The organism is Pseudorhodoferax sp. LjRoot39, from assembly GCF_964253035.1.
GTDB lineage: Bacteria > Pseudomonadota > Gammaproteobacteria > Burkholderiales > Burkholderiaceae_C > Pseudorhodoferax.
Window position 1 is genome coordinate 332,893 of record NZ_CAXUQL020000001.1, and the last position, 443,585, is coordinate 776,477.

General features: G+C 69.9%; 415 protein-coding genes, 5 tRNA genes and 2 pseudogenes (2 of these 422 only partly in view). 215 read left to right on the forward strand and 207 right to left on the reverse strand.

The features are described 5' to 3' along the window. The 4 genes in view from ACSQ4M_RS01590 to ACSQ4M_RS01605 are tightly spaced (each overlapping or abutting the next) and all read left to right on the forward strand, a layout consistent with a single transcriptional unit that may run on beyond the window. A protein-coding gene (locus tag ACSQ4M_RS01590) for a TonB-dependent siderophore receptor (protein WP_436187934.1) crosses the window boundary here: on the forward strand, nt 1-778 show its end. 1,337 nt of this gene lie to the left of the window's left edge; only the last 778 of its 2,115 coding nucleotides appear in the window; its start codon lies off the left edge, out of view; it ends in the stop codon at nt 776-778. Beyond that, complete coding sequence (locus ACSQ4M_RS01595) at nt 778-1,503, forward strand: ABC transporter ATP-binding protein (RefSeq protein ID WP_436187935.1); 726 nt, start codon at nt 778-780, stop codon at nt 1,501-1,503. Before ACSQ4M_RS01590 ends, ACSQ4M_RS01595 begins: the two co-directional genes overlap by 1 nt. Continuing rightward, a complete protein-coding gene (locus ACSQ4M_RS01600) occupies nt 1,500-2,927 on the forward strand; it encodes an ABC transporter permease (protein ID WP_436187936.1) in 1,428 nt (475 codons plus the stop codon). Before ACSQ4M_RS01595 ends, ACSQ4M_RS01600 begins: the two co-directional genes overlap by 4 nt. Continuing rightward, on the forward strand, nt 2,924-4,279 hold the full coding sequence (locus ACSQ4M_RS01605; protein ID WP_436187937.1) for a DUF3526 domain-containing protein: 1,356 nt from the start codon (nt 2,924-2,926) through the stop codon (nt 4,277-4,279). Before ACSQ4M_RS01600 ends, ACSQ4M_RS01605 begins: the two co-directional genes overlap by 4 nt. A 51-nt stretch (nt 4,280-4,330) precedes the next feature. On the opposite strand, the gene ACSQ4M_RS01610 is transcribed toward ACSQ4M_RS01605, so the two are convergent. From ACSQ4M_RS01610 to ACSQ4M_RS01645, 8 genes are all read right to left on the reverse strand, one after another. Then, nucleotides 4,331-5,308, reverse strand: a complete 978-nt coding sequence (locus ACSQ4M_RS01610) for a tripartite tricarboxylate transporter substrate-binding protein (protein ID WP_436187938.1) — start codon at nt 5,306-5,308, stop codon at nt 4,331-4,333. Nucleotides 5,309-5,392: 84 nt separating this feature from the next. Continuing rightward, on the reverse strand, nt 5,393-6,652 hold the full coding sequence (locus tag ACSQ4M_RS01615; RefSeq protein WP_436187939.1) for a phenylacetate--CoA ligase family protein: 1,260 nt from the start codon (nt 6,650-6,652) through the stop codon (nt 5,393-5,395). A 169-nt stretch (nt 6,653-6,821) separates the two neighbouring features. Then, entirely contained in the window at nt 6,822-7,652 is an 831-nt protein-coding gene (locus ACSQ4M_RS01620) for an ABC transporter ATP-binding protein (protein ID WP_436187940.1), read from the reverse strand. 4 nt (nt 7,653-7,656) lie between these two features. Beyond that, on the reverse strand, nt 7,657-8,958 hold the full coding sequence (locus ACSQ4M_RS01625; RefSeq protein WP_436187941.1) for an ABC transporter substrate-binding protein: 1,302 nt from the start codon (nt 8,956-8,958) through the stop codon (nt 7,657-7,659). A gap of 28 nt (nt 8,959-8,986) precedes the next feature. After that, nucleotides 8,987-10,048, reverse strand: a complete 1,062-nt coding sequence (locus ACSQ4M_RS01630; protein WP_436187942.1) for a branched-chain amino acid ABC transporter permease — start codon at nt 10,046-10,048, stop codon at nt 8,987-8,989. Between the two features lie 3 nt (nt 10,049-10,051). Beyond that, nucleotides 10,052-10,981 carry a branched-chain amino acid ABC transporter permease gene (locus tag ACSQ4M_RS01635; protein WP_436187943.1) on the reverse strand — a complete coding sequence of 310 codons (930 nt, stop codon included), beginning with the start codon at nt 10,979-10,981 and terminating at the stop codon, nt 10,052-10,054. Between the two features lie 9 nt (nt 10,982-10,990). Continuing rightward, nucleotides 10,991-11,815, reverse strand: coding sequence for an ABC transporter ATP-binding protein (locus tag ACSQ4M_RS01640; protein WP_436193950.1), 825 nt, complete (start codon nt 11,813-11,815; stop codon nt 10,991-10,993). A 14-nt stretch (nt 11,816-11,829) separates the two neighbouring features. After that, nucleotides 11,830-13,776: an AMP-dependent synthetase/ligase gene (locus tag ACSQ4M_RS01645; RefSeq protein ID WP_436187944.1), complete on the reverse strand. Its 1,947-nt coding sequence runs from the start codon at nt 13,774-13,776 to the stop codon at nt 11,830-11,832. Between the two features lie 101 nt (nt 13,777-13,877). Between ACSQ4M_RS01645 and ACSQ4M_RS01650 the strand changes: the two genes are divergently transcribed. Genes ACSQ4M_RS01650 through ACSQ4M_RS01660 form a run of 3 tightly spaced genes read left to right on the forward strand, consistent with a single transcriptional unit; the run spans nt 13,878 to nt 15,711 of the window. After that, nucleotides 13,878-14,621 carry a Crp/Fnr family transcriptional regulator gene (locus ACSQ4M_RS01650; RefSeq protein ID WP_436187945.1) on the forward strand — a complete coding sequence of 248 codons (744 nt, stop codon included), beginning with the start codon at nt 13,878-13,880 and terminating at the stop codon, nt 14,619-14,621. 59 nt (nt 14,622-14,680) lie between these two features. Next, a complete protein-coding gene (locus ACSQ4M_RS01655) occupies nt 14,681-15,118 on the forward strand; it encodes a FecR family protein (RefSeq protein WP_436187946.1) in 438 nt (145 codons plus the stop codon). Then, the gene (locus ACSQ4M_RS01660; protein WP_436187947.1) at nt 15,118-15,711 is read left to right on the forward strand and encodes an OmpA family protein; all 594 of its coding nucleotides are present in this window, start codon (nt 15,118-15,120) and stop codon (nt 15,709-15,711) included. Before ACSQ4M_RS01655 ends, ACSQ4M_RS01660 begins: the two co-directional genes overlap by 1 nt. Here ACSQ4M_RS01660 and ACSQ4M_RS01665 read toward each other — a convergent pair whose 3' ends face one another. Genes ACSQ4M_RS01665 through ACSQ4M_RS01675 form a run of 3 tightly spaced genes read right to left on the reverse strand, consistent with a single transcriptional unit; the run spans nt 15,712 to nt 21,589 of the window. Beyond that, nucleotides 15,712-17,835 carry a CHASE2 domain-containing protein gene (locus ACSQ4M_RS01665; protein ID WP_436187948.1) on the reverse strand — a complete coding sequence of 708 codons (2,124 nt, stop codon included), beginning with the start codon at nt 17,833-17,835 and terminating at the stop codon, nt 15,712-15,714. Then, nucleotides 17,832-18,227, reverse strand: coding sequence for a response regulator (locus ACSQ4M_RS01670; protein ID WP_436187949.1), 396 nt, complete (start codon nt 18,225-18,227; stop codon nt 17,832-17,834). Before ACSQ4M_RS01670 ends, ACSQ4M_RS01665 begins: the two co-directional genes overlap by 4 nt. Then, nucleotides 18,224-21,589 carry a PAS domain S-box protein gene (locus ACSQ4M_RS01675; RefSeq protein ID WP_436187950.1) on the reverse strand — a complete coding sequence of 1,122 codons (3,366 nt, stop codon included), beginning with the start codon at nt 21,587-21,589 and terminating at the stop codon, nt 18,224-18,226. Before ACSQ4M_RS01675 ends, ACSQ4M_RS01670 begins: the two co-directional genes overlap by 4 nt. 90 nt (nt 21,590-21,679) lie before the next feature. On the opposite strand from ACSQ4M_RS01675, the gene ACSQ4M_RS01680 reads away from it, so the two are divergent. Further along, complete coding sequence (locus tag ACSQ4M_RS01680; protein WP_436187951.1) at nt 21,680-22,414, forward strand: response regulator; 735 nt, start codon at nt 21,680-21,682, stop codon at nt 22,412-22,414. Nucleotides 22,415-22,439: 25 nt separating this feature from the next. On the opposite strand, the gene ACSQ4M_RS01685 is transcribed toward ACSQ4M_RS01680, so the two are convergent. Continuing rightward, nucleotides 22,440-23,798, reverse strand: coding sequence for a hypothetical protein (locus ACSQ4M_RS01685; RefSeq protein ID WP_436193951.1), 1,359 nt, complete (start codon nt 23,796-23,798; stop codon nt 22,440-22,442). 103 nt (nt 23,799-23,901) lie between these two features. On the opposite strand from ACSQ4M_RS01685, the gene ACSQ4M_RS01690 reads away from it, so the two are divergent. Further along, the gene (locus ACSQ4M_RS01690; RefSeq protein ID WP_436187952.1) at nt 23,902-24,840 is read left to right on the forward strand and encodes a LysR family transcriptional regulator; all 939 of its coding nucleotides are present in this window, start codon (nt 23,902-23,904) and stop codon (nt 24,838-24,840) included. Further along, a complete protein-coding gene (locus tag ACSQ4M_RS01695) occupies nt 24,837-25,784 on the forward strand; it encodes a Bug family tripartite tricarboxylate transporter substrate binding protein (RefSeq protein WP_436187953.1) in 948 nt (315 codons plus the stop codon). The genes ACSQ4M_RS01690 and ACSQ4M_RS01695 overlap by 4 nt, the downstream gene beginning before the upstream one ends. 1 nt (nt 25,785) lies before the next feature. Here ACSQ4M_RS01695 and ACSQ4M_RS01700 read toward each other — a convergent pair whose 3' ends face one another. The 3 genes from ACSQ4M_RS01700 to ACSQ4M_RS01710 are packed head-to-tail and all read right to left on the reverse strand — an operon-like array spanning nt 25,786 to nt 28,545. Beyond that, the gene (locus ACSQ4M_RS01700) at nt 25,786-27,393 is read right to left on the reverse strand and encodes a serine hydrolase (RefSeq protein WP_436187954.1); all 1,608 of its coding nucleotides are present in this window, start codon (nt 27,391-27,393) and stop codon (nt 25,786-25,788) included. Beyond that, on the reverse strand, nt 27,390-28,079 hold the full coding sequence (locus ACSQ4M_RS01705) for a substrate-binding domain-containing protein (RefSeq protein ID WP_436187955.1): 690 nt from the start codon (nt 28,077-28,079) through the stop codon (nt 27,390-27,392). The genes ACSQ4M_RS01700 and ACSQ4M_RS01705 overlap by 4 nt, the downstream gene beginning before the upstream one ends. Nucleotides 28,080-28,128: 49 nt before the next feature. Then, nucleotides 28,129-28,545 (reverse strand): MarR family winged helix-turn-helix transcriptional regulator, encoded by a 417-nt coding sequence (locus tag ACSQ4M_RS01710; RefSeq protein ID WP_436187956.1) that lies wholly within the window; start codon nt 28,543-28,545, stop codon nt 28,129-28,131. Between the two features lie 241 nt (nt 28,546-28,786). On the opposite strand from ACSQ4M_RS01710, the gene ACSQ4M_RS01715 reads away from it, so the two are divergent. Further along, entirely contained in the window at nt 28,787-29,275 is a 489-nt protein-coding gene (locus ACSQ4M_RS01715) for a tripartite tricarboxylate transporter TctB family protein (protein ID WP_436187957.1), read from the forward strand. An 8-nt stretch (nt 29,276-29,283) separates the two neighbouring features. After that, entirely contained in the window at nt 29,284-30,798 is a 1,515-nt protein-coding gene (locus ACSQ4M_RS01720) for a tripartite tricarboxylate transporter permease (protein WP_436187958.1), read from the forward strand. 58 nt (nt 30,799-30,856) lie between these two features. Here ACSQ4M_RS01720 and ACSQ4M_RS01725 read toward each other — a convergent pair whose 3' ends face one another. After that, the gene (locus tag ACSQ4M_RS01725; RefSeq protein WP_436187959.1) at nt 30,857-32,923 is read right to left on the reverse strand and encodes a spermidine synthase; all 2,067 of its coding nucleotides are present in this window, start codon (nt 32,921-32,923) and stop codon (nt 30,857-30,859) included. A 157-nt stretch (nt 32,924-33,080) separates the two neighbouring features. Here ACSQ4M_RS01725 and ACSQ4M_RS01730 point away from each other — a divergent pair, with 157 nt between their 5' ends. Beyond that, a complete protein-coding gene (locus tag ACSQ4M_RS01730; protein WP_436187960.1) occupies nt 33,081-33,299 on the forward strand; it encodes a hypothetical protein in 219 nt (72 codons plus the stop codon). A gap of 34 nt (nt 33,300-33,333) precedes the next feature. Further along, the gene (locus ACSQ4M_RS01735; protein WP_436187961.1) at nt 33,334-37,665 is read left to right on the forward strand and encodes a DEAD/DEAH box helicase; all 4,332 of its coding nucleotides are present in this window, start codon (nt 33,334-33,336) and stop codon (nt 37,663-37,665) included. A gap of 145 nt (nt 37,666-37,810) precedes the next feature. On the opposite strand, the gene ACSQ4M_RS01740 is transcribed toward ACSQ4M_RS01735, so the two are convergent. From ACSQ4M_RS01740 to trpE, 28 genes are all read right to left on the reverse strand, one after another. After that, nucleotides 37,811-37,886 (reverse strand) — tRNA-Phe (locus tag ACSQ4M_RS01740). A gap of 20 nt (nt 37,887-37,906) precedes the next feature. Beyond that, nucleotides 37,907-38,611 carry a response regulator gene (locus tag ACSQ4M_RS01745; RefSeq protein WP_436187962.1) on the reverse strand — a complete coding sequence of 235 codons (705 nt, stop codon included), beginning with the start codon at nt 38,609-38,611 and terminating at the stop codon, nt 37,907-37,909. A gap of 43 nt (nt 38,612-38,654) precedes the next feature. Then, nucleotides 38,655-40,985 (reverse strand): ATP-binding protein, encoded by a 2,331-nt coding sequence (locus ACSQ4M_RS01750; protein ID WP_436187963.1) that lies wholly within the window; start codon nt 40,983-40,985, stop codon nt 38,655-38,657. Next, on the reverse strand, nt 40,931-41,503 hold the full coding sequence (locus ACSQ4M_RS01755; protein ID WP_436187964.1) for a DUF4390 domain-containing protein: 573 nt from the start codon (nt 41,501-41,503) through the stop codon (nt 40,931-40,933). Before ACSQ4M_RS01755 ends, ACSQ4M_RS01750 begins: the two co-directional genes overlap by 55 nt. A gap of 10 nt (nt 41,504-41,513) precedes the next feature. Further along, nucleotides 41,514-42,839, reverse strand: coding sequence for a 16S rRNA (cytosine(967)-C(5))-methyltransferase RsmB (gene rsmB, locus ACSQ4M_RS01760; RefSeq protein ID WP_436187965.1), 1,326 nt, complete (start codon nt 42,837-42,839; stop codon nt 41,514-41,516). A gap of 4 nt (nt 42,840-42,843) precedes the next feature. Next, entirely contained in the window at nt 42,844-44,121 is a 1,278-nt protein-coding gene (locus ACSQ4M_RS01765; RefSeq protein WP_436187966.1) for an NAD(P)/FAD-dependent oxidoreductase, read from the reverse strand. 13 nt (nt 44,122-44,134) lie between these two features. Further along, nucleotides 44,135-44,452, reverse strand: coding sequence for a c-type cytochrome (locus ACSQ4M_RS01770; protein ID WP_436187967.1), 318 nt, complete (start codon nt 44,450-44,452; stop codon nt 44,135-44,137). Between the two features lie 91 nt (nt 44,453-44,543). After that, complete coding sequence (locus tag ACSQ4M_RS01775) at nt 44,544-45,098, reverse strand: LemA family protein (RefSeq protein WP_436187968.1); 555 nt, start codon at nt 45,096-45,098, stop codon at nt 44,544-44,546. Between the two features lie 105 nt (nt 45,099-45,203). Beyond that, a complete protein-coding gene (gene rpoC, locus ACSQ4M_RS01780) occupies nt 45,204-49,421 on the reverse strand; it encodes a DNA-directed RNA polymerase subunit beta' (protein WP_436187969.1) in 4,218 nt (1,405 codons plus the stop codon). Nucleotides 49,422-49,448: 27 nt separating this feature from the next. Further along, nucleotides 49,449-53,561, reverse strand: a complete 4,113-nt coding sequence (rpoB, locus tag ACSQ4M_RS01785; RefSeq protein ID WP_436187970.1) for a DNA-directed RNA polymerase subunit beta — start codon at nt 53,559-53,561, stop codon at nt 49,449-49,451. Between the two features lie 276 nt (nt 53,562-53,837). Further along, nucleotides 53,838-54,215 (reverse strand): 50S ribosomal protein L7/L12, encoded by a 378-nt coding sequence (rplL, locus tag ACSQ4M_RS01790; protein WP_436187971.1) that lies wholly within the window; start codon nt 54,213-54,215, stop codon nt 53,838-53,840. A 43-nt stretch (nt 54,216-54,258) separates the two neighbouring features. Continuing rightward, on the reverse strand, nt 54,259-54,795 hold the full coding sequence (gene rplJ, locus ACSQ4M_RS01795) for a 50S ribosomal protein L10 (RefSeq protein ID WP_436187972.1): 537 nt from the start codon (nt 54,793-54,795) through the stop codon (nt 54,259-54,261). A 233-nt stretch (nt 54,796-55,028) separates the two neighbouring features. Then, a complete protein-coding gene (gene rplA / locus ACSQ4M_RS01800; RefSeq protein ID WP_436187973.1) occupies nt 55,029-55,724 on the reverse strand; it encodes a 50S ribosomal protein L1 in 696 nt (231 codons plus the stop codon). Further along, nucleotides 55,725-56,156: a 50S ribosomal protein L11 gene (gene rplK / locus ACSQ4M_RS01805; RefSeq protein WP_326538630.1), complete on the reverse strand. Its 432-nt coding sequence runs from the start codon at nt 56,154-56,156 to the stop codon at nt 55,725-55,727. It abuts the gene before it with no gap. A 151-nt stretch (nt 56,157-56,307) separates the two neighbouring features. Continuing rightward, complete coding sequence (gene nusG / locus ACSQ4M_RS01810) at nt 56,308-56,895, reverse strand: transcription termination/antitermination protein NusG (protein ID WP_436187974.1); 588 nt, start codon at nt 56,893-56,895, stop codon at nt 56,308-56,310. Continuing rightward, on the reverse strand, nt 56,896-57,279 hold the full coding sequence (secE, locus tag ACSQ4M_RS01815; RefSeq protein ID WP_056665927.1) for a preprotein translocase subunit SecE: 384 nt from the start codon (nt 57,277-57,279) through the stop codon (nt 56,896-56,898). A gap of 98 nt (nt 57,280-57,377) precedes the next feature. Beyond that, nucleotides 57,378-57,453: transfer RNA gene (locus ACSQ4M_RS01820), tRNA-Trp, on the reverse strand. 10 nt (nt 57,454-57,463) lie between these two features. Further along, a complete protein-coding gene (gene tuf, locus ACSQ4M_RS01825; RefSeq protein WP_436187975.1) occupies nt 57,464-58,654 on the reverse strand; it encodes an elongation factor Tu in 1,191 nt (396 codons plus the stop codon). A 71-nt stretch (nt 58,655-58,725) separates the two neighbouring features. Then, nucleotides 58,726-58,800: transfer RNA gene (locus tag ACSQ4M_RS01830), tRNA-Thr, on the reverse strand. A gap of 30 nt (nt 58,801-58,830) precedes the next feature. Continuing rightward, nucleotides 58,831-58,904 (reverse strand) — tRNA-Gly (locus ACSQ4M_RS01835). Between the two features lie 97 nt (nt 58,905-59,001). Continuing rightward, nucleotides 59,002-59,087, reverse strand: a tRNA-Tyr gene (locus tag ACSQ4M_RS01840). 13 nt (nt 59,088-59,100) lie between these two features. After that, on the reverse strand, nt 59,101-59,835 hold the full coding sequence (locus tag ACSQ4M_RS01845; RefSeq protein ID WP_436187976.1) for a uracil-DNA glycosylase: 735 nt from the start codon (nt 59,833-59,835) through the stop codon (nt 59,101-59,103). After that, the gene (trpC, locus tag ACSQ4M_RS01850) at nt 59,832-60,626 is read right to left on the reverse strand and encodes an indole-3-glycerol phosphate synthase TrpC (protein WP_436187977.1); all 795 of its coding nucleotides are present in this window, start codon (nt 60,624-60,626) and stop codon (nt 59,832-59,834) included. Before trpC ends, ACSQ4M_RS01845 begins: the two co-directional genes overlap by 4 nt. Before the next feature lie 8 nt (nt 60,627-60,634). After that, nucleotides 60,635-61,666 carry an anthranilate phosphoribosyltransferase gene (gene trpD / locus ACSQ4M_RS01855; protein WP_436187978.1) on the reverse strand — a complete coding sequence of 344 codons (1,032 nt, stop codon included), beginning with the start codon at nt 61,664-61,666 and terminating at the stop codon, nt 60,635-60,637. Between the two features lie 24 nt (nt 61,667-61,690). Beyond that, on the reverse strand, nt 61,691-62,341 hold the full coding sequence (locus ACSQ4M_RS01860; RefSeq protein WP_436187979.1) for a LysE family translocator: 651 nt from the start codon (nt 62,339-62,341) through the stop codon (nt 61,691-61,693). Nucleotides 62,342-62,351: 10 nt separating this feature from the next. Beyond that, nucleotides 62,352-63,386 carry a low-specificity L-threonine aldolase gene (gene ltaE, locus ACSQ4M_RS01865; RefSeq protein WP_436187980.1) on the reverse strand — a complete coding sequence of 345 codons (1,035 nt, stop codon included), beginning with the start codon at nt 63,384-63,386 and terminating at the stop codon, nt 62,352-62,354. Next, nucleotides 63,383-63,958 (reverse strand): anthranilate synthase component II, encoded by a 576-nt coding sequence (locus ACSQ4M_RS01870; protein ID WP_436187981.1) that lies wholly within the window; start codon nt 63,956-63,958, stop codon nt 63,383-63,385. Before ACSQ4M_RS01870 ends, ltaE begins: the two co-directional genes overlap by 4 nt. Nucleotides 63,959-63,964: 6 nt before the next feature. Next, entirely contained in the window at nt 63,965-65,476 is a 1,512-nt protein-coding gene (trpE, locus tag ACSQ4M_RS01875) for an anthranilate synthase component I (RefSeq protein ID WP_436187982.1), read from the reverse strand. Nucleotides 65,477-65,841: 365 nt separating this feature from the next. Between trpE and ACSQ4M_RS01880 the strand changes: the two genes are divergently transcribed. Further along, complete coding sequence (locus ACSQ4M_RS01880) at nt 65,842-66,816, forward strand: chemotaxis protein (RefSeq protein ID WP_436187983.1); 975 nt, start codon at nt 65,842-65,844, stop codon at nt 66,814-66,816. A gap of 18 nt (nt 66,817-66,834) precedes the next feature. Here the strand turns inward: ACSQ4M_RS01880 and ACSQ4M_RS01885 are convergent, their stop codons facing one another. Both ACSQ4M_RS01885 and ACSQ4M_RS01890 read right to left on the reverse strand, forming a co-directional pair. Further along, complete coding sequence (locus ACSQ4M_RS01885) at nt 66,835-69,018, reverse strand: catalase (RefSeq protein WP_436187984.1); 2,184 nt, start codon at nt 69,016-69,018, stop codon at nt 66,835-66,837. A gap of 220 nt (nt 69,019-69,238) precedes the next feature. Continuing rightward, complete coding sequence (locus ACSQ4M_RS01890) at nt 69,239-69,949, reverse strand: phosphoglycolate phosphatase (protein WP_436187985.1); 711 nt, start codon at nt 69,947-69,949, stop codon at nt 69,239-69,241. A gap of 221 nt (nt 69,950-70,170) precedes the next feature. On the opposite strand from ACSQ4M_RS01890, the gene ACSQ4M_RS01895 reads away from it, so the two are divergent. Beyond that, nucleotides 70,171-70,755: a cytochrome b gene (locus tag ACSQ4M_RS01895; protein ID WP_436187986.1), complete on the forward strand. Its 585-nt coding sequence runs from the start codon at nt 70,171-70,173 to the stop codon at nt 70,753-70,755. A gap of 207 nt (nt 70,756-70,962) precedes the next feature. On the opposite strand, the gene ACSQ4M_RS01900 is transcribed toward ACSQ4M_RS01895, so the two are convergent. The 3 genes from ACSQ4M_RS01900 to ACSQ4M_RS01910 are packed head-to-tail and all read right to left on the reverse strand — an operon-like array spanning nt 70,963 to nt 72,707. After that, nucleotides 70,963-71,772: an anti-sigma factor family protein gene (locus ACSQ4M_RS01900; RefSeq protein WP_436187987.1), complete on the reverse strand. Its 810-nt coding sequence runs from the start codon at nt 71,770-71,772 to the stop codon at nt 70,963-70,965. A 2-nt stretch (nt 71,773-71,774) separates the two neighbouring features. After that, entirely contained in the window at nt 71,775-72,305 is a 531-nt protein-coding gene (locus ACSQ4M_RS01905; protein ID WP_436187988.1) for an RNA polymerase sigma factor, read from the reverse strand. A gap of 27 nt (nt 72,306-72,332) precedes the next feature. Further along, nucleotides 72,333-72,707: a COG4315 family predicted lipoprotein gene (locus ACSQ4M_RS01910; protein WP_436187989.1), complete on the reverse strand. Its 375-nt coding sequence runs from the start codon at nt 72,705-72,707 to the stop codon at nt 72,333-72,335. Between the two features lie 170 nt (nt 72,708-72,877). Here ACSQ4M_RS01910 and ACSQ4M_RS01915 point away from each other — a divergent pair, with 170 nt between their 5' ends. The 5 genes from ACSQ4M_RS01915 (at nt 72,878) to trpB (ending at nt 79,001) form a co-directional block, all read left to right on the forward strand. Beyond that, nucleotides 72,878-73,597 (forward strand): DUF3348 family protein, encoded by a 720-nt coding sequence (locus ACSQ4M_RS01915; RefSeq protein WP_436187990.1) that lies wholly within the window; start codon nt 72,878-72,880, stop codon nt 73,595-73,597. 21 nt (nt 73,598-73,618) lie between these two features. Next, nucleotides 73,619-76,423, forward strand: a complete 2,805-nt coding sequence (locus tag ACSQ4M_RS01920) for a DUF802 domain-containing protein (protein ID WP_436187991.1) — start codon at nt 73,619-73,621, stop codon at nt 76,421-76,423. Between the two features lie 73 nt (nt 76,424-76,496). Beyond that, nucleotides 76,497-77,153, forward strand: coding sequence for an OmpA family protein (locus ACSQ4M_RS01925; protein ID WP_436187992.1), 657 nt, complete (start codon nt 76,497-76,499; stop codon nt 77,151-77,153). Continuing rightward, on the forward strand, nt 77,146-77,718 hold the full coding sequence (locus tag ACSQ4M_RS01930) for a DUF2894 domain-containing protein (RefSeq protein WP_436187993.1): 573 nt from the start codon (nt 77,146-77,148) through the stop codon (nt 77,716-77,718). Before ACSQ4M_RS01925 ends, ACSQ4M_RS01930 begins: the two co-directional genes overlap by 8 nt. 77 nt (nt 77,719-77,795) lie before the next feature. After that, nucleotides 77,796-79,001, forward strand: a complete 1,206-nt coding sequence (gene trpB, locus ACSQ4M_RS01935; RefSeq protein WP_436187994.1) for a tryptophan synthase subunit beta — start codon at nt 77,796-77,798, stop codon at nt 78,999-79,001. Between the two features lie 3 nt (nt 79,002-79,004). Here trpB and ACSQ4M_RS01940 read toward each other — a convergent pair whose 3' ends face one another. Together ACSQ4M_RS01940 and rpe are read right to left on the reverse strand one after the other, a co-directional pair. Continuing rightward, complete coding sequence (locus ACSQ4M_RS01940) at nt 79,005-79,145, reverse strand: hypothetical protein (RefSeq protein ID WP_436187995.1); 141 nt, start codon at nt 79,143-79,145, stop codon at nt 79,005-79,007. Between the two features lie 78 nt (nt 79,146-79,223). Then, complete coding sequence (rpe, locus tag ACSQ4M_RS01945) at nt 79,224-79,910, reverse strand: ribulose-phosphate 3-epimerase (protein ID WP_436187996.1); 687 nt, start codon at nt 79,908-79,910, stop codon at nt 79,224-79,226. A 66-nt stretch (nt 79,911-79,976) separates the two neighbouring features. On the opposite strand from rpe, the gene apaG reads away from it, so the two are divergent. The 9 genes from apaG to ACSQ4M_RS01990 all read left to right on the forward strand — a co-directional run bounded on the left by apaG (nt 79,977) and on the right by ACSQ4M_RS01990 (nt 91,560). After that, nucleotides 79,977-80,372 carry a Co2+/Mg2+ efflux protein ApaG gene (gene apaG, locus ACSQ4M_RS01950; RefSeq protein ID WP_436187997.1) on the forward strand — a complete coding sequence of 132 codons (396 nt, stop codon included), beginning with the start codon at nt 79,977-79,979 and terminating at the stop codon, nt 80,370-80,372. 10 nt (nt 80,373-80,382) lie between these two features. Further along, nucleotides 80,383-82,422, forward strand: coding sequence for a site-specific recombinase (locus ACSQ4M_RS01955; protein WP_436187998.1), 2,040 nt, complete (start codon nt 80,383-80,385; stop codon nt 82,420-82,422). Next, nucleotides 82,391-83,644: a cation:proton antiporter gene (locus ACSQ4M_RS01960; protein ID WP_436187999.1), complete on the forward strand. Its 1,254-nt coding sequence runs from the start codon at nt 82,391-82,393 to the stop codon at nt 83,642-83,644. Before ACSQ4M_RS01955 ends, ACSQ4M_RS01960 begins: the two co-directional genes overlap by 32 nt. After that, nucleotides 83,641-84,768 (forward strand): YbdK family carboxylate-amine ligase, encoded by a 1,128-nt coding sequence (locus ACSQ4M_RS01965; RefSeq protein ID WP_436188000.1) that lies wholly within the window; start codon nt 83,641-83,643, stop codon nt 84,766-84,768. The genes ACSQ4M_RS01960 and ACSQ4M_RS01965 overlap by 4 nt, the downstream gene beginning before the upstream one ends. Before the next feature lies 1 nt (nt 84,769). Continuing rightward, complete coding sequence (gene thiL, locus ACSQ4M_RS01970) at nt 84,770-85,726, forward strand: thiamine-phosphate kinase (RefSeq protein WP_436188001.1); 957 nt, start codon at nt 84,770-84,772, stop codon at nt 85,724-85,726. A 129-nt stretch (nt 85,727-85,855) separates the two neighbouring features. Further along, nucleotides 85,856-86,575 (forward strand): hypothetical protein, encoded by a 720-nt coding sequence (locus ACSQ4M_RS01975; protein ID WP_436188002.1) that lies wholly within the window; start codon nt 85,856-85,858, stop codon nt 86,573-86,575. A 32-nt stretch (nt 86,576-86,607) separates the two neighbouring features. Then, nucleotides 86,608-87,705: a uroporphyrinogen decarboxylase gene (gene hemE, locus ACSQ4M_RS01980; RefSeq protein ID WP_436188003.1), complete on the forward strand. Its 1,098-nt coding sequence runs from the start codon at nt 86,608-86,610 to the stop codon at nt 87,703-87,705. Nucleotides 87,706-88,046: 341 nt separating this feature from the next. After that, nucleotides 88,047-90,152 carry a replication restart helicase PriA gene (gene priA, locus ACSQ4M_RS01985; protein WP_436188004.1) on the forward strand — a complete coding sequence of 702 codons (2,106 nt, stop codon included), beginning with the start codon at nt 88,047-88,049 and terminating at the stop codon, nt 90,150-90,152. A gap of 91 nt (nt 90,153-90,243) precedes the next feature. After that, nucleotides 90,244-91,560 carry an IS1380 family transposase gene (locus ACSQ4M_RS01990; RefSeq protein ID WP_436188005.1) on the forward strand — a complete coding sequence of 439 codons (1,317 nt, stop codon included), beginning with the start codon at nt 90,244-90,246 and terminating at the stop codon, nt 91,558-91,560. 173 nt (nt 91,561-91,733) lie between these two features. Here ACSQ4M_RS01990 and ACSQ4M_RS01995 read toward each other — a convergent pair whose 3' ends face one another. Then, nucleotides 91,734-92,960 (reverse strand): glycosyltransferase, encoded by a 1,227-nt coding sequence (locus ACSQ4M_RS01995; protein ID WP_436188006.1) that lies wholly within the window; start codon nt 92,958-92,960, stop codon nt 91,734-91,736. A gap of 138 nt (nt 92,961-93,098) precedes the next feature. Then, nucleotides 93,099-93,890 (reverse strand): 2-oxo-tetronate isomerase, encoded by a 792-nt coding sequence (gene otnI, locus ACSQ4M_RS02000; RefSeq protein ID WP_436188007.1) that lies wholly within the window; start codon nt 93,888-93,890, stop codon nt 93,099-93,101. A 153-nt stretch (nt 93,891-94,043) separates the two neighbouring features. On the opposite strand from otnI, the gene ACSQ4M_RS02005 reads away from it, so the two are divergent. Further along, nucleotides 94,044-94,415 (forward strand): PilZ domain-containing protein, encoded by a 372-nt coding sequence (locus tag ACSQ4M_RS02005; RefSeq protein WP_436188008.1) that lies wholly within the window; start codon nt 94,044-94,046, stop codon nt 94,413-94,415. A gap of 26 nt (nt 94,416-94,441) precedes the next feature. On the opposite strand, the gene ACSQ4M_RS02010 is transcribed toward ACSQ4M_RS02005, so the two are convergent. Both ACSQ4M_RS02010 and ACSQ4M_RS02015 read right to left on the reverse strand, forming a co-directional pair. After that, nucleotides 94,442-95,845 (reverse strand): sensor histidine kinase, encoded by a 1,404-nt coding sequence (locus tag ACSQ4M_RS02010; RefSeq protein WP_436188009.1) that lies wholly within the window; start codon nt 95,843-95,845, stop codon nt 94,442-94,444. Further along, the gene (locus ACSQ4M_RS02015) at nt 95,845-96,510 is read right to left on the reverse strand and encodes a response regulator (RefSeq protein WP_436188010.1); all 666 of its coding nucleotides are present in this window, start codon (nt 96,508-96,510) and stop codon (nt 95,845-95,847) included. The genes ACSQ4M_RS02010 and ACSQ4M_RS02015 overlap by 1 nt, the downstream gene beginning before the upstream one ends. Nucleotides 96,511-96,640: 130 nt before the next feature. Here ACSQ4M_RS02015 and ACSQ4M_RS02020 point away from each other — a divergent pair, with 130 nt between their 5' ends. From ACSQ4M_RS02020 to ACSQ4M_RS02040, 5 genes are all read left to right on the forward strand, one after another. Continuing rightward, on the forward strand, nt 96,641-97,600 hold the full coding sequence (locus ACSQ4M_RS02020) for a Bug family tripartite tricarboxylate transporter substrate binding protein (RefSeq protein WP_436188011.1): 960 nt from the start codon (nt 96,641-96,643) through the stop codon (nt 97,598-97,600). Nucleotides 97,601-97,749: 149 nt separating this feature from the next. Next, complete coding sequence (locus tag ACSQ4M_RS02025) at nt 97,750-98,265, forward strand: tripartite tricarboxylate transporter TctB family protein (protein ID WP_436188012.1); 516 nt, start codon at nt 97,750-97,752, stop codon at nt 98,263-98,265. Nucleotide 98,266: 1 nt separating this feature from the next. Next, nucleotides 98,267-99,769, forward strand: a complete 1,503-nt coding sequence (locus ACSQ4M_RS02030) for a tripartite tricarboxylate transporter permease (RefSeq protein WP_436188013.1) — start codon at nt 98,267-98,269, stop codon at nt 99,767-99,769. Between the two features lie 86 nt (nt 99,770-99,855). After that, entirely contained in the window at nt 99,856-100,284 is a 429-nt protein-coding gene (locus ACSQ4M_RS02035; RefSeq protein ID WP_436188014.1) for a VOC family protein, read from the forward strand. Nucleotides 100,285-100,379: 95 nt separating this feature from the next. Next, entirely contained in the window at nt 100,380-101,363 is a 984-nt protein-coding gene (locus ACSQ4M_RS02040) for a tripartite tricarboxylate transporter substrate binding protein (RefSeq protein WP_436188015.1), read from the forward strand. Nucleotides 101,364-101,366: 3 nt separating this feature from the next. On the opposite strand, the gene ACSQ4M_RS02045 is transcribed toward ACSQ4M_RS02040, so the two are convergent. Continuing rightward, complete coding sequence (locus tag ACSQ4M_RS02045; protein ID WP_436188016.1) at nt 101,367-101,867, reverse strand: TspO/MBR family protein; 501 nt, start codon at nt 101,865-101,867, stop codon at nt 101,367-101,369. Nucleotides 101,868-102,035: 168 nt separating this feature from the next. Between ACSQ4M_RS02045 and ACSQ4M_RS02050 the strand changes: the two genes are divergently transcribed. Continuing rightward, the gene (locus ACSQ4M_RS02050) at nt 102,036-103,214 is read left to right on the forward strand and encodes an acyl-CoA dehydrogenase family protein (RefSeq protein WP_436188017.1); all 1,179 of its coding nucleotides are present in this window, start codon (nt 102,036-102,038) and stop codon (nt 103,212-103,214) included. 20 nt (nt 103,215-103,234) lie between these two features. Here the strand turns inward: ACSQ4M_RS02050 and ACSQ4M_RS02055 are convergent, their stop codons facing one another. Next, nucleotides 103,235-104,116, reverse strand: a complete 882-nt coding sequence (locus tag ACSQ4M_RS02055) for a LysR family transcriptional regulator (protein ID WP_436188018.1) — start codon at nt 104,114-104,116, stop codon at nt 103,235-103,237. An 87-nt stretch (nt 104,117-104,203) separates the two neighbouring features. Between ACSQ4M_RS02055 and ACSQ4M_RS02060 the strand changes: the two genes are divergently transcribed. Genes ACSQ4M_RS02060 through ACSQ4M_RS02070 form a run of 3 tightly spaced genes read left to right on the forward strand, consistent with a single transcriptional unit; the run spans nt 104,204 to nt 107,185 of the window. Further along, entirely contained in the window at nt 104,204-105,322 is a 1,119-nt protein-coding gene (locus ACSQ4M_RS02060; RefSeq protein WP_436188019.1) for a TauD/TfdA family dioxygenase, read from the forward strand. Between the two features lie 34 nt (nt 105,323-105,356). Next, nucleotides 105,357-106,316: a tripartite tricarboxylate transporter substrate binding protein gene (locus ACSQ4M_RS02065; protein WP_436188020.1), complete on the forward strand. Its 960-nt coding sequence runs from the start codon at nt 105,357-105,359 to the stop codon at nt 106,314-106,316. Continuing rightward, nucleotides 106,313-107,185, forward strand: coding sequence for an isocitrate lyase/PEP mutase family protein (locus tag ACSQ4M_RS02070; protein WP_436188021.1), 873 nt, complete (start codon nt 106,313-106,315; stop codon nt 107,183-107,185). Before ACSQ4M_RS02065 ends, ACSQ4M_RS02070 begins: the two co-directional genes overlap by 4 nt. Here the strand turns inward: ACSQ4M_RS02070 and ACSQ4M_RS02075 are convergent. Continuing rightward, entirely contained in the window at nt 107,161-108,372 is a 1,212-nt protein-coding gene (locus tag ACSQ4M_RS02075; RefSeq protein WP_436188022.1) for an MFS transporter, read from the reverse strand. The genes ACSQ4M_RS02070 and ACSQ4M_RS02075 overlap by 25 nt on opposite strands. Nucleotides 108,373-108,560: 188 nt before the next feature. Between ACSQ4M_RS02075 and ACSQ4M_RS02080 the strand changes: the two genes are divergently transcribed. The 4 genes from ACSQ4M_RS02080 (at nt 108,561) to ACSQ4M_RS02095 (ending at nt 112,222) form a co-directional block, all read left to right on the forward strand. After that, nucleotides 108,561-108,881, forward strand: coding sequence for a hypothetical protein (locus ACSQ4M_RS02080; RefSeq protein ID WP_436188023.1), 321 nt, complete (start codon nt 108,561-108,563; stop codon nt 108,879-108,881). Between the two features lie 111 nt (nt 108,882-108,992). Further along, complete coding sequence (locus ACSQ4M_RS02085; protein WP_436188024.1) at nt 108,993-110,165, forward strand: glycerophosphodiester phosphodiesterase; 1,173 nt, start codon at nt 108,993-108,995, stop codon at nt 110,163-110,165. A gap of 48 nt (nt 110,166-110,213) precedes the next feature. After that, nucleotides 110,214-110,873: a response regulator transcription factor gene (locus tag ACSQ4M_RS02090; protein WP_436188025.1), complete on the forward strand. Its 660-nt coding sequence runs from the start codon at nt 110,214-110,216 to the stop codon at nt 110,871-110,873. Further along, nucleotides 110,870-112,222, forward strand: a complete 1,353-nt coding sequence (locus ACSQ4M_RS02095) for an ATP-binding protein (protein ID WP_436188026.1) — start codon at nt 110,870-110,872, stop codon at nt 112,220-112,222. Before ACSQ4M_RS02090 ends, ACSQ4M_RS02095 begins: the two co-directional genes overlap by 4 nt. Here the strand turns inward: ACSQ4M_RS02095 and ACSQ4M_RS02100 are convergent. After that, nucleotides 112,204-113,673 carry a glycosyltransferase family 39 protein gene (locus ACSQ4M_RS02100; RefSeq protein WP_436188027.1) on the reverse strand — a complete coding sequence of 490 codons (1,470 nt, stop codon included), beginning with the start codon at nt 113,671-113,673 and terminating at the stop codon, nt 112,204-112,206. The two genes, ACSQ4M_RS02095 and ACSQ4M_RS02100, sit on opposite strands and share 19 nt — an antisense overlap. Nucleotides 113,674-113,794: 121 nt before the next feature. Between ACSQ4M_RS02100 and ACSQ4M_RS02105 the strand changes: the two genes are divergently transcribed. From ACSQ4M_RS02105 to ACSQ4M_RS02115, 3 genes are read left to right on the forward strand one after another with little or no spacing between them, the layout of a single operon-like run. After that, nucleotides 113,795-114,814, forward strand: a complete 1,020-nt coding sequence (locus tag ACSQ4M_RS02105; protein WP_436188028.1) for a glycosyltransferase family 2 protein — start codon at nt 113,795-113,797, stop codon at nt 114,812-114,814. Nucleotides 114,815-114,818: 4 nt separating this feature from the next. Then, a complete protein-coding gene (locus tag ACSQ4M_RS02110) occupies nt 114,819-115,730 on the forward strand; it encodes a lysylphosphatidylglycerol synthase transmembrane domain-containing protein (protein ID WP_436188029.1) in 912 nt (303 codons plus the stop codon). A gap of 22 nt (nt 115,731-115,752) precedes the next feature. Continuing rightward, complete coding sequence (locus ACSQ4M_RS02115) at nt 115,753-116,265, forward strand: N-acetyltransferase family protein (RefSeq protein WP_436188030.1); 513 nt, start codon at nt 115,753-115,755, stop codon at nt 116,263-116,265. Here the strand turns inward: ACSQ4M_RS02115 and bla are convergent. Then, nucleotides 116,262-117,152 carry a class A beta-lactamase gene (bla, locus tag ACSQ4M_RS02120; RefSeq protein ID WP_436193952.1) on the reverse strand — a complete coding sequence of 297 codons (891 nt, stop codon included), beginning with the start codon at nt 117,150-117,152 and terminating at the stop codon, nt 116,262-116,264. The two genes, ACSQ4M_RS02115 and bla, sit on opposite strands and share 4 nt — an antisense overlap. A gap of 140 nt (nt 117,153-117,292) precedes the next feature. Here bla and ACSQ4M_RS02125 point away from each other — a divergent pair, with 140 nt between their 5' ends. Both ACSQ4M_RS02125 and ACSQ4M_RS02130 read left to right on the forward strand, forming a co-directional pair. After that, a complete protein-coding gene (locus ACSQ4M_RS02125) occupies nt 117,293-118,909 on the forward strand; it encodes a hypothetical protein (RefSeq protein ID WP_436188031.1) in 1,617 nt (538 codons plus the stop codon). A gap of 282 nt (nt 118,910-119,191) precedes the next feature. Next, entirely contained in the window at nt 119,192-119,605 is a 414-nt protein-coding gene (locus ACSQ4M_RS02130; protein ID WP_436188032.1) for a sigma 54-interacting transcriptional regulator, read from the forward strand. Between the two features lie 25 nt (nt 119,606-119,630). On the opposite strand, the gene ACSQ4M_RS02135 is transcribed toward ACSQ4M_RS02130, so the two are convergent. The 3 genes from ACSQ4M_RS02135 to ACSQ4M_RS02145 are packed head-to-tail and all read right to left on the reverse strand — an operon-like array spanning nt 119,631 to nt 121,101. Next, nucleotides 119,631-120,065 (reverse strand): gamma-glutamylcyclotransferase family protein, encoded by a 435-nt coding sequence (locus ACSQ4M_RS02135; RefSeq protein ID WP_436188033.1) that lies wholly within the window; start codon nt 120,063-120,065, stop codon nt 119,631-119,633. 5 nt (nt 120,066-120,070) lie between these two features. After that, entirely contained in the window at nt 120,071-120,562 is a 492-nt protein-coding gene (locus ACSQ4M_RS02140) for a GNAT family N-acetyltransferase (protein WP_436188034.1), read from the reverse strand. A 59-nt stretch (nt 120,563-120,621) separates the two neighbouring features. After that, nucleotides 120,622-121,101: a DM13 domain-containing protein gene (locus ACSQ4M_RS02145; protein WP_436188035.1), complete on the reverse strand. Its 480-nt coding sequence runs from the start codon at nt 121,099-121,101 to the stop codon at nt 120,622-120,624. A gap of 141 nt (nt 121,102-121,242) precedes the next feature. On the opposite strand from ACSQ4M_RS02145, the gene gltS reads away from it, so the two are divergent. Then, nucleotides 121,243-122,550: a sodium/glutamate symporter gene (gltS, locus tag ACSQ4M_RS02150; RefSeq protein WP_436188036.1), complete on the forward strand. Its 1,308-nt coding sequence runs from the start codon at nt 121,243-121,245 to the stop codon at nt 122,548-122,550. A gap of 16 nt (nt 122,551-122,566) precedes the next feature. Here the strand turns inward: gltS and ACSQ4M_RS02155 are convergent, their stop codons facing one another. Next, nucleotides 122,567-123,418 carry a plasmid replication/partition related protein gene (locus ACSQ4M_RS02155; protein WP_436188037.1) on the reverse strand — a complete coding sequence of 284 codons (852 nt, stop codon included), beginning with the start codon at nt 123,416-123,418 and terminating at the stop codon, nt 122,567-122,569. 199 nt (nt 123,419-123,617) lie between these two features. On the opposite strand from ACSQ4M_RS02155, the gene ACSQ4M_RS02160 reads away from it, so the two are divergent. The 6 genes from ACSQ4M_RS02160 to ACSQ4M_RS02185 all read left to right on the forward strand — a co-directional run bounded on the left by ACSQ4M_RS02160 (nt 123,618) and on the right by ACSQ4M_RS02185 (nt 134,080). Next, complete coding sequence (locus ACSQ4M_RS02160) at nt 123,618-126,896, forward strand: YCF48-related protein (protein ID WP_436188038.1); 3,279 nt, start codon at nt 123,618-123,620, stop codon at nt 126,894-126,896. Between the two features lie 119 nt (nt 126,897-127,015). Continuing rightward, nucleotides 127,016-127,723 (forward strand): TetR/AcrR family transcriptional regulator, encoded by a 708-nt coding sequence (locus tag ACSQ4M_RS02165; RefSeq protein ID WP_436188039.1) that lies wholly within the window; start codon nt 127,016-127,018, stop codon nt 127,721-127,723. Continuing rightward, nucleotides 127,720-129,225: an efflux transporter outer membrane subunit gene (locus tag ACSQ4M_RS02170; protein ID WP_436188040.1), complete on the forward strand. Its 1,506-nt coding sequence runs from the start codon at nt 127,720-127,722 to the stop codon at nt 129,223-129,225. The genes ACSQ4M_RS02165 and ACSQ4M_RS02170 overlap by 4 nt, the downstream gene beginning before the upstream one ends. A 2-nt stretch (nt 129,226-129,227) precedes the next feature. After that, entirely contained in the window at nt 129,228-130,379 is a 1,152-nt protein-coding gene (locus tag ACSQ4M_RS02175) for an efflux RND transporter periplasmic adaptor subunit (RefSeq protein ID WP_436188041.1), read from the forward strand. Between the two features lie 13 nt (nt 130,380-130,392). Next, nucleotides 130,393-133,482, forward strand: a complete 3,090-nt coding sequence (locus ACSQ4M_RS02180; RefSeq protein WP_436188042.1) for an efflux RND transporter permease subunit — start codon at nt 130,393-130,395, stop codon at nt 133,480-133,482. A 4-nt stretch (nt 133,483-133,486) separates the two neighbouring features. Beyond that, the gene (locus tag ACSQ4M_RS02185) at nt 133,487-134,080 is read left to right on the forward strand and encodes a hypothetical protein (protein WP_436188043.1); all 594 of its coding nucleotides are present in this window, start codon (nt 133,487-133,489) and stop codon (nt 134,078-134,080) included. Here ACSQ4M_RS02185 and rfaE2 read toward each other — a convergent pair. Further along, nucleotides 134,035-134,529 (reverse strand): D-glycero-beta-D-manno-heptose 1-phosphate adenylyltransferase, encoded by a 495-nt coding sequence (gene rfaE2 / locus ACSQ4M_RS02190; protein ID WP_436188044.1) that lies wholly within the window; start codon nt 134,527-134,529, stop codon nt 134,035-134,037. The two genes, ACSQ4M_RS02185 and rfaE2, sit on opposite strands and share 46 nt — an antisense overlap. 90 nt (nt 134,530-134,619) lie before the next feature. Here rfaE2 and ACSQ4M_RS02195 point away from each other — a divergent pair, with 90 nt between their 5' ends. After that, nucleotides 134,620-135,828: an HD-GYP domain-containing protein gene (locus tag ACSQ4M_RS02195; protein ID WP_436188045.1), complete on the forward strand. Its 1,209-nt coding sequence runs from the start codon at nt 134,620-134,622 to the stop codon at nt 135,826-135,828. Here the strand turns inward: ACSQ4M_RS02195 and ACSQ4M_RS02200 are convergent. After that, a complete protein-coding gene (locus ACSQ4M_RS02200; protein WP_436193953.1) occupies nt 135,825-136,679 on the reverse strand; it encodes a ferritin-like domain-containing protein in 855 nt (284 codons plus the stop codon). The two genes, ACSQ4M_RS02195 and ACSQ4M_RS02200, sit on opposite strands and share 4 nt — an antisense overlap. Nucleotides 136,680-137,026: 347 nt before the next feature. After that, nucleotides 137,027-137,641 carry a glutathione S-transferase N-terminal domain-containing protein gene (locus ACSQ4M_RS02205; protein ID WP_436188046.1) on the reverse strand — a complete coding sequence of 205 codons (615 nt, stop codon included), beginning with the start codon at nt 137,639-137,641 and terminating at the stop codon, nt 137,027-137,029. A gap of 102 nt (nt 137,642-137,743) precedes the next feature. Between ACSQ4M_RS02205 and purB the strand changes: the two genes are divergently transcribed. Beyond that, complete coding sequence (purB, locus tag ACSQ4M_RS02210) at nt 137,744-139,123, forward strand: adenylosuccinate lyase (protein WP_436188047.1); 1,380 nt, start codon at nt 137,744-137,746, stop codon at nt 139,121-139,123. A 3-nt stretch (nt 139,124-139,126) separates the two neighbouring features. Then, complete coding sequence (locus ACSQ4M_RS02215) at nt 139,127-139,690, forward strand: YaeQ family protein (protein WP_436188048.1); 564 nt, start codon at nt 139,127-139,129, stop codon at nt 139,688-139,690. Here the strand turns inward: ACSQ4M_RS02215 and ACSQ4M_RS02220 are convergent, their stop codons facing one another. Continuing rightward, on the reverse strand, nt 139,691-140,125 hold the full coding sequence (locus ACSQ4M_RS02220; RefSeq protein ID WP_436188049.1) for a DUF3717 domain-containing protein: 435 nt from the start codon (nt 140,123-140,125) through the stop codon (nt 139,691-139,693). It lies immediately after the preceding gene. A 356-nt stretch (nt 140,126-140,481) separates the two neighbouring features. Between ACSQ4M_RS02220 and ACSQ4M_RS02225 the strand changes: the two genes are divergently transcribed. Further along, on the forward strand, nt 140,482-141,171 hold the full coding sequence (locus tag ACSQ4M_RS02225; protein WP_436188050.1) for a TerC family protein: 690 nt from the start codon (nt 140,482-140,484) through the stop codon (nt 141,169-141,171). A 77-nt stretch (nt 141,172-141,248) separates the two neighbouring features. After that, entirely contained in the window at nt 141,249-141,728 is a 480-nt protein-coding gene (locus tag ACSQ4M_RS02230) for a hypothetical protein (RefSeq protein WP_436188051.1), read from the forward strand. Between the two features lie 21 nt (nt 141,729-141,749). Here the strand turns inward: ACSQ4M_RS02230 and ACSQ4M_RS02235 are convergent, their stop codons facing one another. Next, nucleotides 141,750-143,279, reverse strand: coding sequence for a M48 family metalloprotease (locus ACSQ4M_RS02235; protein WP_436188052.1), 1,530 nt, complete (start codon nt 143,277-143,279; stop codon nt 141,750-141,752). 68 nt (nt 143,280-143,347) lie between these two features. On the opposite strand from ACSQ4M_RS02235, the gene moaC reads away from it, so the two are divergent. After that, nucleotides 143,348-143,845, forward strand: coding sequence for a cyclic pyranopterin monophosphate synthase MoaC (gene moaC, locus ACSQ4M_RS02240; protein WP_436188053.1), 498 nt, complete (start codon nt 143,348-143,350; stop codon nt 143,843-143,845). Here moaC and ACSQ4M_RS02245 read toward each other — a convergent pair. From ACSQ4M_RS02245 to infA, 4 genes are all read right to left on the reverse strand, one after another. Continuing rightward, nucleotides 143,818-145,224: a Wzy polymerase domain-containing protein gene (locus ACSQ4M_RS02245; RefSeq protein WP_436188054.1), complete on the reverse strand. Its 1,407-nt coding sequence runs from the start codon at nt 145,222-145,224 to the stop codon at nt 143,818-143,820. The two genes, moaC and ACSQ4M_RS02245, sit on opposite strands and share 28 nt — an antisense overlap. Nucleotides 145,225-145,561: 337 nt before the next feature. Beyond that, nucleotides 145,562-147,307: a Wzy polymerase domain-containing protein gene (locus ACSQ4M_RS02250; protein WP_436188055.1), complete on the reverse strand. Its 1,746-nt coding sequence runs from the start codon at nt 147,305-147,307 to the stop codon at nt 145,562-145,564. 3 nt (nt 147,308-147,310) lie between these two features. Continuing rightward, complete coding sequence (locus tag ACSQ4M_RS02255; protein WP_436193954.1) at nt 147,311-147,778, reverse strand: pilin; 468 nt, start codon at nt 147,776-147,778, stop codon at nt 147,311-147,313. Between the two features lie 200 nt (nt 147,779-147,978). Beyond that, nucleotides 147,979-148,239: a translation initiation factor IF-1 gene (infA, locus tag ACSQ4M_RS02260; RefSeq protein ID WP_436188056.1), complete on the reverse strand. Its 261-nt coding sequence runs from the start codon at nt 148,237-148,239 to the stop codon at nt 147,979-147,981. Between the two features lie 497 nt (nt 148,240-148,736). On the opposite strand from infA, the gene ACSQ4M_RS02265 reads away from it, so the two are divergent. After that, entirely contained in the window at nt 148,737-149,465 is a 729-nt protein-coding gene (locus ACSQ4M_RS02265) for a pseudouridine synthase (protein ID WP_436193955.1), read from the forward strand. Nucleotides 149,466-149,609: 144 nt separating this feature from the next. Here ACSQ4M_RS02265 and aqpZ read toward each other — a convergent pair whose 3' ends face one another. Then, a complete protein-coding gene (aqpZ, locus tag ACSQ4M_RS02270) occupies nt 149,610-150,305 on the reverse strand; it encodes an aquaporin Z (protein WP_436188057.1) in 696 nt (231 codons plus the stop codon). A 212-nt stretch (nt 150,306-150,517) separates the two neighbouring features. On the opposite strand from aqpZ, the gene htpG reads away from it, so the two are divergent. Then, nucleotides 150,518-152,542: a molecular chaperone HtpG gene (htpG, locus tag ACSQ4M_RS02275; protein WP_436188058.1), complete on the forward strand. Its 2,025-nt coding sequence runs from the start codon at nt 150,518-150,520 to the stop codon at nt 152,540-152,542. A 14-nt stretch (nt 152,543-152,556) separates the two neighbouring features. After that, a complete protein-coding gene (locus ACSQ4M_RS02280; protein WP_436188059.1) occupies nt 152,557-152,916 on the forward strand; it encodes a hypothetical protein in 360 nt (119 codons plus the stop codon). A gap of 3 nt (nt 152,917-152,919) precedes the next feature. Here ACSQ4M_RS02280 and ACSQ4M_RS02285 read toward each other — a convergent pair whose 3' ends face one another. The 5 genes from ACSQ4M_RS02285 to ACSQ4M_RS02305 form a co-directional block, all read right to left on the reverse strand. Next, nucleotides 152,920-153,966, reverse strand: a complete 1,047-nt coding sequence (locus ACSQ4M_RS02285; protein WP_436188060.1) for a serine/threonine protein kinase — start codon at nt 153,964-153,966, stop codon at nt 152,920-152,922. Nucleotides 153,967-154,016: 50 nt separating this feature from the next. Then, nucleotides 154,017-154,439, reverse strand: coding sequence for an organic hydroperoxide resistance protein (locus tag ACSQ4M_RS02290; RefSeq protein WP_436188061.1), 423 nt, complete (start codon nt 154,437-154,439; stop codon nt 154,017-154,019). Nucleotides 154,440-154,493: 54 nt separating this feature from the next. Beyond that, entirely contained in the window at nt 154,494-154,940 is a 447-nt protein-coding gene (locus ACSQ4M_RS02295; RefSeq protein ID WP_436188062.1) for a MarR family winged helix-turn-helix transcriptional regulator, read from the reverse strand. A 77-nt stretch (nt 154,941-155,017) separates the two neighbouring features. After that, nucleotides 155,018-155,503 (reverse strand): CinA family protein, encoded by a 486-nt coding sequence (locus ACSQ4M_RS02300; RefSeq protein WP_436188063.1) that lies wholly within the window; start codon nt 155,501-155,503, stop codon nt 155,018-155,020. Beyond that, a complete protein-coding gene (locus ACSQ4M_RS02305; protein ID WP_436188064.1) occupies nt 155,497-156,045 on the reverse strand; it encodes a phosphatidylglycerophosphatase A family protein in 549 nt (182 codons plus the stop codon). The genes ACSQ4M_RS02300 and ACSQ4M_RS02305 overlap by 7 nt, the downstream gene beginning before the upstream one ends. Nucleotides 156,046-156,118: 73 nt before the next feature. Between ACSQ4M_RS02305 and ACSQ4M_RS02310 the strand changes: the two genes are divergently transcribed. The 6 genes from ACSQ4M_RS02310 (at nt 156,119) to ACSQ4M_RS02335 (ending at nt 162,790) form a co-directional block, all read left to right on the forward strand. Next, the gene (locus tag ACSQ4M_RS02310) at nt 156,119-157,657 is read left to right on the forward strand and encodes a class I adenylate-forming enzyme family protein (RefSeq protein WP_436188065.1); all 1,539 of its coding nucleotides are present in this window, start codon (nt 156,119-156,121) and stop codon (nt 157,655-157,657) included. Beyond that, the gene (locus tag ACSQ4M_RS02315) at nt 157,657-158,211 is read left to right on the forward strand and encodes a hypothetical protein (protein WP_436188066.1); all 555 of its coding nucleotides are present in this window, start codon (nt 157,657-157,659) and stop codon (nt 158,209-158,211) included. The genes ACSQ4M_RS02310 and ACSQ4M_RS02315 overlap by 1 nt, the downstream gene beginning before the upstream one ends. 70 nt (nt 158,212-158,281) lie before the next feature. Then, nucleotides 158,282-159,649: a glutathione-disulfide reductase gene (gene gorA, locus ACSQ4M_RS02320; RefSeq protein ID WP_436188067.1), complete on the forward strand. Its 1,368-nt coding sequence runs from the start codon at nt 158,282-158,284 to the stop codon at nt 159,647-159,649. A 30-nt stretch (nt 159,650-159,679) separates the two neighbouring features. Beyond that, on the forward strand, nt 159,680-161,176 hold the full coding sequence (locus ACSQ4M_RS02325) for an AMP nucleosidase (RefSeq protein WP_436188068.1): 1,497 nt from the start codon (nt 159,680-159,682) through the stop codon (nt 161,174-161,176). 6 nt (nt 161,177-161,182) lie between these two features. Continuing rightward, complete coding sequence (locus ACSQ4M_RS02330; RefSeq protein ID WP_436188069.1) at nt 161,183-162,349, forward strand: diguanylate cyclase; 1,167 nt, start codon at nt 161,183-161,185, stop codon at nt 162,347-162,349. Between the two features lie 36 nt (nt 162,350-162,385). Beyond that, nucleotides 162,386-162,790, forward strand: a complete 405-nt coding sequence (locus tag ACSQ4M_RS02335; RefSeq protein WP_056655256.1) for a phage holin family protein — start codon at nt 162,386-162,388, stop codon at nt 162,788-162,790. 5 nt (nt 162,791-162,795) lie between these two features. On the opposite strand, the gene ACSQ4M_RS02340 is transcribed toward ACSQ4M_RS02335, so the two are convergent. Beyond that, nucleotides 162,796-163,962, reverse strand: a complete 1,167-nt coding sequence (locus ACSQ4M_RS02340; RefSeq protein WP_436188070.1) for a mandelate racemase/muconate lactonizing enzyme family protein — start codon at nt 163,960-163,962, stop codon at nt 162,796-162,798. A gap of 94 nt (nt 163,963-164,056) precedes the next feature. Between ACSQ4M_RS02340 and ACSQ4M_RS02345 the strand changes: the two genes are divergently transcribed. Next, nucleotides 164,057-165,040, forward strand: a complete 984-nt coding sequence (locus tag ACSQ4M_RS02345) for a LysR substrate-binding domain-containing protein (RefSeq protein WP_436188071.1) — start codon at nt 164,057-164,059, stop codon at nt 165,038-165,040. Here the strand turns inward: ACSQ4M_RS02345 and ACSQ4M_RS02350 are convergent. The 5 genes from ACSQ4M_RS02350 to ACSQ4M_RS02370 all read right to left on the reverse strand — a co-directional run bounded on the left by ACSQ4M_RS02350 (nt 164,955) and on the right by ACSQ4M_RS02370 (nt 170,630). Next, nucleotides 164,955-166,073, reverse strand: a complete 1,119-nt coding sequence (locus ACSQ4M_RS02350; protein WP_436188072.1) for a mechanosensitive ion channel family protein — start codon at nt 166,071-166,073, stop codon at nt 164,955-164,957. The genes ACSQ4M_RS02345 and ACSQ4M_RS02350 overlap by 86 nt on opposite strands. Nucleotides 166,074-166,158: 85 nt before the next feature. Continuing rightward, the gene (gene purT / locus ACSQ4M_RS02355) at nt 166,159-167,394 is read right to left on the reverse strand and encodes a formate-dependent phosphoribosylglycinamide formyltransferase (protein WP_436188073.1); all 1,236 of its coding nucleotides are present in this window, start codon (nt 167,392-167,394) and stop codon (nt 166,159-166,161) included. Between the two features lie 37 nt (nt 167,395-167,431). Further along, nucleotides 167,432-168,394: a Bug family tripartite tricarboxylate transporter substrate binding protein gene (locus ACSQ4M_RS02360; protein WP_436188074.1), complete on the reverse strand. Its 963-nt coding sequence runs from the start codon at nt 168,392-168,394 to the stop codon at nt 167,432-167,434. A gap of 83 nt (nt 168,395-168,477) precedes the next feature. Continuing rightward, nucleotides 168,478-169,950, reverse strand: a complete 1,473-nt coding sequence (locus ACSQ4M_RS02365; protein ID WP_436188075.1) for a sensor histidine kinase — start codon at nt 169,948-169,950, stop codon at nt 168,478-168,480. Next, a complete protein-coding gene (locus ACSQ4M_RS02370) occupies nt 169,947-170,630 on the reverse strand; it encodes a response regulator (protein ID WP_436188076.1) in 684 nt (227 codons plus the stop codon). The genes ACSQ4M_RS02365 and ACSQ4M_RS02370 overlap by 4 nt, the downstream gene beginning before the upstream one ends. Before the next feature lie 190 nt (nt 170,631-170,820). Between ACSQ4M_RS02370 and ACSQ4M_RS02375 the strand changes: the two genes are divergently transcribed. Further along, nucleotides 170,821-171,423: a porin family protein gene (locus tag ACSQ4M_RS02375; RefSeq protein WP_436188077.1), complete on the forward strand. Its 603-nt coding sequence runs from the start codon at nt 170,821-170,823 to the stop codon at nt 171,421-171,423. 158 nt (nt 171,424-171,581) lie between these two features. Here the strand turns inward: ACSQ4M_RS02375 and ACSQ4M_RS02380 are convergent, their stop codons facing one another. After that, nucleotides 171,582-172,841, reverse strand: a complete 1,260-nt coding sequence (locus tag ACSQ4M_RS02380) for a M20 aminoacylase family protein (RefSeq protein WP_436188078.1) — start codon at nt 172,839-172,841, stop codon at nt 171,582-171,584. 108 nt (nt 172,842-172,949) lie between these two features. Here ACSQ4M_RS02380 and ACSQ4M_RS02385 point away from each other — a divergent pair, with 108 nt between their 5' ends. The 7 genes from ACSQ4M_RS02385 (at nt 172,950) to ACSQ4M_RS02415 (ending at nt 182,398) form a co-directional block, all read left to right on the forward strand. Next, nucleotides 172,950-173,849 carry a LysR family transcriptional regulator gene (locus ACSQ4M_RS02385; RefSeq protein WP_436188079.1) on the forward strand — a complete coding sequence of 300 codons (900 nt, stop codon included), beginning with the start codon at nt 172,950-172,952 and terminating at the stop codon, nt 173,847-173,849. A gap of 112 nt (nt 173,850-173,961) precedes the next feature. Further along, nucleotides 173,962-175,347: a nucleobase:cation symporter-2 family protein gene (locus ACSQ4M_RS02390; protein ID WP_436188080.1), complete on the forward strand. Its 1,386-nt coding sequence runs from the start codon at nt 173,962-173,964 to the stop codon at nt 175,345-175,347. Then, on the forward strand, nt 175,344-176,759 hold the full coding sequence (locus tag ACSQ4M_RS02395) for an 8-oxoguanine deaminase (RefSeq protein WP_436188081.1): 1,416 nt from the start codon (nt 175,344-175,346) through the stop codon (nt 176,757-176,759). Before ACSQ4M_RS02390 ends, ACSQ4M_RS02395 begins: the two co-directional genes overlap by 4 nt. A 43-nt stretch (nt 176,760-176,802) precedes the next feature. Continuing rightward, nucleotides 176,803-177,588, forward strand: a complete 786-nt coding sequence (locus ACSQ4M_RS02400) for a DUF72 domain-containing protein (RefSeq protein WP_436188082.1) — start codon at nt 176,803-176,805, stop codon at nt 177,586-177,588. 5 nt (nt 177,589-177,593) lie between these two features. Continuing rightward, nucleotides 177,594-178,613: a LacI family DNA-binding transcriptional regulator gene (locus ACSQ4M_RS02405; RefSeq protein ID WP_436188083.1), complete on the forward strand. Its 1,020-nt coding sequence runs from the start codon at nt 177,594-177,596 to the stop codon at nt 178,611-178,613. A gap of 168 nt (nt 178,614-178,781) precedes the next feature. After that, a complete protein-coding gene (locus tag ACSQ4M_RS02410) occupies nt 178,782-179,786 on the forward strand; it encodes a LacI family DNA-binding transcriptional regulator (protein ID WP_436188084.1) in 1,005 nt (334 codons plus the stop codon). 35 nt (nt 179,787-179,821) lie between these two features. After that, nucleotides 179,822-182,398: a beta-glucosidase family protein gene (locus ACSQ4M_RS02415; protein ID WP_436188085.1), complete on the forward strand. Its 2,577-nt coding sequence runs from the start codon at nt 179,822-179,824 to the stop codon at nt 182,396-182,398. Nucleotides 182,399-182,428: 30 nt separating this feature from the next. Here ACSQ4M_RS02415 and ACSQ4M_RS02420 read toward each other — a convergent pair whose 3' ends face one another. Further along, a complete protein-coding gene (locus tag ACSQ4M_RS02420) occupies nt 182,429-183,412 on the reverse strand; it encodes a tripartite tricarboxylate transporter substrate binding protein (protein ID WP_436188086.1) in 984 nt (327 codons plus the stop codon). Between the two features lie 118 nt (nt 183,413-183,530). On the opposite strand from ACSQ4M_RS02420, the gene ACSQ4M_RS02425 reads away from it, so the two are divergent. From ACSQ4M_RS02425 to ACSQ4M_RS02460, 8 genes are all read left to right on the forward strand, one after another. Next, the gene (locus tag ACSQ4M_RS02425; protein ID WP_436188087.1) at nt 183,531-184,415 is read left to right on the forward strand and encodes a LysR family transcriptional regulator; all 885 of its coding nucleotides are present in this window, start codon (nt 183,531-183,533) and stop codon (nt 184,413-184,415) included. A 94-nt stretch (nt 184,416-184,509) separates the two neighbouring features. Continuing rightward, entirely contained in the window at nt 184,510-185,463 is a 954-nt protein-coding gene (locus tag ACSQ4M_RS02430) for an ATP-binding cassette domain-containing protein (protein ID WP_436188088.1), read from the forward strand. Continuing rightward, complete coding sequence (locus ACSQ4M_RS02435; RefSeq protein WP_436188089.1) at nt 185,463-186,263, forward strand: ABC transporter permease; 801 nt, start codon at nt 185,463-185,465, stop codon at nt 186,261-186,263. The genes ACSQ4M_RS02430 and ACSQ4M_RS02435 overlap by 1 nt, the downstream gene beginning before the upstream one ends. Before the next feature lie 4 nt (nt 186,264-186,267). Next, nucleotides 186,268-188,874: a LuxR C-terminal-related transcriptional regulator gene (locus ACSQ4M_RS02440; protein WP_436188090.1), complete on the forward strand. Its 2,607-nt coding sequence runs from the start codon at nt 186,268-186,270 to the stop codon at nt 188,872-188,874. Between the two features lie 127 nt (nt 188,875-189,001). Next, on the forward strand, nt 189,002-190,168 hold the full coding sequence (locus tag ACSQ4M_RS02445) for an LLM class flavin-dependent oxidoreductase (RefSeq protein ID WP_436188091.1): 1,167 nt from the start codon (nt 189,002-189,004) through the stop codon (nt 190,166-190,168). 29 nt (nt 190,169-190,197) lie between these two features. Beyond that, entirely contained in the window at nt 190,198-190,851 is a 654-nt protein-coding gene (locus ACSQ4M_RS02450) for an NADPH-dependent FMN reductase (RefSeq protein ID WP_436188092.1), read from the forward strand. Nucleotides 190,852-190,971: 120 nt separating this feature from the next. After that, on the forward strand, nt 190,972-192,795 hold the full coding sequence (locus tag ACSQ4M_RS02455) for a tetratricopeptide repeat protein (protein WP_436188093.1): 1,824 nt from the start codon (nt 190,972-190,974) through the stop codon (nt 192,793-192,795). Next, complete coding sequence (locus tag ACSQ4M_RS02460; protein ID WP_436188094.1) at nt 192,795-195,137, forward strand: trypsin-like peptidase domain-containing protein; 2,343 nt, start codon at nt 192,795-192,797, stop codon at nt 195,135-195,137. The genes ACSQ4M_RS02455 and ACSQ4M_RS02460 overlap by 1 nt, the downstream gene beginning before the upstream one ends. 7 nt (nt 195,138-195,144) lie before the next feature. Here the strand turns inward: ACSQ4M_RS02460 and ACSQ4M_RS02465 are convergent, their stop codons facing one another. After that, complete coding sequence (locus tag ACSQ4M_RS02465) at nt 195,145-195,351, reverse strand: heavy-metal-associated domain-containing protein (protein WP_056657349.1); 207 nt, start codon at nt 195,349-195,351, stop codon at nt 195,145-195,147. Nucleotides 195,352-195,499: 148 nt separating this feature from the next. Between ACSQ4M_RS02465 and ACSQ4M_RS02470 the strand changes: the two genes are divergently transcribed. Both ACSQ4M_RS02470 and cueR read left to right on the forward strand, forming a co-directional pair. Then, on the forward strand, nt 195,500-197,941 hold the full coding sequence (locus tag ACSQ4M_RS02470; RefSeq protein WP_436188095.1) for a heavy metal translocating P-type ATPase: 2,442 nt from the start codon (nt 195,500-195,502) through the stop codon (nt 197,939-197,941). Next, on the forward strand, nt 197,941-198,336 hold the full coding sequence (gene cueR, locus ACSQ4M_RS02475; protein WP_436193956.1) for a Cu(I)-responsive transcriptional regulator: 396 nt from the start codon (nt 197,941-197,943) through the stop codon (nt 198,334-198,336). Before ACSQ4M_RS02470 ends, cueR begins: the two co-directional genes overlap by 1 nt. Nucleotides 198,337-198,342: 6 nt before the next feature. Here cueR and ACSQ4M_RS02480 read toward each other — a convergent pair whose 3' ends face one another. Then, the gene (locus ACSQ4M_RS02480) at nt 198,343-199,341 is read right to left on the reverse strand and encodes a GMC oxidoreductase (RefSeq protein ID WP_436188096.1); all 999 of its coding nucleotides are present in this window, start codon (nt 199,339-199,341) and stop codon (nt 198,343-198,345) included. Between the two features lie 92 nt (nt 199,342-199,433). Here ACSQ4M_RS02480 and ACSQ4M_RS02485 point away from each other — a divergent pair, with 92 nt between their 5' ends. Continuing rightward, entirely contained in the window at nt 199,434-200,288 is an 855-nt protein-coding gene (locus ACSQ4M_RS02485; protein ID WP_436188097.1) for a 3-hydroxybutyryl-CoA dehydrogenase, read from the forward strand. Nucleotides 200,289-200,328: 40 nt separating this feature from the next. Then, a complete protein-coding gene (locus tag ACSQ4M_RS02490) occupies nt 200,329-201,138 on the forward strand; it encodes a crotonase/enoyl-CoA hydratase family protein (protein ID WP_436188098.1) in 810 nt (269 codons plus the stop codon). A gap of 12 nt (nt 201,139-201,150) precedes the next feature. Here ACSQ4M_RS02490 and ACSQ4M_RS02495 read toward each other — a convergent pair whose 3' ends face one another. After that, entirely contained in the window at nt 201,151-201,705 is a 555-nt protein-coding gene (locus tag ACSQ4M_RS02495; protein WP_436188099.1) for a histidine phosphatase family protein, read from the reverse strand. A 104-nt stretch (nt 201,706-201,809) separates the two neighbouring features. Between ACSQ4M_RS02495 and ACSQ4M_RS02500 the strand changes: the two genes are divergently transcribed. After that, complete coding sequence (locus ACSQ4M_RS02500) at nt 201,810-202,634, forward strand: isocitrate lyase/PEP mutase family protein (RefSeq protein WP_436188100.1); 825 nt, start codon at nt 201,810-201,812, stop codon at nt 202,632-202,634. Nucleotides 202,635-202,674: 40 nt separating this feature from the next. Next, nucleotides 202,675-203,460 carry a transporter substrate-binding domain-containing protein gene (locus ACSQ4M_RS02505; RefSeq protein WP_436188101.1) on the forward strand — a complete coding sequence of 262 codons (786 nt, stop codon included), beginning with the start codon at nt 202,675-202,677 and terminating at the stop codon, nt 203,458-203,460. Between the two features lie 95 nt (nt 203,461-203,555). On the opposite strand, the gene ACSQ4M_RS02510 is transcribed toward ACSQ4M_RS02505, so the two are convergent. From ACSQ4M_RS02510 to ACSQ4M_RS02585, 16 genes are all read right to left on the reverse strand, one after another. After that, complete coding sequence (locus ACSQ4M_RS02510; protein WP_436188102.1) at nt 203,556-204,533, reverse strand: response regulator; 978 nt, start codon at nt 204,531-204,533, stop codon at nt 203,556-203,558. Further along, nucleotides 204,530-205,696, reverse strand: a complete 1,167-nt coding sequence (locus ACSQ4M_RS02515; RefSeq protein WP_436188103.1) for a response regulator — start codon at nt 205,694-205,696, stop codon at nt 204,530-204,532. The genes ACSQ4M_RS02510 and ACSQ4M_RS02515 overlap by 4 nt, the downstream gene beginning before the upstream one ends. A 13-nt stretch (nt 205,697-205,709) precedes the next feature. Continuing rightward, nucleotides 205,710-207,152 (reverse strand): sensor histidine kinase, encoded by a 1,443-nt coding sequence (locus ACSQ4M_RS02520; protein ID WP_436188104.1) that lies wholly within the window; start codon nt 207,150-207,152, stop codon nt 205,710-205,712. 8 nt (nt 207,153-207,160) lie between these two features. Further along, on the reverse strand, nt 207,161-208,567 hold the full coding sequence (locus tag ACSQ4M_RS02525; RefSeq protein WP_436188105.1) for a class I SAM-dependent methyltransferase: 1,407 nt from the start codon (nt 208,565-208,567) through the stop codon (nt 207,161-207,163). A gap of 73 nt (nt 208,568-208,640) precedes the next feature. Then, the gene (locus tag ACSQ4M_RS02530; RefSeq protein ID WP_436188106.1) at nt 208,641-209,504 is read right to left on the reverse strand and encodes a UPF0149 family protein; all 864 of its coding nucleotides are present in this window, start codon (nt 209,502-209,504) and stop codon (nt 208,641-208,643) included. A gap of 105 nt (nt 209,505-209,609) precedes the next feature. Beyond that, nucleotides 209,610-210,107, reverse strand: coding sequence for a putative toxin-antitoxin system toxin component, PIN family (locus ACSQ4M_RS02535; RefSeq protein ID WP_436188107.1), 498 nt, complete (start codon nt 210,105-210,107; stop codon nt 209,610-209,612). Next, a complete protein-coding gene (locus ACSQ4M_RS02540; RefSeq protein ID WP_436188108.1) occupies nt 210,094-211,344 on the reverse strand; it encodes a THUMP domain-containing class I SAM-dependent RNA methyltransferase in 1,251 nt (416 codons plus the stop codon). The genes ACSQ4M_RS02535 and ACSQ4M_RS02540 overlap by 14 nt, the downstream gene beginning before the upstream one ends. 189 nt (nt 211,345-211,533) lie before the next feature. Further along, nucleotides 211,534-213,117: an RNA polymerase factor sigma-54 gene (locus ACSQ4M_RS02545; RefSeq protein ID WP_436188109.1), complete on the reverse strand. Its 1,584-nt coding sequence runs from the start codon at nt 213,115-213,117 to the stop codon at nt 211,534-211,536. Nucleotides 213,118-213,131: 14 nt separating this feature from the next. Next, a complete protein-coding gene (gene lptB, locus ACSQ4M_RS02550; protein ID WP_436188110.1) occupies nt 213,132-213,908 on the reverse strand; it encodes an LPS export ABC transporter ATP-binding protein in 777 nt (258 codons plus the stop codon). A gap of 1 nt (nt 213,909) precedes the next feature. Beyond that, nucleotides 213,910-214,524, reverse strand: a complete 615-nt coding sequence (gene lptA, locus ACSQ4M_RS02555; protein ID WP_436188111.1) for a lipopolysaccharide transport periplasmic protein LptA — start codon at nt 214,522-214,524, stop codon at nt 213,910-213,912. Between the two features lie 103 nt (nt 214,525-214,627). After that, complete coding sequence (locus ACSQ4M_RS02560; protein ID WP_436188112.1) at nt 214,628-215,275, reverse strand: thiol:disulfide interchange protein DsbA/DsbL; 648 nt, start codon at nt 215,273-215,275, stop codon at nt 214,628-214,630. A 65-nt stretch (nt 215,276-215,340) separates the two neighbouring features. Continuing rightward, nucleotides 215,341-216,000 (reverse strand): SPOR domain-containing protein, encoded by a 660-nt coding sequence (locus ACSQ4M_RS02565; protein WP_436193957.1) that lies wholly within the window; start codon nt 215,998-216,000, stop codon nt 215,341-215,343. Between the two features lie 58 nt (nt 216,001-216,058). After that, complete coding sequence (gene argS, locus ACSQ4M_RS02570; protein ID WP_436188113.1) at nt 216,059-217,732, reverse strand: arginine--tRNA ligase; 1,674 nt, start codon at nt 217,730-217,732, stop codon at nt 216,059-216,061. A 49-nt stretch (nt 217,733-217,781) separates the two neighbouring features. Beyond that, complete coding sequence (locus tag ACSQ4M_RS02575; protein WP_436188114.1) at nt 217,782-218,339, reverse strand: hypothetical protein; 558 nt, start codon at nt 218,337-218,339, stop codon at nt 217,782-217,784. Continuing rightward, nucleotides 218,332-219,360 carry a zinc-dependent alcohol dehydrogenase gene (locus ACSQ4M_RS02580; protein WP_436188115.1) on the reverse strand — a complete coding sequence of 343 codons (1,029 nt, stop codon included), beginning with the start codon at nt 219,358-219,360 and terminating at the stop codon, nt 218,332-218,334. Before ACSQ4M_RS02580 ends, ACSQ4M_RS02575 begins: the two co-directional genes overlap by 8 nt. 5 nt (nt 219,361-219,365) lie before the next feature. Beyond that, nucleotides 219,366-220,322: a Bug family tripartite tricarboxylate transporter substrate binding protein gene (locus tag ACSQ4M_RS02585; protein ID WP_436188116.1), complete on the reverse strand. Its 957-nt coding sequence runs from the start codon at nt 220,320-220,322 to the stop codon at nt 219,366-219,368. A gap of 111 nt (nt 220,323-220,433) precedes the next feature. Between ACSQ4M_RS02585 and ACSQ4M_RS02590 the strand changes: the two genes are divergently transcribed. Beyond that, nucleotides 220,434-221,339, forward strand: coding sequence for a LysR family transcriptional regulator (locus ACSQ4M_RS02590; protein WP_436188117.1), 906 nt, complete (start codon nt 220,434-220,436; stop codon nt 221,337-221,339). Nucleotides 221,340-221,436: 97 nt separating this feature from the next. Beyond that, entirely contained in the window at nt 221,437-221,862 is a 426-nt protein-coding gene (locus ACSQ4M_RS02595; RefSeq protein WP_436188118.1) for a PsiF family protein, read from the forward strand. A 46-nt stretch (nt 221,863-221,908) separates the two neighbouring features. Here ACSQ4M_RS02595 and ACSQ4M_RS02600 read toward each other — a convergent pair whose 3' ends face one another. Then, on the reverse strand, nt 221,909-222,361 hold the full coding sequence (locus tag ACSQ4M_RS02600) for a DUF2214 family protein (RefSeq protein ID WP_145549233.1): 453 nt from the start codon (nt 222,359-222,361) through the stop codon (nt 221,909-221,911). Between the two features lie 169 nt (nt 222,362-222,530). On the opposite strand from ACSQ4M_RS02600, the gene ACSQ4M_RS02605 reads away from it, so the two are divergent. From ACSQ4M_RS02605 to ACSQ4M_RS02645, 9 genes are all read left to right on the forward strand, one after another. Next, nucleotides 222,531-223,055, forward strand: coding sequence for a sigma-70 family RNA polymerase sigma factor (locus ACSQ4M_RS02605; RefSeq protein WP_436188119.1), 525 nt, complete (start codon nt 222,531-222,533; stop codon nt 223,053-223,055). Nucleotides 223,056-223,111: 56 nt separating this feature from the next. Then, nucleotides 223,112-224,098: a FecR domain-containing protein gene (locus ACSQ4M_RS02610; protein WP_436188120.1), complete on the forward strand. Its 987-nt coding sequence runs from the start codon at nt 223,112-223,114 to the stop codon at nt 224,096-224,098. A gap of 112 nt (nt 224,099-224,210) precedes the next feature. After that, the gene (locus ACSQ4M_RS02615) at nt 224,211-226,838 is read left to right on the forward strand and encodes a TonB-dependent receptor (RefSeq protein ID WP_436188121.1); all 2,628 of its coding nucleotides are present in this window, start codon (nt 224,211-224,213) and stop codon (nt 226,836-226,838) included. Between the two features lie 25 nt (nt 226,839-226,863). Further along, entirely contained in the window at nt 226,864-227,388 is a 525-nt protein-coding gene (locus ACSQ4M_RS02620; protein WP_436188122.1) for a hypothetical protein, read from the forward strand. 10 nt (nt 227,389-227,398) lie between these two features. Continuing rightward, complete coding sequence (locus ACSQ4M_RS02625) at nt 227,399-227,932, forward strand: DUF2271 domain-containing protein (protein WP_436188123.1); 534 nt, start codon at nt 227,399-227,401, stop codon at nt 227,930-227,932. A 23-nt stretch (nt 227,933-227,955) separates the two neighbouring features. After that, nucleotides 227,956-229,095, forward strand: a complete 1,140-nt coding sequence (locus ACSQ4M_RS02630) for a YncE family protein (RefSeq protein WP_436188124.1) — start codon at nt 227,956-227,958, stop codon at nt 229,093-229,095. Nucleotides 229,096-229,284: 189 nt separating this feature from the next. Continuing rightward, nucleotides 229,285-229,890 (forward strand): PepSY-associated TM helix domain-containing protein, encoded by a 606-nt coding sequence (locus tag ACSQ4M_RS02635; RefSeq protein WP_436188125.1) that lies wholly within the window; start codon nt 229,285-229,287, stop codon nt 229,888-229,890. Further along, nucleotides 229,883-230,887: an FAD:protein FMN transferase gene (locus ACSQ4M_RS02640; RefSeq protein WP_436188126.1), complete on the forward strand. Its 1,005-nt coding sequence runs from the start codon at nt 229,883-229,885 to the stop codon at nt 230,885-230,887. The genes ACSQ4M_RS02635 and ACSQ4M_RS02640 overlap by 8 nt, the downstream gene beginning before the upstream one ends. Then, a complete protein-coding gene (locus ACSQ4M_RS02645) occupies nt 230,884-232,242 on the forward strand; it encodes a sulfite reductase subunit alpha (protein ID WP_436188127.1) in 1,359 nt (452 codons plus the stop codon). The genes ACSQ4M_RS02640 and ACSQ4M_RS02645 overlap by 4 nt, the downstream gene beginning before the upstream one ends. A gap of 13 nt (nt 232,243-232,255) precedes the next feature. Here ACSQ4M_RS02645 and ACSQ4M_RS02650 read toward each other — a convergent pair whose 3' ends face one another. Further along, on the reverse strand, nt 232,256-233,176 hold the full coding sequence (locus tag ACSQ4M_RS02650) for a LysR family transcriptional regulator (protein WP_436188128.1): 921 nt from the start codon (nt 233,174-233,176) through the stop codon (nt 232,256-232,258). A 135-nt stretch (nt 233,177-233,311) separates the two neighbouring features. Here ACSQ4M_RS02650 and ACSQ4M_RS02655 point away from each other — a divergent pair, with 135 nt between their 5' ends. Genes ACSQ4M_RS02655 through ACSQ4M_RS02670 form a run of 4 tightly spaced genes read left to right on the forward strand, consistent with a single transcriptional unit; the run spans nt 233,312 to nt 238,761 of the window. Continuing rightward, the gene (locus ACSQ4M_RS02655) at nt 233,312-234,214 is read left to right on the forward strand and encodes a protoglobin domain-containing protein (protein WP_436188129.1); all 903 of its coding nucleotides are present in this window, start codon (nt 233,312-233,314) and stop codon (nt 234,212-234,214) included. A 10-nt stretch (nt 234,215-234,224) separates the two neighbouring features. Next, a complete protein-coding gene (locus ACSQ4M_RS02660; RefSeq protein WP_056655445.1) occupies nt 234,225-234,590 on the forward strand; it encodes an STAS domain-containing protein in 366 nt (121 codons plus the stop codon). A 2-nt stretch (nt 234,591-234,592) separates the two neighbouring features. Next, the gene (locus ACSQ4M_RS02665; RefSeq protein ID WP_436188130.1) at nt 234,593-235,669 is read left to right on the forward strand and encodes an ATP-binding protein; all 1,077 of its coding nucleotides are present in this window, start codon (nt 234,593-234,595) and stop codon (nt 235,667-235,669) included. Then, nucleotides 235,666-238,761, forward strand: a complete 3,096-nt coding sequence (locus ACSQ4M_RS02670; protein WP_436188131.1) for a response regulator — start codon at nt 235,666-235,668, stop codon at nt 238,759-238,761. Before ACSQ4M_RS02665 ends, ACSQ4M_RS02670 begins: the two co-directional genes overlap by 4 nt. Before the next feature lie 20 nt (nt 238,762-238,781). Here the strand turns inward: ACSQ4M_RS02670 and ACSQ4M_RS02675 are convergent, their stop codons facing one another. From ACSQ4M_RS02675 to ACSQ4M_RS02685, 3 genes are all read right to left on the reverse strand, one after another. Further along, nucleotides 238,782-239,909, reverse strand: coding sequence for an IS5 family transposase (locus ACSQ4M_RS02675; RefSeq protein WP_436188132.1), 1,128 nt, complete (start codon nt 239,907-239,909; stop codon nt 238,782-238,784). Nucleotides 239,910-239,983: 74 nt separating this feature from the next. Further along, the gene (locus tag ACSQ4M_RS02680) at nt 239,984-240,964 is read right to left on the reverse strand and encodes a Bug family tripartite tricarboxylate transporter substrate binding protein (protein ID WP_436188133.1); all 981 of its coding nucleotides are present in this window, start codon (nt 240,962-240,964) and stop codon (nt 239,984-239,986) included. 71 nt (nt 240,965-241,035) lie between these two features. After that, nucleotides 241,036-243,981, reverse strand: coding sequence for a DNA topoisomerase III (locus ACSQ4M_RS02685; protein WP_436188134.1), 2,946 nt, complete (start codon nt 243,979-243,981; stop codon nt 241,036-241,038). Nucleotides 243,982-244,181: 200 nt separating this feature from the next. Between ACSQ4M_RS02685 and ACSQ4M_RS02690 the strand changes: the two are divergent. From ACSQ4M_RS02690 to ACSQ4M_RS02700, 3 genes and pseudogenes are all read left to right on the forward strand, one after another. Next, nucleotides 244,182-244,652, forward strand: a pseudogene (locus ACSQ4M_RS02690) (SET domain-containing protein); the annotation flags it as partial. Between the two features lie 14 nt (nt 244,653-244,666). Then, on the forward strand, nt 244,667-245,428 hold the full coding sequence (locus ACSQ4M_RS02695; protein ID WP_436188135.1) for a biotin--[acetyl-CoA-carboxylase] ligase: 762 nt from the start codon (nt 244,667-244,669) through the stop codon (nt 245,426-245,428). A 2-nt stretch (nt 245,429-245,430) separates the two neighbouring features. Continuing rightward, complete coding sequence (locus ACSQ4M_RS02700; RefSeq protein ID WP_436188136.1) at nt 245,431-246,120, forward strand: SPOR domain-containing protein; 690 nt, start codon at nt 245,431-245,433, stop codon at nt 246,118-246,120. A 4-nt stretch (nt 246,121-246,124) separates the two neighbouring features. On the opposite strand, the gene ACSQ4M_RS02705 is transcribed toward ACSQ4M_RS02700, so the two are convergent. Genes ACSQ4M_RS02705 through ACSQ4M_RS02715 form a run of 3 tightly spaced genes read right to left on the reverse strand, consistent with a single transcriptional unit; the run spans nt 246,125 to nt 248,751 of the window. Beyond that, a complete protein-coding gene (locus ACSQ4M_RS02705; protein WP_436188137.1) occupies nt 246,125-247,570 on the reverse strand; it encodes a sensor histidine kinase in 1,446 nt (481 codons plus the stop codon). After that, nucleotides 247,567-248,241: a response regulator gene (locus ACSQ4M_RS02710; RefSeq protein WP_436188138.1), complete on the reverse strand. Its 675-nt coding sequence runs from the start codon at nt 248,239-248,241 to the stop codon at nt 247,567-247,569. Before ACSQ4M_RS02710 ends, ACSQ4M_RS02705 begins: the two co-directional genes overlap by 4 nt. A gap of 33 nt (nt 248,242-248,274) precedes the next feature. Continuing rightward, a complete protein-coding gene (locus tag ACSQ4M_RS02715) occupies nt 248,275-248,751 on the reverse strand; it encodes a MarR family winged helix-turn-helix transcriptional regulator (protein ID WP_436188139.1) in 477 nt (158 codons plus the stop codon). Between the two features lie 141 nt (nt 248,752-248,892). On the opposite strand from ACSQ4M_RS02715, the gene recA reads away from it, so the two are divergent. The 3 genes from recA to ACSQ4M_RS02730 are packed head-to-tail and all read left to right on the forward strand — an operon-like array spanning nt 248,893 to nt 251,612. Continuing rightward, entirely contained in the window at nt 248,893-249,948 is a 1,056-nt protein-coding gene (gene recA, locus ACSQ4M_RS02720) for a recombinase RecA (protein WP_436188140.1), read from the forward strand. Further along, nucleotides 249,945-250,403 (forward strand): recombination regulator RecX, encoded by a 459-nt coding sequence (gene recX / locus ACSQ4M_RS02725; RefSeq protein ID WP_436188141.1) that lies wholly within the window; start codon nt 249,945-249,947, stop codon nt 250,401-250,403. The genes recA and recX overlap by 4 nt, the downstream gene beginning before the upstream one ends. Then, nucleotides 250,404-251,612 carry an MFS transporter gene (locus tag ACSQ4M_RS02730; protein ID WP_436188142.1) on the forward strand — a complete coding sequence of 403 codons (1,209 nt, stop codon included), beginning with the start codon at nt 250,404-250,406 and terminating at the stop codon, nt 251,610-251,612. A gap of 6 nt (nt 251,613-251,618) precedes the next feature. Here the strand turns inward: ACSQ4M_RS02730 and argC are convergent, their stop codons facing one another. Beyond that, a complete protein-coding gene (gene argC, locus ACSQ4M_RS02735; RefSeq protein ID WP_436188143.1) occupies nt 251,619-252,542 on the reverse strand; it encodes an N-acetyl-gamma-glutamyl-phosphate reductase in 924 nt (307 codons plus the stop codon). Nucleotides 252,543-252,728: 186 nt separating this feature from the next. Here argC and sucC point away from each other — a divergent pair, with 186 nt between their 5' ends. From sucC to ACSQ4M_RS02765, 6 genes are all read left to right on the forward strand, one after another. Continuing rightward, on the forward strand, nt 252,729-253,892 hold the full coding sequence (gene sucC, locus ACSQ4M_RS02740) for an ADP-forming succinate--CoA ligase subunit beta (RefSeq protein ID WP_056898580.1): 1,164 nt from the start codon (nt 252,729-252,731) through the stop codon (nt 253,890-253,892). Nucleotides 253,893-253,901: 9 nt separating this feature from the next. Next, the gene (sucD, locus tag ACSQ4M_RS02745) at nt 253,902-254,795 is read left to right on the forward strand and encodes a succinate--CoA ligase subunit alpha (protein WP_436188144.1); all 894 of its coding nucleotides are present in this window, start codon (nt 253,902-253,904) and stop codon (nt 254,793-254,795) included. Nucleotides 254,796-254,931: 136 nt separating this feature from the next. Next, a complete protein-coding gene (locus ACSQ4M_RS02750; protein ID WP_436188145.1) occupies nt 254,932-255,618 on the forward strand; it encodes a TerC family protein in 687 nt (228 codons plus the stop codon). Between the two features lie 310 nt (nt 255,619-255,928). Beyond that, complete coding sequence (locus ACSQ4M_RS02755; RefSeq protein WP_436188146.1) at nt 255,929-256,717, forward strand: Stp1/IreP family PP2C-type Ser/Thr phosphatase; 789 nt, start codon at nt 255,929-255,931, stop codon at nt 256,715-256,717. 40 nt (nt 256,718-256,757) lie between these two features. Next, nucleotides 256,758-257,432 (forward strand): FHA domain-containing protein, encoded by a 675-nt coding sequence (locus tag ACSQ4M_RS02760; protein ID WP_436188147.1) that lies wholly within the window; start codon nt 256,758-256,760, stop codon nt 257,430-257,432. A gap of 164 nt (nt 257,433-257,596) precedes the next feature. Further along, nucleotides 257,597-258,391 carry a 3',5'-cyclic-nucleotide phosphodiesterase gene (locus tag ACSQ4M_RS02765; RefSeq protein ID WP_436188148.1) on the forward strand — a complete coding sequence of 265 codons (795 nt, stop codon included), beginning with the start codon at nt 257,597-257,599 and terminating at the stop codon, nt 258,389-258,391. Here ACSQ4M_RS02765 and ACSQ4M_RS02770 read toward each other — a convergent pair. Next, a complete protein-coding gene (locus ACSQ4M_RS02770; RefSeq protein WP_436188149.1) occupies nt 258,388-258,594 on the reverse strand; it encodes a hypothetical protein in 207 nt (68 codons plus the stop codon). The two genes, ACSQ4M_RS02765 and ACSQ4M_RS02770, sit on opposite strands and share 4 nt — an antisense overlap. 125 nt (nt 258,595-258,719) lie before the next feature. On the opposite strand from ACSQ4M_RS02770, the gene ACSQ4M_RS02775 reads away from it, so the two are divergent. From ACSQ4M_RS02775 to ACSQ4M_RS02785, 3 genes are read left to right on the forward strand one after another with little or no spacing between them, the layout of a single operon-like run. Then, nucleotides 258,720-259,040 (forward strand): DUF883 family protein, encoded by a 321-nt coding sequence (locus ACSQ4M_RS02775; protein ID WP_056655507.1) that lies wholly within the window; start codon nt 258,720-258,722, stop codon nt 259,038-259,040. Between the two features lie 30 nt (nt 259,041-259,070). Continuing rightward, entirely contained in the window at nt 259,071-259,493 is a 423-nt protein-coding gene (locus tag ACSQ4M_RS02780; protein WP_436188150.1) for a phage holin family protein, read from the forward strand. Then, on the forward strand, nt 259,468-259,803 hold the full coding sequence (locus ACSQ4M_RS02785) for a YqjK family protein (protein ID WP_436188151.1): 336 nt from the start codon (nt 259,468-259,470) through the stop codon (nt 259,801-259,803). The genes ACSQ4M_RS02780 and ACSQ4M_RS02785 overlap by 26 nt, the downstream gene beginning before the upstream one ends. Before the next feature lies 1 nt (nt 259,804). On the opposite strand, the gene uvrA is transcribed toward ACSQ4M_RS02785, so the two are convergent. Then, complete coding sequence (gene uvrA / locus ACSQ4M_RS02790) at nt 259,805-262,798, reverse strand: excinuclease ABC subunit UvrA (protein WP_436188152.1); 2,994 nt, start codon at nt 262,796-262,798, stop codon at nt 259,805-259,807. Nucleotides 262,799-262,898: 100 nt separating this feature from the next. On the opposite strand from uvrA, the gene ssb reads away from it, so the two are divergent. Beyond that, entirely contained in the window at nt 262,899-263,402 is a 504-nt protein-coding gene (ssb, locus tag ACSQ4M_RS02795) for a single-stranded DNA-binding protein (protein WP_436188153.1), read from the forward strand. Between the two features lie 72 nt (nt 263,403-263,474). Here the strand turns inward: ssb and ACSQ4M_RS02800 are convergent, their stop codons facing one another. Next, nucleotides 263,475-264,542 carry a LacI family DNA-binding transcriptional regulator gene (locus ACSQ4M_RS02800; RefSeq protein WP_436188154.1) on the reverse strand — a complete coding sequence of 356 codons (1,068 nt, stop codon included), beginning with the start codon at nt 264,540-264,542 and terminating at the stop codon, nt 263,475-263,477. A 166-nt stretch (nt 264,543-264,708) separates the two neighbouring features. Between ACSQ4M_RS02800 and ACSQ4M_RS02805 the strand changes: the two genes are divergently transcribed. The 6 genes from ACSQ4M_RS02805 to ACSQ4M_RS02830 are packed head-to-tail and all read left to right on the forward strand — an operon-like array spanning nt 264,709 to nt 271,323. After that, on the forward strand, nt 264,709-265,683 hold the full coding sequence (locus ACSQ4M_RS02805; RefSeq protein ID WP_436188155.1) for a Bug family tripartite tricarboxylate transporter substrate binding protein: 975 nt from the start codon (nt 264,709-264,711) through the stop codon (nt 265,681-265,683). A gap of 42 nt (nt 265,684-265,725) precedes the next feature. Beyond that, nucleotides 265,726-267,483, forward strand: coding sequence for an L-arabinonate dehydratase (araD, locus tag ACSQ4M_RS02810; protein WP_436188156.1), 1,758 nt, complete (start codon nt 265,726-265,728; stop codon nt 267,481-267,483). A 29-nt stretch (nt 267,484-267,512) separates the two neighbouring features. Continuing rightward, nucleotides 267,513-268,322, forward strand: coding sequence for an HpcH/HpaI aldolase family protein (locus ACSQ4M_RS02815; RefSeq protein ID WP_436188157.1), 810 nt, complete (start codon nt 267,513-267,515; stop codon nt 268,320-268,322). A gap of 44 nt (nt 268,323-268,366) precedes the next feature. Then, complete coding sequence (locus ACSQ4M_RS02820) at nt 268,367-269,320, forward strand: Bug family tripartite tricarboxylate transporter substrate binding protein (protein WP_436188158.1); 954 nt, start codon at nt 268,367-268,369, stop codon at nt 269,318-269,320. A 10-nt stretch (nt 269,321-269,330) separates the two neighbouring features. Next, the gene (locus ACSQ4M_RS02825; protein WP_436188159.1) at nt 269,331-270,122 is read left to right on the forward strand and encodes a TSUP family transporter; all 792 of its coding nucleotides are present in this window, start codon (nt 269,331-269,333) and stop codon (nt 270,120-270,122) included. Nucleotides 270,123-270,156: 34 nt separating this feature from the next. Then, nucleotides 270,157-271,323, forward strand: a complete 1,167-nt coding sequence (locus tag ACSQ4M_RS02830) for a mandelate racemase/muconate lactonizing enzyme family protein (protein ID WP_436188160.1) — start codon at nt 270,157-270,159, stop codon at nt 271,321-271,323. On the opposite strand, the gene mnmA is transcribed toward ACSQ4M_RS02830, so the two are convergent. Together mnmA and ACSQ4M_RS02840 are read right to left on the reverse strand one after the other, a co-directional pair. After that, nucleotides 271,324-272,430 carry a tRNA 2-thiouridine(34) synthase MnmA gene (gene mnmA, locus ACSQ4M_RS02835; protein ID WP_436188161.1) on the reverse strand — a complete coding sequence of 369 codons (1,107 nt, stop codon included), beginning with the start codon at nt 272,428-272,430 and terminating at the stop codon, nt 271,324-271,326. 46 nt (nt 272,431-272,476) lie between these two features. Beyond that, nucleotides 272,477-272,953 (reverse strand): NUDIX hydrolase, encoded by a 477-nt coding sequence (locus ACSQ4M_RS02840; protein WP_436188162.1) that lies wholly within the window; start codon nt 272,951-272,953, stop codon nt 272,477-272,479. Nucleotides 272,954-273,332: 379 nt separating this feature from the next. Between ACSQ4M_RS02840 and ACSQ4M_RS02845 the strand changes: the two genes are divergently transcribed. Genes ACSQ4M_RS02845 through ACSQ4M_RS02860 form a run of 4 tightly spaced genes read left to right on the forward strand, consistent with a single transcriptional unit; the run spans nt 273,333 to nt 278,781 of the window. Next, nucleotides 273,333-274,943 (forward strand): Re/Si-specific NAD(P)(+) transhydrogenase subunit alpha, encoded by a 1,611-nt coding sequence (locus tag ACSQ4M_RS02845; protein ID WP_436188163.1) that lies wholly within the window; start codon nt 273,333-273,335, stop codon nt 274,941-274,943. Between the two features lie 26 nt (nt 274,944-274,969). Then, nucleotides 274,970-276,385, forward strand: coding sequence for a Re/Si-specific NAD(P)(+) transhydrogenase subunit beta (gene pntB, locus ACSQ4M_RS02850; RefSeq protein ID WP_436188164.1), 1,416 nt, complete (start codon nt 274,970-274,972; stop codon nt 276,383-276,385). Nucleotides 276,386-276,406: 21 nt separating this feature from the next. Further along, nucleotides 276,407-278,086: a long-chain-fatty-acid--CoA ligase gene (locus ACSQ4M_RS02855; protein ID WP_436188165.1), complete on the forward strand. Its 1,680-nt coding sequence runs from the start codon at nt 276,407-276,409 to the stop codon at nt 278,084-278,086. Beyond that, a complete protein-coding gene (locus tag ACSQ4M_RS02860) occupies nt 278,083-278,781 on the forward strand; it encodes a 5'-methylthioadenosine/adenosylhomocysteine nucleosidase (RefSeq protein WP_436188166.1) in 699 nt (232 codons plus the stop codon). The genes ACSQ4M_RS02855 and ACSQ4M_RS02860 overlap by 4 nt, the downstream gene beginning before the upstream one ends. On the opposite strand, the gene corA is transcribed toward ACSQ4M_RS02860, so the two are convergent. Further along, a complete protein-coding gene (gene corA / locus ACSQ4M_RS02865) occupies nt 278,774-279,760 on the reverse strand; it encodes a magnesium/cobalt transporter CorA (protein ID WP_436188167.1) in 987 nt (328 codons plus the stop codon). The two genes, ACSQ4M_RS02860 and corA, sit on opposite strands and share 8 nt — an antisense overlap. 239 nt (nt 279,761-279,999) lie before the next feature. Here corA and hpf point away from each other — a divergent pair, with 239 nt between their 5' ends. The 3 genes from hpf to hprK all read left to right on the forward strand — a co-directional run bounded on the left by hpf (nt 280,000) and on the right by hprK (nt 281,891). Continuing rightward, nucleotides 280,000-280,329 carry a ribosome hibernation-promoting factor, HPF/YfiA family gene (gene hpf, locus ACSQ4M_RS02870; RefSeq protein WP_056655574.1) on the forward strand — a complete coding sequence of 110 codons (330 nt, stop codon included), beginning with the start codon at nt 280,000-280,002 and terminating at the stop codon, nt 280,327-280,329. Between the two features lie 118 nt (nt 280,330-280,447). Continuing rightward, nucleotides 280,448-280,915, forward strand: a complete 468-nt coding sequence (locus ACSQ4M_RS02875; protein WP_056655577.1) for a PTS sugar transporter subunit IIA — start codon at nt 280,448-280,450, stop codon at nt 280,913-280,915. Nucleotides 280,916-280,943: 28 nt separating this feature from the next. Then, on the forward strand, nt 280,944-281,891 hold the full coding sequence (gene hprK, locus ACSQ4M_RS02880; protein ID WP_436188168.1) for an HPr(Ser) kinase/phosphatase: 948 nt from the start codon (nt 280,944-280,946) through the stop codon (nt 281,889-281,891). 10 nt (nt 281,892-281,901) lie between these two features. Here the strand turns inward: hprK and fur are convergent, their stop codons facing one another. After that, a complete protein-coding gene (gene fur / locus ACSQ4M_RS02885; RefSeq protein WP_056898561.1) occupies nt 281,902-282,330 on the reverse strand; it encodes a ferric iron uptake transcriptional regulator in 429 nt (142 codons plus the stop codon). Between the two features lie 108 nt (nt 282,331-282,438). Between fur and ACSQ4M_RS02890 the strand changes: the two genes are divergently transcribed. The 7 genes from ACSQ4M_RS02890 to ACSQ4M_RS02920 all read left to right on the forward strand — a co-directional run bounded on the left by ACSQ4M_RS02890 (nt 282,439) and on the right by ACSQ4M_RS02920 (nt 288,733). Further along, a complete protein-coding gene (locus ACSQ4M_RS02890) occupies nt 282,439-282,987 on the forward strand; it encodes an outer membrane protein assembly factor BamE (protein ID WP_436188169.1) in 549 nt (182 codons plus the stop codon). A gap of 49 nt (nt 282,988-283,036) precedes the next feature. Then, nucleotides 283,037-283,870, forward strand: a complete 834-nt coding sequence (gene dapB / locus ACSQ4M_RS02895) for a 4-hydroxy-tetrahydrodipicolinate reductase (RefSeq protein WP_436188170.1) — start codon at nt 283,037-283,039, stop codon at nt 283,868-283,870. Between the two features lie 13 nt (nt 283,871-283,883). Further along, entirely contained in the window at nt 283,884-284,525 is a 642-nt protein-coding gene (locus tag ACSQ4M_RS02900) for a MotA/TolQ/ExbB proton channel family protein (RefSeq protein ID WP_436188171.1), read from the forward strand. Nucleotides 284,526-284,530: 5 nt separating this feature from the next. Continuing rightward, nucleotides 284,531-284,953, forward strand: coding sequence for an ExbD/TolR family protein (locus ACSQ4M_RS02905; RefSeq protein ID WP_436188172.1), 423 nt, complete (start codon nt 284,531-284,533; stop codon nt 284,951-284,953). A gap of 91 nt (nt 284,954-285,044) precedes the next feature. Further along, nucleotides 285,045-287,753: a leucine--tRNA ligase gene (gene leuS / locus ACSQ4M_RS02910; RefSeq protein ID WP_436188173.1), complete on the forward strand. Its 2,709-nt coding sequence runs from the start codon at nt 285,045-285,047 to the stop codon at nt 287,751-287,753. Beyond that, nucleotides 287,753-288,253 (forward strand): LPS assembly lipoprotein LptE, encoded by a 501-nt coding sequence (locus ACSQ4M_RS02915; protein WP_436188174.1) that lies wholly within the window; start codon nt 287,753-287,755, stop codon nt 288,251-288,253. Before leuS ends, ACSQ4M_RS02915 begins: the two co-directional genes overlap by 1 nt. A gap of 15 nt (nt 288,254-288,268) precedes the next feature. Continuing rightward, a complete protein-coding gene (locus ACSQ4M_RS02920) occupies nt 288,269-288,733 on the forward strand; it encodes an Lrp/AsnC family transcriptional regulator (RefSeq protein ID WP_436188175.1) in 465 nt (154 codons plus the stop codon). 3 nt (nt 288,734-288,736) lie between these two features. Here ACSQ4M_RS02920 and ACSQ4M_RS02925 read toward each other — a convergent pair whose 3' ends face one another. After that, nucleotides 288,737-289,129, reverse strand: coding sequence for a YXWGXW repeat-containing protein (locus ACSQ4M_RS02925; protein WP_436188176.1), 393 nt, complete (start codon nt 289,127-289,129; stop codon nt 288,737-288,739). A gap of 225 nt (nt 289,130-289,354) precedes the next feature. Here ACSQ4M_RS02925 and rocD point away from each other — a divergent pair. From rocD to holA, 3 genes and pseudogenes are all read left to right on the forward strand, one after another. Then, a pseudogene (gene rocD / locus ACSQ4M_RS02930) lies at nt 289,355-290,584 on the forward strand (ornithine--oxo-acid transaminase); the annotation flags it as partial. 120 nt (nt 290,585-290,704) lie between these two features. Continuing rightward, nucleotides 290,705-291,475 carry a dimethylarginine dimethylaminohydrolase family protein gene (locus tag ACSQ4M_RS02935; RefSeq protein WP_436193958.1) on the forward strand — a complete coding sequence of 257 codons (771 nt, stop codon included), beginning with the start codon at nt 290,705-290,707 and terminating at the stop codon, nt 291,473-291,475. A 96-nt stretch (nt 291,476-291,571) separates the two neighbouring features. Then, nucleotides 291,572-292,633, forward strand: coding sequence for a DNA polymerase III subunit delta (gene holA / locus ACSQ4M_RS02940; protein ID WP_436188177.1), 1,062 nt, complete (start codon nt 291,572-291,574; stop codon nt 292,631-292,633). 10 nt (nt 292,634-292,643) lie between these two features. Here holA and phnE (ACSQ4M_RS02945) read toward each other — a convergent pair whose 3' ends face one another. Genes phnE (ACSQ4M_RS02945) through phnD form a run of 4 tightly spaced genes read right to left on the reverse strand, consistent with a single transcriptional unit; the run spans nt 292,644 to nt 296,010 of the window. Next, nucleotides 292,644-293,450 (reverse strand): phosphonate ABC transporter, permease protein PhnE, encoded by an 807-nt coding sequence (gene phnE / locus ACSQ4M_RS02945; RefSeq protein WP_436188178.1) that lies wholly within the window; start codon nt 293,448-293,450, stop codon nt 292,644-292,646. Continuing rightward, nucleotides 293,443-294,225 (reverse strand): phosphonate ABC transporter, permease protein PhnE, encoded by a 783-nt coding sequence (phnE, locus tag ACSQ4M_RS02950; protein WP_436188179.1) that lies wholly within the window; start codon nt 294,223-294,225, stop codon nt 293,443-293,445. The genes phnE (ACSQ4M_RS02945) and phnE (ACSQ4M_RS02950) overlap by 8 nt, the downstream gene beginning before the upstream one ends. Further along, nucleotides 294,213-294,998 (reverse strand): phosphonate ABC transporter ATP-binding protein, encoded by a 786-nt coding sequence (gene phnC, locus ACSQ4M_RS02955; RefSeq protein ID WP_436188180.1) that lies wholly within the window; start codon nt 294,996-294,998, stop codon nt 294,213-294,215. The genes phnE (ACSQ4M_RS02950) and phnC overlap by 13 nt, the downstream gene beginning before the upstream one ends. A gap of 19 nt (nt 294,999-295,017) precedes the next feature. Further along, the gene (gene phnD / locus ACSQ4M_RS02960; protein WP_436188181.1) at nt 295,018-296,010 is read right to left on the reverse strand and encodes a phosphate/phosphite/phosphonate ABC transporter substrate-binding protein; all 993 of its coding nucleotides are present in this window, start codon (nt 296,008-296,010) and stop codon (nt 295,018-295,020) included. 156 nt (nt 296,011-296,166) lie between these two features. Here phnD and ACSQ4M_RS02965 point away from each other — a divergent pair, with 156 nt between their 5' ends. The 7 genes from ACSQ4M_RS02965 to ACSQ4M_RS02995 all read left to right on the forward strand — a co-directional run bounded on the left by ACSQ4M_RS02965 (nt 296,167) and on the right by ACSQ4M_RS02995 (nt 304,837). Beyond that, nucleotides 296,167-296,841, forward strand: a complete 675-nt coding sequence (locus ACSQ4M_RS02965) for a response regulator (protein ID WP_436188182.1) — start codon at nt 296,167-296,169, stop codon at nt 296,839-296,841. Next, complete coding sequence (locus ACSQ4M_RS02970; protein ID WP_436188183.1) at nt 296,825-298,321, forward strand: sensor histidine kinase N-terminal domain-containing protein; 1,497 nt, start codon at nt 296,825-296,827, stop codon at nt 298,319-298,321. Before ACSQ4M_RS02965 ends, ACSQ4M_RS02970 begins: the two co-directional genes overlap by 17 nt. Further along, a complete protein-coding gene (locus tag ACSQ4M_RS02975; protein ID WP_436188184.1) occupies nt 298,318-299,598 on the forward strand; it encodes a glutamate-5-semialdehyde dehydrogenase in 1,281 nt (426 codons plus the stop codon). Before ACSQ4M_RS02970 ends, ACSQ4M_RS02975 begins: the two co-directional genes overlap by 4 nt. A 22-nt stretch (nt 299,599-299,620) precedes the next feature. Next, nucleotides 299,621-301,111 (forward strand): Trk system potassium transporter TrkA, encoded by a 1,491-nt coding sequence (gene trkA, locus ACSQ4M_RS02980; protein ID WP_436188185.1) that lies wholly within the window; start codon nt 299,621-299,623, stop codon nt 301,109-301,111. A 10-nt stretch (nt 301,112-301,121) separates the two neighbouring features. Continuing rightward, nucleotides 301,122-302,588, forward strand: coding sequence for a TrkH family potassium uptake protein (locus ACSQ4M_RS02985; RefSeq protein WP_436188186.1), 1,467 nt, complete (start codon nt 301,122-301,124; stop codon nt 302,586-302,588). A gap of 225 nt (nt 302,589-302,813) precedes the next feature. Further along, nucleotides 302,814-304,244, forward strand: a complete 1,431-nt coding sequence (locus ACSQ4M_RS02990; protein ID WP_436188187.1) for an AAA family ATPase — start codon at nt 302,814-302,816, stop codon at nt 304,242-304,244. Nucleotides 304,245-304,246: 2 nt separating this feature from the next. Then, complete coding sequence (locus ACSQ4M_RS02995) at nt 304,247-304,837, forward strand: retron system putative HNH endonuclease (RefSeq protein WP_436188188.1); 591 nt, start codon at nt 304,247-304,249, stop codon at nt 304,835-304,837. A 204-nt stretch (nt 304,838-305,041) separates the two neighbouring features. On the opposite strand, the gene ACSQ4M_RS03000 is transcribed toward ACSQ4M_RS02995, so the two are convergent. From ACSQ4M_RS03000 to ACSQ4M_RS03010, 3 genes are all read right to left on the reverse strand, one after another. After that, on the reverse strand, nt 305,042-306,427 hold the full coding sequence (locus ACSQ4M_RS03000; RefSeq protein WP_436188189.1) for an MATE family efflux transporter: 1,386 nt from the start codon (nt 306,425-306,427) through the stop codon (nt 305,042-305,044). A 2-nt stretch (nt 306,428-306,429) separates the two neighbouring features. Next, nucleotides 306,430-307,137 carry an SDR family oxidoreductase gene (locus ACSQ4M_RS03005; RefSeq protein WP_436188190.1) on the reverse strand — a complete coding sequence of 236 codons (708 nt, stop codon included), beginning with the start codon at nt 307,135-307,137 and terminating at the stop codon, nt 306,430-306,432. An 80-nt stretch (nt 307,138-307,217) separates the two neighbouring features. Next, nucleotides 307,218-307,805, reverse strand: a complete 588-nt coding sequence (locus ACSQ4M_RS03010) for a TetR/AcrR family transcriptional regulator (RefSeq protein ID WP_436188191.1) — start codon at nt 307,803-307,805, stop codon at nt 307,218-307,220. A gap of 119 nt (nt 307,806-307,924) precedes the next feature. Between ACSQ4M_RS03010 and gshA the strand changes: the two genes are divergently transcribed. Together gshA and ACSQ4M_RS03020 are read left to right on the forward strand one after the other, a co-directional pair. Further along, nucleotides 307,925-309,217, forward strand: a complete 1,293-nt coding sequence (gene gshA / locus ACSQ4M_RS03015) for a glutamate--cysteine ligase (protein WP_436188192.1) — start codon at nt 307,925-307,927, stop codon at nt 309,215-309,217. Between the two features lie 128 nt (nt 309,218-309,345). Beyond that, complete coding sequence (locus ACSQ4M_RS03020; RefSeq protein WP_436188193.1) at nt 309,346-311,214, forward strand: potassium transporter Kup; 1,869 nt, start codon at nt 309,346-309,348, stop codon at nt 311,212-311,214. Between the two features lie 290 nt (nt 311,215-311,504). Here the strand turns inward: ACSQ4M_RS03020 and ACSQ4M_RS03025 are convergent, their stop codons facing one another. The 8 genes from ACSQ4M_RS03025 to ACSQ4M_RS03060 all read right to left on the reverse strand — a co-directional run bounded on the left by ACSQ4M_RS03025 (nt 311,505) and on the right by ACSQ4M_RS03060 (nt 316,559). Then, entirely contained in the window at nt 311,505-311,939 is a 435-nt protein-coding gene (locus ACSQ4M_RS03025) for a hypothetical protein (protein WP_436188194.1), read from the reverse strand. 180 nt (nt 311,940-312,119) lie between these two features. Next, nucleotides 312,120-312,434 (reverse strand): DUF4148 domain-containing protein, encoded by a 315-nt coding sequence (locus ACSQ4M_RS03030; RefSeq protein WP_436188195.1) that lies wholly within the window; start codon nt 312,432-312,434, stop codon nt 312,120-312,122. A gap of 267 nt (nt 312,435-312,701) precedes the next feature. Then, the gene (locus ACSQ4M_RS03035; RefSeq protein WP_436188196.1) at nt 312,702-313,016 is read right to left on the reverse strand and encodes a DUF4148 domain-containing protein; all 315 of its coding nucleotides are present in this window, start codon (nt 313,014-313,016) and stop codon (nt 312,702-312,704) included. Between the two features lie 177 nt (nt 313,017-313,193). After that, complete coding sequence (locus tag ACSQ4M_RS03040; RefSeq protein WP_436188197.1) at nt 313,194-313,451, reverse strand: DUF3297 family protein; 258 nt, start codon at nt 313,449-313,451, stop codon at nt 313,194-313,196. Nucleotides 313,452-313,482: 31 nt separating this feature from the next. Continuing rightward, complete coding sequence (locus tag ACSQ4M_RS03045) at nt 313,483-314,124, reverse strand: VOC family protein (protein ID WP_436188198.1); 642 nt, start codon at nt 314,122-314,124, stop codon at nt 313,483-313,485. Then, entirely contained in the window at nt 314,125-315,252 is a 1,128-nt protein-coding gene (locus ACSQ4M_RS03050) for a zinc-binding dehydrogenase (RefSeq protein ID WP_436188199.1), read from the reverse strand. Between the two features lie 58 nt (nt 315,253-315,310). Beyond that, the gene (locus ACSQ4M_RS03055; protein ID WP_436188200.1) at nt 315,311-316,051 is read right to left on the reverse strand and encodes an SDR family oxidoreductase; all 741 of its coding nucleotides are present in this window, start codon (nt 316,049-316,051) and stop codon (nt 315,311-315,313) included. A gap of 28 nt (nt 316,052-316,079) precedes the next feature. Continuing rightward, a complete protein-coding gene (locus ACSQ4M_RS03060; protein ID WP_436188201.1) occupies nt 316,080-316,559 on the reverse strand; it encodes a carboxymuconolactone decarboxylase family protein in 480 nt (159 codons plus the stop codon). A gap of 111 nt (nt 316,560-316,670) precedes the next feature. On the opposite strand from ACSQ4M_RS03060, the gene ACSQ4M_RS03065 reads away from it, so the two are divergent. Beyond that, entirely contained in the window at nt 316,671-317,855 is a 1,185-nt protein-coding gene (locus ACSQ4M_RS03065; RefSeq protein WP_436188202.1) for a benzoate/H(+) symporter BenE family transporter, read from the forward strand. Beyond that, nucleotides 317,852-318,799 carry a glutathione synthase gene (gene gshB, locus ACSQ4M_RS03070; protein WP_436188203.1) on the forward strand — a complete coding sequence of 316 codons (948 nt, stop codon included), beginning with the start codon at nt 317,852-317,854 and terminating at the stop codon, nt 318,797-318,799. The genes ACSQ4M_RS03065 and gshB overlap by 4 nt, the downstream gene beginning before the upstream one ends. 3 nt (nt 318,800-318,802) lie before the next feature. Here the strand turns inward: gshB and ACSQ4M_RS03075 are convergent, their stop codons facing one another. Continuing rightward, nucleotides 318,803-319,699: a LysR family transcriptional regulator gene (locus ACSQ4M_RS03075; RefSeq protein ID WP_436188204.1), complete on the reverse strand. Its 897-nt coding sequence runs from the start codon at nt 319,697-319,699 to the stop codon at nt 318,803-318,805. Between the two features lie 89 nt (nt 319,700-319,788). Here ACSQ4M_RS03075 and ACSQ4M_RS03080 point away from each other — a divergent pair, with 89 nt between their 5' ends. Together ACSQ4M_RS03080 and ACSQ4M_RS03085 are read left to right on the forward strand one after the other, a co-directional pair. Further along, nucleotides 319,789-321,111 (forward strand): sulfatase family protein, encoded by a 1,323-nt coding sequence (locus ACSQ4M_RS03080; RefSeq protein WP_436188205.1) that lies wholly within the window; start codon nt 319,789-319,791, stop codon nt 321,109-321,111. Between the two features lie 31 nt (nt 321,112-321,142). Further along, the gene (locus ACSQ4M_RS03085) at nt 321,143-322,117 is read left to right on the forward strand and encodes a tripartite tricarboxylate transporter substrate binding protein (RefSeq protein ID WP_436188206.1); all 975 of its coding nucleotides are present in this window, start codon (nt 321,143-321,145) and stop codon (nt 322,115-322,117) included. 14 nt (nt 322,118-322,131) lie between these two features. Here ACSQ4M_RS03085 and ACSQ4M_RS03090 read toward each other — a convergent pair whose 3' ends face one another. The 9 genes from ACSQ4M_RS03090 to ACSQ4M_RS03130 all read right to left on the reverse strand — a co-directional run bounded on the left by ACSQ4M_RS03090 (nt 322,132) and on the right by ACSQ4M_RS03130 (nt 332,172). After that, nucleotides 322,132-322,476, reverse strand: a complete 345-nt coding sequence (locus tag ACSQ4M_RS03090; protein ID WP_436188207.1) for a hypothetical protein — start codon at nt 322,474-322,476, stop codon at nt 322,132-322,134. Nucleotides 322,477-322,595: 119 nt separating this feature from the next. Further along, a complete protein-coding gene (locus tag ACSQ4M_RS03095) occupies nt 322,596-323,315 on the reverse strand; it encodes a response regulator (protein WP_436188208.1) in 720 nt (239 codons plus the stop codon). Between the two features lie 4 nt (nt 323,316-323,319). Next, nucleotides 323,320-326,019 carry an ATP-binding protein gene (locus ACSQ4M_RS03100; RefSeq protein ID WP_436188209.1) on the reverse strand — a complete coding sequence of 900 codons (2,700 nt, stop codon included), beginning with the start codon at nt 326,017-326,019 and terminating at the stop codon, nt 323,320-323,322. Nucleotides 326,020-326,049: 30 nt separating this feature from the next. After that, nucleotides 326,050-326,373, reverse strand: coding sequence for a hypothetical protein (locus ACSQ4M_RS03105; protein ID WP_436188210.1), 324 nt, complete (start codon nt 326,371-326,373; stop codon nt 326,050-326,052). Then, entirely contained in the window at nt 326,361-326,816 is a 456-nt protein-coding gene (locus tag ACSQ4M_RS03110) for a PTS sugar transporter subunit IIA (RefSeq protein WP_436188211.1), read from the reverse strand. Before ACSQ4M_RS03110 ends, ACSQ4M_RS03105 begins: the two co-directional genes overlap by 13 nt. Nucleotides 326,817-327,005: 189 nt before the next feature. Next, on the reverse strand, nt 327,006-327,647 hold the full coding sequence (gene kdpC, locus ACSQ4M_RS03115) for a potassium-transporting ATPase subunit KdpC (protein WP_436188212.1): 642 nt from the start codon (nt 327,645-327,647) through the stop codon (nt 327,006-327,008). Between the two features lie 8 nt (nt 327,648-327,655). Continuing rightward, a complete protein-coding gene (gene kdpB / locus ACSQ4M_RS03120) occupies nt 327,656-329,677 on the reverse strand; it encodes a potassium-transporting ATPase subunit KdpB (RefSeq protein WP_436188213.1) in 2,022 nt (673 codons plus the stop codon). Nucleotides 329,678-329,689: 12 nt separating this feature from the next. Next, nucleotides 329,690-331,420: a potassium-transporting ATPase subunit KdpA gene (gene kdpA / locus ACSQ4M_RS03125; RefSeq protein ID WP_436188214.1), complete on the reverse strand. Its 1,731-nt coding sequence runs from the start codon at nt 331,418-331,420 to the stop codon at nt 329,690-329,692. A gap of 44 nt (nt 331,421-331,464) precedes the next feature. Beyond that, nucleotides 331,465-332,172 carry a TorF family putative porin gene (locus tag ACSQ4M_RS03130; protein ID WP_436188215.1) on the reverse strand — a complete coding sequence of 236 codons (708 nt, stop codon included), beginning with the start codon at nt 332,170-332,172 and terminating at the stop codon, nt 331,465-331,467. 225 nt (nt 332,173-332,397) lie between these two features. Here ACSQ4M_RS03130 and ACSQ4M_RS03135 point away from each other — a divergent pair, with 225 nt between their 5' ends. From ACSQ4M_RS03135 to ACSQ4M_RS03145, 3 genes are read left to right on the forward strand one after another with little or no spacing between them, the layout of a single operon-like run. Then, complete coding sequence (locus tag ACSQ4M_RS03135; RefSeq protein ID WP_436188216.1) at nt 332,398-332,535, forward strand: hypothetical protein; 138 nt, start codon at nt 332,398-332,400, stop codon at nt 332,533-332,535. Beyond that, entirely contained in the window at nt 332,525-332,656 is a 132-nt protein-coding gene (locus tag ACSQ4M_RS03140) for a hypothetical protein (protein WP_436188217.1), read from the forward strand. Before ACSQ4M_RS03135 ends, ACSQ4M_RS03140 begins: the two co-directional genes overlap by 11 nt. Next, nucleotides 332,653-332,997 carry a hypothetical protein gene (locus ACSQ4M_RS03145; protein WP_436188218.1) on the forward strand — a complete coding sequence of 115 codons (345 nt, stop codon included), beginning with the start codon at nt 332,653-332,655 and terminating at the stop codon, nt 332,995-332,997. Before ACSQ4M_RS03140 ends, ACSQ4M_RS03145 begins: the two co-directional genes overlap by 4 nt. A 42-nt stretch (nt 332,998-333,039) precedes the next feature. Here the strand turns inward: ACSQ4M_RS03145 and ACSQ4M_RS03150 are convergent, their stop codons facing one another. From ACSQ4M_RS03150 to ACSQ4M_RS03175, 6 genes are all read right to left on the reverse strand, one after another. Beyond that, nucleotides 333,040-333,579 (reverse strand): DUF3299 domain-containing protein, encoded by a 540-nt coding sequence (locus tag ACSQ4M_RS03150; protein WP_436188219.1) that lies wholly within the window; start codon nt 333,577-333,579, stop codon nt 333,040-333,042. Continuing rightward, the gene (locus ACSQ4M_RS03155) at nt 333,576-334,307 is read right to left on the reverse strand and encodes a tetratricopeptide repeat protein (protein WP_436188220.1); all 732 of its coding nucleotides are present in this window, start codon (nt 334,305-334,307) and stop codon (nt 333,576-333,578) included. The genes ACSQ4M_RS03150 and ACSQ4M_RS03155 overlap by 4 nt, the downstream gene beginning before the upstream one ends. Beyond that, the gene (locus tag ACSQ4M_RS03160; RefSeq protein WP_436188221.1) at nt 334,307-336,613 is read right to left on the reverse strand and encodes an MBL fold metallo-hydrolase; all 2,307 of its coding nucleotides are present in this window, start codon (nt 336,611-336,613) and stop codon (nt 334,307-334,309) included. Before ACSQ4M_RS03160 ends, ACSQ4M_RS03155 begins: the two co-directional genes overlap by 1 nt. A 77-nt stretch (nt 336,614-336,690) precedes the next feature. After that, the gene (gene gudD / locus ACSQ4M_RS03165; RefSeq protein ID WP_436188222.1) at nt 336,691-338,016 is read right to left on the reverse strand and encodes a glucarate dehydratase; all 1,326 of its coding nucleotides are present in this window, start codon (nt 338,014-338,016) and stop codon (nt 336,691-336,693) included. A 4-nt stretch (nt 338,017-338,020) separates the two neighbouring features. Next, nucleotides 338,021-338,980 (reverse strand): Bug family tripartite tricarboxylate transporter substrate binding protein, encoded by a 960-nt coding sequence (locus tag ACSQ4M_RS03170; RefSeq protein ID WP_436188223.1) that lies wholly within the window; start codon nt 338,978-338,980, stop codon nt 338,021-338,023. A gap of 194 nt (nt 338,981-339,174) precedes the next feature. Further along, a complete protein-coding gene (locus ACSQ4M_RS03175; protein ID WP_436188224.1) occupies nt 339,175-340,176 on the reverse strand; it encodes a LacI family DNA-binding transcriptional regulator in 1,002 nt (333 codons plus the stop codon). A gap of 67 nt (nt 340,177-340,243) precedes the next feature. On the opposite strand from ACSQ4M_RS03175, the gene ACSQ4M_RS03180 reads away from it, so the two are divergent. The 6 genes from ACSQ4M_RS03180 to speB all read left to right on the forward strand — a co-directional run bounded on the left by ACSQ4M_RS03180 (nt 340,244) and on the right by speB (nt 345,715). Then, complete coding sequence (locus ACSQ4M_RS03180; RefSeq protein ID WP_436188225.1) at nt 340,244-341,239, forward strand: ABC transporter ATP-binding protein; 996 nt, start codon at nt 340,244-340,246, stop codon at nt 341,237-341,239. Next, nucleotides 341,239-342,057: an ABC transporter permease gene (locus ACSQ4M_RS03185; RefSeq protein ID WP_436188226.1), complete on the forward strand. Its 819-nt coding sequence runs from the start codon at nt 341,239-341,241 to the stop codon at nt 342,055-342,057. The genes ACSQ4M_RS03180 and ACSQ4M_RS03185 overlap by 1 nt, the downstream gene beginning before the upstream one ends. 1 nt (nt 342,058) lies before the next feature. Continuing rightward, entirely contained in the window at nt 342,059-342,853 is a 795-nt protein-coding gene (locus tag ACSQ4M_RS03190) for an ABC transporter permease (protein WP_436188227.1), read from the forward strand. 49 nt (nt 342,854-342,902) lie between these two features. Continuing rightward, complete coding sequence (locus ACSQ4M_RS03195; protein WP_436188228.1) at nt 342,903-343,466, forward strand: cytochrome b; 564 nt, start codon at nt 342,903-342,905, stop codon at nt 343,464-343,466. A gap of 91 nt (nt 343,467-343,557) precedes the next feature. Continuing rightward, nucleotides 343,558-344,700, forward strand: coding sequence for a diguanylate cyclase domain-containing protein (locus ACSQ4M_RS03200; RefSeq protein WP_436188229.1), 1,143 nt, complete (start codon nt 343,558-343,560; stop codon nt 344,698-344,700). Nucleotides 344,701-344,788: 88 nt separating this feature from the next. Further along, entirely contained in the window at nt 344,789-345,715 is a 927-nt protein-coding gene (gene speB / locus ACSQ4M_RS03205) for an agmatinase (protein ID WP_436188230.1), read from the forward strand. A 6-nt stretch (nt 345,716-345,721) separates the two neighbouring features. Here the strand turns inward: speB and glnT are convergent, their stop codons facing one another. The 11 genes from glnT to ACSQ4M_RS03260 all read right to left on the reverse strand — a co-directional run bounded on the left by glnT (nt 345,722) and on the right by ACSQ4M_RS03260 (nt 359,321). Next, complete coding sequence (gene glnT / locus ACSQ4M_RS03210) at nt 345,722-347,059, reverse strand: type III glutamate--ammonia ligase (RefSeq protein WP_436188231.1); 1,338 nt, start codon at nt 347,057-347,059, stop codon at nt 345,722-345,724. Further along, nucleotides 347,052-348,542: an aldehyde dehydrogenase gene (locus tag ACSQ4M_RS03215; RefSeq protein ID WP_436188232.1), complete on the reverse strand. Its 1,491-nt coding sequence runs from the start codon at nt 348,540-348,542 to the stop codon at nt 347,052-347,054. The genes glnT and ACSQ4M_RS03215 overlap by 8 nt, the downstream gene beginning before the upstream one ends. A 19-nt stretch (nt 348,543-348,561) precedes the next feature. Then, nucleotides 348,562-349,941, reverse strand: a complete 1,380-nt coding sequence (locus tag ACSQ4M_RS03220) for a DUF3138 family protein (protein ID WP_436188233.1) — start codon at nt 349,939-349,941, stop codon at nt 348,562-348,564. A gap of 49 nt (nt 349,942-349,990) precedes the next feature. Then, nucleotides 349,991-350,845: an ABC transporter permease gene (locus ACSQ4M_RS03225; RefSeq protein ID WP_436188234.1), complete on the reverse strand. Its 855-nt coding sequence runs from the start codon at nt 350,843-350,845 to the stop codon at nt 349,991-349,993. After that, nucleotides 350,842-351,780, reverse strand: a complete 939-nt coding sequence (locus ACSQ4M_RS03230; protein WP_436188235.1) for an ABC transporter permease — start codon at nt 351,778-351,780, stop codon at nt 350,842-350,844. Before ACSQ4M_RS03230 ends, ACSQ4M_RS03225 begins: the two co-directional genes overlap by 4 nt. A 12-nt stretch (nt 351,781-351,792) precedes the next feature. Further along, entirely contained in the window at nt 351,793-352,890 is a 1,098-nt protein-coding gene (locus tag ACSQ4M_RS03235) for an ABC transporter ATP-binding protein (RefSeq protein ID WP_436188236.1), read from the reverse strand. A gap of 36 nt (nt 352,891-352,926) precedes the next feature. Continuing rightward, nucleotides 352,927-354,063 carry a polyamine ABC transporter substrate-binding protein gene (locus ACSQ4M_RS03240; protein ID WP_436188237.1) on the reverse strand — a complete coding sequence of 379 codons (1,137 nt, stop codon included), beginning with the start codon at nt 354,061-354,063 and terminating at the stop codon, nt 352,927-352,929. Nucleotides 354,064-354,111: 48 nt separating this feature from the next. After that, entirely contained in the window at nt 354,112-355,494 is a 1,383-nt protein-coding gene (locus tag ACSQ4M_RS03245) for an aspartate aminotransferase family protein (RefSeq protein WP_436188238.1), read from the reverse strand. Nucleotides 355,495-355,537: 43 nt separating this feature from the next. After that, the gene (locus ACSQ4M_RS03250; RefSeq protein ID WP_436188239.1) at nt 355,538-356,902 is read right to left on the reverse strand and encodes a glutamine synthetase family protein; all 1,365 of its coding nucleotides are present in this window, start codon (nt 356,900-356,902) and stop codon (nt 355,538-355,540) included. Nucleotides 356,903-356,983: 81 nt separating this feature from the next. Beyond that, nucleotides 356,984-357,790: a gamma-glutamyl-gamma-aminobutyrate hydrolase family protein gene (locus ACSQ4M_RS03255; RefSeq protein WP_436188240.1), complete on the reverse strand. Its 807-nt coding sequence runs from the start codon at nt 357,788-357,790 to the stop codon at nt 356,984-356,986. Nucleotides 357,791-357,971: 181 nt separating this feature from the next. Next, complete coding sequence (locus ACSQ4M_RS03260; RefSeq protein WP_436188241.1) at nt 357,972-359,321, reverse strand: NAD(P)/FAD-dependent oxidoreductase; 1,350 nt, start codon at nt 359,319-359,321, stop codon at nt 357,972-357,974. 316 nt (nt 359,322-359,637) lie between these two features. Here ACSQ4M_RS03260 and ACSQ4M_RS03265 point away from each other — a divergent pair, with 316 nt between their 5' ends. Next, nucleotides 359,638-360,114: an Lrp/AsnC family transcriptional regulator gene (locus ACSQ4M_RS03265; protein WP_436188242.1), complete on the forward strand. Its 477-nt coding sequence runs from the start codon at nt 359,638-359,640 to the stop codon at nt 360,112-360,114. Between the two features lie 5 nt (nt 360,115-360,119). On the opposite strand, the gene ACSQ4M_RS03270 is transcribed toward ACSQ4M_RS03265, so the two are convergent. The 4 genes from ACSQ4M_RS03270 to ACSQ4M_RS03285 are packed head-to-tail and all read right to left on the reverse strand — an operon-like array spanning nt 360,120 to nt 362,819. Then, nucleotides 360,120-360,887: a class II glutamine amidotransferase gene (locus tag ACSQ4M_RS03270; protein ID WP_436188243.1), complete on the reverse strand. Its 768-nt coding sequence runs from the start codon at nt 360,885-360,887 to the stop codon at nt 360,120-360,122. Nucleotides 360,888-360,889: 2 nt separating this feature from the next. After that, nucleotides 360,890-362,353 carry an MFS transporter gene (locus ACSQ4M_RS03275; protein WP_436188244.1) on the reverse strand — a complete coding sequence of 488 codons (1,464 nt, stop codon included), beginning with the start codon at nt 362,351-362,353 and terminating at the stop codon, nt 360,890-360,892. A 25-nt stretch (nt 362,354-362,378) separates the two neighbouring features. Further along, nucleotides 362,379-362,567, reverse strand: a complete 189-nt coding sequence (locus tag ACSQ4M_RS03280) for a 4-oxalocrotonate tautomerase (RefSeq protein WP_056658872.1) — start codon at nt 362,565-362,567, stop codon at nt 362,379-362,381. A gap of 36 nt (nt 362,568-362,603) precedes the next feature. Beyond that, a complete protein-coding gene (locus tag ACSQ4M_RS03285) occupies nt 362,604-362,819 on the reverse strand; it encodes a cysteine-rich CWC family protein (RefSeq protein WP_436188245.1) in 216 nt (71 codons plus the stop codon). A gap of 105 nt (nt 362,820-362,924) precedes the next feature. Between ACSQ4M_RS03285 and ACSQ4M_RS03290 the strand changes: the two genes are divergently transcribed. Then, nucleotides 362,925-363,275: a DUF1304 domain-containing protein gene (locus tag ACSQ4M_RS03290; protein ID WP_436188246.1), complete on the forward strand. Its 351-nt coding sequence runs from the start codon at nt 362,925-362,927 to the stop codon at nt 363,273-363,275. 3 nt (nt 363,276-363,278) lie between these two features. Here the strand turns inward: ACSQ4M_RS03290 and ACSQ4M_RS03295 are convergent, their stop codons facing one another. After that, complete coding sequence (locus ACSQ4M_RS03295; protein WP_436188247.1) at nt 363,279-364,394, reverse strand: AI-2E family transporter; 1,116 nt, start codon at nt 364,392-364,394, stop codon at nt 363,279-363,281. A 155-nt stretch (nt 364,395-364,549) separates the two neighbouring features. Further along, a complete protein-coding gene (locus ACSQ4M_RS03300; protein WP_436188248.1) occupies nt 364,550-366,745 on the reverse strand; it encodes a malate synthase G in 2,196 nt (731 codons plus the stop codon). 233 nt (nt 366,746-366,978) lie between these two features. Between ACSQ4M_RS03300 and ACSQ4M_RS03305 the strand changes: the two genes are divergently transcribed. The 3 genes from ACSQ4M_RS03305 to ACSQ4M_RS03315 all read left to right on the forward strand — a co-directional run bounded on the left by ACSQ4M_RS03305 (nt 366,979) and on the right by ACSQ4M_RS03315 (nt 369,418). Continuing rightward, entirely contained in the window at nt 366,979-368,127 is a 1,149-nt protein-coding gene (locus ACSQ4M_RS03305) for a serine hydrolase domain-containing protein (protein WP_436188249.1), read from the forward strand. Between the two features lie 11 nt (nt 368,128-368,138). Further along, nucleotides 368,139-368,663 (forward strand): DUF3016 domain-containing protein, encoded by a 525-nt coding sequence (locus tag ACSQ4M_RS03310; RefSeq protein ID WP_436188250.1) that lies wholly within the window; start codon nt 368,139-368,141, stop codon nt 368,661-368,663. 98 nt (nt 368,664-368,761) lie between these two features. Further along, the gene (locus ACSQ4M_RS03315) at nt 368,762-369,418 is read left to right on the forward strand and encodes a GntR family transcriptional regulator (protein ID WP_436188251.1); all 657 of its coding nucleotides are present in this window, start codon (nt 368,762-368,764) and stop codon (nt 369,416-369,418) included. Between the two features lie 15 nt (nt 369,419-369,433). On the opposite strand, the gene ACSQ4M_RS03320 is transcribed toward ACSQ4M_RS03315, so the two are convergent. The 4 genes from ACSQ4M_RS03320 to ACSQ4M_RS03335 all read right to left on the reverse strand — a co-directional run bounded on the left by ACSQ4M_RS03320 (nt 369,434) and on the right by ACSQ4M_RS03335 (nt 372,045). Next, nucleotides 369,434-370,348 carry an ornithine cyclodeaminase family protein gene (locus ACSQ4M_RS03320; RefSeq protein ID WP_436188252.1) on the reverse strand — a complete coding sequence of 305 codons (915 nt, stop codon included), beginning with the start codon at nt 370,346-370,348 and terminating at the stop codon, nt 369,434-369,436. Nucleotides 370,349-370,356: 8 nt separating this feature from the next. Further along, a complete protein-coding gene (locus ACSQ4M_RS03325) occupies nt 370,357-371,100 on the reverse strand; it encodes a TSUP family transporter (protein WP_436188253.1) in 744 nt (247 codons plus the stop codon). 14 nt (nt 371,101-371,114) lie between these two features. Next, a complete protein-coding gene (locus tag ACSQ4M_RS03330; protein WP_436193959.1) occupies nt 371,115-371,447 on the reverse strand; it encodes a 2Fe-2S iron-sulfur cluster-binding protein in 333 nt (110 codons plus the stop codon). 283 nt (nt 371,448-371,730) lie between these two features. Then, complete coding sequence (locus ACSQ4M_RS03335; RefSeq protein WP_436188254.1) at nt 371,731-372,045, reverse strand: 2Fe-2S iron-sulfur cluster-binding protein; 315 nt, start codon at nt 372,043-372,045, stop codon at nt 371,731-371,733. 203 nt (nt 372,046-372,248) lie between these two features. On the opposite strand from ACSQ4M_RS03335, the gene ACSQ4M_RS03340 reads away from it, so the two are divergent. Genes ACSQ4M_RS03340 through ACSQ4M_RS03365 form a run of 6 tightly spaced genes read left to right on the forward strand, consistent with a single transcriptional unit; the run spans nt 372,249 to nt 378,210 of the window. Next, nucleotides 372,249-372,977, forward strand: coding sequence for a TenA family transcriptional regulator (locus ACSQ4M_RS03340; protein ID WP_056658930.1), 729 nt, complete (start codon nt 372,249-372,251; stop codon nt 372,975-372,977). Between the two features lie 19 nt (nt 372,978-372,996). Further along, entirely contained in the window at nt 372,997-374,454 is a 1,458-nt protein-coding gene (locus ACSQ4M_RS03345) for an aldehyde dehydrogenase family protein (RefSeq protein WP_436188255.1), read from the forward strand. Nucleotides 374,455-374,457: 3 nt separating this feature from the next. After that, a complete protein-coding gene (locus ACSQ4M_RS03350; RefSeq protein ID WP_436188256.1) occupies nt 374,458-374,934 on the forward strand; it encodes a GlcG/HbpS family heme-binding protein in 477 nt (158 codons plus the stop codon). A gap of 17 nt (nt 374,935-374,951) precedes the next feature. After that, nucleotides 374,952-375,953, forward strand: coding sequence for a 2Fe-2S iron-sulfur cluster-binding protein (locus ACSQ4M_RS03355; RefSeq protein WP_436188257.1), 1,002 nt, complete (start codon nt 374,952-374,954; stop codon nt 375,951-375,953). Next, nucleotides 375,953-376,732, forward strand: a complete 780-nt coding sequence (locus tag ACSQ4M_RS03360; protein WP_436193960.1) for an SDR family oxidoreductase — start codon at nt 375,953-375,955, stop codon at nt 376,730-376,732. The genes ACSQ4M_RS03355 and ACSQ4M_RS03360 overlap by 1 nt, the downstream gene beginning before the upstream one ends. 2 nt (nt 376,733-376,734) lie before the next feature. Then, entirely contained in the window at nt 376,735-378,210 is a 1,476-nt protein-coding gene (locus tag ACSQ4M_RS03365) for a gamma-glutamyltransferase family protein (RefSeq protein ID WP_436188258.1), read from the forward strand. Nucleotides 378,211-378,226: 16 nt separating this feature from the next. Here ACSQ4M_RS03365 and ACSQ4M_RS03370 read toward each other — a convergent pair whose 3' ends face one another. From ACSQ4M_RS03370 to ACSQ4M_RS03385, 4 genes are read right to left on the reverse strand one after another with little or no spacing between them, the layout of a single operon-like run. Continuing rightward, nucleotides 378,227-378,895, reverse strand: a complete 669-nt coding sequence (locus ACSQ4M_RS03370) for a cysteine hydrolase family protein (protein WP_436188259.1) — start codon at nt 378,893-378,895, stop codon at nt 378,227-378,229. 11 nt (nt 378,896-378,906) lie between these two features. Further along, nucleotides 378,907-379,773, reverse strand: coding sequence for an ABC transporter permease (locus tag ACSQ4M_RS03375; protein WP_436188260.1), 867 nt, complete (start codon nt 379,771-379,773; stop codon nt 378,907-378,909). A gap of 6 nt (nt 379,774-379,779) precedes the next feature. Beyond that, nucleotides 379,780-380,616, reverse strand: coding sequence for an ABC transporter ATP-binding protein (locus ACSQ4M_RS03380; protein ID WP_436188261.1), 837 nt, complete (start codon nt 380,614-380,616; stop codon nt 379,780-379,782). Next, nucleotides 380,616-381,632: an ABC transporter substrate-binding protein gene (locus ACSQ4M_RS03385; protein WP_436188262.1), complete on the reverse strand. Its 1,017-nt coding sequence runs from the start codon at nt 381,630-381,632 to the stop codon at nt 380,616-380,618. Before ACSQ4M_RS03385 ends, ACSQ4M_RS03380 begins: the two co-directional genes overlap by 1 nt. Before the next feature lie 401 nt (nt 381,633-382,033). Here ACSQ4M_RS03385 and ACSQ4M_RS03390 point away from each other — a divergent pair, with 401 nt between their 5' ends. After that, the gene (locus ACSQ4M_RS03390) at nt 382,034-383,566 is read left to right on the forward strand and encodes a hypothetical protein (RefSeq protein WP_436188263.1); all 1,533 of its coding nucleotides are present in this window, start codon (nt 382,034-382,036) and stop codon (nt 383,564-383,566) included. 28 nt (nt 383,567-383,594) lie between these two features. Here ACSQ4M_RS03390 and ACSQ4M_RS03395 read toward each other — a convergent pair whose 3' ends face one another. The 6 genes from ACSQ4M_RS03395 to ACSQ4M_RS03420 all read right to left on the reverse strand — a co-directional run bounded on the left by ACSQ4M_RS03395 (nt 383,595) and on the right by ACSQ4M_RS03420 (nt 390,744). After that, complete coding sequence (locus ACSQ4M_RS03395) at nt 383,595-384,827, reverse strand: CoA transferase (protein ID WP_436188264.1); 1,233 nt, start codon at nt 384,825-384,827, stop codon at nt 383,595-383,597. A gap of 67 nt (nt 384,828-384,894) precedes the next feature. Next, nucleotides 384,895-386,091, reverse strand: coding sequence for an acetyl-CoA C-acetyltransferase (locus ACSQ4M_RS03400; protein WP_436188265.1), 1,197 nt, complete (start codon nt 386,089-386,091; stop codon nt 384,895-384,897). A gap of 4 nt (nt 386,092-386,095) precedes the next feature. Further along, nucleotides 386,096-386,899 (reverse strand): enoyl-CoA hydratase/isomerase family protein, encoded by an 804-nt coding sequence (locus tag ACSQ4M_RS03405; protein ID WP_436188266.1) that lies wholly within the window; start codon nt 386,897-386,899, stop codon nt 386,096-386,098. After that, nucleotides 386,892-387,641: an SDR family NAD(P)-dependent oxidoreductase gene (locus ACSQ4M_RS03410; RefSeq protein ID WP_436188267.1), complete on the reverse strand. Its 750-nt coding sequence runs from the start codon at nt 387,639-387,641 to the stop codon at nt 386,892-386,894. The genes ACSQ4M_RS03405 and ACSQ4M_RS03410 overlap by 8 nt, the downstream gene beginning before the upstream one ends. A 2-nt stretch (nt 387,642-387,643) precedes the next feature. Next, nucleotides 387,644-389,755, reverse strand: coding sequence for an acetate--CoA ligase family protein (locus ACSQ4M_RS03415; RefSeq protein WP_436188268.1), 2,112 nt, complete (start codon nt 389,753-389,755; stop codon nt 387,644-387,646). A 2-nt stretch (nt 389,756-389,757) separates the two neighbouring features. Continuing rightward, the gene (locus tag ACSQ4M_RS03420) at nt 389,758-390,744 is read right to left on the reverse strand and encodes a tripartite tricarboxylate transporter substrate binding protein (RefSeq protein ID WP_436188269.1); all 987 of its coding nucleotides are present in this window, start codon (nt 390,742-390,744) and stop codon (nt 389,758-389,760) included. 118 nt (nt 390,745-390,862) lie between these two features. On the opposite strand from ACSQ4M_RS03420, the gene ACSQ4M_RS03425 reads away from it, so the two are divergent. After that, nucleotides 390,863-391,768, forward strand: coding sequence for a LysR family transcriptional regulator (locus tag ACSQ4M_RS03425; RefSeq protein ID WP_436188270.1), 906 nt, complete (start codon nt 390,863-390,865; stop codon nt 391,766-391,768). A gap of 7 nt (nt 391,769-391,775) precedes the next feature. Here the strand turns inward: ACSQ4M_RS03425 and ACSQ4M_RS03430 are convergent, their stop codons facing one another. The 4 genes from ACSQ4M_RS03430 to ACSQ4M_RS03445 all read right to left on the reverse strand — a co-directional run bounded on the left by ACSQ4M_RS03430 (nt 391,776) and on the right by ACSQ4M_RS03445 (nt 397,455). Then, complete coding sequence (locus ACSQ4M_RS03430) at nt 391,776-393,761, reverse strand: methyl-accepting chemotaxis protein (RefSeq protein WP_436188271.1); 1,986 nt, start codon at nt 393,759-393,761, stop codon at nt 391,776-391,778. Nucleotides 393,762-393,843: 82 nt separating this feature from the next. Next, nucleotides 393,844-394,716 carry an FAS1-like dehydratase domain-containing protein gene (locus tag ACSQ4M_RS03435; protein WP_436188272.1) on the reverse strand — a complete coding sequence of 291 codons (873 nt, stop codon included), beginning with the start codon at nt 394,714-394,716 and terminating at the stop codon, nt 393,844-393,846. Nucleotides 394,717-394,751: 35 nt separating this feature from the next. Continuing rightward, on the reverse strand, nt 394,752-395,564 hold the full coding sequence (locus tag ACSQ4M_RS03440) for a gamma-glutamyl-gamma-aminobutyrate hydrolase family protein (RefSeq protein WP_436188273.1): 813 nt from the start codon (nt 395,562-395,564) through the stop codon (nt 394,752-394,754). A gap of 91 nt (nt 395,565-395,655) precedes the next feature. After that, nucleotides 395,656-397,455, reverse strand: coding sequence for a S8 family peptidase (locus tag ACSQ4M_RS03445; protein ID WP_436188274.1), 1,800 nt, complete (start codon nt 397,453-397,455; stop codon nt 395,656-395,658). A 125-nt stretch (nt 397,456-397,580) separates the two neighbouring features. On the opposite strand from ACSQ4M_RS03445, the gene ACSQ4M_RS03450 reads away from it, so the two are divergent. Then, the gene (locus tag ACSQ4M_RS03450) at nt 397,581-398,054 is read left to right on the forward strand and encodes an FKBP-type peptidyl-prolyl cis-trans isomerase (RefSeq protein ID WP_436188275.1); all 474 of its coding nucleotides are present in this window, start codon (nt 397,581-397,583) and stop codon (nt 398,052-398,054) included. Here the strand turns inward: ACSQ4M_RS03450 and ACSQ4M_RS03455 are convergent, their stop codons facing one another. Together ACSQ4M_RS03455 and ACSQ4M_RS03460 are read right to left on the reverse strand one after the other, a co-directional pair. After that, nucleotides 398,055-398,696, reverse strand: a complete 642-nt coding sequence (locus ACSQ4M_RS03455) for a phosphatase PAP2 family protein (RefSeq protein WP_436188276.1) — start codon at nt 398,694-398,696, stop codon at nt 398,055-398,057. Nucleotides 398,697-398,733: 37 nt separating this feature from the next. Further along, entirely contained in the window at nt 398,734-399,393 is a 660-nt protein-coding gene (locus ACSQ4M_RS03460; RefSeq protein WP_436188277.1) for a TetR-like C-terminal domain-containing protein, read from the reverse strand. A gap of 71 nt (nt 399,394-399,464) precedes the next feature. Here ACSQ4M_RS03460 and ACSQ4M_RS03465 point away from each other — a divergent pair, with 71 nt between their 5' ends. From ACSQ4M_RS03465 to ACSQ4M_RS03475, 3 genes are read left to right on the forward strand one after another with little or no spacing between them, the layout of a single operon-like run. Next, nucleotides 399,465-399,911 carry a VOC family protein gene (locus ACSQ4M_RS03465; RefSeq protein WP_436188278.1) on the forward strand — a complete coding sequence of 149 codons (447 nt, stop codon included), beginning with the start codon at nt 399,465-399,467 and terminating at the stop codon, nt 399,909-399,911. 21 nt (nt 399,912-399,932) lie between these two features. Then, nucleotides 399,933-400,418 (forward strand): DUF1579 domain-containing protein, encoded by a 486-nt coding sequence (locus tag ACSQ4M_RS03470; protein WP_436188279.1) that lies wholly within the window; start codon nt 399,933-399,935, stop codon nt 400,416-400,418. A gap of 33 nt (nt 400,419-400,451) precedes the next feature. Next, nucleotides 400,452-401,672 (forward strand): MFS transporter, encoded by a 1,221-nt coding sequence (locus ACSQ4M_RS03475; protein ID WP_436188280.1) that lies wholly within the window; start codon nt 400,452-400,454, stop codon nt 401,670-401,672. Nucleotides 401,673-401,675: 3 nt separating this feature from the next. Here ACSQ4M_RS03475 and ACSQ4M_RS03480 read toward each other — a convergent pair whose 3' ends face one another. Then, entirely contained in the window at nt 401,676-402,332 is a 657-nt protein-coding gene (locus ACSQ4M_RS03480; RefSeq protein WP_056658981.1) for a response regulator, read from the reverse strand. Continuing rightward, nucleotides 402,329-403,756 (reverse strand): cache domain-containing protein, encoded by a 1,428-nt coding sequence (locus ACSQ4M_RS03485; RefSeq protein WP_436188281.1) that lies wholly within the window; start codon nt 403,754-403,756, stop codon nt 402,329-402,331. Before ACSQ4M_RS03485 ends, ACSQ4M_RS03480 begins: the two co-directional genes overlap by 4 nt. Nucleotides 403,757-404,099: 343 nt before the next feature. On the opposite strand from ACSQ4M_RS03485, the gene ACSQ4M_RS03490 reads away from it, so the two are divergent. After that, nucleotides 404,100-404,573, forward strand: coding sequence for a Rid family detoxifying hydrolase (locus ACSQ4M_RS03490; protein ID WP_436188282.1), 474 nt, complete (start codon nt 404,100-404,102; stop codon nt 404,571-404,573). A 22-nt stretch (nt 404,574-404,595) separates the two neighbouring features. After that, complete coding sequence (locus ACSQ4M_RS03495; protein WP_436188283.1) at nt 404,596-406,065, forward strand: aminotransferase class V-fold PLP-dependent enzyme; 1,470 nt, start codon at nt 404,596-404,598, stop codon at nt 406,063-406,065. A 16-nt stretch (nt 406,066-406,081) separates the two neighbouring features. Here ACSQ4M_RS03495 and ACSQ4M_RS03500 read toward each other — a convergent pair whose 3' ends face one another. The 4 genes from ACSQ4M_RS03500 to ACSQ4M_RS03515 form a co-directional block, all read right to left on the reverse strand. Continuing rightward, nucleotides 406,082-406,996, reverse strand: a complete 915-nt coding sequence (locus ACSQ4M_RS03500) for a protein NO VEIN domain-containing protein (RefSeq protein WP_436188284.1) — start codon at nt 406,994-406,996, stop codon at nt 406,082-406,084. Nucleotides 406,997-407,054: 58 nt separating this feature from the next. Further along, nucleotides 407,055-407,336 (reverse strand): hypothetical protein, encoded by a 282-nt coding sequence (locus ACSQ4M_RS03505; RefSeq protein ID WP_056658989.1) that lies wholly within the window; start codon nt 407,334-407,336, stop codon nt 407,055-407,057. A 98-nt stretch (nt 407,337-407,434) separates the two neighbouring features. Continuing rightward, nucleotides 407,435-408,433: a type I glyceraldehyde-3-phosphate dehydrogenase gene (gene gap / locus ACSQ4M_RS03510; protein WP_436188285.1), complete on the reverse strand. Its 999-nt coding sequence runs from the start codon at nt 408,431-408,433 to the stop codon at nt 407,435-407,437. Nucleotides 408,434-408,457: 24 nt separating this feature from the next. Continuing rightward, complete coding sequence (locus ACSQ4M_RS03515; RefSeq protein ID WP_436193961.1) at nt 408,458-410,512, reverse strand: transketolase family protein; 2,055 nt, start codon at nt 410,510-410,512, stop codon at nt 408,458-408,460. A gap of 183 nt (nt 410,513-410,695) precedes the next feature. On the opposite strand from ACSQ4M_RS03515, the gene ACSQ4M_RS03520 reads away from it, so the two are divergent. From ACSQ4M_RS03520 to ACSQ4M_RS03545, 6 genes are all read left to right on the forward strand, one after another. Further along, a complete protein-coding gene (locus ACSQ4M_RS03520; protein WP_436188286.1) occupies nt 410,696-411,628 on the forward strand; it encodes an MBL fold metallo-hydrolase in 933 nt (310 codons plus the stop codon). A 67-nt stretch (nt 411,629-411,695) separates the two neighbouring features. Then, complete coding sequence (locus ACSQ4M_RS03525) at nt 411,696-413,045, forward strand: esterase-like activity of phytase family protein (RefSeq protein WP_436188287.1); 1,350 nt, start codon at nt 411,696-411,698, stop codon at nt 413,043-413,045. 107 nt (nt 413,046-413,152) lie between these two features. Continuing rightward, entirely contained in the window at nt 413,153-413,752 is a 600-nt protein-coding gene (gene wrbA / locus ACSQ4M_RS03530; RefSeq protein ID WP_436188288.1) for an NAD(P)H:quinone oxidoreductase, read from the forward strand. Nucleotides 413,753-413,781: 29 nt separating this feature from the next. Beyond that, nucleotides 413,782-414,513, forward strand: coding sequence for an N-acetylmuramate alpha-1-phosphate uridylyltransferase MurU (gene murU, locus ACSQ4M_RS03535; protein ID WP_436188289.1), 732 nt, complete (start codon nt 413,782-413,784; stop codon nt 414,511-414,513). Further along, nucleotides 414,510-415,151, forward strand: coding sequence for an NAD(P)H-binding protein (locus tag ACSQ4M_RS03540; protein WP_436188290.1), 642 nt, complete (start codon nt 414,510-414,512; stop codon nt 415,149-415,151). Before murU ends, ACSQ4M_RS03540 begins: the two co-directional genes overlap by 4 nt. 28 nt (nt 415,152-415,179) lie before the next feature. Further along, the gene (locus tag ACSQ4M_RS03545) at nt 415,180-416,559 is read left to right on the forward strand and encodes an aminopeptidase P N-terminal domain-containing protein (RefSeq protein WP_436188291.1); all 1,380 of its coding nucleotides are present in this window, start codon (nt 415,180-415,182) and stop codon (nt 416,557-416,559) included. A gap of 4 nt (nt 416,560-416,563) precedes the next feature. Here ACSQ4M_RS03545 and ACSQ4M_RS03550 read toward each other — a convergent pair whose 3' ends face one another. Continuing rightward, on the reverse strand, nt 416,564-416,971 hold the full coding sequence (locus ACSQ4M_RS03550) for a helix-turn-helix domain-containing protein (protein ID WP_436188292.1): 408 nt from the start codon (nt 416,969-416,971) through the stop codon (nt 416,564-416,566). Next, on the reverse strand, nt 416,968-417,258 hold the full coding sequence (locus tag ACSQ4M_RS03555) for a type II toxin-antitoxin system HigB family toxin (protein ID WP_436188293.1): 291 nt from the start codon (nt 417,256-417,258) through the stop codon (nt 416,968-416,970). Before ACSQ4M_RS03555 ends, ACSQ4M_RS03550 begins: the two co-directional genes overlap by 4 nt. 113 nt (nt 417,259-417,371) lie before the next feature. Here ACSQ4M_RS03555 and ACSQ4M_RS03560 point away from each other — a divergent pair, with 113 nt between their 5' ends. After that, nucleotides 417,372-418,169, forward strand: a complete 798-nt coding sequence (locus ACSQ4M_RS03560) for an SGNH/GDSL hydrolase family protein (protein WP_436188294.1) — start codon at nt 417,372-417,374, stop codon at nt 418,167-418,169. Here the strand turns inward: ACSQ4M_RS03560 and opgC are convergent. The 5 genes from opgC to ACSQ4M_RS03585 form a co-directional block, all read right to left on the reverse strand. Next, entirely contained in the window at nt 418,120-419,307 is a 1,188-nt protein-coding gene (opgC, locus tag ACSQ4M_RS03565) for an OpgC domain-containing protein (RefSeq protein ID WP_436188295.1), read from the reverse strand. The two genes, ACSQ4M_RS03560 and opgC, sit on opposite strands and share 50 nt — an antisense overlap. Next, a complete protein-coding gene (locus ACSQ4M_RS03570; protein ID WP_436188296.1) occupies nt 419,304-420,254 on the reverse strand; it encodes a YihY/virulence factor BrkB family protein in 951 nt (316 codons plus the stop codon). Before ACSQ4M_RS03570 ends, opgC begins: the two co-directional genes overlap by 4 nt. Further along, nucleotides 420,229-420,381, reverse strand: coding sequence for a hypothetical protein (locus ACSQ4M_RS03575; RefSeq protein ID WP_436188297.1), 153 nt, complete (start codon nt 420,379-420,381; stop codon nt 420,229-420,231). The genes ACSQ4M_RS03570 and ACSQ4M_RS03575 overlap by 26 nt, the downstream gene beginning before the upstream one ends. A gap of 129 nt (nt 420,382-420,510) precedes the next feature. Next, entirely contained in the window at nt 420,511-420,879 is a 369-nt protein-coding gene (locus ACSQ4M_RS03580; protein WP_436188298.1) for a DUF1428 domain-containing protein, read from the reverse strand. Between the two features lie 99 nt (nt 420,880-420,978). Continuing rightward, nucleotides 420,979-421,707 carry a GntR family transcriptional regulator gene (locus tag ACSQ4M_RS03585; RefSeq protein WP_436188299.1) on the reverse strand — a complete coding sequence of 243 codons (729 nt, stop codon included), beginning with the start codon at nt 421,705-421,707 and terminating at the stop codon, nt 420,979-420,981. Between the two features lie 279 nt (nt 421,708-421,986). Here ACSQ4M_RS03585 and ACSQ4M_RS03590 point away from each other — a divergent pair, with 279 nt between their 5' ends. From ACSQ4M_RS03590 to ACSQ4M_RS03655, 14 genes are all read left to right on the forward strand, one after another. Next, complete coding sequence (locus ACSQ4M_RS03590; protein ID WP_436188300.1) at nt 421,987-423,312, forward strand: aromatic ring-hydroxylating dioxygenase subunit alpha; 1,326 nt, start codon at nt 421,987-421,989, stop codon at nt 423,310-423,312. An 11-nt stretch (nt 423,313-423,323) separates the two neighbouring features. Then, nucleotides 423,324-424,772, forward strand: a complete 1,449-nt coding sequence (locus tag ACSQ4M_RS03595) for a glutamine synthetase family protein (protein ID WP_436188301.1) — start codon at nt 423,324-423,326, stop codon at nt 424,770-424,772. Nucleotides 424,773-424,781: 9 nt separating this feature from the next. Continuing rightward, the gene (locus tag ACSQ4M_RS03600; protein ID WP_436188302.1) at nt 424,782-425,105 is read left to right on the forward strand and encodes a 2Fe-2S iron-sulfur cluster-binding protein; all 324 of its coding nucleotides are present in this window, start codon (nt 424,782-424,784) and stop codon (nt 425,103-425,105) included. Continuing rightward, a complete protein-coding gene (locus ACSQ4M_RS03605; RefSeq protein WP_436188303.1) occupies nt 425,105-426,346 on the forward strand; it encodes an NAD(P)/FAD-dependent oxidoreductase in 1,242 nt (413 codons plus the stop codon). The genes ACSQ4M_RS03600 and ACSQ4M_RS03605 overlap by 1 nt, the downstream gene beginning before the upstream one ends. A gap of 23 nt (nt 426,347-426,369) precedes the next feature. After that, a complete protein-coding gene (locus tag ACSQ4M_RS03610) occupies nt 426,370-427,557 on the forward strand; it encodes an ABC transporter substrate-binding protein (RefSeq protein WP_436188304.1) in 1,188 nt (395 codons plus the stop codon). 75 nt (nt 427,558-427,632) lie between these two features. Beyond that, a complete protein-coding gene (locus ACSQ4M_RS03615) occupies nt 427,633-428,493 on the forward strand; it encodes a branched-chain amino acid ABC transporter permease (RefSeq protein WP_436188305.1) in 861 nt (286 codons plus the stop codon). Further along, a complete protein-coding gene (locus tag ACSQ4M_RS03620; protein ID WP_436188306.1) occupies nt 428,490-429,455 on the forward strand; it encodes a branched-chain amino acid ABC transporter permease in 966 nt (321 codons plus the stop codon). Before ACSQ4M_RS03615 ends, ACSQ4M_RS03620 begins: the two co-directional genes overlap by 4 nt. Then, the gene (locus ACSQ4M_RS03625) at nt 429,452-430,225 is read left to right on the forward strand and encodes an ABC transporter ATP-binding protein (protein ID WP_436188307.1); all 774 of its coding nucleotides are present in this window, start codon (nt 429,452-429,454) and stop codon (nt 430,223-430,225) included. The genes ACSQ4M_RS03620 and ACSQ4M_RS03625 overlap by 4 nt, the downstream gene beginning before the upstream one ends. After that, the gene (locus ACSQ4M_RS03630; protein ID WP_436188308.1) at nt 430,218-430,937 is read left to right on the forward strand and encodes an ABC transporter ATP-binding protein; all 720 of its coding nucleotides are present in this window, start codon (nt 430,218-430,220) and stop codon (nt 430,935-430,937) included. The genes ACSQ4M_RS03625 and ACSQ4M_RS03630 overlap by 8 nt, the downstream gene beginning before the upstream one ends. 26 nt (nt 430,938-430,963) lie before the next feature. Then, on the forward strand, nt 430,964-432,124 hold the full coding sequence (locus ACSQ4M_RS03635; protein ID WP_436188309.1) for an ABC transporter substrate-binding protein: 1,161 nt from the start codon (nt 430,964-430,966) through the stop codon (nt 432,122-432,124). Further along, entirely contained in the window at nt 432,121-433,479 is a 1,359-nt protein-coding gene (locus ACSQ4M_RS03640) for an amidase family protein (RefSeq protein ID WP_436188310.1), read from the forward strand. The genes ACSQ4M_RS03635 and ACSQ4M_RS03640 overlap by 4 nt, the downstream gene beginning before the upstream one ends. Nucleotides 433,480-433,509: 30 nt before the next feature. Beyond that, nucleotides 433,510-433,980, forward strand: coding sequence for a DUF1016 N-terminal domain-containing protein (locus ACSQ4M_RS03645; RefSeq protein ID WP_436188311.1), 471 nt, complete (start codon nt 433,510-433,512; stop codon nt 433,978-433,980). Continuing rightward, nucleotides 433,905-434,318 carry a PDDEXK nuclease domain-containing protein gene (locus tag ACSQ4M_RS03650; RefSeq protein ID WP_436188312.1) on the forward strand — a complete coding sequence of 138 codons (414 nt, stop codon included), beginning with the start codon at nt 433,905-433,907 and terminating at the stop codon, nt 434,316-434,318. Before ACSQ4M_RS03645 ends, ACSQ4M_RS03650 begins: the two co-directional genes overlap by 76 nt. A 79-nt stretch (nt 434,319-434,397) precedes the next feature. After that, nucleotides 434,398-435,594 (forward strand): MFS transporter, encoded by a 1,197-nt coding sequence (locus ACSQ4M_RS03655; protein ID WP_436188313.1) that lies wholly within the window; start codon nt 434,398-434,400, stop codon nt 435,592-435,594. 10 nt (nt 435,595-435,604) lie between these two features. Here the strand turns inward: ACSQ4M_RS03655 and ACSQ4M_RS03660 are convergent, their stop codons facing one another. Further along, nucleotides 435,605-436,489 carry a LysR family transcriptional regulator gene (locus ACSQ4M_RS03660; RefSeq protein ID WP_436188314.1) on the reverse strand — a complete coding sequence of 295 codons (885 nt, stop codon included), beginning with the start codon at nt 436,487-436,489 and terminating at the stop codon, nt 435,605-435,607. 108 nt (nt 436,490-436,597) lie between these two features. Here ACSQ4M_RS03660 and ACSQ4M_RS03665 point away from each other — a divergent pair, with 108 nt between their 5' ends. From ACSQ4M_RS03665 to ACSQ4M_RS03680, 4 genes are all read left to right on the forward strand, one after another. Further along, nucleotides 436,598-437,833 carry an NAD(P)/FAD-dependent oxidoreductase gene (locus tag ACSQ4M_RS03665; RefSeq protein ID WP_436188315.1) on the forward strand — a complete coding sequence of 412 codons (1,236 nt, stop codon included), beginning with the start codon at nt 436,598-436,600 and terminating at the stop codon, nt 437,831-437,833. A 1-nt stretch (nt 437,834) separates the two neighbouring features. Next, nucleotides 437,835-439,835: a hydantoinase B/oxoprolinase family protein gene (locus ACSQ4M_RS03670; protein WP_436188316.1), complete on the forward strand. Its 2,001-nt coding sequence runs from the start codon at nt 437,835-437,837 to the stop codon at nt 439,833-439,835. A gap of 62 nt (nt 439,836-439,897) precedes the next feature. Then, entirely contained in the window at nt 439,898-440,881 is a 984-nt protein-coding gene (locus ACSQ4M_RS03675; protein WP_436188317.1) for a Bug family tripartite tricarboxylate transporter substrate binding protein, read from the forward strand. Then, a complete protein-coding gene (locus ACSQ4M_RS03680; protein ID WP_436188318.1) occupies nt 440,881-441,270 on the forward strand; it encodes a RidA family protein in 390 nt (129 codons plus the stop codon). Before ACSQ4M_RS03675 ends, ACSQ4M_RS03680 begins: the two co-directional genes overlap by 1 nt. Here the strand turns inward: ACSQ4M_RS03680 and ACSQ4M_RS03685 are convergent. Further along, a complete protein-coding gene (locus ACSQ4M_RS03685) occupies nt 441,267-441,941 on the reverse strand; it encodes an alpha/beta hydrolase family protein (RefSeq protein WP_436188319.1) in 675 nt (224 codons plus the stop codon). The genes ACSQ4M_RS03680 and ACSQ4M_RS03685 overlap by 4 nt on opposite strands. Before the next feature lie 28 nt (nt 441,942-441,969). Next, nucleotides 441,970-442,890, reverse strand: a complete 921-nt coding sequence (locus tag ACSQ4M_RS03690; protein ID WP_436188320.1) for a LysR family transcriptional regulator — start codon at nt 442,888-442,890, stop codon at nt 441,970-441,972. An 89-nt stretch (nt 442,891-442,979) separates the two neighbouring features. Here ACSQ4M_RS03690 and ACSQ4M_RS03695 point away from each other — a divergent pair, with 89 nt between their 5' ends. Beyond that, on the forward strand, nt 442,980-443,585 hold the 5' portion of the coding sequence (locus ACSQ4M_RS03695) for an NAD(P)H-dependent oxidoreductase (RefSeq protein WP_436188321.1). Its footprint extends 216 nt past the window's final position; the window shows 606 of its 822 coding nt (coding positions 1-606); it begins with the start codon at nt 442,980-442,982; the stop codon falls past the right edge of the window.

The window sequence follows — 443,585 nt, forward strand, 5'->3', positions numbered from 1 at the left end:
TCGCCGCACCGGTGTGCAGACGCAACAGGAGCCGACCTCGACCTCGCCGCGCCTGGGCCTGAGCTGGCTGCCCACGTCGCAGTGGACGCTGTACGCCAATGCCGGCCGCTCGTTCCGGCCCAATGGAGGCACCGACGCGGCCGGCGCGAGCTTCGAACCGGAGACCGGCCGCGCGCTGGAACTCGGCGCCAAATGGGAAAGCGCGGACAAGCGCATCGGCGCCACCGCCGCGCTGTTCGAGATCCGCAAGCGCAACGTGCAGACCGCCGATCCGGCCAACGCCGGCTACTCCATCGCGGCCGGCGAGATCCGCTCGCGCGGCCTGGAGCTGGACCTGGCAGGGCAGCTCAGCACGCACTGGCGCCTCAACGCCAGTCTGTCGCTCAACGACGTGGAAGTCACGCGCGACAACAACCTGGAGGTGGGCGGGCGCCTGCTCAACGTGCCGCGCATCAACGGCAGCCTGCTGGCGGTCTACGAGGACGCCTTCGCCAACGGCCAGCGCTTCGGCATCGGTGGCGGCGTCACCCACACGGGCAAGCGCCTGGGCATGGCCCGCACCCAGGCAGAGGCAAACGCCGGCACGGCCGCCTTCGAGCTGCCGCACTACACCACGGCCAAGCTGGTCGGCTACTGGCGCGTCACGCCCAGCCTGCGCCTCACGCTCGACGTGGACAACCTGTTCAACACCACCCACTACACGAGCTCGTTCAGCCGCGTGTGGGTCACGCCCGGCATGGAGCGCTCCATCACCGTCGGCCTGCAGGCGAAGTTCTGATGACCACCTGCGCACTCCACGCCCAGTCCGCCTGGGCCGGCTACGCCGGCCGCAGCATCCTGCGCGGCCTGGACCTCGCCGTCGCCCCCGGCGAGACTTACGCCCTGCTCGGCGCCAACGGCGCCGGCAAGACCACCACGCTGAGCCTGTTCCTGGGCTTCGTGCAGCCCACGCGCGGCCAGGTGCGCGTGCTGGGTGCCGACCCCGTGGTTGACGCCGCCGCGGCGCGGCGCCAGCTGGCCTACATCCCCGAGAACGTGGCCCTGTACGAGCACCTCAGCGCGCGCGAGAACCTGGCCTACTTCCTGGACCTCGCAGGCCAGCACCAGGGGCAGGACGCCATCGCCACCGCGCTCGCGCGGGCCGGCCTGGACACCACAGCCCATGGCAGGCGCGTGTCCGGCTTCTCCAAGGGGATGCGGCAGAAGGTGGCCATCGCGCTGGCGCTGGCGCGCCAGGTGCCGGTGCTGCTGCTGGACGAACCGACCTCCGGCCTGGACCCGCAGGCCCAGGCCGAGTTCAGCCGTCTGCTGGCCTGGCTGCGCGGCGAGGGCGTGGCCATCCTGATGGTCACGCACGACCTGCTGGGCGCGGCCGAGGTCGCCGACCGCATCGGCTTCCTGGACCAGGGCCGGCTGCTCCACGAGGTGGCGGCCAGCGGCGCCGAGCGCTTCGATGTGCGCGCGCTGCACCGGCGCTATGCCGGCGCAGGAGCCGCGGCATGAACCCGGTGCTGCGCATCGCCACCGAGGAATGGCGCTGGCTGCGCCGCGACCGCGTGGCCGTGCTGGGCCTGGCGCTCGTGCTGCTGCTGACGGCCGTGTCCATCTTCCACGCCGCCGAGCAGCGCGACGCGCTGGCTGCCGAGCGCGCGCGCCGCCAGAGCCAGGTGGACCACGCCTTCGAGGCCTCGCCCGACCGGCACCCGCACCGCATGGTGCACTACGGCCACTTCGTGTTCCGGCCTTTGAGCCCGCTGGCCGCCTTCGACCCCGGCGTCGATGCGCAGACCGGCCACACGCTGTTCCTCGAAGGCCACCGGCAGAACAGCGCCAACTTCAGCGAGGCACGCCAGTCCTCGCTGCTGCTGCGCTTCGGCCAGCTCACGCCGGCCTTCGTGCTGCAGGTGCTGGCGCCGCTGCTGCTGGTGTTCGCCGGCCACGCCATGCTGGCGCGCGAGCGCGAGGCCGGCACGCTGCGCCAGCTGCTGGCCCAGGGCCTGCGGCCGGCGCAGCTCGTGCAGGGCAAGCTGCTCGCGCTGGCCGGGCTGGCCGGTGTGCTGCTGCTGCCGGCCTGGCTGGCGCTGGGCTGGATGGCGCTGGCCACACCGGCCCCCGCGCGGCTGGCCGGGGTGCTCGCGGCAGGCTACACGCTGTGGCTGGCACTGTGGGTGCTGGGCATCGTGTGCGTCTCGGCCTGGTTCCGCCAGGCGCGCAGCGCGCTCGTCGCACTGCTGGCCGTCTGGGCCGTGGGCGTGGTGCTGCTGCCACGGCTGGCCGCCGAATGGGCCACCGTGGCCCAGCCACTGCCCACGCGCGTGGAAACGGACATCGCCATCGCGCGCGAACTCGCGGCCCTTGGCGACAGCCACAACGCCAAGGACCCCTACTTCGCCGGATTCCGCGCGCGCCTGCTTGCGCAATACGGCGTGGCGCGTGTGGAAGACCTGCCGCTCAACTACAAGGGACTGGTGGCCATGGAAGGCGAACGCCTGACGTCCGAGCTGTTCGTGCGGCACGCGGCCGCCGGCTTCGCACTGCAGGAGGCCCAGCTGCAGGCCGTCGACCGCTTCGCGCCGCTGAGCCCGGTGCTGGCACTGCGCCGGCTGTCCATGGCCGCGGCCGGCACCGACCTGGCGGCCTACTGCCGCTTCCTGGAGCAGGGCGAGCGCCACCGCTACCAGCTGGTGCAGGCGCTGAACCGGCTGCAGGCCGAGAAGCTCACGCTGGCGACCGACCGCTCCAGCCGCGACGACCGCATCGGCGCCGAGCACTGGCACGACCTCGCGCAGTTCCACTTCGAGGCCGCACCGCCGGCGCAGGCCCTGCACGCGGCGGCGCCCGCCGCCGGCTGGCTGCTGCTGTGGCTGGCCGCCCTGGGTGGCGCGCTGATCCTGGCCACGCGCCGGATGGTGCAGGTGGTGCGATGAGGGCCTGGCTGCACGAATGGCGCCTGCTGGCGCGCACCCCGCTGGCGGCGTTCGCGCTGCTTCTGCTGCTGGTGCTGTCCAGCCTGGCCGTCTGGTCCGGCGCGCGCGAGGTCGCGCGCCAGCAGCAGACCCTGGAGCGGCTGGCGCCGCTGCAGCAGCAGGACCTGGCGGCGCAGCTGGCCAAGCCCCTGGCGCGCGGCGACGCGGGCTCGGCCGCCTACTACGGCCAGCACCCGACCTGGAGTCCACCCTCGGCCACGGCCTTCCTGGCCGGGGGCCTGCGCGACAGCGCACCGCTGCTGCTGCGCGTGCGCGCGCTGGCGCTGCAGTCGCAGCTGCACGAGGGCGAGAGCTTCAATCCGGAGCTGGCGCTGGCCGGCCGCTTCGACTGGGCTTTCGTGCTGGTCTACCTGGCGCCGCTGGTGCTGGTCGCGCTGCTGTACGACCTGGTTTCGGGTGAGCGCCGCGCCGGCCGGCTCGGCACGCTCCTGGCCCTGCCTGGCGCCGGCGCACGGCTGTGGCTGCGCCGCGCCGGCCTGCGCGCCGCGCTGGTCGCGCTGTGCCTGCTGCTGCCGGTGCTGGCCGGCGCGCTGGTGCTGGGCACGCCGCCCGCGGCGCTGGCGAGCGCGGTGGCAGCGGCGCTGGCTTATGTGGGGTTCTGGACAGGCCTGGCCCTGCTGGTCGGTGCACGGGGCCGCAGCCCGGCCGCCCATGCCACGGCCCTGATGGGCTGCTGGGTCCTGCTGACCCTGGTGCTGCCGACACTGGCGCAGGCCGCGCTGACGCGCGCGCTGCCCGCACCCCAGGGCGTGGAGCTGGCGCTGGCCCAGCGCGAACAGGTGCACGGTGCCTGGGACCTGCCACGCGAGGAGACCATGGCGCGCTTCTTCGCCAGCCACCCGCAGTGGCAGGATACGGCACCGCTGCCCGCGGGCTTCCACTACAAGTGGTACTTCGCATTCCAGCAGCTCGGCGACGAGGCCGTGGCCGCGGACGTGCAGGCCTGGCGCACGACCTTGCTGGCGCGCCAGCGCTGGACCGCGCGCCTGGGCTGGCTGCTGCCCGGCGTGGGGGTGCAGGCCGCGCTGCACCGCCAGGCCGCAACCGACCTGCCAGCCCTGCTGGAGCAGCAAGACGCGGTAACGGCCTTCCACACGCAGCTGCGCAGCTTTTTCTACCCGCACCTGTTTGCCGACAAGCCCTTCGACATGGGCGCAATCGAGCTGCTGCCGCGCTTCGCCGCCGTGCCGCCGACCACGCAGGGCTGGGGGCCGGCCCTGGCGGCACTGGCCGCGCTGGCCGCGTTGGCGCTGCTGGCCGGCGGCATGGCCACGCGCCGGCTGCAGGCGTAAAAAAACCACCGGGCGCAAGCCCGGTGGCTGTGGTTTGGCGTCGGTCCGGAATCAGTCGGCGTACACGCCCGCCGCCTTGATGACGGGGCCGAAGCGCGCCACCTCGGCCTGCACGAACTTCTTGTGCTCGGCCGGCTCGATGCGCTTGTCGCTCGCCACCACGGCGCCCAGGCCTTCCTGCTTCTTGATGAACTCGGGGTCCTTCAGCGCGGCCTTCAGCGCAGTGTTGAGCTTGGTCAGCACCGCGGCCGGCGTGCCCTTGGGCGCGTACAGGCCGTGCCAGATCGTGACCTGGAAGTTCTTCATGCCGGCTTCGTCCAGCGTCGGCAGGTCCTTCAGTGCCGGCGTCGTCAAGCGCTTGGGCGTGGTCACGGCATAGGCCTTGACCTTCTTGGCTTCGATCTGCGAGGTGGTGTTGGTGGTCTGGTCGCACAGCAGGTCGATCTGCCCGCCCAGCAGGTCGGCAATCGCCGGTGCCGTGCCCTTGTACGGCACGGTGGTCATCTCGGCCTTCAGTTCGCTCTGGAACATCAGGCCGCACAGGTGCGAGGCCGAGCCGATGCCGGCATTGCCCAGGTTCACCTTGCCCGCGTTCTGGCCGATCCAGGTGCGCAGCTCGGCGAAGTTGTTGGCAGCCAGCGTGGGCTTGCCGATCAGCGTCATGGGCACGTCGTTGATGATGCCCAGGTACTCGAAGTCGGTCTCGTAGTTGTAGGACAGCTTGCGGTACAGCACCGGCGTGGTGGCCATGCCCACGTGCGTGACGAGCAGCGTGTAGCCGTCGTTCTTGGCACGCGCCACCTTGGTCGTGCCGATGGTGCTGCCGGCGCCGCCCAGGTTCTCGATGATGACGGGGTTGTTGCCCAGCTGGCGCTGCATGGCCTCGGCCAGGTCGCGCGCGACGCGGTCGGTCGGGCCGCCGGCCGCGAACGGCACGACCATGGTGATGGGCTTGCCGCCCGGGAAATCCTGGGCCTGCGCACCCATGGCGGCCAGCGACAGGGCTGCAACCGTCAACATCTTGTTCATCTCGACTCCTGGTACCTAAGTGACAACGGCGCGCATGGTAGCCCCGCACATCGTGTAGGGAAATTCAGACAAGTACCAGTGTCGTCAGCGGTAGCTGCGCTGGTCGTCGATGAGCTTGCCGTCGTCCGGCAAACTGCCAGCCGCGCACCACTGCACGTCGCCGCGCAGCTTGGTCAGCTCGCGGATGGTCTCGGCCACACGCGCCTGCAACGCCTCGCTGGGCGCCGCGCACTCGGCGCGCAGTGCCATCGCGTCGCTGGCCATCTCGCCGCTGACGACCAGGCGCACGCGGCCCAGTTCGGGAAAGCGGCGCACGATCTCCTGCACCTGGCTGGGGTGCACGAACATGCCGCGCACCTTGGTGGTCTGGTCGGCCCGCCCCATCCAACCCTTGATGCGCGTGTTGGTGCGGCCCGTGGGGCAGCGGCCCGGCAACACGGCCGACAGGTCGCCCGTGCCGAAGCGGATCAGCGGGTAGTCGGCATCGAAGCTGGTCACCACGACCTCGCCGACCTCGCCCTCGGCCAGCGGCATGCCGTCGGGCCCGACGATCTCCACGATGACCTGCTCGTCCAGCACCAGGCCTTCGCGCGCTGGTGTCTCGTAGGCGATGAGGCCGATGTCGGCCGTGGCGTAGCACTGGTAGGCCGCGATGCCCTGGGCTGCGAACCAGTCGCGCAGCGAGGGCGGGCAGGCTTCGCCGCTGACCAGGGCCTTGGAGATGGACAGCGGCCGACCCGCGGCCTTCTCGAGCGCGATCTTCAGGAAACTCGGCGTGCCGCAGTAGCCGTGCGGACGCAGGTCGGCCATGGCCTGCAGCTGCATCTCGGTGTTGCCCACACCACCCGGGAACACCGTGCAGCCCAACGCCAGCGCGCCCTCTTCCATCATCGCGCCGGCGGGGGTCAGGTGGTAGCTGAAGCTGTTGTGCACGAGTTCGCCTTCGCGAAAGCCCGCGGCGTACATGGCGCGCGACATGCGCCAGCTGTCTTCGTCCGCGCCCTGCGGCTCGTACAGCGGGCCGGGCGACTGGAACACGCGCTTGGCGCGCCGCGCCAGGTGCAGGCCGTTCCAGCCACTGGCCGCGAAGCCACCGAAGGGATCGCCGCCGGCTGCGCGTGCCGCCTGCTGGCGCGCCAGCAGGTCGTGCTTGCGCAGCACCGGCAGGCTGGCCAGCGCGGCACGGCTGTTGACCGCGGCGGGGTCCACCTGCGCCAGCCGTTCGGCCTGGGCCGGGCTGTGCGCCTTGGCATGGGCCACGAGGCCGGGCAGGGCCGCCATCAGCGCGGCTTCGCGCTCGGCGGGGTCGCGCGTCTCGCGCGCATCGAGGGTGGCGGCATTCATGCGAACGGTCCAGAAGTGGAAAGCAATCAGGCGGTGACTTGCACGCCAAGGGGCGAATGGCCGCGGAGCAGGCCTTGTCAGCGCACCCGCGGAACTGGCTCTGCCAGGCCGCCGGGTGCGCCCCCCTCGCGCAGCGGAGGGGGGAGCGGCGCAGCCGCCTGGGGGGTTCTCATGCCAACCAGCGCTTGCGGCGCTTGTAGCTCTTGACGTCACGGAAGCTCTTGCGGCCCTCGCCACCGGTGCCGAGGTAGAACTCCTTGACGTCCTCGTTCTCGCGCAGCGCGCTGGCCGCGCCGTCCATCACCACGCGGCCGCTCTCCAGGATGTAGCCGAAGTCCGCGTAGCGCAGCGCCATGTTGGTGTTCTGCTCGGCCAGCAGGAAGGTCACGCGCTCCTTGGTGTTGAGGTCCTTCACGATCTCGAAGACCTCCTCGACGATCTGCGGCGCCAGGCCCATGGAGGGCTCGTCGAGCAGCACCATCTTCGGGTTGGCCATCAGCGCGCGGCCGATGGCGCACATCTGCTGCTCGCCGCCCGAGGTGTAGGCCGCCTGGCTGGTGCGCCGGGTCTTGAGCCGCGGAAAGTAGTTGTAGACCTTCTCCAGCGTCTGCTCGACCGCGGCCTTGCCGTCCTTGCGCGTGTAGGCGCCGGTCATGAGGTTGTCCTCGATGGTCAGGTGGGCGAAGCAGTGCCGGCCCTCCATGACCTGGATCACCCCGCGGTCCACGAGCTCGGCCGGCGTCAGGTTCTCGATGCGCTCGCCGCGCAACGCGATCGAGCCCTTGGTCACCGCGCCGCGCTCGGCGTGCAGCAGGTTGGACACCGCGCGCAGCGTGGTGGTCTTGCCGGCGCCATTGGCGCCCAGCAGGGCCACGATGCTGCCCTCGTCGACGCGCAGCGAGACGCCCTTCAACACCAGGATCACGTGGTTGTAGATGACCTCGATGCCGTTGACATCGAGGAACACGTCGGGCCGCGCGGCCGAAGGCAGTTCGGACATGGGCTTACTGGCAGCTGCGCGGCGTGATCTTCTTGTCGGCCGCGTACTTGGCCGACAACTCCTTGACCATCGGATCGATGATGCTCTTGTCGGACTGGTACCAGTCCGAGGTGATGTTCCACTTGGCGCCGTCCCACTGCACGATGCGCGCCCAGTCGGTGCCCATGTGGTTGCTGCACGAGGTCTTGACCGGCCGCATGATCTCGCCGAAGCCCAGGGCCTTGAGCTTGTCGGCCGTGAGGTCCAGGTTCTCCATGCCCCACTTGACCTGCTCGGCCGTCATGACCTTGCCCTTGCCGAACTTCTCCTGCGCGGCGCGGATGGCCTCGACCTGCAGCATGGAGATCATCATGCCGCGCGTGTGCGCCATCACGCCAACCTCGCCGGCGTTGCCCGCCGTGCCCTGGCCCTTGTCGTAGACGAACTTCTTGAGGTCGTCGTGGACCTTGTCCTTGGCCGCGCTGTTGTGGATGGTGATGGCGTTGTAGCCCTTCGCGCCAGCGCCGATGTCCTTCACGTCGTGGTCCGATCCGGCCCACCAGATCGCGTAGATCTTGTCGCGGGCATAGCCCGTGGCCTGGGCCTCGCGCACGGCGGCGGGCGTCATCACGCCGGCCGACCACAGCAGCACGTAGTCGGGCTTTTGCTGGCGGATCTGCAGCCAGGTGCTCTTTTGCTCCACGCCGGGCGGCGTGACCGGGAACAGCGAGAGCTCGAAGCCTTCCTTGGCGGCGCGCTTTTGCAGCAGCAGGATGGGTTCCTTGCCGTAGGGCGAGTCGTGGTAGACCAGCGCGATCTTCTTGCCCTTGAGGCTGCCCTTCTCCTTCTTGAGGATGTCCTGCACGATGGAATCGGCGGCCGTCCAGTAGGAGCCCAGCAGCGGGAAGTTCCATTCGAACACCGTGCCGTCGGCCGACTGCGACAGGCCGTAGCCCATGGTCACCACGACCTTCTTGTCGGCGAAGGCCTTGTCGGTCACGGCGAAGGTGATGCCGGTGGACTGCGTGTCGAAGCCGGCCGCGCCGCGGTCCTTCAGGCGCTCATAGCACTCCACGCCCTTGGCCGCGTCGTAGGCCGTCTCGCACTCCTCGAATGTGAGCTTGACGCCGTTGACACCGCCGTCGCGCGCGTTGACGAGCTTCAGGTAATCCTGCTTGCCATCGGCCCATGGGATGCCCAGCGGCGCGAACTGGCCCGTGCGGTAGACCAGCAGCGGCACGAACTGATCGGCCTTGGCGTGGGCGCCGGGCGCGGCCAGCATGGACAGGCTGGCTGCGGCTACGGCTGCGAGGGTTTTCAGCTTCATGGGATGTCTCCTGGGGGTGGGTGGGAAATCAGTGAGGGAAGGGCCACAGGCGCAGCTTCTCGCGCGCCGTGAGCCACAGGCGCGCCAGGCCGTGCGGCTCGACGATCAGGAAGAACACGATCAGCGCGCCGAAGATCATGTGCTCCAGGTGCGAGGCCGTGGCCGTGGACAGCGGCAGGCCCAGCCAGTGCGGTACGTAGTTCAGCAACAGCGGCAGCAGCACCATGAAGGCCGCGCCGAAGAAGGCGCCCGAGACCGAACCCAGGCCACCGATGATGACCATGAACAAGAGCTGGAACGAGCGGTCGATGCTGAAGGCCGCCGGCTCCCAGGAGCCCAGGTGCACGAAGGCCCACAGCGCGCCGGCCACGCCGACGATGAAGGAACTCACCGCGAAGGCCGACAGCTTGGCGTAGACCGGGCGGATGCCGATCACGGCGGCCGCCACGTCCATGTCGCGGATCGCCATCCACTGGCGGCCGATGGCGCCGCGCACGAGGTTCTTGGCCAGGAGCGCGAACACGCAGACGATGGCCAGGCACAGCAGGTACTTCTGCGCCGGCGTCTCGATGGACACGCCGAAGAAGGACAGCGCGCCCACGCTGACCGAGCCCGAGGGCGAATCGTTCGTGACCCACTTGACGCGGTTGGTGAACCAGTCGGTGAAGAACTGCGCTGCCAATGTCGCCACGGCCAGGTACAGCCCGCGGATGCGCAGGCTCGGAATGCCGAACAGCACGCCGAACACCGTGGCCGCGAGGCCGCCGCCGATCAGGGAGAGCAGCAGCGGCAGGTCGAAGCGCACCTGCAGGTTGTAGGCCGCGTAGGCGCCGATGGCCATGAAGGCGCCCGTGCCCAGCGAGATCTGACCGCAGTAGCCGACCAGGATGTTCAGGCCCAGCGCGGCCAGCGCCAGGATCAGGAACGGGATCAGCACGGCGCGGAAGAAGTAGTCGCTGGCCAGCATGGGCACGGCGACGAAGGCCACCGCCAGCAGCGCGTAGATCGCGATGCGGTCCTGCAGGACCGGGAAGATCTGCAGGTCCGTGCTGTAGGTCTGCTTGAACTGGCCGTTTTCTCTGTACAGCATCGCTTAGACCCGATCAATGATTTTGTCGCCGAACAGGCCCTGCGGCCGCACCAGCAGGAAGCCGAGCGCCAGCACGTAGGCGAACCAGTTCTCGATGCCACCGCCCAGCATGGGGCCGATGTAGATCTCCGAGAGCTTCTCGCCCGCGCCGATGATGAGCCCGCCGACGATGGCGCCCGGCACCGAGGTCAGCCCGCCCAGGATCACCACCGGCAGCGCCTTGAGCGCCACCAGCGAGATCGAGAACTGCACGCCGAGCTTGGAGCCCCAGATGATGCCGGCCACCAGCGCGACGATGCCCCCGATGGTCCAGACGATGACCCAGATGCGCGACAGCGGGATGCCGATGGACTGCGCGGCCTGGTGGTCGTCGGCCACGGCGCGCAGCGCGCGGCCCGTCGGCGTCTTCTGGAAGAACAGCGTGAGGCCGATCACCAGCAGGGCCGAGATCAGCGCCGCGTAGAGATCCTCCTTGCTCAGCAGCAGGCCGCCCTCGAAGGTGCCTTCCAGCACCATCATCGGGTCCTTGGGCATGCCCACGTCGATCTTGTAGGTGGCGCTGCCGAACAGCAGCTGGCCCGCGCCGTCGATGAAGTAGGCGATGCCCAGCGTGGCCATCAGGAGCGCGATGGGCTCCTGGCCCACCAGCTGGCGCAGCGCGAGCCGTTCGATGAGCCAGGCCAGCACACCCATCAGCGCGATGGCCGCAACCAGCGCCAGCACGTTGGCCAGGATCAGGCTCTGAAAGCCCAGCAGCTTCGGAAACCACTCCGAGAAGCGCGCCATGGCCAGCGCTGCGAACAGCACCATGGCGCCCTGCGCGAAGTTGAAGACGCCCGAGGCCTTGAAGATCAGCACGAAGCCCAGCGCGACCAGCGCGTAGAGCATGCCGGCCATGAGGCCGCCGAACAGTGTTTCGAGAAAAAATCCCATGGCTTGTCTCTAGTGCGTGGTGCCGAGGTAGGCGCGGATCACGTCTTCGTTGGCGCGCACGGCGTCCGGCGTGCCGTCGCCGATCTTCTTGCCGTAGTCGAGCACGACCACGCGGTCGGAGATGTCCATCACCACGCCCATGTCGTGCTCGATCAGCACGACGGTGGTGCCGAACTCGTCGTTCACGTCGAGGATGAAGCGGCACATGTCCTGCTTCTCCTCCACGTTCATGCCGGCCATGGGCTCGTCCAGCAGCAGCACCTGCGGCTCCATGGCCAGCGCGCGGCCCAGATCCACGCGCTTCTGCAGGCCGTAGGGCAGGCGGCCCACGGGCGTCTTGCGGAAGGGCTGGATCTCCAGGAAGTCGATGATGCGTTCGACCTTCTCGCGGTGCGCGATCTCCTCGCGCTCGGCCGGGCCCCAGCGCAGCGCCTGCAGGAAGATGTTGCTCTTCATGCGCAGGTTGCGGCCGGTCATGATGTTGTCCAGCACGCTCATGCCCTTGAACAGGGCCAGGTTCTGGAAGGTGCGCGCCACGCCCATCTCGGCGACCTGGCGCGAGTTCATGTGCTTGAAGGTGTTGCCGCGGAAGGTGATCGAGCCTTCCTGCGGCGCGTAGACGCCGTTGATGCAGTTGAGCATGGAGCTCTTGCCCGCGCCGTTCGGGCCGATGATGGCGCGGATCTCGTGCTCGCGCACGTCGAAGCTGATGTCCGTCAGCGCCTTCACGCCGCCGAAGCGCAGGCTGATGTTGCGCACCTCCAGGATCACCTCGCCGATCTTGCGGCCGGTGGCGGGGGCCTGCGACGAAGGAGGGAACTGGGTGTCGGTCATATTCGGGTCGTACATCAGGCGGCCTTCTTGACAGGTGCGAAGGTCTTGGCGTCGCCCATGCGCAGCGTGGCGCTCACGCTGCCGGTGCGGCCGTCCTCGAACTTCACCTGGGTCTCGATGAACTGCTCGGCCCGGCCGCCGTACAGCGCGTCGATCAGCACCGCGTACTTCTCGGCGATGAAGCCGCGGCGGACCTTGTTGGTGCGCGTGAGTTCGTTGTCGTCGGCATCGAGTTCCTTGTGCAGCACGAGGAAGCGGCTGGCCTGGCTGCCGGCCAGCATGGCGTCCTGCGCAAGGTCGGCGTTGACCTTTTCCACGCACTCGCGCATGAGCTCGTAGACCTCGGGCTTCTGCGCCAGGTCGGTGTAGCCCGCATAGGGCAGGTTGCGCCGCTCGGCCCAGTTGCCCACGGCCTCGAAGTCGATGTTGAGCATCACGGCCACGCTGGCGCGGCCGTCGCCATAGGCCACGGCCTCCTTGATGTAGGGGAAGAACTTGAGCTTGTTCTCCACGTACTTGGGCGCGAACATGGCGCCATCGTTGGCGCCGCCTGCGATGCGGCCCACGTCCTTCACGCGGTCGATGATCTTGAGCTGGCCGCTCGCGTCGAGGAAACCGGCGTCGCTGGTGTGGTACCAGCCGTCGGCCGTCAGCACCTCGTCGGTGGCCTTCTTGTTCTTGTAGTAGCCCTTGAGCAGGCCGGCCGAGCGCACCAGGATCTCGCCGTTGTCGGCCACCTTGATCTCCACGCCCTCGATGGGCACGCCCACGGTGTCGGCGCGCACGGCGTTGTCGGGCTGCAGGCAGACGAACACGGCGGTCTCGGTCGAGCCGTACAGCTGCTTGAGGTTGATGCCGATGGCACGGTAGAAGGTGAACAGGTCGGGGCCGATGGCTTCGCCGGCCGTGTAGGCCACCCGCACGCGCGAGAAGCCCAGGGTGTTGCGCAGCGGGCCGTAGACGCACAGATTGCCGAGCGCGTAGAGCAGGCGGTCCCCCAGCGAGACCGGCTTGCCGTCCATGCGCGCGGGGCCGACACGGCGCGCCACGTCCATGAAGCGGTGGAACATCGCGCGCTTGATGCGGCCGGCGTCTTCCATGCGGATCATGACGCTGGTGAGCAGGCCCTCGAACACGCGCGGCGGCGCGAAGTAGTAGGTCGGGCCGATCTCCTTGAGGTCGATGCTGACCGTGGCCGCCGACTCGGGGCAGTTGACCACGTAGCCGCAGGCCAGCCACTGCGAATAGCTGAAGATGTTCTGCCCGATCCAGGCCGGCGGCAGGTAGGCCAGCACGTCCTCGTCGGCCGTGAGCTTGTCGAAGTCGGCACCCGCCCTGGCACGGTTGAGCAGGCTGCGGTGGGTGTGGACCACGCCCTTGGGGTTGCCCGTGGTGCCCGAGGTGAAGAACATGGCACCCACGTCGTCGGGCCGGCCCTCGGCCACCTGCGCTTTGAAGAAGCCGCTGTCCTGCGCGGCGCGGGCCTGGCCGAGTTCCAGCAATTCCGTGAGACCGGCCAGGCCGCTCTCGCTGTAGTTGCGCAGGCCGCGCGGGTCGTCGTACCAGATGCGCGCGAGCGCCGGGTACTGGCCGCGCACCTCCAGCATCTTGTCGACCTGCTCCTGGTCTTCCACCACGCACATGCGCACTTCGGCGTTGGACAGCGGGAACACGCATTCGGCAGCGACGGCGTCCTGGTAGAGCGGCACGGGGATCGCGCCCAGCGCCTGCGCAGCCAGCATGCAGGCGTACAGCCGGGGCCGGTTGGCGCCCACCACGGCCAGGTGCTCGCCGCGCTGCAGGCCGGCCAATTGCAGGCCGCAGGCGGCGTGCTCGACCATGGTGGCCAGCTCGCGCCAGGTCAGCGTCTGCCAGATGCCGTATTCCTTCTCGCGCATGGCAGGAGCGCCCGGCCGTTCGGCGGCATGCTTGAGCAGCAGTTGGGGAAAGGTGGTGTCCATGACGCTCCTAAGTTCGGCTCCGGCAGGCGCAGCCATGCAGAAGTGGCCGCATCGTAGGCGGGACTTTGACGCCATGATGTCGGCTCAACGACAATCCTAGGGTGACCCCTCCCCCGGAATTACCCGAAGCCTCGCCACTGCACCAGCGCCGCCGTCCACCCACGGTACGCGAACTCGATGGCATTCCCTGGCTGGCCGAACTCACGCCGCCCGAGCGTGCCGCGGTGCTGCCCGAGATCACGGCCGTCAACGCGCGGCCAGGCGACCATGTCTGCCGCATCGGCCGGCCGGTGACCTACTGGTTCGGCGTGATCGAAGGCCTGCTCAAGATGAGCTCGGAGACCGCGCAGGGCCAGACCATGACCTTCGCCGGCCTGCCCTCGGGCGGCTGGTTCGGCGAGGGCACGGCATTGAAGCGCGAGCCCTACCGCTACAACGTGCAGGCGCTGCGCGCCAGCGTGGTGGCCGGCATTCCGGTGGACAGCTTCCACTGGCTGCTGGACCACTCGATCGGGTTCAACCGCTTCGTCATGAACCAGCTCAACGAGCGGCTGGGCCAGTTCATCGCCGCGCGCGAGATCGACCGCCTGGCCGACCCCGACGTGCGCGTGGCGCGCAACCTGGCCGCGCTGTTCAACCCCGTGCTCTACCCCGGTGTGGGCCAGGTGCTGCGCATCACCCAGCAGGAGCTGGCCTACCTCGTGGGCCTGTCGCGCCAGCGCGTCAACGAGGCCCTGGCCACGCTGCAGAAGGACGGGCTGATCCGCACCGAGTACGGCGGCCTGCGCGTGCTGGACCTGGAGCGCCTGCGCACCGAGGTGCCGGGCAGCACCGCTGTCACCTGAAACCGCAGGTGTATCGTTATGTTGTCTCCGAACCACTCCGCGCCTCGCACAGGCTCCCCATGAAACAGCTTCTTCTTTTGTTCGGCGCCGCCCTGACACTGACCGCCGGCAGCGCCATGGCGCAGGCCGCCGGCTATGTGAAGACCACCAGCGGCCAGGCCAGCATCGTCTCGGCCGGCAGGACCGTGCCGGCCCAGCCCGGCATGGCGCTCGCGGTCGGCGACATGGTGCGCACCGGCGCGGACGGCAGCCTGGGCATCACGCTCAAGGACAACACCATGCTGTCCTTCGGACCGTCGACCAGCTTCACGCTGGAAGACTTCCTGTTCGCGCCGGCCGAGGGCCGCCTGCAACTGGGCGGCAGCATCGCCGCCGGCAGCCTGCAGTACGTGTCGGGCGCCATCGCCAGGCTCAAGCCCGAGGCCGTGAAGATCAAGACGCCGACCGGCATCATCGGCGTGCGCGGCACGCGCTTCGTCGCGGTGGTGCAGCCGTGATGCGGCACTGCTCCGCCCTGCTCGCCGCCCTGCTGCTGGCCGGCTGCGCGACGCCGCCGGCACCGCCGCGGGCCTACGTCGCACTGCTGGAGAACGCCGACGGCAGCACCGGGCGCGTGGTCTACAGCAGCCCCACCGGGGCTGCCGAGCTGAAGGGGCCGCGCGAAGCCGTGGCGCTGGACGGTCCGGCCACGGTGTTCAGCGTGAGCCCCGAGCAGCTGCAGCGCGACGCCGGTGCGGCCATGGCGGCCCAGCCGCGCGCGCCGCGCGTGTTCCTGCTGTACTTCGACGTGGGCAATGCACAGATCACGGCCGCCTCCCAGGCGCTGCTGGCCGACATCCTGGCCGACGTGAAGAGCCGCCCGACCGCCGATGTGTCCATCATCGGCCACACCGACACCGTGGGCAGCGCCGAGCAGAACGCCGCACTGGCACTGCGCCGGGCCGAACAGGTCGGCCAGCTGCTCAAGGACGCCATCGCCGCCGCCCAGCATGTGGAGATCACCTCGCACGGCGAGACCAACCTGCTGGTGCCCACGCCGGACGAGGCCGCCGAGCCGCGCAACCGGCGCGTCGAGGTCACAGTGCGCTGATCACTTCCCGTCGAGCACGATGAGGTCGCCGCGCTCGCCGCGGCGCAGGCGCTCCAGGTGCATGCGCACGAGCGCATCGTCCGGCTGCCGCAAGGCCAGCGCCTCGAACAGCGCCAACGCCTCGGGCGCCCCGTCCTCCAGCGCTGCATAGGCCTGTCGATAGGCCGCCAGGGCCGCCGGGTCCACCGGGCCCGGCAGGCCGTCGTGCAGCGGCTGGAACACGCGCAGCGGTTGGATCTTGCCCTTGGGCAGCAGCCGTGCGACAGGACGCACCTGCGCCCCGGTGCAGCCCGCCAGCAGGGCCTCGGACACGCAGACGCGCGTGCCCAGGTACTTGTTGGCGCCTTCGAGCCGCGAGGCGGTGTTCACGGCATCGCCCAGGGCGCGGTAGTCGAACATGGTGCGTCCGCCGAAGTTGCCGATGATGACGTCACCGCTGTGCACGCCGATGCGCGTGTGCCCCAGCGGGCGGCCCTGCGCATAGGCGTGGGCGAAGCGCTGCATCTCCAGCGCACAGTCGTAGGCGCGCTGGCGGTGGTCGTGCTGGTCCAGCGGGGCCGAGAACATGATGGCCAGCGCATCGCCGATGATGCGGTCCAGCGTGCCCTGGTGGCGGAACACGATGGCGATCATGCCGTCCAGGTAGCCGTTGAGCAGGCCCACGGCGTCGGCTGGATCGATGCGTTCCATGAGCCCCGTGAAGCCGGCCAGGTCGGTGAAGATGAAGCTGCACTCGCGCCGCTCTCCCGACAGCGCCAGTTGCTCGGGGTGCCGCACGATGTGCGAGACCAGGTTGGGCGAGACGTAGCGCGAGAAGGCACGCGCCAGCCAACGCCGACGCTGCTCGCTGGCCTGGTAGCGCACCACGCTGGGCACGAGGAAGGCGGCCAGCACGCCGAGCGCCGGCGTCAGCGGGTCGACCAAGAGGCGCTGGGCCGAGAAGGCCCACCAGCCCAGGCCCGCGAACAGGCCCAGCACCGCCAGCAGAGCTGCCGCCGACGGCAGCGGCCCGCGCCGCAGCGCCAGCGCGCCGACCAGCAGGCCGCCCAGCAGCAGCGCCAGCGCCTCCAGCGCCTCCATCTCGGCGGGCCGCTGCAGCAGCGTGCCGGACAGCATCTGCTCCAGCGCCTGCGCATGCACCTCCACGCCGGGCACCACGCTGCCCAGCGGCGTGAAGCGCAGGTCCTGTAGGCCCTGGGCCGAGCTGCCCACCAGCAGCAGGCGGCCACGCAGGGCCGCCCCATCGACCTGGCCCTGCAGCAGCTGCCAGGCCGGGATGCGGCGCGCCGGGTCGCCACGGCCGAAGTGCAGCCAGAGCTCGCCGTCGGCCGTGACCGGCAGCGCATGGCGGCCCACCCGCAGCTCGCGCAGGCCACCGGTGGCACCGCCGTCGGCGCGCAGCAGGATGTTGTGCTGGCCCTGGGCCACGCGCAGCATCTCCACCGACAGCGAGGGCAGCAGCCGCTCACCCGTGCGCAGCACCAGCGGCACACGGCGCAGCACGCCGTCGCCATCGGGCAGGAAGGACAGCGCACCCAGCCCGGCCGCCGCCTGCGCCAGCAGCGGCAGCGGCGCCACCACGCTGCCGCCCTGCGGCACGTAGGCCAGCGCCGGCACGCCCAGCTGCACGTAGCGCGCGCGCTCGGGCAGTTCGGCCGCGGTGCCATCGGGCCGCAAGGAAAAGCCCAGCACCGCCGGGGCACCGGTCAGGCTGGCGGCGAAGCGGGCATCCGGGTCGGGCAGGGCCAGCACCGCGGCACGCGCGGCGGCCGGCAGCGCGGCCAGCTGCGGCAGGGCCCGCGGCGCGCTGCGGTCGGGCTCGGCGAACACGGCGTCGAAACCGACCACCGCAGCCCCGCCGGCGCGGGCGCGGTCGACCAGCTCGGCCATGCGCGTGCGGGGCCAGGGCCATTGGCCCAGCCGCGCCAGGCTCTCCTCGTCCACGTCGACGATGCGCACGCCCATGTCCTGCGCCGCACGTGGCTGCCAGCGCTGGTACTGGTCGAACACCGCATGGCGCATGGCGCGCAGCCAGGCCGGATCGGCCAGCACCACGGCCAGGGCCAGGGCCAGCGTCGCGCCCAGCACGGCCAGCTGGCCGGCCACCCGCCAACGACGGTTCATGCGCTGTCGCCGGCCAGCAGGCCGCGAATGCAGTCCAGCAGCACGGCCCGCTGGAACGGCTTGGTCACGACCGCGCTGGCGCCGGCCTGCAGCGCGCGCGCGCGGTCTTCCGCGTCCGCGCGCGCGGTCAGCAGCAGCACCGGCAGCGCCCTGTAGCGGGCCTCGGCGCGCAGCATGCGCAGCAGCGTCTCGCCGTCGAGTTCGGGCATCATCGCGTCGGTCAGCAGCAAGTCGGGCGTGTGCGCCTGCAGCGCAGCCAGAGCCGCCCGCCCATCCGCCACCACGCTGACGCGGTAGCCCTCCAGCCGCAGCAGGCGCTGCAGGTTGGCGCGGATCTCCGGCTCGTCCTCGGCCACCAGGATGCTGGCGCCGGTCGCTGGTGCCGCACTCACAGCAGCACCCGGAAACAGCTGCCCCGTCCGGCTTCGCTCAGCACCTCGATGCTGCCGCCATGGGCCTCCACCGCCTTCTTGGCGATCGCCAGGCCCAGGCCGGTGCCCGGGATCGCGCCCACGTTGCTGGCGCGGTGGAAGGTCTCGAACAGGTGCGCCTGCTCGGCCAGCGGAATGCCGATGCCGTGGTCGCTGACCTCGAACACGCGGCGCGCGCCGTCGTCGCTGACCCGCAGGCAGACCTGGCCGCCCTGGGGCGAGTACTTGACGGCGTTGGACAGCAGGTTGCCCAGCACATGGCGCAGCAGGCGTTCGTCGAACTGGCCCTCGGGCCGGGCGCTGCAGTAGGCGACGACGATGTCGCCGGCGCGCTCGGGGTACTGGCTGCGCGCCTCCTCGGCGCAGTGGCGGCACAGCGCGGCCAGGTCCAGGGGCTGCGGCCGGCAGTCCAGCATCTGGGCATCGGCCCGGCCGATCAGCAGCATGCGGTCCAGCATGGCGGTCATGCGCTGCACGCCGGAGACGATGCCCTGCAGCACCTCCTGCTGCTCCTGCACCGGCATGCGCTCGCCGTAGTGCGCGACGAGCTCGGCCGAGGACAGGATGGTGGCCAGCGGGGTGCGGAATTCGTGGCTGGTCATGGCCACGAAGCGCGAGCGCAGCACGTTGAGTTCCTGCTGGCGCACCAGCGCGGCGCGGATGTCGTCCTCCGCGCGCTTGCGGTCGGTGATGTCCAGGAAGGTCCAGATCGCGCCGGCCTCGGGGTTCTTGCCGAACACGCAGCGCCCGGCCAGCTGCACCCAGATGCGCTCGCCGTTCTTGCGCACCATCTGGCGCTCGCTGGTGTAGTGGCCGTCGCGGCGCAGGTGCTCGGCTGTCAAGGCGCCCTCGCGCTGGTAGCTCTCCTCGTCCGGGTACAGCATGCGCGAGGGCTGGCCGCTCAGCTCCTCGCGGCTGTAGCCCATGATTTCCAGGAACTTGTCGTTGACCCAGCGGATGTGCCGGTTCACGTTGAAGGCGATGCCCACCAGCACGCTGGCGAAGATGGCTTCGCGCTCGGACAGGGTGCGCTGCAGCGCCACCTCGAGCTCCTTGCGCTCGGTCACGTCCATCACGGTCCAGACCGTGCCGCGCGTGGCGTCAACGGAGCTGACGGCCGTGCCCGTGACGGAGGCCCAGAACAGCGCGCCGTCGCGCCGGCGCAGCTGCAGCTCGGCCTCGTAGGGCTGCTGCGCGGCCATGCGCGCGTCGATCGCGGCGCTGGTGCGGACATGGTCGTCGGGCGTGGGGAACAGGGAGTCGAACGCTACCTCGCCCCAGTTCGGCGCGCTGCGCAGCGCGCGGTCGGTGCGGAAGATGCGGCCCATGGCGCGGTTGGCCCAGCGCAGCTGGCGGTCCTGCGTCAGGAAGGCGATGCCCACGCGCGAGTTCTCCAGGATGGTCTCGCGCTCGGCCAGCGTCTCGCGCAGCCGCGCCTCCAGCGCCTTGCGCCGGCTCACGTCGGAGAAGAAGCCGAGCGAGGCGCTCTTGCCCTCCCAGGGCACCTGGGTCACGCCGATCTCGATCCAGGTGGTGCTGCCGTCCGCATGCTGCAGGCGCAGCTCGTAGCGGTCGGGCACGGGCTCGCCGGCCACGCGCTGGCGCTGGCGTTCGGCGACCATGGCGCGGTCTTGCGGGTGCACGGGCTCGACGAAACTCTGGCCCAGCAGTTCGCGGCGCGTCCGGCGCGCGATCTGCAGCGCGCGTTCGTTGACGAAAACGAAGCGCTCGTCCTGCACCACGACCATGCCCTCGCCCACATGCTCGACGACGGCGCGGTAGCGCTCTTCGGAACGGTGCAGCGCCTCCAGCATCATCTTGCGGTCGGTGATGTCGGTGAAGAAGGTCAGCGTGGCGCGCTGGCCCGACCAGGGCACGATGGTGGTGCCCATCTCGATCCAGCGCTGCGCGCCGTCGCCGTCCAGCAGCCGCACCTCGTAGCGGCTCTCCACGGGCTCGCCGGCCAGCCGGCGCCGGCGCCGGTCCACCACCATGGCGCGGTCGTCCGGGTGCAGCAGCTGCAGGTAACCGCGCGCATCGAGCTCGGCGCGCGTCATGCGCAGGATCTCCAGCGCGCGCAGGTTCACGAACACCGGCCTGTCGGTCTCGATCACCACCATCGTGCCTTCGCCCGCATGCTCGACCACGGCCCGCATGCGCTGCTCGGACACACGGATCTCCTCCGTCATGGCCTTGTGCTCGGTGATGTCGGTGAAGAAGATCAGCGCCGCGGGCGCGCCACCCCAGGGCACGACGGCCACGCCGATGGCGATCCAGCGCACCACGCCGCCGGGCAGCAGCAGGCGCAGTTCGTAGTGGTCGGGCGGGCTGCCACCCGCCAGGCGCTGGCGCTGGCGCTCCAGCACCATGGCCTGGTCCTCGGGGTGCACGCGCGTGAGAAAGCCGATCTGCTGCATCTGCGCCAGCGGCATGTCGACGATCTGCGCGGCACGCGGGTTGGCGTAGACGATCTTCTCGTCCTGGACCACGACCATGCCCTCGCTGAGGTGCTCGAGCACGGCGCGAAAGCGCTCCTCCGAGGCCAGCAATGCCGCGCGCGTGGCCTTGGCCTCGGTGATGTCGGAGAAGAACACCATGGTGGCGGGCTCGCCGCCCCAGGGCACGACGGTGGCGTGCACGTCCAGCCAGCGCAACTCGCCATCCGGCAACAGCCGGCGCAGCTCGTAGCGGTGCTCGGCCCGGTCGCCGCGCTGGCGCGCCTGCTGGCGCACGGCAGCCAGGCCACGGTCGTCCGGGTGCAGCCACTGCAGGTAGTCGGCACCTTCCACGTCGCCGGCCTGCAGCCGCATGACGGCCAGCGCGCGCGCATTCCAGAACGCCACGCGGCCATGCTGGATCACGGCCATGCCCTGCCCCAGGTGCTCCACCAACGCGCGGTAGCGCGCCTCGGACTGGCGCAGCGCGCGCTGGGTGGACTGGCGCTCGGACACGTCGCGCAGGAACAGCCCCGCGACGCCCTCGCCCGGCAGCGAGAACACCGACAGCTCCAGTGTGATGGCCCGGCCATCGCGGCGCAGCACGTCGAGTTCGAGCAGCCCATCCAGGCCGCGCATTTCGCCCGAACGCAGGTAGGCCTGCAGGCCGCTGGCATGCAGTTCGTCGGCATGCAGCGGCACCAGCAGCGCGGCCAGCGGCTGGCCCAGGGCCTCGCTGCGCGGCCAGCCGAGCAGGCGTTCGGCAGCTGGATTGCACTCGACCACGCGGCCTGCCACATCGGTGGCGAGCACGCCATCGCGCGCATGCGCGATGAGCTGCGCGGCAAAGCCGGTGGTGGCGGACGGAGCGGCGGAATCGGCGCGCATGGTGGGCACAAGGCCGTTCTGGGGCGGCCCAGCATAGCGCATGCCGCGCCTACAATCCGCCCCGTCCCATCCCGTCAAGGAGAGCCGCAGATGGAGCCGCTGGACAGCGCCAACCGGCCGCGGCTGCTGGTGGTCGACGACGAAGCCGCGCTGCGCGACGTGCTCGCGCGCTACTTCGTCCACAACAATTTCGACGTGCGTACGGCAGCCGATGCGGGGCAGGCGCGCGCCTTGATCGCCGCCGCGGTGCCCGACCTCGTGCTGGTGGACGTGAACATGCCGGGCGAGAGCGGCCTGTCGCTGGCGCGCTGGCTGCGCGAGACCCATCCGCGCGTGGGCCTGGTCATGCTGACCGGCGCGGCCGATCCGGTGGATCGCATCGTGGGCCTGGAGGTCGGCGCCGACGACTACGTGACCAAGCCCTTCGAGACGCGCGAGCTGCTGGCGCGGCTGCGCAACCTGCTGCGCCGGCTCACGTCCGGCCCCGCGGCGGCACCGGCCCCGAACCCGCGGCGCGCGCGCTTCGGCCTGTGCGAACTCGATCTCGATGCGCGTCGGCTGCTGCGCTGCGACGACGGCAGCGAAGTGCCGTTGTCGGCCACCGAGTTCGACCTGCTGGCGCTGTTCGCGCGGCATCCGAACCGGCCGCTGAACCGCGACCAGATCATGAGCCACGGCCACAACCGCAGCTGGGACGCACTGGACCGCTCGATCGACCTGCGCGTGATGCGGCTGCGCCGCAAGATCGAGCCCAACCCGGACAAGCCCCGCGTGCTCAAGACCGTGCGCAGCGTGGGCTACATGTACGTGCCCGACGGGGAGTGACCCCGGTCACTGTCGTCAGGGCCCTTCACGGACGATCCCGCGGCACCACGCGCGTATCCAGCGCCGCCGGCACGTAGTCCGGCACGAAGCTGCAGCCGGCGCCGAACTGCGCCTCGAAGCCGGGGCACTGCTGGGCGATCTCGGCCGGCGTGGGCTTGGTGCCCTGCTCCACCCAGCGCAGCAGCGCGGCCAGCAGTGCGGGATAGGTCGGATCGCTGATGTAGCTGTGCGTGCCCTCGCGCGTGAAGGTCTGCACCAGGCGCGCGCCGCTGCCGCCGTTCTCCATGGTCTGGCGGAAGTAGGCGTCCAGTTCGACGAAGGCGGTCGGGTCGCTGATCCACTTGGTGCTCAGCACCGGCACCGGGATGCGGCCGGTGGGGTCGGTATCGGCCGCGAAGCGCTGCACGGCCGCGGGGTCGGCGCGGTAGCGCAGCACGCCGGCGTTGAGCGCGGCGTCGTCGGCCGAGCCACTGTAGACCGCGCCGGTGTTGCCGAACGGGCTGGCGCCGCCCGTGCGTTTGGCCACCACGTCCTGGAAGTGGAAGGTGCCCCAGTTCAGGTGGGCCTGGATGGCACTGGCCGGGATGCGGACCACGCGGGCGATGGTGTCGACCTTGGCCTGCTGCGCGGGGGTGCGCTGCGCGGCCGGCAGGTTCAGGCCCAGGCACTCGGCCGTGCGTGCATTGAGGTCGGCCTGCGCCATCGTCACGCCGGCCGGCAGGCCGATGTGGAGCGGGTACTGCGCCTCGCTGGGCCGCGGGTGGTTGTTGCACAGGTACTGGTAGACCACGCGCAGGTCGGTGCGGAAGTCGTACGAGCGCGTGCCGCCGGCCAGCACGCCGCTGGTCAGCAGCACGGCGTCGTAGGGCTGGCTGCCCACGTTGGCGGCCGTGAACATCTCGGCCGCCTTGGCCGCCACGCCCGCGCCCCAGGACTGGCCGTGCAGGATGGTGCGCTGCGGCCGCGCCACATGGTCGCGGAAGATGCGGCGCAGGCGCTCGGTGTCCTCGGCCGCGGCGCGCACTTCCACGCCGCCCTGGCGGAAGGTCGAGCCGGCCCAGGCATAGCCGGCCTTGACCATGATGGCCCAGCGCGTGAGGTCTTCGGTGGCGCGCTCCATGGTGGGCGCGTCCAGGCTGGGGCCGCCGTGCGCGTGCAGCACGAGATGGCCGTTCCAGTCCTGTGGCATGGCGATCAGGTAGTAGGCGCCGGCCGAATCCTGGCCCTGCAGGCAGCGCGCGGTGGCCGGCACGGCCGACGGGCAGGTGGCGGCCTGCGGCGCCGCCTCGTCGGGGCCGTCGTCGCCGCCGCAGGCGCCGAGCAGCAGGCCACCGGCCAGCAGGACGCTCAGGCGGACGAGCGGATGGAACGCGTGGGTGGGCAATGCCATGGTGTCTCCAATGTGTTGTCGCAAGCCGGCGCGATCCTAGGTATCCGCCGCGCAGATGGCAAAGACCCGATCCGTCTCCTCTCGATATGATGAAGATATGGATCTGCGCCAGCTCCGCTACTTCCTGGCCGTGGCCCGGGCCGGCCACATCACGCGCGCGGCCGAGGAGCTGGGCGTGCAGCAGCCGCCGCTGAGCCAGCAGATCAAGGCACTGGAGACCGAGCTGGGCATGCCGCTGTTCCAGCGCCATCCACGCGGCGTGCGCCTGACCGATGCCGGCCAGCGCCTGCAGGACGAGGCCGGCCGCCTGCTGGCCGACTTCGATGCCATGCGCGCGCGCATGCTCTCGCTCAGCGACGGCCGGCACGGCCCGCTGTCGGTCGGCTTCACAAGCTCGGCCGCCGCCCATGCCTTCACGCCCGAGACCCTGCGCGCCTGCCGCAGCCGCTACCCCGGCATCGAGCTGACCGTGCGCGAGAACAACGCCGCCGAGATCACCGATGCCGTGGCTGCCGCGCGGCTGCACTGCGGCTTTCTGCGCGTGCCGGTGTCCGCGCCGCCCGGCGTGGTGCTGCAGCAGCTGCTGAGCGAACCGGCCGTGCTGGCCGTGCCGCGTGGCCATGCGCTGGCGCGGACGGCCGCCTGCGCGGCGCTGCACGACCTGCAGGACCAGCCGCTGGTGCTGGTGCGGCGTCCCGGTGCGCCGGGGCTGTACGCCAACCTGTTGGCCCTGTGCGCCCAACAGGGCGTGCGCGTGCGCATCGCCGCCGAGGTCGAACGCATGATGACCAACCTGAACCTGGTCGCGGCCGGTGCCGGCATCTCGGTGGTGCCGGCGTCCATGCGCGGCGTGCATCCGCACGCCGTCGTCTACCGCGCGCTGGAACCGGCGGCGGGGCTTGACGCACCGCTCACGCTGGCCTGGCGCGAGGCCGACCGCAGCGGGCCCACGGCCACCTTCGTCGCGCTGGTGCAGCGGCTGGCCGCCGCGCACCGCCGCAAGACCCAGCGCAGCCTGGACCGGGCGCCCGCATGACCGCGCGCCGCACGCTGCTGCTGGGCACTGCCGCCGCGCTGTGCGCACCGGCCCGCGCCAGCACGCCCTGGCCCAACCGACCGCTGCGCCTGCTGGTGGCCTACGCGACCGGCGGCGTCAGCGACGACATCACGCGCGTGCTGGCCGAGCGGCTGGCCCAGCGCATCGGCGTGCCGGTGGTGGTGGAGAACCGCGCCGGTGCTGGCGGCGCCCTGGCCATGGCCGCGCTGGCGCGGGCACCGGCCGATGGCCACACGCTGTGCTTCTCGGCCATCACGCCGCTGACGGTGGCGCCGCTGCTGGGCCCGGTGCGCTACGACCCACAGCGCGACATCGCACCCGTGGCCGGCGTGATGTCCACCCCGGTGCTGGTCGTGGCCACGCCCGCGCTGGCCGCGCGCGACCTGCCCGAGGCCCTGGCACGCGCTGGCACCAGCGGCCTGCGCTGGGCCAGTTCGGGCCTGGGCACCACCGGCCACCTGGTCATGGAACAGGTGCGCCGCGCCAGCGGCGTGGCGATCACGCATGTGCCCTACAAGGGCGGCAGCCAGCAGATCAGCGACGCGCTGGGCGGACAGTTCGAGCTGCTGTCCACCAACGTGGGCACGGTGCAGCTGGGCCATGTGCGCAAGGGGCGGCTGCAGGCACTGGCGGTCGGCGCGCCGGCGCGCGTGCCCGTGCTGCCGGCCGTGCAGACGCTGGCCGAGGCCGGCTTCCCAGGCGCCAACCTGTGGTCGCTGTTCGGCCTGTTCGCACCGGGCGACACACCGACCGACCTGCGCGAGCAGATCAACACCGAGGTCAACGCCGTGCTGGCCGAGCCGGAGCTGCAGGAACGGCTGACGGCCGTGAACAACCTGCCGCTGCTGGACAGCCCGCGCGGCTTCGCGCAGCGCATCGCGCAGGAGGCGGTGGTGCACAGGGAGCTGCTGCAGCAGCGTTGAGTCAGGGAATCGCGTCGATGCGTTCGGCGCGGTGCTCGCCGTTCTGATGCAGTACCAGCGCGTCGATGCGGCCATCGGCATCGCGCACGAACTGCAACTCCGCCGGCACCACTTCGTAGAAGTAGCGGTCGCGCTGGCCCGGCCGCGCGAACACCGGGAAGGCCGGCTGCTGCGCCAGCCGCGCGACCAGCTGGCCGGGCTCGGCACGGATGCTGAACTCCGCGCCATTGGGCAGGCGGTAACGGCCCACGGCATCGGCCAGGTCGGCCTGCGCGGGGATGGCCATGCCCACCGCGCGTGCGCTGCGCAGTGCACGCTGCTCCGTGCCGCCCTGCTGCACCCTGAGTTGTGCCGGCTCGGCCTGGGCATCGAACTGCAGCAGCAGGCCGCGCTCGGGCCGCGCGAAGCGGCCCGCCCCGACGGGCACCAGCGGCGCGAAGCCCAGCCGGCCGCCCCGCGCATACAGCTGGCCTTCATGCAACAGCACACGGAACAGCGTGCCGTCGCCGCTGCGGTACTCGCCGACCAGGGGTGCCAGCTGGGCCGGCGCCGCGGCGACGGGTTCGGAGGGTACCGGGAACAGCGCCGCCAGCACGCGGCCACGCAGCGTGGGCAGGGCCGCACGTGCATTGCTGGCGCTGGCCACCAGCACCTGCCGACCTTCGGGCATCAGCATCCACAGCGTGCGGTAGCCGCCGGTCAGTCCGTCGTGCAGGTACACGCGGCGCTCCGGCGGACCCAGGATCAGGATGCCGTAGCCGATCTCGCCGCCCGCGTAGCGGCCCAGCGGTGTCAGAAGGCGTTCGGCCGCGGGCCCGAGCGGCCCCTCGCGGCCGGCCAGCAGGGCCTGGCCGAAGCGCAACAGGTCGGCCGTGCTGGAGCGCAGCGCGCCGGCACCGGCGTAGGCATCCATGTCCCACAGCGGCGCCGCGGCTTCGCCCTCGAAAGCCGGCAGCATGCGCGCGCGCTGCGTGGCATCCAGCGTCTGCACCGTGTCGTGCAGGCCCAGCGGCACGGCGATGCGTTCGCGCACCAGCGTCTCCCAGGGCTGGCCGTGGTGCAGCGCCAGCAGGTTGCCGAGCAGCGCCAGCCCCAAGTTGCTGTAGCGCGGCGCGCAGGGCGGCTGGCCGGCCAGCACCAGTTGCGGCAATGCGTCCCAGAGCTGCGTGGGCGTCAGCGTGCGGATCTCGGCCACCGCGTCGGGGCCGTCGGCCGCCAGCGTGCGCGGCAGGCAGGCGCTGTGCGTGACCAGCTGGCGCAGCGTGAGCGCGGCCACGGGCGTGCCCTGCGTCTGGCGCGGCAGGCGCTGGCCCAGCGTATCGTCGAGCGACAGCTCGCCGCGCTCCACAGCCTGGGCCAGCAGCAGGCCCGTGAACACCTTGCTGACCGAGCCGATCTCGAAGAGTGCGGTATCGGCATCGACGGCGCGCTCGGGCTGGCTGGCGCTGCCGCGCAGAACCTGCGCACCGCGCGCGACCGCGACGACGGCGGCGCCGCGCTCACCGCCCAGCAGCTGCCCGGCCAGACGGTCCGGGTCGGGCAGCTCCGGCAGCGGTTTCGCCAGCGCCGCGCCGGTGCACAGCGCGAGCCACCAGGCCCGCAACCTCAAGCCGGCTCCATGCCCTGGCGCTGCTTGGCCGCGGCCGCGGCCGGCGCGGCGAAGAAGGCCAGCAGCGCACGCGCGGCGTCCGGCTGGCTGGCCGTGGCCGCGATGCCACCCGAGAACACGGTGGTGATCTGCACGGCAGGCGGCAGCGGGCCCAGCAGGTCAATGCCCTGCAGGTGGATCAGCTCGGCCAGTTGCTGGAAGCCGAGCGTCGCCTCGCCCTTGGCCACGAGCGAGCCGACGGGCACGCCGGGCGGGGCCTGCACGGTGCGGCTCCTCAGCTCTTCGGCCACGCCCCAGCGCTCGAACAGCTTGACCAGTTGCACACCGCTCGGGCCGGTGGAATAGCTGATGATGGGCGCGGCCAACACGGCGGCCTTCACGGCCTCCTCGCTGCCAATGTCCGGACGCGGCGCGCCGGCGCGCACGGCCACGGCCACGCCCGAACGCACGATGTCCACACGGCTGCCGGCGTGCACAGCGCCGCCAGCGATGAGCTTGTCGATGGCGTCCTGCGCCAGCATCACGAGGTCGAAGGGCTCGCCGGCCTGCACGCGCTTGGCGGCATCCACGCCGCCCACCGATTCGAGCGCGATGTCCACCGCATGGTCTTTCTGGTAGAGCGCGACGAGTTCGGCCAGCACCTGCTTGGTGGCCATCGAGGAAATGATCTTGAGCGTGGAGGCCATGGGCCCGTCTCCTGCAGGAAGGGTGTTGACGGGGCGGATTATCGGAGCGTCAACCGCGGATCTTCGCCGCGATGCGCACGGCCTCGTTGAGCGTGGTCAGCTGCTCGGCATGCAGCGCGGCAAGCCGGGCCAGCTTCTGGCGGCCAGCCGGCAGCAGATGCACCTCGACCTGGCGCCGGTCCGTGGCGCTCGCATGGCGCTCGACGAGGCCAGCCTCCTCGCAACGCGTGACCAGCGCCACCACGCCGTGCGGCTGCGCCTGCAGGCAGTCTGCCAGCTCACCGATGGTGGCCCATTCGCGGCCGGCGAAGCCCTGCGTGTGCAGCAGCAACTGGTACTGCAGCGCCGTGATGCCCTCGGCGCGCGCGGCGTCCTCGCTGAAGCGCAGGAAGCGGCGCAACTGGTAGCGAAAGTCGGACAGCGCCTCGTAGCGCTGCTTGTCGGTTGCCCCCTTGCGGTCGGCCATGGCGATCCTCGTCCTCTTCTTTGTCCTGAAATATTAGCAGTGCAAGTCGTACGGAAATCGGTAGAAGCCCCGGGTCGGGTGTACGTGGAATTACTCATGCTGTGATGCAGTTCACCTCATAACATGATGTATCTGACTGGAACCTGACCTCACGGGTCGCCCGGTTCCCGCCGTGGTGCCGCAGCCCTCTCGCCAGTGCAGGCTGCGCCCGTCCTTCCATCCATTTCCACCCGTCTCACGCATGCAGATCAAAAGTCGCAAGGACTTCGTGTCCGGATTGATGTTCATGGGCTTCGGCGCCGCCTTCTCGCTGGGCGCCTTCAACTACACCGTCGGCAGTGCCGCGCGCATGGGCCCGGGCTACTTTCCGATGCTGCTGGGGGCGCTGCTGGCCGGCATGGGCGCGTTCGTGTTGCTGGGCTCGCTGCGCTCGCAGCGCACGGACGGCGGCCGGATCGGCGCCATCGCCTGGAAGCCGCTGCTCTACATCGTCGGCGCCAACCTGGCCTTCGGCGTGCTGCTGGGCGGCGTGCCCTCGCTGGGCATCCCGGCCATGGGGCTGATCGCGGCGATCTTCGCGGCGGTGATCATCTCCAGCATGGCGGGCAGCCGCTATGTGTTCCGCGGCTCGCTGATCCTGGCAGTGATCCTGGCCATCGGCAGCTACCTGACCTTCGTGATGGGGCTGAGCCTGCAGTTCCAGGTCTGGCCTTCCTTCATCACCGGCTGAGGACCACCATGGAACTGCTCGACCATCTCTCGCTCGGCTTCAGCGCGGCCTTCACGCTGCAGAACCTGCTCTACGCCTTCATCGGCTGCCTGCTGGGCACGCTGATCGGCGTGCTGCCCGGCGTCGGCCCCGTGGCCACCATCGCCATGCTGCTGCCCGCCACCTACGCCCTGCCCCCGGTGGCAGCGCTGATCATGCTGGCCGGCATCTACTACGGCTCGCAGTACGGCGGCTCGACCACCGCCATCCTGGTCAACCTGCCCGGTGAATCATCCTCGGTCGTCACCGTGATCGACGGCCACCAGATGGCCAAGAAGGGGCGTGGTGGCGCCGCGCTCGCGGCCGCCGGCATCGGCTCGTTCTTCGCGGGCAGCGTGGCCACGCTGGTGCTGGCCGCCTTCGCGCCGCCGCTGACCGAGATCGCCTTCAAGTTCGGCCCGGCCGAGTACTTCTCGCTGATGGTGCTGGGCCTGATCGGCGCCGTGGTGCTGGCCTCGGGCTCGCTGCTCAAGGCCATCAGCATGATCGTGCTGGGCCTACTGTTCGGCCTGGTCGGCACCGACGTGAACTCCGGCGTGGCGCGCTACAGCTTCGACATCCCGGAACTGACCGATGGCATCAGCTTCATCGCGATCGCCATGGGCGTGTTCGGCTACGGCGAGATCATAGCCAACCTCGGCAAGCCCGAGGAGGAGCGCGAGGTCTTCACGGCCGATGTGAAGGGCCTGTTCCCGACCAAGGAGGACTGGAAGCACATGGTGCCGGCGATCCTGCGCGGCACGGCGCTGGGCAGCTCCATGGGCATCCTGCCCGGCGGCGGCTCGCTGCTGTCGGCCTTCGCCTCGTACGCGCTGGAGAAGAAGCTCAAGCTGCGCTCCGGCGAGGTGCCGTTCGGCGAAGGCAACATCCGCGGCGTGGCCGGGCCCGAATCGGCCAACAACGCCGGTGCGCAGACCTCCTTCATCCCGCTGCTGACACTGGGCATCCCCGGCAACGCCGTGATGGCGCTGATGGTGGGCGCGATGACCATCCACAACATCCAGCCCGGCCCGCAGGTCATGACCAGCAACCCCGAGCTGTTCTGGGGCCTGATCGCCTCGATGTGGATCGGCAACGCGATGCTGATCATCCTGAACCTGCCGCTGATCGGCATCTGGATCAAGCTGCTGTCCGTGCCCTACCACTGGCTGTTCCCGGCCATCGTGCTGTTCTGCGCGATCGGGGTGTACTCGACCAACAACAACACCTTCGACGTCTGGATGCTGGGCTGGTTCGGCATCCTGGGCTACATCTTCCACAAGCTCGAATGCGAGCCGGCGCCGCTGCTGCTCGGCCTGATCCTGGGGCCGATGATGGAAGAGAACCTGCGCCGCGCGCTGCTGCTCTCGCGCGGCGACTGGGGCGTGTTCGTCACGCGGCCGATCTCGGCGGCCCTGCTGATCGGTGCGGTGCTGCTGCTGGCCATCGTGCTGCTGCCGGCGGTGCGCAGCAAGCGGGAGGAAGCCTTCGTCGAGGAAGGTTGACCGCACCGCCACCCCTGCCGGCCCGGCTCTCCTTCGGGGGGGCCGGGCCTTCTTGCGTTCAGAACTTGAGCGTCTTGAACAGGTTGTTGTACTGGTCCGTCCACAGCGGGGCCCCGGGCGTGGGCGGCAACAGCCAGCCGGCCTCCTGCAGGCGGTCGGGGATGCTGCGGCCGACCAGCACCCAGCTCGTGAAGCTCAGGTGGTCCTCGACCGGGCTGTCGTCGACCTGCCAGGCCTGAAGGCCATGGGCCTGCGCCAGCTGCGCCACCACGGGCGAGAGGTCCAGGTAGCGGTTGGAAATGTGGAAGGCCACCAGCCCGCCGGGTTTGAGGTGCGCCAGGTACACGCCCAGCGCCTCGCGCGTGAGCAGGTGCACCGGGATCGAGTCGCTGGAGAACGCATCGACCGCGATCACGTCGTAGCCGCCCGGCTGGCCTTCGGCCAGCTCGCGCTCCATCGACAGGCGCGCATCGCCCAGCCGCATCTGCGGCGCGGTGGGCGCATCGGCGATGTAGCGGAACCAGCGCCGCGCGGCCTCGACCACCTGGGCGTCGAGCTCGTAGACGACGTAGTCGTCACCCGCCCGCGCATAGCTCAGCAGCGTGCCGGTGCCCAGGCCCACCGAGCCCACGCGCAGCGGCCCGGCCTCGCCCTTGGTGGCCAGCAGGCGGCCGATGCCGCTGGTCTCGCCGTAGTAGCTGGTCGGCCAGCGGCGCCGGTCGTCGGCCGTGTACTGCTCGCCATGCATGATGGTGCCGTGCAGCAGGCGGCGCACTTCCTCCTCGCCGCTGCCGGCCTGGGTCACGCGCAGCATGCCGTAGGTGTTGCGCACGCTGGCGATGCTGCCCTGGTGCAGCGCGCGCACGTATTGCAGCCCGTACCAGCTGACGCCGCCCACGGCCGCCAGCGCCGCTGCCAGCGGCAGCGCGCGCAACGACCAGCGGCCCAGACCTGCGCGCCAGCCGGCCAGCAGGCCGACCAGCGTGGTGGCCAGCAGCAGGCCCGGCAGTTCCCAGTAGGCCGTCAGCACACGCGGCGCGGCCAGGCCCACGCCCAGGCCGCCGATGGCGCCGCCCAGCGCCATGCACAGGTAAAAGCGCGTGAGGTGCTGCGGCGCCGGCCGCAACGCCGCCATCTCGCCATGGCAGACCATGCAGACCAGGAACAGCCCACTGGCGAACAGCGGGATCGCGATGCGGATGTGCAGCACGCCGTTGCTGGCCGACAGCGCCCAGGCCATGGCCACGGTCACGGCCAGGGTGGGCAGCAGCCAGAGCCGGCGCGCCACCGGCCCCAGGTACCAGCCGCGCCCGCCGCGGCCTTCGAACACCAGCATGAAGGACAGCAGGTACAGCGCCAGCGGCACGATCCACAGGAAGGGGATGGAGGCCACGTTCTGTGTCATGTGCGTGGTCACCGCGAGCAGCAGCGCCGAAGGCAGCATGGCCAGCAGTGTCCACACCGCGTGCAGGCCCAGGCCTGGCACGGGCTCGGTGGCCGGCGTGGCAGGGTTCTGCGCAGCCGGCGCCCCGGCCCCGGTGGCACGCCAGGCCACACCGGCGCACGCCAGCGCGAACACCCCATAGGCCACGCTCCAGGCGCGCGACTGGATGCCGCTGTCGAACCAGGGCTCCACCAGAAAGGGGTAGGCCAGCAGGGCCGCCAGCGAGCCCGCGTTGGACCAGGCGAACAGCCGGTAGACCTGGCGCTGCTGCCCGGGCGCCACGGCCTGGCTGAGCCAGCGCTGCAGCAGCGGCGAGGTGGCGGCCAGCGACATGTAGGGCAGGCCCACCGTGACCACCAGCAGTGCCAGGATGCCGCGGGCGGCGTCGGCCTCGCCGGCCGGCTTGAACACGACGTCGGGCACGATGGGCAGGGTCAGCAGTGCGGCGGCCAGCAGGGTCAGGTGCACCACGCGCTGCATGCGCGGCGGCCGCGCCTGCAACCAGTGGGCGTAGAGGTAGCCGGCCAGCAGCGCGCACTGGAAGAACACCATGCTGACCGTCCACACCGCCGAGCTGCCGCCAAACCAGGGCAGGATCTGCTTGGCCAGGATGGGCTGCACGAGGAACAGCAGGAAGCTGGAAAGGACGATGGTGGCGCCGCTGGCGAGAGTGATGAGCATCGGGAGTCCTGGCTGCGAGGTCGGCGCATTCTGCACAGACGGCCGCCGCCGTGCCGTAGGAGAACACCCACGGCCGGAACGCCTGTCATCCGCTGGCGGGCCGGCGTGCGCCGCCCGATGCTGTGCGGCACGGACATGGTGTCCACGGGAGTCGCGCATGGCACAACAAGCACAGATCACAGGCAAGGTGGAGTACCGCGAGGGCGACGGCCCGCTGATCCCTATCCGCAAGGGGCCGGTCGAGGTCACGGTCACCGACCTGGACGCCACCCTGAGCTGGCAGGACGAGGGCGGCGAGGTGCGCAGCAGCACGGCCATGCCCATCGCCGACTTCAAACGCTACCTGGCCGAAGGGGCGATCCGGCTGGCCGGCTGACGCCGCGCGGCGCGCGGGCCACAATCTCCGGCCCATGTCCCTGCGCGCCTTCCACCCTGCCGTCGCGGCCTGGTTCCGCCAGGCGTTCCGGCGCGCCACGCCGGCCCAGCGCGCGGCCTGGCCCAGCATCCGCGCCGGCCGCCACACGCTGGTGGCGGCACCCACGGGCTCGGGCAAGACGCTGACAGCCTTCCTCGCCGCGCTCGACGACCTGGTGCGCCAGGGCCTGTCGCCGGCGGGGCTGGCGGATGGCACGCAGGTGGTCTACGTCTCGCCGCTCAAGGCGCTGTCCAACGACATCGCGCTGAACCTGATGGCGCCCTTGGACGGCATCCGCGCCGAACTGGCCGCACGCGGCCTGCCCGAGCCGGCCATCCGCGTGGCCGTGCGCACGGGCGACACCCCGGCGCGCGAACGCGCGCAGAGCATCCGCCAACCGCCGCACATCCTGGTCACGACACCCGAGTCGCTCTACGTGCTGCTGGGCTCGGCCTCGGGCCGCCGCATGCTGGGCGGCGTGCGCACCGTCATCGTCGACGAGATCCATGCGCTGGCTGCCAACAAGCGTGGCAGCCATCTCGCGCTCTCACTGGAACGGCTGCAGCGGCTGACCGACAGGCCTCTCACGCGCATCGGCCTGTCGGCCACGCAAAAGCCCATCGAGGAGGTGGCGCGCTTTCTGGTCGGTGCGGCAGCCGTCGATACCCAGGGCCGGACCGACTGCGCCATCGTCGACATCGGCTACGCCAAGCGCCGCGACCTGGCGCTGGAGCTGCCGCCCACGCCGCTGGCCGCCGTGATGTCGAACGCACAGTGGGAGCAGGTCTACGGCCGCGTGGCCGAACTCGCGCTCGCGCACCGCACCACGCTGGTCTTCGTCAACACGCGGCGCATGGCCGAGCGCGCCACGCGGCACCTGGCCGAGCGGCTCGGCAAGCAGGCCGTGGCCGCCCACCACGGCAGCCTGTCGCGCGAGCTGCGGCTCAACGCCGAGCAGCGCCTCAAGCGCGGCGAACTCAAGCTGCTGGTGGCCACCGCCTCGCTGGAACTGGGCCTGGACATCGGCGAGGTCGACCTGGTCTGCCAACTCGGCTCGCCGCGCGCCATCTCCACCTTCCTGCAACGCGCGGGCCGCTCCGGCCATGCGGTTGGTGGCGTGCCCAAGGCACGGCTATTCCCGCAGTCGCAGGGCGAACTGCTGGAATGCGCGGCGCTGCTGGACTGCGTGCGCCGCGGCGAGCTCGACAGCTTGTCCATCGTGCCGCAGCCGCTGGACGTGCTGGCCCAGCAGATCGTGGCCGAGACGGCCTGCCAGGAGTGGCACGAGGACGCGCTCTACGCACTGGTCTGCCGCGCCTGGCCCTATGCGGGCCTGGCGCGCGCCGACTTCGACGCCGTGGTGCGCATGCTGGCCGAGGGCACCAGCACGCGCCAGGGCCAGCGCGGCAGCTACGTGCACCGCGACGCCGTGCACCAGCTCTTGCGCGAGCGCAAGGGCGCGCGCATGACGGCGCTGACCTCGGGCGGCACCATCCCCGACGCGGGCGACTACGCTGTGCTGCTGGAGCCGCAAGCCCAGACCATCGGCAACGTCAACGAGGACTTCGCCGTCGAGAGCCTGGCCGGCGACGTGTTCCAGCTCGGCAACACCAGCTACCGCATCCTCAAGATCGAGCCAGGCCGCGTGCGCGTGGAGGACGCCCAGGGCGCCGCGCCCAACATCCCGTTCTGGCTCGGCGAGGCGCCGGGCCGCAGCGATGCGCTGTCGCTGGGCGTCTCGCGGCTGCGCGCCGAACTCGCGCAGCGGCTGCGGCCCGACCCGGCCGCGGCGCGTGACTGGCTGCAACGGGAACTCGCGCTGGATGAAGACGCCGCCCGGCAGTTGATCGACCCGCTGGACCGCGCGCTGGCGGTGCTGGGCGCGCTGCCCACCCAGCAGTGCGTGGTGCTGGAGCGCTTCTTCGACGCCTCCGGCGGCATGCAGCTGGTGCTGCACGCACCTTTCGGCAGCCGGCTCAACCGCGCCTGGGGCCTGGCGCTGCGCAAACGCTTTTGCCGCAGCTTCAACTTCGAGCTGCAGGCCGCAGCCACGGACGACGCCATCGTGCTGTCCCTCTCGACCAGCCACAGCTTTGCACTCGAGGAAGTGGCCCGCTATCTCCATCCGGCCACGGCGCTGGACGTGCTGGTGCAGGCCGTGCTGGACGCCCCGCTGTTCGGCGTGCGCTGGCGCTGGAACGCCACCACGGCGCTGGCGCTGCCGCGCTTCGCGGGTGGGCGCCGCGTCGCGCCGCAGTTGCAGCGCATGAAGTCCGAGGACCTGCTGGCCGCCGTCTTCCCCGACCAGGTGGCCTGCGCCGAGAACCTGCAGGGCCCGCGCGAGGTGCCCGACCACCCGCTCGTGGCGCAGACCCTGCACGACTGCCTGCACGAGGCCATGGACAGCACGGGCTGGCTGCGCGTGCTGCAGGGCATCTTCGATGGCAGCGTGGCCGTGGTCGCGCGCGACCTGCCTGCCCCCTCGCCGCTGGCGGCCGAGGCCTTGAACGCCAAGCCCTATGCCTTCCTCGACGACGCACCGCTGGAGGAGCGCCGCACCCAGGCCGTGCAGAACCGGCGCTACGCCGACCCCGGGAGCGGCGACACGCTGGGCCAGCTCGATCCCGGCGCCATCGCCAGCGTGCGCGAACAGGCCTGGCCGCAGGCGCGCACGGCCGACGAACTGCACGAGGCGCTCTGCGGCCTGGGCGTGTTGACCGAGGATGAAGTCGCCGGTGCCGCACACTGGCCCGGCCTGCTGGACAAGCTCGTGGCGGCCGGGCGCGCCACGCGGCTCGTGCTGGACGATGGCGCAGGCCTGTGGGTCGCGGCCGAGCGGCTGGCGCTGCTGCAGCAGCTGCATCCGCTGGGCCGGCCCCAGCCGCCGCTGGCGTGGGTGCCAGCCAGCGAAGCCGTGGGGCCGGAAGACGCCGCCATCGCCCTGCTGCGCATGCGCCTGTCCGGCCTGGGCCCGGTCACGCCGGCCCGGCTGGCGGCCGGCTTGCAGCTGCCACCCGCCACCGTGCAGGCCGCCCTGGCCGCGCTGCAGCGTGAGGGCTCGGCCATGCAGGGCGTCTTCACGCCCGGCGCGCCCGATCCCGAATGGTGCGAGCGCCACCTGCTCGCGCGCATCCACCGCTACACCCTGCACCAGCTGCGGCGCGAAATCGAACCCGTGGAACCGCGCGACTTCATGCGCTTCCTGTTCGACTGGCAGCACGTCGGCGCGGCCAGCCGCATGCGCGGCCCCGAGGCGCTGGGTGGCCTGCTGGCCCAGTTGGAAGGCTACGAGGCGCCGGCCGCGGCCTGGGAGGCCGAGCTGCTGCCCGCGCGGCTGGCCGACTACAACAGCGGCTGGCTGGACGAACTCACGACCGCGGGCCGCAGCCTGTGGGCCCGGCTTCGCCCGGCCGACCCGGGCGGCCGCGGCGGCGGCGCCGTGGCCCTGCGCGCCGCGCCCGTCGTGCTGCTGCCGCGCCGCCATGCCGGCACCTGGACGCAACTGGCGCCGGCCCCGGCCGACGAGACCCAGGCCAGCGGCCGAGCGCGCCGCGTGCTGGACTGGCTGGCCACGCACGGCGCCTCGTTCTTCGACGAGATCGAGGTGGGCGCGCGACTGCTGCCGGCGGAGCTCGAGGACGCGCTGGCCGAACTCGTCGCCCATGGCCAGGTGCATTGCGACAGCACGGCCGGCCTGCGCGCGCTGATGCTGCCGGCCGCCAAGCGCAATGCCCCCGCGCGCCGGCGCCGCGGCGTGGCGCTGTTCGGCGTGCAGGACGCCGGCCGCTGGACCCTGGTGCGGCGCCCCGTGGTCGAACCCACGCCCGCCGCCCAGGCCGAGGCGCTGGAGCATGTCGCCCACGCCCTGCTGCGCCGCTACGGCGTGGTCTGCTGGAACCTGCTGGAGCGCGAGGCGCCCTGGCTGCCGCGCTGGCGCGACCTGGTACGCGTGTACCGGCGGCTGGAGGCGCGCGGCGAACTGCGCGGCGGCCGCTTCATCGCCGGCGTGGCGGGCGAGCAGTTCGCGCTGCCCGAGGCCATCGCCGCGCTGCGCCAGACGCGGCGCCAGGCCCACGACGGGCAGCTGGTCTGCCTGGCCGCCAGCGACCCGGCCAACCTGCTGGGGAGCATCCTGCCCGGCAGCCGGGTGCCGCGCCAGGCCGGTGCGCGCGTGCTGTACCGCGACGGCGTGGCGATTGCCAGCTGGACGGCCGGCCGCATGGAGGCCCTGGTGGCACTCGCGCCGGCCGAGCAGGCCGAGGCTGCGCGCGTGCTGGGCCAGTTGCCGGCGCCACGCCCGCCGACCGTCCTGTCCGCGTCCGGCTGAAGCAGCCCATCCACGACCCTCATCGGCGCCCCCGAGCCTCGGGCCTCATGGAGCCGCACGGCCTGGGATGTGCTGCGCCACGCCTGCGCGCAGCACCAAAGACAAAGGCGCTGCAACCTGAAAGATTGCAGCGCCTTGTTTTATTTGGTGGCCTGGGTCGGAATCGAACCAACGACACGCGGATTTTCAATCCGCTGCTCTACCAACTGAGCTACCGGGCCGGGGAGCCTATGAGTATATATCAAATTGCCGCGCGTTTACCGCGCGAGAGATCGACACCCAATTGTTTGAGCTTGCGGTACAGGTGCGTGCGCTCCAGACCGGTCTTCTCGGCGACGCGTGTCATGGAGCCGCCTTCCTGGGCCAGGTGGAATTCGAAGTAAGCCTTCTCGAAGCCGTCGCGCGCTTCGCGCAGGGGCTTGTCGAGCTCGAAGGTCTGGCGCGCCTGCGGGCCGCTGTCGGCCACCACCACCGCAGGAGCACCGCCCAGCGCGCCCGGCACGGTGACCGCATCGGCCGGCTCCGCCTTGGCTTCGGCCGCGCCGGGGATGGCCACGCCCGACAGGCCCGGCTTGCGCAGCGCATTGCGGGCCAGCGCCTGCTCCACGGCCTTGAGCAACTTTTGCAGCGTGATCGGCTTTTCGAGGAAGGAGTGCGCGCCGATCTTGGTCGCCTCGACCGCCGTGTCGATGGTGGCGTGGCCACTCATCATGATGACCGGCATCGTCAGCGTGCCTGCGCTCGACCACTCCTTGAGCAGCGAGACACCGTCCGTGTCGGGCATCCAGATGTCCAGCAGCACCAGGTCGGGACGTGCACGTGCGCGGGCCGCGCGGGCCTGGGCCGCGTTCTCGGCCAGCTCGATGTTGTGGCCTTCGTCGTTGAGGATTTCGGAGAGCAGATCCCGAATCCCCAGTTCGTCGTCGACCACGAGTATGTTTGCCATTGTTCAGAAGAAGCGCAGTTGCCGTTTGCTGTCGAGCGGGCGGCTAGGCCACGCCATCGACGGCGAATGATAACGACACTTGCGCGCCGATCACGGCACCATCGACCACGCGGTTCGCCAGGTCGATGCGCGCATGGTGTTCGTCGGCGATCTTCTTGACGACCGCGAGGCCCAGTCCGGTGCCGCGCGGCTTGGTCGTCACGTAGGGCTCGAACGCGCGCTTGAGCAGAGCTTCGGGAAAGCCCGTGCCCTGATCGCGCACCGACAGGCGCACACGCTGCGTTTGTTCCAGCCACTGCGTGCGCAGGCGCACGGCCCCGCCGTCTTCCGCGCTGGCCGTGCGGCCACAGGCCTCGGTGGCGTCCTGTGCGTTTTGCAGCAGGTTGTGGATGACCTGGCGCAGCTGCTCGGCATCGCCGCGGATGGGCGGGCAGCGCGCGTCCAGGTCCAGCAGCACCGGCACCGCAGCGCCTTCCTGTGGGTACAGCTGCATGACGTTGTGCACCAGCGCATTGAGGTCCAGCGGCTTGAGATCGGCCGCGGGCAGCCGGGCGTAGTCGCGGAACTCGTTGACCAGCCGCTTGAGCGCATCGACCTGCTCGACGATGGTGCGCACGGACTTGGCCAGCAGCGCGCGCTCGGTCTCGCCTTCGAGCTTGGGCTCGAGCTTCATCTGCAGCCGCTCGGCCGACAGCTGGATCGGTGTGAGCGGGTTCTTGATCTCGTGCGCGAGACGGCGCGCCACCTCGCCCCAGGCCTGCGCGCGTTGGGCCGAGACGATCTCGGAGATGTCGTCGAACACCAGCAGCCGCGTCTGGTCGGGCAGCTGCGCGCCGCGCGCCAGCAGCACCACCGCATCCTGCGAGAAAGCCGACTGCGCGGCATGCAGTTCGAAGGACTGCTGCCAATGGTCCAGGTTGTGGTGGTCGCGGCCTTCGTCAAGCCGCTCGAACTGGGTCTGCACGCTCTGCGCGAGCAGGTCCAGGCCGCCGACCGCGGCCAGCGGCTGGCCTTCGAAGGCGGCCAGCGGCGCGCGCAGGATGCGCGTGGCGCCGGGATTGGACGACAGCACGTGGCCGCGCGCATCGAGCACGATGACGCCGGAGGTCAGGTTGTCCAGGATGGTCTGCAGGTTGGCCCGCGCGTGGTCGAGCTGCTCCATGCTGTGGTCGGCGGCCTGGCGCGCATCGGACAGCTGTTGCGTCATCTCGGCGAACGAGCGCGTGAGGCCGGCCAGCTCGTCGCGACTTTGCAGCACGGCCTTGGGCGTGAGGTCGCCAGCGGCCACCTGGCGCACGCCATGGGCCAGCAGCAGCAGCGGGCGCGCCAGCTGGTTGCCCAGCAGCACCGCGAGCAGCACGGCGCCGAACACCGCGAGGAACAGGCTCAGCGTGAGCGTACCGATGTACATGCGCTGCAGGCCGGTGCGTGCCAGCGCGCGCTCCTGGTATTCGCGGTTGGCCTCCTGCACAGCCAGCGCGTTGTCCACCAGCACCTGGGGCAGGCGCTGGCTGGCCTGCAGGAAGCGCGGCTCGGCCAGCAGGCCCACGCTGGCGCTGGGCACCAGCGCCAGGGCCTTGACGCGGCCTTGCGCGGCCACGCCGGGCACCGGGTCGTCCAGGCCCTCGACCATGGCGACCACGCGCTGGTTGCGCGCGTTGCGCAGTTGCTGGGCCGTGACACGCTCGGGCGTGAGCAGCATGCTGGACGGGCCCGCGCTGGCGATCAGCTGGCCGGTGGCGCTCCACAGCACCACCTCGCTGGCCGCCAACTGGTCGCGGATGCGCTCCAGTGCCAGCCCGGCCGCGGCGTCCGGCACCTCGGCCAGCTGGCCGCTGGCGATGCGGGTCTTGTTGCCCAGGTCGTTGGCCAGCACCTCCAGCGTGGTGCGGCCCAGGTTCACGCCCGCATCGAGCGCGCCCTCGACCTTGACGTCGAACCAGCTTTCGATGGAGCGCGAGACGAACTGGTAGGACACGACGTAGATGACCAGGCCCGGCACCAGCCCGACCAGGGCGAAGATGGCCGCCAGCTTGACCAGCAGCCGGCTGCCGAAGCGCCCGCGCCGCACGCGCACGGCCAGCCGCACCATGGCCCACAGGATCACGGCGGCCAACACGCTGGCGACCACCACGTTCAGCACGAACAGCCGCGCGTAGTTGCGCTCGTAGAGCTCGCGGTTGTTGGTGGCCTGGGCCAGCAGGAACAACAGCACCAGGCCCAGGCCCAGGATCACGGCGGCGCCGATGCCCATGGCCCAGCGGATCGCACGCGCGCGGCGCGGGTCCACGCCGCCGGCGGCCTGCGGCAGGCCGGTGCTCACTTGCTGCCTTCCGCCGGCAGCTTCACGCTGGCGCTGGCCGCGATGCTCCATTCAGACTGCCCGACCGCACCGATCTGGAACGGCCGCGGCAGCTGCGACACATCCAGCCCGAAGCGAAAGCGCAGCAGGTGCGCGCTGTCGCTGGGGATGTCGGCGGCGCGCGCGATGGGCCAGCGGCCGAAGCGTTGCACGCTGGCCAGTGCCTCGGGCAGCGAATCGAAGGTCTGCGCCAGCGTCACGCCCAGACCGGAGGTCTCGATGGGCCGCGCGCCGACGTTGAGCCGCCAGCGCCGCGTGAGCGGCTGGTAGGCCAGGCGCATGTGGCGCGTGGCGCTGGCCACGGTCTTGTCGGTCCAGTACCAGCGCTCGCGCACGATCTCGGCCTCCGCCACGAAGAACATGGGGATGCCCTTGTGCAGCGCGTCCTCGACCTGGGCACTGAGCTCGAACTGCACCTCGGCGCTGAGCTCCAGCTCACCGTCCACGCGTTGCACCATGAGCTGGGTGATCGCCGCCGGCCCCGGCGTCGGCGGGTCGGCCTGCGCCAAAGCGCAGGCCAGCAGCAGCACCAGCCAGACGCTAGCGCGGGCCTTTCTCCAGCAAGCTGTAAAAAAAACCGTCGTTGTCACGCGGACGATTGTCCGGGACGGCCGGCGCACCCGCGGCGCTGCAAGGGATTAAATGGCCGGGCGATGGCAGCAATCGCGCCTCACTGTGGTGCGCAAGAAACGTTTCGATGCGCTCGCGGCCTTCGGCCGGAAACACGGAACAGGTGGCGAACAGGAGCCGGCCGCCCGGGGCCACCAGCGGCCACAGCGCCTGCAGCAGCCGGTCCTGCTGCGCCACGAGCTGGGCGATGTCGCTCTCGCGGCGCAGCCAGCGCACGTCGGGGTGGCGCCGCACGATGCCCGAGGCGCTGCAGGGTGCGTCCAGCAGGATGGCGTCGAAGGGCTGGCCGTTCCACCAGGCGGCGACATCGGCCGCGTCCGCAGCGCGCACCTCGGCCGCCAGGCCCAGGCGCGCCAGGTTCTCGTGGATGCGGGCGCAACGGGCCGGGTCCACGTCCAGCGCGGTCAGCGCGGCGTCGGCGCATTCGAGCAGGTGGGCCGTCTTGCCGCCCGGCGCGGCGCAGGCGTCCAGCAGGCGCAGCGGGCGGTCTGCCGGCCGCGCCAGCCCCCGCAGCAGCAGCGGCGCGGCCAGCTGGGCCGCGGCATCCTGCACCGACCAGGCGCCCTCGGCATAGCCGGGCAGCTCGGGCACCGGGCGTGGGCGCGGCAGCAACAGGCCGTCGTCGCCGATGGGCCGGGCCGCGATGCCTTCGGCCTCCAGGCGCGCCTGCATGGCGGCCACGGTGCTGCGGCGCCGGTTCACGCGCAGCGTGAGCGGCGCGGCATGGTCGGAGGCCTGCAGCACGGCCTGCCAGTCCTGCGGCCAGTCGCGCTGCATGCGGGCGATCCACCAGCGTGGGTGATTCCATTGCGCGACCGGGTCGCGCGCGCTCGCTGCGACCAGCGCATCGCGCTCGCGCAGGAACCGGCGCAGACAGGCGTTCACGAAACCGGACTGCGCGCGCGCGCCACCACGGCGGGCCGCCTCCACGGCCTGGTCGACCAGCGTGAACGGCGTGTAGGGCGCATGCGCTTCGTCCCACACGAGCGCCAGCGCCAGGCACAGCAGCGCATCCACGGCCGGTGCCGGCGGGCGCTTGGCCAGCAGGCTGCGCAGGGCCTCGGCCCGGCCGAGCTGGCGCAGTGCATGGAACAGCAGGGCCTGGGCCGCCGGCCGGAACGCCGGCGCGACGGCGGCCAGCGCGGTGGTCGCGCTCTGGCCGGCGCGCACGGCCTGCAACGCTGTGGCCGCGGCCTGCAATTGCCGCCACAGCGGTGGGGCCTGGGTGGTGTTCAAACGCTCATCCCAGCGTGTCCGCCCAGATGTTCTGCGCCCAGTTCATCGCGTAGACGCCTTCCAGTTCGGTCGGGCCCGTGCTCACGCCGCCGGAGCCGGCCACGGTCTTGAAGGTCTTCTCGGCCGCGTCGTAGGCGTGCACGCTGGCCACGTGGACCACGTTGCGGTCGTCGACGAAGCTGTAGCAGGTGTTGTTGAGCATGGGCGCGGGGTTGATCTCCCAGCCCGCGAGCTGCGCGACGATGGCCGCGGCCGCCACCTTGCCATGGCCATTGGCCATGTGGCCGCTCTTGGGCATGGCCGGTGCGATCTGGATCGAATCGCCGATCACGAACACGTCGCGTGCGGCGGTCGATTCGAAGCTCTGGTAGTTCACGCCGCACCAGCGGTTGTTGGCCAGGTTGTTGAGGCCGGCCTGCACCGCGATGGCGCCTGCGCGCATGGACGGCAGGGCGTTGATGACCTGGGCCTTGACGTCGTCGTGCACCTCGAACTTGACCAGGCCGGCCTTGGCGTCGACCGCCACGGTCTTGTGCTGCCCGCGGTACTCGACGATGCCTTTGTACTGCTCGGCCCAGACCTTCTTGAACAGCGGGCCCTTGGAGGTGACATCAGGGTTCGCGTCCAAGATCAGCACCTTGCTGCGCGGCTTGAAGTTCTTGAAGTACCAGGCCACCTGGCTGGCACGCTCGTAGGGCCCGGGCGGGCAGCGGTACGGCGCTTCGGGGATGGTGATGGCGTAGACGCCGCCGTCGGGCATGGCCTCGAGCTGGCGGCGCAGCGCCACGGTTTCCGGGCCGGCCTTCCAGGCCTGCAGGATCTGGCCCGAGGCCTGTGCGGCCTGCAGGCCCTCGATGCTGCCGAACTGCAACTCCACGCCGGGCGAGACCACCAGCTTGTCGTAGGCGATGGTGGCGCCGCCGGCCAGCTTGACGGTGCGCGCCGCGGTGTCGATGGCGGTGGCGCTGTCGCGCACGCGCGTCACGCCATGGCGACGCGTGAGCCCGGTGTAGGGCGAGGTGACCTCGGCGATCTGGCGGCTGCCGCCGATGACGAGGTTAGAGATCGGACAGGAGACGAAGGCCTCGTTGGGCTCGATCAGCACCACGTCGATCTTGTAATCCGACAGCATGCGCACGTACTTGGCCGCGGTGGCGCCACCGTAGCCACCGCCGATGACCACGACCTTGGCCTTGGAGGGAATGGCGCCCGTGCTGGCGCAACCGGCCAGGCCCAGCATGGCCAGGCCGGCGGAGGAATGCAGGAAGGAACGTCGTTGCATGGTGGGGCGCTCCTTATTTGCTCTGGGCCGCGAAGTAGGCGGCAATCTGCGCGATCTGCGCCTCACTGTAGCCCTTGGCCAGCTGGTGCATGATGGTCGCGCTGCGCGTGCCGGCCTTGAACGCAGCCATCTGCGCGATCAGCTGCTCGGCCGGCATGCCGGCCAGGGACACCACGCTGGAGCCTGGCTGCGCCTTGCCCTGGGTGCCGTGGCAGTTGGCGCAGGTGGCCGCCAGGCTGCGCATGTACAGCGCGTCCCTGTCCTGCGCCGCAGCTGGCATCGCCGTCGCGGCCAGGCTGGCCGCGGCGGCCAGCATCATGTTCCATCGCATGGGCAGCTCTCCTCAGGGTTGCTTGTCTTGGGGGGGCGCCAGTATCCACGACGGCATGCAGCCCCGACAGACATTCTCTGCACATGCTCGGCTACAGCGTGCGCGCCCGCTTGAAGCCGAACAGCCAGGCCAGCAACACCGCCGGAAACTGCCGCACCGCCCGGTTGTAGACCTCGACCGCGGCCGCATAAGCACGCTCGGCGCCCTGGACCTGCGTGCCCACGGCCTCCCAGTCCGAGCGCAGCGCCGCCACTGGCTGGCCGCTGCGCGCGCGCGCCAGCGTCTCATCGTCCAGGTACTGCCAGGCCATGGCCAGCACGGCGCGCGCAGCCACCAGCCCGGCCATGGCGGCCGCATCGGAAGGCTTGCCGCGCACCGCTGCCAGGGAGGCCGAGAACTGCGCACTGGCGGCCCGCAGATTGCTCCACGCATCTCCGGCCCGCGGTGGTGCATTGCCTGGCGGCGGCTCGGGCGCATGCTCGGCCATCCAGGCAGCATAGCGCTCCAGCTGCGCCACCAGACTGGCGAAGATGGACCACACCTTGGTGCGCAGGCGCACCAGGCGGTTGTAGGCGCCCACGCCCCAGAACAGCAGCACCGCGGCCCCGCCTCCCCAGGCCAACCAGGTGCTCCAGCTTGCATGCATCACGTCCACGTCTCCATCGATCGGTCACCCATGAAAAAACCCCGGGGCCATGATAGGCAGCCCGGGGTTGGGCCGGCATGACGCCGGCACGGAGCACGGTTCGGCTTACTCGCCGGCCGGAGCCTCGCCAGCGGCGTCTGCCGTGGCTTCCTGGCCCGCCAGTTCGGCGGCTTCGGCTTCGGCGATGGCACGGCGCTCGGCGTCGTCCATCAGGTCCTTGGCCTTGCGTGCCTGGTGGTAGGCCATGCCGGTGCCCGCGGGGATCAGGCGGCCGACGATGACGTTTTCCTTCAGGCCGCGCAGCTCGTCGCGCTTGCCCATGATGGCCGCTTCGGTCAGCACGCGCGTGGTTTCCTGGAAGGACGCCGCGGAGATGAACGAGTCGGTCGACAGCGAGGCCTTGGTGATGCCCAGCAGCACGTTGGTGTAGGTCGGCGGGATCTTGCCGTCGCGCTGCAGCGCTTCGGAGGTGTTCAAGATCTCCGAACGCTCGACCTGTTCACCCGCGATGTAGCCGGACTCGCCGACGTTGTCGACCACGACACGGCGCAGCATCTGGCGAACGATCACCTCGATGTGCTTGTCGTTGATCTTCACGCCCTGCAGGCGGTAGACGTCCTGCACTTCGTCGACGATGTAGCGCGCCAGTTCCTCGACACCCAGCAGGCGCAGGATGTCCTGCGGATCGGCCGGGCCATCGACCACGGATTCGCCCTTGTTGACCACCTGGCCTTCGTGCACCACGATGTTCTTTTCCTTGGGCACGAGGTCTTCCCAGACCTTGCCTTCCGGATCGGTGATCTGCAGGCGGATCTTGCCCTTGGTCTCCTTGCCGAACGACACGGTACCGGTCTGCTCTGCGAGCAGGCCCTTGTCCTTGGGCGTACGGGCTTCGAACAGCTCGGCCACCCGCGGCAGACCGCCGGTGATGTCGCGCGTCTTCTGGCCTTCGACCGGGATGCGGGCCAGCACTTCGCCAGGACCCACTTCCTCGCCATCACGCACCTGGATCAGCGCACCGATCGGGAAGCCGATGGTCACCGAGTGGTCCGTGCCGGGGATCTTGACTTCGTTGCCATTGGCATCGACCAGCTTGATCTGCGGACGCACGACCTTCACCGCGCCGCGACGCTTGGGATCGATGACCACCAGCGTGGACAGGCCCGTCACGTCGTCGACCTGGCGAGCGACCGTCAGGCCCTCTTCCACGTTCTCGAACTTCGAACGGCCTGCGAACTCGGTGATGATGGGGCGCGTCAGCGGATCCCAGTTGGCCAGCACGGTGCCGGCCTTGATGGCCTGGTCGGCCTTGACGGCCAGCGTCGCACCGTAGGGCACCTTGTGGCGCTCGCGCTCACGGCCGTGCTCGGAGATGATGATCTCGCCCGAACGCGCGATCACCACCAACTCGCCCTTGCTGTTGGTCACGTAGCGCATCGTGGCGTTGAAGCCCACCGAACCGCTGGACTTGGCTTCCACGCTGGAGGCGATCGCCGCACGCGAGGCCGCACCACCGATGTGGAAGGTCCGCATGGTCAGCTGCGTGCCGGGTTCGCCGATCGACTGGGCGGCGATCACACCGACCGCTTCGCCCATGTTGATCAGGCCACCGCGGCCCAGGTCGCGGCCATAGCACTTCGCGCAGATGCCGAAGCGCGTGGCGCAGGTCAGCGCGGTGCGGACCTTGACCTCGTCGACGCCGGCGGCTTCCAGCCCGTCGATGGTGTCTTCCTCCAGCATCTCGCCGGCAGCCAGCAGCACCGAGCGGTTCTCCGGGTGCAGCACGTCCTCGGCCGTGGTGCGGCCCAGCACGCGGTCGCGCAGCGATTCGATGACTTCACCGCCTTCGACGATGGCGCGCATGACGGTGCCGTCGTGCGTGCCGCAATCGTCTTCGGTCACGACCAGATCCTGCGTCACGTCGACCAGGCGGCGCGTCAGGTAACCCGAGTTCGCCGTCTTCAGCGCCGTGTCGGCCAGACCCTTTCGCGCACCGTGGGTGGAGATGAAGTACTCCAGCACGTTCAGGCCTTCACGGAAGTTCGCCGTGATGGGCGTCTCGATGATGGAGCCGTCCGGCTTGGCCATCAGGCCCCGCATGCCGGCCACCTGGCGGATCTGCGCGGCGGAACCGCGGGCGCCCGAGTCGGCCATCATGTAGATGGAGTTGAAGGACTCCTGGTCCACTTCCTTGCCGTGGCGGTCGATGACCTTCTGCTTGGAAAGCTGGGCCATCATCACCTTGGACACTTCGTCGCCCGACTTGCCCCAGATGTCCACCACCTTGTTGTAGCGCTCGCCGGCGGTCACGAGACCGGAGACGTACTGCTGCTCGATCTCCTTCACTTCCTTCTGGGCGCGCGCGATGATGCCGGTCTTCTCCTTGGGCACCAGCATGTCGTCGATGCAGATGGAGATGCCGGCCTTGGTCGCCAGGCGGAAACCGGACTGCAGCAGCTTGTCGGCGAAGACCACGGTCTCCTTCAGGCCGCACTTGCGGAAGCTGACGTTGATCAGCTTGGAGATTTCCTTCTTCTTGAGCGCCTTGTTCATGTTGGAGAACGGCAGCCCCTTGGGCAGGATCTCCGACAGCAGCGCGCGGCCACCCGTGGTTTCCACCAGGCTGGTCGAGGGCACGAACTCGCCCGTGGCCTTGTCCTTGGTGTACTCGGTCAGGCGCACGTTGATCTTGGCGTTCAGGTCGAGCTCGCCCGCGTCGAAGGCACGGCGCACTTCACCGGTGTCGGCGAAGATCAGGCCCTCGCCCTTGCCATTGATGCGCTCGCGCGTCGTGTAGTACAGGCCCAGCACCACGTCCTGCGACGGCACGATGGACGGCTCGCCGGAGGCGGGGAACAGGATGTTGTTGGAGGCCAGCATCAGCGTGCGGGCTTCCATCTGCGCTTCCACGGACAGCGGCACGTGCACGGCCATCTGGTCGCCGTCGAAGTCGGCGTTGAAGGCCGCGCAAACCAGCGGGTGCAGCTGGATCGCCTTGCCTTCGATCAGGATGGGCTCGAAGGCCTGGATGCCCAGGCGGTGCAGCGTGGGCGCCCGGTTCAGCATGACCGGGTGCTCCTTGATGACCTCTTCCAGGATGTCCCAGACCACCGGCGTGCCGGATTCGACTTCCTTCTTCGCGGCCTTGATGGTGGTCGCGATGCCCATGGCTTCCAGGCGCGAGAAGATGAAGGGCTTGAACAGCTCCAGCGCCATCAGCTTGGGCAGGCCGCACTGGTGCAGCTTGAGCGTCGGGCCCACCACGATGACCGAACGGCCCGAGTAGTCGACGCGCTTGCCCAGCAGGTTCTGGCGGAAGCGGCCGCTCTTGCCCTTGATCATGTCGGCCAGGGACTTCAGCGCGCGCTTGTTCGCGCCCGTCATGGCCTTGCCACGGCGGCCGTTGTCCAGCAGGCTGTCCACCGCCTCCTGCAGCATGCGCTTCTCGTTGCGCGCGATGATTTCCGGAGCCTTCAACTCCAGCAGACGGCGCAGACGGCTGTTGCGGTTGATGACGCGGCGGTACAGGTCGTTCAGGTCCGACGTGGCGAAGCGGCCGCCGTCCAGTGGCACCAGCGGACGCAGGTCCGGCGGCAGCACGGGCAGCACGTCCAGCACCATCCACTCAGGCTTGATGCCGGACTTCTTGAAGGCTTCCAAGAGCTTCAGGCGCTTGGCGTTCTTCTTGATCTTGACTTCGGAGCCGGTCAGGTCGTTGCGCAGCTTCTCGATGGCATCGTCGATGTCGATGCTCTCCAGCAGGTCCTTGATGCCCTCGGCACCCATCTTGGCCTGGAACTCGTCGCCGTATTCCTTGCGCTTCGCGTCATGGTCGTCTTCGGTCATGATCGCGTACTTCTTCAGCGGGGTCATGCCGGGGTCGGTCACGACATACGCTTCGAAGTACAGCACGCGTTCGATGTCGCGCAGCGTCATGTCCAGCACCAGGCCCAGACGCGAGGGCAGCGACTTCAGGAACCAGATGTGCGCGCAGGGCGCGGCCAGGTCGATGTGACCCATGCGCTCGCGGCGCACCTTGGTCTGCGTGACTTCCACGCCGCACTTCTCGCAGATCACGCCGCGGTGCTTCAGGCGCTTGTACTTGCCGCACAGGCACTCGTAGTCCTTGATGGGGCCGAAGATCTTGGCGCAGAACAGGCCGTCGCGCTCGGGCTTGAACGTGCGGTAGTTGATGGTCTCGGGCTTCTTCACCTCACCGAAGGACCAGGAACGGATCTTCTCGGGCGAGGCCATGCCGATCTTGATTGCATCGAAATGCTGATCCGGCGTGAACTGCTTGAACAGGTCGAGTAGTGACTTCATAGCGTTGTTTCCTTTGCCTTGCCCTGATTAGCTGCGTTCCAGCTCGATGTCCAGGCCCAGGGAACGGATTTCCTTGACCAGCACATTGAACGATTCCGGCATGCCGGCCTCGATGGCGTGTTCGCCCTTGACGATGGACTCGTACACCTTGGTACGGCCGACCACGTCGTCGGACTTCACGGTCAGCATTTCCTGCAGGGTGTAGGAAGCACCGTAGGCTTCCAGCGCCCACACTTCCATTTCCCCGAAACGCTGGCCGCCGAACTGGGCCTTGCCGCCCAGCGGTTGCTGCGTGACCAGCGAGTACGGGCCGGTCGAACGCGCGTGCATCTTGTCGTCCACCAAGTGGTGCAGCTTCAAGAAGTGCATGTAGCCCACAGTGGTCGGGCGCTCGAAGCGCTCGCCCGTGCGACCGTCGAACAGGTAGGCCTGGGTGCGCGTCTCCGTCAGGCCCTTGGCCGCGGCGACTTCGTCCGGGTAGCCCAGCTTGAGCATGGCGCGGATGTCTTCTTCGGCAGCGCCGTCGAACACCGGCGTCGCGAAGGGCACGCCCTGCGACAGGTTCTGCGCCATCTCCAGCACCTGGGTGTCGTCCAACTCGGACAGGTCTTCCTTGCGGCCGGCGCTGTTGTAGACCGACTCCAGGTAGCCCCGCAGCTCGTTGGCACGCGCCTCGCGCTGCAGCATGTCGCCGATGCGCTGGCCGATGCCCTTGGCCGCCCAGCCCAGGTGCACTTCCAGCACCTGGCCCACGTTCATGCGCGAAGGCACGCCCAGCGGGTTCAGGCAGATGTCGCACGGCGTGCCGTCGGCCATGTGGGGCATGTCTTCGACCGGAACGATCTTGGACACCACGCCCTTGTTGCCGTGGCGGCCGGCCATCTTGTCGCCGGGCTGCAGGCGGCGCTTGACGGCCAGGTAGACCTTGACCATCTTGAGCACGCCCGCGGGCAGCTCGTCGCCCTGCGTGAGCTTCTTGCGCTTTTCTTCGAAGGCCAGGTCGAAACTGTGGCGCTGCTGCTCGATCGAGTTCTTGATCGACTCGAGCTGGCTCGCGACTTCGTCTTCCGCCGGGCGGATGTCGAACCAGTGGAACTTCTCGACCGAAGCCAGGTAGGCCTTGTCGATCTTCGTGCCCTTGGCCAGACGTTGCGGGCCGCCGTTGGCGACGCGGCCGTTCAGCAGCTTCTCGATCCGGTCGAACGCGTCGGCCTCGACGATGCGCAGCTGGTCGTTCAGGTCCAGGCGGAAGCGCTTGAGTTCGTCGTCGATGATCTGCTGGGCGCGCTTGTCGCGCTGGATGCCTTCGCGCGTGAACACCTGCACGTCGATGACCGTGCCTTGCGAGCCCTGGTCCACGCGCAGCGAGGTGTCCTTCACGTCGGAAGCCTTCTCGCCGAAGATGGCGCGCAGCAGCTTCTCTTCGGGCGTCAGCGTCGTCTCGCCCTTGGGCGTGACCTTGCCGACCAGCGTGTCGCCGGGCATGACTTCGGCGCCCACGTAGATGATGCCGGACTCGTCCAGGCGGTTGAGCTGCTGCTCTGCCAGGTTCGGGATGTCGCGCGTGATTTCTTCTGCGCCCAGCTTGGTGTCGCGGGCCATGACCACCAGTTCCTCGATGTGGATCGAGGTGTAGCGGTCGTCGGCGACCACGCGTTCGGAGATCAGGATCGAGTCTTCGAAGTTGTAGCCGTTCCAGGGCATGAAGCCGATCAGCATGTTCTGGCCCAGGGCCAGTTCACCCAGGTCGGTGGAGGCGCCGTCGGCCACCACGTCACCCTTGGCCAGCAGGTCGCCACGCTTGACGATGGGGCGCTGGTGGATGTTGGTGTTCTGGTTGGAACGCTGGTACTTGATCAGGTTGTAGATGTCCACGCCGACTTCACCGGCGACGGCTTCGGCGTCGTTCACGCGCACCACGATGCGGGTGGCGTCCACGTAGTCGACGATGCCGCCACGGCGGGCCGTGACGACCGTGCCGGAGTCGACCGCGGAGACGCGCTCGATGCCGGTGCCGACGAACGGCTTCTCGGGACGCAGCACGGGCACGGCCTGGCGCTGCATGTTGGCGCCCATCAGCGCGCGGTTCGCATCGTCGTGCTCCAGGAAGGGCACGAGCGAGGCCGCCACGGAGACGATCTGCGCGGGCGACACGTCCATGTACTGGATGCGCTCGGCGCTGACCAGGATGGATTCACCCTTCTCGCGCGCAGACACCAGCTCGCCGGTCAGGCGGCCTTCGGCGTTCAGCTCGGCATTGGCCTGGGCGATGACGTACTTGCCTTCCTCGATGGCCGACAGGTAGTCGATCTGCATCGTGACCGTGCTGTCGACCACGCGGCGGTACGGCGTCTCGATGAAGCCGTACTCGTTCAGGCGGGCGTACAGGGCCAGCGAGTTGATCAGGCCGATGTTCGGGCCTTCGGGCGTTTCGATCGGGCAGACGCGGCCGTAGTGGGTCACGTGCACGTCGCGCACTTCGAAGCCGGCGCGTTCGCGGGTCAGACCGCCCGGGCCCAGGGCCGAGACGCGGCGCTTGTGCGTGATCTCGGACAGCGGGTTGGTCTGGTCCATGAACTGCGACAGCTGCGAGGCGCCGAAGAACTCCTTCAGGGCCGCGGAAATCGGCTTGGAGTTGATCAGGTCGTGCGGCATCAGCGGCTCTTGCTCGGCCTGGCCCAGACGCTCCTTGACGGCCTTCTCGATGCGGGCGAGGCCGGCGCGGTACTGGTTCTCGGCCAGTTCGCCGACGCAACGCACGCGGCGGTTGCCCAGGTGGTCGATGTCGTCGACTTCACCGCGGCCATTGCGCAGGTCCACCAGGATCTTGACCACGGCGAGGATGTCCTCGTTGGTCAGCACCATCGGGCCGGTGGATTCATCGCGGCCGACCTTGGCGTTGAACTTCATGCGGCCCACGCGCGACAGGTCGTAGGTGTCCGGGTTGTAGAACAGGCGCTGGAACAGGGCCTGCACGGCGTCTTCCGTCGGCGGCTCGCCGGGGCGCATCATGCGGTAGATGGCCACGCGCGCGGCGAACTCGTCGGCGGTTTCGTCCGAGCGCAGGGTCTGGCTGATGTAGGCGCCCTGGTCGAGTTCGTTGGTGTAGATCGCGGGCAGGTCCTGCACGCCGGACTGGCGCAGCTTCTTGAGCAGCGCTTCGGTCAGCTCGTCGTTGGCCTTGGCGATGATCTCGCCGGTGTCGGCGTCGACGATGTTGCGCGCGACCACGCGGCCGATCAGGAAGTCTTCGGGCACGCTGATGTGCGTGGTGCCGGACTGCTCCAGGTCACGCGTGTGGCGGGCCGTGACGCGCTTGTCCTTGGCCACGACCACCTTGCCCGACTTGTCGGTGATGTCGAAGCGTGCCACTTCGCCGCGCAGGCGTTCGGCGACGAACTCCATCTGCGCGCCACTGTCCATCAGGCGGAAGTTGTCGTTGACGAAGAAGTTCGCCAGGATCGATTCCGGGTTCAGGCCGATGGCCTTGAGCAGGATCGTGACCGGCATCTTGCGGCGGCGGTCGACGCGGAAGTACAGGATGTCCTTCGGGTCGAACTCGAAGTCCAGCCAGGAACCGCGGTAGGGAATGATGCGCGCGGAGAACAGCAGCTTGCCCGAGCTGTGCGTCTTGCCCTTGTCGTGCTCGAAGAACACGCCCGGCGAACGGTGCAGCTGCGAAACGATCACGCGCTCGGTGCCGTTGACGATGAAGGAGCCCTTCTCGGTCATCAGGGGCACTTCGCCCATGTAGACCTCCTGCTCCTTGACTTCCTTGACCACCTTGGACTGCGGCGTCGACGACTCGCGGTCGTAGATGATCAGCTGCACCTTGGCGCGCACGGCCGAGGCGAAGGTCAGGCCGCGGGTCTGGCATTCGCGCACGTCGAACGCTGGCTTGGCGAGGTTGTACTCGACGTACTTCATCTCGACGTAGCCGTTGTGCGAGACGATCGGGAAGGCCGCGTCGAACGCCGCCTGCAAGCCTTCGGTGGCGCGCTTGCCTGGGACGATGTCTGCCTGCAGGAAGGCCGTGTAGGCGTCCTTTTGCATCTGCAACAGGTAGGGAACGTCCAACACGCTGTCGCGGCTGCCAAAGTTCTTGCGAATGCGCTTGCGTTCGGTGTAGGTATAGGCCATGAATTCTCCGGGCGAGGATACAAATCCTGCGACTGAGGCACCGGCACATGCTCCTGTGCGGTGAACTTGGCGGCTGGCCACTACCAACCTATGGCGGACGGCGATGCGTTGCACATCGCCCGGACCAAGTCGTCTTTTGCAGTCGAGTCAAAAGACACTCGAAAGCGGGATTGAACCGCTTTCGGCTGCCCTTTGCAGCGGGGTGTTTTGCAACACCCCACAAGCACCAAAGGCTGGAGGCCCGGATCGGACCTCCAGCCTTGGCGAACCAAGTGATTACTTGAGTTCGACCTTGGCGCCAGCGTCTTCCAGCTTCTTCTTGGCGGCTTCGGCGTCGGCCTTGGCGATGGCTTCCTTGACGTTCTTCGGAGCGCCGTCGACCAGGTCCTTGGCTTCCTTCAGACCCAGGCCCGTGATTTCGCGCACGGCCTTGATGACGGAGACCTTGTTCGCGCCGGCTTCGAGCAGCACGACGTTGAATTCGGTCTTCTCTTCAGCGGCTGCAGCAGCAGCGCCGCCGCCGCCGGCTGCCGGAGCGGCCATGGCGGCTGCGCTCACGCCGAACTTCTCTTCGATGGCCTTGACCAGGTCGTTGAGTTCGAGGACCGTCATGCTGTCGAGGGCGGTCAGGAATGCGTCTTTATCGAATGCCATTTTGATTTCCTAAATAAGTTGGTTGTGCCGCGTGATCGTTCGATCAGGCTGCGGCGGCTTCGGCTGCGGGAGCCTCGGCTGCGGGTTCTGCGCCTTCGCCCTTCTTGGCGGCCAGCGCGCCCAGCACAACGGCCGTGCGCGAGATCGGGGACATCAAGAGGCCACAGATCTGGGCCAGCAGGACTTCCTTCGAAGGGATGTTCGCCAGTTGCTTGACGCCGTCGACGTCCAGGGCCTTGCCACCGAATGCACCGCCGCGGATGACCAACTTGTCGTTGGTCTTCGCGAACTCGGACACCACTTTCGCGGCGGCCACGGCATCGGCAGAGAAGCCATAGATCAGCGGGCCAGTCATCTGGTCGGCCACGACTTCGAATGCGCTGCCGGCCACGGCACGGCGGGCCAGCGTGTTCTTCAACACGCTGAGGCTCACGCCGTTGCTGCGGGCTGCAGAGCGCAGACGGGTCATGTCAGCGACCGTGATGCCACGGTATTCCGCCATCACGAGCGTTTGAGCTTGAGCGGCGAGTCCGGTCACTTCGGTGATGACCGCTTCTTTCTCACTGCGATTAAGACTCAAGGTCTACTCCTTAGTTTGTGTCTTCGGGCCGGAGCCTTCCGACACGCCTTCTTGCAGCGACCAACTGTTCAGGAAAAAATCCATCTGCAGCGGGATCGCCATCTGCGTTGGTTGCTTGCGCGATTAAGTCCCTGTGAGGAGACGCCAACGGTCTTGGATGGCCCGGGCGACTTTGCTGCCGCCCGGCCCACCACCTTGGGCCACCCCTTGCAGGGCGGCCCAAATTCTTGCGATTACGCCGAGATGGACTGGGTGTCCACGCGGACGCCCACACCCATGGTCGACGAGACCGCCACCTTGCGCAGGTACAAGCCCTTGCTCGAAGCCGGCTTGGCCTTGGTCAGTGCATCGATCAGGGCCACCAGGTTGCCTTGCAGCTTGTCCGAATCGAACGAGCGGCGGCCGATGGTGCCGTGGATGATGCCGGCCTTGTCGACGCGGAACTGGACCTGGCCAGCCTTGGCGTTCTTCACAGCCGTGGCGACGTCGGGCGTCACGGTGCCAACCTTGGGGTTGGGCATCAGGCCGCGCGGGCCCAGGATCTGGCCCAGCGTACCGACGACGCGCATCGCGTCCGGTGCAGCGATGACCACGTCGAACGGCATGTCGCCAGCCTTGACCATGGCGGCCAGGTCGTCCATGCCGACGATGTCGGCGCCGGCGGCCTTGGCTTCTTCGGCCTTGGCGCCCTGGGCGAACACGGCGACGCGCTTGGTCTTGCCGGTGCCGTTGGGCAGCACGACGGCGCCACGCACGACCTGGTCAGACTTCTTGGCATCGATGCCCAGCTGCACGGCCACGTCGATGGACTCATCGAACTTGGCGGTGGCGGCTTCCTTGACGATGGTCAGCGCATCGGCCAGGGCGTACAGCTTGGTGCTGTCGATCTTGCCCTGTTGCGACTTTTGCTTCTTGGTCAGCTTGGTCATTTAGACGCCCTCCACCGTGATGCCCATGGAACGGGCGGAACCGGCCAGCGTGCGGATGGCGGCATCCACGTTCGCGGCGTTCATGTCCTTCAGCTTGGTCTTGGCGATCTCTTCCAGCTGCGCGCGGGTGATCTTGCCGACCTTGACGGTGTGCGGCGTGGCCGAACCCTTGTCCAGCTTGACGGCCTTCTTGATCAGGACGGTCGCGGGCGGCGTCTTGATGATGAAGGTGAAGCTCTTATCCGCGAAGGCGGTGATCACCACCGGCAGCGGCAGACCGGGCTCGACGCCTTGGGTCTGGGCGTTGAACGCCTTGCAGAACTCCATGATGTTCAGGCCGCGCTGACCCAGAGCCGGGCCGATCGGGGGGGACGGGTTGGCCTTACCAGCTGGCACTTGCAGCTTGATGAAGCCGACGATTTTCTTCGCCATGAATGAACTCCTTGCGGGTGATAACGCGTCGGTCAGCCTGTGCAGGCCGCCTCGGCTCCCCGGGGGTGAAGACTCTAGCTAACACACAGCAACCGCGCCGAGTCGAAAAGCGCGGTGCCGTCGAGGCCGGGCTCGCGCCCGGCGCTCTGGATCAGGTTTTCTCGATCTGGCTGAATTCCAGCTCGACAGGGGTGGCGCGGCCGAAGATGGTGACGGACACGCGGACCTTGTTCTTGTCGTAGTTGACTTCCTCGACCGAACCGTTGAAGTCGGTAAAGGGGCCTTCCTTGACGCGCACGTACTCGCCGACCAGGAACTCGACCTTGTGGCGCGGCTTCTCCACGCCTTCCTGCATCTGGCTGACGATCTTGACGACCTCCTCTTCGGAGATCGGGGCCGGACGGTTCTTGGCGCCACCGACGAAGCCGGTCACCTTGTTGGTGTGCTTGACCAGGTGCCAGGACTCGTCGTCCATCAGCATCTCGACGAACACATAGCCCGGAAACAGGCGACGCTCGGTCGTGCGGCGCTGGCCGTTCTTGACCTCGACGACCTCCTCGGTCGGCACCAGGATGCGGCCGAACTTGGACTGCATGCCCGCGCGCGTGATGCGCTCGGTGATGTTGCGCTCGACAGCCTTCTCCATGCCCGAATAGGCATGGACGATGTACCACCGGAAATCCGGATTGGTCGGGCCCGGCATCGCGTCCGTCGCGGGAGATTCCACTGCGTCAGTCATTTATCGCTTCCAGCCCAAGATGAGGTCGTACAGCACCCATTCCAAGGTCTTGTCCGTGAACCACAGGAACAAGGCCATGACGACGACGAAGGCGAACACGTACGCCGTCATCTGCATGGATTCCTTGCGCGTCGGCCAGACCACCTTCTTGACCTCGCGCCAGGCGTCGCGGCCGAAGGCGATCAGCTGGCGGCCGGGCTCGCTGCTGAAGAACAGGGCCACGGCAGCGGCCAGCCCGACGATCAGCGCGCCCCACTGGGCCACCTGGCCTTGCTTGCCGAGCAGGTAAAAGCCAGCCAGCGCCGCAATGACGAGCGCAGCGGACACGGCCAACTTGGCCTTGTCCGCGCCGGTACTGACAGTTTCAACTTGCGAAGTCGCCATTTCGGCCCTAATGCTGCAATCAAACACTTAGCGCCGTTCAGACGCTAAAGCCCGTCAGGCAAGTGACGGGCTTTTTTCGGAGACCACCTGGGTTCAGGTGGCAGGGGCAGTAGGAATCGAACCTACAACCTTCGGTTTTGGAGACCGACGCTCTGCCAATTGAGCTATACCCCTCCGAATCACATCACTCGATGATCTTGGCGACCACGCCGGCGCCGACGGTCTTGCCGCCTTCGCGGATGGCGAAGCGCAGGCCTTCTTCCATGGCGATCGGGTTGATCAGCTTGACGGTGATCGACACGTTGTCGCCAGGCATGACCATTTCCTTGCCTTCGGGCAGGCTGATCGCGCCGGTCACGTCCGTCGTGCGGAAGTAGAACTGCGGGCGGTAGTTGTTGAAGAACGGCGTGTGACGGCCACCTTCGTCCTTGGACAGCACGTAGATTTCCGACGTGAAGTGCGTGTGCGGCTTGATCGAGCCAGGCTTGCACAGCACTTGGCCGCGTTCGACTTCTTCGCGCTTGGTGCCGCGCAGCAGGATGCCGACGTTGTCGCCAGCCTGGCCTTGGTCCAGCAGCTTGCGGAACATTTCCACGCCGGTGCAGATGGTCTTGGCCGTGGGCTTGATGCCGACGATCTCGATTTCTTCGCCGACCTTGATGATGCCGCGCTCGACGCGGCCGGTCACCACGGTGCCACGGCCGGAGATGGAGAACACGTCTTCCACGGGCATCAGGAAGGTGCCGTCGATGGCGCGCTCGGGCGTGGGGATGTAGGTGTCCAGCGCTTCGGCCAGCTTCAGGATGGCGCCTTCGCCCAGGTCGCCCTTGTCGCCTTCCATGGCGAGCTTGGCCGAGCCGTGGATGATGGGGGTGTCATCGCCGGGGAATTCGTACTTGTCCAGCAGTTCGCGCACTTCCATTTCGACGAGCTCGAGCAGTTCGGCGTCGTCCACCATGTCGCACTTGTTCAGGAACACGATGATGTAGGGCACGCCGACCTGACGGGCCAGCAGGATGTGCTCACGGGTCTGGGGCATCGGGCCGTCGGCGGCCGAGCACACCAGAATGGCGCCGTCCATCTGGGCGGCACCGGTGATCATGTTCTTGACGTAGTCGGCGTGGCCGGGGCAGTCCACGTGGGCGTAGTGGCGCGTGGCGGTTTCGTACTCGACGTGCGCGGTGTTGATCGTGATGCCGCGGGCCTTTTCTTCGGGAGCCGCGTCGATCTGGTCGTAGGCCTTGGCCTGGCCGCCGAACTTGGAGGCCAGCACCGTCGTGATCGCTGCCGTCAGCGTGGTCTTGCCGTGGTCCACGTGGCCGATGGTGCCGACGTTCACGTGCGGCTTGGTCCGCGCGAATTTCTCTTTTGCCATGTTTCGACTCCGAAAAAAATACGTTCCAACTAGCCAAGCGCCCGGCACTCCACATGGAGTGCCGGGAATCATGGTGCCCTTTGCGGGAATCGGACCCGCGACCTCTCCCTTACCAAGGGAGTGCTCTACCACTGAGCCAAAAGGGCGCTCAAACTTTGCTGACGATCGATGCCTGCTGGAGCGGGAGACGGGAATCGAACCCGCGTCATTAGCTTGGAAGGCTAGGGTTCTACCATTGAACTACTCCCGCCTTGCGCCTGCCGCCATCCGGATGGATTCACGACAAACACTGCGCTTTCGCAACACTCCAACTACCGATCGATCGCCAACCTGACCTCAAAAATCACTGGTGGAGAGGGCTGGATTCGAACCAGCGTACTCGTAAGAGGGCAGATTTACAGTCTGCTGCCATTAACCACTCGGCCACCTCTCCAGCGAACTCAGGACTATAGCAGAACTTTTTGACTCTGCACATCCGTCGTAGCGGACAAGCACCAATTTATTGTCTGACCGCGTTCGGCGAGCCAGCGGCTGGCCTGGCCGAAGTGGCCGCAACCGATGAAGGGCACGGGCGGGCGCAGCGCCGACAGCGGCGATGGATGGTTGGCCATCAGCACCAAGGCCTCGCGGCCCGCGGCCTGGGCCGTGCGCGCGATCAAGGGTGCCTTGGCCTGGGCGTGCGCCCCCCAGAGCAGGTAGACGCAGGGCGAAGCCACCGCCGCCACCTGGGCGATCAGTGCGTCGGTCAGGGCCTCCCAGCCCTTCTTGGCGTGGCTGGCGGCCTGGCCGTCTTCCACCGTGAGGCTGGTGTTGAGCAACAGCACGCCCTGCGCGGCCCACTCGGCCAGCGAGCCGCCGGCCGGCATGGGATGGCCCAGGTCGCGCTGCAGCTCCTTGAAGATGTTGCGCAGCGAAGGCGGCAGCCGCACGCCCGGCGCGACCGAGAAGGCCAAGCCTTCGGCCTGGCCGGGCCCATGGTAGGGGTCCTGGCCCAGGATCACGGCGTGCACGCGCTCGGGCGGCGTCAGCCGCAGCGCGCGCAGCGGCTCGGGCGGATAGACCACCGCGCCAGCGGCCTGGCGCGCAGCCAGGAACGCCTGCAGCCGCAGGCCCTCGGGGCTTGCGGCAAAGCTGTCGACCACCGGCTGCCAGCCGGCCGCGACCGGGCCGAATGCCGTCATGCGCCGAACAGCTGGGCCAGCGCCTCGCCCGGCTCGGGCGCGCGCATGAAGGCCTCGCCGACCAGGAAGGCGTGCACACCGGCCGTGCGCATGCGCTGCACGTCGGCCGGTTGCAGGATGCCGCTCTCGGTCACGAGCAGGCGGTCGGCCGGCACGGCGGCCTGCAGATCCAGCGTGGTCTGCAGCGAGACCTCGAAGGTGCGCAGGTTGCGGTTGTTGACGCCGATCAGCGGGGTCTTGAGCTTGAGCGCACGCGCCAGCTCGGCCGCGTCGTGCACCTCGACCAGCACCGCCATGCCCAGGTGCAGCGCGATGGCCTCGAACTCGGCCATCTGCGCGTCGTCCAGGATCGCGGCGATCAGCAGCACGCAGTCCGCGCCCATCACCCGCGATTCGTAGATCTGGTACGGATCGACCATGAAGTCCTTGCGCAGCACGGGCAGCTGGCAGGAGGCGCGCGCCTGCTTCAAGTAGTCCACGCTGCCCTGGAAGAACTGGCGGTCGGTCAGCACCGACAGGCAGGCCGCCCCGTACTCGGCATAGCTCTGCGCGATGTCGGCCGGGATGAAGTCTTCGCGCAGCACGCCCTTGGAGGGGCTGGCCTTCTTGACCTCGGCGATCACGGCAGCCTTGCCGGCGGTGACCTTGGCGCGCAGCGCGCCGACGAAGTCGCGCGTGAGCACGCGCGACTCGGCGTCCTCGCGCACCTCGGCCAACGGCTTGCGGCCCTTGGCGAGCAGCAGCTCCTCGTGCTTGACGGCAACGATCTTCTTCAGGATGTCTTCGGACATGGTGTTCCTCAAGCCTTTGCAAGCGATTGGGTGAGGGCCGCGAACTGGTCCAGTTTGAACTTGGCAGCGCCCGAAGCAATGGCCTGGCGCGCAGCGGCCAGGCCCTCTGGAATGGAGGCGCAGACATTGGCCGCGTACAGCGCCGCGCCGGCATTCAGCACCACGATGTCGTAGGCGGGGCCGTGCTCGCCGTCGAGCACGCCGCGCAGCATGGCCTGGGACTGCTGCGGCGTTTCCACACGCAGCGCGCGGTTGCTGACCATGGCCATGCCGAAGTCTTCGGGATGGATCTCGTACTCGCGCACCTCGCCGTCCTTGAGCTCGCCAACCAGCGTGGACGCGCCCAGGCTGACCTCGTCCATGCCGTCCTTGCCGTAGACCACGAGCGCATGCTCGGCGCCCAGGCGCTGCAGTGCGCGCACCTGGATGCCGACCAGGTCCGGATGGAACACGCCCATCAGGATGTTGGGCGCGGACGCCGGATTGGTCAGCGGCCCCAGGATGTTGAAGATGGTGCGCACGCCGAGCTCCTTGCGCACGGGCCCCACGTTCTTCATGGCGGGATGGTGGTTGGGCGCGAACATGAAGCCGATGCCGACCTCCGCGATGCATTGCGCGATCTGCTCGGGCGTGCGGTTGATGTCCACGCCCAGCGCCTCCAGCACGTCGGCGCTGCCGGACTTGCTGGACACGCTGCGCCCGCCGTGCTTGCTGACCTTGGCGCCGGCCGCCGCCGCGACGAACATCGAACAGGTCGAGATGTTGAAGGTGTGCGAGCCGTCGCCGCCGGTGCCGACGATGTCGACCAGATGGCGCGTGTCGGCCACCTGCACCTTGGTCGCGAACTCGCGCATGACCTGGGCCGCGGCCGTGATCTCGCCGATGGTTTCCTTCTTGACGCGCAGGCCCGTGATCAGCGCGGCCATCATCACGGGCGAGCACTCGCCGCGCATGATGAGCCGCATGATGTGCAGCATCTCGTCGTGGAAGATCTCGCGGTGTTCGATGGTGCGCTGCAGCGCTTCCTGGGGGGTGATCATGGGAAGGTCTTTCGAAAGAGGGGATCAGCGCGCCGGGCTCTCGGCCCAGGCAAGGCGCAGGCCGAAACCGATGAACAGCACGCCGGCCACACGGTCCAGCCAGGCCAGGCCGCGTTGCACGGACGCACGCCGCGCCATCCAGGCCGCGGCCAGCGCCCAGCCGACATTGACCGGGATGGCATTGAGGTTGAACAGCACGCCCAGCCCCACGAACACCCAGGCCGTGTCGGCGGTGCCCGGTGCGATGAACTGGGGCACGAAGGCCAGGAAGAACAGGGCCACCTTGGGGTTCAGCACGTTGGTCCAGAAGCCGTCGAGGAACACCCGACGCGGCGCCACGGGCGCGCCCACGGGGCCCGCCTGGGCCTGGGCGAGCGGGCTGCTGCCAGGGCGTGCGAACAGCAGGCGCAGGCCGGTGTACGCGAGGTAGGCCGCCCCCACCCACTTGAGCACGTTGAAGGCCGTGGCCGAGGCCGCCAGCAAGGCGCCCACGCCGATGGCCGCAGCCGCCACATGCACGAAGCAGCCGGCCGTGATGCCCAGCCCGGCAAGGATGCCGGCGCGCACGCCGCCGCGTAGCGCGTGGCGCACGATGCACAGCACGTCGGGGCCCGGCGTCAGGTTCAGCAGCCAGCCGGCCGCGATGAACAGCAGCAGATGGTGGAAATCGGGCATGCGCGGCCCCTCATGCCTGCGCGAAATAGGCGCGCACGGCCGCCACGGCGCGGTCCACGCCCGCGGCATCCACGTCCAGGTGGGTCACGAAGCGCAACTGGTACAGGCCGGTGGCCAGGACACCGCGCTCGGCCAGGTAGGGCAGCAGGCCGGCGCCACGCTCGCGCGCCGCGCCCGAGAGCGTGGCAAAGACGATGTTGCTGTGCGGCGCCTGCGCCTGCACGCCGTCGATGCCGGACAGCCCTTCGGCCAGCCGGCGCGCCAGCGCATGGTCGTCGGCCAGGCGCGCGACGTGGTGGTCCAGGGCGTGCAGAGCCGCAGCCGCCAGCAGCCCGGCCTGGCGCATGCCGCCACCGGCCATCTTGCGGATGCGGTGCGCGCGTGCGATGAAGTCGCGTGGGCCGCACAGGGCCGAGCCCACGGGCGCGCCCAGGCCTTTGCTGAAGCAGACCGAGACGCTGTCGAAACACTGTGCGATGCGCTTCGCCTCGGCGTAGGCGTCCGCACCTTGCGCCGTGGCGGCATTGAACAGCCGCGCGCCGTCCAGGTGCCGCGCCAGGCCCTTGTCAGCCGCCAGCTTTGTCGCGGCCTGCACGTAGTCGAACGGCAGCAGCTGCCCGCCCAGCGTGTTCTCCAGCGCCAGAAGCCGCGTGCGCGCGAAATGCGCGTCGTCAGGCTTGATCGCCGCTTCGATGTCGGCCAGCGGCAGCGTGCCGTCGGCCGCATGCGCGATGGGCTGCGGCTGCACGCTGCCCAGCACGGCGGCGCCGCCGGCTTCCCAGCGGTAGCAGTGCTGCATCTGGCCCACGATGTACTCGTCGCCGCGGCCGCAGTGCGCGAGGATGGCGCACAGGTTGCTCTGCGTGCCGCTGGGCACGAACAGCGCAGCCTCGAAACCCAGCAAGCCCGCGATGCGCTCCTGCAGTGCCTGCACGGTCGGGTCGTCGCCGAACACGTCGTCGCCGAGTGGGGCGGCAAACATCGCCTCGCGCATCGCGGCGGTCGGCCGCGTGACCGTGTCGCTGCGCAAGTCAACCGTACTCATTTCTGCTCCAGGAAGTTGCGCAGCATCGCGTGCCCATGCTCGGTCAGGATGGACTCGGGATGGAACTGCACGCCCTGGATCGGCAGCTCCTTGTGCCGCACGCCCATGATCTCGCCGTCCTCGGTGCGGGCCGTCACGGCCAGCGCGGCCGGGCAGTTGTCGCGCGCAATCGCCAGCGAGTGGTAGCGGTTGACCGTGAAGCGCTCGGGCAGGTCGGCGAACACGCCTTCGCGCGTGGTCGTGATCTCGCTGGTCTTGCCGTGCATGAGCTGCTGCGCGCGCACGATCTGGCCACCGAAGGCCGCGCCGATGCTCTGGTGCCCCAGGCACACGCCCAGGATGGGCAGCTTGCCCGCGAAATGCCGGATCGCCTCGACCGAAATGCCGGCCTCGGCCGGCGAACACGGGCCGGGCGAGATCACGAGCAGGTCGGGCTGGCGCGCGGCCACACCCGCGATGTCGATCTCGTCGTTGCGGAACACCTCGACCTCGGCGCCCAGTTCGCCGAAGTACTGCACCAGGTTGAAGGTGAAGCTGTCGTAGTTGTCGACCATCAAGAGTTTCTGTGCCATGGCGGTTTACTCCAGCCCTTCTTCGACGAGTTCGCTCGCGCGCATCAGCGCGCGCGCCTTGGCTTCGGTTTCCTTCCACTCCAACTCGGGCACCGAGTCGGCCACCACGCCGGCCGCGGCCTGCACGTGCAACGTCTGGTCCTTGATCACGCCGGTGCGGATGGCGATGGCTACGTCCATGTCGCCCGCGTAGCTGATGTAGCCGCAGGCGCCGCCGTACAGGCCGCGCTTGGTCGGTTCCAGCTTGTCGATGAGCTCCATGGCGTGCACCTTGGGCGCGCCCGTCAGCGTGCCGGCCGGGAAGGTGGCGCGCAGCACGTCCATGTTGGTCATGCCGTCCTTGAGGATGCCCTCGACGTTGCTGACGATGTGCATCACATGGCTGTAGCGCTCCACGGCGAAGGCCTCGGTCACCTTCACGCTGCCGATCTTGGCAATGCGGCCGATGTCGTTGCGCGCCAGGTCGATCAGCATCACGTGCTCGGCGCGTTCCTTGGGGTCGTTCACGAGTTCGACCTCGGCCGCCTTGTCCTGCTCCAGCGAGGCGCCGCGCGGCCGCGTGCCGGCCAGCGGGCGGATCGTGACCTTCTGCTCGCCCGCCTCGGTGACCTCCTGGCGCACCAGGATCTCGGGCGAGGCGCCCACGACATGGTGGTCGCCCATGTCGTAGTAGTACATGTAGGGGCTGGGGTTCAGCGAGCGCAGCGCGCGGTACAGCGACAGCGGCGACTCGGTGTAGCGCTTGCTGATGCGCTGGCCCACCTGCACCTGCATGAAGTCGCCGGCGGCAATCAGCTCCTTGGCCTCTTCGACGGCCTTCAGGTAGGCGGCCTTGGCGAACGGCCGCTCGGCAGGGTGCGCCTGTGTGGGCTTCACTTGCGGCGCGCTGACCGAGTAGCGCAGCTTGTCCTTCAACTCGCGCAGCCGGCGCTTGGCGTTGGCGTAGGCCTCGGGCTGCTTGGGATCGGCGTAGACGATCAGGTACAGCTTGCCCGACAGGTTGTCGATGACGGCCAGTTCCTCGCACTGCAGCAGCAGGATGTCGGGGCAGCCCAGCAGGTCGGGCGGGCAGCTGTTCTCCAGCTTCTTCTCCATGTAGCGCACCGCGTCGTAGCCGAAGTAGCCGGCCAACCCGCCACAAAAGCGCGGCAGACCGGGGCGCAGCGCGACCTTGAAGCGCTTCTGGTAGGCCTCGATGAAGTCCAGCGGGTTGCCTTCGGCCGTCTCCACGACCTGCCCGTCGGTCACGACCTCGGTGCGCGCTGCGGCGCCGAAGCCGCTGGCACGCAGCAAGGTGCGCGCCGGCAGTCCGATGAAGCTGTAGCGGCCGAAGCGCTCGCCGCCGACGACGGATTCGAGCAGGAAGCTGAACTTGCCGCCGCCCTGGGGTCCATTGGAGTAGGCGAGCTTCAGGTACAGCGAGAGCGGAGTTTCGAGGTCCGCGAAGGCCTCGACGATCAAGGGGATGCGGTTGTAGCCGTCCTTGGACAGGCTCTTGAATTCGAGTTCAGTGATCACAGCGTGCTTTCGAAGTTCACGCCGGGCGCTTGGAGGGTGGTGCGACCCGGCGGCAGCGGGGCGCTGCCTTCGTTCATTCAAGCCCTTGCGCGGGTGCGGCTGCACTGGCGAAGAGCACGGGCGCACGGCGATGCGCCGTGCAATCAGGTGCGGCTTGTCGTTGGCTTACGCCAGGGCCAGGCTCCCCGGCCTGCGCCTGATGTCGTGGTGCTGTGAGCGGACATGGGCGGCGAGTGTAGCAAAGAGGAACGAGGCCGCTGCCGCTTGGCGGCGGATCGCGACCAGTTGGCGGCTGATGTTGACCCGCCCTCCCCCTGCACCCACAATTGTTTCGCCCAAGTAACGGGTTACGAGGAACACCTGTCATGAGTACGGTACAAAAAGAGGTCGACGAGCGCACCAATCTCACGACGAGCAACAAGTTCGAACTGCTGCTGTTCCGCCTGGGCACGACCCCCAATTCCGAGCACCGCGAGCTGTTCGGCATCAACGTGTTCAAGGTGCGCGAGATCATGGTCATGCCGACCGTGACGGCCGTCGCCAACTCCACCGCCCACATGATGGGCGTGACCAACATCCGCGGCCAGGTGATCCCCGTCATCAACCTGCCCGCCGCCGTGGGCTGCGTGCCGCAGACCGGGCTGAACATCCTGCTGGTGACCGAGTACGCGCGCACCACCCAGGCCTTTGCCGTGGAGGAGGTGGACGAGATCGTGCGCCTGGACTGGAACCAGGTGCTGTCCGCCGAAGCCAGCACCTCGGCAGGCGGCCTGATCACCAGCATCGCCCGGCTCGACGGCGACGTGCACAACACGCGGCTGGCCCAGGTGCTGGACGTGGAGCAGATCCTGCGCACCGTGATGCCGCCGCCGGGCCCGGAGATCACCGACGAATCCGTCGGCCCGCGCGTGAGCCTGCCGCAGGGCAGCGTGATCCTGGCCGCCGACGACTCGCTGATCGCGCGCTCGCTGATCGAGAAGGGCCTGTCCACACTGGGCACGCCCTTCATCATGACCAAGTCGGGCCGCGAAGCCTGGGACAAGCTGCAGGACCTGGCGGCCAAGGCCGAGGCCGAAGGCAAGCCGGTGTCCTCCAAGGTGGCACTGGTGCTGACCGACCTGGAGATGCCCGAGATGGACGGCTTCACGCTCACGCGCAAGATCAAGCAGGACGCGCGCTTCCGCTCGATCCCGGTGGTGATCCACTCCTCCCTGTCCGGCACCACCAACGAGAGCCATGTGAAGACGGTGGGCGCCGATGCCTATGTGGGCAAGTTCGTCATCGAGGAACTGGCCGACACCATCCGCAAGATGCTGCGGCTCGCCAAGCAGACGGCGTAGTCACACCGCCCGACCTGGTCAGGCGGGCACGCCCTCGGCCATCGGCCGGTCCCAGTGCCGGTGCCGGCCCATGGCCTCGATGAAGGCCTTGGCCGTGTCGGGCGCCGTCTCTGCGGTGCCGCGGCCCAGCACCACGCCCGGGTGCCTGGCCAGCGCCTGCGCATCGGAGCGCGGAGTGAGGTCCAGCAGGCGCAGCAGCACCGCGCCCTCGCCCAGCGCGCAGACCGCCTTGGCGTGCTTGTAGGCTTCCAGCACGAAGTGCTGGGCGCCGCCGATGCCGGCCAGCGCCTGCGCAGCGCGCTCGCCACCGGCCACGAGCACGGCGTCGAACACCACCGAGGGCATGGTCGCCAATGCGTGGTCCACGCTGAACTGGCGGCCGGCCTCGGTCGCCACCGGCGCCAGCTGCGGTGCCAGCACCAGGCAGCGCGCGCCCGCATCCTGCAGCGCCTGCAGCACGGGCCGCAGGCCCTGCGTGTCGACCCCGTCGGCCACCAGCACCGCCACCTTGCGCGTGGCCAGCGGGTGCGAGCCGGTCGGCGGGCTGCTGGCCATGCGCAGCGCGACCGATTCCTCGATCGGCAGCTTGCCCCGCGCCTCGCGGAAGCCGGCGCGGCCGGCCGCCGCCCGCGGGTCGGGCACGAGGCCCAGCCCTGCCGCCACCTTGCGCGCCAGCATGGCGTCGACATGGGCCAGGTTGTCGACCATGCGCTGGCGCACCTCGGGATGCTCCACCTTGCCCAACTCGAAGCGGAACGCCGCCACGATGTGCTCCTTCTCGGCCGGGCCCTGGCTGTGCCAGAACAGCGCGGCCTGCGAGAAATGGTCGTCGAACGAGGGGCTGCGCTGGCGCAGCCGCGGCGTGCCCGTGGCGGCCTGGAACTCCTGGAAGCCCTGCGGCCCGCCGTCGACGCGGAACTCCGCGCCGCCCTGGCCCAGCGTGTTGGGCTCGTAGGCGGCGCGGCCGCGGTTCACGGTCTGGCGGTGCATGCCGTCGCGCTGGAAGTTGTGGAAGGGACAGACGCCGCGGTTGATCGGAATCTCGTGGAAATTCGGCCCGCCCAGGCGCGAGAGCTGCGTGTCGGTGTAGGAGAACAGCCGGCCCTGCAACAGCGGGTCGTTCGTGAAGTCGATGCCCGGCACGATGTGGCCCGGGTGGAAGGCCACCTGCTCGGTCTCGGCGAAGAAGTTGTCGGGATTGCGGTCCAGCACCAGCTTGCCCACGCGCTGCACCGGCACCATCTCCTCGGGCACGAGCTTGGTCGGGTCCAGGATGTCGAAGCCGAGCTGGTCGGCCTTGCCCTCGTCGATGATCTGCAGGCCCAGCTCCCACTCGGGAAACTCGCCACGTTCGATGGCCTCCCAGAGGTCGCGCCGGTGGAAGTCGGGGTCCATGCCGGCGATCTTCTGCGCCTCGTCCCAGGCCAGGCCATGCACGCCCAGCTTGGGCTTCCAGTGGAACTTGACGAACACCGCATCGCCGCCCGCATTGACCAGACGGAAGGTGTGTACGCCGAAGCCTTCCATCATGCGGTAGCTGCGCGGGATGGCGCGGTCGCTCATGGCCCACATCAGCATGTGGGTGCTCTCGGGCATCAGCGAGACGAAGTCCCAGAAGGTGTCGTGCGCGCTGGCGGCCTGCGGCATCTCGTGGTGCGGCTCGGGCTTGACGGCGTGGATCAGGTCCGGGAACTTCATCGCGTCCTGGATGAAGAACACGGGGATGTTGTTGCCCACGAGGTCGTAGTTGCCCTCGGCCGTGTAGAACTTGACGGCGAAACCGCGCACGTCGCGCACCGTGTCGGCCGAGCCGCGCGAGCCGGCCACGGTGGAAAAGCGCACGAACACCGGCGTGCGCTGCTCCGGGTCTTGCAGGAAGGCCGCACGTGTGTAGGTGGCCATCGAACGGTACAGCTGGAAGTAGCCATGCGCACCGGCGCCGCGCGCATGCACCACGCGCTCGGGGATGCGCTCGTGGTCGAAGTGCGTGATCTTCTCGCGCAGGATGAAGTCTTCGAGCAGCGTCGGGCCGCGCGCGCCCGCCTTGAGCGAATTGTGGTTGTCCGAGAGCCGCAGGCCCTGGTTGGTGGTGAGGCCGGTGGCCGCCGTGGCCTCGGCCGCGACGAAGGCCTGCATCTGCTGCTGCTTGGGGCTGGTGCCGGCCCGCGGTACCTTGGCGCCGGCTGCGTCCTTGCGCGGCATCGTCTCAGGCGTCCATGCAGCAGGCGATGGCACGGCCCACGGCCACCAATGCCAGCACGCCCACGATGCCCGCGACGGCCCAAACGACGATGTCCATGACCTGATCCCTCTTGTACGCAATGACGATGCGTACAAGGCTAAGCGTGCGCCCCGGCACGCCCGGTAGTTGCCCGCTTCAGCGCAGTGTGGGACCAGCCTGCGAGTGCCGGTAGGAGGCCAACTACAGCAGCGCAGCAGCCTCGGCCAGCGAATCGACCCAGCCGTCGGCGTCCACGGCGCGCACCGGCTGGCCATGGTTGTAGCCGTAGCTCACCAGCACCACCGGGCAGCCGGCCGCGCGCGCGGCCTGGGCGTCGTTGCTGGAGTCGCCCAGCATCAGCGTGCGCGAAGGCGCACTGCCCAGCGCCTCGCAGGTGCGCAGCAGCGGCAGCGGGTCGGGCTTCTTGCGCGCAAAAGCGTCGCCGCCGAAGACCTGCGCGAAGAAGCCATCGAGCCCCTTGTCCTGCAACAGCGCGCGGGCGAAATCGGTGGGCTTGTTGGTCAGGCAGGCCAGCGCCAGGCCCCGCGCCTGCAGCGTGCGCAGGCCCTCGACCACGCCGGGGTAGACCTGCGAATGGCGGCCGTTCACGTCCGGGTAGTGGCGCTGGTAGCTGGCCCAGGCCGCGTCGTACAGGCCGGGGTCGGCCTGCACGCGGGCCAGCACGCTGCGGATCAGGTGCTCCGAGCCCTTGCCCACCATGTCGACCACGGCGGCGGCCGGCACGGCGGGCAGCGCCAGGTCGGCCAGCATGCGGTCCAGCGCGGCGCTGAAGTCGCCGAGCGTGTCGACCATGGTGCCGTCGAGGTCGACGATGACGGCCTGCAACGGCGGCGACAGGACCAGGGACGGGTTCTGACCGGCGGAACCTCGTTCCGCGTTCTTCGAGGGCATGCAGGGGCTCCAGGCAATCGGATGGTGGCAACGGGTCGGATTGTCGGCCGCCGCGCAGTCAGGGAACCTCTGCATCCATTGCGTCCAGAAAGACTGACCGCCGAACAATCGATAGATTGCAGCAGTCAACGGCGCTGGATGGCGGTTCACGCGGGGCATCCTTAAGGGTGGGTTCATCCCGCCGCCCGAGCATCGGGCCTTCCCCAGAACGAAAGCCCCCGATGCAATGGACCAACACCCAGGAGCGCTACGGCAGCGTCTCCGTCGCGCTGCACTGGCTGGCACTGCTGCTGATTGCCGCGGCCTATGCCAGCATGGAGCTCAAGGGCTTCCTGCCCCGCGGCAGCGCGGCGCGGGAGGCCCTCAAGACGTGGCACTTCACGCTGGGCCTGTGCGTGCTGGCGCTGGGGATGGTGCGCGTGGGGCTGGCGCTCGCCAGCCGCACCCCGCGCATCCACCCGCCTCCACCGCCCTGGCAGAGCCGGCTCGCCACCGCCATGAAGCTGGCGCTGTACCTGTTCATGGTGGCCACGCCGCTGCTCGGCTGGCTGCTCCTCAGCGCCAAGGGCTCGGCGATCCCATTCTTCGGCGTGCCCCTGCCCGGCCTCATCCCCCCGGCCGACACCAGCGCAGGCGCGATCAAGGACGCCCATGAGCTCCTGGCCAACCTGGGCTACTTCCTGATCGCGGCCCATGCGGCGGCGGCGCTGTTTCACCACCACGTGCTGCGCGACAACACGCTGCGGCGCATCCTGCCTTGTTCGCCAAGGCCAGCAGCCACCGCACGGCTCAGAACGTGTGAATGAACCGATCGCGCCCACGACGGGGTGCGGCGGGCCGCAGGCGTAGGCGCAGGCCGCAGCCCGGGCTTGTGCCCGGGCAAGGACTGCAACGCCCGCATGTGGCCCGGCGCGCCCCGGCCCGAAGGGCGAGGCCCTGGGCGCAGCGATCATGAGGGAAACGAATGCGCATCGGGGGCCTCGCGTGGGTGTGAGCGGTTCGTTCACACGTTCTCACCCCGGCTTGAGCTGCCGGTAGACCTCCTGCGAGACCTTCATGAGTTCGGCCCGGTCGGCGTCCGCCGAGATGGCGTAGCCGAAGTGGTTCTCGACCCAATAGAACACGTTGACCGCGCCGTCCTGGCCGAAACGGAACGCGGCGTCGGCCCGGCCCACCTCGCGTGTGACGTACAGGGTCAGCCGCCTGCCGTCGGCCGCGCCGTACATGAACTGCGCCACCGGTGCCTTCTCGCCGGGCAGCAGGCGCCCGCCGATCAGCGCGTAGCCCAGCGGCGCCAGCGCCGGTGCCCGCACCTCGGCGCCCATGCGCCGGGTCAACCAGGTCACCAGGGCCTGCTCCTGGTCGGCGCCCACTTCCACGGGACGGCGCTTGTCGGGGCTGTACACCGCGTGCGCGATGGCCGCGCGCTGTGCGAATCCGGTCAGCGCGGGGCCGCTGGCGGCGGCCCGCGCCGCACCGGCCTCCACCATGCCGCGCAGCGACCAGGCCGCGCCCGCGCTCACGGTGGCGATGAGCAGGCCGGCCGCCAGGCCGCGCCACGGCCAGGGCGCGCGCACCGGCCGCATGGCCAGGCCCGGCGGCACAGGCTCGTCGCGCACGGGGGCCAGCAGGTCGCGCAATAGCGCGTTCTGCTGTTGCCAGTCGCGCACGCGGGCCGATTGCTCGGGATGCTCGGCCAGGAACCGCTCGACCTGCGCCAGGCGCCCGGGCGCCAGCTGGCGATCGGCATAGGCATGCAGATCGGCTTCGGTGACGGGCGGGGCCGTGCCGGTGCCGAGGGCTTGGAGTCGGGGGTCGTCCATGGTCATTTCACGCGCCGCAGCCGGTCGGCCGCAGCGCCGGTGCGCACGGGGCCCGGCCCGCGCAGTTCTTCCTGCAGCCGTGCGCGGGCCCGCGACAGCCGCGACATCACGGTGCCCAGCGGCACGCCGATGGCGCCGGCCACCTCCTGGTAGCTCAGCTCCTCGACGGCCACCAGCAGCAGCACCTCGCGCTGCTCGGGTGGCAGGCGCTGCAACACGCGGTCGAGGTCGCGCAGTTCCAGCGCGTCGTTCTGCAGCGGGCGCTGCGGCTGCTCGGGCAGCGCGTCGCCGGCACTGTCTTCCGGCCGGCTGCGCTGGGCCCGCAGCCGGTCGATGAACTGGTTGTGCATGATGCCGAACAGCCAGGCCCGGACCTCGCCGCGCCGCTGCCACATCGCCCAGCGCGACCAGGCGCGCTCCAGCGTGTCCTGCACCAGGTCGTCGGCACGGTCGCGGTCGGACACCAGCGCGCGCGCGTAGCGGCGCAGGCCGGGAATGCAGGCCACGATCTCGGCTTCGTCCGGAGAACGCATGGAGGCGAGTGTCGGCGGTCCGGCCGCCTACTTCACGATGTGCCAGATGTCCTTGAAGTTGTCGCCCGTCACATCGCCGGCCTTTTTGTCGGAGGCATAGGTGTAGACCGGCTTGCCCTTGTAGGCCCACTGCCTGGCGCCGTCGTCGCGCGTGACCACGCCCAGGTCGCCGACGGGCTTGGCATCGGCATCGGCCAGCGCCGGCGGCCACAGCGTGGCGCAGGGGCCGTTGCACACGCTCTTGCCGCTGCCGGCCTGGTCTTTGTCGAAGGTGTAGAGCGTCATGCCGCTGGCGTTGACGAGCATGCCGCCGGCCATCTTGGGGGCGGGCTCGGCCTGGGCCGGCAACGTGAAGGTGGCAGCGAGCGCCAGGGCGAGCGTGCAAGCGAGGCGGGTGTGCATGGTGGCGGTCTTTCGCAAGGGGTTGAGGAACACCGGCATGGACGGATGGCGGGGCGCGCTTATTCCACCATCCACCAAAAAAAGCGGGCGCAGCACCAGCGGCGCACAAGCTGTGACAGCTCCGGGCGGCCCGGCCATGTAGACTGCGCGGTTTTTTCGAATCTGTCGGCATGGTGCAAGCGTCACGGCACACAGGCACGCCCGACTCGGCACTGGTCCGTCTGCTGGCCCGCCTGGCCGGGTCGGACGTGCGCCCATCCCCGCAGGGCTTTGCGGACCGCCTGGGGCTTTGGCTCCGGTGGACCGATGCCATGCCCTTGTTCACGGCCTTGAAGGACGCGCCGCAGCCGTCGGCCGCCACCGGCGACCCGGCCAAGGCGGCGGCCGCGTTGCAGGCCACGGCCGGCGCCGCGGCGCGCCTGCGCAGCGCACTGGCCCGCGCCATCGCCGAGGAAACGGCGGCCGCCACGGTGGAGTTCCGCGCCCCGCCGGTGCCGCTGCCCGGCGAGGTCAAGGAGGCCACACCCGGCTTTGCGCCCTACCGGCGCTGCGTGCTGGCGCGCCAGTCGGCCATGGCCGCGGGCATCGCGCCCTTGCGCGGACGCCTGCGCATGGCCTTGTCGGCGCGCTCGCCCGCACTGGCCCGGCTGGCCACGGTGGACACGGTGCTGGAGCAGGTCATCGGCAACCAGGAGCACCGGCTGCTGGCCGGCATTCCCAAGCTGCTGGAGAAGCGCTTCCGCCAGCTGCGCGATGCCAGCGGCGAGGAGGCCGTGGCGGACTGGCCCCTGCTGTTCCAGCAGGAGGTGCAGAGCGTGCTGCTGGCCGAACTGGATCTTCGATGGCAACCGATCGAAGGGCTCATGAAGACCCTTCGCAACAACATTTGAGTCGAGAGGCAAGCAAGCCGCATGAACCGAGTTCTCCACCACGCCGTCCTGCTCGCGGGCCTGGCCTGCATCGCCTGGGTCGGCGTCGGCTACGCGGGCAGCAGCCATCTGCTGGCGATGGCCGTCACCGCGCTGATCGGCGCGTTCTTCGTCTTCGGCGCGCTGGAGCTGTGGCGTTTCCGCCAGGCCACCGACCAGCTGGCCGGCGTGCTGGCCGACAGCAGCGGACCGCCCGCGGCGCTGGGGCCCTGGCTGGAGCGCCTGCCGGCCACGCTGCGCCACCCCGTCCGCCTGCGCATCGAAGGCCAGCGCGTGGCCCTGCCCGGTCCGGTGCTCACCCCCTACCTGGCCGGCTTCCTGGTGCTGCTGGGCATGCTGGGCACCTTCCTGGGCATGGTGGTCACGCTGCGCGGCACCGGCCTGGCACTGCAGGGCGCGACCGACCTGGCCAGCGTGCGCGCCGCGCTGGCCGCGCCGGTCAGCGGCCTGGGCGTGGCCTTCGGCACCTCGCTGGCCGGCGTCGCGGCGTCGGCCACGCTGGGCCTGGCGGCGGCATTGGCGCGGCGCGAGCGCCTCGTGGCCGGCCAGCAGCTCGACCAGCTGACCGGCACCACGCTGCGCGCCTTCTCCGAAGCCCAGCGCCGCGACGACTCCTTCCAGCTGCTGCGCCAGCAGGCCGAGGCCATGCCTGCGCTGGTCGAGAAGCTGGGCACGCTGGTGCAAGGCATGGAGCGCCAGAGTCAGCAGCTGCACGAACGCCTGCTGGCCGACCAGCAAAACTTCCACAGCCGCACCGAGGCCGCCTACACGGGCCTGGCCGGTGCGGTGGACCGCTCGCTCAAGGACAGCCTCGCGGAAAGCGCACGCCTGGCCGGCGCCGCGATCCAGCCCGCCGTGGAGGCCACCATGGCCGGCGTGGCGCGCGAGGCCGCAGCCCTGCATGCGGGCGCGGCCCAGGGTGTGCAGCAGCAGCTCGAACAGCTGGCGCAGCGCTTCGCCACGAGCGCCGAGGGCGTGTCCCGCGCCTGGACCGAGGCCCTGGCCGACCAGCGCGCCACGCAGGCCCAGCTCGGCAGCGGCCTGCAGACCAGCCTGGAGGGCTTCACGCAGAGCTTCGCGCAGCGCTCGGCCGCGCTCGTGGAGCAGGTGTCGGACCAGCTCGCGCGCAGCACGGGCGCGCTGGCGCAGCGCTGGCACGACAACCTGGCCCAGCAGGCACAGGCCAACGACGCCCTGGCCAGCGGCACGCACGCGGCCCTGGCCGGCACCGCGGCGCAATTCGCGCAGCACACGGCCACGCTGCTGCAAACCGTGGAGCAGGCCCATGCCCAGCTGCAAGAACAGGTGGACCAGCGCGACGCGACGCGCCTGGCGGCCTGGTCCGAGGCCCTGGCCCGCCACGAACAGGCCACCCAGACCCTGGCGGGCGACACGCAGCAGGCCCTGGCGGGCACCGCGGCGCAGTTCGCGCAGCACACGGCCGCGCTGCTGCAGACCGTGGAGCAGGCCCATACCCAGCTGCAGCAGCAGGTGGACGCGCGCGACGCGCAGCGCATGGCGGCGTGGACCGCCGCACTGGCGCAGCACGAGCGCGCCACCCAGGCCCTGGCCAGCGACACGCAACAAGCCCTGGCCAGCACGGCCGCCGGCTTCGGCACCCATGCCGCCGCGCTGCACCAGGGCGTGGCCCAGGCCCATGCCGATCTGCAAGCGCAAGCCGCCGCCCGCAACGCCGAGCAGGCCGCGGCCTGGAGCGAGGCGCTGGCCCGGCACGAGGCTGCGCAACAAACCCTGGCCAGCCACACACGCGCCGCGCTGGAAGGCGCCACCAGCGGCTTCGCCCTGCAGGTGGCCTCGCTGCAGCAGCAGGTGGCCGAACGCGACAGCGAACGCCTGGCCGCCTGGACCGCCGCACTGGCCCGGCACGAGCACAGCACCCAGGCCCATGGCCAGGAGACGCGCCAGGCCCTGGCCAGCGCGGCCGACGGTTTCTCGCACCATGCGGCCGTGCTGCAGGCCACCGTGGCCCAGGCTCATGCCGATCTGCAGGCCCAGGCCGGCGCGCGCGACGCCGAGCGCCTGGCCGGCTGGCACGCCACGCTGACCACCATGACCGGCCAGTTGGCCGCCCAGTGGCGCGAAGCCAGCGAACACGCGCTGGCGCAGCAGCAGCGCATCTGCACCGCGCTGGCCGAGACCGCCCAGGCCATGGGCGAGCGCGCCGAGGCCCAGGCCAGCGCCACCGTGGCCGAGATCGGCCGCCTGGTCGATGCCGCGGCGCAAGCGCCGCGTGCGGCCGCCGAAGTCATCGCCGAGCTGCGCGACAAGCTGACCGACAGCATGGCGCGCGACAACGCCATGCTGGACGAACGCGCACGCGTGCTGGACACGCTGCGCACGCTGCTGGACGCCGTGAACCACGCCTCCAGCGAACAGCGCAGCGCCATCGACGCACTGGTCTCGGGTTCGGCCGAACTGCTGGAACGCGCGGGCGAGCGCTTCGCCACGCAGGTCGAGGACCAGGGCAACCGCCTGGCCGAGTCCGCCGCCCAGCTGGGCGCGGGCGCGGCCGAGGTCGCCAGCCTGGGCGAGGCCTTCGGCGCCGCCGTGCAGCTGTTCAGCGACTCCAACACCCAGCTCGGCACGCATCTGCAGCAGGTCGACGAGACGCTGGCCAGGTCCATCGCGCGCAGCGACGAGCAGTTGGCCTACTACGTGGCCCAGGCGCGCGAGGTCATCGACCTCTCGCTGCTGTCGCAGAAGCAGATCGTGGAAGACCTGCAGCGCCTGGCCAACGAGCGCAGCGCGCAGGCGGCTGAGGCATGAGCGCCGCGCCGGGCCGCCCCAAGCAAGCTCGCTCCCCCTCGGGGGGACAGGCCGCAGGCCGAAGGGGGCACCAATGACCGCCGAAGACTTCGATGAAGGGCTGGGCCACGACGCGGCCGCGCCGGTCTGGACCGCCTTCGCCGACCTCATGGCCGGCCTGCTCGGCGCCTTCGTGCTGATCCTGGTCGGCGTGATCGGCATGCAGCTGGAGCTGGACACCCGGCTCAAGACCGAACTGGCGCGCAGCCAGGCCCAGGCGAAGAAACTGCAGACGCTGGAGCAGGCCCTGTCGGGCCCGCTCGCGGCCGGCCGCGTGACGCTGACGGACGGCCGCATCGGCATCAGCGGCAGCGTGCTGTTCGCGTTCAACTCCAACGAGCTGCAGCCCGAGGGCCGCCAGCTGCTGCAAAGCCTGGCCGGTCCGCTGGCCAGCTACCTGCAACAGCGCGAAGAGATCCTGATGGTCAGCGGCTTCACCGACGACCGCCAGGTGCGCGCGAGCAACCGGCAGTTCGCCGACAACTGGGAGCTCTCGGCCCAACGCGCGCTGACCGTCACGCGCACGCTGATCGAGGAAGGCATCCCCGCATCGGCCGTGTTCGCCGCGGCCTTCGGCTCCGAGCAGGCCGTGGCCTCCAATGCCGACGCCGAAGGCCGCGCGCGCAACCGCCGCGTGGAGATCGCACCCACGCCCCGGCCGGCCCGCACCGACAGCAAGCCGCGTGACTGAGCAGACCGCCGGCGCCGCCACCGACCCGCTGCACGCGCACTTCGTCGCGGCGCTGGCGCGGCGCACGGCCATGCGCACGGGCGCCGAGCGCGCGCTGCTGGAGGCCCGCCTGGCCGCGTTGCAGGCCGAGCCCCGGCCCGCGGCACCGTTGCCCGCACCCCGCCCCGCTGCGCCCGGGCCCCTGGCCAGCCTGGTGCAGGTGCTGCGCCCGCCCGCCACGCCCAAGGGCCCACGCGCGGGCCAGACGGGCGAGCCGGAGCTGCTGCAGTTCTTCCGCAGCACCTGGGCCCGGTTGCATGCCGAGCAGCGCCTGAAGCACGCGCTGGCCGACGCGCCCGAGAACCCCGGCCCGCTGAACTCCGAGCACCTGGTGCACCAGGCGCTGCAGCTCATGCGCGGCTGCGCGCCGGACTACCTGCGGCACTTCATGGCCCAGGTGGACGCGCTGGCCTGGCTGGAGGATGCCCAGGCCGAAGCCGCGGCCGCCGGCAAACCGGCGCCCAAGGCCGGCAAGGCACCGGCGAAGAAGACGGCCAGGAAGACCACGCGCAGCAAGCGCACCTAGGGTCATTGCACATGGTGCACGCGACGGGCGGCGGCCAGAATCGGGCTCCCAAGCACCCTGTCCGAAGCACAACACACATGACCAGCACCACCTTCGCCCCCATGCCCAACGCCGAGGGCTATTTCGGCCCCTATGGCGGCCAGCTCGTGCCCCCGCACCTCAAGCAGGCCATGGACGACATCGCCAGCGCCTACGCCGAGATCACGCAGCGCGAGGACTTCCAGCAGGAGCTGGCGAGCCTGTTCGCCGACTACGTGGGCCGGCCCAGCCCGATCTTCCACGCGCGGCGGCTGTCGGCCCAGCTGGGCGGCGCGCAGATCCACCTGAAGCGCGAGGACCTCAACCACACCGGCGCGCACAAGATCAACCACTGTCTGGGCGAGGCGCTGCTGGCCCGCTTCATGGGCAAGAAGAAGGTCATCGCCGAAACCGGCGCGGGCCAGCACGGCGTGGCCCTGGCCACGGCCTGCGCGCTGGTGGGCATTCCCTGCGAGATCCACATGGGCCAGGTGGACATCGAGAAGGAACACCCCAACGTGACCAAGATGCGCATCCTGGGCTGCAAGCTGGTCGCGGTCACGCGCGGCGCGGCCACGCTCAAGGAGGCGGTGGACAGTGCGTTCGAGGAGTACCTGAACAACCCGACCGACTACCTCTACGCGATCGGCTCGGTGGTGGGCCCGCACCCGTTCCCGATGATGGTGCGCGACTTCCAGTCCATCGTGGGCCGCGAGGCGCGCGCGCAGTTCCTGGAAAAACACGGCCGGCTGCCCGACCACGTGGCGGCCTGCGTGGGCGGCGGCTCCAACGCCATGGGCATCTTCACGGCCTTCCTGGATGACGCGCAGGTGCATCTGGTCGGCGTGGAACCTTCCGGCGAAGGCACGGACAAGCCCGGCCGCCATGCCGCCACGCTGACCATGGGCAAGCCCGGCGCCATCCACGGCATGGCCTGCTACGTGCTGGAGAACGCCGACGGCGAGCCGGCCGCCGTGCATTCCATCGCCTCGGGCCTGGACTACCCGGGCGTGGGCCCGCAGCACAGCTACCTCAAGGACATCGGCCGCGTGGACTACCAGGCCGCCAGCGATGCCGAGTGCCTGGAGGCCTTCATGACGCTGTCGCGCGTGGAAGGCATCATCCCGGCGCTGGAGAGCGCGCATGCCGTAGCCTGGGCCATGCGCACGGCGCCGGCTCTGCCGGCCGACCAGCACATCCTGGTCAACCTGTCCGGCCGCGGCGACAAGGACGCCGACTTCGTGGCGCAGCGCCTGGGGCTCTGAACCTCACAAGGGGCGCGGCCGCAGCTGCAGCATCAACACGCAGCAGACCAGCGGCAGCGCCAGCAGCACCAGGCCCGCGCAGCCCAGGTTCCAGAGCGTCTGCGGCAGACGGGCGATCGAAAGGGCGCGGGTCGCATCGTGCATGGCCGCATTGTTCGGCCCCGCCCCCCCGGCCAATGTGGCGCAACTGTGGCGCGACCTTGGCAGGACTGTGACGCAGGCTCAGCCGGCCAGTGCGGCGCGCATCCTGTCGATCACGCCCTTGTAATCCTTCTGGCCGAAGATGGCACTGCCGGCCACGAAGGTGTCGGCACCGGCCGCCGCCACGCGGGCGATGTTGTCGGCCTTGATGCCACCGTCCACCTCCAGGCGGATGTCCTTGCCAATGGCGTCGATGCGCTTGCGCACGAGCTCGGTCTTGCGCAGCGCGCTGTCGATGAAGGCCTGGCCGCCGAAACCGGGGTTCACGCTCATGATCAGCACCAGGTCCAGGTCTTCCAGCACCCAGTCCAGCACGTCCAGCGAGGCGGCCGGGTTGAACACCACGCCGGCCTTGCAGCCGGCCGCGCGGATCGCCTGCACGCTGCGGTGCACGTGGGTGCTCGCATCGGGGTGGAAGCTGATCAGGTCGGCGCCGGCCTCGGCGAAGGCGGCGGCCAGCGCGTCCACGGGCTGCACCATCAGGTGCACGTCCAGCGGCACGGGCGTGCCGTCGGCCTTCTTGCACAGGGGCTTGAGCGCCTTGCAGATCATGGGGCCGAAGGTCAGGTTGGGCACGTAATGGTTGTCCATCACGTCGAAGTGGATCCAGTCGGCGCCGGCGGCGATGACGTTGGTGACCTCTTCGCCGAGCCGCGTGAAATCGGCGGACAGCAGGGAGGGGGCGATGCGGTAGGTGGGACGGCTCATGGCCGGGCATTTTCGCCGAGCCGGGTTTTCCACGTCCGACGCGGTCGGACAGGTAGGATGCCGGCCATGCCCAAGTACCAGTTCACGGCCGAGGCCCAGCCGCACTACCTGCCGGACCAGTCCTCGCCCGAGCAGGCCGTCTACAGCTTCGCGTACCAGATCACCGTCCACAACCGCGGCGACGTGCCCGCGCAGCTGATTGCGCGCCACTGGATCATCACCGACGGCCACGGCCACACCGAGGAGGTCAAGGGCCTGGGCGTGGTCGGCCAGCAGCCGCTGCTGCGCCCCGGCGAATCCTTCCAGTACACCAGCGGCTGCCGGCTGCACACGCCCACGGGTTCCATGCGCGGCAGCTACTTCTGCGTGGCCGAGGACGGCACGCGCTTCGAGGTGGAGATCCCGGCCTTCATCCTGGACGCCGACACGGGCACTGGCGGCGGCGCACGGGTGCTGCATTGACCCCCCTGCCATGCCCCAAGACATCAACCGCATCCTCGATGCGCTGGACCCGTCGGCGCCGCTCGCGCACCGCCACATCTGGCTGATCCGCGTGCTCGACTGGGTGCGCGGCGACGGCAAGTCCGTCGCAGCCGCCGTCAGCCGGGCGCAGTTCCTCGTCGAAGCCCTCGAATCCCGCCCCGAACTGCTGCCGCGCCTGCGCGCCTGGTGGCGCACCATGGTGCTGACGGTGGACTTCTCGGTGCTGCTGGGCGACCACGGCTTCGCGCCGCGCACGGCCTTCGCCAGCGAGTTCAACGAACGGCTGCGGCGCAAGCTGCTGCCCGGCACGCCCGAGACCGTGGACGCCTCGGCGCTGTTCTCGCTGGCGTTTCCGCGCCGCATCGACGGGGCCTGGCTGGCCGCGCTCGACGAGCCGCTGCTGCAACGCCTGGCGCACCAGCTGTCCGACCCCGAAGACCCACGCACGCCGCCCTGGCAGAGCATCGTGCTGGATGCCATCACCTACTGCGCCGGCCAGATCCAGGCCAACGGCTTCGCGCCCGAGCTGCGCTTGCGCATGGGCGAGAAGACGCGTGCCGACCGCGCGTTCCACTTCCTCGTGAGCGACGTGGACCAGCTGGCGCGGGCCGTGCGCCAGACCGCCTCGCAGGAGGCCGTGGATGCGGCCGCCCAGCAACTGCGCGAGCGGCTGGAGGCCTGCCGCCAGGCCGTGAACGACGTCTACGCGCACCTGGAGGAGAACGGCATCTCGGTCGGCGTGGTGTTCCGATTGCGCCAGCTGCGCGAGCGCATCGTGCGCGTGCGCGAGCTGCTGGACATGCTGCTGGGCGGCAAGCCGCTGGCCAGCGGCGCACGCCTGATCGCCCGTCTGGCCCAGGCCGAGCAGGACAAGAAGAGCCTGCGCGCGCTCGTCACGGCCAATTCCTCACTGCTGGCGGCCAAGGTGGCCGAGCGCAGCGCCGAGACCGGCGAGCACTACATCACGCGCGACGTGCCGGCCTACTTCATGATGCTGCGCAAGGCCGCCGGTGGCGGCTTCCTGACCGGCTTCACGGTGCTGCTCAAGTTCAGCATCATGGCCATCGGCCTGTCGGCGTTCTGGGGCGGCTTCTGGGCCGGCGTGTCCTATGCCGCGAGCTTCGTGCTGATCCAGCTGCTGCACTGCACGCTGGCCACCAAGCAGCCGGCCATGACGGCGCCGGCCATGGCGGCCAAGCTCAAGGACTTGACGGGCGATGCGGTGACCCGCTTCGTCGACGAGATCACCCACCTCACGCGCTCGCAGGTGGCGGCCGTGCTCGGCAACGTGCTGGTGGTGGTGCCGGCCGTGGTTGGCATCAGCCTGCTCATGCTGCACACGCTGGGCCATCCGATGGTCGACGCCCAGGGCGCGCAGTACGTGCTGCATGCGCTGGACCTGCGCGGCCCCACGGCGCTGTTCGCGGCCTTCACGGGCGTGCTGCTGTTCGCCGCCAGCCTGGTCGGCGGCTGGGCGGAGAACTGGTTCGTGCTGCACCGGCTGGATTCGGCGCTGCGCTACAACCCGCGCATCACGCGCTTGCTTGGTGCGGGGCGCGCGGCGCGCTGGGCCGGCTTCATGCGCGAGAACATCTCGGGCCTGGCGTCCAACATCACGCTCGGCTTCATGCTGGGCCTGGTGCCGGCCTTCCTGGGCTTCTTCGGGATCGCGCTGGACGTGCGCCACGTCACGCTGTCCTCGGGCCAGTTGGCGGCGGCGGCGGCCGCGCTGGGGCCGGCCGTGCTGCGCATGGAAGCCTTCTGGTGGTGCGTGGCCGCGATCCCGGTGATCGGCATGCTCAACGTGGCGGTGAGCTTCTACCTCGCGTTCCGTGTGGCGGCGCGCGCACACAACGTGAGCGGCGTGGACCGCGCGCGCATCTACGCCGCCATCCGCGCGCGGCTGCGGCGCCGGCCGCTGCAATTCTTCCTGCCCGTGCTGCGGCCCGCTGCCACGGACACCCCCGACAACAACACCCCAAGGAGACCCCCAACCGATGCAGGATCTGCTGACCTTCTGGAACGCTGACGGAGCCAGCGCCAGCCTGCCCACGCTGGCCTGGTCCCTGGTGCTGGCCTGCGCGGCCGCGGCCGGCTACCTGGTGCAGCGCCACAGCGGCCTGCCCAAGGTGGCGGGCTACTCGGTGGTCGGCGCCATCGCCGGCTTCTTCGGTCTTGCCGACGCGGCCTGGCCGCTGACCGGCAACGCGCTGTTCCTGCTGGAGATCGCGATCGCCGTGGTTCTCTTCGAAGCCGGCGCGCGCATCTCGCTGCGCTGGTTCCAGCACAACCCCATGGTGCTGGTGCAGTCGCTGGCGGAGTCGGTGCTGAGCTTCGTCGCCGTCTATTGGCTGCTGCGCCAGTTCGACACCGCGCCGATCGCGGCGCAGGCCCTGGCCATCGTGGCCGTGGTGGCCTCTCCCGCCGTGCTCACGCGCGTGGTCATGGACACGCATGCGGCCGGGCCCGTGACCGAGCGCGCGATTGCCCTGTCCACGCTGTCCACGCTGTACGCGCTGACCATCGGCAGCGCGCTGGCCGGCCTGATCGAGGCCGGCGAGAACACCGGCGTGCTGGCCACCATCGCCCCGCTGTTCAAGCTGCTGGGCCTGTCGCTGGCCGTGGCGGCGCTGCTGGGCCTGGCCATGCGCGCGGCGCTGCGCGTGATGAGCCCGACCAGCGAGAACACCTCCATGCTGCTGCTCGCGCTGATCGCGGCCAGCACGGCGCTGGCCACGCTGGTGGGCGGCTCGGCCGCGCTGTCGGCGCTGCTGGCCGGCCTCTTGCTCAAGCAACTCAACCCGCGGCCCTGGATCTGGCCGCGGCAACTTGGCACGGCGGCCTCGATGCTGACCATGCTGATGTTCGTGCTGGTCTCCACCGTGGCGGCCGGCACGGTCTGGAGCGCGGCCGGCGCAGCCCTGGTGCTGGGCGTGGTGGCCGTGCGCCTGCTGGCCAAGGTGCTGGGCACGGTGCTGGCCAGCCCGGGCAGCGGTCTGCGGCTGTCGCAGGCGCTGTGGACGGGCTGCGCGATGTCGCCCATGTCCTCCGTCGCGCTGCTGCTGGCCTCGCAGTTCGCGCTGGCCTCCCAGGCGCACGGCGCGGTCATCACGGGCGTGGCCCTGCCCTGCATCCTGTTGATGGAAGTGGTCGGCGCCGTGATCGCCACGGTGGCGCTGCGGCGCGCCGGCGAGAGCGGGCGCGACCACGCACGCGAGGCCGGCGACAGCGGCCGGGGAGCATTGGAATGAGTGCCGTCGGCCTGGAACCCTTCGGCAAGTCTGCCGCCTTGTCGCTCGGCGTGGAGCTGGAACTGCAGCTCGTCAACACGCACAACTACGACCTCGCGCCCTATGCCGAGGACATGCTGCGCCTGATGGCCAGCCGCAAGCTGCCCGGCTCGGTGGTGCCGGAGATGACCTCCAGCATGATCGAGATCTCCACCGGCGTGTGCACCAGCGCCGGCCAGGCGCTGGACGAGCTCACGCAGCTGCGCGACGCGCTGGTGGCCAGCGCCGACAAGCTCAACATCGCCATCCTGGGCGGCGGCACGCACGCCTTCCAGCAATGGCACCAGCAGCGCATCTACGACAAGCCGCGTTTTCGCGAACTCTCGGCGCTGTACGGCTACCTGTCCAAGCAGTTCACGATCTTCGGCCAGCACGTGCACATCGGCTGCCCCGATGCCGACACCGCGCTGGTCACGCTGCACCAGATGTCGCGCTACATCCCGCACTGCATCGCGCTGTCGGCGTCCTCGCCCTACGTGCAGGGGCAGGACACGGCCTTCGACTCGGCGCGGCTGAACTCGGTGTTCGCGTTCCCGTTGTCGGGCCGCGCGCCGTTCGCGCTGACCTGGGACACCTTCGAGGACTACTTCACCAAGATGACGCGCACCGGCGTGGTGAAGAGCATGAAGGACTTCTACTGGGACATCCGGCCCAAGCCCGAGTACGGCACCATCGAGATCCGCGTGTTCGACACGCCGCTGACCGTGCAGCGCGCCGCCGCGCTGGCCGCCTACGTGCAGAGCCTCGCAGCCTGGTGCATGCACGACAAGCCCTTCATGCCGACGGAGGACGACTACCTGGTCTACACCTACAACCGCTTCCAGGCCTGCCGCTTCGGGCTGGACGCGATCTACGTGGACCCGGCCACGGGCGAGCACATGGCGCTGCGCGAACACATCCTGGCCACCATGGACCACATCGCGCCGCATGCCCGCGAACTCGGCGCCGAGAACGGCCTGGCGCTGCTGCGCGCCGACGTGCAGGCCAGCCGCAACGACGCGCGCTGGCTGCGCGAGCGGCAGGGTGAGGAACGGCTGCTGGCCGAGGTGGTGCGCCAAGCAGCCGAGCGCTTCCGAAAAAACTGAAATGGGCGAATTCGACCTCATCGAGCGCTTCTTCAAGCGCCCCGTGCAGCGCGCCGCGCTGGGCGTGGGCGACGACTGCGCGCTGCTGCAGCCCGCGGCCGGCATGCAACTGGCCGTCTCCAGCGACATGCTGGTCGAGGGCCGGCACTTCCTGTCCACCGTGGACCCGCGCGCGCTGGGCCACAAGGCGCTGGCCGTGAACCTGTCGGACCTGGCGGCCTGCGGCGCGAAGCCGCTGGCCTTCACACTGGCACTGGCGCTGCCATCGGCCGACGCGGCCTGGCTGGGGCCGTTCTCCGAGGGCCTGCTCGCGCTGGCCGACGCGCACGGCTGCGAGCTCGTGGGCGGCGACACCACGCGCGGCCCGCTCAACATCTGCATCACGGTGTTCGGCGAGGTGCCACGCGGCCAGGCGCTGTTGCGTTCGGGTGCGCAGGCCGGCGACGACATCTACGTGAGCGGCACGGTCGGCGATGCGCGGCTCGCGCTGGAGGTGTTCCGCGGCACGCTGGCCATGCCGCAGGAGGTGTTCACGCAGGCGCGCGCACGCATGGAACAACCCACGCCGCGCGTCATGCTGGGCCTGGCACTGCGCGGCGTGGCCACGGCGGCCGCGGATGTCAGCGACGGGCTGCTCGGCGACCTCGGCCATGTGCTGAAGGCCTCGGGCCTGGGCGCGCGCATCGAGGCACCCGCCGCGCTGGGCCTGATGGGCTGCGCCGACGCCCCCCTCTCGCCGGCCCAGCGGCTGGACTTCGCGCTGGCCGGCGGCGACGACTACGAGCTCGTGTTCACGGCGCCGCCATCGGCGCGCGGCCAGGTCAAGGGCGCCGTCGCCCAGGCCCAGGTGCAGGTCACGCGCATCGGCAGCACCACGGCCGCGCCCGGCGTGCAGGTCGTCGATGCCCAGGGCCAGCCGCTGGACCAGCGCTTCGGCTCCTTCGACCACTTCGGCTAAGCGCTTGCGAAGGAATGGCTTGAACTCACGCAAGACCCCGATGAACGCCATCTCCACCATCAGCGCCGACGTGCGGGGCCTTGCCCTGCGGGCCGGGGCGCCCAATCCACTCATTCACCAGCTCTGACCATGCAACGCCGCCTGCTGCTGCTGGCCCTGCCGCTGGGGGCCGCCGCCTGCACCAGCCCCCCGCAGACGCGCGGCAGCGCACGCGGCGAGCCGGCCTCGGCCGGCGAGGCCGTGCAGTCGGACACCAACCGCATGGCCACGCTGGCCATGCGCGACAACCTGGCCAGCCTGATGCTGCTGGCCGACAAGCTGTACCGGCGCAACCCGGCCGAATGGCGCCGCGCCGGCCAGGCCAGCCGCGAAGCCGCGCTCGACAACCTGGCTGCGGCCATCCGCACGGCCCAGCCCCCGGCCTCGCTGCAGGGCAAGCGCGACATTGCCGCCATGGCGCTGGCGCTGCAGCCCGACTTCGTGGGCGACCGCGTGAACGCCTTCGTCTACGCCACGGCCGACATGCTGATCGTGGCCCACGGCGGCAAGACCAGCTTCAACCTGCTCGACGGCCTGGAGCCGCAGCTGCTGCACAACGCCGCGCGCAACGTCGAGGCCGCCGCCTGGCTGCTGGCCCAGCGCCGCAACAGCGCCGGCCAACCGCTGTTGCTGGCCGACGAGATCAACGCCACGGAGCGCAACCTGAGCTTCGAGCGCGAGTTCGGCAAGATCATCGGCCGGCTCGACCTGCTGGCCGCCTACCTGACCGAGAAGTTGCGCCGCGCCGCCATCGGCTATGTCCAAAGCCTTTTGGGCGGGCAGTTCTTCCAGTTCCTTCCAGTGAGATAGCGCCAAAGGTTGGTGGGCGACAATCCCGCCCCATGTTTGCCCCGCTCCAGAACGACACCTTCCTGCGCGCCTGCCTGCGCCAGGCCACCGACCACACGCCGATCTGGCTGATGCGCCAGGCGGGCCGCTACCTGCCCGAGTACCGCGCCACGCGTGCCAGGGCCGGCAGCTTCATGGGACTGGCCACCAACCCGGACTACGCGACCGAGGTCACGCTGCAGCCCCTGGAGCGCTACCCGCTGGACGCCGCCATCCTGTTCAGCGACATCCTGACCGTGCCCGACGCCATGGGCCTGGGCCTGTCGTTCGCGCTGGGCGAAGGACCGCGCTTCGCCACCCCGGTGCGCGACGAGGCGGCCGTGGCCCAACTCGCGGTGCCGGACATGGACAAGCTGCGCTACGTGTTCGACGCGGTCACCTCCATCCGCCGCGCGCTCAACGGCCGCGTGCCGCTGATCGGCTTTTCCGGCAGCCCCTGGACGCTGGCCTGCTACATGGTGGAGGGCCAGGGCTCGGACGACTACCGCCTGGTCAAGAGCATGCTGTACGGCCGGCCCGACCTCCTGCACCGCATGCTGCAGATCAATGCCACGGCGGTGGCCGCCTACCTGAATGCCCAGATCGAGGCCGGGGCCCAGGCCGTGATGCTGTTCGACAGCTGGGGCGGCGTGCTGGCCGACGGCGCGTTCCAGGAGTTCAGCCTGGCCTACACGCAGCAGGTGCTGGGCCAGCTCAAGACCACGCACGACGGCCAGACCATCCCGCGCATCGTGTTCACCAAGGGCGGCGGCGTCTGGCTGGACCAGATGGCCGAACTCGACTGCGAGGTGCTGGGCCTGGACTGGACCGTGAACCTGGGCCAGGCGCGCGCCCGCGTCGGCGACCGCAAGGCGCTGCAAGGCAACCTCGATCCCAATGTGCTGTTCGCGCCACCGCAGGCTGTGGCCGCCGAGGCCCGCCGCGTGCTGGACAGCTTCGGCCCGCCGCACCAGGGCCCGGGGCAGGGGCCGACGCAGATCTTCAACCTGGGCCACGGCATCAGCCAGCACACGCCGCCCGAGCATGTGACAGCCCTGGTGGAAGCCGTCCACAGCCACTCGCGCCAGCTGCGCCGCAGACACATCCTTTGACCTTTGCATACACGTCGCCGGCTGCAAAAGAGTTGGCACCGGCCTCCACTTATGCACAAAAACGGTGATGCGGCGTGGCAAGCCCTCTCACAGCAGGTACCGCCTCCCTCCTGCCTTGACATCCATGTAAGTTGTTGATTTATAACAAATCTGTTTTTTGCATGATTTGCGGGCAATGGACCGCGGAGCCTTGACTGACAAGGGATTGCGAAAGCCCAAGGCCAGCTATCAACAAAGTTATCCACAGATTCCTGGGATGACTTTCAAACAACTTCTGAATCAACAACTTAAGGGCATAACCTTGAGTTCACATCAACAACCCAGGTTAGTGCGCGCCTAGCATGCTTTTCACCGTTTCCGTGGTCGTGCAACTGCCGGCGCACAGCGCGCTGGCCGGCCCGCTGAGCTACAGCAGCGACCAGGCGCTGGAGCCCGGCACGCTGGTGCGCGTGCCGCTGGGCCGGCGCGAAACCCTGGGCGTGGTCTGGGATGCGGCGGCGCAGCCGGACGGTGCCCAGCTGAAGCCCGTGGCCAGCGTGCTGGAAGGCATTGCCCCGTTGGGCGCGGCGTGGCGCCAGCTGGTGGGCTTTGCCGCCGGCTACTACCAGCGCGCACTGGGCGAGGTGGCGCTGGCCGCACTGCCACCGCAGCTGCGCGAGCTGGACGCCGCGCAATGGCAGCGCCGTCTGCAGCGCAAGAGCCGCAAGGCCGCGGTCGCGGCCGCAGCCGAGGCGCCGCCACCCGAGCCGACCGAGGAGCAAGCGCAGGCGCTGGCGCGCATCCAGGCCGAGGACGGCCCGTTTCTGCTGTACGGCAGCACCGGCAGCGGCAAGACCGAGGTCTACCTGCGCGCGGTGCAGGAAGCCCTGGTGGCCGATCCCCAGGCCCAGGCGCTGGTCATGGTGCCCGAGATCAACCTCACGCCGCAGCTGGAGGAGCGCTTCGTGGCCCGCTTCGCGCCAGCATTCGGCCGGCACGCGCTGGTCTCCATGCACAGCGGCATGACGCCCGCCCAACGCCTGGCCAGCTGGCTGGCGGCCCACACCGGCAGCGCCCGCATCGTGCTGGGCACGCGCATGGCGGTGTTCGCTTCGATGCCGGGGCTGCGCCTGATCGTCGTCGACGAGGAGCACGACCCCAGCTACAAGCAGCAGGAAGGCGCGCGCTACTCGGCGCGTGACCTGGCCATCTACCGCGGCCGCCTGGAAAGCCGGCACAGCGGCCAGCCCTGCCGCGTGCTGCTGGGTTCGGCCACGCCCTCGCTGGAAAGCTGGCACCACAGCCGCCCGGCGGCCGACGGCGGCAAGTACCAGCGCCTCGCCATGCCCAGCCGCGTCGGCGCTGGCCGGCTACCGGCCGTGCGCCTGGTGGACATGGGCCAGCAGCCGCGCAACACCCAGCTCGCACCGCAGCTGATGGCCGCCATCGGCGCACGCATCGCACGTGGCGAGCAGGCCATGCTGCTGCTGAACCGGCGCGGCTACGCGCCCGTGCTGGCCTGCGGCAGCTGCGACTGGAAGAGCGCCTGCCCGCACTGCAGCGCCTACCGCGTGTTCCACAAGGTCGACCGTTCGCTGCGCTGCCACCACTGCGGCTTCGCCGAACGCGTGCCGCGCGCCTGCCCCGAATGCGGCGACGTCGACCTGGCACCCGTGGGCCGCGGAACCGAGCGGCTGGAAGAGCATTTGACGCAACTGTTCGAGGGCATCGCACGCCCCGGCGCCGAGGGCGAGGACCGGCGCGTGCGCGTGCTGCGCATCGACGCCGACAGCACGCGCCACAAGGGCGCGCTCGAGGAGCAGTTGGCCCAGGTGCATGCGGGTGCGGTCGACGTGCTGGTCGGCACGCAGATGATTGCCAAGGGCCACGACTTTCGCCGCATCACGCTGGTGGCCGCCGTGAACCCGGACGGTGCGCTGTTCTCCAGCGACTTCCGCGCGCCCGAGCGCCTGTTCGCGCTGCTCATGCAGGCGGCCGGGCGGGCCGGCCGCGACGCCAGCCAGGGTGCGGCAAGCGAGATGTGGGTCCAGACCGCCCATCCGCAGCACGCGCTGTTCGCGGCGCTGCGCCGGCACGACTACCCGGCGTTCGCAGACGGCCAGCTGGCCGAGCGCATGCAGGCCGCCATGCCGCCGTTCAGCTTCCAGGCCCTGGTGCGGGCCGATGCGCGCACGCAACAGGCGGCCCAGGCGTTTCTGACGCAGGCCAGCAGCGCGGCGACGGAGTTGCCTGGCGCCGACCAGGTGCTGGTGTACCCCGCCGTGCCGACGGCGATCCAGCGTGTGGCCAATGTGGAGCGGGCGCAGATGTTGATCGAGAGCGCGTCGCGCAGCGCGCTGCAGCAGTTCCTTGCGGCCTGGCAGGCGGTGCTGCACAGCACGCGGCGCGATGGCGGCATCGAGGGCGTGCTGCGCTGGGCCATCGATGTCGATCCGCTGATGGTCTAGCCCGGATCTTTCATGAAGTAAGGGTCGGCAGCCTCGTGCCGAGGCGCGTTGCCATAGGTATCTCACCCCCTATGCCAACCGAGGACTGCCGATGCCAAAGTGTACGAACAAGAAGCTGGACTTTGGACGTGCGGGCCGACGCGTCATCGAGGCGGACTTCGACGGGGGCGACCTGAGCAGCGAGGCCGGCGTGCTGTTGCTGCGGCGCATGGACCAGCGGCTTGGTTTGTCCACCTCGGCTGCGCGAGCGCTGGGCGATGAGCGCCAGCGCGGCAAGGTGCGCCACAGCCTGGCCAGCATGCTGGCGCAGCGGGTGTACGGGCTGTGCCAAGGCTGGGCCGACGTCAGCGATCACAACGCGTTGCGCACCGACTTGGCGATGCAGACGGCCGTCGGGCGCGATGAGGCGTTGGCCAGCGCGCCGACGCTGAGCCGCCTGGAGACAGCGGCCACGCCTGCGCAGGCCTGGGCACTGCACGGCGTGCTGATGCAGCAGTTCATTGCCAGCCGGCGCACGGGGCCTGCCCCGCGCGAGTTGGTGCTGGACGTGGACGCCACGCACGTGCCGCTGCATGGCGAGCAGGAGCGCGGCTTCTTCCACGGCTACTACGACAACTACTGCTATTTGCCGCTGTACGTGTTCTGCGGCCAGGACTTGCTGGCGTGCGTGCTGCGGCCCAGCGACCGCGATCCGGCCAGCGTGGTCACGGCGTTGCTCAAGCGGCTGGTCGATGCGCTGCGCAAGGCCTGGCCCAAGGTGCGCATCGTCGTGCGCGGCGACAGCGGGTTCTGCCGCCCGCGCGTGCTGCGCCGCCTGGACACCTGGGGCGTGCACTACGTGATCGGCCTGCAGAAGAACGCGCGGCTGCTGCGCCAGTGCGAACTGGCAGAGCTGGCGCTGGCCGATCAGTACCGGGACCGGGGCACCAAGCAGCGCATGTACGGCAGCTTCGATTACGCCGCCGACAGCTGGGACCGGCCGCGGCGCGTGATTGCCAGACTGGAGCACGGCCCGCAAGGCGCCAACCCGCGCTTCATCGTCACCAGCCTGTCTGGCCAGGACCGGCACCTGTACGAGCAGCGCTACTGCGCGCGTGGCGAGGCGGAGAACCGCATCAAGGAGGCGCAGCTGGACCTGTTCGGCCGGCGCGCCAGCTGCCACCGCTTCTGGGCCAACCAACTGCGCCTGCTGTTGGCCGCATTGGCCTACACGCTGATGATCAACCTGCGGCGCCACGCGCTGGCCGGCACCGAACTGGCCAACGCGTGCACGGCCACCATCCGCGTCAAGCTGCTCAAGATCGCTGCGGCCATCGTGCGCAACACCCGCCGCGTGCGCGTGATGCTGGCGTCCAACCATCCCCTGCGCGAGGTCTTCGCCAGCGCCGCGCACGCGCTGGCCCCGTAGTGCACGCCGAGCGCTGTCCCCGGCGTGTTGAGCAACAACGGGGGTAAGGGGGTGGTGCGTGCGCAATAGCCCTGTTTAGCCCGAAGCACCGCGGATCGGCTCGCTGCCCCCTCGAATCGACCTCATGCAGCCCTCGCGGCAGCAATAGGCATCGCGTTCACGAAAGATCCGGGCTAGACCGCCACGCGGCCGATCAGGTCGCGCGCGAAGCGGTTGCGGTTCGCGGCGAACCAGTCGGGCGTGTAGCGCGCCGCAATGGTGCGCGCGGCCTCGCCCAGGGCCGGCGCGTGCAGCAAACGCCGCAGCGCCTCGCGCGCACTGCATTCGGCCGGATTCCAGAGCGCGGCAGCGCCGCAGGCTGCCACGCGCTGTGCCACCTTGAGCTTCTCGAAATCGGACGGCAGGATCAGCTGCGGCTTGCCCGCCAGCAGGCAGTGGCTGACCAGCGCGGTCGAGCCATGGTTGATGACGGCGTCGGCATCCGCCAGCACGCGGCCCAGGTGCAAGGGTTGGCGCAGCACGCGCACCGATGTGTGGCGGTAGCGCGCCAGCATCTCGTCCGGCGCGTCGCGCCAGACGCACAGCGTGACCGCATCCGACAGTCGCAGCTCGTCCAGCAGCGCGCTGGCACCGGCACCATTGCGCAGGTGCGCGAACACGCGGCGGCGCTGCCAGCTTTCCGGCCAGGGCGCGTCGACGGTCTCGTGGTGGCTGGCCAAGGGGCCTACCCACAGGCCCTCATGGCGCGGGCCATAGGGGTCGGTTTCGGGAATGCACTCGAACACCCGACGCGGGTGGCGCAGGATGAGGGGCAGCGAACTCGCATGCGGACCGCCGAAGCGCTGTCCGACCTGGGCGATCGTGTCCGACAGCCGCGCCACGCGCTCGGCCGTGCGCTGGCCCAGCGGCGATGCGGCGCGCACACCTGCGTAGGGTGGGCAATCGGGCGGTGGCGCGTCGAAACCGTTGGTGATCTGGAAGGCGGGCAGGCCCAGCAGCTGGCTGGTCAGCTGCGCGGCCGGCGCATAGTCCAGCACCACGCATTCGGGCGCCAGCACATCGATGAGACGGGCCCAGCCCTCGACGGCCGCGAGCAGCCGGCCGGCATCGTCGAAGCCGCTGGCCAGCAGCACGTCGGCGAAGGAGTCGGCGCGGAAGTCCGGGCCGAAGGTTTGTTGTTCCAGCACGGGTGCCTCTTCCCGGCGCTGCGACAGCGCGACGAGCGCCGGCGCGCTGTGCTGGCTGCGCGGTACCACCCAGACCGGCTCGCCGCCTTGTTGCTCCACCATGCGCGCGACGGCCAGCAACCGCGACAGACGCCCGAAGTTGCGGCCATGTTCCCAGGCCAGAAGAACGCGCGGCCGGCGCCGCTCGGTGATCCAGGCAGGCCGCCTGTGCACGGTATCGCTCCCCACGAGAGCTGCTGGTATGGCCATGGCATCCACTCCGGTTTCATGTTGTTACATTGAATGGAATGTATGCATTGCATGCAGAGCGCACAAGAAGTGCGCGGCACTAAAACCGGCTTGTGTGACGTGCTACCGCTGCGGGCTCAGCGCACGCAGCCAGCCCAGGCCCGCGCTGGTTCCGGCGGCTGGCCGGTATTCGCAGCCAACCCATCCTGTGTAGTCCAGCGCGTCCAGCACCCTGAAAAGGTGGGGATAGTCCAGCTCGCCCGTGTCGGGTTCGTGGCGCGCCGGCACGCCAGCGATCTGGATGTGGCCCACACGCCCGGTCGGCAGGTAGCGGCGCAGCTTGGTCTCCAGGTCGCCTTCGACGATCTGACAGTGGTACAGGTCCATCTGCACCGCCAGGCCGGCGCCGCCCACGGCTTCGACGACGGCATGGGCCTGGTCCTGGCGCTGCAGGAAGTAGCCCGGCATGTCGCGACCGTTGATGGGCTCGATCAACACGGTGCGGCCGGCCGCGTGCGCCTCGTCCGCGGCCCAGGACAGGTTGGCGCAATAGGTGTCGTGCATGCGTGCGCGGTCAGCGTCGGGCGCCACCAGGCCCGCCATCACGTGCAGGTGCGGGCATTGCAGCGCCTCGGCATAGGCCAGCGCGCGCGCGAAGCCGCTGCGGAATTCCTGCTCGCGGCCCGGCAATGCGGCGATGCCGCGCTCGCCCGCCGCGAAGTCGCCGGGTGGCGCATTGAACAGCACCTGCGACAGGCCGGCCCCGTGCAGCCGCGCGGCGATCTCGTCGGCCGCGAATTCATAGGGGAACAGGAACTCGACGCCGCGAAAGCCGTCCCGCGCCGCTGCCGCGAAGCGCTCCAGGAAATCGTGCTCGTTGTACATCATGCTGAGGTTGGCGGCGAAGCGGGGCATAGGGTGTCTCCAATGGAAATCGTGGCGCGCGTCTTGTACCACTGGCCGGCCTCGGCTTAACAGCGGCGGCGCTGCACCGCATAATGGCGCCCCAGGACGGACCGCCCTCACGGCCACGCACTGGCTGCGCCAAGGGCCCGCCCTGCCGCCGCAATGCAAGAACACCGCCCATCGTCCATCCTGTCCGGCCCCTTCGCGGGCCAGCCCAGCCGTCGACTGCAGCCTCGCAACGCGCTGCGCTGGCCAGTCACCATCCTGGTCTCCGGCGGCAACGAACGCCGGGGCACGACTGTGGATCTCAGCGCCGAGGGCCTCTCGCTGTCCACCGACCGGCCGATCACGCCGGGCTCGCGCTGCACGCTGCTGCTGCGCCCCAGGCCCGACGAAGAGGGGCTCAAGCTGGAGGTCAAGGCGGTGTACTCGTCCTATACGGCGCCGGGTGACTTCCGCATCGGCATGGCCTTCCTGCCGCAGGACGCAGAGGGCCGCGACCGGCTGCGCGCCGTCGCCACGGCCCGCGCCTGAGCACGCGGCGAACTCGCGCCCGGCGTCTACGCGGGTGCTTGCGGCAGGCGCACCACGGCGTCCAGCCCCAGCACCTGCCCGTCCGCGGCGAGCCGGTTGTCCAGCGCGATCTCGCCCTCCAGCGTCTGCACGATCTCGCGGCAGATCGCCAGGCCCAAGCCCGAGCCACGCGCCACGTCGCCCGCCGCGAAGGGCGTGAACAGGCGCTGGCGCAGTTCGGCCGAGATGCCCGGCCCGTCGTCGGCCACGCGCAGCAGCGCCGACCCGGCCTGCGGCCGCACCTGCACCAGCAGCGCTGCCCCGGGCGGACTCAGGCGGATGGCGTTGTGCAGCAGGTTGCGCGTGAGTTCCTGCAGCATCCAGCGGTGCGCCCGCACCGGCGTGGGCTGCACCTCGAGCGCGAAATCCAGGCCCTTGTCGGCCAGCAGCGGTGACAGGTCCAGCGCCACGTCGCGCACCGCCTCGGCCAGGTCGATGCGTTCGAATTCGGGCCGCTGGCGCAGCTGCTCGACCTTGGCCAGCGACAGCATCTGGTTGGCCAGCACGGTGGCGCGCTCCACGGTGGCGCCGATCTCGTCCAGGGCCTGCGGCGCCGGTGCGTCGCCGCGCCGGGCCGATTGCACCTGGGTCTTGAGCACGGCCAGCGGCGTGCGCAGCTGGTGCGCCGCATCGCGCACGAAGCGCTTCTGGTGGTCCAGCAGGCGCTGCAGCCGGTCCATGACGGCGGTCATCGCGTCGATGAGCGGCGCCAGCTCGCGCGGCGCATCGGGCGCCTGGATCGGCGACAGGTCGTCGGCCGCGCGCGCCTCGATGGCCTGGCCCAGCGCGCGCACTGGCCGCGTGGCGCGCTGCACCACGAACACGGTGGCGCCGGCCACCACGGCCAGCAGCAGCAGTTGGCGCCACAGCATGTCCAGCAGCAGCCGGCGCGCCAGCGTCTCGCGCAGCTCCAGTGTCTCGGCCACCTGCACCACCGCCATGCCGCGGCCGTGGGCGCTGGCCACCGGCTGCAGCAGCACGGCCACGCGCACGGGCAGGTTGCGGAAGTGGTCGTCGTAGAAGTCCACCAACGCCGCATAGGGCGGTCGCGCCGGCAGACTGCCGCGCCAGAACGGCAGCTCGGCGAAGCCGGAGACCATCTCGCCGTCGCTGCGCGAGACGCGGTAGTACATGCGGCTCTGGTTGTCGGCCTCGAAGGCCTCCAGCGCCGAGAACGGCACGGTGGCGCGCAGCTCGGCCAGCTCGTCGTAGCCCCGCACGTCGAGCTGCTCGCCGATGGTCTTGGCCGAGGCCAGCAGCGTGCGGTCGTAGGCCGTGGTGGCAGCCGCCAGCGCTTGGCGGTAGACGCTGATGCTGTTGAGCACGATGAACAGCGTGAGCGGCAGCAAGAGCCCCAGCAGCAGCCGAAAGCGCAGCGAGGTGCGGGCCATCAATCGGGCTTGAGCAGGTAACCCAGGCCGCGCAAGGTGACCAGGCTTGCGCCGCTGCCGGCCAGCTTCTTGCGCAACCGGTAGGCCACGACCTCGATGGCCTCGGCCTGCACCTCGGCCTCGCCCGGAAACACAAGTACAAACAGCCGCTCCTTGGCCACGGCGTGGCCGGGTTTGGCCATCAGCGCGCGCAGCAGCGCGGCCTCGCGCGGCGTGAGTTCCAGCACCTCGCCGCGCAGGTAGATCGCGCCGCTGGTCGGGTCCAGCCGCAGTGCGCCAACCTCGGGCACGGGTTCGTCCACGCCGCCCTGGCGCCGGCGCAGCGCGCGCAGCCGCGCTTCGAGTTCATCCAGGTCGAAGGGCTTGGGCAGGTAGTCGTCGGCACCGGCGTTCAGGCCCAGCACGCGGTCGCCCACGGTGCCGCGCGCGGTCAGCAGCAGCACGGGCGTGCGCAGGCCGGCGGCGCGCGCCTCGGCCAGCACCTGCAGACCATCGCGGCCGGGCAGGCTCAGGTCCAGCGCCACCACGTCTGGCTCCAGCGCCTGCCATTGCGCGAGGGCCGCAGCACCATCACCGCAGACGCGCACGTCGATCTGCTTGCGGCCCAGCGCACGCTGCAGCGTGGCCTGCATCGCGGGATCGTCTTCGACGAGCAGCAGCTTCATGGTTCTCGGTATTTACCCCAGGCTGGCGGACAGCCAACTGACAGGAGGGCGGCGCATCATAGCCACGCCGTCAGGCTCCCGTCAGTCCATGGCGGGCCGCTTCTTTCACACACACCAAGGAGACGCAAGCATGCGCCGCGACACCTTCCTCAAGTCCATCGCCGCCCTCGCCGCCACCGGCGCCCTGCCCCTGCACGCGCTGGCCGCGCCCAACGTCAAGATGCTGATCCCGGCGAATCCGGGCGGCGGCTGGGACATCACGGGCCGCGCGCTTGGCAAGGCGCTCATGGATTCCAAGGCCGCCGACACCGTGAGCTTCGACAACAAGGGCGGCGCGGCCGGTGCGCTGGGCCTGGCCCAGTTCATCAACGGCTCCAAAAACGACGCCAACGCGCTGATGGTCATGGGTGCCGTGATGCTGGGCGGCATCATCACCGGCAAGCCGCCCGTGAACCTGTCGCAGGCCACGCCGATCGCCCGCCTGATCAGCGAATACAACGTGTTCGTGCTGCCGGCCAACTCACCGTTCAAGACCATGGCCGACGTGGTCGCGCAACTCAAGAAGGACCCCGGCAGCGTCAAGTGGGGCGGCGGCTCGCGCGGCGCCACCGAACACATCGCCGCGGCCATGATCGCCAGCCGCGTCGGCGTCGACCCGTCCAAGATCAACTACGTCGCCTTCCGTGGCGGTGGCGAGGCCACGGCGGCCATCCTGGGTGGCAACGTGAGCATCGGCGGCAGCGGCATGAGCGAGTTCGCGCCCTACATCGCCGACGGCAAGATGCGCGCGATCGGCGTCACCTCCGAGCAGCGCCTGCCCGGCGTCAACGTGCCCACGCTCAAGGAGCAGGGCATCGACGTGGTGATCGGCAACTGGCGCGGCGTCTACGGCGCGCCGGGCCTGTCGGCGCCGCAGCGCAAGGCGCTGACCGACATGGTGCTGACCGCGGTGAAGAGCGCCTCCTGGCAGGAGGCGGTCAAGAAGAACGACTGGACGTCGGCCGTGCTGACCGGCCCGGAGTTCGACAAGTTCGTCGACGACGAGTTCGCCTCGCTGCGCGCCATCATGGCCAAGTCGGGCATGGTGTAACCAGCCCGCCCCCGTTTGGACGGCTTCACTTCGTGGCCGTCCGATCCCCCCTCGCGGGGGCGCACCCAGCGGCCGGGCAAAGCCCGTTCCGCGGGTGCCCTGGCCTCGGTCGCGCCATGCCCATGGCGCCATGCCTCTGGAGTTAACGCATGACAGATTCTTCTTCCAACAAGGGCCCGCAGACCCTGGTCGCCCTGGGCGTGCTGCTGACCGGCCTGGCCATGGGCTGGGGCGCGCTGGGCATTTCGTCGGACGCCGGCTACGGCGGCGTGGGCCCCAACTTCCTGCCCCTGCTGTGCGCGGGCGCGCTGACGCTGTGCGGCGCCTTCCTGCTCTGGGAGGCGCGCAGCGGCGGCTTTCGCGACATGGGCGACGAGGCCGACCTGCCGCCGCCGAACTGGAGCGGCCTGGTCTGGGTCTCGGCCGGGCTGCTTCTCAACGCCGCGGTGATCGAGCACCTGGGTTTCATCCTGGGCTGCACGCTGTGCTACGTGCTGGCCGTTCAGGGCCTGCGCCGTGCGGCCGGCCAGGCGCTTGCGGGCAACGCACGCACCTGGGCGACGGACCTCGTCACCGGCCTGCTGATCTCGGCACCGGTGTACTGGATGTTCACCAAGTTCCTGGCCATCAACCTGCCGGGCCTGACCGAGACGGGGTGGTTCTGACATGGACATCTTCAACGCATTGATGCAGGGCTTCAGCCAGGCCATCACCGTCAGCAACCTGCTGTGGTGCCTGGTCGGCTGCGCGCTCGGCACCGCGGTCGGCGTGCTGCCCGGCATCGGCCCGGCCGTGGCCGTGGCCATGCTGCTGCCCATCACGGGCAAGGTCGAGGTCACGGCCTCGATGATCTTCTTCGCCGGCATCTACTACGGTGCGATGTACGGCGGCTCCACCACCTCCATCCTGCTCAACACGCCGGGCGAGACCGCCTCCATGGTCACGGCGATGGAGGGCAACAAGATGGCCAAGAACGGGCGTGCCGGCGCCGCGCTGGCGACGGCGGCCATCGGCTCGTTCGTGGCCGGCACCATCGCCACCGTCATCGTGACGCTGTTCGCGCCCGGCGTGGCCGAGTTCGCGGTCAAGCTCGGCCCGCCCGAGTACTTCATGCTGATGCTGCTGGCCTTCACCACTGTCAGCGCGGTGCTGGGGCAGAGCACGCTGCGCGGCATGACGGCGCTGTTCATCGGCCTGGCGATCGGCTGCGTGGGGCTGGACCAGATCTCGGGCCAGGGCCGCTACGTGGGCAACATCCCCGAGCTGCTGGACGGCATCGAGATCGTGCTGGTGGCAGTCGGCCTGTTCGCGGTGGCCGAGGTGCTCTACGCCGTGCTGTACGAAGGCAAGGTGGCCGAGTCGCAGAACAAGCTCAGCCGCGTGCACATGACGGCGCGCGACTGGAAGCGCTCCGTGCCGGCCTGGCTGCGCGGCACGGCCATCGGCACGCCGTTCGGCTGCATCCCGGCCGGCGGCACCGAGATCCCGACCTTCCTGTCCTACGCCGCCGAGAAGAAGCTGGCCAAGGACCCGGCCGACAAGGCCGAGTTCGGCACCAAGGGCGCCATCGAAGGCGTGGCCGGCCCCGAGGCCGCCAACAACGCCACCGTGACGGCCGCGCTGATCCCGCTGCTCACGCTGGGCATCCCGACCAGCAACACCACGGCCATCCTGCTCGGCGCGTTCCAGAACTACGGCATCCAGCCCGGCCCGCAGCTGTTCACCACCTCGGCCGCGCTGGTCTGGGCGCTGATCGCCTCGCTGTACATCGGCAACGTCATGCTGCTGGTGCTGAACCTGCCGATGGTGGGCCTGTGGGTCAAGCTCTTGAAGATCCCCAAGCCGCAGCTGTACGCCGGCATCCTGATCTTCTCCACCGTGGGCGCCTACGGCATGCGCCAGAGCGCGTTCGACCTGTTCCTGCTGTTCGGCATCGGCCTCTTGGGCGTGCTCATGCGGCGCTACGCCTTCCCCACCGCGCCGGTGGTGGTCGGCATGATCCTGGGGCCGCTGGCCGAGGCGCAGCTACGCAACGCGATGTCCATCGGCGAAGGCAGCGCCATGGTGTTCCTGCAGCGGCCCATGTCGCTCGCGCTGCTGGTCGTGGTGCTGGCCGTGCTGATCCTGCCCCGCGCGGTGCAGTGGATGGGGCGGCGCAAGGCGGCCTGAAGCCCCGCCAGACCTACGGAAAAGCCGGCAGCATGCCCCCTGGCGGGCGTACGCTGCCGGCTTTTGCATTTTTCAAGGAGCGCGCAATGGAGACCAATCAACTGCACCGGGGCCGGCTGATCGACCACATCCAGCTGGTGGTGCGCGACCTCGAAGCCAGCCGGCGCTTCTACACCGCCGTGTTCGCGGTGCTGGAGATCCCGTTGGGCGGCACGGCCGACGACTACTTCTGGGCCGACGAGCTGTTCGTCTCGACCGCCAGCAGCGAGGCCGCCCAGGGCGAGCTGACAGGACGCCACCACCTGGCCTTCCAGGCCAAGGACCGCGCCACCGTCGACGCCTTCCACAAGGCGGCACTGGCCCATGGCGGCCGCGACAACGGCGGCCCCGGCGAGCGCCCCTACCACCCGGGCTACTACGGCGCCTTCGTACTCGACCCGGACGGCAACAACATCGAGGCGGTATTCCACGGTGAGGCGCAGCGCAACGTGCCCTCGGTGGTCGTCACCTTCTAGACAGCAACTGCGGGTTCCTACGGACTTACATACCGTACCTCAGCGCTGACACTCGCAGCCCGCTGGCACCATGCCAGTGCATCGCTGAAGGTTTCATGATCCATTTCTCTGGGGCGCCCGCGCGGCGCCATCTGCTGCTGGTCCTGGCAAGCAGTGCGGCCCTTTCATTGGCCCTTCCGGTCCTCGCACAGGACTACCCAAGCAAGCCCGTCGAACTCGTGGTCTCGGCTGCCGCCGGCGGCGGCACCGACGCCGTCGCGCGCACCTTCGCCGAGGCTGCGCGCACCCATTTCGCCCAACCCATCGTGGTCGTCAACAAGCCCGGCGCAGCCAGCTCCATCGGCTTCACCGACGTGGCGCTGGCCAAGAAGGACGGCTACAAGATGGGCGTCATCAGCGTGAACCTGGCGATCCTGCCCGCGCTGAACCTGACCAAGGTGGTCGTGGAGGACTACACCTTCATCGCGCGGCTCAACAACGACCCCTCGGCCATCACCGTCGCTGCCGACGCGCCGTGGAAGAGCATCGAGGAGTTCCTCGCCGCCGCCAAGCAGGCGCCCGAGAAGATCCGCGTGGGCAATGCCGGCACTGGCGACGCCTGGCACGTGGCTGCACTCGCGCTCGAGGAGAAGACCGGCACGCGCTTCACGCACATCCCCTACCAGGGCGGCAACCCGGCCGTGCTGAGCCTGCTGGGCGGCCATCTCGACGCCGTGACCGTGAGCCCCGGCGAGGTAGCGCAGCACGTGGCCGCCGGCAAGCTGCGCGTGCTGGCCACCATGGCCGATGCGCGCATGCCCGGCCTGTTCGCGAACACGCCCACGCTCAAGGAGCGCAGCATCGACCTCACGGTGGGCGCCTGGCGCGGCCTGGCCGTGCCCAAGGGCACGCCCGACGAGGTGGTGGCCAGGCTGCGCACCATGGCCCGCAAGGCCGCTGCCGAGCCGGCCTTCCGCGAGACGCTGGAGCGCAGCAACCTGGGCTACGCGTATGCCGAAGGCGACGTGTTCCTGCAGCAGATCCTCGCGGACCGCGAGATGTTCAAGGGCATCCTGGCGAAGATCGACGTCAAGAAGTAGGGCCTACAGCAGGCCCGGGTTGCGTTGCCAGACGGCCCAGTTCAGCGCGGCCGCGAACGTGACCCAGGCCAGGTAGGGCAGCAGCAGCAGGCCGGCGCTGCGGCGCACGCGCCAGAAGCCGGCCAGCGTGGCAGCCAGCAGCGCCCACAGCAGCACAATGTCGGCGAAGGCCGGCCCGCCCAGCCGCCAGCCGAAGAACAGCCAGCTCCACAGGCCGTTGGCCGCCAGCTGCACGAGGAACAACAGCAGCGGCACGCACCAGCCGCGCAGGCGCCAGACCTGCCAGGCCGCCACGGCCATCATCAGATAGAGCAGCGTCCAGACCGGGCCGAACACGCTGGCCGGCGGTGCCCAGGCCGGCTGCTCGAGCTGCGCATAGAAGGCCGGCGCGCCACGCGATGCGAACGCGCCCAGCGCGGCGACGGAAAAACACAGCAGCAGCCAGCCCAGCAGTCCCAGCCAGGGGTGTCGGGTGCGCGCGGTCGGGGGTGGAGGAAGCGGCATTGCGCCATGGTGCCCGGTGCACGCGTGCGCGTCTGTAGGCCACACGCGCGCGACAAGGGCCTGCCGCCGAAGCGACAGCCGCGCCGCCGCCGGGTAGCGAAGGTGACACGGCCGCCGCGAAACGCTGCGCTAGGCTCGCGCCTCACTGTTCCACCACGCCAAGAATCCATGGATTTCAGCCTCTCCCCGCTTCAACAGGATCTGCAGGAGCGCACGCGCCGCTTCATCGCCGAAGAGGTGATTCCGCTGGAGAAAGACCCGCGCCAGGACCACCACGGCCCGCACGAGGCACTGCGCGACGAGCTCGTGGCGCGCGCCCGGCGCGCCGGCCTGCTGACACCGCATGCCTCCAAGGAGCATGGCGGCCTGGGCCTGTCGCACGTGGACAAGGCCATCGTGTTCGAGGAAGCCGGCTACTCGCCGCTGGGGCCCGTCGCGCTCAACATCCACGCGCCCGACGAGGGCAACGTGCACCTCATGGAAGTGGTGGCCACGCCCGCGCAGAAAACGCGCTGGCTGCAGCCGCTGATCGACGGCCACGTGCGCTCGTGCTTCTGCATGACCGAGCCGCCCCCGGGCGCCGGCTCCGACCCGTCGATGATGCAGACCCTGGCCGTGCTGAACCGCGATGAAGAGGGCGACCACTACGTGATCACCGGCACCAAGTGGTTCATCACGGGCGCCACCGGTGCGGGCTTCGCCATCATCATGGCGCGCATGGAGGACGGCAGCGCCACCATGTTCCTGGCCGACATGGCGCAAAAGGAGATCGTGATCGAGCGCCAGATCGATGCGCTGGACAGCTGCTTCACGGGCGGCCACGGCGTGGTGCGCTTCGACGGCCTGCGCGTGCCGGCCACCGACGTGCTGGGCGAACTGGGCCAGGGCTTTCGCTACGCGCAGATCCGGCTGGCGCCCGCACGGCTCACGCACTGCATGCGCTGGCTGGGCCAGGCGCGCCGTGCCCATGAGGTGGCGAGCGAGTACGCCAAGACGCGCCAGGCCTTCGGCCAGCCGCTCGTGGAGCACGAGGGCGTGGGCTTCATGCTGGCCGACAACGAGATGGACCTGCACAGCGCGCGGCTGGCGATCTGGCACTGCGCCTGGGTGCTGGACCAGGGCCACAAGGGCCGCCACGAATCCAGCGTGGCCAAGGTGCTGTGCTCCGAGGCCGAGTGGCGCGTGGTCGACCGCTCGGTGCAGATCCTGGGCGCCAGCGGCGTCTCGGACGAGACCATCGTCGCGCGCATCTTCCGCGACATGCGCGCCTTCCGCGTCTACGACGGCCCGAGCGAGGTGCACCGCTGGAGCATGGCCAAGACCATCGCGCGGCGCGGCCTGCGCTGAGCTGACCCGTCTGCGGGCGGCTACGGCCGTGCCGTCGCCTTCAGCTGCTCGACCAGCCGCTCGCGCAGCACCGCCAGGCCGCGGTCGTCGTCGGCCGCCTTGCGCGTCACCAGCGTGAGCTCCAGCACCGGCGCACTACGCCCCAGCCGCAGCACGCGCACCGGATAGGCCGTGAGCAGCGTGCCGTCCAGCAGGTGGATGATGGCCACGCCCAGGCCGCCGCTGACCATGGCGACGATGGCCGGTGCCGAATCCAGCTCCAGCACGCCGCGCTTGTCGGGCACCAGCGACAGCACATGGCGGGCGGCCATCGCACCGGTGACGGTGTTGCGGTCGTAACGGATCCAGTCGTGCCGGCGCAGCAGGGCCGTGGCACTGGACTCGGTGGCATCCGGCGGCGCGATCAAGACCAGCTCGCGCCGCGCCAGCGGCCACCAGCGCAGCTGTTCGCTGCCGCCCTTGGCCGGCATGGCCACCACGGCCGCATCGATCTGGCCGGCCTTGACGCCTGCGATCAGCGTGGCGCTGCGCCCGCGCACCGGCCGCACCGCCAGCCGCGGGTGCTGCGCGCGCAACGCCGACAGCGTGCCGGGCAACAACGAAGGCAGCAGCGACTCGATCACGCCCAGGCGCAGCACGCCTTCGATCTCGATGCCGGGGCGCCGGCGCAGGCCGTCGAGCCGCTGCAGCCCGCCGCGCATGGCGGCGGCGACATCGAACGCCGCCACGCGCGGGCGCACCTGTGGACCGGAACGGTCGAACAGCGGCTGCCCCAGGTACTGCTCGAGCTGTTTCATCTGCATGCTGACAGCACTTGGCGTGAGGTTCATCGCGGCCGCGGCACCGGCGAAGCTGCCCGTGCGCAACACTGCATCGAGCGTGGAGAAGGCTTCGATCTTCATCAAATTCCTTGACGTTCCAATTCAAGAATCATCGCTTTTTCTTGACGATGCTCAAACCTAGACTTGGCCATCCCTACTGGAGACCGCATGAGCCAAGAGAACAAGCCGAGCGCCTGGTTGGCGCACGACGCCGCGCAGGACCTGTCCTGGACCATCCGCATGACGCCCGAAGAGGCCGCCGGCTTCGACACCGCGCTGGCCCATGCCGAGACCGCCGCCAAGCCCTTGTTGGCCATGACGCGGGCCGACTTCCCACTGCCTGCGGCCTCGCGCGCTGTGCTGGAGCGCGCCATCGCCACCACCCAGGGCCGCTGGGGCATGTGCCTGCTCAAGGGCTTCGGCGTGGACCGCTGGACCGAGGCGCAGACCCGTCTGGCCTACTGGGGCATGGGCCTGCACATGGGCACGGCGCGCACGCAGAACCGCGCCAGCGAGATCATCAACGACGTGCGCGACACCGGCGCCGATTACAAGGTCAAGGGCGGCCGCGGCTACAACACCAACGCCGGGCTGGACTTCCACCAGGACTCCTGCGACGTGGTCGCCCTGCTGTGCCGGCGCACCGCCAAGAGCGGCGGCACCAGCAAGGTGATCAGCTCGATCGCGCTGCGCGATGCGGTGGGCCGGCTGCGGCCCGACCTGGTGCCCGTGCTGCAGCAGGACTGGTACCACAGCTACCAGGGCACGCAGGATCCGGTGCAGCCGCCCTACTACCGCTGCCCCATCGTCGGCGACGACCCCGACTGGTTCTGCGCCCGCACCAACCGCAAGAACACCGACGCCGCGCAGCGCGACTTCGACGAGGTGCCGCGCCTCACGGCCGCCCAACGCGAGGTGCTCGACCTGCTGGACCAGCTCATGCCCAGCGACAAGCTCTGCTACTCGATGGAACTGGAGCAGGGCGACCTGCAACTGCTCAACAACTACGTGACGCTGCACTCGCGCACGCCGTTCGAGGACTTCGACACGCCCGACCGCAAGCGCCACCTGCTGCGCCTGTGGCTGGCCGTGCCGTCCTCGCAGCCGCTGCCGCCGAAATGGGAGGAGTACTACGGCGACCGCCGCGCCGGCAGCGTGCGCGGCGGCGTGCGCGGCAGCGCCATCACGGCCGAGTTCCTGGCCTACGAGGAACGCCAGGCGGCCGATCTGGGCATGGCCTGGCGGCCCTGGCGCCCCCTGGTCACGCGCGACACCGCCAGCGCCTGAAGCACAGCGACAACGATTCCACGGAGTACGAGACATGCAACGACGCGAACTGCTGGGCGCCCTGGGCGGCGTGCTGGCCCTGTCCACCACCACGGGCCTGCAGGCCCAGCCTGCCGTGACCCGGCTGCTGGTTGGCGCCACACCGGGCGGCGGCACCGACATCGTGGCGCGTGCGCTGGCACAGGAACTCAGCACGCGCATGGGCCGCCAGTTCATCGTGGACAACGGGCCGGGTGCGGCCGGCAACATTGCGGCCCAGGCCGTGGCCAAGGCCCAGCCCGACGGCGCCACGCTGCTGCTGAGCTACACCAGCCACGTCATCAACCCCTCGCTGTACGACAAGCTGCCGTTCGACACGGTGCGCGACTTCACGCCCATCGCGGGCGTGGCTTCGCTGCCGGGCATCCTGGTCGCACACCCGTCGCTGCCGGCCAACACGCTGCCCGAACTCGTCGCGCTGGCCAAGGCCAAGCCGGGCAAGCTCAACATCGCGATCGCCGGCCTGGGCAGCTCCAACCACCTGGCCGGCGAGGTGCTCAAGCTCGACGCCGGCCTGCAGATCACCAGCGTGCCCTACAAGGGAACGGGGCCGGCGCTGCAGGAGGTCGTGGCCGGGCAGATCGAGCTCGTGATCTCGGGCGTGGCCAGCGTGCAGCAGCTGCTCAAGGCCGGCAAGGTCAAGGCCTTGGCCGTGACCAGCCTGCAGCGCGTGGCCGAGTTCCCGCAGGTGCCCACCATCGCCGAGACGCTGCCGGGCTTCGACTTCAGCTCTTGGTACGGCCTGTTCGGCCCGGCGGGCATGGACGCGGCCGAGACCCAGCGCCTGGCGCAGGCGGTGCAGGCCGCGCTGCAGTCGCCAGCGCTGCGCGAGCGCTTCCGCCACGAGGGCCTGATCGCGATGGCGCGCGGCCAGGCCGAGTTCGGCGCCTTCGTGCAGAGCGAGATCCCGCGCTGGGCCAAGATCGTCAACGCCACTGGCGCCAAAGCCGAATGACGACGCTGCGCGAACGCCTGGCCGAGCCCCGGCCGCTGCTGGTCCCCGGCGTCTACGACGCGCTGACCGCGCTGCTGGCCGAGCAGGCCGGCTTCGAGGCGCTGTACCTGTCGGGCGGCGCCGTGGCCTACAGCCAGCTCGGCCGCTCCGACATCGGCCTGACAACGGCCAGCGAGACGGCCAACGTGCTGGCGCGCATCACCGACCGCGTGCGTCTTCCCGTCATCGTCGATGGCGACACCGGCTACGGCAATGCACTCAATGTGCAGCGCACGGTGCGCGACTTCGAGCGCGCCGGTGCCGCCATGGTCCAGCTCGAAGACCAGGACTTTCCCAAGCGCTGCGGCCACTTGGCCGGCAAGTCGCTGGTGTCCTGCGCCGAAATGCAGGGCAAGCTGCATGCGGCGCTGGACGCACGCCGTTCGCGCGAGACGCTGATCCTGGCGCGCACCGATGCCGTGGCGGTCGAGGGCCTGGACGCCGCGTTCGAGCGTGCCGAAGCCTACCTGGCATGCGGCGTGGACGCGCTGTTCATCGAGGCGCTGCGCTCGCGCGAACAGATGCAGCAGGCCTGCGCGCGTTTCGCCGGCCGCACGCCCATGCTCGCCAACATGGTCGAAGGCGGGCAGACGCCGATCGGCAGTGCCGGCGAACTCGGCGAGATCGGCTTTCGCATCGCCATCTTCCCGGGCGGCACTGCGCGCTTCGTCGCGGCCGGCCTGCAGCTGTACTTCACCCGGCTCAAGGCCGACGGCAGCACGGCTGCGCTGCGTGAGCGCATGCTGGACTTCGACCAGCTCAACGGCGTGATCGGCACGCCCGAACTGCTGGCGCAGGGCCAGGCCTACGCCGACCCCGGCGCCCGCTGACGCAGCAGCAGCGCCTGGGCCAGCAGCCCGCCACCGGCCCAGCCCAGCATCAGCACGCCCAGCCAAACCGGCCCGTCCATGGGCACCAGGCTCACGGCGAAGCCACCCACGGCGCCAGTCAGCTGCTGCATGAGCCCGGCCACCGCCGCGGCCGATCCGGCCAGCGCCGGCACCAGGCCCACCGTGCCGATCAGCGTGGGCGGCAGCAGCAGGCCATGGCCGATGCCCATGGCCAGCATGGGCAGCGACAGCGCCAGCGGATGGTGCAGGCCGGCCAGGCCCAGCACCAGCACCGTGACCAGGCCGCTCAGCGTGACGGCCTGGCCCAGGTTCATGAGGAAGCGGTCGCTGCGGCCCGCATGCAGCAGCCGTTGCGTGAGCAGGTTGCCGACCACATAGGCCACCGGCGGCGTCATGATGTACAGGCCCATCTGCTGCGGCCCCACGCCGTAGCTGGCCAGCACCAGCGGCGCGCCGCCCAGAAAGGTATAGAAGGTGCCGGCCGTCATCGCGAGGATGCCCACGTACAGCACGAAGGAGCGCTCGCGTGCCAGCCGCGCATAGCCGCCCAGCAGCGTGGCCACGCTGGCGCCCCGGGCCTGCACGGGCGGCGGCGTGGCCGGCAGCCAGCGCCAGGCCGCCACCAGCAGCCCCGCAGCCAGCAAGGCGATCAGCAGGAAATTGGCCTGCCAGCCCCAGCGCGCATGCACCTGCCCGCCCAGCAGCATGGCCGTGGGCGGGCACAGGCCCATCATCATGCCGATGAAGGCCATCACGCGCGTGCGCTCGGAGCCCGTGAAGAGATCCTGCACCATGGCCCGGCCGATCACCATGCCGGCCGCGCAGCCCGCACCCTGCACGGTGCGCGCGAGGTTGAGCACCGCGAGGCTGGGCGCCAGCGCCGCGGCCAGCGAGCCCAGCAGCGCCAGCACCAGGCCGGCCAGCAGCACGGGCTTGCGGCCGATGCGGTCGGACACCGCGCCGTAGACCAGCTGGAACACGCCGTAGGCCGCCACGTAGCCGCCAAAGCCCAGCTGCACCTGGGCCTGGCTGGCGCCGAACTCGGCCGGCCACTGCTGCATGGAGGGCAGGCAGATGGTCATGGCCAACAGGCCCAGGGCCAGTTGCGCGACGAGGTTGGCGGTGAGCCAGACCGGACGGACGGAAGCGGCGGGAAGAACAGGCATCGTGGGTGGCAGGCGAAGCCGCCGATGTTGCCCCAAGTCGGCCGCCGTGCCGGCCCATGCGCGGCGTCGGACACCGGGCTTCGCCAACGGCGTGCCGCACAACGCGCCGCGTCCTACAGCGCTGCGGTCCGTGCCGACCAGAATGAATCCATGGCGCGACAGCCCGCCGCGCACCACCGGAGGACACCATGCGACACACCGCTTCCCTTCCCGTGCTGTTCGCGGCCGTGGTCGGCCTGGCAGGCGCAGGCGCCCAGGCGCAGGACCTGGTCGTCAACGAAGGCCAGGATTCGATCCGTTTGACCGATGCGGCCTGCAGCAACGCGGCCGTGCTCCAGCGCATCGCCCCGGCCGAGCGCGCCCTGTTCCGCACCGCATCGGCCACGCTACAGGGCCAGCGCTACACCGCCTGCTGGAGCCGCGTCTCCAGCGCCGTCTACATCGTCTACGAAGACGGCGACCAGGGTCTGGTGCCGGTGGCCAGGCTCAAGGTGCCGGTGGACATCTGAGGTCCGGCGCCCCAGCGCGTCACAACTCCTTGCAAATGCGCTGCCGTTCGCTTCACGGCCTTGTCATAGTGGCTGCGGAGACTCGCCGCCCAACAACAAGGAGGAACGAAGATGCAGCCGCTGCCCCAGCGCCCTTTCATGCGCGCCACCCTGGCCTCGCTGGCCGTATGCACCTTGCTCGTCGCCTGTGGCGGCGACGATGACGACTACCCCACGCTGAACGGAGACAAGCCCCTGGTGGTGGGCCACCGCGGCGCCAGCGGCTACCGGCCCGAACACACCTTGGCGTCGTACCAGCTCGCCATCGACATGGGCGCTGACTTCATCGAGCCCGACCTCGTGGCCACCAAGGACGGCGTGCTCGTCGCGCGCCACGAGCCCAACATCACCAACACCACCGACGTCTCCACGCGTGCCGAGTTCGCCGACCGCAAGACCACCAAGGTGGTCGACGGCGTGTCCGAGGAAGGCTGGTTCGCGTCCGACTTCACGCTGGCCGAGCTCAAGACCCTGTTCGCCAAGCAGGCCAACGCCGCGCGCGACCAGAACTACAACCAGCAGTTCCGCATCCCCACGCTGCAGGAGGTGCTGGACCTGGCCAAGAACGAGAGCACGCGGCTGGGCCGCACCGTGGGCGTGATCCCCGAGACCAAGCACCCGACCTTCCACGTGAACCTGGGCCTGAAGCTGGAAGACCGCCTGCTCGAACTGCTGGCCACGTACGGCTACACGCAGAAGAGTTCGCCCGTGGTGGTGCAGTCGTTCGAGGTGTCCAACCTCAAGTACCTGCGCACGAAGACCCAGATCCGGCTGGTGCAACTCATCGACGGCGACTCGGTCGACAAGAACGGTGTGATGCAACTGGTCGCGCCCTACGACAAGCCCTACGACTTCGCGGTGGCCGGCGACCCGCGCACCTTCGCCACCATGCTGACGCCCGCGGGCCTCAACGAGATCAAGACCTACGCCGACATCATCGGCCCCTGGAAGCCCTACCTGATCCCGACCAAGCAGGTCGACGCCAACAACGACGGCCAGCCCGACGACCTCAACGGCGACGGCAAGATCGACGAGCGCGACCGCGTGGTCATGCCCACCACCGACGTGATCAAGAACGCCCACGCGGCCGGCCTCATGGTCGTGCCCTACACCTTCCGCAACGAAGTGACCGGCCTGCCCTCGGACGACAAGGGCGACCCGGTCAACGAGTACAAGCGCTTCTACGCCGCGGGCGTGGACGGGCTGTTCAGCGACTTCCCGGACACCGCCCTCAAGGCCCGCTGAACGGGACGCATCAGATTCGCCTCAGCTGCAGGGTGTAGCCTCGCGGCTGTGCGCATCCTGCTCCTCGAAGACGACCCCTCGCTCGGCAGCTCGCTGCAGTCCTGGCTGCAGCTGGACGGCTATGCCGTGGACTGGCTGCAGCGCGGCGACCAGGCCGCCGCCGCGCTGGCCACGCACGACTACCAGTGCCTGCTGCTCGACCGCGGCCTGCCCGGCCTGGACGGCGACGCAGTGCTGGCCGCGCTACGCCAGCGTGGCGTGCTGGTGCCCGTCATCGTGATCACCGCGCGCGACACCCTGCCCGACCGCGTGCAGGGCCTGGACCTGGGCGCCGACGACTACCTGGTCAAGCCATTCGACCTGGAGGAACTCTCGGCCCGCATCCGCGCGTTGCTGCGGCGCGAGGCACGCCAGGTCTCCACCGAGCTGCGCCACGGCCCTGTGGTGCTGGACACCGCGGCCAAGCGCGTGCTGCTGGACGGCGCGCCGCTGGCGCTCACCGCGCGCGAGTTCGCCGTGCTGCGCGCGCTGATGCGCCGGCCCGGCCAGATCCTCTCGCGCGCGCAGCTGGAGGAAGCGCTGTACGGCTGGGGCGAGGAGGTGGAGAGCAACACCATCGAGGTGCACATCTACAACCTGCGCAAGAAGCTGGGCAGCGGCTTCATCACCACGGTGCGCAACCAGGGCTACGGGCTGGCCACACCGTGAAGGCTTCTTATTCGCTGCGGCGCCGGCTGCTGGCCTGGGTGCTGGGTGCCAGCGTCACGGCCTGGCTGGTGAGCCTGGCCATCGTGGTCGGCGTGGCCTGGCACGAGTCCAGCGAGGTGTTCGACGAGGCCCTCGAAGAGACCGCCCGGCTGGCCCTGGCGCTGGGCACCGATCCGCAGCAGCGCAGCGCCACGCCGCGCGCCGGCAGCGCGCTCGCGGGCGAGAGCCGGCTCAAGCTGTACTACCAGTTGGTCGATGCCGACGGCCGCGTGCGCAGCCGTGCCGAGGATGCGCCCGCGCAGCCGTTCGTGCGCGACGCCAGGCGGCGCGACTTCCACGCCAACGTGTGGATCGACGGCAGCTACTGGCGCGTCTATGTCGAACGCGATGCGCGCAGCGGCCTCACGGCCCAGGTCGGCCAGCCCTGGAAGGAGCGCGCGGACCTGCTGGAGGAGATGGCCGAGAAGCTGGCCTGGCCCATGCTGGGGCTGCTCGTGCTGCTGGGCACGGTCTGCTGGCTGGCGATCCGGCGCCAGCTGGCACCGCTGGAGCGCACGGCCGCCGGCATCGCCGCCAAGTCGCCGCAGGACCTCTCGCCCGTGGCCGATGCCGGCCAGCCGCGCGAGCTGCGGCCCATCCTCGACGCGCTGAACGCGCTGCTGGGACGGCTCGGCCAGGCACTGGAATCCGAACGCCGCTTCACGGCCGACGCCGCGCATGAACTGCGCACGCCGCTGGCCGCGCTGCGCATGCGCGTGCAACTGCTCGAACGCCAGCAGGCCGGCCCGGCCGAACCGCTGCGCGCGCTGCGCGAGGACGTGGACCGCTGCACGGCACTCGTCGAAAGCCTGCTCGCGCTGGCCCGGCTCGACCCGGCACAGGCCGCGCCGGCACGCCAGCGCGTGGACCTGGCCGCACTGTTCGACAGCCTGGACCGCAGCCCCGCCCAGGCCCGCGGCATCACCGTCACGCAGGCCGTGGACGCTGCCGCACTGCAGGCCGAGCCGGCGCTGCTGGCCAGCGCGCTGCGCAGCCTGCTGGACAACGCCGTGCGCTACGGCCGCCCCGGCGGCCGCGTGCACCTGAGCGCCACACCGCGGCCCGATGGCGGCGTGCGCCTGGGCGTGGCCGACGACGGCCCCGGCGTGGCACTGGCCGACCGCGCGCGCCTGGGCGAGCGCTTCTTCCGTGTGCTGGGCTCGGGCCAGGCCGGCAACGGCCTGGGCCTGTCCATCGTCGCGCGCACCGCGGCGCTGCATGGCGCCCGTCTGCACTTCGCGGACGGGCTGGACGGCAGGGGGCTGGCGGTGCTGCTGGACTTCCCGCCCCGTCAGGGCAGCAGCGCGTAGCGGTAGCGCGCGGGCGCGTCGCCCGAGCCGGAGAAGTGGTAGGGCAGCACCAGGTCCTGCGGCCGCGTCGGCAGCGCGTCCGTCAGCGGCTCGACCCACAGCAGCGGGCGCTCCGCCGGCAGGCGACCGTCGCCGTCGTCGACCTCGACGTGCGCGCGCGGGAACTGCACCCGCAGCGCACCGGCCAGCGTGCGGTCGTTCGACACAATGGTGCCGCTGCCCGCATAGCCGCGCGCGCGCAGCGCCTGGGCCAGCTCGCGCACGGGCTGGTTGAGCTCGTCGGGCTTGTCGCGCAGGGCGTTGTAGGGCACACGCGCCGTCAGCAACACCAGCACCAGCACCGCCACGGTGGCGATCACGCGGCGCAGCCGCGGCAGCCGGGCATGCCCGGCCAGTTCCGGTGCGCAGCCGAAGAAGGCCACCGGCAGCAGGAACAGGAAGGGCATCATCCAGCGGTCCTTGAAGCGCGTGACCTCGCCGAAGACCGTCATCGCCAGGAACAGCAAGCCCAGCGCCAGGAAATAGCGCCGCCACAGTGCCTGCATGTCCACGCCAGCGCCATCCGGCGGCGCGGCCGGCCGCCACCAGCGCGACCAGGCCCGCAACGCATCGCGGCCGAACACCAGGCCCAGCGTCAGGGCCCAGGGGCCGGCGAACGCCAGCACCGCCAGCACCAGGCTGGACAGGCCCAGCCACAGCCCGTGGACGAAACCGACCGGCACCTTGCCTGTCAGCTTGCCGGCCGTGGATTCGATCGCCTGGTTCCAGTGCTGCAGCACCCACAGGCCATGCGGCACGACCATCAGCGCGGCCACGGCCACGGCCAGCAGCGTCCAGCGGCTGCGCAGCACGGCGCGCGTGTCGCGCCCGGCCAGCAGGGCCAGCAGCAGCACCGCGAGAAAGCCCACATAGCTGTACTTGGTCAGCATGCCCAGGCCCGCGACGAAGCCGGTCAGCAGGTACAGCCCCGGCCGGGGGCGGTGCAGCAACGCCATCACCACCGCCAGCGTGGCCGCGGACACGGTGGTCAGCAGCACCGAGTGCGTGAGGTCGCGCGAGGCCTCCCAGCCGATCTGCGGCATCAGCAGCATGCTGGCCGCCGCCACCGCGGCAAGGCTTGCGGGCATCAGCATGCGGCAGGCCAGCCAGACGCAGACATAGGCCGACGCCAGCAGCGCGTTCTTGAGCAGCGACAGCGTGAACACCGACACGCCCAGCACCTGGAACACCACCCATTGCAGCCAGGTGTACAGCGGCGGCTGGGCGCCGTAACCCCATTGCAGGTGCTGGGTCCACACCGCCTGCTCGGCCTCGTCGAGCTCGAGCGCCGGAGAGACCAGCACGCGGCCCAGCACATGGGCCGCGAAATAAAGCAGCAGCCAGCCCCAGGGCGGCATGGCCGTTGCGGGGAGAATGCGTGCGCGCGCAAGCGCAGGGGGGGTGCCGGCCATCGTGGGGGAAGCTCGAATTCGCGCGCGATGATAGCGGCCCCCGCCCGCACCAAAGCCCACCGGGGCGGCCGGCCATGGCGCCGGCGGTCGCGCCCGTCCCCAGAATGCAGCCCCCATCACGATGTCCACCGTCCCTTTGCCCGATCCCACGCTCCTGCACTCCGCCACCGCACCGCAGCCGCCGCAGGTGTCCATCGTCGTGCCGATGTTCAACGAGGCCGAGAGCGTGTCCGACCTGGTCGCACGCGTGGGCGAGGCCATGCAGGCCAGCGGCCGCAGCTTCGAACTGATCGCCGTGGACGACGGCTCGCGCGACGGCACGCCCGCGCTGCTGCGCCAGCTGGCCCACACGCGGCCGTGGTTGCGCCCGGTCTGCCTGGCGCGCAACTACGGCCAGTCGTGCGCGTTGCAGGCCGGCTTCGACCGCGTGCAGGGCAGCTACGTGGTGACGCTGGACGCCGACCTGCAGAACGATCCGCTGGACATCCCCGCGCTGCTGGACCGGCTGGACGCCGAGCCCGAACTGGACTCCCTGTCGGGCTGGCGCCAGAACCGCCAGGACAAGGCCTTGTCGCGCAAGCTGCCGTCGATGCTGGCCAACCGGCTGATCTCACGCACCACGGGCCTGCAGTTGCACGACTACGGCTGCGCACTGAAGGCCTACCGCCGGCCCATCGTCGACCGCATCCGGCTCTATGGCGAACTGCACCGCTTCCTGCCGCTGCTGGCGCACGACGCCGGCGCGCGCATCGCCGAGGTGCCCGTGCGCCACCATGCACGCGCCAAGGGCAAGTCCAAGTACGGCATCGACCGCACCTTCCGCGTCGTGCTCGACCTGGTGCTGGTGCTGTTCTTCCTGCGCTACCGCCAGCGCCCGCTGCACGCCTTCGGCGGCCTGGGCCTGTGGCTGGCCACGCCGGGCACGCTGATCCTGGCCTGGCTGTTCGCGCAGAAGCTGGCCGGCGAGGCCATCGGCGGCCGCCCGCTGCTGCTGGCCGGCGTGATGCTGGTGCTGGTGGGGATGCAGCTGGTCGTCGCCGGGCTGATCGGCGAGGTCATGATGCGCATCTACTACGAGGGCGGTGGCGGCAAGCAGTACCACCTGCGCGAAGACCCCGAGACCCCCGACGCGGCCCGCTGAGCCGATGGCCTGGCTGCGCATCGCGCTCGCGCCCGTCCTGCTGCTGGGCGTGCTGTGGTTCGTCGACCTCGGCGACGTGGCGCGCCAGCTGCGCCAGGCCCACCCCGGCTGGCTGGCGGCGGCGCTGGCCAGCGCGGTCGCGTCCAACCTGGTCTCGGCCTGGCGCTGGCGTTCGCTGGTGCGCTGGCTGGGCCATGGCCTGGCGCTCGGGCGCGCGCTGCGGCTGTATTTCCAGGCCATGGCGCTGAGCGCGCTGTTGCCGGGTGCCGTGGTCGGCGGCGACGTGTTCCGCGCCGTGGCGCTGCGCCGCGGCGGCATGGAGACCTGGGCCGCCGGTTTGTCGGTGCTGCTGGACCGGCTCAGCGGCCTGTGGATGCTGTGGGTGCTGGCGGCCGCGACGGCCGCCTGGGCCTGGCACGGCGGCGCGCAGGCGGCACTGGTCGGCTGGGGCCTGCCGGCCTTCAGCGTGGCGCTGCCGGCCGTGGCCGCGGTGCTGCTGCTGGCCCTGCCGGCGGCGCTGCTCTGGGGCCTGCAGCGCGCGCCCCGGCCAGGCCGCGCCGCCGTGCTGGCGCAGCGCACGGACACCGCCGGCGAGTTCGGCCGCCAGTTGCTGCAGTCGGCGCTGGTGCAGCTGCTGTCGGTCGGTGCCCTGGCCTGCTGTGGCCAGGCACTGGGCCTGCAGCTGCCGTACTGGACCTATGCCATCGCGGCCGCCCCGACCTTTCTGATGGCCGCGCTGCCGGTCAGCTTCGGCGGCTGGGGCACGCGCGAGGCCGCTGCCGCGCTGAGCCTGGCGCCGTTCGGCGTGGCGGCTGCGCCCGCGGTGGCGGTCTCCCTGCTGTACGGCGTGCTCGGGCTGGTGCAGGCGCTGGCCGGCCTGGGGCTGACGCTGCTGCAGCGGCGCACCGAGCGCTGAAGCCGGCCGCACAATGCGGCCCATGTCCGAGCCCACCCTGTTGCGCATCGAGCCCCTCGCCGAGCGGCATTTCGCCGGCCTGCACCAGGCACTCGACCAGGTGGCGCGCGAGAAGCGCTACCTGGCCTTCACGCAGGCACCGCCTTTCGAGGAGGCCCAGGCCTTCTACCGCTGCATCGTCTCGGCCAACCTGTGCCAGTGCATCGCCGTGCTCGACGACGCAGTCGTCGGCTGGTGCGACGTGCTGCCGGTGCGCGGCGAGGCACGCGCGCATGTCGGCACGCTGGGCATCGGCCTCGTGCCCAAAGCGCGCCATCGCGGCATCGGCGACCGCCTACTGGAGCAGGCCATTGCCGGCGCCTGGGCGCGCGGCATGGCGCGCATCGAACTGGCCGTGCGTGCCGACAACCTGAATGCCCAGGCCCTGTACCAGCGCTTCGGCTTCGTGCAGGAAGGCGTGCAGCGCCATGCGTACTGCATCGATGGCGCCTACCACGACAGCCTGGCCATGGCGCTGCTGCGGCCCGGTCTCTAGACGGACGCCGCCCACTGCGCGGCAACGCGCGCCGCCTGCGCGATCGGGGCGTCCAGCGCCGGCGCATCGGCCGCATGCCGCGTCGTGAGCACGGTCAGCACCAGCGGCGCGCGTGCCGGCGGCCACACCACGGCCACGTCGATGGCCGAGCCGTAGGCCCCCTGGCCGCTGGTGCCGGTCTTGTTGCCCACCAGCCAGCCGGCCGGCATGCCGGCGCGGATGCGCGCCGCGCCCGTGACCGTGCCACGCAGCCAGGTGGCCAGTTGCTCGCGTTGCGCCGACGCCAGCGCGTCGCCGACGACCAGCTTGCGCAGGCTCTCGGCCATGGCGCGCGGCGTGGTGGTGTCGCGCGGATCGCCCGGCAGCGAGCTGTTGAGCGCCAGCTCCCAGCGGTCGAGCCGGAATTGGTCGTCGCCGATGCTGCGCATGAATGCCGTGAGCCCGGCCGGCCCGCCGATGCGCTGCAACAGCAGGTTGGCGGCGGCGTTGTCGCTGGTCTGCACGGTGGCCTCGCACAGCGCGCCCACGGTCATGCCCTGGGCCAGGTGCTGCGTGGTGACGGGCGAATGCGGCAACAAGTCGCCGTGCGTGTAGCGCACGGGCTGCGCCAGCAGGCCGGGCTCGGTATTGCTGCGCGCCAGGATGGCGGCGGCCAGCACGGCCTTGAAGCTGCTGCACATCGGAAAACGCTCGTCGGCGCGCTGGCCCAGCAGCGCACCGTCGGTGGTGTCGAGCGCGCAGACGCCGATGCGGCCGGCAAAGCCCTGCTCCAGCGCGGCGAGGTCGCGTTCGGCCTGCGCCTGGCCGGCGCGGCGTGCCGGTGCAGCACAGGCGCTGACCAGCGGCATGGCGGCAGCGGCCAGCAGCAGCGTGCGGCGGCTGGACATGGAGGATGGGTGCATGGAAGGGGCTCCGAATGAGAGGTTGGATGGGAGGAAGGTGTCGCGACGCTGCGCATGCTAGGCAAGGGCCACTGCCACACCAAGCCCCGGACTTGACCGCTGCGCACGGGTGTAACCTGTGTCACATGCCTGGCGCCTCGATCACCGTCGAACTGAGTTCCCCGCAGACCGTGGACGGCCGGCCGGCCACCTACCAGTCACTGTGGCTGCTGGTGCGCCTGCTGCACGCGCATGCCGCAGGCCAGCCGGTGCGCATCGACGACCTGCGCGGCCAGGTCTCGGCCGCGCGCACGCAGCGCATGCTGGTCAGCCGCGCCTTCCGCGACTTCAAGGCCTGGGGCCTGGCGGTTGGCTGGGGCGAGGACCGCCAGCGCGACCCGCGCTTCCTGAACGCAGAACGCCGCAGCCAGGGCCCGTTCTGGCTGCCCGAGGCCCAGGCGCAGCGCCTGCTGCTGCTGGTGGAGGGCCAGGCGGCCACGCCGGCCGAGCGCGCGGCCTTCCTGGGCCTGCCGGCGCCGTTGGGCCATGCGGGCGCGGCGCCGGGTACGGCACCTGACGCCGTGCACCTGCAGGACGCCGGCTTCTGGCAGCAGCTGGTGGCCGCACAACAGGCCATGCGCCAGGGCCGCTGGGCAGCACAGCTGACGGCCGGCGGCGCGCCCGCGCCGGCCAGCGCGCTGCAGGCCATGCGCAGGGCGGCCCAGCTGGCCGGCAGCGACTTCCAGCGCGCGCTGGTCACGCTGAACGAGGCCCTGCTCTGGCGCCGCATCGGCGACGACGCGCAGGCACGCCGCCGCGTGCAGGCGCTCGGCCGCCAGCGCCTGGCCCGCCACGTGGCCGGGCACGACTACCTGGGCGCCATGGCGGCCATCGTCTCGGCCTGGTGCGACTACACGGCGCGCGACCTGCCGGCCGCCCGCGCGCAGCTGCAGACCATTGCGCGCGATCCGGCCCAGGGCGCGTTGCTGGCCCACCACCCGCAGGTGCGCTTCGAGTGGAGCAACCTGTGGGCGCTGGCCTGCCGTTCGCAGGCACTGGGCAGCGCCGCGCAAGCGCCCGCGCAGGCTGCGGCGCAGGCCGAGGAGTCGCTGCAGCATTTCGGCCGCGCGCTGGCGGCGGCCTTCGAGTCGCACTCCTTCGACGCGGCCCAGCACGTGGCGGCCAACATGGGCATGGCAGTCTGGCTGTTCGAGCGCGTGGGACTGCAGGCCGGGGTGGACGGCGCCCGGCCGCGCGCCATCCAGTGGATCGCGTTCAGCGAATGGCTCAGCGGCCAGGCCGAACTGCAAGGGCGCTCTGCCTGGAATGCGATCTACCTGCTGCGCATCGCGCGCGGCGCCTGCCAGCCGCCGCCGCGCCCCACGCTGGCCCAGTTCCGCGCACTGGCACCGCTGACCCCTGCCACCCTGGCGCGGGAGGCCGGCCCGCTGGCGGAGGTGTTCCGTGGCGCCGACTGGCCGAACGACTGGGTCCAGGTGGCCAGCCAGCGCCTGGCCGAACACCGCAGCGGCGCGCGCCGCTATCCGGGCCTGCAGTACTGCGGCCTCTTGCTGGAGCAGGCCTGGTTCGCCGCGCACGCCGGCGCGCTGGCCCTGGCGGCACAGGCGCTGGCCGCGTTGCGTGAGGCCCTGCCCCAGCTGGTGGCCAGCGACCGCGCCTACTTCCGCGAGGTGTGGAACGACGGCCTGCCGACCGAGCTGCTGGCGCTGGAGCCGCCACCGCGCCGGCCGCGGGCGCGCTGAAGCTGCGCAGCTGGCAGACAAGCGCCCCAGGCCAACCAGACATTAGCCCGCACCGCGACACAGGTCACTTGTATCAAAACGCGCGATCTGTGACAAAACACGATAGCAACACAAGCGCTGCAGGGCAGGCCTACAGTTGCCGCCAACAAGCCGAACAAATGGGGCGGACACGCCCACCAGCGCGGGGGAGGCACAAGCATGCACGCAAGCACCATGGTTTCATCGCGCCCCGGGTTCCTGGGCCAACCCCGTGTCGACCCGGGTGCGTTGCCAGAAGCAGCCATGGAATTGGCAAACCGCCATGCCCGCGATGACGCACCCCTGCTGATCAGCGGCCAGGCCGGCACCGGTCGCGCGCGCATGGCGCGCGCCGTGCACTATCTGGGTCCGCGGCGCCCGCGTCCCTTCATTCCCCTGCACTGTGCGACGCTGCGCGGCCAGCAGTTCGAGAACGCCCTGCCCACGCTGGTGCAGATGGCCGAAGGCGGCACGCTGTTCCTGGACGAGATCACGCACCTGCCGGCAAGCGGCCAGGATGCGCTGTGGCGCATGCTGCAGACGGGAAGTGAACCCGCGGTCCGCTGGATCGCAAGCGCCGAGGACCTGCCTGCGCGGGCGGCTGCGGGCACCTTCCACGGCGCGCTGCTGCAATGGCTTGCCACGGCCCGCATCGACCTGCCGCCGCAGCTGCCATGAGGCCCTGCGCAAGGGCTGGAAGGCATCAGACCGGATCGATGCGGTAGCCGACCGCCAGCGCCTCGGTGTACTCGGCATATGGACCCTCGCGCAACTGGCCCGGCACGAGTTGCGCCGGCGGCTTGAGATAGGCCTGCACACGCAGCGCGGCGTGCGGCGCATCGAGGGCTTCGACGGCGATCTCCGCGCGCACGTAGCCGCCCGGCAGGCCCACCTCTTCGAAGGCGTCCATCGCCGCCAGCAGCGCGGCGTCCACCGCGAAGACCTCGCCTGCCACGTGCTGGCCCCGGCCCGGCAGGTCCACGAGCCAGGGGGCGCGGTCCTCGTTGGGCAGCTGCACCACATACAGCGGATAGGGCTGCTGCGTGCGGTAGCCCCCGCCGACACGGCGCCCGCTGTTGCGGAAGAAGTTCGGAAAGCCCTGCTTGAGGGTGCCGTAGACGAAGACCAGCGTGTCCATGGCCTTCACCCCAGGCGCAGGCGGTAGAAGCGGCTGTCCACCGCCATGACGGGAAAGGCCGGCGGCAGCGCCGCCCGGTCGACCAGGGCGAAGCCGTTCTTCTCGTAGAAGCGGTGCGCGGCCAGGAATTGCGCCGTGGTCCCCAGGTAGACCTGCGCCACGGCCCGCGCGGCCGCCCATTGCGCCAGCGTGTCCAGCAGCCCCTGCGCCACGCCGTGGACTGCGCCGCGCCACGCCGGCGCGACGAACATCTTGCGCAACGCGGCCTGCCCGCCGCCGATGTCGCGCAGGCCGATGCAGCCGACCACGGTGCCACCGGCCTCGGCCACCCAGAAGTTGCCGCTGCCCTGCTGGTAGAAGCCCTGGATGTCGGCCAGGTCCGGCTGCGCTGCGCGCGTGATGGGGATGCCGAACTCCTGCTGCTGGATCGGCAGGATCAGTGCGGCGATGGCATCGGCATCGGCGGGGCGGGCGGGGCGGATGGTTGGCGCGCTCATCCCTGCAGTGTGCCGCAGGCCGCAGCGTGCCCCCCCGCAGAGGCGGTGCGGCGTCCAGTTCAGCGGTACCGGGCGGCCGTGATGAATTGGCCGAAGCTCTCGCACCAGACGATCACCGTGGTGTAGCGCGCCACGTCGATCGGTTCGGGCACGGCCACCACGAAGTTGCGGAAGGTGCGCACATCGCCCACGCGCGCCATGCCGGCCTTCAGGCGCAGGAAGTCGGCTTCGGTCTCGACGAATTCGGGGGAGAGGTAGAGCTTGTAGTCCGGCCCCGGCGCCAACTCGCCGGCCAACGCGATGCTGCGCGCCGCCACCGTGACCGTGCCCTCGCCCCAGTGCAGCGCGTCGCTGTCCTTCAGGTCGCGCCGGAACTGCGCGGTCCACTGCGCGGAGCGGGCCTGGGCCGCGACCTCGGTGGCGCTGGGCGCAGGCGGTGCCGTGAGGATGGGCAGCAGGTAAATGCCCAAGCCGACGCCGAAGAGCAGCACCAGCGCATGCGAAACCAGCAACAGAGCGAAGCGTGTGACGCGGGACATGGCAGCGCCTGGACATTTGGGAGGCCGCATTGTGCGCAAGGCGCATCGGTCCGCCAAGCGCGTCCCGCCACGGCATTCGCAGCACGGGCAATCGTATGCGAAAGACACATAGCCCTCGCGCGTTAGCCCCGATGCATACCAGTGCGGCGCAGTGCCGATAATCGCCGGCACCCGGCAGCGGCCGGCGTCCTGCGCGTCGAACGGTCGGGCGCACGGGACTCTTCGAACACCAAGGAGCCATGCATGACCGTTTGGAAACTCGACATCGCCCAGACCGTGGCCGTGGCTGCGGCGCTGCTGGCGCTGGGCGAATACATCAAGAACCGCGTTCCCCTCTTCTCGCGCTACTTCATCCCGGCGCCCATCATCGGTGGGCTGATCTTCTCCATCATCGCCCTGATAGGCCACCAGAGCGACAGCTTCGGCTTCCAGTTCTACGAGAACATGCGCAGCTTCCTCCTGCTGGTGTTCTTCACGACCATCGGTTTCTCCGCCAGCTTCGAGCTGCTCAAGAAGGGTGGCGTCGGCGTGGCGCTGTTCCTGCTGTGCGCCGTCATCCTGGTGTGCGTCCAGAACGGCGTGGGCGTGGCGCTGGCCCAGGCGCTCGGCGCGCATCCGCTGATTGGCCTGGCGGCGGGCTCGATCTCGCTGACGGGCGGCCACGGAACGTCTGCCGCCTTCGGCCCGCTGCTAGAGCAGGCCGGCGCGGTCGGCGCACTGCCGGCGGCGATCGCCGCGTCCACCTACGGCCTGGTGGCCGGCTGCGTGATCGGCGGGCCGGTCGGCACACTGCTGATGCGCCGCTACGGCCTTCGTGGCCCCAAGGTGACCGGCACCAGCGACAGGACGGAGACCACCCGCATCCAGACCGCCGTGGAAACCACGGACACCAACGACGACACCGTCCTGCGCGCGACCATCTTGCTGATGGTGGCCATCGGCTTGGGCACCGTGCTGGTCAACTGGCTCAAGGACATGGGCCTGACGCTGCCCGCCTATCTGGGCCCGATGCTGATGGCCGCGGTGATCCGCAACATCATCGACTGGCGCAACTGGGCCTTGCCGAGCCGCCAGTTCGAGGTGGTGGGCAACGTCTCGCTGGCCTTCTTCCTCACCATGGCGCTGATGTCCATGAAGCTGTGGGAACTGGCGGCCGTTGCCGGGCCGCTATTGGCGATCCTGGTGGTGCAGACCGCCATCATGTTCGCGTTCGCCTACTTCGTGACCTTCCGGATCATGGGCCGCGACTACGACGCCGCCGTCATGGCCGCCGGGCACTGCGGCTTCGGCATGGGCGCCACGCCCAACGCCATGGCGAACATGCAGGCGTTCGCACGGGTCAACGGTCCGTCGTTCAAGGCCTTCTTCGTGATCCCGCTGGTGGGCTCGCTGTTCATCGACTTCTTCAACGCGGTGATCATCACGTCGTTCATGGGCTTCTTCAAGTAAGCCCGGTACGGGCGCGTCAGAACGGGGCGTCGTCGGCCGGGGCCGCTGCGCCAGCGCCCTGGCCCGGTTTGCCCAGCAGCGCCAGCACCTGCTTGCGCAGCGCGGCGTTCTCCGATTCCAGTTCCTTGACGCGCTTGCGCAGTACGGCCACTTCGTCTTCTCCGGTCGTCGCGGCGGCGTCGTCCGTCTCGCCCGGCTCGTCCTTCTCGCGCGCCGGCTTGCGCTTGGCCTCGCGCACGCGCTTGGCGGCCTGCTTGAGCTCGTCCTTGCCGGCCGCGGCCGCGGCGGTCTGCTCCTCGACCGGCAGGCTGGCCACGGCTGCTGCAGCGCTCAGCGTGATGTCACCTGACTTGACGGCGGCCACCACCTCGGGCGCGGCGCTCTGCTGGATCTTCTCGATCATCACGACCTGGTTGCTCTTGAGCCGCGCGGCGCGTGCCAGGGCCTCGCGGCTGTCCAGCGATTCGCTCTTGGGCAGCGGCGCAGCAGCGTCCGGCGGCGCGGCTTCGGCACCCTCGGCCGGTGCCGCCTTGGCGCGCTCGCGCCGGCTGGCCACGATCTCGCGCTTGCGCAGCGCCAGCACGCCGCGCTGGAAGTCGGACACGCTGCGCCGGCCCAGGTGCTGGTCGATCATCCACAGGTGCACGTCTTCCATCGACTGGAACCGCGTGTTCTGCACGGTCTGGAACGGCAGGCCGTGCCTCTGGCAGATGCCGTAACGGTTGTGGCCGTCCACCAGCACGTCGCCCCACAGCACCAGCGCGTCGCGGCAGCCTTCGGCCAACAGGCTGCGTTCCAGCGCCTCGTATTCATCCGGCGTCAGCGGATCGATGTAGGCCTTGAGTTCTTCGTTGACGACGATGTCCATGGGCGCTCAGGAAAAAAGTTGCGGATTCTAGAAGGCGCGGCCATGTGCCCTGGCGTTCGATCAGCGCAGGATTCAAACCATTGATTGTGAAGATTCACAAAATTCAGTAACCAAACATTAGGCACCATCGCCCAGCCCGACATGACACGCCTGTGCACGCAGGCCACCTACTTCGACACACCGACCAGAGAGCAAGGCCTTGACCACGACCGTCCACAGCTGGCCGCCACGCGCGCGGACCGCCAGCCTCCTCCCTCGCCTCCTTCAATTGTCTTTCTGTTGGCTGCTGGCAGCGTTCCTGGCCGCATGCGGCGGGGGCGGTGGTGACGATAGCCCGGCAACGGAGATCGCGTTCACCGTGCAACCCGCCGATGTCCAGGCCGTCGATGGCAACGCCGCGGTGTTGACCGCAGTGGTCCGCGGCGACACCGACCTGCAGTGGCAGCGCCTCGAGCCGGCCGGGTGGGTTGACATTCCAGGCGCGACGGACGCTCGGTACGTCCTGGCCGTGGTCAGAGTCAGCGACCAGGGAGCGCAGTTCCGGGTTCAGGCCACCAGCCGGGCCAATCGCGCCAATCAGGTGATGAGCTCGGTCGTGACGCTGACAGTCGCGACCGCACCGGTTGCGCTCACCATCACCGTGCAGCCCGGCGACCAGTCGGTCATCGAAGGGCAGCAGGTCGCACTGAGCGTGACCGTCCTGGGCACCTCTCCCGCCTACCAGTGGCAACGCAGCAACGACGGCACAAACTGGGCCGATGTGATCGGTGCGACCGCGCCGACACTGGTGTTTCCGTCCACGCTGGCCGACCACCAGCGGGCGTTCCGCGCCGTCGTCGTCAACGCCGTCGGCACGGTCACCAGCGCCACGGCACATCTCACGGTGACGGCCGCGGGTGCGCCGGTCTTTGTCGCGAATCCGGCGCCGATGTCCGCGTTCCCCGGCCAGAGCGTCACGTTCAGTGCCAGCGCGGCGGGCACACCGGCGCCAACGATCCGATGGCAAGCCAGCACGGATTCCGGGACCTCCTGGGCGGACATCGCCGGCTCCAACGGCGACAGCTTCACCATCGCAGCGGCCACGGCGTCCGACGATGGCAGGCTAGTCCGCGCCGTGGCGACCAACACCCACGGCGATGTGTTCTCCGCAGCGGCAAGGCTCTCTGTCCTGCCGGGCCTTGTACCGGCGATACAGGTCCAGCCAGAGGACCGCACCGTCGGACAGGGCATGCAGGCCAGCTTCCATGTGATGGCCCGCGGCGTCCCGACCCCCACTTACCAATGGCAGGTGAGCACCGACGGTGGCATCACGTTTGCCAACGTCAACGGCGCAACGCAGGCGTCGTTGTTCCTTGCAGCTGCGACCCCGGCGGACGACGGCCAGCGCTTTCGCGTCGTGGTCACCAACAGCGAGGGTTCTGTCACCAGCTCCGCAGCGCGGCTGCGCATCTATGACGCGCCCAGGATCACCCTGCAACCCATGGCGTCGACCTGGCGACCTGGGCAGCGGGATGCACTGTTCACCGCTGCGGCGAGCGGCAATAGCCCCCAGTACCAGTGGCAGCTCAGCACCGACGCAGGCGCGTCCTGGGTCGACGCGCCCGGCGCCACCGGCACAAGCTATGTGCACGGCGCGGCCGCATCGGCAGCTGTCAACGACGTCCGCGTGGTCGTCCGCAACGAACTCGGCGAGGCCATCAGCGATCCGGCAAATTTGGAAGCCTTGACATGGCAGACGGTTGCGCCGCGTCCATTCGGGGGCACGTTGCTGGGCCTGGCCTGGCGTGACGCGACGACCGTGCTGGCCACCGGCACCCAGGGCGGCATTCTGCGTAGCACCGATGCCGGCGCGACCTGGTCGACCGTCAGCGAAAGCAGCCCTGCATCCCGGTACCTGCCGGGCATTGCCTTCGATGGCAACGGCGTCGGCATCACAGCGAGCTACGCCGGGAGCGGCAACGGCAACTATCCGATCAAGCGCAGCGTGGACGGCGGCCTGCATTGGGTGGAGGTTCAGATGCCGGTCACCACGGGGCTGAACGCTGCGGCCTTCAGCAACACCGGCGCATTCTGCTTGGCTGGCAACAACGGCACGATCTTGCGCAGCACCGACGCGGGCCAGACCTGGGTGGCCGCCGTCAGCGACGGCGGGCCAGCCGCGCTGCGCGGCATGGCCTTCAACGCCGACGGCGTCGGCCTGGCCGTCGGCGCCAGCGGCACGGTCCTGCGCACCATCAATGGCGGTGCCAACTGGACCCGTGTCGCCAGCGGCGCCGGCACGCTCGCGGCCGTGGCATTCGCCACGCGCGACATCGCCTTCGCCGGCGGCGGCAACGGCACACTGCTGCGCAGCCTGGACGCTGGCCAGACCTGGCAAACCGTGGCGAGCGGAACGACACAGGACATCAACAGCATCCATTTCGGCAATGCGACCGCAGGCGTACTGGGGCTGACCCAAGGCGGAGTGCGAATGACGTCCGACGGCGGCGCCAGCTGGGCTGCTGCCGCGCTCTCTCCGTCTGGCGCCACGGTCCATGCCGTGCGCTTCGGCGCCAATGGCCAGGCGGTTGCAGTCGGCGAGCTCGGCAGCATCTTCCGCAGCGCGGACAACGGGCAGACCTGGAGCACGGTGTCGCCCGGTGGCAACTTCGGGCAGTCGCTGATGGGCGTGGCCTTCGCGACACCAACCCATGGCGTCGTCGTCGGCATCGGGGGTCGTTTGTTGCGCAGTACCGATGCCGGACTGAACTGGACGGCCACTGTCAGCGGCACCTCGGAGCAGTTGAACACGGTCGGCTTCTTCGACGCCACGACCGGCGTGGCCATGGGCTCCAACGGAACGATCGTGCGCACTGCAGATGCTGGAGCCTCCTGGTCGGCTGTGTCCAGCGGCACCACCGATACGTTTCAAGCGTTTGCGCCCGTGAACGGAACGACAGGCGTGGCATCGTCCACATTCGGCCTGTGGCGCACGACAAACGCCGGCGCAAGCTGGGCGCCGGTGCCGGGCGCCGCTTTCTCTGCGCGCAGCCTGACCTTCAGCTCACAGACTGGCCTGGCGGTCGGCGACAGTGGAGAAATCCGGCGCAGCACGGATGGCGGGCAGCTGTGGACTGCAGTGCCCAGTGGTACCTCCGAATCCATCCAGGCCGTGACGTTCGTGACACCGAGCCGCGTGGTTGCCGTAGGGGCCAATGGCGTCCTGCTGCGCAGCGATGACGCGGGCGCCACCTGGCAAGTTGACCGGTTCCCGTTCTTTGGGGACTACTGGTTCTACGGCGTCGCCTTCACTTCGCCAACCACAGGCTTTGCGGTCGGCAACTACGGCACAGTCATGGCAACCCGCGATGGCGGCGCGAACTGGTTCGTCTCGTATTCCCCGCAAAGCGGCAATACGACCGCGATTGCACGCGCCGGCTCGCAAGGCATCGTGACGGTAGGCGGAGGCGGCATCGTCATGCGCAACGACGCTCCCTGAGCGTCGCCACCGCCGGGCGCGGAGCAGCGGGCGGCAAAGCCCGCTGGAGCACAACAGCCCTGGTGCAGACCTGGGTAGTTCAATCAATCGATTGATCCACGTGATGTAATGCGCACCGCATGCATCGCAAGACTGCCCCGCCGCTCCCCGCCCGCCAGGCCGCCACACGCAGCGACGGCCAGGAGGCACGCGCCCAGCTGCTCTCCGCCGCGCTCGCGCTGTTCGCCGACCATGGCTTCGCCAAGACCTCGACGCGCGCCATTGCCCAGGCCGCCGGCGTGAACCTGGCCGCCATCCGCTACTACTTCGGCGACAAGGCCGGGCTGTACGCCGCCTGCTTCTCCGAACCGCTGGGCGGCAACGCAGGCGACCTGACGCGCCTGTGTGGCACGCCCGATCTGCCCGTGGCCGAGGCGCTGCGGCTGTTCCTGACCGGCTACGTGGAGCCGCTCAAACAGGGCGAGATCGTGCGCCAGTGCATGCGCCTGCACCTGCGCGAGATGCTGGAGCCGACCAGCCAGTGGGCGCAGGAGGTCGAGCGCGACATCAAGGGCCCGCACCTGGTGCTGGTGGACATCCTCGCGCGCCACCTGCGCGTGCGCGTCGACGACGACCTGCACCGCCTGGCCTTCGCGATCACGGGCCTGGCGATGCAGCTGTTCGTCACGCACGACGTGGTCGACGTGGTCCACCCCGGGCTGATGCGCGACGACGCCGCCATCGACCGCTGGGCCGAACGCCTGGTGGGCTATGCGCTGGCCCTGGTGGATGCCGAGAAGCAGCGCCGCAGTGCGACCGCTGCGGCCAAGATACGCAAGAAGCAATGAACCTGTCCCCTTCCCCCTCCCCCGCGCTGCGGCGCCTGGCCCTGGCCGCACTGCCATGGCTGCTGGCCGCGTGCAGCGTCACGCGGCCACCGGCCACCGTCCAGGCGCCCTCCCCCACACAATGGCAAACACCGCAGACGGCGCTGCCGCATGGCGGCGCCGTGCCGCAGCTGGCCGACTGGTGGCGCCAGTCCGGCGACGCCTTGCTGGTCGAGCTCATTGACGCGGCGCAGGCCGCGAGCCCCGACATCGCCAGCGCGGCCGCGCGCATCGCCGAGGCCCGCGCCACGCGCGTGCAGGCCGGCGCTGCCATGGGCCCCACGCTGGACGGCAGCCTGTCGCTGAGCCGCGGCAACACGCTGTCCACGGGCAGCGGCGGCATCTCGGGCGGCACGGCCTCGCTGCCGAGCTTCACGAACGCCCAGGCCGGCCTGCAGGCCGGCTGGGAGATCGACCTGTTCGGCGGCCTGGCAGCCACGCGCGACGCGGCCGGCGCGCGGCTCTCGGCTAGTCAGGCGCAATGGCACCAGGCCCGCGTGGCCGTGGCCGCCGAGACCGCCAACGCCTACTTCGCCGAGCGAGCCTGCGCGCGGCAGCTCGCGGTCAGCGAACAGGACACCGCCTCGCGCCGCGAGAGCGCGCGCCTGACCGCGCTGTCGGAGAAGGCCGGCTTCGCCGCGCCGGCCGACGCGGCGCTGACGCGCGCCAGCGCCGCCGACGCCGCGGCCCGGCTCACGCAGCAACGCACCCAGTGCGCGCTGCAGCGCCAGGCGCTGGTGGCGCTGACGGGCTGGGAACCACCGGCGCTGGCACAGCGGCTGGATGCCCGGCCCGGCGACCTGGCCCTGCCCGCCTTGCAGAGCGTGGACAGCGTGCCCGCGCGCGCACTCGCGCAGCGGCCCGACGTCTATGCGGCCGAGCTGGCCGTGGCCGCCGCCAGTGCCGACGCTGGCGCGGCCCAGGCCCAGCGCTACCCGCGGCTGTCGCTGGCGGGCAGCATCTCGGCGCTGCACGTGCGCGGCGCGGGCGCCAGCGAGACGGTCAACAGCTGGAGCATCGGCCCGCTGCAGCTGAGCCTGCCCATCTTCGACGGCGGCACGCGCGCGGCCAATGCCGAGTCCGCCCGCGCGCGCTACGACGAGGCCGTGGCGCTGTACCGCGCCAAGGTGCGCCAGGGCGTGCGCGAGGTCGAGGAGGCCCTGCTCAGGCTGCAGGACACGGCCCAGCGCGCCGACGATGCCGACACCGCCGTGGCCGGCTACCAGGCCTCGTTCGACGCCACCCAGGCCCGCTACGACGGTGGCCTGGCCAGCCTGTTCGAGCTCGAGGACGCGCGCCGCACGCTGTTCGCGGCGCAGACCGCGCGCGTGGCGCTGCAGCGCGAACGCACCGAAGCCTGGGTGGCCCTGTACCGCGCGCTCGGCGGCGGCTGGACCCGCCCCGAGGACGGCCAGGCCGCCTTCCACACCTCTTCCCCCGCTGCCGCAGTGCAGACCCGTTGACCATGACCCGTACCCAACGCAATCTCTCCATCACCGCCGTCGTGCTGGCCCTGGTGGCCGCCGGCTGGTGGTTCACGCGCCAGCCTGCTTCCGATGCAGCGCCGCACCCGGCCAAGGCCGACGAGGCCCAGCCCCGCCCGGCGCTGACAGTGCGCGTGGCCGCGCCCGAGCCGGCCGAGCTGGCCATCACGCTGGCGGCCAACGGCAACATCGCCGCCTGGCAGGAAGCCAGCGTGGGCTCCGAGTCCGCCGGCCTGCGCCTGGCCGAGGTGCGCGTGAACGTGGGCGACGTGGTGCGCCGCGGCCAGCTGCTGGCCCGCTTCGCGCCCGAAACCGTGGATGCCGACGTGGCCCAGGCCAGGGCCGCTCTGGCCGAGGCCCGCGCCACCGCCGCAGACGCGGCCGGCAACGCCGCCCGTGCGCGCACGCTGGAGAAGACCGGCGCGCTGAGCCAGCAGCAGATCACCCAGTACCAGACCGCCGAGCAGACCGCCAAGGCGCGCGTGGAGGCGGCCGAGGCGGTCCTCACGGCCCAGCAGGTGCGCGGGCGCAACACCCAGGTGCTGGCGCCGGACGACGGCATCATCTCGGCGCGCAGCGCCACCGTCGGCAGCGTGGTCGGCTCGGGCACCGAACTGTTCCGCCTGATCCGCCAGAGCCGGCTGGAGTGGCGTGCCGAGGTCGGCGCGGCCGAACTGGGCCGCCTGGCCGTGGGCACGCCCGTGCGCGTGACGGCGCCGGACGGCGACCAGGTGCAGGGCAAGGTGCGCAGCATCGCGCCGACCGTGGACGCGCAGACGCGCAATGGCCTGGTCTATGTGGACATCCCCGGTGTACAGGCCGCCAAGGGCCTCAAGGCCGGCATGTTCGCGCGCGGCGAGTTCGCGCTGGGCCGCAGCCAGGCCCTGACCGTGCCGGCCGCCGCCGTGGTGCCGCGCGACGGCTTCAACACCGTGATGGTGCTGCAGGCCGACAACCGCGTGCAGATGCGCAAGGTACAGGCTGGCCGGCGCATCGGCGAGCGCATCGAGATCACGGGCGAGCTGCCGGCCGGCGCGCGCGTGGTGACCGAGGGTGCTGGCTTCCTCAACGACGGCGACCTCGTGCGCGTGGTCGACGCTGCGCCCACCGAAGCGCCAGGCGCGGCCAAGTGAGGCGGGACACCCCATGAACCTGTCTTCCTGGTCGATCAAGAACCCCATCCCGGCGGCGATGCTGTTCGTGCTGCTCACGCTGGGCGGCCTGTTCTCCTTCCACGCGATGAAGGTGCAGAATTTCCCGGACATGGACCTGCCCGTGGTCATCGTGACCGCCGCGCTGCCGGGTGCCTCGCCCGCGCAGCTGGAGAACGACGTGGCGCGCAAGATCGAGAACGCGATCGCCACGCTGCAGGGCTTGAAGCACGTGACGAGCACGCTGACCGATGGCTCGGCCACCATCGCGGCCGAGTTCGTGCTCGAAAAACCCATCCAGGAGGCCGTGGACGACGTGCGCTCGGCCGTGAGCCGGGTGCGCTCGGACATGCCGACCGACCTGCGCGACCCCATCGTGACCAAGCTGGACCTGGCGTCCCAGCCCATCCTGGCCTTCGCGATCTCATCGAACCGACTCGACGACGAGGCGCTGTCCTGGTTCGTCGACGACACCGTGGCGCGCCGCCTGCTGGCCGTGCGCGGCGTGGGTGCCGTCAACCGCGTGGGCGGCGTGACGCGCGAGGTGCGCGTGGCGCTGGATCCGGCCAGGCTGCAGGCGCTGCGCGCCACGGCGGCCGATGTCTCGCGCCAGCTGCGCCAGGTGCAGCTGGAAAGCGCGGGCGGCCGCGCCGACCTGGGCGGCAGCGAGCAGCCGGTGCGCACCATCGGCACCGTGCAATCGGCCGACGAGCTGCGGCGCATGCAGATCCCGCTGTCCGACGGGCGGCGCATCCTGCTCTCGGACGTGGCCACGGTGGAGGACACGGTGGCCGAGCAGCGCGCCACCGCCGTGCTCAACGGCAAGCAGGTGGTGGGCTTCGAGGTCGCGCGCTCGCGCGGCGCCAGCGAGGTGGAGGTCGGCGCCGGGGTGGAGGAGGCACTGCGCAAGCTGCAGGCCGACCATCCCGACATCCGGCTCACGCGCACACTGGACTTCGTGAAGATCGCATCCGAGGAGTACGACGCCTCGATGAAGCTGCTCTACGAGGGCGCCCTCCTCGCGGTGCTGGTGGTCTGGCTGTTCCTGCGCGACTGGCGCGCCACCATCGTCTCGGCCGTGGCGCTGCCGCTGTCGGTGATCCCGGCCTTCATCGGCATGTATTTGCTGGGCTTCTCGATCAACATCATCACGCTGCTGGCGCTGTCGCTGGTGGTGGGCATCCTGGTGGACGACGCCATCGTCGAGGTCGAGAACATCGTGCGCCATCTGCGCATGGGCAAGTCGCCCTACCAGGCCGCGATGGAGGCAGCCGAGGAGATCGGCCTCGCCGTGGTGGCCACCACCTTCACGCTGATCGCGGTGTTCCTGCCCACGGCCTTCATGAGCGGCGTGGTCGGCAAGTTCTTCAAGCAGTTCGGCTGGACCGCCTCGCTGGCGGTGTTCGCCTCGCTCGTGGTGGCGCGGCTGCTCACGCCCATGATGGCCGCCTACCTGCTCAAGCCGCTGGTCGGCCAGGAGAAGGAGCCCGGCTGGCTGCGCTGGTACATGCGCGCGGCCCAGGCCTGCCTGCGCCACCGCTTCCTGACCATGGTGGGCGCCACGCTGTTCTTCTTCGGCTCGCTGGCGCTGATCCCGCTGCTGCCCTCGGGCTTCATCCCGCCCGACGACAACGTGCAGACCCAGGTGCGCGTGGAACTGCCGCCCGGCGCCAAGCTGGAGCAGACCCTGGCCATGGCAGAGCAGGTGCGCCAGCGCCTGCTCAAGATCGACCACATCGGCGACATCTACACCGCCATCGGCGCGGGCAGCGCGGGGGCCGATCCGTTCTCGGGCAACTTCGTCGAGGCGCGCAAGGCCACGCTCACGCTGCAGCTGGCGCCACGCGGCCAGCGGCCCAAGAAGCAGGCGATCGAGCAGCAGATCCGTGCCGCGCTCGCGGACCTGCCCGGCGTGCGCACGGGCGTGGGCCTGGGCGGCTCCAACGACAAGTACGTGCTCGCGCTGTCCAGCCAGGACCCGCATGCGCTGCGCCAGGCCGCGACCGACGTCGAGCGCGAGCTGCGCACGATTCCCGGCATCGGCAACGTGACCTCGATGGCCAGCCTGGTGCGGCCCGAGATCGTGGTGCGGCCCGACTTCGCGCGTGCGGCCGACCTGGGCGTGACCAGCGCGGCCATCGCCGACACGCTGCGCGTGGCGACCATGGGCGACTACGACAACCAGCTCGCCAAGCTCAACCTGCCCGAGCGCCAGGTGCCCATCATGGTCAAGCTGCGCGACGACGCGCGCCAGGACCTGGCCTTGCTCGAAAGCCTGGCCGTTCCGGGCGCGCACGGCCCGGTGCGCCTGGGCGAGGTGGCCAGTCTGGAGCTGGCCGGCGGGCCGGCCGTGATCAGCCGCTACGACCGCGCGCGCAACATGAACTACGAGATCGAGCTGTCCACGCGCGGCCTCAACGACGTGACCGAGGCGGTGCGCCAGCTGCCGGCCGTGAAGAACCTGCCGGCCAGCGTGCGCATCATCGACGTGGGCGACGCCGAGGCCATGGGCGAGCTGTTCACGGGTTTCGGCCTGGCGATGCTGACCGGCGTGGTCTGCATCTACATCGTGCTGGTGCTGCTGTTCAAGGACTTCCTGCAGCCGGCCACCATCCTGGCGGCGCTGCCGCTGTCGCTGGGCGGGGCCTTCGTGGGCCTCCTGATCGCCGACAAGAGCTTCTCCATGCCCTCGCTGATCGGGCTCATCATGCTGATGGGCATCGCGACCAAGAACTCCATCCTGCTCGTGGAGTACGCCATCGTGGCGCGGCGCGACCATGGCATGGACCGCTGGGAGGCGCTGCTGGACGCCTGCCACAAGCGCGCGCGGCCCATCATCATGACCACGCTGGCCATGGGCGCGGGCATGCTGCCGATCGCCATCGGCTGGGGCGCGGCCGATGCGAGCTTCCGCTCGCCCATGGCCACGGCCGTGATCGGCGGGCTCATCACCTCCACGGTGCTGAGCCTGCTGGTGGTGCCGGCCGTGTTCACCTACGTGGACGACTTCGAGCAGTGGGTCCGCCGCAGTGTGCGCCGCGTGCGCCGCCAGCCCGAGCCCGGTGCCGCACCCATGCCACACTGAGCATGTGAACCGCAACGAAGATTGGTCCTGGCCCGCGCTGTGCCTGCTGCTGGGCGCCGGCAGCGGGCTGGCCTGGTGGCTGGGCAACCCGCTGGAATGGGAGTGGTGGCCCGACTTCGCGGGCGACGCCATGACCTGGTGGGCCGCCGCCCTCGTGCACCGCTCGCCCGCGCACTGGCTGGCCAACCTGCTGGCGCTGGCGGCCGTGGCCGTGCTGGGGCTGGCGCTGCAGGTGCCGCGCGCCCAGGCCTGGGCCCTGTTCGCGGCCTGGCCGCTGTCCACGCTGGGCTTGCTGCTGTTCCCGCAGATCGAGCGCTATGCCGGCCTGTCCGGCGTGCTGCACGCGGCCGTGGCCGTGCTCGTGGTGCACTGCACCTTCACGCGCGGGCACCAGGCCTGGGCCGGCCTGCTGGGGGCGGGCCTGGCGGCCAAGCTGCTGGCCGAGGGCGCCTGGAGCCGGCCGCTGGTGTTCGAGCCCGAATGGGGCTTTGCCGTGGCCACGGGCGCGCACCTCACGGGCGCACTGGCCGGGCTGCTCTGCGCGCTGGCCGCCTACGGTTTGTCGCGGATGCGTGCCACCAGCGCGGTGGTCGAGTAGCCATCCACAAAGGGAATCGCCAGCGCATCGCCGCCCCAGCTGCGCACCAGCGCGGTCTCGGGCAGCGTGTCCATGTCGTAGTCGCCGCCCTTGACGATGAGGTCGGGCCGCAGCTCGCCGATCAGGGCCTGCGGCGTGTCCTCGTCGAACCAGGTCACGAGGTCTACGGCTTCCAGCGCGGCCAGCATCACGGCGCGGTCCGCCTCGGCGTTGAGCGGCCGGTCCGGTCCCTTGCCCAGGCGACGCGCCGAGGCATCGCTGTTGAGCCCCAGCACCAGGCTGCCGCCCTGCGCGCGCGCCTGCGCGAGGTAGTTCACATGGCCGCGGTGCAGGATGTCGAACACTCCGTTGGTGAAGACCCAGGGGCGCGGCAGCGCGGCCAGGCGCGCGGGCGCGTCGCTGCGGGCGCAGATCTTGTCCAGGAAGGCGGGTGGGGCGAAGGCGTTCATGGGCGGCGATGCTAGCAGCCGAAATGGCGAGCGATGGCCCGCCATTTCGGACTGTGCGGCGGGCGCCGCGGCTCCCATAATCGTGCGTCCATGAACCTTGTCGAAGTCAACATCAACTCGATCAAGCTCGGCCATCCGCTGCCGTTCGAGCTGCGCACCGAGCGGGGGGTGCTGCTGGCCCACAAGGGCTACGTGATCCAGACGCGCGGCGAGTTCACGCAGTGGACTTCGCGCGGCATCACGGTCTGCATCGACATGGACGCCAGCGACGACCGCCAGCGCGCCTACATGGGCAAGCTGCACGACATGGTGCGTTCCGAGCGCACGCTGGGCGAGATCCAGAACGTGAAGATCGCGCCCGACGACCTGTTCTCCAGCAACGTGCGGCCCGAGAAGCCCGACCGGCCCGACTGGGTGGCGCTGCAGTCGCGCGCCAACGGCCTGCTGCGCGACGCGCAGGGCGAAGATTTCCTGGGCCGGCTGGACAAGCTCTACCAGGAGCTGCGCGAGGCCGTGCAGCACCACGCCGACGCGACGCTGCTGGCCCTGAACCACTTGGCAGCCACCGAGACGCGCATGTACAGCGCCACCCACGCCATGGTCGTCTATGTGGTGTGCAGCCTGGCTGCGCGCGAGGTGCTGCAGTGGCCGGCCGAACTCGACGAAGCCCTGGGCAAGGCCGCGCTGACCATGAACATGAGCATGACGGCACTGCAGGACCAACTGGCGCAGCAGGCCGATGCGCTGACCGCCGCGCAGATCGAGTCCATCGAGCTGCACGCGCAGCGCAGCTTCTCGGCGCTGCTGTCGCTCGGCGTGACCGACGAGAACTGGCTGCTGGCCGTGCGCCACCACCACGACCGCGCGCCCGGGCCGCTGGCCGACAAGACCGTGCCGCTGCGGCTGGCGCGCCTGATCCAGCGCGCCGACATGTTCACGAGCCGGCTGGCGCCGCGCGTGTCGCGCACGCCCATGTCCACCTCGGCCGCCATGCAGGGCTGCTACTTCGACGAGGCGCAGCAGGTGGACGAAGCCGGTGCGGCGTTGATCAAGGCGGTGGGCGTGTACTCGCCAGGCCTGTACGTGCGGCTCGTCAACAACGAGCTGGCCGTGGTGATCCAGCGCGGCAAGAACACCAGCACGCCGCGCGTGGCGGTGCTGGTCAACCGCGACGGGCTACCGGCCGGCACCATGATGCTGCGCGACACGGCCCTGCCGCAGTACAAGATCGCGGGCAGCGTGCCGCAGCGCGAGGTGAAGGTCCAGGTACCGCTGGACCGGCTGCTGACGCTCGTCTAGGCGGCGTTGGCCGCCGCCGCGGCCTGCTCGCGCGTGATCTCTTTGCGGTAGCGGTTGAGTTCCTGCACGGTCTTGAAGCTGCGGTCCATCAGCAGGCTCAGGTTGTGCAGGATGCGGTCGACGACCTTGCCTTCCCAGACGGCGTCGAACTTGATCTGCTGGTCCAGCCAGTGCTCCAGCCATTCCGGATTGGGCAGGCGCGACTGCACCGTGTCGCGCGGGAACAGGGCCTGGTTCACATGCAGGTTGGTCGGGTGCAGGGCCTGGGCCGTGCGCCGCGCACTGGCCATCAGCACGCCGACCTTGGTGAAGGCCGCACGCGCCTCGTTGCCCACGTTCTGGATGGCGCGCTTCATGTAGCGCAGGTAGGCACCGCCGTGGCGGGCTTCGTCCTTGCTGAGCGTGTCGTAGATCTTCTTGATCACGGGTTCGGTGTGCCACTCGCTGGCGCGGCGGTACCAGTGGTTCAAGCGGATCTCGCCGCAAAAGTGCAGCATCAGCGTTTCCAGCGCGGGCGCGGGGTCGAACTCGAAGCGCACCTCGTGCAGTTCGGCTTCGGTGGGCGCCAGATGGGGCTTGAAGCGGCGCAGGTATTCCATGAGCACCAGCGAGTGCTTCTGCTCCTCGAAGAACCAGACCGACATGAAGGCGGAGAAATCGCTGTCGCCCTGGTTGTCGCGCAGGAACATCTCGGTGGCCGGCAGCGCCGACCACTCGGTGATGGCGTTCATCTTGATGGTCTGCGCCTGCTCGTCCGTGAGCTTGGAGGCGTCGAACTGGTCCCAGGGGATGTCCTTCTCCATGTTCCAGCGCACGGCTTCGAGTTGTTTGAACAGTTCCGGGTACAGCATGGCAGTCGTCATTGAGGCGGGGATTGTAGGCAAGCCGGCCTTGGCAGGGCCTTTTTCCGCGCCGGTTCCAGGGCAAGCACCGATGCGTGAACATTTTTTTACGGCCCGGGCTGAACATTGCCGGAACTTTCCCGTGCGGTCCATGCTCCATGGAACACGGTGCCTGTAGGGCATCGCCTTTTTTCGCTGCGAAGCCTTCCCTTGCGCCCTGCGCAGGAAGCAATCCCGGAGTGGTTCTCCTCCTCCTCCCTCCCCCTCGTTCGCTCCGGGGCGCTTCGCAGCCTTTCATACACCGCCAATGACAACAGGGCCCCAAGGGGCCCTGTTCTGCGTCTGCACCCCGCGCTTCAGCGCGGCTGGGTGTCGGCGAAGCTCGCGCGCTGCATGAGCTTGTCCTGCAGCCGCGCCAGGTTCGGATGGTTGTTGCGCCAGGCGATGTCCGGGAAGCGGAACTCCAGCCAGCCCAGCGCGCAGCCGACCGCGATGTCCGACAGGCTCAGGTGGATGCCACTGCAGTAGGGCTTGTCGCCCAGCCCCTGGCTGATGGCCTTGAGCCCGGCGTTGACCTTGCCGAGCTGGCGCTCGATCCAGGCCTGGCTGCGCTCGCCCTCGGCGCGGTGCGCCCAGCCGGCCTCCAGCCGGGCCAGCACGCCAGCGTCCATGACGCCGTCGGCCAGGGCTTCCCAGGTCTTGACCTCGGCGCGTTCGCGGCCCTGCGTGGGGATCAGCCGGCCGACCGGCGACAGCGTGTCCAGGTATTCGACGATCACGCGCGAATCGAACACCGCCTCGCCGCCTTCCATGACCAGGCAGGGCACCTTGCCCAACGGGTTGGAGCGCGCGATGGTGGTGGCATCGGCCCACACATCCTCGTCCACGAACTGGTAGTCCAGCTTTTTCTCGGCCATGACGATGCGGACCTTGCGGACGTAGGGGCTGGCGAGCGAACCGATCAGTTTCATGGGCATGGGGTCTTGGGGGGCAGCCTGGGCACCGCCCCAGGCGGGCAGATTCTAGGCGGCCGGTCCAGGGCGGGCGTGGTGCGCAACCTACAATTCGGCCCCATGAGCCTCTCGACGATCTCCGCCCTTTCCCCGCTGGACGGCCGCTATGCCGCCAAACTCGCGCCGCTGCGCCCCCTGATGAGCGAGCACGGTTTCATGCACCGGCGCGTGCAGGTCGAGATCGCCTGGTTTATCGCGCTCAGTGACGCCGGCTTCGACGAATTCAAGCCGCTGACGCCCGGCGCGCGCACCTATCTGCTGGGCCTGGTGAAGAACTTCAGCGAAGCCGATGCGCTGGCCATCAAGGACATCGAGAAGACCACCAACCACGACGTGAAGGCCGTGGAGTACTGGATCAAGTCCAAGTTCGAAGCCCGGCCCGAGCTGCTGGCTGCGGCCGAGTTCGTGCACTTCGCCTGCACCAGCGAGGACATCAACAACACCAGCCATGCACTGCAGCTGAAGGCCGCACGCGCGAACGTGCTGCTGCCCGCGCTGGACGCCATCCTGGCCAAGCTGCGCGAGATGGCCCAGGCCTTCGCCGACGTGCCCATGCTGGCGCGCACCCACGGCCAGACCGCCAGCCCCACGACCGTGGGCAAGGAAGTGGCGAACGTTCTGCGCCGGCTGGAGAAGGCGCGCGCGCAGATCGCCGGCGTGGAACTGCTGGCCAAGATGAACGGCGCCGTGGGCAACTACAACGCCCATCTGTCGGCCTGGCCCGAATTCGACTGGGAGGCCTTCAGCCGCAAGGTCATCGAGACGCCCGAGCCGCTGGGCCTGGGCGTCACGTTCCAGCCCTACAGCATCCAGATCGAGCCGCACGACTACATGGCCGAGCTGTTCGACGCCGTGGCGCGCGCCAACACCATCCTGGTGGACTGGTCGCGCGACGTCTGGGGCTACATCAGCCTGGGTTACTTCAAGCAGCGCCTGAAGGCCGGCGAAATCGGTTCGTCGACCATGCCGCACAAGGTGAACCCGATCGACTTCGAGAACGCCGAAGGCAACCTGGGCCTGGCCAACGCACTGCTGCGCCACCTGTCCGAGAAGCTGCCTGTCAGCCGCTGGCAGCGCGACCTGACCGACTCCACGGTGCTGCGCAACATGGGCGTGGCGCTGGGCTATGCCGTGCTGGCCTACCAGTCGCTCTTGACCGGCTTGAACAAGCTGGAGCTCAACCGCGAGGCGCTGGACGCCGACCTGGACAGTTCCTGGGAAGTGCTGGCCGAGCCGATCCAGACCGTGATGCGCCGTTTCGGCGTGCAGGGCGCCTACGAGAAGCTCAAGGACGTCACGCGCGGCAAGACCGTGCAGGCCGCCGACCTGCATGGTCTGATCCGCTCGCTGGAGATTCCGCAGGCCGAGAAGGACAGGCTGCTGGCCATGACGCCAGGCAGCTACATCGGCAAGGCCGTCGACCTGGCCAAGCGCGTCTGAACCGTGGCACTGAAGTCCACGGTCTTCAAGGCCGCGCTGTCGATCGCCGACATCGACCACGGCTACTACGCCGACCACCAATTCACGCTGGCCCGGCATCCGAGCGAGACCGACGAACGCATGATGGTGCGGCTGGCCGCGCTGGCGCTCAATGCGCACGCGCTGCAGACGGTCTGCAATGGCGACGGCACACTCGGTTTCGGCGCCGGCCTGTCCGATCCCGACGACCCGGACGTGATCCTGCGCGACTACACCGGCCAGGCGCGGCTCTGGATCGAGGTCGGCCTGCCCGAGGAGCGCGCGCTGGCCAAGGCCTGCGGCAAGTCCGACGCGGTGGCGGTCTACGCCTACCAGAGTTCGGCCGAGATCTGGTGGCAGGGCATCCGCGCCAAGCTCGCGCGGCAGGACAAGCTCACGGTCTGGCGCATTCCCACGGCCACCAGCCAGGCTCTGGCCGCGATGGCCGAACGCAGCATGCAGCTGCAGGCCACCGTGCAGGATGGGCAGCTGCTGCTGTCCAACGCCAGCACCAGCCTCGAACTCGCCTGCGAACGCTGGCAGCCCTGATCAGGCGGGATCGGGCGGGTCGGCGGCCTTGTTCTCGGTCGCCCGCTCGGCATAGCGGTTGAAGCGCCAGGCCTGGCCGTGCAGCGTGATGCGGCGCCAGGTCGCGCGCTTCTCGGCCGGGGACATCTCCGGCCACAGCTGCACCTCCTCGAAGCTGCGGCCGCAGCCCTTGCAGTCGTCGTCGCCCTGGCTGGTGGAGCAGATCGCGATGCAGGGCGTGTCGGGCTGGGTGGCGTACCAGGCGAGCCAGGCCTGCCGCGCCTTGGCAGGCATGCTGGCTTCGTCGGCCTCGTCCTCGTGGTAGTACACCATCAGCGCGTAGACCTCGGCCAGGGCCCGCAGCTCGGGCCCCAAAGTCACGCCATCGGGCGAGGGCGTGCGCTCGCGCCAGTGGTTGATGGCGGCTTCGATGTCGGTGATGTGGATGCCTGCCATGGGGCGCGGATCATAGCGCCGTGTCAAGCCCCTTTTGCGGCGCAAGGACTTGCAAGCAAATGCTGCAGCCGGTGCTCTAATCCGCGCCGCGAAGGGGAGTAGCTCCCACTGGCTGCGACGCAGGTAGGCAATCCGTTGGGGAAAGCTGCCGCAGCCGTTTCGACCGCGCCGTCATGACGAAGCATGGCTTCCGGCAGGTCGGGCAGACATCGGACAACTACATGCCGAGCAAGACCTTCGATCCACGCCCGAGATGGGCGGGTCGAAGTGCGCTTGCGGTGGCATGGCATCCACCAGCTCCGCCAGGCTCGCCTGTTTCTGGTTGTACTTGATCTACAACACGGAGAGTTTTGTTCATGGAGTTCATGTCCACCGCATGGTGGTCGGCGTTGCTGGCCATCATCCTCATCGACCTGGTGCTCGCCGGCGACAACGCCATCGTCATCGCCCTGGCCGCCCGCAACCTGCCACCGCACCTGCAGAAGAAGGCGGTGATCTGGGGCACCGTCGGCGCCATCGCCGTGCGTGCCGTCATGACGCTGGGCGTGGTCTGGCTGCTCAAGGTGCCCGGCCTCATGCTGGTCGGCGGCATCGGCCTGGTCTGGATCGCCTACAAGCTGCTGGCCGACAACCATGAGGACGAGGAAGGCCACGGCCCCATGGCCACCACCTTCTGGGGCGCGATGAAGACCATCATGATCGCCGACGCGCTGATGGGCGTGGACAACGTGCTGGGCGTGGCCGGTGCGGCCCATGGCGCCATGGATCTGGTGGTCATTGGCCTGCTGATCAGCGTGCCCATCGTGGTCTTCGGCAGCACCATGGTGCTGAAGCTGGTCGAGCGCTTCCCGATGATCATCAAAATCGGTGCGGCGGTGCTGGCCTTCACGGCCGCCAAGATGATCGTGAACGAGCCCGTGCTGGGCACCACGTTCACCGACAATCCCGCGTTGCGCTGGGGCCTGACGGCTGCCGTGATCCTGGGCGTGCTCGGTGCGGGCTGGCTCAAGGAGCGCAGCAGCGCGGCAAAGCAACAGGCCGCCTGAGGCGGGCGAAAACCGGGCATGGGGCTGCGGCGGCAGCCCCATGCCTTGACGACAGTCCGCCGAACCAGGAGGCCCCCATGGAAACGGTCATTGTTTACATCGACGATGCGGCCTACGCCAGGCAGCAACTGGCCTCTGTGCTCGATGCCGGCGCGACGGACACGCAGCTGCCCCCGGTCCACTGGGTGCTGGTGGCGTGCGCACCGCGCATGACGCACCGCATCAGCAAGTGGGTCAGCCACAGCGCGCGCGAGAACTGGCGCGCCAAATGGTCGGACAAGCTGTTCAACGAGGTCTCGCCCTGGCTGCGCCAGCGCGGCGACCGCATCACCGAAGTGCTGGCCAAGGGTCCGTTGACGGAACTGCACACGCAGCTGGCCGCCGAGCACCGCTCGCAGCACCTGCTGGACGCGCGCCGGCCCAAGCTGGGCCACGACATGCAGCCGGTGGTGGCGCCCGTCGCCGAAGCCCCCGCCGCCAGCAAGAAGCAGCCGCCGTGGTCCTTGCCCGGCGCCATTGCCGGCATCTTCGGCCTGGTGCTGGTGCTCGCGGAGTAGGCCGCACGCCGCGGCGGGCCGTCAGCGCTCGGCCTGCCGCTCCTTCTCCTGCTCTTTCACGATGGCCTCGATCGCGCGTGCGCGCACGTCGATGATCGAGGCCTCGATGTGGTCGCCCGCCGCATTGCCCTGGCGCGGTCCACGCGCGTAGTTCTGGGCCGCCTTGAAGCGGTCGAGCGCGCCGGCATAGTCCAGCCGCGCGACCTGCAGCTCGGCCTCGGCGCGGATGGCGCGCAGCGTCTGCCCCTGCTGTTCGTAGGCACTGGCCAGCTGTTGCCAGGCAGCCGCGTCGCGCGGATCCAGCGCCACGCGCGCCTGCAGCCGCTGCGCCACCTCGGCCGCGCGGCCGCTGCGGATCTGCAGCGGCGCCGCCAGCAGCATCTCGGGCCGGCCGGCCAGATCCGCGGGAATGGCGGCCAGTGCCGCCAGTGCACCGCCGGCATCGCCGGCCGCAGCGCGCACCTCGGCGTCCAGCAGCGCCGCCTGGCGCAGGGCCTTGGGGTCGGACTGCACCGCCGCACGCAAGCGCCCGACGAGGCTGCGCGCCGCACCGTCGTCGCGCAGGCGGCTGGCCGACAGCGCCCCTGCATACAGCACCGGCGCGGCCTGTGCGGCGGGCACCTCGCCCAGCGCGCCGGCCTCGCCGACCCAGGAACGCAGCCGGTCCGGGCCGGGGTTGGACAGCACGCGCGCGCGCGCCGCCATCATGGCGTGCACAAGATCGGGCTGGGCCGGCACGGGCCGGCGCTCCAGCAGGGCCTGGCGGGCCTGCATGTCGGCCATGCGTTCGGTGGTCAGCGGGTGGCTGCGCAGGTAGGGGAAGGAGCCGTTGTCGTTGAGCTTGCTGGCCTGCTGCAGCTTGTCGAACATGCTCACGAAACCGGCCGGGTCGAAACCGGCCTGCGTGGCCACCCCGTAGCCGATGCGGTCGGCCTCGCGCTCCATGTCGCGCGAGAAGTTGAGCTGGCTCTGAACGGCAGCGCCCTGGGCACCCATGATGACGGCGCTGGCGGCGTCCGGGCTCTTGCTGACGGCCAGCGCGCCCAGGATCATCGCGCCGATGGCCCAGGGCGTGACGCGCGAGGACTGCTCCATCAGGCGCGAGATGTGGCGCTGCGTCACGTGGGTCAGTTCGTGCGCCAGCACCGAGGCCAGCTCGTCGCGCGAACTGACGGCACCGATCAGGCCCAGGTGCAGCCCCAGGTAGCCGCCCGGCAGCGCGAACGCATTGATCGTGCGGTCGCGGCCCATGAGGATCTCCCAGGCGTAGCGCTCGTCCTGCTCGGAAGTCAGTTCGCCGCGCTGCCGGGCGGCCGCCAGCAGCGGCTGCCAGATGCTTTGCACATAGTCCTCGAGCACGGCATCGTCGATGTAGTCCGGATCGCGGTAGAGCTCGCGCGCGATGCGCTCGCCGAGCTTGCGCTCGGCCGCCGTCGTCATCGAACTGCCGTCGCCCAGGCTGGGCAGGCCCTGGGCCGTGGCCAGGGTCATGGAACAGGCCAGCGCCAGGCAGACCAGGCGCTGCGCACCGCGCAGGAATGTGGAAACCATGCCCTCTATGATGCGCGATCCGGCGCCGGGTTCAGTTCCCCGGCGCAGCGCCCCCGACTCCCCCGCCCATGAGCACGCTGACACATTTCGACACCCACGGCCAGGCCCACATGGTGGACGTGGCCGACAAGCCCGCCACGCGCCGCGTGGCCGTGGCCACAGGCCGCATCGCCATGCAGCCCACCACACTGGCGCTGATCCGGCAGGGCAACGCCAAGAAGGGCGACGTGCTGGGCATCGCGCGCATCGCCGCGATCCAGGCCGCCAAGAAGACCAGCGAGTTGATTCCGCTGTGCCATCCGTTGGCACTGACGCGGGTGGCCGTGGAGTTCGCGCTGCCTGGCGAGGGCGATAGCACGGCCTGGGTCGATTGCACGGTGACGGCCGAGACCATCGGGCCGACGGGCGTTGAGATGGAGGCGCTGACGGCGGTGCAGGTGGGGCTGCTGACCATTTATGACATGTGCAAGGCGGCCGACCGCGGTATGGCCATGACGGACGTGCGGCTGCTGGAGAAGCGCGGAGGAAAGTCGGGGGATTACCTGGCTGGTGGATCGGCGGGCTGAGCGGCGAGCCAGCGCGCATAGTCCTTCGGAAAGGCCGCCGCGAAGCGCGGCTTGTGGAACGCCACTTCGCTCTGCAGGCCCAGCAACTGCGCGCTGTCGAGCAGCTTCTCGATGACGCGCGGCTCGGGCGAGAAGTGCAGCAGCTCCGTTGCGAGCGCATGCATGGCGGCGGCGTTGTCCGGCGTCACCTCCGCCACGCTGAGCGCTGCGAACTTCACCTGCCGCTGGTAGAGCCAGCTCTGCTGCGCCTTGGCCAGCGGGTCGTCGCGGTACGCGGGAGCACGCTGGTCCGGGGGCAGGTAGACCTGGCCGATGCGGCGGTAGTCCCAGGCGGCGTAGGCCACCAGCGCGAGCGACAGCACGGCCAGCAGCGTGGGCACGTGGCGCACGGCGGCCGGAGCGGGCCGTGCGGCCGGGTCGTCACGCCACAGCAACCCCAGGCACAGTCCCAGCGCGAGCTGGAACGGGCCATACCACAGCGGGTATTCGAGCAGGCTGTGCACGCCGATCACGGCCAGCACCATCCAGGCCGCGCGCCGCACCGCGTCGGTCTCGTGCCAGGGCCGGGCGCGCAGGATCCAGACCAGCACGCCGCCGCACACGAGCACGGCGGCGGGAATGCCCAACTCCACGGCCAGGTGCAGCGGCAGGTTGTGGGCGTTGTCGAGGATGTCGCAGAAGCGCGGGCCGTCGTAGAGCGTGATGTAGTGGGCGTAGTCGAGTTCGCCCCAGCCCCAGCCGAGCCAGGGTCTCTGCGCGATCAGATGCAGGACGTTGCGCCACAGGGTGATGCGGCTGGAGCACAGGGCGTCACCTTCGCGCAGGCGGGAGAACATGCCGTGGGTGGCGGGGTCGAGGCCGGCGAGCCAGGGGAGCGCCAGCGTAGCGAGCGCGTAGCAGCCAAGGATGCAGCCGACCCAGGCCAGCGTTCGCGCATCGCGTCGCCAAAACAGCGCCGCACCGGACAGCAGCACAAGTTGCAGCAGCCCGGTGCGCGAGGAGGATGCCGCATTGGCGACCACTAGCAGCGCCATGGGTGCGGCGAGCCAGGCGGTCTGCGACAGCGTGGGCCTTTGCCTCGGCAGGACACAGGTAGCCAGCAGCGCCGCAAGCCCAATGTTTGTCAGCGAGGCGAACTGATTGCGCTGGCGCAAGTTGGCGAAGGCCTCGCCGGCGGGGCTCCAACTGAGCCAGGGAGTGAATACGCTCGCGTGGCCGAAATACTGCAGTAGCGCCATAGCACTGCTGATGAGGGCAGCGATGCCCCAAGGCAACAATACGCCCCGCGCACCCCTTCCCGCCCAGTCCAGGCACGCGCTTTGACGGACGAGGGTTGCTGCCAGCGCGATGACGCCAAGGCCACCGGACAGCGCCAGCATTTCATAGGGCTGTAGTTCGGCAGGACGCCGCAACAGAGCAAGGATTAGCAGCAGTGCTGTGCCGCCAAAACACCACCACGCTCCTCTCGTCTCGGGCCTCAAGGCCGCGAACAGAGACGACAACAGCGTGGCCCAGCCTACGACAAAGGCACAGAACAACCAGGGGGGGACAGATGTAATGGGACCGAAGGCAAACGGGTTCAACCAGGTCACTGCACATAGAAGGAACAGGCCAAAGGCAATCCGCTTGCGACGTGACCGCGACGCCGATCCACGATGCCATATCACTGCTGGCGAGGTCATGTGCTGATCACGTGCACAGTGCTACCCGCTCCAATCACTCCGGCCAAGGCACGTTTGCAATCACCGGATCGGCCATTGCCTGACGCTTCCAGGCTGCACGCACCGCGCCGCACTCCAGGGGAGGCGACACCGCACACATTCTGCGAAGCCAGAGTGCCGCTTGGTCCGGTTGCCCCGTCCAAGCCAGGCTCGCCGCGAGTTTATGGACAGCACCAGCCGTGGGATAAATCCAGGCGGTGCGTCGCATCCAGTCCACCGACTCGGAAGCATTCGCTGGAGTGGGATCGAACCTAGCGAGTGCGATCGGAGCATGCAATTGGTCGAGCAACAGAACTTTGGGAGCGGTTTGGGGAACTGGCAATTTGAAGTTTGCCTGCTCGAATCGAAGTGCCAGATGGGATGCTTCGATTCGAAGGTAATCCCACACGATGCCTGCCAGCATCAAGGTGCACGCCAACGTTAGGCCCCACTGCAATCGAGATACGTTGAAGGTGAACGCTTTTCCGCGCAGACGCCAGTCCAGCACACCAATGACCAGTCCCACGGGCAGAAGCATGTAGGCATGGTGCAGCGGAAGCTCCAACATCGCATGATTCCCGACGACGACCAACATCATCAACAACGTGGCGCTCTGTCCGTCATGGACAGCTCGCGTGCGCCGCCACAGCCAAGCACCTAGCAGCAGACTCAGGACAGCTCCGATAGGAATGCCGAACCAGACGATGAAGTCTAGAAAGAGGTTGTGCGAATACACAAATAGAACATTTAGCGGAGGGTGGTCAGGCGCCACCATCAGGTGCGCCATGCTGCCCTGATTCCAGCCGTATCCAAGCCAAGGCGCGCTGGCCACTGCGTCGAGGAACAACCGCCAAGCCTGGATCCGAAGATCCGCGGAGGAACGGGCCGCGATGCTGGCCGCATCGTCGAATGGAGGCAACAGCAAGAGTTCCGTGACGATGGGTGCCGCCCAAGCCTGTAGAGCAAAGCAACCAGCCAGCACAAGTGCCATCCAGCGCGTGCGAATCCACGGCCACAGCGGCGCCCACCACCAAATGCATGCCAGAAGCAGCAGCACAGCCACCCATGCTGCACGCGATGCGGTCAGCGTTAGCCCCCACGACAGGAATACAGTAGCCAAAGCTGCGATTGATGGGCGAATCTGACCACGTACGCAGAACCACAGGAGAGCCAAAATTCCCCAAAGAAGCAGGGTGGCCAACTGATTCGGCTGACCGACGTTGGCATATGGACGGCCGCCGCCGCTGCCCATCAGCCAGACATCCAACAGATCCAAGCCAAGCCATTGGTGCAACTGCAGTCCGACGGAAAGGAGTGCCGCAATCAGGATCGCAACAAAGACGCCATCGCCCAACTGCCCAGGTGCATGCTCTTCCCATCGGTACGCCACTAGCACAGTCAGTGCGAATCCGAGCATGTAGGCACTGCCGACCCACGCGATACCAGCGAACTGCAGTTGCCCGAAGCAGTATTGCAGCCATGGAAGCGCTGCAACGGCAAGTGCGGTTGCAGCGATGCATGTCATCTTGGCCGGTTTGTCGTGGAGCCCCCATGCCAACACGATGGCCATGCCGAGTAACACCGTGGAGGTCCAAGCATCCATGTGAAACGTCGACCAAGGCTGGTAGTGGTTGGGCAACAGCCATGCCCACGAGAGTGCTGCCGACCAAGCGAGCAACCAGAACGAAGAAACGCGAAAGGTCCCGGTTGGCGCGACGCCAAAAAAATAGGCTCCCGAAGGAGCCTTGTTGCGGACAACCAAGAATCAGGTGCCCTTGCAGCTGGCAGGCAAATATTTCGTTTCGAGCACTGCAGTGATGGACGAAACCACGCCACTCGCTGCAGCGTTGCAGACCCACGTCACCTGCCCATTCGCCGCCGCGGTGCCGACAAACTGAATTCCCTTGCCACTCAACTTGCTCTCGCTCGTGCCATTACCAACTACTACGATGGTCCCCGTCGTTGAAGCTGAACTCACGTAAGTTACAGCGGAGACGTACTTGGAAGCTTGGGTTTCCACCGTGGCGCTCGCCGTTGCCGGAAAACCCGACCCACTTTGCACAGCTTCAGCCAAGGCGGTTTTAGCTGACGATCCCGCCAAAATCAATTCAGACACCTTCGCCCGCACCGTGTAGTCCTGATACGCCGGCAGCGCCACCGCCGCCAGGATGCCGATGATCGCGACCACGATCATCAGTTCGATCAGGGTGAAACCCTTTTGCAGGGTGCGCATGGAACGCTTCATTCAGGACTCCTCAATTCGGTTGGAAAAGGTCAACCGCGACTTCTGTGCAGATTGCATGCCAGCCCCGAATGCCGCCCGCAAGAGGCTCAGATTGCGACATTTTTCTCGCTTTTCTGGGTCTGTCCTGCGGCCGGCAGCGCCAGATCCGCCATTTTTGAAGAACGGATCTGACGTTTTTGTCATCAGCGTCAGCGCGATCCGGGCCGGGACATCGGCGCGGGCCCGCGCGATTCCAGATGGCGGAAGGTGATGCGCCCCTTGGTCAGGTCGTACGGCGAGAGTTCCAGCGACACGTTGTCGCCCGCCAGGATGCGGATGCGGTGCTTGCGCATCTTGCCGCCGGTGTAGGCGATCAGTTGGTGGCCGTTCTCCAGCGTCACGCGGAAACGCGAGTCGGGCAGCACCTCGTCCACCTTGCCGCGCATTTCGATCAGTTCTTCCTTGCTCATTCAAACTCCTCACAGGGCGGTGCTGCAGGCGCACGCACAGCGCTAAGGTTCAACACAGTGCCCGGCCACGGAAAGGCCGGGTACGCACACACCAGGCAACAGCATGCCGCCTGGTCACATAGTGGGACGGAAAAGGGGAAGCGCCGACCCGGGCGTTCGTGGCCGCACGACACACGAACTGGCGACCGGCGCAGCCAGCCGGTCAGAGGCAGGTCGGGGCGGCGCAGGGCGCCGGACGACTGCACCGCATCGGCCAGCTGCCGGGCGGCGAGGGCAGCAAGTGTAGCCGGCGCTGCCCCTCGGCGTGCTCCGAAGGCGTGCTGCTGCGCGCCGTGCCGCGCAGCCCGTCGCGTAGACTCCTGCGCCGTCCGCACCCTTGCTGCGGGCCCTTTCGCATGAACACCCCCAAGCCCCCTGCTCCGCCGATCCGCCGCATTCCCAAGGCCGCCGCGTCGACGCCTGCCGTCGCCACGGAGGCCGTGCGCCTGAACAAGCGCATGGCGGACATGGGCCTGTGCTCGCGCCGCGAGGCCGACGACTGGATCGAACGCGGTTGGGTGCGCGTGAACGAGCAGCCGGCCACCATGGGACAGAAGGTGGGCGCCACGGACCGCATCACCGTGGAACGTGCGGCCCAGGGCCAGCAGGCGCGCCAGGTCACCATCCTGCTGCACAAGCCCATGGGCTATGTCAGCGGCCAGGCCGAGGACGGCCACGCACCTGCCGTGACGCTGGTCACGGCGCAGAACCGCTGGGCCGAAGACCGCGCACCGATGCGCTTCACGCCCATGCAGTTGCGCGGCCTGGCCCCGGCAGGCCGGCTGGACATCGATTCCGTGGGCCTGCTGGTGCTGACCCAGGACGGCCGCATCGCGCGCCAGCTGATCGGCGAAGACGCGCACATGGAGAAGGAATACCTCGTGCGCGTGCAATGGGACACGCTGGCGCAGGACGTGCGCGCCGCGTTCCCGGCGGCGCAGCTGGCCCGGCTGCGGCACGGGCTGTCGCTGGACGGCAAGCCGCTCAAGCCGGCCGTGGTGGAGTGGGAGAACGCAGAGCAGCTGCGCTTCGTGCTCACCGAAGGCAAGAAGCGGCAGATCCGCCGCATGTGCGAGCAGGTCGGCCTCAAGGTGGTGGGCTTGAAGCGCATCCGCATGGGGCGGGTGCTGCTGGGCCGCCTGCCGCCGGGGCAGTGGCGCTACCTGGCCCCCGGCGAGCAGTTCTAGATCCGGTCGATCCGGCGCGGTCAGAGCGCCGCGGAGCAGGCGATGCCAGCGACACCCGCGGGGCTGGCTCTGCCAGACCGCTGGATGTGCCCCCCTTCGCACAGCAGAAGGGGGGAGCGGCGCAGCCGCTTGGGGGGATGCTCCCTACTCGTCGCTGAGCACGGCCTGGTAGATCAGCGCGCCGAGCACGGCGCCGACGATGGGCGCGACCCAGAACAGCCACAACTGGCCGGTGGCGCCGGTGCTGGCGAACAGCGCCACGCCCGTGCTGCGCGCCGGGTTGACCGAGGTGTTGGACACGGGGATCGACACCAGGTGGATCAGCGTGAGGCACATGCCAATCGCCAGCCCTGCGAAGCCGCCCTGCGCGCGCTTGGCCGTGCTGCCCAGGATGACGAGCAGGAACACCGCCGTCAGCACCACCTCGGCGATCAGCACGGCCGTCATGCTGTACTTGCCGGGCGAGAGTTCGCCAAAGCCGTTGCTGGCGAAGCCGCCGACCTCGAAGCCCGGCTTGCCGGTGGCGATCAGGTACAGCACGCCGCCAGCAGCGACGGCGCCCAGCACCTGGGCGATCACGTAGCCCGGCAGTTCGGCCCAGCGAAAGCGGCCGCCGACGGCCAGGCCCACCGACACGGCCGGGTTGAAGTGCCCGCCCGAGATCGGGCCGAAGGCGTAGGCGCCCGTCAGCACCGTCAGGCCGAAGGCCAGCGACACGCCCAGCAGGCCGATGCCCACACCCGGGAATGCGGCTGCCAGCACGGCACTGCCGCAGCCGCCGAAAGTGAGCCAGAACGTGCCGAGGAATTCGGCCGTCCACTTCTTGATGTTGCTGTCCATTTGTTGGTCTTTCTTGAGAGGATGGCAGTGCACGCGCACCGACGGGCAAAATTCTCAACACGTAATTGCATGCAACACGTAACAAGGAACGCGCACTTTGTAACCAGTTGGCACCTCGCGACAGATTAGTTCACGGACTTGAAGACTTTTGCGCCGCCCATAATTGCGCCCCTGTCCGGCACGCCGCCGGAACCGACCGACCACACAACGACATGACCAAGCAAACCCTGTCCTTCCAGGCCGAAGTGGCCCAGTTGCTGCACCTCGTCACGCACGCGCTGTACTCCAATCCCGAGATCTTCGTGCGCGAGCTGATCTCCAATGCTTCGGACGCCTGCGACAAGCTGCGCTTCGAAGCGCTGAACGACGGCAAGCTGTACGAGGACGCACCCAACCTGGAGGTGCGCGTCTCCTTCGACAAGGCCGCCAAGACCGTGACCATCACCGACAACGGCATCGGCCTGTCGGAAGCCGAGGCGATTGCCAACCTGGGCACCATCGCCAAGAGCGGCACCAAGGAGTTCATGGGCAAGCTCAGCGGGGACCAGAAGGTCGACGCGCAATTGATCGGCCAGTTCGGCGTGGGCTTTTACTCCGGCTTCATCGTCGCCGACAAGATCACTGTGGAATCGCGCCGCGCCGGGCTGCCGGCCGACCAGGGCGTGCGCTGGGTGTCCGGCGGCACGGGCGACTTCGAGGTCGAGACCATCACGCGCGCCGCGCGCGGCACCAGCGTCACGCTGCACCTGCGGCCCGAAGGCGAGGAGTACCTCAACACCTGGAAGCTCAAGTCCATCATCGCCAAGTACTCCGACCACATCTCGCTGCCCATCCTGATGCGCAAGGAAGAGTGGAAGGAAGGCGAGGACAACAAGGGCGGCGACATGGTCCTCACCGACGAGTGGGAGACCGTCAACAAGGCCACCGCGCTGTGGTCGCGCCCCAAGAAGGACATCACGGCCGAGGAATACACCGAGTTCTACAAGCAGATCAGCTACGACCACGAGGCCCCGCTGGCCCACTCGCACAACCGCGTGGAAGGCGGCACCGAGTACACGCAGCTGCTCTACATCCCCGGCAAGGCGCCGATGGACATGTGGAACCGCGACAAGAAGGGCGGGCTCAAGCTCTACGTCAAGCGCGTCTTCATCATGGACGAAGCCGAGGCGCTGCTGCCCAGCTACCTGCGCTTCGTCAAGGGCGTGGTCGACTCGGCCGACCTGCCGCTCAACGTGAGCCGCGAGTTGCTACAGGAAAGCCGCGACGTGCGCGCGATCCGCGACGGCAACACGCGCCGCGTGCTGTCCATGCTGGAAGACCTGGCCAAGAAGCAGAAGACCGCGCCCGAGAGCCAGGAAGGCAAGATCGACGTGGGTTCGGGCGACGCCGTGCCGGCGCCCGAGCCGACGGAAGCGGTGACCGACGTGGTGGACAAGACCGCCACGGCCGCCGACGCCTCCGCACAGTTCGCCGACGAGTCCGACAAGTACGCGCGCTTCTATGCCGAGTTCGGCTCGGTGCTCAAGGAAGGCCTGGGCGAGGACTTCGCCAACCGCGAACGCCTGGCCAAGCTGCTGCGCTTCGCGAGCACGCAGTCCGATGCCGTCACGGTCTCCTTCGCCGACTACAAGAGCCGCATGAAGGAAGGCCAGGAGGCCATCTACTACATCACGGCCGACACGCTGGCCGCCGCCAAGAACAGCCCGCAATTGGAGGTCTTCAAGAAGAAGGGCATCGAGGTGCTCTTGATGACCGACCGCGTGGACGAGTGGGCGCTGAACTACCTCACCGAGTTCGACGGCACGCCGCTGCAGTCGGTCGCCAAGGGCGCCGTGGACCTGGGCAAGCTGCAGGACGAGGACGAGAAGAAGGCCGCCGAAGAGGCCGCCGAGACCTTCAAGCCGCTGCTGGCCAAGCTCAAGGAAGCACTCAAGGACAAGGCCGAGGATGTGCGCGTGACCACGCGCCTGGTGGATTCCCCGGCCTGCCTGGTGGTGCAGGACCATGGCATGAGCACCCAGCTGGCCCGCATGCTCAAGCAGGCCGGCCAAAGCGCGCCCGAGGTCAAGCCCGTGTTGGAAGTCAACGCCGAGCACCCGCTGGTCAAGAAGCTGGACGGCTCCGTGCACTTCCACGACCTGGCCCACATCCTGTTCGACCAGGCGCTGCTGGCCGAAGGCGGGCTGCCGGACGATCCCGCGGCCTACGTGCGGCGTGTGAACGCCTTGCTGGCCTGAGAGTCCAAGCCGCCATGACCCACGCCACCCGCCTGCTTTCCGCCCTCGCCTGCGCCATCGTCCTGGGCGGCTGTGCGGCCGGCGTGGGCATCAGCGTGCCGGTGTTTCCGGGCGTCTCGCTGGGCGTGGGCGTGGGCTCGGGCGGCAACGTCAACGTCGGCGTGGGCACCGGTGTCGGGCCGGTCGGCGTGGGCGTGGGCGTCAACCAGCGCGGCCAGGTGTCGGCCGGTGCTGGCGTGGGCGTCAGCACGGGCGTGGGCGGTGGCGCGCGCGTGGGTGCCGGCGTGGGCACCGGCACCGTGATCTACGACCCCAAGGATCCCAGGCCCACGCCGCCCCCTGGAACCAACGCCGACAACGTCGGCGGTCCATAGCACTCAGGCGCTCAGCGGCGCCTCGTCCATCGCCTCGATCTGGTCCTGCAGCAGCACCACCTGGCCCTGCCAGTAGTCGCTGCTGCCGAACCACGGAAAGTTCGCCGGAAAGCTCGGATCGCTCCAGCGCCGCGCCAGCCAGGCGCTGTAGTGGATCAGGCGCAGCGTGCGCAGCGGCTCGATCAGCGCCAGCTCGCGCCGGTCGAAGTCGCGGAACTGCTCGTAGCCGTCCAGCAAACCCGACAGCTGCAGCGTGCGCTGCTTGCGGTCGCCCGACAGCAGCATCCAGAGGTCCTGCACCGCAGGGCCCATGCGCGCGTCGTCCAGGTCGACGAAATGCGGGCCGCCGCCGGGCCGGTCGGTCGGCGTCCACAGGATGTTGCCGGGGTGGCAGTCGCCGTGCAGGCGCAGGCTGGCGATGCCGCCGGCCTGGCCGACCTGCGGCAGGCCGCTGGCCTCGACGCGCCGCAGCGCCTCGGTGCACACGCGCTCCCACTCGGCCTGCACGTCCAGCGGCACCATCTGGTGGGCCAGCAGCCAGTCCTTCGATGCGGTGCCGAAGCTCTGCAGGTCCAGCGTGGGACGTTCGGTGAAGGGCCGCGCCGCGCCCACGCTGTGGATGCGGGCGAGGAAGCGGCCGATCCATTCCAGCACCTCGAAGTCGTCGAGCTCGGGCGTGCGGCCGCCGCGGCGCGGGCTCACCGCGAACCAGAAATCGGCGAAGCGGTGCAGCGTGGCACCGGCGATGGCCAGCGGCCCCACGGCAGGCACTTCGGCCTGCTCCAGTTCGGCGGCGAAGGCATGTTCTTCGAGGATCTGCGCCTCGCTCCAGCGGCCAGGGCGGTAGAACTTGGCGACCACCGTCTCGGAGACGCCGTCGAGCGCGCTTTGCAGCTGCACCTGGTAGACGCGGTTCTCGTAGGAGCTCAGCGCCATGAGCCGGCCGTCGCCGACCAGGCCGATGGTGTCCAGCGCATCGAGCACCCGGTCGGGCGTGAGGCTGTCGTAGGGGTGACGCTGGGCGTCGGCAAACATCGCGTCGGAAGACATCGCGCGATTGTCGCCGGGCACCCGCCGCACTGGCGGATGCCCTGCCGGCGTCAGACCAGCGTGATCTCGACCGGGATGTTGCCGCGCGTGGCGTTGGAGTACGGGCACACGCCGTGGGCGGCGTCCACCAGCGCCTGGGCCGCTTCGCGCTCCATGCCCGGCAGGGAGACCTTCAGGCGCACGGCGATGCCGTAGCCCTTGGCGGTCGGGCCCAGGTCGACTTCGGCGTCCACGGCCACGTCGGCCGGCACGGTGATCTTCTTCATGCCGCCCACGGCCTTCATGGCGCCGATGAAGCAGGCCGAGTAGCCGATCGCGAACAGCTGCTCGGGGTTGGTGCCCGTGCCCGAGGTGCCGGGCGAGCTCAGCTTGACCTCGAGCTTGCCGTCGGACGACTTGCCGGCGCCGCCGTCGCGGCCGCCCGTGGTGTGGGATTGGGCGGTGTACAGAACCTTGTCGAGCGTGGTGGTCATGGTGACTCCTGGGGGTAGGTGCTTCGGTCGAAGCGGTTGGGGTGAAACGGATGGTCAGGCGATGCGGTCGCGCAGCGTACGCACCTGCTGTGTCAATTCGGAGATCTCGGCCAGCGTGCACTGGCTGGCTTCGAGCACGCAGCCGGGGATGGTCATCGCGCGGGCCTTGAGCTTGCGGCCGGCCGGCGTGAGGTGCACATGCACGCGGCGTTCGTCCTCGGCCGCCCGCTCGCGCTGCACCAGGCCGGCGGCCTCCAGGCGCTTGAGCAGCGGCGTGAGCGTGCCGGAATCCAGCCGCAGCCGCTCGCCCAGCGCGGAGACCATGGGGCCGTCCTGCTCCCACAGCACCAGCATGGCCAGGTACTGCGGATAGGTCAGGCCCAGCGGCTCCAGCAGCGGCTTGTAGAGCTTGGTCATCGCCAGCGAGGCGGAGTACAGCGCAAAACACAGCTGGTGGTCCAACTGCAATGCCTGTTCGCCGAGAGCGGGGTTCGATGCCATGGGCTGAATTCTAATTCGCAATTCAATTGCGCGCAATTCAATTGCCTGTAACAAAATGCAACCCACCCCCAATGGGTTCAGTCCAGGAGGTCCAGCAGACGTGCCAGGGCGTGGCGCACGGTGGCAGCCCGCACGGCCGCGCGGTCGCCGGCGAAGCACTGCACTTCGGTGTGGGTGCCGCCCGGCAGCGCCCAGCCGAACCAGACCGTGCCGACCGGTTTTTCGGCGCTGCCACCACCCGGGCCGGCCACGCCGGTCACCGCCACGGCCAGCTGCGCATGGGCGTGCCGCACCGCGCCTTGCGCCATGGCCCGCGCCACCGGCTCGCTGACGGCCCCGTGCGCCACGATCAGCGCGGCATCCACCCCCAGGAGTTCGGTCTTGGCCGCGTTGGAGTAGCTCACGAAGCCACGTTCGAACCAGTCACTGGAGCCCGCCAGGTCGGTGCAGGCGCCCGCGATCAGGCCGCCGGTGCAGCTCTCGGCCGTGGCCAGCATCAGGCCGCGCGCACGCAGCACATCGGCCAGGCGCAGCACCAGAACATCGACGGAATCGTTCACCACAACCACCTCCACACAGCCAGCACCAGCAGCGTGCAGAACGCCGCCACCAGGTCGTCGAACAGGATGCCGAAGCCGCCGCGCGCGCCGAAGCCCTTGAACTGGCGGTCGGCCCAGGCCACCGGGCCGGGCTTGGCGGCATCGAAGAAGCGGAACAGCGCGAACGCGGCCAACTGGCCCCAGAAGCCCGTGGGCATGACCAGCCACAGCACCAGCCAGAAGGCCACGACCTCGTCCCAGACGATGGCACCGGGGTCGGCCACGCGCAAGTTGCGCGCGCACACCGTGCAGGCCCACCAGCCCAGCGGCAGCGACAGCGCGATGACCCAGCCGATCTGCGCCGCGTCGAGCCGGCTGTGCATCACCCAGTAGGCCAGCCAGGCCCACAGCGTGCCAGCGGTGCCGGGCGCCTTGGGCGAAAGGCCGGAACCGAAGCCCAACGCGATCCAGTGCGCCGGATGCGACAGCATGAAACGCGCCGTTGGCCGCAGAATCGGCGCGCGCAGCGCCGGGTCGGGCGCGGAGACAGCAGAGTCGGTCGTCATGGAATGCCGGCGATGGTAGCCGCGCGTGCCACCGGCCGAGCTGCGCGCCGCGTCTGTTCTTCGCCTCCACACCATGCAAGACACCATCGACCAGCCCTTCGCCCGCATCGCCGACCTGATCGCCCAGCACGCCCAGCGCCAACCCCAGCACCCGGCCGTCGTGCACGGCGAGGAGCGCGTGGACTACGCCACGCTGGACCGGCGCATGGACCAGGTGGCCGTGGCACTGCAGCGCGCCGGCATCCAGCCTGGCGAGGCCATCGCCATCTGCGCGCCTTCATCCATCGCCTACGCCACCGTGTTCCTGGGCGCGCTGCGCGCCGGCGTGGTGGTGGCGCCGCTGGCCCCCAGCACCACCCCGCAGGGCCTGGCCCAGATGGTGGACAACGCCGAGGCCAAGCTGGTGTTCCTGGACGCCACGAGCGAGATCGCCACGGGCGCGTTGAACCCGCCGCGCATCGCGCTGGACGGCGACGCCGCCGTCGGCCAGCCACTGGCGGACTGGCTGGCGCCCGAAGGCAGCCCACCGCAGCCCGCGCCGGTGGAGCCGGCCGCGGCCTTCAACATCATCTATTCCTCGGGCACCACCGGGGCGCCCAAGGGCATCGTGCAGTCGCACGGCATGCGCTGGTCCCACATCCAGCGCGGCCGGCAGTACGACTACAGCCCGCAGACGGTCACGCTGCTGTCCACCCCGCTCTACTCCAACACCACGCTGGTGCTGTTCTTCCCGACGCTGGCCTTCGGTGGCACCGTGCTGCTGATGGCCAAGTTCAACGCGGCCGAATACCTCAAGCTCGCGGTGCGCCACCGCGTGAGCCACACCATGCTGGTGCCCGTGCAGTACCAGCGCCTGCTGGCCCTGCCCGACTTCGACGCGCACGACCTGTCCAGCTACCGCTTCAAGTTCTGTACCAGCGCACCGTTCTCGCCCGCGCTCAAGGCCGACGTGCTCAAGCGCTGGCCCGGCGGCCTGGTGGAGTTCTACGGCATGACCGAGGGCGGCGGCAGCTGCATCCTGGACGCCCACCTGCACCCGGACAAGCTGCACACCGTGGGCCGGCCGGCCGCCACCAGCGACATCCGTCTGATCGACGAGGCCGGCAAGGAAGTGCCCGCGGGCGAGGCCGGCGAAGTGGTGGGCCATTCGGGCGGCATGATGAACGGCTACCACCGCCAGCCAGAGAAGACACGCGAGGCCGAGTGGTTCGACCCCGCGGGCAAGCGCTTCATCCGCACCGGCGACATCGGCCGCTTCGACGCCGACGGCTTCCTCGTGCTGTTCGACCGCAAGAAGGACATGATCATCTCGGGCGGCTTCAACATCTACCCGAGCGACATGGAAGGCGAGCTGCGCCAGCACCCGGCGGTGCTGGAGAGCGCCGTGGTCGGCGTGCCGTCCGAGGCCTGGGGCGAGACGCCCGTGGCCTTCGTGGTGCTGCGGCCCGGCCAGTCCGTCCCCGCAGCCGAGCTCAAAGACTGGGTCAACGCGCGCGTGGGCAAGACGCAGCGCCTGTCCGAACTCGTGCTGACCGAGGAACTGCCGCGCAGCGCGATCGGCAAGATCCTGAAGCGCGAACTGCGCGACAGCTGGACCGGCAGCGTGCGCTGATGCCCGACCGCCTGCGCGAGCAGCACAAGGGCGCGCTGGAACGCGCGATCTTCCTGGAGTTCGCACAGCGCTGGCGGGCCGACATCGACCTGGCATCGGTCACCAACGGCAACCCCAACGCGCGCGAGCCCGACATCCTGGCCAAATCGGTCGAGAGCGACCACCTGCTGGCCGTGGAACTCGTGCGCCTGACCGAACAGGACAGCCAGATGCTGGCCCGACAGGCGCCGCGCCTGCCACCGGTCGACGCACCGCCGGCCCGGCTGCCGCCCATCGCCAGCGCGGTCGACGCGTTCTCGCGCAAGTTCAAGAAGGCCGAGGCCGGCCTGTACAACGGCGTGCGGGCGTCCGACCTGGAGCTTCTCGCCTGGTCCGACCACCTGGCCACACCGTGGCCCCAGGTGCTGGCCAGCGCCGAGGTCTGGCTGACCCACTTCGCCAGCGCCGAGCACTTCGCCGCCGTCTGGCTCTGGCGCCGGCCCGATTTCCCGGGTGATGCCGCGCAATCGGCCTGGGTCTGGTCGCGCGCCAAAGGCCTGCGGCGCTTCGGCTGAGAAGCCCACCCGCGTCCTGCGGGCTTGCCGATCCGGCGATCATCGCGCCGCCACAACAAGGAACAAGACGATGGAACAGTTCGACTACGACCTGCTCGTGCTCGGCGGCGGCAGCGGCGGCGTGCGCGCGGCGCGCATGGCGGCCCAGCGCGGCGCCCGCGTGGCGCTGGTAGAGGCCGCAGCACTGGGCGGCACCTGCGTGAACGTGGGTTGCATTCCCAAGAAGCTCTACAGCTACGCCGCAGGCTACGCCGAGGCCTTCGAGGAGGCCGCCGGCTTCGGCTGGAACGTGGGCGAGCCGCGTTTCGACTGGGCCACGCTCAAGGCCAACCGCGCCAAGGAGATCGGCCGGCTCAACGGCATCTACCGCGACCTGCTCAAGGGTGCGGGCGTCGAGGTCGTCGAAGGCTGGGGTGTGCTGGCCGACGCGCACACGCTGCAGGTCGGCCCGCGCCGGCTGACCGGCCGCCACATCCTCGTGGCCACCGGCGGCACGCCCTTCATGCCGGACATCGCCGGGCGCGAGCTGGCCCTCAGCTCCGACCAGATGTTCGACCTCGACCCGTTCCCCCGGCGGCTGGTGGTGGTGGGCGGCGGCTACATCGCCAGCGAGTTCGCGTCCATCTTCCGCGGGCTCGGTGCCGAGGTCACGCAGCTGCAGCGCGGCGGCCGCATCCTGTCCTCGTTCGACCAGGACATCAGCCGCTTCCTCGCCTCGGAAATGGGCAAGACCGGCATCGACCTGCGTCTGAACGCCCAGGTCGAACGCATCGCGCGCACGCCCAAGGGCCTGCACCTCACGCTGGCCGGTGGCGATCTGCTGGACGCCGACGCCGTGCTGTTCGCCACCGGCCGGCGTCCCAACACCGCCAACATCGGCCTGGAGGCGGCCGGCGTGCGGCTGGATGCGCAGGGCGCCGTGGTGGTGGACGCGCACTACCGCAGCAGCGCGCCGTCCGTCTTCGCGCTGGGCGACGTGTCCACCGAGATGCAGCTCACGCCCGTGGCCACGGCCGAGGCCATGGCGCTGGTGGACCACCTGCTCGGCCCGGCGCCCGGCAAGGCCGCGCGCACGGTGTCCTACGAATACATCCCGACCGCTGTCTTCACGCACCCGCCGGTGGGCACCGTGGGCTACACCGAGGAAGCCGCGCGCGCGAAGTTCGGCCGCGTCACGGTGTTCCGCACAGAGTTCAAGCCGCTGCGCCACACGCTGTCGGGCCGCAGCGAGCGCACGCTCATGAAGCTCGTGGTCGATGCGGCCAGCGACCGCGTGGTCGGCCTGCACATGGTGGGCGCGGATGCCGGCGAGATCGTGCAGGGCTTCGCCGTGGCCCTGCGCGCGGGCGCCACCAAGGCGGTGTTCGACGGCACCATCGGCATCCATCCGACAGCCGCGGAGGAATTCGTGACCCTGCGGGAGCCCGCACCCGAATAGGGCGCCATCGTGGCGCTGCACAATGCGTGCATGCCCTATCTGCCGCCCTTCATCGCCCCGACGCTCTACACCGACCCTGCCGCCGCGCTGGCGCAGGTGCAGAACATCTATGCGCAGCAGATCGAGCATTTGCGCGAGGCCATGGCCCGCTTCGTGGCCGGCGAGACGCTGCCCGGCCACGTGCGGGCCTGCTACCCCTTCGTGCGCGTGCACACCGAGACGCTGTCGCGCGCCAAGGTCGAGGACGAGCTCGACCGCCTGGCCTACGGCTTCGTGGCCGGGGCCGGCCGTTTCGAGACCACGCTGACGCGGCCCGACCTGTACGGCAACTACTACCTGGAGCAGTTCCGCCTGCTGCTGCAGAACCACCAGGTGCCGCTGGAGGTGGGCATCAGCAACCAGCCCATCCCCGTGCACTTCTCGTTCGCCGAGAACGACCATGTGGAAGGCAGCATGAGCGCCGAGCGCCGCGGCCTCATGCGCGACGTGTTCGACCTGCCCGACCTGGCGGCCATGGACGACGGCATCGCCAACGGCACCTACAACCCGCGCCCGGGCGAGCCGCAGCCGCTGTCGCTGTTCACAGCGCCGCGCGTGGACTACTCGCTGCACCGGCTGCGCCACTACACCGGCACGGCGCCCGATTGGTTCCAGAACTTCGTGCTGTTCACCAACTACCAGTTCTACATCGACGAGTTCGTGCGCATGGGCCACGAGGCCATGGCCGACGAGAACAGCGAGTACATCGCCTTCATCGAACCGGGCAACGTGGTCACGCGCCGCAAGGACCTCGCGCCGCAGGACATCGATGCCTTCGGCGCGCCGCCGCCGCGGCTGCCGCAGATGCCGGCCTACCACCTGATCCGGCCCGACCACACCGGCATCACCATGGTCAACATCGGTGTCGGCCCGGCCAACGCCAAGAACATCACCGACCACATCGCCGTGCTGCGCCCGCACGCCTGGATCATGCTGGGACACTGCGCCGGCCTGCGCAACACCCAGCAGCTGGGCGACTACGTGCTGGCCCACGGCTATGTGCGCGAGGACCATGTGCTGGACGAAGAGCTGCCGCTGTGGGTGCCGATTCCGGCGCTAGCCGAGATCCAGCTGGCGCTGGAGAAGGCCGTGCGCGACGTGACCAAGCTCGAAGGCCCGGAACTCAAGGGCGTGCTGCGCACCGGCACCGTGGCCAGCACCGACAACCGCAACTGGGAGCTGCTGCCCGACAACAAGGCCCAGCTGCGCTTCAGCCAGAGCCGTGCCGTGGCGCTGGACATGGAGAGCGCCACCATCGCGGCCAACGGTTTCCGCTTCCGCGTGCCCTACGGCACCTTGCTGTGCGTGTCCGACAAGCCGCTGCACGGCGAGATCAAGCTGCCCGGCATGGCCAACCACTTCTACCGCGAGCGCGTGGACCAGCACCTGCGCATCGGCATCCGCGCCGCCGAGCTGCTGCGCGCCCAGGGCATCGACCAGCTGCACAGCCGCAAGCTGCGCAGCTTCGCGGAAGTGGCGTTCCAGTAAGCCCCTGTGCAGCTCGACGCGCTGTCTCTGATGACGGTGGCGATGGTCAACCTCGTCGCCATCTCGCTGACGCTGCCGCTCATCATGGGCCGCAGCCTGACGCCGGCTGCACGCGCGGCGCAGCGCGCGCTGCTGCTGCTCACGGGCGGCTGGGCGGCGCTGGTGGCCTCCGAGTACCTGGTGTCCTCCTACGTGCTGTCGGTGCTGTCCATGGCCGGCCTGTCCGCCAGCCTGGTGATGCTGCACCGCGCACTGAGCGGCTGGCTGGGGCCGCGCCCCGGCGCATTGGCGCTGCGCGTGCTGGCCATCGCCATGCCGCTGGGCTATGCGTTCTCGTTCGCCCACTACCCGCTGCGCGTGGGCTGGTCCAACTTCCTGCTGGCGGCCATGCTGGTGCTGCTGGCGCGGGCGACGCTGGTCGCGCGCCGCCATGCCGGCCGCCACTGGCGGCTGTTGCTGCTGGGCTGCTTCGCTGTCATGGCGGTGCTGACCGCTGCGCGCGGCGTGCTGGGCGCGTTCTTCACGGCGGCCTACCCGACCTTCCTGTCGCCCAACCCGGTCAACATCGCCGCCGCGGTGGCCGTCAACATGGCCGTGGTGCTGGGCACGGTGGCGCTGCTGGTGGCCTGGCGCGACGAGGCCGACGACCGGCTGCGCGCCATGGCCAACACCGACAGCCTGACCGGCCTGCCGAACCGCCGCGGCTTCATGGAGCGCGCCGAGGCGCTGTTCGCCAACGCCCAGCGCTACCGCCAGCCACTGGCCGTGCTGATGCTGGACCTGGACCACTTCAAGCACATCAACGACAGCTACGGCCACGACCGCGGCGACGACGCCCTGCGCCTGTTCGCCCGGATGCTGCGCGAGACGCGGCGCACCGGCGACCTGGCCGGCCGGCTCGGCGGCGAGGAGTTCTGCGTGGTGCTGCCCTCCAGCCAGCGCGACACGGCCAGCGGTTTCGACCAGCGCCTGCGCGCACGGCTGCAGCAGCGCAGCGAGGAAGAGCTGGGCTTCGCACTGTCCTACAGCGCCGGCGTGGCCGCCATGACCGATGGCGACGCAACCTTGGCCGGGCTGCTGGCGCGCGCCGACGCCGCGCTCTACGAGGCCAAGCACGGTGGCCGTGGCCGGCTGCTGATGGGCGACAGCGGTTCCGGCCACACGGTGGTCTGAACCTGCGGCCGGTGGAGCCGCTGGTAGCATCCGCCGATGTTCGAACAGCTTTCTCCCTTCCTGATCCACTGGGCCATCACGGCCCTGTCGCTGTGGGTCGCCAGCCACATCTTCCGCGGCGTGAAGTTCGACAGCACCGGCGCGCTCGTCGTGTCGGCCTTGCTGCTGGGCTTTGCCAACGCCATCGTCAAGCCGCTGCTGATCGTGCTGACGCTGCCGCTCACGCTCGTGACCTTCGGGCTGTTCCTGTTGGTCATCAACGCGCTGGTGATCCTGCTCGTGGCCGCGCTGGTCAAGGGCTTCCGCGTCTCGGGCTTCTGGACTGCGGTGTTCGCGAGCCTGTTCGTCTCGGTGCTGAGCCTGGTGATCGGCTCCTTCATCGGCGGCAGCGACCCGGCCCAGCAGATCCAGATGCCGCAGGGCACCGGCAACTGGCTCTAGTTTCCTCAGTGTCCTGAGAGGGCCCGCATCTCGGCGTAGAGGTCGGCCTTGCCCTCGAAGCCGATGCCCGGCAGCTCTGGCATCGTAATGTGGCCGGCCTCCACGCGCACGCCGTCCGGAAAGCCGCCGTAGGGCTGGAACAGGTCGGGGTAGGACTCGTTGCCGCCCAGGCCCAGGCCGGCCGCGATGTTCAGCGACATCTGGTGGCCGCCGTGCGGGATGCAGCGGCGCCACGACCAGCCGTAGCTCTTGAGCATCTCCAGCGTGCGCAGGTACTCCACGAGGCCGTAGCTCAGCGCGCAATCGAACTGCAGCCAGTCGCGGTCCGAGCGCATGCCGCCGTAGCGGATCAGGTTGCGCGCGTCCTGCATGGAGAACAGGTTCTCGCCCGTGGCCATGGGGCCGTCGTAGTGCTCGGCCAGGCGGGCCTGCAGTTCGTAGTCGAGCGGGTCGCCGGCCTCCTCGTACCAGAACAGCGGGTACTGGCGCAGCGCCTTGGCATAGGCGATGGCGGTCGGCAGGTCGAACCGGCCGTTGGCGTCCACGGCCAGCTGGCAGCCGGGCGGCAGCATCTTGAGCACGGCCTCGATGCGCGCGCAATCCTCAGCCAGCGGCGCGCCGCCGATCTTCATCTTGACCACCGTGTAGCCGCGGTCGAGGTAGCCCTGCATCTCGGCCTTCAGGCCCTCCAGGCCCTTGCCCGGGTGGTAATAGCCGCCGGCCGCGTAGACGAACACGCGTGGGTCGGCCTGCGTGCCCTGGCGCTCGGCCAGCAGCCGGAACAGCGGCTTGTTCTCGATCTTGGCGACCGCGTCCCAGATCGCCATGTCGATGGTGCCCATGGCCACCGAGCGCTCGCCGTGGCCGCCCGGCTTCTCGTTCCTGAACATCGTGGTCCAGACCTTGTGCGCGTCGAGGTTGTCGCGCGCATCGTCGCGCAGGCTGTCGGGCGCGGCCTCCAGGATGCGCGGCGCGAAGCGCTCGCGGATCAGCCCGCCCTGGCCGTAGCGGCCGTTGGAGTTGAAGCCGTAGCCGACCACCGGCCTGCCGTCGCGGACCACGTCGGTGACGACGGCCACCAGGCTCAGCGTCATCTTGGAAAAGTCGATGAAGGCGTTGGCGATCGGCGAGGCGATCGGGGCGGTGCGTTCGAGGATGTTGACGATGCGCATGGCGGGTTCCTGTTGAAGTGGCGCCATCGTAGGCAAGCTCCAGGAATCTCTGAAGTGGTATGTTTTCTCCACCAGCATTCCATTCGGAGATGCCATGCATCCGTTCGATCCCACCTCCCTGCGCCTGTTCGTCGCCGTCTGCGAGGAACGCAACATCGCGCTGGCCGCGCAGCGCGAGGCCATCGTGCCCTCGGCCGTCAGCAAGCGCATCGCGCAGATGGAGGCCCAGGCCGGCACGCCGCTGCTCGCGCGCGGCCGGCGCGGCGTGGCGCTCACGCCGGCCGGCGAGACGCTGTGGCGCTACGCGCGCGAGGCGCTGCAGCTGCTCGAGCGCATGCAGGCCGAGCTCACGGCCTATGCCGAGGGCGTGCAGGGCCAGGTGCGCGTGTTCGCCAGCATGTCGGCGCTGGCGCAGTTCCTGCCCGCGGACGTGGGCCGCTTCGCGCGCGACTACGCCCAGGTGCGCGTGAGCATGGAGGAGCGCGAGATCTGGGAGGTGGTGCGCGGCGTGGAGGAAGGCCGGGCCGACATCGGCGTGTGCTGGGACGCGGTGGACCTGGGCCGGCTGCAGCGCTTCGCCTACCGCGAAGACCGGCTCGCCGTGGTGCTGCCCGCCGGCCACGCGCTGGCCGGGCGCAAGCGCCTGCGCTTCGCCGACACGCTGGACCACGAGCACGTGGACATCCTCGGCCGCAGCATCATGAAGACCACGCAGCAGCGCCAGGCTGCCATCGCCGGCAAACCGCTGCGCACGCGGCTGCAGGCCGCCACGGTGGACGCGGCCTGCCGCATCGTCGCGGCGCAGCTGGCGCTGGCCATCGTCCCGCGCGAGGAGGCGCGGCTGTTCGAGCAGCCGCTGGGCCTGGCCGTGGTGCCGCTGGCCGACGACTGGGCGAAGCGGCGCTTCGTGCTGGCGGTGCGCGACGCCAAGGCGCTGGCGCCGGCCGCGCGGCTGCTGCTGGACAGCCTGCGCGCCGGGCCGCAGGAGGGCGTCAGGCCGGCTGGCCCGGGGGTGCCGGCAGAGGCTGCGGCAGCCCCACCTCGCCGCGCACCTCGCCGCGCACCTCGGCGCGCGTGAGCGGCAGGTATTCAGGGTGCTCGCGAGCGATGAAGGCGATCAGCCCTTCGCGCAGGAAGCAGCGCAGGTCCCAGGCCTTGCCCGAGTCGGCCGCCGTGGCCAGCAGGCGCAACTGCATGCTCTTCTCGCTGGTGTCGGTCACCTGCAGCTTGCACAAACGGCCGTCCCACTCGGGCGAGGCCTCGCACAGGCGCTGGGCCTCGGCCCGCAAGGGCTCCAGCGGCAACCGGTAGTCCACCCACAGGAACACGGTGCCGATGATCTCCGAGCTGCTGCGTGTCCAGTTCTGGAACGGGTTCTCGATGAACCAGCGCAAGGGAATGATGAGCCGACGCTGGTCCCAGATGGCCAGCACCACGTAGGTGCCCGTGATCGCCTCCACGCGGCCCCACTCGCCCTGCACGATCAGCACATCGTCGATGCGGATCGGCTGGGCCAGCGCCAGCTGCAGGCCGGCGATCAGGTTGCCGAACACCGGCTGCGCGGCCATGCCGACCACCAGGCCGACCACGCCGGCCGAGGCCAGCAGGCTGGCGCCGAACTGGCGCGCGCCCGGAATCGTCATCAGCATCAGCGCCACGCCTGCCAGGCCGACCAGCACCATCACCGTGCGCGACAGCACCTTCGCCTGAGTGTGGATGCGGCGCGCGTTGAGGTTGTCGACGACGTTGAGCGGGTACTGGTCCGTCACGCCCTGCCCCACGCCGGCCACGGCGCGCAGGCCCACCCAGGTCAGGCAGGCCAGCAGCAGCAGGCTGTTGGCCTGGCGGATGTTGTCGATCATGGGCACGGTGTCGGGCGCGCCCTGCCAGACCACCTGCAGCGCGAGGAACATCAGCCACCAGCGCGCCGCCGGCCGCACGAAGCGCACCACGGTGGAGGCCACCGGCATGCCGCGCGTGACGCGCGTGAGCACCAGCACCCCCGCGCGGTGCGCGACCCAGGCCAGCACCACGGCAATGGCGGCTGCCACCGCCAGGCCCAGCACCGAGGAATCGGCCCAGGCGACGAAAACGTTCCATTGACTCTGCATACGCGCGGCATCCTAGCGGCGCAAGCAAAGAGCCTTCGAGAGCCGAGAAATAGCGCGGCGCGTCAACCGCGCGCCGCGGCCACCGTCAGGGCAGGCGGGGCTTGACCAAAGCGGCCGCGCGCTTGGCGTTGCTGCGGGCCTGCTCCACATCGGCAGCGCGCGCCAGCAGCACACCCATGCGGCGCTTCACGAAGCTCTCGGGCTTGCCGAACAAACGGATCTCGGTGCCCGGCACCTGCAGCGCCTCGGCCACGCCATCGAACACGATGCCCTGGGCGTCCACGCCGCCATAGACCACGGCGCTGGCGCCCGGCGTCTTGAGGCTGGTGTCCACCGGCAGGCCCAGGATGGCGCGCGCGTGCAGCTCGAATTCGTTCTGCCACTGCGTGATCATGGTGACCATGCCGGTGTCGTGCGGGCGCGGGCTCACTTCGCTGAACCAGACCTGCTCGCCCTTGACGAACAGCTCCACGCCGAACAGGCCCAGGCCCGCGGGCTGGCCGTCGAGCCCACGGCCCAGGTCGTCGGTGACGGCCTTGGCGATGGCGCGCGCCTTCTCGAGCGCGGCCGGGTGCATGGGGTGCGGCTGCCAGCTTTCCACGTAGTCGCCGCTGACCTGCACATGGCCGATGGGGTCGCAGAAGTGGGTTTCGATGCTGCCGTCGGCGGCGCGGGCGCGCACCGTCAGCAGCGTGATCTCGTAGTCGAAATCGATGAAGCCTTCGACGATCACGCGGCCATGGCTCACGCGGCCGCCGGCCATCGCATAGTCCCAGGCCTTGCGCACATCGGCCGGGCCATCGATCTTGCTCTGGCCCTTGCCCGAACTGCTCATGACGGGCTTGACGACGCAGGGGTAGCCAATTCCACCGTCCACGGCGTCGATGGCAGCCTGCAGCTCCTCGAAGGAGTCGCAGAACTGGTAGGGGCTGGTCGCCAGGCCCAGCGTCTCTGCGGCCAGGCGGCGGATGCCTTCGCGGTCCATGGTCAGCCGCGCGGCGCGTGCCGTGGGCACCACGCGCACGGTGCCGGCTGCCTCCAGCTCGGCCAGCGCGGGCGTGGCGATGGCCTCGATCTCGGGCACGACCCAGTCGGGCTTTTCCTTTTCGATCAGCGCCTTGAGCGCGGCTGGATCGCTCATCGCGATGGTGTGGGCGCGGTGCGCGACCTGCTGGCCGGGCGCGTTGTCGTAGCGGTCCACCGCGATGGTCTCCACGCCCAGGCGCTGCAGCGCGATCAGCACCTCCTTGCCGAGTTCGCCGGAGCCCAGCAGCATGACGCGCGTGGCGTGGGGGGACAGGGGGGTGCCGAAGGTGGTCATGGTGTGTGCGCGCAGGACTGGAGGAAGCGCGCGATTATCAATCCAGCTTGGCGCCCGAGGCCTTCACCGCCGCGGCCCAGCGCGGCATCTCGGCGGCCAGGAATTTGCCGAAGTCCGCGCTGCCCAGATAGGCCGGATCCGCGCCCTGCGCCACCATGCGGCTGCGCACCTCGGGGTTGTTCAGCACCTGGCCAAAGGCATCGCTGAGCTTGGCAGTCACATCGGCCGGCAGCCCGGCCGGCGCCAGAAAGCCGTAGAAGCCCACCACCTCGAAGCCCTTGAAGCCCGACTCGATCACGGTGGGCACATCGGGCAGCGCCGGGTTGCGCTCGCGGCTCGTGACGGCCAGCGCACGCACCTTGCCCTGCTTGGCATAGGCCGCCGCCTGCGGGATGGATTCGGCCATGAACTGCACCTGGCCGGCCATGAGGTCGGTGAAGGCCGGTGCGCTGCCGCGGTAAGGGATGTGGACCATGAACAGCCCGGCCGCGTTCTTGAACATCTCGGGCACCAGGTGGCTGATGCCGCCGTTGCCGGCCGAGCCGTAGTTGACCTGGCCGGGCTTGGCTTTCGCGTAGTCGGCGAACTCCTTGAGCGTCTTGACGGGCAGCTGCGGCGTGACCAGCAGCGCCAGCGGCTGCATGGCCGTGCGCGCGATCGGCGTGAAGTCCTTGAGCGTGGCGTAGGGCAGGCGGCTGTACAGCGCCGGGTTGATGACCATCACGCCGGTGTTGGCCAGCATCAGCGTGTAGCCATCGGGTGCGGCCTTCATGACGTCCTGCGCGCCCACGGTGCCACCGGCCCCGGACTTGTAGTCGACCACGATGGGCTGGCCCAGCACCGCCTGCATCTTGTCGGCCAGCAGGCGCGCATGCTGGTCGAGCGGGCCGCCGGCCGGGAAGCCGATGACCAGGCGGATGGGTTTTTCGGGGAAGGCGGCCTGGGCCGTGGCCGTCGCCAGCAGGGCGAAGGCCGTCACGGCCAGATGGCGAAATCGCATGGAATGTCTCCTGGAGGAATGCGTTCTGCCGGCATCATCGCAGGCTTTCGCGGCCGCTCCGCGCCCGGGCTGCCGCACGGCGGTCAGGCCTGCGGCGCCCGCCCGCCCTGCACAGATTCCGTCCCGGCCAGCGGCAGCCACACCGTGACGCGCAAACCCCGGCCATCGGCCGTGGCGCTGTCCAGTGCGATGCGCCCGCCGTGCCGCTCGACCACCGCGCGCACGATGGACAGGCCCAGCCCGCTGCCGGTCTGCAGTTGGTCCGGGTCGCGGTAAAAGCGGTCGAACACGCGCGCGCGCAAGGCCGGCGCGATGCCTGGCCCCTGGTCCTGCACGCACAGCACGGCCTGCCCCTGGTCGCGTGCGAGCGAGACCAGCACCACACCTGCCGCGGGGCTGTACTTGGCGGCGTTCTCGACCAGGTTGTCGACCAGGGAGGTCAGGCCCTCGCGCTCGCCAAGCACGCACAGATCGGCATCGCACACGTCCAGCGCGAGCTCGACCGCGCGGGCCTGGGCCAGGACCGACAGCGCCGCGAGCCGGTCCTGCAGCAGCGCGTCGAGCGCCAGGCGCTCGTGCACCATGGCATGCGCGTCGGCGCTGCTGCGCATGAGCCGCAGCAGTTGGCCCACGAGCCGCGTCGCGCGGTCGTTGCTGCGCGAGACGCCCTGCAGCAGCTCGCTCTGGCGCGGCGTGAGCTCCGGCTGCGCGAGCAGGGCCTCGACGTTCACGCGCATGGCCGCGATCGGCGTGCGCAACTCGTGCGCCGCATCGGCGATGAAGTTGCGCTCCCGCGTGGCGCTGTCGCGCAGGCGCTGCATGAGACCGTTGACGTTGTCCACGAGCGGACGCAACTCCCGGTGGCGCGGCACGAAGGCCAGCGGTGCGAGGTCCTGCGGGCCGCGCGCGGCAATCTCGCGGCCCACGTCGCGCCATGGGCGCAGCGCCAGGCGGATCGACAGCCAGGCCGGCAACAGCAGCAGGGGCGTGCAGATGACCAGGGGCATCAGGTAGTAGCCGCGGGAGTTGAAGGTCATGAGCAGTTGCTTCGCATCGGCCGGCATGGCGAGCATCACACGCGTGTCCGAGTGCTCGGATTGCCGCGTGCTCGCGCGCCAGTGCTTGTCCTGCGCGAGCAGGGTCTCGACCGTGTTGAGCCGGCTGTTGCGCAACTCGGCGGGCGCGTCGTCGGCGTGGTAGATCAGGCGCCCCGCCTGCCAGACCAGCAGGCGTGGCAGGATGGGGGAATCGCCGGTGTCGCCGGCTTCGTGCTCGTCGTTGTAGGCCTCGCGCAGGGCGCGTTCCATCGCCGCCAGGCTGGCATGCTGGCGCTCGGGCTGGTCGGCGAGGCTCTCGGCCACCGAAGCAATGGCCTGGAAGGTGGCACGCGCGTCGTGCAGGCCGTCGCTGTTCAAGGCCTCCGAGAGCAGCAGGCCCACCGCGACGCTCCAGAGCAGGCCCAGCATGGCCATCTGCGCAAGCAGCAGCCGGCGCACCAGCGTGGGCTGCGTCCAGCGCGCCCAGGCGGCACGCCAGCGGCCGCCCGCCGCGTTCACGCGCGCCCTCCCGCAGGCGGCGCGGCCTGGTCGATCACGTAGCCGACCCCGCGGACCGTGCGGACGTAGCCCTCGCCGATCTTGCGCCGCAGGTTGGACATGTGGACGTCCAGCACATTGCTCTCGTTGGTCTGGGCGCCCGGCAGCACCTGCTCCTGCAGGAAGCGGCGCGTGACCACGCGGTCCACGCGCTTGAGCAACAGGCACAGCAGCTCGAACTCCGAGCGCGACAGCTCCACGGGCCGGTCGTGGACGCGCACGCGCCGCGTCGGCAGGTGCAGCGAGAGGCCGCGCACCTCGACCAGGCCGTCGGCGACACCGTAGCTGCGCCGCACGAGCGCGCGCACGCGCGACAGCAGCTCCGCGAGCATGAAGGGCTTGACCAGGTAGTCGTCGGCGCCGCCGTCCAGGCCGCGCAGGCGGTCGTCCAGCGTGTCGCGCGCGCTCAGGATCAGCACCGGCAGGCCCTGCCGCTCACGGCGCAGGCGGGCCAGCAGCAGGAGGCCGTCGCCGTCGGGCAGGCCCAGGTCCAGCAGCACGAGGTCGCACAGGCCGGCCTCCAGCTCGCGCGCCGCATCGCTGGCGCGCCGGACCCAGACCACCGCCATGCCCTGGTCCTGCAAGGCGATGCGCACGCCGTTGCCCAGATCGAGGTCGTCTTCCACGAGCAGGATGTTCATGGCACGCAATCTATCCGGACCGCGTGAAGAAAGCCTGAAGGCGCGGGGAAGGACGCACCCTTCATCCGATCTTCAGGCAACGCTGAGGTGGCGTTCAGATTGCGCTTCGAGACTGCCCGGACCGCAGGAGCTGCGCCGCCACGGCCCTCCTGTCGGACCGACCACACCACCAACCTGGAGAACCATTCCCATGCCACTTCGTTCCTGCATTTCCCTGTCCGCCCTGCTGCTGGCCACCGGCGCGACGGCCCTGCATGCGGCCGAACCCGTGCGCGACAGCCAGTTCTATGTGGGCGCCACGATGGGCGCCTCGAACTACAGCCTGCATTCGGCCCACACCCCGAGGCCGCCAGGCGGCCTGCAGCGCGACACCCACGGCACGGCCTTCAAGCTCTACGGCGGCTACCGCCTGACCGAGCATTTCGGTGCCGAACTGGGCTATGCACACCTGGGCCGGGCCAAGCAATGGACCACGGTCAACGGCACAGCGTTGCGCGACGAAGGCAAGGGCCGCGCGTTCTATGCCGCAGCCACCGCGCAGCTGCCGCTCGGCGATGCCTTCGTGCTGCATGGCCGCCTGGGCGTGGCGCGCGGCAAGGTGACGGGTGGCGGCACGCAGGTCCCCGCGAGGCAGGGCCTGGCGGGCAGCGCCACGGGCGCGATCGTGGGCATCGGCGCCGAGTACAAGCTGACACCCACCATGTCGCTCACGGCCGACTACGACCACTTCACCAAGCTGTCGCGCCACGCCAAGGGCGGCATGCTGACGGTCGGCCTGCGTGCGAACTTCTGAACGACCCGGCGCGCGCCCATGATGCCCATCGTCTGGACCGGCAAGCCCCGATTTCCGTTGATCCTGCGCGCGGTGGCAGTCCACCGGCTGGTCAGCGGCCTGCCATGGCACAAGCCGCCCCACGACGCGCCCGTGCCCCCGGCCGGTACGCCGGCGCTTCAGCCGGGCGCAGCGGCCTCGCCGGCCGCGCCTGCGGTGCCGCCAGCGCCACCGGCCGGGGCCGGCGTCGCGAACCAGCGCTCCACCAGCCGCACGAAGAAGCTGGCGCCCATGGGCAGCAAGGCGTCATTGAAGTCGTAGCTGGGGTTGTGCACGAGGCAGGGCCCGTCGCCGTGGCCGGGCAGGCGGTGTTCGCCGTCGCCGTTGCCGATGAAGGCGTAGCAGCCCGGCACCTGCTCGAGCATGAACGAGAAGTCCTCGGCCGCCATGATGGGCACCTGCGTGACCACGTTCGGCGCGCCGAACACGCCCTCGGCCACATGGCGCGCGAACGCGCTCTCGGCCGCGTGGTTCACGGTGGACGGGTAGTTGCGCTTGAACTCGAAGACCGCGCTGGCGCCGAACACGGCCGCCTGGTGCTCGGCCACCTCGCGCATGCGGCGCTCGATGAGGTCCAGCGTCTCGGCCGTGTAGGCGCGCACCGAGCCCTGCATCACGCACTGGTCGGGGATCACGTTGGCGACCTCGCCGGCGTGGATCATCGTCACGGAGATCACGGCCGTCTCCAGCGGCTTCTTGTTGCGGCTGATGATGGTCTGGAAGGCCTGCATCATCGCGCCGGCCACGGGGATCGGGTCGATCGCCAGGTGCGGCATGGCGGCATGGCCGCCCTTGCCGCGGATCGTCACCTTGAACTCGTTGTTCGAGGCCAGCACCGGCCCCGCAGAGATCGCGAACTGCCCGACCGGGATGCCCGGCATGTTGTGCATGCCGAACACGGCCTCGCACGGAAACTTCTCGAACAGCCCCTCGCGCAGCATCTCGCGTGCGCCGCCGCCATGCTCCTCGGCCGGCTGGAAGATCAGGTGCACGGTGCCGTCGAAGCCGCCCGCATCGCGCAGCCGCGCGAGCTGCTGGGCCGCGCCCAGCAGCATGGTGGTGTGGCCGTCGTGGCCGCAGGCGTGCATCTTGCCGGCGTGCCGGCTGGCATGGGCGAAGCGGTTGTGCTCGGCCATGGGCAGCGCGTCCATGTCGGCGCGCAGGCCGATGGTGCGGGGCGAGTTGCCGCAGCGCACGGTGCCGACCACGCCGGTCTTGCCGAGGCCGCGGTGGATGGGGATGTTCCAGCCCGTCAGCAGCTCGGCCACAAGGTCGGCCGTGCGCGTCTCCTCGAAGGCCAGTTCGGGATGGGCGTGGATGTCGCGGCGCACGGCCTGCAGGGCGTCGTGTTCGGCGACGATGGTGTCGATCAATTGCATGGGTGGGAAGGCCTGGTGAGGGCCTGGGAGCTGGGTGGCCGCGCACCAGGGCGCCGGGCTTGCGCGGGCAAGTCTGCCACAGCCGTGGCCCGCTATGCTCCGCCCCCTATGCACGCCAAGGTGCTCCGTTATTTCGCCGCCGTCGTGCGCGCCGGCTCCATCCGCAAGGCGGCCGAGCAGCTGCATGTGGTGCCCACCGCCGTCAACCGCCAGATCCTGCTGCTGGAGGAGGAACTGGGCGCGCCGCTGTTCGAGCGCGTGCGCGGCACGCTCAAGCTCACGCCCGTGGGCGAGATCGTGCTCGAGCATGCACGCACCACGCTGCGCGCCTTCGACGAGGTGCGCGAACGCATCGCCGCCGTGCAGGGCCTGCAGCAGGGCGAGGTCACGCTGGCCACCACCGCGGGCCTGGCCAGCGCCTTCCTGCCCGCCCTGGTGCAGCGCGTGCGCGCCGAGCATCCGGGCCTGCGGCTGCAGCTGCTCGACGCCCCCGTCAGCGAGGTGCTGCGCAGCGTGCAGGCCGGCGACGCCGACCTGGGCCTGGCCTACGACGTGCCCGACAGCGCGGGCCTGCGCGTGCTGTCCACGAGCGACTGGCCGATCGGCGCCGTGCTGCCACCCGGCCACGCGCTCGCGCGCCAGCCCAGCGTGGCGCTGGCGGACTGCCTGGGCCACCCGCTGATCCTGCCCGCGCCGGCGCTGTCGCTGCGCGCGCTGCTGGACGGCGCCTTCGCGCTGGGTGCGGTGCGCGTGGCCCCGGTGGTGGAGAGCACCTCCACGGCGCTGATGCGCGAACTGGTGCAGCGCGGCGTGGGCATCGCGCTCCTGAACCGGCTGGACGTGGAGCAGGACTGCCGCAGCGGCACGCTGGCCTTCGTGCCGCTGCGCGACGCCCTGCCGCGGCCGCAGACGCTGCGCCTGGTCTGCCGGGCCGGCGCCGATGCCAATCCGACCGCGGCCTTGCTGGCCCGGCACCTGGTCGAAGGACTGGCGCAGCTGCAGGCCTGAGCAGCCGTGCAGTTTTTCTGCACGCAGCGCGCAGAATTCTGCGCTCGCCTGGCACGCCTGCGCTTCCTAGACTGCGCGCACCCCACTCCCCTGTGTCCGAACGAGGTGCCCCATGTCTGCCGATGCCGTCGACCAGAAGATCCCCCTGCCCCGCTGTGCCGCGCTCGGCGTGCAGCATGTGCTCGTGATGTACGCCGGCACGGTGGCCGTGCCGCTCATCGTCGGCGGTGCGCTCGGCCTGTCCAAGGCCGACATCGCCTTCCTGATCAACGCCGACCTGCTGGCCGCGGGCATCGCCACGCTGGTGCAGGCCCTGGGCCTGTGGCGCTTCGGCATCCGCATGCCGGTCATGATGGGCGTGACCTTCGCGGCCGTGGGCCCGATGATCGCGATCGGCACCGACCCCGCGCTGGGCCTGCCGGCCATCTACGGCGCGACCATCGTCGCCGGCCTGTTCGGCATCCTGATCGCGCCGCTCATGGGGCGGCTGCTGGGCGTGTTCCCGCCGCTGGTCACGGGCACGGTGATCACGCTGATCGGCGTCTCGCTGATGGGCGTGGCCATCCATTGGGCCGCGGGCGGCCAGCCGCACCGCACCGAGATGGTGGACGGCGTGGCCCACGCCATCGCCAACCCCGACTACGGCGACCCGGCCAAGCTGGCCATCGCCGCGCTGGTGCTGGCCGTCGTCATCGCCATCAGCCGCTTCGGCCGCGGGCTGGTCGCCAACCTCGCGGTGCTGCTGGGCGTGGCGGCGGGCGCGGCCGTGGCGCTGGCCACCGGCCGCATGGGCTTCGAGGGCCTGGACGAGGCGCCCTGGCTGGCACTGACCACGCCCTTCCATTTCGGCCTGCCGCGGTTCGAGCTCTCCGCCGTGCTGGCCATGTGCATCGTGATGGTGATCACGCTGGTGGAGTCCACCGGCATGTTCCTGGCGCTGGGCGCCATCACCGGCCGGCGCGTGACGCCCGACCTGCTCACGCGCGGCCTGCGCGCCGACGGCCTGGGCACAGTGATCGGCGGTGTCTTCAACACCTTTCCGTACACCAGCTTCAGCCAGAACGTGGGCCTGGTCACCGTGACCGGCGTGCGCTCGCGCTACGTGGCGGCAGCCGGCGGCGTGGTGCTGATCGCGCTGGCCCTGTTGCCCAAGGTGGCGCACCTGGTGGCCAGCGTGCCGCCCTTCGTGCTGGGCGGCGCCGGCATCGTGATGTTCGGCATGGTGGCGGCCACCGGCGTGCGCATCCTGGGCAGCGTGGACTACGGCGCCAACCGCCATGCGCTGTACGTGATCGCCATCTCCATCGGCATGGGCCTGATCCCCACGCTGTCGCCCACCTTCTTCCAGCACCTGCCGGCCTGGACCCATGCCGTCACGCACAGCGGCATCGTGCTGGGCACGGTGGTTGCTGTGCTGCTCAACCTGTTCTACCACGGTGTGCTGACGCTGGAGCGCTCGCTGGCGCAGGCGGCGGCCACCGCACACTCTGCGGAATGACCATGCCCACTGACACACCCCTCTTGATCCTGCGCCATGCCGATGTGCTGGTGACCATGGACGATGCGCGCCGCGAGATCACGGACGGCGCCATCGTGGTGCAGGGTCCGGCGATCGCCTGGGTCGGCACCAGCGACGCGCTGCCCGCGCCCTATGCCGAGGCGCTGGCCGCCGGCCGCGCCGAGGCCATCGACCTGCACGGCCATGTGCTGATGCCGGGCCTGGTCAACACCCACCACCACATGTACCAGAGCCTCACGCGCGCGGTGCCCGAGGCGCAGGACGCCGAGCTGTTCGGCTGGCTCGGCAGCCTGTACCCGCTGTGGGCACGGCTCACGCCCGAGATGGTCCACGTGTCGGCCAAGACGGCGATGGCCGAGCTGCTGCTGTCGGGCTGCACCACCACCAGCGACCACCTGTACCTGTACCCCAACGGCAGCCGGCTCGAAGACGCGATCGAGGCCGCCGCCGCCATGGGCATGCGCTTCCACGCCGCGCGCGGCAGCATGAGCGTGGGACGCAGCGCCGGCGGGCTGCCGCCCGACGAGGTGGTCGAGCGCGAGGACGCGATCCTGGCCGACAGCCAGCGCCTGATCGAGCGCTGGCACGACCCGGCGCGCCACGCCATGCTGCGCATCGTGCTGGCGCCCTGCTCGCCGTTCTCGGTCTCGCGCGACCTCATGCGCGCCTCGGCCGAACTGGCGCGCGCCACCGGCGTCTCGCTGCACACCCACCTGGCCGAGAACGACAACGACATCGCCTACTCGCGCGAGAAGTTCGGCATGACGCCGGCCGAATACGCCGAAGACCTGGGCTGGGTCGGCCGCGACGTCTGGCATGCGCACTGCGTCAAGCTGGACGAGGCCGGCATCCGGCTGTTCGGCCGCACCGGCACCGGCGTGGCGCACTGCCCCTGCAGCAACATGCGGCTGGCCTCGGGGATCGCGCCCGTGGGCGCGATGCGCCGCGCCGGTGTGCCCGTCGGCCTGGGCGTGGACGGCAGCGCCAGCAACGACGGTGCCCACATGCTGGGCGAGGCCCGCCAGGCGCTGCTGCTCGCGCGCGTGGGCTACGGCCCTGCGGCCATGACCGCGCGCGAGGCGCTGGAGATCGCCACGCGCGGCGGCGCCCAGGTGCTGGGCCGCGACGACATCGGCGCGCTGGCGCCTGGCATGTCGGCGGACCTCGTGGCCTTCGACCTGCGCGGCGTGGGCCATGCCGGCGCCGGCCACGACCCGGTGGCGGCGCTGGTGTTCTGCCAGCCGGCCAACGCCGCGCTGTCCGTCGTCAACGGCCGCGTGCGCGTGCAGGGCGGGCACCTGGTGGACTGCGAACTGGCACCGCTGCTGGAGCGCCACCGCACGCTCGCGCACCAGCTGGTCGAAGCCGCCCGGCATCCGCACACCGCGTAGCCCCGGCCGGCTATGCTGCGGGCCTTCGCAGCAGGAGACCCCCATGAGCATCCGTGTCGGCATCGGTGGCTGGACCTTCGAACCCTGGCGCAACAACTTCTTCCCGGCCGGCCTGCCGCACAGCCAGGAGCTGCACTTCGCGAGCCGTGCCGTCACCGCCATCGAGATCAACGGCACGTACTACAGCACGATGACGCCCAAGAGCTTCGCGCGCTGGCACGACGAGACGCCCGACGGCTTCGTGTTCTCGCTCAAGGCCAACCGCTTCGCGACCAACCGGCGCGTGCTGGCCGATGCGGGCGAATCCATCACGCGCTTCGTCGAGAGCGGGCTGTCCGAACTCGGCAACAAGCTCGGCCCCATCGTCTGGCAGTTCGCGCCGACCAAGCAGTTCGATCCCGCCGATTTCGAAGCCTTCCTGGCGCTGCTGCCCCAGGCCGTGGACGGCCGCGCGCTGCGGCATGTGCTGGACGTGCGGCATGCCAGCTTCATGGTGCCCGCCTATCTGGCGCTGGCCCGGCGCTATGGCTGCGCGACCGTGTTCGCCGATTCCGACAAGTACCCCAGCTTCGCCGACGTGACGGGCGACTTCGTCTATGCGCGGCTGATGCGCAGCCAGGCCGAATGCACGACCGGCTACGCCACCGAGACGCTGGACCGCTGGGCCGACGTGGCGCGCGACTGGGCCAGGGGGGCGACGCCGGCCGGCGCGCCGCTCGTGGAACCGGCGCAGGACAGCGCCACGCCGCGCGAGGTCTTCGTGTTCTTCATCAACGGCGCCAAGGAGCGCGCGCCCGCGGCCGCGCAGGCGCTGATCGCGCGGCTCTGAATCGCATGCCGGTTGCCCGCAAGCGTTCCGCCACCATCCGCGACGTGGCCAAGGCGGCCGCGGTCTCGACCGCCACGGTCTCCAAGTTCGTCAACGGCGGCCAGCGCTTCTCCGCCGATGTGGAGGCGCGCGTCACCCAGGCGGTGCAGGATCTGGGCTGGTCGCTGAACCCCATGGCGCGCAGCATCACGACGGGCCAGACCGGCAACATCGGCATCGTCATCCTGGACATCCGCAACCCGCACTTCACGAGCATGGTCAAGGGCGCGGCACGCGGCGCGGCAGCGGCCGGCCTGAACCTGATCGTGGCCGACGCGGCCGAAAGCAAGGCGCCCGAACTCGCGGTGCTGCGCGCGCTGGCGCGCCGCGTCGACGGTTTGATCGTCAGCGCGCGCTTGCCCGAACCCGTGCTGCAGGCGCTGTACGACAGCGGCACGCCCGTGGTGTTCTACGGCGGGCCGCCGCCCAACCCGGCCTACCACAGCGTGTGCTGCGACAACCGCCTGGCCGGCCGCATGCTGGGCCGGCACCTGCGCGACCGCGGCCACCGGCGCATCGGCTACCTCGGCTTTCCCACGGCGCCCTGGAGCGCCGAGCGCTGGCAGGGCGTGCAGGACGCGTTCGCGGGCGAGGACGCGCACTTCACCGCGCACGAGGCCACGGCACCGGTCGCGGCCGAAGGCGAGCGCCTGGCCTCGCTGGTGCTGCTGGCGGGCGAGCGGCCCGACGCCGTGGTCGCCTTCAACGACCTGCTGGCCCTGGGCCTGCTCGCCGAAGCCCGGGCGCTCGGCGTGCGCGTGCCCGAACAGGTGGCCCTGGCCGGCTTCGACAACATCGACTACGGCCGCCTCGGCAGCCCCACGCTCACCAGCGTGGACATGGCCAGCGAGGCCGTCGGCGAGACCGCCATGCAGCGCCTGGCCGAACTGATCCAGGGCGCGCCGCCAGCACCAGAGCAGCACGCCCATGTGCTGGACTGCCGGCTCATGGTGCGCGAATCCACGACGCGCCGCCCCCCCGGGTAACTCCCAGGGTCGGCTGGCTTGACCCTGCAAATGTTATCGATCACTATCGACCACAAGTTAACCGGTTAACTTCATCTGGCCGGTTTTCACCAAGCGCAACGCCCTCCACTCTATTTCGCCATTGACGGCATGCCGTTGAAACAGCAAGTTAACCGGTTGACTGACAGCATGCCAACGCTACCGCGCGCCACCACGGTGCTGGACGTGGCCCGTCTGGCCGGCGTCTCGGCCATGACGGTCTCTCGCGCGCTGAACCAGCCGCAGCGGGTGCCGGCCGCCACGCGCCAGCGCGTGCAGGCCGCCGTCGAGGCCACGCGCTACGTGCCCAACCTGCTGGCCTGCGGACTGCGCTCGCGCCGCAGCCGGCTGGTGGCAGCCATCGTGCCGGCCCTGGACAGCCCCGTGTTCGCCGAGACCGTGCAAGCACTGACGGCCACGCTGGGCGCGGCCGGCTACCACCTGATGCTGGGCCAGAGCGGCTACGGCGCGGACGGCGAAGACGCGCTGCTGCAGGCCGTCATCGGCCGCCGGCCCGACGGCATCGTGCTCGTAGGCGTGGACCACTCGCACCAGGTCCGCCAGCAACTGGCCGGTTGCGGCGTGCCCGTGGTCGAGACCTGGGACCTGACGCACGCGCCCATCGACATGCTGGTCGGCTTCTCGCATGCCGACGTGGGCGCGGCGGTCTGCCGATTCCTGGCGGAGCAGGGGCGGCGCCGCCTGGCCGTGGTCAGCGGCACCGACACGCGCGCGGCCCGCCGCGCCCAGGCTTTCGCGGCCACCGCCCAGGCGCTCGGGCTGGCGGCGCCCGTGCAGTTGGACGTCGAGTCGCCCAGCACGCTGGGCAGCGGCCGGCAGGCGCTGCGCCAACTGCTCGCGCAGCCGCAGGCCGTGGACGGCATCTTCTGCAGCTCCGACATGCTGGCCCTGGGCGTGCTGACCGAGGCGGCGCAGCAGGGCATCGCCGTGCCCGAACACATGGGCGTGGTCGGCTTCGGCGACCAGCCCTTCGCGGCCGACACCGCGCCGGCCCTGTCCAGCGTGCGCGTGGACGGCGCGCGCATCGGCTGCGAGGCGGCGCTGCGCGTGGTCGGGCGGATCGCCGGCACGCCGACGCAGGAACAGGCCGCGCTGGACGTGGGCTTCGCCATCGTCGCGCGGGGCTCTGCCTGAAGGCTTGCCTTTCTTTCAACAACGAGGAGATATCCATGAACACACCATCCGCATGGCGCAAGAGCGCCGTGGCCATCGCCGTCGGCGTGGCGCTTGCTGCCGGCATCGCCGCCTGTGGCGGCAATGACGACACGCCCCCCGAAACCGGCAACGCCTGGATGCGCCCCTCCATCGTGGCCCGTCAGGCCGCGGCCGGCACCGATGCGGCCAAGGAAGCCGTGGCGAACGAGCGCGCCCGCCTGCTGCTCGCGGCCATGACGCTGGACCAGAAGATGCAGCAGCTGACCGGCGCCATGCCCGAGGTGCTGCCCGAGCTGCCCGAGTGCTACGGCGCGCGCCATGTGAGCGGCATCAAGGAGTTGCAGATCCCGACCTTCCGCATCACCAACGGCCCGGTCGGCCTGGGCCAGAACGACTGCGTGTCCACCAGCGTCTACGACGAGGTCAAGGCCGGCACCAAGTCCTTCTCCGCGGCCTACACGCACCCGAGTTCGGCCAAGGCCACGGCGCTGCCCTCGGCGCTCGGCGCCGCGGCCTCGTTCGACCCGGCCGTCGCGACGGCCTACGGCGAGGTCATCGGCGACGAGATGAACCATCTGGCGCTGCACGTGTTCGAGGCACCCGGCGTGAACATGGCGCGCCTGCCTGTGCTGGGCCGCAACTTCGAGTACTTCGGCGAGGATCCCTACCTCACGGGTGTGATGGGCGTGGCCGAAGTCAAGGCCGTGCAGGGCAAGGGCCTGATCGGCATGCCCAAGCACTACCTGGCCAACGAGCAGGAAACCAACCGCCAGAAGATCCAGACCAATGTCGACCCGCAGGTGCTGCGCGAGATCTACATGCTGCCTTTCGAAATGACGGTCAAGGACGGCAAGGCGGCCTCCGTCATGTGCGCCTACAACTACGTCAACGGCGTGCACTCCTGCGAGAACGAGGAGCTGCTGACCCGTGTGCTGCGCGACGACTGGGGCTTCACGGGCTACGTGCAGTCCGACTTCTTCTCGATCAAGAGCACCGCCGGCACGCTGCGCGCGGGCCTGGACCACGAGATGCCGATCCCGCAGTTCTGGAGCAAGGCCAACCTGACGAAGGCCCTGGCGGACAACAGCATCACGCTTGCGATGATCGACAAGGCACTGGAGCGCCGCTACACGCAGAGCTTCAAGTGGGGCATCTTCGACCGCCCGCTCCAGCAGACGCCCATCGACTTCGCCGGTCATGGCCAGCGCGCCCGCCAGATCGGCACCGAATCGGCCGTGCTGCTGCAGAACAACGGCGCGTTGCCGATCGCCGCGAACGTCGGCAGCCTGGTCGTGATCGGCAAGACCACGCAGGTCTACGCCCAGCAGGCCGTGGCCGGTGGCGCCATGGTCGGGCAGCCCATGGGCGCTGGTGGCGGCAGCTCGGACGTGGTGCCCCAATACACCGTGGCGCCGGTCGACGGCATCAAGGAGGCCTTGAAGAGCCTGGGCAACACGGGCGCCGCGGTGCAGCTGATCCTGGTGGACGACGCCAATGCGGGCGCCACCATCGACGGCGTGGCCGTGAGCTTCGCACAGGCACTGGCCACCGCCGCAGCCGCAGATGCTGTGGTGCTCATGGCCGGCACGATCTCTGAAGAAGGGGCCGACCGCGCCACCGCCGCAGACGGCAGTTCGCTGTCCTCGCTGGCGATCCCGCTGGCACCGGGCGCCAGCGCGGCCGATGGCAGCAGCCTGGACTGGTACGCGCCTGCTTCACTGACGACCCCCGCCACGGCCAGCGGCAGCAACGGCGTGAAGAACAGCAACACCGTGGCGATGATCAAGGCCGTCATGGGTGCCGCGTCGACCACCGGCAAGTCCATGGTGCAAAAGACCGCGCTGGTGCTGAAGGACAACGCGGGCGTGGCGATGGACCCGGCCCTGGTCGGCCCCGCCGGCCCGGCGATCCTGGAGGTCTGGTTCCCGGGCCAGGAGGACGGCAACATCGTCGCCGACCTGCTGTTCGGCAAGAAGAATCCCTCGGGCAAGCTGCCGGTGACCTTCCCGTACGCCGGCCGCGGCTTCCTGGACCACGTGACGGCGGCGCAGTTCCCGGGCGAGGTCAGCGCGGATGGCAAGACCCAGACCGTCACCTACTCCGAGCAGCTGCACATGGGCTACCGCTGGTACGACGCCAACATCAGCGGCCAGTGCGCAGCGGTCGCGGGCACCAACCCCTGCGTGGCCTTCGCGTTCGGCCACGGCCTGTCGTACACGAACTTCAGCGTCGCCAACGCCGGCGTGAGCAGCGCCGGCACGCTCTACCAGGTCAAGGCCCGCGTGGCCAACACCGGTGCCACGGCCGGCGCCGAGGTGGTGCAGGTCTACCTGGCGCTGCCGACCTCGGCCAACAGCGTCGGCGCGCCGCAACCGCCCAAGCGGCTGGTCGGCTTCCAGAAGGTGCAACTGGCGCCGGGCGCCAGCCAGGAGATCACGGTCACGGTGGACCCGAACGCCAGCAACCACCCCCTGAGCGTGTGGAATCAGGCCAGCCGCAGCTGGACCATTCCGAGCGGCCAGTACACGGTGTACGTGGGCCGCTCGTCCGCACCGAAGGACCTGGCGCAGGCGGGCAGCTTCACGCGCTGAGGCGCAAGGGGGTGGGCTCTCCGGCCAGGCTCAGTCCAGCTTCACGTTCGCGCGCTGGATCACCTGGCCCCACTTGGCCGTCTCGGCGGCCAGGAAGCGCGAGAACTCGGCCGGCGAGCTGCCCACCGGCACCGTGCCCATCTCGTCGAGCTTGGCCTTCACGGCCGGCTCGCGCACGATCTTGGCCACCGCATCGGCCACCTGCTGCACGTTCTGCGGCGGCGTGCCGGCCGGTGCCAGGATGCCGGCCCAGGTGCTGCTGTTGAAGTTGGCGATGCCCTGCTCGGCGAAGGTCGGCACATCGGGCAGTGCCGGCAGGCGCTGAGCGCTGGTCACGCCGACCAGCCGCACGGCACCGGCCTTGCCCTGGCCGATCAGCCCCTGGGCGGCGTCCAGGAACAGGTCGATCTGGCCGCCCAGCAGGTCGGTCAGCGCCAGCGCCGAACCGCGGAACGGCACATGGATCATCTTGGTCTGCGTGACCGACTGCAGCAGCTCCATCGTCAGGTGCACGGCCGAGCCATTGCCGCTGGAGCCGAAGCTGAGCTTGTCGGGATGCTGGCGCGCATGGGCCACGATCTCGGCCATGGACTTGAACGGCGACTTGTTGTTGACGGCGGCCACCAGCGGCGATTCACCGATCAGCGAGACGGCCACGAAGTCCTTCTGCGGGTCGTAGGGCAGCTTCTGGTACAGCGTGGTGTTGGCCGCGTGCGCGGCGATCACCACGCCGAAGGTGCTGCCGTCCGGCGTGGCGCGGGCGATGGCCTGCGCGCCGATGATGCCGTTGGCACCGGGCCGGTTGTCCACGATCACGGTCTGGCCCAGGTGCTCCTGCAGGCGGTGGGCGATCAGCCGCGCCGTCGCATCGGTGAAGCCACCCGGCGGGTACGGCACGATCACGCGCACCGTGCGCCCCGCGCCCTGGGCCGCCGCCACGGCCGGCACGCCGACGGCGGCCAGGGCCAGCCCTCCCAGTGCAAAGCGGCGGCGGTCGGTGCGGATCGGGTGCATGGCTTGTCTCATCGAAGGGTCGGTTGGGATGCGCTGGATTGTCGAGATGGTCGATTGCTTTGACAATTCCATAAAAACTTGACCTCGCGTCAAATCAAACTTGCCGTAATCCTTGCCCATGGACGCCAACGCACTGCAACTGCTGGTCGAGATCGTGGACGCCGGCAGCCTGGCCGAGGCCGCGCGGCGCCTGAAGATGACGCGGGCCAACATCAGCTACCACCTGAACCAGCTCGAGCGCGCGCTCGGCACCCAGCTGGTGCGACGCACGCCGCGCCGGCTGAAGGCCACCGAGGTCGGCCAGCGCCTGTACCTGCGCGGCCAGGCGATCCAGCAGGAACTGCTGGCTGCGCGCGAGGAGGTCACCACGCTGAGCCAGAGCCTGCGCGGCCGCGTGCGGCTCAGCGTGCCCAGCGGCTACGGCCACCTGGTCATGACGGACTGGCTGATCGCGTTCAAGCGCCAGTACTCCGGCATCGTGCTGCAGGTGCTGTTCGAGAACCGCGTGGACGACCTGCTGCGCGACGAGGTGGACGTGGCCGTGCGCGTGCTGCCCGAGCCGCCGCAGGCGCTGGTCGCGCGCGAGATCGGCCGTGCGCGCTATGTGGCCTGCGCCGCGCCAACGCTGATCGCCGCGCGCGGCATGCCCCAGGCGCTCGACGACCTGCACCACTGGCCGATGGTGGCCTCCTCCATGCTGGGTGCGCAGATCCGGTTGCTGGCCACGCGCGGCACCGAACACCGGGTGCTGCGGCTGGAGCCGACGCTGGGCTCGGAGCACTACCCCTTCCTGCGCAGCGCCATCGCCGCCGGGCTGGGCATCGGCATCACGCCGGACTATGTGGTCGCCGATCTGCTGCAGGGCGGGCAGGCCGTCGCGCTGCTGCAGGACTGGGAGTTCGACCTGTACGGCACCCGGCTGTACCTGCTGCACATGCCCAACCGCCTGCCCACGCGCGCCGCGCGCACGCTGATCGACTTCATCGCCGAACGCGCGGGCTGATCCCTCCAGCGGCCATGGCCGATACTCGCCGGCTTGCGCCGCGTGGCGTCCGCCACGGGGCCTGCCATACCCAGCGAGAAAGAAGAGCCGCCACATGGCCCCCGCTCCCCTGTTCGAGGCCCAGGCGCTGACCAAGCGCTATGGAGACAACACCGTGGTCGACGACCTGTCGTTCGCCATCGCGCCAGGCGAATGCCTGGGCGTGATCGGCCCGAACGGCGCCGGCAAGACCACCACCATCCGCATGTGCCTGGGCCAGACCGCGCCCGATGCCGGCGCCATCGCCTACCACGCCGCCAGCGGCCAGGTGCTGGCGATGCCGGCCGATGCCCTGGCGATCAAGGCCGAGCTCGGCGTGGTGGCGCAGTTCGACACGCTGGACCCGGATTTCGACTGCAGCGAGAACCTGATCGTCTACGGCCGCTACTTCGGCATGCGCCGCGACCAGATCGCCGCGCGTGTGCCCAAGCTGCTCGAGTTCGCCGCGCTGACGAGCAAGGCGCACGCCAGACCGACCGAGCTCTCGGGCGGCATGCGGCGCCGGCTGAGCCTGGCGCGCGCGCTGGTCAACGACCCGCGCCTGCTGCTGCTGGACGAACCCACGACGGGCCTGGATCCGCAGGCCCGCCACCTGATGTGGGAGCGGCTGCAACTGCTGTTGCAGCAGGGCAAGTCCATCCTCTTGACCACGCACTTCATGGACGAGGCCGAGCGCCTGTGCTCGCGCCTGCTCGTGCTCGACCATGGCAGGAAGATCGCCGAAGGCCAGCCGCGCGCGCTGATCGCCGAGCACCTGGAGCCCGACGTGGTCGAGGTCTATGGCAATGGCGCGCTGGCGCTGGCGCAGGACGAAGCCCATGCGCCGCTGCGCGCCCTGGCCGCGCGCGTGGAAGTCAGCGGCGAGACCGTGTTCTTCTACACGCGCGAGGCCAAGCCGCTGCTCGACGCGCTGGGCGGCCACGGCCAGCTGCGCACGCTGCACCGGCCGGCGAATCTGGAAGACCTGTTCCTCAAGCTCACGGGCAGACAAATCAGGGACGACGCGTGATGAGCACCCAAAGCATCTGGCGCACGCCACAGATCTCCGGCCGCTGGTGGCCCGTGTTCCTGCGCAATCTCCTGGTCTGGCGCAAGCTGGCCATCCCCAGCCTGGTCGGCAACATCGCCGAGCCGCTGATGTGGCTGGTGGCCTTCGGCTACGGCATGGGCGCGCTGGTCGGCCAGGTGCGCCTGGGCGACCAGCAGGTGCCCTACATCCTGTTCCTGGCCTCGGGCTCGATCTGCATGAGCGCGATGAACGCGGCCTCGTTCGAGGCGCTGTACTCGGCCTTCTCGCGCATGCATGTGCAAAAGACCTGGGAGGGCATCATGAACGCGCCCGTGAACCTGGACAACCTGGTGCTGGCCGAGCTGCTCTGGGCCGCGTTCAAGTCCATCTTCACGGTCACGGCCATCCTGTGCGTGATGCTGGCCCTGGGCATCAGCCACAGCCCCAAGCTGCTGGTGGCGCTGCCCGTGCTGCTGGTGGCCGGCATCATGTTCAGCGCCATCGCGCTGATCTTCAACGCGCTGGCCAAGGGCTACGACTTCTTCACCTACTACTTCACGCTGGTGCTCACGCCCATGATGTTCCTGTCGGGCGTGTTCTTCCCGCGCGAGCAGTTGCCCGAGGCCGTGCGCATCGTCTCCGACTGGCTGCCGCTGACCAATGCCGTGGAGCTGGTGCGCCCGCTGTTCATGGACCGCTGGCCCGAACACGCGCTGCGCCATGGCCTGGTGGTGGTGGCCTACGCGGTGGTGGCGTTCTGGGTAGCATTGGCACTGACGCGCAGGCGTTTCAAGGCTTGAAGGCTTGAGCAGCACGGCTCGGCTGCCGCAGGACCTCGTCGAGCGCGACGCGCTGCTCGCGCGCTGGCTGCCGCAGCGCACGCGCACCTGCCACCTGCTGCTGGGACCGGCGGGCAGCGGCAAGACCAGCCTGGCGCTGCAGTGGCGCGCGCGGCTGGTCGGGCTGGGCTTCGACGTGGCCTGGCTGCCCGTGGCGCCGGACGGCGGTGCCGAGCAGCTGTTGCACGCGCTGCGCACGGCCTGCATGGCCCTGGCGCCGGGCTTCGGTGAACGGCTGCGGGCGCTGGCCAGCCCCTTGTCGCACGACGCGGTGGCGGCGGCGCTGGTGCAGGACGCGGCGCGCCATCCCCGCGCGGTGCTGGTGGTCGTGGACGACTACCAGCACGTGGGCCAGCACGCGGTGCACGCCCTGTTCCAGACGGTGCTGGACTACGCGCCAGCCAACCTGCACCTGCTGTTGGTCTCGCGCACGGTGCCGCCGCTCGCGCTGGAGTCGCTGGCCGCGGCGCAGCAGCTGCACCGCCTGGACGCCGAGGACCTGCGCCTGCACTTCGCCGAAACCAGGGCGCTGGTGCAGCAGCGCGCGCCGGACATGCCGGCCGAGCAAATCCGCCGCCTGCACGTGGCCACCGGCGGCTGGGCCATGGGCCTGCAGATGGCGCTGCGCCACCCGGCCGGCGACGCCGCGCCCTACTTCAACCAGGAGGTGCTGGCGCGGCTGGACGCCGAAAGCCTGCGCGTGCTGGTGCGGCTGGCGCCCGCGCACAGCTTCCACGAGGCCCTGGTGCTGGAACTCGGCGGCAGTGCGCTCGCCCAGTCGCTGCTGGACCGGCTGCGGCGCGAGCGCCTCTTCGTCGTGCCCGTGGACGCCGCCGCCAATGGCCCGGGCTGGTGGCGCATCCATCCCATGTTCCGTGCGCTGCTGCTGCAGCGCTTCGGCCAGATGCCGCAGGAGTTGCAGCAGCGCACGCGGCTGCAGCTGGGCCGCTGGTTCGGCGCGCGCGGCATGCTGCGCGAGGCGGTGGCGCAATTGGTGGCGGCGGGCGAGGTGCGGCAGGCGGCCGACGCCGTCGCGCAACAGGCCCGCGCGCTGTTCCTGGGCGGCGATCTGCAAGGCCTGGCGCGGGCGCTGGCGGCACTGCCCGAGGACGCGCTGCAGGGCCGCCCCGCGCTGGCGCTGTGGCAGGCCTGGTCGCAGCTGTGCTACCGGCGCTTCGCGGCCTGCCGCGACACCATCGCCCGCCTGGGCGCCGACCCGGCCGCGCAGGACGCCACGCAGCGGGCCCACCTGTGCCTGCTGCGCTTTGCGCTGGCGCTGCAGCACGACGACCTGGACGCCGCGCAGGCGCTGCTGCCGGAACTGCAGGAACTGCCGCAGCACAGCGACGCGGTGCTGCAGGGCGGCCGGCGCCACCTGCTGGCCTGGTACTTCTCGCACCTGGGCCTGGCCGAAGAGGCGCGCGAACGCCTGCAGGGACCGGCCCACTATCTGGACGACGGGCGCCCGCTCGTGGACTCGTGCTTCGGCAGCGGCCTGACGCCCGTGATGCAGGGCATGAGCCTGCTGCACGAGGGCCGCTACCGCCAGGCCGAGTCCTGCCTGCGCGGCGCGCTGGACGCGGCGCTGGTCGCGCCGGGACCGCACAGCGAGGCGGCCAGCAACGCGGCCGGCCTGCTCTGTGAGGTGCTGTACGAGGTGAACGACCACGCCGGCCTGCGCCAGCTGCTGGCCCGGCACGCGGCCGCCATCGAACGGCTGGGCCTGCCCGATGCACAGCTGGGCGCCGCGCTGGCGGCCAGCCGCCTGCATGCCCGCGCCGGCGCGCTGGCGCAGGCCCACGCGGCGCTCGACCGGCTGGAGCACACGGCGCGCGAGCGCGGCATGCTGCGCATCACCGCCGTGCTGCTGCACGAGCGGCTGCAGCTGTGCCTGCGGGCGAACGCCGTCGCCGCTGCGGGCAGCCACGTGCAGGCACTGCAGGCCCTGGCCGCGCAGGCGCTCGCGGCGCACCGGCTGGCCGCGCCGCGCGTCGCGCACTGGGCCCAGCTGGCCAGCGCGCGCTGGCACCTGCACCAGCTGCAGGACGAGGCCGCCCTGGCGCTGCTGCAACCGCTGCTGGCCAGCACCCAGCCGGGCGGCTGGCTGCGGCTGCAGGCCGGCGCACTGGCGGCCATCGCCGCCCAGCGCAGCGGCCAGGCGCACATGGCGCTGCGCGGCGCCTTGCAGGTGCTGCAGCAGGCCCAGGCCATGGGCGTGGCCTGCAGCCTGCACGACCTGGGCCCGGACTACCTGCAGCTGGTGCGCCAGCTGCAGGGCGGCGACGATCCCTTGCTGGCGCTGTACGCCGAGCGCCTGCTGCGCCAGGCCGGCCTGCCGCCTCCGGCAGCGGCGGCCACGCCGCTGGCCACGCTCAGCACACGCGAGCAGCAGATCCTGCAGCTGCTGGTGCACGACCTGCCGAACCGGCGCATCGCCCAGGCGCTGGGCGTGTCGACCGAGACCGTGCGCTGGCACCTCAAGAACATCTTCGCCAAGCTCGCGGTGCTGCGCCGGCAGGATGCCATCGTGGCCGCGCGCGGCATGGGCATCCAGCCGGCACCGTTGGCCTGAACGGCCACCTATCGCAAACCCCAGCCACCCGCAAATGGGTGGGTGGGTGCATGCCCGGTGCCGGGAACATGCGCCGCAGACCGGGTCGATGGACGCCCGGCCGCTCTTCCCAACACCAGGAGACTCCATGCCGCAACGCCTCAAATTCGGTGCCTTCGTCGCCCCCATGCACAAGCCGGGCATCAACCCGACACTGGCCATGCGCCAGGACCTGCAGCTCATGGACCAGATGGACCAGCTGGGCTATGACGAGGCCTGGATCGGCGAGCACCACAGCGCCGGCACCGAGATCATCGCCTCGCCCGAGATCTTCATCGCCGCCGCGGCCGAGCGCACCAAGCACATCCGCTTCGGCACCGGCGTGACCTCCATCGCCTACCACAACCCGCTGTGGGTGGCGGACCGCATGGTGCAGCTGGACCACATGACGCGTGGCCGCGTGATGCTGGGCGTGGGCCCGGGCTCGCTGCCGACCGACTCGGCCATGATCGGCCTGAACCCCACCGACACGCGCGAGCTGCTCAGCGAGAACCTGGAGATCATCGTGCGGCTGCTGCGCGGCGAGACCGTCAACGCGCAGACCAAGACGCACAAGCTCATCGACGCCAAGCTGCAGCTGCGGCCCTACTCCGACGCGCTGGAGATCGCCGTGGCCGCCGTGGCCTCGCCGACCGGCCCGCGCCTGGCCGGCACCTACGGCCTGGGCCTGCTGTCCATCGGCGCCACGCTCAACGCCGACGGCTTCGACGCGCTGGCCCACCACTGGAACGTGGCGTCCGAGCGCGCCGCGCACTTCGGCCAGACGATTGACCGCAGCAAGTGGCGCCTGGTCAGCATGTTCCACCTGGCCGAGACCGAGAAGCAGGCGCGCGAGGAGGTGCGCTACGGCATCGAGTTCTGGTTCCGCTATTTCCAGGAGGTGGCGGCCTTCCCGCAGATGGCGGTGTCGGGCAACACCATCGACCAGATGATCGACTTCGTGACCGAGGCCAAGGTCGGCGTGATCGGCACCGCCGCCCAGGCGCGCGCCCACATCCAGCGCCTGGTCGACCAGTCCGGCGGCTTCGGCTCCATGCTCATGATGATGCACAACTGGGCCAGCCCTGCCGACACCTACCAGTCGCTGGAGATCATGGCGCGTGACGTGATGCCGCACTTCCAGGGCCATGCGCAGATGACGCTGGACGCGGCCGAACGCGCGCGCAAGACCCGAGAAGGCCACGCTGCCGCGCAGATGCAGGCGGTCGAGCACATGACGAAGAAGTACGAAGCGGAGCTGCGGGGAAAAAAGTGATGTCGGGTGCAGTGAGAACCGCCAACCGCGTGGCACCGCGTCCCGGACCGGACGCCGACGCCCGCCAGCCTGCACCCGCAGACCGCCCGCACATCGTCATCGTCGGCGGCACCATGCGGCCCGGCTCCACCAGCGAGCGGCTGGCCCGGCACTGCGGCCAGCTGCTGCAGGGACTGGGTGCCTCCACCGTCGTGTTCCCGGCCACCGCGCTGGAGCTGCCGATGTACGCGCCCGAGCGCGCCACGCTGCACCCGACGGCCCAGGAGTTCATCCGCGAGACGCAGCGCTGCGACGGCATGGTGATCGCCTCGCCGGGCTACCACGGCGGCATCTCGGGCCTGCTCAAGAACGCGCTGGACTACATCGAAGAGCTGCGTGCCGACAGCCGGCCCTACCTGCACGGCCGCGCGGTGGGCTGCATCGTGACGGCCGCCGGCTGGCAGGGCGCCAACAGCACGCTTGCCGCGCTGCGTTCGGTCGTGCATGCGCTGCGGGGGTGGCCCACGCCGCTGGGCGTGGCGGTCAACTCCACGCAGTCGCTGGTCGACGCGGCGGGCGAGCTGAACCCCGACATCGCGCACCAGCTGGGCATCATGGCGCGGCAGATCCTGCAGATCGCGCAGTGGCGCGAGGGCGGCGGCAGCACGGCGGCGCCCGCGGCCCTGGCCTGTGCCACGGCCTGACAGCCGACACGCCCGCACCGGGCGTCTGCCTGGCGACGGCGGCTGGACTGTGCGCCGCGCATCCACAAGATGCACGAAAAACATGGCTCGGCACACGCGCCGCGTCTCTAGCATGCGCGCATGCACTTCCAAGATCACCGACATGCCGCATGGCGGGGCTTTGCAGGCCTCGTCCTGCTGGGCCTGGCGCAACAGGCCTGCGCCCTTTCCGCACAACAGGTCTATGCACGCGCGGCGGCATCCGTCGTCGCGCTGGACATCCTCGACGCCGACGGTCAGCGCATCGCCGAACGCAGCGCCACCCGCGTCGGCGAGGGCCGCTTCGTCACGGCCTGCGAGGACCTGCAGAGCGGCGCCACGCTGCAGCTGCGCGCTGGCCAGGACACGGCGCCGGCGCAGTTGGGCGCGCGCGACCGCGAACGCAACCTGTGCGAGCTGCTGGCGGCGCAGGCGGGGCCGCCACTGGTGCCGCAGCCGGTCCTGCCCCAGGCCGGCCAGCGCGTCTTCGCCATCTCCAATGCGCTGGGCCTGGGCGTCGGCATCTCCGAAGGCGTGGTCGCCGGCTTGCGCCAGGACGCCGCCGGCAGCCTGATCCAGTTCACAGCACCGATCTCGCCGGGCTCGGAAGGCGGCGCACTGCTGGACGCGCAGGGGCAGCTCATCGCCATCCTGGACTACCGCCGCCGCGACGGCCAGAACGTCAACTTCGGCGCGCCCGTGGCCTGGCTGCAGGAGCTGGCAGCCCGCGCAGCGGCCGACGCCGCGCAGCTGGCGCGGCTGGACGCAGGCCATGCGCTGGCACGCCAGGCGCAGTGGCCGGCGCTGGCCGCGCACGCGGCGCAGTGGCTCGCAGCACAGCCCGGCCAGGCCGACGCATTGCGCTTCGCGGCCGAGGCCGCGCGCGCACTGCGACAGCCCACCGAAGAGCTGAACGCCTGGCGCGCGCTGCGCCGCGCGCGGCCACAGGACGTGGAGGCCGGGCTGGACCTGGCCCAGGCCCTGCTGCTACAGGAACAGCTGGCCGAGGCGGGCACGCTGGCGCGCCAGCTCGTGGTCGAGCACGCCGGCGAAGCGCAGACCCACTGGCTGCTGGCACGTGCACTGCACGCCAACGGCGATCTCGACGCCGCCGAATCGGCCTACCGCCGCGCGCTTGCCGCCAACCCCTGGCTGGTCGGGGCCTACCGCGGCCTGGCCACGCTGGCGCAAGCGCGCAACGACCATGGTGCGGCAGTGGCGATCTTCGCCCGCCTGTCGGGCCTGTATCCGGACGAGGTCTGGCCGCGCCAGCAACTGGTCGGCGCCTTGTTGCGGGCGCAGGACTTCGCGCGCGCCCACACCGAACTGCAGAACCTGCCGCCCGCCCAGACCGACAACGCCGAGGCTTGGGCCCTGCGCGGCGTGGTGGCGGCACGCATGGGCCGGCCCGAAGCCGCGGTGCAGGCGCTGCGCACCAGCCTCGCGCGCGAACCGCAGCAGGACCAGGCCTGGGTCCAGGCCGAACTGGGCGCCGCGCTGGTCGGCCTGGAGCGCTACCCCGAAGCCATTGCCGCGCTGCGCGAAGCCGTGCGCAGTGCGCCCGACAGCACGCTCTGGCGCGTGCGCCTGGCCGACACGCTGCGCCTCGGCGGCCGCGCCACGGAGGCGCTGGCCATCGCCCAGCAGCTGACGGCCGAGCAAGCCGACAGCGCGGCGCACTGGGGCCTGCTGGGCCGCGTGCTGGTCACGCTGGACCGCCACGCCGAGGCCTTGCCGGCCCTCGAACGCGCGCTGCAGACCGATGCGCGCGATGCCGACTTGTGGGCTCCGCTGGTGCTGGTGCACCAGAACCTGGGCCAGCACCCCCAGGCCGCCGAGGCCTTGCGCCGTCTGCGCGAACGCGACCCTGCACGCGCCGACCTGGTCTACCGCAGCCTGGTGCTGCCCTACGGGGAGAACCGGTGATGCCGCGCCCGCGGATGGCCGCGGCGCGGGGCCGGGCCCTGCTGCTGGCCCTGTGCGTCGCCACGGTGGCCCAGGCCCAGACGACGGAGCAGGAAGAAGCTGGCGCCACACGCGGCGCGCAGCAGGTGTTCGCCCGCGTCGGCGCCTCGGTCGTGACGGTGCTGGCGCAGGGCGCCGACGGCCGGTCCGATGGCCAGGGCAGCGGGGTGGTCGTGGCGCCGGGCCTGGTGGCGACCAACTGCCACGTGGTGCGCAGTGCCACCAGCCTGCGGCTGGCGGGCGCAGCCGGCGAACAGCCCGCCCAATGGACGCGCCAACTCGCCGAACTGGACCTATGTCTGCTGGCCGCACCGGGCTTGACGGCGCCACCGGTCGCGCTGCGGGACAGCGCGGCACTGGCGGTGGGCGAGTCGGTCTACGCGGTCGGCAACCCGCTGGGCTTCGGTCTCGCGGTCAGCAGCGGCCTGCTCGCCAGCAGGCAGGCCGGCCAGCCCTATGCGCGCCTGACCGCCACGGCGCCGGTCTCGCCCGGCTCCAGCGGCGGCGGCCTGTTCGACCGCGAAGCGCGTCTGCTGGGCCTCACCACGGCCATCCTGGGCACGGGCCAGAGCCTGAACCTGGTGCTGCCGGCCGAGGCCATCAGCGCCCTGCTCGCACAGGGCGCACCGCGGCCGCAGGCAGAACCACCGCCGCCAGCCGAGCCGCGCTGGGCCATGGTGGCGGCAGGACTGTACGAACGCCAGGACGCGGCCGGCCTGCAGGCCCACGCCCAAGCCTGGGCGCAGGCACAGCCCCACTCCGCGCCGGCACTGGTCTACCTGGCCCGCGCAGCCGGTCAGCAGCAGGGGCATGCCCAGGCGGAAACCCTGGCACGGCGCGCACTGGCGCTGGACGGCGATCTCGCCAGCGCCTGGTCGGCACTGGCCCAGGCGCTGATCGCGACCGGCCGCATCGGCGAAGGCGAACAGGCCCTGGACGAGGCCGCACGGCGCCAGCCGGACGAGGCCGATGTGCACATCGTGCGTTTCTTTCTGCGGCAGAGCCAGGGCCAGCGCGAGGCGGCGCGCGCGGAAATGCGCGAGGCCGTGCGCAAGAGGCCGTTCAGCCCGCGCCTGTGGACCGAGCTGGGCCGCCAGGAAGAGGCATTCGGCCAGGCCGATGCGGCCCGGCAGGCCTTCGCCACCGCCGTGCGCCTGGGCGGCACGCCGTCGGTGGCGGGCACGGCAGCGGCGGCCCCGCCCGGCATGGCCGCGCAGCTTGAGGCCCTGCAGGCCCTGGGCTGGGCCGAGTTGCGCAAACGGCGCTACGTGCAGGCCGAAGAGGCCTTCCGCAAAGGCCTGGCGCTGGACGGCGAGCATGCCGGCCTGTGGAACGGGATCGGCGCCGTCATGCAGGGCAGCGTGCGCTGGGCCGAGGCCGAGCTAGCCTTCACGCGCGCGCTGGCCAGGGAGGCGAACGATGCGGTCGTGCTGGCCAACCGTGGCGAGGTGCTGCGCGTGCAACGCCAGTTCGACCGGGCCATGGCCGACGCCCAGACCGCGCTGCGCCTGAAGCCGGACGAGCCGACCGCGCAGCGCCTGCTCGCCGCGCTGCTGCTGGACATGCGCCGCTTTGCCGAATCCGCGGCCGCCTACACGCGGCTGGCGACGCAGGAACAACCGCAGGACGACGACCTCGTGAACTGGGCCGAGGCCCTGGTCAACAGCGGCGACGCGGCGGGCGCGCTGGCCAGGCTGCGCCAGGCCGAAGCCGGCCAGCCGGCGCGCCTGCGCTTGTACACCGTCATGGGCCGCGTGCTGGGCGCGCAAAACGATGTGGCCGGTGCGCTGGTCTACCTGGAGCGTGCGCTGGCCGAGAACCCCAGCGCATCGGTGGTCTGGAGCGCCAAGGGCTACGCACTCATGCGGCTCGACCGCCTGCCCGAGGCCGTCACCGCACTGGAAACGGCCGTGCGCCTGGACCCCACACTCTCCAACGGCTGGATCAACCTGGGGCACGCGCAGATGCGCGCGCGCAACCTGGGCCGCGCCATCGAGGCGCTGGAGAAGGCGGTGGTGCTGGCCCCCGAGGCCATGGACGGGCGCTTCTACCTGGCCCAGAGCTACCTGCAGGCGCGCATGCCGGCCAAGGCGCGCGAACACGCCCAGGCCGTGGCCGCGCGCCAGCCGGCGCTGCCGCCGGTGCTGGCGCTGATCGCCGTCAGCTACCTGGCGGAGAACAACGTCGCCGAGGCCGGCAGTTGGCACCGCCGACTGCACGCGGCGGCGCCCGAGATCGCCGGCAAGGTCCGCCAGCAGGCCATCGGTTCCGGCATCGCAGCCGCGCAGCAATGGCCTGAGTGAGCAGGCTTCAGCCGGCCACCGGCTGCGGCGTGAAGCCGGCCGCGGCGATGGCCTGTTGCACGGCCGCGGCGTCGGCCTGCGCCGGCTGCACCTGCACGCGGTGCCGCGCGAGGTCGACCTCCACCCGGGCCTGCGGGTCGGCCGCCTGCACGGCCTTGGTGATGCTGGCCACGCAGTGGCCGCAGCTCATGTCCTGTACGTCGAATGTCAGCATGGGATGTTCCTTGAAAACGATGGAGCAGAGTGTCATCCTTTCCATCGTGGCAAGGTCAACACCGCGGGCACCATTCCCCTTCTTCCAAGATGGAATCAGCGCCGTGGCCGCTTGACCTTCCCATGATGGCAAGCCAGACAATGCGGCCATGGCTTCTACCACCACCGATTCCACGCTGCGTCTGCAGATCGAGGGCATGAGCTGCGCTTCCTGCGTGGGCCGCGTCGAGAAGGCGCTGCGCGCCCTGCCGGGCGTGGCCCAGGCCGAGGTCAACCTCGCGACCGAGCAGGCCACGGTGCGGGCCGGCGCGGATGCGCAGCCGCCCGAAGCACTTGTCGCCGCCGTGCGCCAGGCCGGCTACGGCGTGGCCACCGCCGAACACCGCCTGCAGATCGAAGGCATGACCTGCGCCTCCTGCGTGGGCCGGGTCGAGAAGGCGCTGCGCCGCGTGCCCGGCGTGCTCGATGCGTCCGTCAACCTGGCCAGCGAGCAGGCCACGGTGCGGACCCTGTCCACCGTGGAGCTGCAGGCCCTGCTCGCCGCCACGGCCGCGGCCGGTTATCCCGCGCATGCGCTGACCGATGCGCGTGCCGCAGCCGGGGAGCCGGCCGGCGCGCCCTGGTGGCCCGTGGCCGCGGCGGCGGTGCTCACGCTGCCCATGCTCGCGCCCATGCTGGGCCAGCCCTTCGGCTGGCACTGGATGCCGCCGGGCTGGGTGCAGCTGCTGCTGGCCACGCCCGTGCAGTTCTGGCTCGGCGCGCGCTTCTACCGCGCCGGCTGGGCCGCCCTGCGTGCGCGCAGCGGCAACATGGACCTGCTGGTCGCGCTGGGCACGTCGGCCGCCTACGGGCTGTCGCTGTACCTGCTCTGGCAGTCCGCCGGCCATGCCGGGCATGGCAGCGATCCGCACCTGTACTTCGAGGCCTCGGCCGCCGTCATCACGCTGGTGCTGCTGGGCAAGTGGCTGGAGCAGCGCGCCAAGCGCCAGACGCTGGACGCGATCCGCGCGCTCAACGCGCTGCGGCCGACCCAGGCACGCGTGCGCCGCGGCGGCGTGGAGCAGGAGATCGCGGTCGAGCAGTTGGTGGTGGGCGACCTCGTTCTGGTGCGCCCGGGCGACCGCATCGCCGTGGACGGCGAGATCGTGCTGGGCCAGACCCATGTGGACGAATCGCTGCTGACCGGCGAGAGCCTGCCCGTGGCCAAGGGCCCGGGCGAGCGCGTGACGGGCGGCGCCATCAACGCCGAGGGCGCGCTGGAAGTGCGCACGCTGGCCGTGGGTGCCGAGACGCAGCTGTCGCGCATCATCCGCATGGTGGAGTCGGCCCAGGCCGCGAAGGCACCGATCCAGCGCCTCGTGGACCGCGTGAGCGCCGTGTTCGTGCCCGTCGTGCTGCTGATCGCGCTGGCCACGCTGCTCGGCTGGGTCGCCTACGGCGGCGACTGGGAGCAGGCCCTCGTCAACGCCGTGGCCGTGCTCGTGATCGCCTGCCCCTGCGCGCTGGGCCTGGCCACGCCCACCGCCATCATGGCCGGCACGGGCGTGGCGGCGCGCCATGGCATCCTGATCAAGGACGCGCAGGCACTGGAGACCGCGCACGCCGTCACGCTCGTGGCCTTCGACAAGACCGGCACGCTGACCGAAGGCAAGCCCACGCTGGCCGCCGTGCGGCCCGCCCCCGGACTCGACGCCGACACCGTGCTGCGCCAGGCCGCCGCGCTGCAGGCCAGCAGCAGCCACCCGCTCGCGCTGGCCGTGCGCGAACGCGCCCAGGGCCTGGCCGTGCCCGCCGTGCAGGACGCGCAAGCCCTGCCCGGCCGCGGTGTGCAGGGCACGGTGGAGGGCCGGCTACTGGCGCTGGGGAGCACCCGGCTGCTGCGCGAACGCGGCCTGGATGCCGGCGCGCTGGATGCCCAGGCGCAGCAGCTGGAACAGTCCGGCCGCACCGTCTCCTGGCTGCTCGATGCCGACCGCGTGCTGGGCCTGCTGGCCTTCGGCGACAGCGTCAAGCCCTCGGCGGCGGCGGCCATCGCACGGCTGCGCGCGCTGGGCATCCAGACCCTGATGCTGACCGGCGACAACCGCGGCGCGGCCGAGGCCGTGGGCCAGGCGCTGGGCATCACGCGCGTGCAGGCCGAGATGCTGCCCGAGCACAAGGCAGAGGTCGTGCAGCGCGAGCGCGCCGCCGGCCAGGTCGTGGCCTTCGTCGGCGACGGGCTCAACGACGGGCCCGCGCTGGCCGCGGCCTCCTGCGGCTTCGCGATGGCCGGCGGCGCCGACGTGGCCACCGAGACGGCCGACATCACGCTCATGCGCGGCGACCTGCGCCTGGTGGCCGACGCGCTGGACCTGTCGCGCCGCACCAGCGCCAAGATCCGCCAGAACCTGTGGTGGGCCTTCGGCTACAACGCGCTGGGCATCCCGCTGGCCGCGCTGGGCCTGCTGAATCCGGTGATCGCTGGCGGCGCGATGGCGCTGTCCAGCGTGAGCGTGGTCGGCAACGCGCTGCTGCTGCGCCGCTGGCGCAGCGTCGAACAACGCCAGGACACGCCGCCCGCACCGGCCCTGGTCCACCGGAGTGCTCCATGATGAACATCGGCGAGGCCGCCAAGGCCACGGGCGTGTCGGCCAAGATGATCCGCCACTACGAAAGCGTGGGACTGTTCCCCGAGGCCGCGCGCAGCGAGGGCGGCTACCGGCTCTACGGCGACAAGGAGGTCAGCACGCTGCGCTTCATCCGCCAGTCGCGCGACCTGGGCTTCTCGCTCGAGCAGATCCGCGAGCTGCTGGGCCTGTGGTGGGATCGCAAGCGCCCGAGCCGCCAGGTGAAGGCCCTGGCCCAGGCGCACCTGGCCGAGCTCGACGCCAAGCTCGCCGAGTTGCAGGCCATGAAGTCCACGCTGCAGCACCTGGTGCACTGCTGCCATGGCGACGACCGGCCGGACTGCCCCATCATCGATTCGCTGGCCGGCCACCAGGCCTGACACCCATCAGCCGGCCAACAGCTGCTGCGCCAGTTGCGCGCCGAGCGCGGCAACGGCCTGGCCGTCCGTCGGCAGCTGCGCGAGCACCGAGGCATCGGCCACGTACAGGCCCGCGATGCCGCGCACGGCCAGTTGTGCGTCGACCACGTCCAGCGGGCCATCGCCCTGACGGCAGCCGCCGGCCATGCCAGGCCCGGGCTCGGCCCGTTCCCGCAGCAGGCGCTCCAGCGCCAGCGCGGACAGCGGGCCGGCCCAGGGACGCGCGGCACGCCGGCCCAGCCCCTCCAGCACCTGGCGTGCCTGCTGCATGAGCGCCTCCAGGTCCTCGCGCTGGCTGAGCAGGTCCGGGTCCAGCCGGGGCGGCAGCTCAGGGTCCTTGCCCTCCAGGCGCAGCCGGCCGCGGCTGGCGGGCTGCTCCAGCACGAGGTGCACGGCTTCGGCCGGGCGGTGCAGCGCCAGCACCGCGCGCCGCAGCGGCACGGCGACGTGCACGGGCACCTGCAGGCCCTGGCCGACGCCGGGCAGGTGGTGCCGTGTCGCCACGTTGCCGGCCACCAGCTCGGCATGCGGCCCGATGCCCGAGCGCATGAGCAGCGGTGGCGACTGCAGCGCGCCGGCGCACAGCACGACGGCGCGGCTGGCCTGCAGCTGCTGCACGAGGCCGGCACGGTGGAACTCCACACCCGTGGCGCGCCGGCCCAGCAGCAGCACGCGCACGGCCAGCGCGTCGGTGAACACCGAGAGATTGCCGGGCGCGGGCGGCGGCTCGGCGCCCCCGCCCCAGGCGGCCGCGCCGCCCAGGCCCTTGCCGGCCACCAGCGCGATGGCGCGGCCATTGAGCCCCGGCTGCGCCACCGTCGTCCAGCGCCAGGCCGGGCGCGGCCGGCGCCGCGACCAGGACGGGCCGGCCTCGATGAGCGCGACCTGCACGGCGGCTTGCGCGGCCAGCCGCAAGGCCAGGCCGTAGCCCGTGGCACCACCTCCCACAACCGCGAAATCGAACATTTATGATGCTGCGACGCAGCAGGCCCCGCCTGCCTTCGACGCGGCCACGATACCGCAGCCCACCCTTCTTTCCCCACCTCCAGGAGTTACCAATGAGCACCCCCATCCGCACCGTCGGCATCATCGGCGCCGGCACCATGGGCAACGGCATCGCCCAGGCCTGCGCCACCAGCGGCATCGACGTCGTCATGGTCGACATCTCCGATGCGGCTGTTGCCAAAGGCCTGGCCACCGTGGCCGGCAGCCTGGACCGGCTGATCAAGAAGGACAAGATCACCGCCGCGGACAAGGACGCCGCGCTGGCCCGCATCAAGACCAGCACGAACTACGCCGACCTGGCAGCCGCACAACTCGTGATCGAGGCCGCGACCGAGAACTACGAGCTCAAGCTCAAGATCCTGAAGCAGGCCGAGGCCGTGCTGCCGCCCGAGACGCTGATCGCGTCGAACACCTCCTCGATCAGCATCACCAAGATGGCGGCGGCCACCGGCCGGCCCGAGAAGTTCATCGGCATGCACTTCTTCAACCCCGTGCCCATGATGGCGCTGGTGGAGATCATCCGCGGCCTGCAGACCAGCGACGAGACCCATGCCGCCGTGCACGCGCTGGCGCTGGCGCTGGGCAAGTCGCCCATCACCGTGAAGAACGCGCCGGGCTTCGTCGTCAACCGCATCCTGGTGCCCATGATCAACGAGGCCTTCTTCGTGCTGGCCGAGGGCCTGGCCACGCCCGAGGACATCGACGCCGGCATGAAGCTGGGCTGCAACCAGCCCATCGGCCCGCTGGCGCTGGCCGACATGATCGGCCTGGACGTGTGCCTGGCCGTCATGAACGTCTACCTGGAAGAGTACGGCGACAGCAAGTACCGCCCCTGCCCGCTGCTCAAGGAGATGGTGGCCGCCGGCCGCCTGGGCCGCAAGACGGGTCGCGGGGTATACACGTACTGAGCCGATAGCGGCCCAGAATGGGGGTCCAAGGAGACCCCCAATGACGGAGACCAGCACCCCGGCCGAAGGCCGCATCGTGACCGAGCAGCGCGGCCACATCCTCTTGATCGGCATCGACCGCCCGGCCAAGCGCAACGGCTTCACGCCGGCCATGCAGCACCAGCTGGCGCTGGCCTACACCCGGCTGGACGACGATCCCGCACTGCGCGTGGGCGTGCTGCACGCGCTGGGCGCGCACTTCACGGCCGGGCTGGACCTGCCCAGCTTCGCGCCGCTGATGCAGCGCGGCGAGAAGGCCTTCCCGGATGGCCTGGTCGACCCGGTGGACCTCGGCATGCCGCAGTACCGCCGCCGCACCAAGCCCATGGTGGTGGCGGTGCAGGGCATCACCTACACGCTGGGCATCGAGCTCATGCTGGCGGCCGACATCGTGGTGGCGGCCGACGACTGCCGCTTCTCGCAGCTGGAGGTGCAGCGCGGCATCATGGCCACGGGCGGCGCCACGCTGCGCATGGCCGAGCGCGCCGGCAGCGGCAACGCGCTGCTGCACCTGCTGACGGCCGACGTGTTCGACGCGGCCGAGGCACTGCGACTGAACTTCGTGCAGAAGGTGGTGCCTGCGGGCACGCAGCTGGACGAGGCGCTGCGCATCGCCGAGGCGATTGCGGCGCAGGCGCCGCTGGCGGTGGTGGCCACGCGGCTGTCGGTGCGCAAGACCGTGGAGGAAGGAGTGGCCGCGGCGGTCGGCGAGTTCATCACGGTGCAGAAGGGCCTGGCCAACAGCGAGGATGCGGCGGAGGGTGTGCGCGCCTTCGTGGAGCGGCGCACGGCGCGGTTCAGCGGCAGGTAGCCACCTCCACCTTCAAGGCGGCAGCCGCCCCACGACCGCCACTCCACCCGCGGGCGTGACGTGCACCACGACGCCCTCGCCCGAGGCCGGGAAGATCCCTGTCAGTGCCGTGATGTTGACCTGGTGCGTGACCACCACCAGCACGCCGGGCCCGCGCCAGGCCGCCAGCACGGCGCGCGCCGCCGTCGTCTGGCGCGCGGATTGGGCCGCGTCCTCGTTGAAGAAGGAGTTGAAGGCCGGCGCCGGCTGCACGCGGTCCGGAAAGGCGAGTTCGGCCGTGTCGCGCGTACGACACCACTGGCTGCTCAGCACCTGGCCCACGGCGATGTTCCGGGCGCGAAAGCGCGCGCCCAGTTCCCGCGCCTGCACGCGTCCGCGCTCGCCGAGATTGCGCTGCGTGCCACAGTCGCCGAGACGGAACTGCGGTGGATCGCCCGTGCCCGGGGCGTCGGCATGGCGGAACAGCACGATGCCGTCCGGGCCCAGCGCGGGCCAGGGCTGCGCCAGCGCCGGCAGGCCCGCGATGGCCAGCACGACGCCGGCCGCGGTGAGATGTCGTCGGTGCATGGCAGCCCTTCCGGAAAGACGGCCCGTGCCGGACCGCGTTCTGCGACCATAGCCGCGCCACGCCCGTCGGCCTGCAAAGCCCTTGCCCACACCTGGAGACACCCATGCCCCGCAGCACCTTCGACAAACGCGCCGCCTTCCATGCCTTGCACCGCGAGGGCTGCTTCGTGCTTCCCAACCCCTGGGACCGCGGCAGCGCACGCTATCTCGAAAGCCTGGGCTTCCAGGCCCTGGCCTCCACGAGCTCGGGCCATGCCTGGTCCCAGGCCGAAGCCGACGGCGCGATGCCGCGCGATGCCGTGCTGGCCCACCTGCGCGAGATCGTGGCCGCGACCGACCTGCCCGTGAACGCCGACTTCGAGGACGGCTACGGCGACACGCCCGCGCAGGTGGCCGAGAGCGTGCGCCTGGCCGTCGCCACCGGCGTGGCCGGCCTGTCGATCGAGGACGGCACGGGCAACCCGGCCGACCCGCAGTACCCGCTGGACGTGGCCGTGGCACGGCTGGCCGCCGCGCGCACCGCCATCGACGCGGCCGGCGGCGACACGCTGCTGGTCGGCCGCGCCGAGAACTTCATCGTCGGCCGGCCCGACCTGGACGACACGCTGGCCCGGCTGCGCGCCTACGCCGCGGCTGGTGCCGACTGCCTGTACGCGCCCGGCATCCGCACGCGCGAGCAGATCGCGGCCGTGGTGGCCGCTGTCGCACCCAAGCCGGTCAACCTGCTCGTGGGCGGTACCTTCGAACTCAGCATGGCCGAGATCGCCGCGCTGGGCGTGCGCCGCGTCAGCGTGGGCGGCGGCCTGGCGCGCGCGGCCTGGGGCGGCTTCATGCGCGCGGCGCGCGACCTGGCCGAGCAGGGCCGCTTCGACGGCTTCGCAGGCGCCGCCTCGGGCGCCGAGTTGAACGGGCTGTTCGGCCACCGCTGAAGCCCGCTACGATGCGCCGCTCGATCCCCAAGGAACACCCATGCAGCGCACGACCTTGACGCAAACCCTTGTCGGCGCGGCCCTGCTGGCCGCTTCCGCCCTCTTCGCCACCGCCCAGGCCGGTCCCCGGCTCGACAAGATCCTGGAGAGCAAGACCCTGCGCGTGGGCACGCCCGGCGACTACCGGCCCTTCGCGATCAAGACCGACAGCGGCTACAGCGGCCATGACATCGACCTCATCGAGGCCATGGCCAAGGAGCTCGGCGCCAAGGTCGAGTACGTGGCGACCAGCTGGCCCAACCTGATGAAGGACATCCAGGCCGACAAGTTCGACGTGGCCGTGGGCGGCATCACGCGCAACGTGGCGCGCGTACGCCAGGTCGACATGCTGCCGGGCTACGCGCCCTTCGGCAAGGTGGCGCTGGTGCGCGCGGCCGACAAGGACAGGTTCCGCACGCGCGAGAGCCTGAACCAGCCCGGCGTGCGCGTGGTCAAGAACCCGGGCGGCACCAACGAAGCCTATGTGCTGCAGAACCTCACGGCCGCCCAGGTCAGCACGCACGACAAGAACGCCGAGATCCCGGGCCTGATCGCCGAGGGCAAGGGCGACGTGATGATCACCGAGACCTACGAGGCGCTGCACTACGCACGCACGGACCCGCGGCTGCACGCGGCCTTCATCGACGCACCGCTGACGCCCGTCAACACCCTGGGCTTCATGGCACCGACCGACGACGCGGACTACCTGCGCGTGCTGCGCTTCGCCTGGGAGCTCGTGGACAGCCGCGGCGCCGTGCGCGATGCCGCGGCGAAGTGGCTGAAGTGACCCGCCGACATCGACAGCTCCGCGGCGCGTAGGCGCCCGGCGCAGCCGGCTGGAACGCCGCCGGCGGCCCCCCAGCGAGCTCGCCGCGCGCGGCGTCAGTCAGCCCGCTCGATGCGCTCGATGGCCGCGGCCATCCAGTCGCGGCGCAGGCTCTCGGGTGCCGCCAGCGCCTGCGGCACCACCAGCCAGCGGCCTTCGCCTTGCGGCTGCAGCGTGGCGCTGCCCTCGGTCCACAGCAGCCAGGCCAGCCAGGCCGTGCCGGCCGCGGTGACAGGCGCCGCCGTCGGCGCTTCGAGCGGCCAGACCAGTGCGGCGCGGTCGCGCACGATCAGCTTGCCCTCATGGATCTCCGAGGCACCGGCCAGCGCTTCGTCGAGCACCGCCAACGGCGGGCGCGCACTGCCCTGGTCGGCGAACCAGCGGCCCCAGGCCGCCAGTTCGGTGCCGATGGCGATGCTGCGCGCGGTCTCGGCCTGCATCAGGTCGGCGTGGTCGGTGCTGTGCCAGTCGATCGCGGGCGTCCGGCAATCCAACACGCTGGCGGACTGCAGGAAGGCCTCGACGCGCTGCGCATGGTCGGGCCGCACGAAGCCGGCGCAGGCCACCACCAGCTGGGTCACGCGCTCGGCCAGCAACTGCTGCTGCTGCACCATGAGCTTCTCGCGCAGCAGCATGTCGCGTTCGCTGCGCAGCGCAGCCAGTTCCAGCGCGTTCTTGAGGTCGGCGCGCAGGCTCTCCAGATCCCAGGGCTTGGTGATGTAGCGGTAGATGTGGCCTGAGTTGATGGCCTCGATGGCCTCGCCGAGCTCGGAGTAGGCCGTGGTCAGCATGCGCACGATGTTGGGATGGTTGTCGTGCGCGTAGCGCAGCAGCTCGTTGCCGTAGGCGCCGGGCATGCGCTGGTCGGACACCAGCACGGCGATCTCGTCGGCATGCTGGGCCAGCATGGCCTTGCCGGCCTCGACCGAGGCGGCCGTGAGGACCGGGGCCAGGGGGGAGACGAGGCGCTCGAAGTACTTCAGCGCCATGGTCTCGTCGTCCACGTACAGGATTTTCTGGGGTTGCTTGCTCATGTTCTGGCGTCCTCGGTGCTCGGGAAGGTCAGGGTGACGGTGCAGCCCTGTCCGGGTTCGGAGTGGATGGCGATGCCGCCGCCGACGGCCTGGACGACGCGCCGGCAGAACACCAGGCCCATGCCGTTGCCACCGCTGGCAGCGCGCGTGGTCAGCGGCTCCAGCGTCAGCCGCGCGAGGATGTCGGGTGCGATGCCGCAGCCGTTGTCGATGAAACGGATCCAGGCATGGCGCGGCAGCTCTGCCTGCGGGGTCTGGCCGAATTCGATGCACAGCTGCGGCCTGGCGACGCCGCGCAGCGCGAGCAGCGCGTTCTTGGTCAGCGTGCACAACACCAGGTACAGCAGGTCGCGGCGGCCGGGCAGGCGGAAATCCTGCTGCGGGTCCAGCGCCACGCAGTCGCGCTCCTCGCCCTCGAACGGGTACTCGGCCAGCAGCGCGCGGGCCAGCGCGCCGGCGTACAGCGGCGGCTCCACGGCACCCGGCAGGGCGTCGCGCGCGGACTGCACGAAGCTGGCGACCAGCGACTGGCAGTACAGCGCACGCCGCTCGGCCGAATCGATCGCGGCGATCACCTCGCCGGCGCGGTGCTCGTTGAAGACCGCGCGCCCCTCGCCCGAAGCCTGGGCCTGGTAGCGGTCGCGCAGCGCCGCCATGTAGCCGCGCACGGTGCCCAGCGGGGTGTTGAGTTCGTGCGCGAGAAAGCCCAGCGTCTCGCGCATGGCCATGACGCGGCTCTCATGCAGCACGCTCTCGCGCATGCGGTGGCGGTGCCAGGCCAGCGCCTCGCGCAGCGCCTGGCGCGCGGCCGCCTCCTCCAGCGGCTTCTGCAGGATGCGGAACACCCGGCCTTCGTTGACGGCCGCGATCGCGAGGTCGGTGTCGGCGTAGGCGGTGCACAACAGCGGCACCAGGTGCCGGTGCCGGCGCTGCAGCTCCTGCAGCAGCTCCAGGCCGGTGCGCTGCGGCATGCGGTAGTCGGTGACGACCACGGCGATGCGGTGGCCGCTGCGGTCCAGCAGCTGCAGCGCCTCGTCGACGCTGGCCACGGTCTCGATGCGGAACTCGTTCTCGTAGGTGCGGCTGAACCACTTGCGCGCGAGCGCCTCGTCATCGACCACGAGGACGGTGTCGGCTTCCGGTTCCAGGGGCGCGGCGTGCATAGCGGGCGGTGCCTCAGGCCGGGACGGCGCCGGCCGACGCGCCCAGCGGCGTGGGTGGTGGCGGTGTGGCGGCAGGTACGGCACCCGGCTCGGTGGCGGCATCGGCCGTGGCCAGCGCCAGGTCGAAGCTGAATTCGGTCCAGGCGCCCTCTTCGCTGGCCACCGTCAGCAGGCCGCCGTGGCGCTGCACGATGGCATAGCAGACGGCCAGGCCCAGGCCCAGGCCCTGGCCCACTTCGCGCGTGGTGAAGAAGGGCTCGAACACGCGCTCCAGGTTCTCCGGCGCGATGCCGGTGCCGTTGTCGCGCACGTGCACGAACAGGCGAGCGCCCTGGCGCTCGGCCCGCACCACGATCTGCGGCGCCAGGCCTGCACGGCTCTGTGCTGCCTTGTGCAGCGCCAGCGCCGCATTGCCGAGCAGGTTCACGAGCACGCCGATGACGGCCGGCTCGTCACCACGCACATGGGTGTCCAGCGGCAGCTGGGTGTCCATGGCCACGCCCTTGAGTTCGAAGCCGGTGAGCCGCAGCGCCGAGCGCAGGGCTTTCTCGAACAGGAAGATGCGCTCGCCGTCGCCGCCTGGCTTCTGGTAGGCGAAGGTCTTGAGATCGGTCACGATGTTCTGCACGCGCAGCATGCCGTCCTTGGCATCGGTCAGGCTTTCCTTGAGGTCGGCGCTGGCGGCCACGGCCGGGTCCATCAGCGCCATGTTGAGCGCCATCATGCTGTAGTTGACGGGGTTGTTGACCTCGTGCAGCAGCCCGGCCGACAGCGTGCCCAGGGCCGCCATCTTCTCCTGCTGCATCATCATGCCCTTGATCTGGGCCAGGGCCTGGTTGGTGCTCTGCAAGGAGGCGTTCTTCTCCGCCACCTCGCGCTGCAGCGCGAACAGCTTGAGTCTGGCGCGTTCGTTGAAGACCGTGCAAACCGACGAAGCCGTTGCCGAGAACAGCAGGAAGATGGTGTTGCCGACGAGTGCACCTCCCGGCACAGGAGCATGCACATGCAGCAGGCCCGCCAGGAAATAGGCGAGGCAAGTGAATGCACCCAGACCGACCGACTGCATCAGACCAATCGGCATGACAATGCCGGACGCATACAGGGCTAGGCTGAGCCCGAACACGTAGGGAGACACAGCCCCGTCGGTCTGGTAGATCATCCAGACGATCATGACCTGCGGCAACAGCAGCCACACCACCGTGAGGACGCGAACATACTTGTCGGCGAAGCGCGAGTACAGCAACGCCAGCAACCCGCCCAACAACACGGTCGTCAGGCCACGCGCCATGCCCAGGCGCAGCACGGAATCAGGATAGAACGCCATGTCCAGGCCCACACCGCCCGGAACCAGCACGCACGCCACGATGCAGCCTGCGCGACTGTAGGCCAGGCGGAACTCGGACAACTCTGTTTCGTAGTCGGCCTTCAGCACGGTGGTCAGCTGGGGGACGTCCATGGGGCGCCTCAATGTGCAGGGGCAGGCAGCGCGGCCAGGCGCATGAAGACGTTCACGCCGGTGGTGTCAGTCCACAGCTGCTCGACGCTTGCGCGCTCCGGTGCCACGGCCCGCATCCCAGCTTCGTCACGGTAGATCAGGTGCCATTCCAGCACATGCTCCATCACATTGCGGTCCGGGTTGCGCTCATGCACATTGGTCACCAGCACCTCGCCACCGGGGCGCGTGCGGCCGATGAAGTACTCGAGCAGGCGGTTGCACACCTTGTCGGACAGGTAGTCGAAGAGCCCTGCACAGTAAACGAAATCGAACGGCGCCTCGGGCAACTGGCGTGCGCCGGAGCTGCGTTTGAGCAGGTTGTGGACAGACTCATGGACGAACTCCACCTCGACGCGCACACCGCGTCGAGCGCAGGCCTGGTCGATCATGGACCGCGTATAGGCCAGCGTCTCCTCGCTGAAGTCCATCAATGTGAACATGAAGCGCTCGGGCGATGGATGCTGCGCGATGAGCCGCTGGATCTCGACCGCAGGGCCGCAACCCACGTTCAGGATCCGCACCGGTCCCTCGTTGCCAGGCCGTTCGGTCTGGGCTGACAGGCTGTCCACCAGGATGTCGATACGGTTGCGGTGGGCCGTGGCCACCGGCGCGTTCAAGAAGAAGGTGTTGATGATCTGGAAGTAGGTGCTGGCACCGTCGCGCGGATCGCTCAGCATCTGGTTGACCATCTGGTAGTCGCCCGCATAGCCCAGCGGCTTGGCGAAGGTGCGGTAGACAAAGGGCGCACGCAGGATCAGCGGGTGGATCGCCGTCTGCGCAAAGCTGCGGTGGCTGGTCTGCAGCGGCGCAGGCACCGCGCCTGCCACTTCTTCGAGCCGGTCGAAGTAGTCGCGGGTGCGCAGCATCAGCGGCTCGGCGATCTCGAAGAACACGTCCTTGCGCAGCTTGCCCTCGGCGTCCTTGGGCAGCGTGGCGGACATGTCGGCCTGGTCGACCCAGCGCGACACATCGGACAGGTAGGCGCGCAACTCGCTCACGGCGACCTGGTAGGACTCGCCGATGTGGAAGCGCTGGTTCCACTCGTCGACGAAGGCCCTGGCCTGCTGCGAGAACGAGGCCGGGTCGTGGCCCAGCACGGCCAGTTCGTCCCACTCGTCGATCAGCGTGACCGAGACCACTGCCATCAGCCCGGTGTTGAGCAGGCTCACCACCACGGCCTTGCCGCGGTAAACCGGCCGCTCGCCCGCACGCACGGTCAGCTCGCTGAGCACCTCGCTGACCTGGACGATGGAATAGGGGTTGTAGACCTCCATCACCAGCGAACGCCGCTGGTGGTTGGTCAACACCCCGCGGACGACCTCGCCCTGGCTGTTGCGGAAGGTGATGACGGCATCGATGGCACGGGGAGACAGCACGGTGCAGACCTCGGCAGGCGGAGAAGACGAAACGGTGCGCGCACCTCAGCGCGCGGGCAGCAGGCGGCAGCGCTCAGTCGGCCGCGCCATGGCACTTCTTGAACTTCTTGCCGCTGCCGCAGGGGCAGGCATCGTTGCGGCCCGGCTGGGGCTGGTCGTGGCGCACCTGCGCCACGCGGGGGCCCAGCGCCAGGCCGGTGGCACGCAGGTCGTAGACGGCCCAGACGGCTTCGCCAAAGGACTCCAGGCGGTCGGCCGACATGCTGGGCGGGCCCTGCTCGCCATCGTCGCCGACGTAGGCCGACACCTCCAGGGGGCCCTCGTCGTCCTCGCACAGCGCGGCCACGTTGCCCAGGGCCTCGTCGATGGTGCTGGCGATGTCCTTCTCGCGGCTGGGCGCCAGCCATTCGTCCGGCCAGCTTTCCACCACGAGCATGAAGCCCAGCGCCCACAGCTGGGCGAAGGAGGGCAACTGGGCCAGTGCCTCGGCCAGCGCGGCCTCGTCGGCATCGGGCAGGCCCAGGGCTTCGGCACGCTCCTTCGGCTCCAGCTGGGCCATGGCGCTGCGCACGTCCAGCACCTGCGGGCAGTAGGCACGTTCGTCGTCCAGCTGCTGGACCTCAGCGTCCAGCGCGGTGGCGATCTCCTGCCAGCGCCGCGTCCACAGGGCCTCGAACTGCGCGCGCACGGCGGCGTCCGGGAACAGTTCTTCCAGCGGTTTGTCCGATTCGAACAGCACCGGCCAGTAGGCGCTCGGTGCCACGGGGCTGCGGCAGCACACCAGCGCGGCCAGGAAGCCCTCGCACAGCTCCCACTGCGGCGCCTCGACGTCCTGCTCACGCAGGGTGTCGAGCCAGGCGTCGAGCTGGTCGAAGTCCTCGGGCTGGAGCGCGGATGCAGGCGAAGGAGCGGCAGGGGCGGAGGCGGGTAGGGTCATCTTGGTCCAGGCCGCACCGCCCAGGCAACGACTGCCTGGCAGTGGGCGAAATCAAAGCGCCGGGTCTCATGAACCCAACGCATGCCGCATGCGCGTTGCGCATGCTTACATGTAGGAGCAGTGTGCCAGCTTCGCAGCGTCCTCGACACCGTGTAGCGCAGCGCCTGCATGACGCTTGGTAAGCAACTGTTGCAGAACGTCGACGCCCAGGCCCGCGAGCCGCGTGCGCGTGGCGAGCACCGCACGGTCCTTGCTCAGCAGCAGGGCGCGGTGGGCGACGGCGAGATCGATGAAGGGCTGGTCGTCCGGATCGCTGCAACGCACGGCCACCGACGGCACGGCCTGCACGGTCCGGCTGGCCGCATCGAAGGCCGCGAGCACGGCTTCGGCCGAGCGGCCATGGGCGTGACGCCAGGCCAGCAGGTGGGGATAGTCGAGCACGCGCGCGAACTCTGCGCGCATGCCGGGTAGCACCAGCCAGTGCAGGCGGCCCTGCGCCAACGCTTGTTGCAGCTCCGCGGTGCGGGGGTCCTGGAACAGCAGCAGGTCCAGCGCGACGTTGGTGTCCAGCACCACGGCGCGGCCGGCTTCAGCTGGCGTCATGGCCCTCGGCCGCAGGCGGGGCGGCTGCGGCAGGCGCACCACGTGCCGAGCCGGCGACCAGCTCGAAGCGGAACAGACGGCATTCGATGGGCCCGTTCCACATCGGCACGCGGCGCGATTCCTTCAGGCGCATGCGGCTGGGCAGCTTGGCGTCCGGCGTCAGCACCCAGGCCGTCCAGCCCGCGTAGTTGCGCTTCCAGTGGGTGGCCAGCTGCGGAAAGAAGTCGCCACCGTCGTCCGTCTGCGCGGTTTCGCGGCCACCACGCTGCGCTTGTCCGAGCCGGCTGCCGGCCACGCCGGCCACGGCGATGCGCTCGCCGTAGGGCGGGTTCAGCAGCATGGTGCCGGCCTCGGCCGGGGGCATGCGCTGCAGCGCGTCGCCACCGCGCAGCTGCACGGCCGCGGCGACACCGGCGCGCTGGGCGTTGCGCTGCGCGAAGTCGACCATGCGGTGGGCCACGTCGCTGCCGAACACGGTGGTCGTCGGGGCGTGCTGGGCGGCCTGGGCGTCCTCGCGCAGTGCAGCCCAGACATGCGCCTGGAACGGCGCCAGCCGCTCGAAGCCGAAGCGCCGGTTCAGGCCCGGCGCGATGCCGCAGGCGATCTGCGCGGCCTCGATGGCGATGGTGCCGCTGCCGCAGCAGGGGTCGTACAGCGGCGTCTGGGCGTCCCAGCCGCTGGCCGCGAGCATGGCGGCGGCCAGGGTTTCCTTGAGCGGGGCGTCGCCCTTGTCTTCGCGCCAGCCGCGCTTGAACAGCGGCTCGCCGGAACTGTCGATGTACAGCTGCAGCCGGTCGGTGGTCAGGTGGGCGTAGACGCGCACCTGGGGAAAGCGCGTGTCCACGTCAGGCCGCGAACCGGTCTTGTCGCGGAAGCGGTCGGCGATGGCGTCCTTGATGCGCAGCGCGGCGAAGTTCAGGCTCTGCAGCGGGCTGTGCTGCGCCGTGAGTTCGATCTTGAAGCTCTGGCGCGGCGTGAACCAGGCTTCCCAGGCGACGTTGGAGGCGATCGCATAGAGATCCTGCTCCTGGCGGTAGTCGCCGTGGGCCAACTCGATCAGCACGCGCTGGCACAGCCGGCTGTGCAGGTTCAGCCGCATGGCGTCGCGCCAGGAGGCGGTCAGCCGAACGCCGGCACGGCGGGCCTGGACGGGCGCGCCGGCGATGCGCGCGGCCTCGTCGGCCAGCATGGCTTCGACACCTGCCGCACAGGGCAGGAACAAGCGCAGGTTTTGCATTTCAGTGCTCCATGGCGCCGCGCGCCGCGTGCCAAGCACAAGGTCGGCTTGCACAGCGCGGTTCAGAAGGCCGCGGAGCAGGCCATGCCAGCAGACGCCGCGGAACGGGCTCTGCCCGGCCGCTGGCGGCGCCCCTGGAGGGGGATGGGATGGCTACACGCAGTGAGCCATCCAAACGGGGTGGACTCATCACAGCGCTTTGCGCAGGTTGGTGGGGGCGATGCGCAGGGCTTCGCGGTACTTGGCGACGGTGCGGCGTGCGCACTCGATGCCCTGCTCCTTGAGCATCTCGGAGAGCTGGCTGTCCGACAGCGGCTTCTTGCTGTCCTCGGCCGTGACGAACTGCTTGATCAGTGCGCGCACGGCCGTGCTCGAGGCGTTGCCGCCGGTCTCGGTGCCCAGCGAGGAACCGAAGAAGTACTTGAGCTCGAAGGTGCCGAAGGGCGTGGCCATGTACTTGGCCGTGGTCACGCGGCTGATGGTGGATTCGTGCAGGCCCAGCTCGTCGGCAATCTCGCGCAGCACCAGCGGGCGCATGGCCAGCGCACCGTGCGTGAAGAAGTTCTTCTGCCGCTCGACGATGGCGTTGGACACGCGCAGGATGGTGTCGAAGCGCTGCTGGATGTTCTTGATGAACCAGCGCGCCTCCTGCAGGCGCTGCTGCAGCGCGGCGGTGTCGGAGGCCTCGCGGCCGCCGCCGCGGTGCTGTTTGAGCGCGTTGGCGTAGATGTCGTGCACGCGCAGGCGCGGCATCACGTCGGCGTTGAGCTGGGCACGGAAGCGCACGTTGGCGCCGCGGCCGCTCTTGACGACGATGACGTCGGGCACGATGACATTGCGCTCCACGTCGACGAACTTGCGGCCGGGCTTGGGCTCCAGCCGCGTGATCAGCGCCAGCGCGGCCTTGATGCCGGCTTCGTTGTCGCCGCACAGGTTGGCCAGGCGGCGCAGGTCGCGCCGCGCCAGCAGGTCCATGGACTGGCGGCACATGCGCAGCGCCGTGCGCCGCAGCGGGGGCGGCACCTCGTCCTCGGGCAGGGCGCGGATCTGCAGCGCCAGGCATTCGCCCAGGTTGCGCGCGCCCACGCCGGGCGGCTCCAGGTTCTGCAGCAGGCGCAGGGCCACGGTGAAGCGGTGCACGAGTTCCTCGTGCGCCTCGGGGTCGTCGCCGGCGAAACCGGCGGCGAGCTCTTCCAGGCTGTCTTCGAGGTAGCCGTCCTCGTTGAGCGACTCGATCAGGAAGCGCAGCGCGGCCGTGTCCTCCTCGGACAGGCGCAGCGACAACGCCTGGCGGTGCAGGAAGCTGGTGAGCGACTCCTGGCTGCGCGCCAGCTCGGTGGCATCGGCCTCGCCGTCCTCGCCCTGCGTGGCGCCGTTGCGCGGCAGCGCATCACCGCCCCACTCGCCGTCGTCGGGCGCCACGTCGTGGGTGCCATCGCCGCCCCAATCGTGCTCGTCGGCCTGTCCGGTCAGCGGCGATTCGGATTCGTTGCGGTTCTCGGCCGGCGCCTCGGTGGCGTAGTCCAACCCGCTGGACAGCACGGCCTCGGTGTCGCGGTCTTCCTCGCGCACCGGGGTGTCGGCCTGGGCCAGGCCGAAGTCCTCGCCCGGCGCCTCGTCCATGGATTGCTCCAGGAACGGGTTCTCGTCGAGCATCTGCTCGACCTCCTGCGACAGCTCCAGCGTGGACAGCTGCAGCAGCCGGATCGACTGCTGCAGCTGCGGGGTCAGTGCCAGGTGCTGGGAGACGCGGAGCGAAAGGCCTTGCTTCATCGGGGCGGGGGGCCTTACATCCGGAAGTGCTCGCCGAGGTAGACCCGGCGCACTTCGGCGTTGTCGACGATCTCCGCGGGCGTGCCCTTGGCCAGCACCCGGCCTTCACTGATGATGTAGGCGTGGTCGCAGATGCCCAGCGTCTCGCGCACGTTGTGGTCGGTGATCAGCACGCCGATGCCACGGCCCTTGAGGAAGCTCACGATGCGCTGGATCTCGATCACGGCGATCGGGTCGATGCCGGCGAAGGGCTCGTCCAGCAGGATGAAGCGCGGCTGCGTGGCCAGCGCGCGCGCGATCTCCACGCGCCGGCGCTCACCGCCGGACAGCGACAGCGCCGAGGAGTCGCGCAGGTGGTCCACGCGCAGGTCCTGCAAGAGGCCGGTCAGGCGCGCTTCGATCTCCTTGCGGGTGAGCGTCTTGCCCTCGGGCGTGCGCTGCAGTTCCAGCACGGCGCGCACGTTCTCCTCGACCGTCAGCTTGCGGAAGATCGAGGCCTCCTGCGGCAGGTAGGACAGGCCCAGGCTGGAACGCCGGTGGATCGGCATGTGCTCGACCGACTGGCCGTCGATGGCGATGTGGCCGCCATCGGCCCGCACCAGGCCCACGATCATGTAGAAGGAGGTGGTCTTGCCCGCGCCATTGGGGCCCAGCAGGCCCACGACCTCACCCTTGTTGACGGTCAGCGAGACGTCGTGCACCACCTTGCGGCTGCCGTACGATTTCTCCAGCTGGCGCGCCACCAGGCGGCTGCCACCCACCTCGCCGAAAGCACTGTCCGCGGCCCCCACCTCAGTTCTTCTCCGTGCTGCCGAGCCGGGTGCTGGGCTTGAGCGGCGCGCTCGGCTGTGCCGGGGCCTTGGGCGCGCTGGCCGATGGCGCCGGCGACAGCATGGCGCGCACGCGTGCGTCGGGGTTGGTGCTGCCGGGCTTGGCCGCATCGACGGTGAAGACCTCGGTCACGTTGTTGTAGACGATGACGTTGCCCGTCACCTCGTCGTTCATGGTGCTGCCGACGAAGCGGCGCATCACGGCGCGGCGGGTGAAGATGACCTTGTCGGCCTTGCCGTCGTAGTCGATCACCTCGCCCTGGCCCTCGACATACTCGTCCACACCTTCGCGCTTTTCGCGGTAGTAGGCCAGCTCGCCCGGCGCCGCGGTGATGGTGGCGAACTGGTAGCCCTGGGCGTCCTTGCGCACCTCCACGCGCGCGCCGCGCGCCAGGATCGTGCCCTTGGTCACGACCACGCGGCCCGTGAACACATTGACCTGCTTGAGGTCGTCGTAGCGCATGGCATCGGCCTCGACGTTCATGGGCTTGTCGCGGTCGGCACGTTCGGCCAGCGCCAGTCCGGAAGACAGGGCAAGGGCCAGGCTGACGAGGAAGGAGGCGGTGGTGGGTTTCATGAAAGGCACGAATCTTGCTCGGCCATTGTAGCGGGCGTGAGCGAATGCAAAAACGACATGGCCCGCTGATGCGGGCCATTGTGCAGTGCAATATCGCCGCAGTCTACGACTTGGCCTTGCCGCGCTGCTCGACGATCAGTTGGTCCGTGACCGTGAGGGCGCGGTTCATGTTCTGCGCCAGCGTGCCGTCGGTGTAGTAGCGGCCGTTGATGCCGATGGCGGGCACGCCGGCCAGCTTGTAGGCGTCCTGCAGCTGGGTGGCCTTGCGCACCTTGGTGGCGACGTTGAACGAGTTGTAGACCTCGGTGAACTTGGCCTTGTCCAGGCCCTGGCTGGCAGCCCAGGCGATCACGGTGTCGTCGGTGTTCAGGCGCTGCTTGTCCACGTGGATGGCGTAGAAGGCCTTGCGGTGCAGGTCGTCGACCTTGCCCAGTGCTTCCAGCGCGTAATAGAGCTTTTGCAGCGGCACGAAGTCGTTGCGGAAGGCCACGGGCGCGCGGCGGAAGGCCACGTCCTTGGGCAGTTGCTTGACCCAGGACTCCAGCGCCGGCTCGAAGGCGTTGCAGTGCGGGCAGGCGTACCAGAAGAACTCGACCACCTCGATCTTGCCTGCCGGGGCTTCGGTGCCGGCTGGCTTGTCCAGCACCAGGTAGTCGGTGCCGGCCTTGGCTTGCGCCCACACGGCGGGGGCCTGGGTCAGGCCCAGTGCGGACACGGCCAGGCCGGCTTTCGAGAACTCACGACGTTTCATTGGTTTCACTCCTAGGGCCGGTGTGACCGGCATCGGTCGCAAAAAGTTTCAATCCGCAAGGGGCTTCAGCGCTGCACGCGCACCAGGGCCGAATCGGCACCCGTGCCGTCCAGCCGCGCCTTGGTGCGTTCGGCTTCCTCGCGGGAACGGTAGGGGCCCATGCGCACGCGGTAGACGGTGCGCCCGGCCTGCTCGCGCTCGGTCACCCGGGCTTCCAGGCCCATCATGGCCAGGCGCGCGCGCTGGGCTTCGGCATCGTCGGCCGTGCGGAAGGCACCGGCCTGGACGAAGTAGTCGAACGGGTCTGCCGCCGGGGCCGCGGCGGGCGCGGGCGTGCCGCCCGCGCGGGCGCGCGCCAGGTCGCCGAGTGGATCGGCCGAGGGCGCGGCAGGCCGCGCCGTGGCAGGCGCACTGTCCACGCGTGGTGCGGGAGCGGGGGCCGGCGTGGCCACCGCGGGCGGCGGCACCGGCGTGGCTGCGGGCACGGACGCGGGTGCCGCCGGGCGTGCCGGATTGCGACCGTGCAGCGGCGCGTTCGGGTCCCAGTTCTGGTTCTTGCGCGTCTCGGCGTCGTCGTCGACCGGCCGGCCCGACGGGGTCTTGCCGCTCATGAAGGGCACCGGCACCTTGGTCACGTAGACCGCCATGGCCAGCGCCGCCACCAGGCCCACGACCACGCCGGCGATGAAGCCGATGATGGTGCCGCCGGTCTGTCCCCGCCCCACCTTGGCGCCGGACTTGGCCGCCGGCCGCTTGCGTTGTTGTGCTTGCGTCATCGGGGTGTCACATCTTCTCGGGCGCGCTCACGCCCAGTTGCGCCAGGCCGTTGTGCAGCACCTGCGCCGTGGCCGCGACCAGCGCCACACGCGCGGTGCGCACGGCCGGCTCGTCGACCAGGATGCGCTCGGCGTCGTAGTAGCTGTGGTAGCAGGAGGCCAGCTCGCGCAGGTAGAAGCTCACGTCGTGCGGCGCGAAATCCGTCGCCGCGCTGGTCAGCATGTCGGGGTACCTGGCCAGCAGCTGCATCAGCGCATCGGCCTGCGGGCTCTGCAGCGCCGACAGGTCGGCACCGGCCAGGCTGGCGCGGTCGCCGCCCCAGGCCGCCAGCACCGAGCAGATGCGCGCATGGGCGTACTGCACGTAGTAGACCGGGTTGTCGTTGCTCTGGGCGATGGCCAGGTCGACGTCGAACACGTACTCGGTGTCCGGCTTGCGGCTCAGCAGGAAGAAGCGCACGGCGTCCTTGCTGGTCCACTCGATCAGGTCGCGCAGCGTCACGTAGCTGCCGGCGCGCTTGGAGATCTTGACCTCCTGGCCGCCGCGCATGACGCGCACCATGGTGTGCAGCACGTAGTCGGGGTAGCCCTCGGGGATGCCGACATTGGCCGCCTGCAGGCCGGCGCGCACGCGGGCGATGGTGCCGTGGTGGTCCGTTCCCTGGATGTTGACGACCTTGGTGAAGCCGCGCTCCCACTTGGCGATGTGGTAGGCCACGTCGGGCACGAAGTAGGTGTAGCCGCCCTCGGACTTGCGCATCACGCGGTCCTTGTCGTCGCCGTAGTCGGTGGACTTGAGCCACAGCGCGCCGTCCTGCTCGTAGGTCTTGCCGGAGGCCTGCATGCGCGCCACGGCGGCATCGACGCGGCCCGAGGTGTACAGGCTGGACTCCAGGTAGAAATTGTCGAAGCGCACCTGGAAGGCCTTGAGGTCCAGGTCCTGCTCGCGGCGCAGGTAGGCCACCGCGAATTCGCGCACCGAATCGAGGTCGTCCACGTCGCCGCTGGCGGTCACTTCGCGGTCGTCGGCCTTGACGGTCTTCTTCGCGAGGAAGTCGGTGGCGATGTCGCCGATGTAGTCGCCGTTGTAGGCGGCCTCGGGCCAGCCGGCATCGCCGGGCTTGACGCCCCTGGCGCGCAGCTGCGTGGAGTTGGTCAGCGTGGCGATCTGCACGCCGGCGTCGTTGTAGTAGAACTCGCGCCACACGTCCCAGCCCTGCGACTGGTACAGGTTGCAGATCGCGTCGCCCAGCGCCGCCTGGCGGCCGTGGCCCACGTGCAGCGGGCCGGTCGGGTTGGCAGAGACGAACTCCACCAGCACCTTGCGGCCGTTGGCCGGCTGCATGCCGAAGCGCTCGCCCTGGGCCAGCACCTCGCGCACCACCTGCTGCCTGGCCTCGGGCTTGAGCTTGAGGTTCAGGAAGCCAGGACCGGCGATGTCGATGGCCGCGACCCATTGCGCCACGGCCGGCTGCGCCAGCAGCGCGGTGCGCAACTGCTCGCCGAGCTGGCGCGGGTTGAGCTTGAGCGGCTTGGCCAGCTGCATGGCCGCGGTGCAGGCCAGGTCGCCGTGGGCGGCGACCTTGGGCGTTTCGAAGGCCGCGCGGGCGCCGGCGCCGGGGGAAACCTGCTCCAGCGCGGCGCCCAGCGCGGCCAGCAATTCTTGTTTGACGGAGAACATCCGCGGGATTTTAGGTGGCGCCATCGCGCCGACCGGTTACACATCGGGCTCAGGGCGCGCCCACCGGCAGTGCGGCGTAGGCCAGGGTGTCCGGCACGGGGCTGGCCGGCGGCTGCGCCAGGCCGCGGGCGACCAGCCAGCGGCCCTCCACCGCCAGCGTCTGGCCGCCTTGCAGCCAGGGCAGCGGTGCCGCATCCGGCAGGCGCTCGGCCAGCAAGTCGGCATGCTGGCTGGCCGGTTCTGCGGCGCGTGCGGTCTGCACCTGCAACCACCCGCCCTGCGGACCGGCGTGCGGCGACGCCAGCGTGCAGACCCAGCGCGAGAGGTCGCACAGGACGGGACGCATGCGCGCGCTCCAGGGCGTGGGTTCGCGCAGCAGGCGCTGGTAGGCGTCTTCTTCCAGCACCCGGGCATCGCGCAGGCCGTACAGCGTGAGGTAGCGCGGGCCGGGTTGCGGCCATAGGGCGGCGTAGCGCCGCGCCCACTGCATGCCCGGCACCGTGAGGCGCTCGGGCACATGCTCCTGGGCATGCCAGCGGTTGTATTCGGCCTCGTGCGCGGGGTCCACGCCGTTCCAGAGCGCCAGCAGCGCCGTCGCTTCAGGCATCGCCCGCCTCCGGGCACAGCAACACCTTGCTGGCCTGCTTGCCATGGGCCAGCGCGAAGCCCTCGTGCGCCCGGGCCAGCGGCAGCACATGGCTGACCATGGGGCGCAGCACGGCGTCCATCTCGCCCATCAGCGCGAGTGCCAGCGGCCAATCGGACTCGGGCGGGCGGAACGAGCCGCGCAGCTGCTGCTGGTTGCGCACCAGCGGCGTGAGGTCCAGCGTGAGCGGCCGGGCGTGGATGCCAGTGACGACCACGGTGCCATTGCGGCGCAGCAGCGCCAGCGCCTCGGTGATGGTCTCGGGCACGCCGGTGGCCTCGAACACGAGGTCGAAGGGTGCGCCACCCGTGTAGGGCCGCGTGCCCTCGGCCAGCGACTGGGTCTTCACATCGACCAGCGCCTCGAAGCCCATGGCACGCAGCGCGTCGAAGCGGGCCGCGTCGTCATAACCGCTGACCACGACCTGGCTGGCGCCCGCACGCCGGGCCAGCGCCGCAATGCCCTGGCCGATGGTGCCGGGGCCCATGACCAGCACGCGCAGGCCGGCCACGTCGCCCGCGGTGCGCAGCGCCTGCATGGAGATGGTCAGCGGCTCGGTCAGCGCGGCCATTTCATCGTTGAGGCTGTCGGGCACGGGCACGCAGTTGCGCTGCGGCACGCGCACCCAGGGCGCGAAGGCACCGTCGCGCGTCATGCCGATGCCGCGGCGGCGCTCGCAGGCGTCGTGACGGCCGTCCGTGCAGGCGGCGCAGACGCCGCAGGTGACCGAAGGCCGCACCACCACGCGGCGCCCGGCCAGCGGGCCGTTCTGCGCCACGCCCACGAACTCGTGGCCGATGGTGACGGGGATGCTGGGCGCGATGAAGGCGTAGCTCGGCGTCCAGTCGTCCACATGCAGGTCACTGCCGCAGATGCCCGTGGCGCGCACGCGCACCAGCACCTCGTCGGGCCCAAGCTCGGGCACGGGGACCTCGACCAGTTCGAGCCCGGCCGCCGGGCTGGTTTTCTGCAATGCAAGCATGGCGCTCAATCGACGGTGATGCCGACCTTCTGGATGATCGCGCCCCACTTCCTGCCCTCGGCCGCGATGAAGGTCTTGAAGCTGTCGGCCGTGCCGCCGCCGATGACCAGGCCCTGCTTGGCGAAGGCCTCGCGCACGCCGGCATCCTGCATCACGGCATTCACATCGGCGTTGATGCGGGCCACGACCTCGGGCGGCGTGCCGGCGGGCGCGAACAGCCCGTTCCAGGCCAGCGCCTCGAAGCCCGGGTAGCCCTGCTCGGCCACCGTCGGCACATCGGCCATGCCATCCATGCGATGCAGGCTGGTGGCGGCCAGCAGCCGGATGCGGCCGCTCTGGATCAGCGGCAGCAGGGCCGGCGCCACAGTGAACAGCCCATGCGTCTCGCCCGAGGCCAGCGACAGGCCGGCCGGCGGCGAGCCCGCGAACGGCACGTGCGTGGCCTCGAAGCCGGCCGTGCTGCGGAACAGCTCCATGGTCAGGTGCGAGGAGCTGCCGGCGCCGACCGAGGCGTAGCTGACCTTGCCGTTCTGCTGTTTGGCCCAGGCCACGTACTCGGGCAGGCTCTTGGCGGGGTTGTTCGACGGCACGGCCAGCACATTGGGCTGCGAGGAGGTCAGCACGATGGGCAGCAGATCCTTGGCCGGGTCGTAGCTCATCTTCTTGACCATGTACGGCCCGAACGCAATCGGCCCGTTGAAGCCGATGCCAAGCGTCGTGCCGTCGGCCGGTGCCTTGGCCACCACGGCCATGCCCAGCATGCCACCGGCACCGGCCTTGTTGTCCACCACCACGGGCTGCTTCCAGCGCTCGCGCAGCTTCTCGCCCAGCGTGCGGGCGATGAAGTCCAGCGAGCTGCCGGCCGGCGCGGGCACGACCAGCTTGACGGGTTTGGTCGGCCAGTCCTGTGCCGTGGCGGCCAGGGCCAGGCCGCCAATCACGAGGGCGAGAAATTTCTTCATGGGCTTGTCTCCGAAAGAAGGGATTGCGGGCCGGATTCTCGGCAGGCCGCTGCAATATTCCAAACACCGTTCGGGTATGGTTGCCATATCCACGAGGTATAGGTTGCATCCATGGAATTGCGGCATCTGCGCTACTTCATCGCCGTGGCCGAGACCGGCAGCCTGAGCCGTGCGGCCGAGAAGCTGTTCATCGCGCAGCCGCCGCTGTCGGTGCAGATCCGCCAGCTCGAAGAAGAGATGGGCCAGCCGCTGTTCGTGCGCCACCCCAAGGGCGTGCGGCTGACGGCTGCGGGCGAGGCGCTGATGCCCGAGGCGCGTGCGCTGCTCGACCGCGCCGGCCACCTCAAGGACCGGCTGCAGGGCGATGGCACCAGCGGCGTGCTGGCGCTGGGCTACGTGCCTTCGGCCAGCAGCACCGTGCTGCCCGCGCTGGTGCGCCAGCTGCGCGCCGCGCACCCGGCGCTGCGCATCGAGCTGCGCGAAATGATCAGCAGCGCGCAGACCGAGGCCCTGGTCGCCGGCCACCTGGACGCCGGCATCGCACGCAGCCCGGCACGGCATCCGCGCGTGGTGGCGCCGGCGCAGATGGACGACCCGTTCTGCCTGGTCTCACCGGCCGTTGAATCGCCCGCGCCACGCGGCGCCATCGACCTGCGCGTGCTGGCGGAGCAGGACTTCGTCGCCTTCACGCGGCACCGCGGGCCGGCCTACTTCGACCAGTCCATCCACCTGTGCGCGCGCGCCGGCTTCAGTCCGCGCATCCGCTACGAGGCCAGCACCGTGCACGGCGTGCTCGACCTCGTGGCAGCCGGCCTGGGTCATGCGCTGGTGCCGCAATCGGCCGTGCTGCTGGGGCGCACGGGCGTGGCGTTCCGGCGCATCCGCAGCCCGGCGCAGGACCAGGTGCTCGCGCTGCTGCGGCGCAAGGGCGATGCGCGCGCCGTGCCGCAGTGGCTGGACCCGGCGGTGCGGGCCATCTTTGCGCAGATGGCGCAACGTATGGCAACAGAACTGTGAAAAACCGGGTCATCCGCACGCGCATGGCGGCGTTAGAGTCTGGCCGGCTCCTGTGCCGGGCCAGCCTCTGTTCAACGCATTCGAAGGACATTCCATGTTGAAAACCGCTTCTTTCATCCTGGCCGCGGCGTTCGCGCTGTCGCTGGGCAGCGCCCATGCCGCCGACGACGCCAAGCCCGGCTCCAAGCTCGGCGCCTGCAGCAAGGAGGCCGCCGCCAAGGGCCTCAAGGGCGACGAACGCAACAAGTACCTGTCGGACTGCAACAAGGGCGTGATGGCCGCGCCGGCCGCCGAGGCCAAGAGCGGCTCCAAGCTGGGCGCCTGCAGCAAGGAAGCCGCCGCCAAGGGCCTCAAGGGCGACGAGCGCAACAAGTACCTGTCCGATTGCAACAAGGGCGTGACGGCCGCCGCCACGCCCGACAAGCCGGGCTCCAAGCTCGGCGCCTGCAGCAAGGAGGCAGCCGCGAAGGGCCTCAAGGGCGAGGAGCGCAACAAGTACCTGTCGGACTGCAACAAGGCCTGATTCCGGCCCCGCACCACAGCGGCCCCTCACGGGGCCGTCTTCACGTCTACTTGCCGAAGCCGCGCGCGAAGAACACCGCCAGCAGCGCCACCAGCGGAATCAGGTGCGCCTGCACCATCACCGTCTTGCGCGTGCGGCGCACCTCCTCGTCGGACGGCAGGGCGCCCGTGGCGCGCAGCTGGCGGCGCCAGCGCAGGTAGGTCAGCGTGGGTTTGATCGACATCAGGCCGATCACCACGAACAGCGTGACCTTGGCATGCAGCAGCGGATTGGACCAGTACCAGCCCATGCCCTTCACCCCCCACAGGGTGCGCGCCAAACCCGTCAGCAGCACCGCCACCGAGGCGATGCCGTAGAGCATGTCCACCCGCGCCAGCCGCTCCACCACGCGCGCGTTCATCCACTCCACGCGGCACAGTGCGGCCTCGCTGGACAGAAACACCACCATCGTGAAGATGGCGACCCAGTGCACATAGGCGAGAACGGTTTCGAGGATCATCGGCGCGGCCCGGATTCGTTGTACGACGGCGACAACATTGTCGCAGCCGCCCGGCAGACTCACCCCGCACAACCCACGCAGCCCGTCCGGCGCCGTTGTTACCGGTGTAAGATGCGAACAATTCTTGTTTAGATGCGAGGCGCACCGTGCCTCGCCGAACGGAGCCTTCGTGTCCGCGGCCCAGCCCTGCCTCCACCAGCAATCGATCCACACGCTGTACAGCGAGCACCATGGCTGGTTGCACGGCTGGCTGCGGCGCAAGCTGGGCGATGCCCACCACGCGGCCGACCTCGCGCAGGACACTTTCGTGCGCATCCTCACGGCCAGCCGCGCCCAGGAACTGGCGCTCCACGCGCTGCGCGAGCCGCGCGCCTACCTGACCACGGTGGCGGGCCGGGTGCTGCTCAACCACTACCGCCGCCTGTCGCTGGAGCAGGCCTGGCTGGCGGCGCTGGCCACGCAGCCCGCGGTCTTCGCCGCCTCGCCCGAGGAGCGGCTGAGCATCCTGCAGACGCTGAACGAGGTCGACGCGCTGCTCGATGCGCTGCCGCCCAGGACACGCACGGTGTTCCTGCTGGCGCAACTCGAGGGCCTCAGCTACGCCCAGATCGCCGAGCGCATGGGCATCGCGCTGCGCACCGTCAAGCGCCACATGGCGCAGGCCTTCGAAGAATGCCTGATGCAGGTGGCCTGAGCACCACCGGGCTACCCCACGGTGCGCGCCCCGCAGGCGAAGCCGAAAGCCCCTGCGTGACCACGCCACTGCCACGCGCCGTGCTGCGCATCGCGGCGCAGTGGCTGGCCTGCCTGCATGCGGGCGAGGCCACGGCCGCCCAGCGCGAGGCCTGCGCGCAGTGGCGCCGCGCCGATCCGCTGCACGAGCTCGCCTGGCAGCGCGCCGAGCGGCTGCAGGCCGCGCTCGGCACGCTGCCGCCCGCCGTGGGCCTGCAGGTGCTGGACCGCCCGAGCCGCCAAAGCGGGCGCCGCACCGCGCTGCGCAGCCTGGCCGCACTGGCGCCCGCCGTGCCCGCCGGCTACCTGGCCTGGCGCAGCGCCAGCCCCGAGACCGCGGGCTGGACGACCGCGCAACGCACCGCCACCGGCGAGCGCCGCCGCACCGTGCTGCCCGACGGCACACGCCTGCACCTGGACACCGCCAGCGCCATCGCGCTCGACTTCCAGAACGGCCTGCGCCGTGTGCTGCTGCGCCAGGGCGAGGTGCAGATCGAGACCGCGCACGATGCGCAGCAGCGCCCCTTCGTCGTCGACACGCGCCACGGCCGCATCCTTGCGCTGGGCACGCGCTTCGTCGTGCGCCAGCGCGATGACGAAGCCGGCACGCTGGTGGCCGTGCAGCAGAGCGCCGTCGAAGTGCAGGCCGCCCAGGCGCCTGGCCTGCCGCCCACCCTGGTCCAGGCCGGCCAGCAGTTGCGCTTCGATGCCACCAGCGTGCAGCCGCTGCGGCCGGCCGACCCGCAGCCGGCCGCCTGGACGCGCGGCCTGCTGTTCGCCCGCGACCAGCGGCTGGCGGACTTCGCGGCAGAACTCGGCCGCTACCGGCCCGGCCTGCTGCGCTGTGCGCCAGAGGTGGCCGCGCTGCGCATCAGCGGCGTGTTCCGCCTGGACGACACCGACGCCATCCTCGCCGCGCTGCCGCACACGCTGCCCGTGCGCGTGGTCTGGCGCACGCGCTGGTGGGTCGCGATTTCCGCCCCACTGGTGCCGCCGAGCGGCTGAATCTTTTTGCACGCGGTGGCCCTTTTTGCGTTCTCGCGTGTCATGACATCCAAAGCCAGCTTTCCCGCGCCGTGCGGAGCCAGCCACGCACGCCGTTCAAAGGAAAGCCCGCATGCACCGACATCTTCGCGCCCCCGCGCGCCCCCCGGCCTCCCCGCTCGCGCAGGCCGCCCGCCAGGCCCTGCTGGCCATGGCCCTGGCCACCGCCGGCCTGCCCGCCGCCCACGCCCAGAACACCACCGCGCTTGCCGCCTACAGCGTGCCGGCCGGCCCGCTCGGCGACGCGCTGACCCAGTTCGCCGCGACTGCGGGCGTGTCGGTGCAGCTGGACGCCACGCTGGTGGCCGGCCGCCGCAGCCCTGGCCTGGACGGCCGCTTCGGCGTGCGCGAGGGCTTCGCCCGCCTGCTGGCCGGCAGCGGTCTGGAAGTGCAGGAACGCAACCGCGGCGTCTGGGTGCTGCGCCAGGCCGGCAGCGCCGCAGCGCCGGCAGCGGCGACGTCCGCCACCGGCACCGCGCTGCCCGAGGTCAAGGTCACGGCCGAGGCCGTGCGCCAGGAGGCCGGCACCCGCACCATCCTGACCGAGGAAGACATGCAGCGCACCGGCGCGGCCAGCATCGCCGACGTGGTCCGCTACCAGCCGCTCGTGGACGTGCCCAGCACCGTGCAGGGCGCCACACGCGGCGCCAGCCGCTACGACCGCAGCGGCACCACCAACTACAACATCCGCGGCGTCGAGGGCAACCGCGTCGGCCTGGACGTGGACGGCATCGAGATGCCCGATGCCATCAGCCGCGCACCGCTGACCGCCCGCTCGGAAGACGGCACCTTTGGCATGGGGCGCGACTTCATCGACCCCTACCTGTACTCGTCGGTCGACATCCAGTCGGGCACCACCAACGCGCAGCGCTCCGCCGGTGGCATCGGCGGCGCCGTGAGCTTTCGCAGCAAGTCGCCCGAGGACTACGTCCACGCCGACAAGCCGTTCTACGCCGGCGCGCGCATCGGCTACAGCGAGGTCGACCGTTCCTGGGCCGAGGGCGTGACCCTGGCCGGCCAGAGCGGCAACCTGGGCGTGCTGCTGGCCTACTCGCGGCGCGACGGCAAGCAGGCCGAGAACCATCCCACCACCGACCTCGTCCGGGTGGCGCCGCAGGACTGGCATTCCGACGCGCTGCTGCTCAAGGGCCAGCTGCGCCTGAACCCCGAGCACCGGCTGGAACTGTCGGCCGACCTGTACCGCCGGCAGAACGACTCCACCTTCGACAGCTGGGACGCCAACGGCACGGCCATCACCGGCAGGTCGGTGCAGGACGCCCGCACCCGGCGCGACACCGTGTCCGTCTCCCACCTCTGGACACCCGGCGCGGGTGGCCTGGTCGACCGGCTCGACACCCGGCTGTACGTGCAGAACACCGACATGGACGACGTGACCGACACGGTGACGCGGGCCACCGGCGCGCTGGTCCGCGAGACCTCGCAGAACACCACGCACCAGATCGGCTTCTCCAGCGTGGCCGACAAGCGCATCGGCAACCACGCGCTCAAGTTCGGGGTGAACTACGCGGTCAACGAGAACGAGCACCCGTTCACCACCGAGCCGACGGCCTCCATCGGCGTGGCTGGCCAGCCCTTCCCCGACACGCGCACCGTGCGCCTGGGCGCCTTCGTCCAGGACACCATTGACTTCCAGGTCGGCGGCCGCCGCCTGGCCCTGGTGCCGGGCCTGCGCGTGGACCGCATCGACCCCAGCATCCGCAACACCGGCAGCTTCAACAACGACCGCGTCACACAGGAAGAGCTGGAAGAGATGTATGGCAAGGCGCCGGCGACCACCATCGTCAGCCCCAGTCTGGCACTGCTGTACGACGTGCGACCCGACCTGACCGCCTACGTGCAATGGAAGCGCAGCGGCCGCGCGCCCACCAACAGCGAGATCTTCGGCTACTGGAACAGCGGCGGCGGCAGCTACGCGCTGCTGGGCGACCGCAACCTCAAGGAAGAGACCAGCAACGCCTTCGACATCGGGTTGAAGGGCTCGCCGGTGCCGGGCGTCACCTTCGCCGGCTCGGTCTTCTACACCAAGTACAAGGACTTCATCTCCTATACGCGCTACACGAGAGCCAACAACCCTGAGAAGTTCGTCAACATCCAGGACAGCCTGTCCATCCTGTACCAGGCCGCCAACCGCGACGAGGCCCATATCTACGGCACCGAGATCAGCGCGCGGCTGGACCACGGCACCTGGGCACCGTCCGTGCGCGGCCTGTACAGCACCTGGGCGCTGGGCTACAGCAAGGGCAGTTCCAAGTCGAACTATGCGGGCGACGAGGACGTGGACCTGGACACCGTGCAGCCGGCCAAGGCCATCGTGGGTGTGGGCTACGACGCGGCCCAGAAGGCCTGGGGCCTGAGCCTCACAGGCACCTTCGTGCGCGGCAAGCAGGCCGTCGCCACCAACCGCCAGTCCTTCCAGAACAACCCCGGTCAGGAGCTGACCGATTCCACGACAGCGCTCTACAAGGTGCCCGGCTTCGCGCGCTTCGACATCGCCGGCTACTGGCGCGTGAGCAGGAACGTGCGCCTGCACGCCGGCATCTTCAACCTGACCGACAAGCGCTACTGGTCGTACTCGAACACCCGCAGCCTGCAGCCAGCCAACCCGCGCGACCGCCAGCAGATCGAAGTGTCCAGCGCGCCGGGCCGCACCTACGCGGTCAGCCTGAACGTGGATTTCTGATTTCCCCACCCATCCGAGAACCCCCATGCACCAGCACACCACCTCCCTGCTCGCGGCCCTGACCGCCGCCGTCCTGCTGTCGGCCTGCGCCGGCGGCGCACCCCAGGCAGCTGCCACGGCCCGGAACCAGCCGGCACGCCCCGCGGGCGGCCATGGCCTGGACGCCTTCCTGGGCAGCTACGACGCCAACCGCGACGGCCAGGTCACGCGCGCCGAGTTCGACGCCATCCGACTGCAACGCTTCAAGGCCGCCGACGCCAACGGCGACGGCTGGCTGAGCGAGGCCGAATATGTGGCCGAGTTCGAAGGCCGGCTCAAGCGCCAGTACTTCGACCAAGGCCGCCAGCCCGACGCGGCCTACGAGAACAACATCAAGCAGGCGCACACCCGCTTCGGCATCGTCAACCGCGCACGCGACGGCAAGTTCACCTGGGCCGAAGACCAGGCGATCGCCGACAAGACCTTCACCGGCCTGGACACCAACGGCGACGGCGTCGTCTCCAAGGCCGACCCGCAGCGCCCGCGCGAGCAACGCGCTGACAACGACTGAGCCTGCGGCCATGGCACCCACCGCAGCACGCCATGCCTGGCTCGCCGGCACGGCCCTGACGCTGGCCACCGGGCCGGCGGTCGCGGGCGCGCTGACGCTGCAGCTCACGCTGCCGGCGATCGACACCGCCGCCTACTACCGGCCCTACCTGGCCGCCTGGATCGAGGAGGCCGGCGAGGACAAGGCCGTGGTCGGCACGCTGGCCGTCTGGTACGACACGCGGCTGCGCGACAACGGCGGCCGTGGCTGGCTGCGCAACCTGCGCAGCTGGTGGCGCGTGACGGGCGAGCAGCTGGCACTGCCGGCCGACGGCGTCAGCGGCGCCACGCGCCCGGCCGGCACCCACACCCTGCAGTTCAGCGACGCCAGCGGTGCACTCGCCGGCCTGCCGGCCGGCCACTACCAGCTGGCCATCGAAGTCGCGCGTGAAAAGGGTGGGCGCGAACTCGTGCGCCTGCCCTTCGCCTGGGGCGGCGGCGCGCAGAGCGCCGAGGCCCAGGGCAGCAAGGAGCTCGGCCCCGTCCATTTGCGCGTCGCACCGTGAACACCACACCAGGAACATCCGCCATGAAATCCATCCTCTCCTTCTCCCTGGCCGTGCTGGCCGCGGCCACCATGACGGCCTGCGGCACCACGGCACCGCCCGCCACGCAGAGCGCGCCCTACCAAACCGTGCAAGCCGCGCAGATCCAGCGCGCGGCCGTCGCGCCCTCGCTCTACGAGCTGGCCTACTCGGCGCGCCAGAACGCCGTGTTCGTGGCCTCCTCGGGCGGCTTCGGCGACGGCGCCGGCCCGAGCAAGGTGCTGCGCCTCGATCCCAGGACGCTGGCCGTGCAGGCCGAGATCGCGCTGCCGCTGCGCGGCTTCGGCGTGGTGCTGGACGACGCCGCCGACCGGCTCTACGTGGGCAACACCACCGAGGGCTCGGTCACCGTGGTCGACACCGCCAGCAACCAGGTCGTCAAGACCGTCGCGCTGATGGACAAGGTCCAGGGCGCGGACGGCAAGCTGAAGTTCGCGCACCACTTGCGCGAACTCGTGCTCGATCCGGCCAACGGCCGCCTCTACGCGCCGGGCCTGAGTTCGGACGGCAGCGCGCTGTACGTGATGAACACGCGCACGCTGGCGCTGGAGAAGGTCGTTCCGGGCCTGGGCCCGGTCGCCACCGGCATCGCGCTGGACGCGGCAAGCAACCGCCTGTTCGTCTCCAACCTGCGCGGCGGCCTGGTCGAGATCGACACGCGCACCCTGGCCATCGCCAAGAGCCACAGCCCGGGCGCCGACCAGGTGCTGAACCTGGCCTACGACGCGCAGGCCAGGCGCCTGTACGGCACCGACCAGGGCCTGGCCAGCATCAGCGAACGCCGCCAGAAGGCCGAGCCCGGCTTCGTGCCCACGCCGGGCAACCGCGTCGTCGTGCTCGACCCGGCCACGGCGCGCATCACGGCCAGCCTGCCCACCGGCGAGGGCCCGATCGCGCCGCTGCTGGACGCCCCCCGCCAGCGTCTGTACGTGACCAACCGCGGCGGCGGCAGCGTCAGCGTGTTCGACACCGCCAGCCAGAAGCTGCTGCAGACCATCGCCCTGCCCTCGCACCCCAACAGCCTGGCGCTGGACAGCCGCAACAACGTGCTCTACGTGACCGTGAAGAACGGCCGCAACGACGCCAAGGGCAGCCACGAGAGCGTGGTGCGCATACAGCTGTGAAGTCACCCCCGTTTGGACTTCTCACTGCGTGTAGAAGCCCCATCCCCCCTCCAGGGGGCGCCGCCAGCGGCCGGGCAAGCCCGTTCCGCGGCGTCTGCTGGCATGGCCTGCTGCGCGGCCGGTCGAGCAGCGGCTTGCGACCCGGTTTCGTGCTGTGTGGGTGGCGCGCCTGCGCCATGGACAGCTGACATGCGCGCGTTCTGGCTGCGCCAGCTGCACAGCTGGCACTGGATCTCGGCCGCGCTGAGCCTGGCCGGCATGCTGCTGTTCGCCGTGACGGGCCTCACGCTCAACCACGCCAGCAGCCTGCCGGCCAGCCCCAGCCGACAGGAGCGCCAGGCCGACGTGCCCGCGCGGCTGCAGGCCGCGCTGCAGGCGCTGCCCGCTGGCGGCGACCAGCCCGTGCCGCCGGCCCTGGTGCACTGGGCGGCCGACACCTTCGCCATCGACATCGCCGGCCTGCCGGCCGAGGTCGATGCCGACGAGGTCTTCGTCACCGTGCCTCGACCCGGCGGCGAAGGCACGCTGCGCCTGGACCGCGCCAAGGCCAGCGCCAGCTACACCGTCACCAGCCGCGGCTGGGTGGCCTACTTCAACGACCTGCACAAGGGCCGCCACGCGGGCCAGGTCTGGTTCTGGTTCATCGACTGCATGGCGGCCAGCTGCATCGTGTTCACGCTGACGGGCTTCGCGCTGCTCTGGATGCATGGCCGCGCCCAGCCGTCGACCTGGCCGCTGACCGGGCTGAGCCTGCTGGCCCCGGTGCTGATCGCGCTGCTGTTCGTGCATGGCTGAGAACGTCTTCGTGCCGGCCGAGACCGATGCAGACCTGCCAGCCGTGCCCGCACCGGGCTGGCCCTTGCACCGCCTGGCCGGCACCAGCATGGGCACGCACTGGTCGGTGCAGGCCTATGCGCCCCCTGGCGTGGGCGCCGCGCAGCTGCACGCCGCCACCGTGCGCGAGCTCGACCACGCGATCGCGCTGTTCAGCACCTGGCACGCGCACAGCGAGGTGGCGCGCTGCAACGCCGCACCGGCCGGCCGCTGGCGCTTCTCCCCGGCCTGCTGGGCGCTGGTGGCCGACAGCCTGGCCTGGGCCGAGGCCAGCGGCGGCGCGGTCGATCCCACGCTCGGTGCGCTGGTGGACCTGTGGGGCTTCGGCCCCGGTGGGCCACGCCCCGCGCACGCCCCGCTGCCCACCCAGGACGAGATCGCCACCGCGCTGCAGGCCAGCGGCTGGCAGCGCGTGCGGCTTGACGCCGCGCAACGCACGCTGCACAAGCCGGCCGGCCTGCGGCTGGATTTCAGCGGCATCGCCAAGGGCTGGGCCGTGGACCGGGTCTCGGCCCGGCTGGAGCGCGAGGGCGTGCGCGCCCACCTCGTGGAGATCGGTGGCGAGCTCAAGGCGCGCGGCCTCAAGCCCGACCTGCAGCCCTGGTGGGTGACGCTGGAGGGCGGTCCGCGCAGCCTGCTCGCGCTGGTCGACATGGCCGTGGCCACCTCGGGCGACGCCCACCGGCATTTCGCGCACGGCGGCCGGCGCTACACCCACACCCTCGATGGCCGCACCGGCTGGCCCGTGGCGCATGGCACCACGGCCGTCACCGTGCTGCATGCCGATGCCGTGCAGGCCGACGCGCAGGCCACGGCCTTGACCGTGTTGCCGCCGGCCGATGCGCTGGCCTGGGCCGAGCGGCAAGGCCTGGCCGTGCTGGTCACGCTGCGCACCGAGGACGGCTTGCACCAACACATGAGCACCTCCATGGCGGCCATGCTGGAGAGCGGCTCTTGACCGCTGATACTGCACGCTGGGCCTGGGCCTTGCTGGCTTGCACCGCCTGGCTCGGCCTGCTGGTGCTGCCGCTGCGCCAGCAGTGGCGCACCTGGCGCAACACACGAACCCTGCCGGCCGAGGCGCCACTGCTGATCGCCTACGCCAGCCAGAGCGGCTTCGGCGCGCAGCTGGCCGAAGACCTGGCCCGCACGCTGGCCGCGCACGGCTGCCCGGCCCAGGCCCGGCCGCTGCAGCGCATCCGCGCCGAAGACCTCGCCGCGGCCGAACGCATGCTGTTCATCGCCAGCACCACGGGCGCGGGCGACGCACCCGACAACGCGGGCGCCTTCGTCACGCGCGTGATGCAAGGCACGCGCCGGCTGCAGCGATTGCAGTACGGCCTGCTGGCGCTGGGAGACAGCAGCTACGCCGGCTTTTGCCGCTTCGGCCGCGAGCTCGACGCCTGGCTGCGCGCCGCGGGCGCCACGCCGGCCTTCGCGCGCGTCGAGGCCGATGGCGGCAACGCTGCCGCGCTGGCCAGCTGGGGGCAGGCCGTCGCGCGGTTCACGGGCTGCAGCCCGGACACCGCAGCCACCGCGTCGGCCACCCAGCGCTGGGCGCTTGCGCAGCGCAGCGTGCTCAACCCCGGCAGCCCTGGCGCGCCGATCCACCGCATCGTGCTGCAGCCGCTGGACCCGGCCCCGCACTGGCAGGCCGGCGACATCGCCCGCATCCACGTGCCCGGCCAGCCCGCCGCCTGGCGCGACTACACGCTGGCCTCGCTGCCGCATGAGCGCGAGGTCCAGCTGCTCGTGCGCGAAGCCCGGCGCGCCGACGGCCAGCGCGGCCTGGGCTCGGGCTGGCTGGGCCATGGCCTGGCCATCGGCGGCGAGGTCCGCGTGCAGATCCGCCGCAACAGCGGCTTCCATGGCCCCGACGCGGCCACGCCCCTGGTGCTGGTCGGCAACGGCACGGGCCTGGCCGGCCTGGCCGTGCACCTGAAGGAGCGCGAGAGCGCGCAGCAGGCCAGCCAGATCATCGGCCCGGCCTGGCTGCTGTTCGGCGAACGCACGCGCCGCTGCGACGCGCTGTGCGATGGGGCACTGCAGGCCTGGCTGGCCAGCGGCGTGCTGCAGCGGCTGGACCGCGCCTTCTCGCGCGACGCCGATGCGCCGGCGCGCTACGTGCAGGAGCTGCTGGGCCTGCACGGCGCCCTGCTGCGCGACTGGCTGGCGCGCGGCGCGGCCATCTACGTCTGCGGCCAGCGCGACGGCATGGCGCAGGGCGTGGACGCGGCCCTGCGCGCGCTGCTGGGCGACGCCGCGCTGGCGCAGCTGGCAGCGGACGGGCGCTACCGGCGCGACGTGTACTGAAGCCCCGCCCCCGTCACATGCCCCAGAACCCGGGCCGCGCGTACTGCGCCTTCAGGAAGTCCAGCCACAACCGCACCCGCAGCGGCAGGTGCTTGCGCTGCGGGAACACCGCGTAGATGCCGTTGGGCGGCGCGGCGAACTCGTCGAGCACGGGCACCAGCAGGCCGGCGGCGATCTCGGCCTCCACCTCCCAGGTGCTGCGCCAGGCGATGCCGTAGCCGGCCAGGCACCAGTCGTGCAGCACCTGGCCGTCCGAGCAATCCAGCGGGCCGCCGGGCTTCAAGTGCACTACCTCGTGCGTGCCGCCCGCGCCTGGCATCGCGAAGGCCCAGCCGCGCGTCTGCGAAGCGTCGCTGGACAGGGTCAGGCAGGCGAAGCGCGGCAGGTCCGAAGGATGGCGCGGCGTGCCGTGGCGGCGCAGGAACTCCTGGGTCGCCACGCAGCGGCGCCGGTTGTCGGCCAGCCGCAGGCTGACCAGCGAGGAGTCGGGCAGGTCGCCCACGCGCACGGCGCAGTCGAAGCTCTCGCCGGTCAGGTCGACCAGGCGGTCGCTCAGGTTCAGCGAGATCGTCACCTCGGGGTGCAACTCGTGGAAGCGCGGCACCAGGGGCGCCACATGGCGGCGGCCGAAGCCGGCCGGCGCCGTCACGCGCAGGTGGCCGCTGGCCTTGACGCCGCCAGCGCCCACGCTGGCCTCGGCATTGGCCAGTTCGACCAGCAGGCGCTGGCAATCCTCCAGGAAGGCCGTGCCCTCGTAGGTCAGCGTGATGCGCCGCGTGGTGCGCACCAGCAGGCGCACACCCAGCCGCCCTTCCAGCGCATCGAGCCGGCGTCCCATGACGGCCGGTGCCACGCCCTCGGCCTTGGCCGCCGCCGTCAGGCTGCCGCGCGTGGCCACGGAGACGAAGGACTCCAGCTGTTTCAGTCTGTCCATCGCGGGATTATCGAAGGCGCTGCGCGCGACCGAATCCGTGCGTCCAGCGCATCATTTGCACCTTAAATCGAACATATTTCCATTGAAATTATGTGTTAATCTGCAACAACGATTTCATTCCTGCAGAGGCCGAACGTGCAGACAGACATTCGCGACATGACGGTGGACGGCTTGCTCCAGATGCACGATCTGGTGTCCGAAGACCTCGCGGCGGTGCGCAAGCTGGGTGCCTGCGTGCTGCCCCGGCTCAACGAGTACGGCGAGCTCTTCTACCGCTGGATCGCCGACCTGCCCGAGTACCAGATCGTCTTTACGAGCCCGGAGATCACGGCCCACGCGCGTGCTGAACAGCTGCAGTACTGGCGCCGTACCTTCGCCGCCGAGGTGGACGACCGCTACGTGGCCGAGCGCCGCCACGTGGGCGCCACGCACGCGCGCATCGGGCTGTCGCTGCCGAGCTACTTCGCGGCCATGAACTACTCGTTCGTGCTGCTGACCAAGACGCTGTACGACGGCCAGCTCAGCAACGCCGACTACCTGGTGGCGCTGCAGGCGTTCACCAAGCTGATGCACTTCGACATCACGATCGTGGCCGACACCTATTCGCGCCTGATCAACGAGCGCATCGCCAAGCAGAGCCAGGCGCTGCTGGAGATGTCCACGCCGGTCACGCAGATCTGGGAAGACATCCTGATGCTGCCCGTGGTCGGCATCATCGACTCGCGCCGCGCGCAGGACCTGATGCTGACCGTGCTCAAGCGCATCAGCCAGACCCGCGCCAAGGTCTTCATCATGGACATCTCGGGCGTGGCCGTGGTCGATTCGGGCGTGGCCAACCACCTGATCAAGATCACCAAGTCCACCGGGCTCATGGGCTGCACCTCGCTGGTCTCGGGCATCTCGCCCGAGATCGCCCAGACCATGGTGAACCTGGGCTTCGACGTGAGCGAGATCTCCACCTCGGCCACGCTGCACGATGCGCTGGAGCGCGCGTTCCGCGTCATCGGCCGCACCGTGACCGAAATCTCGCGCAGCTGAGCGCCCCGCCATGGATCCGGTCGAGGAGACGCGCGTCCCGGTCTCGATGATCGGCAAGGTCGTGTTCGCCTCGCTGCAGATCGACCCGCACCCGCAGTTGCTGGAATGGCTGCGCGAAGACCTGGCGCGCCGCGTGGTGCACAGCCGGGCCACGCGCGTGCTGCTCGACCTGTCGGGCCTGGTCACGCTGGACGAGCACGAGTACGCCCACCTCGTCACCACGGCCAGCATGCTCAAGCTGCTGGGCGCCAGCACCGTGCTGGTGGGCATGCGCCCGGGGACCGTGGCCGCGCTGGCGGCGCTGGACGCCGACCTCTCGGCCGTGCCCGGCGCTTGCGACGTGGCGCAGGGCCTGGCCCTGAAGACCGGGGACTGAGCATGCACGCGGACCAGGGCGTGCAGCGCCAGCGCATCCACATTGGGGGCGAGGCCGACGTCTACAACGCCGCCATGCTGGCCTACGCGCTGGTGCAGCAGGCCGGCGCGCGCACGCTGCTGGCCACCGAGGCGGCCACGGTGGTGTCCGAACTGGGCATGAACATCGTCAAGTACGCCGGCCGCGGCAGCGTGACCGTGAGCCTGCAGGCCAGCCCGCGCGCCTACGTGGAGGTGCAGGCGGAAGACCGCGGCCCCGGCATCGCCGACCTGGCGCTGGCGCTGACCGAGAGCTACAGCAGCCGCGGCACGCTGGGCCTGGGCCTGCCCGGCGTGCGGCGCATGTCCGACCAGTTCGACATCCGCTCGGACCCCGGTGCCGGCACCCGTGTGCGCGCGTTGCGTTGGCTGCAGGACGCCCCGGCGCGCGCACTCGACCGCATCGACGCCGCGCCGCGCAGCGCAGACGCGCCCCCGCAACCCGCCGGCACGCCGCCGGGCTGGCAGTACGGCCAGGCCCGCCGCCCCTGCTACGGCGAGGTCGTCAGCGGTGATGGCTGCATGCTCCAGGCCGTGCAGCACGGCACCGTGGCCGGCATCCTGGACGTGCTGGGCCACGGCGCCGAGGCCGCCCGGCTGGCGCGCCATTGCGAGCACTGGCTGACTGCCAATGCCCACGCCGACGTGGTCGGCCTGGCCGAGGGCCTGCACGCCGAAGTGCGCGGCAGCATCGGCCTGGCGCTGACCCTGGTCTTCGTGGATGCGCAGAGCCACCAGGCGACGGTGACCGGTGTGGGCAACACGCGGCTGTTCTGCCTGCGCGTGCCCGGGCTGCGCATCGATGCGCAGCCCGGCATCGTTGGCGGCAACAACATGCCGCGCCTGCGGCCCACGCGCGTCCAGATCACGCCGCAGGACACATTGCTGCTGGCCACGGACGGCATCGAGGAGCGGCTCACCGTCGAGCAGTTGCTGCCGCTGCGCCGCCACGGCGTGCAGCACATCGCGCAGCAGGTGCTGCGCGACCACGGCAAGGACCACGACGATGCGACCTGCATGGTGCTGCGATGCCCGCCATGAAGCCTGACAGTCCCGCCGAGGCTCCCGTCGCTGGTCCATTGGGCAGCCTGCAATTCAGCGCGGCCGAGGTGAACGCCGTGCGCGCCAAGCTGCGCCTCGTGCTGCAGGCGCTGCGCGTGCCCGCCATCACGGTGGACCTGCTGCTGCCCGGCCTGTCCAGCCTGCTGCGCCGGCTGGCAGCCTTGCGCGTGGAGCAGGTCGACATCGGCTTGGCGGGCGACACGCTGTGGCTGCAGACCCGCCTCCTGGACGAGGCTCCGCAGATCGGCGGCCTGCTGGGTGCCGTGCGCACGCCCGCGGGCTGGCGCTTCGAGGCCCGCCTGCCAGGCATCGGCCAGCCCGACTGGAGCGCGCTGCGCGCGATCGTGGCGCGGCGCAGCCGCAACCAGCTGATCGACGACCTGCAGGCCCACCGCGCCAGCCTGGAGCGCGAGATCGAACGCCGCACGCGCGCGCTGTCGGCCAGCGAACTGCGCTCGCGCACGGTCATCGACGGCGCGCCGCTGGCCGTGGTGCTGATCGACCAGGAGGGCGTGGTCAAGGAGTGGAACGCCGTGGCCGAACAGACCTTCGGCCACAGCGCGGCGCGCGCCGTGGGCCGGCGCCTGCAGGCCCTGGTGCAGTTGGAGGGCGAGCCCACGCTGCCCGACATCCTGGCGCGCGGGCTGGACGCGGACGCCCGGCGCCTGACGGCCGCGCGCTTCTGGGACCTGACGGCGCTGCGCGAGGACGGCAGCCGCATCCCGGTGGAAGCCGGCATGACGGTGTTCCCGATCGACGAGGTCTGGCATGGCACGCTGTTCGCGCGCGACAGCAGCGAGCGCAAGCAGGCCGAGACCGCCATGCAGGCCGCCAAGCAGGCGGCCGAGAGCGCGGCCCAGATGAAATCGGACTTCCTGGCCAACATGAGCCACGAGATCCGCACGCCCATGAACGCCATCCTGGGCATGTCGCACCTGGTGCTCAAGGCCGACCTGGCGCCGCGCCAGCGCGAGTACGTGAGCAAGATCCAGCAGTCCGGCCAGCACCTGCTGGCCATCATCAACGACATCCTGGACTTCTCGAAGGTCGAGGCCGACAAGATGGTCGTCGAGTCGGTCGACTTCGAACTCGACCACCTGCTGGACAACGTGGCCACGCTGGTGGCCGACAAGGCCGCCGCCAAGGGGCTGGAGCTGGTGTTCGACGTGGGCCGCGACGTGCCCACCTCGCTGATCGGCGACCCGCTGCGGCTGGGCCAGGTGCTTGTGAACTACGCCAGCAACGCCATCAAATTCACCGAGAAGGGCAGCATCGACGTGGTGGTGCGCGTGCGCCAGCACGGTGCGGGCCAGGTGCTGCTGCACCTGGCGGTGCGCGACACCGGCATCGGCCTGACGCAGGACCAGCAGCAGCGCCTGTTCCAGTCGTTCCAGCAGGCCGACACCTCGACCACGCGCAAGTACGGCGGCACCGGACTGGGGCTGGCGATCTGCAAGAAGCTGGCCGTGCTGATGGGCGGCGAGGTCGGCGTGACCAGCAAGCCCGGCCAGGGCAGCACCTTCTGGTGCACGGCACGGCTGGGCCTGTCCAGCAGCAAGCCGCGGGCGCTGTCGCTGTCGGCCAAGCTGCGCGGCCTGCGCGTGCTGGTGGTCGACGACAACGACAGCGCCCGCACCGTGCTGCGCACGCTGCTGGAAGCCATGATGTTCGAGGTCGACGATGCAGCCAGCGGCAACGAGGCCCTGGCCATGCTGCGCCAGGGCGTGGAGGGCGGGCGGCCCTACGAGCTGGCCTACCTGGACTGGCAGATGCCCGAGATGGACGGCTTCGAGACGGCCCGGCGCATCCGCGCGCTGCAGCTGCCCGGCACGCTGCACATGGTCATGGTCACGGCCTACGGCCGCGAGGAGCTGTTGGCCAAGGCCGCGTCCTGCGGCATCGCCGACGTGCTCATGAAGCCCGTCAACGCCTCGGGACTGCTGGACTGCACCATGCGCGTGCTGGCCGACGGCAGCGAGCCGATGCCGGCCAACGCGGCACGGCCGGTTGCCGCGTCCACCGCGCAGCAGCTCGACCGCCTGCGCGGCGCCCATGTGCTGCTGGTGGAGGACAACGATCTCAACCAGGAGGTGGCGACGGGCCTGCTCGAAGACCTGGGCGTGCAGGTCGACATCGCCGACAACGGCGCCATCGCGCTCGACATGGTGCAACGCCGGCCCTACGACCTGGTGCTCATGGACATGCAGATGCCGGTCATGGACGGCATCACGGCCACGCTGGCGATCCGCGCCCTGGCGGATTTCGTACCGCCGCCCATCGTGGCCATGACGGCCAACGCCATGCAGGTCGACCGCGACCGCTGCGCGGCCGCCGGCATGGTCGACTTCGTGAGCAAGCCGATCGAACCCGACGACCTCGCGCGCGCGCTGCTGCGCTGGATCGCGCCGGATGCCGGGCGCGCCGCCCGGGCCGCTGCGGCGCCGCGCGCAGAGCCGGCATCGGCGCCCGCACCGGCCGCACCGCTGCAGATCGAGGGCCTGAACACGGCGGCCGGCCTGCGCCGCACGCTGGGCAAGACCGACCTGTACCTGAACCTGCTGCGCAAGTTCGAGCAGGGCCAGCAGGACGTGCCGGCACAGATCCGCAGCGCACTCGACGCCGGCGACATGGCGCTGGCGCAGCGGCTCGCGCACACGCTCAAGGGCGTGGCGGGCAACATCGGCGCCGAGACGCTGCAGGCGGCAGCCGCCGAACTCGAGCACGCGATCCGCGCACAGCATCCGCGCACCGAGATCGTCGGCCTGCTGGCGGCGGCAGAAGTGCCGCTGCGCGCCCTGCTGCAGGTGCTGGCGACGGTGCTGCGTCCGGCCGTGGCGGCCGACCCGACGGCGGCCGAGGCCCCGGTCGACACGCAGCAGTTCAAGCGCATCGGCGGCGAGCTGCGCGCGCTGCTGGCCAGCGACGACGCCGCCGCGCTGGACCTGTTGGAGCAGCACCGCGGCCTGCTGCAGCAGGTGCTGGGGCCCGACTTCGACACCATGGCCCGGGCCGCGGCCGACTTCGATTTCAGCCAGGCGCTGGAGCTGCTGGACGGCGCGCTGGCCGCTTGAGAGGGTGTATCTAAAATGATTTACCCGGCCAGCCTAGTTGCGAGCATACGCGCTTCTGCGAGCCAGACCCAGGCCACAGGCGCCCAGTTGGAGCGGTCATGGTGAGCGATCAGCCTGCGCGCACGCTCGTTCCATGCGTGGGTGCGCTCGACCACCCAGCGCTTGGCTTGCACGACGAAGCCCTTGGCTGGGGCCTCGGGCCACAGTTGCTGCTGCTCGACAACAAACGTGCCCGTCACGCGATTCGAAGGTCTGCGGACGATCTCTACGGCGATGCCATGCGTCTTCTCCAGGTCCATGGCGCACTGACCGCCGTAGGCCGAGTCTGCGTACAGCCTCTTGAGGCCCGTCACCTTGGCGCAGGCTTGGGCCACCACGGATGCGGCCCCGTCGCGATCCTGCACGCTGGCAGCCGTGACGGTCACAGCCAGCAGCAGCCCCAGCGTGTCGACCACCAAGTGGCGCTTGCGGCCCTTGACCTTTTTGCCGGCATCGAAGCCGGTGTCTCCGCCCTGCGGGGTGCTGCGCGTGCTTTGCGAATCGATGATGGCCGCCGTGGGTTCGGGTGCCTTGCCCACGCGGTCGCGCCACTGTTGGCGCAACCGGTCGTGCATGGCCTCGAAGGTGCCGGCGCGTGCCCAGCCGCGAAAGGCCGAGTACACCGCACGCCAAGGCGGAAAGTTGCCGGGCAGCAAGCGCCACGCGCAGCCGGTGCGCACGATGTACATGCAGGCGTTGGCAATGTCGCGGCGCGCGTGCGTGATCGGCTTGCCGCGCCCACCTTCGCGCTCAAACAGGTCATGCACGAGAGCCCACTCGGCATCGGTCAGGTCCGTGTTCATGCCGCCAGGCTTGGCTTGCCGGCGGTGCGCTGTCGTGTAGCCGTAGCGCTGCGGAGCCGAGCCCTGGACCGCCGCACGCGTGCTGGCGCCGCGAGGCGGGCGCACGCGCTTGACTCCCGCCTTCTTCAGCGCCTTGCGAATCGTCGCCGAGCAGACATCGATGCCCGTGTGGCGAACGAACTCGCGGGTGAGCTCATCCATCGACGACTGCGGCATGCGCAGCGCCAGCTCCACCAATGCGCGCAGGTCCTGCGCTTGCAGCAGTGCTGGCCTGCCGGGTTGCTTCTTGCTCGTCCCCGTGTCCACTCGTCACCTCCTGCGCTCCCAGAACCGAGAGGGCGCGCAGGGTATTTTAATTCAGATACACCCTCTGAGCCGGATCAGTCGGCCGTCGCGCCCGAGGCCTTCACGGCCACGCCCCACTTGGTGATCTCGCTGGCGATGAAGCGGTCGAACTCCGGGCCGGTGGTAGGGGCCGACTCGGAGCCGCGGTCGCGCATGAACTTCACCATCGTCTCGCTGCGCAGGATCTCGACCACCTCCTGGTTCAGCCGCGCCAGGATCTCGGCCGGCGTGCCGTGGGGTGCCATCAGGCCCAGCCAGCCCACGGCCTCGAAGTCCTTGAGCCCGGCCACGCCGGTCTCACGCACGGCCGGTACATCGGGCAGTTGGCTGGAGCGTGTGGCCGATGTCACGGCCAGTGGCACGGCGCGGCCGGCCTGGATGTTGGCCAGCGCGGCGGTGACCGAATCGACCATCAGCGGCACCTGGTTTCCCAGGAAGTCGGCCTGGGCCGGACCGCTGCCGCGGTAGGGGATGTGGGTGATGAACACGCCGGCCTGGGCCTTGAGCATCTCGCCCGACAGATGCTGCGAGCCGCCGATGCCGGCGCTGGCGTAGTTGAGCCGGCCCGGTGCGGCCTTGGCCTGATCCACCATCTGGCGCAGCGTCTTGATGCCCGAGGCCGGCGTGGCCAGAAACACCAGCGGCACCTTGGCAATCAGCGAGATGCCGACCAGGTCTTTGGCGGGGTCGTAGCTGAGCTTCTTGTACAGCGTCTGGTTCACGGCCATGGCGCTGCCCGCGATCAGCAAGGTGTAGCCGTCGGGCGTGGCGCGCGCCACCATCTCGGTGCCGATGTTGCTGCCCGCGCCGGCCTTGTTGTCGACCACGATGGGCTGGCCCAGGCACTTGCCGAGCTGTTCGGCCAGCGCGCGCGCAAAGATGTCGGAGGCCTGGCCCGGCGGGAAGGGCACAACCAGGCGGATCGGCTTGTCGGGCCAGGCCGCGTGGGCCAGCGGCGCGAGCACGGACAGGGCGAGGCCGGCCAACAGGCTGCGGCGGAGCAAGGGAATGCGCATGGTGTGGGTCTCCAGATCTGAAAAGAAAAAAGCGCAGGAGCGTCGCCGCCCCTGCGCTTGTCGTCGGTGGCTCAGGCCAGGTGCTTGCCGAGGATGCCTGCCAGCTCGAACATGGTCGCGCTGGACTTGCCGAACACCGCCTGCAGCGCGGCATCGGCCTGGATGCTGCGCTTGTCCTTGGGATCCTGCAGGCCCTTGGCTTTGATGTAGTCCCACAGCTTCTTGGTGGCCTCGGTGCGCAGCACGGGGGTGTCGCCGATCACGGCGGCCAGTGCCGCGCTGGGCTTGAGGCCCGTGCCGGCGGCGGCCTTGCGCGGGGTCTTGATCGCGGCCGTCTTGGTCGCCGGCGCCTTCTTCGCGGCTGCGGCCTTCTTGGCCGGCGCCGCCTTCTTGGCGGCGAACGCCCCACCCTTGCGCGGCGGGAACTTGGAGTCGCGCGGCTCGAACTCGAAGGTCACCTTGCCCTCGTCCTTGTTCCAGGCCAGGAAGGCCTTGAAGCTGCGCCGCGTGCGCATGCTCACGAACTTGTCGAGCAGGTCGGTCTTGCCTTCGGCCAGGAGCTTCTTCACCTGGGCCTCGTCCACCGGTTGCTGCAGGATGACCTTGCCGGTCTTGAAGTCGCAGGTCGGCTGGGGCTGCTCGGCCGTGGGCACGGAGTGCGCGCAGATGTAGTTGCTGCCGAACTCGAACACGCCAGCGCCGCACTTGGGGCAGTTCCCCAGTTTGGCCTGGCCGCTGAAGTCGACGATCTCGCCGGTCTCGGCCGGATCCTTGGCGTCGTCGCCGAAGTCGAACTCCAGCTTCCAGTTCTTGTCGTCCTCGCTGAAGGCCAGGCGGATCTCGGCCACGAAGGGCCAGCCGGCCTTGGAACGGAAGCCCTCCAGCGGGCCGATGTGCTTGTCGCGCACCAGGGCCTCGGCCTCGGCGATCTCGAAGGTGCGGCCAGCCGGCGACTTGGTGAACGAGAAGCCGCAGGCGCCGTCGCCACTGCCCTTGGGGCCGGTGCAGGTGTAGCGGCGGTAGTTTTCCTTGACCACGCCGCCGCAATTCGGGCAGGGCGCAGCCAGCGTGGCGTAGTCGCCCGGCACGGTGTCGCGGTCGTACTCCTTGGCCTTCTTGACGATGTGCTCGGTCATCTGCGCGATCTCGCGCATGAAGGCGTCGCGCGAGAGCGCGCCCTTCTCCATCTGGGCCAGCTTGTATTCCCACTCGCCCGTGAGCTCGGCCTTGGACAGTTCCTCCACGCCCAGGCCGCGCAGCAAGGTCATGAGCTGGAAGGCCTTGGCCGTAGGGATCAGCTCGCGGCCCTCGCGCAGCATGTACTTCTCGTTGAGCAGGCCTTCGATGATGGCCGCGCGCGTGGCCGGTGTGCCCAGGCCCTTCTCCTGCATGGCCTCGCGCAGCTCCTCGTCGTCGATGAGCTTGCCCGCGCCTTCCATGGCGCCCAGCAGCGTGGCTTCGCTGTAGCGTGCCGGGGGGCGGGTGCGCAGACCCTTGGCCTCGGCCGAGGCCACCTGCACGGTCTCGCCCGGCTGCACGGGTACCAGGCGCTTGCCGCCTTCCTTCTCGTCGTCCTCGCCCTCGGCTTCCTTGCCGTAAATGGCCATCCAGCCCGGCTTGACCAGCACCTTGCCGTCGGAACGGAAGGCGTATTTTTTGCCCTGCGTCTCGACGGTGGAGATGCGCGTGGTGACCTGGAACTCCGCGCTCGGGAAGAACACCGACAGGAAGCGCCGCACGACGAAGTCGTACAGCTTCTGCTCGGCGTCCGACAGGCCGCTCGGTGCCTGCAGCGTGGGGATGATGGCGAAGTGGTCCGACACCTTTGCGTTGTCGAACACGCGCTTGCTGGGCTTCACGTAGCCGCCGTCGATGGCCTGCTTGGCGAACGGCGCCAGGTGCTTCATGCCGCTCGTGGCCAGCATCTTCATGGTGTCCTTGACCACGGGCAGGTAGTCCTCGGGCAGCGCGCGCGAGTCGGTCCGCGGGTAGGTCAGGGCCTTGTGGCGCTCGTACAGGCTCTGCGCCAGCGCCAGCGTGGTCTTGGCCGAGAAGCCGAAGCGGCTGTTGGCCTCGCGCTGCAGCGAGGTCAGGTCGAACAGCAGGCCGCTGGCCTGGGTCGTGGGCTTGCTCTCCTCCGTCACCGTGGCGGGCTGGCCGCGCACGGCCTCGGCGATGGCCTGGGCGTCGCGTGCGTTCCAGACGCGGTCGGCCCGCTGCTCGGGGTCGGGCTCGCCATTGGGCAGCAGCGGCGCGCTGGCCTTCTTGAAGGCTGGGTCGAAGTACTTGCCGGGGTACTGGCCTGCCTGGGCGTCGAACAGGCCACGGATTTCCCAGTAGTCGCGGCTCACGAACTTGCGGATCTGCTCCTCGCGCTCGACCACCACCGACAGCGTGGGCGTCTGCACGCGGCCGACCGTGGTCAGGAAGAAGCCACCGTCGCGCGAATTGAAGGCCGTCATGGCCCGCGTGCCATTGATGCCGACCAGCCAGTCGGCCTCGGAGCGCGAACGCGCGGCATCGGCCAGGCCCTGCATCTGCTGCTCGCTGCGCAGGCGGTCGAAGCCGTCGCGGATGGCCTGCGGCGTCATGGACTGCAACCACAGGCGCTTGATCGGCTTGCCCAGCGGCTTGGCACCACCGGCGTACTGCTCGATCAGGCGGAAGATCAGCTCGCCCTCGCGGCCCGCGTCACAGGCGTTCACGAGCGCGGTGACGTCCTTGCGCTTGGCCTGCTTGACGACCGCGTTCAAGCGCGACTTGGTCTTGTCCACGGGCTTGAGATCGAAGTGCGGCGGGATCACGGGCAGGTGCGCGAAGCTCCACTTGCCGCGCTTGACGTCGTACTGCTCGGGCGCCTGGATTTCCACCAAATGACCTACAGCGCTGGTCACGACGTAGCCGTCGCTCTCGAAATGGTCGTCGTGCTTGTCGAATTTGCCGGCCACCGGGGTGAGTGCGCGCACGATGTCCTGCGCCACCGACGGCTTTTCGGCGATCACCAAGGTCTTGGTCATATAGAAACTCTGCGATGTCCTGGTATGGCGCTGACCGACGGGCATGCCGGCCGAGCGCCTTCAAAATTTTGCCGAATGTAATTCAGTGCGCCGCAGGCCCGCGCCCTGCAGCGCGAGGCCGGCGTCCAAACGCGGCTCCTACAATCCGGCCCTCGCGCGCATGCGCGCAGGTGCTTTTTCTAAACTAACAGAGTTTCGCCGTGGCTTCCAAAACCCAGCGCCCCCCTGCTCCCGCACGCCGCATCCAGGCCCGCCGTTCGGGCGTCCATGGCAAAGGGGTGTTCGCCGTGCAGGACATCGCCGAGGGCGAGACCGTCATCGAGTACGTGGGCGAGATCATCAGCTGGCAGGAGGCGCAGGACCGCCACCCGCACGACCCGAGCGACCCCAACCACACGTTCTACTTCCACGTCGACGAAGACCACGTGATCGACGCCACCTACGGCGGCAACTCCTCGCGCTGGATCAACCACGCCTGCGAGCCCAATTGCATCGCCGACGAAGTGGACGGCCGCATCTTCATCAAGGCGCTGCGCGACATCCACGCCGGCGAGGAACTGAACTACGACTACGGGCTCATCATCGACGAGCCCTATACCAAGAAGCTCAAGGCCGAGTACCCCTGCTGGTGCGGCGCCAAGAGCTGCCGCGGCACGCTGCTGTCGCCCAAGCCGCGCAAGCGCCCATGAGCTCGCTGCGCTGGCCTGCCGAGGACATCTGGGAAGCGGTGGCGCCCACCCTGCCGGGCTTCACGGTCGAGGTGCTGCCCGAGACCGACTCGACCAGCAGCGAACTGATGCGCCGCATCCGCGCCGGGCGGCCCGAGCCGACGCTGCTCGTGGCCGAGCGCCAGACCGCTGGCCGCGGCCGCATGGGCCGGCCCTGGCAGGGCGAGGTGGGCAGTTCGCTGGCCATGTCGCTGGCGCTGCCGCTGGCGCCCCGGGACTGGTCGGGCCTGTCGCTGGCCGTGGGCATGGCCGTGGTCGGCGCCCTGCATCCGGCGCTGCAGCTCAAGTGGCCCAACGATGTCTGGTTCCAGGACCGCAAGCTGGCCGGCATCCTGATCGAGACCGTGGCGGCCGGCAGCGAACGCCATGCCATCGTCGGCATCGGCGTCAACATCGCGCCGCGCGGCGGCGATGGCCTGTCGACGCCGCCCGCGGCGCTGGCCGAACTGCAGCCCGGCTGGGATGCCGGCCAGGCCCTGCGCGCCATCGCGCTGCCGCTGGTGCAGGCCATCCAGCGTTTCGAGGCCGAGGGCTTCGCGCCGTTTCGCGCCGCCTTCGAGGCGCGCGACCTGCTCAAGGGCCGGCCGCTGCGCCTGTCCGACGGCACCGAGGGCGTGGGCGACGGTGTGGACCCCGATGGCGCGCTGCGCGTGCAGACGGCCACCGGACTGCAGCGCATCAGCAGCTCCGAAGTCAGCGTGCGGCCGGTGAAGGGCTGAGCATGCTGCTGCGGACCACGGCCCTGGCCCTGCTGTTCGCCAACTGCGCCTACTTCGCGTGGTCGCAGGGCCTGCTGGCACCGGTGGGGCTGGCGCCGGAGTCGGCGCGCGAGCCGCAGCGGCTGGAGCAGCAGATCCGGCCGGAGGCGCTGCGGGTGGCACCAGCGGCCTCGGAACCGGCCCCGACGGCCCCTGAGCCGCCCCAGCCCTCCGCGGCACCGGCTTCGCCGCCCGAGGCGTCCGCCCCTGCCGCGGCCTGTTTGCAGGCCGGCCCGCTGGACAACGCCCAGGCCGAGAGCTTGCGCCGCGCACTGGCCGCCGGCGGCGTGCCGGCGACGGCCTGGACGCTGGAGCCGATCGCGCCGCCCGACCGCTGGATCGTCTACATGGGCCGCTACACCGACGCCGACGCGCTGGAAAAGAAGCGCGCCGAGTTGCGCGCCCTGCGCGTGGACACGGCGCCGGTCACGCAGGCCGCGCTCGCACCCGGCCTCTCGCTGGGCGTGTTCTCGACACAGGAATCGGCCAACGAGCACCTGGCCCAGCTGGCGCGGCGCGGCGTGCGCACCGCCCGCGTGGTGACCGAGCACCGCGAGCCGAGCTCGGCGCGACTGCGGCTGCCCGCTGCCGACGCGGCCTTGCGCGAACAGGTGCAGGGCCTGCTGGCCGGCCGCCCGCTGGCGCCCTGCTGAACGCTCAGCTGCGCGCGGGCTCCGGACCGAAGCGCACTTCCACGCAGGTGCCCGGCGGCTGCCGGCCCGGGTGCGCATCGCGCAAGGCCACGGCGGCGCCATGCTGGCCTGCAATCTCACGCACGATGGACAGGCCCAGGCCGGAGCCGTCCGCGTCCGTGCCCAGCGCGCGGTAGAAGGGCTGGAACACCAGGTCGCGCTCGGCCGCGGGGATGCCGGGGCCCGAGTCCTCCACCTGCAGGCGCAGCGGGCCGTTGCCATCGGCCGCCAGCACGTGGGCCGTCACCACGCCGGGCCGGTCCGGGCGCGAGGGCGTGTAGGCGATGGCGTTGTCGACCAGGTTGCGCACCAGTTCCTTGAGCAGCGTGGCATTGCCTTCGAGCTGCACGCCGGCCGCGCCGGGCAGGGCGCCGTCGTAGCCCAGGTCCAGCGACTTGTCCATGGCGCGCGGCAGCGCCTCCTGCACCACGTCCATGACCAGCCGCGCGAGGTCGCAGGGCTGGCGCGCGATGGGCGCGCCGGCGTTCTCGGCGCGCGCCAGCGCCAGCAGCTGGTTGACGGTGTGCGTGGCGCGGATGCTGGAGCGGCGGATCTGCAGCAACGACTGCTTGAGTTCGTCGGCGTTGGCGCCATCGCGCTGCGCCAGGTCGGCCTGCATGCGCAGCCCCGCCAGTGGCGTCTTGAGCTGGTGCGCGGCATCGGCCAGGAATCGCTTCTGCGTGGCGATGGAGTCCTTGAGCCGCCGCAGCAGATCGTTGACCGAGGACACCAGCGGCGCCACCTCCAACGGCACGGTGCGGTCGTCCAGCGGCGAAAGGTCGTCGGGCTTGCGCGCGCGAATGCGCTCCTCCAATTCGGACAGCGGCTTGATGCCACGCACCAGCGCCAGCCAGACCAGCAGCACCGCGAGCGGCAGGATCACGAACTGCGGCAGCATCACGCCCTTGATGATCTCGGCGGCCAGCACGGAGCGCTTCTCGCGCGTCTCGGCCACCTGCACCAGGACCGTCTGGCCGCTGCTGTCCAGCGCCACCCAGGTGTAGGCCACGCGCAGGCCCAGGCCGCGCAGCTCGTCGTCGCGCAGCCGCACCTCGCCGGGCTGGGGGCGTTCGGCGTCGCGCGGCAGGGCCAGCTCGCGCTCGCCGGCCAGCAGTTCGCCGCGCGGTCCCAGCACCTGGAAGAAGACCTGATCGGACTCGTCGGCGCGCAGCAACTCGTGCGCCGGTGGCGGCAGGCTGAACTGCAGCCGCCCGCTCTTGGGCAGCGCCACCTGCTGGGCCAGCGCGCGCACGTTGTGCTCGAGCGCGCGGTCGAACGGGTTGCCGGCGATGCCCTGGGCCACCAGCCAAGTCAGCACCAGGCTGACCGGCCACAGCAGCAGCAGCGGCGTCAGCATCCAGTCCAGGATTTCGCCGAACAGCGAACGCTGCTCGCGCTGGAAGATCTTCACGCGTTGATTTTTTCGAGGCAGTAGCCGAGCCCGCGGACCGTGGCGATGCGGATCGGGCCCTTCTCGATCTTCTTGCGCAGGCGGTGGATGTAGACCTCGATCGCGTTGGTCGAGACCTCCTCGCCCCACTCGCACAGGCGCTCGACCAGCTGGTCCTTGCTGACCAGGCGGCCAGCGCGCTGCAGCAGCACCTCCAGCAGGCCCAGTTCGCGCGCGGAGAGTTCAACCATGCGGCCGTCGATGGTGGCCACGCGGCCGGCCTGGTCGTACTCCAGCGGGCCGTGGCGGATCGAACTGCTGGTGGCGCCGCTGCCGCGCCGCGTGAGCGCGCGCACGCGGGCCTCGAGCTCCTGCAGCGAGAAGGGCTTGGCCATGTAGTCGTCGGCGCCGTAGTCCAGGCCCTTGACGCGCTCTTCGACGCTGTCCGCGGCCGTCAGGATCAGCACCGGCAAGGCCGAGCCGCGGCCGCGCAGCGCGCGCAGCACCTCCAGGCCGTGCATGCGCGGCAGGCCCAGGTCCAGGATCAGCAGGTCGAACTGGCTGCTGGTGCGCAGCGCGGCATCGGCCTCTGTGCCGCTGGCCACGTGGTCCACGGCCGCGCCGGAGCTGCGCAATGCGCGCAGCAGGCCGTCGGCCAGGACCTGGTCATCCTCGGCGATCAGAATGCGCATGCGGTTCTCCGGTTGGCAGGTGAAGCAGAAATTCTAGGAGCCCACATAGGCCTCCAGCCCCAGGCTCACGACGGTGGCCACCTCGGCCCCGACCGCCTCGCGGAACTCGGCCTCGGCCTGGGCCAGCGCACCGCGGAAAGCCTGCTGCCAGGCCAGGCCATCGGGCGTGAAGCGCACGACACGGGCCCGCGCATCGTGTGGATCCGCCACCCGCGTGACCAGGCCCCAGGCCTCGCATTGCGCGATCAGGTCGCCCATGGCCTGCTTGCTCATGCCGGCACGCTCGGCCAGCACGCCGGGCCGCGTGCCGGCCACGTCCAGGTGCCGTGTGATGTGCACGTGGGCGGCGCTGACCTGGGCCCGCGCCGCAAGGTTGGACAGGGCCAGCGGCACCTGCACGTCGTGGGCCATGAGCGCCAGCACGCGCGCATCGAAACGGCGCAGCGCCTCACCCATCAAACGGCCCAGATGGGTGGTGCGCCAGGCCTCGTCCGGGTCGGTGGCCTGCATCCGCAGATCGTAAGGCAAACTGACCAAAAAACATGATTCTTCAAATCAACAGCTGCACTACACTACTGGTCAAGCATCCAGACAGTATGTAGTCACAGTTCAGATGCAGTTCGCAAGTCATTGATCTCAAGGAGATTTTTCATGGACGCCCCAGTGAAACCCAATCCCGCCCAAGCAGAACGCACCAAGGCCTTGCAGGCCGCCCTGGCCCAGATCGAAAAGCAATTCGGCAAGGGCACCATCATGCGCCTGGGCGAAGGCGAGGTGATCGAGGACATCCAGGTGGTCTCCACCGGCTCGCTGGGCCTGGACATCGCGCTGGGCGTGGGCGGCCTGCCGCGCGGCCGCGTGGTCGAGATCTACGGCCCGGAATCCTCGGGCAAGACCACGCTGACGCTGCAGGTCATTGCCGAGATGCAGAAGCAGGCCGGCACCTGCGCCTTCGTCGATGCCGAGCATGCGCTGGACATCCAGTACGCGCAGAAGCTGGGCGTGAACCTGCAGGAGCTGCTGATCAGCCAGCCCGACACCGGTGAGCAGGCCCTGGAAATCGTCGACAGCCTGGTGCGCTCGGGCGCCGTGGACCTGATCGTGGTCGACTCGGTCGCCGCGCTGACGCCCAAGGCCGAACTCGAAGGCGAAATGGGCGACTCCCTGCCCGGCCTGCAGGCCCGCCTGATGAGCCAGGCGCTGCGCAAGCTCACGGCCACGATCAAGAAGACCAATTGCATGGTCATCTTCATCAACCAGATCCGCATGAAGATCGGCGTGATGTTCGGCAGCCCCGAAACCACCACGGGCGGCAACGCGCTGAAGTTCTACGCCTCGGTGCGCATCGACATCCGCCGCACCGGCACCATCAAGAAGGGCGACGAGGCCATCGGCAACGAGACCAAGGTCAAGGTGGTCAAGAACAAGGTAGCGCCACCGTTCAAGACGGCCGAGTTCGACATCCTGTTCGGCGAGGGCATCTCGCGCGAAGGCGAGATCATCGACATGGGCGTGGAGGCGCGCATCGTCGACAAGTCCGGCGCCTGGTACGCCTACAACGGCGAGAAGATCGGCCAGGGCCGCGACAACGCCCGCGAGTTCCTGCGCGAGAACGCCGACCTGGCGCGCGAGATCGAGAACAAGGTGCGCGAGAACCTGGGCATCGCGTTGCTGCCGCCCGCCGCCGCGCCCGCCAAGGGCGAGTGACCGGCGCCCGGCCTGCGCTCTCGCTGAAAGGCAGGGCGCTGCGCATGCTCTCCCAGCGCGAACATTCGCGCCCCGAGCTCGAGCGCAAGCTGGCGCGCCACACCGAAGACGCCGAGGAACTGGCGCGCGCGCTGGACGAGCTGCAGGCCAAGGGCTTCATCAGCGAGGCGCGGGTGGTCGAGTCCGTGCTGCACCAGCGCGCAGCCCAGTACGGCGCACTGCGGCTACGCCAGGAACTGCAACGCAGGGGGGTGGCGTCGGCCGCCATCACCGAGGCCGTGGCCGGCCTGGCCGACAGCGAGTTCGAACGTGCACTGGCGCTGTGGCAGCGCCGCTTCGCGCCGGCAGCCGACGCGCGCGAACACGCCAGGCAAAGCCGCTTCCTGCTGGCGCGTGGTTTCTCGGGCGCGGTGGTGACGCGCGTGCTGCGGCACCGGCCCGACAATGCGGACTGAATGCCCGCTTCTCCTGCACGCGCCCTCTCGGCGCTGACCTTCGCCTTCGGCCTGAGCCAGTTCTTCCGCAGCTGCCTGGCCGTGATCGCACCCGAGCTGCAACGCGACCTCGGCCTGTCGGCCGCTGGTTTCGGCCTGCTGTCCTCCTGCTTCTTCCTGTCGTTCGCGGTCGCGCAGATCCCGGTCGGGATCGCGTTCGACCGCTACGGCGTGGGCCGGCCCACGCGCTGGCTGATGTCCATCGGCGTGTTCTCCTCGCTGCTGTTCGTGTTCACGCCGAATGGGCCGACGGCCATGCTGGCCCAGGCCGGCCTCGGCCTGGCCTGCGCGCCGGTGTTCATGGGCCTTATGCACTACGCCGGCGCGCAGCTGCCCCAGGCGCAGTACGTCGCCTTCGTCGGCCGCGCCAACGCCACCGGCATGCTGGGCGCGCTGTGTGCCACGCTGCCGCTGGGCTGGGTCGCCCAGCACCTGGGCTGGCGCAGCGGGATGGCGTTCGCCGGGCTGTGCATGCTGCTGGCCTGTGTGGCCGTATGGCGCTCGCTGCACGACGAAGGCGATGCCGACGCGCGCCGCGAGGCGCCGATGGCCATGCTGGGCTCCAGCGCCGCGCTGCTGCTGCGGCCCGTGTTGTGGACGCTGATACCGCTGTGCGTGGCGATGGCGGCCGGCACCAGCTTTCGCAACGCCTGGGGTGGCCCGTACCTGGCCGACCTGTTCGGGCTGCAGACGCAGGGGCGCGGCCTGGCGCTGTCGGCCGTGACCATCGCCTGCTTCGGCACCGCGCTGCTGCTGCCGCGGCTGGTACGCCGCAACGGGCTGCGCGCGACCGTGCTGGGCTGGACGCTGCTGTCGCTGGCCGGCGCGCTGGTGCTGGTGCTCTGGCCGGGCGGTGGCGCCATGCTGGCGCATCTGGCGGCCATGGCCCTGCTCGTGACCATCGGCATGCTGCATCCGCTGGTCATGACGCATGGCCGCGAGTTGCTGCCGCCAGCCTTGCGCGGGCGCGGACTGGGTGTACTCAATAGCTTCGTATTCCTGGGCTCGGCGCTGACGGCCTGGGCCTTCGGTCAGATCGCAGACACCGGCCAACGCGCCGGCTGGACGCTGGAATGGACCTGGTCGGCGATCTTCGGCTGTGCCGGCGTGCTGGTGCTGCTTGGCGCGCTGCCCTACCTGTTCAGCCCGCGCCCCAGCACCAAGCCTTGAGCGGGCTCAGAGGCCCAACATCAACTTGAGGTTCTGCACCGCGGCGCCGCTGGCACCCTTGCCCAGGTTGTCCAGCCGCGCGATGACGACGGCATGGCGCGCGTCTTCGTTCGGGAACACGCGGATCTCAAGCTGGTTGGTGTCGTTCAACGCCAGCGCATCGAGCTTGCCGCTGTCGGTGGGCGGCAGCACCTGCACGAACTGCTCGGGCGTGTTGCTCTTGGCGTAGTGGCTGGCGAGCGCGGCTTGCAGGTCGGCCGCGCGCGGCTTGCCGGGCAGGTCGTCCAGGTGCAGCGGCAACTGCACCAGCATGCCCTGGCGGAAGTTGCCGACCGAGGGGATGAAGACCGGCCGGCGCGTGAGGCCCGTGTAGGCCATGATCTCGGGGATATGCTTGTGCTTGAGGCCCAGCGCGTAGGTCTCGAACAGCGGCGCCTCGTTCTTCTCGTAGGCCTCGATCATGGTGCGGCCACCACCCGAGTAGCCGCTGACGGAAGGCAGCGCGATCGGGAAATCGACGGGCAGCAGGCCGGCATCGACCAGCGGCCGCACGATGGCGATGGCCCCCGTGGCGTAGCAGCCCGGGTTGGCCACGCGGTCGGCCTGCGCGACCCTCGCAGCCTGGCCGGCCACGAGTTCGGGAAAGCCGAACACCCAGGACGGGTTCACGCGGTGGGCCGTGGAGGCGTCGACGATCTTGGGCTTCTTGCCCTGCAGCTGGTCGATCAGCGCGACCGACTCGATGGCCGCATCGTCGTGCAGGCACAGCACGACGAGATCCACGCCGGCCATGAGGTCGCGCTTGGCGGCGATATCCTTGCGCAGCTCGGGCGCGATGCTGACGAGTTCGATCTGCGGCATGGCCTGCAACCGCTCGCGGATCTGCAGGCCGGTGGTGCCGGCTTCGCCATCGATGAAGATTTTGGCCATGGTGTTCACTCGCTTGAAGGTACGCTTTATGCGGGTTCGTACGTGTTGACCGCACAAAATTGGTGCAACGCACCATGATACAGTCGCCGGCTGTCCGCCGTCTGGTTGTCAAGCATCCGTCGCTGGTGGACAACAGCGAAGCCCATTCGCCTCTCCGTCCCCAACCCTCTTCCGAGAGACCTCCTCATGAAGATTCACGAGTACCAAGGCAAGGAAATCCTTGCCAAGTTCGGCGTACCGGTGCCCCGCGGCATTCCGGCTTACACGGTGCAGGAGGCGGTCGAGGCCGCCCAGAAACTCGGCGGCCCGGTGTGGGTGGTCAAGGCCCAGATCCACGCGGGTGGCCGCGGCAAGGGCGGTGGCGTGAAGGTGGCCAAGAGCATCGAGCAGGTCAAGGAACTGGCTGGCCAGATCCTGGGCATGCAACTCAAGACGCACCAGACCGGCCCCGAAGGCCAGAAGGTCCGCCGCCTGTACATCGAGGACGGTGCCGACATCCAGAAGGAGTACTACATCTCCGCCGTGACCGACCGCGCCACGCAGAAGGTGGCCTTCATCGCATCGAGCGAAGGCGGCATGGACATCGAGGAAGTGGCCCACTCCACGCCCGAGAAGATCATCACGGTGTTCGCCGACCCCAAGGAAGGCCTGACCGACGCGCAAGCCAAGGAAATCGCCGACGGCATCGGCATGCCGGCCGATTCGACCGCGCAGACCGTCGACATCCTGAAGAAGCTCTACACCTGCTACATGGAAACGGACGCCTCGCTGGTCGAGATCAATCCGCTGAACCGTGACAGCAAGGGCAAGGTCATCGCGCTGGACGCCAAGTTCAACTTCGACAGCAACGCGCTGTTCCGCCACCCCGAGATCGTCGCCCTGCGCGATCTGGACGAGGAAGACCCGGCCGAAGTGGAAGCCTCCAAGTTCGACCTGGCCTACATCAGCCTGGACGGCAACATCGGCTGCCTGGTGAACGGCGCCGGCCTGGCCATGGCCACCATGGACACCATCAAGCTGTTCGGCGGCGAGCCGGCCAACTTCCTGGACGTCGGCGGTGGCGCCACGCCCGAGAAGGTGACCGAAGCCTTCAAGATCATGCTGAAGAACAAGAACGTCCAGGCCATCCTGGTCAACATCTTCGGCGGCATCATGAAGTGCGACACCATCGCCACCGGCGTGATCGCAGCCTGCAAGGCCGTGAACCTGTCCGTGCCGCTGGTCGTGCGCATGAAGGGCACGAACGAAGAACTGGGCAAGAAGATGCTGGCCGAATCCGGCCTGCCCATCATCGCCGCAGACACCATGGCGGACGCGGCCCAGAAGGTCGTGGCCTCGGTCAAGAAGTAAGGAAGCGTCATGTCGATCTACATCAACAAAGACACCAAGGTCATCACCCAGGGCATCACCGGCAAGACCGGCCAGTTCCACACGGAAAAGTGCCAGGAGTACGCGAACGGCAAGAACGCGTTCGTCGCCGGCGTGAACCCGAAGAAGGCCGGCGAGTCGATCTTCAACATCCCGATCTACGCCTCCGTCAAGGAAGCCGCCAGCCAGACCGGTGCGACCGTGTCGGTGATCTACGTGCCGCCTCCGGGCGCTGCTGCCGCGATCTGGGAAGCCGTCGAAGCCGACCTGGACATGGCGATCTGCATCACCGAAGGCATCCCGGTCCGGGACATGCTGGAAGTGCGCAACAAGATGAAGGCCAAGGAAGCTGCCGGTGGCAAGAAGACGCTGCTGCTGGGCCCGAACTGCCCCGGCCTGATCACGCCCGACGAGATCAAGATCGGCATCATGCCCGGCCACATCCACCGCAAGGGCCGCGTGGGCGTGGTCTCGCGCTCCGGCACGCTGACCTATGAAGCCGTGGCCATGCTGACCGAAATCGGCCTGGGCCAGTCCAGCGCCGTCGGCATCGGTGGCGACCCGATCAACGGCCTGAAGCACATCGACGTGATGCAGGCCTTCAACGACGATCCGGAAACGGACGCCGTGATCATGATTGGCGAGATCGGCGGCCCGGACGAGGCTGACGCAGCCCGCTGGTGCAAGGAAAACATGAAGAAGCCGGTGGTCGGCTTCATCGCTGGCGTGACCGCGCCTCCTGGCAAGCGCATGGGCCATGCCGGTGCGCTGATCTCCGGCGGCGCCGACACGGCGGATGCCAAGCTGGCCATCATGGAAGAGTGCGGCTTCACGATCACGCGCAACTTCTCGGAGCTGGGCAAGCTGCTCAAGTCCAAGCTGTAAGAACCGGTCAGGTTCTGGTCAGGCTACGCAGTTCCACGAACTGCGCCGCTCCGGATTGCTGGGTAGACTGACCCGGCACACAAGAAAGCGCCCTGTACGGGCGCTTTCGCATTCATAACAGCCGGAGAAATTGCTCATGTTCCTGGGTCTCGACCTGTCTTCCGCCGCGTTCTGGAGCGCCTTCGGCTCCATCCTGATCGCCAATGTGGTGCTGTCTGGCGACAACGCCGTCGTCATCGCCATGGCGGCGCGCACGCTCAAACCCGAACAGCGCGGCAAGGCCATCTTCTTCGGCAGCGCCGCCGCCATCGTGATGCGGATCGTGCTGACCATCGTGGCGATCCGCCTGTTGACGCTGCCCTTCCTGAAGATCATCGGCGCCGGCCTGCTGACCTACATCGGCGTGGACCTGCTGATGGGCGAAGGCGATGGCGATGGCGAGGCCACCGAAGTCTCCGGCATGTTCAACGCCATCCGCACCATCCTCGTGGCCGATCTGGTCATGAGCCTGGACAACGTTCTGGCCGTCGCGGCCGCAGCCCAGGGCAACATGCCGCTGCTGGTGCTGGGCCTGTTGGTCAGCGTGCCGCTGATCGTGTTCGGCGCCTCGCTGCTGACCAAGGTGATGGAGCGCTTCCCCATCATCATCACCATCGGCGCAGCTTTGCTGGGCTTCCTGGCTGGCGAGATGCTGCTGACCGATCCGGCAGTGGGCCAGTACATCGGTGCCGTCAGCGAAACCACGGTCAAGGCCGCCGGCCTGGCCGGCGCCGTGCTTGTCGTGGCGCTGGGCAACTGGCTGCAGCGCCGCGGCAACGCGTGAGCAGGCCTGCGACGCTGCGCTGTTGCAGGAACAGCGCAGACGGCACACCACTTCGCCCCGTGGCGGCGATATTTTTTCTTGTGCTGCGGCAAATCGCCTCGCCATGTAACAGAATGTGGAGTCCACGCCCTGGCCTTGTTCGGTGCACCGCTGCTGGCCCTAGCCGCTGAGCGCCCTTTGCCTGCATGCGTGGCATTTCCATGCAGACGCAAGCCAGGCAAAGGGCACGAGTGCAGGTACAGCACACCAACCTCCATAAACGTGGTCGCGGCCCATCCAGCGGCTGGGATGGTGATCGGCCGGGCGCGCCATGAACTACCAGTTCCAGACGTTGACCCATCCCGGCCGGCTGCGCCACAACAACGAAGACGCCGCGGCTTTTGACCCTGCCTGCGGCTGCAGCGTGCTGGCCGACGGCATGGGCGGCTACAACGCCGGGGAAGTGGCCAGCAGCATGGCCGTCAACGTCATCCTCGCCGAATTCGCGGCCTGGTACGCTGCAGCGGGGCCCGGCGCTTCCGTGCGCGAGGTCCGCAAGGCCATGGAGCGTTGCGTGCAGCATGCGAACCAGGCCATCCTGAGCACGGCGCGTGCCGACCCGGACTGCGCCGGAATGGGCACCACGCTGGTCATCGCCATGTTCCATGAGCAGCGCCTGGTACTTGGCCACGTCGGCGATTCGCGCGCCTATCGGCTGCGTGAAGGGCAGCTGCAGCAGATCACGCGCGACCACTCCTTGCTGCAGGAGCAGCTCGATGCCGGGCTGATCACGCCCGCGCAGGCCGCCGTATCGTCGCAGCGCAATCTCGTCACGCGTGCCCTGGGCATCGAGTCCGGGGCCGAGCTGGACCTCAACGAGTTTGCGGTGGAAGCCGGCGATCTCTACATGCTGTGCTCGGACGGGCTGTCGGACATGGCGAACGACAGCGAGATCGAGGACATCCTGCGCGCGACCGGCTCGCTCGAGCACAAGGCCCGCCGCCTCATCGACCGCGCGAACGCCAATGGCGGCCGGGATAACATCACCGTCCTGCTCGCACAGGCGATGTCCACTCCGCCAAACCGGCCGGGCCTGGTTTCCAGGCTGCTGCGCACTTGAAATCCATCGACATCCAAATGATCAGACCCAGGAGCCGACCATGCCAAAGTTGATCGTCTCGATCGACGGTGTAGTCATCAAGGAAGTCCAGCTCACCAAGGACCGCACGACGCTCGGCAGGCGTCCGTACAACGACGTCGTGATCGACCATCTTGCCGTCAGCGGCGAGCATGCAGCCGTGCTGATCGCCGGCAACGAAGTGCAGCTGGAAGACCTCAACAGCACCAACGGCACCTACGTCAACAGCCGCCCCATCCGCAAGCAGGTGCTGCGCCACAACGACATGGTCGAGATCGGCAAGTACAAGATCAAGTTCCTGCACGATGCGCAGGACGGCAACGAAACACGGGCACCAGTGGCGCCAGCGCCGGCCGCCGCGCGCGCCGAAACCCCGACACCACAGCGCCGGGCCTTCGACACCGTTCTGGGTGCCGACCTCGAAGCAGCGGCCGGCCCCGCATCGATCCGCGTGACCTCCGGCTCGGCCGCCGGCCGCGAAGTTGCTCTGGTCAAGGTCGTCACCACCATCGGCAAGCCGGGTGTGGCGGTTGCCGCCATCACGCGCCGCCCCCACGGCTATGTGGTCGTGCATGTGGAGGGAGCACATGCTCCGATCGTGAATGGCACCACCGTCGGCACGACACCAGTGGACCTCAAGCACGGCGACGTGCTCCAGTTGGCCGGTACGCACATGGAGTTCCTCCACAGCCTTTGAGCGGGCAGCGTGGCCGCTCGGCAGATCGTGCAAGTGCAGGACATTGTTCGCGACGGAATCAGCAAAATTTCTCGACAGCGGGTCACCACTGCCTGTAGCCTTCAGCATCGCGTCCTGACCTGGGGTGTCGGACGCCCATTTCCTTATTTCACCGAAGGAACCGGATGAAACTGCGCGTGCTCGGCTGTTCCGGCGCCATTGCAAAGGACTGTCGCACGACGTCCTTTCTGCTTGATGCCGACGTGCTGGTCGATGCCGGTACGGGCGTGGGAGACCTGAGCCTGGATGAGATGCGCCTGATCGACCATGTGTTCCTGACCCATTCGCACCTGGACCACATCGCCGCGCTTCCGCTCATGGTCGATGCCATTGCATCGCAACGGACCAAGCCCATCAGCGTGCACGCGCTGCCGGGCACCATCGCAGCACTCAAGGCGCATGTCTTCAACAACGTGATCTGGCCCGACTTCAGCCGGATCCCATCGGAAGCCGCTCCCTTCGTGCGTTTCCACGAGATCGAGATCGGTACGCCAGTCCAGGTCTGCGGCAAGACCATCGAACCCTTGCCTGCGGTGCACACGGTGCCAGCATGCGGCTATGCCGTCTCGGCGGGGGGCGCGCATTGGGTGTTCACCGGCGACACGGAACGCAACCCGGCATTCTGGCAGCGCCTGGAGCAGCTGGATGTGTCGATGCTGGTAATCGAAACCGCGTTCAGCAACCGCGAGCAGGAACTCGCCCGGCGCAGCCTGCACCTGTCGCCCGTCGCGCTGGCGGAAGAACTGGCACACATGGACCACGCCCGCAACGTGCCGGTCTACATCACGCACACCAAGCCGTCGGAGACCGTGCTGATCATGGCCGAGATCGACCAGTTCGACCGCAACGCCACCCACAACAGCCAGCCCGGCGCGCATGACATCCGCTGGCTGGAAGCTGGCCAGGAATTCGAGATCTAAGACCGGGTCATGGCCAGGGCGCCATGGAAAAGTCGATCGACAGCGGATACCACTGGATCAGCGTTCGGGAGCACGACGGGCCAGGACAGCACAGCGAAGGACGCAGCGTCCTGCCACCGCTGCCGCACCTGGATGCGCAGGTCGACGTTCCAGAAGTACGCTTTGTCCTTCATCAAGACCTGCTTGATGGCTTGCGAAGGCATGTCTGTCTCAGTGTTAGTCTTCGCTTCAGCAAAAACCCTTGCGGCACGGCCGGAAGGCTGAGGCGCCGTCGGGATCTGCTACTCTGCATACATTCCGTTTTCCATCATCACAAAAGGGGGATCCCATGTCCAAAGCGAGTGCATCCAGCGTCGAATCCCAAGAACAACTGGTCAGCGACATCAAGTCCGTCATCTCCGATGCCGAGGAAATGTTGAGCGCCACCGCAGACCAGGCCGGCGAGAAGGTCAACAACCTGCGTGCGCGCATCCAGGTTCGCCTGCACGATGCCAAGCTGCGCCTGGTCGACGCCGAAGAAGCTCTGTTGGCCAAGACCAAGGCAGCAGCCCGTGCCACCGACGAATACGTGCACGAGTCGCCCTGGACCGCCATTGGCGTTGCCGCCGCGGCTGGCGTGCTGCTGGGCCTGGCCCTCGGCCGGCGTTGATCGTTCCGCACCCCATCCTCGGACCCTGGCATGGCTAGCGGACCCCGCGGCGCAGCCTCGGGTGCTGGCCCGGTCGGTGCGGTGCGCCGCATGCTGTCGACCCTGCTGGATCTCGCCCAGACACGGCTGCAGCTGATCGGCAACGAGATCCAGATCGAGAAACACCGCGCGCTGCAGATGCTGGCGCAGGCGCTGCTCGCCGTGTTCTGCCTGTGCATGGCCCTGCTGATGGCGGTCGGGCTCATCCTGGCGCTGTGGTGGGAGCAGCGCATCGCGGTGTTGTGCGTCCTGCTGGTCCTGTTCGCTGCGGCCACGTTCTGGCTGCAACACCTGGTCCGCAGCCGGCGCGCCATGCAGGACCATCCCTTCGCCGCCAGTCTGGCGGAGTTGCAGGAGGACCTGCGGCAGCTGAAGGAGACGGCCCATCATGCGCCGCCGCAAGAGCCTCGCTGAACTGGAGCGCGAGCGCGGCCGCTTGCTGGAACGCATCGGCACGCAGCGCAGCCAGTTGCCAGCCCAGTTCGCGCCGGTGGCGCACCTGCTGCAGTTCGGCGAACGCGTTGCACACACCATGCAGGCTGCGCGCACGTTCGTACAGCGACATCCGTGGGCCATGGGCGCCATCGGCGCGGTGCTGGTGATGCGCCGGCCGCGCTCCCTGGGGCGCTGGATGAAGCGCGGCCTCCTGGTCTGGCGCACCTGGCGCACCGCCCGCAATTTCGCCCAGGTGGTCCAGCGTCAGCTGAACCGCCCCCCCGGTTGACTCAAGCCACCAGGTAGCGGCGCAGGTAGCGGCCCGTGTGGCTGGCCGCGTGCGCGGCGATCTGTTCGGGCGTGCCGACGGCCAGCACCTGGCCACCACCGGCGCCGCCCTCCGGTCCCATGTCGATCAGCCAGTCGGCCGTTTTGATCACATCCAGGTTGTGCTCGATCACGACGATGGTGTTTCCCGCATCGCGCAGCTGGTGCAGCACGCGCAACAAGAGATCAATGTCTGCGAAATGCAGACCGGTGGTCGGTTCGTCCAGGATGTACAGCGTGCGGCCGGTGTCGCGCTTGGACAGCTCCAGCGCCAGCTTGACCCGCTGCGCCTCGCCGCCCGACAGCGTGGTCGCGGCCTGGCCCAGCTTGATGTACGAGAGCCCCACATCCAGCAGCGTCTTGAGCTTGCGCGCCAGCGCTGGCACCGCCTGCAGAAACTCGTAGGCCGCCTCGACCGTCAAGTCCAGGATCTGGGCGATGTTCTTGCCCTTGTAGACGACTTCCAGCGTCTCGCGGTTGTAGCGCTCGCCGTGGCAGACGTCGCAAGGCACGTAGACGTCCGGCAGGAAGTGCATCTCGACCTTCACAACGCCGTCACCCTGGCAAGCCTCGCAGCGCCCGCCGGCCACATTGAAGGAAAAGCGCCCGGGGCCGTAGCCGCGCTCGCGCGCCGTCGGCACTTCGGCCATCAACTCGCGGATCGGCGTGAACAGGCCCGTGTAGGTGGCCGGGTTGCTGCGCGGCGTGCGGCCGATCGGCGACTGGTCGACATTGATGACTTTGTCGAACTGTTCCAGCCCGGCGATCTCGTCGTGCGCCGCCGGCTCCTCGTGGGCCCGGTAGATCTGGCGCGCCGCCGCCGCGTACAAGGTGTCGTTGACCAGCGTGGACTTGCCCGAGCCCGACACACCCGTCACGCAGGTGAACAGCCCGACCGGAAAGTCCACGTCCACGCCCTTGAGGTTGTGGCCGCGCGCGCCACGCACACCGATGGTCTGCAGCGCACCGTTGGCGGCATCGCCCGTGGCCGGCAACCAGGGCGTGCGCCGCGCGGGCACGTCGATGCGCAAGGTCCCGGACAGGTAGCGACCGGTGAGCGAGGCGGCATTGGCCTTGATGGCGGCAATGTCGCCCTGGGCCACGACACACCCGCCATGCACACCGGCGCCCGGCCCCATGTCGATGACATGGTCGGCAGCGGCCATCATGTCTTCGTCGTGTTCGACCACGAGCACGCTGTTGCCCAGGTCGCGCAGATGCTGCAGCGTGCCGATCAGGCGGTCGTTGTCGCGCTGGTGCAGGCCGATGCTCGGCTCGTCCAGCACGTACATCACGCCGGTCAGGCCCGAGCCGATCTGAGAGGCCAGCCGGATGCGTTGCGACTCCCCGCCCGACAGCGTCTCGGCGCTGCGGTCCAGGCTCAGGTAGTTCAGGCCGACATCGTTGAGAAACTTCAGGCGCAAGCCGATCTCGCGCACCACCTTGGCCGCGATGTCCGCCTTGGACCCGTGCAGCTGCAGGCCATCGAAGTAAGCCTGGCTTTCGCGCAGCGTGGCGCTGCTGATCTCGTAGATCGCCCGCGCCTGCGCACCCTCGCCCACCTTCACATGGCGTGCCTCCCGGCGCAGCCGCGAGCCGTGGCATTCGGGGCAGGGCTGCACGCTGCGGTAGCGGGCCAGGTCTTCGCGCACCACCGACGAATCTGTCTCGCGGTAGCGGCGCTGCATGTTGGGGATCACACCTTCGAAAGGGTGCTTCTTGGTCAGCTTCTTGCCCTGGAAGTTGCCCGATTCCATGACGTAGCTGAACTTGATCTCTTCCTCCCCAGAGCCGTGCAGCACCACCTGGCGCACCTCTGCGGGCAGCTCGTCCCACGGCACCTCGGCATTGAAGCGGTAATGTTTGGCCAGGCTTTCGACCAACGCGAAGTAGTAGCCGTTGCGCCGGTCCCAGCCCTTGATGGCGCCACTGGCCAGACTCAAGGTCGGAAAGCCGACCACACGCGTGGGGTCGAAGAACTCCTGTGCGCCCAGCCCGTCGCAGCTGGGACAGGCGCCGACCGGCGAATTGAACGAGAACAGCCGCGGCTCCAGTTCGCTGATCGAATAGCCGCAGACAGGGCAGGAGAACTTGGCGTTGAACAGGTGCTCGCGCGGCCGCCCCGGCGAGCCATCGGCGTTCGGCGGGGCGTCCATCTCCAGCGCGATGGCGCGGCCATCGGCCAGCCGCAGCGCCGCCTCGAAGCTTTCCGCCAGGCGCTGGCGCAGACCGCCGCCTGCCCCCTCCTGCTCGGCACGCACCTTGATGCGGTCGATCACCACGTCGATGTCGTGCTTCTCGGTCTTCTTGAGCTTGGGAAGGTTGTCGAAATCGTAGGCCTGGCCGTCGATGCGAAAGCGCACGTAGCCCTGCGCCTGCAGTTCGGCAAAGACGTCGGTGAACTCACCCTTGCGCTCGCGCGCGATCGGCGCCAGCACCATCAGCCGGGTGCCTTCGGGCAGCGCCAGCACCGTGTCCACCATCTGCGCCACGGTCTGGGCCGACAGCGGCAGGTCGTGGTCCGGGCAGTAGGGCGTGCCGGCGCGCGCGAACAGCAGGCGCAGGTAGTCGTGGATCTCGGTCACCGTGCCCACGGTGGAGCGCGGGTTGTGGCTGGTGGCCTTCTGCTCGATCGAGATCGCGGGCGACAGCCCCTCGATCAGGTCCACGTCGGGCTTGTCCATGAGCTGCAGGAACTGCCGCGCATAGGTCGACAGGCTTTCCACGTAGCGGCGCTGCCCCTCGGCGTACAGCGTGTCGAAGGCCAGCGAGGACTTGCCCGAACCCGACAGCCCCGTGATCACGACCAGCTGGTTGCGCGGGATGTCCAGGTCGATGTTCTTGAGATTGTGCGTGCGCGCACCGCGGACGCTGATGCGCTGCAATTGCAGCGCGGTCCCGAGGTAGGAGCCGTCCGTGGGGTGGTTCAAGATGGGGCGTCCGGGAAAACCCGCCATGATAAGCGGCAGCGCTTTTGGACGCAGGCCCCGCCTCTCCAAACCCGGATGCGGCACAATCGACGCCCTTTTCTCTCGCAACGGCAGCACAGGCATCACCATGGCATCCGTCAACAAAGTCATCATCGTCGGCAACCTGGGCCGTGACCCCGAAACGCGCACCTTCCCGAGCGGCGGCCAGGTCTGCAACGTGCGGATCGCCACCACCGACCGCTGGAAGGACAAGCAGAGCGGCGAGATGCGCGAGATCACCGAATGGCACAACGTGGTCTTCAACGACCGCCTGGCCGAGATCGCCAACCAGTACCTGCGCAAGGGCTCGCAGGTCTATGTCGAAGGCTCGCTGCGTACGCGCAAGTGGACCGACAAGGACGGCAACGAGCGCTACACCACCGAGATCCGCGCCGACCAGATGCAGATGCTGGGCAGCCGCCAAGGCATGGGCGGTGGTGGCGGCCCGTCCGGCGACGACGACGGCGGCTACGAAGCGCCGCGCCGTCCGGCCGCACCGCCGGCCCGCGCTCCCGCGCCCCGCGCGGCACCGGCTCCGGCGCCCAAGGCGTCGAGCGGTTTCGACGACATGGACGACGACATTCCGTTCTGACGCAACGCTCCGCGTTGGAAGCAAAGGCCTGTGGCGCCCGTCGCCATGGGCCTTTTCTCTTTCCGCATCACTTCAGCGTGACGACCACGCCAGGCGCGAGCTGTCGCGCACGATGAGCTCGCACGGAACGACATGTGTCGCAGGCGGCGCGTCGACCTCTCTTCCAGCTTTCAGGCTCAGCACGACCTGGGCCGCCTTGAGGCCGATGTCGTAAGGCCGCGGCCGCACCGTGGTCAATGCGGGATGCACGCGCGCAGCGATCGGCGCATCGCCGAAGCCGGCGATCGCGAAGTCCTGGGGAAAGCGGATGCCACGGGCGGGCGCCGCCAGGATGGCGCCGACCGCCATGTTGTCGCTGGCGAAGATGACGGCCTGCGGCCGCTGGTCCGGCGGCTCGCGCGACAGGCGCTCCAGCATCTGCGCACCGGCATCCAGCTCGTCGTCGCAGGAGGACGCCTGGACATCCGACGCGAGACCTGCCGCTGCCATCGCCTGCGCGTAACCCAGCGCGCGCTGCTGCGCACGGAAGTCCTGCGGCGCCTGCCGCAGCGCGAAGCGGATGCGCCGTGCACCCTGCTCCAGGAAGTGCCGCGCCAGCTCCTTGCCGATGTCCGCGTGCGGAAAACCGACCTGGTGGAACGGCCGCCCGGGCACCACGCCCCAAGTCTCGACGATCGGGCAGCGCGCGGCGCGCAGCAGCGCTTCGGATTCGGGCGTGTGGTCGTCGCGGGTCAGGATCAAGGCGCTGGGATGCCAGCCCATGAAGGCCCGCATGGCGCGCTCCTCGCGCGCTTGCGAGTACTCGGTGTTGGCCAGCAGCAGCTGCAAGCCCGACCCCTCGAAGCCATCGCCCATGCCCTTCACCAGGTCCGCGAAGGTCGAACTGCCCGTGTTCTGCATCACGGCGCCGACGACCCGGCTCTCCGCTGAGGCCAGCCGCCCCGCCATCTGGCTGGGCACGTAGCCGGTCTCCAGGATGATCTGGTGCAGGCGGTCGCGCACGGCCGGCGACACCTTCTCCGGCGCATTGAAGTAGCGCGACACGGTGATCGAGGACACCCCCGCCAGCGCCGCCACGTCATGGATGGTGTGCGTGCCGAGCTTGCGGCGGGGTGTGCGCACCCGCGCCGTGGATTCCACGGCGGGATCCCTGGCCAGAGCGCCAGACGCCTCATCAGGGTTTACCCTTGGACCAGGTGGAATGGATTGACGCATTGCAGCGAGCGAATATACAGTCGCGCCAATGTTACCGGTGACAGTTACCGGTAACAAGTCGGCGGCGCGGACCGCAAAAGGAGACAGGAACATGCACATCACCCATCGGCTGGCACTTTCGCTGGCCATCGGCGCTGCCGCCCTCGCTGGCCATGCCCAGGGGACCTACCCCGAGCGTCCTCTGACCCTGGTGGTGCCCTATCCCGCCGGTGGCGTAGCCGACACGATCGCGCGGCCACTCGCACAGGAACTGGGCAAGCGCCTGGGCCAGCCGGTCGTCATCGACAACCGCGCCGGCGCCAACGGCAACATCGGCTCGGCCTTCGTCGCCCGGCAGCAGCCTGCCGACGGCTACACCATCCTGCTCGGATCGACCAGCACGCTGGCCGTCAACCCGCACCTCTACAAGTCGACGGGCTACGACCCGGCCCGGGACTTGCAGCCGCTGACGCTGACGCACCAGATGCCCAACGTGCTCGTGGTCGGCGCCGGCACGCCCTACAAATCGGTGGCCGATGTCGTCGCGGCCGCCAAGGCACAGCCCGGCAAGCTGGTGTTCGGCTCGGCCGGCAACGGCAACACCATGCACCTGGCCGGCGTGGTGTTCCAGGAGAAGACCGGCACCCAGTTGCTGCATGTCCCGTACAAGGGCGGCCCGCCGGCCCTCAACGACGTGCTGGGCGGCCAGATCCCGATGATGTTCCACAACCTGCCGGCCGTGGTCACGTTCCGCCAGGCCGGCAAGGTGCGCGTGCTGGCCGTCGCGGACACCAAGCGCTCGCCGGTCCTGCCGGACGTACCGACCATGGCCGAGGCCGGCGCGCCCGGTGTCGTGTCCATCGTCTGGAACGGCCTGCTGGTGCGCCAGGGCACGCCACCGGCCATGGTCCAACGCCTGAACACCGAACTGCGCGCGATCCTGGAATCGCCCGATTTCCGCAAGCCGCTCGAAGCCCAGGGCTACGAGGTGCTGTCGTCCACACCCGCTGAATTCGAAACCCTGCTGCGCAAGGACCTGGCCGCCATGGCCACCACCGTGAAGCAGGCCGACATCCGGATCGACTGAGGCCGCGCGCCCGGTCCGCCATTGCCTTCGCACTTCTCTGCCATGACAACGCCCCCACGCAAGAACCTGAAAGAACTCCGCAGCCAGCGCTGGTTCGCCAGCGACGACATCCGCGGCTTCGCCCACCGCCAGCGCATGCAGCAACAAGGCCTGGTGCGCGAGGAGTTCATGGGCCGCCCCGTGATCGGGATCATCAACACCTGGAGCGAGCTCTCGCCCTGCCATGCGCACCTGCGCGAGCGCGCGACCGCCGTCAAGCGCGGCATCCTGCAGGCCGGCGGCTACCCCTTCGAGTTGCCTGCGATGAGCCTGGGCGAGGTCATGGTCAAGCCGACGACCATGATCTACCGCAACTTCCTGGCGATGGAGACCGAGGAGCTGCTGCGCAGCCTGCCGCTGGACGGCGCCGTGCTGATGGGCGGCTGCGACAAGACCACTCCGGCCCTGGTCATGGGCGCGCTGTCCATGGACATCCCGGCCATCTTCTGCCCGGCCGGCCCCATGCTCAACGACCGCTACAAGGGCCTCACGGTCGGCGCCGGCACGCACACCAAGAAGTACTGGGAGCAGTACGTGGTGGGCGACATCGACCAGCCCGAATGGATCTCGCTGGAAGCGAAGATGACACGCGCACCGGGCACCTGCAACACCATGGGCACGGCCAGCACGATGACCTCCATCATCGAGGCCATGGGCCTGACATTCCCGGGCGCCACCAGCGTGCCGGCCATGGACGCCGGGCACACGCGCCTGGCATGGGCCTGCGGCAAGCGCGCCGTGGAGATGGTCTGGGAAGACCTGCGGCCCTCGCAGATCGTCACGCGCGCAGCGCTGCTCAACGGGGTGGCCGCCTACATGGCGCTGGGCGGCTCCACCAACGCCGCCGTGCACCTGCCGGCCATCGCCGGCCGCGCCGGCGTCGCGCTGACCCTGGACGATCTCGACGAAGTCTCACGCCGCGTCCCCGTGCTCGCCAACGTGTTCCCCTCGGGCAACCGGCTCATGGAGGACTTCTTCTACGCCGGCGGCCTGCCGGCCCTGCTCAACAAGATCCGCGACCAACTCGACCTGGGCACGCTGACGGTCACCGGGCGCACGCTGGGCGAGAACATCGAAGGCCGCACCTGCACCGACGACGACGTGATCCGCGATCCGCAGTCGCCGCTGATCGCCGCCACGGCCGACTGCCCCGAAGCCGGCATGGCCCTGGCCGTGGTGCGCGGCAACCTGTGCCCCGACGGTGCGGTGCTCAAGCCCTCGGCCGCATCGCCGCACCTGCTGCGCCACACCGGCCCGGCCCTGGTGTTCGACTCCAACGCCGACATGCTGGCCGCCGTGAACGACCCGGATCTGGACGTCGACGAGAACACCGTGCTTGTGCTGCGCAACGGCGGCCCGGTCGGCGCGCCCGGCATGCCCGAATGGGGCAACCTGCCCATCCCCAAGAAGCTGCTGCAGCGCGGCGTGCGCGACATGCTGCGCATCTCCGATGCACGCATGAGCGGCACGCACTACGGCACCTGCGTGCTGCACGTGGCGCCGGAATCGGCCGTCGGCGGCCCGCTGGCCCTGCTCAAGACCGGCGACATGGTCGCGCTCGACATCGGCCAGCGCCGCCTGGACATGCTGGTGTCCGACGCAGAGCTGGCCGCCCGCCGCGCCGCCTGGACACCGCCGCCGCAAACCTACAGCCGCGGCTATGCCCGCATCTACCAACAGCAGGTGACGCAGGCCGACAAGGGCTGCGACTTCGAGGTGCTGGCCGGCAACGCGCCCACCGCCGAACCCTCCATCTACTGAGCTCTTCGACCGCTCCTTCCCCAAGCACCATGGCACAGACACCCGACCTTCTTTCCAACCCCTTCCGCGCGTGCCTGGCACAGCCCGGCACCCCGCTCGGCACCTGGCTGATGTCGGGCACCTCCAGCACGGCCGAGGCCATGGGCCGCGCCGGATTCGACTGGCTGCTGGTCGACCAGGAGCATGTGCCCATGGACGAGAAGGACACGCTGCATGTGCTGCAGGCCATCGCCGGCACGCGCGCCGCACCCGTGGTGCGCCTGGCCGCCAACGAGATGGTGCTGTTCAAGCGCGCACTGGACATGGGCGCGCAGACCGTCATGGTGCCCTTCGTCGATTCCGCCGAGGCAGCGCGCCGGGCCGTGTCCTTCGCCAAGTACCCGCCACTGGGCCAGCGCGGCTTCGCGGCCGTGTTCCGCGCCAGCGGCTACGGCACGGCCAAGGACTACGGCAAGCGCGCCAACGACTCGGTCTTCACCATCATCCAGCTCGAAACGCCCGCGGCCGTGGCGGCACTGGAGGACATCGCCGCGGTCGAAGGCGTCGACGCGCTGTTCCTGGGCCCGGGCGACCTGTCGGCCAACATGGGCCACATCGGCAACATCCTGCATCCCGAGGTGCAGGCCGTCATCGCCGATGTCGCCCAGCGCTGCCGCAAGCTCGGCATCCCGTGCGGCATCGTCGGCCCGACGCCCGAGGTCGTCTCCAGCTTCGTCGCCATGGGCTATGCCTTCGTGGCGGTCGCTTCCGACATGGGAATGATGATGCGCCAGGCCACGGCCTTCATCGACGCCATCCGCCCCAGCCTCGCGCAGGGCTTCGAGAGCAACGTCTACTGACCTTGCCGCCCTCTCCCCACCAGAACGATCCAGGAGCCAGACCGATGTTTCCGCGACTCGCAGTTGCAGCCGCCGCATGCGCCGCCATGCTGTCCACGGGCGCATTCGCCCAGCAGCCCTACCCCCACAAGCCCATCACGCTGATCGTGCCCTTCGGCCCCGGGGGCACCTCGGACATCATGGCGCGCTTCATGCAGCAGCCCTTGAACGAGGTCCTGGGCGTGCCGGTCGTCGTCGACAACAAGGCCGGTGCCGGCGGCGCCATCGGCATGACCGCGCTCAAGAACGCGGCCCCCGACGGCTACACCATCGGCCTGTCGGTCATCGGGCCGGAGATGCTGCAACCGGCCCTGCGCAACACGGGCTACACGCCCGACAACTTCGACCACATCTGCGGCACCTACGACGTGCCGCTGATGCTGATGGTCAAGCCCGACTCCAGGTTCAAGCAGCTCGGCGACGTCATCGGCGCCGCCAAGGCGCAGCCGGGCCAGCTGACCTACGGCTCCTCGGGCACGGGGACAGTGCTGCACCTGTCCATGGCCATGCTGCTGGACCAGGCCAGGACCGACGGCCTGCACGTGCCCTACAAGAGCTCGGGCGAGATGATCACGGGCCTGCTGGGCCAGCAGATCGCGCTGTTCGCCGAGACCCCCACCATCTCCACGCAGTACAAGCTGCGCGGCCTCGCGGTGCTGGCCAAGGAGCGGCTGGCGGCCTACCCCGATGTGCCGACGTCCGCGGAGGGCGGCTTCCCGCTGCAGGCCTCCGTGTGGGGCGGCTTCATCGCGCCCAAGGGCCTGCCCGCGGCCGTGCGCCAGAAGCTGGAAGCCGCCTGCGAAAAGGCGGCCCATTCGGATGCCTACAGGCAAAAGGCCGCGCAGGTGAACACGCCGCTGGTGTATCGCAACGGCAAGGACTACGCCGCCTTCGTCCAGGCCGAGCAGGCACGCTACACCCAGCTGATCAAGACGCTCGGCCTGGCCGAGAAGCAATGAGGCGACCGGCTTGCAGCTTGCGGCAGTGAACTGGCCAGGCAGCGGCGAGGCCGCCTCCTTGGCCGCCTTCGCCGCCTGCGTGGCGCTGGCGACCTTCGCCCAGAACCTGACCGGCTTTGCCTTCGGCCTCATCCTGCTGGGTCTCACGGCCAGCCTGCACGTGGCCTCGGTCGCCGACGCCGCCAACGCGGCCATGGTGCTCACCCTCGTCAATGCCTGGGTGTCGTTCCGCAGCCAGCGCATCGCGCCGCCCTGGCGGCTGATGCAGCCCACGCTGCTGGGCAGCGCCATCGGCGTGGCGGCCGGCGTCGCACTGCTCGGCTGGCTCAGCGGCAATGCCGTGGCCTGGCTGCGCGGCCTGCTGGGCCTGTCCATCACCGCCTGTGCGGGCCTGCTGCTGCTCCAGGCCGGCACACGCCAGCGCCAGTCGACACCGGCGGCCTTCGCGGGCGTCGGGCTGCTGTCGGGCCTGCTCGGCGGCCTGTTCTCGAGCTCCGGGCCGCCCCTGGTCTACCAGATGTACCGCGAACCCCTGGACCGCGACCTCGTGCGCCAGGCGCTGTTGCTGGTGTTCGCCTTCAACTCCCTGGTCCGGCTGTGCCTGGTCGTGCCCAGCGGCCGGTTCAGCGCGCACGCGCTGCTGCTGGCCGCCTGCGCCGTCCCGGTCGTCTACGGCGTCACGCGCCTGCAGATCCGCTACCCGACCCGCTTGCGACCGGCCATGCTCAAGACCCTCGTGGCCGGCCTGCTGCTGGCGGCCGGCGCCAGCCTGCTGGCGTCGGCCTGGCAGGCCATCGTCTGAGCCTTCTTCCCATCTGCCCAGCGACCTCGCACCCATGCACCACGCCGCCTCCGCCCTCGCCTTCGAAGTGCAACGCCTCGATGTCTTCGTGTTCCGGGCCCCTGCCGATCCGCCGGTCCAGACCTCCTTCGGCACCATGCGGGACCGCCCCGCCGTGCTGCTGCGCGTGACCGATGCCGACGGTGTGTCGGGCTGGGGCGAGATCTGGTGCAACTTTCCGATCGTGGGCGCAGAGCACCGCGCGCGCATGGCGGCCTACTACCTGCGGCCGCAGCTCGAAGGCCGGCGCTGGGACAGCCCGCAAAGCTGCTTCGGCGCGCTGAACGACGCTTTCGCCGTGCTGGCCATCCAGTGCGGCGAGCCCGGCACGCTGCACCAGATCGTCGCCGGGCTCGACCTGGCCCTGTGGGACATGCTGGCGCGGCGCGCCGGTGAACCGCTCTGGCGTTTCATCTCCGGGCGCGAGGACGCGGCCTGCGCACCGATTCCCGTCTATGCCTCCGGACTCAACCCGACCGCGCCGGAGCGCCTGGCCGCCACCAAGCTGGCCGAGGGCTACCGCGCGTTCAAGCTCAAGGTCGGCTTCGGCGCCGCGCGGGACGAAGCCAACCTGCGCGCCATGCGCGAGGTCATCGGCCCCGAGACGCCCTTCATGGTCGACGCCAACCAGGCCTGGTCGCTGGAGCAGGCGCTGCAAGCCGGGCGCGCCATGGAAAGCCATGCGCTGGGCTGGCTCGAGGAGCCCATGCGCGCGGACGCGCCCCTGCCCCACTGGGAGCGCCTGGCCAGGGAGCAGCCGCTTGCGCTGGCAGGCGGCGAGAACCTGGCCGGCCTGGGCGCCTTCGATGACTTCACCGCCAGCCCCGCGCTGTCGGTGCTGCAGCCGGACCTGGGCAAGTGGGGCGGCATCACGGGCTGCCTGGCAGTGGGCCGCCTGGCCCTGGAGCGCGGCAAGTTGTTCTGCCCGCATTGGCTCGGCGGCGGCATCGGCCTGACCGCATCCTTCCACCTGAAAGCCGCCGTGGGCGGTCCCGGCTACGTCGAGGTGGATGCAAACCCGAACCCGCTGCGCGATCTGCTGGCCACGCCGCAATTCACCCTGCACGACGGCGCCGTCGTACTGGATGCCGCGCCGGGCCTGGGTGTCGAGCCGGACCTGCAGGCGACGCGCAACTTCGTCGTCAACGTCGCCGGAACCTGATCAAGCCAGGGCGCTGGCGATCACCCCACCGCCCAGGCAGATCTCGCCGTCGTACAGCACGGCCGATTGCCCCGGCGTGACGGCCCATTGCGGTGCGCCGAACTCCAGTGCGAACGCACCGTTGGCGCCCGCCGCCAGCGCGCAGGGCGCGTCCAGCTGGCGGTAGCGCGTCTTGCTGGCGTAGGCGCCTGGCGCTGGCGCATGGCCTGCCGTCCAGCTGGCGTCGTCGGCCGTCAGCGTCTGCGACAGCAGCCAGGGATGGTCGTGCCCCTGCACCACCCACAGCGTGTTGTGTTCCATGTCCTTTCGCGCGACGAACCAGGGCGCATGCTCGCCGCCGCCGCGCGGCGCGCCCTTCTCCTTCAGGCCGCCGATGCCCAGGCCCTGGCGCTGGCCCAGCGTGTAGAACGACAGGCCCTGGTGCTGGCCGAGCACGCGGCCGCGCGCGTCCTTGATCGGGCCTGGTTCCTTGGCGATGTAGCGGTTCAGGAAGTCGCGGAACGGCCGCTCGCCGATGAAGCAGATGCCCGTGGAATCCTTCTTCTTGGCGTTCGGCAGGCCGATCTCGGCAGCCAGCCGGCGCACCTCGGTCTTGTGCAGCTCGCCGACCGGAAACAAGGTCTTGGCCAGTTGCGCCTGCGTCAAACGGTGCAGGAAGTAGCTCTGGTCCTTGGACGGGTCCAGGCCCTTGAGCAGCTCGAAGCGCCCGTCGCGTTCACGCACGCGCGCGTAGTGGCCGGTCGCGATCTTCTCGGCGCCCAGGCGCATCGCGTGGTCGAGGAAGGCCTTGAACTTGATCTCGGCATTGCACAGCACATCGGGGTTGGGCGTGCGGCCGGCCTGGTACTCGCGCAGGAACTCGGCGAACACGCGGTCCTTGTACTCGGCCGCGAAGTTCACATGCTCGATCTCGATGCCGACCACGTCGGCCACGGCCGCAGCATCGACGAAGTCCACATTGGACGAGCAGTACTCGGAGTCGTCGTCGTCCTCCCAGTTCTTCATGAAGATGCCCACCACCTCGTACCCCTGCTGCTTGAGCAGCCAGGCGGTGACCGAGGAATCCACCCCACCGCTCAGACCGACGACGACACGTTGCTTGCCCATGCGGCGATTTTAGGAAGCGCCTCCCAACCCGCGTGCGCGGACGGGTTCAGCCGAACACGGACGGATCGGTGTGCAGCAGCGCCAGCGGATGGCGTTGGCCGGCCAGGTGGTCCTCGATGCAGCGCAGCAGCAGGGGACTGCGGTGCCGCTCCCGGCTGGCCCGCACCTCGTCGGGCGTCAGCCACAGCGTGCGCGCGATGCCGGCGTCCAGGCTGCGCCCGGCGACCTGCGCACCCAATTCACCGCAGAAGGCAAAGCGCAGGTAGCTGATCTCCTCGCCCGTGGCTGGGCGCACGAAGCGCGACAGGTAGATGCCCACGAGTTCGGTCGGCGTGAAGGTGTGCGCGGTCTCTTCCAGCGCCTCGCGCGCGCAGGCCGTGGCCAGGGCCTCGCCCGGCTCCAGATGCCCCGCGGGATTGTTCAGCCGCAGGCCCTCCGGCGTGTGCTCCTCCACCAGCAGGTAGCGTCCCCCGCGTTCGATGACGGCGGCCACGGTGACACTGGGTTTGAAGCGTTCGGACATGGCGCCAGTGTAGGCCGTGGCACGACCGTGCCCCGGGCGAACTCGGGTAAGCTCCGCCCGCACCAGAGACAACGACAACGCGAGGGAAGGAGCACCCATGCAGATCGGAGTGCCCGCCGGAACACCGGCCGGCGAAACACGCACAGCAGCCCCCCTGGAGGCCGCGCGGCGGCCTGTCGCGCGACGCGCCTGCGGCACGGTGCCCTGCGTCGCACCCCCTGTCCGAAGCGCAGCACGGCGCACCCGGTGAATCCTGCCGACGCGGCCACGATGCCGCGCGGGCAGCCCGCCTAGCCCCGGCGCCAGCACCGACCGAGCGCGTCCCGCCGGCGGCCATGCGCCTCGCACGCACCAGCAGAACAGTTTCAGGAGGTCTTTCATGCCAACCCCTTCCACCCAGACGCCGCAGCGCATCGGCGTGCCCCGCGAGATCTTCCCGGGCGAGAAACGCGTGGCCACCGTGCCCGATGTCGTCGAGAAGCTCATCAAGCTCGGCTTCGCGGTCTCGGTGCAGTCCGGCGCCGGCGAAGCCGCCAACTGCAGCGACGAGGCCTACCGGGCCGCCGGCGCCGAAATCGTGCCCGACGCCGCCACGCTGTGGTCCACGGCGGACATCGTGTTCAAGGTGCGCCCGCCCACGCCCGAGGAAGTGGCGCTGATGCGCGAGGGCGGCACGCTCATCGACTTCATCTGGCCCGCGCAGAACCCCGACCTGATGCAGCAGCTCGCCGCCCGGCGCGCGACCGTGCTGGCCATCGACTGCCTGCCGCGCACGCTCTCGCGCGCCCAGAAGATGGACGCACTGACCTCCATGGCCGGCGTGTCCGGCTACCGCGCCGTGATCGAGGCGGCCAACGCCTTCGGCCGCTACTTCGCCGGCCAGATCACGGCGGCCGGCAAGGTGCCGCCGGCCAAGGTCTTCATCGCCGGCGCCGGCGTGGCCGGCCTGTCGGCCATCGGCACGGCGGCCAGCCTGGGCGCCATCGTGCGCGCCAACGACACGCGTGCCGAGGTGGCCGACCAGGTGACCTCGCTGGGCGGCGAGTTCGTGAAGGTGGACTACGAGGAAGAAGGCTCGGGTGGCGGCGGCTATGCCAAGGTCATGAGCGAGGGCTTCCAGGCCGCGCAGCGCGCCATGTATGCCAAGCAGGCCAAGGAAGTCGACATCGTCATCACCACCGCGCTGATCCCCGGCAAGCCCGCGCCCAAGCTGATCACGGCCGAGATGGTGCAGAGCATGAAGCCCGGCAGCGTGATCGTGGACATGGCGGCCGAACAGGGCGGCAACTGCGAACTCACGGTGCCCGGCGAGGCCGTGGTGCGCCACGACGTGACCATCGTGGGCTACACCGACCTGGCCTCGCGCCTGGCCAAGCAGTCGTCCACGCTGTATGCCACCAACCTGCTGCGCCTGACCGAGGAGCTGTGCAAGGCCAAGGACGGCGTGGCCGTGGTGAACATGGAGGACGACGCGATCCGCGGCCTCACCGTGGTCAAGGAGGGTGCCATCACCTGGCCCGCGCCACCGCTTGCCCAGGTGGCCAAACCGCCGGCCGCCGCCAAGCCGGCCGCTGCACCCGCCGCCAAGAAGAGCGGCCACGGCCATGGCAGCAGCGGCCCGCTGCCCGCCAGAACGCTGGCCACCGTCTTCGCCATCGCCGCGCTGGCGTTCTGGTTCATCGGCAGCTTCGCGCCCGCTGCCTTCCTGGGCCACTTCACGGTCTTCGTGCTGGCCTGCTTCATCGGCTACATGGTGGTGTGGAACGTGACGCCTGCGCTACACACGCCGCTCATGAGCGTGACCAACGCCATCTCCAGCATCATCGCCATCGGGGCGCTGGTGCAGATCGCGCCGCCCGATGCGGCAGCCGGTGGCCGCCCGGACGAGCTGATCCGCTGGCTGGCTTTCGCGGCCACCGTGCTCACGGCGGTGAACATGTTCGGCGGCTTCGCCGTGACGCGCCGCATGCTGGCCATGTTCCAGAAGTAAGAAGAACGACAAGAGAGAACGACACCATGTCCCAAAGTCTCGCCACGGTGGCCTACCTGGGCGCTGCCATCCTGTTCATCCTGAGCCTGGGCGGCCTGTCCAACCCCGAGACCTCGCGCCGCGGCAACCTGTTCGGCATGGTCGGCATGGCGCTGGCCGTGCTGGCCACGGTGTTCGGGCCGCGCGTGAGCTCAGGCGGTATCGCCTGGATCGTCATCGCGCTCGTCATCGGTGGCGGCATCGGCCTGTACGCAGCCAAGGTCGTGAAGATGACGCAGATGCCCGAGCTGGTCGCGCTCATGCACAGCCTGGTGGGCCTGGCGGCCTGCCTGGTGGGCTTTGCCAGCTATGTCGACACCTCGGTCCAGTACCAAGGCGCCGAGAAGGTCATCCATGAGGTGGAGATCTACATCGGCATCCTGATCGGCGCCGTGACCTTCTCCGGCTCGCTGGTCGCCTTTGGCAAGCTCAACGGCAAGATCGGCGGCAAGCCGCTGCTGCTGCCCGGGCGCCACTGGCTCAACCTGGCCGCGCTGCTGGTCGTGGTCTGGCTCGGCCGCGTGTTCATCCATGCCGACAGCGTGGCCGGCGGCATGCTGCCGCTGCTCGTGATGACCGCCATCGCCCTGCTCTTCGGCGTGCACATGGTGATGGCCATCGGCGGTGCCGACATGCCGGTGGTGGTCTCCATGCTCAACAGCTACTCGGGCTGGGCCGCCGCGGCCACCGGCTTCATGCTCTCCAACGACCTGCTGATCGTCACGGGTGCGCTGGTGGGCTCCTCGGGTGCCATCCTGTCCTACATCATGTGCCAGGCCATGAACCGCAATTTCATCAGCGTGATCGCGGGTGGGTTCGGCTCCGGCGCCCCGGCCAAGAAGAGCGGCGATGCAGCTGCGGCCGAGCCGCAGGGCGAGGCGATGCCCATCACGGCAGCGGAAACCGCCGAACTGCTGCGCGATGCCAAGAGCGTGGTCATCGTGCCCGGCTACGGCATGGCCGTGGCCCAGGCCCAGCACACGGTGAACGAGATCACGCGCACGCTGCGCGACAAGGGCGTGAACGTGCGCTTCGCGATCCACCCCGTGGCCGGCCGCATGCCGGGCCACATGAACGTGCTGCTGGCCGAAGCCAAGGTGCCCTACGACATCGTGATGGAGATGGACGAGATCAATGAGGACTTCCCGGACACGGATGTCGCCATGGTCATCGGCGCCAACGACATCGTGAACCCCGCCGCACAGGACGACCCGACCAGCCCCATCGCCGGCATGCCGGTGCTGGAAGTGTGGAAGGCCAAGCACTCCATCGTGATGAAGCGCTCCATGGCCTCGGGCTATGCCGGCGTGGACAACCCCTTGTTCTACAAGGACAACAACCGCATGCTGTTCGGCGATGCGAAGAAGATGCTGGACGAGGTGCTGGGCGCGTTGAAAGCCTGAGCCGAGAACGAAGGAGATCCCATGACCGAGCGCATCTGGCTGCAGAGCTATCCAGCGGGCGTGCCCAGCGACATCGACCCGGGCGAGTACAACTCGCTGGTCGCCCTGATGGAGGAGAGCTTCACCAAGTTCGCCGACCACACGGCCTACAGCTTCATGGGCCGCGACGTCAGCTACGCGGAGACCGACCGGCTCAGCGGCCGGCTGGCCACCTACCTGCAGAGCCTGGGCCTGGCGCGCGGCGACCGCGTCGCCGTGATGATGCCCAACGTGCCGCAGTACCCGGTGACCGTGGCCGCCATCCTGCGCGCCGGCTACGTGCTCGTGAACGTCAACCCGCTGTACACGCCGCGCGAGCTCGAGCACCAGCTCAAGGACTCCGGCGCCAAGGCCATCGTCATCATCGAGAACTTCGCCGCCACGCTGGCGCAGTGCATCCAGGCCACACCCGTGCGCCATGTGGTGCTGTGCGCCATGGGCGACCAGTTGGGCCTGCTCAAGGGCGCGCTCGTCAACTACGTGGTGCGCAAGGTCAAGAAGATGGTGCCGCCGTTCACGCTGCCGGGCGCGGTGCGCTTCAACGACGCGGTCGCGCGCGGCGCGCGTGCGCAGTTCACCAAGCCGCAGATCGGCCCCGACGACGTGGCGGCCCTGCAGTACACGGGCGGCACCACGGGCGTCAGCAAGGGCGCCATGCTGCTGCACCGCAACGTCATCGCCAACGTGCTCCAGTCCGAGGCCTGGAACCAGCCCGTCATGGACCGCGTTCCCCAGGGGGAGCAGCCGACCTCGGTCTGCGCGCTGCCGCTATACCACATCTTCGCGTTCACGGTGGGCATGATGCTGACCATGCGCACGGGGGGCAAGCTGGTGCTGATCCCCAACCCGCGCGACCTGCCAGCCGTGCTCAAGGAACTGTCCAAGCACCGCATCCACAGCTTCCCGGCCGTCAACACCCTGTTCAACGGCCTGGCCAACCACCCGGACTTCGGCACGGTGGACTGGAGCCACCTGAAGGTCTCCGTGGGCGGCGGCATGGCCGTGCAGAGCGCCGTGGCCAAGCTCTGGCTGGAGAAGACCGGCTGCCCGATCTGCGAGGGCTATGGCCTGTCGGAAACCTCGCCTTCGGCCAGCTGCAATTCGCCGATCAACAAAGAGTTCACCGGCACCATCGGCCTGCCCCTGCCCAGCACCTTCTTCCAGCTGCTTGACGACGATGGCCGGCCCGTCGGCCCGGGCCAGCCCGGCGAAATCGCGATCAAGGGCCCGCAGGTCATGGCCGGCTACTGGCAACGCCCCGACGAGACCGCCCAGGTCATGACCGCCGACGGCTACTTCAAGACCGGCGACATCGGCACCGTGGACGAACGCGGCTTTTTCCGCATCATCGACCGCAAGAAGGACATGATCCTGGTCAGCGGCTTCAACGTCTACCCGAACGAGATCGAGGACGTGGTGGCCCAGCTGGAAGGCGTGCTCGAAGTGGCCTGCGTGGGCGTGCCCGACGAGAAGACCGGCGAAGCCGTCAAGTTGGTGCTGGTGCGCAAGGACCCCGGCCTGACCGAAGACGCCGTGCGCGCCTACTGCCGCGCCAACCTGACCGGCTACAAGCAGCCGCGCGTGATCGAATTCCGCAACGAGCTGCCCAAGACGCCGGTGGGCAAGATCCTGCGCCGCCAGCTGCGCGACCAGCCGGCATGAAGACGGCCATCGTCAGCGCCATGCGCGAGGAGCTGGCCGCCGTGCTGGCCCTGCTGCCCGACGAGCAGTGCGAGCGCGTAGCGGGGCGCGAGTTCTGGGTCGGCCACCTGCACGGCCAGGAGGTGGTGGCGGTGCTGGCACGCATCGGCAAGGTGGCGGCGGCCACCACCGCCACGTTGCTGGCCGAGCGCTTCCGCGTCGACCGCGTGGTGTTCACGGGTGTGGCCGGCGGCATCGGCGCGGGTGTGAACGTGGGCGACGCGGTCGTCGCCGATGCCTTCCTGCAGCACGACATGGATGCCTCGCCGCTGTTCCCGCGGCACGAGGTTCCGCTCTACGGCATGAGCCGCTTCGAGGCCGATCCCGCGCTGCGCGTGGCGCTGCTGCAGGCGGCCCGTCAGGCGCTGCCGCTGGCCCAGGTGCACGAGGGGCTGATCGTCAGCGGCGACCGCTTCGTCAGCAGCACGGCCGAGGTGCGCGCCCTGCGCGCGGCGCTGCCCGACGTGCTGGCGGTGGAGATGGAAGGCGCCGCCTTCGCGCAGGTCTGCCACGACTTCGACCTGCCGTTCGCGGCCGTGCGGACCATCTCGGACCGCGCCGACGAGGCCGCGCACGGCGACTTCCTGCAGTTCGTGCGCACAGTGGCAAGCCCGGCCTCGGCGGCCATCGTGCAGGCCTTGCTCGCGTCTACTTGAGCCAGCCGCGCCGGCGGAAGTACAGCATGGGCACCAGCGCACTGGCCGCCATCAGCCCCAGCGCATAGGGGTAGCCCATGGCCCAGTCCAGCTCGGGCATGAACTTGAAGTTCATGCCGTAGATGCTGGCGATCAGCGTGGGCGGCAGCAGGGCCACGCTGGCCACCGAGAAGATCTTGATGATCTTGTTCTGGTTGATGTTGATGAAACCGACCGTCGCGTCCATCAGGAAGTTGATCTTGTCGAACAGGAAGGCGGTGTGGCTGTCCAGCGATTCGATGTCGCGCAGAATCTGGCGCGCCTCCTCGAACTGCTCGGCATTGAGCATGCGGCTGCGCATCATGAAGCTGACCGCGCGGCGCGTGTCCATGGCATTGCGGCGGATGCGGCCGTTCAAGTCTTCCTGGCGCGCGATCAGGCCCAGCACCTCGCCGGCGATCTCGTCGCTGACATCGCCCTTGAGCACCAGCGTGCCGGCCTTCTCGAGTTCGTCGTAGACGCCTTCCAGCGTGTCGGCCGAGTACTCGGCGTCGGCATCGAACAGCTTGAGCAGCACCTCCTTGGCGTCCTCGATCAGGCCGGGCGCGCGGCGGGCGCGCATGCGCAGCAGGCGAAACACCGGGACGTCTTCGTCGTGGATCGAGAACAGCACGCCGCGGCTCTTGAGCTCGGCGTTGTGCTGGTTCAGGATGAAGGCCACGCGCACGTGGCGCGGGTCGTCCGCATCGGCGATCAGGAAGTCGCTGCGCACATGCAGGTCGCCGTTGTCTTCCTCGTAGAAGCGCGCCGATTCCTCGATGTCCTCGTCCGTCACGTCCTCGGGGATGGACAGGCCGTAGTACTGCTTGACCCAGCGCTTCTCCTCCAATGTGGGCGACTCCAGGTCGACCCAGATCGGCTGAAACTGCGAAAGTTCTTCGAGCGAATCGATTTCTTCCTGGACCAGCCGCCCGTTGGCCAGGGTGAAGATGTTGAGCATGGGGAATCCCCTGTGGTGTTCTCGGGCCCACGCCAAGGCGGATGGGGGGTGCTTTTCGGCCTTGCGCCAGGTACTGGAGGCAGCGCCGACGCCTGGCTTTCACGCGGTGGGCTCCGTACGGGAAGCCCGAAATTATGGCACCACCAAACCCATGTAACCTTGTCCAACCCGCCTTGCATTTCAGGTCTGTCGCGCGCATAGTGAATCGCCCGTCAACCATGAACTGCAAAGGAGGCTCCATGAATTTGACGATCAGCGGTCACCACCTCGAAGTGACTCCCGCACTGCGCAGCTATGTCATCAACAAGCTCGATCGCATCACGCGGCACTTCGACCAAGTGGTCGATGTCAAGGTCCTGTTGACCGTGGAAAAGCAGAAGGAAAAGCAGAACCGGCAACGCGCCGAATGCAACATCCACGTGAAGGGCAATGACATGTTTGCGGAGAGTGCACACGCTGATCTCTATGCGGCCGTCGACGAACTGGTGGACAAGCTGGACCGCCAGGTGGTGCGACACAAGGACCGTATCCAGCAACACCACCACGAGGCTCCCAAGCGTCTGATGTGAAGCCCCAGGCGGCGCGCCCAGCGTGTCGCCCGCAACCGACAGAAACCGAGGCCGCCGAAATGGGCGGCCTTTTTGTTGCTGCACCGCAATGTAACGGCGTGCATAATCCGCCCTTCGTATGAACCGCCTAGCGTCCATCCTGCCTGCCGCGCAGGTCCTCGTCAGCGTCGATGCCACCAGCAAGAAGCGCGCGTTCGAAGAAGCCGGCCTGCTGTTCGAGAACCTGCACGCGCTGTCGCGCGCGCTGGTGACCGACAGCCTGTTCGCGCGCGAGCGCCTGGGCTCTACCGGTCTGGGCCACGGTGTGGCCATTCCGCACGGCCGCATCAAAGGCCTCAAGTCGCCGATGGCGGCGGTTCTGCAGCTGGCCCAGCCCATCGGGTTCGACGCACCGGATGAACAGCCGGTCAAGCTGCTGATCTTCCTGCTGGTGCCCGAGGCGGCCACCCAGAAACACCTGGAAATCCTGTCGGAAATCGCCGAGCTGCTGAGCGACGCGCCGCTGCGCGAGAGCTTGAAGAGCACGGCCGATGCCGCAGCGCTGCACGCGCTGATCGACGGCTGGCAATCGTCCCAGCTCGCCTGATCCGCCTGCCTGGCGACGCTGCGCGGCCATGAAGCCCAATGTCGTCAGTGCCGATGTTCTGTTCGAGGAATTCCGCGCACTGCTGCGCTGGGAATGGGTCGCAGGGCTGGGCGCATCCGAACGCCGTTTCGACGAAGTCGCCGTGCGCGCTGCGCGTTCAGGCGCGGATCTCGTCGGCTACCTGAACTACATCCACCCCTACCGCGTGCAGATCCTGGGCGAGCGCGAGATCGCCTACCTGGTCAACGCCACGCCTGAGGACTGCGCGCGACGCATTGCCCGCATCGTCACGCTGGAACCGCCCGTGCTGGTGCTGGCCGACGGCCAGCAGGCCCCGCAGGCACTGCTGTCCATGTGCGAGCGCGCGCAGATCCCGATGTTCGCGACCGAGGAGTCCTCGGCCTTCGCCATCGACGTGCTGCGCGCCTACCTGTCCAAGCACTTCGCCGACCGCACCACCATGCACGGCGTGTTCATGGACATTCTGGGCCTGGGCGTGATGATCACGGGCGAGTCCGGCTTGGGCAAGAGCGAACTCGGACTGGAACTGATCTCGCGCGGCAACGGCCTGGTGGCGGATGACGCGGTCGACTTGTTCCGCATCAACCAGACCACCATCGAAGGGCGCTGCCCCGAACTTCTGCAAAACCTGCTGGAAGTGCGCGGCATCGGCCTCCTGGACATCCGTGGCATCTTTGGCGAGACCGCCGTGCGCCGCAAGATGCGGCTCAAGCTCATCGTGCACCTGGTCCGCCGCGAGACCATGGAGCGCGAGCACGAGCGCCTGCCTTACGAGCCGCTCACGCAGGATGTACTGGGCGTGGCCGTGCGCAAGGTCATCATCCAGGTGGTGGCCGGACGCAACATTGCCGTGCTCGTGGAAGCCGCCGTGCGCAACACCATCCTGCAGCTGCGCGGCATCGACACCTACCAGGAATTCGTGGAGCGGCACCGCCGCGCCATGGAGGGCGACTGAGGCGGGCGCCTCAGGCCTTGGCCTGCTTGCCGCCGCACTCGGCGCACAGGCCGTACAGCGACATGGCATGGTCTTGCACTGTCCAGCCCTTGGCCTTGGCCACGATGGACTGGCGCTTCTCGATCTCGGCGTCGAAGAACTCCTCGACCTTGCCGCAGGAGGTGCAGACGAAATGGTCGTGGTGCCGGCCTTCGTTGAGTTCGTAGACGGCCTTGCCGGATTCGAAATGGCTGCGCGACAGGATGCCGGCCTGTTCGAACTGCGTCAGCACACGGTAGACCGTGGCCAGGCCGATGTCCGAGCGCTCCATCAGCAGCACGCGGAACACATCTTCGGCCGTCATGTGGCGCAACTCACCCTTCTGGAAGATCTCCATGATCTTCAGCCGGGGCAGGGTGGCCTTCAGACCGGTGCTCTTGAGTTCGTCGATGTTGGCCATGCGCGCTATGGGTGTCTTGGTGGCAGCGCCCCCGCCGCGCCCGGACGGGCAACAGGGGCAAAAAGGGCCGCCGCTACAATCGCGCGATCATAGCGCCGCCGAGTCTCCATGCCCGCTTCCCGTTCGATGCCCCTGCCCTTCGGCCTGCTGATGCTCTGCTGCGCCGCGCTCGCGGGGTGCAGCACGGTCAAAGAGGCCACGCGCAGCGCGGCCAATGCCATCGTGCCCTACAAGATCGAGATCGTGCAGGGCAACTTCGTCTCCAAGGAGCAGGTCGAGGCGCTCAAGCCAGGCATGTCGCGCGCCCAGGTGCGCGACGTGCTGGGCACCCCCCTGCTGCAAAGCGTGTTCCACGCCGACCGCTGGGACTACGTGTTCACGATGAAGCGCCAGGGCATCGAGCCGCAGGCGCGCCAGCTCACGGTGTTCTTCAAGGACGACCTGCTCGAGCGCACCGAGGGCGACCCGATGCCCAGCGAGACCGAGTTCGTGGCCCTGCTCGGTGCCGAGCGCAAGGCCAAGGCCGTTCCGGTGCTCGAAGCCAGCGAAGACAAGCTCAAGCCCTTCGCACCGCGCGAGCCGGCCGCCCAGGCCACGCCGCAGCCGGCCGCTCCGCTGCCCTCGTCCTACCCGCCGCTGGAAGCCCCGGCGCGCTGACCGCGCCGCCGTGCGGCGGCGGCATCCGCATCCCTGTCCTGCCATTGCCATGACGCATCCTTCGACCTCTGCCCCGACCACACATGCCGTGGCCATCGCGGGCGCTTCCGGCCGCATGGGCCACACCCTGATCGAGGCCGTGCTGGCCTCGGGTGACTGCCGCCTGAGCGGCGCACTCGATGTCGCCGCCAGTCCGGCCCTGGGCCAGGACGCCGCGGCCTTCCTGGGCAAACCGGCCGGCGTGGCGATCACGGCCGACCTGGCCCAGGGCCTGCAAGGCGCCCAGGCGCTGATCGACTTCACGCGGCCCGAGGGCACGCTGGCCCATCTGCGCGCCTGTCGCGCCCAGGGCACGGCCCTGGTGATCGGCACCACCGGCTTCACCGAGGCCCAGAAGGCCGAGATCGCCGACGCGGCGCGCGACATCGCCATCGTCATGGCCCCCAACATGAGCGTGGGCGTCAATGTCACCTTCAAGCTGCTGCAGCTGGCCGCCAAGGCCATGCCAGTAGGCTACGACATCGAGATCATCGAGACCCACCACCGCCACAAGATCGACGCGCCCTCGGGCACGGCGCTCAAGATGGGCGAGGTCATCGCCCAGGCCATGGGCCGCGACCTCAAGGAATGCGCCGTCTACGCACGCGAAGGCGTGACCGGCGAGCGCGACCCGTCCATGATCGGCTTCCAGTCGCTGCGCGGGGGCGACGTGGTGGGCGACCACACCGTGCTGTTCGCCGGCACTGGCGAGCGCATCGAGATCACACACAAGGCCACCAGCCGCATGAACTACGCCATCGGCAGCCTGCGCGCGGTGCGCTTCCTGGCTGGTCGCCAGAACGGCCTGTACAGCATGTTCGACGTGCTGGGGCTGAACGACTGACCTGCGCACCGCCGTGAACGCGCTGGATCTGCTGACCGCGGGCGACGCCATCCACCGGCTCGTCGCCTGGCTGCTGCTGGTGATGTCGGTCGCCAGTTGGGTCGTGATCCTCTACAAGCTGTGGGTGCTGCGCCGCGCCGGGCGCGACGTGCTGCGCGGCACGGCCGCGTTCTGGCAGGCGCCGGCTCTAGACGGTGCCGTCGAGCGCGTCGCCGCCTTCGACCGCGACGGCCTGCTGCGGCCCCTGCTGGCCGCGACCCAGGCGCCGGCCATCGGCACGCTGGGCGGCAGCGGGCCGCGCGGCCAACAGCTCACGCGGCTGCTGCGTGGCGCGTTGCACCAGGGCACACGGCGCCTGCAGTTTGGCCAGGTGCTGCTGGCCACGGTGGGCTCCATCGCCCCCTTCGTTGGCCTGCTCGGCACGGTCTGGGGCATCTACCACGCACTGACCAGCATTTCCTCGGCTGGCCAGATCACGATTTCACAGGTCGCCGGCCCGGTCGGCGAAGCCCTGGTCATGACCGCCGCCGGCCTGGCCGTGGCCATTCCCGCCGTGCTGGCCTACAACTGGTTCGGCCGCAGCATCGCGCGCATCGAGGCCGAACTCGAGGGCTTCGCCTTCGACCTGCGCGACCTGCTGGTGCCGCAGGACTGACCGCCATGCCCTTCGGCCGCCTGGAACGCAGGGAAGGCGCCAAGCCCATGGCCGACATCAACGTCACGCCGCTGGTGGACGTGATGCTGGTGTTGCTGGTGATCTTCATCATCACCGCACCGCTGATGGCCGGTAGCCTGCGCATGGACCTGCCGCATAGCGAATCCGCCGAGCCGGGGCTGCCGGCCGAGTCCATCAACCTGGCGCTGACACCGGACGGCCAGATCCACCTGGACGAGCGCCCCGTCACGCCCGAGCAGCTGCGCCAGACACTGGAGCGCCGCGCCGCGCAAGACCCGGACACCGAGGTCCAGCTGCGCGCCGACGCCCAGGTGCCCTATGGCAAGGTGGTCGAACTCATGGACATGGCGCAAGCGGCCGGCCTGTCGCGCATCGGCTTCGTGGCCGAACGCAAGCCCGCGCGCTGAACCTAAAATCCCGGCGCCCGGCTCCGCGCCGCCCGTTTCCTGCCCTGCTCTCGCGTGATCGCGCCGTGCGACACGCCCAACGCCGCCTCCCATGCAAGACAAGTACAACCATCTCGAAGTCGAACCCGCCGCCCAGGCGCACTGGCGCGCGCGCGACGCCTACCGCGTGGGCGAAGACGCAGGCCGCCCGAAGTTCTACGCCTGCTCCATGCTGCCCTACCCCAGCGGCAAGCTGCACATGGGCCACGTGCGCAACTACACGATCAACGACATGCTCACGCGCCAGCTGCGCATGGCCGGGCACAACGTGTTGATGCCCATGGGCTGGGACGCCTTCGGCCTGCCGGCCGAGAACGCCGCGCTCAAGAACGGCGTGCCGCCAGCGCAGTGGACCTACGACAACATCGCCTACATGAAGAAGCAGATGCAGGCGATGGGGCTGGCCATCGACTGGTCGCGCGAAGTCGCCACCTGCGACCCCAGCTACTACCGCTGGAACCAGTGGCTGTTCCTCAAGATGCTCGAGAAGGGCATCGCCTACCGCAAGACCCAGGTCGTCAATTGGGACCCAGTGGACCAGACCGTGCTGGCCAACGAGCAGGTCATCGACGGCAAGGGCTGGCGCACGGGCGCCGTGGTCGAGAAGCGCGAGATCCCGGGCTACTACCTGAAGATCACCGACTACGCCGAAGAACTGCTCGACCACGTGCAGAACAAGCTGCCGGGCTGGCCCGAGCGCGTCAAGCTCATGCAGGAGAACTGGATCGGCAAGAGCGAGGGCGTGCGCTTTGCCTTCACGCACGCCATCCAGGGCGCCGACGGTGCGCTGATCGGCGACGGCCGCATGTACGTGTTCACCACGCGCGCCGACACCATCATGGGCGTGACCTTCTGCGCCGTGGCGCCCGAACACCCGCTGGCCGCGCATGCCGCCGCCACGAACCCGGCGCTGGCCGATTTCATCGAACGCTGCAAGCAGGGCGGCACGACCGAGGCCGAACTCGCGCTGCGCGAGAAGGAAGGCATGGCCACCGGCTTGTCGGTGGTGCACCCGATCAGCGGCAAGGACGTGCCGCTGTGGGTCGGCAACTACGTGCTGATGGGCTATGGCGACGGCGCCGTGATGGGCGTGCCCGCGCACGACGAGCGCGACTTCGCGTTTGCGCTCAAGTACCAGTTGGCGATCACGCAGGTCGTGCACGTGGACGGCGAGCACTACGACTACCACCAGTGGCACGACTGGTACGGCGACAAGCAGCGCGGCGTGACCATCAACTCCGACATCTTCAGCGGCCTGGAACACCGCGACGCGGTGGACGCCGTGGCCCGCGCACTGGCCGAGAAGGGCCTGGGCGAGAAGAAGACCACCTGGCGCCTGCGCGACTGGGGCGTGAGCCGCCAGCGCTACTGGGGAACGCCGATTCCCATCATCCACTGCGCCGAGCATGGCGCGGTGCCGGTGCCCGAGAAAGACCTGCCTGTGGTGCTGCCGCAGGACTGCGTGCCCGACGGCTCGGGCAATCCGCTGCACAAGCACGAGGGCTTCCATGCCGGCGTGACCTGCCCGGTCTGCGGCAAGCCGGCCCGCCGCGAGACCGACACCATGGACACCTTCGTGGACTCGTCCTGGTACTTCATGCGCTACTGCGATCCGGCACTCGACAGCGCCATGGTCGGCGACGGCACGGCCTACTGGATGCGCGACCAACACCTGCCCACCGGCGGCAGCGGCATGGACCAGTACATCGGCGGCATCGAGCACGCCATCCTGCACCTGCTGTACGCCCGCTTCTGGACCAAGGTCATGCGTGACCTGGGCCTCGTGAAGATCGACGAGCCCTTCACCAAGCTGCTCACGCAGGGCATGGTGCTCAACCACATCTACAGCCGGCGCACGGACAAGGGTGGCAAGGAGTACTTTTGGCCGCACGACGTGGACCATGTGCTCGACGAGGGCGGCAAGATCGTCGGCGCCAAGCTCAAGAACGCGGTCGGCGATCTGCCCGTCGGCACCGTGATCGACTACGAGGGCGTGGGCACCATGTCCAAGTCCAAGAACAACGGCGTCGATCCGCAGGAGCTGATCGAGAAGTACGGCGCCGATACGGCCCGCCTGTACACCATGTTCACGGCGCCGCCCGAGGCCACGCTGGAGTGGAACGATGCGGCCGTGGAAGGCAGCTACCGCTTCCTGCGCCGCGTCTGGAACTTCGGCGTCAAGCTGGCCGCCAGCGACTTCTCCATGGCTCTCGAAGCCGCACACGGCGCCACCAGCCTGCAGGACGTGGCCTTCGGCAAGGAAGCCAAGGCGTTGCGGCTGGAGGTGCACAGCGTGCTCAAGCAGATCGACTACGACTACCAGCGCATGCAGTACAACACCGTGGTGTCCGGCGCCATGAAGCTGCTCAACGCGCTGGAGAACTTCAAGGCCGTCGGCGCCGCTGGCGCGCCCATTGCGCTGGCCGAGGGCTTCGGCATCCTGCTGCGCTGCCTGTACCCGGCCACGCCGCACGTCACGCACGCGCTGTGGTCCGAACTGGGCTACGACCAGCGCTTCGGCGAATTGCTCGACGCGCCCTGGCCGCAGGTCGACACGGGCGCACTGGAACAGGACGAGGTCGAACTCATGCTGCAGATCAACGGCAAGCTGCGCGGCGCGATCCGCGTGCCGGCCGGTGCCGACAAGGCCACCATCGAGGCCGCCGCGCTGGCGCACGAGATGTTCGCCAAGTTCGCCGAGGGCGCGACACCCAAGAAGGTGATCGTGGTGCCGGGCCGCCTCGTCAACCTGGTGCTGTGATGGCCAGCCGCCGCCACTTCCTCGCCAGCGCAGCCGCGCTGCCCCTGGCCGGCTGCGGCTTCCAGCTGCGCCAGCCGCCGGAGTTTGCGTTCAAGACCATCTACGTGGCCATGCCGCCGAGCTCGCCCATGGCCCTGGAGCTGCGCCGCAACCTGCTCGGCACCGGCCGCGTGGAGGTCATCACCGACCCTGTGGCAGGCCAGAAGGCCGACGTGCGGCTGGAGCCGACCATGGACCAGCGCGAGCGCGTGGTGGTGGGCCGCACCTCCTCGGGCGAAGTGCGCGAGCTGCAGCTGCGCCTGCGCTTTCGCTTCCGGCTGCGCAACGTGCAGGGCGCGGAGCTGATCCCCGACACCGAGATCCTGCAGCAGCGCGAACTGAGCTTCAACGAATCCGTGATCCTGGCCAAGGACGCCGAAGAAGCCCTGCTCTACCGCAGCATGCAGTCGGACACCGTGCAGCAGATCGTGCGGCGCCTGGCCTCGGTCAAGGCGATCTGACGGCGCGGGCGGCCGATGGAACGCGACCGCACCGACCTGCGCCTGCTGGAGCTGCTGCAGCGCGACGGCCGCGCCAGCGTGCAATCGCTGTCCGAAGAGGTGCACCTGTCGGCCCGCGCCACGCTGAACCGCGTGCGCAAGCTCGAGCAACAGGGCCTCATCGCCGGCTACCGCGCCGTGCTGAACCGCCAGGCCATCGGCCCGGCCATTGCCTTCTTCGCGGAGATCGCGCTCAAGGACCAGCGCCAGGCGGCCTCGCGCCGCTTCGAGGCGCGCATGCTCGCCACGCCACAGGTGGTCGCGTGCTATTTGCTCAGTGGCCGCTACGACTATCTCGTGCGCATCGCCTGCGGCGACCTCGCGCAGTACCAGCGCCTGACCAACGGCTGGCTGGAAGACGCCGCGCTGGGCATCGAGAAGATCGTCACCAACACCGAACTCCAGACGGTCAAGGAGTTCGGCGGCTTTCCGCTCGGTTGACGCTCAGCGCAGCACCCAGGTGCCGCGCGCCCAGACCCAGCCGTGCTCGCCCCAATACCAGTGGCCGCGCACCCAGACGTGCATCGGTGACGGCGCTGGCGGCAGCATCTCTACATAGGGCGCCGGCATCGGCGGCACGGCCGACGCCACATAACGGCCGCCGATCCAACGCCAGTTGCCCTCGCGCCATGCCCAATGGCCCGGCACCCAGTGCAAGCCAGGCCCGGGCAAGGCCGGAATGACTTCCACCAGCGGCGCCGGCACCTCGCGGATCACCGCACGCTGGTGCGCAGGCTCCTGAACGACGGTGGTGCAGGCGCCCACCAAGGCACTGCCCGCGACGAGCGCGGCCAGGGCCCATCGGCGAGAACAAGGCTGCGAGACAGGGGATTGCATGGCATGGGCTCCTGTGGGTGGCGATGGCGCCATCCTCGCCAGCGGCGCGCACCATCGCGTGACGGTGGCGCTCGCGCGTGTTGCAGCTGTAGCGCAGATCCACTCACTTCCGAATCGGAAGTGGCACCCAGCAACCGCTACCGCGCACGGCAGTGCGACCGCCCTGCTTTCACCGCGGCAGCAGCCCGGTTTTCCTACAGTTCCGAAGACGAAAGGAGAACCGCCATGGACCGCCACCCCATCCGTTCCGAAGTGCTGATCGAGGCCGAGCGCCTGCACTGCGCCCCCAACTACCAACCCATCCCCGTGGTCATCGAGCGCGCGCTCGACTGCCATGTCTGGGACGTGGACGGCAAACGCTACCTGGACATGATGGGTGCGTACTCCGCCGTCAGCCACGGCCACCTGCACCCGCGCATCGTCGCGGCCGCCCAACGCCAGCTCGGCCGCGTGGCCGTGACCTCGCGGGCCTACCACGGCGATACGCTGGGGCCCTTCCTGGAAAAACTCTGCGCGCTGGCCGGCTTCGACCAGGCGCTGCCCATGAACACCGGCGCCGAGGCCGTGGAAACCGCCATCAAGGCCGCGCGCCGCTGGGGCCACCAGGTGCGCGGCCTGCCGGACGGCACGGCCGAGATCCTCGTGGCGCGGCAGAACTTCCACGGCCGCACCACCACCGTCATCAGCGCATCCAGCGAACCGTCCTACCGCGCCGGCTTCGGCCCGTTCACGCCGGGTTTCCGCTGGTTCGACTTCGGCGACATGGCCAGCCTGCGCGCCGCCACCACGGCCAGCACCTGTGCCGTGCTGGTCGAGCCCATCCAGGGCGAGGCCGGTGTCGTGCTGCCGCCGCCCGGCTTCTTCGCAGCGCTGCGCGCCTGGTGCGACGCCAACCGCATCCTGTTGATCATGGACGAGGTGCAGTCCGGCCTGGGCCGCACGGGCCGCTGGTTCGCGTTCGAGCACGAGGGCATCCGGCCCGACGCACTGATCCTGGGCAAGGCGCTGGGCGGCGGCCTGCTGCCGGTCAGCGCCTTCCTCGCGGACCGGTGGCTGATGCAGGTGTTCTCGCCCGGCAGCCATGGCTCCACCTTCGGCGGCAATGCGCTGGCCGCGGCCGTGGCCCACGAGGCCCTGCGCGTGATGGAGGACGAGCAGCTTGTCGCGCGCTCCGCCGCGCTGGGCACGCACCTGCTGGCGCGCCTGCGGGGCGTGCAGGCGCAGTGGCCCACGCTGGTGCGCGGCGTGCGAGGGCGCGGCCTGTGGGTCGGCGTGGACCTGGACCCAGCCCACGCCAGTGCGCGCGACGTCGTGGAGCGCATGGCCGAGGCCGGCGTGCTGTCCAAGGAGACGCACGAGACCGTGATCCGCTTCGCGCCGCCATTGACCATCACGCGCGCGCTCATCGACGCGGGCGTGGACCGCTTTGCCGAGGTGCTGGCCGCGTTGCCGGGCGCCGGCGCGCCGCGCAGCGGTGCGGCAGCCCAGACTGCAGCCGTCCCTGCGCCGCTGCGCCCTCGCCTGCTCATGAGCGCACCCGAGCACTTCGAGGTGTCCTACGCCATCAACCCCTGGATGGAGCCGGATCTCTGGCGGCCCGACGACGCCACGCTGCGCCGGCAGGCGCGTGCGGGCTGGGATGCGCTGCGCGCCACCTACGAAGGCCTGGGCGCCGTGGTCGAGACCATGCCGCCCTCGGCCGGCCTGCCCGACATGGTGTTCACCGCCAACGCGGCCGTGGTGGTCGACCGCCAGGTGCTGCTGGCGCGCTTTCGCCACCCCGAACGCCAGGGCGAGCAAGCCCACGGCCGCGCGCTGTTCGAACAGCTGCGCGCGCGCGGCCTGGTCGATCGCCTGCACGTGCTGCCCGAAGGCGTCTGCTTCGAGGGCAATGGCGATGCGGTGGTCGACAACACCCGCGGCATCTGCTGGATGGGCTACGGCCCGCGCTCGGACCTGCGCGCCCGCGAAACGCTGCAGACCGTGGCGCGCCGGCCGGTGCTGGCTCTGGAACTGGTCGACCCGCGGTTCTACCACCTGGACACCTGCCTGAGCCTGCTCTCGGGCGGCGAGCTGCTGGCCGTGCGGCGGGCGTTCTCGCCGCAGGGCTGGCAGCAGCTGCGGGACATCGCCGACACCCAACTGGTCGAGATGCCCGAGGAGGATGCCCTGCAGCTGGCCGCCAACGCCGTCTGCATCGGCCACGACCTGGTCATGGGCCATTGCAGCGCCACGCTGCGCCAGCTGCTGGAACACCGCGGCTACCGCGCCCGCGTGGTCCCGCTGGAGGCGTTCCGCCGCTCCGGCGGTTCCGCGCGCTGCCTGACCCTGGAACTCGGCACGTAAACTGCAGTCATGCTGCCCCCACGCTCATCGCTTCGCGTATCGCTGCCCCCCGAGGGGGCGCTTCAGCGCCTTCGGGCGGCCGGGCGGCGCTGAACTATGCAACTGGCCCCGGCCCAACTTCCGCAACAACTGCAGCGCGGCCTGCGTTCGCTCTACACCCTGCACGGCGACGAGCCGCTGCTGCTGCAGGAGGCGGCCGACGCCATCCGCTCCACTGCGCGCAGCCAGGGCTACACCGAGCGCAGCGTGTTCACGGTCGCCGGCGCGCACTTCGACTGGGGCGGCGTGCTGGCCGCCGGTGGCGCCATGAGCCTGTTCGCCGACAAGCAGGTACTGGACATCCGCATCCCCTCGGGCAAGCCCGGCAAGGACGGCAGCACCGCCCTGCAACAGCTGGCCGAGCAATCCCAGGGCAACGACAGCACGCTGGTGCTCATCAGCCTGCCGCGGTTGGACCGCACCACCAAGACCGGTGCCTGGTTCGCCGCGCTGGATGCGAATGGCGCAACGGTGCAGATCGACCCGATCGAGCGCGCCACGCTGCCGGCCTGGATCGCCCAGCGCCTCAAGGCCCAGGGCCAGCAGGTGACGCCCGGCGAGGAAGGCCAGCGCACGCTGCAGTTCTTCGCCGACCGCGTGGAAGGCAACCTGCTGGCCGCGCACCAGGAGATCAGCAAGCTCGCGCTGCTGCACCCACCGGGCGAACTCAGCTTCGAGCAGGTCGAGAGCGCGGTGCTCAACGTGGCCCGCTACGACGTGTTCAAGCTGTCCGAAGCCGTGCTGGGCGGCCAGGTGCTGCGCGTGCAGCGCATGCTCGATGGCCTTCAGGCCGAGGGCGAGGCCGCCGTGCTCGTGCACTACACGCTGGCCGAGGACATCCGCGCGCTCAAGCGCGTGAAGGACGCCATGGCCGCCGGCCGCCCGCTGCCCATGGCGCTGCGCGAACAACGCGTCTGGGGCATCAAGGAGCGGCTGTTCGAGCGCGTGCTGCCGCGGCTAACGCCGGCCGCGCTGGCGCGGCTGCTGCACGGCGCCCATGCGGTGGACGGCATCGTCAAGGGCCTCAAGGTGCCGGACTGGCCGACCGACGGCTGGCAGGCGCTGCAGCGCCTGGCGCTGGCGCTGGCGCGCGTGTGCGCTCAGGCACCCACGCGCTGAAGGCGCCCGTTCAGAGCAGCCGCTTGCGCAGCTGCAGCACCACCACCTCGGCCAGCAGCACCACCGCGAAGATGACGGCCAGCACCAGGGCCACGCGGTTCCAGTGGAACAGGTCGATGGCGGTGTTCAGCACCACGCCGATGCCGCCGGCCCCGACCAGCCCCAGCACGCCGGACTCGCGCACGTTGATGTCCCAACGCAGCAGCGCCACCGACCAGAACGCCGGCTTGATCTGCGGCCAGTAGCCGTACAGCAGCTGCGCCATGCGCGTGGCACCAGCCGCCTGCAGGGCCTCGATGGGGCCGCGCGGCATCTGCTCCAGCGCCTCGCCGACCAGCTTGCCGACGAAGCCCACCGAGCGCATCGCGATCGCCAGCATGCCGGCCAGCGGACCGGGGCCGAAGATGGCCACGAACAGCAGCGCCCAGACCAGCGAATTGACCGAGCGGCTGCCCACCAGCAGCACCCGCGCCAGCAGGTTCAGCACACGGCTGTGGACCACGTTGGGCGCCACCAGCACGCCCAGCGGCAATGCCAGCAGCAGCGAGAGCAGGGTGCCCAGCGTGGCCATGTGCAGCGTTTCGAGCAAGGCCGCGTGCACGCCGTCCGGGTAATGCGCCCAGTCCACCGGCCACATGCGGCCGAGCAGGTCGGCCATCTGCTCGGGTGCATCGAGCAGGAATTCGGGGATCACCTCGAGATGGCGCACCGACTGGACCAGCGCGACGACGATGGCCAGCCAGACCGCGTGGCGCACCAGGCGCTGCGCTGGCGTGTGGCGCTGCAGCGCCGGATGCAGTGCGGCGGCCTCAGACATCGAGCACCTTGCGCAAGCCATTCACCACCAGTTCGCCCAGCACGATGATGGCGATCACCGTGGCCAGGATGGTGGCGACGAAGCCGTACTCGTAACGCAGGAAGGCGGCGAACAGCGCGCCGCCGATGCCACCGGCGCCGACGATGCCGACCATGGTGGAGTTGCGCAGATTGGAGTCGAGCTGGTAGGTGGCGAAGCCCACGAAGCGCGGCATCACCTGCGGCAGCACGCCGAACAGCACCACGCCGGCGAACGAGGCGCCGGTAGCGCGCATCGCCTCGATCGGCTTGGGCGAGATCTCCTCGATGGCGTCGGCGAACAGCTTGCCGACGAAGCCCACCGTGGCCACCACCAGCGCCAGGATGCCGGCCAGCGGCCCGAAGCCCACGGCCTTGACGAACAGGATGGCGCTGATCACGGGATGCAGCGCACGGCAGGCCGCGATCAGCGCACGCCCGGCCACGCGCAGCGGCATCGGCGACAGGTTGGCCGCGGCCATCAGGCCGATGGGCAGGCTCAGCACCAGGCCACCCGCGGTGGCCAGCACGGCGATCTGCAGCGTCTCCTGGATGCCCTGCCAGAGCTCGTCCATCTTGCCCAGCTCGGGCGGGAACAGACGGCCGAGGAAACGGGCGCCCTGCTCCCAGCCCGTGGCCAGGCGCTCGGCCGACACGTCCATGGTGGCCAGCGACCAGGCCAGGTAGGCCAGGCCCGCCAGCGCGGCCAGCAACTGGCCGCGCGTCCAGGCAAAGGCCACGGGTTTCACGCCAGCCATGCCTCGCCTCCGTAGATCTGGCGCAGGTGGGCATCCTGCAGACCCTGCGGCGGTCCGTCGTAGACCACGCGGCCACCGGTCATGCCGACGACGCGGTCCGAATAGCGCCGCGCCAGCTCCACGTCATGGATGTTCACCAGCACCGGAATGCCGCGCGCGCGGCCCTGCTCGCGCAGCATCTCCATGATCTCGACCGAGGTCTTGGGGTCCAGCGAGGAGGTCGGCTCGTCGGCCAGCAGCACGGCCGGACGCTGCATCAGCGCGCGCGCGATGCCCACGCGCTGGCGCTGGCCGCCGCTCAGCGCATCGACGCGGCGCGTGGCGAAGTCGGCCAGGCCCACGGTCTTCAGCAGCGCCAGGGCGTAGGCCACGTCCTCGGCATCGAAGCGGCGGCGCCAGGCGCGCCAGGCCGACAGGTAGCCCAGCCGGCCGGTCAGCAGGTTCTCCAGCACCGTCAGGCGTTCGACCAGGTTGTATTCCTGGAACACCATGCCGATGTGGCGCCGCGCCGCGCGCAGTGCGCTGCCGCGCAGCTGCGCCATGTCCACCCGCTGCCCCTGCAGCTCCAGCAGGATGCGGCCGGCGGTCGGGTCGACCAGCCGGTTGATGCAACGGATCAGCGTGCTCTTGCCGGTGCCCGAGGGGCCGATGATGCTGGTCATCCCGGTGCCGGACACGGCCAGGTCGATGCCCTTGAGCACCGGCTGGCCCGGCCGGTATTCCTTGATGAGCTGCTCGATGCGCAGCGTGCCGGCCGTGGCGTTGGCGTGCATGGACAGGTGCGCTCCCGGCTTACTTCTTGGCCGCGGCCTTGTCGAAGGCCTCGCGCGTGAACAGTTCGCCGGCCGAGGCCGCCACGGTGCGCACGAGCTCCCAGTCCTTCTTGTAGGTGATGGGCAGGAAGCGGTCGCCGCCCAGGCCCTTGGCCATCTCGGCCGGGATCTTGTAGTCGTAGAAGCACTGCTTGATCTTGGCCTGCAGCGCCGGCTCCAGGTTGTTGGCGTAGGCGTAGGCGTCGGTGGGGAACTTGCCGCTGGTGTAGAGCACGCGGAACTCATCGGGCTTGACCACGCCGCGGTCGGTCATGTGCTGCAGCACGTCGCTGGCCACGGGCGCGGCGTCGTAGTCGCCGGCCTTCACGCCCAGGATGGACTGGTCGTGCTTGCCCGAGTAGACGACCTTGTAGTCCTTGTCGGGCGTCAGGCCGAGCGTGGGGAACAGCGCGCGCGGCGCCAGGTTGCCCGAGTTCGACGACGGCGAAGTGTGGGCGATGCGCTTGCCCTTGAGATCGTCCAGCTTCTGGTAGGCGCTCTCGCTGCGCACGATCATCTTGAGGTTCATGCCAACGGAGCCCTGCTCGTTGCCGCGGATCGCGAACGGCACGGCCCCGGCCAGGTTCACGGCGAAGTTCACCGGGCCGGGCGAGAACGCGGCGATGTGCAGGCGCCCCGAACGCATGGCCTCGATCTGCGCCGCGTTGGACTGCACCGGGAAGAACACCACCTTGCGGTCCACGCAGCTGGACAGGTGGCCCATGAACGGGCGGAACAGCTTTTCGTAGATCGCCGGGTCCTCGACCGGCGTGAACGCGAACACCAGCGTGCTCGGGTTGCGCAGGCGCTTGGGGTCGGTCGGCGTGTCGGCCACGAGGTCGCGGTCGGCATCGCAGAACTGGGCGTCCAGGTCGCCGCGGTTCGGGCAGTTGTCCTGTGCGAAGGCCGTGCCGGCGGCCAGCACGATGGCGCCGGCCACGGCATGGCGCAGCAGGGAAAGGGATGTCGTCATGCGGGCTCTCCTCGTGTCGTTGTGTGCGGGACCGGCGCACTATAGGCAGGGCCCGCGCCGCGGTGGGCGCTATGCTTTCGCCCCCCCTTCAAAGAGCTTTCAGATGCCTTTCAATCCGACACGGGCTTACCCGCGGGCCTGCCGGGCGGCCGGTCCATGAGGCTGCTGCTGGTCGAGGACGAACCCGAACTCGGCGCCACGCTGGCACGTGTGCTGGAGCGCCGCGGCTTCCAGGTCGCGCACCGGCAAAGCGCCGCCGAAGCCCTGGCCAGCCTGGAGCACGAGCTGTTCGACCTGGTGGTGCTGGACCTGGGTCTGCCGGGCATGGACGGGCTGCAGCTGCTGCAGCGCCTGCGCGGGCGCGGCAGCACGCTGCCGGTGCTGGTGCTGACCGCGCGCGGCGGTGTCGGCGACCGCGTGGCCGGCCTCAACGCCGGGGCCGACGACTACCTCGCCAAGCCATTCGACCCCGACGAGCTGGAGGCCCGGCTGCGGGCGCTGGCGCGCCGCGCCGGCCTGCGCGACGACCCGGAATGCGGCGAGCTGCGCCTGGACCGCGGCGCGGGCGCCTTCTACTGGAAGAGCCAGGCGCTGGAACTGACGCCGCGCGAGAGCGCGCTGCTGGCCGGCCTCATGGAGCGGCCGGGCCGCGCCGTCACGCGCGCGCGGCTGCTCGGGCTGGCCTTCGGCGCCGAGGTGCCGGCCCAGCCCGAGGCGTTGGAGGTGGTGGTGCACCGCCTGCGCAAGAAGCTGGCGCCCACCGGCGTGCAGATCACCACCTTGCGCGGCCTGGGCTACCTGCTGCAGCCGAGCCGTGGCGACGAAGACTGAACCGGCGCGGGCCGGCCGCCCGCCCTCGCTGCGGCGCCGCCTGCTGCTGTGGCTGTCGCTGCCGATCGCGGTGTTCATCGCCATCGATGCCTATGCCTCCTACCGCGCCGCGCTGGCAACGGCCGAACTCGCCTTCGACCGGCTGCTGGTGACCTCGGCCCATGCCCTGGGCGACCTGATCCGGCTGGAACGCGGCGAGCTGCAGGTCAGCCTGCCGCATGCCGCGCTGGAGCTCTACGACGGCGCCGTGGCACTGGACGGCGAGGCCACCACCACGCGCAGCCGCATGGTCTACCGCGTCGGCTTCCTCAATGGCGACTACCTCGCCGGCGAGCCCGATGTGCCGCCCTATGCCGCCGGCATCGCGCCCGTGCACCCGCGCTACGGCGTGCGGCTGGCCCTGTACGACATGCAGCTGCACGCCCAGCAGCTGCGCATGGCCGCGCTGTGGCTGCCGGTGGAAGCGCACGAGGGCCTGCGCTACGTGCTGATCCAGGTCGGCGAGCCCTCGGCCTACCGCGACGGCCTGGCCCGCAGCATCCTGTGGCAGACGCTGCAGCGCCAGCTCGTGCTGCTGGGGCTGCTGCTGGGCCTGGTGTGGATCGCCGCCACGGTCGCGCTGCGGCCGCTGCGGGCCTTCGCGCGCCGGCTGGACCGGCGCACGGCCAGCGAAGCCTCCCCGCTGAGCAGCCCGCACGCGCCCCAGGAGCTGGGCCCCGTGGTGCATGCCTTCAACGGCCTGCTGCAGCGCGTGGGCGAGGCCCAGGCGCAGCAGCAGCGGCTGATCGCCGATGCGTCGCACCAGTTGCGCACGCCGCTGGCCACGCTGCAGCTGCACGCCCACGCCGGCCTGAGCGGTGCCATGCCGCCGCGCGAGGCGCTCGAACGCATCGCCGCCACCACCGAGCGCACCGGCCGCATGGTTCACCAGCTGCTGGCGTGGAGCCGCGCCCGCGCGCCGCAGGCCGATGCCGAGGCCGTGCCGGACCAGGTCGACCTGCGCGAACTGCTGGAAGAGGTGGCCGTCGAGCTGTCGCCGCTGCTGGCCCGGCGGCACCAGGACTTCCAGCTCGATGCGCCCTCCTGCCGCTGGCAGGGCCCGGTGTGGATGGTCCAGGAGATCGTGGTGAACCTCCTGCACAACGCGCTGAGCTACACGCCCGACGGCGGCAGCATCGCCGTCGAGCTCGTGCTGGCGCCAGCGCACATCGTGCTGCGCGTGCTCGACGACGGGCCCGGGCTGCCGGCACCGCTGCTGGCCGCGCCGTTCCAGCCCTTCGTGCGCAGCAGCGCTGGCGGCGCCGGCCTCGGCCTGGCGATCTGCCAGGACCTGGCACGCGGCTGCGGCGGCACACTGACGGTCAGCAACCGTCCGGCCGCCGCAGGCCGCGGCGGCGTCGAGGCCCGCCTGACGCTGCCGCGCGCGCCCGCCGCCGAGACCGGCGGCCCGGCGGCATCTGCGCCACAATCGCCGCCATGAATGCGTTGAACATCGCCGAATACGCCCAGACGCTGGGCGTGCAGGCCCGCCAGGCCTCGGCCGCCATGGCGCGCGCCAGCACCGCCACCAAGAACCAGGCCCTGCGCGCGCTCGCACGGCTGCTGCGCGGGCAAACCGGGCCGCTGCAGGCCGACAACGCCAAGGACATCGCACGCGCCGAGGCCGCCGGCCTGTCGGCGCCCATGGTGGACCGCCTGAAGCTCACGCCCAAGGTGCTGGACACCGTGGCCCAGGGCTGCGAGCAGCTGGCCGCCATGCCCGACCTGATCGGCGAGATCAGCGGCATGCAGCAGCAGCCCAGCGGCATCCGCGTGGGCCAGATGCGCGTGCCGCTCGGCGTGTTCGCGATGATTTTCGAGAGCCGGCCCAACGTGACCATCGAGGCCGCCAGCCTCTCGATCAAGAGCGGCAACGCCTGCATCCTGCGCGGCGGCTCCGAGGCCATCGAATCGAACAAGGCGCTGGCCCGGCTGGTGCAGCAGGCGCTCGCAGAAGCCGGCCTGCCGGCCGAGGCCGTGCAACTCGTGCAGACCACCGACCGCGAGGCCGTGGGCCACTTGATCGCCATGCCCGCGCATGTGGACGTGGTGATCCCGCGCGGCGGCAAAGGCCTGATCGAGCGCATCAGCCGCGAGGCCAAGGTGCCCGTCATCAAGCACCTGGACGGCAACTGCCATGTCTACGTGGACGACCCCTGCGACATCGCCATGGCCGTGACCGTGGCCGACAACGCCAAGACGCAGAAGTACAGCCCCTGCAACGCAGCCGAAGGCCTGCTCGTGGCGCGCGGCGTGGCGGCCGAGTTCCTGCCGCAGATCGGCGCCGTCTACGCCGCCAAGGGCGTGGAGATGCGCTGCGATGCCGAGGCCGCTGCCATCCTGGCCAGCGTCGCCGGTGCGCAGCTCGTGCCCGCCACCGAGCAGGACTGGTCCGAGGAGTACCTCGCGCCCGTCATCGCCGTGAAGGTGGTCGAAGGCCTGGACGAGGCCATTGCCCACATCAACCGCTACGGCAGCCACCACACCGACGCCATCCTCACGCGCGACCACATGCACGCCCAGCGCTTTCTGCGCGAGGTCGATTCGGCCAGCGTGATGGTCAACACCAGCACGCGCTTCGCCGACGGCTTCGAGTACGGGCTGGGCGCGGAGATCGGCATCAGCACCGACAAGTTCCACGCGCGCGGCCCGGTCGGCCTGCTGGGCCTGACCTCGCTCAAGTACGTGGTGCTGGGCAACGGCGAAACGCGCCACTGATCCGGGCCACGGCCCGCAGGCCATGAGAGTCATCATCCTGGGCGCCGGCCGTGTCGGCGAGAGCGTCGTGGACAGCCTGGTGTCCGAGAAGAACGACATCACCGTCATCGACACCGATGCGCGCCGCCTGCGCGCATTGGAAGAGCGTTACGACCTGCGCGGCCTGGTCGGCAGCGGCGTCGACCCGGACGTGCTGGAGGAAGCCGGCGCGCGCGACGCCGACATGCTGATCGCCTGCGCCGCGCTGGACGAGACCAACCTGGTCTGTTGCAAGATCGCGCACCGGCGCTTCAACATCCCCACGCGCATCGCGCGCGTGCGCTCGCAGGCCTTTCGCCACGGCAGCGACCTGGTCGACAAGGAAGGTTTCGCCGTCGACCGCGTGATCTGCCCCGAGGAATCGCTGACGCGCTACATCTTCAAGCTGATCGAGCACCCCGAGGCGCTGCAGGTGCGCGAGTTCGCGGGCGGCCTGGCCTGCCTGGTGTCGGTGCGCGCCGTGGCCGGCGCGCCGCTGGTGGCGCACGACATCGCCGACCTGCGCGACTGCGTGCCCGACGTGCCCATGCGCATCGTCGCGATCTACCGCCGCTTCGAGGACGAGCCCGACCGCTTCATCGCCTGCAGCGGGCGCACCCGCGTGGAACCCGGCGACGAGGTCTTCGTGCTGGCCGCGCGCGATGACATCCCGCGCGTGCTGCATGCGCTGCACCGCGACGAGCACCGCGGCCAGGGCCGGCCCCAGCGCAGCGTGCAGCGCATCATGATCGCCGGCGGCGGCCGTGTGGGCGAGCGGCTGGCGCAGGAGCTGGCGGCGGCCGATGCAGGCTTCCACGTCAAGGTCATCGACCACGGCGCCGAACGCTGCATCGAACTGGCCGGCAAGCTGCCGCACGAGGTGCTGGTGCTGCACGGCGATGCCACCGACGAGAACCTGCTGGAGGACGAAGGCATCGAGACCATCGACCTGTTCCTGGCGCTGACCAACGACGACGAGAACAACATCATGTCCAGCCTGCTGGCCAAGCAGCTGGGCGCCAGACGCGTGCTGGCCCTGATCAACCGGCGCAGCTACGCCGAGCTCATGCACGGCACGCAGATCGACATCGCGCTGTCGCCCGCGCAGGCCATGATCGGCGAGCTGCTGGCCCATGTGCGCCAGGGCGACGTGCAGGCCGTGCACAGCCTGCGCCGCGGCGTGGCCGAGGGCCTGGAGATCGTCGCACGCGGCGACCGCAAGACCTCGCGCGTGGTCGGCCGTGCGGTGCGCGACCTGAAGCTGCCCGAGCAGGCGCACTTCGGCCTGATCGTGCGCGGCCTGCCCGACCCGCTTGCACTGCCCGAAACCGAGGCCGAGGCCGACACCGCAGCAGCGCTCGTGGCGCCCCAGGTCATCATCCCGAGCGGCGACACGGTGATCGAGAGCAACGACCACGTGGTGATCTTCGTGCCGCACAAGCGCCTGATCCGCGACGTGGAGAAGGCCTTCCGCGTGAGCGCCGCCTTCTTCTGAACCCGCATCCATGCGCGACATCTTTCCGGTCCTGCGCGTGCTGGGCGTGATGCTCACGTTCATGGCCTGGTCCATGGCGCTGCCGCTGGCCGTGTCGTGGCAGTGGCAGGACGGCGTGGCCGACGCCTACATCGCCTCCTTCCTCGTGACCATGGCGGCGGGCGTGCTGCTGTGGCGCGGCATGCAGCGCCACCGGCGCGAGCTGCAGCCGCGCCACGGCGTGATGCTGGTCTCGCTGGCCTGGCTGTTGCTGCCGCTGTTCGCGGCGCTGCCGCTGGAGCTGGCCTTCATGAAGATCGGCCGGCCGCTGAGCTTCACGCATTCCTACTTCGAGGCCGTGTCCGGGCTCACCACCACGGGCGGCACGGTGCTGAACAAGCTCGACACGCTGCCCGTGTCGGTGAACTTCTGGCGCTGCTTCCTGCAATGGGTGGGCGGCATGGGTATCCTGATCCTGGCCGTGGCGGTGCTGCCGCTGCTGGGCGTGGGCGGCAGCCAGCTGTTCAAGGCCGAGGCCGCCGGTCCGATCAAGGACAACAAGCTCACGCCGCGCATGGCCCAGACCGCCAAGGGCCTGTGGGGCGTGTACGCCACGCTCTCCACCGCCTGCGCGCTGGCCTACTGGGCCGGCGGCATGCCGCCCATCGAAGCGGTCATGCACATGTTCACCACCGTGAGCCTGGGCGGCCTGTCGTCGCACGATGCGAGCCTGGGCTACTTCCAGTCGCCGCTGCTGGAGATGACGGCCGTGGTCTTCATGCTGTTCGCCAGCTGCAACTTCGCGCTGTACTTCACGGCGGTGCGCAAGGGCCGGCTCAGCGTGGCGCTGTCCGATCCCGAGCTGCGTGCCACGCTCAGCGTGCTCGTCGGTGGCGGGCTGCTGGCCGGTCTGCTGCTGTGGGGCAAGGGCATCTATCCACCGCTGGACGCGCTGCGCCACGGCATGTTCCACGTGGTCTCGGTGGCGACGACGACCGGCTATTCGACCCAGGACTACCTGCTCTGGCCCGTCTTCCTGCCGCTCTTCATGCTGCTGCTGTCGGGCATCGCCACCAGCGCGGGCTCCACCGGCGGCGGCATCAAGATGGTGCGCATGCTGATCCTCTTGCAGCAGGCGCGCCGCGAGATCCGCCGGCTCGCGCACCCGCGCGCGGTGCAGCCCGTGCGGCTGGGCAAGGCGGTGGTCGACACGCCGGTGATCTTCGCCGTGCTGGCCTTCATGCTAGTCTACGGCGCCACAGTGATCGTGCTGTCCATGGTGCTGATGCTGACCGACCTGGACCCGGTGTCCGCCTTCAGTGCCATCATCGCCAGCGTCAACTGCATGGGGCCGGGCCTGGGCGCGGTCGGCCCGGCGTCTTCGTTCGCAGTACTGAACGACTTCCAGGTCTGGGTCTGCACGCTGGCCATGCTGATGGGGCGGCTGGAGATGCTGAGCTTCATGGCGCTGCTGATGCCGTCGTTCTGGAAGAACTGAATAACTGCACATGCTCGCGTGCGCACCGTGTAGCAGCAGAGCGCGATCACGATCCAGCGATCCTCCTGAGAGGCGCTCCATGCGGTCTGTAGCAATACTCCGACGTAGCCGTGCCGACGCCCACCTTGTGTCCATCCGCTGCGACGCCTGCATTTCCTGAGGCCGCTCACCGGCGCTCGTCGGGCGCGAGAATGGGACTCTTCCAACGAAACTGCTGCCCGCCCGATGCGCTTAAAGTCCGTCACGCTCAACAACTTCCGTTGCTTCCAGCACCTGCGCATTGATCTGCATCCGCGGCTGACCGTGCTGGTGGGCGACAACGGCGCGGGAAAAACGGCAGTGCTCGACGGCATTGCCGTTGCATTGCGCATGGTGATGACTCAGCTTTCCTCGGCTGACCAGCGGCTCAGCGGACCCGGCATCGACGACACCGACTTCCGCCGCGTTGTGCTACCGAACCGAGGTGGTCGGGAGCGCTGGGGTTCAGCCGCCTATGCCCAGGTGATTGCTGAAACATTCGACGGGTTGCGCTGGGACCACTGGAAGCCCGCTGCAGGAGGCAAAGAGCAGCCTGCAGATAAGGTGGGTATCCAGAACCTCAAGCAGCGCATGCAGGGACTGATGGATTCGTACAAAGTTGAGTCGCCGCAGCTCACCCCGGTGTTTGCCTACTATGGCGCACAGCGGGGCACCATCGACGTGCCGACACGCTTGCGAAGCGCCAAGCAGAACTACGGCCATCCAGCTGCGGCTCTCATTGGAGCCTTGGACGCACGCAGTGACTTTCGAGAGATGCTGGCCTGGTTCGACAACGAAGAAGCCACGGAACTACGCGCCAACCGCGGCGTGGTCGACGACAACTTCGAGGAGCTGCCGTCTTTGACAGCAGTGCGGGCATCTGTCGCGTACCTACTGCAGGATGCCTTCCACTCCCCGCATTTCAACCGCGACCACAAGTTCGTCCTGATCCGCAAATCCGACGGCGCCCATCTGCTCGTGGACCAGTTGAGCCAGGGCTATCAAAGCATGCTGGCTCTGGCCATGGATTTTTCGCGGCGTTTGGCCATCGCAAACAGCCACCTGCACTACAACAGCAAGGACGCTAACAACCAGGTGTTCGACGCGCTAGCTGCATTGAGCGCCCTCGACCACAGCTACGACGACAGTGTCCCAGTGCACTTCCTCGACGCGCTCACGATGAGTGCACCGGCGATCATGCTGGTGGATGAAATCGATCTGCATTTGCACCCAACCTGGCAGCAACGCGTGTTGAACGATCTGCTGCGCACATTTCCCCTCACCCAGTTCATCGTCACCACACACAGCCCGCAGGTGCTCAGCACAGTGGCTAGGCAACACATCCGCGTTTTGCAGGCCACGGACGACGGATTTGCGGCCCAGCCGCCTGATTTCAGCCCCTTGGCCCACGAATCCGGAGATGCTCTCGCCAAAGTCATGGGTACGCACCGCGAGCCCGAGCTGGCACTGCAGGCCAGCATCCGAGGGTTCGAGCAACTTGTGCGCGCCGGGAATGAGGACAGCCCGGACGCGCAAGCGCTGCGTCAAGAGTTGGACAGGGCTGGCTACCAGTTCCACGAGAGCGACCTCGTCACTTGGCGGTTCCTTGCGCGCAGACAGGCCAGTGGGGAGCACTGACCATGGTCGAACTGCAGCACAGCCAGCCCGATCCCGTACTACTCACACAGTTCCGCCTGCAGAACCCTGCTGCCACGACGGCCGAATGGAGCAGCCAGGACTTCGCGCCAGCAAAGCGCGCCATCCGGTCGGCCCTACACATAGACCAGGGCGGGCTCTGCGCATACTGCGAAAAGCCGCTTTCGGATGACGAAGGGCAAATCGACCACATCAAGCCCAAGAGTGGTCCCCAGGCTCACCCGCAACTGTGCTTCAGCTACCGTAACCATGCCCATGGTTGCATCCACCCGAAGACTTGTGGCCAGAAGAAGAAGGATGGACTACTTCCCATCGAACCCGGCCCCGGCTGCAACGCCCTTTGGACGCTGTCAACCGACGGCACTGTGGAACCTATCGCTGGCCTGACGCGATCTCAGCGCCACGCGGTGACGCAGACTCGCGGCATGCTGGGGCTCAACGCCGACGCGAATCTCGTCGATGAACGAAAGCGTTGGTTCTCCAGCGCCCTCATGGTTCTTCGGCACACCCCTGACGACCTTGCCATCTTTTTGCAAACAGCTCCCTACCGCCACATTCTGGCGACGGTGTTCTGATGCACCGCGATGCCTGATGTGTGTGCCGCCGTTGGCGGCGGTGAGCGATGATCTTTGCGCAAATGGAGCAACGATCCTGGCTGCCGGCATGCTCAAGACAACCGAGTTGGGATCACGGCAGACATCGACGTCGAATCGACCAACGGCTTTGATCAAGCGCTACAGCCAAATGGGATGCCGGGATGCAGCGTTTGAGTCGGGCGCTCAGCGGGTCCAGCCGCCAAACCGGATCGCCCCCGCGATGATGGCCGCGTACAAGGCCAGGCTGGCCGCCACCACCCCATAGAACGCAGTGGCCGGCGCCTGCAGCCAGCCCACGCAGATCCAGCCACCGACGGCCACCACCACCAGCCGCGCCAGGCTGCCCACCATCGGCCACAGCATGCGTCCAGCCCCCTGCGAGGCGAAGAACAGCGCCAGGCCCAGGCCGAACAGCCCGTAGCTGGCGCCGACGATGCGCAGGTACACGGCGCCCTGCGCACGCACCTGCGGGTCGGCCGTGAAGGCGTCCATCCACAAGCCCGGCGCCAGCGCGACCGCCAGGCCGATGGCGCCGGTGATCGCCGCGACCAGCCCGCCGCCCAGCCAGGCTGCGCGCACGGCACGCGCGGTCTGGCCTGCGCCCATGTTGGTGGCCACCAGGGTGGTCAGCGCGGTGCCGAAGCCGAAGGCGATGGGCACCAGGATGTACTCGAGCCGCGCCGCCACGCCGTAGCCGGCCAGCGCCAACGTGCCGTAGCTGCCCACCACGGCCGTGGCCAAGGCGATCGAACCGTTGCTGATGACCGAGGTCAGCGCGGCCGGCAAGCCCACGCGCAGGATGCCGGCCAAGGCGGCGCGCTCGATGCGCCAGCCCCGGGCCCGCAGCGGCACCGCCCCGTTCGGCCGCAGCAGCATGGCAGCCAGCACCAGCGCCGACGCGCCGTTGACGAACAGCAGGCTGAGCGCCGCGCCGGCCACGCCCAAGGCCGGCATCGGCCCCCAGCCGAACACCAGAGCCGGGCACAGCAGCAAATGCACCAGCGTGGAGCCGAGCATGAGCGCCGACGGCAACACCATGTTGCCGGCACCGCGCACGATGCCGGCCAGGACGTTGACGCCCCAGATCGCCAGCGCGCCGCCAAACATCACGTTCGAATACGCCATGGCCGCGTCGAGCGCGCCGCCATGCCCGCCCATCGCCGCGTAGACCGTGCGGCCCAAGCCCAGCAGTGCCAGCATGAACAACGCGGCCAGGACCAGCCCGACGAGCAGCGCATGGCGCGCCAGCTGCCCGGCATCCGCGGCGCGGCCCGCCCCCAGCGCGCGCGCCACCGCGGCCGTGGTGGCGCCGCCGATGCCTCCTGCCGACATCTGCATCATCAGCATCGACAGCGGCAGCACCAGCGCCACACCGGCCAGCGCCTCGTGCCCGAGGCGGCCGAGGATGAAGCCGTCATAGCCGATCTGGATGGTCATGGCGAACAGGCCGATCACGTTCGGCGTGGCCAGGCGCAGCAGCGTGGGCAGCAGCGGTGCGTGCAGCAGCTGCTGTGTGCGCTGAGGCGCCTGTGCCGAGGGCGAAGCAGGCAGGGCGGCGGCGGCGGCCATGCTCAGCGCCTGATCTCGGCGAGGTACACGCCCGGCTCGGCCGACAGGCCCTGCTTGACCTGCCGTGTGAGCGCGTCGCCCAGCACCTCCTCGGCGCCGGCGGCCAGGCCATCGAAGGCGGCGCGCACGATCTCTTCGGGCGTGGATTTGGGCATCTCGATGCCACGCGCCAGGTCGGTGTCGACAAAACCCATGTGCAGGCCCAGCACCTGCGTGCCCTGGGCGCGCAACGCGTGGCGCAGGCCGTTGGTCAGCGACCACGCGGCGGACTTGCTGGAGCCGTAGACCGCCAGCACGGGCGAGCTGATCCAGCTGGCGACCGACAGCACGTTCAGGATGGCGCCGCCGCCATGGGCCTTGAGCACGGGCGCGAACGCACGCGCCAGCAGCAGCGGGCCGAAGTAGTTGGTCTCCAGCTGCGCGCGGGCGGCTTCCACGGCGCCATCGGCCAGGAAGTCGCCCATCAGCGCAATGCCGGCGTTGTTCACCAGCAGCGTCACGTCGCTGCAGCGCGCCGCCGCGGCCGCCACCTGCTCGGGCTTGGTGACGTCCAGCGCAACGGCCTCCACCCCCGCGAGCGTGATGCTGGCCGGATCGCGCGCAGCGGCGTAGACCTTGCGCGCGCCGCGCGCCAGCGCCTCGCGGGCGAAGGCCTGGCCGATGCCGCGATTGGCACCGGTGATGAGGACGGTGGCGTTCTCGATGTGCATGGAAAGCTCCTTCGGGGTGGCTGATATGACACTCGTCATATTTGTGGGTGCAGGATCGGCGAAATGGATCGGGTGGCGCGTCAGCGCGCGGGCGCCGTGTCGAACTGCGCCAGCAGGCTGCGGCGCGTGGTGGCCAGCAGCGCGCGGCCTTCGGCGTTGTCGCCCAGCACGCGCGCCAGCTGCAGCGCGCCGACCAACTGGCCGGCCACCACGCCGGCCTGCTCAGCCGCCTCGTCCGGCAAGGCGCGCCGCACGGCGGCCACCAGTCGGCGCACGCGCTCGGCCGCAGCCTGCGCCACTTCGGCCGACTGGCGCGGCATCTCCGAGGCCAGGGCCGCCACCGGGCAACCCTGCGTGGTGCCGGCGAGGTGGCTGTCTGCCAGGTAGGCATCGACCAGGGCACGCAGGGGGCTGGCGCCGCGCGCCTGGCGCTGCGCCGTGCTCTTGGCCAGGCGCGCCGCGCTGTCGCGCCCGGCATGTTCGATGGCCTCGCACAGCAGCGCGTCGCGCGAGGCGAAGTGGGCGTAGAAGCCGCCGTGCGTGAGGCCGGCGCGCTTCATCACGTCGGCCACGCCCACACCCCAGAAACCGGCCTCGCGCATGACGCTGGCCGCCGTCTCGACGATGCGGTCGTGCGTCAGCTGCTTGCGGCTCGGTGCGGTGTCCATGGGGTCGCAAGATAGCACGAAATATGATGATCGTCATATTTGCGATGCTTGCATCCTGGCTGCGTCACCCCATATCCCTAGAATTCGCCCGAATACTCCATCCGCAAGGATCCTCTTTCATGGTTCCCCACCTCATCACCGCACTGACCGGGCCGATCAACGAGCTCGAGCAGCGCATCCTCGATTCCACGCCGGCCATCGAACGCTGGTTCCGGCTGGAGTGGATGGAACACACACCGCCGTTCTACTGTTCCGTGGACATCCGCAACGCCGGCTTCAAGCTCGCGCCGGTGGACACCAACCTGTTCCCGGGGGGCTGGAACAACCTCACGCAGCCCATGCTGCCGCTGGCCGTGCAGTCGGCCATGGCTGCCATCGAGAAGATCTGCCCCGAGGCCAAGAACCTGCTGCTGATCCCCGAGAACCACAGCCGCAACACCTTCTACCTGGCCAACGTGGCGCAGCTGCAGCGCATCTTCCACATGGCCGGCCTGAACGTGCGCGTGGGCTCGATCGATCCGGAGATCAAGGAAACCAAGACCATCCAGCTGCCCACCGGCGAGGAGCTCACGCTGGAGCCCGTGGTGCGCAGCAAGCGCCGCCTGGGGCTGAAGAACTTCGACCCCTGCACCATCCTGCTCAACAACGACCTGTCGGCCGGCGCGCCCGGCATCCTGGAAGACCTGCACGAGCAGTACCTGCTGCCGCCGCTGCACGCGGGCTGGTCGGTGCGGCGCAAGAGCCGGCATTTCCAGAGCTACGAGGAGGTTTCCAAGCGCTTCGGCAAGCTGCTGGGCATCGACCCCTGGCTGATCAACCCGATGTTCGCCAAGTGCGGCGAGGTCGACTTCGCCGAAGGCGCGGGCATGGACTGCCTGCAGACCAACGTGGATGCGCTGCTGACCAAGGTGCGCCGCAAGTACAAGGAGTACGGCATCAACGAGAAGCCCTTCGTGGTCGTGAAGGCCGACAACGGCACTTACGGCATGGGCATCATGACCGTGCACGACGCCGCCGAACTGGACAACCTGAACCGCAAGTCGCGCAACAAGATGGCCGTGGTCAAGGACGGCCAGCCCGTGCACAACGTGATCATCCAGGAAGGCGTGCTGACCGCCGAGCGCATGCACGACGCCATGGCCGAGCCGGTGGTCTACATGATGGACCGCTACGTGGTCGGTGGTTTCTACCGTGTGCATGCCGACCGCGGCCCCGACGAGAACCTCAACGCGCCAGGCTCGCGCTTCGTGCCATTGGCTTTTGCCGAGAGTACGCACTTACCCCAACACGGCATGAAGCCAGGCGCCAGCGCGCCGAACCGCTTCTACATGTATGGGGTGATCGGCCGGCTGGCCATGGTCGCGGCCAGCTACGAACTCGAAGCCACGGACCCGGAGGCCGAGGTCTACTGACACCGTGAACAGGGAAGTTGCTGCAGTGCAACATAGGCACCGCGGTGGCTTGCCGGCTTCAGGGCGAAGCGCACAATAGCCGTCCCGCGAAACACCAGCCGCTGGCCCCACGGCCGAGCGGCTTTCCTTTGCAACACGCAAAAACCCCGCTCGCGGCGCTCACCCTGGGCGCCATCGGTGTCGTCTACGGCGACATCGGCACCAGCGTCCTGTACGCGGTCAAGGAAATCTTCGGCTCCGGCCATGTGCCGTTCACGGTGGACAACGTCTACGGCGTGCTGTCCATCCTGTTCTGGACGCTGACCGTCATCGTCTCGCTCAAGTACGTGGTACTGGTGCTGCGCGCCGACAACGCCGGCGAAGGCGGCCTGGTCGCCATGCTGGCGCTGGCCTCGCAGTCGGTGAAGGACAAACCCAAGCTGCGCCAGGTGCTGCTCCTGGTCGGCATCTTCGGCACCTGTTTGTTCTATGGCGACGGCGTGATCACACCGGCCATCTCGGTGCTGTCGGCCGTGGAAGGCCTGGAAGTGGTGTCGCCAGCGTTCCGCAAGGCCGTCATTCCGCTCACGCTGGTGATCCTGTTCGCGCTGTTCGCGGTGCAGAAGCGCGGCACCACCGGCATCGGCAAGTTCTTCGGCCCACTGACGCTGCTGTGGTTCATCGCCATCGCGCTGCTGGGCATCTCGCACATCTGGCACCACCCCGAGATCCTGTACGCGCTGAGCCCGCACCACGCGCTGCGCTTCTTGTGGAACAACCCCGGCACCACCTTCATCATCCTGGGCGCGGTGGTGCTGGCCGTGACCGGCGCAGAAGCGCTGTATGCCGACCTGGGCCACTTCGGCAAGCGGCCGATCCGCTTGGCCTGGTTCAGCGTGGTCATGCCGGCGCTCACGCTGAACTACTTCGGCCAGGGCGCGCTGCTGCTGCGCGAGCCCGAGGCGGTGAAGAACCCTTTCTTCATGATGGCGCCCGAATGGGCGCTGCTGCCGCTGGTCTGCATGGCCACGGTGGCCGCGGTGATCGCCTCGCAGGCACTGATCACGGGTGCGTTCTCGGTCACCAAGCAGGTGATCCAGCTCGGCTACCTGCCGCGTCTGCAGATCCAGCACACCAGCGTCAAGGCGACCGGGCAGATCTACATCCCCTTCATCAACTGGGGGCTGTTCCTGGCCATCGTGCTGGCCGTGGTGATGTTCAGGTCGTCCAGCAACCTGGCGGCGGCCTACGGCATCGCGGTGTGCACCGACATGCTGATCACCACGGTGCTGACCTTCTTCGTCGTGCGCTACGGCTGGAAGTACCCGCTGTGGCTGTGCCTGCTGGCCACGGGCTTCTTCTTCATCGTCGACTTCGCGTTCTGGGCCTCCAACCTCATGAAGCTGTTCGACGGCGGCTGGTTCCCGCTGTTCATCGGCGGCATGATGTTCATGATCATGATGACCTGGCACGAGGGCCGGCGCCTGCTCAACGAGGCGCTGCGCGCCAACGCCATCGACCTCAAGAGCTTCCTCGAATCGGTGTTCGTGGCCCCGCCCGCACGCGTGGAAGGCACGGCGGTGTTCCTGACGGCCGAGCCCGGCAGCGTGCCCAACGCGCTGCTGCACAACCTCAAGCACAACAAGGTGCTGCACGAGACCAATTTGTTCGTCACCGTGCGCAGCCACGAACGGCCTTGGATCGGCATGGACAAGCGCCTGCAGATCGAGGCCCTGGGCCACGACTGCTGGCAGGTGGTGCTGCACTACGGCTTCAAGAACGACCCGGACCTGCCGCGCGCACTGGAGCAGATGCGCGGACGCGGCTGCGAAATGGAGACCATGACGACGAGCTACTTCCTGTCGCGCGACATGGTGGTGCCCACGCTGGGTACCGGCATGGCGCCCTGGCGCGAGAAGCTGTTCGCCCAGATGCACCTGAACGCGAGCGCCGCTGCGGACTTCCTCAAGCTGCCCAGCAACGCCGTCGTCGAGTTGGGCTCCAAGGTCGAGATCTGAGAACGTGTGAACGAACCGCTCACACCCACGCGAGGCCCCCGATGAGCATTCGTTTCCCTCATGATTGCTGCGCCCAGGGCCTCGCCCTTCGGGCCGGGGCGCGCCGGGCCACATGCGGGCGTTGCAGTCCTTGCCCGGGCACAAGCCCGGGCTGCGGCCTGCGCCTACGCCTGCGGCCCGCCGCACCCCGTCGTGGGCGCGATCGGTTCATTCACACGTTCTGAGCCGGCCATGCAAAAGGCCCGCGCCTTGCGGCGCGGGCCTTTTGCGTTCTGTGCGAAGCGCGAGGATCAGACTTCGCCGCCAGGCAGGTCGCCGGCGCGCAGGGCACGCACCGCCTCGGCGTGCACGGCTTCGCGGGTCAGCAGGCTCTTGGAGGGGCGGTAGCCGATGTCGGCACCTTCGCCAGCCGGGGCCAGTTGGTGGCTCCGGGCGGCAGCCAGGTATTCGCCCTGGACTTGCTCGCGGGTCACCGTGCTGGGCTTGGCAGAGGCCACAACGCCTGCCTCACCGACTTCACCGGTGGCGACGAGCTGGTGGTTGCGCTGGGCTTGCAGGAGTTCGTTGCGCACGGCTTCGCGGCTCAGGCCGCCGGACGAAGCGGCTGCCACCGGCGGGATGTAGCCGACTTCACCACTGGCGTTCACACCGCCGCCAGCGAATGCGGGCGCTGCGACCAGGCCGGCTGCGGCGAGCAGGGCGGAGGCGAGGATCTTGGTGTTCATGGTGTTTTCCTTCATTGACATTGACGATGGAATGAAGTTTAAAAACTGTGACACGATTGAAAAAGCCTGTTCAAGGCAAAGCATCGTTTCCTTTCAAGCAACAGTACGTCGGAACTTTTCGCCCATGCAAAAGGCCCGCGCCTTGCGGCGCGGGCCCTGGTCGGCACGGTTGCGAAACGCTCAGACTTCGCCGCCACCCAGCAGGCCATGGCGCACGGCGTACACGGCTTCGGCGCGCACGGCGTCGCGGGTCAAGCTGCTCTTGGCGGTGGCCACGGCGCCGATGTCGGCGCCTTCGCCGGCTTCCGGCAGCATGCCGCTGCGTTCGGCTTGCAGGTACTCGGCACGCACGGCAGCACGGGTCAGATCGCTCTTGACCGAGCTGACTTGCGGCACGTAGCCGACTTCACCGCTGATGTTGTCGCCAGCAAAGCTGGGGGCTGCGGCGAAACCGGCGGCGGCGATCAGGGCGGAGGCAAGAAACTTCGTGTTCATGATGGATTCCTTTCGGTGGTGAGGACAACTTCCCGTTCGGCGGAGCCGGACCCTTTGTCCCGCGCCGTCTCGACGAGTCGTGTCGTGCGCCTCATCGATGGGTCCAATTGTCGAAGCCGCACCCCGAAAGAAAAACCGTGCAGCGGGCAATGCATCGTTTCTCGTAAAGCAACAGTCCTCAGACCTAGGACTTTCCCTTGGCCGTCAGCGCCAAAGCAAAAGGCCCGCGCCTTGCGGCGCGGGCCTTTCATGCGGAGACCGTGAAGATCAGACTTCGCCGCCGACCAGCTGGCCGTGGCGCACGGCGTAGACGGCTTCTGCGCGCACGGCATCACGCGACAGCGTGCTCTTGGCAGAAGCCACGGCACCGGTGTCGGCGCCTTCGCCCAGTTCGGGCAGCGTGCCGTTGCGCTCGGCCTGCAGGTACTCGGCACGCACGGCTTCGCGCGTCAGGCTGCTCTTGGCGCTGCTCACTTGCGGCACATAGCCGACTTCACCGCTGATGTTGTCGCCGGCAAAGGCGGGGGCGGCTGCGAAAGCGGCGGCGGTGATCAGGGCGGAGGCAAAAAACTTCGTGTTCATGGTGTTCATCCTTGCAAATCGGTTGGCTCGATCCGGTCGCCAGGCCTTCCGGGCGACCGCTTCGATGAACCGTTTGCGGTTGGCTCATCGATGGGATGAACTGTAGAAGTTGTGCTTTGAAAGAAAAACAGGCCTCCGAGCAATGGATCGTTTCCCGGATCGAAACAGTAACCGGTTTCAGGCTTCGCGGTAGAAGGCTTCCACCTGGCCCTTGAGCTTGATCAGCAGCGGCCGGCCACGGCGGTCCACGGTCTTGCCGGCGGCCACCTTGATCCAGCCTTCGGACAGGCAGTACTCCTCGACATCGTGGCGTTCGGTGCCGTTGAAGCGGATGCCGATGTCGTGCTGGAACACGGCCGCGACATGGTGCGGGCTGCGCGGGTCGACGGACAGGTGGTCGGGCAGCGGCGGACGGGTGGTGGCTTCTTGGTTCATGGGCGCAATTAGACCGCAGCCCGCGGCCACGCTAACCCAGCGAGCGCAGCCCCGCGGCGGTGCGCACCCACGCCAGCAGTCCGGGCACGGGCGCCTCGCGCACCGTCAGCGTGACCGCGGGCTCAGCCAGGCCCAGCCGGTCGAGCAGCGCCTGCACGCGCGCCGGCTCAGGGTGCTGCAGTTCGAGCGCGACCAGTGTGCAGCCGAGGTCTTCGAGCATGGATGCCGGATGGATGGGGGTGTCCCACTGGATCAGCGTCGGAGCAGCACCACCGAGCGGCAGACTGCCGTCGGCTGGCACCGTGATGCGCCAGCCGAACCCGCCGCGCGACATGGGCAGCACCTCGCCGACCGGCACGGCGGCCGCCGCGGCGACCGCTGCCGCGATGTCGTCGGTGCGCGCCACCCAGCAGGCCAGGCGCGGCGGCGCATCGGCCGCCAGTCGGTCGAGTTCGAACCAGCGCGCACGCGGCGGGGCCGGCACGCCAGGGTCCACGGCGATCACCTCCAGGTACAGCGCCTCGCCCAAACGCAGCAACAGGTTGTGCGTGCCCATGCGGGCATGCTGGCCGCCCGGCTGCGGGCGCACGCCCAGTTGCGCGTGCAGGGCGTCGCTGCCGGCCTGCAGCGTTGGCGCCACGATGGCGAGGTGGTCGATGCGGCAGGTCGCCATTCAGGTGCCCGAGGGGCGCAGCAGCACCTTCTCGCCCGTGGCCTGCTTGCCGTAGATGGCGATGGCCTCCAGCGACAGCGCCTCGGCCAGGCCGACCTCGCGCGTGTAGTGGCTCGCGAAGGTGGTCGTGAGCTCGGCCGCCACGCGCGCCTTGAGCTGCTGCACCTGGTGCGGGCCGGTCTTCTGCAGGAACGGGAACAGCAGCCAGCCGCCTACCCCCCAGGTCATGCCGAAGCCGCGCGCGATCTCGATGGGGCCGCGGTCCAGGCTGCCGTAGACGTAGACCTGCTTGTGCACATTGCTGCCGTAGCGGCTGTAGGCGGCCTGCTCCTTGCGCGCAATCGCAGCCTCCATGGCGACGAGGATCTGGCCGGCCAGCTTGCCGCCGCCGATGGCGTCGAAGGCCAGCGTGGCGCCGGTCGTGGCAATGGCTTCGAGCAAGGCCGACTGGAAGTCGCCCTGGCTGCTGTCGACCACATGCTGCGCGCCCTGGCTGCGCAGCAGCGCGGCCTGCTCGGGCTTGCGCACCACGTTGACCAGCGGCACGCCGTCCTTCAGGCAGATGCGGTTCAGCATCTGGCCGAGGTTGGACGCCGCTGCCGTGTGCACCAGCGCGCTGTGGCCCTCGCGCCGCATGGTCTCCACCATGCCCAGCGAGGTCAGCGGGTTGACGAAGCACGAGGCGCCCTGGGCGGCCGTGGCGCCCTCGGGCAGCGGCAGGCATTGCGCGGCCGAAATGGCGCGGAATTCTGCGTACATGCCGCCGCCCAGCAACGCGACCTTCCGGCCCAGCAGGGCCTGGGCCGCGGCCGAGGCACCGGCGGCGACCACGGTGCCGGCGCCCTCGTTGCCCACGACCATGGAATCGCCGACCCGCGCGCCGGCCGCGGCCAGGGCCGCGGGCGACAGGCTGGCCGTGACCACGGGACGCTCGGCCGTGCCCGAGACCTTGGCCGTCGCCATGTCGGCACCGCCGAACAGCAGGCCCAGGTCGGAGGGGTTCAGCGGCGCGGCCTCCATGCGCACCACGACCTCGTCGTCGTGCGCAGGCTGGGGCATGGCGACCTCGGCCAGCGAGAGTTCCAGGGTCGCGTCGGGGCGAATCAGCGAGCGCAGTTGCAAGGGCATGGGCGGTCCTCGGGTGGGTGGTTCGGTGGAGCCGCCCAGTATAGGAAGCGCCCCGCGCTCAGCGGGCCATCCAGGCCGCGAAGGTGACCGTGCCCAGGCGCGCCTGGCCCACGGGCACCAGCGTGCCATCGTCCAGCGGCGCGCCGAAGTACAGCGCCTGCGGGTCCGCCACGACCTGGCGGCCGTCCTGCTTCAGGTCGAGGTAGCGCTGCACGAGCTCGGCCAGCGGCAGCCGCTCGGGGCCGGCAATCTCGATGCGGCCGTGCAGGGGCGCGGCCAGTGCCACGTCGGCCAGCACGGCGGCCACGTCGTCGGAGCTGATGGGCTGGATGGCGGCCGGCGACAGCCGGATCTCGCCGCCCGCACCGGCCGACTGCGCGATGCCGCCCAGGAACTCGAGGAACTGCGTGGCCTGCACGATGGTCCAGGGGATGCTACCGGCCACGATCAGGTCTTCCTGCGCCTGCTTGGCACGGAAGTAGCCGCTCTGCTGCAGCCGGTCGGTGCCGACCACCGACAGCGCCACATGGTGCTGCACGCCGGCGCGGGCCTCGGCCGCGAGCAGCTTGCGGCCCGAGGTCTGGAAGAAGTCCAGCACGGCCTGGTCGGCGAACGAGGGCGAGTTCGCCACGTCCACCACCACCTGGGCGCCGGCCAGCGCCGCGTCCAGGCCCTCGCCCGTGAGCGTGTTGACGCCGGTGTTGGGCGAGGCGGCCAGCACGTCGTGGCCACGGTTCTTGAGCAGCACGACGAGCTTGGAGCCGATCAGGCCCGTGCCGCCGATGACGACGATCTTCATGGTGTGTCCTTGGTTGGCGTCAGCGGGATCAGGAGAACTGCACCTTGTCCAGGCCGAAGGCCTTGTCGGCCGCGCCCGGCACGTTGCGAAACGCGATGCTCAGGCGGTTCCAGGCGTTGATGCCCATCACGTTGTGGGTCAGCTCGACGATCTCCTGCTCGGAGAACTCGGCGCGCACTTCTTCATACACGGCATCGGGCACGCCGTGCGCCGGCAGCTGCGTGAGCACCTCGGTCCAGGCGAAGGCGGCGTGCTCGCGGGCGCTGAACAACGGCGATTCGCGCCAGATCGCGACGTGGTGCAGGCGCAGCTCGCCCTCGCCGTGCAGCTTGGCCTGCTTGACGTGCATGTCCAGGCAGAAGGCGCAGCCGTTCATCTGCGAGGCACGGATCTCGATCAGCGCGAGCAGCTTGGCATCGAGGTGGCCCTTCTTGGCCGCGATGCTGTAGTCGGACAACTTCTTGTAAAGCTCGGGGGCTTGCTGCAGGGCGTTGAGACGGGGGGTCATGGTGGTTTCCTTTCGGGTGGTTGAATCGGCTTCTTCCCTGTTAGACGTGCCGCCTGCGCGGTTTGTGACAGGCCAGCCGCAAAAATCCGGCATGGGCACAATCCGCCGCCTATGCGCTTCCTCAAAGACTTGAGCCTGCCGGCGTTCACAGCCGGCTTCGTGGCCGTGCTGGTCGGGTTCACGAGCTCCGTGGCCATCGTGTTCCAGGCCGCCTTGGCCTTCGGCGCCACGCCCGAACTCATCAGCTCCTGGATGTGGGCGCTGGGCCTGGGCATGGGGCTGTGCACCGCCATCCCCTCGCTGCTGTGGCGCATGCCCGTCATGGTGGCCTGGAGCACGCCGGGCGCGGCCGTGCTGGCCGTGGCCGGTGCGGGCTATGGCATGGGCGAGGCCGTGGGCGCCTTCATGCTCAGCGCGCTGGCGATCTGGCTGGCGGGCGCCACGGGCTGGTTCGAACGGGTCATGAACCGCATCCCCGTGGCCATCGCCTCGGCGCTGCTGGCTGGCGTGCTGGCGCGCTTCGGGCTGGATGCTTTTCTCGCCGCCAAGACCGCGCTGGGTCTGGTGCTGCTGATGCTGGTGGTCTACCTGCTGGGCCGGCGCCTGCTGCCGCGCTACGCCGTGCCGCTGACGCTGCTGGCCGCCATCGTCTACTGCGGCGTGCGCGGCGAGCTGGGCTGGTCGTCGGTCCACCTGGCGTTGGCGGTGCCCCAGTTCACCATGCCGGTCTTCAGCTGGCAGGCGGCCATCAGCCTGGCCGTGCCGCTGTTCGTGGTGACCATGGCCTCGCAGAACCTGCCCGGCGTGGCCGCCATCCGCGCGGCCGGCTACGGCCGCATGCCGATCTCCAGGCTGCTCAGCATCACCGGCCTGGCCACGCTGGTGCTGGCGCCGTTCGGCGCTTTCGCGCTGAACCTGTCGGCGATCACGGCCGCGATCTGCATGGGCCGCGAGGCCCATGAAGACCCCGACAAGCGCTACACCGCGGCCGTGAGCTGCGGCCTGATCTACGTGCTGATCGGCATCTTCGGCGCCACCGTCACGGGGCTGCTGACGGCCTTTCCGCGCGAGCTGGTGGCCGCCATCGCCGGCCTGGCGCTGCTGGGCACCATCGGCAACGGCCTGGCCGTGGCGCTGGCCGACGAACGCCACCGTGAGCCCGCCCTGATCACCTTCCTGGTCACGCTCTCGGGCGTGGCAATTGCCGGCATCGGCTCGGCCTTTTGGGGCGTGGTGGCCGGTGCCGCGGCGCTGTTTGTGCAACAGTACGGCGCTTCCCGAAAGACCAACGCATGAACATCCTCTTCGTCATCGACCCGCTGGACAGCTTCAAGATCTACAAGGACACGACGTTCTCGATGATGCGCGAGGCCCAGCGCCGCGGCCACCGCATCTGGTCCTGCGAACCGCGCCACATCGGCTGGCGCACGGGCGGCAAGGTGCAGGCCCAGGTCAACGAACTGACGCTGACCGGTGCACCCGACGCCTGGTACCGCATCGATTCCTCGCCCGTGCGTGCGCTGGCCGAATTCGACGCCGTGCTCATGCGCAAGGACCCGCCCTTCGACAGCGAGTTCTTCTACGCCACGCACCTCTTGGAGCAGGCCGAGCGCGAGGGCGCCAAGGTCTTCAACAAGCCGGCCGCGCTGCGTGACCACCCCGAGAAGCTGGCCATCATGGAGTTCGCGCAGTTCACCAGCCCCACCCTGGTCACGCGCGACCCGGCTGCTGTGCGCGCCTTCCACGCCGAGCACCAGGACATCATCCTCAAGCCCCTGGACGGCATGGGCGGCATGGGCATCTTCCGCGTCAAGGCCGATGGGCTGAACCTGGGCTCCATCGTCGAGACGCTGAACAAGGACGGCGCCGAGACCATCATGGTGCAGCGCTTCGTGCCCGAGATCGTGAAGGGCGACAAGCGCATCCTCGTGATCGGCGGCAAGCCGGTGCCGTTCTCGCTCGCGCGCATCCCGCAGGGCAGCGAGGTGCGCGGCAACCTGGCGGCCGGCGGCAAGGGCGTGGCCCAGCCGCTGACCGAACGCGACCGTGAGATCGCCGAGGCCCTGGGCCCGGTGCTGGCCGCGCGCGGCCTGCTGCTGGTGGGCCTGGACGCGATCGGCGACTGCCTGACCGAGGTCAACGTGACCAGCCCGACCTGTTTCCAGGAGATCAGCGACCAGACCGGCTTCGACGTGCCGGCCATGTTCATCGACGCGCTGGAGGCTGCGCTGGCGGGCTGACGCTCAGGCGGCCAGCGCCGCCACGGTCTGCTGCAGCACCTCGGCCACGGCCGCCATGCCCGCATCCTCCAGCGTGGTCGCGCGGCACCACAGGTAGATCGGCCGTGGCCGGGGCGGCGCCGGAAGTGCCAGCTCCGCGAGGCCGAAGCGTTCCGCCAGCCGGCGCAGCGGAAAGCGCGGCAGCACCGCCAGGTGCCGGCCCTGGGCCAGCGTGTCGAGCAGCACGAAGGCCTCGCCCAGTACGGTGACGTCCACGCGCATGGCCTGCACGCCCGCGGCGGCCAGCATCTCGCGCACCTCCTGGTCGAAGGGCGAGGCCGAACCCAGGCTGATCCAGCGCTGGGCGTCGAGCGCGCCGCCGCCCTGGGCCAGCGCATGCGTGCGCGCGCAGAACACGCCCAGCGCGTCGGCCACGAGCAGCCGGCGCTCGATGCCGGGCGGCGGGCGCTCCAGCCAGGCGGGCGCGACCACGAACTCGTGGTGGCCGTCGATGAGCTGCTCCAGCAGCAGGTGCGGCCGGTCGCTCTGCACCGACAGCGCGAGGTCGGGAAAGCACTCCAGCAGCACGCGCACCAGATCGCCCGCGACCGCCGCGCCGACCAGCGGCCCGGCACCGATGCGCACCTGCTTGCGGATGCCGCTGCGGTGGCGCGCCGTGACCTCGGCCGCGTCCTTGAGCCTTCTGCCGATGGCACGGCCCTCGCGCGCCAGCATCTCGCCCAGCGGCGTGCTGCGCACGCCGTAGCGGCTGCGCTCGAACAACGCGCCGCCGGCCTGCATCTCCAGCGTCTGCATGTTGTGCGTGAGCGTGGGCTGGGTCAGGTGCAGGTGGCGGCTGGCCTGGGTGATGGAGCCCTTCTCGAGGATCGTGGCGAGTTGCACGAGGTGGCGCGGGTCCATAGAAAAACCTCTGTTTGGGCTGCAATTTTCAATTTTACGGATGGTCCGCGCCGGCCTACAGTGCGCGCCCGGCCACCGCTTCCATCCGCATGCAACCCAACCTCATCTTCATCGTCGCCGACGACCTCGGCTATGCCGACCTGGGCTGCTACGGCGGCCGGCCGGCCGGCTTCGGCCCCGTGTCGCCGCACATCGACGCGCTGGCCGCGGGCGGCCTGCGCTTCACCGAGGGCTACAGCAACTCGCCGGTTTGCTCGCCCACGCGCTTCGCGCTCATGACCATGCGCTACCAGTACCGGCTGCGCGGCGGCATGGAGGAGCCCATCAACAGCCGCAGCAAGGGCAGCCCCACGCTGGGCCTGCCGCCCGCCATGCCGACCCTGCCCTCGTTGCTGCGCGAAGCCGGCTACGCCACCGCGCTGATCGGCAAATGGCACCTGGGCTACCCGCCGGCCTTCGGCCCGCAGCGCTCGGGCTACGACGACTTCTACGGCATCATGGCCGGCGGCGTGGACTACTTCAGCCACTGCTCGGGCAAGGGCGACCACGACCTCTACGAGAACGGGTCCGAGCGGCACGACGTGGGCTACCTGACCGACCTGCTCTCGCGCCGCGCCGTCGACCATGTGAAGGCGCGCGCCGCCGCGGCCCGCTCCGGCCAGCCCTTCTTCCTGAGCCTGCACTACACGGCGCCGCACTGGCCGTGGGAGACGCGCGACGACGCCCACCTGGCGGCCGAGGTGGCCGGCAACCTGTTCCACCTGGACGGCGGCGACGTGGAGACCTACCGGCGCATGATTCACCACATGGACGAGGGCATCGGCTGGCTGGTCGCCGCGCTGCGCGAAGAGGGCCTGCTGGAGAACACGCTGATCGTCTTCACGAGCGACAACGGCGGCGAGCGCTTCTCGGACAACTGGCCGCTCGTGGGCGGCAAGATGGACCTGACCGAAGGCGGTATCCGCGTGCCCTGGATCGCGCACTGGCCGGCCGCCATCCCGGCCGGCAGCACGAGCGCCCAGCACTGCATGAGCATGGACTGGTCGGCCACGCTGCTGGCGCTCGGCGGCGGCGTGCCGCACCCGGACTATCCCCTCGACGGCGTCTCGCTGGCCCCCGTGCTGCGCGACCCCGGCCAGACCTTCGAACGGCCGCTGTACTGGCGCATGCACCACCGCCACCAACGCGCGCTGCGGCGCGGCGACTGGAAGTACCTGAAGGTCGACGAACACGAGTACCTGTTCAACGTGCGGCAGGATGCGCGCGAGCGCGCCAACCTCGCGCACAAACACCCCGAGATGCTCGAGACCATGCGCGCGGACTGGCTGGCCTGGGAGACCACGGTGCCCGCCATCCCCGAGGACGCGGCCGTGAGCCTGGGCTACTCGGCCAAGGACATGCCGCAGCGCTGACCCCCCACTACCCACCCTTCGGAGACAACCCATGCCCAAGATCCCCCGCCGCGCGCTCTGCGCCGCCGCCCTGCTCGCGCTGGCTGCCGTGCCGCTGCACGCCCAGACCTGGCCCGAGCGCCCGATCAAGCTCATCACCCCGTCCACGCCCGGCGGTCCGCCCGACGCCTACGCGCGTGCGCTGGCCGACCTGCTGGTCAAGGAACTGGGCCAGCCCGTGGTGGTGGAGAACTCGCCGGCCGTGGGCGGCATGGTGGCGGCCCAGGTGATGACGCGCACGCCCGCCGACGGCTACACGCTCTTGGTCAGCACGGCCGGCATGATGACCATCACGCCCAATGCCAACCCGCGTGCGCGCTACGTGCCGGCCGACTTCACGCCGATCTGCCAGGGCGTGGAGGCCGGCCTGGTGCTGGCCAGCCACCCGAGCCTCGGCACGCACAACTTCGCCGAACTCGCGCAGTGGATCAAGGCGCAGAAGACCCCGCCCACCTACTCGTCCTTCGCGCCGGGCTCGCCCGCACACTTCCTGGGCTACCAGCTGGCCGAGGCGCTCAAGGTGGAGATGACGCACGTGCCCTACCGCAGCAGCCCGAACCAGATCACCGACATGGTGGGCGGCACCGCGCCGCTGGGCTTCGTGCAGACCGCCACGGCCGGCCCGCAGATCAAGGCCGGCAAGCTCGTGGCCTATGCGACCACGGCAGCCCAGCGCTCGGCCGAGCTGCCCGACGTGCCCACAGTGGCCGAGATCGGCCTGCCGCAGCTACAGACCACGGTGTGGTTCGGCCTGTCGGCCCCCAAGGGTCTGCCCGCGCCCATCGTGCAGCGGCTGACGGCCGCGCACCAGAAGGTGCTGGCTTCGCCGGACTTCCGCCAGCGCATGGCCACGGCGGGCCTGGCACCGGCCGCCCCGCTGTGCGGCGAGGCCTTCCTGCAGCAGATGAACGCGGAATCGGCGCGCTGGGCGCGCATCGTCAAGGCAACCGGCTTCGTCGCCGATTGAGCGGCGCCGGATCCCTAGGAACCGCAGGGCATGCCCAACTGGCGCAGATGGTCGCGCCAGCTGGCAAACCGGCCGAACTCGCCATCGGGCGTACAGGCCAGCACCCGGTGCGCCACCTCCTCGAAGCTGCAGTCGGCCAGGTGCAGCGTCAGCCGGGCGCGCGGTGCCGCACTGGCGCAGGCGGCACCCGAACGCGGCAGGGGTTCGCAGCGCAGGATGTCCACGCCGTCGCAGGCCAGCAGGGCGCGGCGCACGGCATGCGCATCGACCAGCGGGACGGTGACATCGAGCACCTGGAACACCGTTCGGCGCGGTGCGGTGGCAGCTTGGGCGAACTCCTTGTACGCGGCATAAGCCATGGGTCTTCAGCGGAAGTCGAGAGGCATCCAGTGTCGGCACATGCCCGTCAAGCCGTTGTCAACTCTTGCGGGCGCCGCGCAAAGAATGCGTCAAGCCGCGCCCACCACCGCCACCGGCTTCAGCCGGTGGCGCGGTCCGACACGAACTTCAGGCCGACGCCGGGCTCCGTGACGATGTAGCGCGGTGCGGCCGCCACATCGCCCAGCTTCTGGCGCAGCTTGGCCACCAGCACGCGCAGGTAGTGCGCGTCCTCGGTGTGCGTGGGGCCCCACATCTCGCGCAGCAGCTGCGGCTGCGTGATGAGCCGGTCGGGGTGGCTGGCCAGGATGGACAGCAGCGCGAACTCCTTGCGCGTGAGCGCCACCGGCTCGCCCTGCAGGTGGACCTCGCGGCGCGCGATGTCGATGCGCAGGTTGCCGTCGTCGTAGGTGGGTGCCACCGGGTCGGCCGGCACCGCATTGCGCAGCAGCGCGCGCAGCCGTGCCATGAGCTCGCCGATGCCGAAAGGCTTGGTCACGTAGTCGTTGGCGCCGGCGTCCAGCAGCGCCACCTTCTCTTCCTCGCCCGAGCGCACGGTCAGCACGATGACCGGCACACGCGACCACTGGCGCAGCTCCTGCAGCACCTCGCGGCCGTCCCGGTCGGGCAGGCCCAGGTCCAGCACCACGATGTCGGCCCCCTTGCTGGCCAGCAGGCTCAGGCCCTGCTGGCCGGTCTCGGCCAGCAGCGTGGCATAGCCCTGCGAGCGCAGGCTGATGTCGACGAACTTGCGGATCTGCGGCTCGTCGTCGATCACCAGCACGCGCGGCGGCGGTGTCGCTTCGGCGGATGGGGTCATGTGTTCACTCCAGGGGCAGCGCCAGGCGGATCGTGGTGCCCACGCCCCCCGGCCCGGGCAGCGCCTCGACCCGCCCCATGTGGGCGCCGACGATGCCCTGCACGATGGTCAGGCCCAACCCGGTGCCGTGCTTGCCGCGGTCGCCACGCTCCACGCTGTAGAACATGTCGAAGATGCGGCGCCGCTCGTCCTCGGGGATGCCGGGGCCCTGGTCGATGGTATCGATGCCCAGCATGCCGTCGTCCAGGCGCCTGGCCAGCACGCGGATGGCCTGGCCAGGCGGCGAGAACTTGGCGGCGTTCTCCATCACGTTGAACAGCGCCTGCTCGATCAGCGCCGGGTGCACGTGCAGCGGCCCGAGGTCGGGCGCGATCTCGGTCTCCACGCGCGTGTCGGGCAGGTAGCGCTGCAGCCGGCGCGCGGCCGAGCCGATCAGCTCGTCCACGCCGATCCAGTCGCGCGCCAGGGTCAGGCCCTGCTGGCCCAGCCGCGTCATGTCCAGCAGGTTCTGGATGTAGCGGTCCAGCCGCTGGCCTTCCACGCGGATGGTGTCCAGCAGGCTGGCGCGGTCCGCCTCGTCCATGTCCTTGCCGAACTGGGCCAGGCTGTCGGCCGAGCCGATCATCGAGGCCAGCGGCGAGCGCAGGTCGTGCGAGACCGAGGACAGCAGCGCCGAACGCAGCCGTTCGGTCTCGCCGGAGACGCGCGCGGCCTCCAGCTCGGCCACCAGGCGCGTGCGTGAGGCGGCCTGGGCGATGTCCTCGGTCATGCTCTCGGCCAGGCGCCGCTGCTCGAACGACAGCCGGCCCATGGCATCGGGAAAGCGCAGCGCGACCACGCCCAGCGTCTGCTCGTCGGCCTGGATCGGCAGGAACCACCAGTGGGACTCGGACAGCGTGTCGGTGTAGCGGCCGCTGGGCTGGCCCTGGCGCAGGGTCCATGCCGCGGCGCTGTCGTCCTTTTCGGTGAGCGCGCGACGCGCGGCTTCGGGCCCGGAGGCATCACCGATGCGCATCCAGACCTCTGCGTTCAGGGTGGACTGCAGTACCGAGGCGCTGGCCGCAATCACCTGGCCCAGGTCGGCCGACTTGGACAGCTGGCGTGCCAGGTTCTGCATGGCCGTGGCATGGGTGTTGGCCGCACGCAGCGCGGTCACCTGCATGCGCAGCCGCGAGGCCAGCCGCCCGGCGATCAGCGCGGCCGCCAGGAACAGCAGCACCGTGGCCACGCCGCGCGGCGCGCTGATGATGAAGGTCAGGCGCGGCTCGATGAAAAAGAAGTCGAAGGCACCGAAGCACAGCACGGCGGTGATGAAGGCGGCCACCATGCGCGTGCGCGAAGCCACCAGCAACACCGCCACCAGGAACACCGGCGAGAGCTCCTGCAGGCCGAGGAAGCGTTCGGCCAGCGCCGCCACGGCGACGGACACCAGCGTGGCGGTAAGGATGAGAGCGGGCTCGCGCGGGGCGAGCCGCTCGCCGGCCAGGTCCTGGAAGCGGCGCATGCGCTGGCGCGCGCGCGGCGTGCTGACGATGGTCAGCTCGTAGCGCGCGCCGCGCTGCAGCAGCTGCTGCGTGAGCGTGCGGTTGAAGATGCGCGCCACCGGCCGCTCGCGCGTGCGGCCGATCACGATGGCCCGCGCGCCGCGGGCCGCGGCGGCGTCCAGCAGGGCCTGCACCACGTCGGTGTTGTGCAAGACCTCGGTCTCGCCGCCCAGGTTGCGCGCCAGCGCGAACGCCTTGTCCAGTTCCATCTGGCGCTGCTGCTCGGCGCGCGCGGTGGCATTGCGCGGCGTGGCTTCGCCGGCCAGGTCGGTGCCGTGGACGGTGGCGTCGGCCGAGTCGCCGGTGTCCACCGTCACCACGGTCCAGGGCGCGCCGCGGCGCTCGGCGATGCGCGAGCCAGCGCGCACCAGGTACTCGGACTGGCCCTGGCCGTCGATGGCGATCAGCACGTGGCGCTGCAGGGCGATGCTGCCGAGGCCGCGCGCGGTGCGCTTCTCGCGCAGGTCCGCATCCACATGCTCAGACACGGTCTGCATCGCCAGCTCGCGCAGCGCCGTGAGGTTGGAGGGCGAGAAGAAGGCCTGCAGCGCCTGGGCCGCCTGCTCGGGCAGGTAGACCTTGCCCTGGTTCAGGCGCTCGATGAGCTCGCGGGCCGGCAGGTCGACCAAGCGGATGTCGCGCAGGCGCTCGAACACCGCATCGGGCACGGTCTCACTGACGCGGATGCCGGTGATCTGGTGCACCACGTCGTTCAGGCTCTCCAGGTGCTGGATGTTGACCGTGGTGTAGACGTCGATGCCGGCGTCCAGCAGTTCCTCCACGTCCTGCCAGCGGCGTTCGTGGCGGCTTCCGGGCGCGTTGCGGTGGGCCAGTTCGTCCACCAGCGCGATGGCGGGCTTGCGCGCCAGCAGGCCGTCCAGGTCCATCTCCTCGAGCTGGCGGCCCTGGTACTGCACGCGCTTGCGCGCCAGGTTGGGCAGGCCTTCGACCATCGCCAGCGTCTCGGCGCGGCCATGGGTCTCGACGATGCCGATCACCACGTCGATGCCCTGGCGGTGCAGTTCGCGCGCGCGCGACAGCATGGCGTAGGTCTTGCCCACGCCGGGCGCCGCGCCCAGGAACACCGTGAGCCGGCCAGCCGCCTGGCGGCGCAGTTCGCCCATCAGGGCATTGGCCTGTTCGGTGTTGTCGGATGCCATGGCTGCGTGCTCGGAGGAAGAAGGAAAGGGCTAGAGCCGGCGCGCACAGGCCGCGACGTCGCCGGCCGAAGGCGCCGGCGTGCATAGTACGGCGACCTCACCGCCCTGGTGCCGCAGCGCCAGTGCGCCCTCCAGCGCACGCGGGCCGGCCACCGCCACGCAGGGGTGCTCGCCCACACTGGCCAGCAGCACGCGCAGGGCGGCCCAGCCGATGGCGTTGTCGGGGAAGTCCTGGTCCGCACCCGGACGTTCGGCGCCGCGGCAGACCGCCACGCGCACCCGGCCGGGGCTGCGCAGGATGCCGATGGCCACGGTTTCGGCGGCCACCGCCGCGCGGCGTCTCAGCGGGTCCAATGGGCGAAGGTCTCGCGGATCTGCGCGGCGTCCGGGCGCCGGTGCAGGGCCGCGCGGAAGCCTTCCTCCGAGAACAGCGCGGCCACCTGGGCCAGCATGTCCAGGTGCTCCTGCGTGGCCGGCGCCGGCACCATCAGGCAGACCACGTCGCTGACGGCCTGGCCGTCGGGCGTGTCGAAGGGCATGGGCGGCGACATGCGCACGTAGACCACGCGGACCCGTTCCAGCTCCTTGACGCGCGCATGCGGCAGCGCCACGCCATGGCCCAGCGCCGTGGTGCCGGCCGCCTCGCGGCGCTGCAAGGCCGTCGTCACCGAATCGGGCGGGATGCCGTGCGCCCGCTCCATGTGCGCGCCGATCGCCTCGAACAGCTGGCGCTTGTCGCGCGCCTGCACGTCGAGCAGGATGTCGCATTCGTCGAAGTGGTCGAGCAGCCGCGCCATCTCAGTGGCCCTCCGCGCCGCGCGCCACCGGCTTCCCACGGTATCGGCACGCCAGGCGCATTTCCGAAGGCCGCGGAGCAGGCCATGCCAGCAGACGCCGCGGAGCTGGCTCTGCCAGGCCGCTGGCGGCGCCCCCTTGAGGGGGGATGGGACTTCTACACGAAGTGAGAAGTCCAAACGGGGGTGGTCTCATTTCGCTGCGTCCAGCGCGAGGTTGAGTTCCAGCACGTTCACGCGCGGCGCGCCCAGCACGCCGAACTGCTTGCCCTCGGTGTGCCGGGCCACCAGTTGCCGGACGGCATCGGGCGACAGCCCGCGCGCACGTGCCACGCGCGCGACCTGGATGTCCGCGGCCTCGGGACTGATGTGCGGGTCCACCCCGCCACCGGACTGCGTGACCAGGTCGCCGGGCACGGCCTCGCGCGCCACGCCCTCGCGCTGGGCCACGGCGGCGCGCGCCTCCTCGATGCGCTTGCGCATGTCGGGGTTCGTGCGGGCCTGGTTGCTGCCCGACAGGGCCATGACGTTGTAGCTGGCCGCGGACGGGCGCGGCTGGAAGTAGCCGTCGCCCGCGAAGGGCTGCGCCACCAGCGTGGAGCCGATGACCTGGCCGTTGCGCTCGATCAGGCTGCCGTTGGCACCGACGGGCGCCACCGCCTGGCCGACGCCGACACCGGCCAGCGAATACAGGAAGCCGAAGCCCGCCAGCGTGACGATGGCCAGGCCGATCGCGCCGCGCAGGGCGCCCTGTTCGTGCAGGGGCGCAGCGGTGGCCGCGGGAGGGGTGGCGGCACCCGTCTTGTGCCGCATGGAGTTCATGGCAGTGCCCATGGTGGACCTCAGATGTTGAAGAACGTGGCCAGGATCAGGTCGATCAGCTTGATGCCCACGAAGGGCAGCAGCACGCCGCCCAGGCCGTAGACCAGCATGTTGTTGCGCAGCAGCTCGGTGGCGCTGGCTGGCTTGAAGCGCACGCCACGCAGCGCGAGCGGGATCAGCGCCGGGATGATGATGGCGTTGAAGATCAGCGCCGACAGCACCGCGCTGTTCGGGCTGTGCAGCTGCATCACGTTCAGCACGGCCATCTGCGGGATGGCGGCCGCGAACAGGGCCGGCAGGATCGCGAAGTACTTGGACACGTCGTTGGCCAGCGAGAAGGTGGTCAGCGCGCCGCGCGTGATGAGCTGCTGCTTGCCGATCTCCACCACGGCCAGCAGCTTGGCGGGGTCGGAGTCCAGGTCGACCATGTTGCCGGCCTCCTTGGCGGCCTGCGTGCCCGAGTTCATGGCCAGGCCCACGTCGGCCTGGGCCAGGGCCGGTGCGTCGTTGGTGCCGTCACCCACCATCGCCACCAGGCGACCGCCGGCCTGCTCGGCGCGGATGCGCGCGAGCTTGTCCTCGGGCGTGGCTTCGGCGATGTAGTCGTCCACGCCGGCGTCGGCGGCGATGCTGGCGGCCGTGAGCTTGTTGTCGCCGGTGATCATCACGGTCTTCACGCCCATCTCGCGCAGCCGCGCGAAGCGCTCCTTGATGCCGCGCTTGATCACGTCGGACAGCTCGATCACGCCCAGCACATGGCGGCCGTCGCTGACGACCAGCGGCGTGGCGCCCTTGCGCGCCACGTTGTCCACGCGGGCCTGCAGTTCGGCCGGCACGCGGCCGTCCTGCGTCTTCACATGCCGGGCGATGGCGTCCAGCGCGCCCTTGCGGATCTGGCGGCCACCGGCGAGGTCCACCCCGGACATGCGGGTCTGCGCCGTGAACGGCACGAAGTGCGCGCCTTCGGGATCGACCAGCTTCTCGCCCTTCTCGCGCGCCAGCTTCACGATGGACTTGCCCTCGGGCGTGGGGTCGGCCAGCGAGCTCAGCAGCGCGGCCTCGCGCAGCTGGGCGGGGTCGACACCGGCCATCGGATGGAAGGCCGTGGCCTGGCGGTCGCCGTAGGTGATGGTGCCGGTCTTGTCCAGCAGCAGCACGTCCACGTCGCCGGCCACCTCGACGGCCTTGCCGGACTTGGCCAGCACGTTGGCCTTGAGCGCGCGGTTCATGCCGGCGATGCCGATGGCCGGCAGCAGGCCGCCGATGGTGGTGGGGATCAGGCACACCAGCAGGGCCACCAGCAGCACCACGTTGATCTGCACGTCGACGAAGCCGGCGATGAAGGGCAGGCTGACGACCACGGCCCCGAAGGTGACGGTCATCACGACCAGCAGGATGCCGAGCGCGATCTCGTTGGGCGTCTTCTGGCGGTTGGAGCCCTCGACCAGCGCGATCATGCGGTCCAGGAAGCTGTGGCCGGGCTCGGCCGTGACGCGCACGACGATGCGGTCGGACAGCACCTTGGTGCCTCCGATCACGCCGGAGCGGTCGGTGCCGGCCTCGCGCAGCACGGGGGCGGATTCGCCCGTGACGGCCGCTTCGTTGATCGTGGCCAGGCCTTCGACGATCTCGCCGTCGGCCGGGATCAGCTGACCTTCCTCGACCACGACCATGTCGCCCGGACGCAGCGCGGCGGCCGGCACGGTGCTCTCCTTGCCATCCTTCAGGCGGCGCGCGACCAGGTCCTTGCGCGCGCTGCGCAGCGAGGCGGCCTGGCCGCGGCCACGCGCCTCGGCCACAGCCTCGGCGAAGTTGGCGAACAGCACGGTGGCGAACAGGATCAGCGTCACGGCCCAGCCGAAGCCGGCCGTGGTCCAGCCCGCGAGCGTGGCGACCAGCGTCAGCACGGTGCCGAGCCAGACCACGGCCATCACGGGGTTCCTGACCACGTGCTGGGGCGCGAGCTTGACGAAGGAGTCGATGATGGCCGGCTTGAAATCGAAGCCGGCGGGGGTGTTGGCGGTACGCACGTTGTCGTTCATGGCTTGGTCCTCTCAGCGCGCCAGCAGTGCGTTCAGCTGCAGGTGGTCGGCCACGGGGCCCAGCACCAGCACCGGCATGAACTGCAACAGCGTGAGGATGATGACGATGCCGATCAGCGTGAGCGCGAAGGTCGGCGTTTCGATCTGCAGCGAGCCCGAACCTTCGGGCGCGCGGCGCTTGGCGGCCATCATGGCGGCGATGGCCAGCGGCAGCACCAGGCCGGGGAAGCGGCCCAGCGCCAGCGCGAGCACGCAGGACAGGTTCCACCACGGCGTGGCGTCACCCAGGCCCTCGAAGCCCGAGCCGTTGTTGGCGAAGGCCGAGGTGTACTCGTAGAACACCTGGCTGATGGCATGGAAGCCCGGGTTGGAGTTGCCGGTGATGCCGGGCACGGCCAGCGTGATGGCGGTGAGGCCCAGCAGCACAATGGGCTGCAGCAGCACGATCACGGCCAGCAGCTTCACCTCCGGCCCTTCGATCTTGCGGCCGAACAGCTCGGGCGTGCGGCCCGTCATGAGGCCGGCCAGGAACACCGCCAGCAGCAGGTAGACCAGGAACTGCTGCAGGCCGCAGCCAATCCCGCCCCAGATGCCATTGATCAGCATGTTGACCATGGAGACCATGCCGGTCAGCGGCGCGAGCGAGTCGTGCATGCTGTTGACCGAGCCGTTGTTGACCTGGGTCGTCACCGCCGCCCACAGCGCCGAGTCCTCGGCACCCAGGCGCACTTCCTTGCCTTCCATGAGGGCCAGGTCGGCCGAGGTGCCCGAGGCGCTCTCGGACCACAGCGACAGGCTGGTCGAGGCGATGGACATGACCAGCATGGTGCCGAACACCATGGCGCCGAACTTGCGGCGGCCGGTGAACGGCCCGACCATGAAGACCACCGACATGGGCACCAGCACGATGGCCAGCGTCTCCAGGAAGTTGGACAGCGGCGTCGGGTTCTCCAGCGGCACCGCGCTGTTGGGGCCGTACCAGCCGCCGCCGTTGCTGCCCAGCTGCTTGATGGCCACCATGGGCGCGACCGGGCCGAGCGGGATCTTCTGCTCCTTGAACTCAGCCGAGGCTTCCACCGGTGTGGCCGTGGGGCCGCCCTGCAGCGTGGCAGGCACGCCCTGGGTGGCCAGCAGCGCCGACAGCACCAGCGACAGCGGCAGCATCACGCGCACGCAGCCACGCACCACGTCGGCCCAGTAGTTGCCCACGTCGACCGTGTCGGCATCGCCGGTGGAGGCCGCGGCACCGGCCTGGCCCGCCATGGCCTGGCGGCCGCCGAACAGGCCGCGCAGCGTGGCGGCGACCACGCCGAGCGCCATCACCGGCGTGACCACCTGCAGGCCGACGATGCCGGTCATCTGCGCCAGGTAGGACAGCTGGGCCTGGCCCGAGTAGTGCTGCTGGTTGGTGTTGGTCAGGAACGAGACCGCGGTGTGCAGCGCGAGATCCCAACTCATGTTGGGCGCGTCGTTGGGGTTCAGCGGCAGCCAGGCCTGGGTCATGAAGATGGCCCAGACGACGAGCAGCAGCACGAGGTTGCTGAGCAGGAAGGCGGCGGCATAGCCGCGCCAGCCCATGCCCACCTGCGGGCGCGTGCCCAGCAGGGCGTAGATGGGACGTTCGATCCACGCGAACAGCGGGTCCGAACGCATGGGTGCGCCGCGCAGCACGGCGGCCAGGTAATGGCCCAGCGGCCAGGCCAGCGCGATGGCTGCGGCGAAGATGAGCAGGGTCTCAAGCATGGTGCAAGCCTTTCAAGGCATCAGGGAGATCGAGGCCGTCCGTCTCAGAACGCGGCCTGCAGCGCGAACTCGCCGCGCGTGCCGGCCATGCCGGGGAACAGGCGCCTGGCGGCGGAATCGGTGGCGTGCAGCGTGGCGCGCAGCTCGAACGGGGCGCGGAAGGCCCAGACCACGCTCAGCGCGCCGTGCGTATAGCTGTCGGCGTAGTCGCTGTCCAGCACGTAGCGGGCCACGGTGCCCTCGATGCGCCACTGGTCGTTCAGTGCATGGCGCGCACCCAGCAGCACGTAGGTGCCGGTGGTGTCGCTGGCCATGGTGTTGGTGGAGTGGCCCACGGCCACCCAGTAGTTCTCGCGCCAGGTGACGGCCAGGTTCAGCTCGTTCCAGTTCAGCTTGACGTCGGCCGAGGGGTACTGGTAGCGCAGCAGGTAGGCGTCCACGGCCCAGTCGTCGGCGATCTTGCCGGCCCAGCCCACGGCCAGGTCGAACTCGGTGCTGGCGCCGTTGTCGGGCCGGAATTTGACGTTGGAGCCCCACACCGAGGCGTACAGGCCCGACGCATGGGCGTACTTGAGGCCGACCTGCACGGCGGGGTTTTCGCGTGTCTGCGAGGAGCCGCGCCAGACGTAGTCGGACGTGAGGGAGGCCGTGCCCGTCAGTTGCGCGGATGCCGTCGAAGGCAGGGCCGCAGCCATGAATCCACCGCACAGTGCGGCAACTCCCCCCAGGGAAACCAGATGCTTGGAGCGCATGTTCTTGTTCACGATCGAATGGCGAAACTGCCAGTCGTCAGTATTCGATGGAGCCCCGTAAAGTCTCCATTCCAAGAACAGGCGCCCGCGTCAAATCTCCGTCAAATCTGCTGGCGTGGCCCTCGCGCTCCTCCCCTGGGCACGCAGATTTGATGCCGAATTGACGGCGCGGTCGGCGGGCCCGGACTATGGTTTCGGCACCTTGGTTTCCGGGTGCCGAGACGCATGCCCCAACTCCTGCAAGACCTCGTCTTCATCCTGATCGTCAGCCTGTGCTTCGTCGGCTTCCTGCGCTGCACGCGCGCCGCCCTGGCGCGCCGCGACGGCAAGCGCAACACCTCGGCCACCGGTCATGGCGAATGAACTGCTGCATTTCGCGCTGGCCCTGCTGGCCATCGTGCTGCCCTTGCTGCTGGGCTGGGTGCTGGTGACGCTGTCGGCACGGCGCCAGCGCGGCGGATCGAAGGCGCGGCCCGGGAAATGAGCGCGGCAGCCCTGCTGTTCTGGTGCGTCGCCGCGGCGAAGGTGTTGCTCTCCGCGCCCATCCAGATCCGCGCCGCGCAGGCGCGCACCCCCGAGCGCCTGCGCGAGGCGCGCAGCCAGCGCAAGGACGACTGGCTGGCCATGGTGGTCATGGTGCTGGCCCTGCTCTCGGACAGCTATCCGCTCACGGGTTGGGCCTACCTGCAGATCCGCGAGGCCATGGGCCAGCCCTCGGGCCAGACCCCGAACCTGGCCGGCTGGGTCTACCTCGTGGGAACGGTCACGCTGGCCTGGCTGGTGCAGCGCAGCCTGCGGCGGCTCGGCACGCCGAGCCATCGCTGAGCACGGGCCCTGGCGCCGGGGCCGGTCGCCTGCCGGGGAACTTCAGCGCGGGGGCGCGGCGTAGCGCTCCACGCGCAGGCCCGCCAGCGCATAGCCGCTGACGCCATGCACCGTGCTGGCGCGCGCCAGTTGCAGCCGGCCGCTGATCCAGACCGTGTCCATGGTGCCCAGCGACTTGTGGGGCTTGTCGAGCCGCACATGGACGATCTGGTTGGATGGCGGCGGCGGCGTGTGGATGCAGGCGCCGAAATGCGGCACCAGCAGCAGCTCGCGCAGGCCCTGGGCGGTCGCCTCCAGCGGCACCACGTAGCCCGGGATGCGGATGGCGGCGCCATCCAGCGCGGCGACCAGCGGCGCCTCGTCCCAGACCGTGCGCAGGCGCTGCAGCGCGGCGGCGGCGCGCGGGTCGTCGTCGGACAGGCGGCGCAGGTCCACGCCCGCGCCCTGGAAGTCGGCCCAGGGGTCCCAGTCCCTGGGCAGCAGGTCGTCCCAGCCGATGGTGCGGAACGCATCCTTGGCGAAGGCCGGCGCCAGCACGGCGCAGGCCAGGGCCGCGCAGGCGCGGCGGCGCAGCAGGTTCATGGCGATGCCTCCCTGGCCGGCGGGGAGAACGGCGCCAGCTTCTGGAACAACAGCGGGCCGGCGAAGCTCGGCATGTCGTGCTCGTGGTCGTCGTGCGGGGCCACGCCCTCGCGCGACTTGCGCAGCCACACGCGGGCCAGCGCCGGGTCGCGCGCCACGCCCTCGCCGCGGTCGTAGGCCCGGCCCAGCGCGCGCTGGGCGCGCGGGTTGCCGGCCTCGGCCGCCTGCTGCAGCCAGGCGATGGCGGCGGCCATGTCGCGGCGCACACCCGCGCCGTCTGCGTAGGCGCGGTACAGCGCGTACTGCGAGCGCGAGGCACAAGGGGCATCGGTGGCGGCGGTGCGGCGGTACCAGCGCAAGGCCTCGGCCGCGTCCTTGCGCGCGCCGCCCCAGCCGTTGGCGTAGAAGTCGCCCAGCATGCACTGGGCCGACACGGCGCCCTGGCCTGCCGCCGTGCGGAACCAGTGGAACGCGGCCGCCGCGTCCTTGGGCACCTGGGCGTTGCCGTCCAGGTAGAGGTAGCCCAGGTCGACCTGCGCCTGCACATGGCCAAGCGCGGCGGCCTGGCGCAGGTAGGCGTGGGCCTGCGCCAGGTCCACCACCTGGCCGGTCAGGCCGGCGTAGTGGCGGGCCTGCGCGTAGAGCGCCTGCGCCGCTGGCGCAGGCCCGGCCTGGGCCGCACAGGCCAGCGCCACGCAGGCGGCGAGCAAGGCCTGCCGCATGCGCATCAGCGGAAGGTCTGCGTCACATCCGCCGGCACCACGATCTCGCTGGCGGGCGTCAGCGTCATCGTGACCTGGCGGCCTTGCGCGATGGTCGCCAGGATGGCCTGGGCCTCGGCCAGCGTGCCGACACGCTTGGTGCGCAGCACCTCACCCGGCTTGGCGTGCACGGATTCGACGGGGCCACCACGGTAGGTGATGGTCTGGTTCGTGCCCGGGCTGACCTGGACGAAGTTGTTCGGCAGGTAGCCCTGGTAGCCGTCGTTGACCTGCACCGAGACCTGCACGTAGAAGCCCGTGGGGTCGTTCACGTACTGGTCGGTGGCGGTCACGATGCCGCTGGCCAAGAGCGGGATGGCCGGGTTCTTGTTCTGCGGACCGACGAAGCCCTGCACGATCTTGCCGCCGTCCAGCAGCGTGGCCGTGACCGTGGGGCCGGCCTCGCGCCCGGGCTTGTACGGGCCCGAGGTCTCGATGCTCTTGTACGACGCGTTGGCCGTGTCGCTGGCCGCGTACGAGATCACCGAGCGGCGCTTTTCCAGCTGGTTGGCGAACTCGCTCGTGATGTTGGTGCCGCCCACGGCCGGCGAGTCGAACACCTTGGAGCGCATCGCCTCCAGCATGGTCAGCTGCTTGCCGGCGTTGGCCGGGTCGCGGTTGTAGGCCTTGAGCGCCTGGTAGACCTCGACGATGGGGAACTGGTTGGTGTGCTGCGGCGAGACGAAGTCCACATCCAGGGATTGCTGCAGGTAGCTGAAGCCGGCCTGGAACGACAGCCGCAGGAAGCCGTTGGCGGCAGTCGGCGTGGTCAGCCCGTTCACGCCGTAGCCGCCGTGGTAGCCGAAGGTGATGAACTTGCCATCGGTCGGGTTCTTCACGCGGAACAGCATGTTGGTCGTGCCCGGCGTGTGGCCTGGCGACCAGATCACCATGATCTGCACGTTGCCGTAGTCGTACCACTGGTCGTACTTGTAGAAGTCGGTGGTGCGCGCGCGGATCTCGGTCTCCGAGGCCGGCAGCGCGCCGGCGATGTTCCAGGTGTTGCCGCGCTGGTCCTGCGTGATGCCGGTCACGTCCTCGCGCGAGGCCCAGAGCTTGACCGTCTTGTCGGCGTTGTCGGCCATGCGCAGTTGCTCGACGACGGTGCCGTAGTGGTCGCCGTGGCCGTGCGTGAGCCAGATGTCGGTGACCGCGCGCGGGTCCAGGCCCAGCAGCTCCATGTTCTTCCAGTACTGGTAGCCGCTGTTGGCCCAGCCCGCGTCGATCTTGATGAGCTTGTCGTCCGACTTGTCGTTGGGCGTGCCCATGTCGGCGCGCAGGATGTAGGAGGCGACTTCGTTGTCGCCCACGTAGTACATCGTGTCCTTGACCATCTCGAAGGGCTCGGTGCTGCGCGTGTAGGGCGCGGCCGTGACGCCCGTGGCGTTGATGGCCATGTAGCTCTGGCCCGAGACCGGGTCCGTGCCCTTGTCCGCCAGCAGCGGGCTTTGCGAGGGCACGTCCCAGACCGGCTTGCCGTCGCTGGTGGACTGCGGCGTGAAGTACCAGATCGCCACCACCTTGGCCTTCTCGGATTCCGTGTGGTTGGTGTCGAACAGCAGGTAGGCCGCCTGGCGCGCGGTGGTGCTGTAGGCGTAGTCGGCCGTGACGGGGATGGCCGCGACGGTGGAGGCCGCGCTCTTGCTGTAGTCGCTGGTGTCGACGTTGAAGACCTTCACGTCGGACGCGAGGGCGTAGGTCTCCTCGTAGCGCTTGATCGGCGTGGCGTAGGCCCGGCCGGCCATGTCGGCCAGCACGGCGCGGCCGTCGCCCACGGTGATGGTGTTGCCCGATTTGGCATAGACCCAGCCGGCCGCGACCATGGGGCCGGGGATGTCTTTGTTGCGCGTGACCTCGGGGCCGAACTTGGCGAGGTCGAACTGCGCTGCGGCGGAGCTGCCCTTGGCCAGCACCACGTTGAAGGTCTGGCCGGCGTCCGTGGCCACGGTGACCTGGTTGGCCTGGGTGGCCTGGGTGGAGGGCACCCAGTCGACCAGGTTGCCCGGCACGAGCTTGGCGCTGATGGCCGTGGCGGCTGCTGCGGAGACCGCCGTGGTGCTCAGCGTCTTCACGCCGTCCTTGGCCAGCACCGCCACGCTGACGGTCTGGTTGCCCGCGGCGTCGGTGGTGAGCTGCGGCGCGGCGTAGACCATGCCGGCGGCACGGAAGGCGCTGCGGTCCACACCCTTGTCGTCGCTGCCGCCGCAGGCGACGAGCATGGAAGCGGCGATGGTGGCGGACAACAGGCGCCAGTGTCGGGGTACTGTGTTCACGGGGGTCTCCTCTTGTTGAAATGGGCAGGCCGCAGCAAGCGGCCCGTGGTGCCTGCGGCGCGCGCCGCGGGCCGGGGTCAGCGGACCATGCAGGGCCGCTTGTTGTCGAACTTCCAGTTCGGGATCAGGTACTGCATGGCCACGCCGTCGTCGCGCGACCCGAGGCCGTGCTGCAGGTACAGCTGGTGCGCCTTCTCCACCTCAGCCATGTCCAGCTCCACGCCCAGGCCCGGCTTCTTGGGCACCTGCACGTAGCCGCCTTCGATCTTGAAGGGCTCCTTCGTGAGGCGTTGGCCGTCCTGCCAGATCCAGTGCGTGTCGATGGCCGTGACCTTGCCAGGAGCTGCCGCGCCCACGTGCGTGAACATGGCCAGCGAGACGTCGAAGTGGTTGTTGCTGTGCGAGCCCCAGGTCAGGCCGAAGGCCTGGCACAGCTGGGCCACGCGCACCGAGCCGGCCATGGTCCAGAAGTGCGGGTCGGCCAGCGGGATGTCGACCGACTGCAGCGACAGGCTGTGCGCCATCTCGCGCCAGTCGGTGGCGACCATGTTGGTGGCCGTGGGCAGGCCGGTGGCGCGGCGGAACTCGGCCATGACTTCGCGGCCCGAGAACACGCCTTCGGCGCCGCAGGGGTCTTCGGCATAGGCGACGACGCCGCGCATGCGCTGGCCCAGGCGAATGGCGTCCTTGAGCAGCCAGCCGCCGTTGGGGTCCAGGGTCACGCGGGCTTCTGGGAAGCGCTCGTGCAGGGCCGTGACGGCGTCGACTTCCTCGTCGCCGCGCAGCACGCCGCCCTTGAGCTTGAAGTCCTGGAAGCCGTAGCGCTCTTGCGCGGCTTCGGCCAGGCGCACGATGGCCTCGGGGGTGATGGCCTTCTCGTGGCGCAGGCGGAACCAGGCGTTGTCGGCCTCGGGCTCGCGGCGGTAGGCCAGGTCGGTCTTGCCCTGGTCGCCCACGTAGAACAGATAGCCCAGCATCTGCACGGCATCGCGCTGCTGGCCTTCGCCGAGCAGGGCCGCGACCGGCACCTCCAGGTGCTGGCCCAGCAGGTCGAGCAAGGCGGACTCGGCAGCGGTGACGGCGTGAATGGCCACGCGCAGGTCGAAGGTCTGCAGGCCGCGGCCGCCGCTGTCGCGTTCGGCGAACTGCGTGCGCATGGCGTTCAGCACGGCCTGGTAGTTGCCCACGGGCTGGCCGACGATGAGCGCGCGCGCGTCTTCCAGCGTCTGGCGGATCTTCTCGCCGCCGGGCACTTCGCCCACGCCGGTGTGGCCGGCGTTGTCGGTGAGGATCAACAGGTTGCGTGTGAAGTACGGGCCGTGCGCGCCCGACAGGTTCATGAGCATGTCGTCGTGGCCCGCCACGGGCACGACACGCAGGTCTTTGACGATGGGGCTGGTCACGGGCTCAGTCCGCCGAGATCTTGCGGGTGTCGATCAGCGTCTTCCAGCGCGCCCATTCCTTGGCCTGGAAGGCCGTGAACTCGGCCGGCGTGCTGGCCACGATCTCCAGGCCCTGCTCCAGCATGCGTTGCTTGACGGCCGGATCGTTCATGGCGGCGACAGCGGCCTTGGCCAGCTTGTCCTTCACCGCGGCGGGCAGGCCCTTGGGGGCTGCCAGGCCTTGCCACGAGTACACCTCGGCGCCCTTGACGCCGGCCTCGGCCAGCGTGGGCACGTCGGGCAGCACGGGCGAGCGCTTGTCGCCCGTCACTGCGATGGCGTGCAGCTTGCCGGCCTTGATGTGCGGCAGCACCGCGTTGACGTTCTGGAACGAGAAGTCCACCTGGCCGCCCAGCAGGTCGTTGATGGCCGGCGCGCCGCCCTTGTAGGGCACGTGCAGGCCGGAGGTAGAGCTCTGCTGCCAGAACACCTCGGCCGACAGGTGGTCGGACGAGCCGTTGCCAGAGCTCGCGAAGCTCACCTTGCCGGGGTTGGCCTTGAGCAGCGCGATGACCTCGGCCAGCGTGCGCTCCTTCTGCTTAGGCGCCGCCACGAGCACGTTGGGCGCCTGCACCGGCACGCTGATGTAGTCGAAGTCCTTGGTGGCGTCGTAGGGCACGCTCTTGACCAGGTGCGGCGTGACGACGAAAGCACCCAGCGAGGACACCAGCAGCGTGTAGCCGTCCGGCGCGGCGCGCTTCACGAAACCCGCGCCGATGGTGCCCGTGGCACCCGGCTTGTTGTCGACGATGAAGCTCTGGCCCAGGGCCGTGCCCATCTGCAGCGCCATGGCGCGCGCCACCATGTCGGTGGAGCCGCCGGCCGGGAAGGGCACGACGATGGTCACGGGCTTGTCGGGCCACGTGGTCTGGGCACCGGCCACGAGCGAGAGCGTGCAGGCCATGGCGGCGAGCAACTTTTTCATGGAATTTCTCCTGAAGGACAAAGGAAGGACGCCTCCGTGCCCGCGCACGAACCGTCGAAAGTTATCGTTAACAAACTATGTGTTAACGATATCCAAAGTCCAACAGAAGAAATCTAGGTAATTACCCGAGCCTCAAATGACAAAGGGCCGTCGCGCGTCACGCAGGCGACACCGCGGTATCGGTACCGCGGATCTCAGGTGCTGGCGCGTTCCACGATCGAGAAGCCGATGTCGACCACGGGCGCCGCGGGAGCCCGGCCCTCGGCCCGCGCCACCACCATCTCGGCCGCCAGGCGGCCGATGCGCGTGCCGTCGATGCGCACCGTGGTCAGCGGCGGCGCGGCGTCGGCCGCCACGCTCTGGTCGCCCATGCCCACGATGGCCAGTTGCCCCGGAACGGCGATGCCGCGCTCGCGCGCCTCGATGGACGCGCCCAGCGCCAGCATGTCGGAGCTGCAGAACACGGCCGTGACGCCGGGGGCACGCTCCAGCAGCTCGGCCAGCCCGGCGCGGCCCGCGCCCATGGTGCTGGGCGCCGGCATGAACGCCGCCTGCGAGGTCTGCATGCCCAGCGCCTGGGCGCGTTCGGTGAAGGCCGCCACGCGCGTGAGCGCGCGCGCATCGCCCGCGCTGACCATGGCCACATGGCGGTGGCCGCGCGCGTGCAGGTAGTCGACCACGGCCGCGCCGATGGCAGGGTGCGAGAAGCCCACCAGCATGTCGATCGGCGTGGGCGTGAACTCCCAGGTCTCCACCACGGGAATGCCGCTGGCGCGCAGCACGCGCCGCCCCTCCTCGGAGCGCACCACGCCCGTGACGACCACGCCGTCGGGCCGGCGCTGCACGATGGCGCGCAGCAACTCGTCCTCGCGCGTGGCGTCGTAGCCGCTCTGGCCGATCATGAGCTGGTAGCCAAGCGCGTGCAGCGCAAGGTCCAGCGCCTCCACCATCTCCTGGAACACCGGCCCCACCATGGTCGGCAGCAGCGCGGCCACCAGCCGCGCGCGCGCGCTGCGCAGGCCGCTGGCCATGGCGTTGGGCACGAAGTTCGTGCGCCGCACGGCCTCGCGCACGCGCTCCAGCGTGTCGGGCGAGACCTTTTGCGGCGTGTTGAGCGCGCGCGAGACGGTCATGGCGGAGACGCCGGCGATGCGGGCGACGTCCTGGATCGTGAAGGGCTTGGCGCCTGGGTTCACAGTGTTGTTGTGGGGCGTGGAAAGCGGGGATTGTGACTAGAATCCGCGCCCCCTCGCCGGACCACCCATGCCGCAGATCGTCGTCGACCAGCTCACCAAGACCTACCGCATCGCCGAGCGCGCACCGGGGCTGGGCGGTGCGCTGCGCGGCCTGTGGCAGCGCCGCCACCGCGCAGTGCAGGCGCTGGCCGGCGTGTCGTTCCAGCTCGAACGCGGCGAGCTGCTGGGCTTCATCGGCCCCAACGGGGCGGGCAAGTCCACCACCATCAAGATCCTGGCCGGCATCCTGCAGCCCGACGGCGGCCGCGTCACAGTGGACGGGCGCAACCCGTTCGCCGACCGGCAGGCGCACGTGGGCCGCATCGGCGTGGTGTTCGGCCAGCGGACCCAGCTCTGGTGGGACCTGCCGGTGGGCGAGGGCTTCGACCTGCTGCGCGACATCTACCGCGTGGATGTACACCGCCACCGCGCCACGCGCGACGAGCTGGTCGCCGCGCTGCAGCTTGAGCGCGTGCTGGACCAGCCCGTGCGCCAGCTCTCGCTGGGCCAGCGCATGCGCGCCGAGATCGCGGCCGCGCTGCTGCACGAACCCGACCTGCTGTTCCTGGACGAGCCCACCATCGGCCTGGACGCGCCGTCCAAGCTCGCGGTGCGCGACTTCGTGCGCCGCGCCAACCGGGAACGCGGCACCACGGTGCTGCTGACCACGCACGACATGCACGACATCGAGGCCTTGGCCGAACGCGTGATCGTGATCGGCCATGGCCGCGTGCTGGCCGACAGCCCCGTGGCCGCGCTGCGCGCCCAGGTGCTGGCCGAGCGCCGGCTGCTGGTGGACTTTGCCGAGGAAGCCCCCGCGACGCTGGCGCAGCCCGGCGTGCGCGAGATCGCGCGCGAGGGCCGCACGCTGGTGCTGGGTTTCGATCCCGCGCTGGTGGCGGCCCCGACGCTGATCGCCGCCATCGCCGGTGCGCATGCCGTGGAGGACATCCGGCTCGAAGGCCTGGCCATCGAGGAAGTCATCACGCGCTTCTACGCGCTGCACGGCGCGGCAGAAGGCTGATGCAGGCTTACCGTGCCCTCTTCGTCTCGCGCTTCCTGCAGGTGCTGCAGTACCGCGCAGCCGCGCTCGCGGGCTTCGGCACGCAATGCTGGTGGGGCGGCATCAAGGTCATGGTGCTGGCGGCGTTCTTCGGCCAGGCCGGCAGCGCGGCGCCCACCATGACGCTGGCCCAGGCCATCACCTATACCTGGGTGGCGCAGGGCCTGCTGGCGCTGCTGCCCTGGAGCGGCGACCCCGAGGTGGCGCTGGCCGTGCGCACGGGCGCCGTGGCCTACGACCGGCTGCGCCCCATCGACGCGTACGCGCTCTGGTTCGCGCGCAGCGCGGGCTGGATCGCCGCGCGCGTGCTGCCGCGCGTGGCGCTCATGGCGACCTTCGCGGCCGTGCTGCTGCCGCTGGCCGGCCTGCAGGCCTGGGCCTGGCAGCTGCCCGCGACACCGGGGGCCGCGCTGGCCTTCGCGCTGTCGGCACTGCTCGCACTCGTGCTGTCCACCGCCCTCGTGATGCTGCTCAACATCGCCGCGGCCGCGGCGCTGGACGCACGCGGCATCAACGCCTTCGCGGTGCCGCTGGTCATCCTGCTGTCAGGCAACCTCGTGCCGCTGGCGCTGCTGCCCGACGGCTGGCAGCAGGCCCTGCTGCTGCAGCCGCTGGCCGGGCTGCTGGACATCCCGGTGCGGCTGTACATGGCACAGGCCACAGGGACGCAGGCGGCGGCATTGCTGGTGCTGCAGGGGTTCTGGGCGATCGCGTTGGTCGTGCTGGGCCGGTTGTGCATGGCGCGCACCATGCGCAAACTGGAAGTCCAAGGCGGCTGAATTGACCCATGTCAGGCTGTTCTTCCGCCTGGTCGCCGCCTCGCTGCGCGGCCAGCTGCGCTACCCGGCCTCGGCGCTGCTGCTGGCCGTCTCGCAGTTCCTCGTCACCGGCATCGAGGTGGTGGCGATCTGGGCACTGTTCGACCGCTTCGGCAGCGTGCAGGGCTGGCGCATCGGCGAGGTCGCGCTGTTCTACGGCCTCGTGCACACCATGTTCGCGCTGGCCGATGCGCTGGGCCGCGGCTTCGACGTGCTGGGCACGGAGTTCCTGCGCACCGGCAGCTTCGACCGGCTGCCGCGCCCGCTCGCGCTGCAGCTGATGGCCCACGAGGTGCGGCTCTCGCGGCTCGGCCGGCTGCTGCAGGCGCTGGCCGTGCTGGCGTTCGCGAGCGTGGCTGCGCCCATCGTCTGGACGCCGGCCACGCTCGCGCTGGCGCTGTTCTGCATCGCCAGCGGCGTGGCCCTGTTCCTGGGCATCCTGGTGCTGCAGGGCACGCTGGCCTTCTGGACCGTGGAGAGCCTGGAGATCGCCAACGTGTTCACCTACGGCGGCGTCGAGGCCGGCCAGTACCCCATGGCTGTCTATGCGCGCTGGTTCCGCCGCCTGCTGACCTTCGTCGTGCCGCTGGCCTGCGTGGCCTACTACCCGGGCCTGGCGATCCTCGGCCGGGCCGATCCGCTGGGCGCACCCGACTGGCTGGGCTGGATCTCGCCGCTGGCCGGCTTCGCCTTCCTCGCGCTGTCATTCATGGCCTGGCGCGTGGGCGTGCGGCACTACGCCTCCACGGGCAGCTGAAGCCCCGCGTTCACAACGGATTTACCCGGGGTGCCTACAGTGCTGCCGCATGGAAAAAGCCCAAACCTCCGTCTGGCGCGACTCCCCGGACCGTTACGGTCGCATCAGCCGCTGGCTGCACTGGGGCATGGCGCTGCTGTTCGCCTGGCAATTCATCGGAATGGGCCTGCGGCTGGCGCTGGGCCGCACGCCGCAGGTAGCGTTCTTCGTCGGCTCGCATTCCAGCGTGGGCCTGCTGCTGATGGTCCTGGTGCTGCTGCGTGGCGCATGGGGTCTGTCCAACGCTGGCCGGCGTCCGCCGCACGGCGCAGGCTGGCTGGGCCGCGCGGCGGCGGCGGGCCATGGCGCGCTGTACCTGCTCATGGTGGTGGTGCCGTCGCTGGCCCTGGTGCGCGCCTACGGCTCGGGCCGGGCCTTCACCTGGTTCAACACGCTGCCGCTGTGGGGCGCCGGCCCCAAGAACGAGACGCTGATGGCACCGGCCAACGCCGCGCACGGGCTGCTGGCCTGGGTGCTGCTGGCGCTCGTCGCGGGGCACGTGGGCATGGTGCTGCTGCACCGTTGGTGGTGGCGCGACCAGGTGGCCCAGCGCATGGTGGGACGGGTGCGCTGAGCGCCGCCGGCATCGACACGCCTGCGTCCCGGTAGACGCAACGCACGAAGGAGCGTTCCAAAGCATGGTTCCGTTCTCGCTGGAAGAAGAGGTGCAGGCGCTGAAGGCGCAACTGGACAGGATCGCCCGCGAGCGCGACGACCTGGCGCGGCGACTGGAAGCGTCGCGTTTCGATGCCCTGACCGGCCTGCTGAACCGGCGCGAGTTCCACGACATCGTGTGCGAGCGGCTGCAAGAGGGCCAGTGTGGATCGCTGCTCCTGCTGGATCTCGACGGATTCAAGCTGGTCAACGACCAGTTCGGGCACACCACAGGCGATGTCCTGATCCGAAGGGTGGGTGCCCGCCTGTCCGAATGGTCCCCGCCGGGCACGCTGCTGACGCGGTACGGCGGCGAGGAGTTCGGCGTCTTCGTGCCACACGCCCACGGAGCCGATGCTGCGCCGCTGTGCGAGACACTGCTCCAGCTGTTCCGCAAGCCGCATGTCATCGATGGCCGCGCGCTCGTCGTCACGGTCTCCATCGGCTACACGGACTGCGGCAACCTGGGTCTGGATGAACTCCTGCGGCGTGCCGACATCGCCATGTACGCGGCCAAGCACCGTGGCCGCAACCGGGCGGTGGCCTTCGGCTCTGCGATGGAAACCCTTCCCGCGGCGCGCCGCGAACTGGCGTCCATCGTCGTCAACCTGCAGCAGCAACTGATGACCGTGCGCGACGAAGCACGCACCGACGCGCTCACCGGCCTGCCCAACCGCCGCGCACTGGAGGAGACCATGGCCACCATCCAGGCAGACGGCACCGCGCCGCTCGGCATCGCGTTCGTCGACCTGGACCATTTCGGCGTGGTCAACCACGCCCAGGGCGACGCGGCCGGCGACCGCGTGCTGCAGCAGGTCGCCACTGCGCTCCGAACCGCCGTGCGTCAGGACGATCAGGTCTTTCGCAAGGGCGGCGAGGAATTCGTCGTGCTCATGCCCGGCATCACGGGAGCGGCCGCGACGCTGGCCGCCACCCGCATGCTCGACGCGATCCGCACGCTGAACATCCCGAACCAGGGCGGCACCGGCGGCGACTGCCTTACGGCCACGGTCGGCGTTGCGGCCACGGCCGGGGGTGCGCCGTATTGGTCCGTTCTGGAGCAGGCCAGTGCCGTGGCGATGCGGGCGAAGGAAACGCAGGGGCGCAACGCCGTCCATGCATGGCGGCCATCGGACCCCAAGGACGCCGGGTAGCACTGCCGAAGCCGGCTTCCGACCCGGCTGCGGTATTGGCATCGCACGGTCAAACTGCCACACTGGCTGCGGCTTCCCCGACCGCACCATGACCTCCTTCGCATTCCTCTCCAACACGAGCTTTCTCAAGGTCCCCGTCAACGACACGCGCCGCCCCTTCGCCATCGCCGGCGTGGCCTGGGACGGTTGCGTCACCAACCGCCCCGGCGCCCGCTTCGGGCCACGCGCGATCCGCGAGGCCAGCCACATGCTGTGCGATGGCACGCACCCGCTGTTCGACGTTTCGCCCGAGACCGCGCTGACCGACGTGGGCGACCTGCCGCTGCCCAACACCAGCCTCAAGGAGATGCGCGCCGCGATGATGCCGCTGGTGCGCACGCTCATCGCGCACTACCACATGGCCTGGCTGGGCGGCGACCACTCGATCACGCTGGCCCTGCTGCGCGCCTACCGCCAGCACTTCGGGCGGCCGCTGGCCGTGGTGCATTTCGATGCCCATTGCGACACCTGGAAGGATCACTTCGGCGAACCCAGCGGGCACGGCACCTGGGTCTACGAGGCCATGCGCGAAGGCCTGGTGGTGAAGGAGTGTTTCGTGCAGTTCGGTATCCGCTCGGCCGGCGAGCGTGAGGCCCGCGACTACGTGCGCGACCAGGGCGGCATCATCCACACCGCGCGCGCGCTGCGCGGCCTCGAAAGCCCGGCACAGGTGCAGCCCCTGGTGGCCGAACTGCGCGAGCGGCTGGCCGCGCACGGCAACCCGCCGCTGTACCTGAGCCTGGACATCGACTGCCTGGACCCGGCCTTCGCCCCCGGCACCGGCACGCCCGAACCCGGCGGCATGAGCACCAACCAGGTGTTGAGCCTGCTGGAAGAGATGGCCGACCTGCCCTTCGTGGGCATGGACTGCGTGGAGGTGGCGCCACCCTACGACCACGCCGAGCTGACCAGCTACGCCGCAGCGCAGTTCGTCTGGACCTACCTGAGCGCGCGCGTGGCGCAGCGGCCGCGCTGAGCCGCTTCAGAAGGCCGTCGCGTAACGCTCGAACTCCCAGGCGCTGACGTGGCGCGCATAGGCGGTCCACTCGGCCCGCTTGAGCCGCACGAACTCGCCATGCGCCGCGGCGCCCAGGGCCTGCGCCAGCACGCTGTCGCGCTCCAGTGCATCCACGGCTTCGCCCAGGCTTTGCGGCAGCACCGCGATGCCTTCGGCTCGGATGCGCTGCAAGGGCCAGTCGAACAGGTCGTCGGGCCGCGCCGGGCCCGGGTCAAGGTGCCGGTCGACACCGTCCAGCCCCGCCGCGATCAAACCCGCCGCGGCCAGGTAGGGATTGGCCGCGGCATCGGGCAGGCGCCACTCGAAACGGCCGCGCAGCGTGCGCACCAGCGCCGTGCGGTTGTTGAAGCCATGGGCCACGTAGGCCGGCGCCCAGCTCGTGCCCGACAGCGATTCGCCGACCACCAGGCGCTTGTACGAATTGACGGTGGGCGCGGCCAGCGCGCACAGCGCCGCGCTGCGGCCGAGCACACCGGCGATGAAGGACTGGCCCAGCTCCGACAGGTCGGCGTGGTCTTCGGCGAACAGGTTCTCCTCGCCCTTCCACAGCGACACGTGGAAGTGCAGCCCGCTGCCGGGCTGGTTGGCGAACGGCTTGGGCATCATCGAGAAGCTGGCGCCGTGGCGCTCGGCCAGGGTGTGGGCCGCCATCTTGAACAGCATGAGCCGGTCCGCCGTGGTCAGCACGTCGGCATGGCTGAAGTTGACCTCGAACTGGCCGTGCGCGTCCTCGTGGTCGGTCTGCAGCAGCTCCATGCCGGCGTCCAACAGGGCCTGGTTCAGCGCATCGAGAAAGCCGCCCTGGCGGGCCAGGGCCTTGAGGTCATAGGAGGGCTTGTCCGAGCGGTCCAGCGCATCGATGGGCTGCCACTGGCCCGCGCCATCGCGGCGCAGCAGGAAGAACTCGGGCTCCATGCCGACCTGCAGCGTCCAGCCGCGCGCGGCCAGCCGCTCCACCTGGCGGCGCAGGATCTGCCGCGGGCAGGCCTCGAAGGGCTGGCCGTCGACATGGCCGTCGCAGACCACGCGGGCATAGCCCGGCATCCAGGGCAGGGCCTGGGCCGTGGCCGGGTCGCCGCGGCCGTAGTACTCCGAGCGCGCGCCGCTGCGCGGCAGGCCGGTGCCGACGATGGAGGTGCCGGAGAAGCCGGCACCGCTGCGCAGCAGCGTGCCGATCTGGGCCAGCGGCACATACTTGCCGCGCGCCACGCCCAGCAGGTCGGTGAACTGCGCCAGCAGGGTGTGGACGCCTTGCCTGGCCAAGCGCTCCTGCAGGGCCTGGGCGGTGGTCGGATCAGGCATTGATGCGCAGCCAGGTGGTCTTGAGTTCGGTGTACTTGTCGAAGGCATGCAGCGACTTGTCGCGGCCATTTCCGGACTGCTTGTAGCCGCCAAAGGGCACGGTGATGTCGTCTTCGTCGTACTGGTTCACGTGCACGGTGCCGGCGCGCAGTGCGCGTGCGACCCGGTGCGCGCGGTCGATGTGGCTGCTCCACACGCTGGCCTGCAGGCCGTAGGGCGAGTCGTTGGCCAGCGCGATGGCGTGGGCTTCGTCACGGAATCGGATCACGCTGAGCACGGGGCCGAAGATCTCCTCGCGCGCGATGCGCATGTCGCTGCGCACCTGGTCGAACACCGTGGGTTCCACGTAGACGCCGCCGCTGTCCGCGCGGGCCTGGCGGCCGCCCGCCACACAGCGCGCGCCCTCCTCCTGGCCCGATGCGATGTAGCCCATCACCGTGCGCAGCTGGCCTTCGTCGACCACGGCCCCCATCACGGTCGCCTCGTCCAGCGGATCGGCCGGTGCGTAGGCCGGCGCATGGCGTGCCACGCGCGCGACGAAATCGTCGGCGATGGCCTCGTGCACCAGCAGGCGCGAGGGTGCGTTGCAGGACTCGCCCTGGTTGAAGTACATGCTGCCGGCCGCCGTCTCGGCCGCGCGGTCGAGGTCGTCGAAGTCGGGGAACACGAGGAAGGCCGACTTGCCCCCGAGCTCGTTGTAGACGCGCTTGAGGTTGGACTGGCCCGCGTAGGCCAGCATGCGCCGGCCGACGCGCGTGGAGCCCGTGAAGCCGATGGCGTCCACGTCGGGATGCAGCGCCAGCGCTTCGCCGGCCTCGTGGCCGAAGCCCGGCACCGCGTTGAAGACGGCGGGCGGCAGCCCCGCCTCCACCGCGATCTCGGCCATGCGCATGGCCGTGTAGGGCGACTTCTCCGAGGGCTTGAGCACCACGCAGTTGCCGGCGGCCAAGGCCGGGCCCAGCTTCCAGGCCGCCATGATCATGGGATAGTTCCACGGCACGATGGCGCCGACCACGCCCATGGGCTCGCGCGTGATCAGCGCCAGTGCCGAAGGGCCGGTGGGCGCGATCTCGTCGTAGACCTTGTCGATGGCCTCTGCGTACCAGGCGATGCAGCGCGCCGCGGCCGGCACGTCCACGCTGCGGCTGAAGCGGATGGGCTTGCCCATGTCCAGCGTCTCCAGCAGGGCCAGTTCGTCGGTCGCGGCCAGCAGGCCTTCGGCGAACTTCTGCAACACCTTCTTGCGCGCGGCCGGCGGCTGGCGCGACCAGCGGCCGTCGTCGAAGGCGGCGCGCGCGCTGGCCACGGCACGGTCCACATCGGCCGCCTGGGCCTGGGCCACGGCGCCGAGCAGGCGGCCGTCCACCGGCGAGCGCTTGTCGAAGGTCTGGCCGCTGGTGCTGGCGCAGCGCTGGCCGTCGATCAGCATGCGGCCGTCGGGCCGCAGCGCGGCGGCCCGTTCCTGCCAGGAGGAAAGCGTCATGAAGAGGCTCCGTGGCAGCTCAGAAGCTCACGACGACCGAGGTCGCGAGCAGCTGGTTGGACTTCTTGTAGTTGCTGCTGTTGACGTCCCAGAACACCGGCTCGCTGGCGCGGTCCAGACGGTACTCGGCTTTCAGCGTGGTGTTGGCGTTGAACAGGTAGCTCAGGCCCACCGTGAGCGCGTAGCGGTTGGCGCCCTTGCTGCTGGTGGTGTCGCCATAGCCGGGGCCGATGCCATTGCGGTCGTCGACCACGGCATAGCCCAGCAGGCCGCCGCCGTTCTTCTTGTTGTTCAGGTAGTCGGCACGGACCGTGCCTTCGAAGCGCGGCGTGAACTTGTAGGCGGCCAGGCCCGACAGGCCCCACCACTTGGCATCGCGTAGCTCGCCGGTGACCGGGTCGACCGTGATCGCGGCCTTGCGCTGCATGCCGATGCTGGCCTGGCCCTGCACCGTCCAGTCGCCGCGGATAAAGTAGCCGTCGAGCTCGAACAGGTGCAGGGTCGAGTCCTTCTGCGCGACGAATTCGTTGGTGATCGGATCGACCACGTTCTCGGTGTAGTTCGCGGCCTTGCCATGCACGCCGGCGAAGCCGAAGCCACCGAACTCGCCCTTCGCATAGTCGACGCGGTAGGCCAGCACGGGCGACTTGTTGCCGTTGGTCCGCTTGGTCGAGTTCATGTTGGCGATCACGGCCTTGTAGAGCCACTTGCCGTCCGCGATCTCCATGCCGGCGCCTGTGTAGGCCACGGGCAGCGTGAAATCGAACAGCAGGTTGTGCGTGATGAGCTTGTTCTGCGGCGCCGGCAGATACTCGTAGCCCGACCAGTCCGGGATCTGGCCCGCGATGATGCGCATCTTGTCGTTGCCCGGCAACGGAATGGAGACCGAGGCCTCGTGGACCGGCGAGTTGTTGCCCAGCGCCGCACCGACACCGCGGTTGGGCGCCAGCGTCAGGCGCCAGCGCGTGCCGCCCTCGGTTTCCTTCGTGAAGTCGATCACCGCGGCGCCGAAGTACGAGTTGTCGTAGCTGTAGACGTCGTCTTCCATGCTGTTCAGGAACTGGAAGCCGGCGCGATTCTGTCGCTGGTTGTAGACGAAGGTCGGGTCCATGTAGCCCTTGATCTGCAGCCCCTTGAGGCCCAGCGCGTCGCGCGTGTCTTCCAGCGATTCGGCTTTCAGCGCGATGCGGTTGAAATCCGCCTGCTGGTCAGGCGTCATGCCGGCCGGAGCGGCCGCGGCCTTGGCCTCGGTGTCCTGCAGTCGTTTCTCCAGCTGGTTGACCTTGTCGCGCAGCGCGCGCAGTTCGTTCAGCAGCTCGGCCGAACTCTGCGCCGCGGCCGACAGCGGGAACGTGGCAGCCAAGGCGGCGGCGATGGCGGTGTACTTCCAGGTGGTCATCTTGTTACTCCTCGGACGGATATGTTGTGGGACACAGGACAGGCGCGCATCACTCTTCACGTCGCGCGGCGGCCATCGCGCGGGTGCGTTCCCGCTCGGCGCGGGCGATGAGGTAGCTGGCGACGATGACGCCGATGGACACCAGCACGATGATCACGGTGGCCACGGCGTTGACGGTGGGGTTCAGGCCCAGGCGCGCGCGCGAGAAGATCACCAGCGGCATCGTGGTCGAACCCGGGCCAGACAGGAAGGCCGACAGCACCACATCGTCCAGCGAGATCGTGAAGGTCAGCAGCCAGGCCGACAACATCGACTGCGTGATCATGGGCAGCGTGACCAGCCGAAACACCTGGGCCGGGCGGGCACCCAGGTCCATGGCGGCCTCCTCGAGCTGCGGGTTGAGTTCCTGCAGCCGGGCCTGGATGACCACGGTGGCGTAGGCCATGCCCAGCAGCACGTGGCCCAGCCAGATCGTGAATGCGCCACGCTCGGGGAAGCCCGTCAGTCGCTGCAGCGACACCAGCATCAGCAGCAGCGACAGGCCGACGATGACTTCCGGCATCACCAGCGGTGCGTTGACCATGCCCGAAAACAGCGTGCGGCCGCGAAAGCGCCGGTACTTGTTCAGCGTGAACGCGGCCAGCGTGCCGAGCACGACCGACCCGCAGGCGGTGAAGAACGCGATCTTCATCGACAGCCACAGGCCGGCGATGATCTCGCGGTCGCGCGCCAGCGCGGCGTACCACTTGAACGTGAAGCCCTCCCAGACACCTGGCACGGGCGAGTCGTTGAAGGAGTACACGACCAGCGCAATGATGGGCAGGAACAGGAAGGCGTAGCCCAGGAACAGCCAGGTACGTGCGGTGTTGCGTGCGGCGCGGGGGCCGAAGATGGCGCGGGTCATCGTCCGGCCTCCTGTACTTGCGCCTGGTAGCGGTTGAACAACGCCAGCGGGATCAGGATCAGCAGCACCACGACCACCGCCACGCTGGAGGCCATGGGCCAGTCGTTGTTGCTGAAGAACTCGTCCCACAGCACGCGTCCGATCATCAAGGTCTGCGGCCCGCCGAGCAGTTCGGGGATCACGAACTCGCCGACGCAGGGGATGAACACCAGCATGCTGCCGGCGATGATGCCGGCCTTGGACAGCGGCACCGTCACCTTCCAGAAGGCGACCCAGGGTGTGGCCCCCAGGTCGCTGGCGGCCTCCAGCAGGCGCAGGTCCATCTTGGCCAGGTTGCCGTACAGCGGCAGGATCATGAACGGCAGGTAGGTGTAGACCATGCCCAGCACCAGCGAGAACGGGGTGTTGAGCAGCTTGCCCGGCGTGGCGATCATGCCGCCGGCCGCCAGCAGCTGGTCGACGCCCAGTGCCACCAGCACCTCGGCCACCCAGCCATGGTCGCTGAGCAGGCCCTTCCAGGCGTAGACGCGCAGCAGGAACGAAGTCCAGAACGGCAGCATCACGAGCATCAGCAGCAGCGGCTGGGCCGTGGGACGGGCACGCGCCATGAAGTAGGCGAACGGGTAGCCGATCGCCAGGCACAGCACGGTGGTGATGGCCGCGTACTTGAGGCTCGCCAGGTAGGCGCGGAAGTACAGGTCGTCCTGCGTCAGGAACACGTAGTTGCTGAACTTCAGGCTCAGCTGCAGCACGCCGTCCTTGAGCGTCAGCAGGTCCTTGATGTTCACCGTCTCCATCTCGGAGACGCTGATTCTGGCGACGATCAGAAAGGGCAGCAGGAAAAAGACCAGCAGCCAGAGGTAGGGGATGCCGATCACGGCCGTGCGACCGCGCCACCAGGCGAGGCGGCGGCCCGTGGCAGAAGAGGTGCTCATGGCAAAAGCTCCTTACTGCGTCAGAACGACGTGGGCCGAGTCGGACCAGTGTGCCCAGGCCATGTCGTCCCAGGTCAGCACATCGCCAGGGTGGCGTTCGCTGTTGATCTGGCTGACCTTGATGACCTGGCCGCTGGCCAGCTGCAGGTGGTAGACGGTGTAGCTGCCGAAGTACGACAGGTCGCGCACCTTGCCCTGCACCTTGTTGTGCGGCTCTGCCGGCTCCTGGCGCGTCAGGCGGATCTTCTCGGGCCGCAGCGCCACGGTCACGGCCATGCCCTCGGTGCCGGTGATGCCGTGGCCGACGTAGTGGGTCATGTCCTGGCAGCGGATCACCACGTGATCGGGGTGGTCCTCGGCCAAGGTGCCTTCGATCAGGTTGACGTTGCCGATGAAGTCGGCCACGAAGCGCGTGGCCGGGGTTTCGTAGATGTCGCCCGGCGCGCCGACCTGCAGCAAGCGGCCCTCGCTCATGATCGCGATGCGCGAGGCCATGGTCATGGCCTCCTCCTGGTCGTGGGTCACCATGACGCAGGTCACGCCCACCTCCTCGATGATGTTGACCAGCTCGAGCTGCGTCTCTTCACGCAGCTTCTTGTCGAGCGCACCGAGCGGTTCGTCGAGCAGCAGCAGGTTGGGCCGCTTGGCCAGGCTGCGCGCCAGCGCCACGCGCTGCTGCTGGCCACCGGACATCTGGTGCGGCTTGCGCCTGGCGAGCTTGCCGAGCTGCACCAGCTTGAGCATCTCCTCCACGCGCTGGGCCACACTGTCGCCGGACATGCCGTCGCGGCGCAACCCGAAGGCGATGTTGTCCCACACGCTGAGGTGGGGGAACAGCGCGTACGACTGGAACATCATGTTGATGGGCCGCTCGTACGGCGGCAGGCTGCTCAGGTCCTTGCCGTCCAGGATGATGCTGCCGGACGTCGGCAGATCGAAGCCGCCAAGCATGCGCAGCAAGGTGGTCTTGCCGCAGCCGGACGAGCCCAGCAACGCAAAGATTTCGCCCTTCTGGATGTCCAGGCTGATGTGGTTGACGGCCTTGACGCCCCCGAAATCCTTGACGACATCACGGATCTGCAGGTACGCCTGCCCCTGGCTATTCACCATATTCCATTCCCCCTCGCGAAAAGGCAGACCCTCAGGTCACATGCCGGTCTTGAACGATGTGAACAGCCGGGTGACCGTGCGGCGGATGTCGTTGCTCAGGGCGTCGGGCGCCACCATCTTCTTCATGTCGTCGTCGCTCGGGAAGATGGTCGGGTTGTTGACCACTTCCGACTTGACGAACTTGCGCGATTCCTTGTTCGGGTTCGCGTAGAAGACCTTGTTGGAAAGGCCCGCATGCACTTCGGGGCGCAGGATGTAGTTGATGAACTTGAGCGCGTTGTCGGGGTGGGGCGCATCGGCCGGGATCACCATCACGTCGAAGAACAGCACGCCGCCGGTCTTGGGGATCAAGGCCTCGATCTTCTGGCCGGTCTTGCCGTCGATGGCGCGCTGGCGTGCGATGTTGATGTCGCCGGACCAGCCCAGGGCCAGGCAGATCGAGCCGTTGGCCATGTCGTTGATGTAGCCGGACGAGCTGAACAGCGTGACGTACGGCCGGATCGTCTTGAGCAGCGGCCCGACACCGCTGTAGTCGCCCTGGTTGCGGCTGTACGCGGGCTTGCCCAGGTAGTGCATGGCGGCCGGCACGATCTCGGTGGCCGAATCGAGCATGCTCACGCCGCAGGACTTGAGCTTGGAGATGTACTCGGGCTTGAACACCAGGTCCCAGGCGTTGTCGGGCATGGGCATGCTGCCCAGCGCGGCCTTGACCTTGTCGACGTTGATGCCCACCGTGGTGTAGCCCCACAGCCAGTTCACCTGGTACTGGTTGCCCGGGTCGAGCTTGGCCAGTTGCTCCTGCAGCACCGGGTCCAGGTTCTTGAGGTTGGGCAGCTTGGACTTGTCGAGCTTTTGCAGCAGGCCGCCATCGGCCTGCAGCTTGGCCCAGTACGAGGACGGCACGACGATGTCGTAGCCGGTCTTGCCCGCCACCAGCTTGGCGTGGACGATTTCGTTGTTGTCGAAATTGTCGTAGCGCACCTTGATGCCGGTCTCCTTCTCGAAGTTGGCGATCGTGTCTTCGGCGATGTAGTCGGACCAGTTGTAGATGTTGAGGACCTTTTCCTCCTGCGCCAGCACGGCCTGGGGGGCCAGTGCGGCGCAGGCCAGGGCAAGCCCGGCAAAGGCACCGGCGATGCGGTGCGGGCGACGACGGAACGACAGCAGCTTCATGTTGAAACCTCCGGAGTGGGGAGCAAGCGACAAGGGGAAGGGAGAAGTTCAGAGCCAGCCGTCGCGCTGCGCGTCGGCCAGGGTCAGGTCCAGCGCGCGGCGGATCAGCGCCATCATTTCGTCGATCTGGGCGCGCGTCATCACCAGCGGGGGCGCGATGATCATGCGGTCGCCCACGGCGCGCATGACCAGGCCGTTGCCGAAGCAGTGGCCACGGCAGACCATGCCCAGCTCCAGCGCCTCGGGGAAGGGCGCGCCGCTGGCCTTGTCCTTGACCAGCAGCACGGCGCCCATCAGGCCGCAGGTCTGCACCTCGCCCACGAGCGGGTGGTCCTGGAGCGTGTCGAAGCATTTGGCGAGATACGGGCCGGTGTCGTCGCGCACGCGTTCGACAAGGCCCTCGCGCTGGATCAGCCGGATGTTGGCCAGCGCCACGGCACAGGCCACCGGGTGGCCGGAGTAGGTGTAGCCGTGGTTGAACTCGCCGCCGCGCTCGATCAGCACATTGGCCACGCGGTCGCCCACCATCACGCCGCCAAGCGGGATGTAGCCGGAAGTGACACCCTTGGCGAAGGTCATGAGGTCGGGCCGCGTGCCGAAGCGCTCGCAGCCGAACCACTGGCCGGTGCGGCCGAAGCCGCAGATGACCTCGTCGGAGACCAGCAAGATGCCGTACTTGTCGCAGATGCGCTGGATCTCGGGCCAGTAGGTGTCCGGCGGCACGATGACACCACCGGCGCCCTGCACCGGCTCGCCGATGAAGGCGGCGACCTTGTCGGCGCCGACTTCGAGGATCTTGGCCTCCAGCCAGCCCGCCGCCACCAGGCCGAATTCGTCGCGCGACATGCTGCGGCCGAGCTCGTGCCAGTAGGGCTGCTCCATGTGGACGATGCCCGGGATCGGCAGGCCGCCCTGCGCGTGCATGCCGCCCATGCCGCCCAGCGAGGCGCCGGCCATGGTGGAGCCATGGTAGGCGTTCTTGCGGCTGATGATCACGTCGCGCTGGGGCTGGCCCATCAGGTCCCAGTAGCGGCGCACCATGCGCACCACGGTGTCGTTGCCCTCGGAGCCCGAGCCGGTGAAGAACACATGCTTGAACTGCGGCGGCGTGACCTCGGCGAGCAGCTCGGCCAGTTCGATGGCCGGCGGTGTGGCGGTCTGGAAGAAGGCGTTGTAGAACGGCAGCTCCTGCAACTGGCGGGTGGCCGCGTCGATGAGCTCCTGCTGGCCGTAGCCAACGTTCACGCACCACAGGCCGGACATCGCGTCGAGGATCTTGTGGCCTTCGCTGTCGTGCAGGTAGATGCCTTCGGCCCGCGTGATGATGCGCGAGCCCTTGCGCGCCAGGCTCTGGAAGTCGGTGAAGGGATGCAGGAAGTGGGCGGCATCGGCGCGTTGCCATTCCTGGGTGGTGCGGGTGGTCGTGTTCATGGGAAGTCGATGGAGTTCTGTGGATGGAATGCGTGAGGACAGCTCAGACGTGCAGCAACAGGTGTTCACGTTCCCAGGGCGAGATGACCTTCATGAACTCCTCGTACTCGATCTCCTTGACTTCGGTGTAGACGGTCACGAACTCCTTGCCGAGCACCTCGTGCAGGTCGGTCTCGGCCTTGAGCAGCTCCAGCGCTTCGCCCAGGCTGCGCGGCAGGCTGTATTCGCCCAGGTAGGCGTCGCCCTTGCATTCGGGCTTGGGCTCGATCCGGTTCTTCATGCCCAGGTAGCCGCAGGCCAGCGTTGCAGCCAGGGCCACGTAGGGGTTGGCGTCCGCGCCGATGACGCGGTTCTCGATGCGGCGCGCGGCGGGTCCCGCCACCGGCGAGCGGATGCCCACGGTGCGGTTGTCGGTGCCCCACTGGATGTTGATGGGAGCCGCCGTCGCACGGGACAGCCGGCGGTACGAGTTGACGTACGGGGCGAAGAGCGCCATCGCCGCAGGGATGTAGCGCTGCAGGCCGCCGATGTACCAGCGGAACATGTCCGAGGCGCTGCCGTCGGCATTGCTGAAGATGTTCTGCCCGTTCTTGTCGACCACGCTCTGGTGCACGTGCATGGCGCTGCCCGGCTCATGGGCCATGGGCTTGGCCATGAAGGTGGCGTACATCTCGTGGCGCAGCGCGGCCTCGCGGATGGTGCGCTTGAAGAAGAACACCTCGTCGGCCAGGCCCAGCGGGTGGTCGTGGAAGAAGTTGATCTCCATCTGCCCCGCGCCGGCCTCGTGGATCAAGGTGTCGACGTTGAGCTCCATCTTCTCGCAGTAGGCGTAGATGTCCTCGAACAGCGGGTCGAACTCGTTGACCGCATCGATGGAGTAGGACTGGCGCGATGTCTCGGCGCGGCCGCTGCGGCCACGCGGCGGGCGCAGTGGCTCGTTGGGATCGGTGTTGCGCTCGATCAGGTAGAACTCGAGCTCGGGTGCGACCACCGGATTCCAGCCCTCGGCGGCGAACAGGTCGCAAACCCGGCGCAGCACGGAGCGCGGCGCATACGGCACCATGTTGCCGTCGCGGTCGAAGCAGTCGTGGATCACCTGGGCCGTCGGGTCGACCGCCCAGGGCACGATGCGCACGGTGGCCGGGTCGGGCCGCAGATGCATGTCGCGGTCCGTCGGCGAGATGACGTCGTAATAGGCCCCTTGCTCGGGGAACTCACCGGTCACCCCGATGGCGACGATCGCCTCGGGCAGCCGCATGCCGCGGTCCTCGGTGAATTTCTCGCGCGGCAGGATCTTGCCGCGGGCCACGCCCGTGAGGTCGGGCACCAAGCACTCGATCTCGGTGACGCGGCGCTCGTTGAACCATTGCTCGAGCTCGCTGAATGTGAAGTTCTCTCGTACAACCATATCTACCTTTCTTGTGCACCGGCCCTGTGGGCGCGGTGCGTTTTATCTGGATCTGACAACGATGCGTTGCAGTCAGGGCAGCTAGGTTTCGGGCGCGAGATCGTCGTCTTCGTTGCGGTGGTGCGCCGCGCGCCAAGCTTGACAGGCGCGACCGAACGCCGTCAAGAGCTTGCGGGAGATGGGGTTCTCGGCGGCCCGCCATTCGGGGTGCCATTGCACGCACAGGCTGAAGCCCGTGGATTGGGGAACCGAGAAGGCCTCGACGAGACCGTCTGGCGCGAGCGCCTCGGCATGCAGGCCGTCGGCCAGGCGCCGGATGCCCTGGCCGTGCAGGCTGTTGACCTGGAAGTCGCCCAGGCCGAGCAGCGATTCGAGGACACCGCCGCGTTGCACGCTGACCGAGTGCACAGGGCCGTATTGCACGTCGACCGGATCCTCGTCGCGCGAGCGGTGGTCCATCATGCCGGGCTGCTCCTGCACGGCCTGGTACAGCGAGCCGCCCAGCGCCACATTGGTTTCCTGCAGGCCGCGGCAGACGGCGAACAGCGGCATGCCGCGCCGCAGCACCTCGCGTGCCAGCGGCAGAGTCCAGGCATCGCGCGCCTCGTCCAGCGGCAGGCTGGCGTCGTGCACGGTCTCGCCGAAGTGGCGCGGATGGGTGTTGGAGACAGACCCCGTGAGGAACACGCCGTCAGCGAGGGACAGCAATGTCTTCACTTCGTCAGGCTGTGCCGCCGGCACCACCACGGGCAGGCAACCGGCCAGCCGGACGGCATCGAGGTACTTCTTGCCTGCAGCCTGGAACGGATGGTGTCCAAGCATCTTGCTGCAGGCCGGAACCAGCACGATGGGCTGGTTCCGTTGGGTGGACGGATATGTGGTGCTCATTGGGCTTGCTGCGCCGGGTTCTTGACCCGGGTCTTGCGACGCGGCGCATTGGGCTTGCTGGTGCGGAAACGGAGTGTCCTGTGCCTTGGCATTTGCAAGGGCTGTGCCACAACACAAGGCCGCCCGGGCCTTGCGCTGTGGTACAGCCCCGCCGCCGCGCGCACAGGCCGGGCGAGAGAATTCATAGCGCATCCCTCATGCGGTAGTAGGCCATGCCGAGCACAAGGGCGGGCATGCGGAGCCGGGCTCCTCCTGGAAATGAACGGTGCCGGAGACGGGCGAAGATGTCGAAGCGTGCGGCGTCACCCGTCATGGCCTCCGCCACCAGCTTGCCTGCCAGGCCCGTGAGTGCCAGGCCGTGGCCCGAGAAGCCCTGCAGGTAATACACATTGGCGTGGTGCGATCGCACTGAATACGATCCATCGGACGGTGCACCCTGCGCACCATCCTTGAGCAGCCGCCCGAAATTGGGCGCGCGGTTCATGGAGATGTCGACGAAGCCGCCCCATGCGTGGTCGATGCGGCAACTGGCGAGCTGCGGGAACGTCGTGGCCATCCGCTTGCGCATGCTGGCCACCAGGTTGCGCGGCGTGGCCGTGCTGTAGCTCACACGCCCGCCGTAGAGCATGCGGTGGTCGGCGGTGGGCCGGAAGTAGTCGAGCACGAAGTTGGTGTCGCACGCGGCCGAGCGCGAGGGAATCAGCGACGCGCAAAGCACCGGATCCAGCGGCTCGGAACACACGATGTAGGTCCCCACCGGCATGATGCGCGACTCCATCTGCGCGGCCACGCCCTGCAGGTAGACGTTGCCGGCCAGCAGCACCTGCTCGGCCACGACCTGGCCACGCGCCGTGTGCACTCGCGGACGGGCGCCGGTCTGCAGCCGCGTGACGGCGCTGTCCTCGTAGATGCGGACACCCAGGCGCTGTGCGGCCCGGGCCAGGCCCAAGCTGTACTTGAGCGGATGCAGGTGGCCCGAACGGGCATCGTGGATGCCGCTGTGAAAGCGCGGACTGGCGATCCAGCGGCCCATCTCCTGCGGCGCGATCCAGGTGGTCTGGTAACCGTAGCTGTGGTGCATGTGCTCCTGCCACTTGCGCAGCTCGGCGGCCTTGCGCGCGTTGACCGCCAGGCTCATGTAGCCCGGCTGCCAGTCGCAATCGATGCCGAACCGCTGGCAGCGCTGCGTGATCAGGTCCAGGGCCTCCAGCGTCATGTCCCAGACGTTGCGGGCCGGTTCCTTGCCGAGCTGCTGCTCGATCACGCTCTGGTCACAGGCCAGGCCGGCGATGGCCTGCCCGCCATTGCGGCCGGAGGCGCCCCAGGCCACCTGCCGGGCTTCGAGCAGCACCACCTGGCGACCCCGGTCCGCCAGTTCGATCGCGGCCGACAGGCCCGCCAGGCCGCCGCCCACGATGACGACATCGGCCTGAACCTCACCGTCGAGTGCGGGAAACCGGACCTCGCGCGGCGCCGTGGCCGCGTAGTAGGAATCGCGCGCAAGATCCTGGTCGACGCTCAGAAAGCTCATAAATAAACGAAGCTAGCCTTAGAAAAGAAGTGCACGATCCCGGAACCAGCACCCAGCACGGACAGAGGACGGCGCGACTTCACGCCATGTGATCGGTTGCCGTACCACGGTACTGAAAGACGTCATCCTTGTCGACCTCGCCCCATGGTGTTCACGTTCTTATCTTTGTGTTTTTTCGTATGCATTTCGCATGCCAGTTTAGGCGGGCGCGGACGCAATCGGGTTGCGCTTGGGTGGAGGGTGAACCCTGCGTATTCGCATAACATGCGAATATCCTTGTCCATTACAGAATCCAATGCGAAAGTTCGAGGCTGACGTGCAATTCGACGCGATTGACGAGGCCATCCTGCGAGAGTTGCAGCACGACGCCAAGCTCTCCAATGTGGAACTGGCCAACCGGGTGCAGCTGTCGCCATCGGCGTGTTTGCGGCGCGTCAAGTTGCTGGAGGATGGCGGGGTCATCACGCACTACGTGGCTTTGGTCAACCCCAGGGCGGTGGGCCAGCCGGGCACCTCGTTCACCATCGTCAACATCGAACGGACCACGCCGGACGCCTTGCGCGCCTTCGAGCAGGCGGTGGCGGACGAGCCGCGCATCCAGGATTGCTTTTATGTCGCCGGCAGCAACGACTACCTGCTGCGCTTCACCTACCGCGACGCCGACGACCTCGAGCGCTTCTATGGCGAAGTGCTGTCACGCCTGCCCGGCGTGGTGCGCTCGAACTCCATGTTGGTGCTGCGCACCGTCAAGCGCACGACCGCGCTGGCGCTGCGCTCCGAACTGCGCCAGTAGCGGGGCTAGTACGCGCTCAGCGCACCGTCGACGAAGACCTTGAGCTCGCCCGGCGCAAAAGCCGTCCAGGCCTCGTTGGTCGTGAGCGGCGTGGTCACGACCACGGCCACGCGGTCGTCGGGCGTGGTCAGGCTGGAGAAGTCGACCGAGAGGTCTTCGTCGGCCAGCTGGGCCTGCGTGAACGGATGGCGCCGCTCTACGTAGTGCAACAGCGTGGACGCATGGGCCCACAGCGCCTGGCCGTTGGACAGCAGGAAGTTGAAGGTGCCGTGGCGTGCGATGCGCGGTGCCAGTTCGCGCAGCGTGATGCTGAGCTCCTCGACCGTGGGCACGCCGGCATGGGACTTGGCCAGCTCCTGCATGATCCAGCAGAAGGCGCGCTCGCTGTCGGTGCTGCCGACCGGGCGGAATGCCCCGTGCAGCCGCGGGTGGAAGTCCTTCAGGTCGCCGTTGTGCGCGAACACCCAGTAGCGGCCCCAGAGCTCGCGCACGAAGGGGTGGCAGTTCTCCAGCGCCACCACGCCCTGCGTGGCCTTGCGGATGTGCGAGATCACGTTGCGGCTCTTGATCGGATAGCGCCGGATCAGCTCGGCCACCGGCGATTCGCAGGCGCTCTGGTGGTCGACGAAGTGGCGCAGCCCATGGCCCTCGAAGAAGGCGATGCCCCAGCCGTCGCTGTGGTGGTCGGTGCGGCCGCCGCGCTCGGCGAAGCCGGTGAAGCTGAACACCACGTCGGTCGGCGTGTTGCAGTTCATGCCCAGCAGTTGGCACATGGTCAGGCTCCCGCGCGCGGGTCGGCGCGCAACTGGCGCGCCGCCGCGATCGCCAGCACGCACAGCGCGGCCAGCATCAGAAAGGTTTCATTGAACGCGGCCAGGCGCTCGGTGCTCACGCCCGCCTGTGGCAGCAGGCTCTGGCCGTGCGCGGCCAGCCGCCATTCGAGCACGATGCCGCACAGGCTCACGCCGGTGGCACCGCCCAGCATGCGCAGGAAGTTGATCGCGCTGGCACCCTGCGGGATCAGCGGCTTGTCGAGCGAGCGCATGGCACCCAGGTTCAGCGAGGGCAGGATGAAGCCCAGGCCGATGCGGCCCAGGATGGCCCAGGCCACGAGCCAGGCGATCGGGCTGGCCGCTGGCACCGCCATCATGAGCGCGAACGAGGCCGCCAGCAGCGCCAGGCCAGTGCTCACGAGCAGTGACGCCGGCTTGCGGTCCGCGAGCCGGCCGACCAGGGCCATGGTGCCGGCCAGGACGAGGCTGGCAGGGACCAGGATGGTGCCCACGTGCGCGGCCGACAGGTGCAGCGCCGACTGCATGTAGACCGGCAGCAGGTAGGTGGAGCCGAACAGCGCCGTGCCGTAGATGCCCGAGACCACGCAGCCCATGGCATAGGCGCGCGACTGGAACAACCGCATGTCCATGAGCGGCAGCCCGCCGCCGCGGGTCTGGCGCTCCTGCCACCAGATGAAGCCGCCGAAGGCCGCTACGGCCGCGGCCAGCAGCAGCACCGCCAGCGCGCCCGGCCGCGCGTGCAGTTCCACCATGCCGTTGAGCAGGCACAGCGTGCCCACCGTGCCCAGCACCAGGCCGGACCAGTCGAGCCGGCCGCCGTCGCGTGTGGCCACCGTGCCGCCCGGCGCCGTCATGGGCACGTAGGTACGCGCCAGCCACAGCGAGGCCATGCAGAAGGGCACGACCATGAAGAAGATCGAGCGCCAGCCGAAGGCCTCGACCAGCAGGCCACCGATGCTGGGGCCGATGGCCGGCGCCAGCACCACGCCCATGCCGAAGATGCCGGTGGCGCGGCCCTGCTCGTGCGGCTGGAACGCGCGCAGGATGATGATGGCAGGGATGGGCTGCACCACGCCCGCGGCCAGGCCCTCGGCCACGCGGGCCGCCAGCACCAGGCCGAAGTCCGAGGCGAAGCCGCCCGCGATGCCGCCCGCCATGAGCAGCCACATGGCGCCCGAATAGGTGCGGCGGTAGCCGTAGCGCGCCAGCAGCCAGGGCGTGGTCAGCATGGAGCTGGTCATGGCGACCATGAAGCCCGAGCTGACCCAGGCCGCACGCGAAGGCCCCAGCGCGAACTGGTGGCTCATGTCCGGCACCGCCACGTTGACGATGGTGGAGGACATGATGGACGCCATCGTGCCCACCATGACCGACAGCAGCAGCAGCCAGCGGTAGCGCGGCCCGTAGCGGGCCCGCAGGTCGGGCAGGGAAGACGTCGCGCTCAAGGGACGAGGGCCGTGGCCGGCCCGCCTACTTCTTCTCGGACCAGAGCTGGCCGCCGGTGGCCCAGTTCTCGCGCTTGATGTCGGTGATGAGGATGTCGACCGATTCCGGCGAGCCGCCGAGGATCTCGACGGAGACGCGCGTGATCTCGGCCACGAGCTTCTTCTTCTGCTCGATGGTGCGGCCTTCCATCATTTCGACGTGGTACGTGGGCATGGGTGGTTCTCCTGCAAGGGCTGAAAGCCACGCATGTTAGCCCTGGGCACAGCGCGCGCAGACACAGGCCAGACCACGCGCGGCTGGCGGCACGCGGGCCAGCACCTCGGGGGCGATGCGGGCCTGCATGCACCAGCAGTCGGCAGCGCGCGTGGCTTCGCCACAGGCGATGGTGCAGGCATTGACCTGGCCGCACAGCGGACAGGTGCCAGCGTCGGGCACGGGCAGCGGCGACAGGGGTGCGGCGAGCATGCAAATGAGTGTAGGCCAAGCCCGCGTCCGCCCGGGCCTGCGCCGAAGGCCACTTCCCGGCCTGCACAATGGACGACGCTTTCCATCCAGAACAAGGAGAACCTCATGCTGGCAAACATCCTGATCGTGCTCGTGGCGCTGCTGCACCTGTACTTCCTGGTCCTGGAAATGGTGCTCTGGGACAAGCCCCAGGGCATGAAGGCCTTCAATCTCACGCCCGAGAAGGCCGAGATGACCAAGGCCATGGCCGCCAACCAGGGGCTGTACAACGGCTTCCTGGCAGCCGGGCTGCTCTGGGGCCTGAACCTGGGCGCCGAAGGCCTGCACATCAAGGTCTTCTTCCTGGCCTGCGTGGCGGTGGCCGGCGTATTCGGCGCCATCACCGTCAGCCGCAAGATCTTCTTCATCCAGGCGCTGCCGGCCCTGCTCGCCCTCGCCGCGCTCTGGCTGCTGTAAGGGCTACAGCACCTCGTCGTCCGCGGACGGGCGGGGGGCGGCGGTGGCCTCGGCCAGCGCATTGGCCTGGGCCTGCTCGGTGGCAAAGATGTCCCACACGGCGATGAACATGGCCGCGATCAGCGGCCCGATCACGAAGCCGTTGAGCCCGAACAGCCCCATGCCGCCCAAGGTGCTGATCAGCACCACGTAATCGGGCATCTTGGTGTCCTTGCCCACCAGCAGCGGGCGCATCACGTTGTCGACCAGTCCGATCACGACCACGCCGTAGACCACCAGGCCGATGCCCTGCAGCGTCGATCCGGTGGCCAGCAGGTAGATCGCCACCGGACCCCAGACCAGGCCGGCACCCACGGCCGGCAGCAGCGACAGGAAGGCCATCAGCACCGCCCACAGCACCGGCGCATGGATGCCCAGCACCCAGAACGCCAGCCCGCCGAGTGCGCCCTGCACGGCGGCGACGGCGATGTTGCCCTTCACCGTGGCGCGGATCACGGTGGTGAACTTGCCCGAGAGGTTGCGCAGGTAGCTCGCGTTGAGCGGGATCGCGTCGCGCATGCGCCGCGTCAGCTGGGCGCCGTCGCGCAGCAGGAAGAACAGCAGGTACAGCATGATGAAGAAGCTGACCACGAAGTCGAAGGTGTTCTGCCCGATGTCGATGGCCTGCTGCGCGATGCGCTGGCTGCCTTGCTGCAGCGCGGTCACGAGGCGCTGCTGCAGACCGTCCAGGTCGTCCAGGCCGAAGCGGTCCAGCAGCTGTGTGAACCAGGAAGGCAGCGCGGCATAGATCTGGTGGGCGTAGCCGGAGAAGCTCACGCCGCCATCGCGCACCTTGGCGTACAGCGCCGTCACCTCCTGCACCACGGAGCTCGTGATCATGGCCAGCGGCAGGATCACGAGCAGCACGATGATGAGCAAGGTGAGCAGCGCGGCCAGCGTGGGCCGCTGGCGCGTCTTCACCAGCAGGCGCCGGTACAGCGGCGCGAACACGATCGCCAGCACCGCCCCCCAGAACACCGCACCATAGAAGGGCAACAGGATCCAGCCGAAGGCGACCGAGACGGCGACCAGCAGCAGGATGAAGGCTTTTTGTTCGAGCGCCGGGGGCTGGGAAGACATGGACGAGGCAGGGCTGGCGGAGGTGCCGCGCATCGTATCGGCAAAAGGCGGCCCGCCCCGGGCAACCCGCCACCACTGCGGGTCGGACAGGACGCCGTCCATGATGCAAAACGGCGCCCGCAGGCGCCGTCTCGCATCGGAGATAGGAAGACCGCTCAGCCCGCCTTCACCTTCAACCGCCACGCATGCAGCAGCGGTTCGGTGTAACCACTCGGCTGCTCCTTGCCCTTGAACACCAGGTCCAGCGCAGCCTGGAACGCCGCGCCCTGCGGGTTGGCCACCAGGCTCTTGTACAGCGGGTCGCCGGCGTTCTGCTTGTCGACCACGGCGGCCATGCGCGTGAAGGTCTCGCGCACCTGGGCCTCGGTCACCACGCCGTGCTGCAGCCAGTTGGCCATGTGCTGGCTGCTGATGCGCAGCGTGGCGCGGTCTTCCATGAGGCCCACGTTGTGGATGTCGGGCACCTTGGAGCAGCCCACGCCCTGGTCGATCCAGCGCACCACGTAGCCCAGGATGCCCTGGGCGTTGTTGTCGAGCTCCTGCTGCTTGTCTGCCGCGGACCAGTTGGTGTCCGTCGCCACCGGCACGGTCAGCAGGCCGTTCAGGATGGCGTCGCGCTCGGCCGCCACGTCGGTCTTCTCGAGCTCCTTCTGCACGTCCGCCACGCTGACCTGGTGGTAGTGCAGCGCATGCAGCGTCGCTGCCGTGGGGCTGGGCACCCAGGCGGTGTTGGCGCCGGCCTTGGGGTGGCCGATCTTCTGCACCAGCATGTCGGCCATCAGATCGGGCATGGCCCACATGCCCTTGCCAATCTGGGCCTTGCCGCGCAGGCCGGCGGCCAGGCCGACCAGCACGTTGTTCTTCTCGTACGACGTGATCCAGGGCGTGGTCTTCATCGCGCCCTTGCGCAGCATCGGGCCGGCGTACATCGCGGTGTGCATCTCGTCGCCCGTGCGGTCCAGGAAGCCGGTGTTGATGAAGGCCACGCGGCTGGCGGCCGCGGCGATGCAGGCCGCCAGGTTCACGCTGGTGCGGCGCTCCTCGTCCATGATGCCCAGCTTGACCGTGCTGTCCGCCAGGCCCAGCAGCCGCTCGACGCGGCCGAACAGCTCGCTCGCGAAGGCCACCTCGGCCGGGCCGTGCATCTTGGGCTTGACGATGTAGACCGAGCCCGTGCGCGAGTTGCGCACGGTCTGGCCGGCGCGGGGCTTCAGGTCGTGCAGCGCGATGGTGGTCGTGACGACCGCGTCCAGGATGCCTTCCGGGATCTCCTTGGTGGAGCCGTCGGCCGCCGTGTAGAGCACGGCCGGGTTGGTCATCAGGTGGCCGACATTGCGCACGAACATCAGCGAGCGGCCGTGCAGCGTCACGGGCTGGCCGTTGGCGCCGGTGTACTGGCGGTCCGGGTTCAGGCCGCGCGTGAAGGTCTTGCCGCCCTTGGCGACTTCCTCGGTCAGCGTGCCCTGCAGGATGCCCAGCCAGTTGCCGTACGCGACCACCTTGTCGTCGGCGTCGACCACGGCGACGGAGTCTTCCAGGTCCAGGATGGTGGACAGCGCGGATTCGAGCACGACATCGCTGACGCCGGCCGCGTCGCTCTGGCCGATGGCCGTGCTGCGGTCGATGCGGATGTCGATGTGGATGCCGTTGTGCTGGAGCAGCACCGACGAGGGGGCAGCCGCATCGCCCTGGAAACCGATGAACTGGGCGGCGTCCTTCAGGCCCGTGGCCCCGGCACCGGTCTGCACCACGAGCTTGCCGCCCTCGACGCGGTAGCCGGTCGCATCCTTGTGCGAACCGCTGGCCAGCGGCGCGGCCTCGTCCAGGAACTTGCGCGCGAACGCGATGACCTTGGCGCCGCGGACCGGGTTGTAGCCGCCGGCCTTCTCGGCGCCGTCGTCTTCGGAAACCGCGTCGGTGCCGTACAGCGCGTCGTACAGCGAGCCCCAACGTGCGTTGGCCGCGTTCAGCGCGTAGCGCGCGTTCAGGATCGGCACCACCAGCTGCGGGCCGGCCTGGGTGGCCAGTTCGGCGTCGACGTTGGTGGTGGTTGCCTTGGCGCCCGCGGGCACCGGCACCAGGTAGCCGATCTTCTCCAGGAAGGCGCGGTAGGCCGGCATGTCGGCGATCGGGCCGGGGTGGGCCCGGTGCCAGGCATCCAGTTCAGCCTGCAGGCGGTCGCGCTCGGCCAGCAGCGCGATGTTCTTGGGCGCCAGGTCGCCGACGATGGCATCGAAGCCCTTCCAGAACGTGGCCGCTTCGATGCCGGTGCCGGGCAGCACCTTGTCTTCGATGAAACGGGCCAGGTTGGTCGCGACCTGGAGGCGGTGGTAGGTGGTGCGTGCGGTCATGGCTGGCCTTTCGGAGTCCGGATGCAGAAAAGGATCGTCGGGGGATGCAGAAAACGGGCCGCGCGCTCGGGCACATCGCGGCATCCCCTGACTTTAGAGGACACTGGGCCTTCGATTGCGCACCGCAGCAGCGGGTCATCTGTGACCGAAATGATGGTAATCACGGAATTTTCAGCCCCAAAGCCACCCCATCCCGGCGCAATAAACCGGCATTGCCACCCCAGGAACCTGCCATGGCCCTTCTGAATGCACGCGCCTTGAACCACCTGAACCAGGTGCTCCAGCAGCACATCGATGCCGGCCTGCTGCCCGGCGCCGTGGTGCTGGTCGGTCAGGGCGGCCAGGTCGCGCACCAGGCCGCGCTGGGGCGGCGGGACCCTGCCGGCCAGCAGGCCATGCCGGCCGACGCGATCTTCCGCATCTATTCGATGACCAAGCCCATCGTGTCGCTCGCGGCGCTGATGCTGGCCGAGCAGGGCCGCTTGTCGCTGGCCGATCCGATCACGCGCTGGCTGCCGCAGTTCGCCGAGACGCCCGTGGGCGTGGAGCGCGACGGCGCGCTGGCGCTGGAGCGCGCACTGCGCCCGCCCACGGTGCACGACCTGCTGCGCCACACGGCCGGCTTCACCTACGAGTTCCTGGGCAACAGCGCCGTGCAGCGCCAGTACCAGGCGGCCGGCCTCGCCGACACCGCCCGGACCAACGCGGGCTTCTGCGACGCGCTGGCGCGCCTGCCCTACAGCGCCCAGCCCGGCAGCTGCTGGCAGTACAGCCGCGCCACCGACGTGCTGGGCGCGTTGCTCGAGGTCGTCGCTGGCGAACCGCTGGGCGCGCTGCTGCAGCGCCTCATCCTGGGCCCTCTGGGCATGGTGGACACGGGTTTCAGCGTACCGCCGGCGCAGCAGCACCGCATCGCCGAACCCTTCGCGCAGTGCCCCGAAACCGGCCAGAGCGTCGTGATGCTGGATGCACGCAGCACGCCGGCCTTCGAATCGGGCGGCGGCGGCCTGTTGTCGACCGCGGCCGACTACCTGCGCTTCCTGCAGCTGTTGCGCAACCAGGGCCGCTTCGAAGGCCAGCGCCTGGTCTCGCGCAAGACCATGGAATGGATGGTGGCCGACCACCTGGGCACCATCCCCGTGGCCGGCGAACTGCTCGCGCCCGGCCATGGCTTCGGCCTGGGCATGGCCGTGCGCACGGCCCCCGGCCTGGTGGCGCAGCCGGGTTCGCCGGGCATGTACTTCTGGAGCGGCATCGGCGGCACCTTCTTCTTCGTCGACCCGGCCGAGGACGTGTTCGCGCTGCTGCTGGCGCAGACGCCCAACCAGCGCATCTTCTTCCGCAACCTGTTCCGGCACCTGGTCTACGCGGCTGTCGAATGAACGGGCCCGCCATGACCACCACGCCATCGCGCTGGGCACTGCTGCTCGCCACCGCCCTGCTCGTGGCCTGCGCCACGCCGCGCCCCACGGGTGCACCGCCGGGTGCCGTCAGCGTGAGCTGGAGCGACCCGGCCCAGTTCGCCGAAGCGCGCGAGAACCACGGCGACACGCCGGCCGCGCGCGAGGCCTGGCTCAGCGCGCTGGCCCGCCATCTGGCCGAGAAGGCCGCGGCCGTGCTGCCCGAGGACGAGAAGCTCGAGGTGCGCATCACCGACGTCCAGCGCGCCGGTGGCTTCGAGCCCTGGCGCGGCCCGCAGGCGAGCAACCTGCGCGTGGTGCGCGACGTCTATCCGCCGCGCATCGACCTGGAGTTCCAGCGCGTGGCGGCCGACGGCCGCGTGCTGCAAACCGGCAGCCGGCAGCTGCGTGACGTCACGTTCCTGATGCGGCCGACCCGCTACAGCGGCGACCCGCTGCGCTTCGAGAAGGTGTTGCTGGACGATTGGGTGGCCAGGGAATTCGGCGCCTTGCGCTGAAGCCGCTGCAGCATTTTGTATCCCGTAGGCTGAAATAGAATCGCCGCTCGCCGGAGCAGCCTGCTCCCGGACGCCAGATTCACCCGAGACACACGCCGATGGACGCGTCCACTACCTTGCCAGGGACCTTGGGGGCCAGCCATTCGCCGCTGACCCAGCTGGTCGTCGATGCCTTGCGCGGCCGCATCCTGGGCGGCCAGGTGCCGCCAGGCGAGCGCCTGGTCGAAGGCCGCCTGTCCGAAGAACTGGGCGTGTCGCGCATGCCGGTGCGCGAAGCCTTGCGGCAGCTGGCCGCCGAGGGCCTGGTGACGATCGAACCACGCCGCGGCGCCTCGGTGACGAGCTTCAGCCAGCAGCAGATGCGCGAACTGGTGGAGGTGCGCGCCACGCTGGAGGGGCTCAACTCCAAACTGGCCGCCAAGCGCCACGACCCGGCCCAGATCGCCGAGCTCGAACGCATCCTCGAAGAAGGCACGCGCCTGGCCGAGAGCGACGACGTGGCCACCACCATGCTGATGAACCAGCGCTTCCACGACGCGCTGTCCAACAGCGCGGCCAACTCGGTGCTGCAGGACATCATGCGCTCGCTGCGCGACCGCACGGCGCTGGTGTTCGCACCCATCAACCGCACGCGCGGCAAGCAGAACTGGGAAGAGCACGCCGCCATCCTGCGCGCCGTGATCAAGGGCGACGCGGAGCTCGCCGCGCTGCTCGCCACCCGCCACGTGTACAACGCCGCGCAGATGGAGCCTTGAGCGCCGGGTGGCCCATCAGCCACCCTGCAGCCGACGCCAGGCCAGGCCCGCGAGCGCCACGTCTTCCAGGCCCACGCCGACCGACTTGTAGACCATGATCTGGCGCGCGTCCGTGCGCCCGCGCACCCGGCCGCTGACCAGCGCGCCGAGTTCCACGATCTTCGCATCCGGCAGCGCATCGGGAGCGGCGAGCACCAGATCGCCCGCCTCGCGCAGCGACTGCGGCCGCCACTCGACCGCCACCAGCGCCGCGCGCCGCAGCGCGGCATCGTCCAGCTCGCGCGTGTGCGGCAGGCTGGAGCCGACGGCCGCGACGAAGGCGCCCTCGGCCAGTGCCTCGCCCGCAAACAGGGCTTGCTGCGCGCGCGACGCCGTGACCACGAGGTCGGCGCCCTCCACCGCCTCCCCCGCCGTGCACAGACGCAGTGGCACACCGCATTCGCGCGCCAGGGCGTCGGCCTGCTCCGGCGTGACGTGTTGGCTGCACACGCGAATCTCGTCCAGCGCGTAGGCCGCGGCGAACTGCGCCAGGTGCGCGCGGCCCTGCACACCCGCCCCGAACAGAGCCAGCGTGCGGGCACCGGGCCGGGCCAGGTGGCCGGCCGCGATGACCGAGCAGGCGGCTGTGCGCAGGCGCGTGATCGCTGCCGCGTCGAACGAGGCCAGCGGCCGGCCATCCTCTGCGGAGAACAGCAGGATCACGAACGAGAACTGCCCTGCGATCGTGGTGTAGACCTTGGCCCCGGCCACCTGCTGGCCGGGGATCACCGCCCCCAGCGTGGACAGCTTCAGGCCGCCGGCTTCGGTGCGGATGCGCTGCTGCATGGCGGCCTGCGCATCGCCGAAGGCGCGGAATGCCTCTCGCAGGCAGTGCTGTGCGTCCTGCGCCGTGACGGCGGCGTCGACCATGGCATCGGTGATGTGTTGCATGGCAGTGCTCAATGGGGAAATGCGCGTTGCGCCAGGATGCCCAGCGCGCCGAACGCCGCCAGGCCCAGCAGCAGCGGGCGCGGCGAGCGGTGGCGCAGCAACAGGCCCAGCCGGCCAGAGGCCGCGAAGCCGCCCAGCATCCAGGGCGCCAGCAGCAGGGCCAGTTGCAGCTCGCGCAGGCCCATGCGGCCCACCAGCGCCAGCGTGGCCATCGAGACCGCGGAGCCGGCGAAGAAGATGCAGCCCAACGTCGCGCGCAGGCGGTCGGCCTGCAGATGCTGCATGGCGATGGCGAACGGCGGCGCGCCGGCCGAGGTGATGGTGCCCATGACGCCGGAGGCCACGCCCGCGATCGCCACGTTGCGCGGGCTGGCCGAGACGCTCCAGCCGCGCAGGCTCAACGCCACGGCGGCCAGGATCAACAGTGCGAACAGCAGCGACAGCGTGTCGGCGGACAGCAGCGCCAGGCACAGCGCGGCCCCGGCCGTTCCCACCACCCGACCGGCGAGCCCGGTGCCGGCGGCCCGCCAGTCGATGGCGTGCCCCTCGCGCAGCGCGGCCATCAGCGACAGCGGACAGGCCAGCGCGATCAGCGGCCCCGGCACGAGTTCGGGAAACAACAGCGCGGCCACCGGCGCGCAGAACATCGCGAAACCCAGGCCGCCCACCCCCTGCAGGCAGGCGCCGATGAAGACCACCAGCGCCATGCCTGCATAGTGGCCCGCATCCAGGCCGGCCGGCCAGAGGGCCATGACGCTCGCCGCGCTCACCAGGACACCGCAATGTTGCCGAGCACGAAGGTCTGGCACGCCATGCGGTAGCCCGCGGCCAGCTGCTCGTCGGTCAGGTGCTTGCGCTCCTTGGGCTTGACCGCGTCCGTGTGCGCCAGGCCCTGCTCGATGCGGCATTTGCAGGTGCCGCACAGGCCACCGCCGCACTTGAACGGGATGCCGCCCTTTTCACGCAGCGACACGCGCAGCAGGTTGCTGTTCTGCGGCGCGCTCACGACCTTGCCGGCCGTGGGGACGAAGGTGATCTGCACCGTGCCGGCGGCCGCCGCGGCCGGGACGAGCGCGCGGGGCTGCAGCTGCGTGTCCATGGTGCCGAAGCTGCACAGCACCCGCAGCTCGGCGCGGGCCGCGTCCAGGTCCTCGAAACGCTCCAGGAACTTGGAGGGCACCATGTTCACCGTGACCGGCTCGGTCTCGTCGACCACGCGCACGCGGGTCGCCTCTTCGAGCACGGCGATCACGAACTGGGCGCGCACGCGGCCGCAGAACACATAGTCGTAGGCCTCGACGGGCCGCAGGCCGGGGCCGGCCTCGGTGCGGAACTGGCCGGGCTTGCTCGTCAGGATCACATGGGTCGTCATGGCGCGGGTCTCAGGCGGTCGGGGCTTGTTCGGGGGCGTCCTGCGCCAACTCGATGTCGTGCTCCAGCCAGAGCTGGCAGGCCAGCCGGTAGCCGGTATCCACGCGCTCGCCGAGCTGCTTCTTCTCCTTCCAGTTCGGCGGCGGCAGGTGCTCGGCGCCCCGCAGCACCCGGCAGGCGCACTTGGCGCACTTGCCCATGCCGCAGCCGTACTGCAAGTGGGGATAGGGGAACTGGCGGATGCCCGCCCGCACCACCAGATTGGTCCGCGGCTGGACCTCGTCACGGTAGGTCTGGCCTAGTTTGTGGAGAACGACGTTGGGCATGAGATCGGCTTTCGGTATACCGTTTGAAGAATTCGGCCAGGCAACGCATTGCAGACCTCGGAGCGTCCATCCCCCTTATACCCAGGGAATTTCACAAGTCTTGGTGGCTTTTCAAAGTTCTGACCGTTGCGGCCATTTTGGTTTTCAGTATACTGTATTCTCCGAAGCACGGAAACACCCCTTCAATCTGCAGGAGCTGCGCCATGACCGCCGAACTGATGAACCGCGACACTTTCCGCACCGCCCTCGAAGACGCCATCAAGGGCAAGAGCGCCAACAAGGCCCCCTTCAGCCAGGCCTGGGCCTCGGGCGACCTGAGCCGCGCCCACCTGGCGCGCTGGGCCGAGAACCACTACCACTACGTCGGCCCGTTCGCCGACTACCTGGCCTACATCTACGCCCGCACGCCCGACACCATGACCGAGGCCAAGGACTTCCTGCTGGCCAACATGTACGAGGAAGAGATCGGCGGCGACCGCCACACCGACCTGCTGGTGCGCTTCGCCGAGGCCTGCGGCACCACGCGCGAACGCGTGGTCGACCCGGACAACATGTCGCCCACCACACGCGGGCTGCAGAGTTGGTGCTACGCCGTCGCCATGCGCGAAGACCCGGTGGTGGCCGTCGCCGGCCTGGTCGTGGGCCTGGAATCGCAGGTGCCCTCCATCTACCGCAAGCAGACGCCCACGCTGCGCGAGAAGTACGGCTTCACCGACGAAGAGGTCGAGTTCTTCGACCTGCACATCGTCTCCGACGAGATCCACGGCGAACGCGGCTACCAGATCGTGCTGGAGCATGCGAACACGGTGGAGCTGCAGCAGCGCTGCCTCAAGATCTGCGAGATCGGCGCCCAGATGCGCCTGCTGTACACGACGGCGCTCTACCACGACTACGTGGCCAACGACCTGCCCGCGCTGAAGCTGGCAGCCTGACGCGGGAACCGACGCCACCATGTCCGCCCCACCCGAAGAGTTCCTGAACCACATCCAGGGCGAATGGGTCCGCAGCCTCGCGGGCCGCACCTTCGACAGCCTCAACCCGCACGACACGCGCGAGACCGTGGGCCGCTTCCAGGCCTCGGGCCCGGCCGATGCCGAGGCGGCGGTCGCGGCGGCAGCGGCCGCGTTCGAGGGCTGGCGCGCCACACCGATCGGCAAGCGCGCCAAGATCCTGCAGGACGCGGCCAGCTACCTCGAAACCCATGCCGCACGCTTTGCCGAGGAGCTCACGCGCGAAGAGGGCAAGTCGGTCGCGCTGGCCCGGGACGAGTTCCTGCGCTCGGCGCAGACGCTGCGCTTTTACGCCGTGGAGGGCCAGACCCTGGGCGGCGAGACCTACCCGCAGGACGATCCGCTGATGACCGTCTACAGCCAGCGCGAGCCGCTGGGCGTGGTGACGGTGATCGCACCGTGGAACTTCCCGGTGTCGATCCCGGCGCGCAAGATCGCGCCGGCGCTGATCACGGGCAACACCGTGGTGTTCAAGCCCTCGTCGGACGCGCCGCTGTCGGGCCTGCGCCTGGCCGAAGCCCTGGTGCAGGCCGGTCTGCCCAAGGGCGTGCTGAACTTCATCACCGGACGCGCCGGCGATGTCGGCCCGGTGATCACCACGTCCGAGGCCGTGCGCGCGATCTCGTTCACGGGCTCCACCGCCGCGGGCGAGGCCATCCACCGCACCGTGCACCTGACGACAAGGCTGCAGATGGAGCTGGGCGGCAAGAACCCGCTGATCGTGATGGACGATGCCGACCTCGACCAGGCCGTCGACCTGGTCGTCAAGGGCGGCTTCTCGCTGTCGGGCCAGGCCTGCACGGGCACCAGCCGTGTGATCGTGCTGCGCGCGGTCAAGGAAGAGTTCACGCGCAAGCTGGTCGCGCGCGTGCAGCAGCTCAAGATCGGCAGCGGCATGACGCCCGGCATGGACCTGGGCCCGCTGGCCACGGCCAAGCAGCTGGAAACGGTGCTGTCGTACATCGCCATCGGCCGGCAGGAAGCCCGGTTGCTGTGCGGCGGCGAAGCGCTGCAGGGTGCGCCCTATGCGCATGGCTACTACGTGTCGCCCGCCGTGTTCGACGAGGTGGCGCCCGAGGCGCGCATCGCGCGCGAGGAAATCTTCGGCCCGGTGATCGCCGTGCTCCAGGCCGACGACTACGTCGACGCCATCGCCAAGGCCAACGACACGCGCTACGGCCTGTCGGCTGCGATTGCCACGCGCAACCCGCGCGTGATGCACGACTTCGCGCACCAGATCCAGGCCGGCACCGTGAAGATCAACCGCACGACCACCGGCAACCTGGTCAACGCGCCGTTCGGCGGCATCAAGCTGTCCAGCACCTCCACGTTCCGCGAGTCGGGCCGGGCCGGGCTGGAGTTCTTCACCCAGATCAAGACCATCTACCGAGGCGTCTGAAGCATGAAACCATCCCTGAAGATCGAACGCGCCGAAGCCCGCCTGATGGCCGATGCGGCACTGAAGAAGGCGCAGGAGATCGGCGTGGCCGAGACCGTCTGCATCGCCGACGAAGGCGGCTTTCCGCTGGTGCTCGAGCGCATGGACGGCGCCCGCATCACCGGCCCGCAGATCGCCTGGAACAAGGCGTTCACGGCGGCCGGCCACAAGCGCTCCACGCATTTGTTCACCACGCCGCCGAACGGCCCGGCGCTGCCGGGCAACGAGGCCTTCGGCATCCAGCTCAGCTTCGAGGGCCGTTTCGCGGCCTTCGTCGGCGGCTATCCCATCGTGGTGAACGGCGAGGTGGTGGGTGGCGTCGGCCTGTCCGGTGGCAACGGCGAGCAGGACACGGCCTGCGGCGTGGCCGCGCTGCAGGCGCTGGCCGAACACCTGGCCGGCCAGCACGAGGTGCTGGTCGCGGCCGACATCAAGAAGTGAGCCGCACGGAGGGCGCCATGGAACACCGCGTGCACTGGCTGGAGGGCGACACGACATTCGCCGTGGCGAACGGCGAGACCGTGCTGGACGCCGCGCTGCGCCAGCAGGTCGCCCTGCCGCACGACTGCCGCTTCGGCGGCTGCGGCACCTGCCGCGTGACGCTGGTCGAAGGCCGCGTGCAGTACGAGGAGCAGCCGTTCGCCCTCGGCGACGAGGACATGGCGCGCGGCGAGGCCATCGCCTGCCAGGCACGGCCCTGCAGCGACCTGGTGCTGAGCGTGGCGTCGCCGCTGCGGTGCTCGCCGCCCACGCGCGCGCGTGCCGTGGTGAAGGACGTGGCGGCGCTCGCGCACGACGTGATGCACCTGCAGCTCAGCCTGCCGCAGGAGCCGCAACTCGTCTACCAGGCGGGCCAGTACATGAACGTGCTGCTGGGCGACGACCGGCACCGCAGCTTCTCGATGGCCTCCAAGCCCGGCAGCGGCCTGGTGGACTTCCATGTGCGCCGCATCGCGGGCGGACGCTTCACCGACCGCGCGCTGGCCGCGCTGCGTCCCGGCGACGTGCTCGACGTCGAGGTGCCGCTGGGCCAGTTCCGCTACCACCGCGAGGACGAGCGGCCGATCGCCATGCTGGCCACCGGCACCGGCCTGGCGCCGCTGAAGGCCATGCTGGAAGCGCTGATGGACGACGCGGACTGTCCGCCCGTGAGCCTGTACTGGGGCACGCGCGACCAGGGCGGGCTGTACCTGCACGACCGCATACCGGCCTGGGCCGAGCGCCTGTACGACTTCCGCTACGTGCCGGTGCTGTCGCGCCCCGGCGCCGGCTGGAGCGGGCGCACCGGCTACGTGCACCAGGCCCTGCTGGAAGACCAGCCCGACCTGTCCGAGCACGCGGTCTACCTGTGCGGTTCGCCGAACATGGTGGCCGACGCGCGCAGCGCGGCCATCGCGCACGGCGCCGACCCGCAGTACGTGTACGCCGACGCCTTCACCTTCCAGGAGCCCACCCGATGATGGATCTCGGCATCGCTGGCCGCACGGCCCTGGTGTTCGGCGGCAGCAAGGGCATGGGCCGCGCCTGCGCGCTGCACCTGGCCCGTGCCGGCGTGCAGGTCTGCATCGCCGCACGCACCGAGGCCACGCTGGCCCAGGCCGCGGCCGAACTCGGCGCCGCAACCTCGGCCCCGGTGCGCTGGGTGGTGGCCGACATCACGACGCAGGCCGGCCGCGACGCCGCGCTGGCCGCCTGCCCCGACCCGGACATCCTGGTCAACAACGCCGACGGCCGCCCGCCCGGCGATTTCCGCGACTGGTCGCCGGCCGACTGGCATGCGGCGCTGGACGCGATGATGATCGGCCCCATCGAGATGATCCGCCGCACGGTGGACCCCATGATCGCGCGCCGCTTCGGCCGCATCGTCAACATCGTCGCGCGCAGCGTGAAGTCGCCGCAGGCCGAGCTGGGCCTGTCCAACGGGGCCCGCTCGGGGCTGGTGGGCTTCGTCTCCGGCCTGTCGCGCCAGACCGTGCGCCACAACGTGACGATCAACAACCTGCTGCCCGGCGCCTTCGCGACCGATGCGCAACGCCACCACGTGCGCAAGATGGCCGAGCAGTCGGGCCAGCCGTTCGCATCGATCTGGCAAGAGCGCGAGGCGGCCACGCCCGCCGCCCGCTTCGGCGAGCCCGACGAGATCGGCGCGCTGTGCGCCTTCGTCGCCTCGCAGTACGCGGGCTACATGACGGGGCAGAGCCTGCTGGTGGACGGCGGCTCCTACCCGGGCACGTTCTAGCCATGGCGGACATGGCTCCCCTGGCGTCCGCCGCCGGCGTGGCGGGCGCCGAATGCATGGTGGCCACTGGCCACCCCCTGGCCTCGCAGGCGGCGCTGCGCATGCTGCGTGCCGGCGGCAGCGCAGTCGACGCCGCCATCGCGGCCGATGCGGTGCTGGGCGTGGTCGAGCCCATGGCGACCGGCATCGGCGGCGACATGCTGGCCATGGTGGTGCAGGCCGACGGCACGCCGGTCTCCTACAACGGCACCGGCCGGGCGCCCGCCGGCCTGGACGCGGCGCTGATCTCGGCCCTGCCCGGCGCACGCATCCCCGAACGCCACCCCTACACGGTCACCGTGCCGGGGGCGGTGCGCGGCTGGCACGACATGCACCACCGCTTCGGGCGCCTGCCCTGGCCGGCGCTGTTCCAGCCGGCCATCGCCACCGCCCGCGACGGCTTCGCCGTGGCACCGGTCTGCGCGCGCGAATGGGCGCTGTTCGCCAGGGTGCTGCTGCGCGACGCCACCAGCAGCACGCTGTACCGGGCCAGCGCGCCGCCGCGCGCCGGGGAGCACTTCGCCAATCCCGCGCTTGCAGACGTGCTGCAGGCGATCGCTGCCGAAGGCCCCGACAGCTTCTACCTGGGGGCGCCGGCCCGCGCGGCGGCGGCCCAGGTCCAGGCGCTGGGCGGCGTGCTGGCCGCGGAGGACTTCGCGGCCCACACCGGCGATTTCCGCGCGCCGGCCAGCACGCAGTTCCAGGGCCTCACGGTGCTGGAATGCCCGCCCAACACCCATGGCGTGGCGGTGCTGCGCGCACTGGACACGCTGGCCCGGCAGGACCTGAGCCCGCAGGACCCGCACACCACGGTGCGTGCCGTGCAGGCCATGGACGAGGCCATGCAGTGGGCGCAGCAGACCGTGGCCGACCCGGCCGGCAACACGGTCTGCACGGCCGTCGTCGACCGGGACGGGCTGGGGGTGTCCCTGATGACCAGCGTGTTCAAGCGCTTCGGCTCCGGCATCGCGGCGCCCGGCTGCGGCTTCGTGCTGCAGAACCGGGGCTTCGGCTTCTCCGCACCCGGCCACATCAACGGTCCAGCGCCCCGCAAGCGGCCCTACCACACCGTGGTGCCGGGCGCAGCGCTACGCGACGGGCGCCTGCACGCGGTGTTCGGCGTCGTCGGCGGCGCGATGCAGCCGCAGGGCCAGCTGCAACTGCTGCTGCGGCTGGCGGCCTGGGGCGAGCCGCTGCAGGCCGCGCTGGATGCGCCGCGGTGGCGGCTGGAATCTGCTGCCGCGCTGGCCATCGAAGCCGGCACGCCCCCACCCGTCGAACAGGCCCTGCGCGCAGCGGGCTATGCAGACCCGGCCGGCATGGGCGAGCTCGGCGGACGCAGCGACTTCGGCGGCGCCCAGTGGGTCATCCGCCGGCCCGATGGCCTGCTGCGTGGCGCATCGGACCGCCGCAAGGACGGCGTCGCGGCGGGTTGGTAGGCGCCCGCGCCAGCGGCTAGGCCTGCAGCCGCTCGATCACCTCGTCGCTCTCCAGCACATCGCCGAAGAACAGCATCCAGTTGTTCAGACAGGCGATGTGTTCAGCGTGCGTCACGGCGGACAGCGTGTCCGGCACCATCACGGTGGCGTAGTCCATCATCATCGCGTCGCGCGCGGTGGACTCGCAGCAGGCATTGGTGACGGTGCCGCCGATCAGCACGTGCGTGATGCCATGCGCCGTGAGCACGGCGTCCAGCGCGGACGAACCGGGCGCCAGCGCGCTGTAGCAGCGCTTGACCACGCGCGGGTCCTGCGCTTCGGCCTGCAGGCCAGGTGCCAGTTCGAAGCCCGCATGGCTGCGGCTGAGCTCCACCAGCCGGCGCGCGCTGCGCTCGGGCGTCAGCATCTTGGCGTGGTGGTGCGACCAGAACTGGTCGGCACCATCGGCGCAGGTCTGGATCCAGACGACCAATCCACCGGCGGCGCGGACGGCCTGCGCCAGCCGGTTCACCGCGCCGAAGGTGGCACGGGCCGGCGCGTTCTCGCCCTGGTAGCCGGGCTGGGTGAAGTAGTTCTGCAGGTCGACCACGACGAACGCGGTCCGGCGCGCCGGCAGGTGCTCGTGGGGGTGCAGGCAACCCTGGCGGGCCAGCACCCGGTCGACCACCCATTGCGGAAATTCCATCTGCAGCTCCTTCAGCCGTAGCGTTTGGCCACCACGGCTTCGAGCCGCGCGATGGCCAGGTACATGAGTCCGGACAGCACGGCCAGCACCACGATGGCGGTCATGACGATGTTGAGCTTGAAGATCTGGCTGCCGTTCACGATGAGAAAGCCCAGGCCCGCGTTGGCCGACTGGAACTCGCCGACGATCACGCCCACCAGGGCCAGGCCGATGTTCATCTTCAGCGCCGCGATCAAGGTGGGCACGCTGCCGGGCAGCACCACCAGGCGCAACACCTGCGCGCGGCTGGCGCCCAGCGTCTGCGCCAGCTTGATCTTGTTCGGATCGATGGACTGGAAGCCGTCGTAGACCACCATGATGGTGACGAACACCGCGATGGCCACCGCCATGCCGTAGACCGAGTAGTCCGATCCCAGCCACAGGTAGAAGATCGGCACGAAGGCGATCTTGGGCATGGCATTGGCCACGACCAGGAAGGGGTCGAGCACCTTGTAGGCAAAGCCCGACCACCACAAACCCGCCGCCACGGCGGTGCCGATGAGCATGCTCAGGCCGAAGCCGACCAGCGTGGCGGCCAGCGTGGTCCAGGTGTGCATGGCGAGGTTGCCGTTGCGCAGCAGATCGAGGAAGGTGGGCCACAGCGCGCTCGGGTAGCTCGTGAGCATGGGATTCACGATCTGCGCGCGGGCCAGGTATTCCCACAGCGCCAGGCTGGCCAGCAGCAGCGCGGCACGGGCCAGCACGATCCAGTGCCGGCGCCGCTGTTCGCGCGCCAGCCAGGCGCGGTACTCGGGACTGGGCGGCTTGGCGCTGGACGAGGTCTTGGCGGCGGATGGGGTGAGCGGCGCCGCGATGCCGCTGTGCGTGGTGCTTGTCATGCTGGATCAGCCTTCGACATGGACATCCAGCTCGTCCCACAGGGTGCTGAAGTAACGGTTGAACTCCGGCAGGCCGCGCACCGCGAACGGGCTGGGCCGGCTGCTTTCGTGGCCGGCAAAGCGCATCAGGTGCTGCGACTTGATGCGGCCGGGCCGGCGCGACAACACCACCACGCGGTCGGTCATGGCGATGGCCTCGCCGATGTCGTGCGTGACCAGCACCACGGACTTGCCCTCGCTACGCAGCACCTCGACGACCTCGTCGGCGATCGCCAGCCGGGTCTGCGAGTCGAGCGCGGAGAACGGCTCGTCCAGCAGCACCACGTCCGGGTTGGTGACCAGCGTGCGCGCCAATGCCACGCGCTGGCGCATGCCGCCCGACAGCTGGCGCGGGTAGTGGTGCAGGAAGTCGCCCATGCCGCACTTGTGCAGCAGGTGCGCTGCGCGCTCGCGCGCCTGGCGCAGGCCCAGGCCCTGGATCTCGGCACCGAGCACGGCGTTGTCCAGGATGGTCCGCCACTCGTACAGGTAGTCCTGCTGCAGCATGTAGCCGATGCGCGGCGACGGGCCGGTCACGGGCTTGCCGTCGACGTGCACCGTGCCCGACGACGCCGGCAGGATGCCCGCGATGATGGACAGCAGCGTGCTCTTGCCGCAACCCGACTGGCCGATCAGGCTCACGAATTCGCCGGCCGCGACATCCAGCGAGATGCGCTCCAGCGCCTGGGTTTCGCCCGCATGGGTGAAGTAGCGCAACGACACGTCGCGCACTTCGATGCGCGAGGGCTTCAGCGCAGGGGCCGACACGGTGCCGGCGCTGGGGCGTTCGAGGACTTCGCTCATCACTTGGCCTTCGCGGCGAACTCGGTCACGACGAACTGCTCGTACGGCACCCGCTTGGCGGACTCCAGCACGCCGCTGGCCACCAGCATGTCCTGCAGTGCATCCATGGCGGCCTTCTCGACCACCGGGCTGGTCTTCCACAGCCCGATGCCGCGGTAGCGTTCGATGGCGGCCACCAGTTCGGCCTGGCCCATGCCGGGAAAGAACTCGGCGATCTGCCGGGCCAGATCGGCCGCGGGTGCGCTGGCGACGTGCCTTTGCGCGCGCACGATCACGTTCGCCCAGGTCTGTGCGATGGCCGGGTTCTTCTTGAGGAAGGCGTCGGTCGCCGTGAACACGGTGTAGTCGACCGGGCCGACCTCGCGGCCGATCGAGGCCACGGCGAAGGCCTGGCCCGCCTTTTCGAGCGCGGTGGCTTCAGGCTCCAGGAAGATCGCGAAGTCGGCCTGGCCGGCCGCCCAGGCGCCGGCGCGCGCGGCCGGCCCGATGTTGTTGACCAGCTTCAGGTCCTTCTTCGGGTCCAGGCCCTTCTTGCGCAGAGCCGCTTCCAGGAACACGTCGGGGTTGGAGCCGGGCCTGAACGCCATGACGGTCTTGCCCTTGAGCAGGTTCCAGTCGAATTTCTCGATCTTGCCGCGCGACATCAGCAGGAAGCCATCGGTGGCCGTCAGGCCCGCGAAGATCCTGGGCTTCACCGGCGACTCGCTGTTGGCCACGTAGACCGAGGCCTCGGGTCCGATCAGCACGACATCGGCGCTGCCGGTCAACAGCGCAGCCATGCCCTTGTCCGTGCCCTGGGAGGTCTTCATGCCGACGTCCAGGCCGGCCTCCTTGAAGAAGCCCTGGCTCAGCGCGACGTACATCGGCACGTACAGCACCGAGCGCACGACTTCTTCATAGCGCACCTTGACCGGTGCCGCGGTCTGCGCCCACCCGGGCAAGGCAAGAGCGGCGCCAGCCAAGGCGGGCACGGCCTGCAGGACACGACGGCGAGAAAGGAGCGGAGGGCGGGGCATCGGGGATCTCCTGGAAAAGCGGTTGAATGGCAAGAAAACATACAGTATGCAATTCGCATACCCGATCCGCCGACGGCACGGCGAGACGAGCGCGCTAGCTGCACCAGCCTGGAAAACCGCTTGCAGGTTAATTGGTATACTGTATTCCCGCACTCGGGAGTTACCCAGGTTTTTGGACTGGCCATCTCGACCACCACCCCAAAAAGGCCTCGCCAAGACCCCGTTTTGGAGCGCGGAACGCACCAAAACGATGCAACCTGACGATGCGTGACCGCTTCAGCAACCGTTCGTCCGGATTCGAGGGCAGTTTTGCGGGTTCACCCCAGGTACGCAACTTGCGTCATGCCCCATTCTTGGAATACTGTATTCCAATACCCCGCGTTCTCGTTCAAGGAGTGCCCATGAATCCTGTTGCCCCCGTCGAAGCCGCCCATTGGGTGTACCTGGCCGGCGTCGCCGTCATCGTTCTCACGATGATCCTGCGTGCCAATGTGGTCGTCCCGTCCATCGTCGCCACGTTCTGCGTAGCGCTGGCGTGGACGGGCAGCCCGATCTCGGCACTCGGCAGCATCTTCAACGCGAGCTTCGTGGCCGCGAAGGAGCTGTTCAACATCTTCCTGGTGATCGCCCTCATGACCGCGCTGCTCAATGCGCTCAAGACGCTGCAGTCGGACATCCGCATGGTCGAGCCGTTTCGCGCCGTCATGAAGAACGGCCACACGGCCTACTTCGTGCTGGCCGGCATCACCTATGCGATCTCGCTGTTCTTCTGGCCCACGCCGGCGGTGCCGCTGGTCTCGGCGGTGCTGCTGCCGGCCGCCATCGCCGCAGGCCTGCCGCCGCTGGCCGGCGCCGTGGCCATCGCCATCGCGGGGCAGGGCATGGCGCTGTCGTCGGACTACGTGATCGGCGTGGCGCCCGGCATCAGTGCCAAGGCCGCCGGTGCCGTGGCCTCGGTGGTGGCCGACCGCGCGCTGGTGCTGTCGCTCATCACAGGCAGCGTGGCGCTGCTGATCGGCTACTTCTCGCTGCGCGGCCAGATCGTGCCGGCGAGCAACGCCTTGCTCGCACGTTGGCAGGCCCAGTCGTCCAGCAACACGCCCGCCGTCGAATCGGCCGGCACCTTCGACAAGGCCGAGCTCGCGCGCGGCACCAGCCGCGACGCGCCTTTGCTGAGCGCCGCACAGATCAGTTCCGCGCTGGGCGCAGACGCAGGCCGCGTGATGTGGTCCAAGGTGTTCGCCGTCGTGACGCCGCTGGCCTTCATGGCCGTGATCACCGCCATGGTGCTGCCCAAGGTCATGACCTCCATGCCCGACCTCAAGGGCGGCGCTGCCGCCACGCTGGTGGGCGGCATGGCGGCCATGCTCATGATGCTGGCCACGCTGGCCGCCGAAGGCCCGCGCAGGATGCTGGACACCAGCGCCGAGCACATCACCGATGGCTTCGTGTTCGCCTTCAAGGCCATGGGATCGGTGCTGCCCATCGCGGGCTTCTTCTTCATCGGCGCGGGCGAGACCTCGGGCGCCATCCTGGGCGTGGCCGACGGCGTGAAGCCGCCGCACCTGCTGTTCGAGCTGATCCAGAGCGCGCAGCACCTGATCCCCAAGAGCCACGCCTTCGTTGCGTTCGGCGTGCTGCTCGTCGGCATGATCACCGGCATCGACGGCTCGGGCTTCGCAGGCCTGCCGCTGACGGGCACCTTGTCCGGTGCACTGGCGCCTGCTGCGGGCATGCAGGCCGAGACGCTGGCAGCCGTCGGCCAGATGGGCGCCGTCTGGACCGGCGGCGGCACGCTGATCGCATGGTCGTCCTTGATCGCGGTGGCCGGCTTTGCGCGGGTGCCGGTGCTCGATGCCGTGCGCGCGCTGCTGATCCCGGTTCTCTCGGGCCTGGTGGTGGCCACCATTTGCGCGGTGGTGCTCTGGAGCTGAGCACGGCGCGCCTGCGCGGACCCTGGGTTCAGTCGGCCGCGCCGGCAACCACCCCACTGTCGTGCAGCCGGCCGATGGCGCCGGCATCCAGGCCCAGCACCTCGGCCAGCACCTCGTCGGTGTTGCTGCCGATGTAGGGCGCGGGCCGCGTCGGCGTGCGCGCCATGGCCGGTGCGCGCACGGCGCTGCCGGCGACCAGGTGCTCGCCCATGCCGGGCGTGGTGGCGCGCTCGAACACCGGGTTCTCGCTGCTCACGCGCCTGTCGCTCGCCAGCAGCTCGCCCACGGTCTTGTAGCGGCCCCAGCAGACCCTGTTGGCCTGCAGTTCGCGCTCGACCTGCGCCGTGCCGCGCGCGGCGAACCAGGGCGCGACCAGTTCGGCGATCGCGTCGCGGCCTTCGTAGCGCTGGGCCTCGTCGTCGAAGTCCAGCCCCAGGCGCTGCTCGGTGGCCGCCACGGCCTCGCCGATGCCGCAGGCCTTGACGAGGGAGCGCCACTGTCCGGCCGAGATCGCCGCGACCATGATGCGTTCGCCGTCCGCCGTCGCGAAGTCGCGGCCGAAGGCGCCGTAGATGTGGTTGCCGATGGAGGGCCGTTCGGTCTGCAGCAGCTCGGCCTCGGCCAGCACGCCGAGGTTGGACAAGGTGGTGAAGGCCACGTCCGACAGCGCCATCTTGAGTTCCGCGCCCACGCCCTCGCGCTGGCGCCGGTTCACGGCCGCCACGATGGCGAACGCGGCCTGGTAGGCGCAGGCCACGTCCCAGGCCGGCATCACGTGGTTGACGGGCCGCTCGGCCGAGCCGCCGCCCGTGGAATAGGGGTAGCCCGTCGCGCAGTTGACCGTGTAATCCACCGCCGTACTGCCGTCGGCATTGCCCTGGATGGTGCAGCTGATCACGTCGGCGCGGCGCTGGGCCAGCACCTCGTGCGCGAGCCAGGGCGTGCCGATGTTGGTCAGCAGCACGCCCGCGTCCGGTCCCGGCGCCGTGGCCAGGGCCTGCACGAGTTCGCGGCCTTCGGGCTTGCGGATGTCGATGGCGACCGAGCGCTTGCCCTTGTTGAGCGCGGCCCAGTAGATGCTGCGGCCGCGGCCCTCGGGGTGCGGCATGCGCGGCAACCGCGCGTAGTCGATGCCGCCGCCCGGGATGTCCACGCGGATCACGTCGGCGCCGAACTGCGCGAGCGTGAGGCCGGCCAGCGGCGCGGCGATGAAGGCGGAGCTTTCGACCACCCGCAGGCGGTTCAGGAAGGGATAGGTCATGCTGGTCTCGGATCGAAGAAGGGGGAGGTACGGCCCCGATTCTGGGACCGGCACGCCGATCCGTCTGTCATGCGCGTTCGAACACCGCGGCCATGCCCTGGCCGCCGCCGATGCACATGGTCTCCAGCCCGTAGCGCACGCCGCGGCGCTGCATCTCGTGCAGCAGCGAGGTCATGATGCGCACGCCCGTCGCGCCCACCGGGTGGCCCAGCGAAATGCCCGAGCCGTTCACGTTCAGCCGCTCGGGGTCGTTCCAGCCCCAGCCCTTGGTGACGGCCAGCGCCTGGCAGGCGAAGGCCTCGTTGAGCTCGACCAGGCCGATGTCGTCCCAGGACAGGCCGTTGCGCGCGAACAGCTTCTGGACCGCCGGCACCGGGCCGATGCCCATGTGCGAGGGCTCGCAGCCCGCGGTTGTCCAGCTGTGCAGCCAGCCGATGGGCGTGAGGCCCAGTTTCTCGACCTGGCGCTCGGCCACGATCAGGCAGCCGGCGGCCGCGTCGTTCTGCTGGCAGGCGTTGCCGGCGGTGACCACGCCGTCTTTCATGAGCGGTTTGAGCCGGGCCAGCTGCTCGAGCGTGAGGTCGCCGCGGATGCCTTCGTCCATGGCCACCTGCAGCGCATCGCCCTTCTTCTGCGGCACGGTCACGGGCACGAGTTCGTCGGCGAACCTGCCGGCCTCCCAGGCCGCGGCGGCGCGCTGGTGGCTGCGCAGCGCGAAGGCGTCGGACTCCTCGCGCGTGACGCCGTAGTCGCGCGCCAGGTTCTCGGCCGTCTCGATCATGCCGCTGATGCGGCCGAAGCGTGCCTCGGGCTGCGAGCGTTCGCGCCCGCGCTCCAGCCGGTCGTGGAAGCGCACGGTGCCGGCGCGCTTGCCCCAGCGCATGTCGGTGGTGTAGTACTCAACGTTGCTCATGCTCTCCACGCCGCCGGCCAGCACCACGTCGGCGGCGCCGGTCTGCACCATCATCGCGGCCGTGGCGATGGCCTGCAGGCCCGAGCCGCAGCGCCGGTCCAGCTGCATGCCGGCCACCGAGATCGGAAAGCCCGCCTGCAGCGCCACCCAACGCCCCGTGCAGGGCACCTCGCCGTTGGCGTAGGAGTGGGCGAACACCACGTCGTCGATGCGGGCCGGGTCCAGGCCCGTGCGCTGCACGATGGCGCGCGCCACGGTGGCGCCGAGCTCCTCGACCGGCACGCTGCGCAGGCTGCCGCCGAACGCGCCGATGGGCGTGCGCAGCGGGGAAACGATGGCGGCTCGTTGCATGGGATCAATCCTTGTCGTGCAGTGCGTTCGGAAAACGCGGGGCTTGTTTGGCCAGGAAGGCGCGCACGCCTTCGCGGGATTCGGTGGAGGTGAAGGCGCGCTCGGACAGCGGCAGCCCCGCGGCGATGGCCGCGTCCTCGGTGGTGTCGAAGGCCAGGTCGATGGCCTGCTTGCACAGCGCCAGCGCCAGCGGCGGGCGCTGCGCCAGCGTGGCGGCCAGCGCCAGGGCCTGGGCCAACGCCTGGCCCGCGGGCGCCACGCGGTTGGCCAGGCCCCAGGCCAATGCAGTCGACGCGTCGATCGGTTCGCCCAGGAACATCAGCTCCTTGGCCCGGCCCTCGCCCACGCGGCGCGCCACGCGCACCGGGCCGCCGCTGCCGGGGAACACGCCGAGCTTGATCTCGGGCAGTGCGAAGCGTGCGGCGGCATCGGCCACGAGCAGGTCGCAGCAGACCGCGATCTCCAGCCCGCCGCCGAAGGCCAGGCCGTTGACCGCTGCCACCGTGGGTTTGGGGAAATCGTCCAGCTGCGCGAACACGCGGTGTTGCAGTTCCAGCTTTTCGGGGCCGATGCGACCGGGCTGCATGAGCGGCTGGAACTCGGCGATGTCCGAGCCCGCGCAAAAGGCCCGCGTACCCGCGCCCGTGACGACCACGGCGCGCACCGCTGCATCGGTGGCCAGCGCATCGAGCTGCCGGCCCAGTGCCTCGGTCAGCCCGCGGAACACGACGTTGAGCGGCGGGTTGTCCAGCGTCAGCACGGCCACGCCGTCGGGCTGCACCGTGCAGCGCACCGGGCTCTCAGCCATAGCGCCCGCCCGTCACGTGCAGCACCTCGCCGCTGATGAAGCTGGCCGCGTCCGACGCCAGGAAGGCCACCGCGTTGGCGATGTCGCGCGGCTGGCCCACGCGCTTGACGGGCTGCATCTGCACCGCGCGTTCCTTGATGGTCTCGTAGGTCGGCAGCGCCTGCACCATCTCGGTCTCCATGAAGCCTGGCGCCACGCAGTTGACGGTGATGCCGTAGCGGCCCTGCTCGATGGCCAGCGCCTTGGCCATGCCGATCAGCCCGGCCTTGGCGGCCGAGTAGTTGGCCTGCGTGGGGTTGCCGAAGTGCGCGCGCGAGCTGATGTTGACGACGCGGCCCCAGCCCTGTTCGATCATGCGCGGCATCACCGCGCGGCTGGCCAGAAAGGCGCCCTTGAGCATGACCTCCATGACCAGGTCCCAGTCGTCCTCGGACATCTTGACCAGGTACCTGTCGCGCGGAAAGCCGGCGTTGTTGACCAGGATGTGCACGCCGCCGAAGGTGGCCGCGGCCTCGTCGACGAGCGCCTGCACCTGGTCGGCCTTGGTGATGTCCGCGATCACGCAGTGCGCCTGCAGGCCGTCGGCCCTCAGTGCCGCCGTGGTCGCCTCGGCCTGCTCGCGCAGGATGTCGGTGACGACGACGCGCGCGCCCTCCTCGGCCAGCTTGCGCGCGGTGGCCGCGCCCAGGCCGCGGGCCGAGCCGGTGACGATGGCCACCTTGTCCTTGAGTCCCAGATCCATGTTTATTCCTCCCTGCCCTGCGGCAGCAATTCAATGACGGCGTCCACAGCGTAGGCACCCTGGCCCTGCGGCAGCGCGAACACGGGGTTCAGGTCGATGGACTGCAGGCGCGGCCCGGCCTGGTGCGCGAACTGCGACAGCCGCGCGAGCATGGCGGCCAGCGCCTGCACATCCACAGGCGGCTTGCCGCGCGCGCCCAGCAGCAGCGGCGCGCCCTGGATGGAGCGCACCATCTGCTCGGCCACGTCTTCGCCGAACGGGCAGCGGCGCAGCACCACGTCGTGCAGCACCTCGATGAAGATGCCGCCCAGGCCGAACACCGCGACCGGGCCGAACACCGGGTCGCGCTGGATGCCCAGGATGCACTCCACGCCGCCCGAGAGCTGCCTGGCCACCAGCACGCCCTCGATGCGCGCTTGCGGTGCAGCGGCCTTGGCGCGCGCCTGCAACAGGTCGAAGCCGCTGCGCACGGCCGTGGCGTCGGCCACATCCAGCAGCACGCCGCCGATCTCGGACTTGTGCAGGATGTCGGCCGACAGGATCTTGAGCACGACCGGGTAGCCCAGCGCCTCGGCGGCCGCGACGGCGCTGTCCGCATCGGCACAGGCGCGCTCGGGCGCCACGGCGATGCCGGCGGCGGCCAGCAATTCCTTGGCCTGGGCCTCGTTGGGCGTGGCATCCGGCAAGGCCAGCAGCGGCACCACGGGCGGCGGCAGCGCGGGGCCACGCGCGAAGGCCTGGCCAAAGCTGCTCATCGCCGCGATGGCGGCCACGGCCCGCGCCGGGTCTTCGAACACCGCGAAGCCGTCGTCCTCGTACTGGCGCACGGTCTCGGGCGTGGCCAGGATGCACAGCACGAACAGCCGGTCCGGATGCCGCGCACGCACCGCCTTGAGCTGCGCGCGCAGGCCCTCGGCAATGGAGCCCGCCCCCACCGTGTAGGTGAAGAATGCCAGGATGGCGCCGTAGCCGCCCTCGGCCACCACGGCCTCGGCAAACAGGCCGGCGATGCCCAGGTCGTTCATGAACTGCGCCGTGCAGTCGACCGGGTTGCGCGGTGCGCAGAACGGAATCAGTTCCTTGAGGCGGCGCTGCGCGGCGGCCGGCATCTCGGGCATGGCCAAGCCATGGACCTCGGCCGCATCCGACACGATCACGCCGGCGCCACCACTGACGGTGATCACACCCAACGTGCCCGCGACCGGGAAGATGCGCCGCGTGGCCGTGCGTGCCACGTCGAGCAGGTGGTCGGTGCTCTGCGCGCGCACCACGCCGAGTTCGGCCAGCACGGCGTCGGTCACGGCATCGTTGCCGGCCACCGAAGCAGTGTGCGATTGCGCCGCGGCGCTGCCCACCGCGCTGGTGCCCACCTTCATCATGACCACGGGCTTGCGCGCCCGGCGCGCGTTCTCCAGCGCGGCCAGCAGCGCGCTGCCGTCGCGGATGCCTTCAGAGTACACGGCGATGACCTCGGTGTCGCCGTCGTCCACGAAGGCCTGCACCATGTCGGCCAGGTGCAGGTCGCTCTCGTTGCCGGTCATCACGCAGGACGAGATGCCGATGCCCGAGGCCCGCGCCACGCCCAGGATATGGCTGCCGTAGGCGCCCGACTGGCTCGCGATGCCGACACCGCCGGCCGTGGGGAAGCCCATCTCCACCACCGAGGTGAAGCTGCCGTAGAAGCCGCTGCGCGGGTTCACCACGCCCAGCGTGTTGGGGCCCAGGATGCGCACGCCGTGCTGGCGTGCGGCCGCCAGCATCTGCTGCTGCAGCGCCTGCCCCTCTTCGCTGGCCTCGGCGAAGCCGGCCGAGAACACGATGGCCGCGCGTGTGCCGCGTTCGCCCAGCGCGGCGATGGTCTGCGGCACGAGCTTGGCGGCCACCGCCACGATGGCAACGTCGGGCACCTCGGGCAGCGCCGCGACGCTGGCGAACGCGGGCAGGCCCTGGATGGTCGGCCGGCTCGGGTTGACCGGCAGGATGCGGCCCTGGTAGCCCTGGCCCCGCATGTAGGCGATGGGCCGGCCGCCGATGCGCAGTGGGTCGTCGGAGGCGCCGACGATGGCCACGCTGGCAGGGCGCAGCAGGCGCGACAGGTCGGAATGCAGGTCCATGCTCACTCCACCTTGGCGCCGGACACCTGGACCACCTTGGCCCAGCGCGCAATGTCGGCGGCGATCTTCTGGCCGAAGGCCTCGGGCGTGGACCAGGCCGGCTCGAAGCCCTGCGCCAGCAGGCGTTCCTTGAGTTCTGGCGCGTCGAGTTCGCGCTTGAGCTCCTGGTTCAGCTTGGCGATCACGTCCTTGGGCGTGCCGGCCGGGGCCATCAGGCCGTTCCAGACCACCACGTCGAAGCCGGGCACGCCGGATTCGGCCACCGTGGGCAGGTCGGGCATGGCGGGCGAGCGCTTGAGGCCGGTCTGCGCGATGGCCTTGAGCTTGCCGCCCTTGACCTGAGGCATGGCCGAGAACATCAGGTCCATCACCACCTGGGTGTTGCCGGCCATCACGTCGGCCATGGCCGGGGCGCTGCCGCCGAACGGGATGTGCGTCATCTTGATGCCGGTCTGCGCGCTCAGGTACTCGGTCGCCAGGTGCGTGGACGAGCCGTTGCCGGCCGAGCTGAAGTTCAGCGCGCCGGGCTTGGACTTGGCCAGCGCGACGAGTTCGGCGATGGAGTTGACGCCCAGCGAGGGGTTGACCATCACCAGCGTGGGCCCGGCGGTCAGCTCGGCGACGGGCGCCAGGTCGCTGCGGATGTCGTAGCGCATGCCCTTGTAGAGCGAGGGCGCGATGCTGTGGCCCATGGTCACCAGCAGCAGCGTGTAGCCATCGGCCGGCGCGCGCGCCACCTGCTCGGCGCCCAGGTTGCCCGAGGCGCCGGGCTTGTTCTCGACGATGAAGGGCTGGCCGAGCCGGTCGCCCAGCCGCTGCGCGAGCAGGCGCGCCACGATGTCGTTGGTGCCGCCGGGGGCGTAGGGCACGACGATCTTCACGGTTCGGGTGGGCCAGGCCTGGGCGGCGGCGCTGCCGGCAAAGGCGAGGGTGCCGAGCGCTGATGCGCAGACGAGCGCCGTGGCGGCGCGACGGGTCATGGTGGCCATGCTTGTCTCCTGGATGTCGCGGCGCGGAAGGCCCGGCCACAGGCTGCGAATCCTAGGCAGCACCCTATACTCCGTCCAATACTTTTGATGGTCTCAGCGATATAGAAAAGGTATCTCCATGGAGCTGCGGCAACTGCGCCAGTTCGTGACCGTGGCCGAGACCCGCAGCCTGCGGCGTGCGGCCGAGCGCCTGCACATGGCGCAGCCGCCGCTGTCGGTGGCGATGCGCAAGCTGGAGGAAGACATGGGCGTGGCGCTGTTCGAGCGCAGCGCGCGCGGCGTGCAGCTGACGAGCGCTGGCGAGGGCGCACTGGCGGCGGCGCGCAAGTGCCTGGCGGCCGCGGCCGAGGTGGGCGCGGCGGCGCGTGCGGTGGCCGGCGGCGAGACCGGCGAGCTGCGCATCGGCTTCACGGGCTCGACCACCTTCGGCCTGCTGCCGCGCATGGTGCGCGCCTTCCACCAACGTTATCCGCAGGTGCGGCTGCACCTGCACGAGCTGACCAACCAACAGTCGCTGACGCAGGTGCAGGCCGGCCAGGTGGACCTGGCCTTCGTGCGCGTGCCGACCAGCCACCTGCCGGGCCTGCACTTCGAGGTCATGGAGCGCGACCGCTTCTGCGTGGCGCTGCCGCCCGGCCATGCGCTGGCGGCCAAGGCCCGGCTCACGCTGCGCGACCTGGCGGGGCAGGACTTCATCGGCTACACGCCCTCGCCCGTGGGCGGGCTGCACGCGGCCTCCAGCCGGCTGCTGCAGCAGGCCGAGGTGGCGGTGCAGCTGGTGCAGGAGGCGGTGCAGGTCTCCACCGTGCTGGGCCTGGTGCTGAGCGGCCTGGGCCTGGCGCTGGTGCCTTCGACCAATGCGCACTACTACGCCACCAGCGTGGTCTACCGGCCGCTGCGCGGGCTGTCGCGCGACAGCGGCATCGGCATCGCGCTGGTGCATCGGCCCGACAGCGGCAACCCGGCCACGGCGCACTTCGCGGCCAGCGCGGCGCAGCTGGCGGCCGGCGACGTGGAGGCCTGAGCCGCGGTCAGCTCAGGCGCGGCAGGCTGGGCGCCGTCGCGTCGTGCGCCAGGCGGAACACCGACACCGTGCGCACGAGTTCGTCGGCCTGCTGCTGCAGGCTGCTGGCGGCAGCGGCCATCTGCTCGACCAGCGCGGCGTTCTGCTGCGTGGTCTGGTCCATCTGCACCACGGCCTCGCCGACCTGGGCCACGCCGGCGCTCTGCTCGGCGCTGGCGCTGCTGACATCGGCCAGCAGGCGCGAGACGCGGGCCACCGCGGCCACCACCTCCTGCATCGTCTTGCCCGCCTCGTCGACGAGGGCGGTGCCGGCCTCCACGCGCTGCACGCTGGCGCCGATCAGGTCCTTGATCTCGCGCGCGGCCTGGGCCGAGCGCGTGGCCAGGCTGCGCACCTCGCCGGCCACCACCGCGAAGCCGCGGCCCTGCTCGCCCGCGCGCGCGGCCTCGACGGCGGCGTTCAGCGCGAGGATGTTGGTCTGGAACGCGATGCCGTCGATCACGCCGATGATGTCGGCGATCTTGCGCGAACCGGCGTCGATGTCGCGCATGGTGGCCACCACGCGCTCCACCGTCGCGCCGCCCTGCTGCGCGACCTGGCTGGCGCTGCGGGCCAGCTGGTCGGCCTCGCGCGCATGGGTGGCGTTCTGCGTGACTGCAGCACCCAGCTGCTCCATCGAGGCGGCCGTCTGCTGCAGCGCACTGGCCTGGCTCTCGGTGCGGCTGGACAGGTCCTGGTTGCCCTGCGAGATTTCGGCGCTGGCATTGGCCACGGCCTCGGCGCCGTGGCGCACGCGCGCCACCACGCCGGCCAGGTCGCCCTGCATGCGCGCCAGCTGCGCCATCAGGCTGCCCGCGTCGCTGCCCTGCACCCGTACCGTCTGGCTGAGGTCGCCCGCGGCCACGCGCGCGCTGATGGCGGCGGCCTCGGCCGGCTCGCCGCCCAGCGGGCGCAGCACCAGGCGCTGCAGTGCCCAGGCCAGGCCCAGCGAGACCAGCACCACGGAGATGCCGCCCAGGACCAGGGCCGTCCAGTTGAGCCGGCGCACCTCGGCCAAGATGCGGTCGTCCGGCACGGTGGCCACGAACGACCAGGGCGTGCGCACGGCGCCCACCTGCACGGGCACGTAGATGCGTGTGGCCTGGCCTTGCAGCCGCTCGTGGAAGCTCGCGGCCGCGAAGGGCTTGCCTTCGCGGATGGCGGCCTGTGCATCGGCATGCGCGGCGGCGGAGGGCTTGCCGACGTTGTCGGCATCGCGGTCGCCCACGTACAGGCCGCCGTTGGACAACAGGCTGGCATAGCCGTCGCCGTAGATGCTGATGGCACCGACCTTCTGCTGCAGGTCGGACAGCGCGATGTCGACACCGGCCACGCCCAGCACGCGGTCGCCCGCCATGATGGGCGCGACGGTGGTGGTGATCAGCACCTCCTTGCCGGCCACGGTGTACTTGTAGGGCTCGATCAGCGTCTCGACCTTGCCGTTGCGCGCCAGCAGGTAGTAGTCGCCGGGGCCGGGCTTGTCGTAATCGGTCAGCGGCTCCACGGCCGGCTGGCCGCTGCCGCGGTTCCAGTAGGGGATGTAGCGGCCGGTGGCATCGTGGCCGGGCTTGCCGACGAACTCGGCGTCGCGCCCGTCGAAGGCGTTCGGCTCCCAGGCGGTCCACACGCCCAGAAAACGCGGGTTACCGGCCAGCACGGCCCGCAGCTGCGCATCGGCGGCCGCGCGGTCGGCCCGGCCGGAGGCCTGCAGGCCGCCCAGGGCCTGGGCCAGCGTGCGGCTGGCCAGCATCGCCGCGTCGAGTTCGGCCTCCACCTGCGCGGCATTGCGCGCCGCCAGTTCCTCGGCGTAGTGCAGCGCGGTGCTGCGCTGCAGGTCGCCGGCCTGGCGCGCGAGCACCGTGACCGTGATGGCAAAGCCCAGCAGCACGACACCGCCGACGAGCAGCAGCAGCTTGGTGCGCAAGGTCATGGACGAAGCAGGGGATGCGGGCATCGAATCTCCGGTGGTGGCTGGCAGGGGCGACGCGCCCATTTAACCAGCCCCGGTCCCGAACCACGCAAGTTTCAGAACATCCTCAGGCGATCGCCACCTGCGCCTGCATGGCCAGCGCGCCTTCATGGTCGCGCGCCCACAGCGCGAGCTTGCCGCCGCCCTCATCGCGGCCGCAGACGCTGAAACGGTGGATGTCGAAGATCGGCCGCACGGCCTTGAACGCGAAGCTGCGCACGCTCTGGCCGGGCCGCTCGCGCCGCACCAGGTCCAGCAGCAGCGTGGCGATCAGGGGGCCGTGCACGATCAGGCCGGGATAGCCTTCGACCTCGGTCACGTAGCTGCGGTCGTAGTGGATGCGGTGGCCGTTGAAGGTCAGCGCCGAGTAGCGGAACAGCAGCACCGGGTCGGGCACGATGACGCGCTCGAACTGGGCCTCGGCCGGCGCAGCCTGCGGCACCGGGGCCGGTGCGCCGGGCTGCGGCGCGTCGCGGTAGACGATGTCGTGCTGCTCGGTCAGCGCCACGCCGTCGGCGTCGCCATAGCTGTGCTCGACCGTCACGAACACCAGCGAGCCGCTGCGGCCGCTCTTGGTGCTCACGTCCAGGATGCGCGAATGGCGCTCCACGCCCGTCCCCAGGCGCAGCGGACGGTGGAACTGCAGGCGGCCACCGGCCCACATGCGACGTGGCAGCGGCACGGGCGGCAGGAAGCCGCCGCGGCGCGGATGGCCGTCCTCGCCGATCTCGCGCGCGGGCGCCAGCGGCAGGAAGTACAGCCAGTGCCACAGCGGCGGCAGCGCGTCGCCGGCAGCGGGGGCCGGGTCGTCGCGGTCCAGCGTGGCGGACATGGCGGCCACAGGCTGCAGTGCGAGAAGGTCGTGGCGCGATTCGCTGCGGCCGATCCAGCCGCGCAGGTGGTCCAGGTCGGTCGAAGAAGAGGGCGTGGTGGTGCTCATGCCGCAATGGTGCGCGATCTGCGCACCGGCGGCCATCAGCTTTTGGCGAAGGGGCTGTTCGCCGCGCGGCACGCGGCCACGGCGTCCAGGAAATCCTTGAGCATGGCGGCGTCGTCGATGGTGTCCGAGCCGCTCTGGTGGAACTCGGGGTGCCATTGCACGGCCGCCACATAACTCCTGGCCGGGTCTTTGCGCCGGATCGCCTCGATGATGCCGTCGCTGACGCTGAAGGCCTCAGCCTCGAAGGTGTCGGCCAGGCGCTTGATGGCCTGGTGGTGGATGCTGTTGACGCGCACGCGCTCCACGCCCGGGTACAGCCGCGACAGCCGCGAACCCTGCAGGATGTTCACGCTGTGGTAGTTCAGGTCGTAGGTCACCGCGTCGCGGTGCACGAAGGAATCGGGCACCTGGGTGTTGATGTCCTGGTACAGCGTGCCGCCGAAGGCCACGTTGAGCAGCTGCAGGCCGCGGCAGACGCCGAAGATCGGCTTGCCCACGGCCTCGAAGGCGGCCACCAGGGCCTTGTCGTACTCGTCGCGGATGCGGTCGCCGGCCCAGTTCTCGTGCAGCGGCTCCTCGCCGTAGCTGCCGGGCCAGACATCGGCGCCACCGTGCATGACCAGGCCGTCCAGCCACTGGGCGTAGTGCTCGTAGGTCACGTCGCCGCGCTGGGTGCTGCCCGTGGGGCAGGGCACCATGACGACCATGGCGCCGGTGGACATCAGCCAGTGCGCGATGGACTGCTCGACGTACTGCAGCGTCTTGCCCGTGAACAGCGAGCGCGCGTGGTCGGCGTGGGAGAAGCAGGCTGACAGGCCGATCTTCAGGCGGCTGTGGACGGTGCTCATGGCGGCGCTGCGCAAAAGAAACCCATTCTGCACAACGCAGGCGCCGCCGGTCACCCGCGCGCGCAAGCCCTGGCGCGGGGCACGGGTTCGCTCAGGCGCGCCGACGCCAGGCCAGCAGCGCCAGGGCCCAGAGCGCGACGCCCCACCACCAGCTGCTGGCGCCACCGCCCCCGCCACCACCGCTGCTGGAGCTGGCGCTGGCCGTGACGGCCAGGTTGGCCACGTCGCGCCGACCGGCGTTGTCGGTCACGGTCAGGCTGAACACATAGGCGCCCGCCACGGGCAGGGTCGCGCTGGTGTTGGCCGACGCGGCGTTGGCGATGGTGGCATTGGCCGGACCGGAGACCTGGGCCCAACGGTAGGCGACGATGCTGGCGCCCGTGCTGGCCGTGCTCGCGTTGCCGTTGAGGGCCACGGTGCTGCCCGCCGGCGCCGTGGCCACGGGCGCAGCCACGGCCTGGGGCACCAGCGATGAGCCCGCGGCCAGCACGGCGCGCGCGCCGTCCAGCAGGCCGGCCCCGCAGGTGCTGGTGTCGCAGTTGCACGGCACGGTGCCGCTGGTGCTGCAGCGCAGTGCGCCGGCCACGGCCACGTGCGGCCGCGCCGCATCCTGCATGCGCACGACGAGCTGCGCCGGTGTCAGCGCCGGGTTCACGGCCAGCATCAACGCGGCCACGCCGGCCGCCTGCGGCGACGAGAAGCTGGTGCCCAGCTTCAGGCCATAGGTGTCCACGCCCGGCGTGGTCGCACCGCTGTTGTCGAGCGAATAGATGGCGCGCGTGTTGGTGCCGCCTGGCGCCACGATGCCGACGCGCGCACCGTAGTTGGAATAGGCCGTCTTGCGCCCATCCTCCTGCACCGCACCGACGGCCAGCACGCCGTTGCAATCGGCAGGCCGGCCCACGGCGCCTGCCTCGTTGCCGGCCGCCACCACCAGCAGCGCGCCGGCCTCGGTGATCTCGTCGATCACGTCCTGGTAGCTGGGGCTGCAGGCGGCGTCGCCGCCGAAGCTCAGGTTCAGGATGCGGGCCGGCGTGGTGTTGGTCGGCGCGCCGTCGACCGCCAGGCCGGCGGCCCAGCGCATGCCGTCCAGCAGGTCCGAGAGCAGCGCGCCGCACTTGCCAGCGATGCGCACCGGCAGGATCCTGCCCTGCCAGGCGATGCCGGCCACGCCCAGGCCGTTGTTGGTGGCAGCGGCGATCTGGCCGGCGATGAAGGTGCCGTGCCAGGAGCTGCGCTCCTCGCCGCAGGTCGAGAACAGCGGCGAGCGCTTGTCGGCCGCGTCGACCCAGTCGCCCGGGTCGCTCGGATCGGCGTCGCGGCCATTGCCGTCGTTGGAATACTCGACCTCGCTCACGAAGTCGTAGCCGGCCACCAGGCGGCCGGTCAGGTCGGGATGGTTCAGGCGCACGCCCACGTCCAGCACGGCCACCACCACCGAGGCACTGCCGGTCGTGACATCCCAGGCGGCCGGCATGTTCATCGCCGCGGCGTAGGTCGTGGGCGGCTGCAGATGCCACTGCTGGGCGTAGTCGGGGTCGCTCGGCACGGCCAGACGGCGCACGCGCACATCGGGTTCGACGTCCAGCACGTCGGCGTTCAGGCGCAGCCGGCGCACGGTGGCCTCGAGTTCGGCGCCCGACTGCGCGGCCGGCATGCGCAGCAGCCGGTGCTGGCGGCCGACGGGGCGCTCGTCCTCGAAGCCCACGCCCGCGCTGGTGGCCACGGCGCGCAGGCGCTCGCGCGCCGCCTGCGGCGCCTCGCGCGCCGACGCCGTGGACTCGGCCTGCGGCTTGAGCCGCACGATGAGGTTGCGGACCGGCTCCTGGCTGGCCTGGGCCGAGGCCAGCAGCGGGACCGCGAGCAATGCAGCAGCAATGAATTTCAGCATGCGCGGCGTTGTAGCACGGCTTCGCGGCACTTCGCGTGGGAAATCGATGACGCCGCATGACGCCGGACCGGCTTGCACGACAATCTGCGCCCTCGCGCGACCGCGCCATTCGACACCGCACCGCCATGAAGATCAGCAAAGACACCGCCGTCACCCTGCACTACAGCGTGACCGAAGCCAATGGCAAGCCGCTGGCCAGCCGCGAAACCACCGACTACCTGCACGGCGGCTACGGCAACACGCTGCCCAGGATCGAGGAAGCGCTGGAAGGCCAGGAAGCCGGCTTTCGCGTGACGCTGGAACTGCAGCCCGAAGACGCCTTCGGCCGCCGCGAGGAGGCGCTTGCGCGCAGCATCTCCAAGAAGGACTTCCCGCCCGGCGTGAAGGTCGGCGGCCAGCTGCGCGGCATGACCGAGGACGGCCGCGAGCAGGTCTTCACGGTCGTGAAGATCAAGGGCGACCAGGTGCTGCTGGACGCCAACCACCCCTGGGCCGACAAGGCGCTCAAGTTCACGCTGCAGGTGGGCGGCGTGCGCGCGGCGACCGCCGAGGAAATCCAGCACGGCCACGTGCACGGCGGCCACGGCCACCACCACTGATCAGCGCCGGCGCTGCTCCCGGTGCAGCATCTGGCGCGTGTAGACCGCGTCGCGGCTGGACGCCATCAGCGCCATCTTCTGCACCAGCCCATGGGTCTCGGCGGGCTGGCTGATCTGCGGCATCAGGCCCAGCATGCCGGCCAGCGCCATCGGCACCCAGCGCTGGCGCAGGCGTAGCGTGCGGCCCGCCGCCCAGGCGATCGGCAGCGCCGCCGCCATGGCGCCCAGCGCAAAACCGGCCACGACCTCCGACACCGAGTGCGCCTTCAGCACCACGCGCGAGACGCTGACGAGCAGGCCCACCAGGAGGCCGCAGGCGATGCCCAGGACCTGCAGGCGCCGTGACCGGTCGGCCACCGCCAGCCAGACGCCCATCGTGAACACCGCGGTCGAGACCGTCGCATGGCCGCTGATGCCCGTGAAATCCAGCGCGGCGCTGCCGACGCCCCAGCCCATGAAGGCCAGCTTGGTGGCCAGCACCAGCAGCACGGCCGTGCCGAACGACAGCCCCCAGGCCAGCGCCAGCGGCGCCTGCCGTGTCTTGACCAGCCACAGCGCCAGCACCAGAGCGGCGGGCAGCAGCAGCGCCGAGTTGCCGAGGTGGGTGACGGTGGTCCAGAAGTGGTAGGGCACGGCGTCCATTGTGCGGTGCCGCAATGAAGCCCGCACCGGCGCAGGGCTACAGGCCGCGTTCCACCATGTCGAGCAGGCGTTCGCCGAGCGCTTCGGCCTGCGCGGACGGCAGGCCGCGCAACGGGCCGTCCAGCAGCAGCAGCGCAAGCCCGTGCACGGTGGACCAGGCCAGGAATTCGGCGCCGGGCCGGCGTGCGGGCGGCAGCGCGCCCGCCGCCACCAGCGCGTCCAGCGCGGCGCCGAGGTGGCGGAACGGGTCCAGGCCCGAACGGCCGGCCTTGGCCGGATCGGGCGTGGCGGCCAGCGCGAAGCGGCCGCCGAACGCGGTGCGGAACAGCCCCTGGTGCGCCTGCGCGAAGCCCAGGTAGCCCGCGCCCACGGCCCGCACGCGCGCACGGGCCTGCGCCACGGCATCGCCCTGCGCCGGCAGCTGCGCCATGCGCTGCTCCATCGCCTCGGCCACCGCGGCCACGGCGGCGGCGCGCACGGCGTCGAGCAGGTCTTCGCGGTTGGCGAAATGGCGGTACGCGGCATTGGGCGCCACGCCGGCCCTGCGCGTGGCCTCGCGCAGCACCACGGCATCGGGCCCGCCTTCGGCGGCCAGCGCCAACCCGGCTTCGAGCAGGGCGCGGCGCAGGTCACCGTGCCGGTAGCTGCCGCGCGCAGGCAGGGAGCGGGCGCGCGATGGAGGTGTGTTTTCTGCCATGTGGACAGCGTCCATTATTGCTGCCAGAATTCTTGTGTACGCTGTTCACATTTGCTCACAGGAGACCGTCCATGCAAGTTCTTGCCTATCTTTCCTTCGAGGGCCGCTGCCAGGAGGCACTCGACTTCTACCGTGACAAGCTCGGCGCCAGCATCGGCATGGTGATGCGCTTCAAGGACGCGCCGCCCATGGACCAGCCTGCGCCCGAGGGCTGCGCCGGCGGCCCGCCGCCGGACGGCGAGAAGGTCATGCATTCGGAGCTGCGCATCGGCGATTCCACGTTGATGGCCACCGACGGTATGGCCAGCGGCAAGCCGAACTTCGCCGGCATCTCGTTGTCGCTGGCGGTGGCCGACGCGGCCGAGGCCCAGCAGCGCTTCGACGCGCTGGCCGATGGCGGCCAGGTGCAGATGCCGCTCGCGAAGACCTTCTTCAGCCCGGCGTTCGGCATGGTGGCCGACCGCTTCGGTGTGCAGTGGCTGGTGGTGGCGCAGGACCCCGACAGGCCATTGCGCTGAACAAGACAGGAGCGGACCGCCATGGAACCGACCCCACCCCTCGCGCAACACCGCTGGCTGCAGCAGCTGGTCGGTGAATGGACCATGGAAGGCGAGGCCGACATGGGCCCCGGCGAACCGACCAGCCACAGCACGGGCACCGAGAGCGTGCGCATGCTCGGCGAGCTGTGGGTGGTGCTGGAAGGCCAGGCCGAGATGCCTGTCGGCGCAGGCATCGGCCACATGCGCATGACGCTGGGCTACGACCCGGACCGCCAGGCCTTCGTCGGCACCTGGGTCGGCTCGATGATGACGCTGATGTGGGTCTACCAGGGCCAGCTCGACGCCGCCGGCCAGGTGCTCACGCTGGACACCGAGGGCCCGAGCTTCGCCGGTGACGGCAGGACGGTGCGCTACCAGGACGTGATCACGCTGGTCGACGCGAACACGCGCACGCTGCATTCGCAGACGCTGGGCGAGGACGGCCAGTGGAAGCGCTTCATGACGGCGACCTACAAGCGACAGTAGCCGCGCGCGGGCTCGGGTAGGCTCGCGCCCGCCATGTCCACGAGTCCCCTGCTTTCCCCGCGCACCGCCTGGCCCATGCTGCTGGCGCTGACGGCGGCCTTCGCCATGAGCCAGGCCTTCCGCACGCTGGCTGCCATCCTGGCACCGCCGCTGCAGGCCGAGTTCGCCATGTCGCCGCAGCAGCTCGGCCTGTTCGCGGCGAGCTTCCACTTCGCGTTCGGCGCGCTGCAGCTGTTCATCGGCATCGGCATGGACCTGCACGGCCTGCGGCGCACGGTGCTGGCCGCCTTTCCGCTGGCCGTGGTCGGCGCGGCCGTGTCGGCCACGGCCGGCGGCCAGGGCCAGTTGATCGTCGGCCAGGTGCTGATCGGCGTGGGCTGCGCGCCGGCCTTCCTGGCCTGCACGTTGTTCATCGCGCAGAACTTCCCGGCCGAGCGCTTCGCCATGCTGTCGGGCCTGGTGCTGATGCTGGGCGGCACCGGCATGCTGTTCACGGGCACGCCGCTGGCCTGGCTGATCGAGGCGCATGGCTGGCGCTGGGGCATGTGGCTGCTGGCGGCCGGTTCGGTCGTGGCCTGGGGGCTGGTCTGGTGGAAGGTGCCGCACCAGGCGCCCGCTGCGGCCGCCGCGCGCGAACCGCTGGGCCAGGCGCTGCGCGGCTTTGGCGCGCTGTTCCTGATGCCGCACACCTGGGGCATCGTCTGCATGTCGGCCGTCAACTATGCCTCGTTCCTGACACTGCGCGGTCTGTGGCTGGGGCCCATGCTGGTCGAGCGGCACGGCCTGTCGCTGCTCGTCAGCGGCCATGTGGCGCTGCTGGTGTCGGTGGTTTCGCTGGTCAGCCCGCCGCTGTTCGGCCGCTTCGACCCCGGCGGCATCGCGGCGCGGCGCCGACGCATCGTCCGCTGCACGCTGGGGATGGCGGCGCTGTTCGTGGCACTGGCGCTGCTGCGTGGCCTGGTGGCCGACGTTCTGTTGGCCGTGGCCGTGGCCTGCCTGTCGGGCTACATGGTGCTGCAGTACGCCGACGTGCGCGCCGCCTATCCGCCGGCCATGATCGGCCGCGCGCTGTCAGTGTTCACCATGGCCATGTTCATGGGCGTGGCGCTCATGCAGTGGGGCACGGGCTGGGTGGCCGCGCAGGCCACCGGTCGGGGCGTGGAGACCTTCACGGCACCGCTGCTGGCGATCGCGGCGGCGCTGCTGCTGGGCGCGCTGGCCTACCGCAGGCTGCCGCAGCCGCCTGGCGCCTGAAACTCAGGCGTGGCCGACCTGCAGATCGGCATACGACACCGCGTACTTGACCAGGGCCGCCTGGCCGTCGATGCGCAGCTTGCGGCGCAGGTGCAGCCGGTGCGTCTCCACCGTGCGCACCGAGGCGCCCAGCGCGTCGGCGATCTCGCGGTTCGAGCAGCCATCGGCCAGCAGCGAGAGCACGGCCGATTCCTTGGGTGTGAGGTGGCCCCAGGCGCGCGTGACAGGCGGCGGCGCCGGCTCGGTCGGCAGCGGCAGGCCGGGGCTGAAGTAGCGCTCGCCCGCGTGCACGGCGTCGATGGCCTCGACCAGGTGGTGGCCCGGCCCGTCCTTGAGCACGTAGCCGCGCACGTCCAGCGCCACGGCGCGGCGCACGTACTCGGCGTCCTGGTGCATGGACAGCACGAGCAGGCGCAGGCCCGGAAAGCGGTCGCGGAACTGGGTCGCCAGCTGGATGCCGCTGGCATCCGGCATGCGGATGTCGGTGACCACCAGGTCGGGCTGCAGCGCGGCGGCCAGCGCCTCGGCCTCGCGCACGCAGCCGGCTTCGCCCACCACGCGGATGTGGGGCGTGGCGTGCAGGCGCATGCGCACGCCGTCGCGCAGCAGCGGATGGTCGTCGACGAGCAGCACGCGGATGGGGGCGGGGTCAGGGGTCATGGAGCGGAACGGGCAATGGCGATGGGATGCGGTGCGCGCGTGGACACGGGTGCCGGCGCGGCGGCCTGTGGCAAGGGCAGCCAGGCGGCGAGACGCGTGCCATGGCGGCCGGAGTCGATGGACAGCGTGCCGCCCAGGCTCTCGGCACGCTCGCGCATGTTGCGCAGGCCGATGCCGCGCGTGCCGTCCCCGGACACGCCGCGCATGTCGAAGCCCTGCCCGTCGTCGATGACCTGCAGGCCCACACCATGGCGCGTGCCATGCAGCACGAGTTCCACCCGCGTGGCCTGGGCGTGGTTGCGGCAGTTCTGCAGCGCCTCCTGCGCGATGCGGAACAGCACGGTGCCGTGCTCGGCCGGCAGCTGGCCCGGCACACCCTGGCGCACCAGGCCGACGGGGAAGGCCCCGCTTTCCTGCACCTGTTGTGCCAGCAAGGCGAGGGCCGGCTCCAGACCGAGGTCGTCCAGCAAGGCCGGGCGCAGCCCGTGCGACACGCGCCGGATCTCCACCAGCGCCGTGCCCAGCCGCGCCAGCCCCTGGTCCAGCGCCTGGCGCGGTGCCGCTGGCGTGGCGGCGCCAGGATCGGCCAGCTGCAGTTGCGCCGTCTCGAGCAGGAACTTGGACGAGGCCAGCACCTGCACCACGCCGTCGTGCAGCTCGCGGGCCACGCGCACGCGCTCGTCTTCCTGCGAACGCACCACGCGCCGCGCCAGCCGGCGCAGCTTGTCGCTGGAGACGCGGTGGTCCTTGAGGTTGAGCGCCAGGCCGCCCAGTCCGATCAGCACCACGCAGACCGCGGCGATGGCGTACAGGCGCTGGCGCGTGGCCTCGATGTTGGTGCGCGCGCCGGTCTCGATGGCCTGCAGCGCGCCCTGCACGTCGTCCAGGTAGATGCCGGTGCCGATGACCCAGTTCCATCCCGGCACGGTCATCACATAGGCCAGCTTGGGCACGACCGCCTGCGAGCTCGGCTTGCTCCAGCTGTAGCGCACCACGCCGCCGCCCCGGCGCGCCGTGGCCAGGATGCGCTGGGCCGAGTCGGCACTGGCCGGGTCGTTGGGGTCGCAGAAGTCCACACCCTGCAAGGCCAACAGCTTGGGGTCCATGAGCAGCTGGCCGTGCTGGTCGTAGGCGAAGAAGTAGCCGTTCTCGCCGAACTGCATGCGCGTCAGCGTGGCCAGTGCCAGCTCCTTGCGTGCGCCGAGTTCGCCCGGCCCTTCGGCGATGCGCATCAAGGTGTTGTGCGCGAGCTCGACGTAGTGCTTGAGCTCGGCCTCCTTGCTGTGCATGAAGGCCTGCTGCACGAGGGTCTGTTCCTCGCGCACGAGCTTGTAGGTCTGCTGCTGCATGGTGGCCCCCATGAGCAGCAGCGCGACCACGATGGGCACGCCCGACAGCAGCACCAACTTGAGGCGGAGCTGCATGTCAGCGCCCCACTCCGGGGTCTGTCTGCACCAATGTTCTGGAATGTGTTGCGGTGTGCATGGCGGGCCTGAATGTGCAGAGCAATCCCGATGCCAGCCAGTGACGTTTCATTTTGAAACACTGCTGCAGTGCGGCGAAATCGGCCTCCGAACAGCCCCGCTGCGTACTACCACGTAGGGGAAATGAAACCGTCACACACCGTGATGCCATTCCTAGAATTCATCGCAAGTTAGACCGCATTGCACTGCAGCAAACATCCCGGGAGGGTCTGGCTTCTTGTCGCTCCGCATGGCCGAAATGCCATGCGTGGTTCTTGATTCCAGAAGAAGGAAAGGTGGCTCCATGCCCAACCATATCCGTGTCGGCCGCTTCACCAAGGTGGTGGCCGGCTGCGCTGCAGCATTGCTCATGACGGCCTGCGCCATGCCCGCCAAACGCACGGTGCTGTCCACCACCGGTGTACCGCCGGCGATCGGCCCGTACTCGCAGATGGTCTCGCACGGCAACACGCTGTACCTCTCGGGCGTGATCCCGCTCAACGAGGCCGGCAACGCCGTCGTCGGCAGCACCATCGAAGAGCAGACGCATGCCGTGCTGCGCTACATCGGCACCATGCTCAAGTCGCAGGGCCTGGACTACACCGACGTGCTCTCGTCCTCGGTGTTCATGAAGGACCTCAACGAGTTCGCCGCGATGAACAAGGTCTACGGCGAGTACTTCAAGCCGGGCAACGCGCCGGTGCGCGCCACCGTCGAAGTGGCACGTTTGCCGCGTGACGTGAAGGTCGAGATCGCCGTCATCGTCGGTCGCCGTTGAACCATCCCGGAGTACAGACACCATGCAAGACCAACAGATCCTCACCGCCCGCGCCGCCGAGCTGAACGCACTGGCCGCGACCGACACCACGCGCTGGCCGGCCAAGCGCCGCGACTTCCTGCGCATGCTGGGCTACGGCGCCAGCGCCGCCACGCTGGGCCCGATGCTGATGGCCTGCGGCAGCGGCAACTCGGCCACGCCGGCCGCTGACCTGCGCGCGCAGCTGGTCGCAGACGAAGCGTTCTGGACCAACGTGCAGGGCATGTTCACGCTCGACCCGGCGCGCACCTTCATGAACATCGGCACGGCCGGCTCCATGCCCAAGGTAGCACTGGACCTGTTCGACACCGAGAACCGCAAGAAGGCCAGGGAGTCGGGCAACGGCTACTCGGACCACAACGCGCTGCGCGCGCTGGTGGCGCCCGCCTTCGGCGTGGACGTGGACGAACTGGCCTTCTCGGCCAACACCTCTTCGGGCATGTGCCACGCGATCCTGGGCATCCCCTGGCAGGCCGGCGACGTGATCGTCACGACCAACCACGAGCACGGCGGCGGCAACACGCCTTTGAGCATCGCGGTGGACCGCTACGGCGTGGAGATCTCGCGCATCGCCATGCCGGTGGGCAACAACCAGACCGCGGCGACCTACCAGAACCTGTTCGACGAGCGCATCCGTTCGCTCAAGGCCGCGGGCAAGAACGTGCGCGCCGTGATGTGGTCCTCGCCGACCTACGTGACCGGCACGCTGCTGCCGATCGCCGAGATCATGGAGGTGGTGAAGACGCACGGGCTGATCAGCATCGTCGACGGCGCCCACCTGCCCGGCATGATGCACTACGACTACGGCGCGCTGGGCATGGACTTCATGTCGGGCGCCGGCCACAAGTGGCAGTGCGGCCCGGGTTCCACCGGCATCCTGATCATCCGCAACAAGATCCGCGCGTCCAATCCGACGCCGCTGCCCAAGTGGTACCCGGTGCACACCAGCACCTACTCCACGCGGGAGCGCACCACCAACGGCACCGCCACCTACGACATCGCCGCCAGCGTGACCAGCTGCGGCAGCACGCACACGCCGCTGTTCCAGTCGCTGGTCAGCGCATGCCAGCTGTGGGACGAGATCGGCCGCAAGAAGATCGAGACCTACGACCTCACGCTGTCGGCCTACCTCAAGGAGAAGATCGTCGAGCGCTGGGGCGTGGATGCGCTGTACTCGCCCAAGGACGACCCCAAGCTGGTGTGTGCGCTGACCTCGTTCAACGTGTTCCGCAACAAGGACGACGCGATGAACTCGGCCAAGGCCACGCAGTTCGTCTCGCGCCTGCAGGCCGAGTACCCGCAGGGCCTGGTGATCCGCAACGCCAGCTTCCCGGTGATCGGCGCGGCGTCGAACCACTACGCGATGCGCATCTCCACGCACCTGTGGCACGACGCCAACGACATCGACGCGCTGGTCGATGCCATGTGGGACCTGTCGGGCAAGATGGCCTGAAGCCAGGCCCGCCGGGTCAGCCCAGTTCGGGCGCCAGGCCCGGCGCCTTGTCCATGTCGGCCCCGTTGTACAGCTTGTGCTGGGCAGCGGGGCTGCCCACGTCGGACACCACCGCCAGGCGCCACTGCGGATCGCGCCGCGCGAAGGCGCGCTCCTCGGCCGTCAGCGCATAGCCGGTCGCGCCCGTGGCCGTGCCCTTCACGACAAGCTTGAGCAGGGTCTTGCCCTTCTTGTCGCGCACTTCCGCGGCGTAGCCCGGGTTCGGCGTTTCCAGCATTTCTGTCTTGTAGCCGTAGCCTGCGAAGTGGCGCGTGAGGTGGTCCAGCGCGGCCGACTGCAGGTCGCCGCCACCGACGGCGATGGCCGCGGCATCGGGCGCGGCATCCACGATGCCGGCGCGCGCACGGGCGGCCTGGATCTCGGCCTCGTTCGGCACCCAGCCGCGCGGGCCGCGCACCAGCACCACATGGCGCTGCTCGGGGCTCCAGACGGCCACATGCCATTCCTGCTCGTCGGGCACGCGCACCGACATGCGGGCGGCCTTGTCGGTCTCCAGGTCGGCAATCGCCACGCGGTTGGTCTGCAGCACCGCGCGCAGGCCCTGGTCGGCATCGAGCGCACGCTTGATGAGCTGGATGCGGTCCTTGGTGCGCTGGATGCGCAGCTCGGTGCGTTCGCCGCCGCCGATGCGGTGCAGCGGATCGAGCGACTCGAGCAGGAACCAGCGCCCGCCCTCGCCCACGCTGACCAGCTCGGCCCAGATGGTCACGATGATGTTGTCGCCGCTGGCCAGCCAGGCCATGTCGGAGGCCTTGTCGCGGGCGTCGAACACGCCCATCTTGGTGATGATCTCGACCGGCGTGCGCTTGTCGCCCGACAAACGCTTCTCGTTGATGACCGCCAGAACGGCGGGTGCGACTTCTTTGTCCATGGAAAGCAGGAGGGCCGGTCTCGACCGGCCCTTTTTCGTGGGATGGAAAGGATGCGGCTCAGCCGCGCGGTACCGGCGCGGCCGCCTTGTCCAGCGCGGTGTTGACCTCGTCCAGCGTCTCGGCCGACTTGGTCAGCGTCTTCTCGACGGCACCGGTGTGGCCCAGCGCCTGGTCGACCTCGCGCGTGCGCGCTTCCTCGCTCAGGTGCGTGTCGAGCACGGTGTTGGCCACGGCCAGGTCGTCGGCCGCCTGACGGATGTCGGCGGCGACCTCCTTGGCCTTTTCGATCGCCTGCTCCAGGTGCTTGGCGGCCTGGGCATCTTTGGAAGGCTGGGACATGTTGGAACTCTTGCGAGACAAGGCGGGCGCCCATCGTAGCGCGCCCAGGGGCACCCGCAAGCGCCGGGCGAGTCGCCCGGCCTTCTTGCGCAGCGTGCTTACTTGGCGACGACGCGGACCATCTCGAGCACCTTGTTCGAGTAGCCCCACTCGTTGTCGTACCAGGAAACCAGCTTGACGAAGGTGCCGTCCAGCGCGATGCCGGCTTCGGCGTCGAAGATCGAGGTGCGGGCGTCGCCGCGGAAGTCGGTGGCGACGACCTTGTCTTCGGTGTAACCCAGCACGCCCTTGAGCGCGCCTTCGGACTGGGCCTTGAACTCGGCGCAGATCTCCTTGTAGCTGGCTTCCTTGACCAGTTCCACCGTCAGGTCGACCACCGACACGTCGGAGGTCGGCACGCGGAAGGACATGCCGGTCAGCTTCTTGTTCAGCTCGGGGATTACCACGCCCACGGCCTTGGCAGCGCCCGTGCTGGAGGGAATGATGTTTTCCAGGATGCCGCGGCCACCGCGCCAGTCCTTGTTGGACGGGCCGTCCACGGTCTTCTGCGTCGCGGTGGCGGCGTGCACGGTGGTCATCAGGCCACGCTTGATGCCCCACTTGTCGTTCAGCACCTTGGCCAGCGGGGCCAGGCAGTTGGTCGTGCACGAGGCGTTGGAGATGATGGCCTCGCCTTTGTAGGTCTTGTCGTTCACGCCGAAGACGAACATCGGGGTGTCGTCCTTGGACGGGGCCGACAGGATGACCTTCTTGGCGCCGGCGTCGATGTGCTTCTGTGCAGTTTCCTTGGTCAGGAACAAGCCGGTGGATTCGATCACGATGTCGGCACCGACTTCGTTCCACTTCAGCGCTGCCGGGTCACGCTCCTGCGTCAGGCGGATCTTCTTGCCGTTGACGATCAGCGTGTTGCCGTCGACCGAGACCTCGCCCTTGAAGCGGCCATGCACCGAGTCGTACTGCAGCATGTAGGCCAGGTAGTCCGGCTCGAGCAGGTCGTTGATGCCCACGACTTCGATGTCGGAGAAGTTCTGCACCGCCGAACGCAGCACGTTGCGGCCGATGCGGCCGAAGCCGTTGATACCGATCTTGATCGCCATTGCTTTTTCTCCTGAGGTTGAAACTTACTTGGACAGAACCTTGCGCACGGTCGCCACGACGTTCTCGGGCGTGAAACCGAAGTGCTTGAACAGCACGGGCGCGGGGGCGGACTCGCCGTAGGTGTCGATGCCGACCACGGCCGCGCAGCCGTACTTCCACCAGCCGTCGGTCACGCCCATCTCCACCGCGATGCGCGGCAGGTTGGCGGGCAGAACGGCCTTCTTGTAGGCCAGGCTCTGGCGGTCGAAGGTGGTGGTGCTGGGCATGGAGACCACGCGCACGGCGATCTTGGCCGCGGCCAGCTGCTTCTGCGCGGCCAGCGCCAGCTGCACTTCGGAGCCGGTGGCGATGATCACGGCACGGGCCTTCTGCTTGAGGCCCACGTCCGCGGGTTCGCTGAGCACGTAGGCGCCGTTCGCGATGTGGTCCAGCGCGTCTTCGCTCTTGGGCGCGTAGGGCAGGTTCTGGCGCGACAGCAGCAGCGCGGTCGGCCGGTTCTTCTGGGCCAGGGCCACAGCCCAGGCGATGGCCGTCTCGGCCGTGTCGGCCGGGCGCCAGACGTCCAGGCCCGGGATCAGGCGCAGGCTGGCCGCATGCTCGATCGACTGGTGCGTGGGGCCGTCTTCGCCCAGGCCAATGGAGTCGTGCGTGAACACGTGCACGATGCGCTGCTTCATCAGCGCGGCCATGCGGATGGCGTTGCGGCTGTAGTCGCTGAAGGTCAGGAAGGTGCCGCCGTAGGGGATGTAGCCGCCGTGCAGCGCGATGCCGTTCATGATGGCGGCCATGCCGAACTCGCGCACACCGTAGTTGATGTGGCGGCCGATCACGCCGTGCGGCGGTTCTTCCACCGGGGCGGCCTTCTCGTCCTCGGCACCGGCCTTGCGGTCGGGCGCGGCGCCCAGCACCACGGCGCCGGTCTCGGCGTCGAAGCGCAGCGCCGACGTGTGGCTGGTGTTGGTCAGGTTGGAGCCGGTCAGGTCGGCCGAGCCGCCCAGCAGTTCGGGCAGGGCCGCCGTGAAGCCTTCCAGCGCCAGCTGGCTGGCCTTGCGGCTGGCCACGGTGGCCGCCTGGTCGTGCGCTTCGGACGCGATGCGCGCGGCGGTCTCGGCGAAGCTGGCAGGCAGCTCGCTCTGCATGCGGCGCGTCAGTTCGGCAGCCAGAGCGGGGTGGGCGGCCTTGTAGCCGGCGAACAGCACGTCCCAGTCGGCCTCGGCGGCCAGGCCCTTGGCCTTGGCATCCCAGGCGGCGTACACGTCTTCGGGGATCTCGAACGGCGCCGCATCCCAGCCCAGCGCTTCGCGCGTCAGCTTGATTTCCTCGGCGCCCAGCGGCTCGCCGTGGGCCTTGGCCGTGCCGGCGCGGTTGGGCGAGCCCTGGCCGATGGCGGTCTTGCAGATGATCAGCGTGGGCTTGCCCTGCGAGGCCTTGGCCTCCTCGATGGCCTTGGACACGGCTTCGGCATCCTGGCCGTCGACCGGGCCCAGCACCTGCCAGCCGCTGGCGACGAAGCGCAGGGCCGTGTTGTCGATGAACCAGGGCGCGACCTTGCCGTCGATGGAGATGCCGTTGTCGTCGTACAGCGCGATCAGCTTGTCCAGCTTCCAGGCGCCGGCCAGGGCCACGGCCTCGTGGCTGATGCCTTCCATGAGGCAGCCGTCGCCCAGGAACACGTAGGTGCGGTGGTCGACGACGGGGAAGTTCGGGCGGTTGAACTCGGCCGCCAGCAGCTTCTCGGCCAGCGCCATGCCCACCGCGTTGGTGACGCCCTGGCCCAGCGGGCCGGTGGTGGTTTCCACACCGGGCGTGATGCCGTGCTCGGGGTGGCCGGCCGTCTTGCTGTGCAGCTGGCGGAAGTTCTTGAGCTCGCCGATGGGCAGGTCGTAGCCCGTCAGGTGCAGCAGCGCGTACAGCAGCATGGAGCCGTGGCCATTGGACAGCACGAAGCGGTCGCGGTCGAACCAGCCGGGGTTGCGCGGGTTGTGCTTCAAGTGGCGGCCCCACAGTGCGACGGCCATGTCGGCCATGCCCATGGGGGCACCAGGGTGGCCGGAGTTGGCCTGCTGCACGGCGTCCATGGCCAGCGCGCGGATGGCGTTGGCCAGGCGGCTGGCGGGCGCGGCGGCCTCTGCGACGGGGGTGGAAGAGGCCAGCGTGTCAGTGTTCGCCATGGGTGGGCAGCTCCGGTCGAAATCGGGGGAAACCCGGGATTTTAGCGAGGCGGGCCGCAAGCCTCCTTGGTCTACAGTCGCCGGCAGCACATGGCCGCCATCCAACTCCCCTCCGGCGCCGCGCTGTTCGAGCGCGGCTGGCTCTCGTCCAACAACCTGCTGCTGCGCGATCCGCGGGGCATCGGGCCCACCGCGCTGGTCGACTCGGGCTACTGCACGCACGCCGAGCAGACGCTGGCGCTCGTCAGCCAGGCCCTGGGCAACGTGCCGCTGGACCGGCTGCTCAACACCCACCTGCACAGCGACCACTGCGGCGGCAATGCGGCCTTGCAACAGCGCTATCCGCAGCTGCACACGGCCATTCCGCCCGGCCAGGTGCAGGCCGTGCGCGACTGGGACGCCGACGCGCTGAGCTACGCGCCCACGGGCCAGCTGTGCCCGCGTTTCGGCATCGACGGCCTGCTGCAGCCGGGGCAGGAGGTCGTGCTGGGCGCCGGCCGCTGGCAGGTGCATGCGGCGCCCGGCCACGACCCGCATGCCGTGCTGCTGTTCGAGCCGGCCTGGGGCCTGCTCGTGGCCGGCGACGCGCTCTGGCAGAACGGTTTCGGCGTGGTGTTTCCCGAGCTCGAGGGCGAGTCGGCCTTCGCCGAGGTCGGCGCCTCGCTGGACCTCATCGAACGGCTGGCGCCGCGCCTGGTCGTGCCGGGCCATGGCAGTGTGTTCGACGACGTGGGCCCGGCGCTCGAGCGCGCGCGCCGCCGGCTGGAGGGCTTCGTCGCCGCGCCACGCAAGCACGCCCTGTACGCGGCCAAGGTGCTGCTCAAGTTCAAACTGCTGGAATTGCAGTCCATCGCCGAGGCCGAACTGCTGGCCTGGGCCCGGCGCACGCCCTACTTCCAGACCCTGCACGCCCGGCACTTCGCCGACGCCGGCCCCATCGACATCTGGGGCCAGACATTGGTCGAAGACCTGCTGCGCTCGGGCGCGGCGGCGCGCGAAGGGCCAATGCTGGTCAACCAGTAGCGTTCACGCAGCCGTCACGCGGCGCGGGCAGGCTCGCGGGCTTGTCTTTTCACCGAGCCGACAACGCATGTTCCGCCTGACCCTCGCCGCGCTCGCCTGCGCCGCCGCCCTGTTCCCCGCTGCATATGCCCAGCAGGCCTACCCTGCCACCCTGGCCGGCCACGCCGTGCTGCCCGCCCTCACGCTGATCGCACCGCCTGCCGATGCACCAGCCGACCTGCGCATGGCCGGCAAGTTCACGACGGCCCAGCGCACGGACAAGGCCGGCGCCGTGATGGGCCTGTCCGGCGGCCGGCCCACGGGCATAGCCCTGCCGTTCGAAGGCCAGCCTGCGCAAGGCCATTCGGGCATCAAGCGCATGGCCGACGGCAGCTTCTGGGTCCTCACGGACAACGGCGCCGGCAGCAAGGCCAACTCGCCGGACTTCATGCTCTACCTGAACCACTACGCGGTGGACTTCCAGAGCGGCCGCTTCGAGCGCAGGAAGACCGTGTTCCTGCACGACCCGGACCGCAAGCTGCCCTTCCGCATCGTCCAGGAAGGCACGGAGAAGCGCTACCTGACCGGCGCGGACTTCGACCCCGAGAGCTTCCAGTTCGCTGGCGGCGCGCTGTGGATCGGCGACGAGTTCGGCCCCTGGCTGATCCAGGCCGACCTGGACGGCAAGGTGCTGGCCGTGTTCGAGACCCAGGCGGACGGCAAGACCGTGCGCTCGCCCGACCATCCCGCCATCGCCATGCCCGGCGCGCCCGACGCCGCGCTGCCGGCCTTCGAGGTGCGCCGCTCCAAGGGCTTCGAGGGCATGGCGGCCTCGCCCGACGGCAGCAAGCTCTACGCGCTGCTGGAAGGTCCGCTGTGGAACGCCGCGGCCAAGGCCAACGAGCAGGTGGACGGCAAGACCGCGCTGCGCGTGCTCGAGTTCGACGTGCAGAAGAAGGCCTGGACCGGCCGCCACTGGAAGTACCCGCTGGAAGCCGGCCACCACGCCATCGGCGACTTCAACATGGTGGACGCCACCACCGGCCTCGTCATCGAGCGCGACAACGGCGAGGGCACGGCGGACAAGGCCTGCCCGGCGGGCGAGAAGCGCAACGACTGCTTCCACGACCTGGCCAGGTTCAAGCGCGTCTACAAGATCGAGATGGGCGAGGCCAACGTGGGCCAGGCCGTGCGCAAGGTCGGTTACATCGACCTCATGGCCATCCAGGATCCGAACAAGCTGTCGAAGAAGCCGTTGACGAACGGCGTGCTGGCCTTCCCGTTCTTCACCATCGAGAACGTGGACATCGTGGACGCCACGCACATCGTGGTCGGCAACGACAACAACCTGCCGTTCAGCAGCAGCCGCGCGCCCGACCAGGCGGACGACAACGAACTCGTGCTGCTGGAGGTGGGCGAGTTCCTGCGGGCGAAGTAGCCGCGTCCATTCAAAAGGGTTGAATGCTGCCTTCACCTTCGGGCGATGTGCAGCCGGGGCGGCCGCGCCAACAATGCAGCCATCCTCTCCATCCACCAGGAAGCACCATGGCCAAAGTCCTCGTTCTCTACTACTCCACCTACGGTCACATCGAGACCATGGCCGGCGCCATCGCCGAAGGCGCGCGCGCAGCCGGTGCCCAGGTCGACATCAAGCGCGTGCCCGAGACCGTGCCCGAAGAGATCGCCAAGAAGGGCCACTTCAAGCTGGACCAGGCCGCACCCGTGGCCACGGTCGAGGACCTCGCCAACTACGACGCGATCGTGGTCGGGACCGGCACGCGCTTTGGCCGCATGTCCTCGCAGATGGCGGCCTTCCTGGACCAGGCCGGCGGCCTGTGGGCCCGCGGCGCGCTCAACGGCAAGGTCGGCGCGGCCTTCACCTCCACCGCCACCCAGCACGGCGGCCAGGAGACCACGCTGTTCTCCATCATCACCAACCTGCTGCACTTCGGCCTCGTGATCGTGGGCCTGCCGTACAGCCATGGCGGCCAGATGACGCTGGACGAGATCGTCGGCGGTGCGCCCTACGGCGCCACCACCATCGCTGGCGGCGACGGTTCGCGCCAGCCCAGCGAAATCGAACTGGCCGGCGCCCGCCATCAGGGCGAACTGGTGGCCAAGACGGCTGCCAAGCTGTTCGGCTGAGGCTGGCGTCGGTCCCCATAATCGGGACCATGCCTTCCCCGACCTCCCCCGCGCAGCCCGTCCGCTGCGCCATGGTGCTCGCCGCCGGCCGCGGCGAGCGCATGCGGCCGCTGTCCGACCGCACGCCCAAGCCGCTGCTGCCCGTGCACGGCAAGCCCATGATCGTCTGGCACCTGGAGGCGCTGGCGCGCGCGGGCGTGCAGCGCGTGGTGGTCAACACCGCCTGGCTGGAGGAGCAGATCCCGGCCGCGCTCGGTGACGGCAGCCGCTGGGGCCTCACCATCCACTACTCGATGGAAGGCCGCGACCACGGCGGCGCGCTGGAGACGGCCGGCGGCATCGCCAAGGCGCTGCCGCTGCTAGACGAGTGCTTCTGGCTGGTCTCGGGCGACATCCACGCTCCCGATTTCCCGTACGACGCGGCCCGCGCCGCGGCCTTCGTGGCGCAGCCCGCGCAACTGGCCCATCTGTGGCTGGTGCCCAACCCCGATTTCCATCCCGCAGGCGACTTCGGCATCGGTGCCGATGGCCTGGCCCTGGCCGATGCCGGACCCGACGGCCGGCGCTGGACCTATGCCAACTTCGCGCTGATGCGCAAGGCCCTGTGCGCCGGCGTGCCCGTCGGCCAGAAGGCCGCGCTGGGGCCGCTGCTGAAGGCCGCGATCCGCGACCGCCAGATCGGCGCCGAGGTCTACCCCGGCGCCTGGCACAACATCGGCACGCCGGCGCAGCTGGCCGCGCTCGACCGGAGCGCCGCATGAAGGTGCTGCTGGCCGGCGCCACGGGCCTGGTGGGCCGCGAGATCCTGGCGCGTCTGCTGGCCGACCGCAGCATCACCGAGGTCCACACGCTGGGCCGGCGCGCACCGCCCACGCCGCATGCCCGGCTGCACCACCATGCGTCGGACCTGCGCAACATCCCCGCGCTGCCGCCGCCGCACACCGTGTTCATCGCGCTGGGCACCACGATCAAGGTGGCCGGCAGCCAGGAAGCCTTCCGCGCCGTGGACCATGACGCCGTGCTGGCCGTGGCGCACGCGGCGCGGACGGCAGGCGCCACCCGGCTGGGCCTGGTCAGCGCCATGGGGGCAGACACCGGTTCGCGCATCTTCTACAGCCGCGTCAAGGGCGAAGTGGAGCAGACCATTGCGCAGATCGGCTTCGAGACGCTGGTGATCGCGCGCCCCTCGCTGCTGGTCGGCGAGCGCAGCACGCTGGGCCAGCCCGTCCGACGCGGTGAGATCGTCGGCGAGGCCATCAGCCGCTGGCTGCGCCCGCTGATCCCGGCCAATGCCCGCGCGATCCGCGCCACCGACGTGGCCCGCGCGCTGGTCGATGCCGTGGGCCAGGGCCAGCCGGGCCGGCGCGTGCTGCTGTCGGGCCAGATGCAGCGCGGCTAAGACCGCCGCCCGGCGGTAGGATCGTGGCATGACCACGCCCTACGCCCAACGCCGCGCCGAAGTCGCCCGCCAGATCGGGCGCGACGGCATCGCCATCGTCCCGACCGCGCCGGAGCGCCAGCGCAACCGCGACAGCGACTTCCTGTACCGGCACGACAGCTACTTCTACTACCTCACCGGCTTCACCGAGCCCAACGCCTGGCTGGTCATCACCGGCGACGGCGGGAGCACGCTGTTCTGCGCGCCCAAGGACCTGGAGCGCGAGATCTGGGACGGCTACCGCCTGGGGCCCGACGCCGCACCCGAAGCGCTGGGCGTGAGTGCCGCCCACTCGGTCGCCGCGCTGGACGCCCAGCTGCCCAGGCTGCTGGAGAACCGCGGCACGGTCTGGTTCCCGTTCGCGATCCACAAGGGGCTGGAATCGCGCATCGACGGCTGGCTGTCCTCGGTGCGCGCGCGCGTGCGCTTCGGCGCGCTGTGCCCCGAGTCGCAGCGCGACCTGTGCGGCGTGCTCGACGAGATGCGCCTGGTCAAGGACGCGCACGAGCAGGACATCATGCGCCGCGCCGCGCAGATCAGCGCCGAGGCCCACATCCGCGCCATGCAGACCAGCGCGCGCATGCTGCGCGAGGGCAAGGAGGTGCGCGAGTACCACCTGGACGCCGAGCTGCTGCACGCCTTCCGCATGGGCGGCTCGCAGTACCCGGCCTATGGTTCCATCGTGGCAGCGGGCGCCAATGCCTGCGTGCTGCACTACCGCGCCGACGCCGCGCCCGTGCGCGATGGCGAGCTGGTGCTGATCGACGCCGGCTGCGAACTCGACGGCTATGCCAGCGACATCACGCGCACCTTCCCCGCCAACGGCAGGTTCACGGGCCCGCAGCGCGCGCTGTACGACCTGGTGCTGGCCAGCCAGGACGCGGCCGTGGCCGCCACGCGCCCCGGCAAGCGCTTCAACGACCCGCACGAAGCGACTGTCAAGGTGCTGGCCCAGGGCATGCTGGACCTCGGCCTGCTCGACCGGAACAAGGTCGGCAGCGTCGAGGACGTGATCGAGAAGCGCGCCTACTTCGCCTACTACATGCACCGCACCGGCCACTGGCTGGGCATGGACGTGCACGACTGCGGCAGCTATGTGGAGCCCAGCGAGATCGGCAACGGCAGCGAGCGCAAGGACGCGCTCTCGGGCGAGACCATCACCGACCGGCCCAGCCGCATCCTGCGCCCCGGCATGGTGCTGACCATCGAGCCCGGCATCTACGTGCGGCCCGGCACCGAGGCGCCGGAACAGTTCCACGGCATCGGCATCCGCATTGAGGACGACGCCATCGTCACGGCCGACGGCTGCGAGCTCATCACGCGCGGCGTGCCGGTGAAGGCCGACGAGATCGAGGCGCTGATGCGCTGAATCGTCAGGCCAGCATCTCCATCGGCACGGAAAAGCGCTGCGCCAGCGCCTTGACCTGGCGCAGGTTCAGCGCCCGCTTGCCGGCCAGCACCGCGCTCACCACGCTCTGGGCGCCGATCTCGGGCAGGTCGGACTGCTTCAGGCCGTGCTCCTCCATGAGGCTGGCCAGCACCGTGGCCGGCGTGCTGGTGTCGGGCCAGGGATGGACACGGTCTTCGTATTCGCGCACGCGGTCGGCGAGCAGCTCGACCAGACCGCCCAGTGGGTGTCCAGGGTCTGCCGCCACTTGGTCGAACACCTGGTCGATGAAAGCCAACACCTGCGCGTAGGCGGCCTCGTCAGCAATCGGTGCACCCAGGCCCAGGGCCTCGTGCAATGCCACCCAATGGCCGGCCACATCACGCACGTTCATTTCCAGGCTCCTTTGTCGTACTCGGCGTGCGTCAGCACCGCTTTGACCCACAGCATGCCGCGCGAGAAGTCCAGCGCGGCCACAAGGCGGTACTTGTTGCCGCCGATGTTGAACACGTAGCGCTCGCCGACCTTGTCGACCGCGGGAAACACCGCGCGCAGATCGGCGAAATTCGCGAAGCTGCCCTTCTCGATCTTGCGCCGGAAGTCCTGCAGAGGCTGCGCCGCATCCACATGAACAACGGCGAACTCGCGCAGCGCGCGGTTGGAGATCAGCTTGGTAGGCACATCGGTTTATAGCAGATTGCTATGCAATCGACCAGCCCTCGTACGTCCAGCCGCACAGCCAGCGTGGGCCTGTTCCGACACACTCGGCGCGGCACGCCGTGGCATGCTGGGCCATGCGTACCACCAAACGCCGCCTCACCAAACTCGCCTTCGCGCTGTACAGCCTGGGCCTCGGCGCCTCGGCAGGCGCGCAGCTGATGCCGCTGCAGACCGGCCGCGGGGCGCCGCAGCAACGCGCCGCCACAGCCGTGGACACCCGCTGGAAGGAGAGCTTCGATGCCTTTGCCGCGGCAGACCTGAAGCAGGCGCCGCAGACCGGCGGCGTGCTGTTCGTCGGCAGCTCCTCGATCCGGCTGTGGGACGACCTGGAAACCCAGTTCGACAAGATGCCCGTGATCAAGCGCGGCTTCGGCGGCTCGCGCATGCTGGACGTGGCCCAGCATGTGGAGCAGCTCGTGCTGCCCTACCAGCCGCGGCTGGTCGTGGTCTATGCGGGCGACAACGACCTGGCCGAGGGCCGCACGCCGCAGCAGGTGCTGGACAGCTTCGTGGCGTTCGTCGAACGCGTGCGCGCCGAACTGCCCGACACGCGCATCGCCTACCTGTCGATCAAGCCCAGCCCCTCGCGCGTGGCGCTGCTGCCGCAGGCCATGCAGGCCAACGCACTGATCGCGGGCTACAGCGCGCGCACGCCGAACCTGGACTTCATCGACATCTACTCACGTATGCTGGACGAAGCCGGCAAGCCGCGCACCGACCTCTACGGCGCCGATGCGCTGCACATGAACCCCTCTGGCTACGCGGTCTGGAAGAGCGCCATCACGCCGCACCTGTTGCCGCAGCAGCCGCAGTCCGCGGCGCTCAGCGCGGCCAAGCTGCCGATGCCGGCGCCGGCCCGGCCGGCACCCTGACCGCGCGCGCCTTGCGCCGCGCGGCCGCCTGCCGGTCCAGTTCCTGGCTCAGCAGCGCCACACCGTAGAGCACGGCGAACGAGGCCACCGCGATTCCCACATCGATCCACGCGCTGCGCGCGGGCGTGGGTGCGCCGAACAGCGCCAGCGCCAGCAACGCCAGCACCAGGTGCGCGCAGAACACGGGCAGCGAGGCCGCGCCCATGGTCTCCAGCGCACGCACGCGCGGCAGGTGCGTGGCCAGCCAGGGCGCGTAGTGCATGGCCAGCACCAGCAGCGCGAACAGGTTGAACAGGCGCAGCGGGGCCAGCTGCCACTTGTCGAACAGCATGTTGAGGCCGGCGTCGTGCGGGATCGGCACCTGGCCGACCACGTGGCGCCAGACAAAACAGACCGCGGCATACACGATGGCGGTGCGCAGCAGCCAGCGCGGGAACACGACGGGCGGACGCTGCGCCGTGCGCTCGGCCCCCAGCCACAGCCCCATGACCCACAGGAACTGCCAGGCCAGCACCTCGAAGGCGCCGGTCTGCACCAGCGGCACGCGGATGCCCGCGGCCGGCGCCAGCGCCTCGTACAACACCCCGCCCAGCTTGAACTGCGCCACCAGCCACAGCGCCACGCTGCAGGCCATGATGCCGCCCCAGCCGTGGCGCAGACCGTGCAGCAGGACCATGGGGCTGATCAGCATGAACAGCACGTACAGCGGCAGGATGTCCAGCAGCGGCGGGCTGTAGATCAGCAGCAGCGCGCCGACCAGCGCATGCAGCGGCTCGTGCAGGTAGTACTTCATGAGGCCGGTGATGGCGTCCTCCTGCAGCACCACGGCGATCAGCGCCACCACGCTGAACAGGAACAGCAGCATGGCGGCCTGGCACAGGTAGATCTTGACCACGCGTCGGTAGAAGGCCGCGCGCATGCGGTCTTCGCCCTCGCGCTGCTCGCGCGCGGCGTAGACCATGCCGGCCATGAAACCCGATAGCAGCACGAAGCCCTCGGCCGCCGAGACGAAGCCGAAGGGCTGGCCCGTGGGCGAGGCGAACAGCGTGGGCAGGTGCGTGAACGTCATCAGCACCAGCATCAGGCCGCGCAGCGCGTCGATCTGCCACAGGCGCTGGCTGGAGGAGGCGGCCGTCATCGCAGCAGCCTGTCCGCGGAGGCCGTCGGCGTGCGAAAGCCCGCCGCTGCAGCAGGTGCGCCCTCGCCCAGGCGCTCGAACTCGGCGATGACCTGGGCCCCCAGCAGCAGCAGCGCGGCCGCCAGCTCCAGGCTCAGCAGCACGGCGATCGCCGTGGTCAGCGAGCCGTAGACCTGGCCGATCTGCGACAGCGTGGACAGGTACCAGACCAGCACGCGGCGGGAGATCTCCCACAACACGGCTGCGGCCAGCGCACCCAGCAGCGCGTGCGACAGAGACAGCCGGCCGACCGGCATGACCAGGTAGATCGAGGCCAGCAGCAGCACCTCGCCGGCAAAGCCCAACAGGTACAGCAGCGCGGTGGACACGCGGTCCAGCGACCAGTCCAGCCACAGGAAGTGCAGCTCCTCGCGCCCGATGGCCTGCAGCGCGCCCGACACCAGGGTCACCACCAGCAGGCCGGCACCCACCGACAGGATGTAGGCATAGGGCAGCGCGGCCGAGACGACGAAGCGCCGCCGCCGGATCGCCACGCGGTGGTGGAACACCACCGACATCGCGTTCTCCAGCACCGTGAAGGCCAGCGAACTGAAGAACAGCATGCTGGCCAGCAGCACCCAGCCCAGCACCTCACGGTGCGCGAGGAAGTTGCCCAGCTCGGCCACGATGGCGCCCGACTGGCCCGGCAGCAGCCAGGCCAGGTAATGCCGCAGCGTGGCCAGCAGCGCGGCCTCGTCGATGAAGTGCGAGAGCGCGATGACCGTCAGGATCAGCATGGGCACGATGGACAGCAGCGCGTAGTACGCCACCGCACCGGCCAGCAGCAGGCCCTGGTTGGCCTTGAAGGCCTTGAGCACCCGCCAGAGGAAGCCGGCGGGATCGGCCAGCAGCAGCGCGAGCCGGTCGGGTGCGGCCTGCGCCTCAGGGCCCGGGCTGCTGCGGCGCATCGGGGTCGGGCTCCGCGGGCCGGCCGGGCTCGGGCGCGCCGTCGCCCGGCTCCACGGGCATGCCGCCCGGTTCGGGCTCGCCGTCGTCTTCACCGTGGCGGCGTGGGGGGCGGTGGGGCAGGGTCATGGCGCGCTCGGGGTCAAGGCTGCCATGTTCGGCCGCCGGTGCGCCGTTGCCGCCCGGCCGCTGCCGCAAAGCGCTGTAGTCGCGGACCGACAGCGGGCGGGGCGCGGACGCAGCACGCCCAGGCGCCGCTCAGGCCTTCACTTCGACCACCTGCTCGAACCCGCCGAAGATCATGCGCTTGCCGTCGAAGGGCATGGGCGGGTTGCCCGGCGCGGACGGGTCCATGCGCGGGTCTTCCATCATCTTCTTCATGCCGGCGTCGCGCGTGGCCTTGTCCGGCCATTCGACCCAGGAGAAGGCCACCGTCTCCTCGGCCGTGGCCTGCACGGCGCGGTGGAAGTCGGTGAGCTTGCCGTGGGGCACGTCGTCGCCCCAGCCCTCGATGACGCGCAGCGCGCCCAGCTCCAGGAAGATCGGGTCGAGCTTGCGCGCGTGCGCGATGAACTTCTGCTTGTTGGCGTTGGGGACGGCGATCACGAAACCATCGATGTAGGACATGTCTTCACTCCGGTTGGTTGAGGTACCGGCGCGCCCATCCACGAGCGCCCCGCATCCCCTCGACGAACGACGGGGCGCCGGATCGACATGTTCAGGCGTTCAGCGCCGCGCCGCCACCAATTTCATACCCGGCATGAGTTCGGCCGCGAGCTCGGGCCGCTCCAGCGCGTAGTCCAGGTTCATGCGCGCTATCTCCACATGCTCCTCGCCCAGCGCCTGGGCGCGGTACCCCTGCCCCTTCTCGATGGCCTGCACCATGGCGTGGTGCGTGCGGTGCGCCTGCTGCATCCACTGCTGGCCCTCCTGCATGGACGACTGCATGGGCAGCATGGCGCTGGGCGCGGCGAAGGGCTGGCTGTCCAGCATGTCCATGATGCGCTTGACGGCCGCGTTGCCGCAGCCCTCCACCACCAGGCGGTGGAAGCGGTCGTTCATCTCCACATAGCCGGCGTAGTCATCCAGCTCCATGGTGGGTTTGCCCACCACCTTGTCACCCTCGTCCAGACAATCGTGCAGCTCGCGCAGCAGCTGGCGCGGCGCGCCGTCCTCGGCCAGCAGGCGCAGCGCCAGGCCTTCGATCACGCCGCGCACGCGGATCGAGTCGGCAATCTCCTGCGAGGTGAACCGGCGCATCTGGTAGCCGCCGGCCGGCGAGGGCTCGATCAGCCCCTCGTGCTCCAGGCTGGCCAGTGCCAGCCGCACGGGCGTGCGCGAGGCGCCCAGTTTCTCGGCCAGCGGGATCTCGGCCAGGCGCTCGCCGGGGCCGAATTCGCCCTTCAGGATCATGTCGCGCAGCTGGACGAGCACGCGGGATTGTTGGGAGTCCATGGAAGAGCCTCGTTGCATGCAGGAGTCGGCGGCGAATTGTAGGAGCCCGATGGACTGCACGCATCAAGAACGTGTTGGCTCGATTTCTGCATGCATCTGTTTCAAATTGCATTGAATCAAGCCGCCATGCACTGCTTTGATGCAGGACAAACCCCTAGATGCCCGGGAAATCCCGAGCAATACAGTGCGACAAAGCTTTGACGCAGGTCAGAGGATACCGACAATGAATCCAATTGCATGCAACGGCGTGCAAACCTGCAAACACCCCTGGAGCTCACGATGATCAGCGCCGAACAGAACGACTTCATCACCCGCGTTGGCCGCGGCACGCCGGCCGGCACGCTGCTGCGCAAGTACTGGCAACCCGTGGCCTTGTCCGAGGAACTGCGCGGCCCGCGCCCGCTCAAGCCGGTGCAGCTGATGGGCCAACACTTCGTGCTGTTCCGCGACGAGAGCGGCCGCGTCGCCCTGCTCGACCGCGACTGCCCGCACCGCGGCGCCGACCTGGCCTATGGCCGGCTGGAGAACGGCGGCCTGCGCTGCGCCTTCCACGGCTGGCTGTTCGACGCCAGCGGCCAATGCCTGGAAACGCCCGCCGAGCCCGCTGGCAGCAAGCTGTGCACGCGCATCCAGCAGGGCGCCTACCCGGTGGTGGAGAAAAGCGGCACCGTGTTCGCCTACATCGGCGAGGGCGAGCCGCCGGCCTTTCCCGACTTCGACTGCTTCGTCGCGCCCGACAGCCACACCTTCGCATTCAAGGGCTTGTGGGAATGCAACTGGCTGCAGGCGCTGGAGGTGGGCATGGACCCGGCCCATGCCTCCTTCCTGCACCGCTTCTACGAGGACGAGGACACGGCGGAGAGCTACGGCAAGCAGTTCCGCGGCGCATCGGCGGATTCGGACCTGGCCATCACCCAGGTGCTGCGCGAGTACGACCGGCCCGAGATCCGCGCCGAAGCCGCGCCCTACGGCATGCGATTGACCACGCTGCGCACGCTGTCGCCCGAGCAGACCCATGTGCGCGTGACCAACGTGGTGTTCCCGCAGGCCTTCGTGATCCCCATGAGCACCGAGATGACGATCTCGCAGTGGCATGTGCCCATCGACGACCACCACTGCTACTGGTACGCGATCTTCACGAGCTTCACCGGCCCGGTGGACAAGGAGCAGATGCGCGCGCAGCGCCTGAAGACCATCGACCTGCCCGACTACACCTCGCGCAAGAACAAGCGCAATCAGTACGGCTACAGCGCCGAGGAACAGCGCACCAAGACCTACACCGGCATGGGCGAGGACATCAACGTGCACGACCAGTGGGCCTGCGAATCCATGGGCAGCATCCAGGACCGCACGCGCGAGCACCTCGGCACGACCGACAAGGGAATCATGCTGTACCGCCGCCAGCTCGTGAAGGCGATCGAAGCCGCGCAGGCCGGCGAGCCCGTGCCGATGCAGCCGACGGCCGCGGAGGCCGGCAGCTTCACCGGCCCGCCCTCCATCGACGGCGTGGCCGCGGCGGACAAGACCGACAGCTACTGCGTCGACGCCGACCTGGCGCGCCGCCAGGGTTCCGACTGGGCCAGTGCCCGTCTGGCCGCAGCCTGAGGCGCCACGCGATGAGCACTTTCGCCGAACGCTTCGGCCTCTGGAGCGCCGACCAACAGGCCCAGGCCACCGACATCATCGGCCGCATCGACGCGGGCGAACTCGACGTGCTGCGCTTCGCCTGGCCCGACCAGCACGGCGTGCTGCGCGGCAAGACCCTGGTGGCCGAGGCCGCGCGCGGCGCGCTCGCACGCGGGGTCAACCTCACGAGCACGCTGCTGGCCAAGGACACCTCGCACCGCTCGGTGTTTCCGGTGTTCTCCGCCGGCGGCGGCTTCGCGCTCGAAGGCCTGCAGGGAGGCGCCGACTTCGTGGTGCTGGCCGACCCGGCCACCTTCCGCATGCTGCCCTGGGCGCCGCGCACGGGCTGGGTGCTCTGCGACGCCTACATGAAGGACGGCCAGCCCTGCCCCTTCGCCACGCGCCGCATCCTGCAGCGCGCGATCGACCGGCTCGGCACGCGTGGCCTGGAGTTCGTGGCCGGCCTGGAGGTGGAGTTCCATGTCTTCAAGCTGGACCAGGCCCACATGGCCCTGGCGGATGCAGGCCAGCCAGGCACGCCGCCCGCCGTCTCGCTGCTCACGCACGGCCACCAGTACCTGACCGAGCTGCGCTACGACCGCGTGGACGGCCTCATGGACCTGCTGCGCACGCAGCTGCAGGCGCTGGGCCTGCCGCTGCACTCGCTGGAGATCGAGTTCGGCCCCAGCCAGTTCGAGCTCGTGTTCGGCCCCACGGCCGGCATGGAGCCGGCCGACACCATGGTGCTGCTGCGCAGCGCGATCAAGCAGATCTGCCAGCGCCACGGGTACCACGCCACCTTCATGTGCCGGCCGAAGATTCCCAACGTGATGTCCAGCGGCTGGCACCTGCACCAGTCGCTGCGCCGTGCCGAGGATGGCGCCAACGCCTTCATGCCCGTGGCCGGCGGCGCCGACGCGCACCCGCTGAGTCCGCTCGGCATGCAGTACCTGGCCGGCCTGCAGGCCCATGCCTGCGGCGCCGCCGCGCTGGCCAGCCCCACGCTGAACGGCTACCGGCGCTACCGGCCCTTCTCGCTCGCGCCCGACCGCGCGATCTGGGCGCAGGACAACCGCGGCGCCATGCTGCGCGTGCTGGGCGCGCCGGGCGACAACGCCTCGCGCATCGAGAACCGCGTCGGCGAGCCCACCGCCAACCCCTACCTGTACCTGGCCTCGCAGCTGTTCTCGGGCCTGCACGGCATCGAACAGGCGATGGACCCCGGCCCCTCGGCCGACGCGCCCTACGAAACGCCGGCTGCGCAGCTGCCGCGCACGCTGGACGCCGCGCTGGCCGCGCTGCAGGCCGACACCGTGCTGGTCGAAGGACTGGGCAAGCCCTTTGTCGACTACTACTGCCACATCAAGCAGGCCGAAATCGCACGCTTCAACCTCGAAGTCACCGAGTGGGAGCACCGCGAATACTTCGACATGTTCTAGGAACACGCCATGCCCACGATCCACTACATCCTCAAAGACGGCAGCACGCGCAGCGTCGAAGCCAAGCCTGGCGCCAGCGTGATGGAGACCGCCATCCGCCACAACATCCGCGGCATCGACGCCGAATGCGGCGGCAGCTGCTCCTGCGCGACCTGCCATGTCTATGTCGCCGACGACTTCCTGGCCAAGCTCCCCGCGCCCGACGCGATGGAAGACGAGCTGCTGGACGGCACCGCCAGCGAACGCGCGCCCAACAGCCGGCTGAGCTGCCAGATCACGGTGACGGCGGAACTCGACGGGCTCACGGTGCGCGTGCCGGAGACGCAGGTCTGATGGCCGACGCACTGGTCATCGTCGGCGCCTCGTACGCGGGCGTGCAGCTCGCGGCCTCCGCACGCGAACTGGGCTTCGACGCGCCCATCGTGCTGCTCGGCGACGAGGCGCACGCGCCCTACCAGCGCCCGCCGCTGTCCAAGGGCCTGCTGACCGGCAAGACGGCCGTCGACCAGCTCGCGCTGCGCGGCCCCGACTTCTTTGCCGAGCAGAACATCGATTTGCGGCTGGGCACGCGCGCCACGGCGCTGGACCTCGCCGCCCGGCGCGTGCAACTGGCCGATGGCAGCCACCTGGACTACGGCTGGCTGGCGCTGGCCACGGGTGCGCGCTGCCGGCCGCTGAACGTGCCCGGCGCTTCTCTGCAAGGCGTGCACGAGCTGCGCACGCTGGACGACGCGCTGGCCGTGCACGCCGCCGTCTCGGGCGCCAGCCAGGCCACCCGCGCCTGCGTGGTCGGCGGCGGCTTCATCGGCCTGGAGGTTGCGGCCGCGCTGACGGCCGCCGGCGCCCTGGTCACCGTGCTCGAAGGGCAGACGCGCCTGCTCGCGCGCAGTTTCCCGCCCGCCATGTCGGACTACGTGGCCGCAGCGCACCGCCAGCGCGGCGTGGCGTTGGAGCTGGGCCGAGGCGTCCAGGCCCTGTTGGCCAACGCCGCAGGCCATGTGCAGTCCGTGCTGCTCGACGACGGCCGCCAGCTGGCGTGCGAGCTCGTCGTCCTCGGCATCGGCGTGCTGCCCAACGTGGAGCTGGCCGAGGCGGCCGGCATCGCCTGCGCGGGCGGCATCCTCGTCGATGCCTGCGGCCGCACCAGCGCGCCGAACGTCCTGGCCGCCGGCGACGTCGCCAACATGGAACTGCCCCATGGCCGCCTGCGCCTCGAATCCATCCAGGCCGCCAACGACGGCGCGCGCGCCGCGGCCTCGGTGCTGGTCGGCCAGCCGCAGCCGCTCACGGCCGTGCCCTGGTTCTGGAGCGAGCAGCACGACCTCAAGCTGCAGATGGCGGGCATCCCCGCCCATGGCGACCAGACCGTGCTGCGCGGCGACATGGCCGACGACCGCTTCACGCTGTTCTACCTGCGCGACGGCGCGGTCGTGGCCGCGCACTCGGTCAACCGGCCGGCCGAGCACATGCTGGCGCGCAAGCTGATCGCCGGCCGGGCCCAGATCCCCGCCGAGACCCTGGCCGACCCCGCGGCCGACCTCAAACCGTTTTCCATCCTCCAGCCTCGCGGCTGATCCTTCCCACGGAGTTCCCCACGATGACGATGACCAAACGCTCCCTCCTCGCCGCCTCCGCCATGGCGGCCCTGGCCTGCATCGCCGGTTCCGCCCACGCCCAGGACGCGCTCAAGATCGGGCTGATCGGCACCTACTCCGGCCCCTACGCCGACTACGGCCGCCAGTTCGACGCGGGCGTGGCGCTCTACCTCAAGGAGCACGGCGGCAAGATCGCGGGCCGCACGGTGGAGGTGGTCAAGAAGGACACGGGCGGCGCCAACCCCGATGCGTCCAAGCGCATCGCGCAGGAGCTGATCGTGCGCGACAAGGTGCAGATCCTCACGGGCCTGGACTTCAGCCCCAACGCCTACGCCGTGGCCGCTGTCGCCACCCAGGCCAAGATTCCGACCGTGGTGATGAACGCATCCTCCTCGGGCATCACCGCCGCCTCGCCCTATGTGGCGCGGCTGTCGTTCACTGTGCAGCAGGTCTCCGATCCGATGGCGCGCTGGATGTTGCGCAACGGCACCAAGGAGGCCTACGTGGTGGTGGCCGACTACGCGCCGGGCACCGATGCGCTGACCGCGTTCAAGAAGGCCTTCGAGCAGGGCGGCGGCAAGGTCGTCGGTGAGCTGAAAACGCCCATGAGCAACCCGGACTTCTCGGCCTACGTGCAGCGCATCAAGGATGCCAAGCCACAATCCGTGTTCTTCTTCTTCCCCTCGGGCGTGATGCCGCCGGCCTTCCTCAAGGTCTGGAAGGAACGCGGCATGGACGAGGCCAGCATCAAGCTCTACGCCACCGGCGAGGCCACCGACGACAGCTACCTGGACGCCACCGGCGACGTGGCGCTGGGCCTCGTCACCAGCCACCACTACTCCTACGGCCACCCGTCGGCCAAGAACCAGAAGTTCGTGAAGGACTTCGAGGCGCAGTTCGGCAGCACGATGCGCCCGAGCTATTTCGCCGTGACGGCCTACGACGCGATGGCGGCCATCGACCTCGCGCTCAAGAAGACCGGCGGCGACGCCAGCGGCGACAAGGTGATGGAGGCGCTCAAGGGCCTGCAGTTCGAAAGCCCGCGCGGCCCGATCGAGATCGACGCAGCCACGCGCGACATCGTGCAGACCGTCTACATCCGCAAGACCGAGAAGGCCAATGGCAAGCTCGTGAACGTGGAGTTCGACAAGTTCGACCGCGTCAAGGATCCGGCCAAGGAAGCCAAGTAAGCCTGCGCCCACCAAGGCGCTGACCTCGGCGCGCGGCCCCCGGCGGGGCGCCGCGTGCCCTGCACCGGGAATCCAATGGGAATCGTCCTTTTCGACGGGGTGGCCTACGGCATGCTCCTGTTCCTCATGGCGGTGGGCCTGTCCATCACCATGGGCTTGATGAACTTCGTCAACCTCGCGCACGGCAGCTTCGCGGTGGTCGGCGGCTACACGGCCGCCGTGCTCATGAACCAGATGGGCCTGCCCTACTGGGGCGCGCTGGCGGCGGCCTTCGTGGCCGCGGCGCTGCTCGGCGCCGTGCTGGAGTTCGCGTTCTACAGACGTCTGTACCGCGCGCACCCGCTGGACCAGGTGCTGCTGTCCATCGGCGTGGTGTTCGTGTCGATCGCGGCGCTGACGTACTTCTTCGGGCCGACCATGCTGCCCTTTCACCTGCCGCCCGCGCTGCAAGGCCAGTTCACGCTGGCCGGCCTGGAACTGAGCCGCTACCGGATGTTCCTGATCGTCTGCGGCGTGGTCGTGCTGGCCGTGCTGCTGCTGGCCATGGGCCGCACGCGCTACGGCGCCATGGTGCGCGCCGCGGTGGACAACCAGCGCGTGGCTGGCGGCACCGGCATCCATGTGCAGCGCCTGTTCTTCCTGACCTTCTCGCTGGGCTGCGGCCTGGCTGGCCTGGGCGGCGCGCTGAGCCTGGGCATGCTGGGCCTGGAGCCCTCGTTCCCGCTCAAGTACATGGTGTACTTTTTGATCGTGGTCTGCGTGGGCGGGGCCGGCACCATCACCGGGCCCTTCATCGCCGCGCTGCTGGTCGGCATCGTCGACGTGGCCGGCAAGTACTACCTGCCCGAGGCCGGCGCCTTTCTGGTCTACGTGTTCATGATCGCCATGCTGCTGCTGCGGCCCAACGGCATCGTGCCCAAGAAGGGGATTGCATGAAACCCGTCACCCTGAGCCCGGGCCAGCTGCGCGCGGCCGAGGTCCTGTTCTGGCTCGCGCTGGCATCCAGCTTCTTCCTCGCACCCGACCACCTCACGCTGCTGTCGCAGATCCTCATCTTCGGCCTGTTCGCCGTGGCGCTGGACATGGCGCTGGGCTACGCCGGCATCCTGACCGTGGGCCACGCGGCCTTCTTCGGTGCCGGCGCCTACACCGCCGGCCTGCTGGCCAAGCACGGCTGGGGCGAGCCCTTCAGTGGCCTGCTGGCCGCGCTGGTGGTGGCCGGCGCGCTGGGCTACGCGCTGAGCTACCTGATCGTGCGCGGTGCCGACCTCACGCGGCTCATGATCACGATCGGCGTGTGCATGCTGCTGGCCGAGCTGGCCAACCGGCTCTCGGGCATCACGGGCGGCAGCGACGGCCTGCAAGGCATGGAGGTGAAACCCGTGCTCGGCATCTTCGAATTCGACCTGTTCGGCAGGACGGCGTTCGGCTACGCCTTCGTGGTGGTGCTTGCCATGTTCCTGCTGGTGCGGCTGGTGCTGCGCTCGCCCTTCGGCCTGGCGCTGCGCGGCATCCACGACAACCGCAAGCGCATGCTGGCCATCGGCACGCCGGTGGAGTCGCGGCTGCGCATGGCCTACGGCTTCTCGGCGGCCGTGGCCGGCGTGGCCGGCGCGCTGCTGGCGCAGACCACGCAGTTCGTGGGCATCGAATCCATCGGCTTCAACCGATCGGCCGAGATCCTGATCATCCTGGTGCTGGGCGGCACGGGCCGGCTGTACGGCGGCCTGGTCGGCGCCATCGTCTACATGCTGGTGCACGACTGGTTCGCCGACCTGAACCCCGAGTACTGGATGTTCTGGCTCGGCATCTTCCTGATCGCGGCCGTCATGCTGGGCCGCGGCGGCATCATGGGCGCGCTGTCGCGCCGCGTTCGCACGCAGGAGCACACACGATGACCGCCTTGCAGACGAGTGGGCTGGGCATCAGCTTCGGCGCCTTCCACGCCGTGGCCGACGTGAACCTCACGCTGGAGCCCGGCGCGCGCCAGGCCTTGATCGGCCCCAACGGCGCCGGCAAGACCACGCTGATCAACCTGCTGACCGGGATCTACCAACCCAGCGCGGGCGGCATCCGCATGAACGGCCAGGACATCACGGCCTGGCCTGCGGACAAGCGCGCACGCAGCGGGCTGGCGCGCACCTTCCAGATCAACACGCTGTTCGGCAGCCTCACGCCGCTGCTGTCGGTGGTGCTGGCCATCCACGAGCGCGAAGGGCAGGGCGCGACCTGGTGGCGCCCGTTCAGCCGCAGCACGGCTGCCTTCGACGAAGCCCACGCGCTGCTTCGGCGCCTGCGGCTGGACACGCTGGCCAACACGCCCGTGGCCGAACTGGCCTACGGCAAGCAGCGGCTGCTGGAGATCGCGCTGGCGCTGGCCGCACGCCCACGCATCCTGCTGCTCGACGAGCCGGCCGCCGGCGTGCCCGTGGACGAGAGCGGTGAACTCTTCGACGTGATCGCCGAACTGCCCGACGACATCAGCGTGCTGTTCATCGAACACGACATGAACCTGGTGTTCCGCTTCGCGCGGCGCATCTCGGTGCTGGTGGCCGGCCGCATCCTGACCGAGGGCACGCCGGCCGAGATCGGCCGCGACCCGCGCGTGCGCGAGGTCTACCTGGGCAAGACCCACATCGACATCCGCAAGGAGGCCATCCATGTCTGAACTGCTGGCCTTCGACGGCGTGACGGCCGGCTACGGCAACGCCGTGGTGCTGCACCGCCTGGGCTTCAGCCTGCGCGCCGGAGAGAGTCTGGCCATCCTCGGCCGCAACGGCGTGGGCAAGACCACCACGCTCGAGACGCTGATGGGCAACACGCGCGTGACGGGCGGCACCATCCGCTGGCGCGGCCAGGACATCACCCGCACGCCCGCCCACCAGCGCGTGCGCGCCGGCCTGGGCTGGGTGCCGCAGGAGCGCGAGGTGTTTCCCTCGCTGACCGTGGAGGAGAACCTGACCGTGGTCGCCCGTCCGGGCGCCTGGAACCTGCAGCGCGTCTACGGCCTGTTCCCGCGCCTGCGCGAGCGCCGCGCCAACTACGGCAACCAGCTTTCGGGCGGCGAGCAGCAGATGCTGGCCATCGCCCGCGCGCTGATGACGAACCCGCTGCTGCTGCTGCTCGACGAGCCCATGGAGGGCCTGGCACCCATCATCGTCGAGGAGCTTGCCGACGCCATCCGCCGGCTCTGCGAGCAGGAGGGACTGGCCTCCATCGTGGTCGAGCAGCACCCGGTGCTGGCGCTGGAGATGACGCACCAGGCCATCGTGCTGGAGCGCGGCACGGTCGTGCACGCCGGCCCCAGCGCCGCGCTCGCCGCCGACCAGGCCCTGCTCGACAAGTTCCTCGGCGTCGGCATCGAAGAAGAGCCCGCCTGATCCTGCCCCCTTCCAAGGAGTTGTCCATGTTCCACCGTCGCCACCTGCTCGCCGCCAGCGCCCTCGGCCTGGCCCTGCCACGCGCCTTCGCCGCGCAGGATTCCATCCGCATCGGCCTCATCGCCGAGATGTCGGGGCCCTTCGCCGAGTTCGGCCGCCAGATGCAGGCCGGCATCGCCGTCTACCAGAAGCAGTTCGGCGACAGCGTGGCCGGCCGCAAGGTCGAGGTCGTCGTCAAGGACGTGGCCGGCCCCAACCCCGAGCTGGCCAAGCGGCTCGCGCAGGAGCTCATCGTGCGCGACAAGGTCAGCGTGCTGGCCGGCTTCGGCTTCACGCCCAATGCGCTGTCGGTCGCGCCCATCGCCACGCAGGCCAAGGTCCCCATGGTGGTCATGAACGCCGCTGCCGCCAAACTGACCGAGAAGTCGCCCTTCATGGTGCGCACCTCGTTCGACTACCCCCACACGGTGCCGCCGATCGCCCAGTGGGCCGCGCAGAAGGGCTCGAAGAAGGCCTACGTGATCGTGGCCGACTACGCCCCCGGCCACGATGCCGAGGCCGCCTTTCTGGCCGCCTACAAGGCCACGGGCGGCGAGATCGTGGGCAGCGTGCGCACGCCGCTGGTCACGCTGGACTTCTCGCCCTACATGCAGCGCGTGAAGGACGCCCGGCCCGACCTGCTCTTCGCCTTCGTCAACGGCGGCGACGTGGCGCCGGCCTTCATCCGCGAGTACCGCGACAAGGGCCTGGAGCAGGCCGGCATCCGGCTCGTGGGCACGGGCGACATCGTCGACGAGGCCATCATCGAGACCATCGGCGAGCGTGCCCTGGGTCTGACCACGGTCTACCCCTATTCCATGCACCACAAGTCCGAGCTGAACGCGCGCTTCGTGCGCGACTTCAAGGCCCAGCGCGACGCCAAGGCCCGGCCGACCATCATGGCCGTGGCCGCCTACGACGGCATGGCCGCGATCTACGCGGCGCTGCAGAAGGCGGGCGGCGACGCCGACGGCGCCGCGCTGCTGCAGGCCATGCAGGGCCTGCAGCTGGACAGCCCGCGCGGGCGCATCGCCATCGACGCGAAGACGCGCGACATCGTGCAGGACCAGTACATCCGCCGCGTCGAGAAGGTCGGCGAGGTGCTGGCCAACGTGGAGTTCGAGACCTATCCCGCGACGAAGGGATGAGCGCCGCATTGCGCCTGGACATCGGCGCGCTGGGCGCCGCCTATGCGCGCGGCGCGCACGAGCCCGTGGCCGTGCTGCAGGCCGTTCTGGCCGCCGTGGCCGCGGACGCGCAGGACCTCAACGCCTTCTGCCACCTGGATGCCGAAGGCGCGCTGGCCCAGGCGCAGGCCTCGGCCGCGCGCTGGCAGGCCGGCCGTGCGCTGGGGCCGCTGGACGGCGTGCCGGTCTCCATCAAGGACCTGCTGCCCGTGGCCGGCTGGCCCACGCGGCGCGGTTCATTGGCCACGGCCGGCGAGGCGCCTGCCGCGCAGGACGCGCCGCTCGTGGCCCAGCTGCGCGCCGCCGGCGCCGTGCTGTTCGGCAAGACCACGACCACCGAATTCGGCTGGACCATAGCCAGCCACAACCCGCACGCCGGCACCACGCGCAACCCGCGCGATGTGGCGCGCAGTGCCGGCGGCTCCAGCAGCGGCGCGGCCGCGCAGGTGGCGGCCGGCTGGGGGCCGCTGGCCATCGGCAGCGACGCGGGCGGCTCGGTGCGCATCCCGGCAGCGTACTGCGGCGTGGTCGGCTTCAAGTCCACGTTCGGCGCGATCCCGGCCGCGCCGCAGAGCGCCTTCGCCGAGTTCGCGCACTTCGGCCCGCTCACACGCAGCGTGGCCGACTGCGCACGCGCCATGGCCGTGCTGGGCCAGAGCGACGCGCGCGACCCGGCCTCGCTGTACCCGCGCACGCCCGCGCAGCGGCCCGCCCAGCTGCGCATCGGCTGGTGCCTGGAACTGGGCGCGCCCACCGCGCTGCAGCCCGCCATCGCCCAGGCGATGCGGTCGCTGGTCGAACGCCTGGCCGCGGCCGGCCACCAACTGGTGGCGCTGCCGCCGCTGGGCCTGGACGCGGACCAGGCCATGTGGACTGTCTGGCAGTCGCGCGTGCACGAGTCCTTCGTCGACTGGAGCGATGCACAGCGCGCGACGCTGGACCCGGCGCTGCAGCGCCTGTGGGAACAGGGCGCCGACCTCTCGCCCACGCGGCTGGCACGGGCCCGCGCCCAGCTGCGCAGCCTGGCCGGCGCGCTGGCCCAGCAGTTCGCCGGCATCGACGTGCTGCTGACGCCGACCGCCCCGGCCGTCGCGCCCCCGCTGCCTGCAGCGCCGGACACGCAGCCGCGCAACTGGTTCGCCGGCAACGGCTACTGCTACCCGTTCAACCTCACGCAGCAGCCGGCGCTGAGCCTGCCGCTGGGCCGCGATGCGCAGGGCCTGCCGTTCGGGCTGCAGGTCGTGGGGAAGCGCTATGCGGACGAGCTGGTGCTGCATGCGGGGCGCTTGGTCGAGGGAATGCTGGCGGCGGGGTGAGTCCGGGTCCAGTCGTCCACGCGGTCTTCGGTGGATGACAATGCCCGGATGCCTGCCCGCCAACCGGCATCCAAGAAACCTGTCGCAGTTGCATCTGCACCTGTGGAGTACGCATTTGCCGAAGTGGTGCGGCTGATCGAACAGGCTCGCCAGCGCGCCTACCAAGCCGTCAACACCGAATTGGTGGGCCTGTACTGGCAGATCGGCGAGTACATCAGCGGCAAGCTGGCAGCCGCCGAATGGGGCGAAGGCGTGGTGGACAAGCTGGCGGCCCACCTGGCGCGCACCCTCCCCGGGCAGCGCGGCTTCACGCGCCGCAACCTGTTCCGGATGCGGCAATTTTTCGAGACCTATCGGGGCGATGAAGTGGTGACAGCGCTGCTGACACAACTTCCGTGGACCCACAACCTCCTCACTTCTGCTTCGTGGGCTCGGAGTTTCCGCTGCAGGTGGGCGGGCGCGACTTCGCCCTGGACCTGCTGTTCTTCCACCGCGGCCTGAACTGCCTGGTCGCCATCGAACTGAAGGTCGACCGCTTCGAACCCGAGCACCTGGGCAAGCTCAACTTCTACCTCGAAGCGCTGGACCGCGACGTGAGGAAGCCGCACGAGAACCCGGCCATCGGCCTGCTGCTGTGCGCGAGCAAGGATGCCGAGGTGGTCGAGTACGCCCTGAGCCGCACGCTCTCGCCCGCGCTGGTCGCGCAGTACCAGACACAGCTGCCGGACCGCCAGCTGCTGGCGGCGAAGCTGCACGAGTTCTATGCGCTGAGCGCGCCGGACGTCGCGCCACCGAACGGGCCGCGGCCCAAACGCCCGCGCAAGCCGCGCAGAGCCTGAGCGCAGCACGGGTCGATCCAAGCGGCGCCACAATCGCGGCCCGCCCCTCGTCCCCTTCGGCCGCTCAGCCGCCCCCTGCATGTCCGCCCCGCCCGCCGCGCCCGAGTTTTCCTTCCGCCGCATCGCCATCCCCGCCTTCGGCCCCTCGCTGCTGTTCGGTCTGGGCGAGGGTGCGATCCTGCCCATCATCCCGCTCATGGCGCGCGAACTCGGCGGCTCCGTGCCCATGGCCGCGCTGATCGTCACGCTGATCGGCCTGGGCTCGCTGCTCAGCAACATCCCGGCCTCGCTGATCACCATGCGCTGGGGCGAGCGTGGCGCCATCGTCGCCGCGGGACTCTGGAGCGCCGTCGGCATGGCGATGTGCGTGTTCACCGGGCATCTCGCGCTGTTCGCGCTGGGCTGCTTCATGGTGGGCATGTCGCAGGCGGTCTACAACCTCGCGCGCCAGAGCTACATGACCGAGGCCGTGCCCCTGCAGTACCGGGCGCGCGCGCTGTCCACGCTGGGCGGCGTGATGCGCATCGGCATGTTCATCGGGCCGTTCCTCGGCGCAGCGGCCGTGCACGCCTTCGGCCTGCCGGGCGCCTTCGGCGTCGGCATCGCGGGCGTTCTGGCCGCAGCGGCGCTGGGCTCGCGCGTGCCCGACCTGGCCGTGCCGGTACCCGCGCCCGGCCAGGCCGCGCCGGCCGCCACCAGCATCGCCTCCATGCTGCGCGACCACCGCCGCACCTTCCTCACGCTGGGCCTGGGTGTCACGCTGCTGAGCGCCGTGCGCGCCTCGCGCCAGGTCGTGATCCCGCTGTGGGCCGACCACCTGATGCTGGCGCCGGCCGTGGCCTCGCTGGTCTACGGGCTGGCCGGCGGCATCGACATGCTGGTGTTCTACCCGGCCGGCAAGCTCATGGACCTCAAGGGCCGGCGCTGGGTGGCGGTGCCGTCCATGGTCATCATGGGCCTGGGCCTGCTGGCGATGCCCTTCACCACGGGCTTCAACACGCTGCTGGCCGCGGCCCTGGCCATCGGTTTCGGCAACGGCATCGGCTCGGGCCTGATCATGACGCTGGGCGCCGACCACTCGCCACGCCACGGCCGTGCGCACTTCCTGGGGGTGTGGCGGCTGATGGCCGACATCGGCTCGTCCAGCGGGCCGGCGCTGCTGTCCTTCCTGGCCGGTGCGCTGTCGCTGGGCTGGGGCATCGGCGCCATCGGCCTGGTGGCCTTCGCGGCGGCCGGCGTGCTGGCGCACTACATCCCGGCGCGCGTGCCGCGCTGAGGCCGCTGCGCTACGCCTGCGCGCGCAGCATCTGCGCGAAGGCCTGGGCCGCCGGCGACAGCGCGAGGCTGCGGCGCTGGTAGACGAAGAACTCGCGGTTCAGCGTCGGCGCGCGCAGCGCCAGGAAGCGGATGCCGAAGTTGGCCGCGAAACTGCGCGCGTAGTCGGGCACCATGGCCACGCCGAGCCCGGCACCGACCAGCGCCAGCGCGGTCGTGAGGTAGCGCACCTCGGTGGCGGTCTGCATCGACAGCGAGGCATCGTGCGCATGCAGGCGCTCCTGCACATAGCGGCTGAAGTCGCCCGAGTAGACGACCCAGCGCTCGCCTTGCAGTTCGCGCCACTGCACGGCCTCGCGGCCCGCCAGCGCATGCGTGGCGGCGCAGACCAGGCGCATGGGCACATGCATGAGGAAGCTGCGCGTCACATCCTCGCCAGTGGCGCGCTCCGGGCCGATGCCCAGCTCCGCGTCGCCGCGGCGCACCGTGCCCACGATGTCGTCGGCCGAGCCATCGACGATGCGCAGCCCCACCTGCGGATGCGCCTGCTCGAAGCGCGCCAGCACGCCCGCCACCCAGGTGCAGGCCATCAGTTGCGGCGCCACCACGCGCAGCACGCCGCTCTTGAGGCTGCGCAGGTCGCCCGCGCCTTCCTCGATCTGGCGCAGGTCGTCGAGCATGCGGCGCGCCAGCGGCAGCAACTGCTGGCCGGCCTCGGTCAGCGTGACGGCGTTGCGCGCGCGGTCGAACAGCTTGACGCCGAGTTCGTCCTCCAGCTGCTGCACCAGCATGCTCACGGCCGACTGCGTGAGGTGCAGCTGCCGCGCGGCCAGCGTGAAGCTCGCGCTGCGCGCCACGACCGAGAACGCACGCATCTGGCGAAGGGTGAGGTTCATGTGCGCACCATTGTGGCGCCGCGTCGGGCATTGAATCAGAAAGCCTGATGCCTGGATCAGGGGAATTCGTTGGCCTGATGGTTCGGCGCCCCGCACAATCCGCGCCCTATGCATGTCGCCGTCATCGGGACCGGCATCGTCGGAAGCTGCACGGCCGCCTGGCTGCAGCGCGACGGTCACCAGGTCACCTTCTTCGACCCGCTGGAGGCGGGCGAAGCCTGCTCCTTCGGCAATGCGGGCTCGCTCTCGCCGAGCGCCTGCCTGCCCGTGGGCATGCCTGGCATGGCCAAGCGCGTGCCGAGCTGGCTGCTCGACCCGCTGGGCCCGCTCACCGTGCGCTGGCGCTACGCGCCCCTGGTCCTGCCCTGGCTGGTGCGCATGCTGCAGCATTCCACGCGCGAGGAGGTCACGCGCATCGCCACGGCGCTGCGCAGCCTGCTCGTGCCCATCTTCGACTGCTACGGCCCGCTGCTGCAGGACGCCCAGGCCACGGACCTGGTGCGCCGCAGTGGCTGCCTCTACGTCTACTCCTCGCGCGAGAAGGCCGCGCAATGGGCCTGGGGCATGAACCTGCGCCGCTCGCTGGGCGTGCAGATGCGCGACGTGGAGCAGGACGAACTGGAGCAACTGGAGCCCGACCTCAAGGGCCGCTTTCGCTTCGGCATCCTGGCGCCCGAGAACGGCTCCACGACCGACCCCTCGGCCCTGGTCAAGGCACTGCACGCGCACTGCATGGCGCGCGGCGCAGTGCACCTGCGCAAGCGCGTGGCTGGCTTCGAGCGGCAAGGCCGCCGCATCACCGGCGTGCGCACCGAGGAAGGCGCCAGCCTGCCCGTGGACGGCGTGGTGGTGGCAGCCGGCGCCTGGTCGGGGCCGCTCGCGGCGCAGCTGGGGTCGCGCGTGCCGCTGGAGACGCAGCGCGGCTACCACGTCACGGTGCGCAGCTCCAACCTGCGGCTGCGCCACACCGTGATGGCCGTGGAGAACAACCTCATGGTCAACCCCATGGCCATGGGCCTGCGGCTGGCCGGCACGGTGGAGTTCGCGGGCTTGAAGGCGCCACCGCGCTACGAGCGCGCCCAGGCCCTGCTGCGGCTGGGCCAGCAGCTGTTCCCGCACCTGGACACCAGCGCCACCACGCAGTGGATGGGCCACCGGCCCTGCCTGCCCGACAGCCTGCCCGTGGTCGGTCGCGCGCGCAGCGCCGACAACGCCTGGCTGGCCTTCGGCCACGGCCACATGGGCATGTGCATGGGCGCGAGCACGGGGCGCGAGGTGGCGCATCTCGTGGCCGGGCGGCCCACGCAGGTCGATCTCACCCCCTTCCGGCCGGACAGATTCTGAGATGAGCGACATCGCCCTGATCTGCACCGCAGGCTTTGCCGACGTACTGACGCTGGCGCGGCAGAACCGCGCCGATCCCTACGCGCTGCATGTGCCGGCCTCGCCCTGGCCGCAGTTGTTGCCATCCGACTGGCGCATCGAGGCGCGCGGCCGCATCGACGCCACCGGTGCAGAGGTCGAGCCGCTGGACATGGCCGGCGTGCTCAACGCGCTGGCCGCATTGCCGCGGCCGCCCGCCGGCATCGGGATCTGCCTGCTGTTCGCGCAGCGCAACCCCGCGCACGAGCAGGCGCTGGCGCAACGCATCGCGCTGCTGTGGCCCGATCTGCCGGTGGCCTGCTCGCATGCGGTGCGCGCGCGGGACGGCGAGTACGAGCGCGCCTTGGCGACCGTGCAGGCGCTGGGCCTGCACGCGCCAGCGTCGGCCGCAGAGCCTGCGCGCGACGACGGCCTGCCGCAGCAGTTGGAGGCCCTTGCCGACCGCATGCAGCAGCGCCTCGTGCAGGACGCCGTCTCCAGCGTGGTGCGCGAGGCCATGGACTGCGCGGCTGCGGTCTTCCTGCCCGACGGCCGGCTCGTCGCCCAGGCGCGCACGCTGCCGCTGCTGCTGGGCAGCCTGTCGCCGGCCGTGGCCGGACTGCTCGCGCTGTACCCGGCCGACACCATGTCCGAGGGCGACGGCTACCTGCTCAACGACCCCTGGCACGGCGGCACGCACCTGCCCGACCTCACGCTGGTGCGCCCGGTCCGCGTGGCCGGCCGCACCGTGGCGCTCGTGGCCTGCGTGCTGCACCACCAGGACGTGGGCGGCATCGCACCGGGCTCGGTGCCGACCCACGCCAGCAGCATCCAGCAGGAGGGCCTGCGCATCCCGCCCACGCCGCTGTGCCGCGCAGGTGCAGTCGATGCCGCGCTGCTGCGCCTGCTGCGTGCCAACAGCCGCATGCCCGACAACCTGGAAGGCGACCTGGCCGCGCAATGGAGCAGCCTGGCCCAGGGCGCGCAGGAACTCGCCGCGCTGTGGCAGCGCACGCCCCATGCCGCCGCGCATTGCGGGGCCGCGCTGGCGGCCTCGGAAGCCGCGGCCCGCGCCGCGCTGGCGGCCGCGCCCGATGGCGACTACGCCTTCGAGGACGCGCTGGACGGCGATGGCCTCACGGCCGCACCCGTACGCGTGGCGGTCTGCATCCGCAAGCGCGGCGACCACGCCGAACTGGACCTCAGCGGCTGCGCCGACCAGACCCAGGGCCCGGTGAACGCCGCGCGCGGCGCCGTGCAGGCGGCCGTGGCCTACTTCGCGCGCATGCTCGCGCCGCAAGCCGCGCCGAACGACGGCAGCCTGGCGCCGCTCACGCTGCGCACCAGGCCCGGCAGCATCGTCGACCCGGCCTTTCCCGCGGCCGTCAACGCGCGCACCAACCTCGTCAAGCTGCTGGCCAACGCGCTGCTGGGCGCCTGGGCCCAGGCCCTGCCGGACCGCATGCCGGCCCCCAACGCGGGCGAGGCCGTGGTGCTCTCGCTGGGCGGCACGCGGCCCGATGGCACGCCGTGGCTGCTGACCGAGATCATCGCCTCGGCCGCCGGTGGCGCGCCCACGGGGCCGGGTGGCTCGGGCGTGTCCACCGACGTGGGCAACGCGCGCAGTACGCCGGCCGAGGCGATCGAGGCCCTGGCCCCGCTGCGCGTGGAGCGCGTGGCCCTGCGCGTGGGCTCGGGCGGCGCGGGCCGCCACCGCGGCGGCGACGGCGTGGTCCGCGTCTACCGCCTGCTGCAGGGCAGCGGCAGCATTTCCTACCGCGGCGAACGCCACGGCATCGCACCCCAGGGCGCGGCCGGCGGCCGGCCCGGCGCCTGCGCCGCGGCGCGCATCGAGCGCGCCGACGGCCGCGTCGAGCCCCTGCCCGCCAAGGCCCGTGCGCAGTGGCAGGCCGGCGACCGGCTCGTGGTCGAGACCGCGGGCGGCGGTGGCTGGGGCCAGCCTCCGGCAGAGTCCACCGCATGACGCCCGCCCTGCACGGTTCCTGCTTGGCGGCCCTGATCCCTTTCCATCTCCGAAAGTGCCCCATGACCCAGCCCATCTCCCGCCGCCAGTCCCTGCGCCGCCTTGGCGCCGGCACCGCCCTGGCCGCTGCACCGCTGCTCGTCCAGGCCCAGGCCGGCAAGACCCTGCGCATCGTCGTGCCGTTTCCGCCCGGTGGCAGCACCGACCTGCTGGCGCGCCGGATCGGCGAGAAGCTGTCGGTCGCCCTCGGCCAGACCGTGATCGTGGAGAACCGCCCCGGCGCGGGCGGCACGGTGGGCGCCGACCACGTGGCCAAGTCGGCGCCCGACGGCCTGACGCTGCTGATGGGCGTGACCGGCAGCAACGCAATCGCGCAGGCGCTGTACCCCAAGCTGCCCTACGACGTGGTGCGCGACTTCGCGCCCGTGTCCATGGTCGTGAGCTCGCCGCTGGTGGTCACCGTGAACTCGGCGGTCAAGGCCGACACGATTGCAGAATTCATCGCGCTGGCCAAGGCCAGGCCGGGGTCCATCAGCTATGGCTCGCCAGGCAACGGCACCTCCATGCACCTGACCGGCGAGATGTTCAAGCAGGCCACCAGGACCTCCATGGTCCACATCCCCTACCGCGGCAGCGCGGGCATGCTGCAGGACCTCATGGGCGGGCAGATCGAGGCCACCTTCGGCGACCTGCTGGTGGTGATGCCCCAACTCGAAGCCGGCAAGCTGCGCCCGCTGGCCGTCACGTCGAAGCAGCGCCACCCCATGCTGCCCAAGGTGCCGACGCTGGCCGAGAGCGGCTACCCGGGTTTCGAGGCGCTGTCCTGGCAAGGCCTGTTCGCCCCAAGCGCCACGCCGCCCGAGCTGGTCGCGAAGATCAGCGCCGAGGTCAACAAGGCCATCAAGACGCCCGAGATCGCCGACTTCTTCGCCGCGCGCGGCTTCCTGATCGAGGGCACCTCGCCAGCGGCGTTCAAGGGCCTGATCGAGGCCGAGGTCAAGAAGTGGTCGGCCATCGTCAAGGTCTCCGGCGCCAAGGCGGATTGATGGATGCGCCCATCGAACGCATCGGCGCCGTGGTGCGCGCCGGTCAACGCCAGCCGATCTCGGCCGCCGTGGCCTGGGACCGGCTGGTGTTCGTCTCGGGCCAGGTGCCGATGACGCCAGACGGCCCGGCCGCGCCCGATATCGTGGGCCAGACCCATGCCACGCTGGACCACATCGAACGCATCCTGGTGGAGGCGGGCTGCACCTTGGAGGACGTGGTCAAGACCACCGTCTGGCTGACCGACGCGGTGGACTACCCGGCCTTCAACGCCGCCTACGCGGAGCGCTTTCCGGCCGAACAGGCGCCCGCACGCTCGACCGTGATCGCCGGGCTCATCGCGCCCGTGAAGCTGGAGATCGAAGCGGTCGCCGTGCGGCCTGCGGCTTAGATCCGCCAGGCCTGGCCCCAGGCCCACAGCCCGTCCAGCAGCTCGTCCATCACTTCTTCGTCGCTGCGCCCGCTGCGTCGCAACACATGGAAGCCATGGTCGGCTTCGGCGATGGCCAGGTGCGTGGCCATGCCGCCCAGCCGCTGCATCGTCTGCGCATGGGGTTCCGGCTCGGCCAGCGCATCGCGTGTGCCGCGGATGAACAGCATGGGCAGGTCGATCTCCGCCAGGTGTTCGGCACGCTCCGTCCCGGGCCGGCTCGCCGGGTGCAGCGGGAATCCCACGAAGACCAGGCCCTGCACGCCGGGCAGGGGCTCGATGGCCTGGGCCTGGGAGGTCATGCGCCCACCGAACGACTTGCCGCCCGCCAGCAGCGGGCACCCGGGCCAGCGTGCGTGCGCCCCGGCCACCGCGGCACGCACCGTGGCATGCGCGACCGGCGCCGCGTCCACCCGGCGCGCGCCGGCCTGCATGAACGGAAACTGGTAGCGCAGGCAGGCGATGCGGCGCTCGGCCAGGCCCTGCGCCACCGCTGCGATGAAGGGGTGCGCCATGCCAGCACCCGCCCCGTGGGCGAACACGCAGGCGGCATCGAAGGCGTCAGGCGTCGTGGCGATGGCATCGACGCCGTGGCCGAGCGCCGTGGTGAGGATGAAGGACTCGGTCTGCATGCGCACCGCATTCTGCGCGCCCGCACGCTCACCGTGGCCGGCGCGGTGTCTTCTCCGCACAGAGCGCGTGCAGCGTCTCGCGCACCCAGCGCTGGCCGGCATGGCCCTGGTTGCGCTCGTGCCAGACCATGCCGACCGCGAAGCCCGGCACGGCGAACGGCGGTGCCACGGTACGCAAGGGCTGCGCGCTGCCCGCGGCCAGGCGGCGCGGCACGAGTGCCACGAGGTCCGACGCGGCGACCAGCTGCGGCACCATCAGGAAGGACGCTGCGGACACCGCCACGCGGCGCCGCAAGCCCAGCCCCGCCAGTGCATCGTCCACCGGCGTGGCGAAGTCGCCGCCGCGCAGCGACACCACCACATGCTCCAGTTGGGCATAGGCCTGGACGCTCAGCCCCTTGCGCAGGCGCGGATGCTCTTGCCGGCCGATCAGCACGTAGTCCTCGTCGAACAGGTGGCGCGTGCGCAGGCTGGGCGGTGCCGCCGCAGGCGTCATGAGCGCAAGGTCCACGTCCCCGCGCGCCATCTGCGCCTCCAGGGTCTGCAGTTCCAGATGGCACATGGCCACCCGCACGCCCGGCGCACGCTGGCGCAAGGCCAGGCACAGCGGCTGCACCACCACCGCCTGCAGGTAGTCGGTGCAGGCGATCGTCACGGTGAGCTCGGCGCGCGCCGGATCGAAGTTCGCCTTCTCCGACACGGTGGCCCGCAGCTGGTCGAGCGACTGGCGCAGCGGCGCCAGCAACTCCACGGCCTTCGCGGTCGGCGTCATGCCGCGTTGCGCCGGCACCAGCAGCGGGTCGTCGAACAGCACACGCAGCCGTGCCAGCTGTGCGCTGACGGCTGGCTGGCTCAGATGCAGGCGCGCGGCCGCCCGGGTGACGTTCTGCTCGGCCAGCAGGGCCTCCAGCGTCACGAGCAGGTTGAGATCCAGGCGTCTGCTATCCATGGCGCTGATGGTAGGGCACAGATTCTCTGATTTCACAGATGGCTGCGTGCGGAGCAGACTGGGGCTCCATCACCCCTTCCCCACCGCCCATGCCCAGGAACATCCTCATCGTCCACGCCCATCCCGAGCCGGCCTCCCTCACCAGGCAACTGGTCGAGGTGTCGCGCGACAGCCTGCGCGCCCAAGGCCACACCGTCGTGGAGTCCGACCTCTACGCGATGCGCTGGAAGGCCGTGTTCGACGCCGACGACTTTCCCGCGCGGGCGGATCCCAGGCGCCTGTCCTTCATCGGCGAATCAGGCCATGCCTACCGCAGCGGCCGGCAGACGCCCGACGTCGCCGAAGAACAGCGCAAGGTGCTGGCCGCCGACGCCGTGCTGTTCCAGTTCCCGCTGTGGTGGTTCGGCATGCCCGCCATCATGAAAGGCTGGATCGACCGGGTCTGGGCCTATGGCCTGGCCTACGGGTACCGGAATGCGGGCAACCTGCACCGCTACGGCGATGGCGCCTTCCGCGGCAAGCGCGCGCTGCTGTGCATCGCTGCGGGCGGACCGGCCGTGGACTATTCGCCGCGCGGCATCAACGGGCCCATGGAGCAGCTGCTCTTTCCCATCACCCATGGGTCCTTGTTCTTTCCCGGCTTCGACGTGCTGCCCACGCACGCCGTCTATGGCGCTGGCGGACTGGATGCGCAG

Bases quoted from the DNA above. Each gene is read 5' to 3' on its own strand.
- ACSQ4M_RS01595 (WP_436187935.1), top strand. From the start codon at position 778: ATGACCACCTGCGCACTCCACGCCCAGTCCGCCTGGGCCGGCTACGCC.
- ACSQ4M_RS01600 (WP_436187936.1), top strand. From the start codon at position 1,500: ATGAACCCGGTGCTGCGCATCGCCACCGAGGAATGGCGCTGGCTGCGC.
- ACSQ4M_RS01605 (WP_436187937.1), top strand. From the start codon at position 2,924: ATGAGGGCCTGGCTGCACGAATGGCGCCTGCTGGCGCGCACCCCGCTG.
- ACSQ4M_RS01610 (WP_436187938.1), bottom strand. From the start codon at position 5,308: ATGAACAAGATGTTGACGGTTGCAGCCCTGTCGCTGGCCGCCATGGGT.
- ACSQ4M_RS01615 (WP_436187939.1), bottom strand. From the start codon at position 6,652: ATGAATGCCGCCACCCTCGATGCGCGCGAGACGCGCGACCCCGCCGAG.
- ACSQ4M_RS01620 (WP_436187940.1), bottom strand. From the start codon at position 7,652: ATGTCCGAACTGCCTTCGGCCGCGCGGCCCGACGTGTTCCTCGATGTC.
- ACSQ4M_RS01625 (WP_436187941.1), bottom strand. From the start codon at position 8,958: ATGAAGCTGAAAACCCTCGCAGCCGTAGCCGCAGCCAGCCTGTCCATG.
- ACSQ4M_RS01630 (WP_436187942.1), bottom strand. From the start codon at position 10,048: ATGCTGTACAGAGAAAACGGCCAGTTCAAGCAGACCTACAGCACGGAC.
- ACSQ4M_RS01635 (WP_436187943.1), bottom strand. From the start codon at position 10,981: ATGGGATTTTTTCTCGAAACACTGTTCGGCGGCCTCATGGCCGGCATG.
- ACSQ4M_RS01640 (WP_436193950.1), bottom strand. From the start codon at position 11,815: ATGACCGACACCCAGTTCCCTCCTTCGTCGCAGGCCCCCGCCACCGGC.
- ACSQ4M_RS01645 (WP_436187944.1), bottom strand. From the start codon at position 13,776: ATGGACACCACCTTTCCCCAACTGCTGCTCAAGCATGCCGCCGAACGG.
- ACSQ4M_RS01655 (WP_436187946.1), top strand. From the start codon at position 14,681: ATGAAACAGCTTCTTCTTTTGTTCGGCGCCGCCCTGACACTGACCGCC.
- ACSQ4M_RS01660 (WP_436187947.1), top strand. From the start codon at position 15,118: ATGCGGCACTGCTCCGCCCTGCTCGCCGCCCTGCTGCTGGCCGGCTGC.
- ACSQ4M_RS01665 (WP_436187948.1), bottom strand. From the start codon at position 17,835: ATGAACCGTCGTTGGCGGGTGGCCGGCCAGCTGGCCGTGCTGGGCGCG.
- ACSQ4M_RS01675 (WP_436187950.1), bottom strand. From the start codon at position 21,589: ATGCGCGCCGATTCCGCCGCTCCGTCCGCCACCACCGGCTTTGCCGCG.
- ACSQ4M_RS01680 (WP_436187951.1), top strand. From the start codon at position 21,680: ATGGAGCCGCTGGACAGCGCCAACCGGCCGCGGCTGCTGGTGGTCGAC.
- ACSQ4M_RS01690 (WP_436187952.1), top strand. From the start codon at position 23,902: ATGGATCTGCGCCAGCTCCGCTACTTCCTGGCCGTGGCCCGGGCCGGC.
- ACSQ4M_RS01695 (WP_436187953.1), top strand. From the start codon at position 24,837: ATGACCGCGCGCCGCACGCTGCTGCTGGGCACTGCCGCCGCGCTGTGC.
- ACSQ4M_RS01705 (WP_436187955.1), bottom strand. From the start codon at position 28,079: ATGGCCTCCACGCTCAAGATCATTTCCTCGATGGCCACCAAGCAGGTG.
- ACSQ4M_RS01710 (WP_436187956.1), bottom strand. From the start codon at position 28,545: ATGGCCGACCGCAAGGGGGCAACCGACAAGCAGCGCTACGAGGCGCTG.
- ACSQ4M_RS01715 (WP_436187957.1), top strand. From the start codon at position 28,787: ATGCAGATCAAAAGTCGCAAGGACTTCGTGTCCGGATTGATGTTCATG.
- ACSQ4M_RS01720 (WP_436187958.1), top strand. From the start codon at position 29,284: ATGGAACTGCTCGACCATCTCTCGCTCGGCTTCAGCGCGGCCTTCACG.
- ACSQ4M_RS01725 (WP_436187959.1), bottom strand. From the start codon at position 32,923: ATGCTCATCACTCTCGCCAGCGGCGCCACCATCGTCCTTTCCAGCTTC.
- ACSQ4M_RS01730 (WP_436187960.1), top strand. From the start codon at position 33,081: ATGGCACAACAAGCACAGATCACAGGCAAGGTGGAGTACCGCGAGGGC.
- ACSQ4M_RS01735 (WP_436187961.1), top strand. From the start codon at position 33,334: ATGTCCCTGCGCGCCTTCCACCCTGCCGTCGCGGCCTGGTTCCGCCAG.
- ACSQ4M_RS01745 (WP_436187962.1), bottom strand. From the start codon at position 38,611: ATGGCAAACATACTCGTGGTCGACGACGAACTGGGGATTCGGGATCTG.
- ACSQ4M_RS01750 (WP_436187963.1), bottom strand. From the start codon at position 40,985: ATGGAGCATCGCGGCCAGCGCCAGCGTGAAGCTGCCGGCGGAAGGCAG.
- ACSQ4M_RS01765 (WP_436187966.1), bottom strand. From the start codon at position 44,121: ATGCAACGACGTTCCTTCCTGCATTCCTCCGCCGGCCTGGCCATGCTG.
- ACSQ4M_RS01770 (WP_436187967.1), bottom strand. From the start codon at position 44,452: ATGCGATGGAACATGATGCTGGCCGCCGCGGCCAGCCTGGCCGCGACG.
- ACSQ4M_RS01775 (WP_436187968.1), bottom strand. From the start codon at position 45,098: ATGCATGCAAGCTGGAGCACCTGGTTGGCCTGGGGAGGCGGGGCCGCG.
- rpoC (WP_436187969.1), bottom strand. From the start codon at position 49,421: ATGAAGTCACTACTCGACCTGTTCAAGCAGTTCACGCCGGATCAGCAT.
- rpoB (WP_436187970.1), bottom strand. From the start codon at position 53,561: ATGGCCTATACCTACACCGAACGCAAGCGCATTCGCAAGAACTTTGGC.
- rplL (WP_436187971.1), bottom strand. From the start codon at position 54,215: ATGGCATTCGATAAAGACGCATTCCTGACCGCCCTCGACAGCATGACG.
- rplA (WP_436187973.1), bottom strand. From the start codon at position 55,724: ATGACCAAGCTGACCAAGAAGCAAAAGTCGCAACAGGGCAAGATCGAC.
- rplK (WP_326538630.1), bottom strand. From the start codon at position 56,156: ATGGCGAAGAAAATCGTCGGCTTCATCAAGCTGCAAGTGCCAGCTGGT.
- nusG (WP_436187974.1), bottom strand. From the start codon at position 56,895: ATGACTGACGCAGTGGAATCTCCCGCGACGGACGCGATGCCGGGCCCG.
- secE (WP_056665927.1), bottom strand. From the start codon at position 57,279: ATGGCGACTTCGCAAGTTGAAACTGTCAGTACCGGCGCGGACAAGGCC.
- tuf (WP_436187975.1), bottom strand. From the start codon at position 58,654: ATGGCAAAAGAGAAATTCGCGCGGACCAAGCCGCACGTGAACGTCGGC.
- ACSQ4M_RS01845 (WP_436187976.1), bottom strand. From the start codon at position 59,835: ATGACGGCATTCGGCCCGGTCGCGGCCGGCTGGCAGCCGGTGGTCGAC.
- trpC (WP_436187977.1), bottom strand. From the start codon at position 60,626: ATGTCCGAAGACATCCTGAAGAAGATCGTTGCCGTCAAGCACGAGGAG.
- trpD (WP_436187978.1), bottom strand. From the start codon at position 61,666: ATGATCACCCCCCAGGAAGCGCTGCAGCGCACCATCGAACACCGCGAG.
- ACSQ4M_RS01860 (WP_436187979.1), bottom strand. From the start codon at position 62,341: ATGCCCGATTTCCACCATCTGCTGCTGTTCATCGCGGCCGGCTGGCTG.
- ltaE (WP_436187980.1), bottom strand. From the start codon at position 63,386: ATGAGTACGGTTGACTTGCGCAGCGACACGGTCACGCGGCCGACCGCC.
- ACSQ4M_RS01870 (WP_436187981.1), bottom strand. From the start codon at position 63,958: ATGGCACAGAAACTCTTGATGGTCGACAACTACGACAGCTTCACCTTC.
- ACSQ4M_RS01880 (WP_436187983.1), top strand. From the start codon at position 65,842: ATGAGTACGGTACAAAAAGAGGTCGACGAGCGCACCAATCTCACGACG.
- ACSQ4M_RS01885 (WP_436187984.1), bottom strand. From the start codon at position 69,018: ATGCCGCGCAAGGACGCAGCCGGCGCCAAGGTACCGCGGGCCGGCACC.
- ACSQ4M_RS01890 (WP_436187985.1), bottom strand. From the start codon at position 69,949: ATGCCCTCGAAGAACGCGGAACGAGGTTCCGCCGGTCAGAACCCGTCC.
- ACSQ4M_RS01895 (WP_436187986.1), top strand. From the start codon at position 70,171: ATGCAATGGACCAACACCCAGGAGCGCTACGGCAGCGTCTCCGTCGCG.
- ACSQ4M_RS01900 (WP_436187987.1), bottom strand. From the start codon at position 71,772: ATGGACGACCCCCGACTCCAAGCCCTCGGCACCGGCACGGCCCCGCCC.
- ACSQ4M_RS01905 (WP_436187988.1), bottom strand. From the start codon at position 72,305: ATGCGTTCTCCGGACGAAGCCGAGATCGTGGCCTGCATTCCCGGCCTG.
- ACSQ4M_RS01910 (WP_436187989.1), bottom strand. From the start codon at position 72,707: ATGCACACCCGCCTCGCTTGCACGCTCGCCCTGGCGCTCGCTGCCACC.
- ACSQ4M_RS01915 (WP_436187990.1), top strand. From the start codon at position 72,878: ATGGTGCAAGCGTCACGGCACACAGGCACGCCCGACTCGGCACTGGTC.
- ACSQ4M_RS01920 (WP_436187991.1), top strand. From the start codon at position 73,619: ATGAACCGAGTTCTCCACCACGCCGTCCTGCTCGCGGGCCTGGCCTGC.
- ACSQ4M_RS01925 (WP_436187992.1), top strand. From the start codon at position 76,497: ATGACCGCCGAAGACTTCGATGAAGGGCTGGGCCACGACGCGGCCGCG.
- trpB (WP_436187994.1), top strand. From the start codon at position 77,796: ATGACCAGCACCACCTTCGCCCCCATGCCCAACGCCGAGGGCTATTTC.
- ACSQ4M_RS01940 (WP_436187995.1), bottom strand. From the start codon at position 79,145: ATGCACGATGCGACCCGCGCCCTTTCGATCGCCCGTCTGCCGCAGACG.
- rpe (WP_436187996.1), bottom strand. From the start codon at position 79,910: ATGAGCCGTCCCACCTACCGCATCGCCCCCTCCCTGCTGTCCGCCGAT.
- apaG (WP_436187997.1), top strand. From the start codon at position 79,977: ATGCCCAAGTACCAGTTCACGGCCGAGGCCCAGCCGCACTACCTGCCG.
- ACSQ4M_RS01955 (WP_436187998.1), top strand. From the start codon at position 80,383: ATGCCCCAAGACATCAACCGCATCCTCGATGCGCTGGACCCGTCGGCG.
- ACSQ4M_RS01960 (WP_436187999.1), top strand. From the start codon at position 82,391: ATGCAGGATCTGCTGACCTTCTGGAACGCTGACGGAGCCAGCGCCAGC.
- ACSQ4M_RS01965 (WP_436188000.1), top strand. From the start codon at position 83,641: ATGAGTGCCGTCGGCCTGGAACCCTTCGGCAAGTCTGCCGCCTTGTCG.
- thiL (WP_436188001.1), top strand. From the start codon at position 84,770: ATGGGCGAATTCGACCTCATCGAGCGCTTCTTCAAGCGCCCCGTGCAG.
- ACSQ4M_RS01975 (WP_436188002.1), top strand. From the start codon at position 85,856: ATGCAACGCCGCCTGCTGCTGCTGGCCCTGCCGCTGGGGGCCGCCGCC.
- hemE (WP_436188003.1), top strand. From the start codon at position 86,608: ATGTTTGCCCCGCTCCAGAACGACACCTTCCTGCGCGCCTGCCTGCGC.
- priA (WP_436188004.1), top strand. From the start codon at position 88,047: ATGCTTTTCACCGTTTCCGTGGTCGTGCAACTGCCGGCGCACAGCGCG.
- ACSQ4M_RS01990 (WP_436188005.1), top strand. From the start codon at position 90,244: ATGCCAAAGTGTACGAACAAGAAGCTGGACTTTGGACGTGCGGGCCGA.
- otnI (WP_436188007.1), bottom strand. From the start codon at position 93,890: ATGCCCCGCTTCGCCGCCAACCTCAGCATGATGTACAACGAGCACGAT.
- ACSQ4M_RS02005 (WP_436188008.1), top strand. From the start codon at position 94,044: ATGCAAGAACACCGCCCATCGTCCATCCTGTCCGGCCCCTTCGCGGGC.
- ACSQ4M_RS02010 (WP_436188009.1), bottom strand. From the start codon at position 95,845: ATGGCCCGCACCTCGCTGCGCTTTCGGCTGCTGCTGGGGCTCTTGCTG.
- ACSQ4M_RS02015 (WP_436188010.1), bottom strand. From the start codon at position 96,510: ATGAAGCTGCTGCTCGTCGAAGACGATCCCGCGATGCAGGCCACGCTG.
- ACSQ4M_RS02020 (WP_436188011.1), top strand. From the start codon at position 96,641: ATGCGCCGCGACACCTTCCTCAAGTCCATCGCCGCCCTCGCCGCCACC.
- ACSQ4M_RS02025 (WP_436188012.1), top strand. From the start codon at position 97,750: ATGACAGATTCTTCTTCCAACAAGGGCCCGCAGACCCTGGTCGCCCTG.
- ACSQ4M_RS02030 (WP_436188013.1), top strand. From the start codon at position 98,267: ATGGACATCTTCAACGCATTGATGCAGGGCTTCAGCCAGGCCATCACC.
- ACSQ4M_RS02035 (WP_436188014.1), top strand. From the start codon at position 99,856: ATGGAGACCAATCAACTGCACCGGGGCCGGCTGATCGACCACATCCAG.
- ACSQ4M_RS02040 (WP_436188015.1), top strand. From the start codon at position 100,380: ATGATCCATTTCTCTGGGGCGCCCGCGCGGCGCCATCTGCTGCTGGTC.
- ACSQ4M_RS02045 (WP_436188016.1), bottom strand. From the start codon at position 101,867: ATGCCGCTTCCTCCACCCCCGACCGCGCGCACCCGACACCCCTGGCTG.
- ACSQ4M_RS02050 (WP_436188017.1), top strand. From the start codon at position 102,036: ATGGATTTCAGCCTCTCCCCGCTTCAACAGGATCTGCAGGAGCGCACG.
- ACSQ4M_RS02055 (WP_436188018.1), bottom strand. From the start codon at position 104,116: ATGAAGATCGAAGCCTTCTCCACGCTCGATGCAGTGTTGCGCACGGGC.
- ACSQ4M_RS02060 (WP_436188019.1), top strand. From the start codon at position 104,204: ATGAGCCAAGAGAACAAGCCGAGCGCCTGGTTGGCGCACGACGCCGCG.
- ACSQ4M_RS02065 (WP_436188020.1), top strand. From the start codon at position 105,357: ATGCAACGACGCGAACTGCTGGGCGCCCTGGGCGGCGTGCTGGCCCTG.
- ACSQ4M_RS02070 (WP_436188021.1), top strand. From the start codon at position 106,313: ATGACGACGCTGCGCGAACGCCTGGCCGAGCCCCGGCCGCTGCTGGTC.
- ACSQ4M_RS02075 (WP_436188022.1), bottom strand. From the start codon at position 108,372: ATGCCTGTTCTTCCCGCCGCTTCCGTCCGTCCGGTCTGGCTCACCGCC.
- ACSQ4M_RS02080 (WP_436188023.1), top strand. From the start codon at position 108,561: ATGCGACACACCGCTTCCCTTCCCGTGCTGTTCGCGGCCGTGGTCGGC.
- ACSQ4M_RS02085 (WP_436188024.1), top strand. From the start codon at position 108,993: ATGCAGCCGCTGCCCCAGCGCCCTTTCATGCGCGCCACCCTGGCCTCG.
- ACSQ4M_RS02100 (WP_436188027.1), bottom strand. From the start codon at position 113,673: ATGGCCGGCACCCCCCCTGCGCTTGCGCGCGCACGCATTCTCCCCGCA.
- ACSQ4M_RS02105 (WP_436188028.1), top strand. From the start codon at position 113,795: ATGTCCACCGTCCCTTTGCCCGATCCCACGCTCCTGCACTCCGCCACC.
- ACSQ4M_RS02110 (WP_436188029.1), top strand. From the start codon at position 114,819: ATGGCCTGGCTGCGCATCGCGCTCGCGCCCGTCCTGCTGCTGGGCGTG.
- ACSQ4M_RS02115 (WP_436188030.1), top strand. From the start codon at position 115,753: ATGTCCGAGCCCACCCTGTTGCGCATCGAGCCCCTCGCCGAGCGGCAT.
- bla (WP_436193952.1), bottom strand. From the start codon at position 117,152: ATGTCCAGCCGCCGCACGCTGCTGCTGGCCGCTGCCGCCATGCCGCTG.
- ACSQ4M_RS02125 (WP_436188031.1), top strand. From the start codon at position 117,293: ATGCCTGGCGCCTCGATCACCGTCGAACTGAGTTCCCCGCAGACCGTG.
- ACSQ4M_RS02130 (WP_436188032.1), top strand. From the start codon at position 119,192: ATGGAATTGGCAAACCGCCATGCCCGCGATGACGCACCCCTGCTGATC.
- ACSQ4M_RS02135 (WP_436188033.1), bottom strand. From the start codon at position 120,065: ATGGACACGCTGGTCTTCGTCTACGGCACCCTCAAGCAGGGCTTTCCG.
- ACSQ4M_RS02140 (WP_436188034.1), bottom strand. From the start codon at position 120,562: ATGAGCGCGCCAACCATCCGCCCCGCCCGCCCCGCCGATGCCGATGCC.
- ACSQ4M_RS02145 (WP_436188035.1), bottom strand. From the start codon at position 121,101: ATGTCCCGCGTCACACGCTTCGCTCTGTTGCTGGTTTCGCATGCGCTG.
- ACSQ4M_RS02155 (WP_436188037.1), bottom strand. From the start codon at position 123,418: ATGGACATCGTCGTCAACGAAGAACTCAAGGCCTACATCGATCCGCTG.
- ACSQ4M_RS02165 (WP_436188039.1), top strand. From the start codon at position 127,016: ATGCATCGCAAGACTGCCCCGCCGCTCCCCGCCCGCCAGGCCGCCACA.
- ACSQ4M_RS02170 (WP_436188040.1), top strand. From the start codon at position 127,720: ATGAACCTGTCCCCTTCCCCCTCCCCCGCGCTGCGGCGCCTGGCCCTG.
- ACSQ4M_RS02175 (WP_436188041.1), top strand. From the start codon at position 129,228: ATGACCCGTACCCAACGCAATCTCTCCATCACCGCCGTCGTGCTGGCC.
- ACSQ4M_RS02180 (WP_436188042.1), top strand. From the start codon at position 130,393: ATGAACCTGTCTTCCTGGTCGATCAAGAACCCCATCCCGGCGGCGATG.
- rfaE2 (WP_436188044.1), bottom strand. From the start codon at position 134,529: ATGAACGCCTTCGCCCCACCCGCCTTCCTGGACAAGATCTGCGCCCGC.
- ACSQ4M_RS02195 (WP_436188045.1), top strand. From the start codon at position 134,620: ATGAACCTTGTCGAAGTCAACATCAACTCGATCAAGCTCGGCCATCCG.
- ACSQ4M_RS02200 (WP_436193953.1), bottom strand. From the start codon at position 136,679: ATGCTGTACCCGGAACTGTTCAAACAACTCGAAGCCGTGCGCTGGAAC.
- ACSQ4M_RS02205 (WP_436188046.1), bottom strand. From the start codon at position 137,641: ATGAAACTGATCGGTTCGCTCGCCAGCCCCTACGTCCGCAAGGTCCGC.
- purB (WP_436188047.1), top strand. From the start codon at position 137,744: ATGAGCCTCTCGACGATCTCCGCCCTTTCCCCGCTGGACGGCCGCTAT.
- ACSQ4M_RS02220 (WP_436188049.1), bottom strand. From the start codon at position 140,125: ATGGCAGGCATCCACATCACCGACATCGAAGCCGCCATCAACCACTGG.
- ACSQ4M_RS02225 (WP_436188050.1), top strand. From the start codon at position 140,482: ATGGAGTTCATGTCCACCGCATGGTGGTCGGCGTTGCTGGCCATCATC.
- ACSQ4M_RS02230 (WP_436188051.1), top strand. From the start codon at position 141,249: ATGGAAACGGTCATTGTTTACATCGACGATGCGGCCTACGCCAGGCAG.
- ACSQ4M_RS02235 (WP_436188052.1), bottom strand. From the start codon at position 143,279: ATGGTTTCCACATTCCTGCGCGGTGCGCAGCGCCTGGTCTGCCTGGCG.
- moaC (WP_436188053.1), top strand. From the start codon at position 143,348: ATGAGCACGCTGACACATTTCGACACCCACGGCCAGGCCCACATGGTG.
- ACSQ4M_RS02245 (WP_436188054.1), bottom strand. From the start codon at position 145,224: ATGCTGGCGCTGTCCGGTGGCCTTGGCGTCATCGCGCTGGCAGCAACC.
- ACSQ4M_RS02255 (WP_436193954.1), bottom strand. From the start codon at position 147,778: ATGCGCACCCTGCAAAAGGGTTTCACCCTGATCGAACTGATGATCGTG.
- infA (WP_436188056.1), bottom strand. From the start codon at position 148,239: ATGAGCAAGGAAGAACTGATCGAAATGCGCGGCAAGGTGGACGAGGTG.
- ACSQ4M_RS02265 (WP_436193955.1), top strand. From the start codon at position 148,737: ATGGCGGACATGGGCCTGTGCTCGCGCCGCGAGGCCGACGACTGGATC.
- aqpZ (WP_436188057.1), bottom strand. From the start codon at position 150,305: ATGGACAGCAACATCAAGAAGTGGACGGCCGAATTCCTCGGCACGTTC.
- htpG (WP_436188058.1), top strand. From the start codon at position 150,518: ATGACCAAGCAAACCCTGTCCTTCCAGGCCGAAGTGGCCCAGTTGCTG.
- ACSQ4M_RS02280 (WP_436188059.1), top strand. From the start codon at position 152,557: ATGACCCACGCCACCCGCCTGCTTTCCGCCCTCGCCTGCGCCATCGTC.
- ACSQ4M_RS02285 (WP_436188060.1), bottom strand. From the start codon at position 153,966: ATGTCTTCCGACGCGATGTTTGCCGACGCCCAGCGTCACCCCTACGAC.
- ACSQ4M_RS02290 (WP_436188061.1), bottom strand. From the start codon at position 154,439: ATGACCACCACGCTCGACAAGGTTCTGTACACCGCCCAATCCCACACC.
- ACSQ4M_RS02295 (WP_436188062.1), bottom strand. From the start codon at position 154,940: ATGGCATCGAACCCCGCTCTCGGCGAACAGGCATTGCAGTTGGACCAC.
- ACSQ4M_RS02305 (WP_436188064.1), bottom strand. From the start codon at position 156,045: ATGACGACCGACTCTGCTGTCTCCGCGCCCGACCCGGCGCTGCGCGCG.
- ACSQ4M_RS02310 (WP_436188065.1), top strand. From the start codon at position 156,119: ATGCAAGACACCATCGACCAGCCCTTCGCCCGCATCGCCGACCTGATC.
- ACSQ4M_RS02315 (WP_436188066.1), top strand. From the start codon at position 157,657: ATGCCCGACCGCCTGCGCGAGCAGCACAAGGGCGCGCTGGAACGCGCG.
- gorA (WP_436188067.1), top strand. From the start codon at position 158,282: ATGGAACAGTTCGACTACGACCTGCTCGTGCTCGGCGGCGGCAGCGGC.
- ACSQ4M_RS02325 (WP_436188068.1), top strand. From the start codon at position 159,680: ATGCCCTATCTGCCGCCCTTCATCGCCCCGACGCTCTACACCGACCCT.
- ACSQ4M_RS02335 (WP_056655256.1), top strand. From the start codon at position 162,386: ATGTTCGAACAGCTTTCTCCCTTCCTGATCCACTGGGCCATCACGGCC.
- ACSQ4M_RS02340 (WP_436188070.1), bottom strand. From the start codon at position 163,962: ATGCGCATCGTCAACATCCTCGAACGCACCGCCCCGATCGCCTCGCCG.
- ACSQ4M_RS02345 (WP_436188071.1), top strand. From the start codon at position 164,057: ATGCATCCGTTCGATCCCACCTCCCTGCGCCTGTTCGTCGCCGTCTGC.
- ACSQ4M_RS02350 (WP_436188072.1), bottom strand. From the start codon at position 166,073: ATGCAGAGTCAATGGAACGTTTTCGTCGCCTGGGCCGATTCCTCGGTG.
- purT (WP_436188073.1), bottom strand. From the start codon at position 167,394: ATGACCACCTTCGGCACCCCCCTGTCCCCCCACGCCACGCGCGTCATG.
- ACSQ4M_RS02360 (WP_436188074.1), bottom strand. From the start codon at position 168,394: ATGCGATTTCGCCATCTGGCCGTGACGGCCTTCGCCCTGCTGGCGACG.
- ACSQ4M_RS02370 (WP_436188076.1), bottom strand. From the start codon at position 170,630: ATGAACATCCTGCTCGTGGAAGACGACCTCGATCTGGGCAACGGCGTG.
- ACSQ4M_RS02375 (WP_436188077.1), top strand. From the start codon at position 170,821: ATGCCACTTCGTTCCTGCATTTCCCTGTCCGCCCTGCTGCTGGCCACC.
- ACSQ4M_RS02380 (WP_436188078.1), bottom strand. From the start codon at position 172,841: ATGCAATTGATCGACACCATCGTCGCCGAACACGACGCCCTGCAGGCC.
- ACSQ4M_RS02385 (WP_436188079.1), top strand. From the start codon at position 172,950: ATGCACGCCAAGGTGCTCCGTTATTTCGCCGCCGTCGTGCGCGCCGGC.
- ACSQ4M_RS02390 (WP_436188080.1), top strand. From the start codon at position 173,962: ATGTCTGCCGATGCCGTCGACCAGAAGATCCCCCTGCCCCGCTGTGCC.
- ACSQ4M_RS02395 (WP_436188081.1), top strand. From the start codon at position 175,344: ATGACCATGCCCACTGACACACCCCTCTTGATCCTGCGCCATGCCGAT.
- ACSQ4M_RS02400 (WP_436188082.1), top strand. From the start codon at position 176,803: ATGAGCATCCGTGTCGGCATCGGTGGCTGGACCTTCGAACCCTGGCGC.
- ACSQ4M_RS02405 (WP_436188083.1), top strand. From the start codon at position 177,594: ATGCCGGTTGCCCGCAAGCGTTCCGCCACCATCCGCGACGTGGCCAAG.
- ACSQ4M_RS02410 (WP_436188084.1), top strand. From the start codon at position 178,782: ATGCCAACGCTACCGCGCGCCACCACGGTGCTGGACGTGGCCCGTCTG.
- ACSQ4M_RS02415 (WP_436188085.1), top strand. From the start codon at position 179,822: ATGAACACACCATCCGCATGGCGCAAGAGCGCCGTGGCCATCGCCGTC.
- ACSQ4M_RS02420 (WP_436188086.1), bottom strand. From the start codon at position 183,412: ATGCACCCGATCCGCACCGACCGCCGCCGCTTTGCACTGGGAGGGCTG.
- ACSQ4M_RS02425 (WP_436188087.1), top strand. From the start codon at position 183,531: ATGGACGCCAACGCACTGCAACTGCTGGTCGAGATCGTGGACGCCGGC.
- ACSQ4M_RS02430 (WP_436188088.1), top strand. From the start codon at position 184,510: ATGGCCCCCGCTCCCCTGTTCGAGGCCCAGGCGCTGACCAAGCGCTAT.
- ACSQ4M_RS02435 (WP_436188089.1), top strand. From the start codon at position 185,463: ATGAGCACCCAAAGCATCTGGCGCACGCCACAGATCTCCGGCCGCTGG.
- ACSQ4M_RS02445 (WP_436188091.1), top strand. From the start codon at position 189,002: ATGCCGCAACGCCTCAAATTCGGTGCCTTCGTCGCCCCCATGCACAAG.
- ACSQ4M_RS02455 (WP_436188093.1), top strand. From the start codon at position 190,972: ATGCACTTCCAAGATCACCGACATGCCGCATGGCGGGGCTTTGCAGGC.
- ACSQ4M_RS02460 (WP_436188094.1), top strand. From the start codon at position 192,795: ATGCCGCGCCCGCGGATGGCCGCGGCGCGGGGCCGGGCCCTGCTGCTG.
- ACSQ4M_RS02465 (WP_056657349.1), bottom strand. From the start codon at position 195,351: ATGCTGACATTCGACGTACAGGACATGAGCTGCGGCCACTGCGTGGCC.
- ACSQ4M_RS02470 (WP_436188095.1), top strand. From the start codon at position 195,500: ATGGCTTCTACCACCACCGATTCCACGCTGCGTCTGCAGATCGAGGGC.
- cueR (WP_436193956.1), top strand. From the start codon at position 197,941: ATGAACATCGGCGAGGCCGCCAAGGCCACGGGCGTGTCGGCCAAGATG.
- ACSQ4M_RS02480 (WP_436188096.1), bottom strand. From the start codon at position 199,341: ATGTTCGATTTCGCGGTTGTGGGAGGTGGTGCCACGGGCTACGGCCTG.
- ACSQ4M_RS02485 (WP_436188097.1), top strand. From the start codon at position 199,434: ATGAGCACCCCCATCCGCACCGTCGGCATCATCGGCGCCGGCACCATG.
- ACSQ4M_RS02490 (WP_436188098.1), top strand. From the start codon at position 200,329: ATGACGGAGACCAGCACCCCGGCCGAAGGCCGCATCGTGACCGAGCAG.
- ACSQ4M_RS02495 (WP_436188099.1), bottom strand. From the start codon at position 201,705: ATGCACCGACGACATCTCACCGCGGCCGGCGTCGTGCTGGCCATCGCG.
- ACSQ4M_RS02500 (WP_436188100.1), top strand. From the start codon at position 201,810: ATGCCCCGCAGCACCTTCGACAAACGCGCCGCCTTCCATGCCTTGCAC.
- ACSQ4M_RS02505 (WP_436188101.1), top strand. From the start codon at position 202,675: ATGCAGCGCACGACCTTGACGCAAACCCTTGTCGGCGCGGCCCTGCTG.
- ACSQ4M_RS02510 (WP_436188102.1), bottom strand. From the start codon at position 204,533: ATGAGCAAGCAACCCCAGAAAATCCTGTACGTGGACGACGAGACCATG.
- ACSQ4M_RS02515 (WP_436188103.1), bottom strand. From the start codon at position 205,696: ATGCACGCCGCGCCCCTGGAACCGGAAGCCGACACCGTCCTCGTGGTC.
- ACSQ4M_RS02520 (WP_436188104.1), bottom strand. From the start codon at position 207,152: ATGGACGTCCCCCAGCTGACCACCGTGCTGAAGGCCGACTACGAAACA.
- ACSQ4M_RS02530 (WP_436188106.1), bottom strand. From the start codon at position 209,504: ATGACCCTACCCGCCTCCGCCCCTGCCGCTCCTTCGCCTGCATCCGCG.
- ACSQ4M_RS02535 (WP_436188107.1), bottom strand. From the start codon at position 210,107: ATGACGCCAGCTGAAGCCGGCCGCGCCGTGGTGCTGGACACCAACGTC.
- ACSQ4M_RS02540 (WP_436188108.1), bottom strand. From the start codon at position 211,344: ATGCAAAACCTGCGCTTGTTCCTGCCCTGTGCGGCAGGTGTCGAAGCC.
- ACSQ4M_RS02545 (WP_436188109.1), bottom strand. From the start codon at position 213,117: ATGAAGCAAGGCCTTTCGCTCCGCGTCTCCCAGCACCTGGCACTGACC.
- lptA (WP_436188111.1), bottom strand. From the start codon at position 214,524: ATGAAACCCACCACCGCCTCCTTCCTCGTCAGCCTGGCCCTTGCCCTG.
- ACSQ4M_RS02560 (WP_436188112.1), bottom strand. From the start codon at position 215,275: ATGAAACGTCGTGAGTTCTCGAAAGCCGGCCTGGCCGTGTCCGCACTG.
- argS (WP_436188113.1), bottom strand. From the start codon at position 217,732: ATGTTCTCCGTCAAACAAGAATTGCTGGCCGCGCTGGGCGCCGCGCTG.
- ACSQ4M_RS02575 (WP_436188114.1), bottom strand. From the start codon at position 218,339: ATGCCTGAAGCGACGGCGCTGCTGGCGCTCTGGAACGGCGTGGACCCC.
- ACSQ4M_RS02580 (WP_436188115.1), bottom strand. From the start codon at position 219,360: ATGCTTGCATTGCAGAAAACCAGCCCGGCGGCCGGGCTCGAACTGGTC.
- ACSQ4M_RS02585 (WP_436188116.1), bottom strand. From the start codon at position 220,322: ATGAAGAAATTTCTCGCCCTCGTGATTGGCGGCCTGGCCCTGGCCGCC.
- ACSQ4M_RS02590 (WP_436188117.1), top strand. From the start codon at position 220,434: ATGGAATTGCGGCATCTGCGCTACTTCATCGCCGTGGCCGAGACCGGC.
- ACSQ4M_RS02600 (WP_145549233.1), bottom strand. From the start codon at position 222,361: ATGATCCTCGAAACCGTTCTCGCCTATGTGCACTGGGTCGCCATCTTC.
- ACSQ4M_RS02615 (WP_436188121.1), top strand. From the start codon at position 224,211: ATGCACCGACATCTTCGCGCCCCCGCGCGCCCCCCGGCCTCCCCGCTC.
- ACSQ4M_RS02620 (WP_436188122.1), top strand. From the start codon at position 226,864: ATGCACCAGCACACCACCTCCCTGCTCGCGGCCCTGACCGCCGCCGTC.
- ACSQ4M_RS02625 (WP_436188123.1), top strand. From the start codon at position 227,399: ATGGCACCCACCGCAGCACGCCATGCCTGGCTCGCCGGCACGGCCCTG.
- ACSQ4M_RS02630 (WP_436188124.1), top strand. From the start codon at position 227,956: ATGAAATCCATCCTCTCCTTCTCCCTGGCCGTGCTGGCCGCGGCCACC.
- ACSQ4M_RS02635 (WP_436188125.1), top strand. From the start codon at position 229,285: ATGCGCGCGTTCTGGCTGCGCCAGCTGCACAGCTGGCACTGGATCTCG.
- ACSQ4M_RS02640 (WP_436188126.1), top strand. From the start codon at position 229,883: ATGGCTGAGAACGTCTTCGTGCCGGCCGAGACCGATGCAGACCTGCCA.
- ACSQ4M_RS02650 (WP_436188128.1), bottom strand. From the start codon at position 233,176: ATGGACAGACTGAAACAGCTGGAGTCCTTCGTCTCCGTGGCCACGCGC.
- ACSQ4M_RS02660 (WP_056655445.1), top strand. From the start codon at position 234,225: ATGGATCCGGTCGAGGAGACGCGCGTCCCGGTCTCGATGATCGGCAAG.
- ACSQ4M_RS02665 (WP_436188130.1), top strand. From the start codon at position 234,593: ATGCACGCGGACCAGGGCGTGCAGCGCCAGCGCATCCACATTGGGGGC.
- ACSQ4M_RS02670 (WP_436188131.1), top strand. From the start codon at position 235,666: ATGAAGCCTGACAGTCCCGCCGAGGCTCCCGTCGCTGGTCCATTGGGC.
- ACSQ4M_RS02680 (WP_436188133.1), bottom strand. From the start codon at position 240,964: ATGCGCATTCCCTTGCTCCGCCGCAGCCTGTTGGCCGGCCTCGCCCTG.
- ACSQ4M_RS02685 (WP_436188134.1), bottom strand. From the start codon at position 243,981: ATGACCAAGACCTTGGTGATCGCCGAAAAGCCGTCGGTGGCGCAGGAC.
- ACSQ4M_RS02695 (WP_436188135.1), top strand. From the start codon at position 244,667: ATGAGCTCGCTGCGCTGGCCTGCCGAGGACATCTGGGAAGCGGTGGCG.
- ACSQ4M_RS02700 (WP_436188136.1), top strand. From the start codon at position 245,431: ATGCTGCTGCGGACCACGGCCCTGGCCCTGCTGTTCGCCAACTGCGCC.
- ACSQ4M_RS02710 (WP_436188138.1), bottom strand. From the start codon at position 248,241: ATGCGCATTCTGATCGCCGAGGATGACCAGGTCCTGGCCGACGGCCTG.
- ACSQ4M_RS02715 (WP_436188139.1), bottom strand. From the start codon at position 248,751: ATGCAGGCCACCGACCCGGACGAGGCCTGGCGCACCACCCATCTGGGC.
- recA (WP_436188140.1), top strand. From the start codon at position 248,893: ATGGACGCCCCAGTGAAACCCAATCCCGCCCAAGCAGAACGCACCAAG.
- ACSQ4M_RS02730 (WP_436188142.1), top strand. From the start codon at position 250,404: ATGCCCGCTTCTCCTGCACGCGCCCTCTCGGCGCTGACCTTCGCCTTC.
- argC (WP_436188143.1), bottom strand. From the start codon at position 252,542: ATGGCCAAAATCTTCATCGATGGCGAAGCCGGCACCACCGGCCTGCAG.
- sucC (WP_056898580.1), top strand. From the start codon at position 252,729: ATGAAGATTCACGAGTACCAAGGCAAGGAAATCCTTGCCAAGTTCGGC.
- sucD (WP_436188144.1), top strand. From the start codon at position 253,902: ATGTCGATCTACATCAACAAAGACACCAAGGTCATCACCCAGGGCATC.
- ACSQ4M_RS02750 (WP_436188145.1), top strand. From the start codon at position 254,932: ATGTTCCTGGGTCTCGACCTGTCTTCCGCCGCGTTCTGGAGCGCCTTC.
- ACSQ4M_RS02755 (WP_436188146.1), top strand. From the start codon at position 255,929: ATGAACTACCAGTTCCAGACGTTGACCCATCCCGGCCGGCTGCGCCAC.
- ACSQ4M_RS02760 (WP_436188147.1), top strand. From the start codon at position 256,758: ATGCCAAAGTTGATCGTCTCGATCGACGGTGTAGTCATCAAGGAAGTC.
- ACSQ4M_RS02765 (WP_436188148.1), top strand. From the start codon at position 257,597: ATGAAACTGCGCGTGCTCGGCTGTTCCGGCGCCATTGCAAAGGACTGT.
- ACSQ4M_RS02770 (WP_436188149.1), bottom strand. From the start codon at position 258,594: ATGCCTTCGCAAGCCATCAAGCAGGTCTTGATGAAGGACAAAGCGTAC.
- ACSQ4M_RS02775 (WP_056655507.1), top strand. From the start codon at position 258,720: ATGTCCAAAGCGAGTGCATCCAGCGTCGAATCCCAAGAACAACTGGTC.
- ACSQ4M_RS02780 (WP_436188150.1), top strand. From the start codon at position 259,071: ATGGCTAGCGGACCCCGCGGCGCAGCCTCGGGTGCTGGCCCGGTCGGT.
- ACSQ4M_RS02785 (WP_436188151.1), top strand. From the start codon at position 259,468: ATGCGCCGCCGCAAGAGCCTCGCTGAACTGGAGCGCGAGCGCGGCCGC.
- uvrA (WP_436188152.1), bottom strand. From the start codon at position 262,798: ATGGCGGGTTTTCCCGGACGCCCCATCTTGAACCACCCCACGGACGGC.
- ssb (WP_436188153.1), top strand. From the start codon at position 262,899: ATGGCATCCGTCAACAAAGTCATCATCGTCGGCAACCTGGGCCGTGAC.
- ACSQ4M_RS02805 (WP_436188155.1), top strand. From the start codon at position 264,709: ATGCACATCACCCATCGGCTGGCACTTTCGCTGGCCATCGGCGCTGCC.
- araD (WP_436188156.1), top strand. From the start codon at position 265,726: ATGACAACGCCCCCACGCAAGAACCTGAAAGAACTCCGCAGCCAGCGC.
- ACSQ4M_RS02815 (WP_436188157.1), top strand. From the start codon at position 267,513: ATGGCACAGACACCCGACCTTCTTTCCAACCCCTTCCGCGCGTGCCTG.
- ACSQ4M_RS02820 (WP_436188158.1), top strand. From the start codon at position 268,367: ATGTTTCCGCGACTCGCAGTTGCAGCCGCCGCATGCGCCGCCATGCTG.
- ACSQ4M_RS02830 (WP_436188160.1), top strand. From the start codon at position 270,157: ATGCACCACGCCGCCTCCGCCCTCGCCTTCGAAGTGCAACGCCTCGAT.
- mnmA (WP_436188161.1), bottom strand. From the start codon at position 272,430: ATGGGCAAGCAACGTGTCGTCGTCGGTCTGAGCGGTGGGGTGGATTCC.
- ACSQ4M_RS02840 (WP_436188162.1), bottom strand. From the start codon at position 272,953: ATGTCCGAACGCTTCAAACCCAGTGTCACCGTGGCCGCCGTCATCGAA.
- ACSQ4M_RS02845 (WP_436188163.1), top strand. From the start codon at position 273,333: ATGCCAACCCCTTCCACCCAGACGCCGCAGCGCATCGGCGTGCCCCGC.
- pntB (WP_436188164.1), top strand. From the start codon at position 274,970: ATGTCCCAAAGTCTCGCCACGGTGGCCTACCTGGGCGCTGCCATCCTG.
- ACSQ4M_RS02855 (WP_436188165.1), top strand. From the start codon at position 276,407: ATGACCGAGCGCATCTGGCTGCAGAGCTATCCAGCGGGCGTGCCCAGC.
- ACSQ4M_RS02860 (WP_436188166.1), top strand. From the start codon at position 278,083: ATGAAGACGGCCATCGTCAGCGCCATGCGCGAGGAGCTGGCCGCCGTG.
- corA (WP_436188167.1), bottom strand. From the start codon at position 279,760: ATGCTCAACATCTTCACCCTGGCCAACGGGCGGCTGGTCCAGGAAGAA.
- hpf (WP_056655574.1), top strand. From the start codon at position 280,000: ATGAATTTGACGATCAGCGGTCACCACCTCGAAGTGACTCCCGCACTG.
- ACSQ4M_RS02875 (WP_056655577.1), top strand. From the start codon at position 280,448: ATGAACCGCCTAGCGTCCATCCTGCCTGCCGCGCAGGTCCTCGTCAGC.
- hprK (WP_436188168.1), top strand. From the start codon at position 280,944: ATGAAGCCCAATGTCGTCAGTGCCGATGTTCTGTTCGAGGAATTCCGC.
- fur (WP_056898561.1), bottom strand. From the start codon at position 282,330: ATGGCCAACATCGACGAACTCAAGAGCACCGGTCTGAAGGCCACCCTG.
- ACSQ4M_RS02890 (WP_436188169.1), top strand. From the start codon at position 282,439: ATGCCCGCTTCCCGTTCGATGCCCCTGCCCTTCGGCCTGCTGATGCTC.
- dapB (WP_436188170.1), top strand. From the start codon at position 283,037: ATGACGCATCCTTCGACCTCTGCCCCGACCACACATGCCGTGGCCATC.
- ACSQ4M_RS02905 (WP_436188172.1), top strand. From the start codon at position 284,531: ATGCCCTTCGGCCGCCTGGAACGCAGGGAAGGCGCCAAGCCCATGGCC.
- leuS (WP_436188173.1), top strand. From the start codon at position 285,045: ATGCAAGACAAGTACAACCATCTCGAAGTCGAACCCGCCGCCCAGGCG.
- ACSQ4M_RS02915 (WP_436188174.1), top strand. From the start codon at position 287,753: ATGGCCAGCCGCCGCCACTTCCTCGCCAGCGCAGCCGCGCTGCCCCTG.
- ACSQ4M_RS02920 (WP_436188175.1), top strand. From the start codon at position 288,269: ATGGAACGCGACCGCACCGACCTGCGCCTGCTGGAGCTGCTGCAGCGC.
- ACSQ4M_RS02925 (WP_436188176.1), bottom strand. From the start codon at position 289,129: ATGCAATCCCCTGTCTCGCAGCCTTGTTCTCGCCGATGGGCCCTGGCC.
- ACSQ4M_RS02935 (WP_436193958.1), top strand. From the start codon at position 290,705: ATGGAGCCGGATCTCTGGCGGCCCGACGACGCCACGCTGCGCCGGCAG.
- holA (WP_436188177.1), top strand. From the start codon at position 291,572: ATGCAACTGGCCCCGGCCCAACTTCCGCAACAACTGCAGCGCGGCCTG.
- phnE (WP_436188178.1), bottom strand. From the start codon at position 293,450: ATGTCTGAGGCCGCCGCACTGCATCCGGCGCTGCAGCGCCACACGCCA.
- phnE (WP_436188179.1), bottom strand. From the start codon at position 294,225: ATGGCTGGCGTGAAACCCGTGGCCTTTGCCTGGACGCGCGGCCAGTTG.
- phnC (WP_436188180.1), bottom strand. From the start codon at position 294,998: ATGCACGCCAACGCCACGGCCGGCACGCTGCGCATCGAGCAGCTCATC.
- phnD (WP_436188181.1), bottom strand. From the start codon at position 296,010: ATGACGACATCCCTTTCCCTGCTGCGCCATGCCGTGGCCGGCGCCATC.
- ACSQ4M_RS02965 (WP_436188182.1), top strand. From the start codon at position 296,167: ATGAGGCTGCTGCTGGTCGAGGACGAACCCGAACTCGGCGCCACGCTG.
- ACSQ4M_RS02975 (WP_436188184.1), top strand. From the start codon at position 298,318: ATGAATGCGTTGAACATCGCCGAATACGCCCAGACGCTGGGCGTGCAG.
- trkA (WP_436188185.1), top strand. From the start codon at position 299,621: ATGAGAGTCATCATCCTGGGCGCCGGCCGTGTCGGCGAGAGCGTCGTG.
- ACSQ4M_RS02985 (WP_436188186.1), top strand. From the start codon at position 301,122: ATGCGCGACATCTTTCCGGTCCTGCGCGTGCTGGGCGTGATGCTCACG.
- ACSQ4M_RS02990 (WP_436188187.1), top strand. From the start codon at position 302,814: ATGCGCTTAAAGTCCGTCACGCTCAACAACTTCCGTTGCTTCCAGCAC.
- ACSQ4M_RS02995 (WP_436188188.1), top strand. From the start codon at position 304,247: ATGGTCGAACTGCAGCACAGCCAGCCCGATCCCGTACTACTCACACAG.
- ACSQ4M_RS03000 (WP_436188189.1), bottom strand. From the start codon at position 306,427: ATGGCCGCCGCCGCCGCCCTGCCTGCTTCGCCCTCGGCACAGGCGCCT.
- ACSQ4M_RS03005 (WP_436188190.1), bottom strand. From the start codon at position 307,137: ATGCACATCGAGAACGCCACCGTCCTCATCACCGGTGCCAATCGCGGC.
- ACSQ4M_RS03010 (WP_436188191.1), bottom strand. From the start codon at position 307,805: ATGGACACCGCACCGAGCCGCAAGCAGCTGACGCACGACCGCATCGTC.
- gshA (WP_436188192.1), top strand. From the start codon at position 307,925: ATGGTTCCCCACCTCATCACCGCACTGACCGGGCCGATCAACGAGCTC.
- ACSQ4M_RS03025 (WP_436188194.1), bottom strand. From the start codon at position 311,939: ATGAACACCAAGATCCTCGCCTCCGCCCTGCTCGCCGCAGCCGGCCTG.
- ACSQ4M_RS03030 (WP_436188195.1), bottom strand. From the start codon at position 312,434: ATGAACACGAAGTTTCTTGCCTCCGCCCTGATCGCCGCCGCCGGTTTC.
- ACSQ4M_RS03035 (WP_436188196.1), bottom strand. From the start codon at position 313,016: ATGAACACGAAGTTTTTTGCCTCCGCCCTGATCACCGCCGCCGCTTTC.
- ACSQ4M_RS03040 (WP_436188197.1), bottom strand. From the start codon at position 313,451: ATGAACCAAGAAGCCACCACCCGTCCGCCGCTGCCCGACCACCTGTCC.
- ACSQ4M_RS03045 (WP_436188198.1), bottom strand. From the start codon at position 314,124: ATGGCGACCTGCCGCATCGACCACCTCGCCATCGTGGCGCCAACGCTG.
- ACSQ4M_RS03050 (WP_436188199.1), bottom strand. From the start codon at position 315,252: ATGCCCTTGCAACTGCGCTCGCTGATTCGCCCCGACGCGACCCTGGAA.
- ACSQ4M_RS03055 (WP_436188200.1), bottom strand. From the start codon at position 316,051: ATGAAGATCGTCGTCATCGGCGGCACGGGCCTGATCGGCTCCAAGCTC.
- ACSQ4M_RS03060 (WP_436188201.1), bottom strand. From the start codon at position 316,559: ATGACCCCCCGTCTCAACGCCCTGCAGCAAGCCCCCGAGCTTTACAAG.
- ACSQ4M_RS03065 (WP_436188202.1), top strand. From the start codon at position 316,671: ATGCGCTTCCTCAAAGACTTGAGCCTGCCGGCGTTCACAGCCGGCTTC.
- gshB (WP_436188203.1), top strand. From the start codon at position 317,852: ATGAACATCCTCTTCGTCATCGACCCGCTGGACAGCTTCAAGATCTAC.
- ACSQ4M_RS03075 (WP_436188204.1), bottom strand. From the start codon at position 319,699: ATGGACCCGCGCCACCTCGTGCAACTCGCCACGATCCTCGAGAAGGGC.
- ACSQ4M_RS03080 (WP_436188205.1), top strand. From the start codon at position 319,789: ATGCAACCCAACCTCATCTTCATCGTCGCCGACGACCTCGGCTATGCC.
- ACSQ4M_RS03085 (WP_436188206.1), top strand. From the start codon at position 321,143: ATGCCCAAGATCCCCCGCCGCGCGCTCTGCGCCGCCGCCCTGCTCGCG.
- ACSQ4M_RS03090 (WP_436188207.1), bottom strand. From the start codon at position 322,476: ATGGCTTATGCCGCGTACAAGGAGTTCGCCCAAGCTGCCACCGCACCG.
- ACSQ4M_RS03095 (WP_436188208.1), bottom strand. From the start codon at position 323,315: ATGACCCCATCCGCCGAAGCGACACCGCCGCCGCGCGTGCTGGTGATC.
- ACSQ4M_RS03100 (WP_436188209.1), bottom strand. From the start codon at position 326,019: ATGGCATCCGACAACACCGAACAGGCCAATGCCCTGATGGGCGAACTG.
- ACSQ4M_RS03110 (WP_436188211.1), bottom strand. From the start codon at position 326,816: ATGGCGCGGCTGCTCGACCACTTCGACGAATGCGACATCCTGCTCGAC.
- kdpC (WP_436188212.1), bottom strand. From the start codon at position 327,647: ATGGGCACTGCCATGAACTCCATGCGGCACAAGACGGGTGCCGCCACC.
- kdpB (WP_436188213.1), bottom strand. From the start codon at position 329,677: ATGAACGACAACGTGCGTACCGCCAACACCCCCGCCGGCTTCGATTTC.
- kdpA (WP_436188214.1), bottom strand. From the start codon at position 331,420: ATGCTTGAGACCCTGCTCATCTTCGCCGCAGCCATCGCGCTGGCCTGG.
- ACSQ4M_RS03130 (WP_436188215.1), bottom strand. From the start codon at position 332,172: ATGCGCTCCAAGCATCTGGTTTCCCTGGGGGGAGTTGCCGCACTGTGC.
- ACSQ4M_RS03135 (WP_436188216.1), top strand. From the start codon at position 332,398: ATGCCCCAACTCCTGCAAGACCTCGTCTTCATCCTGATCGTCAGCCTG.
- ACSQ4M_RS03140 (WP_436188217.1), top strand. From the start codon at position 332,525: ATGGCGAATGAACTGCTGCATTTCGCGCTGGCCCTGCTGGCCATCGTG.
- ACSQ4M_RS03145 (WP_436188218.1), top strand. From the start codon at position 332,653: ATGAGCGCGGCAGCCCTGCTGTTCTGGTGCGTCGCCGCGGCGAAGGTG.
- ACSQ4M_RS03150 (WP_436188219.1), bottom strand. From the start codon at position 333,579: ATGAACCTGCTGCGCCGCCGCGCCTGCGCGGCCCTGGCCTGCGCCGTG.
- ACSQ4M_RS03155 (WP_436188220.1), bottom strand. From the start codon at position 334,307: ATGCGCATGCGGCAGGCCTTGCTCGCCGCCTGCGTGGCGCTGGCCTGT.
- ACSQ4M_RS03170 (WP_436188223.1), bottom strand. From the start codon at position 338,980: ATGAAAAAGTTGCTCGCCGCCATGGCCTGCACGCTCTCGCTCGTGGCC.
- ACSQ4M_RS03180 (WP_436188225.1), top strand. From the start codon at position 340,244: ATGCCGCAGATCGTCGTCGACCAGCTCACCAAGACCTACCGCATCGCC.
- ACSQ4M_RS03185 (WP_436188226.1), top strand. From the start codon at position 341,239: ATGCAGGCTTACCGTGCCCTCTTCGTCTCGCGCTTCCTGCAGGTGCTG.
- ACSQ4M_RS03195 (WP_436188228.1), top strand. From the start codon at position 342,903: ATGGAAAAAGCCCAAACCTCCGTCTGGCGCGACTCCCCGGACCGTTAC.
- speB (WP_436188230.1), top strand. From the start codon at position 344,789: ATGACCTCCTTCGCATTCCTCTCCAACACGAGCTTTCTCAAGGTCCCC.
- glnT (WP_436188231.1), bottom strand. From the start codon at position 347,059: ATGCCTGATCCGACCACCGCCCAGGCCCTGCAGGAGCGCTTGGCCAGG.
- ACSQ4M_RS03215 (WP_436188232.1), bottom strand. From the start codon at position 348,542: ATGACGCTTTCCTCCTGGCAGGAACGGGCCGCCGCGCTGCGGCCCGAC.
- ACSQ4M_RS03220 (WP_436188233.1), bottom strand. From the start codon at position 349,941: ATGACCACCTGGAAGTACACCGCCATCGCCGCCGCCTTGGCTGCCACG.
- ACSQ4M_RS03225 (WP_436188234.1), bottom strand. From the start codon at position 350,845: ATGACCCGCGCCATCTTCGGCCCCCGCGCCGCACGCAACACCGCACGT.
- ACSQ4M_RS03230 (WP_436188235.1), bottom strand. From the start codon at position 351,780: ATGAGCACCTCTTCTGCCACGGGCCGCCGCCTCGCCTGGTGGCGCGGT.
- ACSQ4M_RS03235 (WP_436188236.1), bottom strand. From the start codon at position 352,890: ATGGTGAATAGCCAGGGGCAGGCGTACCTGCAGATCCGTGATGTCGTC.
- ACSQ4M_RS03240 (WP_436188237.1), bottom strand. From the start codon at position 354,063: ATGAAGCTGCTGTCGTTCCGTCGTCGCCCGCACCGCATCGCCGGTGCC.
- ACSQ4M_RS03245 (WP_436188238.1), bottom strand. From the start codon at position 355,494: ATGAACACGACCACCCGCACCACCCAGGAATGGCAACGCGCCGATGCC.
- ACSQ4M_RS03250 (WP_436188239.1), bottom strand. From the start codon at position 356,902: ATGGTTGTACGAGAGAACTTCACATTCAGCGAGCTCGAGCAATGGTTC.
- ACSQ4M_RS03255 (WP_436188240.1), bottom strand. From the start codon at position 357,790: ATGAGCACCACATATCCGTCCACCCAACGGAACCAGCCCATCGTGCTG.
- ACSQ4M_RS03260 (WP_436188241.1), bottom strand. From the start codon at position 359,321: ATGAGCTTTCTGAGCGTCGACCAGGATCTTGCGCGCGATTCCTACTAC.
- ACSQ4M_RS03270 (WP_436188243.1), bottom strand. From the start codon at position 360,887: ATGTGCCAACTGCTGGGCATGAACTGCAACACGCCGACCGACGTGGTG.
- ACSQ4M_RS03280 (WP_056658872.1), bottom strand. From the start codon at position 362,567: ATGCCCACGTACCACGTCGAAATGATGGAAGGCCGCACCATCGAGCAG.
- ACSQ4M_RS03285 (WP_436188245.1), bottom strand. From the start codon at position 362,819: ATGCTCGCCGCACCCCTGTCGCCGCTGCCCGTGCCCGACGCTGGCACC.
- ACSQ4M_RS03290 (WP_436188246.1), top strand. From the start codon at position 362,925: ATGCTGGCAAACATCCTGATCGTGCTCGTGGCGCTGCTGCACCTGTAC.
- ACSQ4M_RS03295 (WP_436188247.1), bottom strand. From the start codon at position 364,394: ATGTCTTCCCAGCCCCCGGCGCTCGAACAAAAAGCCTTCATCCTGCTG.
- ACSQ4M_RS03300 (WP_436188248.1), bottom strand. From the start codon at position 366,745: ATGACCGCACGCACCACCTACCACCGCCTCCAGGTCGCGACCAACCTG.
- ACSQ4M_RS03305 (WP_436188249.1), top strand. From the start codon at position 366,979: ATGGCCCTTCTGAATGCACGCGCCTTGAACCACCTGAACCAGGTGCTC.
- ACSQ4M_RS03310 (WP_436188250.1), top strand. From the start codon at position 368,139: ATGACCACCACGCCATCGCGCTGGGCACTGCTGCTCGCCACCGCCCTG.
- ACSQ4M_RS03315 (WP_436188251.1), top strand. From the start codon at position 368,762: ATGGACGCGTCCACTACCTTGCCAGGGACCTTGGGGGCCAGCCATTCG.
- ACSQ4M_RS03320 (WP_436188252.1), bottom strand. From the start codon at position 370,348: ATGCAACACATCACCGATGCCATGGTCGACGCCGCCGTCACGGCGCAG.
- ACSQ4M_RS03325 (WP_436188253.1), bottom strand. From the start codon at position 371,100: ATGGCCCTCTGGCCGGCCGGCCTGGATGCGGGCCACTATGCAGGCATG.
- ACSQ4M_RS03330 (WP_436193959.1), bottom strand. From the start codon at position 371,447: ATGGACACGCAGCTGCAGCCCCGCGCGCTCGTCCCGGCCGCGGCGGCC.
- ACSQ4M_RS03335 (WP_436188254.1), bottom strand. From the start codon at position 372,045: ATGCCCAACGTCGTTCTCCACAAACTAGGCCAGACCTACCGTGACGAG.
- ACSQ4M_RS03340 (WP_056658930.1), top strand. From the start codon at position 372,249: ATGACCGCCGAACTGATGAACCGCGACACTTTCCGCACCGCCCTCGAA.
- ACSQ4M_RS03345 (WP_436188255.1), top strand. From the start codon at position 372,997: ATGTCCGCCCCACCCGAAGAGTTCCTGAACCACATCCAGGGCGAATGG.
- ACSQ4M_RS03350 (WP_436188256.1), top strand. From the start codon at position 374,458: ATGAAACCATCCCTGAAGATCGAACGCGCCGAAGCCCGCCTGATGGCC.
- ACSQ4M_RS03355 (WP_436188257.1), top strand. From the start codon at position 374,952: ATGGAACACCGCGTGCACTGGCTGGAGGGCGACACGACATTCGCCGTG.
- ACSQ4M_RS03360 (WP_436193960.1), top strand. From the start codon at position 375,953: ATGGATCTCGGCATCGCTGGCCGCACGGCCCTGGTGTTCGGCGGCAGC.
- ACSQ4M_RS03365 (WP_436188258.1), top strand. From the start codon at position 376,735: ATGGCGGACATGGCTCCCCTGGCGTCCGCCGCCGGCGTGGCGGGCGCC.
- ACSQ4M_RS03370 (WP_436188259.1), bottom strand. From the start codon at position 378,895: ATGGAATTTCCGCAATGGGTGGTCGACCGGGTGCTGGCCCGCCAGGGT.
- ACSQ4M_RS03375 (WP_436188260.1), bottom strand. From the start codon at position 379,773: ATGACAAGCACCACGCACAGCGGCATCGCGGCGCCGCTCACCCCATCC.
- ACSQ4M_RS03380 (WP_436188261.1), bottom strand. From the start codon at position 380,616: ATGAGCGAAGTCCTCGAACGCCCCAGCGCCGGCACCGTGTCGGCCCCT.
- ACSQ4M_RS03385 (WP_436188262.1), bottom strand. From the start codon at position 381,632: ATGCCCCGCCCTCCGCTCCTTTCTCGCCGTCGTGTCCTGCAGGCCGTG.
- ACSQ4M_RS03390 (WP_436188263.1), top strand. From the start codon at position 382,034: ATGAATCCTGTTGCCCCCGTCGAAGCCGCCCATTGGGTGTACCTGGCC.
- ACSQ4M_RS03395 (WP_436188264.1), bottom strand. From the start codon at position 384,827: ATGACCTATCCCTTCCTGAACCGCCTGCGGGTGGTCGAAAGCTCCGCC.
- ACSQ4M_RS03400 (WP_436188265.1), bottom strand. From the start codon at position 386,091: ATGCAACGAGCCGCCATCGTTTCCCCGCTGCGCACGCCCATCGGCGCG.
- ACSQ4M_RS03405 (WP_436188266.1), bottom strand. From the start codon at position 386,899: ATGGCTGAGAGCCCGGTGCGCTGCACGGTGCAGCCCGACGGCGTGGCC.
- ACSQ4M_RS03410 (WP_436188267.1), bottom strand. From the start codon at position 387,641: ATGGATCTGGGACTCAAGGACAAGGTGGCCATCGTCACCGGCTCGGCC.
- ACSQ4M_RS03415 (WP_436188268.1), bottom strand. From the start codon at position 389,755: ATGGACCTGCATTCCGACCTGTCGCGCCTGCTGCGCCCTGCCAGCGTG.
- ACSQ4M_RS03420 (WP_436188269.1), bottom strand. From the start codon at position 390,744: ATGGCCACCATGACCCGTCGCGCCGCCACGGCGCTCGTCTGCGCATCA.
- ACSQ4M_RS03425 (WP_436188270.1), top strand. From the start codon at position 390,863: ATGGAGCTGCGGCAACTGCGCCAGTTCGTGACCGTGGCCGAGACCCGC.
- ACSQ4M_RS03430 (WP_436188271.1), bottom strand. From the start codon at position 393,761: ATGCCCGCATCCCCTGCTTCGTCCATGACCTTGCGCACCAAGCTGCTG.
- ACSQ4M_RS03435 (WP_436188272.1), bottom strand. From the start codon at position 394,716: ATGAGCACCACCACGCCCTCTTCTTCGACCGACCTGGACCACCTGCGC.
- ACSQ4M_RS03440 (WP_436188273.1), bottom strand. From the start codon at position 395,564: ATGAGCACCGTCCACAGCCGCCTGAAGATCGGCCTGTCAGCCTGCTTC.
- ACSQ4M_RS03445 (WP_436188274.1), bottom strand. From the start codon at position 397,455: ATGCTGAAATTCATTGCTGCTGCATTGCTCGCGGTCCCGCTGCTGGCC.
- ACSQ4M_RS03450 (WP_436188275.1), top strand. From the start codon at position 397,581: ATGAAGATCAGCAAAGACACCGCCGTCACCCTGCACTACAGCGTGACC.
- ACSQ4M_RS03455 (WP_436188276.1), bottom strand. From the start codon at position 398,696: ATGGACGCCGTGCCCTACCACTTCTGGACCACCGTCACCCACCTCGGC.
- ACSQ4M_RS03460 (WP_436188277.1), bottom strand. From the start codon at position 399,393: ATGGCAGAAAACACACCTCCATCGCGCGCCCGCTCCCTGCCTGCGCGC.
- ACSQ4M_RS03465 (WP_436188278.1), top strand. From the start codon at position 399,465: ATGCAAGTTCTTGCCTATCTTTCCTTCGAGGGCCGCTGCCAGGAGGCA.
- ACSQ4M_RS03470 (WP_436188279.1), top strand. From the start codon at position 399,933: ATGGAACCGACCCCACCCCTCGCGCAACACCGCTGGCTGCAGCAGCTG.
- ACSQ4M_RS03475 (WP_436188280.1), top strand. From the start codon at position 400,452: ATGTCCACGAGTCCCCTGCTTTCCCCGCGCACCGCCTGGCCCATGCTG.
- ACSQ4M_RS03480 (WP_056658981.1), bottom strand. From the start codon at position 402,332: ATGACCCCTGACCCCGCCCCCATCCGCGTGCTGCTCGTCGACGACCAT.
- ACSQ4M_RS03485 (WP_436188281.1), bottom strand. From the start codon at position 403,756: ATGCAGCTCCGCCTCAAGTTGGTGCTGCTGTCGGGCGTGCCCATCGTG.
- ACSQ4M_RS03490 (WP_436188282.1), top strand. From the start codon at position 404,100: ATGCCCAACCATATCCGTGTCGGCCGCTTCACCAAGGTGGTGGCCGGC.
- ACSQ4M_RS03495 (WP_436188283.1), top strand. From the start codon at position 404,596: ATGCAAGACCAACAGATCCTCACCGCCCGCGCCGCCGAGCTGAACGCA.
- ACSQ4M_RS03500 (WP_436188284.1), bottom strand. From the start codon at position 406,996: ATGGACAAAGAAGTCGCACCCGCCGTTCTGGCGGTCATCAACGAGAAG.
- ACSQ4M_RS03505 (WP_056658989.1), bottom strand. From the start codon at position 407,336: ATGTCCCAGCCTTCCAAAGATGCCCAGGCCGCCAAGCACCTGGAGCAG.
- gap (WP_436188285.1), bottom strand. From the start codon at position 408,433: ATGGCGATCAAGATCGGTATCAACGGCTTCGGCCGCATCGGCCGCAAC.
- ACSQ4M_RS03515 (WP_436193961.1), bottom strand. From the start codon at position 410,512: ATGGACGCCGTGCAGCAGGCCAACTCCGGCCACCCTGGTGCCCCCATG.
- ACSQ4M_RS03520 (WP_436188286.1), top strand. From the start codon at position 410,696: ATGGCCGCCATCCAACTCCCCTCCGGCGCCGCGCTGTTCGAGCGCGGC.
- ACSQ4M_RS03525 (WP_436188287.1), top strand. From the start codon at position 411,696: ATGTTCCGCCTGACCCTCGCCGCGCTCGCCTGCGCCGCCGCCCTGTTC.
- wrbA (WP_436188288.1), top strand. From the start codon at position 413,153: ATGGCCAAAGTCCTCGTTCTCTACTACTCCACCTACGGTCACATCGAG.
- murU (WP_436188289.1), top strand. From the start codon at position 413,782: ATGCCTTCCCCGACCTCCCCCGCGCAGCCCGTCCGCTGCGCCATGGTG.
- ACSQ4M_RS03540 (WP_436188290.1), top strand. From the start codon at position 414,510: ATGAAGGTGCTGCTGGCCGGCGCCACGGGCCTGGTGGGCCGCGAGATC.
- ACSQ4M_RS03545 (WP_436188291.1), top strand. From the start codon at position 415,180: ATGACCACGCCCTACGCCCAACGCCGCGCCGAAGTCGCCCGCCAGATC.
- ACSQ4M_RS03550 (WP_436188292.1), bottom strand. From the start codon at position 416,971: ATGAACGTGCGTGATGTGGCCGGCCATTGGGTGGCATTGCACGAGGCC.
- ACSQ4M_RS03560 (WP_436188294.1), top strand. From the start codon at position 417,372: ATGCGTACCACCAAACGCCGCCTCACCAAACTCGCCTTCGCGCTGTAC.
- opgC (WP_436188295.1), bottom strand. From the start codon at position 419,307: ATGACGGCCGCCTCCTCCAGCCAGCGCCTGTGGCAGATCGACGCGCTG.
- ACSQ4M_RS03570 (WP_436188296.1), bottom strand. From the start codon at position 420,254: ATGCGCCGCAGCAGCCCGGGCCCTGAGGCGCAGGCCGCACCCGACCGG.
- ACSQ4M_RS03575 (WP_436188297.1), bottom strand. From the start codon at position 420,381: ATGACCCTGCCCCACCGCCCCCCACGCCGCCACGGTGAAGACGACGGC.
- ACSQ4M_RS03580 (WP_436188298.1), bottom strand. From the start codon at position 420,879: ATGTCCTACATCGATGGTTTCGTGATCGCCGTCCCCAACGCCAACAAG.
- ACSQ4M_RS03585 (WP_436188299.1), bottom strand. From the start codon at position 421,707: ATGGACTCCCAACAATCCCGCGTGCTCGTCCAGCTGCGCGACATGATC.
- ACSQ4M_RS03590 (WP_436188300.1), top strand. From the start codon at position 421,987: ATGATCAGCGCCGAACAGAACGACTTCATCACCCGCGTTGGCCGCGGC.
- ACSQ4M_RS03595 (WP_436188301.1), top strand. From the start codon at position 423,324: ATGAGCACTTTCGCCGAACGCTTCGGCCTCTGGAGCGCCGACCAACAG.
- ACSQ4M_RS03600 (WP_436188302.1), top strand. From the start codon at position 424,782: ATGCCCACGATCCACTACATCCTCAAAGACGGCAGCACGCGCAGCGTC.
- ACSQ4M_RS03605 (WP_436188303.1), top strand. From the start codon at position 425,105: ATGGCCGACGCACTGGTCATCGTCGGCGCCTCGTACGCGGGCGTGCAG.
- ACSQ4M_RS03610 (WP_436188304.1), top strand. From the start codon at position 426,370: ATGACGATGACCAAACGCTCCCTCCTCGCCGCCTCCGCCATGGCGGCC.
- ACSQ4M_RS03615 (WP_436188305.1), top strand. From the start codon at position 427,633: ATGGGAATCGTCCTTTTCGACGGGGTGGCCTACGGCATGCTCCTGTTC.
- ACSQ4M_RS03620 (WP_436188306.1), top strand. From the start codon at position 428,490: ATGAAACCCGTCACCCTGAGCCCGGGCCAGCTGCGCGCGGCCGAGGTC.
- ACSQ4M_RS03625 (WP_436188307.1), top strand. From the start codon at position 429,452: ATGACCGCCTTGCAGACGAGTGGGCTGGGCATCAGCTTCGGCGCCTTC.
- ACSQ4M_RS03630 (WP_436188308.1), top strand. From the start codon at position 430,218: ATGTCTGAACTGCTGGCCTTCGACGGCGTGACGGCCGGCTACGGCAAC.
- ACSQ4M_RS03635 (WP_436188309.1), top strand. From the start codon at position 430,964: ATGTTCCACCGTCGCCACCTGCTCGCCGCCAGCGCCCTCGGCCTGGCC.
- ACSQ4M_RS03640 (WP_436188310.1), top strand. From the start codon at position 432,121: ATGAGCGCCGCATTGCGCCTGGACATCGGCGCGCTGGGCGCCGCCTAT.
- ACSQ4M_RS03655 (WP_436188313.1), top strand. From the start codon at position 434,398: ATGTCCGCCCCGCCCGCCGCGCCCGAGTTTTCCTTCCGCCGCATCGCC.
- ACSQ4M_RS03660 (WP_436188314.1), bottom strand. From the start codon at position 436,489: ATGAACCTCACCCTTCGCCAGATGCGTGCGTTCTCGGTCGTGGCGCGC.
- ACSQ4M_RS03665 (WP_436188315.1), top strand. From the start codon at position 436,598: ATGCATGTCGCCGTCATCGGGACCGGCATCGTCGGAAGCTGCACGGCC.
- ACSQ4M_RS03670 (WP_436188316.1), top strand. From the start codon at position 437,835: ATGAGCGACATCGCCCTGATCTGCACCGCAGGCTTTGCCGACGTACTG.
- ACSQ4M_RS03675 (WP_436188317.1), top strand. From the start codon at position 439,898: ATGACCCAGCCCATCTCCCGCCGCCAGTCCCTGCGCCGCCTTGGCGCC.
- ACSQ4M_RS03680 (WP_436188318.1), top strand. From the start codon at position 440,881: ATGGATGCGCCCATCGAACGCATCGGCGCCGTGGTGCGCGCCGGTCAA.
- ACSQ4M_RS03685 (WP_436188319.1), bottom strand. From the start codon at position 441,941: ATGCAGACCGAGTCCTTCATCCTCACCACGGCGCTCGGCCACGGCGTC.
- ACSQ4M_RS03690 (WP_436188320.1), bottom strand. From the start codon at position 442,890: ATGGATAGCAGACGCCTGGATCTCAACCTGCTCGTGACGCTGGAGGCC.